The 392,703-nt window shown below is 57.1% G+C and carries 341 protein-coding genes and 3 pseudogenes (1 of these 344 cut by a window edge); 153 read left to right on the top strand and 191 right to left on the bottom strand.

Annotated features, from left to right (window positions below; all coding sequences use genetic code 11):
• Positions 1-661: 661 nt before the first annotated feature.
• Positions 662-1,531 carry a MurR/RpiR family transcriptional regulator gene (locus ACO6TI_RS31995; RefSeq protein WP_055114260.1) on the bottom strand — a complete coding sequence of 290 codons (870 nt, stop codon included), beginning with the start codon at positions 1,529-1,531 and terminating at the stop codon, positions 662-664.
• 148 nt (positions 1,532-1,679) lie between these two features.
• Between ACO6TI_RS31995 and ACO6TI_RS31990 the strand changes: the two genes are divergently transcribed.
• The 9 genes from ACO6TI_RS31990 (at position 1,680) to ACO6TI_RS31950 (ending at position 12,712) form a co-directional block, all read left to right on the top strand.
• Positions 1,680-2,489: an N-formylglutamate amidohydrolase gene (locus tag ACO6TI_RS31990; RefSeq protein WP_108875031.1), complete on the top strand. Its 810-nt coding sequence runs from the start codon at positions 1,680-1,682 to the stop codon at positions 2,487-2,489.
• Complete coding sequence (locus ACO6TI_RS31985; protein WP_055113551.1) at positions 2,482-3,078, top strand: TRAP transporter small permease subunit; 597 nt, start codon at positions 2,482-2,484, stop codon at positions 3,076-3,078. The genes ACO6TI_RS31990 and ACO6TI_RS31985 overlap by 8 nt, the downstream gene beginning before the upstream one ends.
• Positions 3,078-4,418 (top strand): TRAP transporter large permease subunit, encoded by a 1,341-nt coding sequence (locus ACO6TI_RS31980; protein ID WP_196879916.1) that lies wholly within the window; start codon positions 3,078-3,080, stop codon positions 4,416-4,418. The genes ACO6TI_RS31985 and ACO6TI_RS31980 overlap by 1 nt, the downstream gene beginning before the upstream one ends.
• Before the next feature lie 123 nt (positions 4,419-4,541).
• Positions 4,542-5,591: a TRAP transporter substrate-binding protein gene (locus tag ACO6TI_RS31975; RefSeq protein WP_055113546.1), complete on the top strand. Its 1,050-nt coding sequence runs from the start codon at positions 4,542-4,544 to the stop codon at positions 5,589-5,591.
• A gap of 92 nt (positions 5,592-5,683) precedes the next feature.
• The gene (locus ACO6TI_RS31970; protein ID WP_422384108.1) at positions 5,684-7,051 is read left to right on the top strand and encodes a glutamine synthetase family protein; all 1,368 of its coding nucleotides are present in this window, start codon (positions 5,684-5,686) and stop codon (positions 7,049-7,051) included.
• A 122-nt stretch (positions 7,052-7,173) separates the two neighbouring features.
• On the top strand, positions 7,174-8,562 hold the full coding sequence (locus ACO6TI_RS31965; protein ID WP_422384107.1) for an aldehyde dehydrogenase family protein: 1,389 nt from the start codon (positions 7,174-7,176) through the stop codon (positions 8,560-8,562).
• Positions 8,563-8,800: 238 nt separating this feature from the next.
• Positions 8,801-9,964 (top strand): iron-containing alcohol dehydrogenase, encoded by a 1,164-nt coding sequence (locus ACO6TI_RS31960; RefSeq protein ID WP_055113544.1) that lies wholly within the window; start codon positions 8,801-8,803, stop codon positions 9,962-9,964.
• 239 nt (positions 9,965-10,203) lie between these two features.
• Positions 10,204-11,196 carry an OmpA family protein gene (locus tag ACO6TI_RS31955; RefSeq protein WP_422384106.1) on the top strand — a complete coding sequence of 331 codons (993 nt, stop codon included), beginning with the start codon at positions 10,204-10,206 and terminating at the stop codon, positions 11,194-11,196.
• Positions 11,186-12,712 (top strand): caspase family protein, encoded by a 1,527-nt coding sequence (locus tag ACO6TI_RS31950; RefSeq protein ID WP_422384105.1) that lies wholly within the window; start codon positions 11,186-11,188, stop codon positions 12,710-12,712. Before ACO6TI_RS31955 ends, ACO6TI_RS31950 begins: the two co-directional genes overlap by 11 nt.
• Positions 12,713-12,819: 107 nt before the next feature.
• On the opposite strand, the gene ACO6TI_RS31945 is transcribed toward ACO6TI_RS31950, so the two are convergent.
• A complete protein-coding gene (locus tag ACO6TI_RS31945; RefSeq protein ID WP_422384104.1) occupies positions 12,820-13,386 on the bottom strand; it encodes a carbonic anhydrase in 567 nt (188 codons plus the stop codon).
• A gap of 25 nt (positions 13,387-13,411) precedes the next feature.
• Entirely contained in the window at positions 13,412-14,512 is a 1,101-nt protein-coding gene (locus tag ACO6TI_RS31940; RefSeq protein WP_422384103.1) for an NmrA family NAD(P)-binding protein, read from the bottom strand.
• 101 nt (positions 14,513-14,613) lie between these two features.
• Between ACO6TI_RS31940 and ACO6TI_RS31935 the strand changes: the two genes are divergently transcribed.
• Positions 14,614-15,177, top strand: a complete 564-nt coding sequence (locus tag ACO6TI_RS31935) for a TetR/AcrR family transcriptional regulator (RefSeq protein ID WP_422384102.1) — start codon at positions 14,614-14,616, stop codon at positions 15,175-15,177.
• A gap of 90 nt (positions 15,178-15,267) precedes the next feature.
• On the opposite strand, the gene ACO6TI_RS31930 is transcribed toward ACO6TI_RS31935, so the two are convergent.
• Together ACO6TI_RS31930 and rtcR are read right to left on the bottom strand one after the other, a co-directional pair.
• Positions 15,268-15,780 carry a hypothetical protein gene (locus ACO6TI_RS31930; protein ID WP_104704945.1) on the bottom strand — a complete coding sequence of 171 codons (513 nt, stop codon included), beginning with the start codon at positions 15,778-15,780 and terminating at the stop codon, positions 15,268-15,270.
• Positions 15,781-15,948: 168 nt separating this feature from the next.
• Positions 15,949-17,529 carry an RNA repair transcriptional activator RtcR gene (gene rtcR / locus ACO6TI_RS31925; protein WP_422384101.1) on the bottom strand — a complete coding sequence of 527 codons (1,581 nt, stop codon included), beginning with the start codon at positions 17,527-17,529 and terminating at the stop codon, positions 15,949-15,951.
• Positions 17,530-17,736: 207 nt separating this feature from the next.
• Between rtcR and ACO6TI_RS31920 the strand changes: the two genes are divergently transcribed.
• Both ACO6TI_RS31920 and ACO6TI_RS31915 read left to right on the top strand, forming a co-directional pair.
• Positions 17,737-19,311, top strand: a complete 1,575-nt coding sequence (locus tag ACO6TI_RS31920; protein WP_197000769.1) for an RNA-binding protein — start codon at positions 17,737-17,739, stop codon at positions 19,309-19,311.
• Between the two features lie 1,103 nt (positions 19,312-20,414).
• On the top strand, positions 20,415-21,824 hold the full coding sequence (locus ACO6TI_RS31915) for an RtcB family protein (protein WP_422385354.1): 1,410 nt from the start codon (positions 20,415-20,417) through the stop codon (positions 21,822-21,824).
• Positions 21,825-21,837: 13 nt separating this feature from the next.
• On the opposite strand, the gene ACO6TI_RS31910 is transcribed toward ACO6TI_RS31915, so the two are convergent.
• The 6 genes from ACO6TI_RS31910 to ACO6TI_RS31885 all read right to left on the bottom strand — a co-directional run bounded on the left by ACO6TI_RS31910 (position 21,838) and on the right by ACO6TI_RS31885 (position 27,487).
• Positions 21,838-23,418: a serine hydrolase gene (locus ACO6TI_RS31910; RefSeq protein WP_422384100.1), complete on the bottom strand. Its 1,581-nt coding sequence runs from the start codon at positions 23,416-23,418 to the stop codon at positions 21,838-21,840.
• 183 nt (positions 23,419-23,601) lie between these two features.
• Positions 23,602-24,792 (bottom strand): multidrug effflux MFS transporter, encoded by a 1,191-nt coding sequence (locus ACO6TI_RS31905; RefSeq protein WP_422384099.1) that lies wholly within the window; start codon positions 24,790-24,792, stop codon positions 23,602-23,604.
• A 228-nt stretch (positions 24,793-25,020) separates the two neighbouring features.
• Positions 25,021-25,497, bottom strand: a complete 477-nt coding sequence (locus tag ACO6TI_RS31900) for a DUF6505 family protein (protein ID WP_196896795.1) — start codon at positions 25,495-25,497, stop codon at positions 25,021-25,023.
• Positions 25,498-25,501: 4 nt separating this feature from the next.
• Complete coding sequence (locus tag ACO6TI_RS31895; RefSeq protein WP_108875017.1) at positions 25,502-26,203, bottom strand: biotin/lipoate--protein ligase family protein; 702 nt, start codon at positions 26,201-26,203, stop codon at positions 25,502-25,504.
• Positions 26,200-27,291, bottom strand: a complete 1,092-nt coding sequence (locus ACO6TI_RS31890) for an Mrp/NBP35 family ATP-binding protein (RefSeq protein ID WP_108875016.1) — start codon at positions 27,289-27,291, stop codon at positions 26,200-26,202. Before ACO6TI_RS31890 ends, ACO6TI_RS31895 begins: the two co-directional genes overlap by 4 nt.
• Positions 27,292-27,298: 7 nt before the next feature.
• Entirely contained in the window at positions 27,299-27,487 is a 189-nt protein-coding gene (locus ACO6TI_RS31885; protein WP_055113514.1) for a DUF6494 family protein, read from the bottom strand.
• Between the two features lie 87 nt (positions 27,488-27,574).
• On the opposite strand from ACO6TI_RS31885, the gene ACO6TI_RS31880 reads away from it, so the two are divergent.
• On the top strand, positions 27,575-28,339 hold the full coding sequence (locus ACO6TI_RS31880) for a hypothetical protein (RefSeq protein WP_208992585.1): 765 nt from the start codon (positions 27,575-27,577) through the stop codon (positions 28,337-28,339).
• 16 nt (positions 28,340-28,355) lie between these two features.
• On the opposite strand, the gene ACO6TI_RS31875 is transcribed toward ACO6TI_RS31880, so the two are convergent.
• Positions 28,356-30,323, bottom strand: coding sequence for a 4Fe-4S binding protein (locus ACO6TI_RS31875; protein WP_422384098.1), 1,968 nt, complete (start codon positions 30,321-30,323; stop codon positions 28,356-28,358).
• 202 nt (positions 30,324-30,525) lie between these two features.
• Here ACO6TI_RS31875 and ACO6TI_RS31870 point away from each other — a divergent pair, with 202 nt between their 5' ends.
• The 9 genes from ACO6TI_RS31870 (at position 30,526) to ACO6TI_RS31830 (ending at position 39,196) form a co-directional block, all read left to right on the top strand.
• Positions 30,526-31,095, top strand: coding sequence for a DUF3305 domain-containing protein (locus ACO6TI_RS31870; RefSeq protein WP_208992584.1), 570 nt, complete (start codon positions 30,526-30,528; stop codon positions 31,093-31,095).
• Positions 31,092-31,772, top strand: coding sequence for a DUF3306 domain-containing protein (locus ACO6TI_RS31865; RefSeq protein WP_422384097.1), 681 nt, complete (start codon positions 31,092-31,094; stop codon positions 31,770-31,772). The genes ACO6TI_RS31870 and ACO6TI_RS31865 overlap by 4 nt, the downstream gene beginning before the upstream one ends.
• 84 nt (positions 31,773-31,856) lie before the next feature.
• The gene (locus ACO6TI_RS31860) at positions 31,857-32,453 is read left to right on the top strand and encodes a molecular chaperone TorD family protein (protein WP_209004623.1); all 597 of its coding nucleotides are present in this window, start codon (positions 31,857-31,859) and stop codon (positions 32,451-32,453) included.
• Between the two features lie 58 nt (positions 32,454-32,511).
• Positions 32,512-32,712: a hypothetical protein gene (locus ACO6TI_RS31855; RefSeq protein WP_055113505.1), complete on the top strand. Its 201-nt coding sequence runs from the start codon at positions 32,512-32,514 to the stop codon at positions 32,710-32,712.
• Positions 32,713-32,818: 106 nt separating this feature from the next.
• Positions 32,819-35,710: a molybdopterin-dependent oxidoreductase gene (locus tag ACO6TI_RS31850; protein ID WP_055113503.1), complete on the top strand. Its 2,892-nt coding sequence runs from the start codon at positions 32,819-32,821 to the stop codon at positions 35,708-35,710.
• Positions 35,711-35,722: 12 nt separating this feature from the next.
• Positions 35,723-36,316, top strand: a complete 594-nt coding sequence (fdh3B, locus tag ACO6TI_RS31845; RefSeq protein ID WP_029064789.1) for a formate dehydrogenase FDH3 subunit beta — start codon at positions 35,723-35,725, stop codon at positions 36,314-36,316.
• 151 nt (positions 36,317-36,467) lie between these two features.
• Positions 36,468-37,688, top strand: coding sequence for a formate dehydrogenase subunit gamma (locus tag ACO6TI_RS31840; RefSeq protein ID WP_104704912.1), 1,221 nt, complete (start codon positions 36,468-36,470; stop codon positions 37,686-37,688).
• A gap of 12 nt (positions 37,689-37,700) precedes the next feature.
• Positions 37,701-39,071 (top strand): c-type cytochrome, encoded by a 1,371-nt coding sequence (locus ACO6TI_RS31835; RefSeq protein WP_422384096.1) that lies wholly within the window; start codon positions 37,701-37,703, stop codon positions 39,069-39,071.
• A complete protein-coding gene (locus ACO6TI_RS31830; protein ID WP_268873263.1) occupies positions 39,068-39,196 on the top strand; it encodes a hypothetical protein in 129 nt (42 codons plus the stop codon). The genes ACO6TI_RS31835 and ACO6TI_RS31830 overlap by 4 nt, the downstream gene beginning before the upstream one ends.
• Before the next feature lie 101 nt (positions 39,197-39,297).
• On the opposite strand, the gene ACO6TI_RS31825 is transcribed toward ACO6TI_RS31830, so the two are convergent.
• The 5 genes from ACO6TI_RS31825 to ACO6TI_RS31805 all read right to left on the bottom strand — a co-directional run bounded on the left by ACO6TI_RS31825 (position 39,298) and on the right by ACO6TI_RS31805 (position 43,097).
• A complete protein-coding gene (locus ACO6TI_RS31825; RefSeq protein WP_055113499.1) occupies positions 39,298-39,855 on the bottom strand; it encodes a hypothetical protein in 558 nt (185 codons plus the stop codon).
• Between the two features lie 237 nt (positions 39,856-40,092).
• Positions 40,093-40,929, bottom strand: coding sequence for a substrate-binding domain-containing protein (locus ACO6TI_RS31820; RefSeq protein ID WP_422384095.1), 837 nt, complete (start codon positions 40,927-40,929; stop codon positions 40,093-40,095).
• A complete protein-coding gene (locus ACO6TI_RS31815) occupies positions 40,926-41,744 on the bottom strand; it encodes an ATP-binding cassette domain-containing protein (protein WP_422384094.1) in 819 nt (272 codons plus the stop codon). Before ACO6TI_RS31815 ends, ACO6TI_RS31820 begins: the two co-directional genes overlap by 4 nt.
• Positions 41,737-42,444: an ABC transporter permease gene (locus ACO6TI_RS31810; protein WP_055113493.1), complete on the bottom strand. Its 708-nt coding sequence runs from the start codon at positions 42,442-42,444 to the stop codon at positions 41,737-41,739. The genes ACO6TI_RS31815 and ACO6TI_RS31810 overlap by 8 nt, the downstream gene beginning before the upstream one ends.
• A 266-nt stretch (positions 42,445-42,710) precedes the next feature.
• Positions 42,711-43,097 (bottom strand): carboxymuconolactone decarboxylase family protein, encoded by a 387-nt coding sequence (locus tag ACO6TI_RS31805; protein WP_196917635.1) that lies wholly within the window; start codon positions 43,095-43,097, stop codon positions 42,711-42,713.
• A 315-nt stretch (positions 43,098-43,412) separates the two neighbouring features.
• Between ACO6TI_RS31805 and ACO6TI_RS31800 the strand changes: the two genes are divergently transcribed.
• Positions 43,413-44,654 carry a glycoside hydrolase family 3 protein gene (locus ACO6TI_RS31800; protein ID WP_282047647.1) on the top strand — a complete coding sequence of 414 codons (1,242 nt, stop codon included), beginning with the start codon at positions 43,413-43,415 and terminating at the stop codon, positions 44,652-44,654.
• On the opposite strand, the gene ACO6TI_RS31795 is transcribed toward ACO6TI_RS31800, so the two are convergent.
• From ACO6TI_RS31795 to hutI, 7 genes are all read right to left on the bottom strand, one after another.
• Positions 44,648-46,198, bottom strand: coding sequence for a TRAP transporter large permease subunit (locus tag ACO6TI_RS31795; RefSeq protein ID WP_196896787.1), 1,551 nt, complete (start codon positions 46,196-46,198; stop codon positions 44,648-44,650). The two genes, ACO6TI_RS31800 and ACO6TI_RS31795, sit on opposite strands and share 7 nt — an antisense overlap.
• On the bottom strand, positions 46,195-46,698 hold the full coding sequence (locus ACO6TI_RS31790; protein WP_055113484.1) for a TRAP transporter small permease subunit: 504 nt from the start codon (positions 46,696-46,698) through the stop codon (positions 46,195-46,197). Before ACO6TI_RS31790 ends, ACO6TI_RS31795 begins: the two co-directional genes overlap by 4 nt.
• 401 nt (positions 46,699-47,099) lie before the next feature.
• Positions 47,100-48,200, bottom strand: coding sequence for a TRAP transporter substrate-binding protein (locus tag ACO6TI_RS31785; RefSeq protein ID WP_055113482.1), 1,101 nt, complete (start codon positions 48,198-48,200; stop codon positions 47,100-47,102).
• Between the two features lie 52 nt (positions 48,201-48,252).
• A complete protein-coding gene (hutU, locus tag ACO6TI_RS31780; RefSeq protein WP_196896786.1) occupies positions 48,253-49,926 on the bottom strand; it encodes a urocanate hydratase in 1,674 nt (557 codons plus the stop codon).
• Entirely contained in the window at positions 49,919-50,752 is an 834-nt protein-coding gene (gene hutG / locus ACO6TI_RS31775) for an N-formylglutamate deformylase (protein ID WP_422384093.1), read from the bottom strand. Before hutG ends, hutU begins: the two co-directional genes overlap by 8 nt.
• Entirely contained in the window at positions 50,739-52,295 is a 1,557-nt protein-coding gene (gene hutH, locus ACO6TI_RS31770) for a histidine ammonia-lyase (protein WP_196896785.1), read from the bottom strand. The genes hutG and hutH overlap by 14 nt, the downstream gene beginning before the upstream one ends.
• Positions 52,292-53,497 (bottom strand): imidazolonepropionase, encoded by a 1,206-nt coding sequence (hutI, locus tag ACO6TI_RS31765; protein WP_422384092.1) that lies wholly within the window; start codon positions 53,495-53,497, stop codon positions 52,292-52,294. The genes hutH and hutI overlap by 4 nt, the downstream gene beginning before the upstream one ends.
• A gap of 80 nt (positions 53,498-53,577) precedes the next feature.
• Here hutI and ACO6TI_RS31760 point away from each other — a divergent pair, with 80 nt between their 5' ends.
• Positions 53,578-54,957, top strand: a complete 1,380-nt coding sequence (locus tag ACO6TI_RS31760; protein ID WP_422384091.1) for a formimidoylglutamate deiminase — start codon at positions 53,578-53,580, stop codon at positions 54,955-54,957.
• 9 nt (positions 54,958-54,966) lie between these two features.
• Entirely contained in the window at positions 54,967-55,668 is a 702-nt protein-coding gene (locus ACO6TI_RS31755) for a GntR family transcriptional regulator (RefSeq protein WP_422384090.1), read from the top strand.
• Positions 55,669-56,116: 448 nt separating this feature from the next.
• Here ACO6TI_RS31755 and ACO6TI_RS31750 read toward each other — a convergent pair whose 3' ends face one another.
• The 14 genes from ACO6TI_RS31750 to ACO6TI_RS31685 all read right to left on the bottom strand — a co-directional run bounded on the left by ACO6TI_RS31750 (position 56,117) and on the right by ACO6TI_RS31685 (position 71,108).
• The gene (locus ACO6TI_RS31750) at positions 56,117-56,719 is read right to left on the bottom strand and encodes a TlpA disulfide reductase family protein (protein ID WP_209018535.1); all 603 of its coding nucleotides are present in this window, start codon (positions 56,717-56,719) and stop codon (positions 56,117-56,119) included.
• Positions 56,720-56,867: 148 nt separating this feature from the next.
• The gene (locus tag ACO6TI_RS31745; RefSeq protein WP_055113462.1) at positions 56,868-58,337 is read right to left on the bottom strand and encodes a mannitol dehydrogenase family protein; all 1,470 of its coding nucleotides are present in this window, start codon (positions 58,335-58,337) and stop codon (positions 56,868-56,870) included.
• 3 nt (positions 58,338-58,340) lie between these two features.
• The gene (locus ACO6TI_RS31740) at positions 58,341-59,114 is read right to left on the bottom strand and encodes an L-iditol 2-dehydrogenase (protein WP_422384089.1); all 774 of its coding nucleotides are present in this window, start codon (positions 59,112-59,114) and stop codon (positions 58,341-58,343) included.
• Positions 59,111-60,115: an ABC transporter ATP-binding protein gene (locus tag ACO6TI_RS31735; RefSeq protein ID WP_055113457.1), complete on the bottom strand. Its 1,005-nt coding sequence runs from the start codon at positions 60,113-60,115 to the stop codon at positions 59,111-59,113. The genes ACO6TI_RS31740 and ACO6TI_RS31735 overlap by 4 nt, the downstream gene beginning before the upstream one ends.
• 11 nt (positions 60,116-60,126) lie before the next feature.
• Positions 60,127-60,957, bottom strand: a complete 831-nt coding sequence (locus tag ACO6TI_RS31730; RefSeq protein ID WP_422384088.1) for a carbohydrate ABC transporter permease — start codon at positions 60,955-60,957, stop codon at positions 60,127-60,129.
• Between the two features lie 12 nt (positions 60,958-60,969).
• Positions 60,970-61,836: a carbohydrate ABC transporter permease gene (locus tag ACO6TI_RS31725; protein WP_055113453.1), complete on the bottom strand. Its 867-nt coding sequence runs from the start codon at positions 61,834-61,836 to the stop codon at positions 60,970-60,972.
• 118 nt (positions 61,837-61,954) lie between these two features.
• A complete protein-coding gene (locus tag ACO6TI_RS31720) occupies positions 61,955-63,259 on the bottom strand; it encodes an ABC transporter substrate-binding protein (RefSeq protein WP_055113451.1) in 1,305 nt (434 codons plus the stop codon).
• Between the two features lie 85 nt (positions 63,260-63,344).
• Positions 63,345-64,376, bottom strand: a complete 1,032-nt coding sequence (locus tag ACO6TI_RS31715) for a LacI family DNA-binding transcriptional regulator (RefSeq protein ID WP_055114243.1) — start codon at positions 64,374-64,376, stop codon at positions 63,345-63,347.
• Between the two features lie 98 nt (positions 64,377-64,474).
• A complete protein-coding gene (locus ACO6TI_RS31710; RefSeq protein WP_197000755.1) occupies positions 64,475-64,702 on the bottom strand; it encodes a hypothetical protein in 228 nt (75 codons plus the stop codon).
• Between the two features lie 182 nt (positions 64,703-64,884).
• The gene (locus tag ACO6TI_RS31705) at positions 64,885-65,553 is read right to left on the bottom strand and encodes a DUF1523 family protein (protein WP_422384087.1); all 669 of its coding nucleotides are present in this window, start codon (positions 65,551-65,553) and stop codon (positions 64,885-64,887) included.
• The gene (locus ACO6TI_RS31700) at positions 65,553-66,932 is read right to left on the bottom strand and encodes a DUF6638 family protein (protein ID WP_422384086.1); all 1,380 of its coding nucleotides are present in this window, start codon (positions 66,930-66,932) and stop codon (positions 65,553-65,555) included. The genes ACO6TI_RS31705 and ACO6TI_RS31700 overlap by 1 nt, the downstream gene beginning before the upstream one ends.
• Entirely contained in the window at positions 66,929-68,878 is a 1,950-nt protein-coding gene (locus tag ACO6TI_RS31695) for an ATP-binding protein (protein ID WP_196896778.1), read from the bottom strand. Before ACO6TI_RS31695 ends, ACO6TI_RS31700 begins: the two co-directional genes overlap by 4 nt.
• Before the next feature lie 9 nt (positions 68,879-68,887).
• Complete coding sequence (locus tag ACO6TI_RS31690; protein WP_055113443.1) at positions 68,888-70,021, bottom strand: hypothetical protein; 1,134 nt, start codon at positions 70,019-70,021, stop codon at positions 68,888-68,890.
• Positions 70,022-70,031: 10 nt separating this feature from the next.
• Positions 70,032-71,108 carry a hypothetical protein gene (locus tag ACO6TI_RS31685; protein WP_055113440.1) on the bottom strand — a complete coding sequence of 359 codons (1,077 nt, stop codon included), beginning with the start codon at positions 71,106-71,108 and terminating at the stop codon, positions 70,032-70,034.
• 359 nt (positions 71,109-71,467) lie between these two features.
• On the opposite strand from ACO6TI_RS31685, the gene ACO6TI_RS31680 reads away from it, so the two are divergent.
• Together ACO6TI_RS31680 and ACO6TI_RS31675 are read left to right on the top strand one after the other, a co-directional pair.
• On the top strand, positions 71,468-71,878 hold the full coding sequence (locus ACO6TI_RS31680) for a hypothetical protein (RefSeq protein WP_029064833.1): 411 nt from the start codon (positions 71,468-71,470) through the stop codon (positions 71,876-71,878).
• A gap of 124 nt (positions 71,879-72,002) precedes the next feature.
• Positions 72,003-73,793, top strand: coding sequence for a vWA domain-containing protein (locus ACO6TI_RS31675; protein WP_422384085.1), 1,791 nt, complete (start codon positions 72,003-72,005; stop codon positions 73,791-73,793).
• A 68-nt stretch (positions 73,794-73,861) separates the two neighbouring features.
• On the opposite strand, the gene ACO6TI_RS31670 is transcribed toward ACO6TI_RS31675, so the two are convergent.
• From ACO6TI_RS31670 to ACO6TI_RS31660, 3 genes are all read right to left on the bottom strand, one after another.
• Positions 73,862-74,740 carry a hypothetical protein gene (locus tag ACO6TI_RS31670; RefSeq protein ID WP_422384084.1) on the bottom strand — a complete coding sequence of 293 codons (879 nt, stop codon included), beginning with the start codon at positions 74,738-74,740 and terminating at the stop codon, positions 73,862-73,864.
• A 54-nt stretch (positions 74,741-74,794) separates the two neighbouring features.
• Positions 74,795-75,460, bottom strand: coding sequence for an SH3 domain-containing protein (locus ACO6TI_RS31665; protein WP_422384083.1), 666 nt, complete (start codon positions 75,458-75,460; stop codon positions 74,795-74,797).
• Between the two features lie 90 nt (positions 75,461-75,550).
• Positions 75,551-76,204: a response regulator gene (locus ACO6TI_RS31660; protein ID WP_055113430.1), complete on the bottom strand. Its 654-nt coding sequence runs from the start codon at positions 76,202-76,204 to the stop codon at positions 75,551-75,553.
• Between the two features lie 62 nt (positions 76,205-76,266).
• On the opposite strand from ACO6TI_RS31660, the gene ACO6TI_RS31655 reads away from it, so the two are divergent.
• Positions 76,267-78,273: an ATP-binding protein gene (locus ACO6TI_RS31655; protein ID WP_422384082.1), complete on the top strand. Its 2,007-nt coding sequence runs from the start codon at positions 76,267-76,269 to the stop codon at positions 78,271-78,273.
• Positions 78,274-78,389: 116 nt separating this feature from the next.
• Here the strand turns inward: ACO6TI_RS31655 and ACO6TI_RS31650 are convergent, their stop codons facing one another.
• The 3 genes from ACO6TI_RS31650 to ACO6TI_RS31640 form a co-directional block, all read right to left on the bottom strand.
• Positions 78,390-79,169 (bottom strand): ATP-binding cassette domain-containing protein, encoded by a 780-nt coding sequence (locus ACO6TI_RS31650; protein ID WP_055113425.1) that lies wholly within the window; start codon positions 79,167-79,169, stop codon positions 78,390-78,392.
• Position 79,170: 1 nt separating this feature from the next.
• A complete protein-coding gene (locus tag ACO6TI_RS31645; RefSeq protein ID WP_055113424.1) occupies positions 79,171-80,298 on the bottom strand; it encodes an ABC transporter permease in 1,128 nt (375 codons plus the stop codon).
• A gap of 230 nt (positions 80,299-80,528) precedes the next feature.
• Entirely contained in the window at positions 80,529-81,470 is a 942-nt protein-coding gene (locus tag ACO6TI_RS31640; RefSeq protein ID WP_055113422.1) for a sugar ABC transporter substrate-binding protein, read from the bottom strand.
• A 173-nt stretch (positions 81,471-81,643) separates the two neighbouring features.
• Here ACO6TI_RS31640 and ACO6TI_RS31635 point away from each other — a divergent pair, with 173 nt between their 5' ends.
• Positions 81,644-82,648 (top strand): LacI family DNA-binding transcriptional regulator, encoded by a 1,005-nt coding sequence (locus ACO6TI_RS31635; RefSeq protein ID WP_196879487.1) that lies wholly within the window; start codon positions 81,644-81,646, stop codon positions 82,646-82,648.
• Positions 82,649-82,684: 36 nt separating this feature from the next.
• On the opposite strand, the gene ACO6TI_RS31630 is transcribed toward ACO6TI_RS31635, so the two are convergent.
• The 3 genes from ACO6TI_RS31630 to ACO6TI_RS31620 are packed head-to-tail and all read right to left on the bottom strand — an operon-like array spanning position 82,685 to position 85,900.
• On the bottom strand, positions 82,685-83,824 hold the full coding sequence (locus tag ACO6TI_RS31630; RefSeq protein WP_282046974.1) for a Gfo/Idh/MocA family protein: 1,140 nt from the start codon (positions 83,822-83,824) through the stop codon (positions 82,685-82,687).
• On the bottom strand, positions 83,821-84,723 hold the full coding sequence (locus ACO6TI_RS31625; protein WP_055114241.1) for a TIM barrel protein: 903 nt from the start codon (positions 84,721-84,723) through the stop codon (positions 83,821-83,823). Before ACO6TI_RS31625 ends, ACO6TI_RS31630 begins: the two co-directional genes overlap by 4 nt.
• Positions 84,724-84,763: 40 nt before the next feature.
• Complete coding sequence (locus ACO6TI_RS31620; protein ID WP_082442644.1) at positions 84,764-85,900, bottom strand: Gfo/Idh/MocA family protein; 1,137 nt, start codon at positions 85,898-85,900, stop codon at positions 84,764-84,766.
• Between the two features lie 102 nt (positions 85,901-86,002).
• Between ACO6TI_RS31620 and iolD the strand changes: the two genes are divergently transcribed.
• The 4 genes from iolD to ACO6TI_RS31600 are packed head-to-tail and all read left to right on the top strand — an operon-like array spanning position 86,003 to position 90,542.
• Positions 86,003-87,883 carry a 3D-(3,5/4)-trihydroxycyclohexane-1,2-dione acylhydrolase (decyclizing) gene (iolD, locus tag ACO6TI_RS31615; RefSeq protein ID WP_422384081.1) on the top strand — a complete coding sequence of 627 codons (1,881 nt, stop codon included), beginning with the start codon at positions 86,003-86,005 and terminating at the stop codon, positions 87,881-87,883.
• Between the two features lie 2 nt (positions 87,884-87,885).
• Positions 87,886-88,860 (top strand): 5-dehydro-2-deoxygluconokinase, encoded by a 975-nt coding sequence (gene iolC / locus ACO6TI_RS31610; RefSeq protein WP_350183606.1) that lies wholly within the window; start codon positions 87,886-87,888, stop codon positions 88,858-88,860.
• Between the two features lie 12 nt (positions 88,861-88,872).
• Positions 88,873-89,715, top strand: coding sequence for a 5-deoxy-glucuronate isomerase (locus tag ACO6TI_RS31605; protein WP_055113409.1), 843 nt, complete (start codon positions 88,873-88,875; stop codon positions 89,713-89,715).
• Positions 89,712-90,542 carry a class II fructose-bisphosphate aldolase gene (locus tag ACO6TI_RS31600; RefSeq protein ID WP_055113408.1) on the top strand — a complete coding sequence of 277 codons (831 nt, stop codon included), beginning with the start codon at positions 89,712-89,714 and terminating at the stop codon, positions 90,540-90,542. Before ACO6TI_RS31605 ends, ACO6TI_RS31600 begins: the two co-directional genes overlap by 4 nt.
• A gap of 13 nt (positions 90,543-90,555) precedes the next feature.
• Here ACO6TI_RS31600 and ACO6TI_RS31595 read toward each other — a convergent pair whose 3' ends face one another.
• From ACO6TI_RS31595 to ACO6TI_RS31560, 8 genes are all read right to left on the bottom strand, one after another.
• Positions 90,556-90,951: a RidA family protein gene (locus tag ACO6TI_RS31595; protein WP_055113406.1), complete on the bottom strand. Its 396-nt coding sequence runs from the start codon at positions 90,949-90,951 to the stop codon at positions 90,556-90,558.
• A 96-nt stretch (positions 90,952-91,047) separates the two neighbouring features.
• Complete coding sequence (locus ACO6TI_RS31590; protein ID WP_104700946.1) at positions 91,048-92,676, bottom strand: AMP-binding protein; 1,629 nt, start codon at positions 92,674-92,676, stop codon at positions 91,048-91,050.
• 113 nt (positions 92,677-92,789) lie between these two features.
• Positions 92,790-93,242, bottom strand: a complete 453-nt coding sequence (locus ACO6TI_RS31585; protein ID WP_104700947.1) for a cupin domain-containing protein — start codon at positions 93,240-93,242, stop codon at positions 92,790-92,792.
• 27 nt (positions 93,243-93,269) lie between these two features.
• Entirely contained in the window at positions 93,270-94,418 is a 1,149-nt protein-coding gene (locus ACO6TI_RS31580) for an acyl-CoA dehydrogenase family protein (RefSeq protein ID WP_422384080.1), read from the bottom strand.
• Positions 94,418-95,218: an enoyl-CoA hydratase family protein gene (locus tag ACO6TI_RS31575; RefSeq protein ID WP_055113399.1), complete on the bottom strand. Its 801-nt coding sequence runs from the start codon at positions 95,216-95,218 to the stop codon at positions 94,418-94,420. Before ACO6TI_RS31575 ends, ACO6TI_RS31580 begins: the two co-directional genes overlap by 1 nt.
• Positions 95,211-95,681: a MarR family winged helix-turn-helix transcriptional regulator gene (locus tag ACO6TI_RS31570; protein WP_422384079.1), complete on the bottom strand. Its 471-nt coding sequence runs from the start codon at positions 95,679-95,681 to the stop codon at positions 95,211-95,213. The genes ACO6TI_RS31575 and ACO6TI_RS31570 overlap by 8 nt, the downstream gene beginning before the upstream one ends.
• Entirely contained in the window at positions 95,678-96,421 is a 744-nt protein-coding gene (locus ACO6TI_RS31565) for an SDR family NAD(P)-dependent oxidoreductase (RefSeq protein WP_422384078.1), read from the bottom strand. The genes ACO6TI_RS31570 and ACO6TI_RS31565 overlap by 4 nt, the downstream gene beginning before the upstream one ends.
• Before the next feature lie 212 nt (positions 96,422-96,633).
• On the bottom strand, positions 96,634-97,539 hold the full coding sequence (locus ACO6TI_RS31560; protein WP_422384077.1) for a LysR substrate-binding domain-containing protein: 906 nt from the start codon (positions 97,537-97,539) through the stop codon (positions 96,634-96,636).
• A gap of 114 nt (positions 97,540-97,653) precedes the next feature.
• On the opposite strand from ACO6TI_RS31560, the gene ACO6TI_RS31555 reads away from it, so the two are divergent.
• Entirely contained in the window at positions 97,654-98,709 is a 1,056-nt protein-coding gene (locus ACO6TI_RS31555; RefSeq protein ID WP_422384076.1) for a saccharopine dehydrogenase C-terminal domain-containing protein, read from the top strand.
• Between the two features lie 19 nt (positions 98,710-98,728).
• Complete coding sequence (locus ACO6TI_RS31550) at positions 98,729-100,228, top strand: aldehyde dehydrogenase family protein (RefSeq protein WP_422384075.1); 1,500 nt, start codon at positions 98,729-98,731, stop codon at positions 100,226-100,228.
• A 61-nt stretch (positions 100,229-100,289) separates the two neighbouring features.
• On the opposite strand, the gene ACO6TI_RS31545 is transcribed toward ACO6TI_RS31550, so the two are convergent.
• The 13 genes from ACO6TI_RS31545 to ACO6TI_RS31485 form a co-directional block, all read right to left on the bottom strand.
• Positions 100,290-100,703: a hypothetical protein gene (locus ACO6TI_RS31545; RefSeq protein WP_422384074.1), complete on the bottom strand. Its 414-nt coding sequence runs from the start codon at positions 100,701-100,703 to the stop codon at positions 100,290-100,292.
• A 209-nt stretch (positions 100,704-100,912) separates the two neighbouring features.
• A complete protein-coding gene (locus ACO6TI_RS31540) occupies positions 100,913-101,401 on the bottom strand; it encodes a hypothetical protein (protein ID WP_055113386.1) in 489 nt (162 codons plus the stop codon).
• A gap of 48 nt (positions 101,402-101,449) precedes the next feature.
• Positions 101,450-102,655: a hypothetical protein gene (locus ACO6TI_RS31535; protein ID WP_422384073.1), complete on the bottom strand. Its 1,206-nt coding sequence runs from the start codon at positions 102,653-102,655 to the stop codon at positions 101,450-101,452.
• A gap of 171 nt (positions 102,656-102,826) precedes the next feature.
• Positions 102,827-103,576: a TfuA-like protein gene (locus tag ACO6TI_RS31530; protein WP_422384072.1), complete on the bottom strand. Its 750-nt coding sequence runs from the start codon at positions 103,574-103,576 to the stop codon at positions 102,827-102,829.
• Between the two features lie 4 nt (positions 103,577-103,580).
• Positions 103,581-104,756 (bottom strand): YcaO-like family protein, encoded by a 1,176-nt coding sequence (locus tag ACO6TI_RS31525; protein ID WP_422384071.1) that lies wholly within the window; start codon positions 104,754-104,756, stop codon positions 103,581-103,583.
• A 4-nt stretch (positions 104,757-104,760) separates the two neighbouring features.
• On the bottom strand, positions 104,761-107,907 hold the full coding sequence (locus ACO6TI_RS31520; RefSeq protein ID WP_422384070.1) for an ATP-binding protein: 3,147 nt from the start codon (positions 107,905-107,907) through the stop codon (positions 104,761-104,763).
• Between the two features lie 320 nt (positions 107,908-108,227).
• Complete coding sequence (locus ACO6TI_RS31515; protein ID WP_422384069.1) at positions 108,228-109,526, bottom strand: FAD-dependent oxidoreductase; 1,299 nt, start codon at positions 109,524-109,526, stop codon at positions 108,228-108,230.
• 9 nt (positions 109,527-109,535) lie between these two features.
• Entirely contained in the window at positions 109,536-111,158 is a 1,623-nt protein-coding gene (locus ACO6TI_RS31510; protein WP_422384068.1) for a GMC family oxidoreductase, read from the bottom strand.
• A gap of 33 nt (positions 111,159-111,191) precedes the next feature.
• Entirely contained in the window at positions 111,192-112,052 is an 861-nt protein-coding gene (locus tag ACO6TI_RS31505; RefSeq protein ID WP_055113374.1) for an ABC transporter permease, read from the bottom strand.
• Between the two features lie 11 nt (positions 112,053-112,063).
• Positions 112,064-112,936 (bottom strand): ABC transporter permease, encoded by an 873-nt coding sequence (locus tag ACO6TI_RS31500; protein WP_082442641.1) that lies wholly within the window; start codon positions 112,934-112,936, stop codon positions 112,064-112,066.
• Positions 112,933-114,054 carry an ABC transporter ATP-binding protein gene (locus ACO6TI_RS31495; RefSeq protein WP_055113372.1) on the bottom strand — a complete coding sequence of 374 codons (1,122 nt, stop codon included), beginning with the start codon at positions 114,052-114,054 and terminating at the stop codon, positions 112,933-112,935. The genes ACO6TI_RS31500 and ACO6TI_RS31495 overlap by 4 nt, the downstream gene beginning before the upstream one ends.
• A 126-nt stretch (positions 114,055-114,180) precedes the next feature.
• The gene (locus ACO6TI_RS31490) at positions 114,181-115,257 is read right to left on the bottom strand and encodes an extracellular solute-binding protein (RefSeq protein WP_029065900.1); all 1,077 of its coding nucleotides are present in this window, start codon (positions 115,255-115,257) and stop codon (positions 114,181-114,183) included.
• Positions 115,258-115,360: 103 nt separating this feature from the next.
• The gene (locus ACO6TI_RS31485) at positions 115,361-116,860 is read right to left on the bottom strand and encodes a PLP-dependent aminotransferase family protein (RefSeq protein ID WP_196901101.1); all 1,500 of its coding nucleotides are present in this window, start codon (positions 116,858-116,860) and stop codon (positions 115,361-115,363) included.
• Between the two features lie 123 nt (positions 116,861-116,983).
• On the opposite strand from ACO6TI_RS31485, the gene ACO6TI_RS31480 reads away from it, so the two are divergent.
• The 8 genes from ACO6TI_RS31480 to ACO6TI_RS31445 all read left to right on the top strand — a co-directional run bounded on the left by ACO6TI_RS31480 (position 116,984) and on the right by ACO6TI_RS31445 (position 125,932).
• Positions 116,984-118,096 (top strand): mandelate racemase/muconate lactonizing enzyme family protein, encoded by a 1,113-nt coding sequence (locus ACO6TI_RS31480; protein ID WP_422384067.1) that lies wholly within the window; start codon positions 116,984-116,986, stop codon positions 118,094-118,096.
• A gap of 1 nt (position 118,097) precedes the next feature.
• On the top strand, positions 118,098-119,591 hold the full coding sequence (locus ACO6TI_RS31475; protein WP_422384066.1) for an aldehyde dehydrogenase family protein: 1,494 nt from the start codon (positions 118,098-118,100) through the stop codon (positions 119,589-119,591).
• A 298-nt stretch (positions 119,592-119,889) separates the two neighbouring features.
• A complete protein-coding gene (locus ACO6TI_RS31470) occupies positions 119,890-120,618 on the top strand; it encodes a FadR/GntR family transcriptional regulator (RefSeq protein ID WP_055113364.1) in 729 nt (242 codons plus the stop codon).
• The gene (locus ACO6TI_RS31465) at positions 120,611-121,780 is read left to right on the top strand and encodes an aminotransferase class I/II-fold pyridoxal phosphate-dependent enzyme (protein ID WP_348316356.1); all 1,170 of its coding nucleotides are present in this window, start codon (positions 120,611-120,613) and stop codon (positions 121,778-121,780) included. Before ACO6TI_RS31470 ends, ACO6TI_RS31465 begins: the two co-directional genes overlap by 8 nt.
• Positions 121,781-121,818: 38 nt before the next feature.
• Entirely contained in the window at positions 121,819-123,075 is a 1,257-nt protein-coding gene (locus ACO6TI_RS31460; protein WP_029065894.1) for an ABC transporter substrate-binding protein, read from the top strand.
• A 62-nt stretch (positions 123,076-123,137) separates the two neighbouring features.
• The gene (locus ACO6TI_RS31455) at positions 123,138-124,001 is read left to right on the top strand and encodes a carbohydrate ABC transporter permease (RefSeq protein ID WP_235808824.1); all 864 of its coding nucleotides are present in this window, start codon (positions 123,138-123,140) and stop codon (positions 123,999-124,001) included.
• Between the two features lie 17 nt (positions 124,002-124,018).
• A complete protein-coding gene (locus ACO6TI_RS31450; protein ID WP_408009558.1) occupies positions 124,019-124,852 on the top strand; it encodes a carbohydrate ABC transporter permease in 834 nt (277 codons plus the stop codon).
• A gap of 18 nt (positions 124,853-124,870) precedes the next feature.
• On the top strand, positions 124,871-125,932 hold the full coding sequence (locus ACO6TI_RS31445) for an ABC transporter ATP-binding protein (protein ID WP_055113354.1): 1,062 nt from the start codon (positions 124,871-124,873) through the stop codon (positions 125,930-125,932).
• 40 nt (positions 125,933-125,972) lie between these two features.
• Here the strand turns inward: ACO6TI_RS31445 and ACO6TI_RS31440 are convergent, their stop codons facing one another.
• Positions 125,973-126,431 carry an Lrp/AsnC family transcriptional regulator gene (locus ACO6TI_RS31440; protein WP_055114233.1) on the bottom strand — a complete coding sequence of 153 codons (459 nt, stop codon included), beginning with the start codon at positions 126,429-126,431 and terminating at the stop codon, positions 125,973-125,975.
• A gap of 111 nt (positions 126,432-126,542) precedes the next feature.
• Between ACO6TI_RS31440 and ACO6TI_RS31435 the strand changes: the two genes are divergently transcribed.
• Positions 126,543-127,745: a methionine gamma-lyase gene (locus ACO6TI_RS31435; protein WP_055114231.1), complete on the top strand. Its 1,203-nt coding sequence runs from the start codon at positions 126,543-126,545 to the stop codon at positions 127,743-127,745.
• A 16-nt stretch (positions 127,746-127,761) separates the two neighbouring features.
• On the opposite strand, the gene ACO6TI_RS31430 is transcribed toward ACO6TI_RS31435, so the two are convergent.
• Complete coding sequence (locus ACO6TI_RS31430; RefSeq protein ID WP_162497990.1) at positions 127,762-128,232, bottom strand: Lrp/AsnC family transcriptional regulator; 471 nt, start codon at positions 128,230-128,232, stop codon at positions 127,762-127,764.
• A gap of 122 nt (positions 128,233-128,354) precedes the next feature.
• Here ACO6TI_RS31430 and ACO6TI_RS31425 point away from each other — a divergent pair, with 122 nt between their 5' ends.
• Positions 128,355-130,727, top strand: a complete 2,373-nt coding sequence (locus ACO6TI_RS31425) for a 1-deoxy-D-xylulose-5-phosphate synthase N-terminal domain-containing protein (RefSeq protein WP_422384065.1) — start codon at positions 128,355-128,357, stop codon at positions 130,725-130,727.
• Positions 130,728-130,807: 80 nt separating this feature from the next.
• On the opposite strand, the gene ACO6TI_RS31420 is transcribed toward ACO6TI_RS31425, so the two are convergent.
• From ACO6TI_RS31420 to ACO6TI_RS31405, 4 genes and pseudogenes are all read right to left on the bottom strand, one after another.
• Entirely contained in the window at positions 130,808-131,725 is a 918-nt protein-coding gene (locus ACO6TI_RS31420; RefSeq protein WP_281932013.1) for an alpha/beta fold hydrolase, read from the bottom strand.
• Between the two features lie 93 nt (positions 131,726-131,818).
• Positions 131,819-132,715 (bottom strand): annotated as a pseudogene (locus ACO6TI_RS31415) (TRAP transporter substrate-binding protein); the annotation flags it as partial.
• A 140-nt stretch (positions 132,716-132,855) separates the two neighbouring features.
• A complete protein-coding gene (locus tag ACO6TI_RS31410) occupies positions 132,856-134,163 on the bottom strand; it encodes a TRAP transporter large permease (RefSeq protein WP_422384064.1) in 1,308 nt (435 codons plus the stop codon).
• Positions 134,160-134,675, bottom strand: coding sequence for a TRAP transporter small permease subunit (locus ACO6TI_RS31405; protein WP_422384063.1), 516 nt, complete (start codon positions 134,673-134,675; stop codon positions 134,160-134,162). The genes ACO6TI_RS31410 and ACO6TI_RS31405 overlap by 4 nt, the downstream gene beginning before the upstream one ends.
• 22 nt (positions 134,676-134,697) lie before the next feature.
• Here ACO6TI_RS31405 and ACO6TI_RS31400 point away from each other — a divergent pair, with 22 nt between their 5' ends.
• Entirely contained in the window at positions 134,698-135,213 is a 516-nt protein-coding gene (locus ACO6TI_RS31400; protein WP_055113341.1) for a MarR family winged helix-turn-helix transcriptional regulator, read from the top strand.
• Positions 135,214-135,281: 68 nt separating this feature from the next.
• On the opposite strand, the gene ACO6TI_RS31395 is transcribed toward ACO6TI_RS31400, so the two are convergent.
• On the bottom strand, positions 135,282-136,154 hold the full coding sequence (locus ACO6TI_RS31395; protein ID WP_422384062.1) for a LysR substrate-binding domain-containing protein: 873 nt from the start codon (positions 136,152-136,154) through the stop codon (positions 135,282-135,284).
• Between the two features lie 94 nt (positions 136,155-136,248).
• Between ACO6TI_RS31395 and ACO6TI_RS31390 the strand changes: the two genes are divergently transcribed.
• Positions 136,249-136,452, top strand: coding sequence for a hypothetical protein (locus tag ACO6TI_RS31390; protein ID WP_144435926.1), 204 nt, complete (start codon positions 136,249-136,251; stop codon positions 136,450-136,452).
• A gap of 58 nt (positions 136,453-136,510) precedes the next feature.
• Here the strand turns inward: ACO6TI_RS31390 and ACO6TI_RS31385 are convergent, their stop codons facing one another.
• The 6 genes from ACO6TI_RS31385 to ACO6TI_RS31360 form a co-directional block, all read right to left on the bottom strand.
• Positions 136,511-137,215, bottom strand: a complete 705-nt coding sequence (locus ACO6TI_RS31385) for a GntR family transcriptional regulator (RefSeq protein WP_055113335.1) — start codon at positions 137,213-137,215, stop codon at positions 136,511-136,513.
• Between the two features lie 461 nt (positions 137,216-137,676).
• A complete protein-coding gene (locus tag ACO6TI_RS31380) occupies positions 137,677-138,507 on the bottom strand; it encodes an amidohydrolase family protein (protein ID WP_422384061.1) in 831 nt (276 codons plus the stop codon).
• Entirely contained in the window at positions 138,504-138,932 is a 429-nt protein-coding gene (locus ACO6TI_RS31375) for an RbsD/FucU family protein (RefSeq protein WP_055113331.1), read from the bottom strand. The genes ACO6TI_RS31380 and ACO6TI_RS31375 overlap by 4 nt, the downstream gene beginning before the upstream one ends.
• Positions 138,922-139,974, bottom strand: a complete 1,053-nt coding sequence (locus tag ACO6TI_RS31370; RefSeq protein WP_196896412.1) for an aldo/keto reductase — start codon at positions 139,972-139,974, stop codon at positions 138,922-138,924. Before ACO6TI_RS31370 ends, ACO6TI_RS31375 begins: the two co-directional genes overlap by 11 nt.
• A 14-nt stretch (positions 139,975-139,988) precedes the next feature.
• On the bottom strand, positions 139,989-140,699 hold the full coding sequence (locus ACO6TI_RS31365; protein WP_055113325.1) for a GntR family transcriptional regulator: 711 nt from the start codon (positions 140,697-140,699) through the stop codon (positions 139,989-139,991).
• 128 nt (positions 140,700-140,827) lie between these two features.
• The gene (locus ACO6TI_RS31360) at positions 140,828-142,102 is read right to left on the bottom strand and encodes an L-fuconate dehydratase (protein WP_104700974.1); all 1,275 of its coding nucleotides are present in this window, start codon (positions 142,100-142,102) and stop codon (positions 140,828-140,830) included.
• A gap of 178 nt (positions 142,103-142,280) precedes the next feature.
• On the opposite strand from ACO6TI_RS31360, the gene ACO6TI_RS31355 reads away from it, so the two are divergent.
• The 6 genes from ACO6TI_RS31355 to ACO6TI_RS31330 all read left to right on the top strand — a co-directional run bounded on the left by ACO6TI_RS31355 (position 142,281) and on the right by ACO6TI_RS31330 (position 149,032).
• Entirely contained in the window at positions 142,281-143,804 is a 1,524-nt protein-coding gene (locus tag ACO6TI_RS31355) for a UxaA family hydrolase (protein WP_104700975.1), read from the top strand.
• Positions 143,804-144,541, top strand: coding sequence for an SDR family oxidoreductase (locus ACO6TI_RS31350; RefSeq protein WP_422384060.1), 738 nt, complete (start codon positions 143,804-143,806; stop codon positions 144,539-144,541). The genes ACO6TI_RS31355 and ACO6TI_RS31350 overlap by 1 nt, the downstream gene beginning before the upstream one ends.
• 37 nt (positions 144,542-144,578) lie before the next feature.
• Positions 144,579-146,087, top strand: coding sequence for a sugar ABC transporter ATP-binding protein (locus ACO6TI_RS31345; protein ID WP_422385353.1), 1,509 nt, complete (start codon positions 144,579-144,581; stop codon positions 146,085-146,087).
• Positions 146,084-147,091, top strand: a complete 1,008-nt coding sequence (locus tag ACO6TI_RS31340; protein ID WP_035900640.1) for an ABC transporter permease — start codon at positions 146,084-146,086, stop codon at positions 147,089-147,091. The genes ACO6TI_RS31345 and ACO6TI_RS31340 overlap by 4 nt, the downstream gene beginning before the upstream one ends.
• A gap of 72 nt (positions 147,092-147,163) precedes the next feature.
• Entirely contained in the window at positions 147,164-148,108 is a 945-nt protein-coding gene (locus ACO6TI_RS31335) for an ABC transporter substrate-binding protein (RefSeq protein WP_055113315.1), read from the top strand.
• Between the two features lie 69 nt (positions 148,109-148,177).
• Entirely contained in the window at positions 148,178-149,032 is an 855-nt protein-coding gene (locus tag ACO6TI_RS31330) for a fumarylacetoacetate hydrolase family protein (RefSeq protein ID WP_104700977.1), read from the top strand.
• Positions 149,033-149,046: 14 nt separating this feature from the next.
• On the opposite strand, the gene ACO6TI_RS31325 is transcribed toward ACO6TI_RS31330, so the two are convergent.
• Together ACO6TI_RS31325 and ACO6TI_RS31320 are read right to left on the bottom strand one after the other, a co-directional pair.
• Entirely contained in the window at positions 149,047-151,263 is a 2,217-nt protein-coding gene (locus tag ACO6TI_RS31325) for a CHASE2 domain-containing protein (RefSeq protein WP_055113311.1), read from the bottom strand.
• A gap of 51 nt (positions 151,264-151,314) precedes the next feature.
• Positions 151,315-155,253 (bottom strand): M10 family metallopeptidase C-terminal domain-containing protein, encoded by a 3,939-nt coding sequence (locus ACO6TI_RS31320; RefSeq protein ID WP_422384059.1) that lies wholly within the window; start codon positions 155,251-155,253, stop codon positions 151,315-151,317.
• Between the two features lie 388 nt (positions 155,254-155,641).
• Here ACO6TI_RS31320 and ACO6TI_RS31315 point away from each other — a divergent pair, with 388 nt between their 5' ends.
• From ACO6TI_RS31315 to ACO6TI_RS31300, 4 genes are read left to right on the top strand one after another with little or no spacing between them, the layout of a single operon-like run.
• Positions 155,642-157,000 (top strand): TolC family outer membrane protein, encoded by a 1,359-nt coding sequence (locus ACO6TI_RS31315; RefSeq protein ID WP_350183629.1) that lies wholly within the window; start codon positions 155,642-155,644, stop codon positions 156,998-157,000.
• Positions 157,001-157,010: 10 nt separating this feature from the next.
• Positions 157,011-159,257, top strand: coding sequence for a type I secretion system permease/ATPase (locus tag ACO6TI_RS31310; protein ID WP_422384058.1), 2,247 nt, complete (start codon positions 157,011-157,013; stop codon positions 159,255-159,257).
• Positions 159,241-160,548 (top strand): HlyD family type I secretion periplasmic adaptor subunit, encoded by a 1,308-nt coding sequence (locus tag ACO6TI_RS31305; protein WP_350183631.1) that lies wholly within the window; start codon positions 159,241-159,243, stop codon positions 160,546-160,548. Before ACO6TI_RS31310 ends, ACO6TI_RS31305 begins: the two co-directional genes overlap by 17 nt.
• Before the next feature lie 35 nt (positions 160,549-160,583).
• Complete coding sequence (locus ACO6TI_RS31300; RefSeq protein WP_422384057.1) at positions 160,584-161,312, top strand: transglutaminase-like cysteine peptidase; 729 nt, start codon at positions 160,584-160,586, stop codon at positions 161,310-161,312.
• A gap of 281 nt (positions 161,313-161,593) precedes the next feature.
• On the opposite strand, the gene ACO6TI_RS31295 is transcribed toward ACO6TI_RS31300, so the two are convergent.
• The 5 genes from ACO6TI_RS31295 to ACO6TI_RS31275 form a co-directional block, all read right to left on the bottom strand.
• The gene (locus tag ACO6TI_RS31295; RefSeq protein ID WP_281932066.1) at positions 161,594-162,301 is read right to left on the bottom strand and encodes a response regulator; all 708 of its coding nucleotides are present in this window, start codon (positions 162,299-162,301) and stop codon (positions 161,594-161,596) included.
• Between the two features lie 5 nt (positions 162,302-162,306).
• Complete coding sequence (locus tag ACO6TI_RS31290; RefSeq protein WP_422384056.1) at positions 162,307-165,759, bottom strand: PAS-domain containing protein; 3,453 nt, start codon at positions 165,757-165,759, stop codon at positions 162,307-162,309.
• 139 nt (positions 165,760-165,898) lie between these two features.
• Positions 165,899-167,203, bottom strand: a complete 1,305-nt coding sequence (locus tag ACO6TI_RS31285) for a TRAP transporter large permease (protein WP_055113294.1) — start codon at positions 167,201-167,203, stop codon at positions 165,899-165,901.
• Positions 167,200-167,694 carry a TRAP transporter small permease gene (locus tag ACO6TI_RS31280; protein WP_196916311.1) on the bottom strand — a complete coding sequence of 165 codons (495 nt, stop codon included), beginning with the start codon at positions 167,692-167,694 and terminating at the stop codon, positions 167,200-167,202. The genes ACO6TI_RS31285 and ACO6TI_RS31280 overlap by 4 nt, the downstream gene beginning before the upstream one ends.
• 3 nt (positions 167,695-167,697) lie before the next feature.
• On the bottom strand, positions 167,698-168,714 hold the full coding sequence (locus tag ACO6TI_RS31275) for a TRAP transporter substrate-binding protein (protein ID WP_055113290.1): 1,017 nt from the start codon (positions 168,712-168,714) through the stop codon (positions 167,698-167,700).
• Positions 168,715-168,831: 117 nt separating this feature from the next.
• Between ACO6TI_RS31275 and ACO6TI_RS31270 the strand changes: the two genes are divergently transcribed.
• Both ACO6TI_RS31270 and ACO6TI_RS31265 read left to right on the top strand, forming a co-directional pair.
• Positions 168,832-169,278 carry a MarR family winged helix-turn-helix transcriptional regulator gene (locus ACO6TI_RS31270; RefSeq protein ID WP_055113288.1) on the top strand — a complete coding sequence of 149 codons (447 nt, stop codon included), beginning with the start codon at positions 168,832-168,834 and terminating at the stop codon, positions 169,276-169,278.
• A gap of 23 nt (positions 169,279-169,301) precedes the next feature.
• Positions 169,302-172,514 (top strand): 2Fe-2S iron-sulfur cluster-binding protein, encoded by a 3,213-nt coding sequence (locus tag ACO6TI_RS31265; RefSeq protein WP_422384055.1) that lies wholly within the window; start codon positions 169,302-169,304, stop codon positions 172,512-172,514.
• A gap of 182 nt (positions 172,515-172,696) precedes the next feature.
• Here ACO6TI_RS31265 and ACO6TI_RS31260 read toward each other — a convergent pair whose 3' ends face one another.
• Both ACO6TI_RS31260 and ACO6TI_RS31255 read right to left on the bottom strand, forming a co-directional pair.
• Positions 172,697-173,221: a hypothetical protein gene (locus tag ACO6TI_RS31260; RefSeq protein ID WP_196879525.1), complete on the bottom strand. Its 525-nt coding sequence runs from the start codon at positions 173,219-173,221 to the stop codon at positions 172,697-172,699.
• Between the two features lie 271 nt (positions 173,222-173,492).
• Positions 173,493-173,687, bottom strand: coding sequence for a hypothetical protein (locus tag ACO6TI_RS31255; RefSeq protein ID WP_104700989.1), 195 nt, complete (start codon positions 173,685-173,687; stop codon positions 173,493-173,495).
• A 117-nt stretch (positions 173,688-173,804) separates the two neighbouring features.
• On the opposite strand from ACO6TI_RS31255, the gene ACO6TI_RS31250 reads away from it, so the two are divergent.
• The 4 genes from ACO6TI_RS31250 (at position 173,805) to ACO6TI_RS31235 (ending at position 177,036) form a co-directional block, all read left to right on the top strand.
• On the top strand, positions 173,805-174,650 hold the full coding sequence (locus ACO6TI_RS31250) for a LysR family transcriptional regulator (protein ID WP_197000412.1): 846 nt from the start codon (positions 173,805-173,807) through the stop codon (positions 174,648-174,650).
• An 83-nt stretch (positions 174,651-174,733) separates the two neighbouring features.
• Entirely contained in the window at positions 174,734-175,006 is a 273-nt protein-coding gene (locus ACO6TI_RS31245) for a 2Fe-2S iron-sulfur cluster-binding protein (protein ID WP_422384054.1), read from the top strand.
• A 414-nt stretch (positions 175,007-175,420) separates the two neighbouring features.
• Positions 175,421-176,137 carry a hypothetical protein gene (locus tag ACO6TI_RS31240; RefSeq protein WP_422384053.1) on the top strand — a complete coding sequence of 239 codons (717 nt, stop codon included), beginning with the start codon at positions 175,421-175,423 and terminating at the stop codon, positions 176,135-176,137.
• 71 nt (positions 176,138-176,208) lie between these two features.
• Complete coding sequence (locus tag ACO6TI_RS31235; RefSeq protein WP_422384052.1) at positions 176,209-177,036, top strand: hypothetical protein; 828 nt, start codon at positions 176,209-176,211, stop codon at positions 177,034-177,036.
• A gap of 355 nt (positions 177,037-177,391) precedes the next feature.
• On the opposite strand, the gene ACO6TI_RS31230 is transcribed toward ACO6TI_RS31235, so the two are convergent.
• From ACO6TI_RS31230 to ACO6TI_RS31220, 3 genes are all read right to left on the bottom strand, one after another.
• On the bottom strand, positions 177,392-180,064 hold the full coding sequence (locus ACO6TI_RS31230) for a DUF6493 family protein (protein WP_422384051.1): 2,673 nt from the start codon (positions 180,062-180,064) through the stop codon (positions 177,392-177,394).
• Positions 180,061-181,401, bottom strand: coding sequence for an SWIM zinc finger family protein (locus ACO6TI_RS31225; protein WP_055113274.1), 1,341 nt, complete (start codon positions 181,399-181,401; stop codon positions 180,061-180,063). Before ACO6TI_RS31225 ends, ACO6TI_RS31230 begins: the two co-directional genes overlap by 4 nt.
• 352 nt (positions 181,402-181,753) lie before the next feature.
• Complete coding sequence (locus ACO6TI_RS31220; protein ID WP_055113272.1) at positions 181,754-182,686, bottom strand: DMT family transporter; 933 nt, start codon at positions 182,684-182,686, stop codon at positions 181,754-181,756.
• 102 nt (positions 182,687-182,788) lie between these two features.
• On the opposite strand from ACO6TI_RS31220, the gene ACO6TI_RS31215 reads away from it, so the two are divergent.
• The gene (locus ACO6TI_RS31215) at positions 182,789-183,724 is read left to right on the top strand and encodes a LysR substrate-binding domain-containing protein (protein ID WP_055113271.1); all 936 of its coding nucleotides are present in this window, start codon (positions 182,789-182,791) and stop codon (positions 183,722-183,724) included.
• A gap of 367 nt (positions 183,725-184,091) precedes the next feature.
• Here the strand turns inward: ACO6TI_RS31215 and ACO6TI_RS31210 are convergent, their stop codons facing one another.
• A complete protein-coding gene (locus ACO6TI_RS31210; protein WP_422384050.1) occupies positions 184,092-185,594 on the bottom strand; it encodes a winged helix-turn-helix domain-containing tetratricopeptide repeat protein in 1,503 nt (500 codons plus the stop codon).
• A 100-nt stretch (positions 185,595-185,694) separates the two neighbouring features.
• Here ACO6TI_RS31210 and ACO6TI_RS31205 point away from each other — a divergent pair, with 100 nt between their 5' ends.
• From ACO6TI_RS31205 to ACO6TI_RS31195, 3 genes are all read left to right on the top strand, one after another.
• Positions 185,695-186,141 carry a DUF302 domain-containing protein gene (locus ACO6TI_RS31205; protein WP_158510348.1) on the top strand — a complete coding sequence of 149 codons (447 nt, stop codon included), beginning with the start codon at positions 185,695-185,697 and terminating at the stop codon, positions 186,139-186,141.
• Between the two features lie 211 nt (positions 186,142-186,352).
• Positions 186,353-187,153, top strand: coding sequence for a glutathione S-transferase (locus ACO6TI_RS31200; protein WP_422384049.1), 801 nt, complete (start codon positions 186,353-186,355; stop codon positions 187,151-187,153).
• A gap of 93 nt (positions 187,154-187,246) precedes the next feature.
• Positions 187,247-188,092 (top strand): c-type cytochrome, encoded by an 846-nt coding sequence (locus tag ACO6TI_RS31195; protein ID WP_209003425.1) that lies wholly within the window; start codon positions 187,247-187,249, stop codon positions 188,090-188,092.
• Between the two features lie 555 nt (positions 188,093-188,647).
• Here the strand turns inward: ACO6TI_RS31195 and ACO6TI_RS31190 are convergent.
• Positions 188,648-189,064 carry a DUF6855 family protein gene (locus ACO6TI_RS31190; RefSeq protein WP_055113263.1) on the bottom strand — a complete coding sequence of 139 codons (417 nt, stop codon included), beginning with the start codon at positions 189,062-189,064 and terminating at the stop codon, positions 188,648-188,650.
• Positions 189,057-189,479 carry an SRPBCC family protein gene (locus ACO6TI_RS31185; protein WP_197000403.1) on the bottom strand — a complete coding sequence of 141 codons (423 nt, stop codon included), beginning with the start codon at positions 189,477-189,479 and terminating at the stop codon, positions 189,057-189,059. Before ACO6TI_RS31185 ends, ACO6TI_RS31190 begins: the two co-directional genes overlap by 8 nt.
• Positions 189,480-189,554: 75 nt before the next feature.
• Here ACO6TI_RS31185 and ACO6TI_RS31180 point away from each other — a divergent pair, with 75 nt between their 5' ends.
• The gene (locus ACO6TI_RS31180) at positions 189,555-190,181 is read left to right on the top strand and encodes a helix-turn-helix transcriptional regulator (RefSeq protein ID WP_104701002.1); all 627 of its coding nucleotides are present in this window, start codon (positions 189,555-189,557) and stop codon (positions 190,179-190,181) included.
• 168 nt (positions 190,182-190,349) lie between these two features.
• Here ACO6TI_RS31180 and ACO6TI_RS31175 read toward each other — a convergent pair whose 3' ends face one another.
• Entirely contained in the window at positions 190,350-191,231 is an 882-nt protein-coding gene (locus tag ACO6TI_RS31175; RefSeq protein ID WP_082442630.1) for a DMT family transporter, read from the bottom strand.
• Between the two features lie 488 nt (positions 191,232-191,719).
• Here ACO6TI_RS31175 and ACO6TI_RS31170 point away from each other — a divergent pair, with 488 nt between their 5' ends.
• Entirely contained in the window at positions 191,720-192,865 is a 1,146-nt protein-coding gene (locus ACO6TI_RS31170; RefSeq protein WP_422384048.1) for a fatty acid desaturase, read from the top strand.
• A 42-nt stretch (positions 192,866-192,907) separates the two neighbouring features.
• Here the strand turns inward: ACO6TI_RS31170 and ACO6TI_RS31165 are convergent, their stop codons facing one another.
• Complete coding sequence (locus ACO6TI_RS31165; protein WP_348315709.1) at positions 192,908-193,858, bottom strand: aminotransferase class IV; 951 nt, start codon at positions 193,856-193,858, stop codon at positions 192,908-192,910.
• Between the two features lie 126 nt (positions 193,859-193,984).
• Between ACO6TI_RS31165 and ACO6TI_RS31160 the strand changes: the two genes are divergently transcribed.
• Positions 193,985-194,449, top strand: a complete 465-nt coding sequence (locus ACO6TI_RS31160) for an Lrp/AsnC family transcriptional regulator (protein WP_196879538.1) — start codon at positions 193,985-193,987, stop codon at positions 194,447-194,449.
• Positions 194,450-194,567: 118 nt separating this feature from the next.
• Complete coding sequence (locus ACO6TI_RS31155) at positions 194,568-194,939, top strand: hypothetical protein (RefSeq protein ID WP_422384047.1); 372 nt, start codon at positions 194,568-194,570, stop codon at positions 194,937-194,939.
• Positions 194,940-195,143: 204 nt separating this feature from the next.
• On the opposite strand, the gene ACO6TI_RS31150 is transcribed toward ACO6TI_RS31155, so the two are convergent.
• Together ACO6TI_RS31150 and ACO6TI_RS31145 are read right to left on the bottom strand one after the other, a co-directional pair.
• Positions 195,144-195,623, bottom strand: coding sequence for a hypothetical protein (locus ACO6TI_RS31150; protein ID WP_196879540.1), 480 nt, complete (start codon positions 195,621-195,623; stop codon positions 195,144-195,146).
• Positions 195,624-196,464: 841 nt separating this feature from the next.
• A complete protein-coding gene (locus tag ACO6TI_RS31145) occupies positions 196,465-196,752 on the bottom strand; it encodes a hypothetical protein (protein ID WP_158705270.1) in 288 nt (95 codons plus the stop codon).
• A 402-nt stretch (positions 196,753-197,154) separates the two neighbouring features.
• Here ACO6TI_RS31145 and ACO6TI_RS31140 point away from each other — a divergent pair, with 402 nt between their 5' ends.
• From ACO6TI_RS31140 to ACO6TI_RS31095, 10 genes are all read left to right on the top strand, one after another.
• Positions 197,155-198,033 carry a PaaX family transcriptional regulator C-terminal domain-containing protein gene (locus ACO6TI_RS31140; protein WP_422384046.1) on the top strand — a complete coding sequence of 293 codons (879 nt, stop codon included), beginning with the start codon at positions 197,155-197,157 and terminating at the stop codon, positions 198,031-198,033.
• Between the two features lie 145 nt (positions 198,034-198,178).
• Positions 198,179-199,384 carry a 3-oxoadipyl-CoA thiolase gene (pcaF, locus tag ACO6TI_RS31135; protein WP_422384045.1) on the top strand — a complete coding sequence of 402 codons (1,206 nt, stop codon included), beginning with the start codon at positions 198,179-198,181 and terminating at the stop codon, positions 199,382-199,384.
• Between the two features lie 47 nt (positions 199,385-199,431).
• The gene (gene paaA / locus ACO6TI_RS31130) at positions 199,432-200,430 is read left to right on the top strand and encodes a 1,2-phenylacetyl-CoA epoxidase subunit PaaA (RefSeq protein ID WP_197000397.1); all 999 of its coding nucleotides are present in this window, start codon (positions 199,432-199,434) and stop codon (positions 200,428-200,430) included.
• A 33-nt stretch (positions 200,431-200,463) separates the two neighbouring features.
• On the top strand, positions 200,464-200,751 hold the full coding sequence (gene paaB / locus ACO6TI_RS31125; RefSeq protein WP_055113233.1) for a 1,2-phenylacetyl-CoA epoxidase subunit PaaB: 288 nt from the start codon (positions 200,464-200,466) through the stop codon (positions 200,749-200,751).
• Positions 200,751-201,572 carry a 1,2-phenylacetyl-CoA epoxidase subunit PaaC gene (paaC, locus tag ACO6TI_RS31120; protein ID WP_055113231.1) on the top strand — a complete coding sequence of 274 codons (822 nt, stop codon included), beginning with the start codon at positions 200,751-200,753 and terminating at the stop codon, positions 201,570-201,572. The genes paaB and paaC overlap by 1 nt, the downstream gene beginning before the upstream one ends.
• A gap of 9 nt (positions 201,573-201,581) precedes the next feature.
• Positions 201,582-202,103 carry a 1,2-phenylacetyl-CoA epoxidase subunit PaaD gene (gene paaD, locus ACO6TI_RS31115; protein ID WP_055113229.1) on the top strand — a complete coding sequence of 174 codons (522 nt, stop codon included), beginning with the start codon at positions 201,582-201,584 and terminating at the stop codon, positions 202,101-202,103.
• Positions 202,104-202,125: 22 nt separating this feature from the next.
• Positions 202,126-203,202: a 1,2-phenylacetyl-CoA epoxidase subunit PaaE gene (gene paaE, locus ACO6TI_RS31110; RefSeq protein WP_422384044.1), complete on the top strand. Its 1,077-nt coding sequence runs from the start codon at positions 202,126-202,128 to the stop codon at positions 203,200-203,202.
• On the top strand, positions 203,192-203,971 hold the full coding sequence (locus ACO6TI_RS31105; RefSeq protein WP_409859012.1) for a Phenylacetic acid catabolic protein: 780 nt from the start codon (positions 203,192-203,194) through the stop codon (positions 203,969-203,971). The genes paaE and ACO6TI_RS31105 overlap by 11 nt, the downstream gene beginning before the upstream one ends.
• 20 nt (positions 203,972-203,991) lie before the next feature.
• Positions 203,992-206,058, top strand: coding sequence for a phenylacetic acid degradation bifunctional protein PaaZ (gene paaZ, locus ACO6TI_RS31100; RefSeq protein WP_422384043.1), 2,067 nt, complete (start codon positions 203,992-203,994; stop codon positions 206,056-206,058).
• A 135-nt stretch (positions 206,059-206,193) separates the two neighbouring features.
• Complete coding sequence (locus ACO6TI_RS31095; RefSeq protein ID WP_422384042.1) at positions 206,194-206,562, top strand: VOC family protein; 369 nt, start codon at positions 206,194-206,196, stop codon at positions 206,560-206,562.
• Here ACO6TI_RS31095 and ACO6TI_RS31090 read toward each other — a convergent pair whose 3' ends face one another.
• Positions 206,563-206,760, bottom strand: a complete 198-nt coding sequence (locus ACO6TI_RS31090; RefSeq protein WP_422384041.1) for a hypothetical protein — start codon at positions 206,758-206,760, stop codon at positions 206,563-206,565.
• Positions 206,761-206,945: 185 nt separating this feature from the next.
• Positions 206,946-208,847 carry a PhoX family protein gene (locus ACO6TI_RS31085; protein WP_055113220.1) on the bottom strand — a complete coding sequence of 634 codons (1,902 nt, stop codon included), beginning with the start codon at positions 208,845-208,847 and terminating at the stop codon, positions 206,946-206,948.
• 438 nt (positions 208,848-209,285) lie between these two features.
• Between ACO6TI_RS31085 and ACO6TI_RS31080 the strand changes: the two genes are divergently transcribed.
• Complete coding sequence (locus ACO6TI_RS31080) at positions 209,286-210,443, top strand: NADH:flavin oxidoreductase/NADH oxidase (RefSeq protein WP_422384040.1); 1,158 nt, start codon at positions 209,286-209,288, stop codon at positions 210,441-210,443.
• A gap of 21 nt (positions 210,444-210,464) precedes the next feature.
• Here ACO6TI_RS31080 and ACO6TI_RS31075 read toward each other — a convergent pair whose 3' ends face one another.
• The 7 genes from ACO6TI_RS31075 to ACO6TI_RS31045 all read right to left on the bottom strand — a co-directional run bounded on the left by ACO6TI_RS31075 (position 210,465) and on the right by ACO6TI_RS31045 (position 216,848).
• Entirely contained in the window at positions 210,465-211,133 is a 669-nt protein-coding gene (locus tag ACO6TI_RS31075) for a DUF3750 domain-containing protein (protein ID WP_422384039.1), read from the bottom strand.
• 284 nt (positions 211,134-211,417) lie between these two features.
• Positions 211,418-212,050, bottom strand: coding sequence for an AAA family ATPase (locus ACO6TI_RS31070; protein WP_055113213.1), 633 nt, complete (start codon positions 212,048-212,050; stop codon positions 211,418-211,420).
• Complete coding sequence (locus ACO6TI_RS31065; protein ID WP_055113211.1) at positions 212,047-212,901, bottom strand: sugar phosphate isomerase/epimerase family protein; 855 nt, start codon at positions 212,899-212,901, stop codon at positions 212,047-212,049. The genes ACO6TI_RS31070 and ACO6TI_RS31065 overlap by 4 nt, the downstream gene beginning before the upstream one ends.
• An 8-nt stretch (positions 212,902-212,909) precedes the next feature.
• Positions 212,910-213,653, bottom strand: a complete 744-nt coding sequence (locus ACO6TI_RS31060) for an ATP-binding cassette domain-containing protein (protein WP_055113209.1) — start codon at positions 213,651-213,653, stop codon at positions 212,910-212,912.
• A complete protein-coding gene (locus ACO6TI_RS31055) occupies positions 213,650-214,621 on the bottom strand; it encodes an ABC transporter permease (protein ID WP_055113207.1) in 972 nt (323 codons plus the stop codon). The genes ACO6TI_RS31060 and ACO6TI_RS31055 overlap by 4 nt, the downstream gene beginning before the upstream one ends.
• 146 nt (positions 214,622-214,767) lie before the next feature.
• Complete coding sequence (locus ACO6TI_RS31050; RefSeq protein ID WP_350183655.1) at positions 214,768-215,715, bottom strand: substrate-binding domain-containing protein; 948 nt, start codon at positions 215,713-215,715, stop codon at positions 214,768-214,770.
• Positions 215,716-215,759: 44 nt separating this feature from the next.
• Positions 215,760-216,848: a LacI family DNA-binding transcriptional regulator gene (locus tag ACO6TI_RS31045; RefSeq protein ID WP_108874932.1), complete on the bottom strand. Its 1,089-nt coding sequence runs from the start codon at positions 216,846-216,848 to the stop codon at positions 215,760-215,762.
• 73 nt (positions 216,849-216,921) lie between these two features.
• Between ACO6TI_RS31045 and ACO6TI_RS31040 the strand changes: the two genes are divergently transcribed.
• Positions 216,922-217,935, top strand: a complete 1,014-nt coding sequence (locus ACO6TI_RS31040) for a hydroxyacid dehydrogenase (protein WP_108874931.1) — start codon at positions 216,922-216,924, stop codon at positions 217,933-217,935.
• 103 nt (positions 217,936-218,038) lie between these two features.
• On the opposite strand, the gene ACO6TI_RS31035 is transcribed toward ACO6TI_RS31040, so the two are convergent.
• The gene (locus ACO6TI_RS31035) at positions 218,039-218,713 is read right to left on the bottom strand and encodes a DUF2161 domain-containing phosphodiesterase (RefSeq protein WP_108874930.1); all 675 of its coding nucleotides are present in this window, start codon (positions 218,711-218,713) and stop codon (positions 218,039-218,041) included.
• Between the two features lie 376 nt (positions 218,714-219,089).
• On the opposite strand from ACO6TI_RS31035, the gene ACO6TI_RS31030 reads away from it, so the two are divergent.
• On the top strand, positions 219,090-219,647 hold the full coding sequence (locus ACO6TI_RS31030) for a hypothetical protein (protein ID WP_422384038.1): 558 nt from the start codon (positions 219,090-219,092) through the stop codon (positions 219,645-219,647).
• Between the two features lie 116 nt (positions 219,648-219,763).
• Here ACO6TI_RS31030 and ACO6TI_RS31025 read toward each other — a convergent pair whose 3' ends face one another.
• The 3 genes from ACO6TI_RS31025 to ACO6TI_RS31015 all read right to left on the bottom strand — a co-directional run bounded on the left by ACO6TI_RS31025 (position 219,764) and on the right by ACO6TI_RS31015 (position 222,534).
• Positions 219,764-221,257 carry a TIGR01777 family oxidoreductase gene (locus tag ACO6TI_RS31025; protein ID WP_422384037.1) on the bottom strand — a complete coding sequence of 498 codons (1,494 nt, stop codon included), beginning with the start codon at positions 221,255-221,257 and terminating at the stop codon, positions 219,764-219,766.
• A gap of 2 nt (positions 221,258-221,259) precedes the next feature.
• Positions 221,260-221,910: a DUF4166 domain-containing protein gene (locus ACO6TI_RS31020; RefSeq protein ID WP_108874927.1), complete on the bottom strand. Its 651-nt coding sequence runs from the start codon at positions 221,908-221,910 to the stop codon at positions 221,260-221,262.
• Between the two features lie 63 nt (positions 221,911-221,973).
• The gene (locus ACO6TI_RS31015) at positions 221,974-222,534 is read right to left on the bottom strand and encodes a GbsR/MarR family transcriptional regulator (RefSeq protein ID WP_055113195.1); all 561 of its coding nucleotides are present in this window, start codon (positions 222,532-222,534) and stop codon (positions 221,974-221,976) included.
• Positions 222,535-222,876: 342 nt separating this feature from the next.
• Here ACO6TI_RS31015 and ACO6TI_RS31010 point away from each other — a divergent pair, with 342 nt between their 5' ends.
• The 3 genes from ACO6TI_RS31010 (at position 222,877) to ACO6TI_RS31000 (ending at position 225,622) form a co-directional block, all read left to right on the top strand.
• The gene (locus tag ACO6TI_RS31010) at positions 222,877-224,262 is read left to right on the top strand and encodes a DUF3179 domain-containing (seleno)protein (RefSeq protein WP_422384036.1); all 1,386 of its coding nucleotides are present in this window, start codon (positions 222,877-222,879) and stop codon (positions 224,260-224,262) included.
• A gap of 203 nt (positions 224,263-224,465) precedes the next feature.
• Entirely contained in the window at positions 224,466-224,924 is a 459-nt protein-coding gene (locus ACO6TI_RS31005; protein WP_209013715.1) for a hypothetical protein, read from the top strand.
• Positions 224,925-224,983: 59 nt separating this feature from the next.
• On the top strand, positions 224,984-225,622 hold the full coding sequence (locus ACO6TI_RS31000; RefSeq protein ID WP_197000384.1) for a VOC family protein: 639 nt from the start codon (positions 224,984-224,986) through the stop codon (positions 225,620-225,622).
• A gap of 324 nt (positions 225,623-225,946) precedes the next feature.
• Here the strand turns inward: ACO6TI_RS31000 and ACO6TI_RS30995 are convergent, their stop codons facing one another.
• Both ACO6TI_RS30995 and ACO6TI_RS30990 read right to left on the bottom strand, forming a co-directional pair.
• A complete protein-coding gene (locus tag ACO6TI_RS30995; RefSeq protein WP_422384035.1) occupies positions 225,947-226,351 on the bottom strand; it encodes a DUF4345 domain-containing protein in 405 nt (134 codons plus the stop codon).
• A 46-nt stretch (positions 226,352-226,397) separates the two neighbouring features.
• Positions 226,398-226,988, bottom strand: coding sequence for a TetR/AcrR family transcriptional regulator (locus ACO6TI_RS30990; RefSeq protein ID WP_281929867.1), 591 nt, complete (start codon positions 226,986-226,988; stop codon positions 226,398-226,400).
• Between the two features lie 96 nt (positions 226,989-227,084).
• Here ACO6TI_RS30990 and ACO6TI_RS30985 point away from each other — a divergent pair, with 96 nt between their 5' ends.
• Both ACO6TI_RS30985 and ACO6TI_RS30980 read left to right on the top strand, forming a co-directional pair.
• The gene (locus tag ACO6TI_RS30985) at positions 227,085-227,477 is read left to right on the top strand and encodes a DUF6632 domain-containing protein (RefSeq protein WP_197000381.1); all 393 of its coding nucleotides are present in this window, start codon (positions 227,085-227,087) and stop codon (positions 227,475-227,477) included.
• 185 nt (positions 227,478-227,662) lie between these two features.
• The gene (locus ACO6TI_RS30980) at positions 227,663-227,806 is read left to right on the top strand and encodes a hypothetical protein (protein ID WP_197000380.1); all 144 of its coding nucleotides are present in this window, start codon (positions 227,663-227,665) and stop codon (positions 227,804-227,806) included.
• A gap of 34 nt (positions 227,807-227,840) precedes the next feature.
• Here the strand turns inward: ACO6TI_RS30980 and ACO6TI_RS30975 are convergent, their stop codons facing one another.
• On the bottom strand, positions 227,841-229,214 hold the full coding sequence (locus ACO6TI_RS30975) for a PLP-dependent aminotransferase family protein (protein ID WP_422384034.1): 1,374 nt from the start codon (positions 229,212-229,214) through the stop codon (positions 227,841-227,843).
• Between the two features lie 201 nt (positions 229,215-229,415).
• Here ACO6TI_RS30975 and ACO6TI_RS30970 point away from each other — a divergent pair, with 201 nt between their 5' ends.
• On the top strand, positions 229,416-230,600 hold the full coding sequence (locus ACO6TI_RS30970) for an MFS transporter (protein ID WP_422384033.1): 1,185 nt from the start codon (positions 229,416-229,418) through the stop codon (positions 230,598-230,600).
• Positions 230,601-230,810: 210 nt separating this feature from the next.
• Here ACO6TI_RS30970 and ACO6TI_RS30965 read toward each other — a convergent pair whose 3' ends face one another.
• The 4 genes from ACO6TI_RS30965 to paaG all read right to left on the bottom strand — a co-directional run bounded on the left by ACO6TI_RS30965 (position 230,811) and on the right by paaG (position 234,244).
• Positions 230,811-231,410, bottom strand: a complete 600-nt coding sequence (locus ACO6TI_RS30965; RefSeq protein ID WP_104701028.1) for a TetR/AcrR family transcriptional regulator — start codon at positions 231,408-231,410, stop codon at positions 230,811-230,813.
• A gap of 245 nt (positions 231,411-231,655) precedes the next feature.
• Positions 231,656-232,966: a phenylacetate--CoA ligase PaaK gene (gene paaK / locus ACO6TI_RS30960; protein WP_104701029.1), complete on the bottom strand. Its 1,311-nt coding sequence runs from the start codon at positions 232,964-232,966 to the stop codon at positions 231,656-231,658.
• Between the two features lie 38 nt (positions 232,967-233,004).
• Positions 233,005-233,448 carry a hydroxyphenylacetyl-CoA thioesterase PaaI gene (gene paaI, locus ACO6TI_RS30955; RefSeq protein ID WP_422384032.1) on the bottom strand — a complete coding sequence of 148 codons (444 nt, stop codon included), beginning with the start codon at positions 233,446-233,448 and terminating at the stop codon, positions 233,005-233,007.
• Position 233,449: 1 nt separating this feature from the next.
• Complete coding sequence (paaG, locus tag ACO6TI_RS30950) at positions 233,450-234,244, bottom strand: 2-(1,2-epoxy-1,2-dihydrophenyl)acetyl-CoA isomerase PaaG (RefSeq protein ID WP_422384031.1); 795 nt, start codon at positions 234,242-234,244, stop codon at positions 233,450-233,452.
• A gap of 121 nt (positions 234,245-234,365) precedes the next feature.
• Here paaG and paaN point away from each other — a divergent pair, with 121 nt between their 5' ends.
• The 4 genes from paaN (at position 234,366) to ACO6TI_RS30930 (ending at position 241,269) form a co-directional block, all read left to right on the top strand.
• On the top strand, positions 234,366-236,015 hold the full coding sequence (gene paaN / locus ACO6TI_RS30945; RefSeq protein WP_422384030.1) for a phenylacetic acid degradation protein PaaN: 1,650 nt from the start codon (positions 234,366-234,368) through the stop codon (positions 236,013-236,015).
• A 158-nt stretch (positions 236,016-236,173) separates the two neighbouring features.
• Positions 236,174-237,145 carry a helix-turn-helix domain-containing protein gene (locus tag ACO6TI_RS30940; RefSeq protein ID WP_082442628.1) on the top strand — a complete coding sequence of 324 codons (972 nt, stop codon included), beginning with the start codon at positions 236,174-236,176 and terminating at the stop codon, positions 237,143-237,145.
• A 187-nt stretch (positions 237,146-237,332) separates the two neighbouring features.
• On the top strand, positions 237,333-239,309 hold the full coding sequence (locus ACO6TI_RS30935) for a tyramine oxidase (RefSeq protein ID WP_422384029.1): 1,977 nt from the start codon (positions 237,333-237,335) through the stop codon (positions 239,307-239,309).
• Positions 239,310-239,790: 481 nt separating this feature from the next.
• Positions 239,791-241,269, top strand: a complete 1,479-nt coding sequence (locus ACO6TI_RS30930; protein ID WP_422384028.1) for a methyl-accepting chemotaxis protein — start codon at positions 239,791-239,793, stop codon at positions 241,267-241,269.
• Between the two features lie 353 nt (positions 241,270-241,622).
• On the opposite strand, the gene ACO6TI_RS30925 is transcribed toward ACO6TI_RS30930, so the two are convergent.
• From ACO6TI_RS30925 to ACO6TI_RS30905, 5 genes are all read right to left on the bottom strand, one after another.
• Positions 241,623-241,763, bottom strand: a complete 141-nt coding sequence (locus tag ACO6TI_RS30925) for a hypothetical protein (protein WP_158510347.1) — start codon at positions 241,761-241,763, stop codon at positions 241,623-241,625.
• A 115-nt stretch (positions 241,764-241,878) separates the two neighbouring features.
• Positions 241,879-243,483: an alkaline phosphatase family protein gene (locus tag ACO6TI_RS30920; protein WP_422384027.1), complete on the bottom strand. Its 1,605-nt coding sequence runs from the start codon at positions 243,481-243,483 to the stop codon at positions 241,879-241,881.
• A 3-nt stretch (positions 243,484-243,486) separates the two neighbouring features.
• A complete protein-coding gene (locus ACO6TI_RS30915; protein WP_196879564.1) occupies positions 243,487-244,782 on the bottom strand; it encodes a TRAP transporter large permease in 1,296 nt (431 codons plus the stop codon).
• Positions 244,779-245,309: a TRAP transporter small permease gene (locus ACO6TI_RS30910; protein ID WP_422384026.1), complete on the bottom strand. Its 531-nt coding sequence runs from the start codon at positions 245,307-245,309 to the stop codon at positions 244,779-244,781. Before ACO6TI_RS30910 ends, ACO6TI_RS30915 begins: the two co-directional genes overlap by 4 nt.
• Entirely contained in the window at positions 245,306-246,334 is a 1,029-nt protein-coding gene (locus ACO6TI_RS30905; RefSeq protein ID WP_055113160.1) for a hypothetical protein, read from the bottom strand. The genes ACO6TI_RS30910 and ACO6TI_RS30905 overlap by 4 nt, the downstream gene beginning before the upstream one ends.
• Positions 246,335-246,452: 118 nt before the next feature.
• On the opposite strand from ACO6TI_RS30905, the gene ACO6TI_RS30900 reads away from it, so the two are divergent.
• Complete coding sequence (locus ACO6TI_RS30900) at positions 246,453-247,388, top strand: LysR family transcriptional regulator (RefSeq protein WP_422384025.1); 936 nt, start codon at positions 246,453-246,455, stop codon at positions 247,386-247,388.
• A gap of 16 nt (positions 247,389-247,404) precedes the next feature.
• Here ACO6TI_RS30900 and ACO6TI_RS30895 read toward each other — a convergent pair whose 3' ends face one another.
• Together ACO6TI_RS30895 and ACO6TI_RS30890 are read right to left on the bottom strand one after the other, a co-directional pair.
• Positions 247,405-248,685, bottom strand: coding sequence for a glycosyltransferase (locus tag ACO6TI_RS30895; RefSeq protein ID WP_422384024.1), 1,281 nt, complete (start codon positions 248,683-248,685; stop codon positions 247,405-247,407).
• Between the two features lie 15 nt (positions 248,686-248,700).
• The gene (locus ACO6TI_RS30890; protein ID WP_055114209.1) at positions 248,701-249,237 is read right to left on the bottom strand and encodes a winged helix DNA-binding protein; all 537 of its coding nucleotides are present in this window, start codon (positions 249,235-249,237) and stop codon (positions 248,701-248,703) included.
• A 338-nt stretch (positions 249,238-249,575) separates the two neighbouring features.
• On the opposite strand from ACO6TI_RS30890, the gene ACO6TI_RS30885 reads away from it, so the two are divergent.
• The 14 genes from ACO6TI_RS30885 to ACO6TI_RS30820 all read left to right on the top strand — a co-directional run bounded on the left by ACO6TI_RS30885 (position 249,576) and on the right by ACO6TI_RS30820 (position 270,589).
• Positions 249,576-251,324, top strand: coding sequence for a type I secretion system permease/ATPase (locus ACO6TI_RS30885; protein WP_104701038.1), 1,749 nt, complete (start codon positions 249,576-249,578; stop codon positions 251,322-251,324).
• The gene (locus ACO6TI_RS30880) at positions 251,321-252,703 is read left to right on the top strand and encodes an HlyD family type I secretion periplasmic adaptor subunit (RefSeq protein WP_082442625.1); all 1,383 of its coding nucleotides are present in this window, start codon (positions 251,321-251,323) and stop codon (positions 252,701-252,703) included. The genes ACO6TI_RS30885 and ACO6TI_RS30880 overlap by 4 nt, the downstream gene beginning before the upstream one ends.
• A gap of 494 nt (positions 252,704-253,197) precedes the next feature.
• A complete protein-coding gene (locus tag ACO6TI_RS30875) occupies positions 253,198-253,800 on the top strand; it encodes a calcium-binding protein (RefSeq protein ID WP_055113154.1) in 603 nt (200 codons plus the stop codon).
• Positions 253,801-253,905: 105 nt separating this feature from the next.
• A complete protein-coding gene (locus tag ACO6TI_RS30870) occupies positions 253,906-256,113 on the top strand; it encodes a glycosyltransferase family 2 protein (protein WP_196901043.1) in 2,208 nt (735 codons plus the stop codon).
• On the top strand, positions 256,113-256,961 hold the full coding sequence (locus ACO6TI_RS30865) for a class I SAM-dependent methyltransferase (RefSeq protein WP_422384023.1): 849 nt from the start codon (positions 256,113-256,115) through the stop codon (positions 256,959-256,961). Before ACO6TI_RS30870 ends, ACO6TI_RS30865 begins: the two co-directional genes overlap by 1 nt.
• Positions 256,961-258,217, top strand: a complete 1,257-nt coding sequence (locus ACO6TI_RS30860; RefSeq protein ID WP_055113150.1) for a glycosyltransferase family 4 protein — start codon at positions 256,961-256,963, stop codon at positions 258,215-258,217. The genes ACO6TI_RS30865 and ACO6TI_RS30860 overlap by 1 nt, the downstream gene beginning before the upstream one ends.
• 10 nt (positions 258,218-258,227) lie before the next feature.
• A complete protein-coding gene (locus tag ACO6TI_RS30855; RefSeq protein WP_144435932.1) occupies positions 258,228-258,992 on the top strand; it encodes a hypothetical protein in 765 nt (254 codons plus the stop codon).
• 4 nt (positions 258,993-258,996) lie between these two features.
• Entirely contained in the window at positions 258,997-261,249 is a 2,253-nt protein-coding gene (locus ACO6TI_RS30850; protein ID WP_422384022.1) for a hypothetical protein, read from the top strand.
• A complete protein-coding gene (locus tag ACO6TI_RS30845; RefSeq protein WP_104701045.1) occupies positions 261,249-262,598 on the top strand; it encodes a glycosyltransferase family 4 protein in 1,350 nt (449 codons plus the stop codon). The genes ACO6TI_RS30850 and ACO6TI_RS30845 overlap by 1 nt, the downstream gene beginning before the upstream one ends.
• A 20-nt stretch (positions 262,599-262,618) precedes the next feature.
• Positions 262,619-263,806 (top strand): polysaccharide pyruvyl transferase family protein, encoded by a 1,188-nt coding sequence (locus ACO6TI_RS30840; RefSeq protein ID WP_055113142.1) that lies wholly within the window; start codon positions 262,619-262,621, stop codon positions 263,804-263,806.
• Positions 263,807-264,043: 237 nt separating this feature from the next.
• Entirely contained in the window at positions 264,044-265,573 is a 1,530-nt protein-coding gene (locus ACO6TI_RS30835) for a DUF6212 domain-containing protein (protein WP_055113140.1), read from the top strand.
• A 5-nt stretch (positions 265,574-265,578) separates the two neighbouring features.
• Positions 265,579-268,380 carry a glycosyltransferase gene (locus ACO6TI_RS30830; protein WP_196879572.1) on the top strand — a complete coding sequence of 934 codons (2,802 nt, stop codon included), beginning with the start codon at positions 265,579-265,581 and terminating at the stop codon, positions 268,378-268,380.
• A gap of 44 nt (positions 268,381-268,424) precedes the next feature.
• On the top strand, positions 268,425-269,768 hold the full coding sequence (locus ACO6TI_RS30825; RefSeq protein WP_055113138.1) for a polysaccharide pyruvyl transferase family protein: 1,344 nt from the start codon (positions 268,425-268,427) through the stop codon (positions 269,766-269,768).
• A 5-nt stretch (positions 269,769-269,773) separates the two neighbouring features.
• Positions 269,774-270,589, top strand: a complete 816-nt coding sequence (locus tag ACO6TI_RS30820; protein ID WP_422384021.1) for a family 16 glycosylhydrolase — start codon at positions 269,774-269,776, stop codon at positions 270,587-270,589.
• 28 nt (positions 270,590-270,617) lie between these two features.
• Here the strand turns inward: ACO6TI_RS30820 and acdA are convergent, their stop codons facing one another.
• Complete coding sequence (gene acdA, locus ACO6TI_RS30815) at positions 270,618-271,835, bottom strand: 3-sulfinopropanoyl-CoA desulfinase (RefSeq protein ID WP_196901038.1); 1,218 nt, start codon at positions 271,833-271,835, stop codon at positions 270,618-270,620.
• 96 nt (positions 271,836-271,931) lie between these two features.
• On the opposite strand from acdA, the gene ACO6TI_RS30810 reads away from it, so the two are divergent.
• The gene (locus ACO6TI_RS30810; protein ID WP_282046888.1) at positions 271,932-272,804 is read left to right on the top strand and encodes a LysR family transcriptional regulator; all 873 of its coding nucleotides are present in this window, start codon (positions 271,932-271,934) and stop codon (positions 272,802-272,804) included.
• 150 nt (positions 272,805-272,954) lie between these two features.
• On the opposite strand, the gene galE is transcribed toward ACO6TI_RS30810, so the two are convergent.
• Entirely contained in the window at positions 272,955-273,986 is a 1,032-nt protein-coding gene (gene galE, locus ACO6TI_RS30805) for a UDP-glucose 4-epimerase GalE (protein WP_422384020.1), read from the bottom strand.
• Between the two features lie 207 nt (positions 273,987-274,193).
• Entirely contained in the window at positions 274,194-275,090 is an 897-nt protein-coding gene (locus tag ACO6TI_RS30800; protein WP_422384019.1) for a LysR family transcriptional regulator, read from the bottom strand.
• A 97-nt stretch (positions 275,091-275,187) separates the two neighbouring features.
• On the opposite strand from ACO6TI_RS30800, the gene ACO6TI_RS30795 reads away from it, so the two are divergent.
• A complete protein-coding gene (locus ACO6TI_RS30795; protein WP_422384018.1) occupies positions 275,188-276,054 on the top strand; it encodes a HalD/BesD family halogenase in 867 nt (288 codons plus the stop codon).
• Positions 276,055-276,203: 149 nt separating this feature from the next.
• Here the strand turns inward: ACO6TI_RS30795 and ACO6TI_RS30790 are convergent, their stop codons facing one another.
• The 4 genes from ACO6TI_RS30790 to ACO6TI_RS30775 form a co-directional block, all read right to left on the bottom strand.
• The gene (locus ACO6TI_RS30790; protein WP_422384017.1) at positions 276,204-276,503 is read right to left on the bottom strand and encodes a hypothetical protein; all 300 of its coding nucleotides are present in this window, start codon (positions 276,501-276,503) and stop codon (positions 276,204-276,206) included.
• Between the two features lie 95 nt (positions 276,504-276,598).
• Positions 276,599-276,979 (bottom strand): hypothetical protein, encoded by a 381-nt coding sequence (locus ACO6TI_RS30785; RefSeq protein WP_422384016.1) that lies wholly within the window; start codon positions 276,977-276,979, stop codon positions 276,599-276,601.
• Positions 276,980-277,147: 168 nt separating this feature from the next.
• Positions 277,148-278,362, bottom strand: a complete 1,215-nt coding sequence (locus ACO6TI_RS30780) for an HlyD family secretion protein (RefSeq protein WP_409859085.1) — start codon at positions 278,360-278,362, stop codon at positions 277,148-277,150.
• Positions 278,359-278,739: a hypothetical protein gene (locus ACO6TI_RS30775; RefSeq protein WP_197000362.1), complete on the bottom strand. Its 381-nt coding sequence runs from the start codon at positions 278,737-278,739 to the stop codon at positions 278,359-278,361. The genes ACO6TI_RS30780 and ACO6TI_RS30775 overlap by 4 nt, the downstream gene beginning before the upstream one ends.
• Positions 278,740-278,933: 194 nt before the next feature.
• Here ACO6TI_RS30775 and ACO6TI_RS30770 point away from each other — a divergent pair, with 194 nt between their 5' ends.
• Positions 278,934-279,941, top strand: a complete 1,008-nt coding sequence (locus ACO6TI_RS30770; protein ID WP_104701055.1) for a helix-turn-helix domain-containing protein — start codon at positions 278,934-278,936, stop codon at positions 279,939-279,941.
• Positions 279,942-280,061: 120 nt separating this feature from the next.
• On the opposite strand, the gene ACO6TI_RS30765 is transcribed toward ACO6TI_RS30770, so the two are convergent.
• Positions 280,062-280,832 carry an anti-sigma factor family protein gene (locus ACO6TI_RS30765; RefSeq protein WP_422384015.1) on the bottom strand — a complete coding sequence of 257 codons (771 nt, stop codon included), beginning with the start codon at positions 280,830-280,832 and terminating at the stop codon, positions 280,062-280,064.
• 33 nt (positions 280,833-280,865) lie between these two features.
• On the bottom strand, positions 280,866-281,354 hold the full coding sequence (locus ACO6TI_RS30760) for an RNA polymerase sigma factor (protein ID WP_104701057.1): 489 nt from the start codon (positions 281,352-281,354) through the stop codon (positions 280,866-280,868).
• A 125-nt stretch (positions 281,355-281,479) separates the two neighbouring features.
• On the opposite strand from ACO6TI_RS30760, the gene ACO6TI_RS30755 reads away from it, so the two are divergent.
• Positions 281,480-282,892, top strand: a complete 1,413-nt coding sequence (locus tag ACO6TI_RS30755) for a S8 family serine peptidase (RefSeq protein WP_055113117.1) — start codon at positions 281,480-281,482, stop codon at positions 282,890-282,892.
• Positions 282,893-282,968: 76 nt separating this feature from the next.
• Here ACO6TI_RS30755 and ACO6TI_RS30750 read toward each other — a convergent pair whose 3' ends face one another.
• The 4 genes from ACO6TI_RS30750 to ACO6TI_RS30735 form a co-directional block, all read right to left on the bottom strand.
• Positions 282,969-284,498, bottom strand: coding sequence for a hypothetical protein (locus tag ACO6TI_RS30750; RefSeq protein ID WP_422384014.1), 1,530 nt, complete (start codon positions 284,496-284,498; stop codon positions 282,969-282,971).
• A gap of 1 nt (position 284,499) precedes the next feature.
• Positions 284,500-285,555, bottom strand: coding sequence for a DUF1611 domain-containing protein (locus ACO6TI_RS30745; protein WP_196916242.1), 1,056 nt, complete (start codon positions 285,553-285,555; stop codon positions 284,500-284,502).
• A gap of 152 nt (positions 285,556-285,707) precedes the next feature.
• Positions 285,708-286,511 carry a 2-oxo-hept-4-ene-1,7-dioate hydratase gene (gene hpaH, locus ACO6TI_RS30740; protein WP_350185743.1) on the bottom strand — a complete coding sequence of 268 codons (804 nt, stop codon included), beginning with the start codon at positions 286,509-286,511 and terminating at the stop codon, positions 285,708-285,710.
• A complete protein-coding gene (locus tag ACO6TI_RS30735) occupies positions 286,508-287,359 on the bottom strand; it encodes a fumarylacetoacetate hydrolase family protein (RefSeq protein WP_422384013.1) in 852 nt (283 codons plus the stop codon). The genes hpaH and ACO6TI_RS30735 overlap by 4 nt, the downstream gene beginning before the upstream one ends.
• Positions 287,360-287,571: 212 nt before the next feature.
• On the opposite strand from ACO6TI_RS30735, the gene hpaR reads away from it, so the two are divergent.
• Entirely contained in the window at positions 287,572-288,024 is a 453-nt protein-coding gene (gene hpaR / locus ACO6TI_RS30730; protein ID WP_055404238.1) for a homoprotocatechuate degradation operon regulator HpaR, read from the top strand.
• A 56-nt stretch (positions 288,025-288,080) separates the two neighbouring features.
• Positions 288,081-288,191: pseudogene (locus tag ACO6TI_RS30725) on the top strand (IS5/IS1182 family transposase); the annotation flags it as partial.
• A 400-nt stretch (positions 288,192-288,591) separates the two neighbouring features.
• Here ACO6TI_RS30725 and ACO6TI_RS30720 read toward each other — a convergent pair.
• A protein-coding gene (locus tag ACO6TI_RS30720) for an IS3 family transposase (protein ID WP_196878866.1) occupies positions 288,592-289,718 on the bottom strand; the annotation gives its coding sequence in 2 pieces (ribosomal slippage) (positions 288,592-289,454 and positions 289,454-289,718; 1,128 coding nt in all).
• Positions 289,719-290,173: 455 nt separating this feature from the next.
• Entirely contained in the window at positions 290,174-290,647 is a 474-nt protein-coding gene (locus tag ACO6TI_RS30715; protein WP_104701066.1) for an Lrp/AsnC ligand binding domain-containing protein, read from the bottom strand.
• Positions 290,648-290,751: 104 nt separating this feature from the next.
• Here ACO6TI_RS30715 and putA point away from each other — a divergent pair, with 104 nt between their 5' ends.
• On the top strand, positions 290,752-294,237 hold the full coding sequence (gene putA / locus ACO6TI_RS30710) for a bifunctional proline dehydrogenase/L-glutamate gamma-semialdehyde dehydrogenase PutA (protein WP_422384012.1): 3,486 nt from the start codon (positions 290,752-290,754) through the stop codon (positions 294,235-294,237).
• A gap of 102 nt (positions 294,238-294,339) precedes the next feature.
• Here putA and ACO6TI_RS30705 read toward each other — a convergent pair whose 3' ends face one another.
• The 3 genes from ACO6TI_RS30705 to ACO6TI_RS30695 all read right to left on the bottom strand — a co-directional run bounded on the left by ACO6TI_RS30705 (position 294,340) and on the right by ACO6TI_RS30695 (position 299,695).
• Positions 294,340-295,497, bottom strand: a complete 1,158-nt coding sequence (locus tag ACO6TI_RS30705) for an alpha-hydroxy acid oxidase (protein WP_029061262.1) — start codon at positions 295,495-295,497, stop codon at positions 294,340-294,342.
• 364 nt (positions 295,498-295,861) lie between these two features.
• Positions 295,862-298,777 (bottom strand): NAD(P)-dependent oxidoreductase, encoded by a 2,916-nt coding sequence (locus tag ACO6TI_RS30700; RefSeq protein WP_422385352.1) that lies wholly within the window; start codon positions 298,775-298,777, stop codon positions 295,862-295,864.
• Positions 298,778-299,035: 258 nt separating this feature from the next.
• A complete protein-coding gene (locus tag ACO6TI_RS30695) occupies positions 299,036-299,695 on the bottom strand; it encodes a lipoyl protein ligase domain-containing protein (protein ID WP_422384011.1) in 660 nt (219 codons plus the stop codon).
• 414 nt (positions 299,696-300,109) lie between these two features.
• Between ACO6TI_RS30695 and ilvA the strand changes: the two genes are divergently transcribed.
• The gene (gene ilvA / locus ACO6TI_RS30690) at positions 300,110-301,366 is read left to right on the top strand and encodes a threonine ammonia-lyase IlvA (RefSeq protein WP_055113097.1); all 1,257 of its coding nucleotides are present in this window, start codon (positions 300,110-300,112) and stop codon (positions 301,364-301,366) included.
• 26 nt (positions 301,367-301,392) lie between these two features.
• Here ilvA and ACO6TI_RS30685 read toward each other — a convergent pair whose 3' ends face one another.
• Positions 301,393-303,735 carry a PIG-L family deacetylase gene (locus tag ACO6TI_RS30685; RefSeq protein ID WP_422384010.1) on the bottom strand — a complete coding sequence of 781 codons (2,343 nt, stop codon included), beginning with the start codon at positions 303,733-303,735 and terminating at the stop codon, positions 301,393-301,395.
• Between the two features lie 16 nt (positions 303,736-303,751).
• On the bottom strand, positions 303,752-304,912 hold the full coding sequence (locus tag ACO6TI_RS30680; protein ID WP_104701071.1) for an ROK family transcriptional regulator: 1,161 nt from the start codon (positions 304,910-304,912) through the stop codon (positions 303,752-303,754).
• A gap of 124 nt (positions 304,913-305,036) precedes the next feature.
• Between ACO6TI_RS30680 and ACO6TI_RS30675 the strand changes: the two genes are divergently transcribed.
• The 13 genes from ACO6TI_RS30675 (at position 305,037) to ACO6TI_RS30615 (ending at position 320,451) form a co-directional block, all read left to right on the top strand.
• Positions 305,037-306,293, top strand: a complete 1,257-nt coding sequence (locus ACO6TI_RS30675; protein WP_281929954.1) for an extracellular solute-binding protein — start codon at positions 305,037-305,039, stop codon at positions 306,291-306,293.
• 62 nt (positions 306,294-306,355) lie between these two features.
• Positions 306,356-307,255 (top strand): carbohydrate ABC transporter permease, encoded by a 900-nt coding sequence (locus ACO6TI_RS30670; protein ID WP_422384009.1) that lies wholly within the window; start codon positions 306,356-306,358, stop codon positions 307,253-307,255.
• A gap of 32 nt (positions 307,256-307,287) precedes the next feature.
• Positions 307,288-308,139 (top strand): carbohydrate ABC transporter permease, encoded by an 852-nt coding sequence (locus ACO6TI_RS30665; RefSeq protein WP_196879705.1) that lies wholly within the window; start codon positions 307,288-307,290, stop codon positions 308,137-308,139.
• On the top strand, positions 308,136-309,632 hold the full coding sequence (argH, locus tag ACO6TI_RS30660; protein WP_422384008.1) for an argininosuccinate lyase: 1,497 nt from the start codon (positions 308,136-308,138) through the stop codon (positions 309,630-309,632). Before ACO6TI_RS30665 ends, argH begins: the two co-directional genes overlap by 4 nt.
• Positions 309,633-309,636: 4 nt before the next feature.
• Positions 309,637-310,692, top strand: coding sequence for an ABC transporter ATP-binding protein (locus ACO6TI_RS30655; protein ID WP_108874885.1), 1,056 nt, complete (start codon positions 309,637-309,639; stop codon positions 310,690-310,692).
• A complete protein-coding gene (locus ACO6TI_RS30650; RefSeq protein ID WP_422384007.1) occupies positions 310,692-311,582 on the top strand; it encodes a carbohydrate kinase family protein in 891 nt (296 codons plus the stop codon). Before ACO6TI_RS30655 ends, ACO6TI_RS30650 begins: the two co-directional genes overlap by 1 nt.
• 297 nt (positions 311,583-311,879) lie before the next feature.
• A complete protein-coding gene (locus ACO6TI_RS30645; protein WP_422384006.1) occupies positions 311,880-314,672 on the top strand; it encodes a bifunctional aconitate hydratase 2/2-methylisocitrate dehydratase in 2,793 nt (930 codons plus the stop codon).
• A gap of 307 nt (positions 314,673-314,979) precedes the next feature.
• A complete protein-coding gene (locus tag ACO6TI_RS30640) occupies positions 314,980-315,735 on the top strand; it encodes a GntR family transcriptional regulator (protein ID WP_055113077.1) in 756 nt (251 codons plus the stop codon).
• A gap of 70 nt (positions 315,736-315,805) precedes the next feature.
• Complete coding sequence (locus tag ACO6TI_RS30635; protein ID WP_196879692.1) at positions 315,806-316,477, top strand: N-acetylmannosamine-6-phosphate 2-epimerase; 672 nt, start codon at positions 315,806-315,808, stop codon at positions 316,475-316,477.
• Positions 316,474-317,376 carry an ROK family protein gene (locus ACO6TI_RS30630; RefSeq protein ID WP_422384005.1) on the top strand — a complete coding sequence of 301 codons (903 nt, stop codon included), beginning with the start codon at positions 316,474-316,476 and terminating at the stop codon, positions 317,374-317,376. Before ACO6TI_RS30635 ends, ACO6TI_RS30630 begins: the two co-directional genes overlap by 4 nt.
• A 1-nt stretch (position 317,377) precedes the next feature.
• Entirely contained in the window at positions 317,378-318,703 is a 1,326-nt protein-coding gene (locus ACO6TI_RS30625; RefSeq protein ID WP_055113071.1) for an extracellular solute-binding protein, read from the top strand.
• Positions 318,704-318,760: 57 nt separating this feature from the next.
• Positions 318,761-319,621 carry a carbohydrate ABC transporter permease gene (locus ACO6TI_RS30620; protein ID WP_055113068.1) on the top strand — a complete coding sequence of 287 codons (861 nt, stop codon included), beginning with the start codon at positions 318,761-318,763 and terminating at the stop codon, positions 319,619-319,621.
• Entirely contained in the window at positions 319,618-320,451 is an 834-nt protein-coding gene (locus tag ACO6TI_RS30615) for a carbohydrate ABC transporter permease (RefSeq protein WP_029061246.1), read from the top strand. Before ACO6TI_RS30620 ends, ACO6TI_RS30615 begins: the two co-directional genes overlap by 4 nt.
• Positions 320,452-320,607: 156 nt before the next feature.
• Here the strand turns inward: ACO6TI_RS30615 and ACO6TI_RS30610 are convergent, their stop codons facing one another.
• From ACO6TI_RS30610 to ACO6TI_RS30570, 9 genes are all read right to left on the bottom strand, one after another.
• Positions 320,608-322,668, bottom strand: a complete 2,061-nt coding sequence (locus ACO6TI_RS30610; RefSeq protein ID WP_422384004.1) for a HAMP domain-containing methyl-accepting chemotaxis protein — start codon at positions 322,666-322,668, stop codon at positions 320,608-320,610.
• A gap of 423 nt (positions 322,669-323,091) precedes the next feature.
• Positions 323,092-324,177 (bottom strand): ABC transporter ATP-binding protein, encoded by a 1,086-nt coding sequence (locus ACO6TI_RS30605; RefSeq protein WP_108874880.1) that lies wholly within the window; start codon positions 324,175-324,177, stop codon positions 323,092-323,094.
• A 1-nt stretch (position 324,178) separates the two neighbouring features.
• Complete coding sequence (locus ACO6TI_RS30600; RefSeq protein WP_029061243.1) at positions 324,179-324,964, bottom strand: ABC transporter permease; 786 nt, start codon at positions 324,962-324,964, stop codon at positions 324,179-324,181.
• Entirely contained in the window at positions 324,961-325,947 is a 987-nt protein-coding gene (locus ACO6TI_RS30595) for an ABC transporter permease (protein ID WP_108874879.1), read from the bottom strand. The genes ACO6TI_RS30600 and ACO6TI_RS30595 overlap by 4 nt, the downstream gene beginning before the upstream one ends.
• Before the next feature lie 81 nt (positions 325,948-326,028).
• Positions 326,029-327,135, bottom strand: a complete 1,107-nt coding sequence (locus ACO6TI_RS30590; protein WP_422384003.1) for an ABC transporter substrate-binding protein — start codon at positions 327,133-327,135, stop codon at positions 326,029-326,031.
• 44 nt (positions 327,136-327,179) lie between these two features.
• Positions 327,180-328,274 carry an NAD/NADP octopine/nopaline dehydrogenase family protein gene (locus tag ACO6TI_RS30585; protein ID WP_422385351.1) on the bottom strand — a complete coding sequence of 365 codons (1,095 nt, stop codon included), beginning with the start codon at positions 328,272-328,274 and terminating at the stop codon, positions 327,180-327,182.
• An 8-nt stretch (positions 328,275-328,282) separates the two neighbouring features.
• The gene (locus ACO6TI_RS30580) at positions 328,283-328,870 is read right to left on the bottom strand and encodes a peroxidase-related enzyme (protein ID WP_055113055.1); all 588 of its coding nucleotides are present in this window, start codon (positions 328,868-328,870) and stop codon (positions 328,283-328,285) included.
• Positions 328,867-329,352 (bottom strand): hypothetical protein, encoded by a 486-nt coding sequence (locus ACO6TI_RS30575; RefSeq protein ID WP_422384002.1) that lies wholly within the window; start codon positions 329,350-329,352, stop codon positions 328,867-328,869. The genes ACO6TI_RS30580 and ACO6TI_RS30575 overlap by 4 nt, the downstream gene beginning before the upstream one ends.
• Positions 329,349-330,818 carry an NAD(P)/FAD-dependent oxidoreductase gene (locus ACO6TI_RS30570; protein ID WP_350185759.1) on the bottom strand — a complete coding sequence of 490 codons (1,470 nt, stop codon included), beginning with the start codon at positions 330,816-330,818 and terminating at the stop codon, positions 329,349-329,351. The genes ACO6TI_RS30575 and ACO6TI_RS30570 overlap by 4 nt, the downstream gene beginning before the upstream one ends.
• A gap of 342 nt (positions 330,819-331,160) precedes the next feature.
• Between ACO6TI_RS30570 and ACO6TI_RS30565 the strand changes: the two genes are divergently transcribed.
• Complete coding sequence (locus tag ACO6TI_RS30565) at positions 331,161-332,093, top strand: LysR family transcriptional regulator (protein WP_158705275.1); 933 nt, start codon at positions 331,161-331,163, stop codon at positions 332,091-332,093.
• 108 nt (positions 332,094-332,201) lie between these two features.
• Here the strand turns inward: ACO6TI_RS30565 and ACO6TI_RS30560 are convergent, their stop codons facing one another.
• The 5 genes and pseudogenes from ACO6TI_RS30560 to ACO6TI_RS30540 form a co-directional block, all read right to left on the bottom strand.
• Entirely contained in the window at positions 332,202-334,634 is a 2,433-nt protein-coding gene (locus ACO6TI_RS30560) for a GcvT family protein (protein WP_422384001.1), read from the bottom strand.
• 8 nt (positions 334,635-334,642) lie between these two features.
• The gene (locus tag ACO6TI_RS30555; RefSeq protein WP_055113045.1) at positions 334,643-335,518 is read right to left on the bottom strand and encodes a choline/ethanolamine kinase family protein; all 876 of its coding nucleotides are present in this window, start codon (positions 335,516-335,518) and stop codon (positions 334,643-334,645) included.
• A gap of 2 nt (positions 335,519-335,520) precedes the next feature.
• Complete coding sequence (locus tag ACO6TI_RS30550) at positions 335,521-337,506, bottom strand: ABC transporter permease (RefSeq protein WP_055113043.1); 1,986 nt, start codon at positions 337,504-337,506, stop codon at positions 335,521-335,523.
• Complete coding sequence (locus tag ACO6TI_RS30545) at positions 337,503-338,516, bottom strand: quaternary amine ABC transporter ATP-binding protein (RefSeq protein WP_055113042.1); 1,014 nt, start codon at positions 338,514-338,516, stop codon at positions 337,503-337,505. Before ACO6TI_RS30545 ends, ACO6TI_RS30550 begins: the two co-directional genes overlap by 4 nt.
• 117 nt (positions 338,517-338,633) lie before the next feature.
• Positions 338,634-339,566: pseudogene (locus tag ACO6TI_RS30540) on the bottom strand (ABC transporter substrate-binding protein).
• Between the two features lie 212 nt (positions 339,567-339,778).
• Here ACO6TI_RS30540 and ACO6TI_RS30535 point away from each other — a divergent pair.
• Positions 339,779-340,552, top strand: a complete 774-nt coding sequence (locus ACO6TI_RS30535) for an inositol monophosphatase family protein (RefSeq protein ID WP_055113040.1) — start codon at positions 339,779-339,781, stop codon at positions 340,550-340,552.
• Here the strand turns inward: ACO6TI_RS30535 and ACO6TI_RS30530 are convergent.
• Together ACO6TI_RS30530 and ACO6TI_RS30525 are read right to left on the bottom strand one after the other, a co-directional pair.
• The gene (locus ACO6TI_RS30530) at positions 340,539-341,465 is read right to left on the bottom strand and encodes a choline/ethanolamine kinase family protein (protein WP_055114190.1); all 927 of its coding nucleotides are present in this window, start codon (positions 341,463-341,465) and stop codon (positions 340,539-340,541) included. The two genes, ACO6TI_RS30535 and ACO6TI_RS30530, sit on opposite strands and share 14 nt — an antisense overlap.
• Before the next feature lie 11 nt (positions 341,466-341,476).
• Positions 341,477-343,894, bottom strand: coding sequence for a GcvT family protein (locus ACO6TI_RS30525; RefSeq protein WP_422384000.1), 2,418 nt, complete (start codon positions 343,892-343,894; stop codon positions 341,477-341,479).
• Between the two features lie 138 nt (positions 343,895-344,032).
• Between ACO6TI_RS30525 and ACO6TI_RS30520 the strand changes: the two genes are divergently transcribed.
• Together ACO6TI_RS30520 and ACO6TI_RS30515 are read left to right on the top strand one after the other, a co-directional pair.
• The gene (locus ACO6TI_RS30520; protein WP_055113036.1) at positions 344,033-344,788 is read left to right on the top strand and encodes a DeoR/GlpR family DNA-binding transcription regulator; all 756 of its coding nucleotides are present in this window, start codon (positions 344,033-344,035) and stop codon (positions 344,786-344,788) included.
• Positions 344,789-344,957: 169 nt separating this feature from the next.
• Positions 344,958-345,581 (top strand): hypothetical protein, encoded by a 624-nt coding sequence (locus ACO6TI_RS30515; RefSeq protein WP_196896333.1) that lies wholly within the window; start codon positions 344,958-344,960, stop codon positions 345,579-345,581.
• Between the two features lie 204 nt (positions 345,582-345,785).
• Here the strand turns inward: ACO6TI_RS30515 and ACO6TI_RS30510 are convergent, their stop codons facing one another.
• Entirely contained in the window at positions 345,786-346,244 is a 459-nt protein-coding gene (locus ACO6TI_RS30510; RefSeq protein ID WP_422383999.1) for an SRPBCC family protein, read from the bottom strand.
• Positions 346,245-346,353: 109 nt separating this feature from the next.
• On the opposite strand from ACO6TI_RS30510, the gene ACO6TI_RS30505 reads away from it, so the two are divergent.
• Positions 346,354-347,046: a helix-turn-helix transcriptional regulator gene (locus ACO6TI_RS30505; protein WP_104701328.1), complete on the top strand. Its 693-nt coding sequence runs from the start codon at positions 346,354-346,356 to the stop codon at positions 347,044-347,046.
• Between the two features lie 56 nt (positions 347,047-347,102).
• Here ACO6TI_RS30505 and ACO6TI_RS30500 read toward each other — a convergent pair whose 3' ends face one another.
• Positions 347,103-347,954 carry a LysR family transcriptional regulator gene (locus ACO6TI_RS30500; protein WP_104701091.1) on the bottom strand — a complete coding sequence of 284 codons (852 nt, stop codon included), beginning with the start codon at positions 347,952-347,954 and terminating at the stop codon, positions 347,103-347,105.
• 120 nt (positions 347,955-348,074) lie between these two features.
• On the opposite strand from ACO6TI_RS30500, the gene ACO6TI_RS30495 reads away from it, so the two are divergent.
• Entirely contained in the window at positions 348,075-349,085 is a 1,011-nt protein-coding gene (locus ACO6TI_RS30495; RefSeq protein WP_422383998.1) for a DMT family transporter, read from the top strand.
• Positions 349,086-349,201: 116 nt separating this feature from the next.
• On the opposite strand, the gene ACO6TI_RS30490 is transcribed toward ACO6TI_RS30495, so the two are convergent.
• Genes ACO6TI_RS30490 through ACO6TI_RS30450 form a run of 9 tightly spaced genes read right to left on the bottom strand, consistent with a single transcriptional unit; the run spans position 349,202 to position 356,886 of the window.
• Positions 349,202-349,657, bottom strand: a complete 456-nt coding sequence (locus tag ACO6TI_RS30490; protein ID WP_196879677.1) for a deoxycytidylate deaminase — start codon at positions 349,655-349,657, stop codon at positions 349,202-349,204.
• A gap of 5 nt (positions 349,658-349,662) precedes the next feature.
• Positions 349,663-350,532 carry a dihydrodipicolinate synthase family protein gene (locus tag ACO6TI_RS30485; protein ID WP_409859378.1) on the bottom strand — a complete coding sequence of 290 codons (870 nt, stop codon included), beginning with the start codon at positions 350,530-350,532 and terminating at the stop codon, positions 349,663-349,665.
• Positions 350,532-350,879, bottom strand: coding sequence for a 4Fe-4S dicluster domain-containing protein (locus ACO6TI_RS30480; RefSeq protein ID WP_104701095.1), 348 nt, complete (start codon positions 350,877-350,879; stop codon positions 350,532-350,534). Before ACO6TI_RS30480 ends, ACO6TI_RS30485 begins: the two co-directional genes overlap by 1 nt.
• A gap of 5 nt (positions 350,880-350,884) precedes the next feature.
• Positions 350,885-351,658, bottom strand: coding sequence for an enoyl-CoA hydratase-related protein (locus ACO6TI_RS30475; protein ID WP_104701096.1), 774 nt, complete (start codon positions 351,656-351,658; stop codon positions 350,885-350,887).
• Positions 351,655-352,821: a CaiB/BaiF CoA transferase family protein gene (locus tag ACO6TI_RS30470; RefSeq protein ID WP_108874864.1), complete on the bottom strand. Its 1,167-nt coding sequence runs from the start codon at positions 352,819-352,821 to the stop codon at positions 351,655-351,657. The genes ACO6TI_RS30475 and ACO6TI_RS30470 overlap by 4 nt, the downstream gene beginning before the upstream one ends.
• A gap of 11 nt (positions 352,822-352,832) precedes the next feature.
• Positions 352,833-354,200, bottom strand: a complete 1,368-nt coding sequence (locus ACO6TI_RS30465; RefSeq protein ID WP_055113017.1) for an FAD-dependent oxidoreductase — start codon at positions 354,198-354,200, stop codon at positions 352,833-352,835.
• Positions 354,201-354,252: 52 nt separating this feature from the next.
• Positions 354,253-355,056, bottom strand: a complete 804-nt coding sequence (locus tag ACO6TI_RS30460) for an ABC transporter permease (RefSeq protein WP_422383997.1) — start codon at positions 355,054-355,056, stop codon at positions 354,253-354,255.
• A complete protein-coding gene (locus tag ACO6TI_RS30455) occupies positions 355,056-355,826 on the bottom strand; it encodes an ABC transporter ATP-binding protein (RefSeq protein WP_196896446.1) in 771 nt (256 codons plus the stop codon). Before ACO6TI_RS30455 ends, ACO6TI_RS30460 begins: the two co-directional genes overlap by 1 nt.
• A gap of 28 nt (positions 355,827-355,854) precedes the next feature.
• A complete protein-coding gene (locus ACO6TI_RS30450; RefSeq protein WP_055113013.1) occupies positions 355,855-356,886 on the bottom strand; it encodes an ABC transporter substrate-binding protein in 1,032 nt (343 codons plus the stop codon).
• A gap of 135 nt (positions 356,887-357,021) precedes the next feature.
• On the opposite strand from ACO6TI_RS30450, the gene ACO6TI_RS30445 reads away from it, so the two are divergent.
• Positions 357,022-357,927 (top strand): LysR family transcriptional regulator, encoded by a 906-nt coding sequence (locus ACO6TI_RS30445; RefSeq protein ID WP_055113011.1) that lies wholly within the window; start codon positions 357,022-357,024, stop codon positions 357,925-357,927.
• Positions 357,928-358,020: 93 nt separating this feature from the next.
• On the opposite strand, the gene ACO6TI_RS30440 is transcribed toward ACO6TI_RS30445, so the two are convergent.
• From ACO6TI_RS30440 to ACO6TI_RS30430, 3 genes are all read right to left on the bottom strand, one after another.
• Positions 358,021-358,350 carry a hypothetical protein gene (locus tag ACO6TI_RS30440; protein ID WP_422383996.1) on the bottom strand — a complete coding sequence of 110 codons (330 nt, stop codon included), beginning with the start codon at positions 358,348-358,350 and terminating at the stop codon, positions 358,021-358,023.
• A 72-nt stretch (positions 358,351-358,422) separates the two neighbouring features.
• Positions 358,423-358,614, bottom strand: coding sequence for a hypothetical protein (locus tag ACO6TI_RS30435; protein WP_422383995.1), 192 nt, complete (start codon positions 358,612-358,614; stop codon positions 358,423-358,425).
• A gap of 385 nt (positions 358,615-358,999) precedes the next feature.
• Positions 359,000-359,731, bottom strand: a complete 732-nt coding sequence (locus ACO6TI_RS30430) for a GntR family transcriptional regulator (RefSeq protein WP_281930011.1) — start codon at positions 359,729-359,731, stop codon at positions 359,000-359,002.
• 253 nt (positions 359,732-359,984) lie between these two features.
• Here ACO6TI_RS30430 and ACO6TI_RS30425 point away from each other — a divergent pair, with 253 nt between their 5' ends.
• The 5 genes from ACO6TI_RS30425 to ACO6TI_RS30405 all read left to right on the top strand — a co-directional run bounded on the left by ACO6TI_RS30425 (position 359,985) and on the right by ACO6TI_RS30405 (position 364,860).
• Positions 359,985-360,977: an ABC transporter ATP-binding protein gene (locus tag ACO6TI_RS30425; RefSeq protein WP_422383994.1), complete on the top strand. Its 993-nt coding sequence runs from the start codon at positions 359,985-359,987 to the stop codon at positions 360,975-360,977.
• Between the two features lie 64 nt (positions 360,978-361,041).
• On the top strand, positions 361,042-362,337 hold the full coding sequence (locus tag ACO6TI_RS30420; protein WP_321188955.1) for an extracellular solute-binding protein: 1,296 nt from the start codon (positions 361,042-361,044) through the stop codon (positions 362,335-362,337).
• 69 nt (positions 362,338-362,406) lie between these two features.
• Positions 362,407-363,342 carry an ABC transporter permease gene (locus tag ACO6TI_RS30415; protein WP_082442616.1) on the top strand — a complete coding sequence of 312 codons (936 nt, stop codon included), beginning with the start codon at positions 362,407-362,409 and terminating at the stop codon, positions 363,340-363,342.
• 2 nt (positions 363,343-363,344) lie between these two features.
• The gene (locus ACO6TI_RS30410; RefSeq protein WP_108874860.1) at positions 363,345-364,184 is read left to right on the top strand and encodes an ABC transporter permease; all 840 of its coding nucleotides are present in this window, start codon (positions 363,345-363,347) and stop codon (positions 364,182-364,184) included.
• A gap of 13 nt (positions 364,185-364,197) precedes the next feature.
• Positions 364,198-364,860 (top strand): aspartate/glutamate racemase family protein, encoded by a 663-nt coding sequence (locus tag ACO6TI_RS30405; protein WP_196896322.1) that lies wholly within the window; start codon positions 364,198-364,200, stop codon positions 364,858-364,860.
• 110 nt (positions 364,861-364,970) lie between these two features.
• Here ACO6TI_RS30405 and ACO6TI_RS30400 read toward each other — a convergent pair whose 3' ends face one another.
• Positions 364,971-365,888, bottom strand: a complete 918-nt coding sequence (locus ACO6TI_RS30400) for a DMT family transporter (RefSeq protein ID WP_422383993.1) — start codon at positions 365,886-365,888, stop codon at positions 364,971-364,973.
• 1,076 nt (positions 365,889-366,964) lie between these two features.
• Between ACO6TI_RS30400 and metK the strand changes: the two genes are divergently transcribed.
• On the top strand, positions 366,965-368,152 hold the full coding sequence (gene metK / locus ACO6TI_RS30395; protein ID WP_104701107.1) for a methionine adenosyltransferase: 1,188 nt from the start codon (positions 366,965-366,967) through the stop codon (positions 368,150-368,152).
• A gap of 84 nt (positions 368,153-368,236) precedes the next feature.
• The gene (locus ACO6TI_RS30390) at positions 368,237-369,106 is read left to right on the top strand and encodes a hypothetical protein (RefSeq protein ID WP_422383992.1); all 870 of its coding nucleotides are present in this window, start codon (positions 368,237-368,239) and stop codon (positions 369,104-369,106) included.
• A gap of 219 nt (positions 369,107-369,325) precedes the next feature.
• Here the strand turns inward: ACO6TI_RS30390 and ACO6TI_RS30385 are convergent, their stop codons facing one another.
• The 8 genes from ACO6TI_RS30385 to ACO6TI_RS30350 all read right to left on the bottom strand — a co-directional run bounded on the left by ACO6TI_RS30385 (position 369,326) and on the right by ACO6TI_RS30350 (position 378,679).
• On the bottom strand, positions 369,326-370,216 hold the full coding sequence (locus ACO6TI_RS30385; RefSeq protein ID WP_422383991.1) for a 2-oxo acid dehydrogenase subunit E2: 891 nt from the start codon (positions 370,214-370,216) through the stop codon (positions 369,326-369,328).
• Between the two features lie 8 nt (positions 370,217-370,224).
• Positions 370,225-371,655: an NAD-dependent succinate-semialdehyde dehydrogenase gene (locus ACO6TI_RS30380; RefSeq protein WP_422383990.1), complete on the bottom strand. Its 1,431-nt coding sequence runs from the start codon at positions 371,653-371,655 to the stop codon at positions 370,225-370,227.
• A gap of 15 nt (positions 371,656-371,670) precedes the next feature.
• Positions 371,671-372,678, bottom strand: a complete 1,008-nt coding sequence (locus ACO6TI_RS30375; protein ID WP_422383989.1) for a biotin/lipoyl-containing protein — start codon at positions 372,676-372,678, stop codon at positions 371,671-371,673.
• Positions 372,668-373,666 (bottom strand): alpha-ketoacid dehydrogenase subunit beta, encoded by a 999-nt coding sequence (locus ACO6TI_RS30370; protein WP_104701112.1) that lies wholly within the window; start codon positions 373,664-373,666, stop codon positions 372,668-372,670. Before ACO6TI_RS30370 ends, ACO6TI_RS30375 begins: the two co-directional genes overlap by 11 nt.
• On the bottom strand, positions 373,663-374,685 hold the full coding sequence (locus ACO6TI_RS30365) for a thiamine pyrophosphate-dependent dehydrogenase E1 component subunit alpha (RefSeq protein ID WP_422383988.1): 1,023 nt from the start codon (positions 374,683-374,685) through the stop codon (positions 373,663-373,665). The genes ACO6TI_RS30370 and ACO6TI_RS30365 overlap by 4 nt, the downstream gene beginning before the upstream one ends.
• Positions 374,686-374,740: 55 nt before the next feature.
• Complete coding sequence (locus ACO6TI_RS30360; RefSeq protein ID WP_104701114.1) at positions 374,741-376,039, bottom strand: M24 family metallopeptidase; 1,299 nt, start codon at positions 376,037-376,039, stop codon at positions 374,741-374,743.
• A gap of 63 nt (positions 376,040-376,102) precedes the next feature.
• Positions 376,103-376,912 (bottom strand): SDR family NAD(P)-dependent oxidoreductase, encoded by an 810-nt coding sequence (locus ACO6TI_RS30355; protein ID WP_029061205.1) that lies wholly within the window; start codon positions 376,910-376,912, stop codon positions 376,103-376,105.
• A gap of 12 nt (positions 376,913-376,924) precedes the next feature.
• Positions 376,925-378,679: an extracellular solute-binding protein gene (locus ACO6TI_RS30350; RefSeq protein ID WP_082442675.1), complete on the bottom strand. Its 1,755-nt coding sequence runs from the start codon at positions 378,677-378,679 to the stop codon at positions 376,925-376,927.
• A 293-nt stretch (positions 378,680-378,972) separates the two neighbouring features.
• On the opposite strand from ACO6TI_RS30350, the gene ACO6TI_RS30345 reads away from it, so the two are divergent.
• The 7 genes from ACO6TI_RS30345 (at position 378,973) to ACO6TI_RS30315 (ending at position 385,968) form a co-directional block, all read left to right on the top strand.
• On the top strand, positions 378,973-379,935 hold the full coding sequence (locus ACO6TI_RS30345) for a sugar ABC transporter substrate-binding protein (RefSeq protein ID WP_029061203.1): 963 nt from the start codon (positions 378,973-378,975) through the stop codon (positions 379,933-379,935).
• 63 nt (positions 379,936-379,998) lie between these two features.
• Entirely contained in the window at positions 379,999-380,796 is a 798-nt protein-coding gene (locus ACO6TI_RS30340; protein WP_029061202.1) for an SDR family NAD(P)-dependent oxidoreductase, read from the top strand.
• Between the two features lie 25 nt (positions 380,797-380,821).
• Entirely contained in the window at positions 380,822-381,853 is a 1,032-nt protein-coding gene (locus ACO6TI_RS30335; protein ID WP_235808809.1) for an ABC transporter permease, read from the top strand.
• Between the two features lie 11 nt (positions 381,854-381,864).
• Entirely contained in the window at positions 381,865-382,866 is a 1,002-nt protein-coding gene (locus ACO6TI_RS30330; RefSeq protein WP_104701332.1) for an ABC transporter permease, read from the top strand.
• Positions 382,863-384,374 carry a sugar ABC transporter ATP-binding protein gene (locus tag ACO6TI_RS30325; RefSeq protein WP_196900990.1) on the top strand — a complete coding sequence of 504 codons (1,512 nt, stop codon included), beginning with the start codon at positions 382,863-382,865 and terminating at the stop codon, positions 384,372-384,374. The genes ACO6TI_RS30330 and ACO6TI_RS30325 overlap by 4 nt, the downstream gene beginning before the upstream one ends.
• Positions 384,374-385,249 (top strand): NAD(P)-dependent oxidoreductase, encoded by an 876-nt coding sequence (locus ACO6TI_RS30320; protein WP_422385350.1) that lies wholly within the window; start codon positions 384,374-384,376, stop codon positions 385,247-385,249. The genes ACO6TI_RS30325 and ACO6TI_RS30320 overlap by 1 nt, the downstream gene beginning before the upstream one ends.
• Positions 385,246-385,968: a ThuA domain-containing protein gene (locus tag ACO6TI_RS30315; RefSeq protein ID WP_422383987.1), complete on the top strand. Its 723-nt coding sequence runs from the start codon at positions 385,246-385,248 to the stop codon at positions 385,966-385,968. Before ACO6TI_RS30320 ends, ACO6TI_RS30315 begins: the two co-directional genes overlap by 4 nt.
• 144 nt (positions 385,969-386,112) lie before the next feature.
• Here the strand turns inward: ACO6TI_RS30315 and ACO6TI_RS30310 are convergent, their stop codons facing one another.
• A complete protein-coding gene (locus ACO6TI_RS30310; RefSeq protein WP_422383986.1) occupies positions 386,113-387,060 on the bottom strand; it encodes a DMT family transporter in 948 nt (315 codons plus the stop codon).
• A 101-nt stretch (positions 387,061-387,161) separates the two neighbouring features.
• Here ACO6TI_RS30310 and ACO6TI_RS30305 point away from each other — a divergent pair, with 101 nt between their 5' ends.
• Both ACO6TI_RS30305 and ACO6TI_RS30300 read left to right on the top strand, forming a co-directional pair.
• Positions 387,162-388,085, top strand: a complete 924-nt coding sequence (locus ACO6TI_RS30305) for a LysR family transcriptional regulator (protein WP_422383985.1) — start codon at positions 387,162-387,164, stop codon at positions 388,083-388,085.
• 394 nt (positions 388,086-388,479) lie between these two features.
• Positions 388,480-389,325 (top strand): enoyl-CoA hydratase/isomerase family protein, encoded by an 846-nt coding sequence (locus ACO6TI_RS30300; protein ID WP_196879663.1) that lies wholly within the window; start codon positions 388,480-388,482, stop codon positions 389,323-389,325.
• A 207-nt stretch (positions 389,326-389,532) separates the two neighbouring features.
• Here the strand turns inward: ACO6TI_RS30300 and ACO6TI_RS30295 are convergent, their stop codons facing one another.
• From ACO6TI_RS30295 to ACO6TI_RS30280, 4 genes are all read right to left on the bottom strand, one after another.
• Complete coding sequence (locus tag ACO6TI_RS30295; protein WP_422383984.1) at positions 389,533-390,735, bottom strand: mandelate racemase/muconate lactonizing enzyme family protein; 1,203 nt, start codon at positions 390,733-390,735, stop codon at positions 389,533-389,535.
• Positions 390,735-391,640, bottom strand: coding sequence for a D-2-hydroxyacid dehydrogenase (locus ACO6TI_RS30290; RefSeq protein ID WP_422383983.1), 906 nt, complete (start codon positions 391,638-391,640; stop codon positions 390,735-390,737). Before ACO6TI_RS30290 ends, ACO6TI_RS30295 begins: the two co-directional genes overlap by 1 nt.
• A gap of 140 nt (positions 391,641-391,780) precedes the next feature.
• The gene (locus tag ACO6TI_RS30285; protein ID WP_196879660.1) at positions 391,781-392,581 is read right to left on the bottom strand and encodes an ABC transporter permease; all 801 of its coding nucleotides are present in this window, start codon (positions 392,579-392,581) and stop codon (positions 391,781-391,783) included.
• Positions 392,568-392,703, bottom strand: the end of a protein-coding gene (locus ACO6TI_RS30280) for an ABC transporter ATP-binding protein (protein WP_055112971.1). It continues 632 nt past the right edge of the window; 136 of the gene's 768 nt are visible here — the last part of the coding sequence; its start codon lies off the right edge, out of view; it ends in the stop codon at positions 392,568-392,570. Before ACO6TI_RS30280 ends, ACO6TI_RS30285 begins: the two co-directional genes overlap by 14 nt.

Raw genomic sequence — 392,703 nt, 5'->3', positions numbered from 1 at the left:
CCGCCTACAGTCAATTGAAAACAGTTTTGTGACATAAGCCGGACGCAGCTGTTGAGCGTTTTCTCGTGTGGTCCAGCACGTTGCAACCTGGTGGGGGTCGGGTGATGGTCCGAGGATCGGCTCGTAGTCCTCGGGAACCAGGCACTCGAAGACGAAGTCAAGTTGGTGTTGTCGCTCTCCGCTATCAGTTTTTTCGCGATATATTTCAGCGATATGCAGTAGTTTTCCGACCGAGATTTCAGTTCCGATTTCCTCCAGGCACTCACGTCTCAGGGCTTGAACAAGGTCCTCGCCGGGTTCCTGTTTTCCTCCCGGCAGAGTGTAGTGATGCCCTTTCACGGGATGACGTTTTTCCTGCACCAACAAATTTTGCCCGCTCAGGATCAGTGCCCGCGGAGTAGAACGGATGTGGGGCCTGAAGACCGAGTGATTCGGAGGCGTCGCTTCGGTGATTGGACTTTACTCCCAGCCAAGTCATGCCCGTCCGATCACAAAGGAGGTTCGACCATCCGGTCGAATTGCTGTCTGGCCGTTTGCGGACAAGCGCGTCGCCGACATCATAGATGAGTCTTCACAGTGCGGCCAAAGAATACCTTTCTGCAGCCGCGTGGAAGACCTTCAGTGCGGAAGTTGGACAGTTGGCCTGCGGCACCTGAAGCGATCAGACATCGGGACCCGTTGTCCGGCTTTCGGTCGTTGGATCGATTTCGTTTCGAAGAATCTCCAGGGACTGCATACGTTCCTGCGCCCGTTGCTGGTTTTCGCGCGTGACGCCGGCAATCAGCACTTCTGCGATAGCCATGAGTGCAAGGGATGAATCCCAGGGCGAGGGAACCGCGACCCGCGCCGGCAGAACAAAACTGGCAATGCGGCCGACAGGCGACATCCAGCTGTCGGTGACGAGGGTTACCGTTGCGCCCTGCTTTGCCGCCGCTTCCGCAAACTGGATGATCTCCGTCTGGTAGCGCCGGATATCGAAAATCAGAACCACGTCCCTGGGACCCATGCCCAGAAGCTGGTCAAGCCAGTTTCCCTGCTGCCCGGCGACGTGATTGACACCTGAGCGAACAATCCGCAGATGGGCTGCCATGTAGCGGGCAAGGCCGTCGGTAAACCGGCCACCGATCAGATGCAATGTCTTCTTTTCGTCTGCCAGCAGCCTGATGAGGCCTTCAAGTTCGCCCCGTGGCAGGTGGGCAAAGGTTTCTCGCACATTTTCCAGCAACTGCCCGACATGCGGATCACCGCCTTGTTCATCTTCAAGTGTCGCGCTGCGGGCAAGTGGTGAATTCAGCTGACTTTCCAATTCGCTGCGGAGTTTTTTCTGAAACTCTGCGAACCCCGGAAATCCCAGCCGGCCGATGAAACGAAGGATCGTTGGAGAACTCACGCCTGCAGCTTCCGCGAATTGCGCAACCGTGCCCAGCCCCTGAACGGGATAGTTTGCCATGAGGGCGTGTGCGGCCTTTTTTTCCGTGGCGGTGAATTCGTCCAGGCGGTCGCGAATGTCATCCAGAAGTGGGCGTTCCATGAGTCTTGCCTGCTTGTGTCCCTGACGGTGCATTTTCATTTGACAGCGGCGTCAATCTGCGTATCAAATATTACAGATATTGACTTCAGCGGCAATCCTGTAACAAACATTACAATCTGACATGCAGGGTTTTCAAGGGGAACGGGGAATGGGAGCAAGCCCTCCAAATGGCGAAACAGCCGGGGCTGTAGCGATCGAGAACGCTGACGGGACTGGACCTTTTGTCTTTGTCTGCGATCACGCGTCCAATTATTTTCCGCCGCCCTACGATCACTGTCTGGGTGTCACCGAAGCCGAAAAATCAGCACATATTTCCTGGGACCCGGGAGCGCTCGGTGTTGCCAGAGGCCTTTCCGTACAGCTCGACTCGCCGCTCATTCGCACAAGGATCTCGCGCTTGATCATTGACTGCAATCGCGAGGAAGACCGGGCCGACCTGATCCCGAGCCTGAGCGAGACGATCGAGATTGAAGGCAACCGCAACCTGTCGGATGACGAGAAATCCTTCCGCCTAGACCTGGTGCACCGGCCGTTTCACGCTTCGATCGACGGCGTCATCGAAAAGCGGATGGAGCGCGGCCTGCCGACCGCGGTGGTGTCGATCCATTCCTTCACCCCGGTTTACAAGGGCCAAAGCCGTCCCTGGGAAATCGGCCTGATTTCGGACAGGGATCGCAGCCTTGCCGATCCGGTGATTGCTGATCTCAACAGCCTGGGTGCGTATTCCGTCGGTGACAATGAACCCTACGCGCCCTCGGACGGTGTCTATTACACAATCCGGCGGCACGGTGAGAACCGGCACCTGCCGTGCCTGATGATCGAAATCCGAAATGACGAGATAACGACACCGGAACAGGAAGCTCATTGGGCAGGTCTGCTGGCCCCGCTTCTGGAAAAGGCTGCAGGCGCATGCACAAGAAACAGCCGCATGACCGCGGCGGGAGGCGCTGATGCTTAAAGTCGCGCGCGCTTACGTCCGTGTTGTGGACAGCTTCAATCGTCGGCTCGGCAAGGTCGTGATGTGGGGGCTGTTTGTCATGGCGGGCATTCTGCTCTGGTCGTCCGTTTCCAAGACATTCTTCAGCCCGTCACTCTGGACGCTGGAAGTCGCTCAATTTGCAATGGTGGCCTATTACGTTCTGGGCGGGCCGTATTCGATACAGCTCGGATCGAACGTGCGCATGGATCTTTTCTATGCGGACTGGAGCTTGAAGAAAAAGGCATGGTTCGATGCCTTCACGGTGTTGCTGTTGCTCTTCTATCTCGGTGTTCTTCTCTATGGGGCGCTGAATTCATTTGCCTATTCCCTGGGGCACTTTACCCAGGAGCCTTTCTCGTTTTACCGCGACCTGGCCTTTGCCTTTGTCACGGGAGGTCCGGATGCCGCAAACGAGGTGCTTGGTTTTGTAGAGCGCAGTCCAACTGCGTGGCGCCCCTATGTCTGGCCGGTCAAGCTGATCATGATAATCGGATTCTTCCTGATGCTCCTTCAGGTTTTTGCTGAATTCCTCAAAGATATCGCCCGTATCAAGGGAGAGACGATCTGATGTCATATGAGATGATCGCTCTTCTCATGTTCTCGTCCATGATGCTGATGCTGTTGACGGGGCAGCGGGTCTTCGGTGCCATAGGCGGTATCGCGTCCATCGCGGCGATTCTGCTCTGGGGAACCGGCGGTGGGGACATTCCGTTTTCTGCCGCGATGAAACTGATGAAATGGTACCCGCTGCTGACGCTGCCGATGTTCATCTTCATGGGCTACGTACTGTCGGAAACCAAGATCGCCGACGATCTTTACAAGATGTTCCATGTCTGGATGGGACCTATCAATGGTGGTCTCGCCATCGGCACGATCCTTCTGATGGTGCTGATCTCGGCAATGAACGGCCTTTCGGTGGCGGGAATGGCGATTGGTGCAACAATCGCGTTGCCGGAGTTGCTGAAGCGAAATTACGACAAACGCATGGTCACGGGGGTCATCCAGGCAGGATCGTCGTTGGGAATCCTTGTGCCACCGTCGGTGGTGCTTGTTCTTTATGCGATGATTGCCCGGGCACCGGTTGGCCAGCTCTGGCTTGCAGGCGCGGTTCCAGGACTGATGATGGCGGCACTGTTCATCATTTACATAGCAGTCCGGTGTCGCATTCAGCCTGAGCTGGGGCCTGCACTTGCCGTAAATGAACGGGATGTTTCGCGGGGCGAAAAATACCGATTGTTGCTTGCCGGTCTTTTGCCACTCATCATCTTCGCGATGATGATGGTGCCCTTTGTCATGGGTAAAACCAGCCTGGTCGAGGCCTCGGCCGTCGGCGCGCTCACGGCGCTGATCGCTTCGATTCTCCGGCGGCGGATGACATGGGATATCCTGATCCTGTGTCTCAGAAACACGCTCGGTATCTCCTGCATGTTCATGTGGATCATTCTGGCAGCCCTCGGCTTCGGCGCTGTGTTCGACGGTCTCGGTGCCGTTAAGGCAATCGAGAGTCTGTTTACCGAGCAGCTCGGCCTGTCGCCCTGGATGATCCTGATCCTGATGCAGCTTTCCTTCCTGGTCATGGGAACATTCCTTGACGACACGGCGATGCTGGTGATCGTTGCACCGCTCTACGTGCCCCTGGTTGGCTCGCTGGACCTGGGTATGCCGCGTGGCGATATTCTGATCTGGTATGGCGTGCTGTATACAATCACAACGCAGATCGCCTACATGACGCCACCGTTCGGCTACAACCTTTTCCTGATGCGGGCGATGGCGCCCAAGAGCATCACCATGCGTGACATTTACGGATCGATCACGCCATTTGTGCTGGTGATGATCCTGGCGCTCGTGATCGTAATGGTATTCCCGCAAATCGCGCTTTGGCTACCCAACCTGATCTATGGAAAGTAGCGGCGACAAGCGAGACAAAAACAATAAGGTCTGGAGGAAACGGACTATGAGCAGCGGTAGAAAACGAGGACCGGCAAACGGTCTGACCGCATGGACCGTAAACTGAAATTAGGGGAACTTAAGATGACCAATAGACGTAATTTTCTCAAAAATGCAGGGTTGGGGACTGCCGCTGCCGCCGGTGCAACGACGTTGGCCGCACCGGCTGTGCTTGCCCAGGAGCCCATCAAGTGGCGTTTGCAGACCTATGCCGGTGGTGCATTGGGTGAGCACGTGACGAAGCCGATGGTCGACTATGTCAACAACGCCTCGAACGGCGAGTTGCAGATCGAGCTGTTCTACGCCGACCAGATCGTACCGACAGGCGAACTGTTCCAGGCACTGCAACGCGGTACAATAGACGCGGTGCATTCCGACGACGACTCCATGGCCTCGCCGACACCGTTGCGCCAGTTCGGCGGCTACTTCCCGTTTGCAACCAAGCATATCCTCGACGTGCCTGTTCTGTTCAACCAGTACGGCCTTGCCGACATCTGGCGGTCGGAATACGAGAAGGTGGGTGTCGCGTGGATTTCCGCAGCGGGTCAGGATCCCTGCAACTTCAACACCAAGAAGGAAATCAAGTCGGTTGCAGATCTTGAAGGCCTGAAGCTTTACACGTTCCCGACAGCCGGCCGATTCCTTTCGAAATTCGGCGTCGTGCCCGTGTCGATACCGTATGAAGATGCCGAAGTCGCCGTGCAGACCGGTGAACTCGACGGCATGGCCTGGTCAGGTATCACGGAAGATTACACAGTCGGTTGGGCTGACGTGACGGACTACTTCCTGACCAACAACATTTCCGGTGCCTGGATCGGTTCGTGGTTCGTCAACCAGAAACGTTGGGCCGATCTGCCGCCGCATCTCCAGCAACTCGTGCTGGCAGCCACCGAAGCCGGTCATACCTACCGGAACCAGTGGTACTGGGGCGGAGAGGCGCGCCTTCGCGCAAAAGGCGACAAGCTGCAACTTCGCACAGTTCCGGCTGCCGAATGGGCACAGGTCGAAGACGCGGCAAAGGACTTCTGGAAAGAGATCGCCGCAGAAGGCGAACTTCAGGCAAAGATCATATCGATCTTCCAGGAATACAACGATGTCATCAACCAGGCAGGACCTCCCTACAATTTCGGTTGAGACAAGCACTGACGAGCTCCGGAGACTTGTTTCTCCGGAGCTCACCGATCCATTGCCGATAATTCAAGCCCATGAACCAGCGGAAGACACAAATGCCTGGCAACCTGACATTCGATGCACTTAAAACTCTCGTCTCGTCCGGTGAGATCGATACGGTGCTCGCGTGCATCGTCGACATGCAGGGACGGCTGATGGGCAAGCGTTTTCACGCCCAGCACTTCGTCGACACCGCCTATGACGAAACACATTGCTGCAACTACCTTCTGGCGACAGACCTGGAAATGTATACGGTCGAAGGCTATGCGGCGACCAGCTGGTCAGGCGGCTACGGCGACTATGTGATGAAACCGGACCTGTCGAGCCTTCGGAAAATACCCTGGCTGGAAGCAACGGCCATGGTGATGTGCGATGTCCAGGATCACCATACACACAAGGACGTGCCGCACTCGCCGCGCGCAATGCTGAAGGCTCAAGTTGCCCGACTGTCCGAAATGGGGCTGTCGCCGATCATGGCGACCGAACTGGAATTTTTCCTGTTCGAAAAGAGTTTCGACGAGATTCGCAAGGAAGGCTTCCGCAATCTGGAACCGATCTCCGGCTATAACGAAGACTACCATATCCTGCAGACCACCAAGGAAGAGGACGTTCTGCGTCCGGTTCGCAATTGCCTCTTTGGCGCGGGAATTCCGGTCGAAAACACCAAGGGTGAAGCTGAAACGGGGCAGGAGGAGCTGAACATCAAATACGCTCCCGCGCTTGAAACGGCCGAGTACCACACAATTGCCAAGCATGCGGTCAAGGAGATTGCCTGGGCAAAGGGGCGTTCCGTTTCTTTCCTGGCCAAGTGGCGCAGCGACAAGGTGGGCTCTTCCTCGCATGTTCACCACTCCTTGTTCGACAAGAAAGGCAACAACGTCTTTTGCGATGCCAAGGCTGAACTCGGCATGTCGGACACGATGCGACACTACCTTGCCGGAATGATCAAATACGCGCCGGAATACACGTATTTCCTGGCGCCCTACATCAACAGCTACAAGCGTTTCCAAAAAGGAACGTTTGCGCCGACCAAGACAGTCTGGTCCGTCGACAACCGCACGGCCGGATTCCGTCTTTGCGGAGAAGGCACAAAGGCGTTGCGTGTCGAATGCCGCATCGGTGGCTCGGACCTCAATCCCTATCTCGCGCTGGCCGCGTTGATTGCCGCTGGCATCAAGGGACTGGAGGAGAAGCTGCCGCTTGATCCGCCAGCGACCGGTGATGTCTACGAGGCCCCGAAGGCCAGAGAAATTCCGCATACGCTGCGCGATGCACGCGAAACGCTGCGCAAGTCGAAATTCCTGCGCGAGGCGTTTTCCGATGAAGTTATCGAACACTATGCACGGGCTGCCGAGTGGGAGATCGAGGAATTCGATCGGGCTGTCACGGATTATGAAATCGCCCGCGGATTCGAACGGGCGTGATGAACAACCAGCATACCGTCCACACCCTCATCCTGAGCCGGTGTTGAGCGGGAACAACGAAAAACGCGAGAGCCACCACTTTCAACAGACCGCACACGAAGATGCGGAATGAGAGGTTTCAAATGTCTGATGTGATCAAGCTGATCTCACCCGTTGACGGCTCGGTTTATGCCGAACGTCCCGCCCTGGAAGAAGCTGCTGTCGAAAAGATCGTTTCGGCCGCAAGACGGGCACAGGCCGGTTGGGCGGCAACGCCGATTGCCGAGCGTGTCGCCTATTGCGAGAAGGCGCTGGAAGCCCTGAAGGCAATGAACGACGATGTCGTGCCGGAACTGGCCTGGCAGATGGGTCGCCCGATCCGCTACGGCGGCGAACTGGGCGGTACGATCGAGCGCACGGAATATTGTGCGTCGATCGCCGAAGAGGCGCTGGCTGATATCGAGCGCACGGACAAGCCGGGCTTCAAGCGCTACCTCCGGCGTGTGCCGCTCGGCATCGTCATGGTGATTGCGCCGTGGAACTATCCTTTCATGACGGCTGTTAACACGATCATGCCCGCGCTGATGGCCGGCAATGTCGTGGTGCTGAAACACGCCGCACAGACGCTTCTGGTCGGTGAACGCCTGGCAAAGGCGTTCGAGATCGCCGGATTGCCGAAAGACGTATTCCAGAACATCGTCCTGACCCATGGCGGGACCGAGAAACTGCTCGCTTCCGGCGTGATCGATCATGTCAATTTCACCGGCTCTGTCGGCGGCGGTCGTGCGATCGAAAAGGCGCTTGCCGGTACATTTGCGACCGTTGGTCTTGAACTTGGAGGCAAGGACCCGGCCTACGTCCGTGCCGACGCCGATCTCGACTATGCCATCGGCAATCTGGTCGACGGCGCGTTCTACAATGCCGGTCAGTGCTGTTGCGGTATCGAACGCGTCTATGTGCATGAAAGCCAGTTCGACAGGTTCGTCGACGGGTTTGTCGATCTGACAAAGCAGTATCAGCTGGGCAACCCGCTGGACGAAGCGACAACGCTGGGACCGATGGCACAGGCCCGTTTTGCCGCCTGGGTGCGTGAACAGACCGACGAGGCCCTGCGCAAGGGTGCCAAGGCACATATCGATGTGTCCGCCTATTCCGAAAACAAGGATGGCACACCCTACCTGGCGCCCCAGGTCCTGACCGATGTCAATCACCAGATGTCGGTCATGCGCGAAGAGAGCTTCGGTCCGGTGGTCGGCATCATGAAGGTCAAGGATGACGAGGAAGCCCTGCAGTTCATGAATGACAGCCCCTACGGCCTGACCGCTTCGATCTGGTCAGAGGATGTCGAGGCCGCCGCGGCGATCGGCGACAGGATCGAGACCGGAACCGTCTTCATGAACCGCTGCGATTATCTCGACCCGGCGCTGGTGTGGACTGGCGTCAAGGATACCGGCAAGGGCGCCGCGCTTTCCGAAATCGGATTCCATAACCTGACACGGCCGAAGTCCTTCCACTTCCGGGTGGAGCACTGAGGGGAAGAAGGAATTAGCGCCTTGCAGATCCTTTGCAATTGTCATCCCGGCTGAAACGAAGTTGAAGGCGGGGATCCAGTAACCGATGCAGCCACCAAGACTTAGGTGGCATAAGCTGATGGATACCAGACCCCTGCCTGCGCAGGGGTGACAAAAGGTGGAAATTTCGACCCCGACTTCAGATTTTGATCGCTCGCAAACCTAAGATTTTAGAGAACTCAAAACCAACGAGACACCCATGAGCTCACTTCCTTCCGTCAACTGGTCTTATCCAACTTCCGTGCGTTTCGGTGTTGGCCGCATCAAGGAACTGCCCGACGCCGTCAAGGCGACAGGCATGTCGAACCCGTTGCTGGTGACCGATCCCGGACTTGCCAGCTTGCCGATGGTGGCGGACGCGATCGCCAGCCTGCGAGATGCAGGCCTCACGGCTGCCGTATTTTGCGACGTCAAGCCGAACCCGGTCGACAGCAACATTTCCGCAGGCGTTGAAGCGTTCACATCCGGTGGCCATGATGGTGTAATTGCCTTCGGTGGGGGATCCGGGCTGGACGCCGGCAAGTTGATCGCATTCATGTCCGGGCAGTCCCGCCCGATCTGGGACTTCGAGGACATCGGTGACTGGTGGACCCGTGCCGACCCGGACGGTATCGCACCTATCGTTGCCGTCCCGACAACTGCGGGCACAGGTTCGGAAGTCGGGCGGGCGGGTGTCGTCACCAACGAGGCGACCCACACGAAGAAAGTGATCTTCCATCCGAAGATGCTTCCGGAAATCGTGATCTGTGATCCGGAACTGACCGTCGGGATGCCGCGCTTCATCACTGTCGGCACAGGCATGGACGCGCTTGCGCATTGCCTTGAAGCCTACTCGGCGCCGATGTACCACCCGATGTCCGAAGGCATCGCGCTTGAAGGCGTGAGACTTGTCCTGGAGAATTTGCCGAGGGTCGCGGCTGACGGATCCGACCTGGAAGCTCGCGGGCACCTGATGAGTGCGGCCGCGATGGGCGCCGTCGCTTTCCAGAAAGGGCTTGGGGCAATCCACTCCCTGTCCCATCCGGTCGGTGCGCTTTACGACACGCATCACGGCATGACAAACGCGGTGTTCATGCCTTACGTGATGCAGTTCAACAAGGTGGCCATAGAACAGAAATTCGAACGCCTTGCGGGTTTCCTGGGCATTGGCGGAGGATACCGGGGCGTGCTTGAGGCTGTCCTGAAACTGCGCGATGATCTTGACGTCCCGCACACCTTGTCAGGATTGAATGTCGACGGAGGCAAACGCGATCTGATCGCGGAGATGGCGATTGTCGATCCGACGGCTGGAGGCAATCCCGTCGAATTGACCAAGGACGGTGCCCTTGAAATATTCGACAAGGCACAGCTGGGGACGATCTGAACCGTCACCAGGGGCCTGTGGGAAAACTGTTCCTGGAACTGCGCATTTGCGCGGGCGATCGCGGATCGCCTGTGCAGGGCGTTGCATGGTTCCCGGAAGGCTGTAAGAGTAACGTAAGGAATGACCCATTAATGTAGCGGCCAACGCCTGATTGATACGAGGGGGAACTGATAATGACGGTCTCGCGGGTAGTTTTTTCTTTCCTGTGTTTCGCGTGTCTTGTTTTCTCTCCGCAGGTGGTGAGCGCACAAAGCAGCGGTCTCGGACCCGGGTGGACACTTCAACCCGAGGCGTCCACCATCCGGTTTCAATCGGTCAAGAACCTCACAAAGGTAGAGTCGAGCGGCTTCGTTCAATTCGATGGCCAAATCGATCCGGATGGAAAAGCGCAGATCCGCATCTTCCTGGACTCCGTCGATACGAAGATCGACCTCAGAAACGTTCGGATGCGTTTTCTGTTCTTTGAAACGTTTGAGTTTCCCGAAGCGGTCATCACCGCGCAGATAGATCCCTCGGTTCTGGCCGATCTGCCGACGCAGCGACGGAAGGTCATTCCACTTGCCTTCGAGCTGAAACTCCATGGGGTGACCAAGACGCTTGAAACGGAAGTGGCCGTCACGCTCGTCGGAGACGAGATCGTTGCGGTTTCGTCAACAGCGCCGGTGTCTGTGGCGGCAGCCGACTTCAATCTTGAAGGCGGTATCAAGAAACTCGAAGAAGCCGCAAACGTTGCGATTGTGCCTTCGGCGACCGTGACCTTCGATTTCATGTTCTCCAGGAATTCAGGCCAACAGGTTGCGCAAGAGACCGCGCCCGAAGCACAGCAGGCGGCGGCCACCGCAATTGAACCGGAAGGCAATCTGGACGAGGAGGCCTGCAAGGGCCGGTTCGAGATCCTTTCGCGCACTGACAATATCTATTTTGCCAGCGGCAGCGCCAGCCTCGACAAGCGCAGCGAACCACTGCTTGACAGTCTGGTCGATATCATCATTCGCTGCCCGGACCTGAAGATAGAAGTCGGCGGTCATACAGACAGTGATGGCAGCGCAGCTGCCAACAAGCGTTTGTCCGAACGCAGGGCCGCTTCGGTTGAAAATTATCTTTATGGAAAGAAGGTTTCTGGTAACAGGATCACGAGTGTCGGGTATGGTGAAGCCAGTCCGATAGCGTCGAATGACACACCTGACGGCAAACGCCGCAACCGCCGTATCGAGTTTATCGTTGTCGACTAGGTTCAAAATCTGCCGGCTTTTGGCAATCGTCCTGCCCGTGCTGTTCCTGTTTACGCAGGTTCAGGCCGATGATAGCGATTCACAGGAACCGCTTCGCCTGGCGCTTGTTGTCGGGAACGGCTCCTATACTCATGTCGCTCCACTGGACAACCCGGTGAACGACGCGGAACTGATGGCTGCGTCGTTGGAAGATGTCGGCTTTGAGGTAATGCTGGTCACGGATGCGACGCGCGATACCTTGATCAAGGCCATCTCGGATTTCGGCCGCAGGCTGCGGGAAGCGGATGACGACGCGACCGGCCTGTTTTATTACGCCGGGCATGGCGTGCAGTCCTTCGGCGCCAACTTTCTGCTCCCCGTTGACATCAATCTCATGGATGCGGCTGATCTCAGCCTGGTCGGGGTGCCCGCGCAGGCATTGCTCCGGCAGATGTTTTCGGCGAACAACAAGACCAATATCGTCATCCTTGATGCCTGCCGGGACAATCCTTTCGTTTCAATTCCAGACCTGAATGAAAACGGTCTTGCCGAAATGAAAGCCCCTCGGGGAACCTTTCTTGCCTATTCCACAGGCCCCGGGGAGGTCGCCCTGGACGGGTCGGAAGACAACAGTCCCTTTACCGGCTCTCTCGCACGGCGGATGTCGACACCAGGTGTTCCGATCGAGGCGCTGTTCAAGAATGTCCGGCGGGATGTTCTTGATGCGACCAACGGCATCCAGACGCCATGGGATACATCGTCCATGACCGTGAACTTTCAGTTCGTTCCTGCGGTCATGCCGTCTCCTGCGGAGATCCAGGAGCGCCAGCTCTGGGAGACCGTGAAGCTGAGCAAGGATCCGATCCAGGTCATGCTCTATCTTCGCGCCAACCCGGAAAGTCGTTTTTCAGGTGACGCACGCAAGCTCCTGCAGGACCTTGTTTCTGCGGAAGTCAAGGAAACAGTGAGCACAGACGTTGCTCCGACCCCGGCAAAAGAACCTGTGTCCGTGGATCCCAGCGACGCTGAACGCGACCTGATCGAGGAAGCACGACGGGCCGGAACGGAAGACGCATACAAGATTTATCTGGATGCCTTCCCGGACGGCCACTTTGCCGAACTGGCCCGGCTGGAGCTTCAGACGATCCAGCAAAACGAACCGCGAACGGACCCGATTTCGGAGCCACCCGTCGCTGTTGCCGTTGAGCCCAAACCATCAACCCAGAACGGAGCGGGCGCGCTTCCGAATGTCGTTGCATTCAACAAGCCTCTTGGCGCGGGCGGTCCGGAGCTGGCCACCCGGAGCATATCGGACCTGATCTCGGCGAGCCCGCAGTTCCCGCCGATTGAGGGGCTTCCGGAAGCTGCCTGGAAAGACAAGACGTGTGCCTCCTGTCATCAATGGGAGCAGGCCAACCTGTGTACCCAGGCCAAGACTTATGTGGATGACAAGACGCGGGCGCTTTCGAAGGATCACCCGTTCGGGGGCGTCTTCAAACAATTGCTGCAAGTGTGGGCCGAAGGCGGTTGCCAGTAGGTGTTCCGGCCGAGCGGCTGTCGGGCCCTGTTTCCCGACACTGCCAATGGAAGAAGCATATTGCTGTTGCCGTGGCCGGGTCCGAGCCCCGGGAATTCTGACAGGGTCTAACCACCGGTATTCTCGTTTTTGGGCGGCTCGCGCAACCGCGCGAGTTCACGCGGCGGAGCTATTTCCCTGACTTGACCAGATTTGACATCATAGAGGAGTGCCGAGACGGTCAAGTGGCCGGGGATTTCGGCTGCATCACGTAGCCGGTTGATGTCACGCAAGAGATCCGTTTCCTGATCCGTGATCGCATAGTCGGAAACATCGATGCCGAGTTTGTCGCGAAGCGCATCCCGGAAATCGGGATTGGTAAAATTTTGTGCGCTACATTGTGTGTGCTGCATCAGGGCGACATGGAAATCCGGGTCTCGATCTGGTGCCATCTTCGCAACCATGAAGGCGAGAGTGGCGATCTCGTTGATCACGCTCTTTGTCACGCGCCCGCCATTGTTGCGCAGGACCACGGCATCCCCGAGTTCCAGGCCAAGCACATGAGCGGGATCGACACGAGCATCGATGCACGTCAAAACGAGGGTGCCAAGTTTTGGCAGTATCGGGAGGTCGGCGGATGAGAACGTTTCCGCGAAGCGGTCGTTCCGTTCAAGAAGAAGAGAATTGTTACTCATGATTTTTCCTGTTTACTCTTGGCAGTCAGGCAACCTTGGCTGTTGTTGACTGTGCCGATTGACCGGCATGGGTCGCGACCCAATCGGGTGTCTGCTGGCTGAATCTCGGGTTTGCGATCCGGACATAGTCCCGCGCCGACTGCACGCGCTCGAGATCAAGTGCAGGCGTCAGTACGATTTTGAGGAAACCGACCAGCGTGCGGGCGCTTGCCGCAAGGCTGGCTTGAAGTTCGGGGCGGGTGGCGACCAGCCTGCGGACAATGCTTTCGAACTCTTCCGGCACACGGCCTCCGACACGGTGTACGTCCTGTGTCGGTGCGTTCACCGCGAAGCTGCCCCGTCGATATTCTTCCGCATAGATCGCGAGCTGGGAAACCGCGGCTTCCGAGTAGTTTGACGGTGGCAGCGCGCGCAAGGCCTTGGTCATCATCTTTTCCGAAATGTTCATGTATCTCACGCGGCGTCCAAGGGCTCGCCCCATCGCTTCGGCGATCTCGTTGGGGGACAGAAGCTCCGACCCGGTCGGACGGTAGTTCTTGCCTGCATGGGTCTCAGGGTCGACCAGGGCTGCGACAGCGACGCTGGCGATGTCCTCGTTTGAAGGAGGTGCGTTTTTCCGCTCATCACCCGGCCCCAGCGGCATTGTGAAAAGTCCCAGATGTGCCGCCATGTCGATGACCATCAGGTAGTTGTCGGCGAACCATCCGGGATTGACCGAAGTAACACTCATGCCAGACGGCAGGCGGATCAGGGCATCGGACAGGTAGACCTCGCGCGTGAACAGCGACGGGTGGTCGACCGACGTGAGCCATTGACCGAGCGTTACGACATGTTCAAGGCGGGCTTCGTTTGCCGCCACGGTGAAGACGGCGTTGAAGTGCAAGCCGTTCGGCGCCGTTGGTGCACATTGATAGGCCCTTTGCACGTTTTTCATGGCCTTGCGCATGTCCGCGAGCGCATATTGATTGCCGATGAAGATTTCAGCGCCCGCGCGCTCCAGAAGCTCCGAGCGTTTGTCTCGCCTTCTGACGAAGGCCCTGACGGGAAAGCCCCTTTCAAGCAGCTGCAAAACGACCGGCAGGCCGGTCTTACCCGCCGCGCTGGTCACGAGAATTTTCGGTTTCAATGCCACGCGCCACCTTTAGATGATAATTGTAATCTTAAAATATAGATGATATACGAAATCTAAATTGTCAAGCCCCGAAGAAAGACGGCACGATGCCCAGAATGTCTGAAGCTGAAAAACGTAAAACCCATAAAAGGATACTCGACCAGGCGGCCCGGATCTTTCGCGAGAAAGGAACGGAAACGACCAGCGTTTCGGATGTCATGCAGGCAGCCGGTCTCACGCATGGTGGCTTTTACCGGCACTTCAAATCGAAGGATGATCTTGTGGTTGCCGCTTTCAGGAACGCGGTTGATGGTGTGCTCGCCGACATGGAAGACGCTGCTTCGGATGAAGAGAGAGAAAAAGCGCGGGAGGCCTATATCGACACGTATCTGTCAATGTGCCACGTCGACAACCGCGGCGAAGGGTGTCCATTGGCAGCACTGGCAGGAGAGTTGTCACGCGGCCAGGTGGGGGGCAGGCGGGAAGGTTGTGATGCCATGCAAAGGGTTTCGCAGCAACTAAAGCAAGCAGAAGATACCGCTCAGGGCATTGCAACACTGGCCTTGATGCTGGGAACGGTAACGCTTGCTCGCCTCGCGGAAAACGTGAATGTTGCTGATTGCGTTTTGGATGCGGGTCGGAACGGTGTTGAATTGATCCAGAGAGACTGGGTGGATTAACGACAAGACCGAGTGCACTGGCTGATGCCTTCGAAAAAAGCAGGCGCGCCAATTGGCGCGCTCATTGCTTTTTCGAACAGATTTTAATTGTCAGGCGTTCTGCTGCTTTTCGATGAGTTTCAGCATGGCGACCATGACGATGCCGTAGAGAACGTGTCCGACCAGGGCGACCCAGACGATTCCAGTGAAGTTCAAGAAGAACGGCAGACCGGCGAGAGAGGTGATGCCACCGATCGCGAAGATCCAAAGACCAAAACCATAGATCGCAGACGGCACGAACCAGTGCGTGTTGCCAACGACGCGTTGCCAGAGTGGTGCGAAGATGAACATCCAGCCAATCGGGTAGCCGATCAGGCCGACAACGTAAAAATGCACGAAATAGCCGGCGAAATTGCTATTTGGCAAGCCGAGCGCGCCAAGCAGACTTCTGGCAAGACCGTGCGGAGATAAAGTGGCGAAACCGAGCGCGGGGCTGATCACCTGGCCCCAGAGGTCGAACGCGATGGTTGCGAAGAATCCCGAGACGAACATCAGTCCCAGTGTGGCGAAATTGACGGAGGGCAGAGCGCCAACCAGCCGGTTTTCAGAAGTGAGTGTCATCATGTCCATTAGCCTTCCAGATAACAAATCTTGTTGCGCCCTTTATTTGGGAAGGCATTCGATAACGTGCATTCAACTCAATGCGTGAAGTTCTGACGTTTTATTCAAGTTCGGATGCATCGAGATCACGGAAACTCCATCTGTGCGTGAGCCGGTCGGCTATCACGGCTGTCATTCCGCCGTGATAGCCGACCAGTTCAGGTCAAACCGGTCCAGGTACTTCTTGAGGCGATCAGCATCGTTGCGGCTTGTCTTCGAGGCGCGGGATGCCGCGAACAGGACCCGTCCGGTTGCGCTCAAGGACGGGCTCTTCCGGCACATGCGAATGACATAGGCGAGCTGAACCCTGTCGAAGACGTCGATTTCATCGGTTCTGTCGCCGAGGAGATCCCGCAGGAGCGTGTCATCCGGGTTGGCCAAGGCACTCGTCCACTGGCTTTCCAGTGCGTCGATTTCCTGTTCAACGAGCGTAAGCGTGATACGGCCTCGCGGTGCCAGGGTGCACAATCTCTGGACAGAGGCGCCGAGGTCGCGAAAATTGCCCGGCCAGCGTGTTGCCGGGGACACGGCAAAGTCAAGATATCGCGCTCTTGCATCGACATTGAAGCCCACCCTGTTGCCGAGCAGTTTTTCAGCGCGGTTGAGTTCGAATTCTATGTTGGGTTCGATGTCTTCCCGCCGTTCCGTGAGAGAGGGCAACCGGAATGTCCAGAGGTTCAGCCTGGCATAGAGATCCGGTCGGAACTTTCCCTCCGAGACGAGCTGGCCGAGGTTGCGGTTGGTTCCCGCAATCAGTTGAAAGCGGCTGGTGATCTCGTGATCGGAGCCAACAGGCAGAAACCGGCCGGTTTCGACCGCGTGAAGGATCATTGCCTGTTCATCGAGGCCAAGTTCGTTGATCTCATCCAGGAAGAGCACACCGCCATCAGCCTCACGCAACAAGCCGCGCCGGTCCGGACTGCCGGTTCCCATGGTCCCCCGGCGATGGCCGAACAGGCTCGACATCGCGCGCTCGCCCTTCAGCGTGGCGCAATTCACATGAACAAGCCGGCCCTTGACCCGGCGCCGCTGCAATTTCAGCTCGTAGATTCGTTCCGCCAGCTCGCTCTTGCCTGTTCCCGTATCGCCGAGCAGAAGCAGCGGCGCATCCGAGTTTGTGGCGACAAGCTCTATCCGTTCGATCAGGCTGTTGAATGCCGTGTTCCGGGTTTCAATGCCTGCTTTCAGGAGTGCATTGTATTCTTCCGCGATCAGATCAAATCGTTGCTGCAAGGCGTCATAACGGGAAAGGTCGAGATCTACGATGTTGTAGCGGCCGGTTACTTCACCATCGTCACCGCGTGGCGGCGATGTCTGCACCAGCTTGGCTGGCACATGTCGGGACTCCGTCAACAAAAACCAGCAGATCTGGGCAACGTGCGTTCCTGTCGTCAAATGGACGAAGTAGTCCTCGCGATCCTCGTCGAAGCCGTAGTCACGCGCGAAGTCAAACAGAGCGCCGTAAACCTCCTGAAAATCCCAGGGATCGCGCAGGTCAACCTGCTGCAGCAGAACCTCTGTTGCCGGACTTGCATCCTCGATGTCTTTCTTGACGTTGCTTGCAAGGCGATGAAATGCCCTGTCGTACAAGAGTTCAATACGGTGAACCGGAAAGCTGCCATGCTGGGTGACGGCGATCGACGGGCGCCATCGACGCTTTTTGCCGGCGTCCAGCTGGATGCCGAGGAAGCCGATGACAACGTTCTTTTTCAACGAGCTATACCTTCTTATAAAAGAGTATCTTTTCGTATAAGATATTCTCGTGCCACAAATGTCAATATCCGGAAAAACTCATAAAAAACAAATAGTTATTGTGATTTCACATTTTTGTTTTGCTCTGCGCTTCGAAACGGCAATCTCCTTCTCAACACAGACACGAACACCAACGCCTTCCAGGGCAAGGATTTGAGGAGCGAGACAATGGCGAACAAATCTCTGTTTGCATCACAGCGTGGACGCACTTCCGGCAAGGCCGGTGCCCGGAACCTGGCGGGTGGAAAAGCCTACACCTACGAAGACCGTCACAAGCTGGCTCAGCTGGCCGCAACGGGTTCCATCGGCGACACGTTCTACCAGTCCGCCGATCTTGAACTGAAGGCCGTTCTGGAAACGGCGGCGGCGGTTCCGGATGCCTTCCTGGCTAAGACAGCCGTCTATGCTCGCCAGAAAGGCAAGATGAAAGATCTGCCGGCGCTGTTGCTGGCGGTACTGGCATCCCGTGATCCGGTTCTGCTGGCCAAGGCATTTCCGTATGTCGTGACCGATGGCAGGATGCTGCGTAACTTCGTGCAGATCCTGCGTTCCGGGCAGACCGGCCGCAAGTCGCTCGGCACCAGGCCGAAAGCACTGGTGCGCGGATGGTTGAATGCGGCAACGGACTACCAGTTGCTGCAGGCAAATATCGGCAATGATCCATCGCTTGCCGATGTCATCAAGATGGTGCACCCGAAGCCGCGTGATGCCGAGCGTGCCGCTCTGTTCGCCTGGTTGATCGGCAAGCCGTGCGATGTCGAGAAGCTCCCGGCGCAGGTCCGCGATTATGTAGCCTTCCTGGAGAATCCGAACGGCCGCGAAGTGCCCGACGTTCCCTTCCAGATGCTGACGCATCTGCAGCTCGCCAGGGAAGACTGGACGATGTTGGCGGAACGCGGGAGCTGGAACATGGTGCGCATGAACTTGAACACCTTCCTGCGCCACGGCGTTTTCGAAGGCAAACGGTTCGAAAAGGCACCGGCGGTTCGCATGGTTGCGGATATCCTGAAGGATCCGAAGCGGATCAGGAAGGCACGTGCCTTCCCGTATCAGCTGCTCACGGGTTTTCAGGCGCTGTCAGAGGACATGCCGTCCGAAATCCGCGAGGCGATGCATGAAGCCATGGAGATCTCGGTCGCCAACGTGCCGGCCTTCAAGGGACAGGTTGTTGTGTGCCCGGACGTCTCCGGCTCCATGGTCTCCCCGGTGACCGGATACAGGAAAGGGGCGACGACGGTAACGCGCTGCGTCGATGTTGCTGCCCTGGTGTCCGCAGCCGTCTTGCGGCGTAACCGCGGGGCCACGGTCCTGCCGTTCGAGGTCAACGTCCGGCCGGTGAAGCTGGTGGCGCGAGACACGATTCTGACCAACGCCCAAAAGCTCACGGAGCAGTGGGGTGGCGGGACGAACTGCGCGGCACCGCTGGCGTGGCTGAACGAAAAACGCCGGGCACCGGACCTGGTGATCCTGGTCTCGGACAACCAGTCCTGGGCAGGCGTCCAGCAGGGTCGCGGGACCGGTGTGATGCGCGAATGGGAGACGCTGAAACGGCGCAACCCGGATGCCAAGCTGGTGTGCATCGATATCGCGCCCTACGGCACGAGCCAGGCCAGGTCGCGGCCGGATATCCTCAACATCGGAGGTTTCTCCGATGCGGTGTTCGACCAGATCGCGGCCTTTGCCAAAGGCACGATGAACGTAGACCAATGGGTCGGCGAGATCGAAGCGATCGATCTGACCTGACGATTTGGACCATGGCGGGCACACTGCCTGCCATGGTCGCCGGAAGACCAGGCGAATGCCGAGGGAACTACATTGGCTCCAACAATGGGAACAAAGTCCGAGCGGGTTTGACTCCCCTCCGGATCAGCGGACACTCAATCGGAACCGATGGAATGTCCATAAGCTGATCGGTCTTTAAAAGCCGATCAACTTGTCTGCGCTCTCTTGAGCGCAGGTTGATCAAGCATGCGCTCTCAGGCTCGAGCGGGACTCCCGGGTTTCTTCACCTTTGTCGCCTGGTTTTTCCAGAGATTTTTGAATGAGGCGGATGCCGATGGAATTACACTGTTACCTCCGGAAATGCGTGGGTCGAGCCACGCCTTCGCGAAGTCGCGATGTCGTCTAACGAGGAAAGGCAACGGAGCCAATTTCATCACCAACTTGCCGCCGCAAGTTTCAATCGGTCAGGGCGAATGCCTGCAGAACTACATCGACTATGAATCGCCAGGTTGCGGGTTCGAATCCCGCCGCTGCAACCATCTGATGCAGCGTAGCTCAACGGATAGAGCAGGAACGTTTTGCACCCACCTTGTCGCCCTGACCGGACGACTTCCCGACTGGTCCGAATTCGGATCACCACTGAAACAGAGAGCAAACGATAGGTTGCGGCGACGGCCAAGAGCAGGAAGCCGCATCAGAAAATCCGATCAGGGCGGATGCTGTGCGAGCCTCCATCGTACGCGGGTTCGACTCCCGCCGTGACCGGGAAACAGGCACGTAGCTGAGTGGTTTAGCAGGTCTCGCATTGCGAGATACAAACGTGGTTCGCATTCTTCTCGTCGCCCTGACGGGACCTTGGAATTTGATACGGTAACTTGATTGCGGCTCTGCCGCGAATTCGGGGATGCCGGCAGGATTACAGGCAGACGCCTCCCGGCCTGGCCGGGAGGGGAGGCGCGCAGCGCTTCCCGTGCCAGTTCAAGTCTGGCCCGGTGCAATCCGGTGGCGGAAAGACACTCTTGCCAAACCTTGCCCCGCGCAGCCTGGCGGATGCCAGCAGGAGTTCGTTTCTGACGAAACTCTGCGACACGTTTGCCGCCAGGCGGATATGAAGGAAGAAGATGATGACGATCGAAACGGAAACAACAGAACTGACCAGTGCAATGCTGACCGCGTGGGGGCACGTTGAAGGCAAGGCCTTCGGGGCTGCGCTCCGCGACGGACAAGCCGCGCTTGAGGACGGCGCATCTCTGGACGCGGTACGGCAGATGCTGGAAAGCTACAAGCCGGACCCGGTTCTGCCGCTGGCTGCCTCCGGAGCAAAGCCGTTTCACGTCAATCTGGACGCGGAAGGCGAAGACGAAGAGGCCAACCTGAAAGCGGTCAAGCATCACATGACCGAACTGATGCGCACGCCGACAATCGAGGCAGGTGCGATCATGCCGGATGCCTGTCCGGCCGGTCCGCTCGGAACCATTCCGGTCGGCGGTGTGGTGGCGGCCCGCGGCGCGATCCACCCGGGAATGCACAGCGCCGATATCTGCTGCTCGGTGATGATGACGGAGTTTGAGGACGCCGATCCGAAAGCGGTTCTGGATGCGGCGCATTCGGTGACGCATTTCGGAGGGGGCGGGCGTGCCAACGGCAAGCGCTTCACCATGTCCATGGACCTTTACGACCAGTTCCGCGAGAACCGGTTCCTGAACAACCCGAAGATCCTGCGTTCGGCACATGAGCATCTGGGAACCCAGGGCGACGGCAACCACTTCCTGTTTGTCGGCGTTTCCAGGAACACCGGCAAGACGGCGATGGTAACCCATCACGGGTCGCGCGGTCCGGGTGCGCTGCTCTACAAGATCGGCATGAATATTGCGGAGAAGTATCGAAGGAAGCTGTCACCGAAGACCTTGAAGCAGAACGCCTGGATCCCGTCGGAAAGCGAGGAAGGGAAGGCCTATTGGGAAGCGTTGCAGCTGATCCGCAAATGGACCAAGGCCAACCATAATGCGCTGCATCAGGCGACCGTCGAGGCGAGCGGTGCGAGCCATTCGGACCGCTTGTGGAACGAGCACAACTTCGTGTTCGAGCGTGACGGCCTTTTCTACCACGGCAAGGGGGCGACCCCGGCCTGGGACGGGTATGCAGCAGATGCAACGGGTCTGACCCTGATCCCGCTGAACATGGCCGAGCCGGTTCTGGTTGTACGCGGCAAGGATGCCGGTCATGCGCTCGGGTTCTCGCCTCATGGTGCGGGGCGCAACTATTCGCGTTCGGAGCACAAGCGCCGTTCGCTTGGCAAGACACCGGACGAGATGCTCAAGGAAGAAACGGAAGGTCTCGACATCCGTTTCTTCGAGGAAAAGATCGATGTCTCCGAACTGCCGTCCGGCTACAAGAAAGCCGATGCGGTGGTCGCCCAGATCAAGAAATACGATCTGGCTGAGATCGAGGACTATATCAATCCGTTCGGCTGCATCATGGCCGGTGACATCGAGCCGTTCTGGAAAAAGCAGAAAAAAGGAACAAGGCGGTAAGCCGCCTTGTTCCTTAGACGCGTGTGAATAACGCCGGTTCTGTTTCCGCGAAAAGCTCCACTTCAACAGTTTGGGCAAGGCTACCGGTGATGTCGCCGAAAGTCAGTGTCGAGCGGGAGCCTATCGGCGCGTTTTCGGTGACGAAGTCGAATACCATGACGGCGCCGTCCCAGGGGTGGAGCGGGTAGAGTTGCGGTTCCGGACCTGCCGCAAGGACCAGATCATCGCCGTCTTCCCGCACCTCAACCGTGCCGAAATAGGGATTGGAATAGGTTCCTGTGCAAGTTGCAGCGGGCAGTGGAGCTGCTGCTCCCGCAGGGGGCATGTGGCCAACGGTTCTTCCGCGCTTGACGAAAAAGCTTTCGAATATCCCCGAATAACCCGCATACCAGTCGCGGGTCTCGTGTCCGAACTGGGCAATGTCATTAAAGGAAGCGGAAATGGCTTCGGCAGCTCCCACCGGGGACGCATTCGTCAGGACCACGATAGCGAGATCAAGGGAAGGGATCATCGAGAAATTGGTGCCGGTTCCCATGAGGAAGGCTCCGGAATGGCTTATGACAACCCGGCCGGACGCTCCGACGCCAACACCGAAGCCATAACCGTAAAAGCTCGCACGAGCATCTGGCGCATGGGGCCGGCCGGAAATGCTCTGCGGGCTGATTGCAGGCAGCAACGCTTCCTGAGTGAATATCTGTTTTCCGTCAGATGTCCCGTTCGCCAAGATCAGCTTTAGCCATTTTGCAAGATCGTCGACAGTTGAACTGACGCCGCCTGCCGGTGATTCCGGATCGGGATCGCGCTGCAGCAATGCGGCAAACCCGTTGTCTGTACGCGTGTGTGGAGTGGCGCGATTGTTCGAAGCCATGAAATCGTCGAAACGCGAACTTGTGTTGATCATGCCGAGTGGCTGGTAAAGCATTTCCGCAGACAGGTTTTCCCAGTCGGTGCCTGCTGCCTGCGCGACCGCTTCAGCGGCGGCGGTAAGGCCGAAATTGGTATAGGCATAGGAAATACGGAAGGGGCTGAGTGGCAAAAGCCTGAGCCGCTCCAAAATGGTGGTTCGATCGAAGCCGAGGTCTTCCAGGTCGTCACCGGCATGGTCCGGCAGGCCCGAGCGATGACTGTAGAGGTCGCCAATCGTCAATTTTTCGGTGCGATCCGGATCAGACAATGAAAACCATGGCAAAAGATCCCGCATCCGGCTGTCCCAGGAAACGATCCCTCTGCTGACCTGCGTGGCCACCACAGTCGCACCGACGGATTTCGACAAGGAAGCGATCTGGAAGGCGGTATCCGCTGTGATCTCGTCGGCCGAGCCGATTTCGCGGACACCGAAACCTCTTGCATAGACGGTACTACCTCCATGAACCACCGCAACCGCAATCCCCGGAACACCACTGCGTTCCATCACGTTTGCTATGATCCGATCGAGTTCACCAACAGCCCTTTCGATTTGTCCTTGCGGTACGTCGACACCCGAAGTCTGGGCCGGTGACAACGCTCTGGCGGCAGTTGCGTATGGCAGCAAACCGAATGTTGTGGCACTGGCGGAACCAAGCAGTGTCCGGCGCGTCAGTTCAATACTCGGCATGTCTCGATTCCTGTTCATGAATTTGAAAGTCGGCGGCAAACAGCGCAATTTCGAATTTGTTGCCGATTGACCTTACCCAATTTTGTAGGAAATCAGGTTTTGTTCCAAGTCTCCTTGAGGTGCGACAGGGGCCTGTTCCACTGCGCGGCTGCCATCCCAGAACGAGCTATTTCCGTTAAATTTTCAACCTTGCCTCCGCTCCAGTACCAGGGCGGCAAAGGCAAACAATAGCCCAAGCGCGGAACTGGCGAGCATGAGGATCAGTACGGTGACAGGCTGCTCTCCCTGGCCGATGGCGATGCCTGCAAGGCTGGTCAGCGCGGCACCACCGCCGAGGGTGAGGGCTCCGACAAGTCCGGCGGCGCTGCCGGCAAGGTCCGGACGAATGGACATCGCACCGGAATTGCTGCCTGGAATGGTGAGACCATTTCCGATCCCGACAAAGATCGTGCTTGCGAAAAAGGCAATCGGGGACGCCGAACCAACAAGGAAAACCGTCAGGCCGACCACGAGGCCGATGCATGCGGTGACGCGCCCGACCAGCATCATCGCGGGTAGCGACAGTCTTGAGGAAAACCTGCCGGCCAGGAAACCACCGGCGGAAAACCCGACCGTGATGCTCCCGATCAGAAATCCAAGTTCGGCTGTCGTCACGCCGAAGGACGTGGTAGCGACCAGCGGCGCCCCGGCCAGAAAGATATAGAAGGCGCCGACGGTGAACATTGTGCAAAGAGCATAGGCCCAGAAGCGAAACTCACTGATAAGGGCCAGAATCGCAGCCGCCATGGGCTGCTGGTCATCCTGCCTGTCGGGTTTCGTTTCTCCCAGATCAAACCAGCAGAGCACAAACAGCAGGACCCCGCATATTCCGTAGAGATAGAAATTCGCGCGCCACCCAAAGGCCGTGTCAAGGAGCCCGCCAAAAACGGGACCGAGCATCGGCGCGATGGCCATGCACATGCTGATGTAACCGATGAGGCCCGCTGCCTTCTGAGGTGCGTGCGTATCGCGGACGATTGCCATAGACAGCGTGTAACCGGCGGTAATGCCACCCTGCAGCATCCGGAAAAAGAGAAACACCCAGATGTCCTGCGCGGTTGCGCAGATGATGGAGGAAAGGCTGAAGATTATCAGCGCGACTAGCAGAACAGGCCGCCTACCAAAGTGATCGGCAAGGGGGCCGGCGATCAATTGAATGACTGCAGTCACCGCCAGATAGCCGGCGATAGCCATGCTTGCGAGCGCGTAGTTGGTCTCCAGGTCCTCGGCGATATGCCCCAGAGACGGCAAGAACATGTTCAGCGACAACGGAGAAAACGCCGTCAGCAGGATGATCGTGACGAGATGCGGAGGTGTGCGATGCCTTGTCTTCAACTCATGTATCTTTCAAAAAAAATGCCTCCGATTGGAACCGGAGGCACATGGCAGGCGATTTGGAACGCCTTTAACGGTCCATGCGTCTGTCTCTCACCACGATGTGGAATTCGAATGTCAAAATTAGCCCTCTCTTCGGGACATTAATCTTCACAAATGTCGGCGACAAGTTCCTTTTCGCCGCGATCGCCGCTCAGATATTGGATCCTGTGTCGCCGAAACGGAGCTTCACTCCAGATCCCCATGCATCGCCACCAGGTCAAGTTCCGCTGCCGGGGCCTCGATGGCGCTGTAACTTTCCCTGACGCCTTCATCCGTGAGTTCCCGGTGAACAGCCAACAGCATGTTCTCATCGTGCTCGGAACAAAGATCTGCCATGTAGCGCAATTCGTCTTCTGCAACGCCCCTTGCGGCATCGACAGACGGTGCGCCGTAGACGTCGACAAAGTGCCGGGCGAGGCGATCGACGAGATCTGAATACTCCGTCTCCTCGATCGGCGTGATTGCAACAAAGGTCACGCGACCGAAGGTTTCCAGACCCAACCAGCCATTGGCAAAAGCCTGCCTTGCCTTGCCGACAAGGTCTGCCTCGGTCCAGTCGGAAAACTCAAACCCGCCCGAAAGGCACCATTCGCCTGTCCGGGCCGGGGAGAAATAGACGTTGCGGTCGCTGTCATCCATGTGAATGGCACGGGCGAGTTTCATGATCCTAGGTCTCCAGTCGGCTCGAAAGCGGGATGAGAATTGTCTCGTCTCCATCCCGGAGCAACATGCCAAAATTCTCGTCGACACCAACGAAAGTTCCCGTGCGTTCGTCGATTTCCACGGGTTCCCCGAGCGTCGGCACCAGGCCGCGCCAGTCCGCATGAACCGGGCGCAGGCCTTCATCAAGCCATCGGTTGATCCAGTAAAGGCTGTGACGCACCCAGGCTTCAAGCAAGTCCTCAGCCGTGATCTCGGCACAACCTTCTTCCCAAAGCCAGGTCTTGTCGGATGTGATGCCGGGATCGGGTTCCGAACTCGACATGTTGAGCTCCAGTCCAACGATCAGCCAATCGGGTGTTTCTGCACTATCGGTTGTCGACGACCTGATGCGTATTCGGCCGCAGACTGCGCCATTGACACGGATTGTGCCATCCCACTCCAGGTGAACCGCGACTTCGGGAGGCGCCAGTGCGCCGAGGGCGGCCTGAAAACCGAGACCGCATACAGGCAACATTGCCATGGCCTCTTCGAGCGGAACCTCAGGCGCGAATATCAGGCTCGCCTGCAACGTGTCGCCGGTAAGATTATGGACAACGGTTCCAGGGTCTGTTCCGGCAATGGCAAGTGCGAGCGCGCGCTCGAACGGATCGGCCTGACCGGTTAGTGCTTCGCCCTGAAACAATGGTGGGAAAGTCGGTTCGCTCATGCCTGGCTCTCCGCAACCAGTGTCCTGGCAAGTTGTCGGAAAACGTTCGCCTCGGGTGCATCGGGTGCCTGCACGGCAATCGGCGTTCCGCCGTCTCCGGCGAGACGGATGTTCAGGTGCAGCGGCACTTCAGCCAGGAGCGGGACGCCGAGTTTTTCAGCTTCCGCCGCCACGCCGCCATGTCCGAAGACGTGTTCCTCGTGCCCGCAACTGGAACAGATATGCGTCGACATGTTTTCAATCATGCCAATTATGGGGACCTGCATCTGCTGGAACATGTCGATGCCCTTGCGGGCGTCCAGAAGGGCAACGTCCTGCGGTGTCGATACGATGATCGCACCGTCGACAATGAACTTCTGGCAGAGCGTCATCTGGACGTCACCGGTGCCCGGCGGCAAGTCGACAATCAGCACATCCAGGGCGCCCCATTGCACTTGACCCATCATCTGCTGCAGCGCACCCATCAGCATGGGGCCGCGCCAGACGACAGCCTGGTCGCCCGACGTCATCAGGCCGATGGAGATCATCGTAACGCCGTGGTTGCGGAGGGGCAGGATCATCTGGCCGTCCGGAGATGTCGGCCGTCCGGATATGCCGAGCATCTTTGGCTGCGACGGACCGTAAACGTCCGCATCGAGCAGACCGACCTTGCGGCCCTCGGCGGCCAGCGCACAGGCGAGGTTGGCAGCAACCGTCGATTTGCCGACGCCGCCTTTTCCCGAGGCTACAGCGATGATCCTGTCGATGCCCGGCACCTTTTGCGGTCCGGACGATCCTGGTGGCGCCGGACGCGGTTTGATCGGTGTCGGTTCGCTCGGTTTTGCTGCTTCAGCCGCCGTTTCGGAGTGGGCTGTCAGGATTATCTGGACATTTCCACAACCTTCGAGGACGGACAGGCGGCTTTCGGCATCGGCCTTGAGCGCTTCCATCTCACCCATGCGGCTTGCGTCGATCTCCATCACGAAACGGATGGTACCGTCTCCGATCTGGAGGGCGCGCACCATGCCCGAGGCGACGATGTTCTCGCCGGTGTTCGGATCCTTGACGGATTTCAGTGTATTCAGAACGGTTTCACGCGTCAGGGGCACGACCGGTTTACCCCTCGATCTCGCCGTTGACTTCGTGCGCCAGACCGATTTCCTCGATGGTCACGACGGCCTTGATCCTGTACTTCTTGCCTTGCGATGGACCCGCATTTCTGACCGCTTCTTCAATAGCCTGCTGAGAGGTGACCCCGACCTGTTTCAGGAATTTGCGCATGGACATGTTGAATTCGTCGCTCATTTTATCCTCCCAATAAGCGTTGTGTGAATTGACGGCCCGTGCCCGTGTACCCTAACGTCTGGTTTCGGCAACGTGAGGGAGGAGCGCGTGTGCTGTCGTCTTTTTCTTGTAGTCCTGTTCGGACTGGTTTTTGGTGCCGGGCTGCTGCCGTCAGGCATGGCTTCGGCAAAATCGTTTCGCGTGAGTGCGCCGGAAGACCTGGTGGCGTCGGGCTTCCTGAAACATCTGCTGCCGCGGTTTTCACTCAAGACCGGTATCCGAATTGAAATCGTTCCGGAAGATACCGCTGCAGATGCCGCTTTCTCAAGAACTTCCGAAGGGGTGCCGGCTTTTTCGGGAATAGGAAGCGACTGGTACTTTGCCGTCACCGATACCGGGAACGAGTTTGTCATCCGTTTTGAAGACTGGATAACAGGCGATATAGGCAGAAAAACAATAGACGCCTTCAAATCGGGGGGCGCGCAGCTTTTCACCGCGGCGGTCGCAAAACCGAAGGCAGATATTTCCGAGGCGGTTTCCGGTGATGTCGTCTTCGGCGAGAAACTGGCGGTTCTGCATTGCGGACGCTGCCACATGGTCAATGAGGCAACCCGGTTGACGACGATCGGGTCGTCACCGTCGTTTGCCGTCATGCGCAGTTTTTCTGACTGGAAAGTACGATTTGAGGCGTTTTTCGTGCTCAACCCGCACCCATCCTTTACCCAAGTTGAAGGGGTTACGGAACCGTTCGATATCAGCCGGCCATCGCCAATAGCACCGCTTGAACTCACGCTGGACGACCTTGATGCCATCCTGGCCTTCGTTTCAAGGATCCCTCCGGCAGATCTCGGCGCACCCATACAGTACCAGTGATCTTGATTTCCGTGGTTCAATGGTCGCGCCGCTTGCTGATGTAGTCTTCGGTGGTGCGTACCTTTGGTTTTTCGCCCATGGCGAATGGGTTGTTCTCCGAGTGATACACCGCGTTGACACGGCAGTCGTCGCACATCTGAATGAGCTTGGCTGCCTTGTTGTCCTGGAACATTCCATGTTTGCCGGCGAGTTTCTCGGTCATTCGCTCCACCATCGAGCGGACACCGAACGGCTTGCCGCATTCGACACAATTGAACGGCTCCTCCTCCTTGAGGACAACAGGTGTCAACGCGTCGTCCGCAAGGTTCAGGCGCGGCTCCAAAGACAAGGCGCTTTCCGGGCAAAGATTTACGCAGATCCCGCATTGCAGGCAGGCATCTTCCTGGAAACGCAGCTGCGGCTTGTCCGGATTTTCCTTCAGAGCACCTGCAGGACACAGAGAGACGCATGACAGACAAAGTGTGCAACTGCTCAGGTTCAGATCGACTGCACCGTAAGGCGCGCCTTTCGGCAGCACGATCGGTTCATCCGTGTCATTCAGCGCCTTTGCCGCAAGACGGGTAACCTGCCGGCGCGACCCGATGGGCAGGATAGGCTGGGCGACAGGCTCGACCTGCCTTTCCTCGTAAAGATATGCTTCAAGCTGGTCCGGATCCGTCGGCTCAATCGATCGGACCTGATCGTTCCGGGCAATCGCGTTTGCCAGCTCCAACTGGAACGAAAGGCCGTCCCTTTCCGTTTCCGGTGACAACAACAGCGTCACCGACCCGAAGCCGCTGGCCAGGGCTGAGAGCATCTCCGAATGACCGAATCCGGCGAGCGCCTGTATTTCCAGGGGGATCACATCGTAGGGTAGACCCTTGCCGTAGCGAGCGCTGAGACGGATCAATTCAAGTCCGTGACTGCCGTCGTGCACGAGAAGATGCGGACTGCCGGTATCCAGTTTTCGCCATGTGGAGGAAAGTGTCCGGATCCGTTGAAAGATATGCTCCACGGGCGGTGCATCGTAGGAAATTGCGCCGGATGGACAGACAGCAGAGCAACTTCCGCATCCGGCGCAGGTCATCGCGTCGACAACGACATGGTCACCTGCCGGAGAGATCGCTCCGGTCGGGCAAAGATCGAGGCAACGTGTGCAGCCGGTCTTTTGAGCGCGCGAATGCACACAGAGCTGTTCGTTCAGCTTGACGTAGATCGGTTTTTCGAATGTGCCGGTGAGCTGAGAGGCTTCGAGCAGGGCCTTTATGCGGGCCTCGGTGTTGCCGGGATCGGTTCGCAGATACCCTTCCCGCTTGTCCGGTGCCGGAAAGAGCGGTTGCGCCGCCTTGCGGAGGTCCAGAATAATGTCGCATTCAGTCCGGCCACCACTGCGTGGTTCCGTCCAGCCGAACGTTCCCCGGCCTCCTGGAATGCGCTCCTGAAGTTGTTCAAACGACAGGCTGAACTGTCCGAGCGCGCCGGTCGCCGCCTTGACCCTGCCGCGGACGATATCGAAACGCCGGTCGTCCGTGACCGGCAAGTCCGCGTCCGGTGCAAGCACGACCGTGACACTCAACGCGTCACTCAGATGACCGGCAGCAGAAAGCGCAACCTCCGCATCGCCAAGAATGATGCAGGTTCCGGCGGACTGGACATCGAGAACCTTTTCGGCCGGCAACGGCAGCAGGGCGTCTGCAATCAGCGCCGCCATCTTGGGGGTCGGCGCGTTTGTGCTCGCAGTCCAACCGGCGCGATCGCGCAGGTCGACGAAGATCGGATCGTCGGCGTCGATGTCGGCTGCGATCTCTTCGAAAAAAGTCTGTTCCTGACCGCAGGCGATCAGAACGTTGCCCGCGCGAATCGCTTCTTCGGCAATTCCGGCTTCCGCGCGGCAGAGTTCGGTGTGAATTTTCGAGCAGGATAATCCGGTGGTTTGTTCAATCCGTTCTGGCTCGATTGCCTGACTTTTCCGGCAATCGCACAGCAGAATCTTGCTGTCACTCATAATTGTTCGCGTCCTCTCCCGGGAACCGTCAGCTCCGTTTTCTCCTCACCGGATGCAGGTGTTCCAGCCCACATAACAAGGGCGGATGTCGTGTCAGGTCAAGTTCGACTTCTGCGGGGCTTGAATTTTATTCAGCTTGCTACAGCATGTAGGGAAATCCGCGAAAGCGATTTGTGACCCGCGGGTGGGAGGAGAATCCGCAGTGACAGGCGAAAGAATGCGAGCGATGCCGGTTGGTGTCGTGGTTAGAAGATTGCCCGGTGTTACGAAATGGCAGAAATGGAGCTGGCGCCCCGTTTCCCTGCTTCCCGGCGCCAAAGCTGCCGATTGGACCGTTCTGCGCAAAGAAGGCGAGGCGGTCGAATATCACGCTGCAACGCTGAGCCTGGAACTGCACCGCACTGATACCGAAGCCTACCTGACCGCGCTTTCCGACAAAGTACCGTCCATTTACGTGATCATGCGTCCGGCCGACGAGGTCGAGCGCGACGTGCCGATGGACGTGATGCTGCTGACCGCATCGGCCTACGAGGGACAGGACTATGCGGATACGACGGATGTCATGGTCGAGAAAGTTCCCATGCCTCCGGGGCTGATTGCATGGATCCGCGAGTTCGTCGAACTCCATCACCAGGACGAGATCTTCATCAAGCGCAAGCGTGACAAGAAGAGGATCGATCTCAAAGAAGACGGGATCGGGGACGCCCGTATTCGCCAGATCAGCGATGTTTACCGGGCACCGGGACGAAAGCCCAAGGACACTTTGCAATGAGTGGGCACGACGAAACAGGTGGCGACTTCTGGTCGAGGCGGAAAGTGGCTGTTCGCAAGGCGGAACAGGCCGAACTGGCGGAGAAGGAAGCAGAAGCCGCCGCGGAAGAGCGGGCCGAGCTGGAGCAGAAGAGCGACCAGGAAATTCTGGAAGAGCTGGGGCTTCCCGATCCGGACACGTTGACGAAGGAAGACGATTTTTCCGGATTTCTGTCGGCAACCGTCCCAGAACGGCTTCGGCGGCGAGCCCTCAGGAAACTTTGGGGGATAAATCCGGTCCTTGCCAATCTCGATGGGCTGGTCGACTACGGCGACGACTTCACGGATGCTGCGACAGTCGTTGAGAACATGCAGACCGTGTACCGGATCGGCAAAGGCATGCTGGATCAGTTCGCGCAGGCCGAAGACGAAGAAATTGATGTTCTTGCCGCAAACGACGAAAATCCGTTGCCGGCAGATGCCGACAAGACAAGCAGCGAAGAGCCAGAAGAAAATACTGCACTGCACAATGATTATATTGAAAATGAAAAAGCATCTGTGCATTTGACGCAAGCTGATCAGGTCGTGCAGGCTGACGAAATGCGCGCGAACCCAACGCAAATTCAAGAAACGGAAGAAATTCCAATAGACGCAGAACCACGAAATGTGCGGAGGCGTCTCCGATTCGACTACTCTTAGTACTAAAGTCGAATATATGGGGAGCAGTAAAACGTTGAAACTAGTACCGCGCATGAGGGAGGAACATCGCGGATGTCCGCAGCGATGACGGAATACGTAATCGATCCGGAAGACCGGGCTCGATCGGAACTCTATGATTTTATTGGATTGCTGCTGGTCAAACCGGCGAATGCTGCGCTATTGCGTCAGGTTTCTCAGCTTGGTGGTGATGAAACACCTCTCGGTAGCGCACTGACCGTTCTGGCGAAGATCGCCTCGGTTACGTCTCCCGAAGCGGCCGAACGCGAATTCAATGCTCTTTTTATCGGTCTGGGGCGCGGTGAACTGCTGCCCTATGCGAGCCACTACCTCACCGGGTTCCTCAACGAAAAACCACTCGCCAATCTGCGTAGTGACATGTCGAGCCGGGGGATCGGCCGCGCGGAAGGCAAGCGCGAACCGGAAGACCATATCGCGTCCCTCATGGAAATGATGGCGGGCATGATTGTCGGGCGCTTTGGAACGGTCACTTCCGTTGCGGAACAGAAAATATTCTTTCAGGCGCATATCGAGCCTTGGTCAATACACTTTTTCTCAGATCTTCAGGCAACGAAGAGTTCCGTCTTTTACGGAGCTGTCGGTGCTTTGGGGCGGCAATTCATGGAGATCGAGGCCGAAGGTTTCGGCATGCTGCCCAATTGAGTTCACGTTGGCAATTTAGGCGGCTGCCAGCCGCTGCAAGGAGAGGAGGATTGCAACGATGAAAAAACCCGATCAAGCGGTGCCCAAAAGTGGGTCTGGCCGCCGGGATTTCCTGAAGCTGGCTGCTTTGTCAGCTCCTGCTGCCGTCGCTGCGACAGCAGCAACAGGAACCGCTGAAGCAGCGGAAGTTGATCCCACGTCCAGCAAAATGCAGGACACGGCGCACACACGCGCATACTTCGACAGCGCCCGGTTCTAACCGGACCCTGTATCACACCCGGTCTATGGTTGCGTGACGCCCGCTGACCGGTTCGCTGAAATCCAACCCAGCCGTATCGATTTCGGTACAAGCAAGGTAGGGCAATATGCTTAGGAAAAAGACAAATGGGGTCGCGCGACGCCCCCAGGGTGCAAGTATCCTCAGAGACACTGCACATAAATCGGTAGACCGCCGGACATTCCTCAAGGGATCCGGTGTCGCCGCGGGTGGCCTGGCTGCCATCACCGCAACGGGTGGTTCCGTTACCAAGGCCCAGGCTCAGTCATCTGACGATGCCGTCAATCTCGTAAAGTCGGTCTGCACCCACTGTTCGGTTGGCTGTACCGTGATTGCCGAAGTCAAGAATGGTGTCTGGACCGGCCAGGAGCCGGGATGGGACAGCCCATTCAATCTTGGTGCCCATTGCGCCAAGGGCGCTGCAGTGCGCGAGCACGCACACGGTGAGCGCCGGCTGAAGTATCCGATGAAAAAGGTCGGTGGCGAGTGGACCAGAATCAGCTGGGACGAGGCGATCAACGAGATCGGTGACCAGATGATGCAGATCCGCGAGGAAAGCGGACCTGACAGTGTTTACTGGCTCGGATCAGCCAAGCACAACAACGAACAGGCTTACCTGTTCCGCAAATTCGCGGCCTATTGGGGGACGAACAACGTCGACCACCAGGCGCGTATCTGTCACTCGACAACGGTTGCCGGCGTAGCCAACACATGGGGCTACGGCGCCATGACCAACAGCTACAACGACATCCACAATTCAAAGGCCATCTTCATCATCGGCGGCAATCCGGCAGAGGCTCATCCGGTCTCACTGCTGCATTTGCTGCGTGCCAAGGAGCAGAACAATGCTCCGGTGATCGTTTGCGATCCGCGCTTTACCCGCACGGCCGCGCATGCAGATGAATATGTGCGTTTCCGTCCCGGTACGGACGTTGCCCTGGTCTGGGGCATCCTCTGGCACATCTTCGACAACGGCTGGGAGGACAAGGAGTTCATCCGCACCCGTGTGTGGGGCATGGACCAGATCCGTGAAGAAGTTGCCAAGTGGAACCCGGAAGAAGTCGAACGGGTTACCGGTACTCCGGGCAGCCAGATGAAGCGCGTTGCGCGGACACTGGCGAACAATCGTCCGGGCACGGTTATCTGGTGCATGGGTGGAACCCAGCACACGAACGGTAACAACAACACTCGCGCATACTGCGTTCTCCAGCTTGCCCTCGGCAACATGGGTACATCAGGCGGCGGCACCAACATTTTCCGCGGCCACGACAATGTGCAGGGTGCGACGGATCTGGGCGTGCTCAGCCACACATTGCCTGGCTACTACGGCCTGAGTGCAGGTGCCTGGGGCCATTGGGCGCGTGTCTGGGAAGAAGACTCCGATTGGCTGAAGGGTCAGTTTGCCACCGTCAAAGGTTCCGACGGCAAGGAAAAAAGCCTTCAGAACCTGACTGGTATTCCGGTCAGTCGCTGGATCGACGGTGTTCTGGAAGATCCCGATAATACCGATCAGCCGAACGCGGTTCGGGCAATGGTCCTGTGGGGCCACGCACCGAATTCGCAGACCCGCATGACGGAAATGAAAACGGCCATGGAAAAGCTGGATACTCTGGTCGTCATCGACCCGTATCCGACGGTCTCCGCCGTTCTTCATGATCGTACCGACGGTGTCTATCTGCTGCCGGCCTGTACGCAGTTCGAAACACGCGGTTCAGTGACCGCTTCGAACCGGTCTCTTCAATGGCGTGACAAGGTGGTTGAACCGCTGTTCGAAAGCCTGCCGGATGAAGTCATCATGGCCAAGTTTGCGAACAAGTTCGGCTGGGGTGACAGGCTCTTCCGCAATATCGAAATGGAAGATCCGGAAACGCCGAATGTCGAAGACATCACCCGCGAACTCAATCGCGGTCTGTGGACAATCGGCTATACCGGCCAGTCGCCGGAGCGGATCAAGTCGCACATGGCGAACCAGCACACATTTGACCGGACGACGCTTCAGGCGGTCGGCGGCCCGAATGATGGCGAATATTACGGCATGCCGTGGCCGTGCTGGGGAACCCCGGAAATGAAACATCCGGGTACTCCGAACCTCTACGACATGTCCAAGCCTGTCGCAGAAGGCGGTTTGTGCTTCCGCGCCCGTTTCGGTGTGGAACGTGATGGCGACAATCTTCTCGCTGACGGTGTTTCGAACCCAGGTGCGGAAATTCAGGACGGCTACCCCGAGTTCACCATGCAGATGCTGATGGATCTCGGCTGGGACGGCGACCTGACCGATGAGGAGCGGGCTGCCATTGAGGCGGTTGCCGGGCCGAAAACCAACTGGAAGACCGACCTTTCCGGCGGTATCCAGAGGGTGGCCATCAAGCATGGCTGTGCACCGTTCGGCAACGCCAAGGCACGCGCCGTCGTGTGGACGTTCCCGGATCCGGTTCCGCTGCACCGCGAGCCGCTCTATACCAACCGCCGGGATCTGGTGGCAGACTATCCGACCTATGAGGATCGGAAGTTCTATCGTCTGCCGACACTCTATGCCTCGATCCAGAAACAGGACTTCTCGAAGGATTACCCGATAATCCTGACCTCGGGACGTCTTGTGGAATACGAGGGTGGCGGTGACGAGTCCCGGTCCAATCCGTGGCTCGCCGAACTTCAGCAGGACATGTTCGTCGAGATTAATCCGAGGGACGCCAACAATCTTGGTGTGCGCGATGGTGCGCAGGTCTGGGTTGAAGGTCCTGAAGGCGGCAAGGTCAAGGTCATGGCAATGGTGACCGAACGGGTCGGCGAAGGCGTTGCCTTCATGCCGTTCCACTTCGGCGGTCATTTCCAGGGCGAAGACCAGCGGTCGAAGTACCCGAAAGGGGCCGATCCGTATGTCCTTGGTGAGAGCTCCAATACTGCTCAAACCTATGGCTACGATTCGGTGACGCAGATGCAGGAGACCAAAGCGACTCTCTGCAAGATCTCGGCAGCGTAAGGAGGATACGCAATGGCAAGATCAAAGTTCCTTTGTGACGCCGAACGCTGCATTGAGTGCAATGCCTGCGTTACGGCGTGTAAGAACGAAAATGAGGTGCCGTGGGGGATCAACCGCCGCCGTGTCGTAACCATCAATGATGGCCGGCCTGGCGAACGGTCGATTTCCGTGGCCTGCATGCATTGTTCGGATGCACCGTGTATGGCGGTGTGCCCGGTCGATTGTTTCTACCAGACCGAAGAAGGCGTGGTTCTTCACTCGAAGGACCTGTGCATTGGCTGCGGCTACTGCTTTTACGCCTGTCCGTTCGGCGCACCGCAATTCCCGCAAGCGGGCAATTTCGGATCGCGTGGCAAGATGGATAAATGCACCTTCTGTGCAGGTGGTCCGGAAGAAAACAATTCGACCGCCGAGCGTGCCAAATACGGTGCAAACCGTATTGCGGAAGGCAAGTTGCCGCTTTGCGCTGAAATGTGCTCCACCAAGGCCCTTTTGGCAGGTGACGGCGATGTCGTTTCAGCCATTTACCGCGAGCGTGTCGTCGCCCGCGGGTTCGGCTCCGGCGCCTGGGGCTGGGGCTCTGCCTACGGCCAGAGAGGCGGCTGACCAACGGATCATTCTGCGATGCCGGGGTGAACCCGGCATCGCCAGATCCGTTGTAATTCAAAATGACAAAGAGCTGGGGCGGCGCTTACCAATCCGATTGGTATCCAGCCGCCCCGTTTGTCCTTAACGGCATTTGTTCGAGGGTCCTTTCATGAAACGTTTGGCTCTGGCTGTGGTTCTGCTGTTTGCGTTTCTGGTTCAGGGAATTGCTCAGGATCAGACGCAAGGTCAGCAACCGGTAGACCGCTCCGCGACCGGAGGAGCGCAGACGCTCGAAGACATCATGAAGCGTCAACGCGGTGAAAAGGTCGATACCGGGTTCCGGCGCAATGAGACCGGCGATCCGAACTCCGCGGCTGGAATCTCCTCGCAGCTCGGCACTCTGGGCGGCGCGTCCGATCCGGAGCTCTGGCGGGCACTGCGTTACGGATCGGCCGATATTACTGTTTCTTCCGGTGGCAAGGAGGCAACCGTGCTGATGCAGGACGGCGGCATGCGCTGGCTTGCCTGGCGCAAGGGGCCGCTGGCGACCTATGGCGCCTATCTCCTTGCGGGAACGCTTGCCTTCCTGGTGCTGTTTTTCCTCCTGCGCGGCCGAATCCGGATCGACGGGGAAAAAACCGGCCATACGATCACCCGGTTCAAGGCTATCGAAAGGTTCGGGCACTGGTTGCTTGCCGGCAGCTTCATTCTGCTTGCAATCACCGGTCTGATCACACTGTTTGGACGATACGCGATCATTCCGCTGATCGGCAAGGATGCGTTCGGCCCGGTCGCGTTCGCCTCCAAATGGGTCCACAACAATGTGTCCTGGGCCTTTATGCTGGGCCTCGTCATGGTCTTTGTCATGTGGGTGGCGCACAACATTCCGAACAAGACGGATCTTAAATGGATTGCCGTAGGCGGCGGGCTTTTGAAAAAAGGCGTGCATCCGCCCGCACGGAAATTCAATTTCGGACAGAAGCTGGTGTTCTGGGGAGTGATCGTGCTCGGTGTGTCGATCTCCGCTTCCGGCATCTCGCTGCTGTTTCCGTTCGAATTCCCGATGTTCGCTGTCACGTTCGAGAAGCTGAATGCTCTGGGTCTGCCGCAACTGGTCGGACTTGGACCCCTGCCGACCGAACTCGCCCCGCACGAGGAAATGCAATATGCGCAGCTTTGGCATTCGATCGTTGCGTTCCTCATGATTGCTATGATCCTGGCCCATATCTATATCGGGTCGGTCGGCATGGAGGGGGCTTACGACGCCATGGGGTCCGGTGAAGTCGAGCTTCAATGGGCTCGTGAACACCATGGCCTGTGGGTCAAGGAAGTCGAAGAGGCGCAGCGAAGTTCGAAAGCGCCGGACAAAAATACGGTTCCTGCTGAATAGGGCAGGTAGTCAATGAAGGTCTTCTGCTTCCGAAAAATTGCCACAGGAGCGTGGAGCTTCTCGCTCTATCTGTCATGCCTTGCCTTCTTCAGCCTGGCACCGTCAGCAACTGCAGCGGAGTTCCAGACCCTGAAAGGGCATGGCGGTCCGGTGATGGATATTTCCGTGTCGCCGACAAACGGCATCGTTGCAACAGCAAGCTTCGACAATGCCGTCGGGGTCTGGGCAGGACGGAAACCGCGCTGGTTCGACGGCCATGCAGCAGCCGTCAAGGTCGTCAGGTTCGTCGATGAGAAACATATCGTTTCTGCCGGCGACGACAATGATCTGATCCTGTGGAGTCTCGACGACGGTTCGCGGAGACGACTGGAAGGCCATACGGCCAAGGTCACGGGACTGGCGATATCGCCTGATGGCAAGACGATCGCCAGTGCAAGCTGGGATTCGCGGATCGGGCTTTGGCCGGTGGAAGGAGGCGAGCCGACATTCCTGAGCGGGCACAACGCGGGTGTAAACAAGGTCGCCTTTTCAGCCGACGGCGCCTGGCTTTACTCCGCTTCCGTCGACGGGTCGATCAAGCTTTGGGATTTTGCCAAAAAGAGTGAAGTGCGTGTCATTGAACGCAACGGCTTCGGCATCAACGTGATGGTGCTTGGCGGTGGCAACAGCAACGAGACATGGGTGGCCTACGGCTCGCAGGACGGCGTGACCCGCATCGTTGACATTGAAACCGGTGAACGGCTGCATGACTTCACTCTGGAGCGCCGTCCGATCCTCGCACTGGCGCTCAGTCCGGACGGTAGCAGGATGGCGACAGGTGACGGACATGGATACATCACCGTATTCGACACGAAGTCCTGGTCCATCGAATCCGATTTCAAGGCGGCATTGAAGGGACCGATCTGGGCGCTTGCCTTCTCGAAGGATGGTGAATTGCTGCATGCCGGCGGTATCGAGGACATCGTTTATTCCTGGCCGGTCGAAGATTTGGGAGCATTCGATCCGATGGCGCAGGAGACCCCCCAGTTCCTGCGCAAACCCGAAGACATGACCAATGGTGAGCGTCAGTTTGCACGCAAATGCTCCATCTGCCATGCACTGAGCCCGGATGGAGGCCGCAAGGCCGGTCCAACGCTTCACGCCGTGTTTGGCCGCCGGGCAGGAACCCTGCCGGACTATCCCTACTCGGAAACACTCACCGGATCTGATATTGTCTGGAATGAAGAGACCATTGATCAGCTGTTTCTTGACGGACCGGATCATTTCATTCCCGGTTCGAAAATGCCGATGCAGATCATCGCCCGTCCGCGAGACCGGATTGACCTGGTCGACTACCTGAAAGCGGCAACGGCCGGACAAGAAACCAATGGAGAAACACAATGAAGGCGATGTTCGCGGCTTTTGCCGCTATCGTGGTGATCGCGATAGGAGCCCACCAGATCCTGGAACGGTCAGGCTTTTCCAGTGCTGAACAGGCAACCAGTTCGTCGGTGAGACTTGGGGAGTAAGACGGCAAAACGGGGCCCCGAAATAGCCGCCATGAGGTGAGTGATATCAGATTTGAAATCCTGTCGAAAAGTTGCATTGCGCATTTCAGGAGCACCCGCGCCTACATCATCGCGCCCAGGGATTTCTCGGTGAACACCCGGATGTAGTCTCCAGGTGAAGAGCCGGCCCAGAATACCCAAAGTCGATGCGGGTCCTGCCCATCGACCCATACCCTGTCTCCCGGCTCAAGTCCCCGCAGTTCCGTGCTTATGTAGTTCACGCTGTTGTTTGCGAGAAAATCGGTCGCTGCCATCGTGTCCTGAAAGGCTGCAATCCCCAATACCGGCGCATCGAAATCGACGTATCCGTAGTGAACACCGGCCAGGCTGTCGAAGAAGACATAGTGACTTGCAACAGTCTCGCCTTGCGCGATGACGCCATTGTCACCACCGAAGTCGACGCGGATCGGTTCCGTGAGGAGAATGTTCTGGTCCTCGTCGAAGGCATAAAGATTGTCGGTATTGAAATTGTCGGCGCCGACATCGAAGGGCACGTTCGTGTCCAGCAGGACAAATCTACCGTTGCCACGTTGGTCGACAATCTCACCACCAAGAACAACGGCCATTGACGGAGTTGCCAGAACAAGTGCCAGCAACGCTGGAATGAGCCGGTGCAGCATGTTTCGCTCCAATATGTTGGGGAAGCACCATGCAGTATCTTCTTGTTTCCAAACAATCACAGCTCGATAACAGTCTCGTGTGCGAACCTGGCCGCGCCCAGGCCAAACCATGTGCAACGTCATCCCGGAGCCGGATCACCGAATGGATCTGGTGTGACCCGGCCCGGTTTTTCTGCTTCAGGCGATCAGCGAAAAAGACTGCTGTTGCCCCGGCACACCGTCCCTGCTTTCTGCAACTCAGCTCGAACCGTCATTCGCATTTGGAAAGAACAGCTGCTGGCCGTCGACCTTGTAGCCGGCGATGGCCTGTTGGCCTTCCCTGGACAAGAGCCAGTCGATGAAGGTCTGTGCCATTTCCGCCTTCACATGCGGATGGATTTTGGGATTGACGAGGATCACGCCGTACTGATTGAACATCCTGGGGTCACCTTCGACCAGAATTTGGTGGCTGCCCTTGTTGCCGAATGCGATCCAGGTGGCGCGGTCGGTCATGATGTAGGCATCCATGCCAATTCCGGTGTTCAGTGTCGCCCCCATTCCGGAACCGGTCTCGCGGTACCAGCTGCCGGACTCCGCTCCCGCGTCGATGTCTGCTGCTTTCCAGAGACGAAGTTCCGCCTTGTGCGTGCCGCTGTCGTCACCTCGTGATGCAAACGGTGCCGCGCCTTTCGCAATTGCCTTCAGCGCTGCGACAACGTCCCGTCCACCAGCAATGCCGGCCGGGTCAGCATCGGGGCCGACTATCACGAAATCGTTGTACATCACATCTGCACGGGACACGCCCAGGCCGTCGGTAACGAATTTTTCTTCCGACGGTTTGGAGTGCACCAGGAGAACATCACCATCCCCGTTGGCTGCATTCCTGATTGCCTGACCGGTTCCCACGGCGACGACCCGGACTTCAATTCCGCTCTTTTCCTGGAATTCCGGCAGGATTTCGTCGAACAGACCGGAATTCTGGGTTGAGGTTGTTGACTGGACGACAATGAACCTGTCTTCCCCACTCGCAGACTGGACGGTTGCGCCCCCAATCAGGGCGGCTGCTAGGATTGCCGTGAAAAAGCGTCTGTTCAAAAGGTCCTCCTGGAACGGTCGTTGATGGATCTGGTGTTGGCTCCGAGATAAAGCCGCCCGTCTTGCCAGGCACGGGCAGGTTCGCTCCGCGGCGCACCGAGGACCTGGCTGGCCGGGCCTGCTTCGGCGACGCAGCCGTCCTGGAGGAAGATGACGTCTTGCCCCAGTCGTTTTGCCTGTCCCGAATCATGGGTGACGAGCACGATCGTGACGCCACGTGCATTTGCCTCCAGAATGAGGGTTTCGATAGCTGCCGTGGATGCCGGGTCGAGATTTGCCGTGGGTTCGTCCAGAAACAGAATGTCCGGTTCGCAGGCGAGCGCCCGGACAACCGCAAGACGTTGCTGCTCTCCGCCGGACAGAACGCGCGCCGGTTGTTTGGCGAGATGAGACAGTCCGGCAGCAGTCAGCGCCATGTCGATTTTTTCGGCGCGTTCGGCGCCGCGCAGACCGCGTACGGAGAGGGCGAACTTCAGATTTGCGAGGACGGAGCGGCGCAGCAGAACCGGGCGCTGGAACACCATCGCCTGCGCGCGCATTGCCTGTTTCGTCAGGGGTGAGCCCTGCCAGAGAACATCGCCTTGCGCTGGTTTGAGCAGCCCGTGGAGCAGCCGCAGGAGCAAGCTTTTTCCAGCGCCATTGGGGCCCATGACGAGTGTGCGTGCGCCTTTACGGATCGAGACATCGATGCCGCACAAAAGCCGTTGACCACCTGCTTCAAAGACGAGGTTGCTGGCTTCAAGGAGCATTTCATCCCTGGCAATCGGACGATAGCCGGATGGAGCGGCGGGCATGTCGAATATGGCGTCACGCATAGGCAGCTCTCACGGCAGAGGCCCTCAGGGCCATGACACATGCATTCACGGAAAATGCGATCAACAGGAGAATGACACCAAGTGCGAGTGCAAGCTGCAGGTTCCCCTTGGAGGTTTCCAGCGCGATTGTCGTGGTCATCACGCGGGTGACATGATTGATGTTGCCGCCGACGATAAGGACGGCACCGACTTCGGCGACAGCACGGCCGAAGCCGGCCAGGGTCACTGTCAAAAGGCTGTAGCGGGCGTCCCACAGGAGCGACAGCAGTCGGTCCAGGGCGCCTACACCGAGCGAAGCGAACTGTTCTGCATATTCACGATCAATGTCCTCGACAACCTGACGGGTGAGGGCGGCGACGATCGGCATCACGATAATCATCTGGGCAATTATCATTGCGCCTGGAGTGTAGAGCAGGCGGAGCGGGCCAAGCGGTCCTGACGCGGAAAGAAGAAGATAGACGACCAGGCCAACCACAACGGGGGGCAAGCCCATGAGGGCATTCAGGATCACCGCCAGCAAAGTGCGCCCCGGAAATCGGAAGGCGCCGACTGCCGCGCCAAGAGGCAATCCGATCAGGCAGGCAAACAGGACAGCCGTAAGCGTGACCCGCATGGAAAGGCCGATGATTTCCAAAAGATCCGGATCGAGTGCGAAAACAAGGGCAAAGGCCCCGCCCAGCACGCTCCAGAAACTGTCCATTCCTGCGTTTCCTCCCGACTGTTGGGAAAAAATAACGTAAAATGCACAAAAAACCAAATGTCTATCGATGTTTTGGTACGAAAAAAAACGCGGCAACCCGGACAGGTGCAGTGAATTGGCCGTTTTCTGGTATTTCGTGCTGTCATTACGCGCGCTCCAATATGCTTCCCCGGCCTTGAAGCGGGGTCACATCTGAACACCCGAAGATGCCGTTTCCGGCCCGGGTCCGGAATTGCAGAGGACACGCGCGGGATCGGCATGGAAAATCACTTCCGGTTCGGGTCCTGTTCCTCCAGCACTTTCTTTGCGACCCGGAAGCACTCGAGTGCTTGCGGGACGCCGCAGTAGATTCCAACCACATGAATGATCGCGCGGATTTCCTCCCTGGTGACGCCATTGTTGATTGCGCCGCGGCAGTGAATTTCCCACTCGGTCATCTTGCCGAGCGCGCCGATCATGGCGAGATTCATCATGGAGCGGGTCTTGGCGTCAATCACGTCATCGCCCCAGCCGAACCCCCAGCACCAGGCGGTCATGGCCTCCTGAAAGGGGCGAGTAAACTCGTCCGCCTTGGCCAGGTTGTTCTCGACATACTCGGCTCCGAGCGTTGCCTTTCGTTGTTCCAGTCCCTTTTCGAACAGATCCTGATCCATCTCTTACCTCAGCTTGATCGCAACATTCTTGGTTTGTACGTTGTTGAACAAAGCCTGTCGTCACTCGGCGCGTCAACAGAGCTAACCTTACTCGCGCAAAATCGAGTTATCCCTGATCGTCGCGCCTTTCACGCATCCTGCGTGGTATTCGGCGCGCTCGAAACATCAAGCGGCAGCTCTGTTTTGAAGCTGTGTCCCAGGGTCGGTTCGTCCGCTTTGCGGGTCTGAATGGAAGCAATGTGATTTTCATGTGAAATCACAGGTTCGTGCCTTATTTACTGCCTGAGGCGTGTCGTCGAGAGCTCGGAGGGCCAAATGAGGGTGCCACACCGATTTTTAGCAGCAATTGTCTATTCGTTTCTGTTGATTGTTAGCGGTCCCGGTGAAACGCGAGCGGAAACCGTTGAGAACGTTGTCCGGGCTGAAGACACCGCTACATTGCAGGAAAAGATCGGCCAGATGATTCTGGTCGGGTTTTTGGGAAACACGGTCGATCGAGCGGGCTTCAAGCAGGTCCGGGCGCAAATGGAAAGCGGCGAAATCGGCGGGGTTCTCTATCTCGGACGGAATTTGAAGAACCGGCAGAGCGTGCGGCGGATGAATGCGGAGCTGAGGGAAGCTGCGCAAACCCATCTGCCGCCTTTGATTGCGATCGACCAGGAAGGCGGGAAAGTGCAGCGTTTGAAGCGGCATCACGGCTTTCCGCATACACCAGCTGCAAAACGAATGGCGCGTCGGGGGAACCTGTCCGAAGCGGCAAAGACCTACGGAGCGCTTGCCAGTGAACTTGCAGACTGGGGTTTCACGCTCAATCTCGGACCCGTCGTCGATGTTGATGTCAACCCACGCAATCCGATTATCGGGCGGCTGGGACGGTCCTATTCCTCAGATCCGGACCGTGTTGCAGACTACGGAGCAGCTTTTGTTTCTGCCCACAGGCATCATGGTGTTCTGACCGCGTTGAAACACTTTCCTGGGCATGGTTCGAGCCGACGAGATAGCCACAAGGGCGCAGTCGACGTATCGGCTACCTGGTCATCGGATGAGTTGGAACCTTTTCGGCAACTGATCGACGATGCAAATGTCGACCTGATCATGACAGCCCATGTCATCAACCGGTCGATTGAAAGTGTCCATGAGGATGTACCCATGTCTCTTTCAGAGACAGCGCTGGTGGAAGTTCTGCGAAACGATCTTGGGTTTGACGGCGTTGTTATTTCAGATGACATCCAGATGGATGCCATCAGATGGAACTTCTCGCTGGAAGAGGCCGTCTTACGGGCTGTTCAAGCACAAACCGACATCCTGCTCTTTGCCAACGACAAGCGGCCTGACCCGAGAATTCCTGAAAAGGTTGCAAAGATTCTCCTTGAGGCAGCCGAAAATGATCCGCTTCTGGTTCGGAAAATCGATGCGGCCTATGGCCGGATACTGACCCTGAAAGATCGTCTGCGTGAATCACATGATTCCCGGACATCCGTTTCACGGATGCCGGACAGCAGGTTGTCGGCGATCGCGCCCGGCGAGCACCTTTGTCTGCTCTCACCGGATCAGTAAAGCGAACGCGGCAACCAGGTTGCGAGGATCGGGAACAGCCACAAGATGGCCACTGCGATGATCTGAAGCCCTATGAAGGGCACCACTCCACGATAGATCTGGCCTGTGGTGATTTCCTTGGGCGCAGCGCCGCGCAGGTAGAACAGCGAAAAGCCGAACGGTGGCGTCAGGAACGATGTCTGGAGATTGATCGCGATCAGGACAGTCAGCCAGATCGGGTCAATCCCCATCAGGATGAGTGGCGGGATTAGCACCGGCAGGAGGATTACCGAGATTTCGACGAAGTCGAGGAAGAAGCCGAGGACGAAGACAAACAGCATTGCAAAGATCAACGCACCGGTTGCTCCGCCAGGCATTTCATTCAGGATGGCATGCACCCTGTCTTCGCCGCCAAGGCCGACAAAGACGAGTGAAAAGAAACTCGCCATGAGGATGGTGGCGAAAATCATTGATGTGACCGTGAGGGTCGACAGGAGGGAGGCCTTCAAGAGACCGTCTGCAAATGCTGCCAGCAGGATGCGGACCACAACGCCGACGGCGAAGATGGCAAGACCCGCATAGACTGCCGCAAGCAGATATCCAACGGGTGTGACGTCGGATCGTTGCAGACGGACCGGCATAAGTGTTGCGACAACTGCAAGGACGAGCAAAGCGAGCGTTGCCAGTACAATCAGCTTCGTGGAAACGCCAAGTCGGCGCCCAGCAAGAAGAATTGCGCCGACTGCGCCGACGGATGCGGCTTCGTTCGGAGAGGCGATGCCACCGAGTATAGAACCCAGAACAGCGATGATCAGCAGAATTGGTGGAACAATGGCGGCGGCGATTTCCTTGCCGGAGGGCCGGTCGACATTTTCGTTCATGGCCGGGGCATCACCCGGAAAGAGCCTGGCCCGGGCCAGGACATAGACGCAATAGACGACAACCAGCAGCAGGCCGGGGACCATGGCGGCGGCAAAGGTCTGACCCACGGATATGGTCTCTATCGTGAATTTTCCTTGTGCGTATTGCGCCTGCTGGAAGGCATTCGACATAACGTCGGCAAGGATAATCAAGAGGGTCGATGGCGGGATGATCTGGCCGAGCGTTCCGGCGGTGCAGACCATTCCGGAGGCGAGTTTCGGATCATAGCCATTCCGCAGCATGGTCGGTAGGGCAATAAGCCCCATCGCAACGACGGTTGCGCCGACAATGCCGGTAGAGGCCGCAAGCAGTGCTCCGACGAGTATGACGGAGACGCCGAGACCGCCGTTCATCCGCCCGAAAAGGCGTCCCATGGTCTCCAGCAGTTCTTCGGCAATCCGGCTCTTTTCCAGAATGACTCCCATCAGGACGAAAAGCGGAATTGCAGTCAGAACGGGATTGACGAGGACGCCAAAGAACCTTTGGCCCATCGCTCCCATGAGTTGGATATTGAAGTCTCCGAGCACCCAGCCGAGAAGGGCAAATCCCGTGGCAACTCCGGCTATCGTGAAAGCCACCGGATAACCGAGCAGAATGAAGGCGATCAGCGCTCCGAACATGATGAGGTCGAGTGGCAGGCTCATGCACGGGCACCCCTCAGCTTCGCAATGTCACGGATGAAGGCCGCAACGCCCTGGATGAGCAAAAGCACGCAGTAAGCCGGAATGAGGGATTTGAGCAGATAGGAGGCCGGAATGCCGCCGACGGATATCGGACCTTCCAGGATCGCCCAACTACCGCGCACATAGGGCCAGGAAAACCAGATCAGCACGATGAGAGCGGGCGTGAGCAGGAAAAGGTGACCGAACAGGTCGATCCATGCCTGGGTCCGTTCGGTGCATTTGGCGTAGAAGATATCTACCCTGACATGGGCATTGACGAGAAATGTATAACCTGCACCGAGCATGAAGAGGGCTGCGTGGAAGTAAAGGACACCCTCATCCAGAAAAATGTAGCTGTAGCCAAAGACATATCGCAGGAGCACGATCACGAATTGCAGGAGCATCATGGCAAGCGCTGCCCAGCACAGCGTATTGCCTATGAGAGAATTGACGCGCTCCAGCACGTCCGCGAGTTTTAGCATTGCGGTTTGTCCTGCCCCTGTTGTTGCCTGATCTCTTAATGCTACGTCATCGCAGAGCAGGTCTCTGCAATCGGTGCCGTCACCATGCCGCGATTCCAATGCGGAGTGGAAGCGGAATGGATCCCGTGGTCAAGCCGGAGGATGACCCTGGAAGGGGGTGGTTTCCAGTCGCTTGTTTCTGTCATGCCGGCATAACCATTCGGGCCCGGGTTTCGAAACCATCGCCCTGTCTTGTCATCCCGGACGGAGCAAAGCGGCGATCCGGTACGCCGCCAGGCTCATCTTTCTTTTCAAAGTTCACGGCTACTGGATCCCAGCCTTCACAGGGACGACAAAGGGTGTTTCGAGGGGCCTTTTGGAGGTCCCTCGGAACTTTGGAAAAGAGCCGTTGGAACAGCAACCTAGTCGTACTTGTAGTCCAGCAGCCGTGCGTTCATCTGGCCGTTGTCGGCATACGGCATGTATTCATGCATCAGCGCACGGTAGGCGAGGAAACTTTCCGTGATACGCTTGACCAGTTCGTCATCGCTGGAACGAAGATCCGTGATGACTTCACCAGCCGCGTTGCCCATGGCCACGATGACTTCGTCCGGCAACTTGCGCACCATCACGTCATGCTCGTTGACCAATTGGGTCAGGGCCTGAGCGTGCTTGGTGTTGTATTCGGTCAGGACATCGTTGTAGAGGCTGGCACAGGCGTGCGAGACGGCAGCCTTCAGGTCGTCCGGTAGATCATTGTAGGCTTCCAGATTGACCGCACACTCTTCCGCGGAAGACGGCTCACCGACGCCAGGCCAGTAGTAGTTCTTGGCAATCTGGTAGTAGCCGAGTGCGCTGTCGGTCCATGGCCCGATGAATTCACCTGCATCGAGTGCGCCGGATTGAAGCGCCTGGAACATGGCAGGACCGCTCATGGCCTGAACCGCCATGCCGAGCTTGGAACACATTTCGGAGGCCAGACCTGTCGACCGGAACTTCAGGCCTTTCAGGTCGTCGACACTGTTGATTTCGGTGCGGAACCAGCCTGCCCATTGTGGACCGGAGTTGCCGCAGAGGAATGGTTTCAGGTTGAACCCGCCATAGATCTCGTCGTAAAGCGCCTGGCCACCGCCGTGGATCAGCCATCCAGCCTGTTCGGGCGCTGTCAGACCAAAAGGCTGGGATCCGAACAGAAGGATACCCTTTGACTTGGAACCCCAGTAGGCCGGTACGGCGTGGTAAAGCTCCGCTGTGCCCTGACCGACCGCGTCGAAGACACCGTTGCCTGGAACAATCTCGCCGGCTGCAAAGAGTTTAACCTCGATGCGTCCACCGGACAGAGCCGTGATGCGGTCCGCAAGCATCTGGGCCGCGACACCGGGACCTGGCAGGTTTTTCGGCCAGGCAGTGACCATGCGCCACTGGCGGACGTCCTGGGCAATCGCCGGAGCGGCGAGCGCTGTTGCTGCCGCGGCGGCAGCGGTTCCGGTTGCACCGGCTTTGAGAAAATCACGTCTTTTCATGCTAATTCCCCTCAGTTCAAATTCGTCGGTTCAGAGCGTCCTGCCATGTTCGTTACTTGCCCAAAATGCCCGGCAGGTTGAGCCCCTGTTCTTTCGCGCAGTCCAGCGCGATCTCGTAGCCGGCGTCGGCGTGACGCATCACACCAGTCGCCGGGTCGTTCCAAAGCACGCGGCCGATCCGCCTGTCGGCATCTTCGGTACCGTCGCAGCAGATGACCATGCCCGAATGTTGCGAAAATCCCATGCCGACACCACCGCCATGATGCAGCGATACCCAGGTCGCACCGGATGCGGTGTTGAGCAGTGCGTTCAACAAAGGCCAGTCCGAAACAGCATCGGATCCGTCCTGCATCGCCTCGGTTTCGCGGTTGGGAGATGCGACAGATCCTGAATCCAGATGGTCGCGTCCGATCACGATCGGCGCTTTCAACTCGCCGCTGCGAACCATCTCGTTGAAGGCAAGACCGAGCCGGTGCCGCTGGCCGAGACCGACCCAGCAGATGCGCGCCGGCAGACCCTGGAAAGAAATTCGCTCTCGCGCCAGGTCGAGCCAGTTGTGCAGATGCGGATCGTCCGGAATCAATTCCTTCACCTTGGCGTCGGTCTTGTAGATGTCCTCCGGATCGCCGGAAAGAGCGCACCAGCGGAAGGGACCGATACCGCGGCAGAACAGCGGACGGATATAGGCTGGGACAAAGCCAGGGAATGCGAACGCGTTTTCAAAACCCTCTTCCAGAGCCACCTGGCGAATGTTGTTGCCATAGTCGAGGGTCGGTACTCCGGCATTCCAGAAATCAACCATTGCCTCGACATGGACCCGCATGGAGGCGCGCGCGGCCTTTTCGACAGCCTTGGGATCTGTCTCCGATTTTGCGCGCCATTCGGCCACTGTCCAACCCTGCGGCAGGTATCCGTTTACCGGGTCATGCGCCGACGTCTGATCTGTGACGATATCGGGTTTCACGCCGCGTCTGACCAGTTCGGGAAAGACGTCCGCAGCATTGCCGATCAGGGCTACGGACTTCGCTTCGCCTGCCTTGGTCCAGCGGTCGATCAGTTCCAGCGCTTCATCCAGTGAATGGGTCTTTTCGTCCACGTATTGCGTGCGCAGCCGGAAATCGGCACTCTTTTCATCACATTCGACCGCCAGGCAGCAAGCGCCCGCCATGACCGCAGCAAGCGGCTGTGCGCCGCCCATGCCCCCCAGGCCACCGGTCAGAATCCAACGCCCTTTCAGGTTGCCGTCGTAGTGCTGCCGTCCGGCTTCCATGAATGTTTCGTAAGTGCCCTGAACGATGCCCTGCGTGCCGATATAGATCCAGGATCCGGCCGTCATCTGACCGTACATGGCAAGACCCATCTTATCCAACTCGTGGAAATGGTCCCAGTTCGCCCAGTTCGGCACCAGATTGGAATTGGCGATCAATACGCGCGGGGCGTCCTTGTGGGTTCTGAAAATGCCGACCGGCTTTCCGGACTGGACAAGCAGTGTTTCGTCTTCGTCAAGCTGCTTCAGGCTGGCGACAATACGGTCGAAGTCATCCCATGTACGGGCTGCCCGACCGATGCCGCCATATACGACGAGCTCGTGCGGGTTTTCCGCGACGTCCGGATGAAGATTGTTCATCAGCATGCGCAGCGGAGCCTCGGTCAGCCAGGACCTTGCATTCAGTTCCGTCCCGGTCGGCGGATAAACATCGCGCGCATTGTGTCGGCGATCATTCATGATGCGCTCCCTCGATCTTTGAATTCTGGTCGGCAAGCACCGGTGCTATGGCCTCAAGTGCCGCGAGGATGTCTTTGAGGTGGGAACGAAGCCTGCGTGCCTTGTCCGCGTCGTAGTCAAAGGGCAGATCTTCGGTTGCCAGATGGGTCTTTTGAGCCAGTTCCATCTGAATGGCGTGAAAGCCCTCCGACGGGCGGCCATAGTGACGTGTTGTCCAGCCGCCTTTGAACCGTCCATTGAGAACGGCGGAATACCCGTCCGCGTTTCTGGTGCGATCAAAAACAGCGGTTTCGAATTCCGGCGCACAGGTCACGCCATTATTCGTGCCCGTGTTGAAATCCGCCAGCGTTCCCTCAAAGAGAAACGGTACGACCGAACGTATGGAATGACAGTCATAGAGAATGGCGACACCGTGTTTTGCCCGGACACGCTCAAGTTCGGCACGCAGGGCTGCGTGATAAGGCGCGTGCCAGGCAAGGCGTCTGGATTCGATCTCGCCGGCGTTCGGTTCCTGGCCTTCGTGATAGATCGGCTTGCCGTCAAAGTCGGTTGTCGGGCAAAGGGTCGTGGTGTTCTGGCCGGGGTAGAGGCTGACGCCCTCAGGGTCCCGGTTGGCGTCGATCACATACCTATGGAAATTGGCGCGCACCATTGTGGCACCGGGCAGGAGATCTGAATAGAGACGGTCAACATGCCAGTCGGTATCGGCACGCTTTTGTCCCAGTGAATTCAGCCGTTCCAGGATATCTTCCGGTATGTAGGTTCCCGAGTGGGGCACACCGAGAACGAGCGGGCCGTCGCCCCGTGTGACGTCAAGCGGCTGCATGGTGCGTTCCCAGCTTTATCATGTGCTCGCCCGAGACCGTCGACACCAGTGCCCGGGACCGAACAAGGTCTGCTGCCGTTTCCAGATCTGGCGCGAGATAGCGGTCTTCGCTCAGGGCTGGAATTTCCGCCCGCAGCTTGGCGATGACCGACAGAAGTAACGGGCTGGTTCTGAGCGGTGCCCTGTGTTCGATGCCCTCGACCGCACACAGGATCTCGACGCCCAGGATATGTGACAGGTTCGCGTTCATCCGGCCAAGGCGACGGGCCCCATGCGCTGCCATGGAGACGTGATCTTCCTGATTGGCGCTGGTGGGCGTTGAGTCTGTCGAGCAGGGATTGGCAAGATGCTTGTTCTCGCTCATCAGGGCCGCGGTGGTGACCTCTGCGATCATCATGCCGGAGTTGAGGCCGGGATCCCTTGCAAGGAACGGCGGCAGGTCGAAGGACAGGGTCGGGTCGACCATCAGCGCAACGCGTCTTTGTGCAATTGCTCCGAGTTCGGCAACCGCTAGCGCGAGTTGATCAGCGGCGAAAGCGACGGGCTCCGCATGGAAGTTACCGCCTGATACGATCCTGTCGGCATCGATCAGAACGAGGGGATTGTCCGTTGCCGCATTGGCTTCGACTTCAAGCGTCATTGCCGCCATGCGCATCAGGTCCACGCAGGCTCCTGCGACCTGAGGCTGGCAGCGGATGCAGTAAGGGTCCTGGACGCGGGTGTCGCCTTCCCGGTGACTTTCCCTGATTTCCGATCCGGACATGATGTCCCGCATTGTTCTTGCGACTTCTATCTGTCCGCGGTGGCCACGCAGTTCGTGAATTTCGGCAAGCAGTGGAGCCGTTGACCCCATGATCGCATCGGTGGAAAGACTTGCAGTGACGAGCGTGGCCTCCGCGAGGCGCCAGGCATCGAAAAGACCCGTCAGCGCGCAAGCGGTCGAAAATTGTGTGCCGTTGATGAGGCCGAGGCCTTCCTTTGGGCCGAGTACGACAGGCGAAAGCCCCGCGCTTTCAAGCGCTTTGCCGCCCGGCATCCGCTCACCGTCCAGCACTGCTTCGCCTTCTCCGATCATGACCGCCGTCATGTGGGCGAGAGGGGCGAGGTCGCCGGAAGCGCCAACGGAACCCTGGGAGGGGATAACCGGCGTCACGCCATTTTGGAGACAATCCTCGATCAGCTGCAGGACTTCGAACCTCACCCCGGAGGCCCCGCGCCCCAGCGAGAGAAGTTTCAGCACCATCATCAGCCTGGTCGTCGTGCGGTCAAGCGCTTCGCCAACACCGCAGCAATGCGACAGGATCAGATTGCGTTGAAGGGTCTCCGTGTCCTCAGCCGCGATCTTGACGCTGGCAAGCTTTCCGAACCCGGTGTTGACGCCATAGACGGCCTCAACGCCCCGAGCCGCCTTCGCCACGCGTTCAGATGCCTGCCTGATTGAAGCTTCGGCAGACCGGTCAACGCGAACGGGCAGTTCTTCCCGGTAGATGCGTTCCAGATCGGCAAGGGTCACGGACCCCGGTGTCAGCGTGAGGGTGCTCATTCAGAGCCTCCAAAAATACGGTCATGAAGCGCGTTGAAACCGATGCGGTAGCTGAGTTCGGCAGGATGACCGACATTCCAGACGTTCAGGTCCGCGCGTTTTCCAACTTCCAGCGTTCCCTGGTCGTCAAGGCCGAGGGCCCTTGCAGCCTCGCGTGTCACGCCTGCCAGGGCTTCTTCCGGTGTCATGCGGAACAACGTGCAGCCCATGTTCAGGGTGAGGAGAATTGAGGCAAGCGGCGAAGACCCGGGATTGCAATCGGTCGCGAGCGCAATTGGCACCTTTTCCTGCCGCAGGAGGTCCAGGGGAGGTTGCCGGGTTTCGCGCAGCGTGTAGAAAGCTCCAGGCAGAAGCACGGCAACGCTGCCGCTTTCGGCGAGCGCCTTTGCTCCGGCCTCGTCCAGGTACTCCAGGTGATCAGCCGAGAGTGCACCGTACGAAGCGGCGAGCGCGGCCCCGCCCAGATTTGAAAGTTGTTCGGCGTGCAGCTTGACCGGAAGACCCAGCCTTCGCGCCTTGTCGAAGACCCGGTCAATCTGTTTGGGCGAAAAGGCAATTCCCTCGCAAAATCCGTCGACCGCATCGACCAGTCCCTCTGCGTTGGCAGCTTCAAGTGCCGGCAGGCAGACTTCATCGATATAGGCATCCGGACGATTTTTGAATTCCGCTGGAACGGCATGTGCACCGAGAAAACTCGTCCGGACGTGAACGGGCCTGACGCTGCCGATCTTTCTTGCAACGCGCAACATGCGCAATTCAGTGTCCAGGTCGAGGCCATAACCCGACTTGATTTCAAGCGCGGTGACACCCTCGGCGATCAGGGCATCGACCCGGATCAGGGCCTGGTCCAGCAAGTCTTCTTCGCTGGCTGAACGTGTCGCCTTGACTGTCGAGACAATGCCGCCACCGGCTCTCGCGACTTCCTCGTAGGTGGCGCCTTCGAGCCGCATTTCGAATTCTCGTGCGCGATTGCCGCCGAAAACGACATGCGTGTGACAATCGATCAGGCCGGGTGTTACCAGGCGTCCGGCGAGATCCTGCCGTTCCCAGTTCTGATAAGCAGCAGGAAGATCTGCCACTTTGCCGATCCATGCGATCTTGCCGCCGTCCAGCGCCAGGATACCTTCTTCGATCAAGCCATAAGGTGTGCCGATGTTAGCAAGTGTTGCCAGGCTGGCGTTGATCAGGAGGCGCTGGGACAAGAACCATCTCCGGCTTGATTAGATTGCGTTATAAGATAATATGCATGCACATATTAATGTGTCAACGAAGGAAGCACAGTATGTCGGCAGTCCCTGGAGCAGGTGTTTTTGCGCAGAAGGCACTTTTGCCCGATGGATGGGCGGAAAATGTCGCCGTAACTGTTTCAGACGAAGGAAGAATAATTTCGGTCGAGCGAGATGCCGAACCTTCCGGACAAACCGTTGGTATTCTGCTTCCAGCGCCCGTGAACCTGCACAGCCATGCGTTTCAGCGTGCGATGGCCGGCATGAGCGAGCGACGAGGGCAGAACGCGCGCGACAGTTTCTGGACCTGGCGCCAAATCATGTTCCGATTCCTTGATACCCTGACGCCGGAGGATGTCGAGGCGATTTCCGCCTTCGTGCAGATGGAAATGCTTGAGGCCGGCTATGCCGCTGTCGGCGAGTTCCACTATCTCCATCACCAGCCTGGCGGCACACCTTATGAAAACCTTGCCGAGTTGTCCGAACGCATCATCTGCGCAGCGTCCGAAACAGGGATCGGATTGACCCATCTGCCGGTGCTTTATCAGTATGGCGGCTGTGACAAACGCGGACTTGCCGCGGGACAGATCCGCTTCGGAAACGATTTCGACCGATTTGCAAAGCTTCGCGAGAAATCCGAAACGGCGATCAAATCGCTGCCGGATGACGCCGTTCTCGGGGTTGCGCCGCATTCCCTGCGCGCGGTCGACGAGGAAGGTCTCAGGGATGCGGTAGCCCTGGCTGGCCAGAGACCGGTTCACATGCACCTTGCCGAGCAGGTTGCCGAAGTGGACGAGGTGCAGGAAGTCAGGGGCAAACGGCCTGTTGAATGGCTATTGGAAAACCAGGACGTTTCTCAAAACTGGTGCCTGATCCATTGCACGCAGATGACGCCTCGCGAAACCACTGATCTGGCGAAATCGGGAGCTGTTGCCGGTCTCTGCCCGATAACAGAGTCGAGCCTCGGTGATGGTATCTTCGACGGTGTCCGCTTTTTGCAGAACGATGGCCGGTTCGGTGTTGGATCGGATTCAAACATCCGCATCTCTCTTTCAGAGGAACTCCGGACACTTGAGTATTCCCAACGCTTGCGGGACAAGTGCCGGGCATCGGTTGCAACACCGGAAAAGTCCACCGGACGCATTCTTTTCGACGGAGCCGTTGCAGGCGGTGCGCAGGCTGCCGGGCGGTTGTCGGGAATGATCTCCGCGGGTTGTCTTGCCGATTTCCTTGTCCTTGACGCGAACGCGATCGATCTTGAAGGACGCGACGGTGATGAAATTCTGGATACCTACATTTTCGCGGGCGATGACCGACTTGTTTCCGATGTCTGGTCCGCCGGGCGGCATGTTGTTCGAGACGGAAAACATGTAAAAGGCAACGCTATCCGCGCGAAATACCGGGCTACGATGGCGTCGCTGCGAGACAGAATGTAAGGAAATGACTTGACGCTGACGGACACGAATTCCTGGACAGGTATCCGTGAAGTGCTGCTGCGCCGGATACACAACCGGATCTGGCAACCGGGGGAGCTGATACCTCACGAAGCCGATCTGGCAGAGGAATTCGGTTGCGCCCGCACCACCGTAAACCGCGCCCTGCGGGACCTGGCTGAGAGCGGTCTTGTCATCAGGAAGCGCCGCGCAGGAACGCGGGTCGCCATCAATCCGCCCCAGCGGGCGACGTTGACCATTCCGATCATCCGGGAAGAAGTGGAGTCGCTTGGCCGGTCCTATCGGCATTCGGTTCTGGAACGGAACCTTCGAGCCTTGCCACCCATGCTGCATGGCGCTTTTCAGGTGTCGCTGAGCGAAGACGTTCTGTTTCTCAAGACGCTGCACTTTTCTGACGAGCGTCCCTATGCGTTCGAAGAGCGTCATATCAATCTCGACGCGGCCCCCGATGCGCGCGATTTGGCATTCAACGAGATCAGCGCCAACGAGTGGCTGGTTCACAATGCGCCCTACACCCACGGAGACCTGTCATTTTTCGCCGTGAATTCCGATGAAACCCTTTGCCGCAAGCTGGACGCAACAACGGGAACGGCCCTGTTTGCGATGGAACGCATAACCTGGGCGGGCGAAATGCCGATTACCCATGTGCGACTGATCTTCGCGCCCGGATATCGGATGCGGACGGAAATCTAGCGGACGACCATGTCGTCAGATCAGTCTGACTGTTTGCCTGCTCGCATGTCGGATTGCGCTGACCGGGCAATGCGGTCATGACGTTGACTGCAACCGGTCTCCCGGCAGTCCTGACTAATACCAAGCTCAAGAAATAAGAACCTATCTGATGGCGCTGTTCCGGTTTGCCGGCAAGACGCTTTGTGCAGGACGGCCGGGTTGGCCGCTCAAACAAGGCAACGCCGTCCGGAGAGCCGGAACAGGCCACCGAAGGCCAAGTTTAAAGGCTGTTCTGCCGCGTCGCAGGTTTTGGACGATAACCCATATCGACCTGCAACCTGCTTCTTGCCGAACAGCCTTCAAACCCGGTCAGATCGGTTCTTCTTTCTTGAGCTTGGTATAAGGAGACCGGATCAGCAACAACATCAACAAAACAAGCTGGCGCCAGGCTTCAGAACCCCGGCTGATTTCAGGTCGTCCCGCCAACGGCTCTGATCCCGGAAACCATTTCCGGTGCATCCCAGACCCGTTCACCGATTGCGCCCAAGGCAACCTTGCCCTGCGGATCGATAATGTAGGTTACCGGCAAGCCGCGCAAAAACCACTTGGCCGGCATTTCCTTGTCGTTGTCGAGGAGAATGGACATGCCATCATGTTCGATTTCACCGAGGAACGCCTCGATCTTGTCCTGCCTGTCGCCGATGTTTACGGCCAGAACGGCGTAGTCATCGGTGCCGAGCTGCTGACCGAGGCGGGCCAGTGTCGGCATTTCCTTCCGGCAAGGCGGACACCAGGTAGCCCAGAAGGAAACAACCACCGTCTTGCCGCGGTAATCTTCAAGTTGATGGACCTTGCCGGCAAGGTCAGGGATGTTGAGTTCCGCGTCGACAGTGAAGGCCGGTTCTGCCAGGCCAAGGCTACGGAAATCGGTCTCCTGTGCAAAGGCGGGAGTGCCCGCGACTGCTACTGCAGCACTTCCCACCAGTATTTCCCGTCGGTTCAACCTGATCATGTCGGCACCCTGCGTTTGAATTGGCAACTCTCCAACGGCGATGCGTTTTCCAGAACGCATCGCCGCCGGTTGCCTCACAGGTAATCCGTCCGGGCGCGATCGCAACTACACGGATATTCAAATTCAGGCGATGGGAGCACGTCTTCAAGGCCTTCCTGTCGAAAATGCCTTTCGATCAGGATGATATGATGTGCGAATTCGAAGGCTCTTACGGCCCGGAAACATAATCGGCAAGCGTGTCGGTGACCCCCAGCCTCTGCAGTTTATCGGCGGCTTTTTCAAACTCCGCGAGAAAAACCGTATTGGTGGCAAGTGGACCGAAGAGTTCGGGCCAGACTGTCGCCGTACTGTCAGAAAATGCACTCTTTGCCCACGCTTTGAGGCTGTCGGCATTTTCGTCCTCAAGCAGGATTTCCCGTCCAGCCTCATCGCTGCCAAGGCAATACCGGCACCACAGTGCGGTTTCCAGCGCCAGACCGCTAATGTTCAGGCTGTTGTCCAGCCGATCCAGGATCACCGGAAGGATGAATTTCGGCTGCCGGTTCGATCCGTCCAGACACAGCCGTGAAATCGTGTCACCGACCGCCGCGTTCGAAAACCGATCCATGACCGTTGCCAGATAGGTCTGAAAGCTGACCCCCGGAATTTCGGGAACAGTGGGCAGGATTTCTTCCGATTCGAGTTTGTTCAGATAGGCTCGGATGAGCGGGTCGGTCATGGCCTCATGAACAAAATGGTGGCCGCGCAAGGCACCGACATAGGCAATCGCCGCGTGACCGCCGTTCAAGATTCGCAATTTCATGAGCTCGTAGGGTGCGACATCGCTCACGAATTCGACGCCAACCTTTTCCAGAGCGGGCCGGCCGGATGGAAAATTGTCTTCCAGAACCCATTGCCTGAACGGTTCGCAGACGACAGGAGCGGCATCTTCTATGTCGAAGGTTTCGCGGATGAGAGCTCTTTCGCGCTCTCCCGTCGCAGGTGTGATGCAATCCACCATGCCGCTCGGAAAAGCCACGTTTTCTTCGATCCAGTCAGCTTGTTTAGCCGAAACGGCTCGCGCATAGCCAACAACTGCCTGTCTTGCCATGAGGCCGTTTTCCGGCAGGTTGTCACAGGACATGACCGTAAATGGGGCCATTTGCGTGGCTCTTCTTCGAGCGAGTGCAGCATAAAGCACGCCGAAGACTGTCGATGGTTTCTCCGGATTTTCAAGATCCGCCAGTATTTCTGGATGCGATACATCGAAGCCGCCAGTGGTCGGATCGACAAAATATCCGCCTTCCGTAATGGTCAGCGATACGATTCGGATGTCTGGTTGACAAAGTCTGTCGATCAGGGCGGGTGGATCAACGTCGACAAAGTCGATCATCGATGCGCATACCTGAGCGCTCAAGCCTCCCGGATCAAGTTCGACGACGGTGGTGAGCCAGTCCTGCGGATGCAGGCGGTCACGCATTGCCCTGTCGTAAGGCATGAGACCTGCACCCACGATCGCCCAGTCGAGGCCTTCACCGCGTTCGAACAATCGGTTCAAGTAAACAGCCTGATGCGCGCGGTGGAAGTTTCCGACCCCGATATGCAGGATGCCGGCGGATAGGGTCGACCGGTCGAAAGCCGGAGTTGCAATGGTGTCCGGAAGGGTGGAGAGCACAGTCATGTCCAGTTTTTTTGTCATTGGTCAGCTCATCCAGTTGCCACCGTCGACATTGTAGGTCTGGGCCAGGATGTAGTCGGCATCTGCAGAAGCCAGGAACACGGCCATGCCAGTCAGGTCTTCTGCGGTTCCCATGCGTCCGAAGGGGACTGAATCGCCCACGGCTGCCTTTTTCTCGCCCGGTTCGAGCCCTTCGTACTTTGCAAAAAGGGCGTCTACTCCGTCCCAGTGTTCGCCGTCGACGACACCCGGTGCGATGGCATTGACGTTGATGCCATGCTGAATGAGATTGAGACCCGCCGATTGCGTGAGGCTGATGACAGCGGCCTTGGTCGCACAATAGATGCCAACCAATGCCTCACCCCTGCGACCCGCCTGGCTGGCCATGTTGATGATCTTGCCACCCTTGCCACGCCTGATCATCGATTTCGCTGCCGCCTGCATCATGAACAGGGTACCGGCAACATTGATTTCGAAAAGACGCTGGTAACTCTCGTGGGTGATTTCAACAATGGGAGCCAGGTCAAACAGGGCGGCGTTGTTGACCAGAATGTCGAGACCGCCTTGTTGCTCCTCAACGGTGGCAACGACACGGTCGATCGAGGCCTGATCCGTGACGTCGAGGTGTACCGCATACGCGGCGGGTCCGATTTCGGCGGCCGTTGCCTGCGCCCGCACCAGATCGATATCCGCTATGGCAACCGTCGCGCCCTCACGGATGTACCGTTCGGCAAAAGCCTTCCCGATACCGCGGGCAGAGCCGGTGATCAAAGCAGATTTCCCCTCAAGGCGCATCACGCAATCCTTAAACCCTGATTGTCGAAACGATGGATCTTCTCGGGATCCGGCGTCAGGTGGATCATGTCTCCGTGCCTGAAGGAAACCTCGCCGCTGGAGCGCACGGTGACAGGGTCTTCGATGCCTTCCACGTCGACATAAAGAAAGGTGTCGGAGCCGAGATGTTCGGAAACGCCGACCTTACCCTTCCACTTGCCGTCTGTCGGGGAGACGGAAATGTGTTCGGGTCGGACGCCGATGGTCGTCGCATCGTACTCGGACGAGAAGGCGCCCATCATGAAGTTCATTTTCGGTGACCCGATGAATCCGGCAACAAACCGGTTGCGGGGCGTGTGGTAAAGCTCCAGCGGTGACCCGACCTGCTCGATGATGCCTGCCTGCAGCACCACGATCTTGTCGGCCATGGTCATGGCCTCGACCTGATCGTGGGTGACGTAAATCATCGTGGTCTCGAGCGTCTGGTGAAGCTCGGAAATTTCCAGGCGCATGTTGACGCGCAAGGCTGCGTCGAGGTTGGAAAGCGGCTCGTCGAACAAAAAGGCGGCGGGTTCGCGAACAATTGCCCGGCCGATCGCAACCCTTTGGCGCTGGCCGCCGGAAAGCTGGCCAGGCCGCCGTTCCAGATAGTCCGTCAGGTTGAGCACGCTGGCGGCCGACTCGACCTTCTTGTCCTGCTCTGCCTTGTCGAGACCGGCCATTCTGAGCGGAAAGGCAATGTTCTTGCGCACAGACATATGCGGATAGAGCGCATAGGACTGGAACACCATCGCGAGACCGCGCTTGGCCGGGGGCACTTCCGTGGCATCCCTGCCATCGATGCTGATTTCTCCGCTGGAAGTGTCTTCCAGTCCGGCAATCAGGCGCAGGAGGGTGGACTTGCCGCAGCCGGATGGCCCGACAAAGACAACGAACTCACCATCTTCGATCTGAAGATCCAGCGGCGGAATCACCTGGACGTCGCCGAAGCTCTTGGTGATCTGTTTCAGTGTGATCTGACCCATGTCGGGAACTCCTATTTGACCGCGCCGAATGTCATGCCGCGCACAAGTTGTTTCTGGCTGAACCACCCAAGAATTAGGATGGGGGCAATCGCCATGGTCGAGGCAGCGCTCAGCTTGGCGTAAAACAGGCCTTCCGGGCTGGAATAACTGGCGATGAAGGCGGTGAGGGGAGCGGCTTTCGCTGCCGTCAGGTTCAAAGTCCAGAATGCCTCGTTCCACGCCAAAATGATGTTGAGAAGCAGCGTCGACGCAATTCCCGGAATGGCCATTGGCGTCAGGATGTAGAGGATCTCCTCCTTCAGCGTCGCACCATCCATGCGGGCTGCCTCCAGGATCTCGCCCGGAATTTCCTTGAAGTAGGTGTAGAGCATCCAGACAATGATCGGCAGGTTGATCAGCATGAGCACGATCGTCAGGCCGACGCGGGTGTCCAGCAGACCAAGCTCGATGAACACGAGATAGATCGGGTAGAGCACGCCGACTGCCGGCAACATCTTGGTCGACAGCATCCACATGAGTATGTCCTTCGTGCGTTTGGAAGGCACAAAAGCCATCGACCATGCCGCAGGGACCGCGATAATCAGGCCGAGCACCGTGGAACCACCGGCGATGATCACCGAGTTCCAGAGATAGCGCATGTAGTTGGAGCGCTCCTGAACGACAGCGTAGTTCTCCAATGTCCAGTCGAAGAAAAAGAACAGTGGTGGATCGTTGATCGCCTGAGCTTCCGTCTTGAAGCTGGTCAGGATCGTCCAGAGGATCGGGAAGAAGATCAAGAGACCTATCGCCCAGGCGGCTAGGGTATTGATCGTCTTGCGGCGGGTGGTAACAGAGCGAGCCATTTCTTTCCCTCCTCAAGTGTCCAGGTTTTTGCCGACGATGCGCATCAGGAAGATGGCAACGATATTGGCAAGAATGATTGCGTAGACACCGCCGGCCGATCCGAGGCCAACATTCTGGCTTTCCAGAACTCGCTGGTAGATCAGGTAGGTCAGGGTCCGGGTGCCGAAGGCGCCGCTGGTCGTCACGAAGATTTCCGCAAAGATCGCCAGCAGGAAGATCGTCTGGATCAGAACGACAATGGTGATGGCGCGCGACAGGTGCGGCAGAATGATAAAGGCGAAGCGTGAGAGCGGCGGCGCGCCATCCATTTCGGCGGCTTCCAGCTGTTCGCTGTCGAGGGACTGGATCGCTGTCAGCAGGATCAACGTGGCGAACGGTAACCATTGCCAGGAAACGATCAGGATGATCGAAAACAGCGACAGGTCACTCAACCATTCGATCGGCTGTGCTCCGAAGGCCTTCCACAGATGTGCAAACAGACCGTTCACGGGATCCATGAACATGTTCTTCCAGACGAGTGCGGAAACAGTCGGCATGACGAAGAACGGCGCGATTACGAGGATGCGGACAATGCCCTGGCCCCACATGGGCTGATCCAGAAGGATCGACAGCAACACACCGAATATGATCGTGATCAGCAGGACACCGCCGACAATGATCAATGTCGTTTGAACGCTTGGCCAGAAGGCGCTTGACGAAACGAACCGGACGTAGTTGTCGAAACCCACCCATCCGAGATCACCACCGCGTAGGGGCAGATATTTCTTGAACGAGAATATCAGGGTCATCGTGAGCGGGATAAGCATCCAGCCGAGCAGCAGAATGACTGCGGGAGCCATCATGAAGCGGGCTGCGGAACGGGAGTGCTGGGTTGCCATGGACACACCTTCTCTGTTGACGGCAGCGAAACTACCGCGGCGAACTGGGCGATGGGGTGCAGGTTAACAAAAAGGGAGGGCGGAGTTATTCCGCCCTCCCAGTCGGGGGAGGATTCCCTTAGTAGCCGGCGGCTTCCATTTCCTCGGCGGTATTCGCCTGGGCTTTGGCAAGCGCTTCGTCAACGGTCTGTTGTCCAGCAACCATTGCGGAGAATTCCTGTCCGGCAGCGGTGCCGATACCTGCCCATTCCGGGATCGCGACATACTGGATGCCGACATAGGGGACTGGCTTGACAGTCGGGCTGTCCGGATTGGCGGCGTTGATGCTTTCCAGCGTCATCGCGGCAAACGGAACTTTCTGGTACTCGGGATTCTGGTAGAGAGAGGTCCGAGCGCCCGGGGGCACGTTGGCCCAGCCTTCTTTCGAAGCAACCAGTTCAATGTAGTCCTTGGACGTTGCCCATTCGATGAACTGCTTGGCAGCTGCTTCTTTCTGGGTTCCGGCCGGAATTGCCAGTGCCCAGGCCCAGAGCCAGTTTGAACGCTTGTCGACACCCTCTTTGTTGGGTGCAAGCGCAAAACCGACCTTGTCGGCAACCGTGGAGTCGTCCGGGTTGGTTACAAAGGACGCAGCAACGGTTGCGTCAATCCACATGCCGCACTTGCCCTGCTGGAAAAGTGCCAGGTTTTCGTTGAACCCGTTGGTGGATGCGCCCGGAGGGCCGTAGGTCGTCAGGAGATTGTTGTAAAAGCTGACTGCTTCTTTCCACTCCGGTGTGTCGAGCTGCGGCTTCCAGTTCTCATCGAACCAACGTGCGCCGAAGGAATTGGCGACCGTGGTGATGAACGCCATGTTCTCACCCCAGCCGGCCTTGCCCCGGAGGCAGATGCCGTAGATCTCGTTGTCCTTGTCGGTCATTCCCTTGGCGGCAGCCTCGACATCACTCCATGTCGGTGCGTCAGGCATCGTCAGACCAGCTTTTTCCATCAGGTCCGTGCGATACATGATCATCGAGGATTCGCCGTAGAACGGGGCCGCATACAGGCTGCCGTCATGGCTGAGGCCGGCGCGCATCGCAGGCAAAATGTCGTCTGCGTCATAGCTTGCCGGCAAGTCGTCCAGCGACACGAGCCATTCATTGCCAGCCCAGATCGGCGTTTCGTACATGCCGATCGTCAGGACGTCGAACTGTCCGCCCTTTGCGGCGATGTCCTGAGTGACGCGCTGACGCAGAACGTTTTCCTCAAGAGTGACCCATTCAACGTCGTGACCGGTCTTCTTGGTGAAATCTTCCGTCAGACCCTGCATCCGGATCATGTCGCCGTTGTTAACGGTTGCGATGGTGATCGTTTCGGCGAAAGCGCCTGTGGTGGTAATCAAAGTAAGTGCTGTGACCGCACATAATGCGTTCTTCAAAGACATCCTATGTCCTCCCTGGCTTGGATGTTGACCAGAGCCTGAGCCATAAATTATCTGGCGTCAAGAGAAAATTTGCGCGCGTAAAATTTTAAGCTGACGCGCGCAGTATAAGTCGCGCTGCGAAAAGGGTTTCCTGGCGATCATTGAATGTGCCTCCGGCCTCGATAAGTTCGTTGAGCGTGCTGAAGGCATGGTTGGCAACTGAGTCATAGTCATGTGCGGCGGTGGTCAGAGAAGGGCAGGTAAACCGGGAGAACGGATGATCATCATGCGAGGCGACACGAAGAGCGCAGCCTTCGCCGCGGCCGACCCTGAAGCCCATTTCGTAGCAGGCAGACAAGAGGCCGATCGCGAGCCGGTCGTTGCTGCACAGTATGGTGTTCGTCGGGAAACCGCGAACTTCAAGGATACGCAATGCCCCTTGATGGCCGATCTCCTCGAAAGACCAGCCTTCACCTTCGACCTTTACGACGTGTGGCTCCAACCCCAGTTGGTCCATGGTCTCCAGATACGCCGCCCGGCGTTTGTTTGCATTCGGATTCGCCGGCGTCGTCATCTCGAAAAAACAGGGGGGTTCACCTGAACGCGTCAGATATTCGACAGTCTGAGAGACGAAGCTGAAATTGTCCGAGCCGACAAACGCTTCCCCGATGCCTTCGAGATTGCTGTCGAACAGAACAGTTGGGACATCCCTGCAAAACTTTTCGATTGAACCACGGTCCGAGGCCCGGCCCAAGGGGGCGAGAAGGACGCCGGCCGGCTTCAGGGAGCGCAAACTGCTGAGAATGTCGTTTTCCAGACTTTGCTGGCCGTGGGAGCTGAACAGAATTGGCCAATAACCGGCATCGATGCACCGGCGTTCGATATTTCGGGCAATTTCTGCGAAGAAGGGATCGGCAAGATAGGGCACCACAACGCCAATATTCTTTGTGAGGCGCCGATTCTGGTTGATTGCGAAAATATTCGGCCGAAAATCGTACCGTTCCAGGGCTTGCTCAATGCGGTCACGAGTCGTCTGGCGAACACTTTCCGGGTCATTGAAGTATTTCGAAACAGTCGGCCTGGAGATGCCGCTTACCGAGGCGAATTCTTCCATGTTCTTGATTTTTCGATCTGCCATAATTCGCCTTGGCGTTCTGCCCTGTCTGTTTCGCTTGCAGTTCGCAACGTTCTCTCCATCAGGAAAGAGCAAAACTTTCCGCGTGTAAAATTTTTTATTTACAATAGAAACTTTGTGCCGGACTGGTCAAGAAGCATCGTCATCAAATCAATCGCCACATTGTTGTTGATCGTTTTCGAGGGATCCGGAACAGCAGATTGGCCGAACAGGCAATAGGCAATCGGGAAACCGGCCACCGTGATACGGACAGCCTTGCCGATCCGTTCGGCGTTGCGAGCCAATCTGGAAAAACAAAGGCGACGGCGTTTCGTCAATTGGGTCGACATGCCGACGCACTGGTGTTGGCACGGCCACAAACCTGCGGCTTGGCGTTTTGACCTGACCGGCGCGGCCCTGTCCCCGATTGTTGCTTTCAAAGGTGCCGCAGACTGCGCGATGCGCTGCCCGAGTTGATTTTCTGCGCGCGGGTTCCCCGGGATGACATGGTTTCCTGAGGGCGTGAGAACCGTCAGCCGAACCAGCGCTTGAACCAGCGACGAAAACCACTTGTCGCGGCGGTCGCGTGTTTTTCTGCGCGCGCGCGCGCCTGTTCCGCGTTGTCACCGACATCATCGATGAACTCGTCAATATTCTCGACAACCGGATCGATGCGCCTGCGCTTGAAGGTTTGAACCGCCCGGAATATGAGATAGGCGATCAGCGCAAGAATCGTGAAGAATGCGATGTTGAACCAGGGGATCAGGATGGCATTGGGTCCCGCGACTTCCTGAATACTGATTATGTTCGGGAAGATCGTGAACAGTTGTATGCGCCAGCCGTAGTGGGTTATGGCAACCCAGACTTCTCCCTGTTTTTTCGCCAGGTCCTGTGCCTGGGCAGTCACGTTACTGCTGTTGAACTTGAAATAGGGCGGCCAGCTCCACTCCGTGTCTTCGTTTCTGTAGACCCGAGGTTCACCGCTCGGCCAGACAGCGTTGATGAAACGAACGTCGCGTGTCCAGTTCGGGTTCGTGCCGGCGTCGGGTGCAGCCCAGAACAACGACGACGAGCCGATATCCATCCGTTTTACGTCAGTCCCAACGATGCGGACGACATCGCGCCCCGGCAGCGTGTACTGCGCAAACAGAAGCACAACCAGAACAAGCGGAATGCCGACGATCCACTTAACATACTTCATCAGTCGTCGTCCTCGTCGTCGTCGTCATCTTCATCGTCGTCTCTGGGAATGGCACCCCAGGGCCCCATGTTTTGTTCGGAGCGGAAGTTGTTGTCCTCGTCTTCACCACTCATGCCGGGTTCGGGGCCGAACAGCTCGGTGCGCGTTCCGACCTTGTCCACGACATATTCCTCGGAGAGGAACCGTGCGGCGAAAGTCTTCTTTGCATCGCTCCAGGACTGGTACTGGGTGTAAAACGAGTCCTTGTTGCAAATGAAAAGCTGCCTGAAGTCCAACGGAGTCAGCTCCGACAACAGCATGTTGACAAGCTGTTTGTCCGCATGGTGCCGGGACCGGAGCAGATAAAAGAAGGCGGGGTCTTCAGGCGTGATCCTGGGTAGCCTCTCTCCCTTGACCAACTGTCGAACCACCCGCTCCAGATCGTGGTATTCGTCCGGGAGATCCCTGTGGTGTTTTCGCTTCAGGGCACGCAGGTCCCGCCGGGAAACGTCTGAGAGATCCTCACCCCTGTTCGCCGCCGTGTCTATTACAATGAAGTCGAGCTTTTGCCTGAGAATACTCTCGGCACGTCTTTTGTCAGTCTCGAAAACAGGCTCGACCAGTTTGTTTCTGGACAGGAAAGAGGCAATTTCACGCCGGTTCTGCAGCGTCAGGATATGTTTGACAGGAAGGTCATCAGCCTCCAGATGCTGCCTCGAAATGCAGGCAGTTCTCTTCACATTCCGGAAAACATAAAGGCCACCATAGTGGCTGGTGTAAAAGTTTCCCTGCTCGAAGCTTTGCGGTTGAAGGGCTATGGGGGTGCGAATGATATCGCCGGTATGTTTGGACAACTCGACCATATCGGCGATCAGGACATCATCCCACCACCCGTCCGGTTCGGTCATGAACCGTTGGATCTTGTCCGTCAGTTCGTCCCCGGCTTCAACATGTCCACCAACCGTGTCGGCTTCCACATCGATTGTCCGGATATCGAACAGGTCGAGCGGGGTTCTGATTGAAAAGATTGTGTTGACCAGTTCGCCGACGACGGCGTCGCGGATGGAAAGAGCAAAAAGCTGCTCTTCGTTGTCTTCAATGAAGCGCCTGAGGATCGACCGTGATGTCGAAAAATGTGCGTTCAGCAGCGGCGCGGTCTTCTGAGCCACATTGAGCAGGATGAACTGCCTGTTGCAGCCGTTCGGGTTGAGATAAAGCGGGTCGTCAAACTCGTCGCCGATCTCGGGAGAAAACCCCGAAATGTCGATATGGAACTCTTTGAGGTCAGTCTGCTTGCCGGTCAGATGTTCGAGCGCACGATTGTAGCGGCCCACCATGGAAGGCGAAGAGACCTCCACAAGGTTTCCGTACATCAGCCCGTGTCTCACCAGTCGCATCATGAGCGTGACAGTTCCATGTAACGGCGTTTTGCCTCTTCCATGCGCTGCATTTCCCGAACCGCGTTTTCAATCGCGACCTCGTCGGACTTGTCGGCATACCGGAATTCACTGTCAGCGTAGCGATTGATTTCCTGGATCACCATCTCAACGGTAATCGGCCGGGCGAGTTCTGCAATCATCGACTTCTTGGTTTCATAGTCCTTGAACAGGAAGAGATCCGGATTTTCCATCCACTCGTCCGGCAGTTCGAAGTCCATCGCCCGGACCTTGACGGCGTCGGTAATGTTCTTGATCGCACGTCCCGTAAAGCGTTCGTCCGCATCCTGGATGGCCTTCAGATAAACACCGAGCCTTGCGATCGTGTCGAGGGCACCGACCTCGGCATTGACCCGGTCGAAGACACGCACCAGCGCATCTTCCTTCGGTCGCGCATGGCTTTCATAGGAAGCGGCAACCGCTTTCTGGATCACCTGCGCCTCGAAGAGGTCATGATCGCCAACAGGGATCGAGTGGTTCTTTCCCATCAGCAGATAAAGAATGTCGATATAGTCTTCCCGCGATTGCGGACCGTCGACGAGGAACCTGGCTCCCGCGCGCTGACGCAGAGCGTCGTCGACATTTTCGGGATAGTTGGAAAACATGCCGAAAGTACAATTGCCGCGCACGACCGTGTTCGCACCGGCGAAGCTTTCCATAAGGACCGCGGTGATTTCAAGTTGTCCGGCAGAGGACTGCCGGTCGCCGCGTTTGCCGGCAAGCTGATCTATATCGTCAATCGTGCCGAAGCCGATGACGTTCGGGTCGGTGACGGTCTTGATGAAGGCCTTGGCGTTCTGGGCGGATTTGCCCTGATAGCTGTCAATGCTCTCGGTGGAAAGGTTCTGGTACCGGAAGGCATATCCGGCGTTGGAACAATAATCGTTGATCAGGCCGGCCATCATCTGGATCAGTGTCGTTTTGCCGGTTCCGGGTTTGCCGTCGCCCATGAAGGTGAAGATAAAGCCGCCAAGTTCCGCGAAGGGATTCAGCTTGCGATCAAAATCATAAGCCATCAGCATCTTGGAGAGCTTCATTGCCTGATATTTGGCAATGTGGTTGCCGACAACCTCTTCGGGTTTCTTGAACGCCATGGTCAGAGCCGTGGAGCGGGCCCTGGCCGCCGGCGTAAAGCCGGTGATCTCGAAGTTGTCCTCTTCAACCCTGTACCGGGCTTCCGAAAAGGGTTGCAGCAGCGCGAGGCCCTCTGCGCGGAGGGTCACCTTCTCCATCAGCTGTTCGCAAAACGAGGTGACGAGAGCAAGAAGCTGAGTATCGGTTTCGACGGACGAGGTGGAAATCTCCTGATCAAGCTCCCAAAGCGTGCCGTGAAGCGCGAGCTGGTCGTTGTCGAGAAGGATTTCCTCCACGTCACCACACTGGATTTCGCTTTCCTCAGTCTCCGCGGAAAGGCCCGTGACAAGGTAATCCGTCATGTTGGCAAACACATGCAGCGAGATCAGCGCCGAGGCCGACAACAGTTGCTGAAACCTGTCCTTTTGCGATGCATCGAGCGTTCCCGCCAGGTTGCTGCGTTTCAGATCGGAGAGCCCTGTCTGTTCCGCGAACTGGTCGGACATGACCTGGGCGACCGACAAGGCTCTGCGCAATGCTCTCAAGATGCCCGCCTGGAGGGGCGTTGTCAGTGCGTCGTCATCGCTTTCCAGTATGCGTGCGGACAACTGCACGCCTTCGGGACGCGCAGTCGACCGGGTGACGAGGCCGGGCGTTGTCGAGCGAAAGCGCCGTCTGGTGCCGAGGCCTGGTGAGCGTTCCTGGACGGTGCCCGGGTCACGTTTTGCAGCAATGCGGGGCGTGTGGTCAAACCCTGAAAGCATGGCTTCCGCGCTCTTGTATTTTTCGCGGATCTTGTCTTCTTTCAGTTCCATGAGGTCGTTGGAAAGGGTCACGCTGGAAACCTATTTGTAGCTGAGAATCTTGCCGCTCGGACTGACGGCATATTTGCGAATATTGGCCAATCCGGGCGGGTTCAGTTCCTCCAGGACCTGATAAGGCCGCTGCGGGAGGATAAGCGAGCGCTGCCGGTGCGTATGTCCTGCCGCTTCGTTCGTGTCGTCACCTGCGGCAGCAAACGGATCCAGATCATAGATTTGCCGCTCGACAGACGAAAAGAAACCGGTCGATTCCTGCTCGGTTCCGCTCGCCACCAGGGTTTCGGTTGTCCAGGCAAGGGCCCAGTCTTCCCCGGGCTTCTGGCCCGCCTGGGCCAGGACCTCGCGCAACGGGCCGGATTGCTGGGTGAAAGTGTGGCTGTACATCGGGCCGACGTAGAACCGACGGAGCCGTTTGGGATGCAGGTCGGCGAAGTCGTGATCGAAACCGCGCGCGATTGTCAGGAGTTTCAGACCGGCAGAGGACTGGGCAGTCAGATGACCCTGTACACGGGGCCAGCGGCGTTCGTCCTTGGCCAGTGGTCGCTTGCCGCTGTCTTCCAGATCCATCACATAGATCAGCGGTATGTTCTGCAAACTGTCATAGACAGCCCAGTGAATGCGATACTTCCTGCGCGCTTCGGTGACGTTTCCGGTCCAGGCAAGACGCGGATCATTGCGTGCCCAAAACAGTGTCGCAGTATTCAGCTGTTCGTAATATTGCCGTTCGGAGGCTGCGAATTGCAGGTTCACCGGAGCAGTTTGCTCGCGCAGGATATGGTTCACCATGGCGACCTTCAGATCGCGCATGACGGGCAGGGACCTCAGGTGGTTTTCCGCCTGCATGGCATCATTGGCCATTTCAAGCAGCTCCTGATAAATCGGGAAGCCACTATCCTGCCGGTCGATGCTCAGGAGGTTCGGCATCTTGTCCGATACGCGGCCCGCCAGAAGATATTTGTAGGACAGGGCCGTGAAGGTTCCTGAGAGTGCCTCGAGATATTGTTTCAGGATCGGGATCTCGGAGAAAAGTGCCGTGTTTTCCGACACGACACTGTCCGCAACACCCTGGAGATGCGTAATGATGCGCTCAAATTTGGCGAAGTAGCGCCGGGTTTCGTGCGCTTCCTCGAGTACTCTGTGATCGAGTGTCAGGTCCAACGTTCAGACCTCAGGCTCCGTAGGCATTCTTGTCGTGCTTCTCGACAATCTGCTGGAACCGCCGTGCAAACCGTTCATCCGACTTCGCCTTCTCTTCAAGTACCTTGCGCGCAAAGACCATGTGGTCTTCGTGAGCCTCCATCATGTCGGCCATGCGCTGGTTTGTGGCAGAGCCGATGGCGGCCATTGCCGACTGGGCTTCCTTGTCGGTGGCAACGCCAATCTCGTTGATCTTGTGGGCGACGTCTTGCTGCTGCGCAGTTTTCAGAGACTTCACCAAGGCGTCATAGAGCACGACGCGCTGCTTCGTGTCCGTCTGCAACTTGTTGATCAGCACCATCTGAGTGGCTGCCTGGTTCTGGAGGCTGTCGACCCAGGTCTTGCCTTTTTCGACGTAGCGTTCGAGCGTCTGGCTTTCGGCAAGCTTGACCTGTTCTTCCTGTGCAAGCCGGTTGTACTCGGAATTCAGTTCGGCGAGTTCCGATTCAAGCTTGGTGCGGGCCGCGGCATCTGTTTCGACGGAAATCTTGTTCTCCAGGGCGATGATCTTCGGATCCATGCCCAAAAGTTCTTTCTTGATGCTCTCAAGAACGGCGACGGTCTGCTCGCGCTGGTTAAGCGTTTCGCTCAGATTGCCTTCCACGCGTTTGCTGTGATCGTTCAGAGTGTTCAGCTGATCCTGAAGCAGTTGCCCGATGACATCTGATTTGGCGATCAGGTCTTGCAGCTTGTCATCAATACTTGCCGTCCGCATGCGTTCCTGCCGAATGCTGTCGGACCTTGCCTTGGAGAATATTCCGATGAACGATTCCCAACCGGTTTTCGAGCGCATGGCGTCGAAATCCTTGGAAAAATTGGCGGTGACGTCGTCGAGACCCATGATGAGTTCAGCAATATTGGACCCCATGAGCTCGGTGTGGGCGTGGACGTCATCCAGCGTGGCATTCTCGATATCGATTGAAATATCCTGTCCTGAATCCAGCTTCGTTCGGGCGGTTTCGATCTTGGATGTGAGCTCGTCGATCTTTTGCTTCGCAGCTGCAACTTCCTTTTTGGATTTCTCAATCTGAGCGCTGAAATCTGCCATGTGCCCCTTCCCGAATATCTAAGAATATTTCAGTTTCTATGTAGCAACTCTGTGTAGAAATACAATTACAAAGCGGGGACCAAGGCCAGACAACCCCGGAAGTCATCGTTAACCAAGCGCGCGCGCATTACCGCGTTTTGCCGGTTCTGCCGCCGGTGCGTGCGAAGACTTGCACGCGCGTTACAAGTCACCGGGAAACACGGGATTTGTCCTTGATCCTGGGCCCTGGTTTTGGCTGCCGCGTCGTCGAATGGGGTATCGACCCCATACAGGGCAGACGCTTCTGCTGTCATCTTTCCATCATCGACATTTCGATGAGCCCGCTCTGAAGGAGCGCATTTTTGGAAAGGATTGAAAAGATGAAAACTATTGCAAAAACCGCCGCCGCCGCCGCCGTCGTCGCTCTGGGGGGAATTGCCTCGCTGACCGGTGTCCACGAAGCACACGCCGGCTTCGATATCTGCAAGAAAGTCAAGATCACCGTCAAGAACAGCACCGGAGCACCGGTCAAGCTTTTCGATCTGGACTATTACGATTATGGCTCGAACCGCAAGCGCTCCGAGAACATCTCCAACCGTGTCATTCCAAATGGCGGCTCCTACAGCTGGAAGCGCAATCTGGAAGGCGTGAACAATGCAAAGACTTATGTCCGGGCTCAATACACGCGGCTGAAATCGAATGGCCGTTGGGACCAGGGGCGCTATTGGTGGTCCAATTCCGGCACGTCCGTCTGCTCACGGGGCAAGAGTTTCCGGATCGTGCTGCGCTGATTTCCCTGCCATCTGAAACACCGCACCAGCAGGGGGTGCGGGTTTCAAACCACATACACCAGTTGAACCCGAGCGGACTACGCCTTCGGGCCGTGTCCTTCGGAGGTTCGGAAGGACTATTATCATGCTCCTGAGCAAACATCTCTCCAAAACAGTTTTGATCAGTTCGGCTTCCATTGTGACACTGGCCATGGTCGCCATCGCCGCACAGACTGTCGATTGGGCCGAATTGGGCGAAAGCCTCTCAAATCGTCAGGAAACCGTCGACGCTCGGATTTCAGAGGTGGAGCCAACCCCGGGCCCGCAGGAAAATCGGCAGGATGCGGTATTGCCGTTACCGGTGCCCAAACAACCTCTTCCAGCAGAACCACGTGCGAATTCAAAGGTTTCCAGCTCCGGTGGGGGTTTGTTGTCGCTCCACTCCTCAGTCCCGTCGAGTGCACGCACAGCCAGGCTGACAGCATCTGCCGACGGGGTGCGGCCCATTGCCCGGATGCCGGACCGCGAACGTTTTGCCAGCGCCGATCCCAATCCGCTGCGACAAACGGCTCTGGATCAGGTTTCGACATTTTCAATTGACGTCGATACCGCATCCTATTCCTTTGTCCGGGCGAGCCTGAATGATGGACGCTTGCCTGGTCCCGACGCGGTCCGGGTCGAAGAAATGGTCAATTACTTCGACTACGAGTATCGCGTCCCGGATGGACGCGATGTGCCGTTTCAGACAAGCGTTTCCGTTGTCGAAACTCCATGGAACAAAGACACCAAGCTGATGCAGGTCGGCATACAGGGATACAAGGTTCCCCTTGCCGATCTCCCACCCCAGAATCTGGTGTTTCTGATCGATACATCCGGCTCCATGGCGGATGCCAACAAGTTGCCTTTGCTGCAGCAGTCCTTCCGCCTCCTTTTGTCATCGCTGCGCGATGAAGACGAAGTCGCGATCGTGACTTATGCAGGAAGTGCCGGAGTGTTGCTCAAGCCGACGAAAGTGTCGGACAAGTCCTCCATTCTCGAAAAAATCAATGCGCTTACTTCGGGAGGGTCGACCGCAGGGCATGCCGGCCTGAAAGGTGCCTACGAGCTCGCAGACGAAATGACCGGAGATGGCGAACAGACGCGGGTTATTCTGGCAACCGACGGTGACTTCAATGTCGGTCTTTCAGACACCGAAAGCCTCAAACGCTTTGTCACAGAAAAGAGAAAGCAGGGAACCGCTCTTTCCGTCCTGGGATTTGGTCGCGGCAACTACAATGACGAACTGATGCAAACACTTGCGCAAAACGGCCAGGGTGTCGCCGCGTATATCGATACATTGTCGGAAGCGCGCAAGGTCCTGGTGGATCAGGTTGTCAGTTCGATTTCCATGATTGCCCAGGATGTGAAAATACAGGTGGAATTCAACCCGGCCACGGTCGCTGAATACCGTCTCATCGGCTATGAAACCAGGGCGCTGAAAACCGAAGACTTCAAGAACGATAAAGTCGACGCTGGTGATATCGGTGCCGGGCACAATGTGACCGCGCTGTACGAGATCACGCCGGTTGATTCTCCTGCACGGAAATTCTCCGATCTTCGGTACGAAAACGAACACGAAGCCGAAAAACCCGTCAATGGGGCTTACCAGGGTGAACTTGCCTACGTGAAGCTTCGCTACAAGATGCCTGGAGACGAGGACAGTCAGCTGATCGAAACGGCGGTTACAGCCAGCTCCAGCGACATTCCCGAGAAAGAAACTCTGTTTGCCGCATCGGTTGCTTCCTTCGGGCAAATGCTCAAGGGCAGCGATTATCTCGGTGACTGGACGTTTGAGGCAGTCGAAGACCTTGCGCGTGAAACCAGGGGTGAGGACCGCTTCGGTTACCGGTCTGAATTCCTGACACTTGTCAGACTTGCGCAGGTCGCGGAGCGCTGACTGGACAACTACAATAAAACACCGCCGGCGGGTTTTGCGACCTGCCGGCGGTTTATTGCTCTTCCCGGCTATCTGTCCCTGATCCAGTCCAGTGTGACCTGGGTGCCGTCAGCGTCGTTCAGATCCAGCCGGTTGGAAAGGATCAGGGACAACGCCCCGATATCGTTCGTTTTCCAAAGATAAAGCGTATGGCGGGTCGGTTCGAAGCGCGCGCAGGTCGTGGCACCGATATCTGCGATATACCTCGGTGGACCGTTTCGGCGAATATCAAAGGCTTTTGGTCCGCTGGCATCTTCCGGATTGTTCAGGCAGACAGCAACGAGACGCGAGCTGATTTCTTCGCTGAATCCAGGTCGGGGAGACGGAGTTTCCAACACTGGCGCGGGTTGAGAGGGAGCGGCTTCGAGCGTCTCGCTTTCCATAGCGGTATCTGCGGCAAGGCCGCTTGCTTGCGGCGCATCTCCTGCGTACAAGCCCACGCCCTGGGTTTTCTCGACCGCTCGTGCGTCTTGTTCGTTCGCATCCGGCTTCGACAAGGGGGCCGGTGCCGGTTTCGCTGATGGTGGCGCAGTGACTGCGTCTTGCGGCATTATCCGTCCGGAACTTGCCTGTCCTCTCGTGCGCGCCTCCTGTCGGGCAGAGCTGTCCGCAGCCAATTGTTTCGTTACACGCGGCAAACTTTTGCTTCGCGATACGCTCACTGTGTTCTTGCGTGTGACAGGCAAAGGTTCGGAAACGCTCTGAGGGGCCTCCAAAAACTTCGCCATCGTCTCTTGCGTTGGTACGCCACCCATCTGGAAACGGACAAGATCGTTGTCACCACTTTCCAGAAAGGTCGGCTGCGGTGTATCGCTTGCGACAGACAATCCGCATGTTCCAACGGTTGCAAGGCCTCCAAGAACAAGGCCAAGCACGACGTTTGCGTTTTTGTTTGAAGTGCGTCGCATACTGTGGCGAACTTTTCTGGTCTGTCAGGAAACCTGGGTTGCGTGCTGTTTGTTTCAGTTTTCAGAAGCAAGATAACGGGTATTTACCCAACCGGAAATCCTTCCTGAGCGGATCTGACACCAGCTGCCTTCGCAGATGTCGAAAAGTTCGACCGTGCATGTGTCTGAGGCAAGAGAACCTACGACCGGGTGCCGTGTTCCCGGTCCCGAACGAAGATTCAGCGTATCGTCTGCGGCTACCTTGACGCACATGGCGGCCGCGACCGATTCGACTTCGGGCGCCAGAATTCTCTCGCTCGGGGGTGGACTCTGGCAATAGCCGTCGATGTTCCAGCCACGTGCGCAAAGCGGTTTGACGGACATTGACAAAAGCTCCCATCGGTCATCCTGCAACGGAATGACGAAGCCGCGGTAATGCTCTCCGGACAGGCTGTCATCGAGGTAACCGGTCAGCACGATGTTCACGGCATAGCCGCCGTCTTCCTTTCGAATGCTCAATTGCATTCCGCCATTGCCTTCATCTCTTTCCGGGTGACCTTTCAAGAAGGGCAGCACTACGTCGATCATGTCGTCTGCAGTCGCAACGCCGGGGGCTACGCGAATTTCCCGAAAGCCCTCATTGTCGGTAACCGATTGTGCCTGCACTTGCGCGGCGGCGAGCAACGCGGCAAAGGCCAAGCCCTTGGCAATGGCGCGTTTCACTGTTTTGATGGCAGGCATGAAGCAAATCCTTGTGTCAGACTGTTTCAGCAATGATCTCGTTTCCAAGCTGTCGGCACCATGGGGCAGATCCCCCAGTCTGCAGCTGTCCTATAGTTCCTTGGACGGATCGATCAGTCCTTCCTTCAGAGCACGGGCAATCAGTTGCGGCACGGAATGAACCTTCAGCTTCTGCATCAGGCTGGTGCGGTGCTTGTCGACGGTCTTGATGCTGATCCCGAAACCTTCCGCGATTTCCTTGTTCGATCTTCCCGACAGGATCATGTTGAGCGTCTGACGCTCCCTGTCGGTCAGAACCGGAGGTCTCGGCGTTTCTTCCAGGATCTTCTGAAAGTGTTCCGAGATGTGACGTTGGCCACGCAGGATACCCGGCAGTTTCCTGTAAAATTCGGAGTTGTCCGACGCCTTGGAAAAGAGGCCGTCAACACCGGCTTCTACAAGATCCGATACGAGACCCACTGCGGAGATGCCGGTCAACACGACGACCCTGGTTTCCTTCGACCATCGCCGAGCTTCCACCAGAACTTCGACACCGCCTGCCATGGGCATTGAAACGTCCAGCAGCAACAGATCAGGTCTGTGTTTGCGCACTTCGGCGATTGCGCTCAAGCCGTCGCCTGCTTCCGCCAGCACACAAATGCCGTCAGGCTCTATCAAACCCGGTTTTTCCAGTGCATCTTTCAGGCCGGCCCGAACAATTGCATGATCGTCTGCGATAATTGCATTGTATCTTTGTTCGTTCACGACCCGGTATCCTGGAATTGCAATATGGATAACCCTTACATGCCTTTTGGGAAATGACCAGTTTGCTTCGTCTTGGTTTCAGTCTTCTTTTTTGTCTGATGATGCTGGCCGGCAGCCGGGCGGAGACTGTTTTCCTCGAACCAGGGCGCGGCGCTGCTGATCTGAAGGCGAGTCTGACCTATCACGCCGATCCTTCGAAGTCGCTTGGCGAGGTTCTGAAGCTGTATCGGGCAGGGGGATTCGGACGCGATCTGGATACGACCATGCTGGAATGGAATTATGCTCCCGAAGCATGGGCAGGTGTGGAAATCTTCAACGACACGATTGATGACGGTCGCGGGTCCGATCCGTTCGTACTCGTGGTCGATCTTCCCCTCGTCAGTGAAGTGGATGCCTATCTCATCAGGGAAAGCGGTTTTACGGAGGGCCTGATCAACTATTCGATCTTTGAGCCTTTCGTCGGTGAAGATCACTCCGTCACACGGCTCAGAACACCGGTTGTCGAGATCGCACCGCAGGAAACCGTCACATTGCTGGTGAACTTCAAGTTCGGTCCGTTTCAGTCCTTTCGCATGGCGCTTGAAACACCGGCCGAACTTGAACGATCCGCTTTCGCCTCCGGCATAACGCACACGGCCTTTTATGCCTTTTGTATATCCAGCCTTGTATTTTTCTTCGGTTTTCACCTGGCCATGAAAAACTGGATCGGGATGCTTTACGCCATTCAGTTCAGTATCGGCCTTGCCCTGATCGCCTATATTGACGGCATCTGGTTCCGTTTCTTTTACCCGGACAGCCCTGGGCTGCAGTCTGCCGTGGGCTTCTTCCTGCTTTTTGCGCTTTCCGGTATCGGGTTTGTCATTTGCGGCCGGTCCGTCAGGACCGAGGCCGGAGAAACACGGTTCTCCATTGCGCTAACCCTGCTCAGCCTGGTTTCCGTATTCGGATATGGCGTTTCGTTTTTTTCGCCAGGACCCTACACGGCATTGTTCAGTTATGTGCTGCTGGTCGTGATGTTTGCGGCAATGTTCGTTGCAAGCGGGATCTGGCGGAGAAACAATGGAGAGATCCACGTCACGAGCACGCTGATTTCGATCGTGGGGTTTTTGCTTGGTGTGGTGCTTGTTGTGCTTCTGGTCGCAGGAAGCCGTGCCGAAATCATTCCGGTCTCGACTGCCGTCAAAGGCGTCTTCTCGGTTCTTCTTGTTGCCACGATGACCGGTCTGACGGCGCATATCATCAATCTTCGCAGACAGCACTCCAAGGCCGTGCAGGCAGAACTTTCCGCACTCGAGGCCGAGGCCAGGCGCAGCCAGGAGCTGCTGGTCGCCGAGCGGAACTATTCGCGCTCCCGGGAGCTTGCAAGCCTGCGTCAAAGGCAACTTGCGACGGCTTCACACGATCTCAAGCAACCGATCATGTCACTGCGGATGAATGTCGACAGTCTTGCTACCAACATGGATCCCGAGGTTCGTGGCCGGTTGAAGGAAGCCTTCGACTATATCGAGGCACTGTCCAATGATTATCTGCGGCAGACCACGCCCGAGGCACCGGGGCCGAGCGAAGAAGAGGGGACAACAGAAGAGGACAAGGTGACAGAAGAGGACCGTGTGGAAAACACGTCCAGTCCTGCCGCCGAGATCTATGAGATTTCCCTTGTCCTCGACACAGTGTTTCAGATGTTCAACGAGGAAGCAGTTTCCAAAGGTGTCGATCTCAGGCGTGTTCCGTCCAGCAAACGGGTCGTGGTTCCGCCGCTCATCGTGATGCGGATCGTCAGCAACCTTGTCTCGAATGCGGTGAAGTATACCGAGGCCGGGAAGGTCCTCTTCGGGGTCCGGGCTCAGGGGAACATGCTGAATCTGTGCGTGCTCGATACCGGTGCGGGAATGGATGCCGGGGAGATTGCCGAATATGCCGAAGCCTATCGGAAGGGAGACAATTCCGAGGGCCACGGTCTGGGGCTGTCCGTGTGCTATGAACTTTCGCGTGACAACGGCATGCAGCTTTCCTGCGCCTCGGAGAAGAACAAGGGCACACTGTTCGTTCTGACCATTCCGATGGCGTAATGAGGGGCGGTCCGGGTTATCCGGAGCTTTCGACCGGCAAACAAACCAGGTGCATTCGGCTGCTGAATGCACCTGGCGAGTTTTTTCACGACTTTATCCCGTCAATTATTCTTCACTCAGACAGTTCCGCCGAGAGAACCTTCGAGTTGAGCGAGTTCCTGACCGCCAGCCATGAGTTCCTGCAGTTCCTCGGCCTGTATGTTTCCGCGTTCTGCTGTGCCGAGGGTTTTTCCCCGGTTCAGGACCGTAAACCGGTCCCCGACGGCCATTGCGTGGCGCACGTTGTGTGTGATGAAGACAACGCCGATGCCCTTTTTGCGGACCTTGTCGATTGTGGCGAGCACGTTTGATGTCTGTCTGACGCCGAGGGCGGAGGTCGGTTCGTCGAGGATGAGGACCTTTGCGCCGAAATAGACCGCCCTTGAGATGGCGACGGTCTGGCGTTCTCCGCCCGACAGGGTGCCGACGGCCTGGTCTGGCGAGCGCAGATGAATGCCCATCTTGGCCATCTCGCTCATGGTGACCTGGTTGGCCCTGGTGAAGTCGAAGAACTTGAGCGGGCCGATGCGCTTTTCCGGCTCGCGTCCCATCCAGAAGTTGCGCGTGACCGACATCAGCGGGATCATCGCCAGGTCCTGGTAGACCGTGGCGATGCCGGCGGTCATGGCATCGCGGGGGCTTTCGAAGTTTACTTCCCTGCCTTCGATCAGGATCTTGCCATGGGTCGGCTTGTGGACACCGGACATGGTCTTGATGAAGGTCGACTTGCCCGCGCCGTTGTCGCCCAGAAGGCAGTGGCACTCTCCGGCCTTGACCGACACGGTGACCCCGTTGAGGGCGATGACCGGGCCGAAGTGCTTCTGGATGTCGACGAGTTCGATCAGTGCATCGCTCATGTCAACGTTCTCCCGTGATCATGCGGCGGATATAGGTGTTGAGGATCACCGCGAGCAGCAGGATCACGCCGAGGAAGACGCGGAAGAGCGAGCTCTCGACGCCGGCAAAGAACAGACCCTGCTGGACGACACCGAAGATGAGGGCGCCGAGCGCGGCGCCGATGACCGAGCCGTAGCCGCCGGTCAGCAGTGCCCCTCCGATGACGACGGAGATGATGGCCTCGAATTCCTTGAGCAGACCGCGGTCGGCGGCCGCAGAGCCGAACTCCATCACCTGGCAGGTGGCGAAGATGGTGGCGCAGAAGGCGGTGAACATGAACATCGAGATCTTGACCCGGTTGACCGGCACACCGACATAGCGGGCCGCCTGGGCATCGCCGCCGGAGGCGAAGATCCAGTTGCCGAACTTGGTGCGGGTCAACAGGAAATGACCGAAGATGATCAGGATCAGGGCCCAGATCATCAGCATCGGAATGCCCTCGACCACCGGCTGTCCGGCCTTGGGACCGGCAACGAACTTGCCGACCACGCCCAGATCGGCCAGCCAGACGAACAGCCAGTTGAAGACCTTGCCGCCGAAGAGCCAGGCGATGGGATCGCCCTCGGCCGCATCCTTGACGCCGCCGATGATGGTCTTGCGGGTGGTGGCAATGGCAATGAAGATCGTCAGGCCGCGCAGGATGTACAAAAAGGCCAGGGTGACGATGAAGGAGGGCAGGCCGGTCTTGACCACCAGATAGCCGTTGAGGGCGCCGATGGCCAGCGCCAGGGCAAAGGCGACCAGAATGGCAAACCAGGTGGGAAAGCCCCACTGGACGCTCATCAGGGCAATGATGATGCCGGAAAAGCCGATCATCGATCCGACGGACAGGTCGAACTCGCCCGCGATCATCAACAGACAGGCGCCGACGGCGATGATGGCGAACTGGGCGGAAACCGTGCCCCAGTTGAAAATGCCTTCAGGCGCGAACATGCCGCTGTCGCTGGCAATACTGAGAAAGAACACGAAAACGAGTATTGTGCCGCAGATCGCGCCCAGCTCGGGACGGATCAGGGCCTTGCGCAAGGATGACATCTCGCGGACGCGTTCATCCTTTTGAGGCGCGGCGGTCGGTTGGGACTCAGCCATGGATTTCCTCCTGCGTGCCGTGTGGCCGGCCGCTTCACTGCGGCCCTGCCGCAAGACCTTTATGTCCTGGGTTGGTCGACAAGGCGGGACAGCGCCAGCCCGGTCTCTTGTGTGCTGTCCCAGGAAACGGACCTGCAAACGCGGTCGTTCCGGTTCGGGTCCGTGCCCTGAAGGGAGAGGCAGCGTACCGCCTCTCCAGGTGACCGCCACGCGGCGGTCACAAGACGCTCCTAGCGATACTCGCCGGCAAACTCTTCAACCTTGGCAAGGGCATCCTTGGTGATGAAGCCCGGGCCGGAGTTGATGTTGTTGCCCGGCAGAACCCCAAAACGCTGGTAGTTCGCAAGAACGATCACCGGCAGGTAGGCCTGCAGGAAAGGCTGCTGGTCAATGCCCCACTGAATGGTGCCGTCCTTGATGCCCTTGACGATCTCGGTGCCCAGATCGAACGTGCCGAAATAGATCTCGCCGGCCTTGCCGATGTCCTGAAGAGCGCCGATGGTCGGGTCCGCAGAGGTCGGGCCGAGGGTCAGGATCGCGTCCACGTCCGGATTGGCAGACAGATACGCCTTGACCTTGTTCTTGATCTCGGCCGGATCCTGGCCGCTGTCGATCATGCTGTCGCCAAGATCAACACCAAGACCGTCGGCAAAACCGCGGCAGCGCTCGCCGACAACCGGGTTCGATACAACGTGGTTCACACACAGGAACGAACCAACACCATCCCGCTTGGCGCGCTGTCCAGCCGCCAGACCGGCATCATATTCCGGCTGGCCGACATACATCAGCGCGCCAACCTCGGCGGCCTGCTCGGGCGTGCCGGAGTTGATGATGATCACCGGAATGCCCTTGGCAACCGCATTCTGGATCGGGCCGCTCAGAACATCAGGATCGGCAAGCGTGGTGATGATGCCGTCAGGGTTGGACGCCGCCGTCTGCTCGATGATCCGCGCCATGTCGGCAATGTCACCCGTCGGCGGATTGCGATACTCAACCTCCGCACCAACCTGCTCACCCGCAAGAGCCAGACCGTTCTTGATCGTGTTCCACCAACTGTCGCTGTCAGGCGCATGGCTGACAAGAACAAAACGCTCCCCTTCAGCCAAAGCCGGTGTCGACAAACCCGTAAATGCAACAGCTGCTGCAGCCATCGCAAACAATGTCTTCTTCATCCGTTCCTCCCAAAATTACAGGCACAAAGTCGCACTTCCTTCACTTGGAAGCGTGCCTCAGATCAAACAAACACAATCCAGAGAATTTTGCAACCGGTTGCAAAAAAATTGACGAGGTTGGGCTTTCGTGTAGTTTCGGAGGAATTGGTGGCTGATTTGGTTGGGCAAGGGACTTGGCGGTTACATTAAAGGAAGTCGCAGAACTCGCAGGCGTTTCCCGTTCGGCGGTCTCGCGCACTTTCACCGACGGTGCCAGCGTGTCCGCGCGCACACGCGAAAAAGTGGAGAAGGCAGCAAAAACGCTCGGCTACAGGCCGTCGCTCATTGCAAGAAGCCTTGCAACAAACCGAACCAAGCTGATCGGACTTGTTGCCAACAATTTCCAAAATCCTGCGTTTCTTGACGTTTTCGACCTGTTCACGAGTGAGTTGCAGAAACGGGAACTGCGGCCCCTGCTGGTCAACCTTTCCGGCGAAACGTCACCGAGGAAAATCGTCGAGCTTCTTCGTCAATACAGTGTCGACGGCGTCATCGTCGCGACATCCACGTTGCCGACCAGCTTTGCCACTGCATTTCAGACTGCCGGGATACCTGTGATCCATACATTCGGCAAATTCCAGGCAAATGCGAATGTCCATGTGGTTGGCATCGACAATGAATATTGCGGCGCGATGGCGGCGCAGACCTTTGCCGAACGTGGCTACAAAACCGTCGCGCTGCTCGGCGGACCTGAAAGCGCGACATCGACACAGGACCGCTCGACCGGATTTGTGCAGACTGCCAGAAAACTCGGCCTGGACGTCGCAAAGATCAGTTACGCGGAAAACTATACATACCAGGCCGGCCGCGACGCGATGCGCGAGGTTCTCGATGACAGGCGTGTAGAGGCCGTTTTTTGCGGTGACGACCTTATCTGCATGGGGGCAATGGACGCCGCCCGCGCCGCAGGCCAGTCGATACCGGAAGACATCGGTTTTCTGGGCTTCAACGATATCGGAATGGCCAGCTGGGACTCCTATTCACTCACCACCATCAGGCAGCCGATTCGCGACATCATCATGAGTTCGGTCGAACTCGTGGTGGGCATGGTCGAAAACCCCGGCAGAAGTCCCGAAATCAGACTGTTTCCCTGTTCGGTGATCGACCGTGGGTCATTGCGGCCGGTCACCGATCCATAAGGGCGCAGCCGCCGCGGGGCGACTGCGCATCAGTGCCTACATGCCTACCCAGGCACCTCCGGATTTTGCAGACTTTGCCGCGGCCTCGATCGCGCGCATGGACCATAGTCCGTCCAGGGCGGTTGGGTAATCCAGCGCAAGAGGATCGGCGGCAATTCCTAGTTTTTTCGCCCTCAATACCTCAGCCAGGTCGTGATAGATGTTGGCGAAGGCAACCGGCATGCCTTCTGCGTGACCAATCGGGATTCTGGAAGCCCGGACTGCCTGAGGCGACAATGCAGCATCCCCGCGTTCCAGAATCTGGGTTCGACCGTTCAACGGCGTCCAGTGCAGCTGTTCAGGGTGTTGCTGCTGCCAGGAAAGCCCACCTTTTTCACCAAAAACCTGAAGGGTCAGGCCGTGCATCCGGCCGACCGCGATAGCGCTGGTCCAGAGTCGGCAAAGCGCACCGTCCGACAGCCGGATATTGATCATGGCGTCGTCTTCCAACTGCCGGTCGCCGACCATGGAAGCAAAATCGGCGGAGAGCTCGGTCGGCGTCTGACCGGCGACGAAACAAGCCATGTGGAAGGCGTGAATGCCTGCGTCCGCGAAGACGGCAGAGGTCCCTGCCTGCTCGGGATCGTACCGCCAGCGAATCCGCGGATTGTCCGCCTCTTCCGCGTCCGCATGGAATCCATGAGCGAATTCCGCCTTGATCAGGCGGATCCTGCCAAGTTCACCTTCGGCGACCATGGCCCGCATCTGCCGCACAAGGGGATAGCCGCTGTAACCATAGTTCACCGCGCAGATCCTGCCGGTCTCGCTGGTGATCGCGACGATCTGCTCGGCCTCGTCAGCGGTCATCGTCAATGGCTTTTCGCAAAGAACGTGAAAGCCGGCTTCCAGAAACGCGCGGGAGATTTCGAAGTGAGTCGCATTGGGTGTGGCGATGGTCACCAGATCGAGCCGATCCGGCCTGTCTCGCTCACCTGCCAGCATTTCCTGCCAGTTTCCATAGGCTCGGTCCTCGGCGACACCCAGTTGCACCGCGTAGGATTTGCCCCGTTCCGGATCAATGTCGAGTGCTGCGGCGGTCAGTTGAAAATGCCCGTCGAGAGACGCGCTGATGCGGTGAGCCGGGCCGATTTGCGAGCCTTCGCCACCGCCGATCATTCCCCATTTGAGCCTGGTCATGACGCGACCTCAAAACCGATAGAGTGAAGATAAGACCGATTTTCGCGCGCATCATCCAGCGGCGACTGGGCCTGTTCGGGATCGCAGTCCTGCTCAACCGTGCACCAGCCCTCGAAGCCGGCTGCTTCCAGCTTTGCCTTGACGGCAGGAAAGTCGACCGCGCCCTTGCCCAGGTTACAGAAAATTCCGTTGCCGCAGGCCTCGTAGAAATCGGTTCGATTGGCGACAGTCTCGCTTCGGACCTTTGGGTCGATGTCCTTGAAATGCATGTAGGAAATCCGGTCCATGTGGCGTTCCATGAACGCGAGGGGATCGAAATCTGCGTAAAGGCTGTGTCCCGTATCAAGGCAGATCTTCAGAAGGGAACTGTCGACCTCCTCAAGCAGACGCTCGATCTCGTCCTCGAAGTCCATAAACCCGCCCGCATGCGGATGGATTGCGGTCACAAGGCCGTATTCTTCAGTACCCATCTTTGCAATGTCGTGGATCCTGGTGCGATAGTCGACCCATTCAGACGCCGACATCTTTTCGGCTTCCGACGGCCGGCCTGCCGTTGGAGCACGGCGCGGTGAAATGGAATCGATCAGCACAAGGTGCCGCGCGCCATGTGCCTTGAGCGCTTCACAGGTGCGCACGGCACCATCCTTCACATCATCCCACTTCGAAGGGTCGTGAAAGGGGCGGAACACGACGCCGCCGATCAGCTCAAGATCCCGTTCTTCCAGGGCAGCACCCAGTATTGCCGGATCTTCCGGCATGAAGCCGACCGGACCGAGTTCTATGCCCCGGTACCCGGCATCCCGGCATTGGTCCAGTACCGTCTGCCATGAGGGATTGCGCGGATCATCAGCGAATTCAACACCCCAGGAACAGGGCGCATTTCCGATCTTGATTGTCATGTGAGTCATCCAGAAATGACGGTCAGGCAGCCTGTATTGCCTAGACGTCGTCGAGTTTAATCCAGCTTTTGGATTCGTGTGATTTCCAGGCCGCCTCGATGACCTGGTTTACGTAAAGCCCGTCCTCAAAGGAGGGCCAGATGTTCTGTCCTGTTTCGATGGCGGTCAGGAAGTCCTTTGCCTCGATAATGATCTGGTCCTGGTAACCGGTGCCATGACCGGGACCAAGACAAAAATTGACATAGTCCGGGTGATGCGGCCCGGTCAGAATTTTCCGGAAACCCTCCCTTGCAGGGTTTTGGCCGCCTTCATACAGCCAAAGCGCGTTCTGATCTTCCTGGTCGAAACGAATGGAGCCCTTCGTGCCGAAGATTTCGTAGGCATAACCCATCTTGCGGCCCCAGGCGGTGCGGCTGATGTAGAGGGCTCCGAGGGCTCCGGAAGCGAACCGGCACATGAGTTGTGCCTGATCGTCATTGGTAACGGGTGTCATGCCCTGACCGGAAGGCCGTTCCTTCACGACAGTATCGATTTCGGCGAGCACGCGTTCGATGGGGCCTGCGAGCGCCTGTGTGCCGTTGATGATGTGTGGTGCCAGATCTCCCATGTTGCCGTTGGCGCGGCCTTGCGCGCGCCACGTTCCCGGCAAGTTCGGATCCGCAAAGAAATCTTCGGTGTGTTCGCCGCGCAGGTAGGTGATGTCGCCGATCTCGCCCGCTTCGATGATTTCTCGTGCGAGCTGCGAAGCCGGTGTGCGGATATAGTTGAAGCCAACCATGTTGACGCAGCCCGAAACCTTCGCTGCGGCTGTCATATCGCGGCTTTGCTGGAGATCCTGTCCGAGCGGTTTTTCGCAAAACACCGGTTTCCCGAGTTCGAACGCGGTTGTTGCGATCTCAAGATGGGTGCCCTGGGGCGAGGCGATTACCACCGCTTCGACCCCGGGGTCGGTGACCAGTTCCCGCCAGTCCGCGGTTGAGCGCTTGAAACCGAGTTCGCGTGCCTTTGCCGCCGCGCCGTCCACTGTGGTCGTGCAAACCATTTCCAGCACGGGCCGCAATTTCGTGTCGAACACGGCGCCGACGGAATGCATGGCAACAGCATGAGCTTTGCCCATGTAGCCACCGCCGATGATGCCGATGCCGATCTCGCGCTTTTCCATTCGTTTTTGATCCATTTTTGCAACCGCTTGCAAAACAGCTAAACACCCATTAGCTTCCACAGTCAAGGGTCCCCAGGACCGCAAACAAAATATCCGTTCCGGGAGGTGTTGAGGCCTATGGTCCAGAAGACGGTACGCCTGACGATGGCGCAGGCTCTTGTTCGCTATCTTGCTGCACAGTTTGTCGAGATAGACGGCCAGAAAATCAGGTTTTGCGCTGGAGGTTTTGGTATTTTCGGGCATGGCAACGTGACCTGCCTCGGCGAAGCGCTTTACGAACACAAAGAGGAATTGCCGCTTTGGCGCGGTCAGAACGAGCAGTCGATGGCCATGGCCGCCGTCGGGTATGCCAAGCAGCAGCTGCGCCGGCGCTTCATGTTCGCGACATCGTCCGCAGGCCCCGGGACCACAAACCTGCTGACGTCGGCCGGGATTGCGCATACGAACCGGTTGCCGCTCCTGATGCTGGCAGGCGATGCCTTTGTGACGCGTTTGCCGGATCCGGTTCTGCAGCAGGTCGAACATACCAACAATCCGGGCCTTTCGGTGAATGATGCGTTCAAGAGCGTGACGAGATACTGGGACCGGATTACCCATCCAGCCCAGTTGCTGCAGTCGTTGCCGGCTGCCATCAATACACTGGTCGATCCGGCTGATTGCGGCCCCGTGTTCCTGGGCCTGCCTCAGGATGTCCAGGGATGGGCTTACGACTACCCTGAAAGATTCTTTGAAGCCAAAACCCATTACCTGCGGCGGCAAATGCCCGATGAACGGGAGCTGCATGTTGCAGCGGACGCGCTGAAAACAGCAGAACGTCCATTGATCATCGCCGGTGGAGGCGTTCAATATTCACTTGCGACTGCGGAGATGACGGACTTTGCGCATCGGCACCGGATCCCCGTTGTCGAGACGATAGCGGGTCGCGCCAACCTCGTTCATTCAGACGATCTGAATTGCGGGCCGATTGGCGTCACGGGATCGAATTCCGCCAACAACCTGGCAAAGGATGCCGATGTCATTCTGGCTGTTGGGACGCGGTTACAGGACTTTACCACGGGGTCCTGGACGGCCTTTGCCGAAGACGCGCAGATTGTCACGGTGAATGTGGGACGACATGACGCTGCAAAGCACCTGTCCACACCGGTTGTCGGCGATGCGAAACTTACCTTGCCCGCGCTTTCCGATGTGCTCGGCTCCTATGTGTCACCATCGGGCTGGCTGGAACAGGCTGCGAAGGAACGGGCCGATTGGTCGGTCTACCTGGAAGACAACACCTCCCCGGTAACCAAAGACGGAAGCAACCGGCCGTTGTCCTATGCCCAGGTGATCGGGGCGATAAACGACATATGCCATGCCGAAGACCGGGTCGTTGCGGCTGCAGGAGGACTGCCGGCCGAAGTGACCGCCAACTGGCGCACGAAATCCACCGGCAGCGTTGACGTCGAATTCGGCTTTTCCTGCATGGGTTACGAAATTGCCGGAGGCTGGGGTGCAAGACTTGGCCAGATGGAAAAAAATCCCGACCGGGAAACCATCATCTTTGTCGGTGACGGTTCTTACATGCTGCTCAATTCCGACATCTATTCGTCCGTCCTTTCGGGGGCGAAGATGATTGTCGTTGTCTGCGACAATGGCGGTTTTGCCGTCATCAACAAGTTGCAGAACAATACCGGTAACGAGTCCTACAACAACCTGATTGCCGACTGCAAACTGGCCGTCGAACCGTTCGCAGTCGACTTCGAATCTCATGCAAGGGCGATGGGGGCGAATGCCGAGACAGTGCATTCGATCGCGGACCTCCAGGATGCTTTCGGCAGGGCGCGGCAGTCCGACCGGACCTATGTCATTTCGTTGAAGGTGGATGCCTTCGAAGGCTGGACCCAGGAAGGCCATACCTGGTGGGAAGTCGGAACACCGCAGGTCACGAACAGCGAGCGCGTGCGCAAGGCACACGAGGATTGGGAAGCCGGTCGCGCTCCTCAAAGAAAGGGCGTGTAACCTTGCCGGCCTCTCTCACTTCGCGCTCAAAGTTTCTGGTTCTCGGCCGGGCCGGGATGGATTTCTATGCCGACCCGCCGGGCGCGGAGGCAGAGCGCGCAACGCGGTTTACAACAGCACTTGGAGGGTCTTCCGGCAATATTGCCGCGGGAATCGCCCGGCACGGCTTGTCGGTCAGTCTTCTGACGTGTGTTTCCGACGACTCCATCGGCCGCTTTGTCCTCAACCAGCTGAAAGACTACGGTATCGGGACTGAGCATGTCCGGGTTCTGTCGGGTGAATCGCGCACGTCGCTTGCGGTGACGGAAACCCGGATCGAGAACACACAAAACACCCTGTATCGCAATAATGCCTCCGATCTTCTGCTGAGCGAAGACCAGGTTCTCGGTGTTGCTTTCGAGGCATTCGATTCATTGGTACTGACAGGTACGGCGCTTGCCGCAAGCCCGTCCCGGGAGGCAACGCTCATGGCAATGGAACGCGCGCGCGCCGCCGGTGCGCTGGTGGTGATCGACCTTGACTACCGGCCGTATTCCTGGCCAAGCGCAAAGGAAGCTGCCGAGATCTACCGGGCGGCGATCGAAGCCGCGGATGTTGTGGTTGGCAACGATGACGAGTTTGCCGTCGTTGCCAATGGAACGCACGAGGACGGGCTGAAACTTGCCGGCAAACTGGGATCGTCCGACAAGACCACGATCTACAAGATGGGTGAGCGCGGGTCGATCGCCTTTTCCCCGGGCCGTTCGTTTGAAACCGGGATCTTTGCCGTTGATGCGATCAAGCCGATGGGGGCGGGAGATGCGTTCATGGCCTCGCTCATGGCGTCGCTTGCCGCAGAACTTTCCCTTGAAGACGCCGTTCTCAGAGGATCGGCCGCCGCCGCAATGGTCGTATCAAAATTCGGATGTGCGCCCGCGATGCCGACGCCTGCCGAACTTGGCGTATTTCTTTCCAATCACTCAGCCCCACAGTCCTGAGGAGACACACAGATGCACTTTCCTCCCTATGACAATGAAAACAAGGCGATCGTCGATGTCGAGGACAGCCGGGTTCCGCTGAACTACTTCAATATCGTCAAACTGAGCCGCGGCCAGGCTTTCGAATATACCGTGCCGGGATACGAAACCGCAGTCGTTCCTGCGACCGGAAGCGTGGATGTCGATGTTGAAGGTGTTGCTTTTGCTGCAATCGGCAATCGAGGTGTCGACGTCTGGGACGGGGAACCGGAGGGGGTCTATGTCCCCAGCGGCGCGAAAGCGCGGTTCGTCTGTGTAAGCGATGACGCGGAAGTTTTCATCGCCGGTGCCAAATACGACAAGGTGCTCGATCCCTTTGATGTCCGGGCTGCAGATATCGATCTTGTTCAATACGGATCTGACGACACCAAAACCCATCGCAAGATCAAGCATATCCTTGGAACGAAGTTTCACGACAAGGTCGGGCGGCTGCTCGTCTCCGAACTGTTCACGGTTGGGGAGGGGGGATGGTCCGGGTTCCCGCCGCACAAGCATGACACCGACCGTTTGCCGGAAGAGAGCCGTCATGACGAAACCTACAATTTCAGGTTCCGGCCCAAAAACGGCTTCGGCATGCAACTGGTCCAGCGAGAGGATGGCGAAGTCGGTGATGCCTATCATATCGTCGACGGATCCACGATCGTTCTGGACAAAGGCTACCATCCGTGTGTCGTCGCACCCGGATACCAGATGTACTATTTCACGATTCTGGGCGGTCTGTCGCAGCGTTCGCTTGTGCAGTTCTTCCAGCCGGATCACGCCTGGCAGATCGAAACCATCCCCGGCATCAAGGACATGATCGCGAAGTTCAAATGACAGCAGCAACGCTCGCCGACGTGCTTGAGCCGGCGATACACGGTCGTTACGCCATTGCCGGGCTTGTCGTGCTCGGCTGGGAGGATGCGGTCGCCTTTGTCGAAGCTGCCGAGGAAGCCGGGTGCGCCATCATCCTGCAGGCCGGTCCCGGATGCAGGGCGCACACACCCGTTCCCGTCATCGGAAAGATGATCCGTTATCTTGCCGATCAGGCGCGTGTGCCGGTCGTCTGCCATCTGGATCACGGCTATACGGTCGATGAGTGCAGAAGTGGTATCGATCACGGCTTCACCTCGGTGATGTTCGATGGGTCCAAACTGCCGATTTCCGAGAATATCGACCTTACGGCGGGCCTTGCAGAAGAAGCACATGCCGCAGGCGTTTCGGTGGAAGGAGAAGTTGGCTATGTCGGCTATGCGGACGGTGCGGCCTCGGCCTTCACCGACCCCCTTGAGGCCGGGCGCTTCGACCGCGAGAGCGGCGCCGATGCGATTGCGGTCTCGGTTGGCAACGTGCATCTGCAGACTGAAAAAACGGACGGAATTGATTTCGAGGTCCTGAAATCCATCGAAGATGTGACGTCAAAACCGTTGGTGCTCCATGGGGGGAGCGGCATCCCGCCGGAAATCCGCCGACGTCTTGCGCGTCAGACCCGGGTCTGCAAGTTCAATCTCGGCACGGAACTCCGCCAGTCCTTCGGAGCGTCGCTGAGGCAGACGCTCGAAGAGCAGCCAGAGATTTTTGACCGGCTGGCGATCCTGAAATCGACCATGCCGGCGATGCGAGCCAGCGTTTCGGAAATACTGGGGACAATAACGCAGGCCTGAGCCGGACGCCGGTTCAATCGATCTGTGCAGTTGCCTCGATTTCGATCAGTGCGTCGTCTTCGATCAGACCGGCAACCACCACGACAGACATGGCAGGAAAATGCCTGCCGAAGACCCGCCGGTACGCCTGGCCGACTTCCTTTTGGCGGGCGAGATATTCCCGCTTGTCAGTGATGAACCAGGTCAGTCGAACAATGTCCGTGACCTCTCCACCGGCTTCCCTGACGATTTCGGCGATATTCGCGAGTGTCTGTTCCATCTGACCAATGAAGTCACGGGACTCGAACACCTGGTCCCTGGTCCAGCCAATCTGCCCGCCGATATGCAGGGTTTTCCCGCTGGTCAGCATTCCGTTTGCATATCCCCTGGCAGGTGCCCAGCCCTCAGGCTGAATGAGTTTCGATGGCATGATGAAAGTTATTCCCTGGTTGATATTCTGCCGTTCAAGGCGACCCTGGTAATGTCAGCGAAACTCTAACTCGGCTTCACCTGTGAGTTCTTGTCGCTAAGGCTCCTGCCTTAGCCGGAAGCGCTGGATTTTTCCGGTTTCGGTTTTCGGCAAGATGTCGGAGAAGACGATCGACCGGGGGTACTTGTAGGGCGCAATGGTCGCCTTCACGTGATCCTGCAAGGATTTGCGGGTGTCATCGGTCGGATCAGCACCGTCGATCAAAACCACATGTGCCTCCACAATGGCACCACGGCTTTCGTCAGGGACGCCGATCACAGCGCATTCCTGAACCGACGGATGGGACAGGAGGGCTGCCTCCACTTCCGGTCCGGCGATGTTGTAACCGGAAGAGATGATCATGTCGTCGTTCCGGGCTGCAAAGTGGAGATGGCCGTCTTCGCTCATTGAAAAGCTGTCGCCGGTGATGTTCCAGCCGTCGACCACATAATCTCGCTGCCGCGCGTCTGCCAGGTAGCGACAGCCAGTCGGGCCGCGTACGGCAAGGCGTCCGGTTTCTCCAGCCGCGACAGGTTCCCCGTCGGCACCCAGAACCCTGACCTCGTAACCGCTCACCGGCTTACCGGTACAGGCTGGTTTATGATCGTCGAAGCGATTGGAAACGAAAATATGCAACATTTCCGTTGCACCGATACCGTCGAGCATCGGCTTGCCGGTCTTTTGCATCCAGGCGTCGTAGACGGGCGCCGGCAAGGTCTCGCCTGCGGAAACGGCGGCACGCAGCGACGAGAGATCCGCCCCGTCCTCCATTGCCTGAAGCATGACGCGGTAGGCCGTCGGCGCGGTAAAACAGACCGTTGCTTTGTATTTCTGGATTATCTCGATCATGTTGGGCGGCGTGGCGCTTTCCAGAAGCGTTGCCGCTGCGCCGAAACGCAGCGGAAAGACGGCAAGACCGCCAAGACCGAATGTGAAGGCGAGGGGTGGTGAGCCGATGAAGATGTCGTCGGGCGTTACGCCGAGAACTTCCTTGGCATAGCCATCAGCGATGATCAGCAGGTCCCTGTGGAAATGCATGGTCGCTTTTGGCGTTCCGGTTGATCCTGAGGTGAAGCCCAACAGGGCGACGTCGTCGCTTCCCGTTGCAACGGCTTCGTACCCGACCGGCTTTTCCAGGGCCAGGCGATCCAGTTCCGCGTCGTGATTGGAGGTTCCGTCAAAGCTGATGACTTTCTTCAGAAAGTCGGATGTCTTGGCACAGGCAACGAGTTCGTCCATCAGACGCGTATCGCAGAGGGCAAATTCGACCTCCGCCTTGTCGACGATCTTGGACAGCTCTCCTGCACGCAGCATCGGCATGGTATTGATGACGACAGCCCCGGCTTTGGTCGCCGCCAGCCAGCAGGCAACCATCGCGGGATTGTTGGCGGATCGGATCAGAACGCGGTTTCCGGGCTTGACACCAAGGTCTTCGGTGAGAGCGTGAGCCAGGCGGTTGGTCCAGTCGGCAAGTTCCTTGTAGGTCCGCCGTCTGCCGTTGCCGATGAGCGCCGTGTGGTCGCCGAAGCCCTTTTCAACCATCCTGTCGGTCAATTCGACGGCTGCATTGAGCCGATCCGGATAGTCAAAACCATCGAGCAGAAATTCCGGCCACTGGTCTTCGGGCGGAAGGTTGTCGCGCGCGAAAGTATCCACATGCGCGGAAGGCGAGAGTGCACCGGCCATGATCGATGTGTGCTCCTTGTCGGCTGCCTGTCGCGCCAGAACCTTGTGCTTCCGATCGGTTGGGATCGGGAGGTTCCGGCGCTGTTGAAACGTTGAGACTTCCTGTGCCTGGCCTAGTCGTTGGCTTCCGGCGGGAGAAAGTCCACATCGTGTTCTGCCGAGACACGCACGACAGCTTCCACGTCCGTCATCTCGTGCAGCTCGTCGAAAAGTTCCTTGAGCCTGCCTGCCGGGGACACCCAGAAAAGTGCACGGCACGGGCTTTCCGACTTGTTGAAATAGCCATGCGGAACACCCATCGGCATGCGCACGAGATCACCTGCCCGCGCCTTGGTCCATTTCCCGTCGAGCTTGAGGTCGAGTTCGCCTTCCTGGACGAGAATAAATTCGTCCTGGGTCGGGTGAATATGAACAGGAACGAACTGACCGGGCATGGAATTTGTCTCAAAAGCGAACGTGCTTTCGCACCATGCCTTGGGGTAATAGGTCTGGCCGAGAATGTTGAGTTCTACGCCGTCAAAACCCTCACCGTTCGGAGTAATTCCACCGTCAAGTTTGTTGGTCATGGTCCTGTCTCTCTTTCTGGTTCGAATTCAGACGATTTGCTGCAAGGTCTGGCGCGCAATTATGATTTTCTGAACATCGGAGGCGCCTTCATAAATGCGCAGGGCCCGGATCTCCCGATACAGTTTTTCGACCGTTGTGCCCGAGCGTACACCATCACCGCCGTGCAGCTGAACCGCCTTGTCGATCACCTGTTGTGCCTGATCAGTGGAGAACAGCTTGGCCATGGCTGCCTCGCGCGTGACCCGTGGTGCGCCACTGTCCTTGGCCCAGGCAGCGCGGTAGATCAGGAGAGCCGCGGCATCGATGTCCAGCGCCATGTCGGCGATATGTCCCTGGACAAGCTGAAGATCAAAAAGCGGAGCTCCCTGGATGTTCCGGGTCGTTACCCGGTGCAGGGCCTCGTCGAGTGCCCGGCGGGCAAACCCCAGCGCAGCGGCGGCGACCGTTGAGCGAAAGATATCCAGTACGGACATGGCAATCCTGAAACCCGCGCCCGGTGTGCCGATCAGGCTGGATTTGGCAATACGGCAGTCCGTGAAACGCAGTGTTGCCAGGGGGTGCGGTGCGATGGTTTCCAGACGCTCGACGACCTCGAAACCTGAAACATCCGGTGTCACCAAAAAGGCAGACAGCCCCTTTGCGCCGGGCGCTTCGCCTGTTCGGGCGAACAGTGTGTAAATGTCGGCGATCCCGCCGTTGGAGATCCAGGTCTTTTCGCCGTTCAGCACATAGGCGTCGCCGTCATCTTCTGCGGTCATGGTCGAGTTGGCGACGTCAGACCCCGATTGCGGTTCGGTCAGGGCAAACGCGGAAATCGCCTTTCCGTTTCGCGTGAGCGGAAGCCATTCTTGCTTTTGTGCATCGGTGCCGAAAAGGGAAATTGCACCCGTTCCGAGACCTTGCATCGCAAATGAGAAATCAGCGAGCCCGTCATGGCGCGCGAGCGTTTCGCGGATCAGGCAGAGACTGCGAACATCCAGGGTGCCACCCGGTGACCCGGTGTGTTGCAGAAATCCGGCATGACCAAGGTCGGCGACCAGGTGTTTGCAGGCCGTGTCCGTGTCGCTGTGATCAAGGTGGTCCAGATTTGCCTCGGCCCAAGTCTCCAGATCGGCTGCAAGTGCGCGGTGCCGGTCGTCGAGGAACGGCCAGGTAAGGAAAGTCTTGTCTGCCATCAGTCGCCCTCGAAAACGGGTTTTTCCTTCGCGGCAAAGGCCTCGTAGGCTCTACGGAAATCATTGCCCTGCATACAGATCGCCTGGGCCTGTGCTTCAGCCTCGATCGCCTGATCCAGGCTCATCGACCATTCCTGGGCAAGCATCGTCTTTGTCATTGAATTTGCAAATGTCGGTCCGGAGGCAATACGTCCGGCCATGCTCAAGGCAGTCGCCTCAAGGTCCCCCGTTTCAACCACCGCATTGAAAAAACCCCAGGCATGGCCTTCGTCCGCCTTCATGGAGCGACCGAGATACAAAAGTTCGGCGGCGCGTCCCTGCCCGATGATCCTGGGAAGGATCGCGCAGGCCCCCATATCGCAGCCGGCAAGGCCCACGCGGTTGAACAGGAAGGCGACCTTGGCGTCCGGTGTTGCGATCCGCAGATCGGACGCCATCGCCATGATGGCGCCGGCGCCTGCGCAGATTCCGTCGACGGCCGAAATGATCGGCTTTCCGCATCCAAGCATTGCTTTCACCAGATCGCCCGTCATGCGGGTGAAGGCGAGGAGTTCCTTCATGGACATGCGGGTCAGCGGACCTATGATGTCATGGACATCTCCACCGGAACTGAAGTTGCCACCATTGGGCATGATCACCACGGCATGCACGTCGTCCGCATAGTGAAGATCGCGAAACCAGTCGCGCAGTTCTGCATAGCTTTCGAAGGTGAGTGGATTTTTCCGTTCCGGCCTGTCGAGCGCTATTCGCGCGATTCCGTCGGCGATTTCACAGCGAAAATGTTTGACGTCGCTACGCATCCGCGCGCTCCTTTTCAGTGCCTTGGGTGAGCACTCTTTCGAGAGTATCGGAAAGGGTTTCGAGATCTTCCATCGCCAACGTATCCAGCAGCGTGTCGATCCAGCCTTCGTGATATCCGGCGAGCGTTTCGAATTCGGCCTCGCCCTTCGATGTCAACCGGGCGATCTGAGCGCGCTTATCGCCGGGAACCGGGACCCGCTGAACGAGTTCTTCTTCCGTCAGCTTGTCGACAATGCCGGTCACGTTGCCGTTCGAGACCTTCAGGAATGAAGAGAGATCGCTCATTTTCAATCCGTCGGGAAACCTGGCGAGAGCGGACATGACGTCGAAACGCGGCAATGTCGTCTTGTGACCGTCCCGAAGGTTGCGGCGGATTTCGCCTTCAATGCCGTTTACGGTCTTCAGGAGTTTCAACCAGACGCGCAAACGTGCCTTGGAAAGGGATTCCGTGTCCGAGGTCACAACTCACCTCCCGCGAGACTGAGTGCCTGGCCGTTGACGGACCGGGCTCCATTCGTGCAAAGCCAGTATGCCATCTCGGCAACCTCGTCCGTTTGGATGAAGCGGCCCTGGGGATTGTCGGCTTTAAGCGTGTTTTCTGCGTCCTCCCGACTGAGGCCCGTCTTTTCGACTATTTTTGATATGGAGCGTTCGAGCATGGGTGTTTCAACGAAGCTTGGACAGATCGCGTTCACGGTAATTCCGGTTTTGGCGAGTTCCTTGCCGAGCGCCCGGGTCAGGCCGACGACGGCATGCTTGGCAGCACAATAGGCACTCACATATGGATACCCCCGCAATCCGGCAGTTGAAGCGATTGCAATCATGCGACCCCCGCCTGATGATTTCATGTCCGGAAGCGCGGCCTGCCAGACATTGGAGACACCGATCAGATTGACGGCCAGCAGGGCCTGAAGCACATCCGGCTTCATATTGGCAAAGGGGACACTTTCTGCAGCCCCCGCATTCGCAATGACGATTTCGATCGGGCCTGCGAGTTCGCGCGCTGCACCGAACGCCCGTTCGACATCATCGATTTTGGTTACGTCGCAGACCTGATAGGGAAGGGATTGTGCGGCGAGGTTTTCTTCTGTCCGGCCAAGGATTGTCACGCGGGCACCCTTTTCAGCAAGGTAGTGCGCGCAGGCCGCACCGACGCCTGTTCCGCCACCCGTAACGACGGCGTGACGCCCTGAAACGCTCATGCACCCAGGCTCCCTGCGACTTTGTCGGTGAGGCGCCGTGTCAGGTTACGGCCGCTCGGGTCACCCCTCAACAACACAGTCCTCATTTGCTCCTCCCAATGTCGACGCTCACAGCGAAACACGTTTTCGAATTTGTTTCAAGGCTGAAATTTTAAGCTTAAAATATCTAGGCGCACATTGCCTCTACCGACGAGGTTGAAGCGAGGCGTCACCTAGAGAGGTCTGACCCTCCGGCTGACCTGTCCGCGGATCCAGGTCAGGAACTCGGCGGCAGGCGGGCTGAGCTCGCCGGCCGGGGTTGCAAGATAGTAGTTGTGACCCGATCCGTCCTGAACGGAAGCCAGATTGACAAGGTCGCCGGACGCGAGTTCGGTTTCGATCAGATATGTCGGCAGAATGGCCGCGCCCATTCCATTCGCCGCCGCCGAGATAACGAGCGAAAACTGGTCGAAATAACTGCCGGTCTGAACATGCGCGGTCGCGTCTTGAACCGTTTTTTGAAAGGCCTTCCATAGGTGCGCCCGGGAGGTCATGTGAAGCAAGGGCATTTCCAGAATGTCTGCCTTACTCACCACTGGATGGGTTTCCAGAAGCGCAGGTGCAGCGACAACAATCAGGTCTTCCGGACACAACGGACTGAGTTTCGCGCCGGGCCAGTCGTTGGCGCCAAAATGGATTGCTACGTCAATTCCCAGTTCGACGAGATCGAACGGCTCGGAGCGGCTGTAGACCATGAGGTTCAGATTGGGGCGTCGGATCTTGAAGTCCCTCAAGCGCGGCACAAGCCAACGGGTGGCAAATGTCGGCAGGGCCGCAATCGTCAGGATCTCCTGGGTCTCACCCGCAGCGACGGCCAGACTGATCGTTCTGCGCAATCTTGAAAGGTCGGAGAAAACGCCGTCTGCCAGGGATCTGCCGGCCTGGGTCAGCCGAATGCCCCGCCCTTCCCGTCGAAAGAGTGTTGCACCGATCTGGTCCTCCAATTCCTTGACCTGACGGCTGACGCCGCTCTGCGTCAATCCGAGCTCTTCCGCGGCTGCGGTGAAGCTCTGGTGTTTGGCGGCGGCCTCGAAGCAGCGGAGGACCGAAATGCTGGGGATCGGTATGTCGCGTTCCATCAAATTATCCAAAGATATGAGTAATAGTCATGAATATAACTATTTTTCAGGTGTTTTTGTGCCGGTCAAGGGCGAGTATTCTGATCGGAGAAATTCTTCAGGGAAAAATCGCACATGAAAAAGATAGCGGTTCTCGGGCTAGGCAAGGTCGGTACGCTTGCAAGCGAGTTGCTTCATGAAAGCGGCTTTGCGGTGACGGGTTTTGATACCCACGTCATGAGCACCTTGCCGTTCGAAACGAAACAGGTTGATGTCGGCAATCTGGACAGGTTGAAGGACGCCTTGTCGGAGTTCGACGCGGTCCTGTCCTGCCTGCCGTATTTCCTCAATGTCGGCGTTGCAAGTACGGCGCATGAGCTGGGCCTGCATTATTTCGATCTGACCGAGGACGTGCCGACCACCAAGGCGATCATGGAACTTGCCAAGTCCTCAAAGGGACTGATGGCACCGCAGTGTGGCCTTGCGCCGGGCTTCGTGGGAATCGTGGGAGCCAGCCTGATCGAGGATTTTGACTCGTGCCGTTCCTGCCGCATGCGCGTCGGTGCCCTGCCGCAGAATCCGACGGGCCTTATGGGTTATTCCTTCAACTGGTCTCCCGAAGGTGTGGTGAACGAGTATCTCAATGATTGCGAAGTCCTTGAAGATGGCGAAATCAAATGGGTTTCGCCGATGGAGTGGATCGAGAAAATCGTCATCGGCGGCATAGAGCTCGAGGCCTTCACCACGTCCGGCGGGCTTGGCACCATGTGTGAAACCTATCGCGAACGGGTTCCGAACATGGACTACAAGACCATGCGATATCCGGGCCACGTGCAGCTGATGAACTTCTTTTTCCACGAACTTCTGATGCGTGACCGGCGACTGGAAGCCGGTGAGATCCTGGTCAACGCCAAGCCGCCCGTCAGTGACGATATCGTCTATATCCACGTCGCGGCGGAAGGCGAGGTCGATGGGCGCACGCAGCGCAAGGAATTCGTGCGCGGCCTGAAGCCTGTCGAAATTGCCGGCAAGGAACGCACTGCAATCGCCTGGACAACGGCTTCCTCGGTCGTCGCCATTATCGAGATGGTGAGGGACGGCACACTTCCTGCCCGGGGTTTCCTGAAGCAGGAAGATGTACCGCTGGAAGCGTTTTTGAAAACGAAGAACGGCGCTCGCTACAACAGATAAGCGCTGAAGGGAGAAAATCATGGAGCACGCACAGGTTCTAAGTGCGCTCGGATTTGCCGAGAACGAGCTTGCAGGCGGTGGTCTGCTGGTCAGATCACCGATCGACGGAGCTGAAGTTGCAAAGGTGGCCGAAACGCCTTCGGCAGATATGGAACACGTGATTGCGCGCTCGCGAGCAGCATTCAGCAAGTGGCGGGTCCTGCCGGCGCCGCGGCGCGGCGAACTGGTTCGTCTGCTGGGTGAGGAACTACGGGCGGCAAAAGACGAACTCGGCGCCCTCGTGACACTGGAAGCCGGAAAGATTACCTCCGAAGGGGCTGGTGAAGTCCAGGAGATGATTGATATCTGCGACTTTGCCGTTGGTCTGTCACGTCAGCTTTATGGCCTTACCATCGCGTCAGAGCGTCCCGGTCACAAGATGTCGGAGACCTGGCACCCGATGGGACCTTGCGGTGTCATCACCGCTTTCAACTTTCCTGTTGCAGTCTGGTCCTGGAATGCGGCGCTTGCGCTTGTGTGCGGCAACCCGGTCATCTGGAAGCCTTCGGAGAAAACGCCGCTCACCGCGCTGGCCTGCAAGAAGATTTTCGACAGGGCGGTTAGCCGCTTCGGTGCCGATGCGCCGGAGGGGTTGATGCAGGTTGTTATCGGTGGTGCCGACATCGGTGAAGCCCTGGTAACGTCAAAAGACGTTCCGATCCTGTCAGCGACGGGTTCCACCCGAATGGGTGGCATCGTCGGCCCAAAGGTTTCCGCCCGCTGGGGCCGGCCGATTCTGGAGCTCGGCGGAAACAATGCCATGATTGTCGCACCTTCTGCGGATCTGGAAATGGCGGTCCGCGCAATTGTCTTTTCGGCCGTTGGCACGGCCGGACAACGCTGCACCTCGTTGCGCCGGCTGATCGTTCACAAATCGATCAAGCACGATCTCGTGACCAAGCTGGCCAAAGCATATGGCAGCCTGCCGATTGGCGACCCGCGCGCGGAAGGAACGCTGATCGGACCACTGATCGACGACGCATCGCGCGATGCCATGCAGGCTGCGCTCGACAAGGCGAGGTCCGAGGGCGGTATCGTTTACGGAGGTGATGCGGTGACTGCAGGCGTGCCGGGCGGTGCCTATGTTGCCCCGGCGCTTGTCGACATGCCCGGTCAGACCGAGACTGTGAAGACGGAAACCTTCGCCCCGATCCTTTACGTCATGGAATATGAGGATCTGGAGCAAGCGATCAATCTGCAAAATGATGTGCCGCAGGGTCTGTCGTCCTGCATCTTCACACTCAACATGCGCGAAGCGGAGACCTTTCTGTCAGCAACCGGTTCAGATTGCGGTATCGCCAATGTCAATATCGGCCCGTCGGGTGCGGAGATTGGCGGGGCCTTTGGTGGAGAGAAGGAAACCGGTGGCGGCCGCGAATCCGGTTCGGATGCATGGAAAGGCTACATGCGCCGCCAGACGTCGACAGTGAATTACTCAGCGGAATTGCCGCTCGCACAGGGCGTCAAATTCGATATCTGACTGATGCGAAGGCGTGCAATTGTTGCGCGCCTTTGACTTTTGTGTCCTGTGGCTGACGTCGTCAGGCGGCAGCTTCGTGGTCGTAATAGAAAATCACTCTCAGAAAGCCGCCATCGACACCCTTCTTGTCAGCCTCGAGTTTGACTTTCATCAGAAATTCCTGCTCAACGCGAAACGGGTTTTGGATGGGCATCTGCCCCGTGTAATTGCCGCCGTCAAATGCCAGTTTCAAATCCGTGACGGGAGAGACGTTACCCGCCAGGTTGTCTTCCAGGGCGAAGGTCTTCACCGTCACCCGCTTGCTGCCGGCGACGTTGTGCCCGGGAATGTAGACGAACCCGATTGCGACGACATGCATGATGCCGGGAACAAGGGCAGGTGCCCCGATTTCGTTCGCCGCCATGTCTTCGATGATGAATTCCCCTGGTTCGTAGGGTTCGTAATCTTCAATGTTGAAGGTCTTGGCCTTTGCCATCTGTTCACCTTTGAGGTTGATCTCCTCCGGTCCGGAGCCTCTGGGTTTGTTTCGAAGCCAGTTGCGACCTGCCGGAATTGTTTTCGTTGTACGCCCGTTATCTGTCTTGGCCCTTGCTGCTCATCGCCGGTGCGCCAGTCAGCCGCGACAGCAGCGTGTGAGTGACTGCGGCATCGTGCGAAAGCCAACACTCCGTCAGGCGACCGCCATCAGGAATTCAGACGCCCGGACCTGTGTGCCATCTGCATATTGGCCGCGTAGGAATTCGGCGAACGGCGGCCAGGCAGATTGGCTTCCAGAACCAGTGTCTCCAGCAATCCTTCCTCGACGGTGACTTCGGCTGTGCGTGCCAACTTGCTCATCCGCCAGAACTTGAGGGGGCGGTTGTTCGGAAAATAATTACCCGGGAGTTCCTCTCCCTTTCCCGATACAACCATGATTTTCGGCTTGGGCAGCTCGTATTTCCTGCCCTCGTAGATATAGGCGTTGACAAGAGCCAGCTCGCAATTTGGCGTATGCCAGAGCTGAAGGGCTATGCGGCTGAAGCTGTTGCTGCCTTCGGTGTCAATCTTGACATCCGCGGCCCTGGGGCTGTTGATCCCTGAAATATTCATGCCTACCAGAACGATCTCGGACGGATCATAAAACTTATCCGGCTGAATTGTCGGAAGCTGGTCGTTGGAATTCTGATCTGTCATTTGTTAGTCCCCCATTGAAGAGTTTTTGTCGATGTTTCCACGTCTGGCTCAGGCTCGGACGACGATTTCCCGCCATTCAAGATTTTCCATAAGGATATCTCCAGCTTCCGGTGCGCCCATTGCGTCGAACTGGTCCGCGATCGCGGCTCCCGCGACTGCATAGGTGAGCGTATTGGGATCCAGAGTGGCCCAGGATCTTGCGATTGCTGACCCCAACAGGTCACGGGCGTCTTCGAGCGTTGACTTGAGCAGGAAGGACCGGGCATCGAATGCCTCTGCGAACCGGTCGCCTATCAGCTCTATTTCATGGTGATCAAGTTCGAACAGCCGGTCATGGCTTACATCCAGAGGCAGATCGACAAATCCCCGGTCCACGGCATTTCGATGATAAAGTTCCACAAGCGTGTCGAACATGGCGCCGGTAAACGGCTTGGACAGGTCGTGGACCGCGTCACTGACCGTGCTCATCTTCCGGTCGTTGCTTGCAGTGCGGATCTGCTTGTCGCCCGCAAGTTCCGCGATCCTGTTGAGTTCGTTCATTGTCAACAGGTTGCCTTGCGTCGATTGCAGCAGCCGGTCGAGCACGCTGTCGAAATGAAGCAAAGAGATGAGCGCGATAAGATCTGAGACGCTTTCGTGATAGCCAAAATACTCACGGCTTGCCATTCCATTGGGCGTGCCCATTTCCGCAAAAATTATGGCATGACCGAACTCATGCGCAATCACGTCGAAATTCAGTGCGTATGGGAAAACATCTTCGCTGTTACCCCGTTCCGTTCCGAATTCCATGTATCCATAACCGGACTGGGCGTTGTTCCAGTTCACTTGTGGAATGATTTCCAGGCGCTCGTAGGTTTGCGCGAAGTGCCAGACGATATCGTGACCGAGATAGCTCTCCCAAATGTCCAGGACACGCCTGAGCGATGCGAAGACATGAGCACAGACGAATTGCCGGCTGCCCGGGTCAAGGTGATCAAAATGCCCGTCGGGACCGGCCTCGGTCGGTGGAAAGCGCTCACCGACGAAAGGCGGTTGATAGGGATACTCGTAAACCGGTTTCTCAAACAGCGGATCGACCACATACATGCGCTGGTCGGCCGGGCCAGCCTGGATTTCGTTCGGAGGGGTGCTGATCCAGATTGTTTCCGGCTTCTCATAACCGGCAAGATGGGGAACCTGAGGATAGATCAGAAACCGCGTTCCCAGACTGCCTGTCTTTGGTGAGATTGTTCGCTGGTCCAGATGGATACTCAATTTGGCCTCGATAAATCGGATGTAAACCAGCCGGACAAACCGGTGTCGTGGATACAAGAAGTACGCGTTCGCCGCGAAAATTTTATTGTTATGTTTTTGCCCCTAACGAACGATATTATTATGGACCTGTTGGAGTTTTTCGATTTAACGCTAGGTAATTCCTAGAGGCTATCAATCAACCTTTAGCGTGTCCAATGAAAAACCACCCGCAACCATGTCATGAAGAAAGACATCAGTTGCGAAAAACTTTGGAACAGATGCCAGGACCGGCCAAACTCCGTCTTTTTGCCGGTCGCGAAGCTCGTGCAGGAGGAGTTCGGCATCCTGTTGCTTTTGAGACCTGTTCAATATCCGGAGATCAAGATCCGCTAGTTCGGGCCGAAGCCTGGCGGCGTCGCGCAGAATATTCGGCATTGTTCGTCTCGTGTAGTGCAGCTTCTCGGCGATCTTCGCAAGGTCGTCAGCAGTTGCGCGATCGACCAGTCCGGCTCGCAGGGCGCGTTTGAAACTCATTCTGAGGTCTACCAGTGCATTTGTAATCGCTCCCCCGCCCAATTCCTGCGGAGCATGCAAGACCGCGACTGCATCGTCCGGTACAAGCGAATATCTGCGCAGCCACCGATAAACGAGACCGCGTCCCTGCATACCATGGAGCGACAGCTCGGCTGCTCGCATTGCGCCCATGCTGGCGGCACCATAGACCAGTGCACCCTGGTCGAGTGCCCAAAGGATTTCCTTGTGCCTGACGGCGGGCACACCCTGAAACAGACCGTCGATCAGCGCGATTACACATTTTTCGTTTTGCTGGACGGCTGCAACAATGTCCCCCTGGGCCGCGGGGCCAAGTATCTCGGCGTCCAATCCTTCCGGCAGTCCGTTCGGCCCGAGACTTGGCCCTGCGAAGACAACAACGTGACGCATCTGTTCAGTTGCCCTCCGCATTCGGAATGCCGAGCGTGACAACCCGTGTGATGAATAGCGGAATTTCCGAATTCGACATCAGTGGCACGGCAACGGTCTGCTGTCCTTCTTCCTTGAGCATCCGGGCCAGATCGGAGGGTGTCTTGCTGAGTGGTGCTCCGGACAAGGGAGGTCGTCCTGCCGGTTTGCGATGCATTTGCGCGCGCTCGAACGCGATCAGGTCTTCGTCCGGCCGCCGGGGATAGTACTGCCAGGTTATGTCTTCCCTCCCGCCTGCGATCACCGAAACCCTGGTTTGGACCGCTTCCAGGAGAGCGGCAGTGAGCGCATCTGCTACCGTTTCACGGCAGGCAAATCCGTCGGCACAAAAGGGAAGCGATGTTGGAGAGGCGGATGCATCAAGAAGACGGGCCCAAATGACCGGCAAGCCTTGTACTGCAGGACATTCATGAACGGCGAAGAGAATACCTGCGTCCTTCAGGTTTCCCGCAAGGCGACGGCTGTTGCTGTCCATGAACTGATCAGGATCGAAGCGCGTCTTTTCAAAGAAACCGTGTGTCTGGGTGGCTTTGGCGGTGCTGAACCTTTCAAGCGTTTCGAACAATCCGTGCAGCAGGGCTTCGTCCGGGGTTGCGCCGCCGCCAAGTCCGGTTGTCGTTCTTTGAAAGGGTGTATCCGCATGAGGTGAAGCTGGCGTGTAGTCGGTGCTGACAAGTGCAGCCGGTACGGGGACGGGCGCGCCGGACAAGACGTCTGCTCCGGTGACAAAGGGCATCCCGGTTTCTTGCCATTTGTCATCTGCGTCGGGCAGAAGATGCTGGCACAGAATTTCTGCGGCCGCAGGGCCATATGTTTCTCCGGGCGTGGCGTTGCGATTGCCAATCTTGTCGACCTGTTCCCCGGCGAAAGTTTCCAGTGATTCCATCGCCGACGACACAGCGGCCTCTGCCAACGTCAATCCCTTTCCCTGACTGACGATGTTGGATCTGGCAAGAGGACGGATCGTCTGAACGACGGGAACCCCCACACGGTCAAGGCCGGTAACGTCAGCAAGCCGTGTTATCCCGAATGACTGCAAATGCGGCGTCAGGCGCTCAAGAAAGGTGTCTGCAGAAAACCGGCGCTGAAAACTCGATTTCCTGTGCTGGGATTCCTGGTCTGGCGCATCACATTCGGACACGGTGTCAGCCCCGTGACCCGGGCAGAAGTGCCAAGGCGCGATCGCGTTCGCGGCCGGCTTCGAGCTGTTTCAGGAAGCTGGCCGCGTCACTGCGGTGTTGACCAGTGGTCCGCTCCGGCAGAAGCATTATCCTGTCCGTCAGTGTTCGGAGAACCAGCACGCTTGCATTTTGCTGTCTGGCGATATCTTCCGCTCTGGAAAGATCAGCGTCGACTTCAGTCTCATTTGATCCGGAGGCAGAGGTCAGGCGTGCGCGGCGGCGGTAAAGTTCGGCAAGCCAGAACGCATGGCCGGCAGCTTCGGCGCGTTCAATTGCAGAGCTTACGAGCCGAATGCCTTTTTCCTGCTGTCCAAGTTGTCCATCCAGCTCTGCGGCCATTTCCAGATAGACGGGGAAATCCTCTTCGGTGCCGATTTCCTGCTGGATCGCAAGACCCTGCGCAAGAGACTCTCGTCCATGAAACGGATCTCCTGCCATTCCATTTGCCCAGCCGCCGAATATCAGGCTTTTGGCCTCAAGAGATTTGAGGTCATGTTCATCGGCAGCTTCACGCATCCGGCGCGCAAGAAGCGCGACCTGATCGATTTCGCCGCGATAGCGATGAAGCATGATTGCAATATCGAGAGCGTGACAGTTGCTGCCGACATGATCGATATGCCGGGCCCATCGATCGGCTTCATCCAGGTATCGAACAGCAGTTTCCGTCTGCCCCATGAACCAGGAGGACAGCGCCTTTTCGCCAAGCCCGCAAACACGTGCATCATGGCCGCCATATCGCGTCCTGTGGTCGAGCGCTTCGTCTTCGCTATAGAGCTCCAGGCCTTTTGAAATCGCCTCCATGCAGTCTGTATGCTGTCCCGTATTGAACGCGGTTGCCCACCTGCAGTGCAGGGCCTGCAACTCGACTTCCTGATTGTTGGAACCGGCCAGATCAGCAAGTATAAGCTCGGCCCGCTCGCGCTGGGCCTGGAAGTCGGGTGCGGTAAACCACCAGCCCCAGTAGAGCGGAAAGCCTGCGGAGCGGTCTGTCTCCGGGTGCTCATGCAAGAGTTCAACACCGCGCTGATAAAGTTTGGAAGCCTCTTCGGAGCCTGTTCCATCCATAGTCGCCACGACCGGTCCCAGCAGTTTGACGATTTCGAGCTCAAGTGTGTCCGCAGCCGTTTTGTCCCTGAGTTTCACAGTGAGCTGCCTGGCATGGACCAACAACGCCCTTGCTTCCTTCAATGCAGATTGGGACGAAGCGGATCTGGCGGCATCGATATAGTGCCTGATGGCTTCTTCGCGCATTTGCGCATGCTCGGCATGCAGGGCCAGCTCAGCGCTGGTAAAGGTTTTGCCAAGCTCATCGTTCTGGGTAACGATCTTATAGAGTGCGGAATGAAGCGTTCGCTTGTTCGATCGCAGCAATCCGGAATAGGCCGCCTGTTGCACCAGCATGTGGCGAAACCGATAGGAATGCTCGATATCACTCGCCTGCTGTTCGATGAACCCGCCAGCAACGAGCTGTTGGAGGCTTTCTTCCGCTGATGCCGACGTTCCTGTTGTCGACAGGAGCGCGACCAATGTGAGGACGTTGAAGCTCCTGCCGATCACGCTGGCTGCCTGGGCCACGAATTTGGCGGATCCGAGGGCGCCAAGACGGGTCGCGAGCAGATCCTGAAGACTTGCCGTCTCATCAGACTCAAACAGTTTTTCCCACATCTTCTCATCAAGGGCGTCATCCGCACCCCGGTCCAAAACGAACCGCGTCAACTCTTCTGCAAAGAGCGGCACGCCGTCACATCGTGCAGTTATTGCCTCAACAAGCCTGGACGGCAGATGTGAAGCTCCTGCAAGGTTCTGGATCAACTCAACGATGCTGTCCGAATTCAATCGCGCCAACTGAAGCGCAGAAAAGTTCTCCGCGTCTTTCCATTCTCTTTCGGGCGGGTTTCTGGACGTGACAATCACATAGACGGGGGAGGATCTTATGCGAGCCCGTAATTGTGAAACGATCTCAAGTGTCTGGCTATCCGCCCAGTGCAGGTCTTCAATCTTCATCACGCAAGGCTTTGCGCTCGCGATTGCCATAACCGCATCGACCAGCGTCTCGACTGCGGAATGCGCCGGACCAGTCTTGTCCGGTTCAACTCCATGAGCTGTCTGCGAAAGCGGTGCCATCAGAAATGCCATGGATTCGAAAAACTCGGCTGGATGATCCCCCGGCAGAGACAGGGTGGTCCTGATAGCGTCGGCAGATGGCGCTTCGAAATCAAAATCAGGGTCATGCCTTTGCAGCACCGTGCGCAGGCTCCTTACCACCGGGTAGTAAGGTGTATCCTGGCTCGCCGGCTCACACTGAAAGTCGAGCACGTGCGCGTCGTCGTTGCGGGCAAGTTCCACGACCTGGTGGCATAGACGGGATTTGCCGATCCCGGGTTCTCCATGCAGGTAAAGAACCTGCCCCTTGCCGGAAAACGCCTCCTTCCAGCGCAACTCGGCGTGTGAAAATTCGGACTCGCGAGCCAGAAACGGTTGAGACTTGTTTCGCAATGTCTCGAAGCGATCGTTCGATTTTCTCCGTCCCAGAGGCTGCCAGAGAGCATGGGGTTCATTGAATCCCTTCAGCTCCCGTGCTCCAAGGCTTTCGTAGTGAAACAGTTTGCGCGTCGCCTTGTAAGTCGCATTGGACACGGCGACCGTTCCGACATTCGCTTCACCTTGAATGCGCGCTGCGAGCGTTGGTGCGATTCCGACAATCTCATCGCGGGTTGCAAGCGCACCGCTGCCGGCCTTTCCGGCCACCGCGGTTCCGGTTGCAATTCCAACTCTGATTTTTATTGCCTCGTCAAAATTCTCCTGGACTTTTGTGCACTCGCGCAAGATCGCCAGTCCGGCTGACACCGCTTGAAAGGGGGCATCTTCATTTGGCTCGGGATAGCCGAAATAGGCCGACCCGCCATCGCCCATCAGAAGGTCCAGATGTCCGTCATACGCTGCAAGTGCGCGGTGCGCAGCCTGGTGAACCGCTTGCTGGATTTCACGGAAGTCTTCGATATCCATGTTGTTGACCATGGTCGTGGAACCGACCATGTCATAGAACAGGGCCGTAATCTGACGGCGCTCTCCCATTTCAATATCAATATCTCTGGAAGTGTCCCGTGTCATTTCCCGCCTTCGGCCTGCATCGCCAGAGTGAAGCAGAAGCGTCGATATTATCAACACTTCGCATGTCAGCTAGGGGTGAGCATATCCCGCCCCGGAACAAGGAGAATTGTCATTCGTTGTTGTCTCTAGTCTATCAGATAGCGAAAAAATCAAAACATAACTATTTGTTAATTCTGCAATTATTGTTTATCGCGCTCACGCATCCCGTGAATGCACAGTTTACCGTAATTCCCAGTTTCGACGACCTCGAGATGAGGCGCAAATCGGTGCCAGTTTCGCTGCGCTACAGAACCCGTCGGTACCGTGCGTTCGGGAAATGGTCAGACCCCCAGCTTGTCCCTCAGTCGGTAGATCAGGACAGACGGAGCCAGGAACCACGGTTTTCCCGTGTAGAGCGGTCGTGTCGGATAGGAAATACGTTCGAACGCCGACGGCGTCTTTTCGGTGCCGGCGGCTTTCCGGCCCATCCGCATGCCAAGATAACTGGCCATGCCAACCCCGGAGCCGCAATATCCCGTTGCAAAATAGAGCCCGTCATCCTCCCCACAATGTGCCAGCGTGTCGAAGGTATAGCCGACAAATCCCATCCACCCATGGCTGACCCTGACGTCTGCCAGGTCGGGAAACAGCGCAACCATGTCTTTGTGCAGCTTCGCCGCGCTGTTGTGCGGGTCGGTTTCTTGCAGGGATACACGTCCGCCAAACAGGATCCGTTTTCTGTCGGGTGACAGCCTGTAGTAGTAGACGAGCTTGCGCGTGTCCGAGAGCACGCGGTCGGTTGGGAACAATTTGTCGATTGTTTCCTTCGGTATCTCGTCCGTGGCGATGACGTAGGAGCCGATCGGAATTATCCGGCGCTGATGCCAGGGGGACAGCGCTCCTGAATACCCGTTGGTTGCCAGAATGATCCGGCCTGCCTTCAGGCTGCCCGCGCTCGTTGTCACCTTGAAACCATTTCCACAACGTTCGATCGAGTTCACCCGGCAATTGCCGCGGACGATCGCTCCCACCGAGAGAACCTTGTTCAGGAGTGAGGGAAGGTATCTGGAAACATCAATGCTGCAGTGCCGGGGCAGAACCATGCCACCGTGATAGGCATCGGTTCCGAGCTCGGATGCCATCTCGGTTTTCGGGACCATGAATGCATCGGTCTTCCACACTGGATGTGCCGGCTCGCATTCTCTCGCAAGGGACTCGTAGAGATGGCGTTTGTGCGCTCCGTGAAAGCGACCGACTTCCTGCAGGCCGAGGTCAAGACCCTCCTGGCTGGAAAGTTCGTGCATGTAATCGAGAGACGTCTGGCCCTCCTGGCAGAGTGCTACTGCAAGGTCGGTTCCATACCTTTTGGCAAGCTTCGAAAAGGATGGTTTCAAACTCGTGGATAGCTGGCCGCCATTGCGCATGGAACAGCCCCAGCCCGGGTGTTCCGCATCGAGGACCAGGGTGCCGAGGCCCTCGCGCGCAGTCTGGAGGGCCGCGTTCAGTCCGGTGTAACCTGCGCCGATGACGAGGATGTCGATCTCGTCGGGCAGGGAAGTTTCCGGCACCGCCACTTTCGGTGCAATATCCTGCCAATATGGAGTTGTCTTGTAGTCGTTCGTGAACAGCTCCGCGCGCATCCCGTTTCTTTATGCCGCCCTTGTGTCTTCCAGGATCATGTCCGAACCCTTTTCGCCCACCATGATCGCAGGTGCGTTGGTGTTGCCGGAGGTGACGGTTGGGAAAATCGAGGCGTCGACAACACGAAGCCCCTCAATGCCAAAGACCTTCAGCCGGTTGTCGACCACGTTTTCGTTGTCGTCCCGGCCCATGCGACAGGTGCCGACGGGGTGGAAGACTGTCGAACAGCGATTGCGCACGTCCTCCAGAATTTCCTCGTCCGACTGTACGCTGGAACCCGGTTTGATCTCTTCTTCAATGATTTCCTGCAGGGCAGGGCTTTGCGCGATCTGCCGCAGCAGCTTGCAGCCTTCGACCATCTCGTTGAGGTCATGGTTGGTGCTGAGCGAATTCGGGTGAATTTCCGGTGTGTCGAACGGATCGCCCGAGCGAAGTGCGATATGGCCTCGGCTCGTCGGACGGGTGGGCTGCATGCCGAGCAGGAAACCCGGGAAAGGGTCCGGGTTCATCAGTGGCCGCTTGCCCTGCGGGGCCTTGGTGTAGCTTACCGGTGAGAAATAGAGCTGCATGTTCGGCCGGGCGCACTCCGGATTGCTTTTCACGAAGCCGCCTGCCTGATTGACGCTGAGCGACAGCGGACCGCGCCGGGTCAGTACATAGCGGATGCCTTGTGCCAGCTTGCCCCACCAGGGATAAAGTTGCTGATTAAGGGTCGGGACCCTGGATCTGTAGAGGTAGTCATGCCCCAGATGATCCTGAAGGTTCTTGCCGACGGCAGGGCGATGAAGAACGGTTTCAATGCCCTTTGCCTGCAATTCGCTGCCATCCCCGATCCCGGAAAGCATCAGGATCTGGGGCGAGTTCACCGCTCCGGCGCTCAAGACGACTTCCCGCCGCGCGGTCACGGTCGTCTCTGCATCATTGCGACTGTAGACAACACCCGTAACCTTGCCCGCCTGTAGAACGAGCCGTGTGGCATGCGCCCGGGTGATCACCGTTACATTCGGCCGCTTTCTTGCCGGAGACAGATAGGCGCGCGCAGTCGACATGCGAAAACCGTCTTTGGCCGTTATCTGGTAGAGCCCGACGCCTTCCTGGTCAGCGCCGTTAAAGTCCGGATTTTGTGCGAAACCGGTTTCCTGCGCGGCAGCAAGAAAGTTTGCGCAAAGAGGGTGGACATCCCCGGTCACGCTGGAAACGTGCAAGGGGCCGTCGCCGCCCCGATAGTCGCAAGACCCTGCGTCATTGGTTTCCGAACGGCGGAAATAGGGCAGGACGTCATCCCAGCCCCATCCCGGATTGCCCATCGCCTTCCAGTCCTCGAAATCCGCGTGCTGACCTCGGATATAGACCATCGCATTGATGGAACTGCTTCCACCCAGCACTTTTCCGCGCGGCCAGTATCCGGACCGGTTGTTGAGACCCGGATCGGGTTCTGTCTGGTACATCCAGTTGATGTGCCGGTTGTAGAACGCCTTGCCGTAGCCGATCGGCATCCAGATCCAGAAATTCAGATCCGATCCACCGGCTTCCAGGACGCAGACTGAGTATTTCCCGCTTTCAGAGAGCCTGTCGGCAACCACCGCCCCGGCGGATCCCGCTCCCACAATGACAAAGTCAAACTCGGCCATGATGTTTCCTTACCTAAACCGGGAATGCGGAACCTATTGGCCCGACCTGTCGCGCTGTATCAAGATCGACAAGAGCGCAAGCAGGCCCGATCCGACCATCAGGAAGAACGAGACCGCGTTCAGAACCGGAGTGGAACCGACCTTTGCCATGCGGTCATACATGGTGATGGTAAGCGGGGCTTCAGATCCGACCAGGAACAGGGTCGTGTTGAAATTTTCGAACGAGACCAGGAAGGCAACAATACCCGCGGCAATCATCGCGGGGCGCAGGAATGGAAGCGTTATCGTGCGCAAGACTCGCGCCCTGGAAGCTCCCAGGTTGAACGCCGCTTCTTCCATCGTCTCGTCAAACTTCTTCAGCCTGGCCGTAATCACCAGCGATGTGATGGTGGCGATGAAGGAGAACTGGCCGACGACAACAAGCAGAATGCCGGGTCGCAGAAACTCCAGTTCCAGATCGAACCGGTTCTCGACATAGTTTGCCGTGTCGCTGGCCAGCACCAGTATGGAGATACCGAGGATCACACCGGGGATCACCAGCGGAACGACCATCATGATGTAGAAGAAGTTCTTGCCCGGAAATTCTCCACGAACGAACAGGAAGGCATTGGTTGTGCCGACAAAGACCGAAAGGGCCGACACGAAAATCGCGATGACAAAGGAATAATAGAGGCCCTGCAGAAGGCGCCGGTCATGAAACATGCCGAGTTTCGGTTCCGTGTCACCGAAGAACCAGTCCAACGTGAACCCCTGCCAGGGCAAAGCGGGGAACAGGCTGTCGTTGAAGGCGAAGGCGCCGGCCGAGATGAGTGGCGCTGCCAGAAAAATGAAGAAGGCGACGACGTAGAGCCGGTAACCGAGCAGGAACGGCGTGGCCTTTTTTTGCACAAGCATGACGGTCCTCCTCAGCTCTTGGCGACAGTATTGGCCAGCGTCTGTCCGCTCAGTTTCAGGCCGAGCCAGATGACGAGGGAGGTGAAGAACAGAAGCAGCATGCCGAACGCCGCGCCGCCTTCCCAGTTAAAACGGGTGATGAACTGGTTGTAGATCTGTTCGGTGAACCAGCTCGAGTTCTTTCCGCCCAGCAGGATCGGTGTGAGGTACGAGCCTGCGGTCAACATGAAGGTCACGATGCAACCGGCGACGATGCCGGGCATTGCATAGGGAATGATGATGCGGCGCAGCACGGTAAACCCGCTGCCCCCGAGATTGTAACCCGCCTCGATCATCGCGTTGTCCATGCCGTCGAGGGTCGAAACCAGTGGCACGATCATGAACAGGATCACCGTGTAGGTCAGGCCGACGATGACCGCGACATCATTGTAGAGAAATTCGACAGGTTCGCCGATGAGCCCGGTCCAGAGCAGGAAATTCGAAATCACGCCCGTTTCGCGCAGAAGCAGAATCCAGCCAAAGGCGCGGATCAGGTCGCTGACCCACAACGGAATGAGACACAGGAGAAACAGACCGCCACGAGAACGCGGGCCCGCGATCTTGGCAATGTAGTAGGCAATCGGAAAGCCGATCAGCAGCGCCAATGCGGTTACCAGCAAGGACATCGATCCCGTGCGCAGGAGCGTGTTCCAGTAGATCGGCTCGTTCAGGAATTCCAGATAGTTGGCAAAACTGTATTCATAAACGCGCGGGGCGATTTTCTCCTTGAGCGAAAGGACAACCATGCCGATATGCGGCAGGATGACGAGAAGGATGATCCAGAGCGCGAAAGGCGCAAACAGCAGGTAGAGCGAAAGCCGCTTGATATCCTTGTTCTGCATCATGCTTTCCCCTGGTCGGCAAAGCACATGGACTGTTTGGACGACCAGACGAGATGCACGTCCTCGCCGGGTTTCAGATCGTTTTCACCTGTCAGCGTGACATCGGATTCGACCAGCTCCCCGCTACCCGTGCGCACCAGCACCCGGCTGTTCGCACCATTAAAAAGCAGGCTGTCGACAATACCGTCCATCCGGTTTTCACCTGCGGCGTCCTGCAAGTCGCCGCCACCGGCCCGAACCGTCCTGATGAATTCGGGCCGAACAAAGATGTTGACCCTGGAGCCTTCCTGCATGGTTTTCTCACCGGCTGAGGAAAAACTCATCGGCAGACCCTGTTCGGTTTCCACCTTGCCACCCGTGCTGTCACTCGACTTCACGACACCAGACCAGCGGTTGCTGTCGCCGACAAAGCTTGCGACGAATGCGGTGCTGGGGTGGTGATAGAGTTCCTGCGGTGTGCCTATCTGCTCAAATTCGCCCTGATTCATGATGGCGACGTTGTCCGACATCACCAGAGCTTCCGACTGGTCGTGGGTGATGTAGACGAAGGTGGTGTTGAACTGGTGCTGCAGCAGTTTCAGTTCGATCTTCATCGCTTCGCGCAGCTTCAGATCGAGTGCACCAAGCGGCTCGTCAAGCAACAGAACGTCCGGATCGAGCACCATGCAGCGCGCAATGGCAATTCGTTGTTTCTGCCCCCCGGACAGCTGGTGTATTTCACGCTCAGCCACATCGGGCAGAGCAATGCGTTCCAGCACGTCGTGAACCTTGCGTTTGATTTCGGCATTGCCGACGCCGTTGCATCTGAGGCCATAGGCAATGTTCTCGTAGACGTTCATCATCGGGAACAGTGCCAGATGCTGGAACACCATCTTGACGTTGCGCTTGTTCGGCGGTGTGCCGAGAACAGATTTTCCCTTGATCCTGATGTCGCCTCCACTGGGGTCTTCAAAACCGGCAATCATCCGCATCAATGTCGTCTTGCCGCATCCAGATGGCCCGAGGATGGAAAAGAATGAGCCACTCGGGATGTCGAACGAAACGTCCTTGACCGCACGAATGGAGCCAAAGTTCTTGGATACGTCCAGGCATTCAAGATCGTAGGAAGGGTTGTCTGTCATCGGGGCACGCCAACTGGAAGTTCAGAAAGTTGGGGGATACCGGGTTGCCGCGGTATCCCCCATCTGCAGGTAATTTGAGCCTTTTTGCTCTTGTTCGACGGGCGGGTTCAACCTGCCCCGAACGGATCAGCCTCCGGTGGCCGCCTTGATTTTCTCAAGGGTCTTGCCTTCCATGTCTTCCACACCTGGAGGAATGTTCGCGAAAAACTTCAGGTTGTCGATGTCTTCGGCCGTGAAGGCCGCATTCACGGCTGCCTTCTTGTCTTCTGGAAGAAGATCCTGACCACCCTTGACGGCTGCGATCGCGCCCGTGCTCGCGGACATCAGCGTGACATTTTCCGGGCGCAGGACGAAGTTGATCCACTTGTAGGCAGCATCGTCAGCCTTGGCCTTGCGTGGCAGCGCGAAAGTGTCGATCCAGGCAAGCGCGCCTTCCTTGGGTGGCACGAACACGATGTTTTCGTTCTGGTCGAACAGCTTGTAGGCCGTGGAGTCCCAGGTTTCGGAGCCGACGATTTCACCCGACAGCATCATGGCGGACAGATCGTCCCCGCCTTTCCAGTAGGCCTTGATGTTGCCCTTGCACTCGATCAGTTTCTCGGCAACCTTGTCCAGAATGCCCTGGTACTTATCAAGATCGGAATAGGCGGCAAAGGGATCCTCGCCCATCGAGAATGCCGTTCCCAGCAGGATCGTGCGCTTGAGGCGCATCGAGGTCTTGCCTTCGTAGGCGGGATTGCAGAGGTCTGCCCAGCTCTTCAGGTCCGGTGCCTTGGTCTTGTCAGCCATCAGGCCGGACGTGCCCCACTGGTGCGGAACCGCATAGACCTCACCCTCGATCGTGGTGTTTTCCTTCACACCGTCGAGAAGTTTGGCTTCCATGACGGAAGTATCGATCTTTGACAGATCCAGTGGCTTGTAGATGTCATATTCCAGCTGCGCGGCATAGATGCGGTCGTGGCTCGGCTGGGCAAGATCAAAGCCTGCACCGCCGGTTGCACGCAGTTTCGCGATCATTTCCTCGTTGTTCGAGAAAGTCACTTCAACATCAATGTCCGGATATTCAGCTTCGAATTTTTCGATGAGCTCATCCGGTGCATAAGACCCCCAGGTCAACAGGCGCAGCGTTTCCGCCTGTGCGGATCCGGCCCCGGCGAGCATGGTCGCCGCCAATAGTCCGGCTAAAGTTGTTTTGAAATGCATGACTTCCTCCATGAATACACGCAGCAAAATTACCGATATCGAGGTTAGGAGTGAATTGGCCTGTGAAATATAGCCATTACGGATAATTTAGCAGTCCAATTGACTATGCCGATATGCGTCCACTTTGGCAGTCCGCGAGAATTTTCTCAAGTATGTTGATGCCCTTACGGATTTCATCGGGACCAGTACTGCCGAAGCCGAGTACAATACCGCGCTGCGAAATCGGGCCGAGGGCATATCGCGAAAGCGGTACCGTGGTGATGCCTTCTTCTGCCGCTCTTGCAACGATCAGATCTTCATCAAGCGGGGGCCGTACAAGCCCGACGGCATGAAAGCCGCTACTGGTTGGCTGCAGGTCGATCCGGCCCTTCAACCTTCCTGCTTCGTCCATCAGTGTGTCGTGGCGTTCCCTGTAAAGCTGACGCATCGTTCGGATATGCGTGGCGAACATGCCCTCGTCCATGAATTCGGCAACGATCGCCTGCGTGACGGTGGGTACCCCGGCAAGCCAGGTCTGGCAGACGCGCTCGAAACTTTCCACAAGGGGTTCGGGGACCAGTGCGAAACCAAGCCTGAGCGCTGGAAACAGAGATTTCGAGAAGGTGCCGACATAGATTACCCGTCCGTGCGTGTCGATGCTTTTGAGGGTCGGCGGCGGTTGGTCGCCGTAGTAGAATTCGCCGTCATAGTCATCTTCCACGATCATCGCATCGGCGTCGTTCGCAGCTTTCAGAAGCGCAAGGCGACGGGACAGGCTCATTACATGTCCGAGTGGTTGCTGATGCGACGGAGTGACGAATGCCAGCCGGAAATGGGGTGACTTGGACAGTCCGTCGTCGATGCACAACCCATCCTCGTCGACCTTCACCGGCACCGGTGACGCGCCAATTGCAACGAAGGCATTGCGCGCACCGATCGCACCGGGATTTTCGAACCAGATCGGCTCGCCGGGATTGACCAGCAATCCGCCGATCAGCGAAAAGGCGCGCTGGGCTCCGTTGGTAATGAAGATCTGCTCGGGCGAGCACTTGATGCCGCGTGAGGCGTTGAGTTGTCTTGCGATCGCATTTCTGAGGCCCGCGTAGCCGAATGGTTCGCCGTAGCCGGTGATATGGTCGCGGTCCTTGCGCCAGTGCCGGCCGGACAATTTCGCCCACTGCGCCATCGGAAAGGCGTCGAGGGCCGGCAATGCCGACACAAATGCCTGCGACTTGTGTGGCAGCCGCGCCCGCGGTGCAAGATCCGGTATGGCGTGCCTGGATGCATGCGACAGCCGGGGAACGACCGGAACGACATTGTCAGCGCTGCTGGAAGGCTTGGGAACCAGGCGGGCATTCAATGCCTCGCTGACATATGTGCCGGATCCGACGCGGGCTTCCAGAAGACCCTCGGATATCAGCCTGTCGATGGCATCGATCACGGTTGTCCGTGAGACGCCGATTTCGCGCGCCAGCGTGCGGGTCGCCGGCAATCTGTCACCAGGTGTCAGGGCGCCGGTCAGCAGCAGGTCGCGCAAGGCCATGTAGAGCTGGATCGAGATTTTCTTTTCGGCGGTCTTGTCGATCTTGATGGATGACAGGACAGCGCCGGCGTGCCGTTTCATGATGCTCTCCCAATTGGTATGAGAGTTTCAGCAAAACGGACCTTAAATCAAGTCCAATTTTGAGTAGTTTGCAGTAAGGAAACCGAATTTGCCCTGTGGGTACATCCCCCTCAAGGACCTGATATGAATATGAAAATCCGATCCATCGAAACATTTACAGATGAATTTGTCTGCTTCGTCCGCGTGACGTCGGACAGTGGCGCAACCGGTTGGGGGCAGGTCGCACCCTATTATGCCGATATCACTGCCGAGGTGGTGCATCGACAGGTGGCTCCCTATGCACTGGGCGAGGATGCGCTCGATATCGAGAAGCTCATGGATGTCATTCCGGACCGGGAGCACAAGTTTCCGGGGTCTTACCTGCGCCGGGCGATGGGTGGGCTCGATACCGCCCTGTTCGACTTGAGGGGCAAGCTGGAAGGCAAGCCGGTTTGCGAACTACTCGGAGGGACGCCAGGCAGGGTACGCGCGTATGGTTCGTCGATGAAGCGGGACATTACAGCTCGCGATGAGGCCGACCGGCTGAAGAAACAGCAGGACGACCATGGATTTACCGCTTTCAAATTCCGGATCGGTGCCGAATGCGGGCGCGATCAGGACGAGTGGCCGGGACGCACGAAAGAGATCGTGCCGACGATGCGAAGGTCATTCGCTGATGATACCGCCCTGTTGGTGGATGCGAATTCCTGTTACTCGCCGCAAAAGGCGATCGAAATCGGGCGGTTCCTCCGGGACAACGGAATATCGCACTATGAAGAACCGTGTCCCTACTGGCATTACGACCAGACCAAAGAGGTGACCGACGCCCTGGATATCGACGTAACAGGAGGTGAACAGGATTGTTCGCTGGTCGACTGGAAGCGCATGATCGATCAGCGGGTCGTCGATATCATTCAGCCGGATGTCTGCTATCTCGGCGGCATGGTGCGCACAATGAAGGTTGCGCAGATGGCTCAGGAAGCCGGGATACCCTGCACACCACACGCTGCGAACCTGTCGCTGGTGACGCTCTTTACCATGCATCTTCTGCGCGCGATCCCGAATGCCGGAAAGTACCTGGAGTTTTCCATCGAGCAGGAGGACTACTATCCGTGGCAATATGATCTTTACGTTTCATCGCCCTACACGATCACCGATGGACACGCCACGGTAACGGACGCTCCGGGCTGGGGCGTAGAGATCAATCCCGAATGGCTGGCGAAATCCGCTTACAAGATCAGTTCCCTGGAGCACTGACATGACCGATGCCAACGACCTGATTGCCGAATACCGCAACACCGGCACGCTCGGCTCGCTGCCGATGGGACATTTCATCGACGGCGCTTTCTCCGAACCGGTGCACAACCGGACCATGGAGAGTTTCGACCCCGGTACGGGTGTGCCTTTCGCACGCTTCACGGCCGGCACAAAGGAGGATGTCGATCAGGCTGTCGCGTCGTCGCGACTGGCGTTCGAAGCTGACTGGCGCGACATGGCACCGGTCGAACGGTCTCGCATCCTGCAGCGCGCCGCCGCACTGATCCTTGAAAACCTGGATCTTCTTGCGGTGGTGGAGACGCTGGACAGCGGCAAGGCCCTTCAGGAAGCAATGGGTGATGTTCGCGGTGCCGCGCGCACGTTCGAGTATTATGCCGGGGCTTGCGACAAGCTTCAGGGGGACAGTTTTCCGCTCGGTCCGGACTATATCGGGTATACGATCCATGAGCCGGTTGGCGTGACGGCCCATATCATTCCATGGAATTTTCCGATTTCAACAGCCGCGCGGGGGTTTGCGCCTGCGTTGGCTGCCGGGTGTACCGTTGTTGCCAAACCGGCAGAGCAGACGCCATATACCGCCCTGATCCTGGCAGATCTGCTGCACAAGGCGGGCCTTCCGGCGGGTGTTTGCAACGTTGTCACGGGAACGGGGACGGAAACCGGTGCTCCGCTGACAAACCATCCCGGCGTCGACCATATCACCTTCACCGGCTCCGTTCAGACGGGGCGGGCGGTGATGAAGGCGGCCGCGGAAGATATCACCCGTGTGGTGCTTGAACTCGGCGGCAAATCGCCTGTTGTGGTGCTTGGCGATTGCGACAGGGAGCAGGCACTTGCCGGTGTCCTTGGTGCGATTTACGAAAACGCCGGGCAGATCTGTTCAGCCGGCTCGAGGCTTGTGGTTGAAAAAAGCATTCACGACGAGTTTGTTGATGAGCTTGTCGCCCGAACCAGGGCGTTGAATTTGGGGCACGGACTCGCCAATCCGGATGTCGGGCCGGTGAATTCCTCGGAGCATCTGGCAAAGATTGCAGGCTTTCTCGATCGGGCCAGGAGCAGGGGGGCTGAAATCGTCACCGGTGGTTCGGTCACCGAAGACCCGGCGACCGGCCAGGGCTGGTTTTTCGAGCCGACGATCGTCAACTCGGTTGCTGCTGATGACGAATTGGCACAGGAGGAAATTTTCGGCCCTGTCCTGGCGGTGCAGGTCGCAGATGATGCTGACCATGCTCTGGCGCTTGCCAATGACTGCCAATACGGCCTGGTTGCCGGAATCTATACCTCGAATTTTGCGAAGGCACATCAGCTTGCCCGCAAGATCGACGCCGGACAGATTTACATCAACGAATATTTCGCTGGCGGAATTGAAGTGCCGTTCGGTGGCAACAAGAAATCGGGCTTCGGCCGGGAAAAGGGTCTTGAGGGTCTGGCCAGTTACTGCAAGACCAAGAGTATTGCTGCCCGGATCGGCTGATACGACACGTTGACAGTTCAAGTTTGCACTGGCCGGCTTCAGGTTCCCCGAAGCTGGCTGTTTTTTTGTTCTGGCCGCTCCGACGCATCGGATTTTTCCAGCAAGGATATCGCGATTTTGGTTCGGATTCACCGGAATTGGCGCTGAGAAATTTTGCTGTTTTAACCTAAAAAATCAATTAAAACAATCTCTTGATAGGAGAATCTATTTTTAAAAAAAACTTTGTCTGACATAATGTTTACAATGTCTGACAAAGTGATATCATTCGATCCAGCAACAGAAAGGTCGACATCGGTCCATGCCGGGAAAAGCACCGACAAAGAAACTCTCCACCCAAGAACACGCCGCAGAAGAGCCTCGTGATGTGCCGCACGCGCTCATCAAGCTGATCGAGGACGAAGGGCTGCAGGTTGGCGACCGGTTGCCACCGGAGCTGGAGCTCGTGCACCGGCTCGGTTTTGGTCGATCAACCATTCGCGAAACCCTGAAAACCTGGGAGAGCATGGGTGTCGTCAGCCGGAACAAGGGGGCGGGCACCAGGCTGATTGCAGAGATGTCCCGAAACACGTTGCGGGTGGCGCTGACCATCAAGCACGAAGCGGAAAGCCTGATCAGGATGCAGCAGGTCCGCAGGCCGCTGGAAATCGAAGCGGTGCGCCTGGCAACGCGGCTTGCCACCCCTGATCAACGCCGCGTCATCAACGCACGTGCTGCGGAACTTATTGCCGTTTTTGAGGCTGGTGAAGACTGGCGCCCGGCCGATCACCGATTTCACAAGGCGGTTCATGAAGCGACCGGCAATCTGCTGTTCGAACAGATCATCGACCAGATCCTGAAGTGCTTTCACGACATTTACGAAACGCCGTTCGGAAAACCCCATCTTGGTCAGGACACGATACCGCTGCACAAGCCGTTGGCCGCCGCAATCATCGCCGGCGACGAGGAAGAGGCCGCCGAACTGACCGCGCGTATCATCGACATGGTCTGTACCGAAACCCAGAAAATCGCCGAGGAATGCAATGACTGAGCGTCCTGATGGTGATTTTTCTATCGATACCTTGCTGGCCGCAGTCGCTGTCGGAGCGGGTGGCGCCGTTGTCCCACCCATCGTGCAGACGTCGCTCTTCTCGTTTGACAACTACAAGGCGTTCGAGGACCGGATGGCCGGCCGGTCCGATGATCCGCTCTACACCCGCGTCCAGAACCCGACCGTGGCGGCGTTCGAGAACATGGTTGCCGGCGCGGAGGAAGGCGAGGCAGCCGTCGGTTTCGCTTCCGGCATGGCAGCCATTTCCTCGACAGTTCTTGCGCTGGTCAATCCGGGAGACCGCATTGCCTGCGTAGAACATGTCTACCCGGACGCGTATCGGTTCTTTGAGCGCTTGCTCCGGCCTTTCGGAGTGGACGTCACCTATCATCCGGTGGATGATTTCGAGAATGACCCGGACCTGCTTGCAGGCGTGAAAATCGCCTATCTGGAAAGCCCGAATACCGTGGTGTTCCAGGCGATGAACCTGCCGAAAGTCGCAGCTCATGCGAAACGGCACGGCGCGCTCACGGTGATCGACAATTCCTGGGCAACCCCGGTGTTTCAGCGTCCGCTGACCCTCGGGGTCGACATCGTGCTTCACTCAGCATCCAAATACCTGTCCGGACATTCAGACACGGTCGCCGGAGTTGTTGTTGCCAATGCCGAACTGATCGGCCGGATCCGCGACCTGTCGCTGTCGTTGCTTGGCGGCAAGCTTGCGCCTTTTGAAGCCTTTCTGCTCACACGCGGGCTGCGAACACTCGGCGCTCGCATGAGGCAGCATCAGTCCACAGCGAACCGGTTTGTCGACAATCTTTCCGCCCATGCGCTGGTCAGAAACGTTCTGTCTCCCGGACCTAATTCTGTGCCGGGACTGACCGGACGGTCAGGGCTTCTGTCCGTCGAACTCGACGAAGGCGTCAGCATTCCGGATTTTGCAGATGCGTTGAAGCTGTTCCGTCTCGGCGTGAGCTGGGGCGGATTTGAAAGCCTGGTTCTGCCGGCGCAAATCGCACTCAACCAGGCCGGGGAAGAAAATTCCCTGCAGCATTTCGGAGTGTCCGGCCGGATCGTGCGGCTGAGCCTTGGACTTGAAGACCCCAGAGACCTTTGGGCCGATTTCGACGCGGCCCTCAACTTAAGCGCCAACCGGAAATAAGGCGTGTTGCAAAACCATCAGGGAACCAGGAGGAGACTATGAGGAAATTAATTGGAACGATCAGCGCTCTCGCCGTTATGGCCACGACTGCTGTACATGCCGAAACCTTGAAGCTGGTCGAGGTGATCACCAGCCCGGAACGCACCGAGGTTCTTCAAGGTCTGGTGGATGAATTCGAGGCGGCGAACCCGGGAACGGAGGTGGAAATCGTTTCTTTGCCCTGGGGGCAGGCGTTCGAGAAATTCGCAACGATGGTTGCGGGTGGAGACATTCCCGATGTCGTCGAAATGCCGGATCGGTGGGCCGGTATCTACAAGGACAGGCTTGTCGACCTGAACGACAAGATTGCAGGCTGGGAACACGGCAAGACCCTGACCCAGAAAACAGTCGACATGGGTCGCCAGACAGACGGCAAGTCCATGCGGATGATCCCTTACGGGTTCTACCTGCGCGCCCTGTTCTACAACAAGAAACTGCTTGAAGAAGCCGGCGTCGCGGCGCCACCGAAAACCATGGAAGAATTCATGGCGGCTTCCAAGGCGGTGTCCGAACTCGATGGCAAGTATGGCTATTGCCTTCGCGGCGGCCCAGGTGGGCTCAACGGCTGGATCATGATGGCCGCCACCATGAACGGCGACAACACCTTCTTCGACGAGAACGGCAAGAGCACGCTCAATCAGCCGGGTTCGGTCGAAGGCATCCAGTTTCTGATCGACCTCTATCAGAACGGGTATGCGCCGAAGGATGCCGTCAGTTGGGGCTTCAACGAGATCGTGGCCGGATTCTATTCGGGCACCTGTGCATTCCTTGATCAGGATCCTGACGCGCTGATCGCGGTTTCGGAGCGTATGGAGCCAGAAGATTTTGCCGTTGTTCCGATGCCTGTCGGCCCGGGCGGCAAAGCCTTCCCGACGATCGGGTTTGCCGGATGGGGAATGTTCGACACCACCAAGGATGAAGATCTGTCCTGGAAGCTGATCGCGCATCTCTCCAACCCGGAAGCCAACAAGACCTGGGCAAAACGTGTCGGTGTCATTCCGATCCACGAAGGCGCCGAGCAGGATCCGCATTTCAAGACCGAGCAGTTCGCAGGTTGGTTCGAGACGCTCAACGGTGAGCAATACATCCCGACCGTCATGCCGACCTACCTGGAACAATTTGGCTACTTTGCTGACTCAATTGCGCTCGAAACCAGCCAGGAAGCGCTTCTTGGCCAGATCAGTGCACAGGAAGTAGCCGACCAGTGGGCCGCATTCCTGACCGAAGAATACGGCCGTTGGAAAGAAGCTCAATGACAGCTCGCGCTGACAACGCGCCCGGGGAGACCCGGGCGCGCGGTTCATTTTACATTCGCTACATGGTGGAGCCCTATCTCTACCTGTCGCCAGCGGTGATCGTGATTGCCCTGGTCATGCTCGTTCCTTTGGTGATCGGCATTTCCTATGCCTTTCAGGCGGTCAATCTGCTTCGGCCATTCGATACCGGCTGGGTCGGGTTCGAGAACTTCCAGGCGCTTTGGAGCGACCGGAAATTCTGGCTCGCGCTGAAAAACACGTTCTGGTGGACGGTCGGTTCCATCACCTTCCAGTTTTTCCTGGGTCTTGGTCTGGCACTTTTGCTGAACACCCGGTTTTACGGCAAGAGGCTCGTTCAGGCGCTCGTGTTCCTGCCGTGGGCTGTCCCTACTTTTCTGTCCGCGCTGACCTGGGCGTGGCTCTTCAACCCGACGATCGGTCCGCTGCCGCACTGGCTGGCAGCGCTCGGTATTCTTTCTGAGCCTTACAATATTCTTGGAGACCCGGATCTGGCCATGTGGGGGCCCATAACGGCCAATGTCTGGTTCGGCATTCCGTTTTTCGCAATCACGCTTCTTGCGGCACTGCAATCGATACCCGGTGAGCTTTACGAAGCTGCCGAGATCGATGGCGCGTCCGCCTGGCAGACATTCACCAAGATCACGCTGCCTTTTCTTGCTCCGATGATCGCCATCACCGTGATGCTGCGCACCATCTGGATCGCCAACTTCGCGGACCTGATCTTCGTCATGACGGGTGGCGGACCTGCAAATTCAACGCAGATCCTTTCCACCTACATCTTTACGACCGCGTTCAGGAAGCTCGACTTCGGTTATGCCTCCGCGATTGCCGTTGCGCTGCTCGGCCTGCTCCTGATCTATGCGGTCGTGCTGCTTGTTCTCCGCCGCAAGCTCGTCAAGATTTGAGGCCTGCAATGAATGCCTTGCGTCAAAGTTCACCATTGGCCGTGACCGGGAAATACCTGGCGCTGGCCTTTTACGTGGCCTTCGCACTTTTTCCGCTCTACTGGCTTGCCAAGATTGCGGTCACGCCCGACAAGCTGATTTTCAGCGAAGGAACCGCGCTCATTCCGAGCAAGTTCACCTTCGAGAATTTCCAGACGGTTCTGCTGCAAACTGATTTTGTCGCCTATTTCCGAAACAGCCTCATTGTTTCCATCGGAACCGCCGCCATTACAACGGTGATCGCGGCTGCCGCCGGCTATGCGTTTTCCAGGTTCGATTTCCGGGGCAAGAGACTGATCATCGCGCTTATGCTGATCACGCAGATGTTTCCCCTGCTGATGATCATCGCACCGATCTACAAGATTGTTGCGGCGCTCGGGCTCCTGAACTCGCTGACGAGCCTCATCATCGTCTACACGGCATTCAACATACCGTTCGCCACCTTCCTGATGCAGTCGTTTTTCGACGGTATCCCGAAGGACCTTGAAGACGCGGGAATGATCGACGGCTGCACGCGGTTCGAAGCCCTGCGCAAGATCGTGTTGCCCCTGACACTACCGGGTCTTGGTGCCACGCTCGGCTTTATCTTCACCGCAGCCTGGAGCGAACTTCTGTTCGCGCTGATGCTGATCAATTCCAACGACGCAATGACGTTTCCCGTGGGGCTTTTGACCTTTGTGTCCAAGTTCTCCGTGGACTGGGGACAGATGATGGCGGCGGGCGTGCTCGCACTGGTGCCGTCCTGTCTCTTCTTCATCTTCATTCAGCGGTACCTGGTCCAGGGTCTGACGACCGGAGCAGTAAAGGGCTGACGCCCCAGGGAGGACGATGTGGCAGGCATCGAGTTGAACAATATCGCCAAGTCCTATGGTTCCGTCGAGGTTCTGAGGGATATCAACCTGACGATCGAGGACGGTGAATTCATCGTTCTGGTTGGACCGTCCGGGTGCGGAAAATCGACCCTTCTGCGCATGATCGCGGGTCTTGAGCCGATCACCGGTGGTGAATTCCACGTCGACGGCAGGCGCATGAACGAGGTGCCTCCGCGTGACCGGGACATGGCCATGGTATTCCAGTCCTATGCGCTTTATCCGCATATGGATGTTTCGCGGAACATGGGTTTCTCGCTGGAAATCCGAAAGGCGCAGAAGGAAGAACGCAGCCGAAAGGTCGGCGACGCGGCCAGAACGCTCGGGTTGACGTCTCTTACGGAACGCCTTCCCCGGGCTCTCTCCGGCGGTCAACGTCAGAGGGTGGCGATGGGACGTGCCATTGTTCGTGATCCGAGTGCCTTTTTGTTCGATGAACCGCTTTCCAACCTTGATGCAGCCCTGCGGGTTGAGATGCGCCTGGAAATCGCGCGTCTTCACCAGCGGCTAAATGCGACCATGATCTACGTGACACACGATCAGGTGGAAGCCCTGACCCTGGCGGACCGGATCGTTGTGCTCAACGCCGGCGATATCCAGCAGGTCGGAACGCCGCTGGATCTGTATGAGCGGCCTTCCAACAAGTTCGTCGCGCAATTCATCGGCTCACCGACGATGAACATTCTCGGTGTCGACCGCGCGGAGACCGGGGTGAAGCTGAAGGACGGAACGATCCTGGACGTCGGATCCAGGGGAGAACAGAAGAGGGCGCACGAATTGGGTGTGCGCCCGGAACACCTTGATGTCGTGCCGGAGGAAGCGGCGCACATGAAAGGAGTGGCCGAACTCGTTGAGCATCTGGGATCCGATACCAATATTCATGCAAGCGTTCCCGGTGTCGGTCCCGTTCTGGTGCGCCAGCACGGGCATTTCCCGTTGAAAACCGGAGACGCCGTCAACATCGCGGTCGATCTTGAAAAAGCCCACCTCTTCGGGCCGGACGGGGTTCGTCTGGCCGCATAAGATCCATCTCGGCTGAAACTGGTTTCCGGTTTCGGTGACGTCAACCAAGTGCCGGAAACACGGCGGTCTTCTTCACCGTACCGTAGACGAAACTTGTATCTATGGAGGCAATGCCGCCGATCGGGTGTATCCGGTTGCGGATGAAATCCTCGTAAGCGTCAAGGCTCGCGACAACCACGCGCAACTGGTAGTCCATGGCTCCGGTCAGGACGTGGCATTCCAGCACTTCATCGATTGTCTGAACCCTGCTTTCGAAATGGCGGACATCCTCCTCGTTGTGTCGTTCGAGGCGAATGCGAACGAAAACGGTAATCGGCAAGCCGTATGTCTTTGGATCGACATCCACTGAAAATCCTCGAATGGCCCCCGAATTTTCAAGGTTCCGCAAGCGCCGGAGGCATGGAGACGGAGACAGGTTGACGGTTTCGGCAAGTTCCTGATTGGTCATCCGTCCGTCCTTTTGCAAGGCCCGGATAATCTGGCGGTCTTTTGAGTCCATTTGAATGCTCATTGGTAGATTCTGCTAATTTGAATACTAATACTGGTAGATTTTGAAATCTATCGCCCCTTGGCTTCAAGTATGTTGCTTAAAGACAAGAAGGAGACTGTCATGAGCCGAGCCAAGGGATTTGCAAGTCGCGCTATCCACCATGGGTATGAGCCGCGAGACAACGAAGGTGCATTGACGCCGCCGTTGCATCTGACGTCAACTTTTGTGTTCGAGACCGCCGAGGCTGGGGGAGAGCTCTTTGCCGGCGAGCGTTCGGGGCATGTCTACAGCCGGATTTCCAACCCCACGCTGGACCTTCTCGAGCAGCGGATTGCCGAGCTGGAAGGTGCAGAGGCAGGACTGGCTCTTTCATCAGGAATGGGTGCCATCACGTCGACGCTCTGGACGTTGGTGGGTCCGGGCGATGAGATCATCGTCGACAAAACGCTCTACGGCTGCACCTTTGCCTTCATGCGCCATGGATTGTCCAGGTTTGGTGTCAAGATTTCGCATGTGGACATGACCGATCCGGAAAACCTGCGCGCGGCCATATCCGAGACGACGCGCGTCGTATATTTCGAAACGCCTGCCAACCCGAACATGCGGCTGGTGGACATTGCCCGAATTGCAGATATTGCCCACGAGGCAGGCGCGACCGTTGTCGTCGACAATACTTATGCAACGCCCTATCTGACCCGCCCGATCGAGATGGGTGCCGATATCGTTCTGCATTCGGCAACCAAGTATCTGGGCGGTCATGGCGATGTTGTCGCCGGACTGGTGGTCGGCAATTGCGAACAGATCGGTGAAATTCGTCTCGTCGGCATGAAGGACATGACCGGCGCAGTTATGGCACCGTTCAACGCGCTACTGATTCTGCGCGGTCTGAAGACCCTGGCCCTGCGAATGGATCGTCACTGCGCGACGGCCCAAAGAGTTGCGGAATGGCTGGAAACACACCCTGCCGTTTGCAAGGTTCATTTTCCGGGACTTGAGAGTTTCGAGCAGCATGAACTGGCAGAACGGCAGATGGACCAACCGGGTGGCATGATCGCATTCGAACTCGAAGGCGGACTTCAGGCCGGCAGGGAGATGATGAACGCACTCTTGATGATCCAGCGGGCGGTTTCGCTCGGCGACGCGGAGACGCTGATCCAGCATCCGGCCTCGATGACGCATTCCACCTATACGCCCGAGGAACGGGCAGAGCATGGTATCAGCGACGGTCTTGTCCGGCTTTCCGTGGGTCTGGAAGATCTGAATGACATTCTCGACGACCTGAACCAGGCAATGCCGTCAAAACCGGTCGCAGCGGCGGCGTGACACGTGGTGTCAGGTTCTACGGTGTTCTGGCAACCCCCGACTTGACGCGGCGCAAAGGGATCGAGCTTTCGATATTGGCAACACCTGGAACCTTGGTGAGTTTCCCGGTCAGGAACGTTTCGAAAGCTGCAAGACCTGTCGTTGCCACGCGCAGCAGATAGTCACGGTTGCCGGTCATCAGCCAGCAATCGACCACTTCAGGAAATGCCTGGATTGCATTTTCAAACTGGTCCAGCGTCACGTCGACCTGCTTGTCGAGCTGAACCGAAACGAAGACAGAAACCTCGTAGCCAAGGGCGACCTCATCGATCAGGGCGCAGTAGCCGGTTATGATCCCGACGTCTTCCAGATGACGCAAGCGGCGTGCGACGGGGGTGGCGCTGAGCCCAATGCGTTCAGACAATTCCTGCAGGGAAATCCTGCCGTCGGTTCTCAACTCCCGCAGGATCTGAATATCGAATGCATCAATTTTGGTGGAATTCACCACTATCGTTCTCCAGGTGAGGCGTATTCCCCAAAACTTAGCCAAAATGGGTAGGAAATAGCAAGAATCCCATTCAACTCCGTCGCTAAATTGGGCGAAAGCATCGGATTAACAGGACCTTCGCAATGAACACCGAGCATCTCAAAACGATCGAACAACGGCTGCTTTGGCTGTCACATTGGATGATCCATCACGCCAATCACATCCGGCCGAAGGCCGACGGGATCAAGACAGGCGGCCACCAGGCAAGTTCCGCGTCGATGGTGTCGATCATGACCGCGCTCTACTTCTCCGCACTCAGACCGGAGGACAGGGTTGCTGTGAAGCCGCACGCCTCACCGGTCTTTCACGCGATGCAATACCTGATGGGCAACCAGACGCGTGAGAAGATGGAAAACTTCCGTGGTTTCGGCGGCGTTCAATCCTATCCATCACGTACAAAGGATATCGACGACGTCGACTTTTCTACCGGTTCGGTCGGCCTTGGTGTCGCGATTACTTCCTTTGCATCCCTGGTACAGGATTACATTGATGCAAAATCCTGGTCGAAAGACCGCTCGCTTGGCCGGATGATCGCGCTGGTCGGCGATGCGGAGCTTGATGAAGGCAACGTCTACGAGGCTTTGCAGGAGGGCTGGAAGAACGATCTGCGAAACTGCTGGTGGATCATCGACTACAACAGGCAATCCCTGGACGGCATTGTCCGCGAAGGGTTGTTCGACAGGGTAGAGAAGATATTCGACGCATTTGGCTGGGACGTTGTCAGGGTCAAGTACGGGGCCTTGCAGCGATCCGCTTTCGGTGAACCGGGTGGTGAGCGTTTGCGGCAATGGATCGATGCGTGTTCCAACCAGGAATATTCGGCTCTGACCTTCATGGGGGGAGCGGTCTGGCGTCAGCGTCTGATGGATGATCTGGGAGATCAGGGAGATGTCACTGCCTTGATCGACCGGCGCAGCGATGAACAACTTGCGGAACTGATGGAAAACCTCGGCGGCAATTGCACCGAAACCATGGCCGGGGCCTTCGCGGCAATCGATCACGACCGTCCGACCTGTTTCCTCGCATATACCATCAAGGGCTGGGGAACACCGATTGCTGGTCACAAGGACAATCACGGCGGCCTGATGAACAAGGCCCAGATGAGTGCCTGGCAGACGCATATGGGCGTGCACGAAGGCGACGAATGGGAACCGTTCGCAACGGTTGAGGACGTTGCCGGACTGGAGGCGTTTCTTGACGAGGTCGCGTTTTTCTCGAAAGGAAAACGCCGCTACTCGGACGCGTGTATCGATGTGCCCGGGATCGACCTCAAGTCAGGCGGGGAAACATCGACCCAGATGGCCTTCGGCAAGATACTCGATGATCTTTCGAAGGGAGACAGCAGGCTGGCACAACGGATCGTTACGACTTCGCCGGATGTCACCGGAACTACAAATCTGGGTCCCTGGGTCAATCGCCGCAAACTGTTTGCCCGCCACGCCAAGGCCGATGCCTTCATCGAACATCGTATTCCCTCCACCGCAAAGTGGGAGTTCACGCCAGAGGGCCAGCATATCGAGCTTGGCATTGCGGAAATGAACCTGTTCCTGTTGCTTGGAGCCGCCGGACTTTCACATACTCTTTTCGGCGAACGTCTGATCCCGATTGGAACGGTCTACGATCCGTTCGTCTGCCGCGGGCTCGATGCCTTGAACTATGCCTGTTATCAGGACGCGCGGTTCATGATCGTCGGGACACCATCCGGCATAACATTGGCACCTGAAGGCGGCGCGCATCAGTCTATCGGAACACCGCTGATCGGCATGAGCCAGGACGGTCTTGCCGCGTTCGAGCCGGCTTTTGCCGACGAACTCGCGGTTATCATGGAATGGGCCTTCGATTATCTTCAAAGGGATGGTGAAGGTGATCCGGATGAACGCACCTGGTTGCGCGATGAAACAGGAGGGTCGGTTTATCTGCGGCTTTCCACCAACCCGATCGAACAGCCGGTTGCGCGGGCCGACGATGCCTTCCGGCAAGGAGCAATTGACGGCGCATACTGGCTGCGCAAACCCGGACCGAATTGTGATGTCGTGATCGCCTATCAGGGCGTCGTTGCGCCGGAAGCGATCAAGGCTGCGGGTCTGCTCGCCGGCAACCGGCGGGACGTCGGTGTTCTCGCCGTAACCTCGGCTGATCGGCTCAATGCAGGCTGGACCGCGGCGCAGCGGGCGCGTTCGCGCGGCAATGATCTGGCAATGTCACATATCGAACGTCTGATGAGAGACCTGCCTGCCCATTGCAAACTGATCACCGTGATTGACGGACATCCGGCGACCCTTGCCTGGCTCGGCAGCGTTGCCGGCCATCAGACGATCCCGCTTGGCGTCGAGCATTTCGGCCAGACGGGGACGATCGGTGATCTCTATCGTCACTTCGGCCTTGATGCAGACTCGATCATCGAAAAGGTCAACGGTCTGACGCCCGGCCGGCGGATTCAACTGGTGCAAGGGTGATCCTGCCCGCGTTGTCGATCCAGAACAGGGCGGTCGGGAGGTGACCGTTCAATCGATCAGGAATTGTCACCTGCAATTCCCTAAGCCAGCGCCTGAAGACAGGCGGACAGGCAGTCTTCGCTGCCATGGTCGAGCATCGGCATGTGTGTGTGACCTGACCTCAGGTCGTGACCGGATCGGATCAGTGTGGCCCTGCCGCCGTGCTTCCTGTTCGTCACGACCCAATCGCTCCAGTGCTGTTGTCTTTCCCGCCAGCGGTGGTCGATGTCCAGAAAGTCGCCGGCAAAAAGAACCGTTGGAACGGGTGCCGCCAGTTCGGGGTCGCTCAGGCGTGTGGATGGTTCAATACCGATGAAACCGGCGAACAGGTCCGGAACCTCCGCCATCGCATCCAGGGCGATCTCACCTCCTTGGCTGTGACAGATGATGATGGCCGGGCCGAGCCGTTTCAAAACAGCGACCAGCGCGGCAACGTGCAAGGGGGTTGTGGTGAGCCAGCGCGGCACCAGCATGCGCGAGAAGGCGTCGAACGACTTCACGGGAAACTGCCCATTTTCGAACGGAGTGCGAGTTGAAAACCCGCCTGACGGTCCGATCCTGAACAGCGTCCAGGCTTCCTGCTGCGAACGACAGATCGGGTCTCCTTCCCAGATCCCGGTCGCAAAGCCGGAGCGGCCACGTTCGACGTTGTCAACAACATGGGTTTCGTAACCGAGCCCAACCAGATGATTGACCCAACCCGGGCGACCGTCCGGCGTGGTTTCCCAGGTGCTGCCGTGCATACCCCCACCATGGACCAGGACGACCGGCGGTGAACTGTTGCGATTTGCCGGCACGAAATACTGAACGTATGCGTGCTCGATCGCAAAGTGACCCTTGGGATCGTAGGTGTAGCTGGCCGAGCGGGTGAACCGGATATTCCGGGGCTCGCCCACCGTCACCTCGTGCACACGACCGGCGACCGTGTAACTGCCGAAGTCCGACAGGCTGTAGGTCAACGCTGATGCTCCTCTAATATCCGGCACACTCATGGGTGCATTGCTGGCTGCACCCCGCTCGGCAGGGGCGGGGTGCGTGTTTTGGAATTGCAGTCAGTTCAGATCCGACAGGTTCTGATATTCGTTATAGTTCGCGGCAAACGCGCGATAACTGTCGATGACCTTCCTGAACATCTCGTTTTCAGCAGATTTTTCAGCATAGACTTCATCAGCGGCTGCGCGCAGGGCATCCATGACGCTGTCCGGGAACCGTTTTATCTCAACACCGTTTGCCCGGAATTCCTCCAGGATCGGGCTCTGCGCACCCGCAGCTACTCCCATTGCGTAGAGATTTGCATCAGCACATGATACCTCAATCGCGGTCCGTTGGGCGTCCGTCAGTCCGTCCCACCTGTCCTTGTTCATGTAAAACTCGATGAAGCCCGCCGGCTGGTGCCAGCCAGGGAAATAGTAGTGCTTTGCGACCTTGTCGAAGCCGAGCAGTTTGTCGACCAACGGGAAGCTGAGTTCAGTGGCATCCAGGCGCCCGGTTTCGAGCGACGTGGAAATTTCACCCGCAGGCAGCGACATGGCGTTGGCACCAAGCTTGGCAAGAATTGCGCCGCCCAATCCACCTATCCGGATATTCAGCCCCTGCAGGTCCTCCGGGCTGTCAATCGGTTTCGTGTACCAGCCACCGGCTTCCGAAAGGATCACTCCACAAGCCATCGGGACGAGGTTGTAAGGCTCATACAGTTCCTGCCAGAGTTCCAGTCCACCGCCGTGATGCAACCAGCTGACATAAGATAACGGATCACCGCCAAAAGGTACGGAGCCGAACAGCGCCGCAGCGGGCTCTTTTCCGGAAGCGTAGGCCGCATAGGACCAGGCGGCATCGATCGCTCCGGCACTGACGTTGTCGAAAATTTCAAAGGGTGGTGACAGCTCTCCGGCGAGCAGGTAATCGAACTCGACTTCGCCGCCGGTCAGGGTGCTGATATTGCCGACGAAACGCTCGGCTGCCGGATTGAGAACAGGCAATGCACCGAACGCGCTTTGCAGCGTGAATTTTTCGGCCTGTGCCCCGGATGCGGTTAGCGCAACAAGCGCTGCGGCCATAAGTGTTCGTTTCATGGTTATTCCTCCCTTGGTCATATCAACCCGGTGATCAGTCCGGGAAACAGGATCAGCAGCGCCAGCACCAGGAGCTGCAATGCGATGAAAGGAGCGACGCCGCCATAGATTTCAGGTGTCGACAATCGATCACCGACCGCGCCCCGCAAATAAAACAGCGAAAAGCCGAATGGCGGCGTCAGGAAGGATGTCTGCAGATTGACGGCAACCAGAATCCCGAACCAGATCAGGAGCGCATCGCCCGCAAGGCCGTTTCCAAAGTCGAGCCCCGAAACAATCGGTGCGAAGATCGGCATCAGGATCAGGGTTATTTCGAGCCAGTCGAGCACGAAGCCGAGCAGGAAAATCGAAATCATCACGACAGCCAGGACTGTGTAGGGCCCATCGCCGAATGCTAGGATGCCGGTTTCCACAAGATCGTCTCCGCCAACTCCCTTGAAAACGGCCGAAAAGCATGTTGCTCCGATCATCAGAAAGAGAACTGTAGAGGTGGTGATCACCGTCTTGCGGGCGGCGTCGGATACCATTGCGAAGCTGAACCGGCCATAGAGCAACGTCATCAGAATGGCGCCAAAGGCACCCAGGCCGCTTGCTTCCGTCGGTGTCGCCACGCCGGCGATAATGGAGCCAAGAACGGCAGCCACAAGCCCGAGCAGCGGGCCGAGGTCCAGAAGGACCTGAAGGGGAGACGCCCGGTCGTCCCTGGTTATCCGCGGAAGGCCCCGTGACCGCCAGATCACGAAGAAAGCGTAAACCAGCACCAGCAGAAGGCCGGGGCCAATCGCGCCGGCGAACATCGACGGCACCGGCGTTTGCAACTGATCGCCGAGAATGATCAGCATGACCGACGGCGGGATCAGGATGGCAAGTGTGCCTGAAGCCGTCACAAGACCTGCTGTTGTCCGCTTGTCGTAACCGGCCTCCAGAAGCCGGGGCAACGCGAGCAGGGCGAGCAACACGACGGAGGCTCCGACAATTCCGGACGATGCAGCGAGCAATACCCCGACGACCAGGACTGAAATTCCCATGCCGGCAGCACTGCCGCCGAGTGCCTTCTGCGCGGCGCGGAGCGAACGTTCGGCAACGCCGGAGACTTCCAGGACCAGTCCCATGAAAATGAACATCGGGATCGCAACCAGTAACCAGTTGGACAGGACATTGGCATAGATGCGACTGATCAGGAGGTTGAAGAATGCGATCGGCAGATCCGAGATCAGAATGAACAGGGCAGCCGAACCGGCCAGAACCATGCCGACCCGATAGCCCAGCAGGATCGCGCCGAGTGTGAGACCGGCCATGGCAAGGGGCAGGAACGTCTCACTCATCTGACGGTCCGGATGAGACGGAGGGATTCAACCAGAACGGCGAGCGCCAACAGAAAAAGACCGACTGGCAGAATGGATTTTATCAGCCACAAGTCGTTTAGCCCACCATTGCGCGAGGCTTCGTCTGATGTCCAGGCGCGTAGCATGAATCTTGACGAAGCCGGCAGCATGAAGAAGAAAAAAGGAACTGCGAATAGCAGATTGCCTGCCAGATCAATGCGAGCCTTCCATTGAGGCGTCATCGGATTGTAAAGAAAATCCACCCGGACATGCGTTCCTTGAAGCCAGACCAGACCGGCTGGTACCAGTCCGATAATCACCAGAATATGCCATTGAAAATCCAGCAGCGAGTTCAGCGTGATCGCCTTGCCCAAAAGTGGGATATCGGCCTGGAAAGAAGCCAGCGGATTAATGTCCAGTGCGCTGCATACCACCTGGAGGACAATCGCCCCCATCAGCACGACGACCCCGGCGGCAAGAATCTTGAGGCTGACTTCCCGAAACGCTTTCACAGGCCTCTCCTTTTAGCTCCATATGGAACTATATATTTCCATCTGGAGCAATCTTTATTTTTCCATTATCGTGATGCTTATGAAACTGCTTGGTATTCTTGATGCGACGCCGTTCCCGATCGGCTATCGAATTTCATTTCTCACGAACTTCTGGCGCGAGCCTCTCCTGAGATGGATGGAGCGCGACACGGGGCTGATCCGTCCGGAATTGACAGTGCTCATGTGTCTCAGCTTTCAGAAGGACCTCAACGCGCGTGATATCTGTGAAATCACCGAACAGCCTTCAAACACGGTCAGCCGTGCAGTTACTTCGTTGAGTGATAAAGGCCTGATTTCGCGTGTACCGGACACGGTGGATACGCGACGCCGCGTTTTGAACATAACCGAAGAAGGGCAAGCGGTTCACGACCGCCTGATGGCCCGGTTCGCCGAAGCGGAAAAGGTGATGCTGGAAACGCTTTCAAAGCAGGAAGTCGAAACACTTGAACACCTGCTCGACAAGCTGGCCCGCGATGTGCCGCGCTGGCGCCAACCCTAACCCTAACTTGCCATCTGGTCAGAAACAGAAATCCTGGTTTCAGGGCCGTGATACGACTGGCATCTTCCTCAGGAAACGGCTTGCAGTTCGCCTTGTCCAAGCTTTGTCAGAAGGAAGTTCGCCGCGAGAGATACATGTGCTTCGCATGGGCTGGATTGATGAACGGATATCACAACTTCTGAAAGCGGCGGCAGGCCTGTTGTTCCGTCTATGACCCTGAGGCCGGAAGGTATGACGGATGCCTCCATCGCGGATACTGCTGATCCGTCCGCCAGGGCCTTCTCCATCAGACCAATGCTTCGGGTTGAATATGCGATGCGCCAGGAGCGGTCGATGCTTTTCAATGCATCCAGGGCGATCTCTCGACAGACACAACCGGCAGGGAATAGTACCAGTGAAAGCGGTTCATCGGGGTCGTCCATGAAATCGGGTGAGGCAACCCAATGAAGCGGTTCATGCCTGGCAATCTGTCCGGCAACTGCATCAGGACGATGTGTGGCGATGACCACGTCGAGTTGCCCCTGTTTCAGCATGGGCAGCAGGTCGCTGGCATTGTCGCACGTTACCTCGAACTGCAATCGCGGGTGCTCCTTTGCCAGGGCGGACAGGAGAGGGGGGATCAGAAATGTCGCGTAGTCATCCGGTGCCCCTATTCTGACCAGTCCGGCTGCCTCCGGGCGCTGAAGATGCGACAGAGCCGCGTCGTTTGCTGCCAGAATACGGTTTGCGTAAACCAGTAATGCTTCACCGGTTTGCGTTATGGAGACGGATTGACGGCTTCGCTCGAATAGTCGCTTTTCAACAATGTCCTCAAGCCGTTTGATCTGAAGACTGACTGCCGATTGCGTGCGTCCGACAGCCTCGGCAGCGCGTGTAAAGTTACGATGCGCAGCAACAGCAACGAATGATCGCAGAAGGTCCATTTCGAGATCACGTTTCATGCTGTATCATTTTCAGATCTCATCACGATAAGCAATATTATTCGTTTTTCTAATTATGTGCCTGGATCTACGGTTGCCGCAGGAGGTCCAGAAAATGCTAGATTTGTTCGCCAAATCCATGTTCGTGGCAACGCGGGTTGCTCCCTTGACCGGCCTGGCAGGCAGCGGAGACCTGCGCTCGCCGCTAAGCCTCAAAGTCGATGTGACAAAGAAGAAATCAGTATCAGGGAACAAAGCGCACCGGCAAAGGCTATCTGCGAACGCGGACAAGCGCAGCCGGTCAGGTCCGGCAGATTAGCGTCCATGCAATGTCCGCAGACATTGACGAAACTACCGGCAACGTCGGGCTGGACTGTTCAGAGCGGGTTTCTTGTTTCTGTCAGGCTGATGCCGAGCCCCGCCAGGATGCGACGGCGGGACATGAAGATGTGGTTTCGGGCGGCCAGTCCCAATCCGATCGGGTCTTCCAAGCGGATCAGACGGGCTAACTCGTCAAGTTCATCCGAGACTGCGACTATCACTTCACCCCAATTCAGAGATGGAAGCGAAATCAGCCACATGCGGGAAGTCTGGAAAAAGAGTTTCAGCATCATGTCACGCAAGCAACTGTTGGTGATCAACGATATCAGTCCGGTGTAGTAGCGGATATTGGCCCGGCCGAACCCGACCACATCACCCGGTTCGAGTGCCTGGAACACTTCCTTGTAGTCGACGAATTGCCTCGCCGTTCCCTCTGGAAAAGGCGAAGCGAAGAAATCCCCGGCGGATTGCGCCAGAATCATGCGTACAGTGTAAATCTCAACCAGCTCTTCAGGTTCGACCAGTGAAACCACGTTGCCGACACCGTGCTTCACCGCGAGCAATCCATCATGCTCAAGCGTGGTCAGGACGTTGCGGATCGGGGTACGGCTGACTTCAAATTCTTCCGCCAGATCGGTTTCGCGCAATTTGCTTCCCGGTGGATATTCTACCGCGCAGATGCGATCCCGCAGAATTTGGTAAATCAGCTCCTTTCGGGCGTGAGAGGCGCTGCCGTCAGTGTCGGTGCTGGACTGTGTCATATAGCAACCTTGAACGGTATTTCTCAGTCAATGTGTATGTCGTCAGCGCAGAAGCTCAGTGAAAATGAACTAATTCATGTTTGTCGTCTTAGAATGCGCCAAGTTGTATACTTCACTGAGATTTAAGAGACATCGCATTTTATAAAGAAACAATGCCGGTCGCAAGCTTAGCCGCGCACGCTATATCGTCATGGCGATCGCAAATCTGCAAAGCGGGCGCAAGCAGTCCATTTTAATAACGAAAGCGTTTGCGGGGATTTCACAAACCAGCAACCGGGTGAGTTCATGCTGAGCGTGAATACACGTCTCCGGTCGGGCGCTTCTGATTTCTCGCCACCGTCAGATGATCGCTGTGTTGCGCCATTCAGATTGAGCGATGTTCATTCCCATGTCGAGCAACACCATGAATCCTGGGTGGCAGACTGGTGATCCCGACGGCGTCCAAATTATCGGTGCCTTCGCTAGTTCAACCCATAAGCACGCAGGGCATTAAGCCCCAGAACGGCGTCTTTTTCATCGGGCGTGAGGCCGTTCAGAAGTGTCTCCGTGGCTTCGACCCATCTTTCGTAACTGCTTGCCAGAAGGCAGACCGGCCAGTCGCTGCCCCAGAGAATCCGTTGCGGGCCGAAAGTTGACAGAAGGTGATCGACATAGGGACGCAGATCATCGACCGACCAGTCCGGTTTTGCTTCGGTGACCAGGCCGGAGAGTTTGCAAAAGGCGTTTGTGTCTGTTGCCAGTTGTTTCATGCTGGCCGCCCAGTCGTCGATCAGGCTGTCACGGATCAGAGGTTTTGAACCATGGTCAATGACGACCCTCATGTCCGGGAAACGGATGAGGAGTGCAGACAGGTTTTCAAGGTGCCGCGGAAAGGTCAGCGCATCGAAAGTCAGGTCGTTTGCGATCAGCGCTTCGAAAGCCGGCGTCAGAATGTCCCGCAACATCCAGTCGTCATCTTCTAGGTCCTGGATCATCGGCCTCAACCCCACGAGAGCCGGGTGGGCGGCCAGGTCCGAAATGATCTGAGGAGCATCGGTGCTTTCGAAATCGACCCAGCCGACAACACCTTTCACGGCCGGGGAATTGTCGGCCAGCGACAGCATGAAACGGGTTTCTGCAAGCGTGGGAGCAGCTTGCACCAGTATGGTCCCCGAAATGCCGTGGGCCTCAAGGTTGGGAGCAAGATCCGAAGGCAGAAAATTCCGGTAGATGGGTCCAAGTTCCGGCGTGAGCCAGTGATAGTCACCACGTGCGATATCCCAGAAGTGTTGATGCGCATCGATCCGTGTCATCCGATCACGCCCTTCTTGAGAATGATATTGCCGTAAAAGCGCCGCTCACCCGTTTGCACGATGGCAAATGTCCCGGCAGCCCGTTCGTAGAAGGCAAACCGTTCCAGCGTCTGGATCTCGGTCGGTTTGTCGGCGGTTTCGTTGATTATCCGCTGAAAGTCCGCAACTGCCTCAGGGACGGCGTCCGGGTCTCCGACAACCTGCATGGTCAGGGCGGGATCAGGGACGAAACTGTCCAGTGGCATGACGGAGAGGATCGCCTCAAGGACTTCGCTCGCCGTCGAACCATCCGCCCGGATGCAGTCAGGCCCGATGCCTTCGCCGGGAAAGTTCGCATCCGAAATGACGATTTCATCGCCATGACCCATGGCGCGCAGGACATATAGAAGTTGCGGCGAAAGGATCGGGTTGATGTTACGCAGCATGAGTGGTCTCCGAAGGGAATGGCGCATCGGGACGGATTAGTCCCTGGTCGCGAAGGTCCGACCATAGTGCGGCAGGGATCGGTGTTTCCAGAACCTCAACATTCGCACTCACCTCCCGCGCATTGACCGCGCCGGGGATCACGGTCTTGACGCATGGATGCCCGAACACGAACTGCAGCGCAGCTGCGATCAAGGGTGTGTCATGAGCCTTGCAGACGGCTTCAATGTTCCTGACACGCTCCAATACATCGTCGGACGCATCGTCATAATTGTATTTTGCGCCCGGGACAGGCCCGGTTGCCAGGATACCGGAATTGTAGGGGCCACCCAGAATGATGCCAACGTCGCGTTTTTCGCAAAGCGGGAGGAAGCTCTCCAGTGCCTCCTGCTCCAGCAGCGTATAACGGCCTGCCAGCAGAAATCCGTCAAAGTCGCCCAGACCGAGAAGTTTTTCACAGACCTGCCATTCATTCACACCGGCGCCGATGGCGGCCACATCACCGGCATCTCTCAGTTCGCGCAGGGCACGATAACCGCCTCCATCAAAAAGTTCCCTGACCTTGGCGTCGCTTGCTTCCTGTGAACCCTGGGAAAAGGCGCAGACGTCGTGGACGAGCAGAATGTCGACATTGGCGACGCCCAAACGCTTACGGCTGGCTTCGTAACTGCGCATCACGCCATCATAGGTATAGTCGAAGACAATGCGTTTCTGGGGAACATCGACAAAGGCTTCCGGAGTTACCTCGTGCGGTTCGCAGTCTAGGAGAAGGCGGCCGATTTTGGTGGACAGTTGAACGTTGTCGCGACCGACCCGTTCCAGTGCGACACCGAACCGCTCCTCAGAACGGCCGAGACCGTATTGAGGAGCCGTGTCGAAATACCGGATGCCGGCATCATAGGCGGCCTGCAGGGCAGCTTGTGCATCTTCCTCGGAGACCTTGCGGTAGAGATTTCCAAGCGGCGCACCACCGAAGCCCATGCGCGTCAGGGGAACGGGCCGTTTGGTCCGGGCGTTCAAAAGTGTGGTTTCGGTGACCTTCATGCCTGGTTCCTGTCTCAACGGGATTGGAATAGTTCTGGGCGTGTTTCAGCAAGGGCTTCGATACGTGGCATCAGCTGGCCCAGGTGGTGCCGCATAGCGCGTTGTGCCGCGTCCGCGTCCCGCGCCCGGATGGCGTCAACCACTGCCTGATGTTCATCCAGCGTCTCCGTTGCTCGCCCCGGTGTCGGCAGCAGCAGCATCCGTGCCCGGGTAACCTGCAATGAAACCATTCTGGCGACGGTCTTCAGGCGGGGATAGCCGGTGAACAGCATCAAAAGCGCATGGAATTCTTCGTCGGCCTGGTAAAATCCGGAATAGTCAAGATCTTCGACAAGCAGGGTCTGTAACCGCAGGTTCCTGTTGATCTGGGCGAACTGGTCCTCGCTCCGGTCTTCCGCAACCTTGGCCACGCTGGCAAGTTCGAGAGCCTGACGCAGAAATGTGCCTTCACGAATGTCTTCCATCGAAAAGTAGGCGACCCGCGTTCCAGACTGTGGAATCACATCGACGAGGCCTTCGTTTGCAAGACGTGCGATCGCCTCGGAGACCGGTGATCTTGAAACTCCCAGCTTTTCGCACACTGGTCCCTTGCGTATCACCTGTCCTGGCAGGAACTGTAGTGACAGGATAGCCTCCTGGAGTGCCAGGTAGACCTTGTGCGCCAGCGATCCATCAAAAGCGCTGATATCCTGAAGTCTGGTTGCGTCGATATCGGTCGTATTCATTGCCGCCTCTGGTTGACTAACATGTTAGTTTTCATAGTCAGCAAGTCAAGCGAGTTCGAAGAGCGCCGCGGTGTCGCAGGCATGATGGGAGAATCGGGTGTTACTGGCGGAACGGAAGCAGCAATACCTCAAGGCTGAAATTCGAATCGCTCCAGGCTGTCTTCCTTGATCTCGATCGAGAAACCAGGCTGGACGGGTGGAAGATAGGCGCCGTTTTCGACGGTGCAGGGAGCAACGAAATGCTCATGCAAATGGTCGACGTACTCGATACGCCGGTCATCTTTTTTGCAGCTGATCGCAAGATAGTCGATCATCGACAAGTGCTGAACATACTCGCACAGGCCAACGCCGCCCGCGTGAGGCCAGACCGGAATGTCGAATTTATGTGCCAGGAGCATGACTGCCAGCACCTCGTTCAATCCCCCCATCCGACAGCTGTCGATCTGCACCACATCGATCGCCCCCGCGGTGATAAACTGCTTGAACATAATGCGGTTTTGACACATCTCACCGGTGGCGACCTTCACCGGGGCGATGGCGTCGTGAATTGCCTTGTGACCCAGTATGTCGTCGGGACTGGTTGGCTCCTCGATGAAATACGGGCGGGCAAACGACAGTTTTCTGACCCAGTCAATCGCCTGATCGACTTCCCAGACCTGGTTGGCATCGATCATGATGTTCATTTCGTCACCCAACTCTTCGCGTGCGATGGTCAAGCGACGGATATCGTCGTTCAGATCCCGGCCGACTTTGAATTTTGTATGGGTGAAACCCGCCTTGCGTGCCGCACGGCACAAGTGGCGCAGCTTGTCATCGGAATACCCCAGCCAGCCGGCGGATGTGGTGTAGCAAGGATAACCTTCTGCGTGCAGTTTTTCGACGCGTTCCGCTTTGCCGGATTCGGACTTTCGCAGGATAGCAAGGGCTTCGTCCGGTGAAAGTGCGTCGGTCAGGTAACGGAAGTCGACGAGTTTCACAATCTCTTCAGGTTTCATTTCCCCCACGAGCCGCCACACCGGTTTGTTTTCGGTCCTGGCCCACAAGTCCCAGGCAGCGTTGATCACTGCACCCGCCGCCATATGGATGGCACCCTTGTCGGGACCTATCCAGCGCAATTGACTGTCCCCGGTGACATGTCGCCAGAAGCGCCCCATGTCCTCGGTGATCCATGCCAGATCGAGCCCGACTACCAACGGTGCGAGAGCCTCGATGGCAGCGATGCATATTTCGTTGCCCCGGCCGATCGTAAAAGTCAGGCCATGACCTTCATGGCGACCATCTGTTTCCATTATCACGTAGGCGGCCGAGTAATCGGGATCGGGATTCATCGCATCCGAACCGTCGAGGGTGTCGGAAGTCGGGAACCGCAAGTCGTGTGTTCGGACTCGAGTTATTCTGGTCATTTCATCCCCCGTACAATGGATCCAATAGCGTCGAGTTGCCGGGGAGTGCTTGCGTCCTGACCCGCATGAATCTTTTTCGCCTTTGCTGACTAACATGTTAGTTGACATAGTCTGCAAGTCAAGCTAGTTCTCTGGCCTGGTTGAAACAAACCCGCGGCGACAGGAGAGGGGCGCGCAAATGAGTGGAGGCGACGTTCTCAAGCTGCAGGCCAAAGACAATGTGGTCATTGCCCTGCGTGCACTTCCGGCCGGCTCGGAGCTTCAAGGTGTGGCGGAGCCCTTGTCTGCGGCCGTCATGCAGGGGCACAAGATTGCGTGTTCGACAATCGCCGCCGGCGAAGACGTTCTGCGTTACGGTCAGATCATCGGTCAGGCCAAAGTACTGATCAAGCCTGGGGAACATGTTCACACGCATAACCTGGGAATGGACGCCCACAATCTGCAGGACTACGAATTTGCCACGCAGAAAGACGCTCTCGAGCCGATTGCAGGCCAGCGCACATTCGATGGTTACCACCGGGCGGACGGCAAGGTCGGCACCCGCAATTATGTCGGTATCCTGACATCGGTGAACTGTTCGGGCTCAGTGGCGCGTTTCATTGCGGAGGCGGTTGAAAAAACAGGCCTTCTGGATGAATTTCCCAATGTTGATGGCGTCGTTCCGATCGTGCATGGCACCGGATGCGGCATGTCGGGTGAGAATGAGGGATACGCTGCGCTGTTCAGAACCTTGTCCGGCTATGCCCAGCATCCGAATTTTGGCGGCATTCTGCTCATTGGGCTTGGCTGTGAGGTGATGCAGGTTTCGGATCTTGTCGGCGGCAGGTCGATCCGGGCCGATGGCGCATTGCGATACATGACAATTCAGCATGAGGGTGGAACCCGGAAGACCATCGAAAAAGGTCTGGAGGAACTCCGCGGGATCTTCGAAATCGCAAACAGAGCGACCAGATCACCGGCGCCGGTCAGCGAAATTACCATTGGTATGCAGTGCGGCGGATCCGACGGCTATTCCGGCATTACAGCCAATCCTGCGCTTGGGTTTGCCTCGGACCTTCTGGTTCGTCACGGCGGCACGACCATTCTCTCCGAAACTTCGGAAGTCTACGGCGCCGAACATCTGCTTACCCGTCGCGCCCAGTCGGTCGAGGTGGGAAAAAAACTTATCGAACGGATCCACTGGTGGGAGGATTACACCGCCCGAAATGGCGGTGAGATGGACAACAATCCCAGTCCGGGAAACAAACGGGGCGGGTTGACGACAATCCTTGAAAAATCACTTGGCGCAGTCGCGAAGGGAGGGACCGCTCCGCTTGCGGACGTCTATCAGTTCGCAGAGATTGTCGACAAGAAAGGCTTCGTTTTCATGGACAGTCCAGGGTTTGACCCCTGTTCCGTCACCGGACAGGTGGCCTCGGGCTCAAATCTCATAATTTTCACAACCGGCCGGGGATCGGTCTCCGGCTACAAACCTACGCCGTGCATCAAGCTGGCGACGAATTCCGAAATGTACGCACGAATGTCCGGCGACATGGATCTCAATTGCGGGGACATCGTCACGGAGGGCATCAGCATTGAAGCAAAAGGCGAAGAGCTTTTCGAATTGCTGATCCGTGTTGCTTCAGGTGAACAGACCAAGAGCGAAGAGCTCGGCTTTGGCGGCGCGGAGTTCGTGCCCTGGCAAATAGGAGCGGTAATGTAATGCGGCTGCAAGGAAAGACTATTCTCGTAACCGCGGCGGGTCAGGGCATGGGCCGGGCCAGCGCGATAGCATGCGCCGCCGAGGGCGCACACGTCATTGCGACCGACAGGGACGAAGCATTGCTTGCAGGGCTCGATGCGATGGAAACCAGGGCGTTGGACGTTACCGATGGCGCTGCGATTGCACAGCTGGCGTCCGACATTCCGGACCTGGACGGTATGTTCAACGTCGCGGGCTTTGTTCATCACGGATCGCTGTTGGACATATCCGACGAGGATTGGGCTTTCAGTTTCGATCTGAATGTCACGTCAATGATGAAGCTGACCCGCGCCTGTCTTCCCGGGATGTTGCGCAAGGCGGAAACGACAGGGTCTGCGTCCATTGTCAACATGGCTTCCATGGCCAGTTCGATAAAGGGATTTCCATTCCGAACCGCATACGGCTCGACAAAGGCCGCCGTGATCGGCCTGACAAAAGGGATTGCGTCGGACTTCGTTTCCAAAGGTATCCGTTGCAATGCGATTTGCCCGGGGACGGTGGATACGCCGTCGCTTCGTGGCCGCATTGATGCTGCTCCCAACCCGGTGCAGGCAGAAAAGGACTTTGTAGCAAGACAGCCCATGGGGCGTCTGGCAGTGGTTGGAGACATCACGCCTCTGGCCGTCTATCTCCTCTCCGACGAAAGCCAGTTTGTCACCGGTCAGGCGCTGCTGGTCGACGGTGGCGTGACGATCTAGAGCGGCAGGGGGGCTGGTCGTGGCACCAATCGTCAAAATGACAGGCATCGAAAAGCGTTTTCCGGGCGTGCATGCCCTGAAGAACGTGCAGTTCGAGCTGGAGCCGGGTGAAGTGCATGCCTTGATGGGTGAAAACGGGGCCGGCAAATCAACGCTGATGAAGATTCTGGCAGGGATCTATCGGTCTGATGCGGGCGACCTGTCCATCGACGGTGAAAGCGTGGAACTCGATTCACCGCGGGCTGCGCAGGACCGTGGTATCGGCATCATTCACCAGGAACTCAGCCTGATGAACGATCTCACCACCGCGCAGAATATCTTCATCGGCCGGGAACCGCGCAAGAGTTTCGGCAGGCTCGATGAGAATGCCTTGAACCGGAATGCAGCCGAGATCTTCGCGTCGATGAACCTCAATCTCGACCCGAAGGCGAATGTCGGCAGCCTGACGATTGCCAAGCAGCAGATGGTGGAGATTGCGAAGGCGCTTTCCTACAAGTCACGTGTCTTGATCATGGACGAACCGACGGCGGCGCTCAATGATGCGGAAATCTCCGAACTCTTCATCATCATCAACCGTCTGAAGGCTGAAGGTGTCGGTATCGTCTATATCAGCCACAAGATGGATGAGCTGAAGAGAATTGCCGACCGTGTGACGGTGATGCGTGACGGTGAATATGTTGCAACCGTCGGCGCGTCGGATACTCCAATATCCAAGATTATCGCAATGATGGTCGGCCGGGAGGTGAACGAAGAGCCGGTTGATGTGCCTGATCTGTCAGAAGCGGAGATCGCGCTCGAGGTGTCAGGCCTGTCGCGCGGCAAGGACATCCGAGATGTCGGATTTTCGCTGCGCAAGGGCGAGATTCTCGGGTTTGCAGGGCTCATGGGTGCGGGGCGGACGGAAGTCGCACGTGCCATTTTCGGCGCAGATCCGCGCGATGGCGGAGACATAAGGGTTCACGGCAAGGACGTGTCCGTGACGACACCGCACGACGCTGTTGCCGCCGGCATCGGTTATCTGTCCGAAGACCGCAAGCATTTCGGCCTCGCGACCGGAATGAATGTCCGAGACAACATTGCCCTTGCCTCCCTGGACAAGTTCACCGGTCGCGGCGGCGTCCTTGACGATGACGCGATGCGCAAGACCGCGCAGGACTACATTCGAAAACTCGGCATCCGCACACCGTCCGATATCCAGGAGGTCAGGCTTCTGTCCGGAGGCAATCAACAAAAGACAGTCATTGCCAAATGGTTGCTGAGGAACTGCGATATCCTGATTTTCGATGAACCGACGCGCGGCATCGATGTTGGTGCCAAATCGGAAATCTACAAGCTGCTGGAAAGCCTGGCTGAGGAGGGGAAGGCGGTAATCGTGATTTCCTCCGAGTTGCCGGAGATCATGCGGCTCAGTCACCGGATCGCGGTGATGTGCGAGGGACGGCTGACCGGCATTCTGCCCGGCGGCAAGGACACAACTCAAGAACAAATCATGCAGCTTGCCACGCAGCGCGAGGCAGCGATGCAACCGACGGGGGAAACACCTTGAAGACCGTGGAGGAAACGAAACCGGTCAATCTGCTTTCCAGATTGACCGATACCGGAGCGCATCAGAAACTGCTTGCCTTCGCGTCCCTGATTGCATTGCTGATCGCATTTTCGATCGCGTCTCCGAATTTCATGCAGACCTCGAACATGATCGCGATCCTGCAGGCCACCTCGGTGAATGGCGTTCTGGCGATTGCCGCAACGCTGGTGATCATCACCGGTGGCATCGACCTGTCGGTCGGCACGCTCATGACGTTCTGTGCGGTGATCGCCGGTGTCGTGCTGACCTATGCCGGCATGCCGTTGCTGCTTGGCGTGATGGCGGCCATCGCGGCCGGTGCCCTTTGCGGACTGTGTTCGGGAACGTTCGTCGCCAAGATGAAAATCCCGCCTTTCATCGCAACGCTCGGCATGATGCTTATCCTGAAAGGGCTTTCCCTGGTGATTTCGGGAACGCGCCCGATCTATTTCAACGATACGCCCGGTTTCGACCAGATTTCGCGCGGGTCGCTGATCGGGGAGATTCTTCCCTCGCTGCCGATACCGAACGGTGTTCTCATCCTGTTTCTCGTGGCAATGGCGGCAGCTTACATTCTCGGCCGCACGGTTCTGGGACGCTACACATTTGCGCTTGGATCGAACGAAGAAGCGGTCCGCCTGTCAGGTGTGAATACCGACGCCTGGAAAATGGCGATCTACGCTCTTGCCGGAGGCATCTGCGGCATTGCCGGCATTCTGATCGCGTCGCGTCTCAACTCCGCCCAGCCAGCGCTCGGGCTCGGTTACGAGCTGGAAGCCATTGCGGCGGTCGTGATCGGCGGCACATCGCTTTCTGGTGGTCGCGGAACCATCATCGGAACGCTGATCGGCGCGTTGATCATGGCCGTTCTGACCAATGGATTGCGCGTCCTTTCGGTCGCCCAGGAATGGCAGACGGTCGTGACCGGCGCAATCATCATTCTTGCCGTCTATGCCGACATGGTCCGGCGCAGACAGGCCAAGTGAAAACCAAGAAGAGAGCGGTCGACGTTCCAGACAAACAGCAAATAACTGAAACGCATAAGAGGAGGAGATTTCATGATTTCACGTCGTTTCGTAATTGGCGCCATAAGCGCGCTGGCAATGTCCATCCCAGCCACATCCGCTCTTGCAGACGAGATGTACATTCCGCTGGTATCCAAAGGCTTCCAGCATCAGTTCTGGCAGGCCGTCAAGCTGGGTGCGGAAAAGGCGGCGGACGAGGAAGGGGTACGCATAACCTTCGAAGGTCCGGATAACGAAACCATGGTGGACCGCCAGATCGACATGCTGTCGGCCGCCCTGGCCAACAAGCCGGTTGCGATCGGCTTTGCCGCGTTGGACAGCCAGGCAGCGATTCCGTTGCTCCGTCAGGCCCAGGAAGCCGGTATTCCGGTTGTTGCATTCGACAGTGGCGTCGACAGCGATATTCCGGTAGCCACAGCGACCACGAACAACGTTGCCGCAGCTTCGCTTGCCGCCGACAAGATGGCCGAGAAGATCGGCGGAAAAGGCAAGGTCGCAGTCGTCGCTCACGACCAGACGAGCCGGACGGGCATCGACCGCCGGGACGGTTTCGTCAATCGTATCGGTGAAAAATATCCTGACATTGAAATTGTCACCATCCAGTATGGACAGGGCGATCATCTGAAATCGACCGAAGTGACCAAGGCGATCCTGACAGCGAACCCGGATCTGAAAGGAATTTTCGGAACCAACGAGGGATCGGCAATCGGTGTCGTCAACGGTGTCCAGGAACTCGGCAAGGACGGATTGGTCATCATCGGCTACGACTCGGGCAAGGCTCAGAAAGAAGCGATCAAGAGCGGTGTGATGGCAGGGGCGATTACCCAGAACCCCGTCGGGATCGGTTATGAGACCGTCAAAGCCGCCGTTGCCGCATCAAAAGGCCAAGACGTACCGAATCTTATCGATACGGGCTTCTTCTATTACGATGCATCCAATATGGATGATCCGGAGATTGCCGCAGTTCTTTACGACTGATTGGCGAAAAGACAATTCGATCCGCCGGGATAACCGGCGGATCGTCAGCACATAGGAAAGATCTGTTACATGAAACTGCTGAGATACGGACCCGTTGGGGAAGAAAAACCCGGGTTGCTGGATAACGACGGGCGTGTACGGGATCTGTCCGCGCATGTGAACGATATTTCCGGTGACACCTTGCTGCCGGATGCAATTGCAAAATTGCAGGCTCTGAACATTTCCGACCTGCCACTGGTCGATGGGCAGCCGCAACAGGATCTGCGCCTGGGTGCGTGCGTTGGCAATGTCGGCAAATTCGTCTGCATCGGTCTGAACTATGCGGACCATGCCGCCGAATCCGGACTGGACGTTCCGCCGGAACCGGTGGTTTTCGGAAAGTGGACCTCGGCGATCGTCGGACCGGATGACAATGTGGAAATTCCGCGCGGTTCGGAGAAGACCGATTGGGAAGTCGAACTCGGTGTCGTGATCGGCAAGGGCGGAAAGTATATCGACGAAGCCGATGCCTTGCAGCATGTCGCGGGTTTCTGCGTGATCAACGATGTCTCTGAACGTGACTTTCAGCTTAACCGGTCCGGAACGTGGGACAAGGGCAAGGGCAGCGACACCTTTGGTCCGCTAGGCCCCTGGCTGGTAACGCCGGACGAAGTCGGCGATTTCGACCAGCTTGCGATGTGGCTGGAAGTTGACGGTCACCGCTATCAGAACGGGTCGACCGCAACGATGGTCTACAAGGTGCCGCACCTCGTCAGCTATTGCAGCCGCTTCATGAGCCTGCAGCCCGGTGATGTGATCTCCACCGGCACACCTCCGGGTGTCGGCATGGGGCAGAAACCGCCTGTCTATCTGAAGGGCGGCGAAGTCATGCGTCTCGGGATCGACAAGCTGGGGGTTCAGACCCAGAACGTCAAAAACGCCTGAGGCCGCGGCCGGCCCTACTTGGTTTCGGCAACATAGACGCCGTCCCAGTCAGACGGGGGTGGCTCCTTTGCGAAACGCTCGATCCGCTCGCCGAACGTTTCTGCCAGATTTGCGAAATCGCTGTTACCCAGGTCAATCAATGCGGCGCACAGCGATTTTGCACGCTCCCAATCCTGTTCACGATAGGATTCGAGCATAGTTTCGAAATGTGACCTGGCCTCGCGGAACGCGCTGCTGCCGGCATAGGCTTCGTCTCCCAGCAAGGTAAATATCCGTTCCGGTTCCTGCTTGCCCTTGACCCTGATGAGGTCGACTTCACAAACGGCGAGCTTTTCCCTCACCGTCCGGGCGGTGTTGTTGCCAATCAGCGTGGTGACCCCGTAAGCCTTGGTCTGACCTTCCAGACGTGACGCAAGATTGACGGAATCGCCAAGGACCGAATAGTCGAAGCGGAATTCGGACCCCATATTGCCGACGACACAGTCTCCGGTGTTGATGCCGATCCCGACATTCAGCGGAAAGAACTCCCTGCCTTCCTTTTCGGCTTCCTCCTTGCGTTCGAGATTGATTGCACGCATGCGCTCAACCATGATCAGGGCTGCCTGGCAGGCATGGAATTCCTGATTGTTGTCATCAAGAGGGGCGTTCCAGAACGCCATGACGGCATCGCCCATATACTTGTCGATTGTGCCGCGCTTTTCCATGATGCCGTTCGAAAGCGGCGTCAGAAACCGGTTCATCAGTGTGGTTAGTCCCTGGGGATTGTCAGCGAAGCTTTCAGATATTTTCGTGAAATTGCGGACATCGGAAAACAGGACCGTCATGTTGCGCCGTTCGCCCCCCAGGGCAAGGCTTTCAGGGTTCCTGGCGATCTGTTCAACGTAGTCGGGCGCCAGATACTGGCCGAATGCCGAACGGATTTCCTGCCGCTGGATTTCCTCGCGGCGATAGTTGATGAAGACCAGTAGAAGAAATACGCAAAAGCTTGCAAACAGCGGGTACCCGGCGTCCAGAAGCAGCTTCTGGCTGGCAAACATGTACCAGCTTCCGGCAACCCAACTCGCGGCAAGAACGAAGCCGAAGGCGAGGACCGGCAGCGCACCGAGTATGGGAACCAGCAGGACGGTCAACAGGGACAGAGCCGTCGTTGCAATCAGTTCCGCACCCAACGCATAGTTCGGACGTGTCAGAAATGACTGGCTTAGAATGTTCTCCAGAATTTGCGCATGAACCTCCACTCCCGGCATGGCCGGATCCAGCGGTGTCGCCTTCAGATCGAGCAATCCGGTAGCGGATGGTCCCATCAAAATGAGGTGGTTCTTGATCCTGGTGACGTCAAACTCACCACTGACAATGTCGGACGCCGAAACGTAACGCTCCGCATTCGACGGCGTGTAATGAACCCAGATCCGCCCGTTGCGATCCGTGGGGACTTCGACACCGCCGACGACCAGTCCACTGATACCCGCTTCGTCACTTTTGACCGCGAACGCGTTTTGCCCTGTAGCAACACGCAGGAGCTCAACACTCAGCGCCGGCTGGATCTGGCCATCGGCCAACGCAGTCAGTGCCGCACGCCTGACGATGCCGTCCGGGTCCGGGTAGATGGAAAACAACCCTTTTCCGGCTGCGGCCTCTTCCAGTATCGGGATATTCCTGAGAAGTTTTGGATAATTGAACATGACGCCGGTCGGGTCCGGTCCCAACAGGGCAACCGGTGTCTGGCTTTGTTTCGGGCGACCGGTTTCGACAAAGTCGACACCGCCTGCCTGTCCGACGACGACGCGCGTTCTGCGCATGGCATCGCTCATGATCTTGTCAGTGCTCGGAAGCGCGGCCAGTTCGTCTTTCAGTGTTTGGCTGAGACCACCGATGGATTTGCTGTATTGGTCGGGTGACAGGCGATCCGGCTCTGGGAAGACGATATCGAAGGCCACCGCGATCCCGCCGGCCTGCGCGATGTTCTGGAGGATGGTCGCAAGGGTTGTCCGCGCCCAGGGCCACTGACCCAGTTCGGCAAGGCTTTTTTCGTCGATATCGACAATCGCGACCGGCAGATCCTGGTAGTCCCGCGGCTTGAGGGTCTGGTAGAAGTCGAAGGTCTTTAGTCGAACGAGCTCGACAACCAGGGGATCAAGGACCCGGACACCCAACAAGACAAGGAGCAAGAGGACGGCCGATAATCGTGCACTCCCGAACAGGAATGCCAATTTGCCGATCCCGCGTTTCATGTGGGAAAAATACCGGTGGCACTCGGCATATGGAGTTTGCCTTGCGAATTATCAGGCGACAATCGTGTCGGTTGCCTGAACCCCGTTATCTGAAAAGACAAAGTCAATGATTCCCCCTGCTTCAACGGACTGAAGCACGGCGACGTCTTTGAAGTCGTTCGCGGTGCCGGTGCCGTCTCGATCGACGCTGACAACCGCGCCGTCTCCCCTTTGTTCGACATCGACATAGTCGCCAACCTCTCCGGTGTTGAAATTGGCATCCAGCAAGGAAGACAAATCCAGCCGATCTTCCCCGCTCTTGAAATCGACAATCATGTCGGCAAGGTCGTCGTGTGACAGCACGAACGTGTCCGCACCGCCGCCACCGATCAGTGTATCCAGCCCCGCACCGCCATCAAGTGTTTCGCCAAGACTGGTGCCGATGAGGAGATCGTCCCCTGCGCCACCGATTGCACTTTCGATGACCGTTCCGAAGGCAATCCCGATGTTGTTGGTCATGCCGTTGGCAGATGAATAGGAACCCGGATTGAGGTCAATGATCGCAGGTGCATCCCAACCGGAAAAATCAAGTGCATCGACCCCGGCAGCGTCGTAAATCGTCAGAACCGGGTCCCTGTTGACCGCGAAATCATGAACGGTGCCGGTTTCCGAGCCGTTGAAGCCGTAGACCGTGTCTCCGCTGCGTGTTTCTTCGTTCGCGCCGTAGGCCAGCTGAACCGTCGCGATGTCCTCAATCATGGGGGTCTGTGCGTAGATCCACGATCCCGCATCGTTCCACCAGTGCGCACCGAGGGTGTCAGGCGAAACCGAAGACATGACGCTTTGTGCCTGCGTCAGGTCCGGAGACGGATGATCAAGACCGATGGCATGACCGGTTTCGTGGAGCAAAGCGAAGAAGCCATGGGAGCCTGGTTGCGGGGAAATTATCTCGGCGAAGTCCGGATTGGTAACAATCGTGCTGCCGCTTTCGGTCTCAAAGATTTCGGCGAAAGAGACGCTTGTCGAATTCAGGAACCTTGCCGTCGGCGTTTCAGCCACTGCCGCTTCTGCTACCGCGAGACCTGAAACGTCCGCCCAAAGAGACAGAGCGGCAACGGCTGCGGCTTGCTGCGCGGGCGAATAACTTGCCAGTCCGTTGTTCGCAGGAGCGACGACGGGAAACGCATAGGTGACCGTGTTTGCCGGCAGAGTTTCGTGCAGCGGAACGCCGGTTCCCGTTGTTTGCATTGCGCCTGCAACCAGGCCATTTGACAAGGGCGCCGTCTGATCAGAAACCGGCGCATATCGGAGCGGGATACCTGCGGCAGCGCTCCCGGTTCCGACAACATCGACTGACGCCGTTGCGGACGCAAACCCGCCATTTCCATCCGCAATCGTGTATTGGAAACTGTCGGTCGCCGTTTGTCCTTCCGCAAGAAAGGCAAAGGCAGAACCGGTATCGTAGACAACTTCGCTGCCAACCAGTGAAATGCTTGCTCCGAACGCGCTCGTTGAAGAAACGCCTTGGAGACTGAGCGTGTCTCCATCCGGATCAGATGCGTTTTCGAGGAAGCGGATTTGTCCGAAAGTCTGCGTCGCGCCTGCCGGGACACCGGTTCGGATCAGCCCTGCATTTCCGATGACCAGTCTTGCGCCAAGAGCGCCATCATCATTGGTATCGACACTGCCGATCCCGAATTCGATCTGGAAGTTTCCTGTGTTCGGGATCTGAATCTCCACGGATTTCACTTCACCGGACACATCGACGGGAGTCGATTCGCGAAAGACCTGGGTTCGTGCACCGGTTTCGACATTGACCAGCTCGGCCGTGTGCAAAGCCTCGTCGGCTCCGAAAAAGGACCGATATTCAATACTGACATATTCACCTGCAAAGGCGGTGAACGGGCTGCTGATCAAGGATGGTCCGGCAGCTGCGGCACTTTCAGAACCGTCCGACGAAGCGTCGAGCTGACCGGAAAATTCGACGACGGCAACGATGATGTCATCGGGAATGAGGGAACCGGACTGCGCGACATCGAAAGCCGTGACATAGGATCCGGCGATGAACTCTCCATTCGGACCGGTCTCGGGCCCGACGACCTGTTGCCAGTTCGCAAAGCCGTCATTGAAGCTGCCGTTGAGGGTTCCGGGTGGACTCAGATCGATATCCGGCGCAACCGGATCGTCATTGAGGCCCAGAACCTCAATCGTGACCGTCGCGGGTACTTCCGAAACCAGTCCGGTGCTGTCCACTGCGCTATATTGAAAGCTGATTTCCTGGGATGTGCCAGCCGTCAGATTGTCGAAATCGCCATTCGTCCCGAATGTGAACGTGCCGTTGTCGAAGACTTCGAGTGTGCCCAGGGATGGCTCAGACAGTGCAAAGAGGGTGAGGGTATCGCCTTCGTCCGGATCGTACCCAACGAAGGGTGCCGAGATGCTGCCGTTTTCATCTACGGTGAGATTGATATCGAAAACAGCCGGTGCATCCTCCACAGGTTCGATTGTTACAGGAAGGTCTGCCAGGAGTGTGCTCTCTCCGTCGAAGACTGTCAGACTCAATCCACCTGTTTCACTGTTCGGGGAAGGCGTATATGTCATGCCCGAAAGGGCAGCATTGATGTCCGCTTCAGTGCCGCTAAAGGCGACCGTCTCGTCATCGAAACCGTCGCCCTCAAGGAACGTCAGTCCGGTAATCCGGGCGAGCGTGACTGTGGATCTCGCGACAATTGTGACTGTGCCTTCGCCGTCTCCCGGAATCTCGACATTCAAGCCACGCAGAGTGATCGCCTCGTCTTCCAGGGTGAAAAGGTCGGGCGGCAGGACGACAGACAGATCGTCTCCGCCGGTGTCGGGTATGGAGCTGTCGTCGAAAGGCACAGTCGGACCTGGATCATCCGACGGGTCGCCACCGCTCGAAGATGCGGGCGCTTCCGGCACCAGAGGTGAAGACCGGCTTCCACTTCCCGAACCTGTGGGGATGTCTCTGCTCAGTCCCCCGTTCCGGTCGCCCAGAGGAGACAGGTCAGGATCGGACAGATCGGGAACCGGGCCGCCGAAAAGCTGATCAAGTCCGGCATCCGTCTGATCCGGTCCCGGCGCGTTTTGAGCGCCATCGTCACCGTCATCACTGCTCTGCTGTCCGAGACCGGCTGCGGAATAGGCGTCAAATGCCTGCTGCAATTGACCTTCAACGGATGCTGACTCGGCTGGCGTTCGCGGAGTGACAACGGGGGCTGTTCCAGCGGACTGAATGAAATATGTCGCGTCGGTCGAGTCGACGGTTCCAAGCAGTTGACCGGAAATTCGGTCAAACAGCTGATATGACCCGATCAAACCGTTCGGATCGACGGCCAGTGCAAATCGTGTCGCGCCATCCAGTGCATCGATTTGCACGATAGGAGTTGTCCCCCTGATGCCCATCGTGGCGGTCGGCGTTTCGACCCGCATGTCGCCGGTCGGAGCCACTTGCCCGGTGACGAACACGAAGCTTCCCTGCACCAGGTTCATTACCATGGAGTTTCCGGAACCGTTCGGCGTGTAGATCAGCTCGTCCAGAACCATACGGGCGCCGGCTGACAGGGAGAACAGGGTTTCATCAACAAAAACGATCACCAGGGAAGAGTTCTCGGCCGTTTCCACGACATCTCCCTGAAATACAGGATCACCCGAGGAGAGCGTCACCGTGGTGCCGTCAGTTCTCTGCGCGGTAACGGTTCCTGCAGAGGTCTGCACGTTTCCGATCGGAGCGCCGGCAAGACCGGAGCCAGCCTGCGCATACTGTCCCGGGGCCAGGGGCCCCGCCAATTGTGCGACCGTGTCACCTTCAAGGACGGCACCATTTGCCGCAACCAGATCAGGCAGCTTGTCTTGCCGAAAGTAGTTGGCGATCGTCAGGGAACCGTGTTCGGGATGGCTGATCAGCAGATCCGATCCCTGCCTGGCATAATCTCCGCGAAACAGAAGAGGAGCATCCACAATGGGTGGCAGGGGAACTGCCGCGTCTAGCACCGCAGTTTCTTTTGTATCCGACGATGATATTCCGGAGTTCGGAATGTTCGACACGACCCACGCTCACCAGTATGTCAACTATTAAAGGAAATGCGGACGTTAAACCCAAATATAGGCTTAACACTTTTTTAACAAAAAATCTTTGCTGCGTCCAAATAAACTGCGTTATGGTTATTTGGTGGGTTGAGCAAATTATAATCTTTCTTGTTCAATGTGGGAAAGTGCCGTTAAGTTAGTTGTCTTGGTTGGAAAAAGAGCTTTCCGATTGAATTGGTTCGTTGGCGTTTGGCAGGGTGGAATGAGGTGCAGGACTCAATTTGAGCTTGTAGGTGGGAGTTTATCCTTTCAGGATCCACGTCCGTTTGCCTGTTTCCGGCGCTTGATAGGTGTGACGGCGCTATCCCTGTCCGCGATTGTTTCTTTTTCGGTCGATGCTTCCGCAATGACGCTGGAAGAAGCAATCGCGCGAGCTGTAACCACAAATCCGCAGGTTCTGGCTGCGGCTGCAAACCGGCGTTCTGTTGATTACGAATATGATCAGGCGCAGGGCGCCTATCTTCCCTCCGTGGATCTGGAAGCTTCCTTCGGTGCGCAGTATATCGACCGGCCCAATTCGCTTGAGGTCACGGACAATCGTGAATGGCGAAATGCAAGGGATGCCACACTGATTGCACGCCAGGTGTTTTTCGACGGATTCGCGCGGGCAAACGAAATCTACCGGCAATCCGCGCGCGTTGACGGATCAGCGGCACGTGTCATGGAGCGCGCCGAGTTGATCGGTCTCGATGCAACAGAAGCGTTCCTCGATGTATTCCGGCACCACAGGATCCTGAGGGCCGCAGATGCAAACATTCGCGAGCATGTTCGGCTGCTCGGAATTGTCCGTACCAAAGTGCAGGGCGGGTCGGCGACAGAAAGCGAATTGCGTCAGGCGGAAGAGCGGGTTGCAGCCGTTCACGCGGTGCGCGCGGATGTCTTGAGAGAGCTCGGTGCGGCCAATGCCCGGTTTGAAAGCGTTATCGGTGTCGCGCCACCGTCGCTCAAGTCCCCCCGGCGACCGAAGTCTCTTCCCGCGACCCAGGCCACTGCCATTGCCACGGCGCGCAACAACCATCCGTCACTCCGGGCCGGGTCTGCCGATGTCGACGCGGCAGCGGCCGATTATGACAAGTCCCAGTCACTGTTCCTGCCCAACCTGGGTGTGGAAGGGTTGGCCTCTGTCGGTGAAGATCTTGACGGAACACCGGGCCGAAACAATGAATTTGCGGTCCGCATGACCATGTCCTGGAACCTTTTCAACGGGACGATCGATACCAGCCGGCGACGCCAGCTTGGTGAAAAGGTCACAGAAAGCAAAATGCAGCTGGATCATCTTCGGCGATCTGTCGATGAAAGCGTGCGCAGATCCTGGAGCGATATCGTCACCAACGACATCCGTCTCAAGGCCCTGCGGGAGCAGACGGTTGCCGCTGATGCCGTTATCAAGAGTTACGAAAAGGAATATGAAGCCGGGCTTCGGGATCTCCTGGACCTTCTGATAGCGCAAAATTCTGCCTTTACCTCTCGTGTTCAGCTCATCAGTTCGGAAACAATCTCCGTGTTCTCGCGCTACCGTCTACTCGCCTCCACCGGAAGTCTTCTTGCATCTGCCGGTGTATCCGCGCCTCCGGAGAGCCAGGCAGGGTCTGCGGAGGTTCCCTGGTTTGTGGGTTCCAGGGGGCTCATAGAACCATTGCGCAAGTGGTGAGGCGGTTGTTGTGGATGGAGGGGAGCCGACAGTTCGCCTGGGTAGTCATCCTGCCGCTCCAACACAGGTGACGAGTTCCGGGGACCCCGCTCGCGACCAGCATCCAGCATCCAACGGTCTTCTGGAGGCTCTCGTCAGGGTCGCCCGGTATCACGGCCTTGTTGCCAACACGTCCGAACTCTCGCGTGGTCTCCCCGTCGGGGAGCAGGGGCTTGCAGTCAGCAGTCTTGAAGAAGCAGCGCGTCGGCTTGGGCTCGCGGTCCGGATAGAGCAACTCGATGTTGCCTCTATTCCGGTTGTCACGCTTCCGGTGATTGTTCTTGTGGAAGATGAGCCGGCAGTCGTTGTGGAACAGATTGACCGCTTGGCTGGAACCGCCCGGATACATTCTTCTTTTGAGCCCGGGGGTGTTCGAAATGTGCCGCTGTCCTCATTTGAAGGATTGAAACTGCCGGTCGTAGCGTTTGTCGGTCTTATGCCTTCACAGGCGCAGGCCGAGGCTTCACCGGAAACACCCAAGGACTGGTTCTGGTCTGCCGTGCGCCGGTTCTGGCCCAACTATACTCAAGTCATCATTGCAGCTTTGATCGGCAACCTGCTTGGCCTTGCCAGTCCTTTGTTCATCATGAACGTCTACGACCGGGTCATACCCAATCTGGCAATACCGACACTCTGGGTTTTGACGCTTGGTGTCCTGATCGCGTTTCTGTTCGACTTCATCTTCAAGATGCTTCGCATGAAAATCGTCGATGAAACCGGCAGACGCGTAGACATGGCGGTTGCCGGCCGCATGTTCGATCACTTTTTAAGACTGAAAATGGTGGCGCGGCCGGCGTCGACCGGTGGAGTCGCCAATCAGGTTCGCGATCTGGATTCCGTGCGAGATGCTCTGACGTCATCAACGGTCATTGCTGCGACCGATCTTCTGTTTATCGGCATTTTTGTCTGGGTGATGTGGTTCCTGGTCGGACCGCTGGCCTGGGTTCCGGCGTTTGCCGTTCCGGTCGTGATTGCCGTGACCGGTCTTGTTCAGGTTCCGCTGTCAAGGGCACTCTCGGAAAGCCAGAGCGATGCCGCGCGTCGTCAATCGATACTCGTCGAAACGGTGTCTTCTCTGGAAACCATCAAGGTGAGTGGCGGAGAAAGCTGGTTCCGCCGGGCCTGGGACCGGGCGGTCGCTGCCGCCAGCCGTTCGACCACGAGGGCAAGATACTGGGCAAATGTCGCGGCATCCTTCACCGGGGTGGTGTTTCAGCTTGTTTCGATCGTGATCGTGGTCTGGGGCGTGTTTCTGGTCCTGGAGGGCCGGATCACGGTGGGCGCCCTGATTGCTGCCAACATCCTGGCGGGACGTGTTCTTGCGCCGCTCAACAACATTTCTCAGACACTGGCGCGCCTGCTTCACGCACGAAGTGCGCTCAGAAGTCTTGACGTTCTGATGAAATCGGAAACAGAAGGAGGCGTGACCGCTCGTGACCTGAACTCATCGGGGAATGCAAGGGTCGCCTTTCAGAACGTTTCCCTGACCTATCCCGGAAGTCGTGTTCCTGCTCTGGAAAACATCAGTTTCACGGCTGAAACCGGTGAAAAAATCGGCGTTATCGGGAGGGTGGGATCCGGCAAGAGTACGCTGGTGCGCATCCTGTCCGGTCTTTATGAACCACAATCGGGCACCTATTTGCTGGGTGGCATCGACACACGCCAGTTTTCTGCCGCCGACCTGCGGTCGACTGTCGGATTGTGCCTGCAGGATGCCGAGCTCTTTACAGGTACCTTGCGTGAGAACATCCTCATGGGGGCCCCCAACGCCAGCGCATCCGAGCTCGAACGGACCGTGCACCTGGCAGGTGTTGATTTTTTCACGTCGCGCCATCCGGACGGCCTGGATATGCATATCGAGGAGCGTGGAAGAAGTCTCTCTGGCGGACAACGGCAGGCAGTCGCGCTGGCCCGATGCCTGATCCGGTCACCGAAAATCATCTGCCTGGATGAACCGACCGCTTATCTCGATATCATGTCGGAGAGGCAGTTGTGCGCGCGACTCAAGCAGATTGCGAATGAAGGCATCACGCTCTTTATCGCAACACATCGTGACGGGCCTCTCGATCTGGTCGATCGCATCCTGCTGCTCGACAAGGGCAAGCTTCTGATGGACGGCCCCAAGGACGATGTTGTCTCCCGCCTGAAGGCAGGTGCACAGGCAGGACACAAGACTTCTTCTTCAAGTCCGGGAGGTGGTCATGCCCCGGATGGATGAGGATTTTGCCAACGATGTGCGCGCGGCGCTGGAACGGCGAAACAACGCCGGCATCTGGGGTCTTCTTCTGGCCATGCTGCTTATGCTTGGCGCTCTTGTCGTCTGGGCCTATTTCGCCAGGATCGAGGAAGTCACAACGGGCGACGGGCGGGTGATCCCGTCCAGCCAGATTCAAATCGTGGAATCTCTGGAAGGCGGGCTCGTTGCGGAAATCTTCGTCAGGGAGGGTGATGTTGTTGATGTCGGCGAACCGCTGATAAGGATCGACGATACCGACTTTGCGGCCAATCTCGGAGAGCTTGAGGAGCAGCGAAACGCGCTTGTGATAAGAGCCAGGCGCCTGGAAGCGGAGGCCCACGGCGAACTTCTCGTTCTGGATGAGAGTGATGCCGGCCGACCCGCATCGGCCCGAGAACTTGCCTTGTTCAACGCACGCCAGACCGCATTGAAGCAGGAGCTTTCCGTCATCGAACAACAGCTTTCCCAACGGAAGCTGGAAAAGGTTGAACTCGAAACGCGCCTTGTCAGCGAACAACTGTCTTCAGAATTGCTGAACGAGGAACTGCAGAGCGCTCGCAAACTCTCGGAAGCAGGTGCTTATCCGAAGATGGACCTCCTGCGGCTCGAACGCGAAGCCCAGGGGGGCAAGCTGGAAGTCGAACTTCTCAATGCCTCCATCCCGCGGTCGGAAGCGGCTATCACGGAAGCCTCGGCACGTCTTGAAAGCGCGGTTCTTGGCTTTCGTGCCAAGGCACATGAAGACCTGACGCAGACATTGAACGAGCTGACAATCCTGGACGAAACGATCAAGTCGGCGAGCGACAAGGTCAATCGCACTGTGCTCAGGGCGCCAGTGCGCGGGATCATCAACAAGTTCTCGGTTGCCACGATCGGTGCTGTGGTCTCACCGGGAGAGAACATCTCTGAACTCGTCCCACTTGATGACACTCTTCTGATCGAAACACAGATCCGGCCACAGGATGTAGCGTTCCTGTTTCCGGGACAGGCCGCCCGTGTGCGTGTCACGGCATATGACTATACAGTCTATGGAGACATTCCAGGTGTCGTTGAGCGCATCGGCGCGGATACGATCACCAACGAAGAAGGCAATACCTTCTACAGGGTGATCTTGAGAACGGACCGGAACTGGCTCGGGTCGGAAAGCAATCCTTTACCAATAATTCCGGGAATGGTCGTCAGCGCTTCGATCTTAACCGGCGATAAAACGGTTCTCGACTATCTGTTGAAGCCAATAATCAAGGCACGCTCGGAAGCATTGCGCGAAAGATAAGCAAGCATCGTCGTGCCTGAACAGGGCAGATGTCGATGCGAGTTTCTTTCGGTTTTCAGCCGGTGCTGGTGCTTTTGTGCATCCTGGGCGCAAGTGTGGGAGCGCTGCTTCCATCGCAGGTACATGCGTTCGAATTCAGGTTTGCGGCCGGTATCGGAAAACATGTAGCGCCGAACGGGCAGAGGCAAGTTGCCGGTTCGCGTCTCGTGCCCGTCCATTACTCACAGCCAGACCGTGAGCTGAAACGAAGCTCAGGTACGGTTCTCGCGCGGCGCTGGGCGATGACACGGGCGCGGGTGCAGACCGAGGCCGATTGGTTGCAATCTTGTGAAAAAGGTGCCTGCCGCGACTGGCGTGCAGCGACCTGGCGGAAGCTGGTTTCCCGGGTCGAGGCCGTGCCGCGTGCAGGCCAGCCCGCACTGGTCCAGGAGATTGTCAATGGAAACATCAGGTATCTCAGGGACGAGGCAACCGACGACCATTGGGCAAATCCACTTTCGACGCTGCTTCGCGGTGCAGGTGACTGTGAAGATCATGTTCTCCTGAAACGTGCCGTTCTGACCGCAGCCGGGTATCGGGAAACCGATACGCGCCTTCTCATTCTTGAAACAGCGTCCGGCGCAGGGCATATGGCGCTGGAAGTCGATGCCGATACAATTCTTGTTCTGGACAACCGGTATCGATCCCCAAGGACTGAACTCTCGCTCGCCGGAGACCGGGTTGCGGCGATCGCGACGGATCGGGGATATTTTTCCGTTAGGTAGGGCGCCTGTCTTTGACAGGTCGACGAGCGAGTTGCTTCGGTTGGTGTTCGTGGGAACGGACGTTACCGTTCTTCGAAGTCCTTCGGCAACGACAGCGGAGCGTTTTCGTGCCTGCTGCGGCCGTTAGCTCATGCTCCCGCCACAATGGAACTCAAAGAGCGTTTTGCTGTGACCCGTTGCGGTCAGATGACCTGATCCTCCGCCTTGGCCGACAAGGAGACGCCCCGCGCCCTGGAAAGATATCTTGGAGTTTCTATTCACGCACGACACCCGTGCAGGGTCTAGTCGAAGACGTATCCGATACCACGCACGGTCCGGATGGTTTCGGGCTTGGTTGGATTGTTCTCGATTTTCCTTCTCAATCTGGAAATTCTCAGGTCGATCGAACGGTCAAAAGGTTCCCAACCCTTGTCGTGGGCCTGTTCAAGAAGCTGATCGCGGTTGAGAACACGGCCGCGGTTTTCCACAAATACCCTTAGCAGGCTGAATTCCATCGCGGTCAACGGGATTTCATCGCCGCCCTTGTCGAACAGTCTCGCTCCGTCAAGGTCGAGCCGGCATGGCCCAAAAACAACTGTTCCGCGGACCTTGTCCTTTTGCTCTATCTCCGCATGTACCAGGTTCTGGCGGCGCAGGGTTGCCTTGATACGGGCCTCCAGTTCGCGCAAGTCAACCGGTTTTCCGACGTAATCATCGGCACCCATTTCAAGACCTATGACACGGTCGATCACTTCGCTTGCCGCCGTCAGCATGATGACCGGGATCTCGGAAGAAGACCTGAGCTCCCTGAGCGCCGTCAGTCCGTCCGTACCGGGCATGTTAATATCCAGAACAATCAAATCGGGTGTCCTGCTTTCAAGCAAGGAATTCATATCCGACGCACTGGCGGCCTCCAGAATGCCATACCCCCGTTCGCTCAGATATTCGGCTACCATTTCCCTGAGATGAGGTTCGTCGTCACAGACGAGTATCAGTCTGTTGTCCGTGATTGCATTCATGGCTGGTTCTCCCGGGCACCAAGCTGCCTGACCAGGGCCTCCAGCTCGGTTCTGGAAATCGGTTTTTCAATGTGGGGACGTTCGCTTTCGGTCAGAAAATGCGTCACCGCCTTACCCATCGAGTCTCCCGTCACGAATCCAATACGATCCATGTATCCGGGCATGCTTTTTTGCAGGGCTGCGTAAAATTCCTCGCCGTTCATGCCCGGCATCTTGAAATCGCTGACAATGATATCGAAAGCATTGTCGGAGAGAAGTGAAAGAGCTTCTCTTGCACCTGGCGCCAACGTGGTCTCGCATCCCATTTCCGTCAGAAGATCGGTGATCAACTCACCGACATCGGGTTCGTCGTCGATGACAAGAACACGCTGCTTTACCAAAGTCTCGGCTGGTGCGTCCGTCATCGGCCGTTGCGTCGTATCGGGTCTTTTGGCGCGCAGGCGGACGAAAAAACTGGTCCCGATATCGGGGTCGGAAGCAACTTCGAGAACCCCGTCATGCGTGTCGATAATGCGATGAGAAAAAGCCAGACCCACACCTGTCCCTTCTCCTACATCCTTGGTCGTAAAGAACGGTTCGAATATGCGCGCCTGAAGTTCCTTCGCAATACCGGGACCGTTGTCCCTTACTTCGATCACCGAATGATCGTTGTCGACGTCGTGGAAGGAACGGAGCACAAGCACACCGTTTTCTCCCAGCGGGGTCAACACGTGTTCCGCATTCACGATGAGATTGGTGAAAACCTGAACCAGCTGATCACCGTCACCTGCGACTGGAGGAAGAGCTTCATCGAAATCCGTCACGACCTGAACACCGTTGGCACGCAGCCCATAGCCGCCAATCTCCTGTGCGATCGAGACAATGTCGTTGAGCGAACATTGCTCTATCCTGGCCGGTTTCTGCCGTGCCATTGCAAGGAAGGTCTTTACGATCCTCGCGCTTCGGTCTGCAGCTTGCGCAATTCTGTCGACCCGCTTGGAAAGAACCGGATCGTCCAGCTTGCCTTCCAGCATCTGTGCGTAGCCGACAACGATGGACAGCGGATTGTTGAGTTCGTGGGCAACCCCGGCGAGAAGTTCCCCCAGGGCTGACAGTTTTTCATTCTGATGAGAGATTTCGCGTTGTTTTTCCAGTTCTTCCTGCATTGCAAGCTGATCGGAAATATCCCGCGTCGAGGACACGATCACGTCCTCGCCCTTGTAGTCGGTTATCCGCGCCGCTGTCAGGCCCTGCATGATCGAGCCGTCCGCGCGGCGGAACTGGACCCGGTAGTCATCCAGTGATCCCGTCGGCAACAGGGCTTCGAGGTATTTTTCACGATCTTCAGGGTGCATAAAGAAGCTCAAGGTCGATTTGATCTTGCCGAAGCGCTCGCGCGAGGCAGGCGGGCAATAAATGATCTTGCCGTCTTCCACGCGCGAAACGAGAAAGTTTGCGGGGCAGGCTTCCACGATCGTGCGCAGCAGGAGGTCAGCCTCCCGCTGTTCTTCTTCGGCTCTTCGCTGTTCGGTAATGTCGGTGAATGAGAGAAGGTAGCAGTCAAGCTCCGTCTGGTGCGCAGAGGCAAGCAATATTGTGCCGTCGGCGAGTTTGACCGTCTCGTTTTTCCGGTAGGTGCCAACGAGCCCTGTCAACCGGTCAATATAGTCCTTTTTGGCGATCCCCTCCGGTATCAGCATGACACCGGCGTCGAACAAGCGGTTCAGAAGAGAGACCAGATTTTCATTTCCATCAGGTGGTGGTTCGTCATTGAAATAGAGGTCGAAATACTTTCGGTTGCCCATGACGAAATTCAGATCGGTGTCGAACAGCGCCAGCCCCTCATCGAGCGACTCGATGGCATCGTTGAGCACTTCGAGGCTTCGTGTTTCCGCCCTTTTCAGGGCCGTGACATCGGTGACAACGACAACCCTTCCGTCATTTTCGGTGAAAGCGCGCTCGACAACATAGTGCCGCCCGTCCTTGAAAGTGACCTCCATCGGCATCAGCGTTGCACGCTGCAGCGTGACCGCCTGCCTGAAAGCCTCGGCGGCATTGTCTCCAACGGGTATGCCCTTGATCGTGGCGATCTGTGGTGCCAGAAGCGCAATTCGTTCGACATCGGAGTATTCCAGGATCTCCTTCGATGTCAGATTGAAGGGTCCTGCGAATGCGTCATTGCAATGGGTGAACTGCCCCTCGGGGCCTTCGATTGCGACCCCTACCGGAAGACGCGCGACAGCGTCTGTGAACAGGCGTTCGGCGCGGGCCTGTTCCGTTATGTCCTCGATCGTAAAAAGCCGGCCCTGCAAGGCAGTTTCGTAGACATTGCCAACAAGTGAACTGCCGTGGTTGTTGGGTATCTGGAAGCCTTTGGCTGCGTCCCGGATTAGCTGATCCAGATCATCGAGCAGCGCGTCCGGCGCAGCGCCGGGTGGAAGCGGGAACAATCCGGTTCTGATGGCTTCGGCATGTATTTCGCGCATGGTTCTTCCAGCCGTCAGCAGATTGCCGTTCGGGTCGCCAAGTTGGCGAAACTTCCGGTTGGCGAAAACAAGCCGATCATCATCACCAACCAGCGCGATGCCGAAATCAACACCTTCGATGGCGTCGTTGAGCAATTGCCGTGCGCGGGCCTGGGTTGTTCTTTGTTCCGTGATATCGCGTGCTGTTGCGACAATGCCGCCATCCCTGAGACGGGCGAGCGTGATCTCCCGCTGGGTTCCATCAGCCACTTCAACTTCGATCTTGAGATTTCCACTCCCTTCAAGGTCTCGAAGTATACCGGCGATGCCACCGTCGGGACCCCTGGTGATCGAGATCTGCCCGCTGGCGACAGCTTCGCCGACAATGACCTGCATGGGGACGCCAGGAACCAGAAGACAGCTGTGCGGCCCCAGCATTTCGGCATAGCGGCTGTTGGCAAAGACCAGCCGCTGGTCCTGATCATAAAGAACAATACCTTCATCGAGAGCCTCTACCGCATCTCTCAGTTGCGCGTTTGCACGATCCCGTTCGCCGTGTTCGGGCGGCGCGACCTTCCGTTGCGTGGTGACATCAAGGGCAGATACAAGAAAGCCACCTGTTTCGGTGAGACTTCCCGTGAGAGACACGATGCGGCCATCGTCGCGCTTCACCTCCACCTCTCTGGTACCGTCACGCAGAATGTCGACAACGGCTGTGCTCAAGGCGGAGATGTCGGTCTCTTCCGGAAATACAAAACAGCCGCTATTGAAACTTTTCAGAAAGAGATTTTCAGCGCTTTCGCCGGCTTCAGGAGCAGGTGCGTCCACTGCGCATGCGAGATTGCGATAGGTGTGGTTGCACATCCGGAGCCGGAAGGATGAATCAAAGAGGGCAAAGCCTTCCCGCAGTGCACCGGCAGCTTCTCTCAGCAGCGCCAGTTCCGCCGCGTCCTGTTCTGCATCGGCACTTCGGCTGGCAGCGCTTCCCTCGACCGTTCGCAACATCAGTTCCCACTCTGTCCTGCCTGCCGGTACCGATATCGCAAATGTGGCAAACCGGCCAAACCCGAATACAGCGCCAGCTTATCAGTTGGGCATTGCCGAATGTATCAATTGTATCAACCGATCCGGAAGCGTCTCTGGGTTAGTTGAACATGGCGTTCGGTATGAGAAGGGCGATGTCGGGAAAGGCCACGATGAGGGCCAGGGTCGCGATCATCGCGAGCCAGAACGGCATGATACCGGCAAAAATAGTCTCGATAGGAACGTCGGGTACCACGCTTTTGACGATGAAGACATTGACGCCGACGGGCGGGGAGATCAGGCCCATCTCCAGTACGATCACCATGACGACACCCAGCCAGATCGGGTCGAAGCCGAGGCCGACGATCAGGGGAAAAACAATCGGCAAGGTGATGACCAGAAGAGAAAGCCCTTCGATGAACATTCCCAGAATGACGTAACCGAGAAGGATGAGAAAGAGCGTGCCGTAGGGGCCGAGCGCCAATCCGGTCATGCTGTCGGCGATTGTCGCGGGCAGATGGGACAGTGCCACGAAGGGCGCAAATACATTGGCACCGATGAGGATAAAAAAGGCCATCCCCGTTGTTTTCAGCGTTTCCGCGCTGATTTGATAAAGTTCCGGCAGCGTGCATTTGCGTCGGACAATCAACATGACCAGGGCGAAGAAGGCACCAACCCCCGCCGCTTCGACCGGCGTGAAGAATCCGGTGTAGATGCCACCGATGGTGATCAGGATAATCACGCCGATCCCGGTCGCCCGGAGCAGGCTCGCGAGTTTTTCGCGAATGCCGAATTCCGGGCCGCGCGGAGCTTCATCCGGCCGCAGAAAGGTGACGAGGGCAATCGCCATGAGAAACATCGACGTCAGGAGCAATCCGGGCAGAACCCCGGCCATGAACAGGCGGCCGATCGACTGCTCCGTCAATATGGCGTAGATCACGAAGCCGGTGGAGGGGGGAATAAGGATACCGAGTGTTCCGCCCGCCGCGATGGACCCTGTTGCGAGCCTGGCGCCGTAGTTGAACCGTCGCATTTCCGGATATGCGACCTTTCCCATCGTCACGGCAGAAGCGATGGACGAGCCTGACAGGGCGGCAAACCCGGCACAGCCCATGATCGTCGCGGCGGCCAGTCCGCCTTTCATGTGGCCGATCACCTTGTGGGCGGCCTCGAATAGATCCCGGCTGAGACCGGCGGACGACGCAAGATTTCCCATCAGGATGAACAAGGGAATGATCGTCAGTTCATAGACGGTCACCGTCGCAAAGACCTGGCCGCTCAGCGTGAAGGCGGCGGCTGTGAAGCCTGACAGAAGGACTGTTCCCGCAAAGCCGACGACGAGGAGTGAAATGGCAACGGGCGTGCCGAGTGCCAGCAGCAGGAAAAGCGCTGCGAAACCGAGAACGCCGTAAATTTCGGGGCTCATTTGGTTATTCTCTCCAGCAACAGCACCAGGGCGGACAGGCCACAGCCGATCGCAACCGCGTAGTAGGACGGCGCAAAGGGGAGCTGCAGCAAAAGGGTCGTTTCCCCGAATGTCGCAGCTTCCAGTGCATTGAAGAAGGACCGCCAGGCAAGATAGGCGAGCATTGCAATTCCGAGGATTGTCGTTGACCAGTCGAGAAGGCTTTGCACGGGCGCAGGAAAGCGGCGCAATAGCGTATCGATGGCGATCAGGCGGCCGGAGAGCACGCACAGAGGGAAACTGATCGCGATGGCAAAGGACAGCAGGATCTGCGCATAGTCGTTCGCGCCGAAAATGGGCTTGTTGAAGAACGACCTGAGCAGGGCATCGGAGACGGACAGTCCCATGAGCGCGAAGACGATCGCTGCCCCTGAAACCACCAGCAGTATTTCCAGCCGCTTGAACCAGCCCGCAGGGTGCGGACCGGCCTCTTCAGGGGACGGTGAACCCATGGTTTACTGACCGCCGAGGGCTTTGACGATTGCGTGCGCGTCACTGCCGGACTGTTTGCCCTTCTCGTCGATGACCGCGGTGAGCGCAGGCCCCATCTTGCTGCGGAACTCGGCTTCTGCGTCCGGAGTGATCTCGATCAGTTCCAGGCCGGTGTCGGCCGCCAGTTTCAAGCCGGCCTGACCGGCCTCGTAAAAGGCCTTGGCACCGCGCAGGCTGATTTCCCGGCCAGTCAGCTCGGTCAGCCTGGCCTTGTTCTCATCGCTCAGGCCATCCCAGCTGGACTTGTTCATCAGCAGATAGAAACTGTCGAGTGCCGAGGGAATGTTGGTAGTCACATACTTGCCGGTTTCGTTGAGCTTGTAGGACCGGATGCCGGACGGCCCGATCATGACGGCATCGATGACGCCGGTGTTCATGGCGTTATAGACGTCGGGAACCGGCATGGAAACGGGAATGCCACCCCAGGCCTCGACAAGCGCGGCCATGACCGGGTTGGGCGTGCGGATCTTCATGCCTTCCATATCCGCCAGCGTGTGGACCGGTTTGTCGCGGGTGATCAGGACGGAGGGATTGTTTGCCCAAAGGCCGAGCAGCTTGGCCTGTGCGAACTCGTCCTCGATCAGGCCGATATTGTCCCAAAGGGCGTTGGTCGCTTCCGTGCCGTTGGCAAAGAGGCCCGGAATGTGAACGAGGCCGGTTTTCGTGAACTGTCTGGGCGTGTATTCGGGAATGCCGAAGACGATGTCGGCAACACCCGTCACAACGCGTTTATACTGCTGTACCGGACCCTTGCCCAACTCGCCCGACGGGTAGATACGCATGGTGACTTCGCCATTTGTAGCGGCATCGATTTCCTCCGCGAGAGGGGTCATCACGCCCCGGTCCATCGGATGCATGGACGGCATGAAGTGGGCAATCTTGAGTTCGTCCGCCAGGGCGGACTGCATGCCCATCAAAACGACTGCCGACGCGATCGCAGCCGACAGTTTCGACCGCAGCCCAAGAGCATTCACGTTCATTGTTTCTCCCTCCCGAAACTGATAACTCAGTTAATTAACTTGAATAATTATCATTGTTAACTGCATAAGAGGATATGGTGGATACCAAGTCAACCCGGTTCGTCGGCGAGGAGTGGAATGGCTGAGGAATACACGCTGCACAACCGGATCGGGTTCAAGGTGACACGCCTTGCAAGGATCATGGAAGCGCGGTTGGAAAAGCAGTTGTCGGAACATGGCATCACGCGGCTGATGTGGTGCGTTCTGCGTGGCGTCGGCATGGAAAACGTCACAACGCCGTCCGGACTGGCCGACTACATCTGCATTACCCGCCCTGCCGTTTCCCGGTTGCTGAAAACCATGGAGGAACGCGGTCTTCTTGCGCGCACCGGAATGGACGACAAGCGGTTTACCGAGGTGGCGCTGACGAAGCTGGGCGAGGAGAAGACGAGGGCCTGCCATGTTCTGGTGCGCGAGCTGAACGATCACTTTGCCGGCAAACTGGATCCTGGAATTTATGAAACCTTCATGACCGCGATCGACGAACTGACACAGGACGAACAGGTTCAGCTGATGCGTCTTTGAGGCTGAACGAGGGGACGGGCACATTGAAATTCTTTTCCGACAAGACAAGGCCGGTTCATCTCGGTCCGTTTCCGATGGAACGCCTCGCCAGGGCGACCGGTTTGCCCGACCTCGAAGACGTGCCGGCCTTCACCCGGATGCCCTTTCAACTCAAGGAAGATCCTGAAAACATCATCAACGCGATGAGCGAGGGGCAGGCGATGCTTGACGCCATCCGTGACGGCATCGTCAACAAGGCGCGGGCCGACGTGCCATCGGACCCGGAAGAGCGCAGCAACCATCTGAAATCCTTCGGCTATTTCTCTGATGCCTCAATGATGGGAAGCTGCGCTTTCGGTCCGCAGATGACCCTCGAAGCGCCGTTCCGCAATCCGGATATCGACAAGCTGGCGGAAAAGCTGCGCACCTCGCAGACCAAGACGCTTGCCTCGGGCATCGACATGATCATGGCGGATCTGCGAGATGCCATGAATGCGCCGCCAAGGGGTGTTTCGACCCACAAGCACGCCCTGGTTATCGCGATCCAGACACCACGGGAAATACGGCCAGGTGAACCAGGCGAAGCCTGGCTCAAGGGGGCAGGGACGCATCGCTCGGCGTTGCGCGCGATGGAAATCGCCGTAGTGCTTGCACAGTATATCCGCCTGCTCGGCTATGAGGCCTGCGCACACGGGCACTCGTCTTCCGATGCCGATCTCAACCGGCTCGCCGTTGCCTGCGGTCTGGCGACCGTCGAGGATGGCCATCTGCGCAATCCCTATCTCGGCTCCGGCTTCGCCCTTGCCGCCGTAACAACTGACTTCGAGTTCGCCCATGACAGGCCGCTGCTGCCGCTGGCCGAGCAGCCGAGGGGCAGGACCCACGGGCTTGCCTGGCAATTCGGCTACCGCACGGCCAAAAGCGCCGGAAACCTCGACCCATACGCAAAGCGCCGCTTTGTCGACGGTCCGCATCCGTTTGAAAAGCTGAAGCGGGTCGACACGCCGACCACCTATTTTGACGAGGAACGCATCGCCCGGGTGCCCAAGCGCACGGACATGTTCGCCCGTTCCCAGTTCGGCGACATGGGCAAGAAGAACCAGCAGGCGGCGACCAACGGCCACTATGCCCGCAAGTCGGCGCCCTCCATGGCGCAGAGACGAGCGCTCGGCGCCTTCGTGCTGTTGCAGGACGGTGATCCGGTGCCGGAAAAGGCCAGTTCGACTTCCGAGCCGGAGCGTAACGCCGAAAATCTCAAGGCGATGTGCTATTTCCTCGGCATCGATGCCGCGGGTGTCTCCAGGTGTCCGGACTGGGCCTGGTATTCGCACGACGCGACCGGTGCGCCGCTTGACCCACCGCATGACCAGGCGATCTCGATGGTCGTCGACCAGGGCTACGAGACGATGGAAGGCGCCTCGGGTGACGACTGGATCGCGGTGTCGCAGTCGATGCGGGCCTATTTGCGCTTTTCGGTCCTCGGCAGTGTTGTTGCCAAACAGATCCGCAATCTCGGCTACCGGGCAAAGGCCCATACGGTCCTGGACGGCGAGGTGCTGCAGCCGCCGCTGCTTCTGCTTTCCGGCCTCGGCGAAGTCAGCCGGATCGGCGAGGTTATCCTCAATCCCTTTCTCGGACCGCGGCTGAAGTCCGGCGTCGTGACGACGACCATGCCGGTGGCCCATGAAAAGCCGATCTCATTCGGTTTGCAGGCATTTTGCGAGAACTGCAACAAATGTGCGCGCGAATGTCCGGCCGGAGCAATCACCGCAGGGCCGAAGCTGATGTTCAACGGCTACGAGATCTGGAAGTCCGACAGCCAGAAATGCACCACCTACCGCATTACCAACGAAAGCGGAGCGATGTGCGGCCGTTGCATGAAGACCTGCCCGTGGAACCTGGAAGGCCTGTTCTCCGAAGCGCTGTTCCGGTGGGCCGCGATGAACCTTCCGGGCGCAGCACCGGCGCTGGCAAAGCTTGACGACATGGTCGGCAATGGCGAGCGCAACCCGGTCAAGAAATGGTGGTGGGACATCGAGCTTGACGAAGACGGCGCCTATCGCGCGGCGAAGCAACCGGTGAACCGGCGCGACCTGCAGAAGGATCTCGATCTCAAATACGAGGATCAGACCCTCGCCGTCTATCCCGCCAATCTTGCCCCGCATCCCTGGCCGTTTCCGTTTCCGATGGACCGGGAAAAGGGCATCGAGGCCTACCAGGCCCTGATCACGGCGGAGCAGTACAAGGCACGGCTTGAGAAAGGCGAGACCGACGGTCTTGCCCATGAATATTCGATTGCCGGTGATGCGCCGGTGATCCGGGTCGAGATCGTCAAGGCCGAGCAGATGACAGGCGGTGTGACCAAGTACGAGTTCGCGTCGCTTGACGGCGCGCCGCTGCCGGAATGGCAGGCGGGCGCCCATCTCGACATTGTCGTGGCGCCGGAATTCCTGCGCCAGTATTCGCTTTCAGGTGATCCGGCAGATCGGAGCAAATACCAGATCGCGGTGCTGAAGGAAGACGAAGGCAGAGGCGGCTCGAAGCTGCTCCACCGGATTTTCACCGAAGGCCGCAAGATCTTCATTTCCAAGCCGATCAACCACTTTCCACTGCAGGACGCCGCAAAGACCTTCCTGATGGGCGGCGGCATCGGCGTTACCCCCATGATCGCGATGGCGCACGAACTTCATGCCAAGGGCGCCGACTTCGAGCTGCATTATTCCTGCAGCAGGAAAGACGATGCCGGGTTTCTGGAGGACTTTGGCGACTTCCCCTGGAAGGACAAGGTCAGCTTCTATTTCAGTGACCAGGGCACGCGGGCCGATCTCGACAAGGTTCTTGGCCCATACCAGACGAGTAGCCACGTCTATGCCTGCGGCCCGGACCGCTATATGACCTCCGTGATGGAAGCCGCCGAACGCGCCGGATTTACAGATGACGAACGTCATGTTGAATATTTCAACGTGCCGGAAGTCCCCGACTACGTGAACCACCCATTCACGCTCAAACTCGCCAGCTCGGGCCGCGAGCTGGAAATCCCGGCCGACAAGTCGGCGACGGATGTTCTGAATGAAAACGGTATCCCCATCGACATCAAATGCTCCGACGGCATCTGCGGCGTCTGCAAATGCGGACTGGTGTCAGGGGAAGTCGAGCACCGGGACTTCGTACTGTCGAAGAAGCAGCGGGAAGAGGCGGTTATTCTTTGCCAATCCCGGGCAGCGGAAGCCGGGGGTGTGGTGGAGGTGGATTTGTAAGGGGGAGGCTTTGCGTCCTCAGATGGGTCACCATGACTTCCAGGTCTCGGCAGTGAACACTATATCGGCAGCAGCAACAATCGATCACAATTCGGCCGCGGCTGAAACAGGAACCGATCCCGCCGGTGAGGCTCAATCTCGCCGGCGGTGATTTCGGATAGTCTTGGTAATGCTGGCCGAAGTCACAGTCTGGAAAATGAGCTTCGCTCGCAAACGCGCATTTCAGCTTCGACCATTTTCTTGATCTTGTCCTGGAGCCCGGCAACGCCTTTGAAGGGGTTCATGTTGACCTTGCCAACCATAACGTTGAAGGCCTGCTCCTTCAGGAGCCGGTTGAAACTGGCCTGATAGGAACAGTCCGGTGCTTCGAGGCCGACGGGTGCCACTGTAACGGTCGTGACGTGCTGCCTCTTTTCGCGTGCGGCTTTGTTGACAGCCAGCGCCGCGGCTGAGTTCAATCCATGAAGATCCTTCAACGGCGTATAAAAAATCCCTTCGAAAGCTGAATTCATCGAGAGTGCGCGCCCGCATTTCATCTCGATATCGGAGTATTGCATCTGGATACCGGATTTCCTTATCTGCTTGAGCATCTGACCGCCCGCAGACTGAAGGACAACTAAAACCACGCCCGGATAGTCCTGGTTATGGTAAAGTTGAATCCACTCGGCCCTAGTGTCATGCTTCTTGGCAAATACTTTCCATGACATGAACGTTGTCTCCATCTTGATAGCTTTTATCGTCTGATGCTTGATGGATGCAGTGACACCGTTTTTTGTCCGTCACAAATGACCGCTCACGCGATCATGGAACGTTAAAAATGCGCCAAATCAGGAGTGTCGGCAGGTGCAGACTATTCCGGGACAGCTGTCGGCGATCCCGCCTGCCGCATGTGTTCTGCACCAACGCGGCGCGCTGGAAACTCAGTTGGCCATAGGATCCTCTGTGAACAAGGCCCGTCTGGTTGGGCAAAGCAGTGGTTCAAAATTCGTCTGGAAAGATCGACATCAGCATCAGGGCGCCGTATTCGCTCCCGCAAGCACCTGATGTGATCATTTCGCCAAAAATCCTGCGCCGTTCGGCGGCGTCCATTTGGGTGGTTTCGTCAGCCTTCTGTTGGCCCTTCCAAAAGAACCGGCTGAGAAACGAAAGCGGAGAAAGGGGCAAAACAGTCATCTTCGGCTCCAAAAATATGTCAGAAGCAAAATACGCCGGAAGAAAGTTCCGCTGGTATCCGCCACGGCACCGTGCTGTTATGCAAAAATGCAGAGCCGGTTCAGAGATTGGGGAGACGTGCGCGTATTCCTCGCTGTCATGCGTGAGGGATCGACCCTTGCCGCTTCGCGGCATCTGGGCCTCAACCAGACCACTGTCGCGCGGCGCATCGACGTTCTTGAACACATCTTTGACGAGACGCTCTTTGACAGGTCCACGCGCGGTGCAGAACCGACGGAGCGTGCGACCACCTTGTTACCCTATGCCGAAAGCCTCGAGCAGGCAGCTCTTGCGTTTGAGGCGGAAGCCCTGAAGGGCAGGGCCAGCGCACCGATCCGCATCACCGCGTTTGAAGACGAGACCTTCGGAAACATAGGCGCCGTGGTCGCCGAGTTTGTTGAAGAGAACCCCGGTATCAGTTTTGAGTTCGTGTTCTCGGAACGGCATTTGGACATGATGAAGGCAGAGGCTGATGTTGCCCTGCGTATGGCCCCGGCGATCTCCGATGGCAGACTGGTCGCCCGGAAGGTCGGTCAAACCCAATGGACCTATTATGCGTCCGGAGCCTATGCCGCCAAACATGCTCTTCCGGTAGAATATTGCGATGATATGGAAGACCATACGGTCCATCTTTTGAACCATGTTAAAAGCAAACGGCATAACCTTGTTCGGTGTGCGACATCGAACGACATATTGATAGCGCTCCAGACCGGACAGGGCATCGGCCCGTTGCCGGTGACTGTCGGAGATGCCAACCCGAATCTGGTCCGCTGCTTTGACCCGCCCGATCACGCCAACCTGCCGATCTGGCTGATCACCTCTCCAACTGCGCTCAAGCGCCCGGACGTCCGCCGCTTCACCACCTTCGCCGCCCCCCGGCTGGTCCGCAACCTCAAAAATTCGAACCGAGTCTCGGATCAGTAGAGCTTTTTGCCGCCGAGTGTGCCGCGTTCCACTAGGCAGAACGCCACCTTGACCGTTTCAAGGCGCCGGAGGGGCCTGGCGACGTGAACCACCCTTTCACGCGCAATCTCGTCCGCTCCGGCCGCGAGCTGGAATTCCCTGCCGACAAGTTGGCGACAGATGTTCTGATTGAAAGCGCCATCCCCATCGACATCAAATGCTCCGGCGGCATCTGCGGCGCCTGCAAATGCAGGCCGGTGTCAGGCGAGGTCGAGCACAGGGACTTGGTGCTGTCGAAGATGCAGCGGGAAGAGGCGGATATTCTTTGCCAATCCCGGGCAGCAGAAGCCGGGGGTGTGGTGGAGGTGGATTTGTAAGGGGTTTTCAGGCGTCCGGCTTGCGTTGCCTAAATTGTCGATCTCGAACTTAAGAAATCGTCTTTTACCGACAGTGATTTTACTTGATACGCTAGGTAAATTTTTTTCAGATCCCCTAGAGGTTGGTCTTGCATTGTCGGTCAAGTCGATCCACCATGCAGAGAAGTTACTTGTCATGCAGTGTCCCGTGGTGCGCCAATTCTTGTGCGCAGCGAAGCATAATATGCTTCTCAAAAGTATTGAATGCATTGAAAGCACGATAGACGATTTGGAACTTGACCTATGCCAACTGTCTTCGCCCCGCGTATACCCATGTTCGGCTTCGATGCCTCAGCATCACCCAAGTGGCAAATGGTCCCGAGGGGGTGGGAGCGTACGCTTGTGGTGCGGGGGGCGAGAGCCCTGATTCCTGACTTGATCCCCAACGACATTGCCAAAATCACCTATAGCCGTGTCGGCGCTGATCATCATTTGACAATCAAAGGACTTAAGGCCGGCAAGGGGTTTATTCGTTTTGTGCCAAACGCTGGATTTACAGGCCCCGTCCTCAACAGCGACATACTCGAAATCTCGGTCAAGACCGAAGTCAAGATCAATACGGCATTCCACTATGTCAAAGACAACGCCGGCCACAAGACAAACCGCAACATAGGCGACCTCAACGCCCTGATACGGGGCGTCAATCGTTTGCTGGACACCCAGGCCAACGTGCGGATGTACAGAAAGAGTGCGCGCTCTATAACGGTTCCACAGAACCTGGGCGCAACTGTGCGGTTTTCCAGTCACCTGCCGGGCGTGGCAGCCGCTGAACATGAATGGGACGACGTCACGAACTTCGCTGACGCTGCCGCTGACTTCAATGTCTTCTTCGTATGGCAATATGAGCAGGATGCGACACCTGCGGTCAACAACACCCGTGCCGGAACTTTGGCGGGCGAAAAAAACTGCCTGATGCAAGACGTCATCACTGGTTCATCTCATGCTGAAACCCTGGCGCACGAGACCATTCACCTGCGTGGGATCGGTCCGCACAGCGGTACTGCAACGCACCTGATCGCAAGTGGAGCGGTGCGAACGGGGCAGCTCATTTCGCGCGCTCAGGCCAACACTATCAATCCGTCGGGTACATAATGGCTCGACACCGCAACCTGGCCAGAAACACCGCATGGGCGTTTCTGTTCACTTGGCTTGCAGGAAGCACCATGGCAGACGACATGAACCTTGAGGCAGTTATCGAAACCGCGTTGGCCGGAGGTTCCTCGAAGGCCCTGGTAGAGGCAGGTCCGGCTGCCGTTGCGCTGCTGGCCGCACGCTTGGCCGCGGCGGAGACCACTGACGCGAAATCGAACCTGGTGGATCTGTTGGCTGCCGTTGGCGGTGCAGAGGCACTGGCGCCCGTGTTACCTTATGTCGGCGCCCCGGACCCGGATCTGCGAGCCCGCGCCAGCGCTGCTGCGCTCAAATTCGTGTTGGCCCATGGCCCACCAGCCGACCCCGTCGCCACGCAGCTGCGAACCACGGTGATCGCGGCTCTCGCGGCACCGGATGCTGAAGGGGGCGTATTGCTCCTGGGGGCATTGGTACCCAGATCGGAGGCCGTGCTCTCGGCTCACCTTTCCGGCACCCGCCTGGTCAAGGCACAACCACAGGAGCCGACTGTCCCGGCAGCCTTGGCAGCACGGCTGGCGCTATCGGCATTGGGTGACGGGCAAGCGCGGACCAGTCTACTGACACAAATCCCCCAGGCCGACCCTGACAGCCTCGTATTCATGCTCAAGGCCTTACCATTGATTGATGCGCCTGAGGTCCTGCATGCCCTGTCCGCCTCCGCATTGGCCTCGGACGCTCCTGTCGGAGATGGGCGCCCCAGCGGACTCACACCTGCCCGGGAGGTTGCCGACGTCGCGGTCGAGGCGTTTGTAGCCCGGTTGAGCCTCACTCCCAGCTTCGCGATCAAGCCGGGAGCCATCTATACGGCGGAACAACGGGCCGAAACCGCCAGGCTTATCGCCGGGTCCATCCCAAACTAGTTCGTATCGTTTCTGATTGGGTCGGCGGATCTCTTGAGCGTTGGTCGAAGTGAGCTCAAGGCGGGCCTACGTTGCAATCTATCCAAATAACCGCTTCGCGCTCCAAATTCGGACGTTCGATGCATCCGTGTGTTTCACCGATAAGAGACAATGTTTCAGTCGATACAGGAAGCTCGTCCCGAATGTAGATGACGGGCGGAATTGAAAGAACTCCTTGACTGCCGGGAAATACACTGTCGGACTCAACCGGTCCTCGATGAATGCAGTGTCAAGGCGTAATCCATTCCGTTCTTATGAAGGCACAAGTCTTCCTGCTGGTGCGAGCAAAAAACAATTTCGTCACGTTTACGCACAATCAGGCCGCTTGCCGCGTCATCGACCGCAGCTTGTCGGAGAATTTGGCAACCTTGCCGCCGCCGGGAAGGGACTTGAGGCAGGCCAGCGTTTCGGCGCGCTCTGGTCTGGTTCCGGCCTCTACATGCAGCTCATACAATAGTTCCAGCATGCCGCCCAGATCGCGTGGACATTGCTCCGGTTCAAAATCAAGGAGCAAGCCGATCACCTCGCATACAAGCCGGGAAGCGCCTGCCTCAGCCATCGCGGTGAACCCTTTGGTCCAGCGCGCAGTCGGCAAAGACCCCGACAGCATGAAGGTTTTGACGGCATCGGCAAAGACATTTGCTGACAACCGGCCGTCTGCCAGGACGGTTACTGCGGCTTCCGCGGCTAGAGACGAAACGGACTTGTCTTCGACCGCCAGATAATAGGCCAGCACGCCAGCCGCCAGATAGCTAACGTCAAATCCTGGACGAAAGAACGGTTCGAGATAACCACGCGTGTGGTTGTCGGTCAGCTTTTGCCAGACATCTTGATGAAGCAGCGCCTGACGGAAGAATGTGTCAGACGCCGCAGGCAGGCTGAGCGATGCCCACGAAACATCCGCAAATGTGCGGCCGCAATGGAGAACCGGGAAATAGCGCCGCCCTACCGAACAGGTTGGCGTCGCAGGTAAAACGATGCTTTCGCCGTTGATCTCGGGTTCAATCGGAACAGTGACCTTGACCCAGAAGTATTCGCCGCCGCGACTTTCCTCCCGAACGACATTCAGCTTTGTTCTTGCCGGAACGCCGCAGTCCGGCATCTGCGTTCCGAAAAGAGATACAATGCGCTGATCTTCCTTGTTGGGCCGCCTGGCCCGCCATGCCGCTGCCCAAAGTTCCGGGGTTGGCCCGATGTCCACATCGCGGCCCATCGCGTAGGCGAACGCACGCTCCGCCTCTGAGGATTGTGGCAGATCCTCAACGCAATCCCGTGCGTTTCCAGCCAGACGCAGAAGCGCCAATGACAGGTCGGCAACTCCCGGGGTTGCTCCGGCATCACGGTAATCTGCGAGCCGGCCAGCCAAATCCCAGGCAGCGACTGTGCCCGAACTGTCGCTCGGCAGGGATAGGATCGGCAGCGAGGTTCCCGACAAGATCCTCTCAACCATTTCGCCGTTTCGCGCCAGATGCAGGCTTTGCAGCGAGCTTTCTTCGATCGGCCGACGGTAGTCGCCTTCGGTCTCTTGTCTCAGACCCGCGATAGACGTGCCTTCGCACAGCGCGCGGCCCGTAAGTGAGAGGACGGCGCGGATGTCGGCATCGCCAGGGTTCTTGCAGACCTGTCCGGCGCGTTTCTTGAGAGGGGAAAGGCGCGCCCCATCGTTTTTCAGTTCGACGCCAAACCGCGAAATGCCATCAACAGCGCGCTCGACCTCGAAAGGATCGCGCGGCGATTCAAGAACCGTCAGAAACAGGGCAAGTGCATCTTGCGCACCAGCGACCGGCTTCAGTTGCGTTGCCGTTGGAATATTTGCTGGCAACATCGGTTTCGGGGCAGCCTGTTGTACAGCAGTCCCAGCCATCAAGGCGATACGCGTGCGCAGTGACGGGGCAACCATATCGACATAGTCCGCCAACGACGCGCGGACGTGTTCAGAATTGTCCTGATCCAGTTTGTCGACAAGGTCCAGTGCTTTGCCCTGGACGGCGGGGTCTTCAGACACCAGAGACAGTGTCGCAGCGTGCGCGGCGTCGGTCCTGATAGCCTTGTCTCGCTTCGCCGTCCGCTCGACAAGCTTCAAGGCGGCAAGAGCAGGTCCTTTCGCGCGGGCTTGAAGCGCCGGTTCAAGGCTTGCAAGCAATCTGGCAGGTTCGACAGGGGAACTCCTGTCCAATGCCTGGACATATTTCAGAGCGAAGGAAACAGTCGGCGGTACGGAAGATGACAGCAATCCCAAATAGCGTTCGGTGCGCGCGGCGATTTCGTCCGCGGTCGGTGCGAGAGCAGTATGGAAGCGCGAATACCAGCCAGCCCGGTACTGTCCGAAATCTCGCTCAAGAGCATCAAGAGACGCGTCGAGGAGCCTTTGTCGGTCGAGCCGTCCTTCTTCGGCATAGTTGATCAGCCGGGTAGACCAAGTCTCCATTCCGGGTTTGACGAACTTGTCGTGATTGGCGAGGCTTAACTCCCCGGCACCCTCGACTTCAAAAAAGCGCCAGACGTCTTTGGAGAGCAGGAGCTCTTCGTCGACGCCCCGACGCGCATGCCAGAGCCCGTAGTATCCATGAATGATCCCGTCACTTTCCGGCCGTTGCGCCAAGCCACTTTGCCAGAGCGGCGCAATGGATCCGATCGCATTGGGATTGTCTTCGACCAGATAGTCCACCAGATCCTGGGCCCAATTCAGCTCCAGGGCCCGAAAAACGTCTTCGATTGGCACGGATGCAGGCGTTGGTACATAACCAAGCTTTTTGAGCTCAGACAGTGTCGCCGTCGCAAAGAGACCGATGATGACCGCATCCTGGTCGTGCGGTCTGATGCCCTTGGTCTTGTCCTGCTGAAACGCGAACAACACCCGATCATTGTAAAGTCTGGCCACCGCTTTTGCATGCTTGCGACGCTCTGCCGGTGCAATAGCAGCCAGGGCTTCAAGCGCTGCGCGCGCTTTTTTCCTGGATATGATCGAAATCAGATTGTCTTCGCTCACGCTTGCTTCTCCAATTGCATTTCGACCGCCAGAACATGCTTGCAAGGCCCCCTTTTGCGGCCATGTTTGGCAAACCAAGGACACGTGCAGCGCCATCCCTCATCGCTCTGATTGACGCTGTGAACGATGCCCTGGCTTGTGACGTCAGCGCCAGCCGTCGTCAGCTTCACGGCCCCGTCGTCAAGCAGCTCGATTGCGGCCTTCAGGCGCGGGTTGAGATCGTCGAGTTGTTCCAGGTCGAAGGGAAGAACGCGGTGGAAATATCCGTTGCGGCTGAGGTCAAAACCAACGAGGCCTCTGGCCGCGAGCTCGGCCAATGCGCTCTCAACCATCTGGGGCGTGTGTCCGGTTGCCGTCGCCAGGGAACTGACATCGATCTGATCCTGCCAATTGAGCTGTGCGCGTAATGCTGAGACTGCATCCGCACCTGACTTTGCCATGCCGGACAAGGTACCACCGTCACCAGAAAATCCGCGCCAGGGGTCTGCGTTCAGAACCAGCCAGAAGCGCTGAACGCCAAAATCAAGAGCCCACGCACTCGCGCCCGTCGCATCGGATGCGAACACCTCCAGCCCCTCGGACCGACCGACCAGCGGTTCCAGGACGCGCAGCCTGTGACTGCCCCGTAACGGGATTGAACCGTCATTTGGACGAGCCGACAGCTGCGCCGCACCTCCACGGACGGAAACAAACTGAACCTGATCATTTTTGCCGCGCGGCAACGCCCGCAAAAACCGTTGTGCCGCAACCCGAGGCAAACGGAAAGTTGGCCGCATGTTCGCCATGACGACCTGTACCTCGGCAAATCCCTTTATCCAGCGGGACGGCAACGGCACTTTCTTTTCAACGATCGTCCGGTTGTTCCGGGTAATACCGACGGCGTTTTCCTCGATGCTGAGTCTCAGCTCCGCGTTGGCGCCGACATTGGCAAGTGCCCCGCGAAGCTCCTGCCCAAAATCGACATTCGTGGTCCCGTTCCGCCGAAAAGAAACGTCAAGTGCTCCTTCGTTCAGGTCCATTCGGGCATATGCGCTGCAGCAGCTGGAGAACCCTTCGAATCTCACCGCTCCCGGACTGACTGTCGCGACCGGATCAGCCTCGCGCAGGGTCTTCGCCAGCATCGTAGGGGGAACGTAATAGCGTGCGGCCACCACCTCCGAGACCGCCCGAAGTCCTTTTGCGGAGATGTCGGGTATGAGCGCGCGTGCTTCCAAAAAACGTTTGAATCCATCGAACGCGGTCGTGCTGTCGCTGGTGAGAGACAGCCGGCTTGCGTCAGTACCTGTCAGATATGCGGAGGCGCGCGCGTAACGATAGGTTCTGTCAATGGCGGACAAAGCTGGGAAATCCTCGTCAGACTCAGAAACAATGTCTCCCCTTTTTCGGTGTTTCCGATTAAATTGAAGTGAAGCTGAAATTTACAATTGTCTTGAGTTTTCTTGCCTGAACGAGCGGAATTGAAGACGTCCGGTCGCCAGATTCTCTCCGGCCCAGACCGGATTTCAAAAAGTGACGTGTTGTAACACTCCGCCGCGCCTGAAACGGTTGGGTTTTTGGAATGTGCGCGGTTCTTTTTGATGGTCGTGCTGCCTGTTCTGACCGGAAAGCTGCCCGCCTGAGCAGTTTTTCCGTGTCAATCTGTCAAGCTGAAAGATCGGGGCGACAAGTGTTCGCCAAGAGCATCAAACGTCAACGTGCCCTCCGTTTCAGCGCCAGTAATCCGGCCAGGACGATCAGGATCATGCCCGTTACCGATGCCCAGCCCGGTGACAGTCCGAAGACCAGGATGTCCCAGAGGGCGACAAACGCCAGATAGCTGTATTCAAAGGTCGAGATAAGGGCGGGCGGTGCAGCCTGATAGGCTCCTGCCAGCATCATGCCGATAACGATTGCAAGGCCTGCGAGCAGCAGGAGAACAAGCCAGTCCGTCCATTCGACTTCAGACCATTGGCCGAGAATATAGGGAAAGTCCCGGGCGAGGCCGCCCTGAGGCTTCAACCAGAGTAGCAACAGACTGACAATGACGCCGGCCGCCAGCATGACGATGGTCTGGGACAAGGCCAATGCAGGGAGGGGAGTGTTCTGACACTTCGCGCGTGTGGTGATGTGCGCCAGCGCATAAAAGCCGGCTCCGACAATCGGGAGGATCGCCCAGGCCGAGAAGGCGTCCGTGCCCGGTTGCAGCAGGACAATGACGCCTGCAAAGCCAAGCAGCACGCCCAGCAGGCCAAAAGGCCCGACGGCCTCCCCGATCGCGTAAGCGGACAGCAGCATCACGAAGACGGGTGCAATGTAATTGGCCGCGCCAACGGTCGACAGGCTCAGGAACGGGATCGCCGCGTAAAAGGCGAGAAACGTGGTCGTGATGAAGACCGACCGCAGAAGTGACCATTTCCCGAGTGCCGCGCGCAAAACGCCGCGATGGGTGTCCCTTACCCAGAGCAATGCAAAAAGCATCGGCACCGCAAGGATGCCGCGGAGCGCAAAAATCTGCCAGAGGGTCAGGTCGCTGCTGTGGAGTTTGAAAACGACATCCTGGATCGAGATCGTGAAGGCTGCCGCAACGATCAGCAAGACCCCGCCGGCAATGTTGTGCGGGCGGCTCTCTGCGCCGTGGCTCAAGGCAATCTCCTTGTCTCCGGGTGGGGTCGACCAGAACTACAGCGATGCCATTGATTTGTGTATCCATTGCAAACTGAAGTCATTATTTGGTAATTTCAAACAATGGAGCGCATACCCACCCATGGCATTGAAGTCTTCCTGACCATCGTTCGCGAAGGGTCCATGCGCGCGGCAGCGGCCGCGCTCGGGGTCGGAGCATCGGCCGTCAGCCTGCAACTGAAGGCGCTCGAAGACCGGCTCGGCATCGAACTCTTCTTCCGAACGACCCGCAGCGTTGAACTGACCGAAGCCGGAAAGATCTTGTTCGAGGCTGCAGCCCCGGCGCATCGTGATCTGACCTATGCGTTCAAGAAGACAAGGGAGATGGCCCGGTCCACCACGGGAACCTTGCGGCTGAGTCTGTCGCGCGGGGCCTATATGGCAGCGCTCGCACCCGTGTTGAAGGCGTTTCTGGCCGAGAACCCCGGTATCAAACTGGAGATTTCGTGGGATGAAGAACTGGTCGACATCAATCGCCAGGGGTTCCACGGCGGTATCCGCATGGGTGACGCGCTGAGCCCGGACATGATCGCGGTCCGCATCACCCCGCCGATCAAGTCGGTCTTCTTCGCCGCCCCGTCCTACCTCCAGGCCTTTGGGGCTCCCGAACACCCCCGTGATCTGCTGGATCATCAGTGCATCCGGCACCGGCACCCGACATCAGGCAAGCTGCGGGAATGGCGGGTAACGGAAGATGGCCAGGACATAAGCATAGATCCGCCGGCACGGCTGATCTTTGATTCAGCGGCGGGTGTCATTCAGGCAGCGCGTGAGGGGCACGGGATCGGCTGGTCGATGAAGGCAACGATGGCAGACCACCTGAAGACGGGCGAGTTGGCGACGCTCCTTGAGCCATTTGCCAGGGACCTGCCACCGTTTTATCTCTACTTTCCAAAGCAGAACAAACGTGTCGAGTGTCTCAGACTGCTCGTGAATTTCATGAAGACCCAGCTGAAAGAACGCCAAAGGTCCAATGCCGAGATTGCTGCGGAAAGGTGAAAGACAGGGTTGCCTGCCGGGTGCCTGACCTGCCGAAGACGAAAGCCAAGTTGACCATTTCAAAGCGCCGGATGCTCCGACGACGTGAACCACTTGTTCACGCTCAAATTCGCTCGTTTCAGTCATCAGCTGGGAAACCTGGCGAACAGGACCGCGACCGATGTTCATCGCAAGAGCGGCATTCCAGTCTGCATCAAATGAACCGATGGCATCCGTGGCGTCGGCAAACCCGGGCTGGTGTCAGGAGAGGTCGAGCATCGGAATTTCATTTCGTTGAAGAAGAAGCCGCGAGACGTTGCTGCCGACTAAGTGTTGCGCGTAAACTTGCTCACGGCCCAAACCACATGAAAAAGCGTTCAATGAAACTCTAACGCATTCCAGCGCCCGTAAGTGCTTCCGTCAGTGCGTCAACCTCTCTTCGAACCGGATATGGAAACATGCGTTTTGAATGGGCGAGACCATACCTGGGAGCGATCTCCCTGACCCTATCAACCATCTGCTGTGCTTCTTCAGCATCGCCGATCTCCCAAAGCGCACGCACCAACTGGATACGGGCAGGAATGAAACGCTCGACGCGATCAAGCACAGATCGAAAATGCCCTATGGCCGTCTCCTGTTCGCCAAGCAAAAGTTGGCGATGGCCTTGGGGGAATTCCCAACTGGGTGGCAAAAAACTGTCTTTTGAAGATACTGTGTCCAGAAGAGGGCCGGCCTCGTCCGGGCGTGCCAACCTGTTCATCGTTTCGCCATACGCCAAAAAAGCCTCGGAGTTATCCGGATCTCGGGTCAACGCGGCTTCAAATGCGGCAATGGATTCTTCCGGTCGCCCAAGATAACCCAGCACCCACCCAAGTCTTGCGTATCCGAGTGCTGAGTATTCGTCCCGTTGAATGGCCTCGCGGGCGAGGTTCTCTGCCGCATCAAGCGTTTTGTCGCTTCCGGGCAATCCAAAAACATACAGCGTTGTGCGGCAATATGCCTGTTGTGCGTATGCGTTCGCGAAGTCGGGATCGATCTCTGCCGCTTTCGTGAAATGTGACAAAGCGTTGACAAATGCCAGGGGTTCATAGCGAAAATAGGCGTAGCGCCCTTTTTGGTATTCATCATAGGCTTGAGAATTCAATGTGCCGCGCCGCTTTTGGGCCGGTCGGGAATGATCCGGCGCAAGCACGCCGAGCAGTCGATCGGCGATCAGATCATGGCCTGCCAAAAGGCTTTCCGGCGAGAGATCAAATGTCTCTGCCCAGGTTTGCCGTTGTCCATTTCCAGTCAGGATCACTGCGGTCACGCGCGTGCGCGATCCGCTTTTTCGGATATTGCCATCAACGATGTGGGTGACGCCGTAAACCTTTGCCGGAACAGTGTCCTTCAATGCTTGGGACGTGTTGTATGACAGCACGTTCAATGCTCCGTTTCGGGACAAGCCGTTGATCAGATCTTCCGCAAGTCCGTCCGCGAGATAGTTGAGCTGCGTTTCCTCGCCTGCAGACCGAAAAACGCGGATCAGGACTGTTGGTTTCGGCGCAGGAGGCTTTTCGGGTGTTTTGGAAATGACATCCGACACAAAGCGAAACCCTCGTCCATGGATCGTCTTGATGAAACTCCGGTCGCGAGCGGTATCGCCAAGCGCAATCCGAACGGCCTTGATCGCCCCCGAAATCGCCCAGTCACTGATCGCTCGGCCTTGCCAGATTTCCTCGATCAAATCGTCTTTGGAAACCACGCGATCCCTGTGACGAATAAGAAAGATCAGGATGCGTAGACTTTGCGGTTCAATGGCAACCGGGACGTCAGATTGTGTGAGTTCGCTGCACGCCTCATCAAGTGCGAAAGCACCGAAGGTCCAGACCTGAGAGTTATTTTGGGTCAAAAACATTCCTCCAAAAATCCTCCAGAATCCGGTTCTCACAGGGTCTAGACATTGGACGGTCCCGGTACCGCTCGGGAAAATGGACACCCAGGAGACAACCATGAAAACACTTATCGCACTAGCGCTTATCGCGACAACATTCGCAGGCACCGCCATGGCAGAACGTATCAATGTGGCAAGCAACGCAAACGTTGACCGATCGGTGCAGCGCCTGGTCGACGCGGTGGAAGGGGCAGGTGCACACGTTTTTACAAAGGTCGATTTTGCCCGCGGATCCGCATCGGTTGGCGAAGCCTTGCGCCCGACAACGGTCGTCATTTTCGGCAGTCCAAAAATTGGCGCCAAGGCACTGCAGCAAGGTCAGACCATGGCGCTAAATCTGCCGCTGCGGATGTTGTTTTTTGAAGATGCAAATGGACAAACCTGGGCGGTCTATGACGACCCGACAACGATTGCACCGTCTCATGGGCTTGCGGCAGATCACCCGGCGGTTTTGGCGATGAGGGGTGCATTGGAGAAATTCTCCGCAGCGGCCACGGGAGAATAGCCGCGCGCCAGATGGTGAAGCCTTCGCGCTTCACCATACCGGCCATTCGAGAACGCCGCAGTGTTTGCCAATAGGCTTTTGGTCGTCTTTCGTTGAACTGGTGACCAACGGCTGTTTCGGGCCGATCTTTCCATCATGACAGTAGGATTTGCTGGCCAACAAATGTTCGGACTATCCTTGGCATTAATGTGTCGGATATCGAGGAGGTTTCATGGCCGGAAAACATGTTGTTTATCACATACCGGTTTGTCCGTTTTCGCAAAGGCTGGAGATCCTGCTGGCGTTACGGGGCCTGGACGATGCCGTTGAATTTCGCGTGGTGGACATCACCAAGCCGCGGGATCCAGAGCTGCTGGCGAAAACCCGAGGGACAACAGCCCTACCTGTTCTGGAAACATCCGGAGGCGCAATTATCAAGGAAAGTCTGGTCATTCTTCGGTATCTCGACGAGGTGCTTGAAGGGCAGGCACTCCGGCGGAGCGCCCCTTTGGAACATGCAATCGAATCGATGCTGATCGCTCGTGAAGGCCCATTCACGATGGCAGGATATCTTTATGTCATGAACCAGGATCCAGGTCGCCGCAAAGAATACCGTGACAAACTGCTTGGCCTTTACCGGGACATTGATGGTTTTCTAATGGAGCACAATCCAAACGGAACGTATCTCTTCGACGATTTCGGACTTGCAGAGGCCGTGTTTACACCGATGTTCAAACGCTTCTGGTTCCTCGGCTACTACGAGGGTTTCGAACTTCCGGATGACAATGCATACGCTCGGGTGCGTGTGTGGTCAGAAGCCTGCATGTTGCATCCGGCTACCAAACAGGTGAGCGAAGAAGAGATCGTCAAGCTTTACTATGACTATGCGCTGGGAGCCGGCAACGGGGCTTTGGTCGCTGGCAGGGCCGTTTCGAGTTTTGCCTTTGAGCCAAAGTGGCAAGACCGCCCCTGGCCAGCAAGAGACAAGTATTCCGGAACAGCATCCGACGTGGAGCTGGGTTTGGCTGGCTAGACCAACCATGCAGCATTTCCTCTCTCCGATTAATGGTTTGCCATCCGTCGATCATTGCTCGTAAGCTTTTGTCTTGTGGAGGGGGAACACATCATGAAAGCGATTTTTCTATTTGGCGCACTGGGTCTTTTTATCATGCCGAGCATCACCTTGGCGGAACCAAGTGTTGATCGCGGACGCTATCTCGTCGAAGGTATTGCCGGGTGCGGCAACTGTCACACGCCCATGGGACCCAATGGGCCAGTCATGGACGCAAATCTGAGCGGGCGCCTTGTTGAAGAAAATCCCGCGTTCAAAGCAATTGCTCCGAATATTACACCGACGTCACGGATCGCCGGTTGGTCAGATGATGAGCTTGCACGCTCGATCCGGGAAGGTCTTCGTCCTGACGGATCCCTGATAGGACCACCAATGCCCTTTACGATGTATCGCGGTCTGTCAGACGACGACGTGATGAGCATGGTCCTTTACCTTCGAACGATCCCGGCGGTTGAAAATGACCCGGGTGAGAGCGAATACAAGATTGATTTGCCACCGGCATATGGGCCTCCCGTCGGCTCCGTGGCGCAGCCGGCTGAAGGTGTTACGATCGAGTATGGGCGATACCTGGCGGGTCCAGTTGCGCACTGTATGGAATGTCATTCTCCGATGAGCCCAAAAGGACCGATGGTGGAGACCCACCTAGGTGCGGGAGGCTTCGAATTTCATGGTCCGTGGGGTGTGTCGGTCGCCTCCAACCTGACGAGCCATGAAGATGGGTTGGCTGATTACACGGATGCCGAAATCAAAACGATGATCGTCGGAGGCAAGCGACCGGACGGAAAACCAATGCTCCCGCCGATGCCCTACGGCAATCTGGCACAGATGAGCGACGACGACCTCAGTGCGATAGTGCTCTACCTTCGAAGCCTTCCGCCTTTACCCGACTTCGAGGGTTAGCTCTGCATCGTTTCAGGCCGGTTAGAGACAGCTTATGCGGGGTGGCGGTAAGCCGCCTCGCGTGCTTGGCCATTTGCCGGAGAAGCAGACATTGACCGGCAAGGCGAGCAATGCCCGGAGAGGGCCGGAAGCGATTGCATGCCTGGGGCACGCGAATCTCAGCAACCGTCCCTAATGCGGAACCGGTCGTGAAGCCATGCACCACAAGCTCCATGTTTCGAATCAAACCACGCCAACTCGTGGCGGCCGTATCGATCCTCGTGCGAAGTCTCGGCCTTCGTCTCAAAACTTTCAGCAACCGACTGCAAATGCCAAATTACCCGACTGGTGATGGTTCTCCTTTTTGAACGCACGGACTTCCCGCAGGACTGGCTTCGAGATCCGGCCGCCGATCGCAAATGCGGCGAACGACCGGTCGCAACCGAGTTCAGCAAGAGGTTCCAGATTCACGTCCGTGACGTGGGGTATGCACCGGGTGCCTGAAGCTCAACAGCCTGTCCAGAAAACTGACATTTGTTGTCATGAAGGCAGATGACCGCCTGGATGACCACGCTCTCAGATCGCCCGTATCCGGTTGTTTCGAGCGTTGTGTTCCAGTTCGGCCAGTCCCAGGAGTTCCAGCGTCGGACCTACATAATTTGCGAAGCGACCGCGGTAACCCTTGCGCAGACCGTAGTAGCCGCCGACGGGGTTGTCCCTGGAACGCGCCCAGTCTTCCAGGGTTTCGGGTTTGGTCGGTTTTCCCTCGTCTGCGTTGCCGAGCGGCATCCAGTCTCCATGGCTTTTCAGCATTTCATGTGCATCTTCCAGAGCGCGGAGCTGATAGGAGAGGCGGGTCTTGCCAACTTGCACGACCAGAGCAGGCGGGTCGTTCGCTTCATCCTTCCAGACCTGGAATTCTGAGGTCAGCGGGGGGGTTTTCAAAATCCACGGATCTTCCGGCGTGCCCGAACCGTATACGACATCATCCATGATGCTCTGCCTTTTCCTTCAGTGCGTTAGCAAATTTTTCAAAACTCGTTGTCAGGTCCGGCATGGACTTCACGATCAGACCGGACAACAGACCGCTGAAGACTTCTTCCATGTCAAATCTCGTCGTCCCGCCAGCCGTCGACAAGGAGAATTTCCGGGTTCCCGTAAAGAGCCTCAACGGCATCCCCCCGCGCCAGACCATCGTGTGAGGGGGCTGGAAGTCGGTCACGGTTAGCGCAAATGCTCGCTTCGGTTCAATTTCGGACCAGAGCTTTATGCGGCTCCCAGCAGCAAGTGTGCCGTCGATCCGAAGAATGCCGAATGGATCCGGATCGCGCGGCAGGTCTTCGGTCAAGACCTGCCAGACCTCACTGATCGGGGCGTCGATGTCGATGGATTTCCTGTAGGTTTTCATGCCGCTCCTCTTGATTGACACAGGAACGCTTAAAGGAGGTAACATGACATCTTATGTCATGTTTGGAGATTTCTCATGCGCGCGGCCCGCTTGCTGCAAATCCTGCTTATCCTGCAAAACCGGGGACGGCAGACGTCGGTTCAGCTGGCAGAGGAGCTCGAGGTTGCCCCGCGCACCATCCTGCGCGACGTGGATGCCATGACCGAGGCCGGATTGCCGATCGTCGTCTACCAGGGCAATGGCGGCGGCATTGAGCTGGGGTTCAATTATCGCACGCGCCTGACGGGACTTGCTCAAGACGAAGCGACCGCACTTGGCCTCATTCTGTCGGCCGAGACACCCATGGTGTCTGCCCTGGGTCTGGAGAATGCGGCAAAGCGCGCCCAGGCGAAGCTGATCGAAAGCCTGCCGGACAAGACCCGGCTGGAAGTCAGGACAGCCACGGAGCAGTTTAGCCTGAACCGGAACACTGCGGTGGATGATCCGCGTGTCCGCGCCATGTCATTGGCGGTACGCGCCGGCACCAAGGTCAGGTTGCGTTTCGCAACACCGGACGAATTGTCAATCCACCCGGTCGGGTTGGCGCTGGATGACACGAACTGGTCCGTCAGGGATGATGTGACGCAGGAGTCGATACCGCTGGATGACTGGGGCCGGGTGAATATTTCCTCCATCAGGTTTCAGAGGAAAGACCCGGGCTGATCCATCCTCTTCCGGATTGTCATGCAGGCGAAGGCGGATATCCGGCAGACGTTTGCCAGACCGTGTTGTTTTTTCGCCGGTCTCATGGCGTGCCGGATCCCGGATCTCCCCTGCGCCTTGTTCGGGATGACAAGGTGGAGAGACGTGGCTGTTGTGTCGGAGGCCGGGCTAGCCCGACTGTTTCAGGACACGCTCACGCCACATCATGTAGAGACCCGAGAAGACGATCAGCGATGCTCCTGCAAGGACCGGGAGGCCAGGGCGCTCATCGAAGACCAGCACGCCCAAAATCAACATGAAGACGAGGCGGGCATATCGAAAGGGAGAAACGACCGAAATGCTGGTCGCGCGAATGGATGCGGTGAGCAGCAAATATCCCAGCGACCCCAGCAGGATGATGGAGATCAGCATCACCCAGTCTGCCTCCGGTGGCAGAAAATTGTCTCCATCCAGAAGGATCCAGGCCATGGCAAAAGGCAACGCCGCTACCGCCGAATAGGCAGCAAGGCTTGCGGACGCCATGTCGGGTGGCGTCATGCGTGTTGTCAGGTCGCGGACAGACAATCCAACCATCGAGAAAACCGCCCAAAGGGCCAGGGCATCAAAGCCTTCGGCACCCGGTTGAACGATGAGCAGAACTCCGGCAAATCCCAGGACAATGGTGCTCCAGCGCCGCCAGCTCACTTTCTCTCCGAGGAACAAGACGGCTCCAAGGGCAACCAGCAAGGGCGTCGCCTGGATTATCGCTCCTACCGCTGACAGCGGCACATGGGCCAAGGCCATAACCATGCCGACCATGGCAACGACTTCTGCGAGATAGCGAACCAGGAAGACGGGCGCGATTGCACGGCGATCAATCAGCCGCGCACCTTGCGCCTTGGCCATCAGGCAAAACATGACCGAGCCACCGGCCATCATCAGAAACATGATTTGTGCCGGAGCGACTTCTCCCGACACAAGTTTGATCAACGTGTCGGCCATTGCGAAGGCGCCCATGGACAGAACCATCAGGATGATGCCACGTGCATTCGCTTCTGAATTCTGTTGCATATCGCCTTTGTGATTCTCTGTTGGATTTTATCCTGGAACGCATATGGACCTAATTTCTCAAGGTCGGCAATGGTTGGAAAATGCACGCAACTGGAAAGGGCCTTCAGCGACGGTCCGTTCTGGATGTGGGAATGTCCGAATTCCCTGACTGAAGACCCCCAAGGCACCGGTCCGCTCGCGATGATGTCAAAACCAATCGGAACCTCGGTCCTTCTGTCGGCAAGCGCCTGCGGGCCGAGGTGGGCAAAGGTGCGGAGGAAAGCACCGTCACCGTTGCAGAGGGCTGAGATGTAGCAGCGTCTTAAACGCATTGGTTGAGCGCAGCCATTGGACGCGGGAAGACGAAAACGGGAAGGCGGCTTCGCAGCCTCAGGCGTTCAGTCTGCCTTTGACGCTGAAGTACGGCTGTCGTCACCCTTGGCGGAGCGGGGCGGAAATGGCTATGTTCGTTAGTGCAAGAGCGGATATTGGTGATGTGAGGGAGAGGGATGTCGTATCAGCCGTTATCGGAGGTCCGGGAAACCCTGAAGCCGCAATGGTATCGCTCGAAGATGCCGCCGGCCAGGTTTCGGGAGCTCTCCAGGCGCGACGACGCCAAGGGCTGGTTCCAGGCGGGCGGCCATTTCGCCCTCTTCTGCCTCACGGGTCTGGCGGTCTATCTGACCTGGGCGCTGAACCTTTGGTTTCTGTTCGCGATCGCGCTCTTTGCTCACGGCACCGTGGCGTCATTCTTCAAGGGTACCGCTGTCCATGAACTCGGCCACGGGACAGTGTTCAAAACCAAGTGGCTCAACGACTTCTTTCTCTATCTCTTCAGCCTGATTTCCTGGTGGAACCCGTTCGACTATGCCGCCAGCCATACCTATCATCATCGCTATACCCTGCATCCGGAAGGTGACCGGGAAGTCCTGCTGCCTGTGCACCCGAATGTGGGCCGGACGTTCCTGTTGCAGATGTTCACGGTCAACATCATGACCCAGCCGGGGAGGACATTCGGCAAGGGCGGTTTTGTGTCGGCCGTCTGGTTGACGGTACTGGACGCGCTCGGCAAGACCGGCCCGGTCGAGGTTCCGGCCAACGAATGGCTCGAGGCGCTGCATGAGGACCAGCCGGACCAGCACAGGAACTCGATCCGCTGGTCCAGGATCCAGCTGGCATTTCACGGCACCGTGCTCATTGTCGCGATGGTCACGGGTCTGTGGGTATTGCCGCTGATCATCACGGTGCCGAGTTTTATCGCCAACTGGCTGAGTTATTTTGTCGGGCTGACGCAGCATTGCGGATTGATGGAAGGCACGAATGATTTCCGCAAAAGCACCCGGTCCATTCGTCTGCCGAAATTCGTCGAATTTCTCTATTGGCACATGAACTGGCATGCCGAGCATCACATGTATGCGGGCATTCCCTGCTACAATCTGCCGATGCTGGCAGAAGAGATCAGGGACGACATGCCTGAACCGCGCACTCTTACGGGAGCCTGGCGCGAAATGCTTGACACCTGGGAACGGCAGAAGATCGACCCGGACTATGTATTCGACACGCCCTTGCCGGCGACCGCAAAAACCGAGAGACAGCAACCGCCGGAAGTTGAAGAAGGCTCGATTGGCGACCTCGCACCAAGAGGCTTGTCGTGAAGCCGCCGGTCCTGCGCACCAGACGGACTTTTTTGAACGGTGTCAGTCACTCTCCTTCATGGGATAGGAGACGGGCGTGCGATGCTCAGCGGCGTCGTGCATTTGCCAGTACATAGTCCTGATGTGCTTGTAAAGCTGGCCGATTGCGCCCGATCCGATCGACTTTCCGTCAATGCGTGTCACCGGCATAATCCCCCCGGCGGTTGACGTTATGAAGACCTCGTCCGCTGATCTCAGGTCCTTAACCGAAATGTCTTGAGACCGGCATGTGAGATCCATCCTTGCGCAGATATCGAAGACGGTCCGGCGGGTAACGCCCAACAGGATGCTTGTGTCCGGCGTGGTCACCAGGCCGTCCTTTACCGCGAAAATGTTGAAGCCGGGCCCCTCGGATATGTTGCCCTTGCCGTCAACCAGAACCGCCGTGTCCGCACCGCGTTCATAAGCAGCGTAAAGGCCTTTCACCAGGTCCAGCCAATGGTAGTTCTTCACGGTCGGATCGACCGAGCTCGGCGGAATGCGCAGGACATCTGTTATTGCCAGATGCAGACCGTGTTCCATCTGTTCCTCGTTGGCCACGGACCCGAACGGAAGGGCAAATGCGATGAGGCGGTTTTCAGAATTCCTCGGATCCCGGCTGAATTCCGGCGACGTTCCCCTGGTGCAGATCACCTCGACATAGGCGTTCCTGAACCCGGACAAGGCCACGCAATTGCGGAGAACCTCCGTAACCTGTTCCTTGTCGTAGCCGATGGACATATGCAGTTCGTCCATACCGCGAAAAAAGCGGTCCAGGTGATCCTGCAGTCTGAAAAACGAGCCGTTCCACACATGAGCCACATCATAGGTCGCGTCCGAGTGGAGAAATCCGTAGTCCAGAACCGAGATTTTTGCCTCGTTCATCGGCAGATACTGGCCGTCCATATATGCCACTCCCGGCGGGTAGGCGCGGTGATCGATGTGACGTAGGGACAATTCAGGCAGTTTGCGCATGATCAGGCCTTCGATTGGTGCAATGGGTTCCTTGGCAAAGACTAGCGAAGAAAATTGAGCAACTTGCCTGTTTTTTCGTTCCTGATAGAGTAAATTGTTGCAAAATTTGGTACGAGAGCAAGCAAAATGCCCAATGTCCTGGATGATGCTGACAAGCGGCTTCTTGAGATTCTTCAGCGAGACAATCGCCTGACGGCTGACGAACTGGGCGAACAGACCCGATTGTCGCGGTCATCCGTTCAACGTCGTCTGAAGCGGTTTCGGGACGAGGGGATTATCGAGGCGGATATTTCAGTTCTGTCGGCCAAGGCGGTCGGGCGTCCCATGACCTTCATCGTCGAAGTGGAACTGGAGCGGGAGCGCACAGATCTTTTGGATGAATTTCGGCGCTCAATGATGGAGTTGAAGGATGTTCAGCAGTGCTACTACGTCACGGGACATACCGACTTCATCCTGGTCGTGACTTCAACGGATATGGCGGCGTATGAAGACTTCAGCCGCCAGGTGTTCACGGACAATCCCAACATCCGCCGGTTTCATTCCAACGTCGTGGTGAACCGTGTGAAAGTCGGACTGCAGGTTCCAGTTTAGCGTTAGACCCTGTCGTGAGACCGAAGTGCCCGATCGTCAGACAGTTCCGTGCGTGCCAGGTCCGACGCTCAAGACGAATTGATTAAGCGGCCCGGAGAGCCACTGGTAACTCTTTCTCATGCGCTACCTTATTCTGATGTTCGCGGTTCTTGTCACCCCTGCCAACGCGAGTGAACACGTCGCCTTTCTTGGAACCTGGGGTACGAAGGCGCAGTGCGCGAGGGCGCCGGTCCAGCCCGGCGGGACGGTGCTGTCGGAACCGTTCGAGATCTCGCGGAACTGGCTCAGACAAGGGCAGCTCTGGTGCGCTCTCAGGTGGGGGCCGGTCGAGGCGAGAAAGAACGGTGCATTCACTGCAGCTAATGCGCAATGCGGTGAAGATTCCGTGCGCAGCTATCTCATCGGAATGCAGCTCACCGGCGATGAGTTGATCCTGCGCTGGAATTTCCCGCACAAAAGCGGGCCGTTGAAACGCTGCCCTGGTTCGTGAGTCTCAGGGCAGCATCTTTGTGAAACCGATGCTCACGACATTTGCCGAAAGGCAAGTGCTCAACCGGGGTCGCACGCCAAGAGCCTGCCAGTGGCCTGTGACCACCGGCACTATTTTTCATGCGGTTGATGTCCACAAGCCGAGCCGCCTGTCGCACCCGGTCTGCACGAGTTTATCCTGACGGTCCTTGCATAACCGGCTGGGTCAGTTGACGCCGATGCGCATGCCATCGAACCGGTTGCCGAATTTGCGGGCCGGCTGGACATCTTCGGCGAGGGGGTTCTTACCCTTGGCAAATGCCTGGCCTGAAAACTGTCCAGTAACACTCTGGAACTGGCCATCGGTTTCGCCGGAGAAGGTCAGGTCATAGACAATTTGCGACGCACCATTGCCATCGGCTGTTGTTTCCGGGTCGTTGAAGTCGATGATGGCAGCGCGTGCCGTGTCCGGTCCTGTCATTTTCCAGCTTCCAAGTCCGGATGTGTAACCGCGAACCTGTTGTCCCTGGCTGACAAGATTGACCGAACCGCCGGGGTTGAGGGCGAGGACCCGCTGGCTTTCGTTGGGCTGCACCAGCAGATAGGTGCCTTCGATCGCCGTGCTGTCGTTGCTCGCGGCCAGAGCGACCGGCGCGGCGGCCAACGTGGTTGCCAAAACGGCGGCAGGAAGCAGGGTTTTCATCATGTTCAATTCTCCTCACAAGTTGTATCTGCCCCATGCCGGGGCGGCTGATCAGCAACTGGGGACGAAATGTGGCAGAGACCAGCCAACGGGATCCCGGGCGTCGAGATGCATGTGTTTTTTTCGAACGATCAACACCCTGCTGCCGACCATCGAAATCACGGTGTCGCCTGACACGTGATGTGGCATTCGGATCGATCTCTTCCTGTTCATCAGGTGAAAGGACCGGGCAATCCGGGTGGCCTCGGCGAGGCGGTCATGTTTGAACCGATATGCTTGACGTTTTTCAGAAATATTAATTTTTACAATAACTTGAATGGTTCTGGCAATTGCCTTGCCGACGTCTCTCATGTCGTAACAAAGATGTTTCAATGACTGCAAGGCGTGGTATCTGGCAAAGCGCCGTGTTGCGGCAAGTCACACGACATCGAGGAGGCGAAACCTTCGAAATTCGGCGAGATCTTTCCGGCTGTTTTGGAAGGTTTGGTCCTTACAATTAAATCTTTGTAAGATGGCGCAATGGATCAGACTTGGCGGAATTATTAGAAAAGAAGTTCACATTTCTATATCGGAATTTGTCGCCGAAATGTTGTACCTGCCCATTGTTCAGGCTTCGCGCAAGGGATGCCCAGGGACAAAATTGTTCTCCCGCAAACGGCCAACAGCCATTTCGGTTTCAGGCCCTGAATTGCCATGGGATTTCCTGAACCTTTCAGTTTCGGAAACTCTTGAGTAGATGATGTACCGACTGGATGTCCGGCCGGTGACGCTTCGCATCTGCGGCGAAACGGATTGATGTCATGGCCAACAATCCGGTTCGCGAGGTTCGATTGGACCGGCGATCCTACACGTATGAAATAGCGACGGCACCGGTTTTCGGCTTGATGGACGCTGGGTCGATGACGCCCGCCTGAACCATCTTGCCAAAAGCTGCCTGTGCAATCGCCCCCGCTGCTTCCATCGCGGCTTCATTGGGATACTTTGCCACGACAAGTCCGGCTCCATCGCCGAAATCGATGATATCTATGAAGACTGCACCAGCATCTGCGAGATCGCCACGCAAACCTTCGGCGGCCACCATTGCCGCTCCCATATCCGGTGAAGAAAATTCAGTAAATCGATATACAGTCATCTCGTTTTTCCCCCTCGTTTTTCTATATTCCGAGATTAAGTCATATTTTTCAAGTATTGCAAGAGATTAAGATGAAATACTCCGCAGGGGAAGGTGAACTTTTATTCCTGTATATTTCGAATTCGATGCCTTCCCATTTGAATTGTCCCTGAGCGGCAACAGAAACCAACGCGGCCATCAGGTTGCCCAAATCGCAACGCTCCGGGAATGGGGGCCGGCAGAACATTTTCAGCGGAATGGTTGTTGTTTGGAGTGCTTATTCAATACCGGTTCGTTCAACGCCTTTCGTGGTGATCAAGGTATTGAAGGTCTAGTTCACACCAGGGTTGAAATTCACTACAGAAACTGTCTGAAAAATGATTTTGTGTGATATAATTTATTGATCTGAAAACTGGAAGCCGCATGTCGACCGCCGAAGTAAACACCAAATTCCAAATGTTGCCGGGTGCGGATGTTCCACGTGCGCCTGTCTTTATCGTCACGCTTTACGGGGACGCGATCGAGCCGCGTGGCGGCACGCTCTGGATGGGGGATCTTGTCACTTGCTGCGCCCGTCAGGGTATCAGCGAAAGTCTCGTCAGAACCGCGGTTTCCCGGCTGGTGACCGCCGGCAAACTTTTCGGTGAACGCATCGGACGCAAGAGCTTCTACCGGTTGACCGGGCAGGCGCGGGCGGAGTTCAGGCAGGCTGCCCGGGTTCTTTATGCGCCGCCGCCTCCCGCCCGTGGCTGGCTGGTTGCTGCCAAGGCTGCCGAGGCCCTTCCGGAAGGCTGGGTATCCCTGGGGCAGGGGGCCGCGATCGCCCCCAATCGTGAAGACATTGCTTTTCCTGCCGGCCCGTTGCTTTCCGCAGAAACCGTTGGGGATCCGGCAGGTTGGCCTGCTCTGGCGGCGGACTACTGGGATCTTCAGGGCGTTGCCGACCGGTACAAGCGTTTCCTGTTGCGCTTCGAAGCTCTCGGCGCGCTCTTGAAATCTGGCAATGGCACCGTTGACCTTGAAGGCGAGGAGGCCCTGGCCCTGCGGCTGCAACTTGTCCATCACTACCGGTTGGCAGCGCTCAAGGATCCTCGCCTGCCGCGTGACGCTTGGCCTTCCGACTGGCCCGCAGAAGAGGCGAGACAGTTGTTCGTCCGGGCCTATCTGTCGCTCACTGCCGAGGCGGACGCCTTTATCGGCCTGACATTTCGTGATGCCATCGGCCTGCTGCCATCGGCCACCGAAGAGACCTGCCTCCGCCTCGATCGACTTGAGCGAGAGATGGCAATGCTAACGTGCTGATGCAAAAAGACAATTTGTTCCGTGATTGAAAAGCATCACGTATATATCTAAAAAAGAGTTTGAGGTGTGATGTTTTAATGCTACAACACTGACCGATCGGTCGGTGAATTTTGCGTCGACCAAGAGGCTGCGTTGGGAGAGAAGAATGTCGGAAGCCTTTGTCTGCGATGCAGTGCGCACGCCTATCGGACGCTACGCAGGCGCCCTTGCATCCGTGCGAGCAGATGATCTGGCAGCCATACCCCTTGCAGCGTTGAAAGAGCGCAATCCGGACGTGGACTGGGACGCGGTCGACGATGTCATTTTGGGTTGTGCCAACCAGGCAGGTGAAGACAACCGCAACGTCGCACGCATGGCGGTGCTTCTTTCCGGCCTACCGGTCTGCGTCCCCGGGACGACGGTCAACCGGCTGTGCGGTTCGGGGATGGATGCCATCGGACTTGCGGCCCGCACCATCCGGGCTGGAGATGCCGATTTCATGATCGCGGGTGGCGTGGAAAGCATGAGCCGCGCTCCGTTCGTTGTCGCAAAGGCGGGGACAGCGTATTCGCGAAATGCGGAAATGTATGACACGACCATCGGCTGGCGCTTCAAGAACTCGGAAATGGACCGCGCGTTCGGAACGCATTCCATGCCGGAAACGGCGGACAACGTTGCCGAAGACTACAACATCTCCCGGGAAGACCAGGACCGGTTTGCCGCGCAAAGCCAGCGCCGGTGGGAGGTGGCACAGAACGCGGGTGTCTTCGCTCAAGAGATTGTTCCGGTAACGATCCCCCGGCGCAAAGGGGACCCCGTCGTCGTCGACAAGGATGAGCACCCGCGTCCGGGAACGGGCCTTGAAGCGCTTGCGAAGCTGCGCGGTGTCAATGGCCCCGGTCTGACGGTAACTGCAGGCAATGCCTCCGGCGTCAATGACGGTGCCGCCGGCGTGATCGTTGCCTCGGCCGCGGCGGCGGCCGGAAACGGTCTTGTGCCGAAGGCACGTGTCGTTGCCATGGCTGCAGCCGGTGTGCCTCCCAGGATCATGGGCATGGGGCCCGGGCCCGCTTCAAAAAAGGTTCTGAAGATCGCGGGACTGCGCCTCGACCAGATGGATGTGATCGAACTCAACGAAGCCTTTGCCTCCCAGTCGCTGGCGGTTCTGCGGGAACTCGGGCTGCCGGACGATGCGGCGCATGTGAATGCCAATGGCGGTGCTATTGCCATGGGCCACCCACTTGGCATGTCGGGCGCGCGGCTTGTGCTGCATGCCGCCTATCAGCTTCAGCGAACAGGCGGTCGCTATGCGCTCTGCACCATGTGTGTCGGTGTAGGGCAGGGCATCGCACTTGTGCTGGAGCGGGTGTAGGTTTGAAAGAGATCAGGGCCTGAACAGGCACTATTGGAGGAAATGCCATGTATGCGCAGCTCGTGAAATCTGAAGGTCTCAAATCACGTGAGGAAATGTCGCCGCAAGAGCAGGCTTTTCAGGATCGCGTCGACAACGGTGAGAAGATCGAGCCGAAAGACTGGATGCCGGAGGGATACCGCAAGACGCTTGTGCGCCAGATCGGCCAGCATGCACATTCGGAGATCGTCGGTCAGCTGCCCGAGGGAAACTGGATCACACGGGCGCCGACACTGGAGCGCAAGGCGATCCTGCTGGCGAAGGTCCAGGATGAAGCAGGCCACGGCCTTTATCTCTATTCGGCTGCGGAAACTCTCGGTGTTTCCCGTGACGAACTGCTGGACAAACTCCATTCCGGCAAAATGAAATACAGCTCCATCTTCAATTACCCGACGCTGAACTGGGCGGATATCGGGGCTGTTGGCTGGCTCGTTGACGGGGCAGCGATCATGAACCAGGTACCGCTGCAGCGCACTTCCTACGGGCCATACAGCCGCGCCATGATCCGGATCTGCAAGGAAGAAAGCTTCCACCAGCGCCAGGGTTACGCGATCATGATGAAGATGGCCCAGGGCACGCCGGATCAGAAAGACATGGCGCAGGACGCGCTGAACCGGTTCTGGTTTCCGTCGCTGATGATGTTTGGCCCGTCCGACAAGGACTCGGTCCATTCGGCCCAGTCCATGGCATGGAAGATCAAGATCAACACCAATGACGAGTTGCGCCAGAAATTCGTCAACGAGACCGTGCCGCAGGCGAAATATCTCGGCCTGACCGTGCCGGACGAAAAGCTGGAATGGAACGAGGAGAAGCAGGGCTATGACTTCTCAGAACCGGACTGGTCGGAGTTCTTCGAGGTGATCAAGGGCAACGGGCCCTGCAATCGGGAACGGATGGATGCCCGGGTCAAGGCCTGGGAGGACGGTGAATGGTTCCGCGACGGCCTCAACGCCTATGCCGACAAAGCCGCCGACCGCCGCAAGGCTGCGTCTGTCGCCGCCGAATAATCGAGACAATGGGCTATTGAGGGAGAACCAGCCATGTCCAAGAAAGAATGGCCGCTCTGGGAAGTCTTCATCCGGGGTCAGCATGGGTTGAACCACCGTCACGTTGGCAGCCTGCATGCACCCGACGCGGAAATGGCGATCAATCATGCGCGCGACGTCTACACCCGCCGTCGTGAAGGCGTCTCGATCTGGGTAGTGCCTTCAAGGGAAATTACCGCGTCAAGCCCGTCCGAGAAAGGCCCGCTGTTCGATCCGGCCGAGAGCAAGACCTACCGTCATCCGACATTTTTCGACATTCCCGATGAAGTTGGAAAAATGTGATGCCGGATGTTGAAACAACAGTGGACGTCGCAGCGAACGATCCGATCATGACTGACGCTGCCCTGCGGCCCGCATTTTTTGAATGGCTGTGCAGGTTGGGAGACAATGCGCTGATTCTCGGCCACCGCACGTCCGAATGGTGTGGTCACGGCCCGGTTCTGGAAGAGGATATCGCGCTTGCAAATACGGCACTGGACCTGATCGGACATACCCAGATGTGGCTGGGTCTTGCCGGCGAACTGGAAGGGGAAGGCCGCGACGCCGACACTCTCGCCTATCTTCGGGACGCGATGAAATTCCGCAATATCCTGCTGGTCGAACTGCCCAAGGGCGACATGGCGGTGACGATGATGCGGGAATTCCTTTTCGACGCCTATCATCATCTGCTGTTGACCTGGTTGTCGAGCAATTCCAGCAGCCCGCGCGTTGCTGAAATCGCCGCGAAGGCGGTCAAGGAAGTCAGTTATCATCTTGACCGGGCTTCCGATATCGTCGTCCGTCTTGGCGACGGTACTGCAGAAAGCCATCGCCGGATGCAGGACGCGCTCGAACTGCTTTGGCCTTACACCGGAGAGATGTTCAAGGCAGATGAAGTCGACGAGCGGCTTTCCGATGCTGGAGTTGCTCCCGATCTTGCGCAATTGCGCGGCGCCTGGGAAACAAAAGTGCGGGACATTCTGGAAGAAGCCACTCTGACCATGCCGGATCCGGCAGGTTACGCCCATCTGGGCGGAAAGCAGGGGCGGCACACCGAGCATCTCGGTTTCATTCTAGCCGAAATGCAGTTTCTGCAACGTGCCTATCCCGGCGCGAGCTGGTAGGAGCGGGCGATGTCCACCACGCTTCTGCCAACGATCGACGAGGTCTGGAGCTGGCTTGCAGAGGTTCCCGATCCTGAAATTCCCGTTGTCTCGGTGACGGAACTCGGGATCGTGAGAGACGTTCGCTACGAACATGAGACGCTGGTTGTGGCCGTCACACCGACTTATTCGGGATGCCCGGCAACGGCAGTGATCGATCTGATGATCGAGGACAAGCTTCGTGAAAAGGGTGTGGCGGACATGCGACTGGAGCGTCGGTTGTCACCCCCCTGGACAACGGACTGGGTGACAAAGGCCGCGCGGGAAAAACTGAAGGCCTTCGGCATCGCACCGCCGATCGACGGAACGGCATCGGATGGCATGAGCGCCAAGGCCGCGCGGCTTTCCGGCCAAAACAGTCTCAGTGTTGCGTGTCCGCGCTGCGGTTCGGTCCAGACCGAGAGGATCAGCCAATTCGGATCTACACCCTGCAAGGCTGCATGGCGCTGCAAGGACTGTCTCGAACCGTTCGACTATTTCAAGTGTATCTGAAACCCGAAGGAGGGTATCGCCCATGGCTCGTTTCCATTCGCTCGAAGTGACCGACATCCGCCGCGATACGCGCGACGCGGTCGTGGTAACGCTCAAGCCCGAGGAAACGGAGGCCGACGCATTCGGTTTCGTGCAGGGCCAGTATCTGACATTCCGCCGGAATTTTGACGGCGAGGAACTGCGCCGGTCCTATTCGATCTGCACGGGTCTCGACGAGGGTTGTCTGAAGGTTGGCATCAAGCGGGTCGATGGCGGTGCCTTTTCAACATGGGCAAACGAGGAGTTGAAGGTCGGCGACCGGTTGGAGGCCATGACGCCGATGGGCCGATTTTTTACCGAGCTGGAGCCAGGGGCTGCGAAGAGCTATCTCGGTTTTGCCGGTGGTTCGGGCATTACCCCGGTTCTGTCCATCATCAAGACTGTGCTGGCGCGGGAGCCGCATAGCAATTTCACACTTATCTATGCCAATCGTCAAACCAGTTCGATCATGTTCCGAGAGGAGCTGGAAGACCTGAAGAACAGGTATCTCGGCCGCTTCTCGCTGATCCATATTCTGGAAACGGAGTCCCAGGAAATCGATCTGTTCACCGGCCGGATCGACGCTGAGAAGATGGAGATGCTGTTTCGTCTCTGGATCGATGCGGAAGAGGTCGATGCGGCATTCATTTGCGGACCTGAACCGATGATGCTGACGATCGCCGACAGCCTGCGCAGTCACGGGCTTGGCGATGACCAGATCCGTTTTGAACTTTTCGCGTCTACCCAACCCGGGCGCACCAAGAGCCCGGTTGCCTCCAAGGCGGTCGCTGCCGGATCGGGCACCTGCGAGGTGTCGGTTACGCTCGACGGTACGACGCGCAACTTCCAGATGGACAAGAGTGGGACATCCGTGCTCGAAGCTGCGGTCGCGAATGCCATGGACGCTCCATTTGCATGCAAGGCGGGGGTCTGTTCCACCTGTCGCGCCAGGGTGATCGAGGGTGAGGTGGAGATGGAAGTGAACCATGCGCTGGAGGACTACGAGGTCCGTGCCGGTTACGTCCTTTCCTGCCAGTGCATCCCCGTTTCCGACAAGGTGGTGATCAGCTATGACGAGTGAAGCAATCCTTCCGCAGGACGACGCCATGTCCCTTTCCGACTATCTTGAAAGGGGCGGCAAGCTGACATCGCCGGAAAACGTTTCGCCGCGCTACCGTGGTGAGCTTCTGCGCCTGATGTCTTCCTTCGTGGACAGCGAACTCGCCGGTTCTGCGGGTTTTGCAGATGCCATCAACTGGGCGCCGGGCCTGAAGGAGAGGATCGCAGCCAGCCGGATCACCCTGGAGAAGGTGGATCACGCGGAACGTGTTCTCGATCTGATGAGCGAATTCGGCACGGACAAGGCGCTCTACAACAAGACGCACGCCTGGTCGGCGCGGCAACCGCGCGATGCCCGGATTGACCCGAAACGGCAGGGGGGCGACATGCGCCTGTCTGTCTTTCACTATCCCCTTGAAAGCTGGACCGATGCTGTTGTCATGAACACGCTGATGGGAATGGCGACCGTCTATCAGCTTGAGGAACAGGCCCTGACTTCCTACCAGCCGCTCGGCGAGGTCTTTCGGGAGATCCTGCCGAGGGAAAAGCGCCATATGGAACTTGGGCTGGAGGGCCTTCAGCATCTGGCGGAGGACGATACAACCCGTGCCGAGGTTCTGGCTTCGGTGAATTACTGGCTGCCCCGCGTGGCGGAAACTTTCGGCCCGGCTCAGTCAGACCGTTTCGAGCGGATGAAGAAATTGGGCCTGCGTCACACTGACAACGAGACGCTGCGTGCCGCGTGGAAAGCCGACGCCGAGGCAAGGCTGGCCGAGCTGAAACTCGGCTGAACATTCAGAAAGGACGATCCATGGACGGGACGGGAACGGTTCAGCGCCGGCTGGAAAGCTATGTCGGGGGCACATGGCGGCGGGGTGACGGCGATGGCAGGCCGGTGCTGAATGCGGCAACCGGTGAGGTGCACGCCCTGATCGGCACGGAAGGCCTTGATTTCAAGGGTGCGCTTGAATGGGGACGCGAGGTCGGCGGCCCGGCTCTGCGCGCCATGACGATCCATGAACGCGCGTTGATGCTCAAGGCAGTCGGCCTGAAACTCATGGAACTTAAGGAAGAGTTCTATCTGGAGAACTTTGCCACCGGTGCGACGCGCAAGGACGGCTGGATCGATATCGACGGGGGCATTGGAACGCTTCTGACCTTCGCGTCCAAGGCGCGGCGTGAACTGCCGAACACGAAGGTCTTGAGTGAAGGTCCCGTCGAGTTGCTTTCCCGCGACAACTCTTTTGCCGCACAACACATCCTGATGCCGCTGCAGGGTGTTGCCGTCCATATCAACGCCTTCAACTTTCCCGTCTGGGGAATGCTGGAAAAGATCGCTCCGACCCTGATTGCAGGCATGCCCTGTCTGGTCAAACCTGCCTCGCAGACCGCCTATCTGACCGAAATGGTGGTGCGCAGGATCCTCGAAACCGGCATTCTACCCGCAGGAGCACTGCAGATCGTCACCGGATCAGCCGGTGATCTTCTGGAACATGTCATTGAACAGGACGTCGTCACTTTTACCGGCTCGGCTTCAACAGGACAGAAACTGAAATCCGGCCCGGCGATCCTGAAGAACTCCGTCCGTTTCACCATGGAAGCCGATAGTCTCAATGCCTCAATCCTGGGAATTGATGCGGCGCCCGGAACGGAGGAATTCGATCTCTTCGTCAAGGAAGTCAGTCGCGAGATGACGGTCAAGGCAGGGCAGAAATGCACCGCCATTCGCAGGATCATCGTGCCGAGGGAACATGAGTCAGCGGTCGTCGAAGCGCTCTCCGCCCGACTGACATCCACGCCGATCGGTCTGCCGGACAATGAAAACACCCGTATGGGTGCGCTGGTTTCCCTGAAGGACCGAGATGACGTCAAGTCGAAAGTGAGTGTCCTGGCAGAGGAAGCGGAAATCGTCTCCGGTTCGATAGATGCCGTTGATCTTGTCTCGGGAGATGCCGACAGGGGCGCCTTCATGTCGCCAGTGCTCCTGCGCTGCGCCAATCCGGCCTCTGCGGAGGCCGTGCATTCCGTTGAAGCCTTCGGACCGGTCGCAACCGTCATGGCCTATGATGGAAATGACGAAGCGGTTTTTCTCGCACAAAAGGGGCGCGGATCACTGGTTTCCTCACTCTTTACCAATGACGGAAACGTGGCCCGGGACATCGTTACGGGTCTCGCGCCATTCCACGGGCGCGTCCTTGTCGGTAACCACCGTTCGGCGAAGAGTTCGACTGGTCACGGCTCACCGCTGGCGCCGCTCGTTCACGGCGGTCCCGGCCGGGCCGGGGGCGGCGAGGAAATGGGTGGCATGCGCGGCGTGAAGCATTTCATGCAGCGTTCGGCGGTTCAGGCGACCCCGGAGCTGCTTTCTGCGATCACCGGTCAATGGATGGACGGCGCCGGTGTCCGTACCGATGTCCATCCTTTCCGCAAGTCGCTGGCGGAGTTGAAAATCGGCGATCAGATCGTCACCAGGGCGCGAAAAGTCACGCAAGAGGACGTCGAGCATTTCGCCGAGTTCACCGGCGATACGTTCTATGCCCATATGGACACCGAGGCGGCCAGGGCCAATCCGTTCTTCGAAGATCGGGTCGCCCACGGATATCTGATCGCTTCCTTTGCCGCCGGTCTCTTCGTCGATCCGGATCCGGGACCGGTTCTTGCAAATTACGGGGTCGACAATCTGAGATTTCTCACGCCGGTCTATTTCGGTGACGCATTGAAGGTGCGTCTGACCTGCAAGGAAATCAATCCGCGCGAAAACGCCGAACATGGTGAAGTACGCTGGGACTGCCAGGTGACCAATCAGAGCGATGAAGTCGTCGCCCAATATGATGTCCTGACCATGGTGGCAAAGGAGTGGCCGGTTGTAGCCAGTTGACGAGGTTGCCGGGGCAGCGGAAATTCGGGTTACATTCGAAGAAATTGCCGGTACGTTTCGATGTATCTTGTTCAGATCGAATGTCGTCGGGTGGTGCATCTGCTGCCGGCAGGTACTTGGAGTGGAGTTTCAGAGGTGATCGCCCATACCCATCTGCATGTCAGCGACTACGCGCGATCAAAAGCGTTTTATGAAACCGTGCTGGCGACCCTCGGCTATACGGTCAGCATGGAGGTCGGAGAGGCGGCAGGTTTCTTTGACGGCAGGCACACTGACCTCTGGGTGGTAAAAGACCCGGTCGTTCCAACGCATATTGCTTTTGAGGCAGCCAGCCGTGAGGCGGTCGAGGCTTTCTACTCTACAGCCCTGAACGCGGGCGCGGCAGACAATGGCCAGCCTGGATACCGACCGGAATACTGGCCCGGATACTACGCGGCCTTCGTCCTGGATTTCGACGGTCATAATATTGAAGCGGTCTGGTATGACCACGGCAAGGAAGGTTGATCACTCAATGCAGCAGTGCGGATCGTTGAAACCGCCAACAGGCTGATACATTCTGAGCCGATTGCGTTTGATGTCCAGAATATCGGTTTTGTCCGCCGTCTCACTTGAAGATGTCGCTGTTGGAGGGAGAGCCGGTGCGTCGATCTGGTTCAACGGTATGACCAGCTTGAACTCTGCGAGATCACGATCACTCCACATTTGAAACTGGTCCTGTATACGCAGATCGTTGAATATCGTGTTTGACCGGTCACTTGAGCAATCCCCGGAAACTGTCAGGGATGTCTCCTGGTCGTAACACCGGCTTGCCGCATTTTTATGCTGACAAACCCACAAAAAACGGCCGGTGAAGAACCGGCCGAATCTGTTTGTTTAGCCGGCTATTGTCAGCCGAGCAGGCCACCATCGTCACGGGTTACCGTGATGATTGCCGAACGTGGCACAGCGTCGCCGCCCTCCGGCCAGTGGCTGTCACCGCGTTCACCCGGATGTTGAATGCCGACGAACATGGTGCGGCGGTCCGGCGACCAACAAAGACCGGTGACTTCACATTCTTTCGGCCCGACGAGGAAGCGACGGATTTCACCGGTGACAGGGTCGCCTGCAAGCATCTGGTTGTTACCCTGACCGGCAAAGTCGCCTTCGTTCTTGTAGCTGCCGTCGGTCTGGATCCAGAGCAGGCCGTTGGCATCGAATGCGAGGCCGTCAGGCGAGTTGAACATGTTGTCGGCATTGACGTTTGAAGACCCTGCATAGGCATCGGAATGCACGGTCGGATTTCCGGCCAACACATAAAGGTCCCAGGTGAAGCCCGGCGTGGTGTGATCGCCTGCATCCGGACGCCAGCGGACGATCTGACCGTAGTTGTTCTTTTCGCGCGGATTCGGACCCATGGCCGGTGTTTCATCACCTCCGGCATTGGTTTTCACGCCGCGGTTCTTGTTGTTGGTCAGGCAGCAATAGATCTCTGCTTCCTTGGGGTTTGCCGCAACCCATTCCGGACGGTCCATTGTAGTCGCGCCAACGGCTGACGCGGCCTGACGGGTGTGGATCTGGATTTCTGCCTGCGACCCCAAGCCAGTGGTTTCCGGGGTTAGCGGGATCCAGGCCCCAGTACCGTTTTCGTTGAACTTGGCGACTGAAAGGGTTCCGTTTTCCATCAGTTCGTCGGTATCGACGCCAGCTGCATAGACCCCGTTCGAAACATATCGGTAGAGGAATTCACCACGTTCGTCGTCGCCCATGTAAATGACGACACGTCCGTCGTTGTTGATGACAGTTTCCGCGTTTTCATGCTTGAATCGGCCGAGGGCTGTGCGTTTCTTGGGGTTTGAATTCGGGTCGCTGGGATCGATTTCCACGACATATCCCGCACGGTTCGGTTCATTGGCGTGCTTGGCAACGTCGAAGCGCTCGTCGATCTTCGCCCAGCCGTAGCCCCAGTCCTTGGTGCTGACACCATAGCGTTTCATTTCAGGAGTAATGGATTTCGGGTTGTCGTCCTGAACGTCTTCGCTGGAGGAGAAATAGCCGTTGAAGTTTTCTTCGCAAGCCAGGTACGTGCCCCACGGGGTTGCACCGTTGCCGCAGTTGTTCCAGGTGCCGAGCGCCTTCTTTCCGGCCGGATCAGCAGCGGTTTTCATCAGGTCATGGCCTGCGGCCGGGCCGGTCAGTTCCATTTCGGTGTTCGGTGTGATGCGACGGTTGTAAGGGCTGTCCTTGACGATATGCCACTTGCCGTCCGTGTTGGCGATTTCGACGACAGAAACGCCGTGCGCCATCATGCCCTTGGCAATGTCGTCGTCCGAAGCCGGTTTGGCATCCGGATTGTTGCCCCACAGGATGTCCCGGTTGGTGTATTCGTTATTCACCACGAGAAGGGTCTTACCGTTGTGGAAGAAGACATCCATTCCGTCGGTATTGTCACCGAACGCACGCTCCTGACTTGCTGCCGTGCCACGGGTGGCATGATCGAATTCCTGCGCGTCTGACCAGAGAGGGTCCCCCCAACGGACCAGAACTTCTGCTTTAAATCCGGGCGGAACAACGACATCGTCTGCCACGGATGTTCCAATTGCCTCGAATGCAAAGCGATTTGAAGCTGCCTCTGCGGGCGAGAACCCGCCACCGACGGCGGCAAAACTGCCGAAAGCAAGAACGCCACCCAGGAAACCACGACGGCTGAGGGCTGCTTCAACAATCCGGTCAAAGTCGCATTCTTCCGGGCGGGGGTTGATCATCTCGTCGTAATCGTCAAACGAGAGCGTGTGGTTCTCGGTGTCTTTCATCGGTTTTCCTAACTCGCTTATCAGATGATTAGCTGGCTACTGAGTTGACGCCGCCGCCCTGTCGGAATTTGCATCCGAAACGGGTACTTTCCTGTCAGGTGGCAAAAAGAGTGTGCCGCAGAGTGCTTCATGTGTACACCCATAAGGTGAGGCCTTCGTCGCGCTGTCACGGTATATCGCGCTCCATTTTGTTTTGATGACAGAACGGAGGATCTTTTGTCTCTCTGCCGCTGTTTTTTTGCCTGTATCCGGGTCTGGATCGGGAAGATGCGAGCGGGCGCAAATTCACATTCCCTCTCTTTCTTCACATTGCGTTGATAGGCCGAATTCCACCGGACAAGATCAATCCCCGGCCCTAATCTGAGGCTTCAGGCTTCAATGCCGGTTATCACGAATGTTGCGTGCCGTTAGAGGCCGCCAGAAAATCGAAGGTTAGAGTTGTCCAGTCTGTTTTCCCCTTTCAAGCTGCGCGGAATCACGTTCAAGAACCGTATTGCCGTCTCCCCGATGAGCCAGTACAGATCCCGTGAGGGATATGCGAATGACTGGCATCTCGTTCATTTGGGTCGCTTTGCCATGGGCGGCGCCGGGCTGGTGTATGCCGAAGCCACTGCGGTGGAAAAGGACGGGCGCAGGACACATGGAGATCTCGGTCTTTGGGACGATGCGCACGTGGACGCCCTCAAACCAGTTGCGGCGTTTATTGACCGCGAAGGTGCGGTTCCAGGCATTCAGATCGGACATGCGGGCCGCAAGGCCTCGGAACGGCGTCCGTGGCATGGCGAAACACCGGTCGATCTCGAAGATGTTTCGGAAAGAAACGAGGCGCCGTGGCAGGCAATTGCGCCTTCCTCGATACCCTATGCTGACGGCTGGCCACTTCCGGTCGAGATGTCCGAGGAGGATATTCAGCGTGTGATCCGGTCCTTCGGGCAGGCCGCCCGCAGAGCAGGAGACGCCGGTTTCAGGATTTTGGAAGTCTATGCCGCCCACGGGTTTCTGGTTCATCAGTTCCTGTCTCCAATCTCGAACCGGCGAGAGGACAGGTGGGGCGGGAGCCCGGAAAACCGCCGCCGGTTCGCAATTGAAGTCGCCCGATCAATCCGCGCAAACTGGCCGGAAGAATTTCCGCTGGCGTTTCGACTTTCAGCAACTGACTGGCTTGACGGAGGAATTGAAGTTGAAGAGACGGTGGAGACGGCGAAGGCGCTGAAATCGCACGGCGTCGACATGATCGACTGTTCGAGCGGAGGCATTGGCGGAAAGGAGAGGCCGCGGCGCATGGTCATCGAAGAAGGTTTCCAGACGCCATTTGCCGAAGAGGTGCGCAAGACGGCAGGTATTGCCACCATGGCAGTCGGTTTCCTGTGGGGTGGCAAAGCGTGTGAGGACATCGTTTCGTGCGGGAAGGCCGACATGATCGCGCTGGCGAGGGAATTGCTCGATGACCCGAACTGGCCGCTTCATGTCGCGGAGGAACTGGGATTGGATGAAGGCCATCAAATGTGGCCAATGGAGTCTGGATGGTGGCTGATGAAACGGGACCGGCTTTTGAAAAAGCTGGGACTTCGCGGGGCTCCGGACAATCGGACGTAGCCGAACATGGGGAGCAGCAATCTAGCTATCCAATTCTGGAAATCTAAGAGCACCAAAAGCAGGAATTGCCACCTCCAGCGCGCCTGGATTAATCCCGGCGACAAGACCCAGAAAGTTGATTTCCAAGCCACGTCCGCCTCCGGCAACGACACCGAAATATCCGCCCAGTGTCGCGAAAAGTGCGCCGTTCTTGCGACGTCCGATCCACCTGCCATCGGCAGGAAAATCCCGACCGATAGCGGTGCTGGGCGTGGCTGCGGCGAGGCCGGGAATTTGCCCCAGCACGCTTGCGACAAACGTGTTGGAGTTTGGGCCGGGCCAAATCGTGTAGTCACCGCGTTTGCGCCAGCGATAGGCAGCAATGGCTTTTTCCACCTGCGGCAACAATAGTTCGGCTTTCTTGCCGGTCAGCCTATAGCTGATCATGGGTTTGTTTGAATACCAATGACCATCCGCATCATAGGCGTTTTTGCGCACCGGATTTCCCCAGCCCACAACATCGTAGCGGTCGTAGGTGCTTGCACCCAACGGCTTCAATACCAGCCAGGAATGCGTTGCAAATGCGCCTTTGATCCCGCCGGTACGGGCGGTCATGACATAAATTGTCGCTTCGTCCGGCGAAGGGGTCAGCGGCAAGATACCGGCACTGGACCAGGTCGCCTGGCGCCATCCGTCAGGCCGGTCCGTCAAGCTCCAGACGCCGAGATGGAGGAGGGCCGGCAATATGAATACGGCCAGTAAAAAAAGCAGCAGCCGGCGAGAGAAGCGAAGAAAGAGCTTTGCGAATGAAATCATGAAATCGATTTGTGGTGCAAAATCATGGAATCATCGTGGCCATGTCCATTCAAATTCAAAAATGCGCATCGTCCTGTCCCGTTTTCATGCGTGCGTGCATCCGGTTCAGGATCCAGGACAGCAAGGTTTGGATGTCTTCGCGCAGCGTCTTTGTCCAATGTGCCTGAGCGCGAAGAAAATCAGGCACGCAGGACAAATTCGGCCGGTCTGCTTTTGGTCGAAACAAGCTCGGCATTCGGCAGGTCATTTTCGGCAAGTTTTTTTCGGCAATCCTCAGGAGAGAGGTCCTGCCAGCGTTCCGACAAGCGTCTTTCAAGCTCATCCAGGGGAACATCAAGAAAAACCGTCGTATCGAACAGCGGTACCAGTTCATGCCAGGGCGACTGATCCAGAAGCAGGTAATTTCCCTCAACGACGAGATGGCGAACGGAGCGGGGAATTATCCGCGCGCTGTTTCGCGCAATCTCGATGCTGCGATCGAAAACCGGAACTGCGATCTCCGCTTCTTCGTTTCGCTTCAGGCGTATCAGCATCTGCGCAAAGCCGGCGACATCGAACGTATGCGGCGCTCCCTTGCGTGCGCGCCAGCCACGAGCATTCAAAATGAGATCGTCGAAATGATAGCCATCCATCGGAAAGACCGCAGCGCTGTCGGTTTCCCGGTCATTCAGGTGCGCGGCGAGCGTGTCGGACAGTGTGGATTTTCCCGCACCCGGGGCTCCGCAGACAGCAGTGATGCTGCGCGCTTTGGAGCCGCGTTCCAGCGCAGTGGCCACAAGTTCCTCAAATGATGTTTCACGCGTATCGTTCATGACAGATCAAGTCCGGCGGCTTGCGCCTGTTCGACAATGAAGGGGAGCCCGATATCGATGACATCTTCCGGCCGATCGGCAACCGGGCGCCACACAGCAAGCCCCGAAGCGATTTCCGGAGCCAGATAAACAAAACTCTCCAGGGTCATTGTGCCCTGATAGCCAATGTCTGCGAGAGCCTTGAACGTTGCTGCCCAGTCGAGCGTTCCCTTTCCCGGGACACCGCGGTTGGATTCTGACAGGTGCACATACCCAAGGTGCTCGCCCGCATCTTCAAATCCGGCTGCCATGCCTGCCTCCTCGATGTTCATGTGATAGGTATCAAGGTGGATAAAGACATTTGCAGCACCGACGCGTTCAATGATCCCTGCAGTCTGTCTCGCTGTGTTGAGCAGATGCGTTTCGTACCGGTTGCAAGGCTCAAGTCCCAGACGCATGTTGAGCGTTCTCGCCTTCTGGGAAACCCGGTCGACAAGACGGCAGATTGCATCGCTTTCGGCTTCGGTGACGGGGCCGCCCGAGGTCTTGCCGATGGTGCCGTAAGTAACACCCGAAAGCGAAGCGGCACCGGCATCCCGTGCGACCTGCAGAGCAAAGCCAAGATAGTCGACGGCATCGCCATGGTTTCGGACGATATCGAATTCCGCTGGAAGTCCGAGCGAGCAGACGATCTCGACACCGTTGCGTTCCGCGGCGCGTCTGGTACCGGTACTGTCGTAGTTTTGAGGATCCAGCAGGGGCGTCTCGATGACCGACACGCCGTGGGCAGTGATCGGTGGCAGCAGGCGATCGGCTTCGCCTGGGTTCCAGAGAGGCGTGAAGGCAAGGCCATGTAGTCCAAGTCGGGGCATACGCTTTCCTATCCGTGGGCGCCTACAATATAGGAGACGACTTCCGCCATGTCGGTTTCGTCCCGTTTCAGGTCAGCAATAACATTGCCGCGGCGGAGTACGACGATGCGGCCGCAGGCTTCGAATACATCGTTGAGGCGATGACTGATCAGGATGGTCGCAATGCCCTCTTCCTGCATCTGCCGTATCAGGTTCAGGACGCTTTCCACCTCGCGTACCGCGAGTGCCGCAGTCGGTTCGTCCATGATCACGAGCTTCGGCTTGAACGTCAGCGCGCGGGCAATGGCGATGGTCTGTTGCTGACCACCGGAGAGCATGCCGACCGGAATCTGGATCGAGGGGACATGAACGCCCAAACGGTCGATCATCTCCTGAGCCTGGGCGTCAATCTTTGCCTTGTCGACGAAACGTGGAAGGATCCCGAGGAATCTCTTGGTCGGCTCTCTTCCCAGGAAAATGTTGTTGGCGACATCCTGTTGCGGTGCAAGCGCGAGATCCTGATAGATCATCTCGATACCCCGTTCGCGCCTTTCGCCCGGATCGCGGCCGGTGACATCCTGATCGTCAAACGTTATGCGGCCGCTGTCGGTGGTGTAGACCCCGGTGATGGTCTTCATGAGGGTCGATTTGCCCGCACCATTGTCACCGACAAGCCCGACAACTTCACCGGCCGCCACTGACAGGTTCACTCCGTGCAGAACCTGCACCGGGCCGAAACTTTTCTCGACACCTGAAAGCTCCAGAAGGCTCATTGCAACGACCTCCCTCTGGTCCGGATCTGGTCGAGCCAGACTGCGGCGATCAGAACGGCACCAATTGCCATCTGCTGGTAGTAAGCCTGTACGGCCATGAGGTTGAGGCCGTTTTGCAGAACGCCCATGATCAGGGCACCGATCATGGTCCCGAGGATCGAGCCGCGTCCGCCAAACAGGTTGGTTCCGCCGATGATGGCCGCGGTAATGGCCAGAAGCTCGTAGTTCAGGCCGGCCGTCGGATCTCCGGTGTTCACGCGCGCCGTGAAGATCAGGCCGGCGATCCCCGCCATCAGCCCCGAAATCGTGTAGAGCATCATGCGTTGACGGCGGATGTTTATACCTGTGGCCCGGGCCGAATTCTCGTTGTCGCCAAGCGCGAGGGTGTGATGCCCGAACGGGGTGTGCGCGAGGACGTAATGCGAGGCCAGGGCGACGAACAGCATGATGAAAACAGGTGTCGGGACGCCGAACGGGCGGGCCTGGCCCAAAAACAGGATCTCTTCCGGCAACCCGTAAATGCCCCGGCCGCTTGAGATGATCAGTGCCAGACCACGCGCGATCCCGAGCATGCCGAGGGTGACGATGAAAGCGGGAACATGTCCTCGCGTGATGATGAAGCCGTTGACTGCACCCGCTGCTGCGCCGGCCATGAGCGAGCCGATGATTGCAAAGTACCAGGGCAATTCGAGCGTCACGACCAGTGCCGCTCCCGTAACCGAAGCCAGGCCGAGAACAGAACCGAGAGACAAATCGATCCCGGCCGAGCTTATGACGAATGTGGCTCCGATCGCCAGAATGCCAAACGTGGCACTGGCCAGGATGATGTTGAAGAAGTTGTTCGCGGTCAAAAAGACCCGTACGCCGGAACCGGTCACCGGAGACAGAAATGCCATGACGATGATCAGTGCCAGGAGCACCGCGAGCGATTCAACGCGAACGTGCGTTCTTTCGAGAAATTTCAGCATATGCCTAACCGATAAATGCGGGCCTGGAGTGTCTTTCGTTCAAACGAACGCACAAAGATGTTCTATCACTTGAGAACCGAACAACTTTTGGATGTTCAATCGATTTCGATTGAACATCCGTTGACCCGGGGCCCGCATTGTTGCTGTTACTTGACGTATTCGAGCATCGGGTCGGAACCGCCATCAAGGACTTCTTTGGTCAGAACCATGGTCGGCACATAAATCCAGTCAGGTTGTTCGCCGCCGGCCTTGACCATTTCGACTGCCTGCTTGCCGACGAGGTAGGGCAACTGCGCGACGGACGCGTTAAGACGTCCGGACTTGATCGATTTCACCGCATCCGAGTTGCCATCGACGCCAATCACGGTCACCTGATCGCCTTTTCCGGCTGCATAGACCGTTTCAACCGCTCCCAGGGCCATGCCGTCATTGGCGGCAAAGATGGCCACAAGCTCCGGATTGGCGGTCAGAATATCGTTGGTGATGTTGGCTGCCTTGCCGCGGTCCCAGTCGCCCGGCAGCGACGCCACGATTTCCAGTCCGGGTGCCAGTTCGGCAAGTTTTTCAGAAAAGCCGTTAGCCCGTTTCTGGCCGGTGACGTTGCCTGAAAGACCTTCTATCACAAGGATCGGTCCCTTTGCGTCCGCACCAACCTGGCTGACCAGCCATTCTGCTCCCTGTGCACCTGCCGCGACATTGTCCGAGCCGATGGAGAAGGCGATATCGACACCTGCATCTGTTGCGATCTTGTGGTCAAGGTTCCCATCGAGGTCGACAACGGGGATGCCCATTTCGGTCGCACGTTTCAGGCAGGGGAGCAGGATGGTGGAATTGATCGCGGCGGTGATCATCGCATCCGGCTGGCGCTCCAGCATCGTGTTGCAGACATTCAACTGCGGCTCGGCGGCCTGGTCGCTTTCAACTGCCTGGAGGTAATACTCCACACCAGCCTCGTTCGCGCCATCCCTGACACCGAGTTCCATCGCGCCCCAGAACGGGTTGGACAGGGTTTTCATCAGAACACCGTACGTTTCAGCCTGAGCCGGAACGGCGAGCAATGCCACGAGGGCAGTTACGGTCAGTTTCTTGAACATTTGCTTTCCTCCACTTTTCGTCTCTGCGTACTGGCGCTTCTGCGTCACCTTCTATTTCTGCCGGCCGCATAGCTGCCGACAGTATTCTTCCAACCGGCTTCGAACTGCGCCGGGATCAGTGTGCCCCTGGCTTCGAGCCGGCAATTGATACGGACGGTCGCCGGGGGCGACGTGTCACCTTCTATTCGGGCCAGCAGCCGCTCCCAGGCGGTCCTGGCAATCTCTTCCACTGGCTGAACAATTGCGGCAACCGGCGGGTGGACATGCGCCATCCAGGCGCTGTCGTCGAAACCTGCGAGTGCGGTATCCTTCCCCAGGACATGTCCTCGCTCCTGGAGAAGGCCGTAACTTGCCAGCGTGGCGGTGTTGAACAGGCAAAAAACAGCGCCGGGTGCCGGATTGTTGTCGAGATATTCTTCGAGGGCCGACCGAGCTCCACCGACGCTGTCGCCTGTCGGCAGGTAGTCGACAACAACCTGCTGTCCATGGTCGGCAACGGCCTTTCGAACACCGGCAAGCCGTTCGGCGACGTTGTCAAGTCCGTCGCCAAGATAGGCGACCAAAATACGGTTATGCCCGGCATCGAAGAGCTGTTGCATCATCATCGCGCTGGCATCCGCGTTGTTCACGCCAACGCTGTCCGCACCTGAATCCTGCAGCAGACGGTCGAGAACCAGAAAGGGTGTTTCGCTTGAACCGATCAACTCCGCTGAACGCGATTGAAGCGATGGAATGAGAAGAACTCCGGCAACCCGCCAACCAATCAGCTCGTCTATTTCACGGGCTTCAATCTCCGGATCTTCGCGGCTGGAGGTTGCGACGATGCGGTAGTTGGTGGCTTCCGCGCAATGCTCGAGTTTTGCCACAAGCTCTGCAAAAAACGGGTTTTCGAAATTGGGAATGACAAGGCCGATGATCCGGCTCTGGCTGCGCCTCAGGTTGGACGCCATCGTGTTGCGGCGATAGCCGAGTTCACGCACGGCCTGCAAGACGGCACGTCCGATCGGGTCGTCATTGCGTCGCCTGCCATTGATCACATTGGAAACGCATCCGGGTGAAACACCCGCTTGTCGCGCGACATCGCGAATGGACGGTCTCGCTCCCGACTGCCTTTTTTCAGTCTTGCCGGACATCAGCGTCCTCCTCCTTGCACTTATGTTAGAAAAAACGTTTTATGTTGTAAATCGTTTTTCGAGAGGAGCGGTGATGCGCATTCTATACGATCCGGCCCCACGCAGAACCGAGGAGATCTTCAGCGATGCGGACAGGGACAGGTTTTTTTCGAAATTTCAGGTGGTTGAGATTGATCCAGCCGACAGGGAACAAGCCTACCTGCGCCATCTGCCGACGACCGATGTCCTGATCAGCCAGCAACCCATGGGAGCGGATCGCCTAGCGCAGGCACCCGGTCTCAAGGCAATCGTCAACGTGGAAACCAATTTTCTCCCGAATATTGACTATGGCACCTGTTTTCAACGCGGAATCCACGTTCTGACACCCGCCTCGGTTTTCGCGTTGCCTGTTGCCGAAATCGGTTTGTGCATGGCGCTATCCCTGGCACGCGGTGTTCACACCAGCCATGGTGACTTTCTGACCGGGCAGGAGAAATACGGTCTTGAAGGCAACGCCAATGCCGAGTTGCTTACCGGAAGCCGGATCGGATTCATCGGTTTTGGAGATCTGGGAAAGGCGCTGCACAAGCTGCTTGCTCCCTTCCAGGCCGACATACTGGCTTATGATCCCTGGTTGCCCGACAATCACCTGCGTCGGCTTGGTGTTCACCCCGCGCCACTGGACAAGGTGCTGCAAACCTGTCGCGTGATCTTTGTCGTGGCGTCCATCACGACCGAGAACGCGTATCTTCTGGACAGTGAAAAACTCGCGCAGATGCAGGATCACGCAATGCTCATACTGCTGAGCCGTGCTGCAATTGTCGATTTCGACGCTCTTGCGAGGGAGGCCAGCGACGGTCGGTTGCGGATCGCGACCGATGTTTTTCCCGAGGAACCGGTTCCCGAAGGCGATCCAATTCGCAGCATTCCCGGCATTCTCTTTTCCGCGCATCGTGCAGGTGCACTGGCATCAGCGTTGCAACAGATCGGCGCGCTGACGCTGGAGGATCTCGACCAGATTGCCAAGGGGCTGCCACCTGTCGCATGCCGGCGCGCGGAACCGGAAACTGTCCAGCGCCTGAACAGCAAGCCTGTCGATTTCACGTGAGGAAAACGCCTCTGCCGAACCCCGTTGATGGACATTGTTGCGGTCAACCGGTTCGCAAACCGGGATGTTCAGCAACCCGTCTGCCTGTCTGTCCGAAGGAGATTTATTGAGGATCTTCCTTGAAGTTCCTTGTTTCTGCCCGACCCTTGGGTGTCAGTGCATAAACACCACGCTCAACACGTTCAAACCAGCCGTAATGGTCGTCGGCCATCATCCTGGTCGCCCGATCAACGCCTGTTGATTTTGCCACATCCGTGCCGCGACTCGGTCCGTTGGCTTCCAGATGTGAGGCGCACCGAAGCGCATCCTGTCGATAGGCGGTAACCAGGGTCACACGCGTCGACCCGCCGGTGTTGGGATCACCCACGCGGCGGGAAAACTCCCTGAGCAGCCTGTCCTTGCGCGGCTTGGACTTGCGCGGTGCATATGGCGCGGGGTCGAGATGAACCTCGACAAAACTGTCTGAAAGCCGGACTGTCATCAAACCGAGACCGAGACGCCGGGCCAGTTTGGTGTTGCTCTTGAGCGATTGCTGAAATCGCCGCCCGGTTCCCCTGGCAACCGCGACATAGACCGCATCGGTCATGGACAGGCGCGCAATGGCCTGATGAAAAAGGCTCAAGGTGAATCCGGTCTTCAATTCGACGATCACGGGATCCGCATCACCCCGGCAGGCGACAACGTCCGCAGCCCCGACTTCGGCTTTCACGTCGTAGCCCTGTCCGACAAGAAAAGTCTTTACCGGAAGGTAGAGTTCGGTTTCCAAAATGCGCGCCATGCCGACACCCTACGCCCGGAAAACTTACCCTGTGGTTAGCTTCGGTCCAGTTTGATCTGATCGGTTTGCCGAAGCTTTCTGCAAAACCAGATTTGCCGACAATTTGTTTGACCTTGTCAACCGGAACACATTGCCCTTCGAACGCTTGTCCTAAAGTGCACTAGGCGGCCACAATCCTCGTGCTAGGCTGATCGAGAAATGGCAAAAACCGGCGAAAACCGCCATTGGCGCGATATCGAGACATGCGAATTTTGCCTGGTCTGTCTCTCGGCGATGTCCTCGCCGGATCCTCGATTGTCCATCTGAGGCCAACACGCTGAGGGAAGGCTGGTGATTGGGGGTGGTGGCAATCCGGTACTGTTTCCTGGGGGGCACGATGAAAACCGCGGTATTTTGGTCTCTGTTCTTTCTTTCAGGTGTTTACACCGGTTCGGCTTTTGCATTTTCACTGGGGGGCGAAAAGACCGTCAATCTGGTTGACCAGAATGGTGAAAGGCATCAGGTGGCGACTATCGTCTTTGACAGCGCCGGCAAGGACATAACCTACAGCATCGACTGGCACGAAGAGGCCTTCGCAGACCATTTCCTTTCCATGAGACCCTTCAAATGTTTCGAGGGGCCGGAAAAATACTGGTGCCGCGTACCTTACCCGTATGAAATCAGGCGCTCCGTTTCCAAGCAGGATTTCACGGATCTGGAATACGATCTTCTGTTTGTGTGGAAGGGGTCAAACGAATACGGCGTCAACCTTTGGAACGGGATCTACTACAAGCTCGCGGAACAAGACAATCAGCTGGTGGGAACGCTTCACGAGATGGACATGGACAAGTTGGGTGTTCCTCCCGAGGCAGGAGATCTGAGACCTGTTGGCGAAACGGATCTTGAGGCGGGCGATCCGGACAGCCATTGGCTTCCGAGGCTCGTCATCGAATAAGCAGAACGGGCCAACCCTTTGGCCGTCCCGTTCCGCCGGTTTCCGATCCCGCAAAGCGACTTTGGAATACGCTGCCTGACCAGTCGACGCGGTGCCGCGTCCCAGGTGCAATCATGTCAGACCACGGCGTGCTCCTGTCGATCCAGTCGGGGCGTTTTCGCATGGGTAGAGCCGGTGATTTTTTCGAGCATCGGTCCCAACTCGGGATGGTGAAACTCAAAACCACGATCCAGGAGCCGCCTCGGTGCGACACGCACGCTCCCGAGCATGGTTTCACGGGCCATGTCACCAAGCAGGGCCGACAACAGCCAGGCAGGAAAATGCAAGAACGCGGGCCGGTGCAGGGCGCTTGCAAGATCACGAGTGAACTCGCTGTTGCGGACCGGTTCCGGTGCCGTCGCGTTCAGGCTGCCTTTCAGGCTCTCGTCTGCCATCGCGTGAACAATCACGCGAATGAGGTCGTCCCGTTCTATCCAGGACATCCACTGGCGTCCTGTACCCATCGTGCCGCCGCCGCCGAATTCGAACGGCGTGAGCAACCTTGCGAGCATGCCGTCATCAACGCCAAGCACAAGACCGATGCGCAGAACGACAACACGGATGTTTTCCGCAGAGATCTGATTGGCCGCAGCTTCCCATCTGTCGCACACCTCGTGCGTGAAAGCGGGCGCCGGCGCGGATTCTTCGGTGAGAACTTCCTCGCCGCGCAAACCGTACCACCCGATAGCCGACCCGCTGATCAGGCATTCCGGCTTGTGTTCCAGCCGTTTGACAACCTTGTGGAGCGCTTCGGTCATCTCCACCCGGGACTTTATGATCCGATCACGCTTCTTTTTGGTCCAGAGGCCATTTGCGATCGGGTCTCCTGCGAGATTGACGATCGCGTCCACGCGGTCGCTGGCATGGATCCGGTCCAGGTTGGTAATCACCCGCACAGGATGGGCCAGCTTGTCCGCATTTCGCAGGTCACGGGTGAGAACGGTGACGTGATGCCCGCTCGAGACCAGAGCTTCCACCAGCCGACGTCCGATAAAGCCGGTTCCACCGGTAACCAGAACATGTCGCCGCGGCGGCAGACCTTCCGCAAGATATGCGGGGTCTGCGAGCCCAATACGTTCGCTGCGGGCAGCGGCCAGCAGGTCGCGTGCCGAAAAAATGGCGACGCCGAGGGCAGCCACTGTTGCCATTGCGCTCCACCAGCCATAGCTGACGGGGATGATTGCACTCGGCAGAAGCGACCAGTGCCAAAGCACAGGCGCGAGAAACGCAAGGATCGCGCCATAGTTCAGGGTCAGCAAAGTGTGGTTGATGCGTTCCGTCCAGGGGAGTTTGCGTGTCATGTCCTCTTCGACGAAGTCCCACAACGTGATGATGACTTCGGCCAGCAGAACAAAGCCGAGTGAGATCGCGAAAGCGCCGTGAGGCTCCATCCAGGCAAAGCAGAGAAAGATCAGAGCGTAAAAGAAATTGCGCACCCCATGCAGGCGCAATTCAAGCTTTTGGGAGGCACGCCAGGCAAGCCGTTCGGTACCTTCATGATGAACCAGCGTATCGTAGAGACCCATGAAGATCTGAATGGAGATCAGTGTCCACAGAACGGGATTTTCCATTGTTATTGCTCCATGTCGTGAAAGAGGGCGTCCTGATGGACGAGTTCGCCGAAAAGCCGGCTTTTCAATGTGAGTGAAAACAGGAACCGCGTTTCGCCGAGGTCCCGGTGGCTGATGGTGAGCGCGCCTGGGCTGAGCCAGGCGGGAAGCCGCAGTTTCCTGTTTCGGATCTGCAGGAAATAGTGATCGCTCTTGAAACTCAGACCGTTCTGGTTGATGCCGACGCGCAGCGCTATTCCCAATCCCGCGCCGATGTATTCTTCAATGCCGGTCGGGCCGGAGAATCTCTTGGAACTATGTATGACCTGCGGGAAACCGGACGCCCGGCCATATTGACGTATCCAGAACTGGCCATCGCCAGCGCAATCCTCTGTCACCGACACCACTGCCGGTTGCCGAACGGATGACAGGTCATGGGGAAGGGGCCCGCCAATGAGCCTGGCGAGCTGTGACAAGAAGAATCCGGCAAGGTTCCTGCGCATTGAAACAACGACACCCTGATAGACGACACTTGCGCCGCCCTTCAGGCGCTTGCCGAAGCGACGGCGGACGGATACCGGGAGCGTGTTCCACGCTTTTTCACCGACAAGATCGTGGAAACGATAATCTGGAACAACATCCTGAGGATGGATTTGACGACAAGCCTGTTTCATACCGTTCTTCCTGTCATATCCGTTATTTCTGTATAAAGAGAAATTTAGATTTAAAAAATTTGCCTAGTCCGTTTTTCCGCCGCCGACCCTCAAAAGAGTCAAAACCTTGGTGCCCATCTTCATCAAAGCGGAAAGGTTTGATTTCGGTACGCTCAGCATCTGGTTCGACCACTTGTCGGCCGTGGCCAGAAAGTCCTGCATCGCGTGCATCCGGGATAGCACCGCGGGATCGAGCTTGGTTTCGGTTTCCGCCTGGGTGACGCACATGTCGATCGCACGGATGGCGGGATCGATCTCACGTTCCTTGCGGCCCCTGGCAATCAGCAGCGCCATTTCCCATACGTCGGTTTCCGCGACAAAATGCTCCCGCCGGTCACCGGCGACGGGAACCCGCTGGATCAACCTCCAACCCACAAGTTCCTTCAGGGAGTTGGAGACATTGGACCGCGCAATTCCGAGCTCCTCGGAAATCTGTTCGGCGTTCAGCGGGTCTGTGCTGAGGTAGAGCAGCGCGTGTATCTGGGCCACCGAGCGGTTGACGCCCCACTGAGTGCCCATGTCGCCCCAGTACAGAATGAACTGAGCTCTTGAGGAATTGTCGTTTTTGTCGGTAATTTCTGTCATGACAGAAATATCTGATATAACTGGAGAAGAGTCAAGAGCGCGAGAAGAGGTGAAATTGTCTGGCCCGCATGCCGGTGCGGCGTTTCTTCCTTTCAGGTGGGAAGGTGCAGCCGATCACGTGATTGCTTGCCTGCCGCATTTCCAATTCAGTTCCTCACCAAATGCTGATGCATCGTGATTGGAAGCGAAGGGCCTCGAGGCCTCTTTTATAGGGCCAGCACGCTTACACGGAACTGGTTCCCGGCCGGGTTCGCATGCTCCATGTGCTTGTGGTTGTACACGCGAGGCTTCAAGCCGCGCGCGTGCTTCATCGGATGAAAACAGCAGTCGAAAGGTGTTTCCATGGCAAATGCGACGTGTTCCCAATCCCGCAACGCTCTTGTTGCGTTGCTTGCAGCCTTTGCCCTGATGTGGACGTCCGTTTCATATAGCCAGGATCGGGAGGCCTTGCCGGACTATGTGATCAAGCAATACGGCGAGCCACCGGCCATACCGAAGGGCGATCTGCCCGAAGCGTTGCAAGCGGCCGTGAAGACAGCTTTTGTCGACAGCCTGACACAATCGACATGGGGCCGGGACCAGACAATCGCACTCGGGGAAGTCGCCGCATCGAAAGATCCGCGCCTTGTCTGGATCATCGCCGACTTGATGCGCTTCACGTCCGGATCTCAACTGAGTGCTTCACTCACCGATGCTGCCGGGAGCTTGCTGGAAAAAGACATTCCGACCAGCAACAACTGGGGTGTTGTCACGGATCACCTGATCGCGTGGGACATACCGGCACCTCCTGACTATCTCCCTGTCAAACGCGCCATTTTCACAACCATCGTTCCAGGCTGGGACAAGATCTTCGTCGAAGGGAAAATCGACTGGAGGCACGTTTCGTGGGGGGGCGTTCTCATCGATGACCGTCCCTACGACAAGACCAATGAAGTGTGCAACTGCATACCGGCGGCAGACAATCCGGCTGTAAGCACCGTCGAAGAGGCCAAATGGCTGAAGGATGATGATATTGTTTTCGGCGTTGAAGTGAACGGCGAGTACCGGGCCTACCCGAGGCGTATCATGGAGGTGCGCGAGATGGTCAACGACACATTGGGTGGACGCAATCTCGGAATTCCGTATTGCACCTTGTGCGGCGCGGCACAGGCCTATTTCACCGATCAGTTGCCGGAGGGTATCGAGCGCCCTGTTCTGCGCACGTCCGGATTGCTCATCCGTTCAAACAAGGTCATGTATGACGTCAATTCCTATTCGGTGTTCGATACATTCCTGGGCAAGGCGGTGACCGGTCCTCTTGCGGAGAAGAACCTGCAGCTGGAGCAGGCCAGTGTCGTGACAACGGACTGGGGAACCTGGAAGGAAGCCCATCCTGAGACAACGGTGTTGATCGAGCCGCTGGCGCTCGGTCGGGATTTTGATTTCCGCAATGGCCGGGATGCCAACGGACCGATTTTCCCGGTGGGTGATGTCGACCCCCGGCTGCCGGTACACGAAGATATCATCGGCGTCGTCACCGCATCGGGAAAACCGGTAGCGTTTCAACGGAGCAAGGCTGTTGCTGCGTTGAAAAAAGGCGACGATATCGCATACGAGAACGTGCGCCTCAAGCTGGACGCCGGTGGGGTCAGGGCGGTTGACGCACAAGGTTCGGACCTCGGCAGCCATCAGGCGTTCTGGTTTGCCTGGTCGCAGTTTCATCCTCAGACAGAGCTTTGGCCAGGGTGAATTCGGCTGTGTGATCTTGATATCGGGTCGGTCCGGGCACCTTTACTTGCCCGACCGCCGCGATTTCCCGGATCGCGGGGTTTTGTTTCCGGTCAATATCGGTGCGCCGGGCAAGATGAAAAGATGCGCAATTGACGGCTTGACCTAGGACCCGCGAAGGAACAAAATAGGAACAAACTTGGCGTCGTGAGGGAGCAGCCATCGTGACAGACCTTCGTCGGTACAAAGCAAAATCAGGCACCTTTTTGCCTGTCTGGACACTGGAGATTCAGACGTTGCCGGAGGATGCCGACCGTATCCTTGATGAAGTTCAAAAGGTTCATCCAATGAGTTTCGGCCGTTATCAGCGTAATGCGAGCATCTCCGCTGTCGGCATGGAAACATCGCAACCCGAACCGGGGTCGACAACGACGACGCATGTCGATGGTTTCGAAGCCGGAGAAACCGAAACCTATCCGATGGTTGAGCTCAAAATATCCATCGAAAGGGATCTCGGCATACTGGAAAAAGTGATGGATGCCGTGCTCCATGCACACCATTACGAAGAGCCTGTGATCTTCCTGCGTGAGGACTGGGCCAGCAGGGCGGCCTATGATCCCGAAAGCGACAATCCAAATCGCTGGTGGAACAACGGCCGGGGGTTGCCGCAGCGGCTCTCCTGATCGATAGTCGTTGTCGCTTTTTCACCGCGCTTCTCAGACAGTATTGGAGCTTTCCGCAAGTGCTCAAGCTCGACCACCTGACCGTGATTGCCCCAACGCTGACCGAAGGGGTGTCGCATGTCCGTGAGTGCCTTGATCTCGACGTGCCCTTCGGGACACGCCATGACTACATGGGCACCCATAACCACAGGCTTCAACTCGGCGACAGGATCTATCTGGAGATCGTTGCGCTTGATCCGGACGGCCAAGCACCTGGCCGTGCAAGATGGTTCGGGCTCGATGATCAGGAACAGGTCAGAACGGATTGGGACGACGGTCGGCGCCTGCGCGGCTGGGTCGCCAGTACCCACGACATTCAGGTCATTGTGTCAAAGCATGACAAGATCTTCGGAGAGGTCGTCGCGCTTCCGTTCAATCGACCGGAATTTGCGTTTTCGATCCCCGATGACGGGTCGCTTCCCCTTGACGGTGGCGCGCCTTCGCTCATCGATCACCAAGGCGATCCGACGTCGATGTCGGACATCCCCGATATGGGTGCACGCCTTCTGTCGCTGACGCTTGAGCATCCGCACCCCGATACCGTGGCAAAGCTTTATCGCGAGCTGTCACCGGATCGCCCTCCTGATGTCACCCCGGGTACCCAAATCCGCTATCGGGCAAGTATCATGACGCCGTCCGGACGCAGGGAGCTCACCTGAACCTCACTATGATCAAGCGAATATATGTTTGTGACAATCCCGGCGAAAAAGAGCGCGTCGTTTACGAACCAGCCATGAGTTCTCGGCATGTTGGCAATTTATTCTGCTGACAGTTACCTTGTTGATACCTCTACGATCAAAGGAGGCGTGACATTGAAGGATCAGAACTTCTCCTTCTTGAAAATTCGATCAACACCTTGTCGTGTATCGCAATACTAGGATGCTTTTTCGCTTTGGCAAAAAATACCTGTGTTGCATCGCGGGTTGAGATGGAACGCAGGCCCAAGTTAAGGGATTGGATATACACGGTGAAGTTTGCCGGATCTAAACGGAAGACACGATTTTGTCTGCCTTGAGAGTTCTGAGAAGCGCGTAAACGGCTAAATTTCCCAGCAGAAACTCAAGGAACAGATACAATAGCAGCAAGTTGTTGGGTGTTCCGTCGACGATCAGGCTTAGGACCCGGCCGAATGCCAGGCCGAACATGAACACCATCAGGGTATAGAGTGCCGGCTGCCGGAAAACCTGAAAGGCGACGCCAAGATACCAGAATATGATTTGCGCAAAATAGAGGCCCATTACGGCTCGAAAGATATGCGGTTCATTTGTTCCTGAGACATCAAAACCATATAGAAAAGGCAGCAATGCGTGCGGATCGGCACCGTATCCGAGTGCAATCGGAATGAGTCCGGTGGCGGAAAAGGCCAGTAGAAAGCGGTCGAAGGTCATGTGATACTTTTGTGTTGTGAGGTGGACGCACCCCCAGTTGGGCTCTCTAGTCAACGGGAGTTTGAATAACTCCTTTGATCATCTCATTGTCGCGAGGCAGGCGTCCTTCCAGAACCAGCATCGTAATACCATGAACGACAGACCACGCGTGCAGCGCGCGAATACGCCGTCGCTCTTCCGATACATTTTTCGGAAGCAGGGTGGCCACATTCGACATCAGTTCCTGCATGGCCGGATCCTTGGCGCCGCCAAGACCCGTTTCGGATGGTGCCGCCCTGCTCATAAGACGAAAGAGCGTGGGATTGGCGAGTGCGAAATTCACATAAGCGAGGCCCGTCGCATCCAGCCCAGTCTGACCACCACCTGAAGACAGCATCGCTTCGCGTTGTGCTGCCGCAAGCATCCGGCTTCCTTCGGCACACAAGGCTTCAATAAAGGCCTGTTTGTCAGGAAAATGCCTGTAAACAGAGGTAGCACTCACACCGATCCGGCGTGCGACCGCGCGAAGCGAAATGTCATCCGCATCCTCTTCTCGCAAGGCATTGAGGCCTTCGGAAACAAGCGCAGCGCGCAAGTTTCCATGATGGTAGCTGCGATGACTCCGATCAATGTTGACGCTGTTACTATTTTCATTCATGTTGTCACTGTAAACATTTTTTGCATTGCGCACAATGCGTTTGCGAAAGTCGACGAAAAGAACCTGTCAGCACCATTGCAAAACACGGAGAACAGCATGAGCGAAACGACACGAGAGAAGCTGTTGAAATTGATGATGATATTGACGGGGATAACATCGATCTTGATGATTCCCATCGGCGAAGTTTGGCCATCAGGTTTTGTCTGGCATGGAGGTGAAGGGGAATATTATTTCCAGATGATTGGCGGGATCTACGCCACGCTTGGTGCTTTCCTGATCTATGCAGCAAGAAACCCGTCGGCTCCACAACATCAGACATTTATCTGGTTCGCAATCCTTGTGAATATCGTGCACTCGGTCATCATGGGAATACAAGCCACCGGTGATCCGAGCGAATATGGTCACCTTGTCGGTGATGTACCCATCCTGTTCATCTCGAGTGTCGTGATCTGGTACTTGCTGCCAACCAAACACAGTGCAACCGCATGATTGGCCGCTCATTGAATTCAGCTCTCTTCCACACCTGGATTGCTCCCATTTCGCAAGTCAAATGGTTACTGCCGCCGATCGGTGCGGCACTAACTGTTTGGTATGGTTTTTGGGCGGCAATTGTGGCAGCGGGATGGGTTACACCACCAACCGTCACAGTCCTGTTTCCATCAGATTCATTCGTAATGGACATACCTGAGGGAGCGGCCATCATATCGATTTCGTCATTTTCAGTTACGCTTGCCGGTGACTATCCGGACTTCGCCCAGACGCTCTATGTTGCAGGAGCCTGGTTTGTCCTTCCTGCCAATCTTTCTGGCTGTCTTTAATCGGGATGTCGTGATCGGTCCCATTCTCTGTTCATCAGTCACAAAGGGCTGCTACAAGCCGGATCACACCATCGGAAAGTGCCTGCGGTGGAAACGCCGCATACCCCATCACCAGGCCTTGCCGCGCTGCCGGACCAAAGTAGAAATTCGACAGGGGAGCGAGACGCAGGCCAGCCTCATGAGCGCGTGCAGAGACTTCGATGTCGCGCATTCTGCCGGCAAGCCCGGGACCGAGTTCAGCGACAAGATGCATGCCGCTGGTTTCTGGATCGGCAGAAAGAAGACCCGAAGCATGTGTGTGCAATGCGTTCAAGAGAGCCTTCTGGCGTTCTGCATACAATCTGCGCATTCGTCGAATATGCGTTGCGAACGAACCGCTTGCGATAAATTCTGCCAGGACCGGCTGCGCGTGGAGAGCGGCCTTCGAGCCGATCCGGCCAAGAATTGCTGCGACATTTTTCTGGAGACGATACGGGACAATCATGTAGCCAAGTCTTAGTGCCGGGAACATGACCTTTGAGAAGCTGCCGATATAAATGACCCGCTCAGAGTCATCCAGGCTCATCATCGCCGGAAGCGGTTGCCCCTGGTAGCGAAACTCCCCATCGTAATCATCCTCCAGAATGAAACCGTCGCAATTCTTTGCCCAGTCCAGCAATTCCAGCCGACGTGTCAGGGAAAGGGTCATGCCAAGCGGATATTGCCGGGAAGGAGTGACCGCGACGGCGCTTGCGCAGAGGTGTGCCTGATCACCGCTGGACAGGTTGAAGCCCTGGGCATCGACGCAGACCGGATTGCACGTCACGCCGCTTCCAGCCAGTGCATTGGCCATCACCTTGTGACCGGGATCCTCCACCAGGACTGTGTCACCAGCCGCAAAGGCAGCCTTTGAAATCAACTCGACTGCCTCCACCAGGCCCGAAGTCACGACAATTTGCCCAGGTGAGCACAGAATGCCGCGCCACTCATTCAGATGTTGGGCAATGGCGGTCCGCAGCGGCCCAAATCCCATCGCGGGCGGTCGACCAAGGATACCGGCGTTCGGGGCACGCCAAATGCGGTCATGGATGCGGGTCCACTCACGGTAAGGGAACGTTTCAAGATCAGGAAAACCGACATCAAATGGCACCAGGGGGTCATTCAGTGGCAGCGTTTGTCGTGAATCCGGGGACCCATCCCTCGCTGTCCGGACCGGCAAACTAGGCAGGTCGGCAGCAATGAAGACACCGGACCCCCGGCGTCCCTCGAGATATCCTTCTGCAACAAGTTGCTCGTAGACGGCAGTCGTCGTCACCCGCGATACCCCAAGTTCCAGTGCAAGGTTCCTGCTTGAGGGAAGCCTGGCTCCAGAGCGAAGGCGGCTGGCATGAACCAGCTCCCGAAGAGCGTGCGAAAGTTGTGTCTGCAATGGAATTTTCGACGAGCGATCCAAAGAGATAGACAAGATCGCAGCTTCTGAAGTGGCCTTATTCATATTCCAATTATTGGACATTTTGAAAGACCACTCAAGTTTGTAGGTTGTGTGCAATGGAGCGGAGAGGCCTCGCGTTACATCGTGCCGTCGGTTCCTTGTCCGTATTCACTTGTCCTTTCCCTGGAGCATAGGCCTTTGTCCCGTATCTCGACTTTCTGTGTCTATCTGCTTGCAGTCTTTCTGCAGGCAGGTGCTTACGGTCTGACTTTCATGTTGCCGCGTCTTTATTCTGGCTTCGGTGCGAATGAGAAAGCGGTCGGGGTATCGTTGTTCATAGCGACGGTCTCAACATTGCTTGCCGTCTATTATGCGGGACATTTGTCGGACTGGTTCGGCCGTGTTGCCACGCTTGGCATGGCCTGTCTGTCTATCGGAGCAGCACTCGGATTGTTCGGACTTGCGGTCACCGTTGGGTCGCTCACGGTGATCGCAAGCATTCTTCTGGGAGCAGGCTGGGGTTTGACTTATGCCCTTGCTCCCGTTGTCCTGACACGACTTGTCTCGGCGCAGGAAAGAGTACGCTATTTTGCGTTACACTCAGTCGTGTTGATGGCCGGATTTGGCCTGTCGCCGGTCATGGCGGCTAAAATCGAGAAGGCAGGTGGGAGCGTGTCGGATGCGTTTTTCATCACGGCTATCGGTTGCCTGGTGAGTGCTCTGCTGTTCTTCGTGCTGATCCGGCCGGTCCGATCTCATGCCATCAACGCCGGCCCGGAAGCCAGTTCAAGGCTGAGCTTGAACGGTGTCGGAACAATATTGCGTTCCCGCGCGCTTGTTCCGGTCGTCATGGTTTTTCTTGGCGCCAGCGTGTTCGCAGGGTTGAACAATTTCCAGACCGTCTTTGCCGATGAGCGCGGGTTGGACTACGCGGATTTCTTTCTGGTCTACACGATCACCGTGGTGATCTGCCGGATTGCGCTGGCGCAATTCAAGGGTGGCAGGCATCCCTATCTGACGATCGCCCTGCTGCAATATGTAATGGCAGGCAGCGTTCTATTGTTCATCTTCTCGGGAACCAGCCAATCGGCGTATGTTGTTGTCGCAATCCTGTTCGGGATCGGCTACGGAGCTTCCTATCCCATCCTCGTCGCCATGGCTGCAAATGATGCGAACCACGATCTGGTGCCGCAAACGCTCCAGCTTTTTGCATTGACATATTTCATCGGTATCTTCGGATTTCCGTTGGTCGCAGGATGGATGATTGTCGACGTCGGCGTTACGCCGCTTCTGGGATTGATTGTCGTGATAGCAGCCTTTGAGGCGACAATGGCACTGTTGCGTGTGCAAAAAGACGGCTTGGCTGCCCCCAAACGGACGTGAGGATGGCCAGATGCCGACCGATGAAAAGCAAACGCTTGTTCCATGCTTCTCCGCAGCCGCGACGGTCAACGAAGACGGAACGCCTTCGGTATCACCCTGGGCCACGTTCGGCATGCTCGACCGCCAGGCATCGACTTTTGGAACTGTCCGCGCATCCGGGACGTTGCGGAACCGGGAGTTTGTTAATGTTCCCGCGGAACAAAAACCGCTCTACTTAACCTTCTTCACACCTTCAAGGATCAGGGTCGTTGCGACCCGGGCGTAGTCCTCTCGTGAGATCGGGCCGCCTTCCTTGAACCACATATAGACCCAGTTCATCATGCCGAAGAGCGACATCGTGACCGGCATCAGGAGGGGGCGGTCCGGGTCTTCCAGCTTTGGGTGGATGGTCTTCAGGGCACTGGAAAAGTGGCGTACGATCCGGCGTTCAATGGCTATGATCTCAGCCTTTTGTTCGTCAGAAAGTGCCGGACCCGCGTTTAGCTGGACCTTGTGCTGGTCATCGGCGCCGCGATAGCTGTCCAATACCGTCATCACCAGCTTCTGAAGCCTTGCTTCGGGTGGAAGGGAGGCATCATCTGCCTTCTCCAGCGCCTGGTCGAGGATCGCAAGGTGCGAATGGATGATCGCAAAGATCAGGGCACCCTTGGACGGATAGTAGTGATAGAGCAGCGATTTGGAGACACCTGCCTCCTGTGCGATCTGTGACATGGAGGCTTTTTCCATGCCCTGGGTCGCAAAGACATTGGCCGCCGTCAGCAAGAGGCCGTGCTGCTTTTCCTCAAAATCACTGGCGCGGGTTCTTGCCATGCGTATCGGACTCCGTTTTCGGACCTAAGGTCGCGCCTTGATAGCGTTTTTAGCCTGATCGATCAGGATTGACCAGCCGGTCCGTCAATTAACGGTGGATCGGCCGGGACGCTGTTTCTTCGGGACCCTTGATCCCTGGTAGTCAAGCCTTTTGCTCTTTGCGGTGCTTTCCCGACCGATTGAACTGAGCAACGGGCTCCGCGTTTTTCTTCGTACGGGACGTTGGAGGCCTTTGGCCTTCGTGATTATTCCTTGGGACGGTTGTCGACCACCCGCTGTGCCTTGCCCTGCGATCGGGCGACGCCATCGGGTTCATGGATCTCGACCTTCGAGGAGATGCCGATGGTCGATTTGATGTGATGGGCAAGCTCTCGTTCCGAGGCGCTGCGGGCCTCCGCACTGCTGGCGGCTGGCGTTGCTTCCGCGTGAACGATCATCGCATCCATGCGTCCGGTACGCACAAGCTCGATCTGGAAATGAGCGGAAAGACCGTCACATTTCAGGATCTGTTCCTCGATCTGCGTCGGAAATACATTGACCCCACGCAAAATGATCATGTCGTCGCTTCGACCGGTGATCTTCTCGATCCGGCGCATGGATCGTGCCGTGCCGGGAAGTATGCGGGTAAGATCCCGGGTCCGGTAGCGGACCATGGGCAGGCCTTCCTTGGTCAGGGTGGTGAATACCAGCTCGCCCATTTCGCCGTCCGGCAGAACGTCCTCGCTCACCGGATCGATGATTTCAGGGTAGAAATGGTCTTCCCAGACATGAAGGCCATCCTTGGTCTCAACGCATTCCTGCGCGACGCCAGGCCCCATGATTTCCGACAGGCCATAGATGTCGACCGCGTGCATGTCGAAGGCTTCCTGAATTTCCTCCCGCATGGCGTTGGTCCAGGGTTCGGCACCGAAGATGCCCACTTTCAGGGAGCACTTGCGAGCGTCAAGGCCGCGGCGTTGGTATTCGTCCAGGATCGAGAGCATGTAGGAGGGGGTTACCATGATCACGTCCGGGCGAAAGTCCTCGATCAGGGTTACCTGTCGTTCCGTCATGCCACCCGATATCGGTACGACAGTGCAGCCGAGGCGCTCTGCACCGTAGTGGGCACCAAGGCCACCTGTGAAAAGACCATAGCCGTAGGCGTTGTGAAGAATGTTTCCCTTGCGCCCGCCGGCGGCACGGATCGAGCGCGCGATCAGGTCAGACCAGTTCGAAATGTCGTTTGCGGTATAGCCAACGACCGTCGGTTTGCCGGTCGTGCCGGAGGATCCATGGATGCGGACGAGGTCCTCTCTCGGGGTTGCGAACATGCCGAAGGGGTAAGTGTCGCGCAGATCCTGTTTCACCGTGAAAGGGAATTTGGCAATGTCGGCAAGAGACTTGAAATCGCCCGGGTGGGCGCCGTGATCGTCGAAGCGTTTCCTGAAGAAGTCCGAATTCCGGTACGCATGATCAAGCGTCCAGGTCAGGCGCTTTTCCTGCAACCCGGCAATCTCGTCGCGGCTTGCGATTTCGATCGGGTCGAGACTGTTGCGATCAGGAGTGAGGTCGATCATTCAAGGTCCTCCCAGGGCGCGGGTCGCGCCGGTTTTCGTCATTCGGTCAAGAAAGTTCTGTTGATGGTACGGGAATGGCCACGGAACTCTGCGATCACGGTTCCGTCCTTCCGGACAAGCCTGACGTCGTAAATGCCGGAGCGTCCCTGCCTTGAGACCTCCCGTGCTTCCGCCGTCAGTATGTCGCCAAGGGATCCTGGTGCGATGTAGGTGATCGAGCAGTGCTGGGCAACAGCCATCTGATTGTAGGTGTTGCAGGCAAAGGCAAAGGCACTGTCGGCGAGTGCGAACAGGTAACCGCCGTGCATGTTGCCGTGACCATTTGTCATGGCCTTCGTGACCGTCATGCGGATAGTGGCCTGGCCTGGCGCTATCCGCGTGATTTCCATGCCCAGTTCCTGCGAGGCATTGTCACCGTCCCACATGATCCCGGCACAGGTTTCGGCCAACTCCTGCGGGGTCATCTCCGATACGCTTTTCATGTTATTTGCCTTTGAAGACCGCAGGACGCTTTTCAAGAAACGCTGTTACACCTTCAGCATAGTCGTTCGTGAAACCCGCAGCACGCTGGCAATCCCGTTCCATGTCGAGATGGGTGTCGAGATCCTGGGTTCCGGCGGCCTGGATCAGACGCTTGGTGAGGCCGAGACCGATTGTCGGGCCCAGTGCCAGCCTGTCTGCAACTGCCGTCGCGGTTTCCAGAAGCGCGTCGTCTTCGACCGCCTTCCAGATCAGGCCCCAGTCTTCGGCCTGTTCTGCCATCAATGGTTCGGCCAGAAGGGCCAGGGCCTTGGCACGCGGCTCGCCGAGAATGCGGGTGAGGGACCAACTGCCGCCGGCATCGGGTATCAGACCGATTCTCGAAAAAGCCTGGATGAACCTGGCTGACCTGGCGGCGAATACGATATCGCAGGCAAAGGCAATGTTTGCACCTGCACCTGCGGCGACACCGTTCACGGCACAGACGACAGGTTTTTCCAGGTCACGTATCAGACGCAGTGTCGGGTTGTAGAAGGTGTCCAGTGTGTGACCAAGGTCAGGTTTTTCCTCACTCTTGCGTGGATCCCGGTCACCGAGATCCTGGCCAGCACAAAAAGCTCGGCCGGCACCGGTCAGCAGAATTGTTCTCACAGAACTGTCATCGTGCGCCCGCTCAATCTGTCTGCGCAAAGCCAGGTGCATGTCTTCGTTAAAGGCGTTAAGTTTGTCAGGACGATTGAGGGTCAGCTTCAATACGCCGTCATCCAGGCTTGATATAACGGTTTGATTTTTCGTCATTCTCATCTCCCTGGCACCATCGTCTTCACGGGCCTCCAAACAAATTGTTGCATAAACCGTCCGGTCGGTCAATTATAACAATTGCATCTGCAAATGCACCCGGCAGTGTTGAGGAGAACCCATGCCGCATCTTTTCAAACGGAATCGTGCCCTGCTGGACGGCGCTCTGCAAGCGATGAAAACACGCGAGTTCTGGACGCCGTTTCCGGAAGTCCCTTCGGGCAAGATCTATGGCGAGACTGCGCGTGCAGACGGCGAGGCCGACTTTGCCGCTCTTGTGGGCAAACCGTTCAACATTCCGGATCACCCGGATGACGTTCACCTTGGCAAGGAGCAATCTCCCTGGGGACTCGAGCTTGATCTGAGCTATCCGGCAGCACCGGTACAGACATTGCTTGCAGCTTCCGAAGCTGCATTCGCAAAGTGGTCCCAAACAAACATCGAGACCCGGGTCGGGGTTCTTCTGGAAGTGCTCAGCCGCCTCAACAAGAAGAGTTTTCTGATCGGTCATGCAACGGTTCATACCACCGGGCAGGCGTTTCCGATGGCCTTCCAGGCCGGTGGCCCACATGCGCAAGATCGCGGCCTGGAAGCCGTTGCCGCAGCCTACTCGGAAATGACGGCAAGCGCGCTCGACGCGGTCTGGCAAAAGCCGCAGGGAAGGGGAGAGCCGATTGTTCTGCGAAAGCACTGGACGGTTGTACCGCGCGGCATATCCCTGACAATCGGCTGCAATACCTTTCCTTGCTGGAACAGCTATCCGGGGCTTTTTGCCAGCCTTGCCACCGGTAACACGGCAATCGTAAAGCCGCATCCGATGGCTATCCTGCCGCTTGCGATCACGGTCAAGGTACTGCGAGAAGTACTTGCCGAAGAAGGTTTGCCTGTTGATACGGTCCTGCTGGCCGCAGATGAACCGGAAACACCAGTCACCCGGGAGATTGTTGAGGCGGCTGCGGTCAAGATCGTCGACTACACGGGATCTTCCACTTTCGGTGGATGGATCCGCAAGAATGCCGGCGACGCCCTTCTTTTCACCGAGGAAACCGGCGTGAATTCCGTGGTGATCACCGGCACCGGCGATTTCAGCGGCATGTGCGCCAATCTCGCCTTCTCCTTTGCGCTCTATTCCGGTCAGATGTGCACTTCGCCGCAGAACATCTATGCGCCGAAGGCGGGTATCGATACGGACGAAGGGCACAAATCCTTTGATGAGGTGATCTCCGGAATCGCGGCAGCGATCGACCATCTGCTCGCCGATCCGGAACAGGCCTCAAGTATTTGCGGGACCATCGTCAGTCCGGCAACGATGAAGCGTATCGAGACCGCGAGGTCTGCAGGCCGGATTGTGCGAGACAGCGGCACGGCGGGCGCCGGACGTTCGGCGACGCCGCTGATAGTCGCGGTTGGCGACGAAGACAAACTGCACGAACAGGAATGCTTCGGGCCGGTTGTCTTTGCGATTGCCACGGGGACGGCGGCGGAGGCAATCGATCGGGCAGCCTGTCTTGCCCGTGACAAGGGAGCGATTACCGCTGCGGTTTATGCGACCGATCAGCACCTGATAGATGGGGCTGCCGTGTCATTTGCGCGGACTGGCGTCAATCTCTCGGTCAATCTCACCGGGAACATATATGTCAATCAGTCTGCGGCATTTTCCGACTTTCATGTTACCGGCGCCAATCCGGCAGGCAATGCGAGCTTGACCGACACCGCTTTTGTCGCGCCGCGCTTTCGACGTGTGATGATCCGTTGGCCGATATCGGACTGATGACCCCGGGCCAGGCAACCAGACTGACGCCGCTGGACGCTCCGTATTTGTCGCGATGACAATTGTGCGTGATCGATCGGGCGCGCAGCACTTTACCGGAGGGCACTGGTGTGTCTAATCTTGACGGGATCCGTCCTTGCAGCGAGCCGGTCGATCGAATGAGACCAGAAAAAGTCGATCTTGCAAATTCTCCCCTCGTGCGGACGCGCGCTCGCGCGCAATCCGTGGACGAATTGACGAGCAATATCCGTAATGTTTGTGGAGATTTCGAAATCGAACCGGCTGATGTTTCAACCGGCCGCGTCATTGGCGACGTCTCGACAATCAGCGTCTCGCGATTTGAGACGGCTATTGTATCGCTGAATGCGAAACGGGTCCTGCGTGACAAGCGCATGATCAGGCGAGATCCGGGCGAGCACCTTTTTCTGGTGGTCCAGGACAAGGGAAATTGCTGGATCCACCAGAATGAGACATCTGTTCAACTGACACCCGGTGACATGTATCTGGTGGACAGCGCGCACAGTTCTGAGTTTGTCTACAATGGAGTGGACGCGCGACAGGTGTCGATCCATCTTCCTCGTGAGGAAATGCTGCATCGCTTTGGCCGGGTGTGCACCGGTGGGATTGCCATTGATCGGGGGGATCCCCTGTTCCTGGCCATGCGCGCGGTGCTGACCAAAATCTTTTCAGACGATATCAGCGTTGCCCCGCATCACGGTGAAGCCTTTCTCAGCATTCTCGGGGCTTACTTCCACAGCGTCGAACATCAGGAGGCGCTCAGGGACCGAACGTCCAAAGGTGTGCTTTCACGCGCCCTGTCCCTGATCGACAGACATGCGATGGACCCCGATTTCGGCCCCCAAAGGCTGGCCGAACTGCTTCAGGTCTCGCCGCGGACGCTTCAAAGGCAATTCGGAATGCTCGGAGAACCGGTGGGCCGGCGTCTCCTGGCTGTCCGGCTCGAGACGGCGCGAGCCCGGCTCAATGCGGGCGATGAAAGTTCCGGGCGCAATACGATTGCGGCGGTCGCCTATGAGAGCGGTTTCAATGATCTTTCCTATTTCTACCGGGCATTTCGCGAAAGATTTGGCATGCCGCCCGGAGACATTCGAAAGAAAGTGTCGCTCTGAACCAAAGCCTTTGGCGCCCTCGCCCAAGACTGCTGCGGTTCCTCAGGTATCGTTTGCCGTGAGGGAACCGGTCCGCTCAAACACGCATTTGATCACGAAACAGGAGGACGTTTTGTGATCCGGCTTATCTGACGTGTTTTCAGTGATCCGGTTTCGGGCTCTAGAAAAGAGAAACCGGAGAGGGTTCATGACAATCAAGCAGATCCTGGCTTCAAGTGCGCTTGTGGCCAGTTTTGCCGCCAGTGCTCTGGCGCATCCGCTGGACGGATTGACGGCTGAGGAATACCAGAAGATCAGCCAGATCCTGAAAGACAGCGGAACCGTGACCGACGAGACGTTGTTTCCGCTGATCGAGCTGAAGGAACCACCAAAAGCCGATGTGCTTTCCTGGAAAGAAGGCGATGACCTCGATCGGAAGGCCATGGTGCAGTTCACCACGGCAGACGGTTTCAGCGAGGCTCTCGTCAACATTACACAGGAAACCGTTGAAAGCAGCTCGGCGATACCGGACTCCGGCCAGCCGATGATCCTGTTTGCCGAATTCATGACCGCTCTGGAAGGTGGCCTGACGCATCCGGACATGATTGCAGGACTTGAGGCACGCGGGCTGAAGCCGGAAGACGCCTTTTGTCTTCCGTTGACGGCGGGCAACTTCTTCACACCGGAATTCGAAAATTCGCGCCTGATGAAGATCCCCTGCTACCAGAATCCGACCGGTTCGAATTTCTACGCCAAGCCCATCGAAGGCCTTTTCACGCTGTTTGATGTCGGCAAGAAGGAAGTCATCGAAGTTGTCGACACGGGCGCCGTGCCGATACCGGCGGACCCTTGGGGATATACGGAAGAGGAAATCGCCGAACGTGCCCCGCTGCGTCCCGAAACCAACCGCGTGCTTCTGAAGCAGGAGGGCGACCCCAACTACAAGATCGACGGCAGTCATGTCGAGTGGGATATCTGGCGTTTCAACTACCGTGTCGACAAGCGTCCCGGACTGGTAATCTCCAATCTAGATGCCAACGATCAGGGGACCTGGCGTTCCGTGATCTACCAGATGCATTTGTCGGAAGTGTTCGTTCCCTACATGGATCCGACCGAAGGCTGGTACTGGCGCACCTATATGGACAGCGGGGAATACGGGTTCGGGCTGTTCCTGACACCCTTGAGGGCCGGCATTGATTGTCCGGACTATGCGACCTTTCTTCCCGCACTGATCACCGATGACAGTGGTGGCCCGCTGGAAATTCCCGATGCGATCTGCATTTTCGAACGTAATATCGGTGACCCCGCATGGCGTCACTTCGAGATCTTTGCACAGGGACCGGATCAGTTCACACCCGCCGAAGGCCGGCCGGAGACGGAACTTGTCGTCCGGACTGCTTCGGAAGTCGGCAACTACGACTACCTGATTGACTACAGGCTGAAACAGGACGGGCAGATCTTCATCAAGATCGGTGCAACCGGGCTGGATGCGGTCAAGGGTGTCGCCTCCACGTCGATGAACGATGCAACGGCCGCTGAAGACACGAAGTACGGCACGCTGGTCGCACCGAATCTGGTCGCGGCCAATCACGATCACTATTTCAATTTCCGGATCGACTTCGATATCGATCAACCGGTCAATCACATGGGAACGATGGAAATTGTTCCGGCGGAAGTCGATCCGAACCACCCGCGCAAGTCGATGTGGACCTGGAAGCATGAAATGCCCGACAGCGAGCTTGACGCCCGCTACCGGTTCAGTGCGGCGAAGCCGAAGCATGTGCATATTTCCAATCCGGCACGGGAAGGTTATCTCGGGCAGACACCTGGATGGATGATCCATCACGGCTCGATTGCCTATGGACCATTCGATTTTGAAAACGATCCGCCGTTCAAGCGGAACGCCTATATCGAATATTCCGCCTGGACGACGGTTCACGATCCGGACCAGCGCTACGCCGGCGGCAAATATGCAATGCAGAGCGACGGGACGGATACGCTGGCCGAATGGGTCAAGGAGGACAAGCCACTCATGGGACAGGACGTGGTGTCATGGTTCACTGCAGGCTTCCACCATATTCCCCGCATGGAGGACTGGCCGGTCATGTCGACGGAATGGAAGACAGTTCACATCATTCCGTTCAACTTCTTCGCCCATAACCCGGCGATGACCCTGCGGAAATAAAGTGAAGGCCGGGGCATTTATGCCTCGGCCATTTTCGGTAACGTGGCAATTCGGTCCTTTTCGGCGAATCAATATGCGCAGACGCATGCGGTGAAGCACATTTGCTTCATTTCAGCCCCTAAATCGGGCACTTGCTCTTGAGAAAATTATTGAACTTTGGTTGCATCCGGGGGCCGATGAGAGACTTTGTCGCGCCAGAACTGCGTATGGAGTGCAGGTTCGATTTCAACCTCAGTTTGTGTTTTTCTTTGCAAATTCTATCTCCCGGCGTATTGATACAAATATTACTTGATATTTTTTATAGGTATTTTCCTGTATAGTTTTCGATTTTCTAAACCTGTGATTGTGTCTATATAATTCTTCCACAATATTTAGAAAATCAATTTTTACGCTTCCTTCGGTAATCTGGATCAATATTTCTTTTACCTTCCCGTGCGTAATATTCCGTCAGGTGCAATTCATGCTCTCAAAAGGGACAAAAATGGCGATTTTTTTCGGTAATTCCTCGAAGGCAATGATCGAGGCGTTCAGCCGCTCCCAGGCCATGATCCAGTTTACCCCGGACGGGCACATTCTCGATGCAAACCCGAATTTCCTGGGTGCGATGGGTTACACGCTGGACGAAATCAAGGGCCAGCATCACCGCATGTTCGTCGACCCGGATTTTGGCAGCAGCCAGGAATACGCCGACTTCTGGGCCGATCTGGCAAGAGGTGAATTCAAGGCTGAAGAATTCCTGCGGTTCGACAAGCACGGCAACGAAGTCTGGATCCAGGCGTCCTATAATCCGGTCGTCAATTCTGCCGGAAAAGTCGTCAAGGTCGTCAAGATTGCCTCCGACATTACCGAACAGAAGATGCGCAATGCCGATTTTGAAGGTCAGGTCGATGCGCTCAACCGGTCGCAGGCGGTGATCCATTTCGAACTCGATGGCACTATCCTTGATGCCAACGAAAATTTCCTAGGTGCCCTGGGATACTCGATCGACGAGATCAAGGGACAGCATCACAGCTTGTTTGTCGATCCGGAGTATCGGGAAAGCGCCGAATACAGCCGGTTCTGGGAGGAGCTCGCCAGAGGTGAATTCAAGGCTGATGAATTCAAGCGTGTTGCCAAGGGCGGGCGCGAGATCTGGATCCAGGCGACGTATAACCCGATCATGGACGCGACAGGCCGTCCATTCAAAGTGGTGAAATTTGCAACAGACATCACGGATCAAGTTGCTGAACGCCAGCGCCGCAGGCAGGTTCAGGAGACGATCGATGCGGATCTGACCGAAATGGCGCAATCGATTTCGGAAACAGCCCGCCAGGCCAGTGAATCGGCATCAGCATCCGAGCAGACGTCTTCAAGCGTCCAGACAGTCGCTGCCGCATCGGAAGAGCTTGTCGCCTCCATTCAGGAGATCAGCCGGCAGGTCCAGGTGGCCATGGAAGTCTCAAGCAATGCACAAGGCGAGGCGGAGCGATCGAGCGAGATCATGTCCGGCCTTTCCGAAGATGCCAAGACAATCGGCTCCGTCATCGAACTGATCGACGGGATTGCCGACCAGACCAATCTCCTTGCGCTCAATGCGACCATTGAGGCTGCCCGCGCAGGTGAGGCGGGCAAGGGATTTGCGGTTGTTGCCTCCGAAGTGAAAAGCCTGGCTTCGCAAACCAGCAAGGCGACGGAAGAAATCTCCGCGCAGGTCAGTTCCGTTCAGGAAACCACCGAAAGAGCCGTGGACGCAATTACGTCCATCTTGGGGGTCATCAAGAACATTGCAGAGATTGCAACCAGCATTTCGTCCGCCGTCGAGGAGCAGACAGCTGTTACCAACGACATTTCCCAGAACATGCAATCCGCGGCCCAGGGTGTTGACGTTGTGACCACAAATCTTCAGGCAATCTCGTCAGCTGCCTCGCAACTGGACGGAACCACCAGCAATGTCAGGGAAGCTTCCCGGTCACTGATGTAGACCTCACTACGCCCGATTTGTTTCCAGGCCGTAGGGCGCGGGCATTTTCCGGAGCATGACTTCATCGGCGCAAACAATGAAGATGTGCACTTGCGGATCGATGAATTCCGGCCCTCCTGAAGAACCGGTATGAGCATTCCGGTGTTCAGTTCCCCGGAAGCCGCGGCTGACGGCAGAAGCGCATTGCCCTGTCCTTCAAGAACGGATGCCTTTACCAAGCCCGGTTCATTGGCGGCCAGACGACCTGAAACCCGCATCATACTGCTGTTCAGCAATGCCATGAGTTGCCTGGAGACCAGTCTCCCGCAACGCCGACCATGCGGTTTATGCATCTGGACACAGTCGGCAGCTTCTCAAAGATCAGTCGTGACAATGGAATTCGGCGGATGATCGAGGCTGGCATCGAGCCGATTGCCTGGAATGCCGATCCCACCGAGTTCCAGCGCGACCAGGCACGCGCATCCAAGCCCTCCGAAGTGACGCGTCTTTCTCATGGAACATCTTTTCAAGGTCGACCCGAATGCAAGCTGGAACTGATCGGCTGGAAAGGCGCGCGATGCGACAGGGCCTTTCACCGATGGGTGACCCAGCCGAAAGCTTGCGCATTTTTCATTCAGCGGCTGCCGGCTCCTGCCATCTGCCGATTATGATCCCGCTCTCATTTTCCCTGTCCCGAATTTCCATGACCTCGTCGTCGGTCATGGTGGTCCGGTTCTTTCTGGCTAACAATCTTTCCAGAAGCCTGTTGTGCATTTCCTGGCGGATCTGTTCATGACCCGATGAACGCCCGAGGTCGATGAACTCGTCGGGATCCTCGCCCAGATTGAAGAGTTGGGGCGGAAACCCCTTGAAATGGATGTATTTCCAGTGGTCCGTCCGGATCATGTAGCCCCGGGCATCCGAAGGGCCGAGTTTGAGGGTTTCGCGAGCCGCGTAAAATGCGTAGTCAATTTCGGAAAATACACTGTCGCGCCAATCTTCCGGCGTTTCACCGCGCAGGAGTGGCATCAGCGAACGTCCTTCGAGCCTGTGGGAAGCTGCGCGGGCGCCAGTTGCCTCCATGAAGGTCGGAACAAGGTCGATCGCCTCGACAAAGGCATCCGAAACCGTGCCGCGTGTTGCGTCCGCTTCCTTGCGTGGATCGCAGACAATCAGCGGCACGCGCACGGATTCTTCGTGAAAGAGTTCCTTTTCACCCAGCCAGTGATCGCCCAGATAATCGCCGTGATCGGACGTGAACACGATCATGGTATCGTCCGACCGCCCGGTTTCCTCCAGCCAGCCGAACAGACGGCCCAGGTGATCGTCAATCTGTTTGATCAATCCCATATAGGCCGGCAGTACCGTTTCGCGAGTACCCTGTTCGGAGAAAGTCCGGCTGACTTCCATTTTCATGAATGCTTCAAATACGGGATTGGGATCGCGCCTTTCGGCCTGGGACCGATGCGCAGACGAGAAAGATCCGGGCCCATACATGTCATGATAGGGCGCCGGGGCGATGTAAGGCCAGTGCGGTTTGATGTAGCTGAGGTGGCAGAGCCAGGGCGCGTCGCCTATTTCTGAGATGAATTCACGCGCCCGCATCGTCATATAGGCGGTTTCCGAGTGCTCTTCCCTGATCCGGGCGGGCAGGTTGGAATTTTTCAGGTACCAGCCGGACAGTACTTCCCCGTCAGGTCCTTCGCCCGCGTTTGCATAGTCGTTCCAGGGATTTTCCCCTTCATATCCGAGCGAACGGAGCCAGTCATTGTATCGGAGTTTCCCCCCTTTTTTGCGCAGAAGCGGATCGGGGTGCAAACCGTCATCGCGTTCATAAGGGTCAAAGCCGGGTTGACTGACGAGGCAACCTATGTCGGTCGACCCGTTGAGCCCAAGCCGTGCCATACCCTCACGATCCGGGATCATATGCGTTTTGCCGACAACGGCAGTGGTCACGCCATTCGGTCGCAGATAATCTCCGAGCGTGAGTTCACCGATCGGCAGCGGGACCATGTTCCAGGTGGCACCGTGGCTGAAGACCGTGCGGCCGGTATAGAACGAAGCGCGCGAAGGCCCGCAAACGGGCGACTGGACATAGGCGCGATCAAAGCGGACACCCCGCTCGGCCAGACGATCGATATTGGGTGTCTTCAGATGCGGATGACCATAGCAGGACAGGTAGTCCCAACGTAACTGGTCCGCCATGATGAACAGGATATTCTTGATCTTGGGCATGGCTTACCTTGCGATTGACGGAAGGAACGTTGCGATCTGCGGGACGGCAAAAACAGTGATCAGACCAATACCAAGTGCAACGATATAGGTTGTGACACCACGGAAGATGTCGGTCAGTTTGACACGTGGCAAAACCGATTTCACCACGAAGACGTTCATGCCGATTGGCGGTGTGATCAGCCCGATCTCGGTGACGAGCACAACGATGATCCCAAACCAGATCATGTCGACACCGGTAGCGTAGAGAGCAGGCAGGAAGACAGGCACCAGAAGAACGACGATGCCGATGGTTTCGAAAACCATGCCCATCAACAGGGCGATCAGGCAGATGAAGGCAACCAGTTCTGTAGGCGAAAACTGGGCGTCGTCGACAAAGTCGAGGAGATCATATGGCATTCCCGACATGTTGATGAACTGGGTAAAGACCACGGCGCCGAACAGGACGATGAATATCTTTGCGGTTGTCGTCGCTGCTTCGACCAAACAGACGCGCAAGGCGCCAATCGACCGAAGATGACCGCGGATCACGGCTATGACAGCAGCTCCGAAAGCGCCAATGCCCGAGGCCTCGGTTGCCGTAAAAACGCCGCCGTAAATGCCCCCCAGAACGACTGTGAACAGGATCAGCACAGGCAATGTTCCGCGGATCGCGTTGCGCTTGCGTTCCTGGTCGAGGTCGGCCGCAGCCGGTGCAGAAGCCGGGTCGATACGCACCGTGACGACAACTGCGAGCAGGAACAGAAGAACGAGCAGCATTCCGGGAAGGATGCCCGCAATGAACAGCAGTCCGATATCCTGTTCGGCGACGATGCCGTAGATCACAAGCGGAACGGAAGGCGGGATCATGATGCCCAAGGTTCCGCCCGCAGCGATGGTTCCGGCGGCAAGGCGGTCTGAATAATTGTAGGCTTTCATCTGTGGCATCGCGACCTTCGACATGGTCGCGGCGGTTGCCAAAGTTGATCCGCACACGGCTGAAAAGCCGCCACAGGCAAGCACTGTCGCAAGCGCAAGCCCACCCCTGAACTTTCCAAGCGCCGCATAGGCCGCATCATAGAGATCGCGGCTGATGTCCGAACGGTAGATGAATACACCCATCAGGACGAACAGCGGAATCACCGAGAGATTGTAGTTCTGTGCGTCCTCCGTGACCTGCTGCGCGACCATTGTGAGCGACGCGGACCAGCCTCGCTCCAGCGCAAAGCCGACGAAACCTACCAGCAAGGTCGCGAAACCGACACGGAAGCCGTAAAAGCACAGTGCCAGCAGCACGGCAAAACCAAGGAGGGCGGTGATCATCTGGGCTGACCTGCCGCCGACTTCCTGACGTTGAGAATCTTGAACGCCACACCTGCGATCTGCGATACGACGCTGATCACCGCAAACACGGCGATGGACGCGGTGACATAGTAGAGCGGCATTTCAAGCACGACCGTCAGTTTGTTGAGGGTGTAAGACTCCCAAGCATGTTCAAAGAGCACCAACGCAATCAGTCCCATGCAGAAGACCGAAAAGAGCTGGATCGTGATTTCGTAGACCAGCGGTGTCATCACTCGCTTGATGGGGGCTTCGAACAGTTCCACGGTTATGTGGTCGTCGCGCGCATTGATGACACCCAATCCGGAAAAGATTGCAAGTGCGAGCAGGGCGGAAATGATTTCCGTTCCTCCGAAAATCGGGCTGTGAAAGAGGTAGCGTCCGATCACGTCGATAAAGGTCAGCAGCATCATGATCAGGATCACGAAGCCCGATATATTCTCGAGGATCGTGACCGCTGTCGTAAGAGAGGACCTGACGATAGCCCTGTTTTCGGACGCGCCGCTCATTCGGAAAGTTCCGCAGCCCGTTTCCGGTAGTGGGCAAGCGCCGCAGGGCCGTCGATGCCGGCTTCCGACGCTTTTGCAAGCCAGGCTTCGGTTATGGGCTCTGCGGCTTTGACAAGCGCTGCTTCCAGAGCCGGGTCGATCTTGTGCTCCAGAATGCCCTGCTCATCAAACGTGGCCTGAACTTCCTCCGACACGCTGTCCCAGAGACCCGCAGCGACCTTTCCCACGCTTGCCTGTGAAATAGCGCGAATGGCTTCCTGATCTTCGGGCGAGATTTCAGCCCATTTGTCCGCGTTGACGAAAAACGAAAAGGTAGTCGTGTAGACCGGACGCGAAACACGCGTTACGGACTTTGTGTAAGGCAGGACCTGGAAGGCTTTCAAACCGTCTCCATTGAGACCCATGTGGCTGTCCACGACGCCGTTGGCGATGACCTCGTTTGATCGGACAGCAGGCGTTGCGACAACTCCTGCTCCGAGTTCCTTTGCGATATTCGCCAAGGGACCGGGCAACGCCCACATCTTGCGTGACTGAAAGTCCTCTAGAGTGATGATCGGTGTGTCCGTACCGGAGTAAATGTCACCCGGAGTAATCACCCACTGGGCGAGAAGCTCGACGGTGTCGAATTCATCCGGATAGAATTTCTTGTTGGTTTCCCAGGCCGCCTCGGTCATGGCAATACTGTTGCGTGTGCCGGAAAACGGCTGCATCGCTGTCAAGGCACCGGTGACGCGGTTACCGATCAGGCCATTGAATTGTACAGCCGCATCGACCAGGCCTTTTTCAACGGAAGCGAGTTGCTCCGGCGGTGGTGACACGGATTTCGGGGGAATATTCGCGGTCACCCGTCCCTCTGTAACCCGTTCGACTTCTTCGATCCATCCCGGCAGAACCTTGGTGCAGACGAAGTGCTGAGGCGGCCAGAAGCAATTCACGATCAGGCGTGTCTTGGCTATTGCGGCTCCGGGCAGGCTGGACACGGTCATGGCGATCGCTAGCGTGATCGCGGCAACATGCAGTTTCATGGGTTTCCTCCCTCGAAATCGGGCGATTTTTTATCGATATTCTACCCCTGCTTAGATGTTTGACGAAAAAAACATATCCGTCTAATGTTATTTTGGTACGATATTATGTGAATCTGATATGTTTATTGACCCACGACACCTTGAGCAGCTTGCCGTCATCGTCGATTCGGAGACACTGCAGGAAGCAGCGGACAAAATCGGGACGTCCCAGCCGGCCTTGAGCCGCATGATCAAGTCGCTCGAAGCGCGCTCGGGCATGACGCTGTTTGACAGAGACAGCAAGCCTCTCAAAGCAACGCGTCTTTGTCTTGAACTCGCCAACCAGGGCAAGGCCGTGAAATCCGCACAGCGCAGAGCGATGGAATGCGTACAGCTTGCAGCGCAGGGGCGGGGTGGGTTCCTGAAGGTGGGTGTACCGCCTTTTCTCTGCCGGAGACTGGTTTCGGAAGCGGTGGCGAAATTCGTGTCTGAGCAGTCGGCAGCGCATATCGAACTTGTGCCTGATTATTATTCGGGTCTGCAGGAAAGGCTGCTTCAAAATGTGATCGATGTGATTGTCGCACCATCGAAATATGTCGATCACAGCAACGCGGATTTCATTCTGGAGCCGTTGTTCGAAGACACCAACGTGATCGTCGGCCGCGCCGGACATCCGCTATTTGGCAAGCGACAACTCACTGCAGAGGACTTGTCTGCCGTTACCTGGATAGGCCACTCCGACAGCAGCGTCTTGCGCTACGACATGGAGACAGCGCTGAAGCTCCTGGGATTGCGGCATTTGCATCTGGCCTTTCAGAGCGGATCGGCGGACGCGATCATCGAGGTTCTTCGCAATACCGATCTGCTGACCGTTCTGCCTCGCTATGCCATCTGTTCCGACAACAGTGATGGCATGGCAATCGCGCCGGTCGATTTGCCCAACTCGGTGCAGGTGATCTGCATGATAACTTTCTCGGGTCGGAATGAGAGCGAACTCATGCGGGCATTCAAGGTACACCTGCGCGAGCATGTCGCCGCAAAGAACATGAATGTCGACCTTCAAGCCGTGTTGTGAGCGATCGAACCGGGAACTATGTAACTTCTTCTTTCCTGTCGGGACCCGGGATCTCCCTGTCCCGCGATTGGGCGTGAGGCGATTGCGCACGCGATCCAAGCACCCGTGACAGCAGGCGCTGTGTTTTCACACAGCATTCATTGAGCTCATATCGGGACGCTATGGTTTTTCTTGCTTCCGTGCGCATCGCGTGGAACAGGTCAGGTTTCCAGAGTGCCTCTTCAATTCTTTCTGCAAACTCTTCGATCTTCCAGAAATCCACGAGCCGGCCGTTGACACCGTCTGTGACAACTTCTCGGACGGGAGGGGTGTCGGAAGCGATAATGGGGGCCCCGCAGGCCATGGCTTCGAGAAACGACCAGGACAACACGAACGGGTAGGTCAAGTAGACATGAGCTGCTGATACCTGAAACAGGCGCAGCAGATCCCGATGCGGTATCTGTCCAAGAAAGTGGATCCGCTCCGGAGGAAGTCCGGTTTCTTCCAGAAGGAGCTTCCGCCAGTTGGAATTGCCTTCCGGTCCGCTGCCGTAGCTGACTCCATCACCACCGGCAACCACGAACCTTGCTTGAGGATTTCGTTTGCCGACGATGGCAGCAGCTCGCATGAACTGCGGAAAACCCCTGTATGGTTCAAGATCGCGCGCGGCGAATGTGACAACCGGGTCGCCTGAGCTGAGGAGTGTCCCGTCCGGCAGACGGAATGTGGCCAGTGGATCAGGTCGCGCCCGTGACAGGTCGATGCCTTCGTGTTGCGCGACGATTTTCCGTTGATAGGCGCTCGGGTAGCGGCTTCTTTGCCATTGAGTCGGGCTGACGCCGCAATCCATCTGATCGAGTGTGGAAAGTTGTACGGCATTGCGCAGGCGCAGTGTCTGCCGCCTTGCAATGTCCATCTCCTCGGAAGGGGCAAAACCGACGTCGCCGCCTTTCGGCTGGAAGTAGTATTCGCAAAATCCGACCATTGCCGTGTCGGGAAGTGCATCCTTGACAAACATCATGCCGCCCCAGGCGATATGACCCATGACGATATCGGGGGGGCGGCCGTGCCGGGCGAGCCGCTGGAGGATATCGGCGACCCGTCGTCCGGCTTCCACATAGGGAACCGCCACGTCACCTTGTACGGCTCGCCCGGAGTCGGCTGCTGCACCATTTGCATAGCGAAGCACCCGAAGTCCCGGGACGGGCCTGTCAACGCTTTCGCACACCAGGGTAACAGTCCACCCGTCCAGAATGAGGCGGCGGGCAATATGAACGAATTGCCCGGGACCGCGCCGGTGCACGAAAACAATATGCATGGACAGAGACTCTGGTCAGAAACCGTTCCCCATGAGACGGCCGTTCCCCTGCTGGAGATCCGTTGCCCAGATCACTTCAAGCTTTCGCAGCAGCGCAAAGGTTTCTTCCAGGGCCATCCGGTCGCGTTCATTGCGGACAATCTGCGCCTGATTGACTTCGTCAGCAGCCTTGATCGCCTTGCAAAGGAGCTTGCCTTTCTCGGTCAGCCTGATCCGGGCTGAGCGTCTGTCTCTTGCCGATGCCGTTCGGTCGACATATCCGGACTGAACGAGCTGTTTCAGGCTGTAGGAAGCATTGGATCCCAGATAGTGACCACGATCCATCAGATCGCGCACAGACAGATCGTCGTCCCCGATCGTAAACAGAAGCATGGCGTGCGACGGCGAGATGTCATCGGCACCGATCCTGATCAGATCAACCCGCAACCGGTCGAGATATCGCCGGTACATTCTTTCTATCACACGCACGAGTTCGAAATGGTTTGCGTGAGCGTAGGGATTCAAATCGGCACGTGTGCCGGTTTCCGCTACATCATACGTATTGCTTTCCACCTTTGGTTTAGGGATGTCGATTCGACCATTTATTTGTTGTGGTGCATCAGTGAAGATTTTGTGCATATGCCCCTAACTCCCACCAAATTTCGAACTAAATTCGAAATAAATTCATTACCAAGTTGCTCCTTGTCTTCGCGAGGCTTTCGTTTTTTATTTATAATTTTATCTTTTGCATGGGAATCAATCGCATGCCACAATTAAATCCCAAACTTCATTCAATTTAGTCTACAAACCTTCGCCATTTATAGGGAAAAGATGTGTCGTTTTCTAGGCAATTACTAATTTTTTTCGCACCTGCGAATTCGTCTTTGAGTTGAATAGTTGGAGAATGATGCATGGCTGAGCAGGTGGAAGCGGCCGCAAAAGACCCGTCCCGGCTGGTTCGGGAAGCTCGCAAGACCTTTGCAACTGGTCTGATCGCGGCAGCCATCTTGAGCGGGTTCATCACGCTTTTGCAGCTGACCGCACCGCTGTTTATGCTCCAGGTTCACGACCGTGTTTTGAACAGTCAGAGCCTGGACACGCTGGGAATGCTTGTCGTAATCGCGGCCGGTTCGCTCGCTCTTTACGGTATTCTGGAGTTCATTCGCAGTCAGATTTTTCAGGTCATGGGCACGGAGTTCGTGCGCAGGCTCAATCACAGCGCGATCGAAGCAGGCGTGAAGTCATCTCTGGAAAAAGGGGGGAGTCTGGCTTCGGAAGTGCTCCGGGATCTGAATGACCTGCGCTCATTCATTACCAGCAACGCGATCAGTGCCCCCCTGGAAGCCCTCTGGGTGCCGATCTTCCTTGCGGTGCTTTTTATACTTCACCCGCTTTATGGTCTCCTGGCGGTTATTTCGGCTTTTGTTCTCATCGGCCTCAACATCATCTCCGACATGGCGACGCGTTCGCTTCTGAAAGAAGCCAATACCGCAAATGTCGAAAATGTCGCGACCATGGCGTCCACTTTGCGCCATGCGGAGACGATCGAGGCGATGGGGCTGATGCCTGCGCTTGCGCGGCGCTGGCGGAAAAATCAGGTGAATGCCAGCGAGCTGATGGCGCATGGTAGCCGACGGGGAAAGGCCATCCACGCGCTTACGCGCAGTTTGCGATTCGGCATGCAGATCGCCGTGCTTGCTCTTGGCGCCGACCTTGTTATCCAGGGGGAGGTGACGGCCGGAACAATGATTGCCGCGAGCATCATCACCGGACGATTGCTGCTGCCGTTCGACAACATGACCGAAAACTGGCGGCAGTGGGTCTTTGCCTTCACGGCCTGGGGACGGGTGCGCGAGGTTCTGGAGAACCATTCCTCCATCCGACAGTCCATTCCAACGCCGCCGAGTGAAGGCCCGCTCAAGGTCGACCGGCTGGTGTTCGTCGCGCCGAACACTCCGCTTCCGGTCATCAAGGGCGTTTCGTTCACCCTGGATCCAGGTGACGTTCTAGGCATCGTCGGACCCTCGGCGGCAGGGAAATCCACCCTTGCCCGGCTGCTGGTCGGAGCTCTGCAGCCGACAACGGGCGGCGTGTTCCTCGATGGGCATAATGTCTATCTTTGGGAACGGGCTTCCTTCGGGGCCATGGTCGGGTATCTGCCGCAATCGGTTTCGCTTCTCGACGGAACCGTCCGCGAAAACATCTCGCGCATGTATGATGCAGATCCGCAAATGGTGATCGACGCCGCCCGCTCGGCTGGCGTTCACGAGATGATCGGCCGCATGCCGCTTGGTTATGACACACCGGTCGGCGACAACAAGTACACCCTTTCTGGAGGGCAGAAGCAGCGTGTCGCGCTCGCACGGGCCCTGTTCGGACGTCCGAGGCTGCTTGTGCTGGATGAACCCAACGCGAATCTCGATACGGAAGGTGAGGTTGCGCTGCTCAGGGCGATCTCCAGCGCCAAGAAAAACGGAGCAATCGTGATCGTGATCGCGCACCGCCCGGCGATCATGGAGGCGACTGACAAGATCCTGGTCCTGGAAGACGGGCGGATCGGCCAGTTCGGTGAAAGAACCGAAGTCGTTAGCAATATTACCAGGCGATTGCCTGCGCCGAGCGCAGATCGTGCCCTGCCTGCAAGTGGAGAAGTGGCATGACGTCGCGCGCGGACAGCGAAACCAAGGTTCCGGCAAAGCTGCCGGACCTTGCGGTCAAGCCATTCTGGCAACAACCGGAACCTCCTGAACACAACAAGACCTCGAGCCTGCGTGGTCCGCTCATCGCGGCCTTCCTTGCGGTCGGGATTGGATTTGGCGGATTTCTGCTATGGGGATTGACCGCAGATCTTGACAGTGCCGCCGTGGCGACCGGAAAGGTGGTTGTCGACAGCAAGCGAAAGACGATTACGCATCTGGAAGGCGGGATTCTGCGCAGGCTGCTCGTGCAGGAAGGCGACTTCGTGAAATCGGGGCAGCCTCTTGTGGAACTCGATGATACGCGGGCGCGAGCGGATCTCGCGCAGTTGCGCGGCAAGAGAATCAGCCTGCTGGCAACGCTGGCGCGGCTGCGCGCCGAGCGCGACCTCAAGGGCGAGATCGAAATGCCGGCCGAGCTTTTGAGCAGCGATGCACAAACCGTGTCGGATGTGATGATCGCCGAGGAGCGCTTTTTCGAAAAGCGCCGCAAGGTCTACGAAGGCAAGGTGGCATTCCAGCAAAAGGAAATCGAGCAATTCGCAGCGCTGATTGAAGCCGCCGAAGCGCAGATCAAATCGAATACGCACCGTCAGTCCCTGATGGCAGAGCGGGTGGATGCCCTGAGCGGCCTTGCGAAGAAAGGGTTCGCATCAAAGGCCATGCTGAGTGAGGTCCAACTGGAGTTGAGTGAACTGATCGGCAACGGCGGCGAACTGGCGGCGGAAAAGGCCAAGTCGGAAAAGGCGAAGCAGGGGGCGGAAGTTGCCTTGCTGCAAGCCGAGCAGGAACTTCAGAGCGAAATTGCAAGCGAGATACTCCAGGCACAGCTGGAGCTGAACATTACCAACGAACAAATCATTTCTGCCAAGGACGTACTCGACCGGCTTGTGGTCTACGCACCGCAGGGGGGGATCGTCTACGATATCGAGAAACGGACACCCGGAGGCGTGGTCGAGCCGGGCAAGGCGATCATGGATATTGTCCCGCAGGACGAAAAGATGCTTGTTGAAGTCCGGATGAACCTCAAGGATATCGATCACGTCCGGGTAGGATCTGAGGCGCGCATCAGGCTGACCGCCTATGACAGGCGAAATGTACGTGCTCTCGATGGAGAAGTGACCTACGTCGCCGCCGACCAGAGCATCGACCAGCAGACGCAGGCCGCATTTTATGTCGTCAGGGCGGAAGTCAGTCCGCAGGAGTTGGCAAACAACCCTGTGGTCGCGCTTTATCCGGGCATGCCTGCGGAGGTGCTTATTGTTCGCAGGGCGAGAAAAGCGATGGAATATCTGCTTGAGCCACTTACGGAAAGTTTCAATCGCGCCTTCCGGGAAGATTGACCTTTTCCGATCGCATATCCGGCATATCCATCAATATAAAAAATAGCATGCAGCGCGCTGCATGCTATTTGTGCACTGCGGTATAAAAACCGGCACGCGCTTATTTCTACTCAAGAATTACAATCGTACATTCTATCAGAGCGAGCGTTCCGGATTCGGCAGGATTTCATTGCATTTATGATAACTATCAGAATTAATTGATAAAATTAAGATTTTCAATATTTGGTTGCAAGTCGGGTTTAGCTGATATTAATTCGAATTTATATGTAAAAAATGCACAATAGTCTGGTAATTTAAAAACATCATTCGAGTAATATTATATAAAATACTCAATAAACAAAATATTGCCTTACTTTTTTCACTATTCATCACTTTGAATTGAAAGATAAATGTGTATTGTAACTTTTGCATCGCAAGAAAACGGGGTTTGTGCGGCGCGGGGTGCCACGGTTTCCGGGGCGTTGTTTGAGTGACGTTAACTTCAGGAGTAAGCTATGGCCACAATAGAAGGCAGTGCTTTCGAGGATTTCCTATCGGGCACAAATGCCCAGGATTTCATTTTCGGTCTGGGCGCGTCGGATGTCATCGTCGGCAACGAAGGCGATGACTTTTTGTTCGGCGGCAAGGGCGGTGACCTCATCGTTGGCGGTGACGGAGCTGACAAGATTTTCGGGCAGGGTGGCGACGACGTTATTCTTGGCGGAGATCACAGCGACATCATCTTTGGCGGTTCGGGGTCCGACTATATCGAAGGCGGAGATGGTGGCGACATCATCCTCGGCGGCGAAGGAACCGACATCATTGACGGCGGTGCCGGTAATGATGTGATGTTCGGTGGCGGAAACCACGATGTTTTCGTTTTCAGTGGTGGTGGCGGCAACGACATTATCATGGACTTCCAGGTGGGTGATCTGGTTCAGATCTCCGCAAACATCAACAGCACCGGAATTGGTTCGGCTGCCGACGTTGCGGATCGCGCAACACAGGTCGGCAACAATACGGTCATCGATCTGGGCAACGGCGACACCGTCACGCTCAACAACATCGATACAGATGACCTGAAGGACAATCCGGAAGGCTTCATTGTCGTGACATAACATACTGTCCCCGGGCGCCCGGCTTGCCGGGTGTTCGGGGCAGTGCCTTTCTGCCCGGGCGCCTCTGTGTGCCCGGCATTTGTTCTCGCGTAATGAAGTTTAAACATGCTCGAAACTCTCGGCACATATGCGGAATCACCCTTTGATGCGCCGCAGTTTCTGCAGCTGACGCCCGATGTTTATCTTGTTGCCTGGGATCCTCCACATGCAGTCAACGCAGCGCCGCGGCTGGAAGAACTCGGGAGCGCCCAGTTTTCCGCAATGGCAAGTGTTCGTCTGGCGTTGCTGGATGGACGGTCGAGAATAATCTGGGCGCTTGCTCCGAAAGACAAATCCAGGCTGAGTTTGAAACTGACGGCAGGAACCATCGGATCCGGAGCGGAACTCACGGCGGACTTCAGTCAGTCCGTAAGTGCTGTGGACCCGTTCGCCCTGACGAATGGCCTGACACAGAACGCCTGCGCGTCGCTTGTCACAACGATCCTGAACACCTGGGCAGGCATGTTCAAGTTGGCGAGATCACGCAGTTTCGTCGGCTTCGCCACCAAATTGCTCCAATCAGTCAATGATGCGCCGAGTGTTGCCGACTGCGTTGCTTCGGTGAGCGGGACGTACCTTCTGGAAACATTTCTCAATAGTGAATGCGCAGAAATCTCGTCGGCTATCCTGATCGGTGACGCCGGTGTCAAGCGGCTTGATGGCGACATTTTCAATGAGTCTTACAACAACGGCCGGAACCGGCTGTTCCTGGGCACTGTTGATTTGGCGCAGCCACCTGCCAGAAGCCATCTGGTGTTGTCCGGTCCATGGGGACTTGCGATCCGGCGGCTGGAAGCGGAGGGCGCGGCGCGCTCGCTCGGAACATGGTGGGCTTCCAACGCGCGCAAACTTCCCGAAGTGCGCGACTATCTCATTACCAGACTGGGCGGAAGAACGCCGACGGCAAGGGCAGCCGTACGTGATCTGCAACTTGCTGAACCCATGCCGGCACGGCGGTATGGTGCGCTTGGCGAAACCGCGGCCTTTTGTGCTGTCGAAACGGCGATATCCGTTGACAGCGGTGTTCTGGTCGGGGGCTGGATGCGGGATCCAGGCAAATCGATCGAGGGCCTGGATGTTCTAACGGTCGAAACGGAACCGGTTCCCCTTGAGCTGCATGCGTTTGACGGCGTTCTGCCGGAAACGCAGGGTGGATACCCGATCAAGAAGTTCGTTGCATTCGCGCCGACCGGAGGCGCGCTGAGGCACCACATCCAGCCACGTCTCGAGCTTCGACTCGCGTCCGGAGAACGGACCTCGCTTGTACCTCCGCCGCAACCAAGCGATGCCGCAGAAAGCCGCGCAAACGCTCTTTCCATTATTCCGCCCCGGCATGCGACAGATGCGCTGATCTCCGGATGCCTGGCACAACCTCTTGCAGACCTGCAGGACAACTTTCGCAAGCAGGTCGGTGGTCCAACCGAGATTCTGATCGGAACGCAGACACAAAATCCTGTCGTTTCCATCGTGATCCCGCTTTACAAGATCTACGAATTCATGAAGCCGCAACTCGCCGCATTCGCGGCGGACAGATGGCTTGCTGAAAATGCAGAAATCATCTTTGTGCTCGATTCCCCGGAGCAGGCGACGCATGTCGAAGACCTGCTTATCGGTTTTCACCTTCTTTATGGTTTGCCGATCCGGATGATCGTGATGGAACAGAACGGCGGATACGCGCTTGCCTGCAACGCCGGCGCTTCAAAGGCCAACGGCCGATACCTGGCGATGGTCAACTCTGATGTGGTGCCTCTGGACAGCGGCTGGCTGGAGCAGCTGTGTGCCTGTCTGATGATGGATGAACAGGTCGGTGCGGCGGGGGCCAAACTGCTCTATGCCGACAATGCCATTCAGCATGCCGGTCTCAAATTCATTCAGGATGAAAAAGGCCGCTGGTTCAATCATCACTATTTCAAGGGGTTTCCGCGTCACTTCCCGCAAGCCAGCACCTCGCGCGAGGTCCCAGGGGTAACGGGCGCCTGTCTCGTTCTGTCACGCTCCGATTTCGAGGAGGCGGGAGGATATACGACCGACTTCATCATTGGTGACTATGAAGACAGTGATCTTTGTTTGAAATTGAGAAGCAGTAATAAAAAGATTTATTACCTTGGCGATGTTGAGCTTTATCATTTTGAGCGCGTTTCCATAAGCAAAAATGGGGATTACACGCGCGGTGTTGCTTCTCAATACAATCGCTGGCTTCAGCAATTCAGGTGGGAACAGGAAATAATGGATGTGATGTCCTCGATTGGTGCTCGGGACGGGATGGCAATCTGATGAACTCTCCCGTCATGATCGAAGACACCGTGAGACTAAAACCCGCCGCCATCGCGGGCGACCGGTTGGCGCTTCTTCAAAAGACCATTCAGCGCAACCGGTATCTGCCGGTACCACCGAGCGAGGAGAACTTCGTCGGTGACGGAGATTTTCTGGCAATCGGTACTGAATTTCTTGGATATTTTGTCGAACTCGGCGGATTGAACGAGCACGAACGGGTATTGGATATCGGCTGCGGGATCGGGCGCATGGCGGTGCCTCTGACCCAATATCTCGATCCTGACAGAGGGCGTTACACCGGTATCGATCCCGCATCTCCCGGCATTCAATGGTGCACGCGGCAGATCGGGTCCATCTATCCGAACTTCCGGTTCATGCACCTTGATATTGCAAACGATCTCTACAATCCGGACGGCTACATAAAAGGCGCGGAAATCAAGTTGCCGTTCGCCAACGGGTCCTTTGACTACGCAATCATGACCTCCGTCGTAACCCATTTGCCGCCAACTGAAATCGAGCCCTATTTTCACGAAGTGTCCCGGCTGCTGGACAAGGGCGGGCGGCTGTTCCTGTCGGCATTCATCATGAATACCGACACGCAGCCCGGCTCAGAAAAACTCACTCCCAGAATCCGGTTCCAGCGCGCAGGCGCGGGTCCCGCCTGGTACGGCAACGCGCAAGCCCCGCTGGCAGCAGTGGCATTTGATGACGGTTTCCTGGACAGGGCCCTGAACGCGGCCGGTTTTGAAATCGCGTTGAAGAAACTCGGTCACTGGCGCGGACAGACCGGAAGCCAACACTACCAAGACATGTTCGTCGCGGTGAAAACATCGCGGGGCCGGCGTTGATGAAAATTCTGGTCTTTGCCCACAATCATCCCGAACTTCATCCCGGTGGAACCGAGACCGTTGCACTCGAGTTATCGAAGGCTTACCGGGAAGCGGGGCACGAGGCCCTTTTTGTCGGTGCAACCAATCAATTGCATCGGGAGCCGCATCCCGGAACCAGTTTTCAGGCGATCAGTGACAGCGGCGACGAACTCCTGATGTGGGCGGGGCACTTCGACCGGTTCAACATGAGCCAGGTGGATCTGCGTGCCTTTGTTCCAGACATGACAGCGCTTCTGGAAAGCTACCGGCCTGACGTCATCCACATTCACCATCTGCTGCTTTTCGGCGTTGAGTTGCCGGTTCTGATCCGGCGCGTCCTGCCAGACGTTCGCATCGTCATGACGCTTCACGACTACTATGCGATCTGTGCCAATGACGGCGTCCTGATGCAGAGCCCCGATGAACCCTGCGCAGCTTTGGGACCAGGTGGCTTGTGCAAGTGCCTGGAGGCTGCGAAGCCCAACGACATGCGATTGCGTGAGCGTTTCATCAAGACCCATCTGGGTGCGGTGGACCAGTTTGTTGCACCCAGTGCATTCCTGCGGGATGTCTATGTCCGCTGGGGTCTGCCTGCGGACAAGATCGGCATCATTCGCAACGGCAGGCCGGACGTGGAACCGGTGCCGGGCCGCGCGTCGAGCGACGTTCCCAAGCGAGTGTTCGGCTTCTTCGGAAATCTGACGCCCTGGAAAGGCATTGAGGTTCTGCTGCAGGCTGCGCAGGTCCTGATCGAGCGCGAAGTCGAATTCGAATTGCGCGTGCACGGCGGGGCACCGTTTCAGAGCACCGAGTTTATCGAAAGGATCGAAACCCTGTTCAAGGCGACCGCGCCTCATGTCGTGAGGCTTGGTCCATACAAACCTCATGATGTTCCAGACCTTATTGGTCCTGTCGACTGGGTGGTCGTGCCATCGGTCTGGTGGGAGAATGCTCCGCTTGTCATTGCCGAGGCACAGCAGCATGAACGGCCGGTGATCGTCACTGGAGTCGGAGGCATGGCCGAGGCCGTCCGGGACGGCACAGATGGCCTGCATATCCGTCGAAATGACCCGATCAGCCTGGCCGCCGTGATGAAGGCTGCCGCAGACGATCCGGGCCTTTACCGCAACCTTGCAGAAAACACACGACGGCCGCCCGACGTGGCGACGGTGGCGAAACAGTATCTTGAGTTGTTCATTGACCAGCACCGGAGAGTGAGTGACCCGGCAGCCTAGCGAGACGATCATGACCGCAGCAAAGTTGGAAGACAAAACTGCGCAGGCAGAAGCAGACCAGAACAGCGCTCCGAAGATCCAGGGGCGGGTGGATGCGTATGAACAGGGCCGCCTGCTCGGTTGGGCCTGGGATGCAGCGAACCCTGCAGACCGGATGACGATCCATGTGCTTCATGACGGCGAACGTCTCATGAGCAAGACCGCGGATGCACAGCGTATAGACCTGCAACGCAACGGGATCGGCGACGGGGCCTACGCCTTTGATCTTGAACTGCCCCAGGCTGCGGCGTCGGCACCTGAGGGACTGTCCATTGTCGCCGAATCGCCACGAGACGGAACGCAATCGACGCTGCCGCGTCCGAGCGTGGAAGAACGCGCGGCGGAGGCAGCAATCGCGCTGCCATTGTCGCTGGTGATGAAAAAACTGGACCGGGTGATCTCCATTCAGGGAAAGAGCGCAATCGGCCAGCGGGACGCAACCGAATTGCTGAAGAAGACAACCCAGAGGATCGACACTCTTGCCTCGAAAGAAGGAGAGCTTGGCGAGGCAATGGCCATTCTCAAGAACGGTCAGGGCGATCTTGCGCAGCGCGTCAAGGAACTCGAGGTGTTTCTGCTGCGTTTCGATACGACGCTCAAGAGCTTTGACGACCGCTTGATCGCGCTCGGTGACAGAAACCGGAACGGTCTCAAGGTGCATCTGCTTTTGCTCGCAATATTGCTCGGCTTCGTCGGCGGCATGGTGTTTGCCGCTGCAGGCGGATTGTGGAGCTAGAGCAATGGAACAGGTCGTCACACTCGAAGGAGCACAGAAACTGACCGGCACGAACCTGGAACAAAGGGGTATCGCTCCGGGAGCCTCCGGTCAGCCGGTACCCGTTCTTCCTCTTGACGGCCGAAGCGTTGTTTACACTGTGTTGGATCACGATACGGTAATCGTTGCGGGGGTAGGCGAAAATTTCGCGCTGAACCTCCCGGCTGTGTTGAATGACGACCCGAGTGACACGGCACAGGCCTCAATGGTGATGTTGTCCGGCAACACCCAGAAATCGGCGCCGTTTCTTGCGATCCTGTTCCTGCATTCTGCGGCGCCTTCCAAACTGGAACGCGTGACATTTCGTGCCAAGGGACATGCTCATCCCTACACGGTCAAATATGGCCCGGTCGAATTCGATACTTTTGCGAAGCTTGTTACCGATGCTGCCCCGCAATCCGAAACGAGTGTCGTCGACAAGCTGATCGATGTTCTTTTTTCGGGAAAAACCGAAGCGAAAAGTCAGCAATTGGCTGCCAAACTCGTTGGACATGTTGCCCGTCGGGACGGGTTTGTCGAAATGATCGGCCAGTTTGACGAAGGCGATATCTACGTCCAGGGCTGGTCGAAGGAATTGCCTGCCGGAAACAACCGCGTCTTCGTTTTCGACGGGTCCCTCAACGTGGCGGATTTCAGCTGTTGCCTGTTCGAGAGAAAGGACACGGGAGGCAAGGCGGCAGGTTTTTCAGGCATTCTCGATCCGGGTGAGCCGCTGGCCACATCATCGATACGCAATCTGTTTTTTCGTGGACGTTCCGGCTGGAACAAAGTTGACGTCCACGACAAGCGCACAATCTCAACTGCGCGTGCCCTTCCGGGGCAAATCCGGGCTCTCCTTCCCAGGCTCGGCGTTGCCGGGGATGGAAGAAGCAGGCTTGAAACAGCTGCTCAACGGTTTGATGGTCGGGAGACCGTCAGCGAACTGGATGTGCCGGTCCGTGTCGGCATTGATTTTTGTGCCGCGACAAACACGGGAGAGGTTATTCTGTGCGGCTGGCTGCTCAATCCCGAGGACCATGTGGATGCGGTTCATCTTCGCGCCGGAAACACGTTTGCGCGGCTCGACGAGACATGGACGTCTTTGAACCGTCCGGATGTTACCAAGGCCTTCGAAGATCTTTCACCGTTCCTGCGCGGGGCCGGCGGGCAAAATCGTCATGGGTTCCTGGTGTGCGTCGGGGAATTGGATACCTGCCTGAAGGAGAAGCCGTATCTGGAGATCGTTCTGAAGGATGGTCGGTCTGCCTATGCGCCGCTTGCCCTCGGGCAGACAACGCTGCGGTCTGCGCTGCGCCGGCTTGTCGCCGGGCTTGATCCTGCGGTTGCTTCCGAGACAGACATTATCGAACGCCAGTTTTTGCCCATTCTGGGCACCGCCGTTTCGCCCGAACCCTCGGTCGCCGATTTTCTGGATATTGGTGCCGTTCCCGAAACGGCATCCAGATCCATTGTGGTGGGTCTGGACGGTGCGGTCGAAAAGATCAGAACACTCCTCCCTATTCTGGCACTCGATCCGTTCCTGCGCGGAACTCCGATCGTGTTGTCGGCTTCTTCCTCCGTGCTGAGTGAACAGCTCCAGGAAATAAAACGGATCGCGACGCTGTATGGAATGGCGGTGCGAACTGTTGCAGCCCGAAACGTTGAGGACAAACTCGACGCCCTCCAGGCCGGGATGGAAACGGCGCCTTCCGATATGGTTGTTTGCCTCAATTCCAGCGTTGTACCCTTGGTGCCCGGCTGGCTGGAACCGTTGGTATCTGCTTACCAGGAACGAGAAGGCAGTTGTCTCGTGACACCGACAATCCTTTATGAGGACGATACGATCCGCTGGGCAGGAACCTGGATCGACAAGGAAGGTGGCAGCCATGTCCTGAAGCAGCATTATGTCGGGTATCCGCGGCGAACCCTTCTTGGGGCGGAAAGCTGCGAAGTGGTCGCATCGACCTTCGATTGCTGTGTGTTGCCGAAGTCGGCGTTGCCGGAATCCGGCGGCTTTGCGCGCAGCTATCTCGGTACGGATGAAAAAGGTATGGACGCGACGCTGAAGCTGAGGCGTTGGGGTTTGAAGTCCTACTGGGTGCCTCAAGTGGAAATGGTTCACCCGGAAGACGGACGTGGCAGTGAACGCCTCTGGAACAAGATTGTCGGCCAGCACGACCGAAGCCAGTTTGAGCGCACCTGGACAACGTCGTTTGCCGGGTTGAAGGAGACATCGTGATGGAGACGGCAGCGACATCGGACGACAAGCCGGAAAGCGAAACCGTGCGCGTGCTGGTCATATCGCACGGACATCCCGAACTTTCACTCGGCGGTGCCGAAGTTGCGTCCTACAATCTGCATCAGGGATTGAAGTCGGTTTCCGGTTCACAGTCTTTTTTTCTGGCGCGTGTAGGAGACGGATATCCAAGGCATGGCAGGTCCGCCCTTATGGGTGTTGCTGACGCGGAAGATGAACTGCTCTTTCATGCCGACGAATATGACCCGTTCCTGATTTCCAATCGCAACACATCAGATCTGCAGTCTGACCTGCGCCGCTTTGTCGGGTCTCTCAAACCCGACATTGTCCATTTTCACCATTTTATCGGGTTGGGGCTGGAAGCGCTTCACGTCGTTCGCGACGCATTGCCGGACAGTACAATCTTCGTCACTCTTCACGAGTTTCTGCCGATTTGTCACAACCATGGCCAGATGGTCAAAACCGGGACGCATGCGCTGTGCCGGACGGCTTCGCCGATCGCGTGCCACAACTGTTTTCCGGACATTGAACCCGGGACATTCCTGCGTCGGAAGCAATTCGTTCAATCGATGCTGGGTCTGGCTGACCGCTTCATAACGCCGAGCAGGTTTCTTGCCGAGAGATATCAGCAATGGGGGCTTCCCGGAGACAAGATTTCGGTTATCGAAAACGGTTTGAACGTCAGAGAAAAAGCGGAGCCGCGACGGCTGAAAAATGATGGGGATCGTCGCTCGCGTTTCGCCTTCTTCGGACAGATGACCCCCTACAAGGGTGTCGATGTTTTGCTTGATGCCGTGCAGCGTATTCCGGAGGACGTCTGGGGCGACGATGCTTCCTTGACGATTTTTGGTGGCAACCTCGAGCGGCAACCCGAAGATTTCCGGGCGAAAATTGCCGATCTCATCGAAAGGACCGGCAATCGGGTCCGGTTTGCCGGTCCATACCAGAACAAGGATATGCCGGCCCTCATGCGCCAGGTTGATTGGGTCCTGATGCCTTCTGTCTGGTGGGAGAATTCGCCGGTCATCATCCAGGAAGCCTTTTTTCACGGCCGGCCACTGATCTGCAGTGGTATCGGAGGGATGGCGGAAAAGGTGCGTAACGGCGTCGACGGATTGCATTTTCTGGCAGGCAGTCCGGAAGACCTGTCGGATCGTATGTCGGAAACTCTTGAAAACAAAGATCTTTGGAACACGCTGCGAGCAGGTATCAAGGAGCCGAAGGACTACCGGTCCAGTGCCCGGGAACACCTGGCGTCCTATCGCTCAGCCATTGGAAACCGGTTTTCCGCGGGACCTGCGCTCCCCGGTGAGCTGCGGCAAAGCGCGTGAAAATAATAAAAGGAACAGAGATGCCTCGCGTATTGGTCATGATCCCGTCGGGTGAAGTTTACAATCACGACAGTGTGCGCTGGTACAGGTATCAGGATGTTCAAAGGAGCATAAATCACTACCACAATATTGGTGATGCCTTTGTTTTCGATTCAACGCTGAAGCTGCTGAATTTCACCAAGTTACGGACGCTGACGATCAGCGAATTCCGCGAAGAAGATGTCGACCGGCTTCGTGAGGAATTCGACTATGTCGTGCTGCGCGGCTCAAACTACATTCACAGCGAGATGGACTGGGAGTGTGCCGAGGCGGTTCTAAAACGTCTTGGATTGCCGGTTCTGGCTTTCGGTATCGGTGCGCAAGCGCCGGTTGACGGCAGGATCGAACTGTCTGAATCCACCAAAAACGTGTTGAGGCTGATTTCAGATTCCACAGAAAGTGTCGGTGTCAGGGGTGCTTACACGGCGCAGGTTCTCTCGGATCTTGGAATTCGCAACGCGAGGATCATCGGTTGCCCCACGGCGTTTCGCAAGAATGACCCTGAGTTGAAGATTTCGCTTCCCAAAGTTGATGAGGTGAGAAAGATCGGTCTCACGATTCGGCGAGAGGTTTCACCTGCCTATGCCAGGGACATCAGACAATATCTCACTTTTCATCGAAACCTGATCAAGTCGTTCGCTGGAAGGTTCGAGACTACTCTGTTTGCCCAGGGCGAGATCGAGGAAAAGAAGCTCGTTCTCGGAACACCGGACCAAAAAGAGGAGGCCATATCGTCCTTGAAGGACAATTCATGGGTCTCGCAATGGTACATGGATGAAGACGTCGAGCGGCTCTACCGCACACGTCTTTTCTATTCGGACGTGGTTGCCGACTACGACGCAGCAGTAAGCGCATGCGACCTGGTGCTCGGTTACAGATTACACGGTAACCTCATGGCGCTGGCGAACGGCATTCCGTCGATTTATTTCACTTATGACAGTCGAACCCGCGAGTTTGCAGATACGTTCAAGATACCCAGCTTCGACGTTTTTTCAGACAAAGTGTTCCGGTTGAGCGACTTTTGGGATCAATCCAGCTTCGATGGGTTCAACGGCGCTTACCGGCAGGTTTTTGCTGCAATGCAAAATTTCCTGAATGAAAACAACATTGATCATAAAATGGGTAAGAGTAGTGAAATTTCCCAATTCAAAAAGGCTGCTACCGTGTAATTTTCAAATAATATTTCGAAATTCATCGTAATTTATGAATACTAATTGACTATTTTGCAAATAAACTAATAGATTAATTTAATAAAAGACGTTAAATACATAAAAAACTTGAAATATTACTTTTATATGCCGTATTGTCGTCACAAAATAGCATGAGTTTCTGGCTATGTACTTGGTTATCTTGCGGCGGCATTTCCCGAAAATTATGCCAAAGCAGTACAAATTTTGGGGGCGTTTATGACAGTCGTGGCCACGCAAGAGGCATATCCAGTCGACAAACCGGCGATTGAGGAGCGCCTCCTCAAGGACCTGACACTGATCGTCGTCGGAGTTGCGAGGCAGGAGCTGCCAATGGCCCTGCTGGGTGCAGTGCAAACAGTCTGGTTCGAAGGCGTGTCGGACGGACATGCTCTGTTTTCCGACGAAAAGGGATCGGTTTTTCAAGTCGTCGAGGCACCGGTTTTGCCGCTGGCAATCCTGGCTGATCCGGGGGCGTCACCTGAAGCGGACACCTTGTACAAATGGTTGCATCGGCAGGACGCCGTGCAGCTTCCTTCCGTCGTCGGCTGGGCCCGCGGGCGCGAAAGTGAGGCGATTTCTTCGATCGTTGCACTGGTGGCAGAACACGTCAAATCGGCCGCCAGACGCCTGGTGTTGTCAAACAGGGAACTCAGGACACTCCGGAACCTGAACGATGATCTGCAGAACCGGTTCGCCGCGATTGAATCGTTCCTGAACAGGCATGGCCTTCAACCTCTCGATCTGGTGTTCAGCAATGAACCGGCGGAAAATCCACTCAACGCCAACGTATTGGCCAGTGCTTCGCGCGACGGGATCAGTCAGATCCTGCCTGTGCCGAGTTCGGGCGTGAGCGGTGTTTCGGTTCATCTTGACCAGCCGGTGGGCCGCCAGGATCTCAAGTTGCGCGCGCAACTTGTCACTCTCGAGGACCTGCGCATTGTCGATACATGGCAGATTTCCAGCGGTGACCTGACAACCGGCTGGAACATTTTCGGCTTGTCCAAGTCAACGGCTGGGCTCAACCGCACCCTGGAATTCCGGCTTCAGGTCGAAGACGCTGATGAGGACGTGCCGCTTCTGTCGCTGGGAAGCCTGCAGCCGATCGAGATGTTTCAGGTGCGGGATGCGGCAAACGGCATGCCCGTTCTGAAGAACAGCCTGGCCTTGCAGGTCTGGGGTGGCATCCCGGGCGTGTCCATGCCGCCGTCGGCAAACTACATTCCCGCACAATCGCAGCAAGTCGGGCTCAGCGAAGGGTTCCGCGACATGCCGATTGCCCCTGGCATTCTTGAGCATGCCAGCCTCGCAAACACGGATGAAGTCTCCTTTGATTTTGAAGCGATCATGCCTTTGCCTGCGGAACGGGCCATTGGCTGCCATCCACCGGCCGAAGGGATAACGATCGGAGAACTGCCCGCCGCGTGTCCACCGCAAATCATCCGTATGTCCGCCAAGGCCTTCATCGACAACAGCCGTGCCGCCGATATCGATTTTGCGATAGCGGTTGCCGGAAATCTCGAAGCGGCCAAGGCATTGTTCCGTGAACAACGGGAACAGACTGTCGGTGAAGCCTTTTCCGGATGGAAAACCGTGTCCTTCGGCGAGAGTGCCCACTTGAGTGCATTTGCCAGCGAGCAGGTTGGTGCCTGGCAGAATGTCTATTTCGCAACGAGGATGAATGAAGCAGGTGGCAATGATTTCGCCTGGGCAAAATTTGCGAATTTCCGCGCTGTTGTGAACGGATGACGACCATGCTTCGTCAGACCGCAGCTGGTCAGGGTCATCCGAATGTGCGCTATGCCCAGTTTGGAAGTTCCGAAAAGCCATCCGCCACGATTGCCATTCTCATTCCGGTGTTCAAACACTCCGTCCTGTTGACGGAAGCGATCGATTCAGCGCTCACGCAAGAGGCACCATTCAATATTGCAGTCGTCATCGTTGATGACGGCTGTCCCTTTCCGGAAACGGCTCAGGTCGCGCAGGCGTATGCGCTCGCGCACGACAATGTCTATTATTTGAGAAAGCCCAATGGCGGATTGAGTTCGGCGCGAAACTACGGCATCGACTTCGCGTTGCGCACATTCGCAGATCTCGAGGCCGTCTATTTCCTGGATGCCGACAACCGCATCACGCCGACGGCCATGCGCGTTCTCCTGGAGTATCTGCGGGCGAACAAGGGCATCGACTGGATCTATCCCAATATCGACAAGTTCGGAATTGAATGGAACGGGAATTACACGGCGCAGTATTCCCGTCTGTTACATGTGACATTCGACAATATCTGCGAAGCCGGAAGCCTGGTTTCCAAGGCTATCCTCGATGCCGATGTCCGGTTTGACGAAACCATGAAATCCGGTTTCGAGGATTGGGAGTTCTGGCTCCAGGCAATTTCCAAAGGTTTCAAAGGGGCGAACTACCCGTTTTTCGGATTTGAATACCGGCAGCGCGCGGAAAGCATGCTGCGGGATTCCAACCGCACGCGCGAGAGCATTCTGGGCTACATCCGAACAAAGCACAAAAAGCTATTTTCGGCGGACACGCTTCTGCGCTGGGAGCATGAGGAGACGCCTCGCTATCTTGCCTTCGGCACCGATTCCTACCTGGTCGACCTGTTCACGGATCCGGTTGTTTCGCATGACAGGCGCGGCTTTGAAGAGTTCGTGAAAATGTTCTGGGCCGCGCGTGCCGAGCCGGAAACATTCGGGGTGCCACCATTCTGGCTCTGGATGTCACCGGCGCATCGGGACGCGTTGAAGGATTTCGGGCTGCTTCACAATGTTCTGTGGCTGGGCGAACGCCTTTCCCAGACCCACCACTTCGTCGCCATCCGCTTTGAAAGCGACAGGGACAAACTGGGTGTTGAGGTTGCCACGCTCGGCGACGACAGGGAACTTAACAAGAAGCCACTTGGCTGGATGTGCTCTCTCGGGATTATCCAGCAATGCGTCGAGGACAAGTCGGATGACTGGGTGCGGACGCTCGGAAAGGCGAAACCATCCCCCAAGATTGCAGAGATCGTTGTGAGTGGTCCCTTTTCGGCCGACGATATGCAGGGGACTGCGCTTTCTTCGACCAACAGTCTGCTTGCGACGCTGGGTGCATTGCGGGATTCCGGCTATCGGAGCGGTACGGACAAGCGCTGGATCTGGCGGTCTGCCTACTTCCCGGACCGGAGCAAATACTACGAACTTCTGCGCCATTCACTTGGCGCTGCGCCACTGATGCCGAGACTGGCACAGGAGAACGGCCCGATTCGGGTAGGGCTTCTGCTGCCGATAGCGAGTTTCGGCGGGGTTGAAAAGGTGGCCTATGCTACGGCGCGCGTTCTGAAAAGCGCCGGCTGCGAGGTCCATCTCTACGTTTTCGGCAAGCCGGTTTACAATCGCATTCCGGACAATGACGGCATTTTCGACAGCATAAACTTCCTTGCGGATGATTATCCGCTCTGGGGCGGACCGAACACATTTTCCGGGCATGACATCCTGATGGGTCATGACGCGGACGCGCGCTCCGAGGAGGTAATCGGCTTTCTTTCCGGTCTCGATGTGATCATCAACAATCAGCTCGCACCGGCAAATGCCATATTCGGTGAACTCAGACGGCGCGGCGCAAAGATCGTGAACTATGTGCATGTGCTGGACGCGTCTGAAAGCGGCCGTCCGGCCGGCCATCCCTATCTGACGCTGGCCTATGAGCATATCTATGACAGCGTCCTCACATGTTCGAGGGATATGGCCGAATGGCTGCACGGCATGGGTGTTCCGAGCGCCAAGTTGCTTCATATCCCCAACGCGGCCGGCTACCCGCTTGCTCCGGAGGAGGTCAAACGGCTGACTGCCGGACGAACGGGCGAACGGGACGGAGCTGTCAGAGCGCTGTTCCTGGGCCGGCTGGATCGCCAGAAGGGCATAGAACGTATCTTCGCCGCCGCGCGGACCTTGAAAAGGCGAGGTGTCGAGATCGACTGGCGTGTCGTTGGATCCGACATCATGGATGCAGGTGCGGGAGGGTCCTGGAAAGACCGTTTCGCCGAAATTGGCATTCGTGTCGAACCGCCCGTCTATGACAGCCGTCATCTGAGCAAGCTGCTTACCTGGGCCGATGTCTTCGTTCTCCCCTCCAGATGGGAAGGAGCGCCGCTCGCGATCATCGAGGCACAGCGTCTTGGATGCGTGCCGATTGCCACAGATGTCGGTGCCGTTTCGGAACTGATCGACCACAAAGTTGACGGGCTGCTCTTGAGATCGAGCGACGACGGGGTCGTGACCCATGACCTGACAGCCGTGCTCGAAGGCATCATAAAATCGCCGGGTCTCCTACAAAAACTCTCCAAACAGGCGGCGGCAAGATCCACGGATCGAAGTTGGGACAAAAGCCTGCAGCCGCTGCTCAGGCAGTTGCACACGTGGTTCCCCGACCGGCTTCAAAGCATCAGGCGGACCAAAGTTATCAAGTCGCAAGCCGGCAAACTATCAGATGCTCCCCTGGTTCGCGGGGCATATCGCAAAGATCCGGAAATGCCACCGCTGAACCGTCATTCCTCAGCCCGTTAACAAGAAGGGCGCTTGTGGCCCAAATACTGGAAGGTGTAGTTCACATGAAAAAGCTCTTCGTATTGAATGGCGGCGCTGCCGTAAAGCCAGGCAATAAATCCGCATTTCTGAAAATCGACGATCCTCTTTCTTCATTCTCCCGCGGCGGCATCAATACGGGCGACGTACTGGTCTATGACGCGATGCTCAAGGCGCTGGCCTACGATCAGATCAAGAACCTGCAGTTTGCGCATGCTGGTGACGAGAAGCTCTGGCCGCAGGAAGACTACGATGCCACGGTCATTCGCGGGTCCAACTATCTGACCGAAACCGTTGATATCAGCAATGTCATTCCGCTTCTGAAAAAGCTCAAGGGCCCGATCGTCCCGGTCGGCGTGGGTGCTCAGGCGGCAAAGTACAAGAAACTCGAATTGCCGAAAGGCAGTGTCGAAGCCTGGAAGATCATTGCCGACAAATGCGAAACGATCGGTGTTCGCGGTGTCTACAGCGCGGAGGTCTTCAACGACATCGGCATCAAGAATGTCCGGATCATCGGCTGCCCGAGCTTCTACCGCAATCTGCGTCCGTCGATTGAAATCCGTCCGATCGATCCGGCAAAAGCCCGTGTAGGTCTGACGCTCAACCGGTATCTTTCAGCGGATTATGCATCCAACGCGACAAAGACCAACCGCATGCAACGTGCGCTGATCCAGGCTGTTGCCCAGCGGCCGGTCAACCGGCTCTATTCCCAGGGCGAGCGGGAAGAGACACTTGCCATCTTCGCAAAGGGTGAGGAAAAGCAGAAACATATCCAGTCAATCCTGGAGAAGTACAATCTCGACGGTGACAAGGATGTCGAAGCGCTGGTGAGCGACCGGATGCAGGCCTTCTTTGATGTCGACGAGTGGGCCGCGGACGCCAAGGAAAATGTCGACGTTCTGGTCGGCTTCCGGCTCCATGGAAACGTGATCGGTCTTCATCAGGGTATTCCGGCGGTGTTCTTCACCTACGATTCCCGCATCCGCGAACTCTCGACACTCTTCGCCATACCCTCGGTCGAGGTCGAGGACTACATGCCGATCAATCTGGAGAACATTTTCGAGAAGGCCGACTTTTCGAAAGTGCAGCATGTTTATCGGCTGAACTATGCTGAATATCACCGGTTCCTGACGGAAAATGGCTTGAACCACGTGCTGGCAAATCCGGTCACCGCACCGCCCAAGAAGGCGCTTGAAAAGCCGAACCTTGTTCAGACGGACCAGAACCTTGGTGAGGTCACAGACTGGTTCCAGGATGAGGTGGGATACATGACAGGCGAGATCCAGACCCTGCGCGACCGTGCCTGGAAACTGGAGCTGGCACTTCGCGAACTGAAGGCTCCGAAACCGAACGCCAAGCTGGCAAGTTGAAGGCGATGACGTCAAGTTTGTCGCCCTATGAGACACTCAGCCGCCGCCGCTTTCTGAAAGCCGCGGCGGGTGGTGCGTCCACCCTGGCAGTTCTGGCTGTACCAGGACATGTTGCGGCGTTTTCGGGAGGAGACCTGCCGACGCCATTGCAGCAGGCCAGCGGAGACTGGAAGCTGACATTCGAGGATGATTTCAACGATTCTGTAAGATTTCACGCGATGTGGGAACTTCTCAAACGCGGCGGGCACAAACATCTGACGATGCGGTATCCCCGCAATGTCGTGGTCGAAGACGGCGAGCTTGATCTCAATCTCGGACATCAGAATGATCCCAAGCGACCGTTTACCGGGGGCTATATCCGGTCCCGTTCGTTCCGGCAGACATACGGATATTTCGAATGCGAAATGCGCATTGCGAATGAAGCGGGTGTCAACAATGCTTTCTGGATGGTTTCCGACAGGTCCTTGCAAGGGGACACCCAATTCGAGCTGGATGTGGCCGAAGTCAAGTATCCGAACATCGTTCAGGTTTCGGCACGGCGATGGAAACCCGAAAAGATCGTTCTTGCCGCCACGTACCGGTCGAACATGCGGCTGGATGAGACCTTTCACCGCTACGCGATGCTTTGGAACGAGAACGAATTCCGGTTCTACGTGGACGATCTGGAGGTCTTTGACGTGGAAAATTCATTCGCGCACACACCGGCGATGCTCCTGTTCAGCAACGCCGTAGCACCCTTTGCCGGCAAGAACGACGGCGATGTTGCGGGCGCTGCGACCACCGTGCGGAACGTACGCGTGTTCCAGGATCTCAGCGCCTAGTTCATCTGGCGACATCGGTGAGCGGCAGCTATTCCGCCGCGTCGCGCATCGTCTCCGAAAGGCACGTGTAACCGTCGCGCGTCTGGGGTGTTTTCATGCCGAGGATGCTTCCTGCGATTTGCGTGCGCAGGATTTGCGTTGTCCCACCTCCGATGGTGAACATACGCACGTCCCGGTACATCCTTTCCAGGGGTTCCTGATCGCCGTAACCGCGTGCGCCGAACATCTGAAGCGCGTCGCTGACCACCTTGATTGCCATTTCAGAAGCAAAAAGCTTTGCGCGTGCGGCCATCGTCATGTCCGGGTAGCGACTTCCGTTTGGACCGCGGGAACGCGCCGCTTCGTGAACAAGCAGGCGGGCGGCATGTATCTGCGTATCCATGTCTGCGAGCATCCACTGCAACCCCTGGAATTCGGCGAGTGGACGCCCGAACTGCTTCCGGTCAAGCAAGTGGCGTTTGGCATGATCGAGCGCTCCGGCGGCAACCCCAACGGCAATCATTGCGGCACCGACGCGCTGCGAATTGTAAGCGTTCATGAGATCGGCAAAGCCGTGCTTCAAGCCGGATGGCGGGTGAAGCAGCCAATTTGCATCAATTTCAACATTGTCGAACTGCAGCTCAGCCTCGGGCATGCCGCAGAGCCCCATCGTGTGTTCGCGCCCGACGACGCTGAAACCCTCGGGGGAATTCCCGTTGGCAGGATCGGCGAAGAGGATGAACGCGCCGACGCCCTGCTCACAGCCTGCCTCGTCCAACACACGGGCAAAGACAAGATGCAGCTTCGACACGCCGCCACCGGTGATCCAGTGCTTCGTCCCGTTGAGAACAAACCTGCTTCCCTTTTTGCGCGCTGTTGTTCGCATTTCGGTTGCGGCACTTCCAGCTTCCGGTTCCGTTATGCAGATGGCAGGTTTGTCACCTGCCAGCACATGGGGTGCACAGAATGCCTTTTGCGCATCGCTGCCGTAACCCATGACGGCGCTGATGCCGCCCATGTTCCCTTCGACGACAATTCGGGCAGTCAGTGTGCAGGCCCTGGCTATCTCTTCGATCACCATGGCGACGTCGAGAAAGCTCGCTCCCTGACCGCCATATTCCTTCGGGATCGACATTCCCATGATCCCTGCATGCGCCAGCTCGCTGACATTCTGCCAGCAATATGTGCGGGACCTGTCCCATCCGGCGGCGCGCTTTTCAAAGCCTGAAGACAGTTCTTTCGCGATGGTCACCAGCGGATGCGTCATGACAGTAGCCTTCAATAACGTTTCCGTGAGAATACACTTGCTAAAGTTCAGGACAATCGAATAAAAATGTATATCAAATACAGGAAAGTTTGAGTTGTGCAGACGCGATCGCTCAGAAGTCTCGTGAAAATCGCGAAGATTGGCTCCTTTGCCAGAACGGCAGAGCAACTCAACATGACGCTTTCAGCGCTTTCAATGCAGATAAAGGCGCTTGAAACCGAGCTCGGAGTTGACCTGTTCGATCGGTCGGTCCGGCCACCGAGATTGACGCCGATAGGACGGTCCATCGTGACCGAGGCGATCCCGCTGCTGCGCCGCGAGGAAAGTCTGCTGGAGATCTGCCGGCCGACCAACACGCTGGTCGGGCGGTTCAGGATCGGCTTTGTCACGACAGCAGCCGTGCGATTGCTTCCCAAGTTTCTCAAGAATGCCCAGCGCAAAGCGCCACATGCGGCTTTCGAATTCGAGACGGGTCTTTCCAAAACCCTGCAGACGAAGGTCGTTAACGGTCAGATTGATGCTGCCGTTGTGACAGACGCCGACGGTTTGCCTGACGCTCTTTCCGGACGCATCATTCGCGAGGAACCGCTCGTCTTTGCGGCTCACGAGGATCTTCTCGCCAATGGGCTGAAGGGCCTCCTGATGGGCCATTCCTTTTTCCATTTCATGCCTGATACGGGAATTGGCAAGCTCATTGCCGCGGAGATGGCGACCCATGATCGCCCACGCAATGCCAATACGGTGATGCTGGATAATCTCGAGGCGATCATGGAATGCGTTACTGCGGGCCTCGGCTTTACATTGCTTCCCGAGCCGGATGTCCAACGATACCGATCCGGATCCGTGCAAACCGTTCCTTCGCCAAAGCATTTGCGGCGCAAGCTGGTTTTGGCCACAGCAACCGATGGCACACTTGCGAAGCGTGAGGCTGCCCTGGCCAACCTGTTGGGTGTCACACTCCCGGTGTGACGTGGAAATGAGTGGCGCAGATGAGCCGCCGTCACAGATACGATCTGCACCAGGTGCCTGTTGAACTGATTGCCTTCAAATCACGATCATTGTGGTGCGAAGACATGTGCTTTCCGGTGCACCGCCTATCAGATCGAACGAAACCTTCGATCAGGACGCCGTCGTTTCGTAGCCGCGGGGGTTTTTGCAGACCCAGTTCCAGGTGTCGCGGCACATGGCATCCAGGTCGTGTTCAGCCTTCCAGTCGAGCAGTTTTTCGGCCTGGTCCGTGTTTGCGTAACATTCCGCGACATCGCCATCGCGCCGGGGGGCGAAGGAAAAACGGATCTCCTTGTTCGATGCGCGCTCGAACGCCTTCACCATTTCCAGAAAGCTGTAACCGTTGCCGGTGCCGAGATTGACCGCAAAGCAGTTGGAGGGAGCAGATCCTGATGCGAGAACCTCATGGGCTCGCAGATGTCCTTCGACCAGATCGGTGACATGGATGTAGTCGCGCACGCCTGTTCCGTCACGGGTGTCGTAGTCGTTGCCGAAAACCGACAGTTTCTCCCGGCGCCCGTCAGCAACCTGGGTGATGAACGGCATCAGGTTGTTCGGTATCCCAAGAGGGTTTTCGCCGATCTGGCCGCTGTGATGCGCGCCGACCGGATTGAAGTACCGCAGGATCCCGAAACGCCAGGCAGGATCACTGGCGGCGACGTCGCGCAGCATGTCTTCGATCACAAGCTTGGTCCGGCCGTAAGGGTTGACGGCACTGGTGGGGTGATCCTCGGTGAGGGGAAGAAACTGGGGCTCACCATAGACTGTCGCCGAAGACGAAAAGATCATCTGCCTGACGCCGCAATTGGCCATGGCAGACAGTAGCCTGTGCGTGCCGACGACGTTGTTCTCATAATAGACGAGCGGGAGCTTGGTCGATTCACCAACAGCCTTCAGGCCCGCAAAATGGACGACTGCGGTGCAGTTATAGTCCCTAAGTATTTGCTCAAGTCTAGCCTGATCCCTGATGTCGGCGATTTCATGCGCAATTTTCTGACCGGTGATCGCAGCGATACGCTCAAGGCTGGCGCTGCTTGCGTTGGACAAATTGTCAAGCACAACAATGTCGTAACCGGCCTGCTGAAAGGCAACGCAGCAATGCGATCCGATGTAACCGGCACCGCCGGTAATGAGAACTGTCATAAGACCCCCGTATTGCAAATGAATCAGTTGCGTCCTGTGAAACTGATGACAGCTTTTAATTTCAGTCCTTTGTCTAAAATGTGACGTTTAAATATTTAGTTATTTTCGTTTTATACTTAATTTAAATGTTGAATTCTACAAAATTGATCTAAATCGCGCTCGGTCCTGGCCTGGCTGTAAACGGAACTACTCTTCCAAATATTATCCTCAAATCGCGGCCGGCCACTGCGTGGCATATTCAGCGATCCGGTTCAGCAGGTGTTCCGGCACCTCTTGTGCATGGATCAAATGCCATTCGAACCGGATCGGTTCACAGTCGAGATCGGCGGCGGCAAGGCGGTCCGCATAGTCGGACAGGCCGATGCAAAGGCCCGGAAGTATGGAAGCACCGGATCCTTGTGAAACAAGTCTGCAGATGAGCTCCGTGGATTCTATCTTTACGGCTTCTGCGGGAAAGGATCTTCCTCGCTGGAAGAAGCTGTCATACTCCCAGCCTGGCTCCGGCCTGAGGTCGTATGTCAGAAAAGTTTTTCCGGCGAAATTCTGAGGTTGCACAGGCACGGCCTCACCCGAGAAGTCGACTTTCGAAAAGATGGCAACAAGCTTGTCGGAAAAAACCGGTCTGGAGGCCAGGCCGGGAAGTCGCGGTTTACCCGGGACCAATGCGAGGTCAGCTGTCTTGTCCCTGATGGCAGCAACGATTCCCTCGGCTGAAACGCGTGTGATTTCAGCCGACAAATCCGGCAACTCACGCCGGCACATGTCGATCAGGTTCATAGCCAGCGCCGGCGGGTCAAATTGGCTCATTGCCACACGCAGCCTTTTTGAATTCCGCTTTCCCTGCCAGATCGCATCGTTTTCGGCCTGCAGCAGGATGGGCTGAGTCTGGGCCGCTGCCTGCGCGAGTATCAGCCCGGCTTCGGTGAGAACAAGTGTCCGGCCAACTTTGTGTGTGAGCGAAACTCCCAAACGTCTTTCGGCTTCCTGCAGCCGTTGGGTCGCTGCCGACTGCGTAATTCCGAGACCGATTGCAGCGGCTGACAATGTCTCCTGGTCTTTTAGCGCGAAGAGGAGCGACCAATGAGTGACGTCTAACAAATGCATTAGTCTGACTTATGTTTTTGAATGTAGAACCCATTTTACCGGCGGAATTGGAAATGTCATTCATCTTGTTGACTAATTCTTATCGAGGGACAATGACATGAAGCATGATAAGGATGCGCCTTCAATCGCAGCGCTTGCCTGTGTCGATCTGGAGCGCTGGCCAATCCATCAACCCGACAGTAGCGCCTATGGTCGACGGCTTTCAGAAGTGCGAGCTGCCCTACGCAATCAAGGGTGTGCCCGGATCGATGGTTTCATTCGTCGGGACTGCCGGAAAATGTTCGATGCCGAGGTGACCGGTATTGCTCCGGGGGCGCATTTTTCCAGCTCCTCCATCAACCCCTATTTCACGCAAGATGATCCGTCGCTGCCCCCAAGCCATCCGCGTCGTCGATATTCGGAAAATACCAACGGCTTTGTTGCCATGGACCGGTTTCCCGAATACGGGCCCAGCCTGTCGCTTTACCGAAGCGCCCACTTCCAGAAGTTCATTGCAGACAGCCTTGAAGAGGAGCAACTTTTCACTTTCGACGATCCGCTTGCCGGTGTCGTGGTGAATGTCATGAAAGAGGGCCAGCAGCTGGCATGGCACTACGACACCAACGAGTTTATCGTCAGCCTGTTGACGCGCAAGCCGGACCAGGGTGGCACTTTCGAATATGTACCGGGTCTACGCCGGCCCGGAGATGAGTGTTATGAAGAAGTGGAAAACGTGCTGGACGGCAAGAGCGATCGTGTCCAGCACTTGTCGCTTGAATTGGGAGATCTTCAGATCTTCAAGGGCAGGTTCTCGCTGCACCGTGTTGTCAAAGGCAAAGGCGAACGCCACACGGTGATTTTCGGCTATGCCCGGGAACCAGGATTTATTGGCCGCGTCGAACGTACCAGAAAAGTGCATAACCGGGTGACCCAGACCCATATCGATGCGGAAAAATATGCCCGAAGCGATGGTCTGGCGGATTGAACCGGAGCTCGCGAAGGCTCGCATTGCTTACAGGCTTTAATTAGAAAATTCGCAAGTCGGGATTTTGTGCAAGCTGTCTCCCAAACGACTGCTGCCGGAAACGGTTCCCCGGTTCCGGCAGATCAGTCGATATGATTTGTTGCCGCTGACTAGGGTTTGACGACCACGTAAACAGTGGTTCCATCCTGCGTCACGGCCTGGTAGTAGACGCCGCCGCAATTGTAGTAGGCGTTGTAAGGTGTGCAGCCTGAAATCGACTGACGCCGGTTGACCCTGCGAGACGTTCTGCGGGCTGTGCGACGGGCGGTATTCTGCGAAGCGGTCTGGGCGTTTGCGTCGGCTACCTTGAATGAAAGGGATCCAGTTGACTGGGGAGAGGGTAGATCGACGTTTCCGACATATCCGACTGAAAATGCTGCTGCTGCGAGTGTGAGTGCTTTTGTGTTCATTTCACTATTCCTTTGATTTGGGTGCCGCGATGCTGATCTGTTTTGGACGCGCGGCTGATAGATAGTTGTCTGATGCCAGCAACTGGCGTCAGAATTCAGTTGTTTTCGTTTGCGTTTTCTGCTGCTTCATGGCGGCGGTTCACGCGGCGTGACGTCCGGCGGGACGTGCGGCGTGCTGCATTCTGGGATGCTGTTTGTGCGTTGGCTTCGCTCATTTGAAACGAAACGGGTGCGCCTGACGGGATGGAGGAAAGGTTGACTTCGCTGACATAGCCGATCGAAAAGGCGATTGCTGCGAGGGTGAGTGCTTTAGCTTTCATGGGACTGCTCCTTAGATGTTCACCGCCCCCCAAAAGGGCAGTTTGTTTGTTGACAAGCGGAATATGGTTGAACTTCAGGGCTGCTTCTTTAGGCGTCTGGCCATGTGTTTTTTTGTTCTGGCCAAAATGTTCACAGCAAGTTTCGGCGTCATCCAATCACGCTGTAGAGTTCAGTTTATTTTTCAAAATATTCATTTCTGTCAAAGAGTTATGGTTAATCACGCAGCTGTTTGCAGCCCAGCGCCAGCAGAGGCAAGAGCACAAAAAAACTCCCGGCAGTTGCACCGGGAGTCGAATTTGAGACCCGACCAGATATGGTCTGATCTAGTGGCTTGAGCCCGCAAGGCCGATGCCGGATGCGAGACCGAGCCAGGCCTTTATGCGCAGGCCGACAGCCTTGATGATGCCGAGTGCTTCGATCACGTGCGCCGTCATGCTGCCCTCAAGAGGGCCCTTGAGGTGAGTGGTATAGGTCTGGACGATGCACCCGCTTCCCGGGACGAGGAGGTCCTGGTGCTCAGGGTGCACGAGATCCAGATGCGCCACGACCTGACCGCGTTTTGCGCGTTCCGAGGGTTCCATCAGCCGGCCGGTGGGGGCCATCTGACCGGATGAGATCGGCTCCTGTATCCGTGTGATACGCGCCGGCAGGACGGTGTTTTTCATCGCTATGTTGAAGTTGCTTTCGCACGCTATTTCGGCGGCCATGCCTTCATAGAGTTCGGTGCGTGACACCTGGGAAAACCCGGCGACGATTCTTGCCTTTTCCCTGCGGCTGCGATCCGGGACGATCATCATCGCCGGGCTCATTGCCGCCTGGGCGGCACGGGCACCCACATTCAGCGCCAGCTGTTCAACAGTTCCATCGACAAAGCTATGCACACGGGTCTTGTCCAGCTCCACCTGCGCCTGTTTCAGTGAAGCCCTGGCGCTTTCAAGCTGCGCCGGAAGGATTGCAGTTTCCTGGATTTCGGCAGTTGCCAACCTGCTTGCCGCCGCATCAACTTCTGCCTTGCGGCTGTCGCGTTGTGACTTTGCACGCTCCATCTGGCTGTGCTGATAGGCCGCCGAGCCCCGGGCCTGAAGTTCGAGATGATCTGCGAGTGTTAGTTCCGCCTGCTTCAAGGCAGCTTGTGCAGCCGCAAGCGACGCCGCGGCGGTCTCGACCTCCAGATGCGCCGCATCGATGGCAGCGTCAACCTCGTCCACCTTGCGCTGGCTGTATTCAACCTTGGCGAGTTCAGACGTATTTTCGATCGCAAAAAGCGGATCGCCCGCTTTCACGTGGTCGCCACCTTTGACAAAGATCTCCGTTACGGTGCCGCCGGTTTCGGCAACAACCGGAACAGTGCGGTAGGGCACAAGGCCGGTATAGGACTTGGGGTAGTAGTAAAAGACGGCAAAGAAGACGATCAGGGCCAGAACGAACCACAGGAAAAGGGCCCGGTGGACGTTGTAAAGGGTGACGGGCATCCCACGCCAACGAAGATACATCACCCGCAAGACAAACGGGAATGAAGTTACGAGGATCTCGATCATCGTGCTGCCTCCGCATCTTCGGGCCGCCACCACAGCATGAAGTCTCGGGCAATGGCAGTCATGACGAGTGCAGCTGGCAGCAGAATGCTGAAATGGTCGAGTGCCGGCATGATTTCATATGCCAGCGCAACCGTCAGCATCGTCGGGATAGTGGTGCGCAGCGGCGTGCCCTTGGCGCGGTGCTCTGCATAGTGATCGAACTGGGAATAAAGGTGCACCACCAGGAATATCGCAAGCAGGAAGATTATCAATCCGACCCAGGTGTAGGTGTCGGTTTCTCCCGGTGAGACCCACCATCTCGGATCGCTTCCGGCTGCGGTGGCCTGCGTGGTCATTGCGCCGACTGACATGAGTGTCGGCAGTGCGAGTTTTTTCACGATATGTGTCCCTTGCTTTTTCGGTAAAGCCACCCCCCAAGGGCAGCAATGTCTGTTCACACCGGTGAGATGGTGAAAACTCGTGGTTCGTTCTTTTGAGGTCTGGCCACGTATTTCATTTTTCTGGACAATCAGGCAGCATCGACCAGCGGAAGAGAGGTGTTCGCCTGGAAAACCGGGGGTGGTATAGAGAAATGCCGAAAATTAGCGCCTACCGACTGAAGCACGTGGCCCGGGTGTATGCGCAAGAGCCCGGAGCCGTGCAGCCATTCACGGATTTTCTGAAAAATGCCGGTGTCGAACCCTCCGTGCTGACCGATCAAAATTCAAAGGTGGAGTTGGCGGCTGAAGCCGCCTTGGTGACACAGGCGTGCGATGCGCTGAAGGATCAGACCTTTGCAGCCCGAACGGGGCTCGCGACGCCAGGTTCAAAAACTCTTCTGGCATATCTGGCCAATGCAAGTGCAACGGTTGGTCAGGTTTTCGGATTTGCCCAAAAATACTATGCGCTTGAAGACCCGCATCTGCAGTTCAAACTCCTGAAAAACGAGAACGGGCCGATTGTTGCGCTTGAAAGCGCCGTGCTGTCAGGTCATCAGGCGCCGCGTCATCGGGAACTTCTCGTTTTTGGAATGTACAAGAGGGTGACGCAGATTGCCGGACCTGATTTCGGTCCCCTGACGCTTCATCTGGACTGCAACGACCAGGCTCACTGCAAGCGGCTGTCGGAGTTCGTGAGTTGTGAGATTGTCAATGGTCAGTCCATGAGCGGACTGCAATTGCCGCGAGATGGTCTGAGCTATCCGATCCCCACATTCGATTCCGCCTTGCTCGATCATCTGCAGGCCCACGGCGATGCGCGCCTTGAGCAGATGCCACGAGAAAGTCAGAGCCTTTCGGAAAAAGTCGTCGCCGTAGTCCGCAAGCAACTGCCGGGGCATCTGCCCAGCGGGGACGAAGTTGCCGAGCAGCTGTTCATGACCCGGCGGACGCTGACGCGTCGCCTCGGCGCGGAAGGAACCAGTTACAAGGCGCTTGCAGAGGCTGCAAGATGCGATATTGCCAAGCGTCTTCTGATCGGGGAAAGCAGCATTGCCCAGGTCGCTTTCCTGCTCGATTTTTCCGACCAGGCCGCTTTTTCGGTAGCGTTCAAGCGATGGACGGGGACAACGCCGGCTCTGTTCAAGCGATCCAACGGATGAACAGGATGTTTTCGGTTTGAAGCGACATTGACAGCTTCGAACCACTGGCCGGTTCTGCTTTTCCGGCGCATGTATGACGTTTGGCGCGCGTAGTGCGGCGGCGCCCGTCAATCCCGATTTTCATGGCTTCATGCCCAACTCGCGAAGCAGCCTGCTTTCACCTGCGATGTCCAGTGGCTCGCCGAGGCCTGAAGACAACAACCAGGTTTCCAGGGCTTCCAGTGACGATGCCGGTGCAAAATCGCCTGACTGCTCCTTATTGGCGGCGATCGCGATCCTTGGATGCCAGGTGCCGCCTGAATGACATGCGACCGAGACGATGGATGGTCCTGTGGCCTTTTCATAATCGAACTCACGGCACAATTCATCATCCGCATCGACGAAGGACGCAATGAGGTTCAGTGTTGCACCAGAGTCCAGGGCGATACTGCTGCCCGATTCAGCATTGGAAAGCGCTTCCGAAATTTCAGGATCTGCAAGTGCGGCAATTCCGAATGGAGGCTTGCCGGCGGAAGTGCCGGATGGTCCGATCGCGATACCGGTACCGAGACCGATGGCAAGCGTTATGGAGGCTGCAAGCGCTGCGGGCCACTGGCGTATCCACTTTTTCGGTGCGAAGGCGACGACATTGTCCGAGGCACCAAGATTGCGCTCCGCAGTGTCGGCTTCGAGCAGGGACGAAACCCGCTGGGCCAGAGCGTCGGGAACCGGTGGGATGTCCTTTGCGGCTGCCTTCAACCTGTGCGCGGTTTCCTTGTAGAGATCAATTTTTTCGCGGATGACCGCATCCGTTCGCGCAGCGGCTTCGACCTCTTGTGCCTCCGCATCCGGCAATTGGCCGTCCGCATAGGCCATGATGAGTTCATCTGTCATCTTTGTTTTATCCGTCATTGGTCTGGTCCTGGGCGGAATACGTTTCAAAGCTCATTTTATTCCAACTTTCACGGCGATGGCGGTGCGTGCACGCGACAGCCGGCTCATGACCGTCCCCTTGGGAATGTCAAGAATTTCGGCGGCTTCTGCATAGCTCAATTCTTCGAAACATATGAGGATGAGGACTTCGCGTTGCTCCAGGGGGAGAGCTTCGACAGCGTCCACGACATTGGCAACCATCAATCTGTCGTCGCCCTTGTGGTTTTCCTGTCCGGCCAGATCAGGTGCGTCGTGAATGTCGAATTCCTGTCCTCTGACGCGCTGCTTCCTGGTGATGTCAATCCAGGCGTTTTTCAGAATGCGAAAGAGCCAGGCCTCTATTCTTGATGCGGGATCGTAGCTGTTTCTGGCTACCAGCGCCCGTTCCACCGTGATTTGAACAAGGTCATCGGCCAGATGTGAAGCCTTGCACAGTGATAGCGCAAACCGCCTGAGGTTGGGCAATTTTTCGGTAAGTGCGATGTGGAAGGAATCCGGCATTCAACAACCTTCTGGAAATCAGGCAGCCGATGGAATTTTCAGGCCGCTCAAACGTAATTGATAGGAATACGAATGACACACTGGTTTATTCCCGAAAAAAGTGCCGGTGCCTGAAAGGACTGAAAATGAGCAAGTTGATCGCCCTTGGTTTCGCATTTTTCCTCTTCTTTCCCGTGTTTGAAACCGGCCTCTCAAAAGAGCTGTTCCTGTCATCGGCGATCGCGGATGACGACGATGGCGATGATGATGGCGACGACGACGATGACAGTGACACGAACTCAGGACAAGGGACCGGAGCAGGTTCAGGTTCTGGCGCGCAGCAACGGACCTTGCCGCGTTCGGACCGATCGGCCTCCGGTGTTTCAGGTGCGGGCTCGATCTTCGCGCCATTGCGGAGGTTGCTTGGCGCGGGCGACAGGCCGGCGTCGCAACCGCGCAGGACGACGGCTCCACCGGTTCTTTTCGTGGCCGGCGAAATCATTGTTCTGAACATCAATACCGAAGATCTGCAAAGCCTCCTGGATGAAGGTTACAGGGTTCTGGAGCAACGCTCCGTCGTGCGCGGCCAAGACTACTACCGGCTGGCGGTGCCCGACGGCCTGCCGCTGCAGGATGCACGAGATGCCGTCCGGTCGCTACCCTCGGTCGGGGACACGGATTACAATCATTTTTACCGGCCCGAGAGCGAGGGCACGACATGCGTCGGCGAGACGTGTGCAGCTTTTCAGCTTGTAAACTGGCCTGACCCGGTTCGCCGGGACGAAGCCTCGTGCACCCGGTCCGGGGCCATTGGTATGATCGATACCGGTATCAACGAAAAGCATCCTGTATTCGCCGGCGCCGACCTGACCGTCCAGCGGCAGACGCGTGACCAGCGTCCTGCTTCAAAGGCCAGTCATGGCACCGCGGTTGCAGCGTTGCTGGTCGGACAGCCGGGAACGCGGGTTCCGGGACTGTTGCCAAATGTGCGCCTGGTCGCCGTTGATGCATTCCACCGGGCGGGACGTGATGAACGGGCAGATGCCTTTACGCTTGTGGCTGCGCTTTACAGTCTTGCCGCGCAAAATGTCTCCGTGATCAACCTCAGCCTTGCTGGACCGCAAAACACCGTCGTCGGTGCGGCGCTGCGGGATCTGGCCAGGCAACAGAACGTTGCCATCGTCGCTGCGGCGGGAAACAACGGACCGAATGGGGAGCCGGTCTATCCAGCAGCCTATGAGGAGGTGCTTGCGGTCACCGCGGTCGATCGGAACAAGCGCGTCTATCGCCGCGCCAACCGGGGTGCCTATATCGATCTGGCAGCCCCGGGTGTGAATGTCTGGACCGCTGCCTCGGTCAAGGGGGCGAAATGGAAAACAGGAACATCTTTTGCCGTCCCCTTTGCATCGGCAGCTGTCGCCTTGCTGCGGGCGCGTCACACCGAAAAGACACCTGAAGAGATTTACGAACTTCTGAGGGCGAGCGCGCACGATCTGGGGGAGAGCGGCCATGATCCGGTTTATGGCGCAGGGTTGTTGCAGGCGGAGGGTCTTTGCTGAGCACACCGGAAGCAGAACGTCTGCTTCCGGGTTTTCTCTAAAATGACAACCGGTGTTTCCGTGAGTTGATCGAATTTCACGAAGGGTCATTTTTCGCCAGAATCACAAGTGTTGTTCCGTGGTCAGTTGCAAGCTCCTGCAAGCGCAACGCCAGACAGTCATTGCTGCTCAGGCTGTCGTCATGAACGATGAGCAATTTGGGTTTTCTCAAAAGAGCACGTGCAATACGGATCCTGACCCGTTCGGACTCAGGCATTTTTTGTGTCACGTCTGCCGTCCAGTCTTCGTCCAGTCCCAAGGACGATCTGACGGCAGCCTGCTCGTCCCCGCATGGATCCCTTCTGGCGCCGAACAGGAAGGCGGGGCGGTTTTTCTGATAGGCAGGGATCCCGTTTTCGGGAGAGAGCAGCGCGACGTTGCGCCAAAGCGATTTCCGGCCGATATCGGCGAAGGTGACACCGTCAATCAAAATTCGCTCTTGTGACGGCCTTCTGGTCAGACCGCTCAGGCTCAAGGCGATGTGCCTCAGGTCCCTTGTGTTGTCGCGGCAGATCCTGGTGCAGGCGCCAGCTTCAATTCCGGCCGACAATTTTTCGCCCGACGGCAATTCAAGCAAGACGATTTCGATCGACTTTTGCCAGTCAGGGACCTGTTCCGCCACGGTCTTGAATGGTGCCAGCGTCGGCAGATTGAAGACCCTTTGCAGTTTGTCACGCGCAACCCTGTACGCCTCGAAGAACTCCAGTCCTGCAGCTCCGGATTCGAGCTGCGTTGACACGAAAGCGAAAATCAACAGGAATAGCGCAATTTTTCCGTCCTCAATGCCTTCCGTCAGCGCAAAGACACCAGCGGCGCAAGGAAATGTTGCGCGGCTCAGTGCACGCATCGCGCCGGACCAGGTCGCGCGGGTGACGAGCAGGTTGCAAACTTCGGTGCTTGTCCGGGTGAGCCTGTCTGTCACGGGTGCGAGTTTGCCATGCATCAACAGCGGCAAGCGCTCTGGCAGTGCCCGTCCCAGCAGGACGGCGAGACGTCCGCGCTTCTGACGCGATCGCCTGATGCTTTTGCGCAGCGGGGCCAGCGCGAGGGCAATGCCGAGCGTCCAGAGGGCCAGGCAGGACACCAGCGGGACCAGGAAGGAACGTTCCGCCAGTGCGAGCCACAATGTCAATGTGAGCAGGGAAGCTGCCAGCGTTACCAGGGCCAGCAGACCTCTGGAGAGCCAGAGCTTGACGGCACCAAGGTCATTTACCAGACGCGTCAGTGACAGTCCGAGTTCAGGGGACTTGCCGTCAAACGGCAGCAACAGCACATGCCGGGCGTAAGACACCCTCACATCGTGCACGTAAGAAAGAGCAAAGCGCTCGGCTGTCCTGTGCTGGACAACAAATGAAACGAACCCGGTGAGGGCCGCGGCGACAAGAGCCGGCGCAACGGGCAGTCCATGGATGTCTTTTGCTCCTGTCAGAAGAGCGGCGGCGCTGCTTGAAAGCGCGATTGCGCCAAGCGTCTGAACAATCCCGATGAGGATCAACCCGGTGCAAACGATGACGCGCCGGACATTCCACAGGGGTGGAATGCCCGGATCAGCTGTTTGGCGCGGCATGTCACTGCGCCGCGACAAGCCGGCCGGACACCGTGTTGTCCATGATGCCGGAAATGGTCACGGGGCTTTGCAGGTCTGCCAGGGAATACGCAGGTATGTTCAGGTTCACCGTCGCCTCACGAACAGCCAGAGGCGACCGCATCACCGAACCGGAAATTCCGAGCACCTGATAGCCGTGAGCCTCGAGCCTGTTGACCCCGGCAACAGCGCCGAGCGCATCTCCGGCCGCGAAGACGACGCTGTCAAACAGGGAGTGCATCAGCGGGCTTGCCGCGAGCTGACGTGTTTCGTCCTGATAAAGGCCGTCCGCGATCTCGACGACGGCAACGTCGCAATCGGACCTGTGCAACGTTCTCAACAGGTTCCGGGTTGTTCCGACGATCGTGTCGAGCGGCGTACCGAAGGTTGTGGCGAGGCCGCCATCGGTGAAATCGAGCACGTGGGCAGCACCCGAATCCTGCATCAGCCAGGGGTCTCCGCCGGCGGCTGTTCCGGTGACCTTTACGGCTCCCACCGTATAGCCACTGGCCGCAAAACCGCGCACAAGGGAGGCTGCAGTCGCTGTCTTGCCGGCATTCATGGATGTGCCGAAAACGCCGAAGACAGCGGCCGGCATCGGACAAGCCACCGTCGGCAGGGCGAACTGCTTCAGGTTGACCGCCGTTCCATCGGAATGACACAGGACGCCAACCGGTTCAATCCCGGTGGGCCCGGACAACCTGTCGTGCCATGACACCGCGCAGGCCGCAATCCCGCCGGCAGCTACCATGTGGCACGGTTCCAGCGTTTCGGGGACGTAGGCTTCGTATTGATCGGGAGCATACCTGTTGCCGTAGGCAAGGAGGATTTCGTCACCTTCGTGCAGCGTGGCTTTCCGGCCGTTCGGCAGTTCGATACGCTTGTGCGATCCGATTGCCTGGACCCGTGCCAGAACCAGGTCGCCCGGCTCCGGCCTGAAGGCCGTCTTGACGATGTGGGTGCACTCGGCAAGGTTCACGCGGCGCACGGCATAAGAGCGTTTGGCTGCCATCAGGCGGCAAGGGGCAATCGGTTCCATATCGGTCTCTCTCAAAAAGTATCGAGCCGCAACAGCGCGGTCATGAGGGAAACGGATCGGATGAGGGATTATTCCCGACGGGGAATTTCTTTTTCGACTGGCAGCATGAAGATGCCGTGGCGCGGTGCCATTTGAGCGCGGTTACGTTGATGTTATTCGGCGAACTTGATGTCCACTGTTCCGAATTGTCCGAAGTCGGCATGTATTTCAGTGCCTGCGGGGCACTCGATTGGCCGGATGAAGCTACCGGAGAGGATAATATTTCCGGGTTCGATGTTCAGGCCATATCCGGCCATGCGACGCGCCAGCCATGCGACACTCTCGGCCGGGTCGTTGAGCACGCCGGCACCCAGGCCGGTTTCCTCGATGTCACCGTTGCGAAACACCAGCGCACCGACCCAGCGCAGGTTGAAGGCGTCTGCCGGATGACGTTCGTTACCGAGAACCACACCCGCATTGGAGGCATTGTCGCTGATGGTGTCATGGACCGTCCGGACCTTGCCTGTTTCAGGATCGGCCCGCAGAATCCGGGTGTCCAGGATTTCAATGGACGGGGCGACATGCCCGGTGGCCGCCAGAACGTCATCCCGTGTCACATTCGGACCACCGATTGCTGCCTTCATGATGAAAGCGATTTCAGCCTCGATGCGCGGCTGGATAAACCGGCCGCCGGGAACCGTTCCCCCGTTCTGAAATGCCATGTCGTCGAAAAGGATGCCGCTGTCGGGAATGTCGATCCTGAGCGCGGATTGCATGGCCCTGGAGGTCAAGCCGATCTTCCAGCCGATGACCTTTCGTCCCTCGGCAAGCTTTTGCGCATAGATCGCATTCTGGATGGCATAGGCATCGTCCATGCCGATTTCCGGATGACGCAGCGACAGAAGCCCGATCTGCTCTCCGGTCCTTTCCGCCTCAAGCAGGTCGGCGGCTGCTCTTGCGTGATCGTCCGGTGTCATTGTTCGTCCTCCACGCCGTTGCGTAGAACACCGATCCCGTCCACCTCTATTTCGACCACGTCGCCGGGTTTCAGATAACGCGGCGGATCGAAACGCGCGCCGGCGCCGGTCGGCGTTCCGGTGACGATGATGTCGCCCGGCATGAGTGTCATGAAGGTGGAGATATAGGCAATCTCCTCGCGGACCGGGAACATCATGCGCTTCAGATAATCGTCCTGCCGAACCTCTCCGTTCACACGGGTGATAATCCGGGCTTCATCCAGCTGGGAAGCATTCCTGAACGGTACCAGCCAGGGGCCAAGGGCGCCGGACCTGTCCCAGTTCTTGCCCTGGGTGACATTGAACTTGGCGTGCCGCACCCAGTCACGGATCGTGCCTTCGTTGCACAGGGTCAGGGCGGCGATGTGGTCGTATGCGTCTTCCGCGCGGATCCGACGGCCTTTCTTGCCGATGATAATCGCGACCTCGCCCTCGTAATCCAGCGTGTGGTTTTCAGGCGGCCGGATCAGGGGGCGGTCATGGCCGGTAAAGCCGCTGGCAAAGCGCGGGAAAAGGGACATGTATTCGGGCTGCGCACTGCCATCCTTGTATTCCGCGTTTCGATCCGGAAAGTTGACGCCGACGCACAGGATCCGTGGCGCATTCGGCAGGACCATCTCGTAGGAGAAACTTGCGTGCGTGACCGGCCGTCCCTGGGCGGCGGCAGAGAGGGTGTCCAGACCATTGGCCGCCACTGCGTCATAGAGGGTCGGCCATTCGGGAAAAAGAGGGGAAAGGCAGATCGCACCGGCATCGGTTATCGCCCCGTAAAAGGTCTCGCCATCCGTGATATAGGTCGAAAACCGCATTCTCATGTTCCTCGAAGGGGCCTGACGGTGGGTGCGCCGAGAATGTCAAAAAACCTGAAAACCGTTCCGCGGGCCGGGGTTGCGGAAAGTTCGGGCGTTATGAGCGGCACAATTTTTTCTTAACAGCACAATATTTGCTATGTTAAGTATATTGAGATGACGATGTCAAACTTTTTGTGTCCAACCGCACCACAATTCGCTATGAGCCGACAATGACCGACGACCTGAATACCACTGGCGCCCCTGCGCTGCCTTCGACGAAACGCTCCGTTCCGATTGCGCTGATCCGGGCGCGGGAGAAGGTCATGGGGCCGATCCGCGAGATGCTGTCGGATTGCGGCATCACCGAGCAGCAGTGGCGGATCCTCAGGGTTCTTGAGGAGTTCGGTCCGCAGGACGCGTCATCACTGGCCGAGCGGGCCTGCCTGCTCTTGCCGAGCCAGACCCGGATCGTGCAGACGCTCCTGGAAAAGGGTCTTGTGACCCGACAGGCGGACGAGAAGGACCGGCGCAAGCAGACGGTCGCCATCACCGGGGCCGGTCAGGCGATCATCCACGACAAGCTGGACCAGGCACAGGCCATCGCGACCCGCATCGAGGAGGTCATCGGCAAGAAGCGCCTGGCGGAGCTGCTGGATATTCTGGAAGACTTCCAGAAGCTGTAGATACAACCTGCGGATAAGCGATCATCGATGGCGCGTTAGACTATTAAAAACACCTTCACTGCCGCCGCATTGCCACCCGTTACGAGAAGCGGGCCGCCAACTTCCTTACCTTCGTGAAGCTCGCGGCGATCCGCCTTTGGCTACGCGTTTATGAGTCCACGGCCTAGTCCACCCCAGATACTATGGGGCGCACTCCGCTCTAAAGCGCGTTTCGGGCGGCACGTTGAGTAATCACTCCAAATCGGAAATAGCCTAACTTCAAAACAAGGACAAACAAAGCAGCAGATCACATGCTACAAAAACACGCAGATGCTTCAGGTATCAGTAGGCCTGCGCTATGAATTTTTTTCTTGAAAGCTGATGTCTCCAAGAAAACAGAGCATTTATCGCCGTGACAAGAAGTTGCCGTTTTTCGATATCTGACGCATCGGTCGCTACAAAAATTGCTGCTGCCAGTAGATCAAAAGCACTTAGGTCGTAACCGTATTGTCGCGCTATTCCCGCATTGAAGACTAGTTGACGAGATCTCGTGATGATCTGCCCCACCTGAGTGGTCCATTTTGATTGTTAGTGCATGACTGGGCTTTGGTCCATCCGGACGATGGTCTCCGGTGCCGGTGGTCGGTAGCCCAATGCGCTGTGCGGGCGCTTGGTATTGTAATGTTTCCTCCATTGTTCAATCAGGATTTGCGCTTCCTTCAGGCTGTAGAAGATTTCTCCGTCCAGCAGTTCGTCACGGAGCCGGGCGTTGAAGCTCTCGCAATATCCGTTTTCCCATGGCGAACCTGGTTCGATATAAGCGGTCTTGGCACCCACAGCGTTGATCCAGTCCCTGACGGCTTGAGCAACGAACTCCGGCCCGTTGTCTGATCTGATGTTGGCTGGAACACCTCGAAGGATGAAGAGATCCGTCAGCACATCAATCACGTCAGTGGAGTTTAGCCTTCGCTTCACCCGGATTGCCAGGCACTCTCGGGAATACTCGTCCAGGATGTTCAGAGTCCGGAATGCCTTTCCTTCATTGGTTCGGCAATGCACGAAGTCATAACTCCAGACATGATTGGGATACTCTGGTCGCAACCGGACACATGATCCGTCGTTCAGCCAGAGCCGCCCTCTCTTTGGTTGTTTCATAGGAACTTTCAGCCCCTCTCGTCGCCAAAGTCGCTCAACACGCTTGTCATTCACATGCCAACCGGCCTCTCTGAGCAAAGCAGCAATCCGACGGTAGCCGTAACGGCCATACTGGCGGGTCAGCTCAATCATATCCGCCACAAGACGTTCTTCGTCAGCACGCCCTGCTGGACGTTTCCTCTGCGTGGATCGGTGCTGACCCAAAACACGACAGGTTCGACGCTCTGACACGCCGAGATGTTGGCGGATATGATCGATGCAGGCGCGACGACGGGCGGGGCTCAGAAGTTTCCCTTTGCGGCCTCTGACAAGATCAGCTTGTCTAGGGTCAGGTCAGAGACCGCCTTGCGCAGCCGCTCGTTCTCTTTCTGAAGGCGTTTGAGTTCTTTCAGTTGGTCGGTTCCCATCCCACCATACTGCTTGCGCCAACGGTAAAACGTCTGTTCGGTGATGCGAACCTGTCGAATGGCATCGATCCTCGGCATCCCTTGGCCGACAAGGACTTCAACCTGCCGCAACTTCGAGACAATTTCTTCTGGCTTGTGACGTTTCGTAGCCATTTTGATCCTCCGTTTTCCTAAACATAACGGCGGACCACTTCAAAGGGGGAGGATCAACCTTGACATCAGAATGAATCCCTCTGGAAAACAAATCACCAGAGTCAGTACGGTTTTTTTATCTGAGAGTAAACGCGAAATAGCGCTGCATGAAGATATGATCAAAGATCGTCATTTGTGGCTTAGTCCTAAGGCATTTGGGCCTGGAAATGCATTCGTTTCTGATGCTTTGCATGAGATCATTCTGCAACACGACGTATCACCGTCGCCACTCAGATTTTACCGCACCAAATAACTCCAATCTTGCATTTGAGGGAAAAGTTTCTTGGTCACCGATGCCGAGATCGAGAGAGAGCGTGTAAAATCTCGTGCAGTGGTTGAAAAATAATCGGCAGAACCGGTCTTATGCCCTGCATCGTTGTGTCGTGAACAGGACCCCCGCTGCACTCATTCTGCGCTCAACCCGCATCGTCCTTGACGGACTGCATCGACACGTGGGTGGAGGTGTTGCCGACATGGGGCAGTGAGGAAATGGTTTCGCCGAGGATGGCGCGGTAGCTGGCAATGTCTTTTGTGCGCACCTTCAGCAGGTAGTCGAAAGCACCGGCAATCATGTGGCACTGTTCGATTTCAGGCACCGCGCGGACGGCGTCGTTGAAGGCGCTCAGCGCCTGTTCGGTCGTGTCCTTGAGCTTGACCTCGACAAAGGCGATGTGTTCCAGCCCGAGTTTCGCCTGATCAATAACCGCCTTGTAGCCGCGGATATAGCCTTCCGCCTGCAGCCGCTTCAGCCTCACCTGGCAGGGGCTCTTCGACAGTCCCACGCGTTTTGCAAGGTCCGTCACGGGCAAACGGCCTTCCCGGCTGAGTTCTTTCAGGATTTTCTGGTCGAAGCGGTCAAGTTTCCCGATTTCTGTCTCTTTTGCCGTCATATGCCCTGTCAAACCCTGTAATTTTGATTTTCTTGATTGCAAGATAGCACATGTCGGGAAAAGTGCCTTTTGAAGATTGAGTATAATGGCGGAAAGTTTCACCGATGAGGTTTTCCGTGCCAGACCTGACCGATATCCGCTCTTCCATCCGTGCCAATCACCTGCGCGGTGAAGCCGCCGTCCTTGCGGACCTCAAGGGGGCCGCGCCCGTGCCACCCGATGTCCGGGAAAAGGCAAAAACCCGGGCAGTCACGCTGGTCGAGGCCATTCGATCGGACACCAGGCCTGGCCTGATGGAAGTCTTCCTGGCCGAATACGGCCTTTCGAGCGAAGAGGGCATCGCGCTGATGTGTCTTGCCGAAGCTTTGCTTCGTGTGCCGGACGCGGAAACCATTGATGCGCTGATCGAGGACAAGATCGCGCCATCGGCCTGGGGTGAACATCTCGGCAAGTCCAGTTCGTCCCTGGTCAATGCGTCCACATGGGCCCTGATGCTGACCGGAAAGGTGCTGCAGGAGGGTCAGGGCATGGCGGCCATCCTGAAGAGCGCGATCAAGCGCGTCGGCGAACCTGTCATCCGCACCGCCGTCGGGCGGGCAATGAAGGAAATGGGACGGCAATTCGTGCTTGGCGAAACGATTGCCGAGGCGGTCAAGCGTGGCGCGAAGAAGGAAGAGGAGGGTTATACCTATTCCTACGACATGCTCGGCGAGGCGGCGCTGACCGCGCGCGACGCGGACGCATTCTATACCTCCTATTCCGACGCGATCGGGAACCTTGCCCCGCTCTGCCGGTCAGATGACATCCGCAACAATCCGGGGATCTCGATCAAACTGTCGGCGCTGCATCCGCGCTACGAAGTCGGTCAGCGTGACCGGGTGATGAGCGAACTGGTTGCGCGCACGCTGGAGCTTGCGAAAATGGCCCGTGATGCCGGCATGGGGCTCAACATCGATGCGGAAGAAGCAGACCGGCTGGACTTGTCGCTGGACGTGATCGAGGCCGTGCTACGCGACCCGTCGCTGGCGGGCTGGGATGGTTTCGGTGTCGTCGTCCAGGCCTATGGCAAGCGGGCAGGTCCCGTGATCGACTGGCTCTACGAACTGGCGAGCGCGCTCGACCGAAAGATCATGGTGCGCCTCGTCAAGGGAGCGTATTGGGACACGGAGATCAAGCGGTCGCAGGTCGAGGGACTGTCCGGATTTCCCGTGTTCACGCGCAAGGCAGCGACAGATGTTTCCTATATCTGCTGCGCGCAGAAGATGCTGGGCATGACCGACCGGATCTATCCGCAGTTTGCGACCCATAATGCGCACACGGTTGCGGCAATCCTGGAGATGGCGGCCGATCCGTCCGCCTATGAGTTCCAGCGCCTTCACGGCATGGGCGAAGCGCTGCACGACCATGTGATGGCCGCAGGCAACAGCCGTTGCCGGATCTACGCGCCGGTGGGTGCCCATCGCGACCTTCTGGCGTACCTTGTCCGCAGGCTTCTGGAGAACGGTGCGAACAGCTCGTTCGTCAACCAGATCGTCGATACGCAGGTGTCGCCGGAAACGGTGGCCGCGGATCCATTCGAAACGCTGAGAACGGCTGCCGGAAAAAGCCCGATCGCCGAACCGGCTGATCTTTATGGTTCCGAACGGCAGAACTCGAAGGGCTGGGATCTCCACGATACGGACGATCTGGCCGGGATCGAGGCCGCGCGCTCGCCCTTCAGGACACACAAGTGGCACGTGGAACCGCTGATCCTCGGCGAAGTCGACAGCGCCGAGGTGAAGCCGGTAATAAATCCGGCGAACCATGAGGATGAAGTCGGCAGCGTGGTGCTTGCCTCGGAAACGGACGTCGAGACAGCGCTTGCCGGTGCGAAGGCGTGGCCGGCGTCCGCGGGCATGCGCGCGGAAGTGCTGAGACGTGCGTCCTGTCTTTATGAAGCGAATTTCGGCGAACTCTTTGCCGTCCTGACCCGGGAGGCCGGCAAGACACCGCTCGACGCGATCGCCGAGTTGCGCGAGGCGGTGGACTTCCTGCGTTATTACTCCGCCCGGGCCGAGGAACTCCGGATGCCGGCACGCGGCCTGGTTTCGTGCATTTCGCCCTGGAACTTTCCACTTGCGATCTTCACCGGACAGATTGCAGCAGCGCTTGCCGCGGGAAACGGTGTGCTGGCAAAGCCTGCAGACCCGACATCCCTGACCGCCAGTGTCGCGGTTCGTCTGTTGCACAAGGCGGGAGTCCCGCAAGCCTGCCTTCAATTGCTGCCTGGAAGGGGGTCAGTGGTCGGCGCGAAACTCAGCGCGGACCAGCGCATCAAGGGACTGTGTTTTACAGGCTCGACGGCGACTGCGCAGACGATCAACCGGGCCATGGCCGGTGCCCTCGATCCTTCGGCGCCGCTGATCGCCGAGACCGGTGGCCTGAATGCGATGATCGTCGACAGTACCGCGCTGCCGGAGCAGGCGATCAAGGACATCATCGCGTCCGCCTTCCAGTCGGCGGGTCAGCGCTGCTCAGCGCTGCGCCTACTTTATCTTCAGGAAGATATTGCCGAGCCGTTTCTGGAGATGCTCTACGGTGCCATGGACGAACTCGTTGTGGGTGATCCCTGGTCCTATCGCACGGATCTCGGTCCGGTTATCAACGAAGGTGCGCGTTCGGAAATTGATGCGCATGTCGAAACCGCGCGCAAAGAAGGGCGCCTTCTCAAGCAACTGGGCACACCTTCCGAAGGAACATTCGTCGGACCTGCTGTCATCAAGGTCGGCGGCATCGCGGACCTGACCAGGGAGATTTTCGGACCGGTGATGCATGTCGCAACATTCCGGTCTGATGAACTGGATGCGGTTGTTGATGCCATCAACGCGACCGAATACGGCCTGACCTTCGGCATGCACTCGCGGATCGACGACCGGGTCGAACAGGTCACGTCGCGGCTGAATGTCGGCAACATGTACATCAACCGGAACCAGATCGGAGCGATTGTCGGATCCCAGCCGTTTGGCGGTGAGGGGCTGTCCGGCACCGGTCCGAAGGCAGGCGGCCCGAACTATGTGCCACGGTTTGCAAAACCGGGCATGGAGACCCTGAAACCTGTTTCGGGACCCGAAGCTGACCCGGCGGACGTGACTGCGCTGCTCGCAAAGGCGAGGCAGCAGCGGTATCCAAGACTGGAATCGATTTCCCTGCCGGGTCCGACCGGTGAATCCAACCGGCTTTCAACTTTTGGCCGGGGTACTGTTCTTTGCCTTGGTCCAACAGCGGCTGCCGCGGATCGTCAGGCAGATACGGCACGGGCAAATGGCTGCACTGCGGTCGTTGTTGTTCCTGGAGCCAGCGGTGTGAGCAGCGTGGACGGGTTCCTTTCCCGAAAGGCGCTGGAAGACATCGACGGCTTTGATGCCGTCGCGCTTTGGAGCGAAACGGACGATCTCGCAACCACCCGCAGGCATCTGGCCAATCGGTCAGGCCGCCTGATCCCGCTCCTTGCGGAAGACGATCTGGCGGCACGGTGCCGGATGGAGCGGCATGTGTGTATCGACACGACGGCCGCCGGTGGCAATGCAAGTCTGCTTGCAGAGGCGAGTTAAACGACGGTTCCAAAGAACCCGGTTCGCAGCGCTTGTGCCGGGCAGCAGTTCACAAATGAACGCGCTGCCCGTATCGGGAATTGGTCGCCAAAGCGGACGTCGTCAGATGTCGTTTCGGAACCGCAGATTGTCCCGGCTCAACTGGTCCAGACTGGTGATTCCCATCAGCTTCATGTCGCGTTCGATTTCCGTTCGCAGATTGCCCAGGGCGCGTTCGACGCCGGCCTGGCCTGCGGCGGCAAGCGCATAGAGGTAGAGACGGCCGCCGGAGCATGCCTTTGCACCGACCGACAGGGCCTTGAGAACATGCGTGCCGCGCTGAATACCGCCTTCGCAGATCACATCTATCTTGTCGCCGACCGCATCGACGATTTCGGCAAGCTGGTCAAACGGACTGCGCGAACCGTCCAGCTGCCTGCCGCCATGGTTCGACACCATGATCCCTGTGCAGCCGATATCAACCGCCCGCTTGGCATCTTCAACGCTCATGATGCCCTTAAGAGCAAACTGCCCGTTCCATTTGGCGCAGAGCTCTTCGGCGTCTTTCCAGTTCATGGACTGGTCGAGCATCGTGGAAAAATAGTTGCCGACGGAAACGGCGACATTGGTTCCCTCGCTGACGTAACCGGACAGATGCGGCATGTCGAACTTGGGCTTGGTGTAAAAGTTCCACGCCCACATGGGATGCGCGGCAAAACTCAACAGGGATTCCAGAGTGAGTTTCGGCGGCGAGGTAAAGCCGGTCCTCAGGTCACGCTCCCTGTTGCCGCCGGTGATGGTGTCAACGGTAAGCGCCAGGACCTCGAAATTTGCCTCCCTTGCACGTTCCAGCAAGGCATCGTTCAAGCCACGGTCCTTGTGGAAGTAGAACTGGAACATCTTCGGCGTGTTGGCAATCGTTGAAATCTCTTCGACCGTAACGGTGGCAAGCGAAGACACACCGAACATCGTCCCGTATTTCGTTGCCGCACGCGCGACCGCGCGTTCACCGTCATGGTGAAACAGCCTTTGCAGGGCGGTCGGTGCGCAATAGACGGGCATGTCGAGTTTCTGACCCATGACCTCAACACTCATGTCGACGTTTTCGACGCCGGCAAGAACGTTGGGAACCAGGTCGCAGGATGCATAGGCTTCGGTGTTGCGGCGGTAGGTCACTTCGTCGTCGGCTGCGCCGTCGATGTAGTGGAAGATCGGACCTGGAAGACGCTTTTTCGCGAGTTTCCTGAAATCCTGGAAATTGTTGCAGTCACTCAGTTTCACACCAGCACTCCCAATGGCCAGAACAGTCGCGAAAATCGCGATTGGTATATTTTTCTTACCAATTTAACTCAAAGAGCACAAGGCGGCATTCAGTCCGCCTTCCGGAAACAGACGAAACGTCGAAATGGATGCTATTGGGAGGGGCGTATGTTGTTGTATTTTTTCAATGACTTATGATGATCTCGGTGGGATCGGTGCGCCGAAAATCCGGCGAAAACGCAAAGGTTCTTTTCTCAGACGGCAAAAAACCCGGGGGCGATGAACCACCTCCGGGTGCCTTGTCAGATGTAATGTTTCGATCCCAGATGCTCGCCTCGCTTTCCGATGTAACGAAAGTCGATGCGACCTGAGTTGCCTGTTCCAGTCAGTCTTCGTAGCGACCGAACAGACCGTATGTATCGCATTCGCGCTGCAGAACATTGGCGGCGAGCGTCAGGGCTTTGCCATGGCGCGCGATCAATTCCGTTCGGCGGACGGGATCATGCGTGGCTTCAATTGCGCCCCAGATTGCCGACAGCGTTTCTGATGTCTCGCGCAGTTTCGAAAGCGCTTCGGTGTCTTCCGCAGCCCTGGCAATGTTTCCTGCGGACACTGCACCAACACCTGGAACCGTCTGTACCCCGGAACCGACGTATCCGTCCGGGACCTCGCCCTTGACGTTGATCACCTTGCGATAGCGGATTGCACTCAGGATCTGGTCGACAGCCTGCCTGGCACCTTCGACCCGGGATGTATGTTCGGTATCGGCTGCAGCGTGGGGCAGCAGTTCCAACCGGTCAGGATAGGACTCAATCAGTGGCCGGTACGGCACCATCGGACCAAACAGGCTGCCGTCGTCGGCCACGAAAAGGTCGGCGTCGATGGCGGCATGGCGGACCTTGCCGCTTGCCAGGGCCACTGCGAGCGCATCGGTATCGACCACTTCGCCGCGATCGTAGTTGACGAGAACCGCTCCGTCGTTCAAGCGGCTCAAAACAGATGTGCCGACAAGACCGGCATTGGCAAAGGTTCCGTCTGCTCCCTTAGCGCCAAGACCGGTGTGCGGCGACAGCACGTCCGCTCCTGCCGCTGCCTCTTCGGCAGTTGCGGCATAAACAAATCCTTCCGACTCGATCCAGTCCCGGTGGTGCGCGCGCGCATGGATGGTGACCGTCATGCCGAAGGCCTTCGCCAGCTTTGCAACTTCGCGGCCGATATTGCCATAGCCGATCACACCCATCCGTTTGCCTTCCAGCTTTTCGGTGGGATAGTCGCGCAGGTGCTTGCCGGTGTCGAAGTCACCCTTGACAACGCGGTCATGCATTTCGGCGACGTCGAGGTCCGGCATCACCTTGAGCAGGGATTTCATCACCATCTGCGCGGTCGCCCGGCTGTTGAAACTCGGTGTATTCATCAGCGGAGCCGATCCGCCGGTGCCGTTGCCGCCGCCCCAGCAGGCGCAGGTCATGTTGCCGGTGCCGGCACCGATGCGTACGCCGCCTTCTGGGAACGTTGCACTTTCAGGGAAGAATGTCGCCGCTGCGATCACCGCATCATACTGATTGCCGCAGCATGCTGCGGTCAGTTCTTCGTGCGTGCTGAGGTCCGGCAAATAGAAAAAATGCTGACCGGCCGGAAGGTTCGACCCGTCCCAACCTCCCGGAGTGAACGTGGCACCCCGGGCTTCAATGTGGGCCCTGACCTCGGACGGGTCGGGTTGGCCGTCGGCACCGGGCTTCAAGCCGACCAGGTCCGCGATCAGAATGCGATAGGCGCGGTTCGGATCGTCCTTGCGTGTGGTGGTTTCTCCTGTCGCCTCGACTTCGAATGTCGTGCCGGTCTCGGCCAGGACTTCTTCCAGAACAACGACCTTGGCGCGGTAATAGGCATAGGTGATATTTTCGAGAAGGGCGACGATGTCATCTGTATCGCGAATACCTCCGATCCAGGCCCGGTAATCGCCAGGGGTTCCGGGAAAGGCATTGACGTACCGCGCAGCGTCCAGCCCGGGCTCGTGCCAGCCGTTTGGATGGGTCAGGCCTTCGTATCCGAGTAGCTGCTTGGACCGCAAAATGATGCGGTTGTGAATGTCGGGATCGGTGATGCCGGGGTCATTGATCCTGAGCAACGTGACGGCGGCGCCGCGCTTTTCAGCATTGTCGACACCTGGCTCCAGCAGGCTCTGACCGGCGAGCCAGTCATTGATGCACTGGCGGTTTGCAGCCGAGCGCCGGTTCATGACGGAGACCGGCCCAAACATGTTTTCAACGCGCAGCAAACCGTATGTGGTCTCGGCGAATGCAAGGGAGGAAAACGTGTTGATCACACCACCGGTCATCTTGTTGGCGTCCGGATCATAGAATGGACCTAGTCCGACGGTCTTGTCACCGGTCAGAGGCTTTTTCGCGTCTTTCGGCACGACTAGTTTCAACTGGCGTGCAATGGCCCAGGCCGGATTTTTCTGGTTGTCCTCGATTAGCTGCATGGCAGCGGGAGTGAAAGAGGCCAGGAAATAACCCGAAATCCCGCCGATCGCCTTCTGGAACGGCGTGAAAAGGCAGCACTTCGACATGAAGGCATCCACAACCTCCTGCGACCAGGGCATGGCACCCAGCATCGATGTTGCATCAATCATTGCGTGACGGTTTTCCGGGTCGCGGTCCAACCAGGCGAGCAGCGAAACAACTTCTTCCTCCGTGTAGGTGGTTGCACCGGTGGTCTCGTGACCAACACCAACGAAGAGAGAAATGTTCAGGGCTTCCAGTTGATCAGCGCTTGGGATCGTTCCTTCACGATCGGCGAAGACAACCTTGTCCGCGTGGCCGTTATTTGCAAACTGCTGCAGCTCCAGAATCTGCGTGCCCCAGCTCTGGCGGAAAAAACCGCCGGCCCTGGCGTCGTCCGATTCAGGCTTCGGGGTATCGACAAAGAGCTTCTGCCCCTCAAGATTCGGGTTCATCATGTGCATGATGGCGACCGTGAAGCCGCTGTGCCCACCACCCAGACCGACAGCAACCTGATTGGACTTCGGGAAACCGAAATAGCGGTGGATGTGGTGCATCATATCGAGAAGGATGGCATCCGCCGGATAGCCACGGTGCATGGATCTGCCGATTTCAGAGGTGGTGAACGGTCCGATGTCGTTGCCCTTGTCATCCAGTTTCCGATACGTGCTTTCAAGCCAACGATTGAACGCGAGGGTATTTTTGCGACCTTCCGCGTCGTCCAGCACCATGTCGGTGATCGGGCCGACGCCGAAAAAGGGGTTCTTGGTGCGTGCAGGTTGCCCTTTGCGGGTCATTTCAATGCAGTGTTCGCGTTGCGCAGCTAAATCGGACACGTTGACTCCCAGCTTGCTAGAGGAAATGGGTTCGCGAACCGGTGGAAGAAGACGTATTGGCGTCCTTCTTCTCAGGTCCGAAACCTAGAAACCGGGTTGCAAAGTAATCGGTTCGCAAGAAAGCAAATGTCGAAATTGCGATACAATTCCAGCAAAAAGCGTCTTCTCACGGATCGGCGAGCAAAGATTTCTAGTATCAATTTGACTGCATTGAGATCGTTAGCATCCCAAAAACGCGGTGGTCAGAGTTCCGACAAAGGTATCTTTGGTGTACGCGTCCGGAAGGCTGGTGTGAGCAGCTATGTCTATCTGGCGCGGCTCACTCAAGGCATTCAGGAACATGTTGATGGCGTCGATCGCTTCAACCGAGACCGGGTCGACGAGCATGATCGCATGCGCAAGAATGGCGTTTCGGCTTCTGTCGGCCTTGCTTCGGCGGATCCGCATGGCGGTTCCGGCAAATTTCAGGCCGTTGAGCTGTACATTGTACTCACCGTCACAAAAGGCGCCCGGCTTCCACCCCCGGTTGGCACCGGTTCCAAGAGCTTCTTCGATTGGTGTGCAAAGACGATCGTATTCCTGTTTCAGATCGACCGATGCACCGGACCGGGTGGCGTAGACGTGGGACACGTTCAGTATGCCTGCGCCCTGCGGGGTCACGTCGCCTCCTGTACTGCGCACATTCACCGGCCAGCCTTTCGTTTCAAGCTTGTGTGATGCCTGTTCAAAGAGTGGATTGGTGGTCAGGTTCTTCGGCGCGACCAGGCATCTGGGGCATTCCCAGAACCACAGGTGCCGATGTTCGGGGTTGAGGCTGACGTCCTCCAGGAGCTCCAGTTCTCGCGCCAAAGCGTCTGCGGCATCCAGGAAGTCTACCAAGCGTCACCCTCATTCTGGTCGGACACATCGATCAGCAAAACGCTCTACTGTAACCTTGCCTAAAAGACAATCCGGTCCGGTACGGCTTCTCAAAGTCCGATACTGACAATGAGCAGAAGGATTTCGGTTTTCGACTTTGGACACCAGGGGATTGGGGGAAGGAGGCTGCCGGCTTGCCTGCCGGGTCGTTTGCGGAACAGGCTGTTGCGTTTTTCGATCCAAAACCCGAAGTCTGGCGGAAAAATTACAGGATTTGGTCGAACTGACCCTTCACTTGGCTGCGGAATCCGATAGATCGGACGGATCACGATGTCCTTAGAGCCGGACAGCGGGATTTCGGTCTGTCTCCTTGTCCGTTCGCGTACAGTTTGGTGTCACGTGTCAGGGTGCTGAAAATCAGGGAAAGAACAAGACGTGGGTCAATTTGCAGACGATACGAACCGGATACACAAACTGCTGTCTGACGTTTTGAAACCAACTCCGTTTCAGCGAAGCCAGTACCTTTCCGATCTTCATCAGGCAGACATCTGGCTCAAGCGGGAAGACCTGACTCCCGTGCGCAGCTACAAGGTTCGCGGCGCCTATGCCTTCATCCGCGAAGCCCTGGAGAGCGAACCGGACCGGTCTCTGTTTGTATGCTCGTCTGCCGGCAATCACGCACAGGGGTTTGCTTTTGCATGTCGTCACTTCGGCAAACGGGGTGTGGTCTTCATGCCCTTGACGACACCGCAGCAGAAAATTCTGAAGACAAGATCCTTCGGTGCTCCGCTGGTCGAGATCCAGCTGCTCGGAGACGGCTTCGACGCTGCGAACAATGCAGCCATCGACTATTGCGCGTCTCACAACGGGTTGATGGTGCCGCCGTTTGATCATCCGACAATCATTCGTGGTCAGGCAACCGTAGCAAAGGAAATTCTTGAACAAAGCCCGGACGGATACACCTGGGACCGCCTGATAATGCCGGTGGGCGGCGGCGGACTCGCGGCTGGTGTTACGAAATACTTTGAAGAGACCGGCATGAATGCCGAATTCACTCTCGTCGAACCTGACATGGCGCCCAGCCTTCACGAAAGTCTGCTGGCCGGTGAACGTGTCCGTCTGGAAAGGGTTGATAACTTCGTCGACGGGGCGGCCGTCGCCCAGATCGGCCGGGAGAATTTCAAACAGCTGTCCCGACTCTCCCCGGAACAGGTGGTGCTGGCGCCGACGGACGGCGTCTGCGCGACCATGATCGACATGCTCAATATAGAAGGGGTCGTTCTGGAACCGGCCGGAGCGCTGGCCGTCGATGCCTTGAACAGGCTGCCGGAGGACCGGGTCAGGGGCAAGAAAATCGTCTGTGTCATTTCGGGTGGCAATTTCGACTTCGAGCGGCTTCCGGAAGTGAAGGAACGGGCGCTGAAATTTACCGGCCTGAAGAAATATTATGTGATTCAGCTGCCTCAGCGGCCGGGTGCCCTGAAGGACTTCCTGTCTTTGCTTGGTCCGGAAGACGATATCGCGCGTTTTGAATATCTGAAAAAGTCAGCCCGCAATTTCGGATCCGTGCTTTTGGGCATCGAAACGAAACGGCCGGAAAACTTTCAGGCATTGCACGAGAGTTTCGACCGTTCCGACGTTCGCTGGGAGGACATAACCTTCAACGAGGCGATCGCGAACTTCGTGATCTGATTGTCCAGAACCACGTTGATCAATCGTCAGGTTTTCAGGCTTCGGGGGGTGACAAGGTTCACCATAAGCCGGAAAGCGCCGGGCACAAGTTTCTCCATCTGGTGATGGAGGATGAGCGAACAGTGAACATGCCGGCCTTTGCCGATTTCGGCCGCCAGAAGCGAGCCCCTGTGAGGTGCTTCTCCTGGATCGGCCATTTCCAGCAAGGGGACGTAGGCGGCATCCCAGCTTTTCGCAAAATAGAGCCCTCGTTCCTTGTGCCAGCCAGCCCAGTCATCCTTTTCAATGACATTGGGCGTATTCAAAAGAGGGTGGTCGGGCTCCAGGACTTTCACTTCGGCGTTCTGGTCGGTCACCCGCCAGCGCAGCGAAGGCTGACCGATTTCCAGACGGGCCGGCGGTGTCGTATCTGGAAGCCAGTTGTCCCAGGGCCGATGGTAGAGGGTCACCAGCGTGCCGCCGCCCAATATCCAGCGATGCAGCAGAGGCAAAGCCGCGAACAGGTCCCTTCGTGTCTTCATCGCAAAGATTCCGATGACGATCGTATCGAAACGTGCGAGCGCGGTTTCGCTTTCAAGGTCACTGGCGGTAATCCCGGCGACATTCAGGCCCAAGCGCCTCAGCCAGTCATCCACCCTGTCGTTGCCGCCGCCTATATAGCCGATACGGGCTGCCGTCGTACCTGCGTTGACAACCCTGACGGAGACTTCCGACGGCAGGCAAAGGGCGCGGGACGGAAGATCGTCACGTGTGACGGGCTGAACGCTTTGGCCCGGTCTCGCGTCCAGAAACAATTTGGCCTTGAAGAGTCCTGCCTCGACGAATTCCGGAGCGGCAATCTCGAAACCCTGATCCGTCCTGACAACCGACCACCGGTCCGGAACATCAAGAGAGACATTCGTGCCGACCGGTCTCAAGTCACTCAACCCGATTTGAAGTTCATTCCGCTGCGCAGCCACGTTCACCACAGTCGAGGCAGGGGACAGGGTCGCGCTTTTTTCCGGCAAGATAGAAGGCGCAATGTCAAATGGAACCAGGGTTTCACTAGAGACCCCGTGCGTCACAATTCCGACTTTCAGGCATGGTGCTTCAGGTTCGTCCGGGAGATGTCGCGCCGGATACGGATCGCTCACGGGAGCTCCCAGGGTTCGGGTCGATGCCAGATCGCCTTCCCAATGTTCGGGAAGGTTTATCGACACATCAAGTTTCTCCGCATTTCCCCGATCGATTTGTGTATGCACCGTTGCCTGATCGTTTGGACCGAGAACGTCCTTGCCGAGCCACGCATGGCACTCGACCTGGGCAGCAATTCGGATCAGTTTTGCGAGCTGGCCTTGCTTGCGCGCGACCTTGTGCCTTTGTCCGGGAGCAAGTGTTGCTGCGCCGAGGCGCAGTTCTGCAAGAGCGGTACTCGCGTGCTTGAGGATTGCAGTTGCATCCGGAAAGGCCGCAAGAGCCGCATCCATTTCGGATTGCGCGTTGGCAAGCGCCGGGCCGCCGTCCAAATCCGAAAGGGTGGATGCAAGGCCTGCCTCCAAAGAAACTGCACCGTCCGGGACATTGCAGATCTTCAGATGTAGCGGCCAATCATGCTCGCTGCCATGCGGGACCCACCGTCCCATGCCCTGGCTTTTGTGGAACGCACGGCTCTGTTCGCCCAACTGAAGGAACGATGCGCCCGTGGCAGGGTCGCGTCCCCGGCCGGACAGTTCGATGGTCGCCGGTGGCGGCGGCAGGTCGTCGTCATAGGACTGGCCTGCGCCTGACCAGGCGGGCAGATACATCTTGGCGACTTGCCATGGCGGCAGATCGCTGTGTTTGTAGCCAACGTCCGCTGCCAGCGCCATGGCCTCTTCGGCAGCCTGCGTCATGGCGCGATGGTGCCCGTGTTGTCCGGGCACGTCGAGAAACGTCGGGCAGATGATGTCAGGTCTCTCGGCGCGCAGGATGTCGACGAACCGTTTCAAGGTTCGTTCGTGCCCCCAGTTCCGCAACGTCTCGACGCCAGACTTGGAAAAACCGAAGTCGAAAATCGGATCGTCAGGGGTTTCCGACAACCAATAGAGACGGAGCCCGAGGGCTTCCGCGCCCTGTTCCATCTCCGCGGTGCGCAGAATTCCAAGCAGGGCTCCCGCCTCGCGGCCCATGACGTTCTGACCGCCTTCCCCGCGCGTCGAACAGGCATAGGAGAGATCGAGTCCGCGGTCGAGACCGAGAGACGCCAGCATTTCCGAAGTTTCGTCATCCGGATGCGCACCCGTGTTCATGAATGAAACCACGGACTTCAACGGGACCAGCGCGCGCCAGAGACGGGTGAGGAATGGATTGTCCTTTTGCCGGGCAATCCGCTGCAGATCGGTCAATGGCATGGATTGGTCCTGAGGTTCATGAAACGGTTATCGGAGTGAAGGCGCTGTGAAGCACCAACGAAGCTGCTCCGAGTGTCGCGGTGAGCCGGCCGCAAGCGCCGCGTTGAAGCCGAGGCAACAAATTGTCATTGCGATTGGCAACAGAACCCGCCGGAAGCGGGCATCTCGAAATCAGATGATCGATAAGCTCGGGAGGCATCGCGCCACCCAGGATAATGGTTTGCGGGTCGAGGAGATTTTCCAGGGTCAGAACCGCATGTCCCAGGGCCTTGGCTGCCCGGTCCAACCAGTCGATCAGGCGCGGATCCCTTGCGCTGAAAAGCTCGGAAAGCTGATCAAGGTCCAGAGGTTCATCGCAACCGATGAAGGCCTGAATGGAATCGCGGCTCAAAAGGCTTTCCAGCGGGACAGGCCCGCCAGGTCCGTGAACGGGAATATGGCCGACTTCGCCCGCATTGCCGAAAGCTCCTGAAACGAGCCGTCCATCCTGAACAATTCCAAGACCGAGTCCGCGACCGAAATAGATATAGGCATAGCAACTTATGCCCTGTGCGAGGCCCGTCAGATTTTCCGAGAGTGCTGCGGCATTTGCGTCGTTGGACAGCTCGACCACACCGCCCAGGGTTTCCTTGAACAAGGGCAACGCATCGACATTCTCCCAACCCTGCAGGTCGGAGCTGCGTCCACTCAAACCGGTATCGCCGAACGGTCCCGGCATGACAATGCCCGTTCCCAGAATCGCGTTCATCGAAACGGATGAAGAAGCAAGCATGGCATCACGCAGCCGAAGCACGTGGGTGGAGACCGCTTCCGGAGTATTGTCCCTCAGGTTGGTACGTTCCGTTGCGATTCGGGTGCCGGAAAGATCAAGCAGCGCCGTGAATATCGCATCGGGCCGAATTTCAACGCCAAATGCGTAAGCCCCTTTTGGATTCAACCCGTATTGCACTGCAGGAAGTCCGCGTCCAGAGACACGGGCGCCCTTTTCTTCAATCAGACCGTCAGCAAGCAACTCCGCGATGATATTGGATGCCGCCTGGGTGGTCAGTCCCAACGAACGTCCGATTTCCGCCCGACCCATCGTGCCTGCGGCCTGAAGGCTCCCCAGCACCGCCTGCCGATTGCGGTTCCGGCTGCGCAGTGGATTTGAACCTCGAATCTGAGTGTCGATCTTCATAACTGTTCTATTAACTCAAGATAATTGACAATTCAATTTATTTGACTTAATCAATTTTGAAACAGGCGGCAAAGACCGTTCTTCCAGATACAAATGTGCACGATTCCAGACGGGAGCATCAGCAATGTCCAGATACATGAAGCGTATGGCGTTGAGTGGGTTAACCGCTCTGGCGACCCTCTTCGGCAGTTCCGCAATGGCTGTCGAGATCGAATACTGGCAGTATTTCTTCGACGCTCGGGTCGACGCCATGGAGCAGCTGATCGAAAAATTCGAGGCAGCCAATCCCGACATTACCGTGAAGATGACGCATTTCCCCTATGCGGATTATCGCACGAAGGTTGCAGCCGCGATCCCCGCGGGAGAAGGTCCGGATGTGGTCCAGCTTTTCTACGGCTGGCTGAATGATTACATCGAGGCCGGCCTGATTCAGCCGTTGCCGAAAGACGCTTTCGACCCGGCGGTGATTGACGCGGAATTCTTCCCGATGGTCCAGGCGATGAAGCGCGATGGATCTTACTACGCGCTGCCCACTGCGGTTCGCTCGCTTGCCCTGTTCTATAACACGCGTCTGTTCGAAGAAGCCGGTATAGAAAACCCGCCCGCCACCCTCGACGAACTAGTGGAAACGGCGAAGAAGCTTGCCAAGGTCGACGGCGCAGGGAACCTCACCCAGGTCGGTATCACCACCGGCATGACCGCCCAGGACCATCACTGGTGGCGTGAAGTTCTGGTGCGCCAGTTCGGAGGCGACCCTTATTCGGACGACTACAAGACCGTGAACTACACCGGAGACGCAGGTCTTGATGCCTTGAATTTTTATGTGGGCCTGGAAAAGGACCACAAGGTCACACAGTCTGGCTTCATGGACGAGCCGCAAGCCGCATTCAAGGGCGGGCGCGCCGGAATGCATATCGACGGCTCATTCCGGATCGGATCGCTCAACAAGGTGCGTGGTCTGAAATGGGGCGTTGCTGAACTGCCCGCGGGACCAGACGGCACCAAGTCCAATTACTCTTCCTACTGGGTCAACGGTATCACGACCAAGGCGGAGGGCGAAAAATATGACGCAGCCGTCAAGTTCCTGCAGTACCTGACGTCCGATGAAGCAATGCAGCTGTGGCTGGACGTGGTCGGAGAACTGCCTGCCAAACCGTCTGTCGGCCTGATTGAAGAGAATGCGAATGATCCGACATTCGGTCCCTTCATCAAGGGGCTTGAATACGCCAACACGACCAAGTTTGCCAACGAGTCCGCTCAGCGTCAGGCCATGGTGGACATGGTTGCCCGTATCGATATCGAAGGACAGGATCCTGCGGAGAGCCTGGCTGCGGCCGCCGCCGAGGAGCAGAAGGTCCTCGACGAATACTACAAGAAGTGACGGCTTAAGCGAGGGAGCTGCCGCCATGCGGCAACTCCTCCGGCGGGAATGGCGCGGTACAAATGTCTGCCTATAAAAGACTCTCTATCAGGCAAAAGCAGATTGTCTGGGCGTGGCTGTTCCTGGCCATTCCGACCTTGTTTTACGGCCTGATCCGGTTCTATCCGACCGGAACCGCGTTTGTGATTTCGTTCCAGGACTGGAATCTCCTCGGTGAGCGTACTTGGACGGGGCTTTCAAATTATCAGAAGCTCTGGAACGATCCCGTGTTCTGGAAGGTGTTCAGAAATACCTTCGCCTACCTGATCCTTGGAACACCTGTCTCGCTCGTCATCAGTTTCGTCATTGCGTATCACCTGGACAAAACCAGGTTCATGCACGGTTTTCTCCGGATGCTCTATTTTCTGCCGTTCATGACCTCTGCTGTCGCCATGGCCTGGGTCTGGCGGTGGTTCTACCAACCCGTTCCAATCGGCCTCTTCAACAATTTCCTGGCTTCAGCGGGAATACCCCAGATCGCATTCCTGAACTCGACAACAAATGCATTGCCTGCGGTTCTTGCGCCCGCAGTCTGGGCGGGACTTGGTTTTCAGGTGATTATTTTCATGGCCGGACTGCGCGCCATTCCGGGGAGCTACTATGAAGCTGCAAAGATTGACGGCGTTGGCTGGTGGACAGTTCTGACACGGATCACATTGCCGTTGCTCAAGCCGACCATCGTCTTCATCGTGGTTTTCTCTTCGATCGGTTTTCTGCGCATCTTCGATCATGTTTTCAACATGACAACCAACAATCCGGGAGGGCCGCTGAATGCGACCAAGCCGCTGGTGCTGATGATTTATGAAACGGCGTTCGGCAGCTTCGATATGGGATACGCGGCCGCGCAGACCGTTGTCCTGTTTCTGATCCTGCTGCTGGTCAGCCTGTTGCAGCTTTGGATCCTGAAGGGGGACAATTCTTGACCGCTGTCTCCGACACAAGCGAGCTGCCGTCGGTGAAGGCCGAAACCGTGTTGTCGGCCCGCTCGCGCAAGCCGGCAAATCTGGGCCAGATCCTGCGCTGGCTGCTGCTGTTCCTGGGCGGCCTGCTCATGATCGCTCCGATCACCTACATGATTTCCACGTCGCTGAAATGGCCTCACGAAATCTACAACGTCAATCTCATTCCCGAAGAGCCGACAATCGAGAACTACACCTATGTGCTCGAGGACGGCCGGTTTTATCTCTGGTTTGTCAATTCGATCATCATCGCGGTGATCACGACGGTGTCGAACCTGTTTTTCGACAGTCTCGTAGGCTACACGCTTTGCAAGTTCCGCTTTCCGGGCCGGTACATCGTGTTCATCGCCATTCTGTCGACATTGATGATCCCGACGGAAATGCTTGTGATCCCGTGGTACATGATGAGCCAGTCGTTCGGCTGGCTCGACAGTTACTGGGGAATCATGTTCCCGGGTTTGATGACCGCATTCGGTACGTTTCTCATGAAGCAGTTTTTTGAAAGCGTCCCGGATGATTTCCTGGAAGCTGCAAGGATCGATGGTCTGAACGAGTTTCAGATATGGTGGAAAATCGCCATGCCGCTGGTGAAGCCTGCCCTGGCAGCGCTTGCGATCTTCGTTTTCCTCGGAAACTGGACTGCCTTCCTCTGGCCGCTGATCGTGACCAATTCGGTTGAAATGTACACCGTGCCGGTCGGGCTGTCCGGATTTGGCGATGAAGTGGACGTCGCCTGGGAGCTGATCATGACAGGTGCTGCGATTTCCACGCTGCCTACGCTCGTGGTCTTTCTGATCTTTCAAAGGTTCATTATTCGCGGAGTTGTCATGGCGGGGCTCAAGGGATGACCGGACCCATCAAGGACGCCACCGAGTTTCCCGACCCGGTTTACCGGCAGACCGTCCTGTCGGAGTTGTTCGAAGGCGTAAAAGAGCACTATGCCGGCCACATGAAGGCGATCAATCAGGCCCATCTGATCATGCTGACGGAAACGGGCATATTGAGTGCGGTCCAGGGGCCGCAGATCGCGCAGGCCCTCCATGAAATCGACAGGGATACCGACGTAAAAGCCCTGTCCTATACCGGTGAGCACGAAGACTATTTCTTTTTCGTCGAAGCCCAGTTGCGCGGTAAGCTCGGCGATCTTGGCGGCATGTTGCACACCGCGCGTTCGCGCAACGACATGGATCACACGCTGTTCAAGCTCGCGCTCAGATCCCGTCTGGCATCGCTCTGGCAAGATGTGTCCGGCCTGGCAAACGCGCTGATCGGGAAGGCACGCCAGGAACGGGACACCGTCATTGTCGCCTATACGCACGGCCAGCCCGCCCAGCCAACCACGTTCGGGCACTATCTGTGCGCGGCCCTTGAAGTGCTGCTGAGAGACCTTGAGCGTCTGAACCTGGCAGCGGAACAACTCGATCATTGCCCCATGGGCGCCGCCGCGATTACCACAACAGGATTTCCGATCGACCGGGAGCGTGTTTCGTCGCTACTCGGGTTTTCCGAACCGCTCCTGAATTCCTATGGCTGCATTGCCTCGGTAGACTATGTCACCGGTCTCTATTCGGCACTGAAACTGATCTTCATCCATCTCGGTCGTCTGATCCAGGATCTTGCCTTCTGGTCATCGTTCGAGGTTGGCCAGCTTTACGTGCCGAACAAGTTTGTGCAGATCAGTTCGATCATGCCGCAAAAACGCAATCCGGTCCCGATTGAACACATGCGGTTGCTGGCCTCCCTGAGCGCAGGGCGCTGCGACACAATCGTCAACACAATGCACAACACGCCATTCACCGACATGAATGACAGCGAAGGCGAGGTGCAACGGTCGGGCTATGAAGCCTTTGCGTCGGGAGAACGGATGCTGCGATTGCTGGCGGAGTTTGTCTCTTCATGCCAGATCGACCCGCAACGGGTTCGAGCCAATGCGGATGCCGCCTGCGTCACCGTCACTGAATTGGCCGACACGCTTGTCAGGGATGAAGACTTGAGTTTCAGGCAGGCACACGAGATTGCCGCCGCGACCTCAAGGTCCGTTCTGTCTGACGGCCAGGCTTTGTCGGAGGGATATCAGGCGTTTCAGGGCGCGTTCCGGAATGAGACCGGACGCATGCCTGCCATTACCGGGGAAGCGTTCCAGAAAGCTGTCACGCTCGAAGGCTTTATCTCGTGTCGCAGCAGACCGGGAGGGCCGGCACCGGAGGCACTTGACCGCGCGCTGCAGATCTATCGCGAACAACTGGCCGACCTGGAACAACAACAATCGATGCGGCAGAAACGCCATGAGGAGGCCAGGCGGACTCTTCACCAGGCGTTTGGTGACCTGCTGGGGATTTGAGGCAATGGCGAAACTGTCTTTGAAAAAGCTGACCAAATCCTATGGCAAGGTCGAGGTTCTGCACGGGATCGATCTCGATGTCGACGACGGCGAATTCGTCGTTTTCGTGGGTCCCTCGGGATGCGGGAAATCCACCAGTCTCCGGATGATCGCCGGACTGGAAGAAATCACGTCCGGCGAAATCTGGATCGGAGACCGCAAGGTCAACGACCTTGAGCCCAAGGACCGCGACATTGCCATGGTGTTCCAGAACTACGCCATTTATCCGCACATGTCCGTTCGCAAGAACATTGCCTTCGGCTTGTGGAACGCGCCATTGAGCAAGGCGGAAAAGGCAGCCAGGATCGAAGAAGTTGCCCGTATCCTCGATATGTCCGAGCTCCTGGAACGCAAGCCGTCACAACTTTCCGGAGGGCAGCGTCAAAGGGTTGCGATCGGCCGGGCCATGGTCCGCAATCCCGCGGTGTTCTTGTTTGATGAACCCCTGTCCAATCTCGATGCACAGTTGCGCACACAGATGCGTCTGGAAATCAAGAAACTTCACCAGCAGGTCGGGAATACGATCATCTTCGTAACCCACGATCAGGTCGAGGCAATGACCCTTGCCGACCGGATCGTGATCATGAAAGACGGCCATATTCAGCAGGTCGGGACGCCGGAAGACGTGTTTCACGCGCCAGCCAATACCTTTGTCGCGCAGTTCATCGGCGCACCCTCCATGAACATGCTGAAGGTCACCGGAGCCGGCGATGAAATTTCGCTCTCAAGTGGCATCAAAATGCAGCCGGGACGGCAGACACAAACCGGCCGGCCTCTGCTGTTGGGTGTGCGTCCGGACGATCTGTCGGTTGACGATCAAAACCCGATCGTGACCGGGAAGGTTGTGGTGCGGGAGCCGCTCGGATCGGAAACTCTTATCTACGTCAGTGGCCCGCAAGGCGAGATTGTCGCCAAGGTTCCCGGCAAGAGCGGGGTTAAGGTTGGCGATGAAGTCAAGCTTGGGGCAACCCCGGAGGCGCTTCATTTCTTCGACACTGAAACCGGGGACGCGCTGGTCTGATGCCGAACACGGACACCTCGCCTCAAATCCTGTGCGTCGGACGGATCTACTGTGATCTGGTGTTTTCCGGCGTTTCCAGGATGCCCAGTCTCGGATCGGAGGTGTTTGCCGAAAACGTGACGTTGCATGCAGGTGGCGGTGCTTTCAACACGGCGTCGGCGTTTTCGGCGCTGGGCCGAAGGACTGCTTTATGCGGTGTTTTGCCTGCTGCTCCCTTCCAGGATCAGATCTTGCAGGAAGGCCGGTCGATGGATCTGGACCTGTCCTTGTGTGTGCCGGCCAGCGTTGATGCCTCACCACAGATCACGGTTGCCATCGCGTTGCAGGGCGACCGGTCGTTCCTGAGCCAGAAATCGGGCGCCGCATTCCCTTGTCCGGATTTGTCCGCACCGGTCTGCCGGTCTGTAAAGCACCTTCATATCGGGGAGCTGAGCAGCCTTTGCGAAACACCAGAGATACTCGATCTTGCACGTCAGGCAGGATGGACGGTTTCGCTTGATTGCAGCTGGGACGACGCCTTGCTGCGTCAGGGCCGGAGAATTTCCGAGCTGATCCGAACCGTTGATGTGTTCCTGCCCAACCAGCAGGAATTCGAGGCGCTGGAGGCGTCTGGCCTGACGCCGGAAAGTGGTCCGCTCATTGTTGTAAAGCAGGGTGCTGCGGGTGCCGCTGCCTACCAGGGGCAAAGCCGAATTCATGTGGCAGCCCAAGAGGTCGAAGTGGTTGACGCAACCGGGGCGGGGGACGCGTTCAATGGCGGTTTCCTGTCCGCCTGGCTGGCAAATGAAAAGCTTGCTTCCTGTCTTGAAAACGGAAACCAGTATGGGGCTCTGGCGGTTCAATCGTCTGGTGGTGCCGGCTGGACAAGAGAAAACGGGTTTGTGCCATAGACCCTGCAAGTCATGCCGGATGCCTTTCCGTCGGGAACAGTAGCCTGGCACATCATGTTTGCGAGGTGTTGCCCTGGTTTGGATTGGGTTCTTTTCCAGTGTGCGGGGTGGAGTGTTCAGCGCGGGCCGCGCGTGTTGACCCCGATTGGAACCTGCACGGGATGGCGACACCAAAAAAATATTGCATACCATTGTATACTGAAATATGAGTGCCCCAAGCAAGCTTGTTCCGGCGCGCCAGAAAATTCAGCGAACCGGTGTTCAAGCTCCCACTACCATCAACGCGCCGGGATAATCATGAGTTTGTATGCCGACTATCTGAATGAGATCGATACCCGAAAGACCGAGGGTTTGAATCCCAAGCCTATTGAAGACGGCGCGCTGGTAAAAGAGATCGTATCGCAAATCAAGGATCTCGGTAACGAACACAGGGAAGACTCCCTTAAGTTCTTTATTTACAATACATTACCTGGAACAACGAGTGCCGCGGGCGAGAAGGCCAAGTTCTTGAAAGAGATCGTTCTCGGCAGTTCGGTCGTGGAAGAAATTCCGCCACGCTTTGCCTTTGAACTGCTGTCTCACATGAAAGGCGGTCCCTCGGTCGAGGTGCTTCTCGATCTGGCTCTTGGCGACAATCCCTCAATCGCAAGAGACGCAGCTGAGGTCCTCAAGACCCAGGTCTTTTTGTATGAGGTGGATACCGATCGGCTGAAGGCGGCCTATTCGGACGGGAACGAAATCGCCAGGGACATTCTTGAAAGTTACGCAAAAGCCGAATTTTTCACCAATCTTCCCGATATCGATGAAGAGATAAAGGTTGTGACCTACATCGCCGCAGAAGGCGATATTTCCACTGATTTGCTGTCTCCAGGAAACCAGGCGCACTCCCGTTCAGACCGGGAACTACATGGCAAGTGTCTGATCTCGCCCGAAGCGCAGGCCGAAATCCGCGCGTTGCAGGAACAACATCCCGACAAGGTTGTGATGCTGATCGCCGAGAAGGGCACAATGGGTGTCGGCTCGTCGCGGATGTCCGGGGTCAACAATGTTGCCTTGTGGACCGGCAAGCAGGCCAGCCCCTATGTGCCATTTGTGAATTTTGCTCCGATTGTTGCCGGAACCAACGGGATTTCACCCATCTTTCTCACCACTGTAGGTGTGACCGGGGGCATCGGGATTGACCTGAAGAACTGGGTCAAGAAACTGGACGAGGACGGCAATCCGATCCTGAACAATGATGGCAATCCCGTTCTTGAGCAGAAATACTCCGTCGAAACGGGAACCGTTCTGACCATCAACACAAAGGACAAGAAACTCTACAACGAAGCGGGTGACGAAGAGCTTGTTGAAGTGTCTTCCTCCTTTACGCCGCAGAAACTCGAGTTCATCAAGGCCGGGGGCTCCTATGCGATTGTCTTCGGCAAGAAGCTGCAGAGTGTTGCCTGTGAAACGCTCGGGATCGAACTGAAGTCCGCTTTTGCACCTTCAAAGGAAATTTCTCATGAAGGGCAGGGCCTCACCGCGGTTGAAAAGATCTTCAACAAAAACGCGGTCGGAGTGAAGGAAGGTACCGTTCTGCACGCCGGGTCAGATGTCCGGGTGAAGGTGAATATTGTCGGATCGCAGGACACGACCGGTCTGATGACCTCGCAGGAACTCGAAGCGATGGCGGCCACCGTCCTGTCTCCGACGGTTGACGGTGCCTACCAGTCCGGCTGTCACACCGCATCGGTCTGGGATCTGAAGGCGCAGGCCAACACTCCCAAACTCATGTCGTTCATGCACAGGTTCGGTCTGATCACCGCGCGCGATCCGAAGGGCGTCTACCATTCCATGACAGATGTCATTCACAAGGTTCTGAATGACATCACGGTCGACGACTGGGCCATCATCATCGGCGGCGATTCGCACACACGGATGTCCAAAGGTGTTGCATTCGGAGCCGACTCGGGAACCGTTGCGCTCGCTCTGGCGACAGGGGAGGCGACAATGCCGGTTCCTGAGTCCGTGAAAGTGACCTTCAAGGGCAGCATGGCAGACCATATGGATTTCCGCGACGTGGTCCATGCAACACAGGCGCAGATGCTGAAGCAGTTCGGCGACAACGTCTTCCAGGGCCGGATTATCGAAGTCCACATTGGAACTCTGCTCGCAGATCAGGCGTTTACCTTCACGGACTGGACGGCAGAAATGAAGGCCAAGGCGTCCATCTGCATTTCAGAGCCCGAGGTGCTTATCGAGTCACTCGAGATCGCCAAGAGCCGCATCCAGATCATGATCGACAAGGGCATGGACAACGACAACCAGATGCTACAAGGGTTGATCGACATCGCCGACAAGCGGATTACGGAAATCAGGTCCGGGGACAAACCGGCGCTGGCTCCTGACACCAATGCCAGGTATTTCGCCGAAGTCGTTGTCGACCTGGATCAGATCGATGAACCGATGATCGCCGACCCTGACGTCAACAACGCGGATGTTTCCAAGCGGTACACACACGACACGATCAGGCCGATTTCCTACTACAGGGCGGAAAAGAAGGTCGACCTGGGCTTCGTCGGGTCCTGCATGGTTCACAAGGGCGACGTGAAAATCGTCGCGCAAATGCTCCGCAATCTGGAAAGCAGCCATGGCAGCGTCGAATTCAAGGCGCCGTTGGTCGTGGCAGCACCAACTTACAACATCATCGATGAGCTGAAGGACGAGGGCGATTGGGCCGTTCTGCAGAAATATTCCGGCTTCGAATTCGATGATTCGTCGCCCAAACACGTTGCCCGGACTGAATATGAGAACGTTCTTTATCTTGAACGCCCGGGATGCAACCTGTGCATGGGCAATCAGGAAAAGGCAGCAAAAGGCGACACCGTTCTGGCGACTTCTACACGCCTGTTCAAGGGACGTGTCGTTGAAGATGCAAGCGACAAGAAGGGCGAATCCCTGCTGGCCTCAACGCCGGTCGTTGTCCTGTCGGCCATTCTTGGCAGAACACCGACGGTTGAAGAGTACAAGACTGCCGTTGAGGGGATCGATCTGACCAAGTTCGCTCCGCCGCTGCAAAAACCGGCAGCTACCCGATCGGCTCACTTTTAAGGGTCACGAATCCCGGATCAGCCGGGCCGTCAGTGTGTTGTCTGTCCTTGCGACAATTGCAGGCAGTTCGACACACTGACGGCCCGACGACGTTCTGGAGCTCAGGTGCGGAACTCCTTTCAACCGGGAAAAAGAAGGGCATGGAGACACGCCACGTCAACAGCCATGTGTTCACATTAGACAATCCTGACTGGCCGGGCAGCAATAGCCGGTTGAAGGATCCTGAAAGGTCGTACATGACAACCGCGAATTGCCGCTGAAAACGATCGGTGCTAATTAGCTTCGGCCAAAGTGGAATTACCAGGTCATGAACACACACAACGATCAAGTCATTGACTTCATCAGATCGCAATTCGCATCGAGTTCAGCTTCGACATCGAAATACGAAGGTCTTTGCAATGCAATAAAAATTGCGATTGAGGAGGATATCCTGCTGCCCGGATCAACCCTTCCGGGAGAGCGGAAACTGGCTGACCTGCTCGATATCTCCCGCATCACCGTTCGCAATGCCATCGATGAACTGGTTAGCGACGGGCAACTGGTGCGTCGCCACGGCGCAAGGACCAGTGTCTCCGAAAAGGTAAGGAAACAGATTTCAAATCTGGTTGGGTTTTCCGAAGACATTCGATCCCGCGGCATGACCCCTGGCGCCAGACTTTTGAGCGCGGAAAGTGTTGAGGCCAATGAGGCGGAACGCACAAGGCTCAAGCTGGGCCCCGGGGACCGGGTCATTCGCCTGCACCGGGTCAGGCTGGCAAATGACCGTCCCATCGCGCTCGAGCGAGCCGCCATTCCCCATTCGGTCGTCAAATCCCCAGATGCCATCGGTCCGTCCCTTTACGCGACGCTGGATGCGCTTGGAATGTCTCCTCAGCGCGGGTTTCAGAAAATAACCGCCAAGATTATGGACGAAGAGGAAGCAGAATTGCTGGAAACAAAGGTCGGCGCCCCGGCTCTTGTCATCGAGCGTTGCTGTGAAACTGCGTCCGGTATTCCCATTGAATACACGCTAACCTGTTACAACGCCGAGGCTTTTGACTTCTCAAACGAGCTTCAGCGTTAGAACAGGTTATGACCAGTTGACAACTGGACCTTAACTGGTATTATTTCCTTCCGGCTTTGGGGGGTGATTTGTGCTGGAAAACCTGAAGAACAATCTGATCGTTTCCTGCCAGCCTGTCGTCGGCGGACCCATGGATTCACCAGCGATCATCGCAGCCATGGCGAAAGCCTCGGTGGCTGGAGGAGCTGCCGGCGTGAGGGTGGAGGGCGTTGCAAATGTCGCGGCCGCCAGAGCAGCTGTTGCGTGCCCGATCATTGGTATTGTCAAGGTGGCTCTTGAAACCAGCGCGGTTAAAATCACTCCTTTCGCACAGAATGTCGTCGATCTGATCTCTGCTGGAGCGGATATAGTTGCGGTCGATGCAACCGATCGCGATCGCCCGGAAACCATTGGTTCTGCAATCGAGATTACCAAGCAGCACGGTGGCCTGTTCATGGCCGACTGCTCGAACCTAAAAGACGGGGTCAATGCGCAAAGACTTGGTGCGGATATCCTGGGCACGACCATGTCCGGCTACACCGAACGCACAACGCCTGAAGAGCCGGACCTGGAGCTCGTAGGAGAGTTTTCCAGGCTTGGCACCTTTGTCATCGCCGAGGGCCGCTACAACACACCTGACCTTGCAGCAAGGGCCATCCGCTCCGGAGCCGACGCCGTGGTGGTCGGCTCGGCGATCACGCGGCTGGAAGTGGTGACGAGATGGTTTCGCGATGCGGTGGATGAAGCAGGTGTGAAACGATGACGGTCTCGCCTCAATCGCAGGAGCCGACCGTACTGGCCGCCGATATCGGCGGTACCAAGACACTTGTCGCGCTGGTTCGGGGCAGGGACATAATCGCTTCAAGGAAAATTCCGACGGAACGCTCGTCCACTCCCGATGTCTGGGTCGCATCTGTTCTGGAGATTGCGCAGGAATGGTCAGGCGCTTACAGGGCAGCTGCGATCACTGTTACCGGACAGGTTCACGCCGGACTCTGGAAAGGTGTCAATCACGATACGCTTCGCGTGAGTGAATTTGACCTGGCAGCAGCGATTTCGAAATTCGGCGTGCCATTCGAAATTCTCAACGACGCCCAGGCAGCAGCCTGGGGCGAACACATCTACGGCTCCGTACCCGGGTCGGACCTTGTCTACCTGACGGTGTCGACCGGACTGGGCGGGGGCATTGTCGCCGGTGGAAAATTGCTGCAAGGTCATCGCGGACTGGCCGGTCATTTCGGGCTTTTTTCTCAAGATCTGCTTTCCGGCGACAATAATCCTCAACCCTTTGAAAATGCCGCGACCGGGCCCTGGATCGCCCGTGCGGGCAGCGAGGCATCCAAAAATCCGCAAACCGCCAAATCGGTCTTCGAACAGGCACGCACGGGTGAGGAATGGGCTCGCCGGATTGTCGAAATGTCCGCAAGCCGGGTTGCGAGCCTTTGCAGGGACATCTCGTTTGCCATCGATCCGCCGATAATCGTCATCGGCGGCGGTGTCGGATTGGCCGATGGATATGTCGACAGCGTCAGGCGGCACTTTGCCGAACAAATGCCTGGCCAGAAACCAGAAATCCTAATTTCCGAATTGCAGGAGCATGCCGGGATTGTGGGTGTCGCCGCATTCGCGGCGCAAACTCATCTGAAAAATGGAGGTGAATAAGATGAGAACGGTCAGGAAACTGTTTTACGGCGGCGCCGCATCCGCCCTTTTGTTGGCAACTTCGATCGCGCAGGCCGATGTTACCGTACTTGGATGGCCAGGCGGGCCGGAGGAAACCGCCTTGCGTGCCGCAACAGAAATATACAACGCGCGCGCCGAAGTTGCCGAAGATGACAAAGTGAAGCTGATATTCTTCAGTCGTGACGGTTTTTTCGACAAGTTGCAGGCAGACCTTGCTGCTGGAACCGACGCATTCGACGCCAATCTCCTCGCAACATATTCGATTGGTCGCTACGCGCCTTACATGACCCCTGTTTCCCTGTCGGAAGATGCGGCGGACGTGTTCGGTGAAAGTGTGCTGAAGACCATGCAATTCGATGGCAAGCAGTACGGGGTCCCGACGGATCTTTCCCTGCATTTCCTCTACTACAGAACGGATTTGATTGAGGAACTGCTTGCAGATGAATCTGCGGCCGCGAAGTATGGCGACATCTCGGAGAAACATCTCGGTGTGCGGCTGGAACCCAAGAGCCCTGACGATTGGACCTGGCAGGATTTCGCCGCCAACGCCCTCTACTTTTCCAAAGCGGTCAACCCCGATAGTCCGACCCGCTACGGAACCGTGCTGCAGCTGAAAAACCTGCTTTTCAACATCATGGTCTTCCATTCACTGCCACGTTCTTATGGCGCGGACTGGATGGATGCGGACGGGAACATCACGGTCGACTCGGACGCCTACCGGGAAGCACTGAAGATGTACAAGATTCTTGTGGAAGCAGGCGCAACGCCCAAGGATTCGTTTTCCTATGAATATGCGGAGGCAAATTCGGCGTTCGGATCTGGCCAGGTTGCCGCGATGATTCAATGGAATGCCGCCGCCGCCGATCTGACCGATACGGAAAAAACACCGGTCACAGCCGATGTCACCAAGACAATCGCGCCGCCGACCGGGCCGGACGGCCGCTTTACCCACGTTCATGGTCTGGGTCTTGGAGTAAACGCAAACGGCAAGAACCCGGATGGTGCCAAGGCATTTATCGAATGGCTCTCAACTGAAGACGCCGCGAAAGCGTATGCGTTGGCAGGCGGTGCCACAGGCCTGACCTCGGGCGTGGTTTCCGACATTGCGAACGAGCGCCCGGACCTCGTACCGCTTGGTGAATATGCGTCCAACTACGGCTTCGTCATGAACGGCGGCACTTCCGCCAAGGCCCTGTCTGTTTACGAGTTGCAGGCAAAGGAGTTCACTGACTATCTGTCAGGTGGAAAATCGCTGGATGAGGCGCTGTCCGCAACCAAAGACGGTATGGCAGACCTTCTGAACTGAAGCTTCGTGCAGCCGGTCTTTTTTCAGGGCCGGCTGCAACAAATTCTGGATTGAGACATGACCCGATCGACCGAGAATCGGATCCTGGCGACCCCGTTGGTTCTGTTCCTTCTGGTGATGCTGGGATTTCCGACAATCCTGGATATCATCTACAGTTTTTCCGAGGTTTCCTTCGAGAACCTGCGCTCTCCAACATTCAATGGCGGTCAGAACTATATTTCCATCCTCAATGATCCCGAGTTTTGGTCGGCGTCCTGGTTTTCGATGAAATTCGGTTTGGCAACCGCGTTTGCCGAATGCATCCTGGGCCTTGTTCTTGCCGTGTACCTTGCACCGATCATTCGCAAGAATACCTGGATGATTGCCGTCCTCATCATGCCCATGATGATCGCGCCCGCGATGATGGGGCTGATGTACCGGCTGTTGCTGCATGAGTTTGTAGGTGCCCTGCCGCACTACATGTTCTACTGGCTGGGCGACAGTCCCGCATTCCTGAGCAGGGAAAACGTGTTCACGACGGTCTTCACGATCGAAACGCTGCAATGGACACCATTCGCATTCCTGTTGTTTTTCATGGCCTACGAGGCCATCCCCGGAGAAATGCGGGAGGCTGCCGCCGTTGATGGTGCACGCGGGCTGCGCATGTTCTGGCACATCGAAATGCCCATGATGCTCCCGACGATCGCAGTCGCGTTCTTCGTCCGGTTCATCGACGGCTTCCGTGTTTTCGACAATATCTTCGTCCTGACCGGCGCTGGTGCAGGCGGGGCGACGACATCCCTGTCGATCTACATCTATCTTTCGTTCTTCAGGTCCGGCGAAATTGGCAACGCGATTGCCGCATCCGTGATCCTGTTTTGTGTTTCATTTCTGGCCCTGTTTTTTGCGGGACGGCTGCTTCGCAGGAGCGGTGCATGAGTCAGAAGGTCAAAAATCTGATCCGTTGGCTGGTTTTCATTCTGGTAGCGTTGATCATCAACTTTCCGGTCCTTGCCACTCTGTCCGCATCACTCAAGACAGCGGCTGAAATCAGCCGAAATCCGGGGATTTTCGTGCAGAGTCCCACGCTTGAGAATTATGCTTCGATTTTGGAAGTTTCCGAGCGTCTGAACATCTTTTCCTATCTCCAGAACAGTCTGATAGCGTCGACAATCGCGTCCGTGCTGCCGATTGTTCTCTGTTTTCCGCTTGCATATGCGGTTGCCCGGCGGGGCTATGGCAAGAGTTTGATATTTCCGACCGTCGTAAACCTGCGGGCGATGCCGCTGATCATCTTCGCGATCCCTCTTTACATGATGTACCAAAGCGTTGGATTGCTCGACACACCACTTGGACTTGGCTTGATCCTTGCGGTGGTCAATTTGCCTCTTGCGCTGCTGATCCTTGTCAACGCCATCAACGATGTTCCGTTCGAACTGGATGAAGCGGCGCGGATCGACGGTGCGCGCATCTTCGTCATCCTGCTGAAGATCGTGTTTCCCATCTGCCTTCCGGCCTTGGCGACGGTCTTCATATTCAGCTTCATTACGGCCTGGAACGAGTTTCTTTTCGGTCTGATGCTGACCACGACGGACGCCGTTCCGATGACCGTTGGTGCATCGTTTTTCTTTTCGTCCGGTGGTGGTGGCGTTCAATGGGGTGTTGCAGCAGCCGTTATCATCGTGGCGTCCGTCACGCCCGTGGTCCTCGGGATCCTGATGTACAAGCACATCAGCCGGTCAATGATTGCTGGAGCGGTAAAGGGATAACTTGTGACCTGTCACGATTTATCCCGGCATCGGATCCACGAAGTACCCTTTTCAAGGTGCTTTGCTCAATCCGCAGTGCTTACCCCCGAAAACCCCGTGTCATCCAGTCTTGCATTCATGGAGGCGGGTGTTTCCGGGAGTTTGCGTCATTGCCATTCACGCGGCGCGCAAGGATGCGAGAAACTGCTGAAGCTCGCGTTTCAGAACATCGGATTGACTGTTGAGGTCGTCCACTACCGAAACAACGCGTCCGGCAGCCTCGCTGGATTGTTGCGCAGCGCTGTTAACTTCCAGGATGTTCTCGGAAACATCCTGCGTTCCCGATGCCGTTTGCTGGATGTTTGTCGCAATGTCGCGGGTTGCCGCGTTCTGTTCTCCGACGGAGAATGAGACCGCTTCTGTCATTTCGCTGATTTGAGACATTGCCTGCACAACATTTTCGATTTCGCCAACAGTAACGTTCGTTGATTCCTGCATGGTACCGATCTGCTGCCTGATTTCCTCAGTCGCCTTTGCTGTTTGCGATGCAAGTTCCTTGACCTCGGATGCGACCACGGCAAAGCCTTTCCCGGATTCGCCCGCTCTTGCAGCTTCGATCGTCGCATTCAACGCCAGAAGATTTGTCTGCTCTGCGATCGCGTTGATGAGATCAACCACGTCACCGATCTTTTGTGCGCCATCCGACAGACCTTGCACCGCCTGGTTGGTCGATATCGCACGTTCCTTGCCCTCGGCTGCCAGTCCCTTGGCGTCATCAACCTGACGTGTGATCTCCTGGATGGAATTCGATAATTCCTCCGAGGCGGACGCAACCGTTTGTGCTGTGACGGTAGCCTCTTCAGAAGCGCTTGCGACAGTGGTTGCACGAGACGTGGTTTGTTCAGAAGCTTCCGACATGAATTGCGCGGTGGCTTTCATCTCATCTGCTGCAGATCCCACCTTTTCAACCACACTCATTACGCTGGCTTCAAGATTGTCGGCCATTTCCAACGTTGCGTTTCGCTTTTCTTCCTCGACTCGCAATTCATTCCGGGTCTGCTCTTCGCGCAAACGCTCGGATTCTATTGCATTTTCCTTGAACACCTGAACCGCATCCGCCATTTGTCCTATCTCGTCCCGGCGCCCCCGCGCCGGTATCGTTGCGGACGTATCTCCACTGGCAAGCCGCTCCATGGATGCCGTCATTTCCACGACTGGCCTGGAGATGGCACGACCGGTCAAAAAGGCAAGCAAAACACCGATCACGATGGCCGCACCCGCAACAGCCTCAACCGTGACAACCGCGTTTTGAATATCTTCAGTGGATCGCGGCCCGACGGTATCCTGGGTTTGCTTGTTTGCCAGCTTGATTTGTTCCATTTCGTCAGCAAGCCTGGGCCCGATCTTGTCGAGCGTATTTGCAATGACGCTGTTGCGCGCCTGGATGACTTCCACAACCTTTTTGAATGTCGATTTGTAGCCGCCAGCAAGCTGAACCAGCTCCGTAGCAAGTTGCCTGCGCGTAGGATCTTGCAGTTCCTTGAGCATCTCTGCTGCTGTTTTTTCAAAATCGTCGAGTTCCTGGTTGGACCGGTTCGCACTGGCTTGTTCATTGTCGACAAGAAAGCGATTGGAATAGAGCCTTGCCAGCAATAGATGACGCAGTGAGATACCTGCTGAAAACGCGGCAGATGCGTCACCATCTTCGTAGGCGCTCTTCATGATCCTGGTCAGCGTGCGTTCTGATTCCGGTCCGACAGTGTTCAGTTCGTCTACCAATCCGTTTCTATCTCCAACAAGCTTGGTGACCTGGTCGAAGGACGAGCGGTAAATCGCGATCTGGTCAATCGCAGAGACGATCGTTTCAAGATGCTCGCTGTCCTGAAAGAGGGCTTCTGCTTCCTGGATGATTTTTTCGGTTGCTTCTGCGCGGGTTCTAACAACCTCAGCAGCATCTTCGGAATTCTTGATGATATAGTCTTTGACACCAAGACGCGCAGACAGAAGGTTTGCCTGTATGCGGCCCATCTGGTTGGTCTGGCGTGCAAGCGTCCTGTAGTCTTTAAAGTCCTGATTGGCGCGAGTAAGACCGAAATACGAAGCGGCAGATACAATTGCCAGGAGGACAAGTATTATACTTGACCCCAATGCTATCTTTTTACCAACCTTCAAGTTTGTCAGAAGATTTCTTTTGTTCGAAAGACCTTCACGTGATTTCTGATCTTTTTTAAGGAACATGGAATTTTCCTTTCGACTACCCATCGAACGTGATGCGCAAATCCGGATTCACTGCCCAATTGCGGCAGCAACAACTCGGTACACGTTATGCGAGAGCAACCTAAGGTAGGGTTAACGGGAAAATTGCTTTATTTAGGTGCAAATACTTATTAGTTGGATTTTTTTCAATAATATGGAAAATATACCTGACTATTTTGAAATAAATTTCAAAAATATACGCTAGTTAAAATTGTATGGTAAATGCACTAGCAAATTCTATTTCGTAAAAATGACAATATGTTTTAAATTATTCCTACGTGACGTGGCTATTTCAAGCGTCAATAGGGTCAAAACATACACAGAGGACTGAGCGGGAGCTGGAGACCGTTGGCTATCGGTTCAGTCTTCGCCCGAAAATGTCTTTCCGCGGAACTCAAGATTCGGCTATTCTCTCAAGACCGCCATGCTGTCGCTGTCCCATCCGATCCATACGGGTTCGGAGCCGACCGATTGACCGACATCCGCATCCACAAAGGCGCGCAGCCTTGCGCCTTGCGCTTCCTCGATCATCAGATCGACAGACATGCGGCTCCCGAGAAATGTCTTGCCGACAACAGTTCCCTTCACCGCATTTTTGTGATCGGGGCGGGCCGCATGAAACCCCAACTTCTCCAGTCGAACAGATGCAGTGATGGTGTCACCCACCCGGGGCCGATGGCCCTGTGATTGGCCTTTCAGGGTCTGGCCGAACCAGTCCATCACGATCGCTTCACCGTCCTGACCGCGCATCTCGCAGGTCAACAGGTTTGTTTCGCCAATGAATTCAGCGACAAATCGTGTGGCCGGGTGGAAATACAGTTCTTCAGGTGTGCCGTCCTGTTCGACCCGGCCATGGTTCATAACCACAATTCGGTCGGACATCGTCAAGGCTTCTTCCTGGTCATGGGTCACGAAGAAAAAGGTCTTGTGCGTTCTCCGCTGGATCGCTTTCAGCTCCTGCTGTACCTGACCGCGCAGTTTTGCGTCCAGCGCAGCCAATGGCTCATCCAGCAGCAAGAGCGCGGGATCAGGTGCAAGCGCCCTTGCCAGAGCCACACGCTGTCGCTGTCCTCCGGACAACTGACCCGGATATCGATCGCCATAACCATCCAGTTCCAGGAAGGACATGATCTCGTCCTGCCTCAGGCGAATGTCGGCCTTGCTCATGCCCTTGAGTTCAAGCCCGAAAGAAATGTTCTGGCGCACGGTCATATGAGGAAAGAGCGCATAGTCCTGAAACACCATGTTCACATGCCGCTTTTCCGGCGGCTGCAGTGTCACATCCAAATCGTCCAGGATGACGCGGCCAGCCGTCGGACGCTCGAACCCGCCCAGGATGCGGAGTGTCGTCGACTTGCCGCAACCTGACGGTCCCAGGAAAGTGACGAATTCGCCTCTCGCGATATCCAGCGTGAGGTTGTCCAGCGCAACGGTGTCGCCGAATTTCTTGGTGACACCCTCAATACGAACAAGGGGATTGGAATCGGTCATTTCAGGTATCCTTGCTCATTCGACGCGTGAAACGCTCTGCCCAGATGCCGATTGCCGCCGTCAGAACCAGGGCGATCGTCGCAATGGCATTGATTTCAGGTGACATGCCGGACCTGAGTTTGGCGAAGATCAGAACGGGCAGGGTCGGTTCGTAACCTCCAAGGAAGAAGGAGCGAACGAAATCATCAAAACTGAGGAGCAGACAAAAGATGCTGGCGCCGAGGATGGCCGGCACAAGATAGGGCAAAGTAATCCGCAAAAAGGCGATGATCGGGTCCGCACCCAGATCGCGCGCAGCTTCAATCTGGCTTTTCGGCAATGTCGACAATCGCGCCATGACCACGAGGGCCACAAATGGCACGTTGTGGACCGCATGCGCCCAGACGATCGCTCCCATTCCCGGCTCGATACCGAGCCACCGGGCATAAATTCGAAATGCAATTGCGGAAATGATGCCGGGGACCAGCGCAGGCAAGACGGTCAGACCGAACATCGCGGTCCGGCCAAGGAATTTCCGGCCTTCCAGGAGAACTGCGATCCAGGTTCCCACAAAGACGGAAATCATGGTTGCCAGCACCGCAATGACGACCGAATAGACAAACGCAGACGGTACAGCGGCGTCGTCGAAGACCCCGGTATACCAGTCAAGAGTCCAGGACCGGATCGGAAAACCTATGAACTTGCTGTCCTTGAAACCCATGAGGATCATCAGAAGCAGGGGAACAAAAACATAGAGTACAAATGCCCAATAGACGCAGGAGAGCAGGATGCGGTTACCCCGGTTCAATTCGTGTCTCCTTTGCGCAGAGAGTTCATGAGTTTCTGGAATGCACCGGTAAGGAAGATTGCGGCGATGAACATGATTGTTGCAAAGGCTGCACCTGTCGGCCACTCATCGCCTGCAACATGGAAGAACCCTGCAATCGTTTCTGCAAACACCGTCGTGGACGGTCCTCCGAGCAGAACGGGAGTTGCATAAAATCCGGTCGATATCAGGAACACCAGAGTGCATCCCGATGAGATCCCTTCAAGCGTCAAGGGAAGCGTAATCCGGCGAAAGCGTGTCCAGGCAGAAGCGCCGAGGTCTGCTGCAGCCTCGTTGTAACTTCTGGGAAGTTTCTCCAGCGCGGAATAGAGCGGCAACAGCATGTAGAGCGCGGTCAGGTACACGATCCCCACGCCCATGGAAAAGCTTGTGTACATAAAGGGGATTGGCCGATCGATCAGGCTGAGCCACTTGAGCAACTGGTTTACCGCGCCGGTGTTTCCCAAAAGGATCATGATGGCATAGGTGCGCACGATTTCACCGACCCAGAACGGGATAAGCAGCAGCAGAAGCATCAGCATCTGGTTTTTGCGACTGACATGGCGCGCAAGAAAGTAGGCGACCGGATAGGTCAGGATCAATGTGCAGAAGGTGAAGACACCGGCGAAGGTGAGTGTCCGGAAAAACGGCTGCCAGAAAATGTAATCACCGAAAAAGCGGGCATAGTTGTCCAGGGTGAAATGCTGTTCGACCCCCGGTGCCACCGGATAGGCGTCGGTAAAACTCACCCGCAGCATCTGCAGCATGGGTCCAAGGTGCTGGGTGAGCACCCATAACAGCGGAAATGCCGCGAGAATAAGAAACTGGCGGCGTGGTGATGCAGTCGCAAGCCCGACCACCAACCGGTATGGTGTCCAGCTTGATAATGTACCCCAGAACGTCAGACGCTTTCTGTCCGCGGTGTCAGGGCCGCGACCAGCGCGTGGAGCGACGTCATCGCTCATGCCGGATTCTCCCAATCAATCTTGAATGCCTTGCCCGCCCGACGGGCGGGCAAGGGTACATCTGCCGGTCAGAGCAACGGCTCAGGCGGCCTTGATGGCTTCAACCGCCGGATCGACAAGCCCGTACTTCATCTCGTTTGCCTCGGCACGGAAGAACTGAAGGTTCTCAAGTTCGTCATCCGAGAACGAAGTCGACTTCTTTTCCAGATCCGTCAGGTATTGCGACGCATCCTTGTAGGTGGAGATAAAGCCGGACGCCTTGGTCATCGATGCGCCGATCTCCGGAGAGGCAAGGATGGCGTCAAGGAAGGTATAGGCATTGTCCGCATTGGGTGCGTTGTTGGCGATGTTGTAGGTATAGACGAAGCCGTAGGAGCCTTCCTTCGGTATGGTCATGGCCAACGGGAAGCCGTCATTGATGAGAGCTGCCGCCGGACCGTTCCAGCTGTGTCCCAGGGCGATATCCTGGTTGATGAACATCTGCTGCACTTCGGCGCCGCTGTCGTAATACTTTCTGACCAGCGGCTTTTTCTCGATCAGGAATGCCTTGGCTTCCTCGACGATTGCAGCTGCTTTTTCCGGATCGTCAAGATATGCGACCATGTTGCCGTCGTATCCCATCTTGAGCATGACGATCGACATCATGTCCTGGATGATATAGGCGGTCTGACCCTTGTATTTCTCGGAAAACAGAACGTCCCAGCTCCTGGCTTCCTCGGGGCTGACGAGGTCCGTGTTGTAGGACAGGACTTCCATGCCGGACAGGATCGGCGCACCCCATTTGTTGCCGTTGATCGTCGACCAGTCGCTTTCCGAGAACGTTGGATTGATGTTGCCCCAATTGCTCAGACGGCCGGTGTCGAGCGGAGCAAGAAGGTCACTGTCGATGAACTGAAGGAACCGGTGACCTGCCACAGTCATGATGTCCACCGTGGGATTGGGCGCCTCGGCGGCGAGCAGGTTGAACTGCTTGCCCTGGTCGTCCACCAGGCAGATGTTCACCTTGATACCGGTGTCCGCTTCAAACTGCTTCTTGAAGGCCTCAGGAACAAAGTCGTTATACGTCCAGATATTCACTTCACCGCCAGCGGCGTTCGCGCGGCGGAGATAGGCTGGGCTGGCCAGAGTTGCCGCGCCAACGGCGGCAGTCCCCAGGAAGCGTCGGCGGTTAATGGTAAGTTTGGTCATCTTAGCGTCTCCTAGTCGGTTAAGTTTGATCCATCCTTTTTGCATTATGTTTCTGGAGTGGATGGTCTGTGCAGCACCCCGGTCCGGGACGCATGCTGCAAGTCGCAAAGGCTGTAGCTTTCCATATCCAGCGCATGGAGAAATTCGTTTTCCTGCGCGAATTCCCGGCCATACATTGCCGAAAATAACCTAATCCCGGCCTCATGCAACGCGGCGGGTCTGTCTACCAGCCGGCCCAGTGCAGCTGTCACCTGAAGTCCATAGGGAACATCTTCGGTGACATAGCGGCTGTCCGCCGTCGACGGGCCAAGACCGCCGTAGCCGTGCGTGTGCATTTGCTGGTTCATTTCAGAGATCGTCCCGATGGGCACATGAAAACTCTGGTGAAAGTGCTCGAAAATGGTTTTCACATCCAAATTCAGTGCTTTGGCAATTGCAAGCCGCTCAAGGTCAAGTTGTTCCAGCAAGCGTCCCACCTTCGGTGTCACGTTCAGGCCCTGGCTCCAGTCTTCGCCCCGTTCCATTCGGGTGATGTTGCAAAGAGCAATCCCGAGGTGGTTCTGCGGATTGAGATTGGACAGCAAGATGGCCAGCAAGCCGTCACGTGGTTTGAACCGGTCACCAAACAGCAATTGGCACAAATCCAGTCCATCATCGGATGCGGCCTCAGGCACCGTACACAGGTCAACGCGATTGCGAATGGTGTTGACGCGTACCTTGTTTCCTTCAAGCCGGCGGCCGGAGACGATGGTTGTGCCCCACGCGGTGACCGGTGCGCTTACGCCGCGCGCCATCAGGGCCTGTGTCAGGTAAACGGCACCGAAGGAAGCATGGGAGGAGATGATGATATGCTGACCCTCACGGATATGGGGTACCAGCGCATCCATGACACTCTTGTGTCCGGTCGCGGGCAACGCGAGGATCAATGCGTCGCAACCCTCTGCCAGTTCCTGCGCGGAATTGGCAATGTCCGGCGTGAATTCCGTTTCGATCACGCCATGGGCCAGCAGGGGGGTGGTTTCAAAGACTGTCGTGCTCGTGCCGGAAGGCGACCAGAGCGTGGGTATGTGCTTGTTTCGGTGCAATAACGCTGCGGTACCGCATGCTATCGCACCCGCACCAGCAATGCCTATGCGCATCGGGTTTTTCATGCCGTTTCCTTTCGGCTCACCGGATCACCCAGAACGTGCATCAACCGGTTCGCCCATCCGAACAGAGACGAAGACAGGATCAGATCAAAGATCTCTTCGTCGGACAGGCCGGCATTCGCCAAGGCCTCGATGTCTTCCGGACCTGCAGAAGGCGGCGCCTCGGCGGCCTTTCGGGAGAAATCGAATATAGCCCTGTTTCTGGGGTCCAGGTCCGCCTTTTCACCCTTGGCGAACAGCTCGTCGGTTACGGATTCATCCTTTGACAGTTTTGCATGACGGTCTGCATGAACCGCCGCGCAATAGACACAGCGATTGACCATCGAAGCCGCAAGGGCGCCAAGTTCGCGTTCCTCGCGCGACATGCCGCCACGGTCATACATGATGGCGTTGAACAGCGGTGAGCGAACGGACAGGCTTTCAACATCATGGGCCAGGGTCAAAACGTAATCCGACACCTTCGTGTTGGAAGGGGTGACCTTGAGTGCATCGAGTTGTTGCGGAGTTGCTTCCTCAAGCTTGACCGGCACAACGCGGGGCTGCCATTCGGGAACCTTGCGGGTGAACTTGTGGACGATACGGGTCATGCGGTCTCTCTTTGCATCAGTCGCAATCCTGCGATCACGCGCACCTGGAAAGCGAGAAATGCGACCAGTTCGCACAGCCGCACGATATCGGCGTCGGAAACACCTGCAGCCTGCAATCCTGCAACATCTTCCGCGGCGGCTTCCCTTGTCTGGTTCGCAACCTTGTCGACGAAGGACAAGACGGCGGCCAATTCGTCCTGCTGACCTCTTGTTTCTTCAGGGTCAGCCAGAGTTGAATACTGCCCCGCATCCGCAACATAGTAGGCCGCGAGCCTCTCGTCGCCGGCCAAGCGGGCGACGCGCGCGGCAATTGCGGCGCGCAGGTCATGCGCGAATGCTCCAGAGTCCTTCGGACGCAGCACGGCTTCCTCGGCAACTTGTGCCATTCCGATTATGTTGCCGCGCGAAGACACGACGCCGGACAATGCGCTGTTGTGTGTCACGCCGGCTTTGCTCAAGATCGTCATGTCGGAGATGTTCATACCGCCTGGCTCTCTTTCGGTCGTGCGCCGGCCTGAAGCTCCGTCGGTTCCCATTCGTCACCGAGTAGTTCAGGCGTGTCGTAATCCTGCATCCCCTGCCAGTGGGCCCCGATATCCTCGCTGTAGAGCGAGGCTGCAACGGCGCGGCACAGCCAGGCGGCTCCATCGCTAATTCCCGGAATGTCGCCACTCACCTTGCCCAGGCTCGCGGACGCGCCGTAGTTGAAGCAGTAGACATTCTTCAGCCAGGGTGCCTTGCCGGGTGTCTTTTCCCGGAAGGTGAAATCGGAATTCAGATAGGGAAAACGTCCCAGGTCATCGGACTCTTCACCGTCCGGCGCAGTATACACGTCGTGCCACAGAAGGATCTCGGCTGCCTTATCGCCAAATTCCGTCCTGGCCATGGGGTCAATGACAAAACCGGTCCCCAGGATGACAAAATCCGTCTCGTATGATGTGCCGTCGGCAAAATGGATGCGTGCACAGTTGCCGCTTTGCTCGATACGGGTGGTCGCCTTGTTGAAATGGAAGTACGCATTCGGATGACGGCTGACACGCAGCGTCGACCCGCGTGGTGACGGGGTTTGCGTTGCAAAGCTGTATTGCATGAAGCGCCAGCGCCACTCGTCGGGCAACTCGGCATAGCCGGCGGTAAATCCGTAGCTGCCGATACCCATCATCTTGTTGATCGTCGGCATTTCCTTGCGGCGGACCAGGTGACGAACCTCCGTCGCACCGTGTTCGAGCGCTTCCGCAGAATTATCCACCGCGGATGCTCCCACGCCGATAACGGCAACGCGTTTGTCCTTCAGGCTGGCGAAATCAATCTCGTCCGCGCTGTGCGCCCACAGATGCGCCGGAAGTCCCTTTATGAAATCTGGAATGTTCGGACCACCCGTACCGTCCCGGCCCGTAGCAAAGACCAGCTTCCGGGTCATGATCGTGCCTGTTTCCGCTCCCGAGACGGTCAGCTTCAGCAATTCACCTTCCGGCTCCACGTGGTCGACGGAAACACCGTTTTCGATCGGTATCTCAAGAACGTCGCGATACCAGGACAGGTAGTCCATCCACATCGTGCGAGGTATCTTGTCCAGGCTGTCCCAGGCCTCAGTCCCAAATTGCGCGCGATACCAGGCCTGGAACGTCAGGGAGCCATGTCCGTATGCTGGTCCGGTCAGAAATTTTGGTGACCGCAGGGTTTCCATGCGCGCATATCCCAGCCATGGCCCCTCGTATCCTTTGGTGGCCCGGTCCAGGATGCGTATATTGCGTATGCCACCGGTTGTCATTGCCAACCAGGCGACCATGCCGCACATGCCGCCACCGATGATGACGACATCGGTTACACCGTCTTGTTGCGGTACCCAGTCCTTGGAAGGATAGCAAAGAAAATCCAGATCATCCTTGAGCCGCGCCTCAAGCACCGCCAAGCCTTTCGAGTCAATAGAAGATGGAATTTGATTCATCGTACAGGCCATCCAGGACTTTCTCTGAAACAGAGCTCAAACGATCAGTGGTTCGTTGACACCGCGATACGGGCAGGGGTGTTTTGCAAGCGCAACAGGGGAACGAATACAGGTGAGGTGCGCCGGTCAGATACGCCAGAGCCTGAAACCCTGCCGACGACCACGTTCATGACTGCTGCGATGGCCTTATTCCGTTCCGATCTGAACATCCCAAAGACAACCGCATTCATAAATCCAAATGTCATTGCGCCGGTCCCCTTACCGATTGCACAGTAGCTTGCTATGCTAATTCTGCATATTCATGCGTCAATGATAGCTTACCGTAATGATAGGTTCTCTAGTATGTCAACAAAGAATAATGGGCGACCTGACATTCGCTCAATGGAAGCATTTGCTGCGGTGGTCCGATATGGATCCATGACGGCTGCTGCCCAGAAGCTGTCAGTGAGCCAGCCTGCGGTCACGAGAATGGTAAGAGATCTGGAAGCGCGTGTGGGGTTTGCGCTCTTTGAACGCAACGGACCCAAAATCTCTCCCACGGAGAAAGGGATCAAGTTTTTCGAAGAATCGCAGCGGGTCATGGCGAACCTGTCGCAGTTGACCGAACGGGCGCACGCAATCAGGGACGAAAGAATTGCGGCCATAGATATCGTCGCAACCCCGACAATGTCGGCTGGTCTTGTGGGGCCTGTGCTGTCGCGTGTCTCGGATGTTCTGCCCGATTTTGTACATGTCGAAACGACGACCTCCGAACGGGTTCTGCATGCCCTTCGTCAACGTACGGCCGATCTGGGATTTTCCGCTTATCCAGGGGACCATGATCAATTGAAGTGTCTTGCACGCTTTGAATCGCTGGTTGTTGCAGTGGTCAAGAAAGGCAGCCGTCTTGATGGCGACGGGCCAATTCCTCTGTCAATTTTCAACACCGAACGGCTGGCAACAATTTGCAATGGATATGGCATTCGTGACGCAATCAACCGCGCATTTGAAAAGCAGAAGATCAAACCATCCTCCGAAATTGCCACCAATTCTTCCTTGAGTGCGGCTATGGCCGCGCGGGCAGGTCTCGGCGTTGCCCTGTGCGACCCGGTCACCGCGCTGGGCGTGCCGATTGACGGCGTGTCGATCCGGCCCTTGTCCGCAAAAATAAGCTACGCCTGGGGACTGTTTGCCAATGATGAAAACCCGCTGAAAGACCGCCTCAACCTGCTGGTTGACGCCTGCACGGCGGAGAGTGAAAAAATCGTGCAAAACGTCAACAGGCTGTGCAAGTGACCACGGCTGAGCGCACGGTCTCATCACTCGCCGGACAGACGGCAGCAGGTGACACCGCCGCTGTCATCGGTTCGGGTAACTACCGCAACTCTGGAGAAACCCGGCTTCTCAAATCTTGATCTTTGCCATTTTCGGGTCGTAAAGCGGTGCAAGCGTAACCACCGCTTTCACGCGTTCGGTTCCAACCTCAAGCTCATAGCCGGCGTCAAGGACGTGGTCCCTGGTCACGCCGCCGGGATGGCGCACATAACCAATGCCGATACTTTTTCCAAGCGTATGGCCATATCCTCCCGAACTGAGCCAACCACAACGTTCGCCGTCGCGATAGATCGTTTCCCGGCCTGACAGGATAACGTCGCCGTCGGTTGTGAACGTTGCGAGCATTTTCTTCACGCCGCCCTCACGCTGCGCCTGAACGGCGCTGCGCCCCTTGAAATCGGCATTGGTCTTCATTTTGACGGCCCAGCCGAGACCAGCTTCATCGGGTGTATGATCAGGGCCGATATCGGACCCCCAGGCGCGATAGCCCTTTTCCAGACGCAGGGTTTCAATTGCACGGTAACCGGCATTTCTCATGCCGAGCGGCATTCCTGCCTCGTGCAACGCGTCGTAAACCGTTTGCGCATATTCGGTCGGCAGATGCAGTTCCCAGCCGAGCTCCCCGACATAGGTAATGCGAAGCGCCAGCACCGGGCAGCCGGCGATGCCGATGCGGCGCGCCTGGCCGAATGGGAACGCCCCGTCGCTGACATCGGCGCGCGTACAGCCCGCCAATATGTCGCGCGCCTTCGGGCCAAACAGGGAAAGCACGGCATTTGACGATGTGACATCCACAAGCTGGGCGTTCAACCCATCAGGTATGTTGCGATTTATCCAGTTGAAGTCATGCGTGGCAAAGCCAGTCCCGGTGACGATGTAATATTCGTCAATGGCCGTGCGGACACAGGTCAGGTCACACTCAATGCCACCTCGATCGTTCAGCATCTGGGTGTAGATGATGGACCCGACGGGTTTGTCCACGCGGTTGGCGGCAATCCAGCTCAGGGCCGCTTCCGCGTCGGGCCCTTTCAGGATGAATTTGGCGAATGACGTCTGGTCGAACAGAACGGCGGCCTCACGGGCAGCCTTGTGTTCACGCCCGACCGGATCGTGCCAGTTCGGTCGCTCGAACGTATAGATATCACGCGCTTCCTCATCGGCCTCCGCGAACCAGTTGGGGCGTTCCCAGCCAAGTTTTTCACCAAATACGGCGCCGGCAGATTTCAACCGGTCGTAAAGCGGAGACCGCCGGCAGGGCCGACCGCTGTCATGTTCTTCCGATGGCCAGGCCATTGTGTAGTGCTTGCCATAGGCTTCCAGTGTGCGGGTCCGCACCCAGTCCGTGTCCGTGTGCGGGCGGCCGAAGCGCCGGATATCAACCGGCCAGAGATCATAGGGTGGTTCGCCCTTGGCAACCCATTCAGCCAGTGCCATTCCAGCGCCACCGCCTGCTGCAATGCCAAAGGCATTGAAACCGGCTCCGATGAAGACATTCGCCATTTCGGGTGCTTCGCCCAGAATGAAATTGCCATCCGGGGTGAAGCTTTCCGGTCCGTTGACCAGTTGTTTGACGCCAACGCTTTCCAGAGCGGGAACGCGGGGCAACGACAGCTCCACCAGTTGTTCGAAGTGATCGAAATTGCTGTCCAGAAGCTGGAAATCGAACGGATCCGGCACACCGCCGACGGCCCAGGAAATGCCATTGGGCTCGTAACCGCCCATGACAAGTCCGCCGACTTCCTCCTTGTAATATGTCAACCGGTCCGGGTCGCGGAGCGTCGGCAAGTTCGAGGGGACGCCAAAGGCTTCCGTGATCATGTATTGGTGCTCGACCGACACGAGGGGCACCGTGACACCAATCGTTGCTGCCAGTTCGCGTGTCCACTGGCCACAGCACAGAACCAGCTTTTCACAGGCAATATCGCCTTGCGCGGTGCGTACTCCTGTAATCTTCCCATGTTCGGTCAGGATTTCGGTGACCGGCATGTTTTCAACCAGTTTCGCACCACCAGCCCGTGCTCCCTTGGCAAGGGCCTGGGTGATGTCCGAAGGGCTTGCCTGACCGTCCGTCGGCAGAAAGGCGGCGCCAACGACATCGCTGATATCCATGAGCGGCCACAGGTCCTGCGCTTCCTTTGGTGTCAGAAGCTGCATGTCCAGGCCGAAACTGTGTGCCGTAGTCGCCTGCCGTTTCACCTCTGTCCAGCGTTCTTCATTGCAGGCGAGCCGGAGACCGCCGTTCATCTTCCAGCCGGTGGCCTGCCCCGTTTCTGCTTCCAGCCTGTCATAAAGCGAGATCGAGTAGCCAAGAAGCTGGGTAATATTGGCGTTGGAGCGCAGCTGACCAACCAGGCCTGCAGCATGCCAGGTGGATCCGGACGTCAGGGCCGCCTTTTCCAGAAGCAGGACTTCCTGACCCATCTGCGCCAGATGAAAGGCCGTGGAACATCCGACAATACCGCCGCCAATGATAATGATCTTCGAAGATGAGGGGAGTGTCATGAGGGCTCTCACAATTCACGGAATTCGGAAAGGGCGGCGTTCAGCCGGTCCATGTTTTCGCTTGTGTATGCGGCGTAGTCGAAGTCCAGGTCCGAGTGGATTTCGGAGGTCATTGACCAAAGGGTTTCACGCATCAGGGACGTGCATTTCATGGCCTTGTAGGCACGCCAGTTTGTTTCGGGGCGGGCATCAAAATACTGCTCGAGCATGGCGCGTTCCTGCAATTCGGTCAGGCCATTGTTGGAGGCAAGTCCGGCAAGATCGAACAGAGGCGAATTGAAACCACCATATTCCCAGTCGATCAGCCACAGTTTGTCGCCATCATCGAGCAGATTGGCGGCAAGAAGATCATTGTGACCGACAACAAGATCGACCGGTCCGACCGCTGCCTCGAGATCAGACAGAGTGTTCATCAGACCCGGCAGCACTTCCGAATGAGGGGACCGGTCAGCACTCAGGCGGGCGGCATAGGTCCGATTGACCTGGAATGGCCAGAAGGCCAGCACCGGTCCTGTCAGGTGGGCGCCAAGATCGTGATGCACCCTGGAGATCAGGGCAACAATTCTTTGAAGGTTTTCCGGTTCCCTGACGTCGGCCTCCCCGAATGTTTTTGCTTCAAGAAAGTCCAGCACCAGAACACCGGGCTCCTGGTAGACAACCGCAGGCGAAAGTCCGGCACGTTCGGCGGCGCGGCTCAGAGCCAGCTCGTTCCATCGCATGACACCATGCTCGGGTATGTCATCGCCAAGCCTGACAACGAAGCGCCGGTCGCCGTCACGCACGATGAGATTGACATTGGTGATGCCTCCTCCCAGCGGAGTGATGTCCCGAGGATCGGAAAAGCAGCCAAGCGCCGCGGCGCGGGCAATTGCGGTTTCAGACATTGCTAGATCCCCAATCTTTCACGCCGACCGGATGCAAGCGCGTTGATGACCCGATCCGTTATGATCGCGATGAACGCCACCGACAGACCGGCGACAATGCCCTGCCCGGCGTTCGCCTTGGTCAGTGCGATGTAAACTTCCTGGCCGAGATCCCTTGTGCCCACGAGCGCCGTGATCACCAGCATGGAAAGCGCGAGCATGATGGTCTGGTTCAGGCCAAGGAACAGGTGTGGTGTGGCAAGTGGCAGCTTGATGCGCCACAGCAGTTGCCGACGGGTGCAGCCGGACATAAGACCCGCCTCGATCAAGGCTGGCGGGACTTCCTTGAGGCCGTGCGCCGCGTAGCGTACCGCAGGCGCCAATGCATAGAGGATCACCGCGATCATCGCGCTGAAGTCACCGACCCGGAACAGCATGACGACCGGGATCAGGTAAACAAAACTCGGCAGGGTTTGCAGGGTATCCATCAGCCCGAGAATGACACGGCCGGCCCGCGGGCTTTCGGCCGCCCAGATGCCAAGCGGAATGCCGATAATGGTCGCGATCAGAACCGACACACCGCACAGGTAGATCGTCACCATGGCCTTGGACCAAAGTCCCGACGCTGCGATGAACATCATCAGGAAACCGGCGAGCAGCCCGATTTTCCAACCACCGACCCTCCAGGCGATCAGGGCAGTTGCGATAATTCCCCATGCCCATGGAATTCCTGTGAAAAATTTCTTCACCGGAATGAGCAACCACTGCAGGATGACGGTCTTTATGGCTTCGAACGTGTCGAAGAAGTTCACGTTGATCCATTCCATCGCATTCGACCAGAACGGGCCGGTCGTCAGCGTGAGGGCGTCCGGATAGGTTTGAACGGCCGGTACGAACTGTCCGAGGATCAAGGTTGAAGCGATCACCAGAAAGACGGTGCCGGTCCATGGGTGGCGTTGCAGGATGTTGCCTTCCAGGGGATGGCGCATGCTGCGTTTCGCAAAGGCCTGACTTGCCCGGTCGAGCGCGATTGCCATGGCCACGATACCAAGTCCTGCCTCGATCCCTCCACCGATATCCAGCCGGCGCAGACTGGAGAGAACATCGAACCCGAGGCCGCCGGCGCCGATCATGGAAGCGATGATCACCATGTTCAGCGTCAGCATGATCACCTGATTGACACCAACCATCAGCGTTGGAATTGCAGAAGGAACAAGGACCTTCCACATCATCTGGCGATTGCGGCACCCGGCCATGCGACCGGCTTCGATCACTTCCTTCGGAACCGAATTCAGCGCAACAATGGTGATGCGAACCATGGGCGGCATGGCATAAATCACGGTTGCGACGAGCGCAGCGACGGGACCAAAGCCGAACAGGATCAGGATGGGGACGAGATAGGCAAACACCGGAACGGTCTGCATCAGGTCCAGGATCGGTCGCAATATGCGCTCGAACCAGCCTACCCGGTATGCCAGAATGCCGAGAAGAAGGCCGCCAACCACCCCGATCGGTACGGAAATCAAGACCGAGGCAAGCGTGATCATGGCACTTTCCCACTGTCCGAAGACGGCGAGGTAGAGAAAACAGACGCCGACAAGAACAGACAGGAACCAGTCGCGTGCATAGTGTCCGACCGCCATGATCGTCACGATGACCGCGATCCAGCTCAGCGCAGGTGCCACTTGAACGGCGGTCTCCCCGACACCGCTGGTAAACCCCTCGACCAACAGGTTGCGCAACACCTGGTAGGGGGCTTCGATCATTGCAGAAATGGCCCGGGTGAGATCACGGAACGAAAAGAAATAGAATCCGGCACTGCCGACCAGCCAGTCCAGGAACTCGCTGATATGGTTTTCGAGCGGCAACTGCCAGCTTTTGGGAAACCGGACGATCCAGCGGGCATCAAGTGCCTTGTAAAGTTGAAACGAATAAGTCGATAAAAGCCAGGTGCTTGTGAACAGCACCCCCCAGAATAGTGCGTCTGATTTCAGAGCGCGGGGGATCATCTGCGCCCTACCAGCACATCAATCACCGCCTTGCGGGAAATCTGACCAACCTGTCTGTCGCCTTCCATGACCTTGTGAGGCAGGTCGGAGGCTTCCACCGGATCCGCAATGACCTCGATCACGGCATCATGCGCAACCTCACCGGCGAAGCTGTCGCCGTTCACGGGCTCCATCACCGAGGCAGCGCGTATCACCTTCGCACGGCTTACATGCCGCGTGAACTCCGCCACATATTCGGTTGCAGGCTGCAGGACGAGGTCCTCTGGGGTCGCGACCTGTTCAATGATCCCGTCCTTCATCACTGCAATGCGATCTGCCAGACGGATGGCTTCGTCGAAATCATGGGTAATGAAGACAATCGTCTTGTGAAGGATGTTTTGCAGACGCAGGAATTCATCCTGCATTTCGCGGCGGATCAACGGGTCAAGCGCCGAGAAAGGCTCGTCGAGAAACCAGATTTCAGGTTCGGCCGCCAGGCTGCGGGCAATGCCGACACGCTGCTGCTGACCACCTGAAAGTTCACGCGGGAAATAGCTTTCACGCCCCTTGAGACCCACCAGTTCCACAACTTCATGCGCGCGTGCTTCACGGGTCTTCTTGTCGACGCCTTGAATTTCAAGGGGGAAAGCCGCGTTTTCCAGGACCGTCAGGTGTGGCAGGAGCGCGAATTGCTGGAACACCATGCCCATCTTCTTGCGCCGGATCTGGATCAGTTCTTCTTCGCTTGCGCTGAGAAGATCTTTACCCTCAAAGCGGATTTCTCCAGCAGTGGAATCCACAAGCCGCGACAGGCATCGCACAATCGTCGATTTGCCGGAGCCCGACAGCCCCATGATGACAAATATCTCGCCCTTCCGGATCTGGAGATTGACCGCCCGCACCGCCCCGATGAGATTTGCCGCTTCCAGATCTGCTGAGGACGGGTCAGGGTTGGTGTTCAAAAACGTATCGGCCTGTGCGCCGTAGAGCTTCCATACGTTCCGGCAATCGAGAATTACGGGCTTCGTCATCCAGTCCTCGGTGGAGGTTTATTCCCGGGGTCGGGAAACTTGTCTTGGCTGTCATCCGGACAAGTGTCCGGCACGCACCAAACTCAGGCTGGTGCGTGCAGGAATTATGGGACGGGTTTATTTGGCGATCCAGCCTGACCAGGTGTCCTTGTTGTCAGCCATCCAAGCTGCAACCGTATCGTCGACCGACTTGCCGTCGAGATCGACTTCGGTGACCATGGCACCATAGTCGGCATTGGAGAGTTTGAAGTTCTCGATCGCCTTCGCGGCTCCGGGCCACTTGTCCGCAACACCTGCCCAGCTGACTTTCCAGATCGGGCCCCGCGGCTTGCCGCAGTCATAGGCTGCATCCGGGTTTACCCCGACCGATGGGTCGCTGTAGCACTCGGGCGAGAACGGCGGGAATTCAACGAATTCGCCATCGTATTTTGCAGGCGCCCAGTGTGGCGCATAGACCCAAAGGATGATCGGGTCCTGCCGTTGATACGCTGCTTCCAGTTCAGCGAACAGAGCCGCATCCGTGCCTGCATGGACCACTTCAAAGTCCAGTCCCAGAGCCTCGACACGTTCCTCATCAAAGCCACCCCAGGTAACCGGACCACCGAGATACCGGCCAAAGGGGGCTGTTTCAGGCGTGGAGAATTCTTCTGCGCAATCCTTCAGCGCTTCCCAGTTCGGCAGGCCCGGGCACCGCTCCTTCATGTAGGCCGGATACCACCATTCCTCGATCGCCTGGAGACCGGTTTCACCCAGATTAACGACGTCGCCTGTCGCGAATGCCTCATCCATTGCCTCGCGGCCGGTGGTTTCCTAGATTTCCATGGCGACATGCAGGTCGCCGGTCTTCAATCCTGCGAACTGGGCGATGTAGTCAGCCTGGACATATTCAACATTGTATCCGGCTTCCTTCAGGACTTCGCCCATGAGCTTGGTCGTGATCAACTGGCCGGACCAGTCGTGCAGAGTAAGTTTGATCGGATCGCTGGACTCGGCTGCGAGTGCAGGCGCAACGGCCAGCATGGCGGACAGTGCTAATGAAACGCGCTTCATAATTTCCTCCCTGTCGAGAATTGCCAATACGGAACTGCGCATGCGTCACGCTCTCGGCAGCTAGCCAACTTGGCAAAACACTCCCTAGACTGTCAGCATAAATCAACAAAAAGCAACATTTAGGTTCGACTTTTGTGGATTTTAGATACATTTTGAGCCTTAAGCGTTCATTCAACAGACAAAAAACATGAGAAACACGGGAGATTCACAGTATGCCGGATTATTCGGACAGACTGGAAAAGGCATTGGAGATCACAGGAGACGCCGCAGCTGTCAGTCTCGCCTATTTCCGGAATGATCCTGCAACCGAAACCAAGGCAGATCAAAGCCCGGTCACGCTCGCGGACAAGGCAACGGAAAATTCCCTCAGGGACAGCATTCAACGAAACTTTCCGGGTGAAGCGATCTTCGGTGAAGAATTCGGCCAGACCGGAGATGGTGACAAGATGTGGATCATCGATCCGATTGACGGCACGCGGTCGTTCATTGCCGGATTGCCGCTTTTCGGAATGCTGCTTGGATTTCTGGTCGAAGGACGTCCGAAAATGGGTGTCATCCGGATGCCGGCGCTCGATGAAGTCTATTCAGGAGGTGAGGGGCTGCACGCCGCCTGCAACGGGACATCGATCAGGGTCAGCGAATGCCGTTCGCTGGATGGCGCACGTCTCTTTGTCAATGAAGGTGACAAGCTGGCCGTACGCGAACCTGAGGCATTTCAGCGCCTCGTTCGTGCGAGTCAGTTGCGCAGGATGGCGGCTGACTGCTACCCGCACGCGCTTGTGGCACGCGGGCTTGCGGATGCTGTCGTGGACTACGATCTGCAACCCTATGACTATCTGCCGGTTTCCGCCGTGGTCGAAGCGGCCGGCGGTATCATGACCGACTGGCAGGGCAACCGGCTGACAATGGCATCGGACGGGCGAACTGTCACAGCGGCAACCCGGGAGCTGCACGCCGAAATCCTGGCTTTGCTCAACCAGCCCTGACGGCAGCCACATGGGCATCGAAGGCAGGGTCCTGCATCAACGCGCGGCAACGGTCGAACCGACCGGTCGCATAAGCCCAGAAGTCCTCGGCAGGATTGTTGTCGGCAAGTTGAATGAGCCCCCAAAGGGTCCACAACAGGTCGCACATGGCCTTGTAGATCACTACGCGGCCCGTTTCTGCCGCCGTGGGACCACGTTTGAAATACGCCTCCAGCATCTCTGCGTCCTGTTCTGGGGTCATGCCGGCTTCGACCGAAAGGTCACCAAGATCCCACAATGGATCGTTCATGCCGGAATATTCCCAGTCGACGATCCACATTGTCGTGCCGTCATCCAGGAAGTTTTCGCAAAGCGGATCGCAATGACACGGAGCAAGTGGCAGATCGGCAGCCGCCAACACGTCTCCGATGGGCATCGCTGCTGCGACGACATCCTGGTAGCCTTCCGGGAGCGAGACATCCTTGGTTGAAAGAACCTTCAGGTAGTCATCGATCATGGAAAAAAGTTCGAATCGAAACCGGAAGGTTTCGCCGGAAGTGTGCAGCTTGGCCAGCGCCATCCCCGCGCGGCCCGGGGAACCGGTGCGTGACCTGAAAAGATCGGGGGTCATGGTTTCGATCCCGTCTATCGTGCGCGTGATCATGATGCCGGTTGCAGCATCCGCATAAAGAACATCGGCGGAGACACCGGCGTCGGCCGCGGCTTCCGCGTTGTGCTTTTCCACGGCGCGATCGATGTATTCTTCGGTGTTTTCACCCGGAATGCGGACGATGACTGACTGGTCGGCAAGATCCACACGGTGCACCAGGTTGGTCAGGCCGCCGAGACGCGTGACATGCCTTGCTGAATTGACATGTGCAAATTGCGGCGCAGAGCGCAGTGCCTCGAGTACTTTTTCAGCATGTTCAGTCATGTTTCCCCCGTTCATCCCTTGAGCGCGGTGTCGTCCGGATCATAGAGCGGGCTCTCCGCCTGCGTGACCGGGTAACGCTCGCCAAAAACCTCCAGACTGAATTCAGCCCGGTCCCAATGCTCCTTGTCCAGATAACCACGCACAATCGTGCGGTTCACCGTATAACCAAAGCCGACAGAGGTCGTCGACGAGACGACCTGATCTCCCAGCAATATGGTTTCGCCACCCGTGAGCGGCAGATGGTCCTGTGTCACGAAGGTACACAGCCTGCGTTCAATGCCATTCTTCTTTTGGTCTTCCAACACCTGCCGTCCGAGAAAATCGCCTTTGGATTTCAGGTGAACACGAAACCCGAGACCTGCCTCGATCGGCGTGTAATCCGGTGTGACATCACCCGACCAGTAGACGTAGCCTTTTTCCATTCTAAGGCTCTCGATCGCCCGGTATCCGACATTGGCGATGCGGTGTTTTTCTCCGGCCGCCCAGAGTGTGTCGTAGACATGAGCCGCAAATTCCGTCGGGACATGCAGTTCATAGCCGCGTTCTCCGACATAACCGATCCGCGCTGCACGTACCGGCGCCGCGCCAACGACAATTTCCCGCATCGTGGAAAAAGGGATGGCTTCATTGGAGACATCACTTTCGGAAGCCGCTGCCAGAACATCGCGCGACTGCGGACCGACAATGTTGATCACGGCATAACCGCTCGTGACTTCCACAATGTGCACAGAAGAATTCTCCGGCAGGTTGCGTCTGACCCAGTCGCTGTCGTGGACGCCAAAACCGGATCCGGTCACCAGATAGAAGCGGTTCTGATCCAGACGGATGATGGTCACATCCGCCTCCACGCCGCCGGACCCGTTGCACAATTGCGTATAGATGACCGAGCCGACCGGCTTGTCCATGTTGGAGACGGCCATCTGCTGCAATGCATCGAGCGCGTCGGCACCGATGATCTCGAATTTCGAAAAGCTGGACTGGTCGATCAATGCGACCCTCTCCCGCACAGCCCTGTGCTCTTCGGCGGCATATTTTTTCCAGCCCGGATCGAGGAAGTCCAGCTGATCAACCGGCTCAACCCCGTCAGGCGCGAACCAGAGCGGCCGTTCCCAACCGTTCTTCGAGCCATAGACAGCTCCGCGATCCTTGAGTTTCTGGTAGAGCGGCGACAATCTCAGTTGCCTGGCGCTTTCATGCTCCTGTCCCGGATACCTTTTCTTGTAGTGATGGGCATAGTGCTCGACAGCGCGCGGATACATGAAGCTCCGGGTTCCGTGATGCGGTCCGAAGCGGCGCACGTCAAGGGGCCAGAGATCCAGCGACGGGCGTCCTTCAACTACCCATTCGGCAATCATCTCCCCGGCGCCGCCGCCTGCGGCAATGCCATAGAGAAATCCCGTTGCCATCATTAGGTTGTCGAAGCCGGGTTGCCAGCCCATGACAAAGTCACCGTCTGCGGAATAGGGGATCGGACCGTTGATGACCTGGCGGATGCCGACTTCATTGACGATTGGTGTCACCTGGCTGGCAAGGTCTGCCAACGGCAGAAAGCGATCCAGATTTTCAGGCAGCAACTGGCGTACGAAAGATCCGGGAATACCATGATCTCCGAAGGGAAGGGTGCCTTCTTCATAGCCGCCAATGACCAGGCGGCCGGCGACGTCCGGCTTGTAGTACACAAGACGTTCCGGATCCCGAAGTGTCGGGAAATGGCCGACTTCGGTTCCGGTGGGTTCGGTAACGATATATTGGTGTTCGACTGCGCAGGCAGGTACACGAATGCCCAGCTTTTCTCCAAGTTCACGGCTCCACATGCCGGCTGCCAGGATGATCGTATCTGCTTCGAATGTTCCCTGGCTCGTCTCGACTGATGTGATCCGTCCGTTTGAGACGGTAAAATCGCGCACCTCGCATCCCTGGCGGATGTCGGCTCCCTGGCGACGCGCAGCGCCCGCGACGGCCTGGCAGAGAGAGGCCGGATCAACATAACCGTCAGAGGGAATGAACGCTGCGCCTTCCAGGCCGCGTGCCTCGATCAGAGGGAACAGATCCTTTGCTTCTCCGGGCGAGACTATCTGCATTTCCAGATCGAAACTGCGTGCCATTGTTGCCAGCCGTCTGGCCTCCAGCAGGCGCTCCCTGGTTGCCGCAAGTCTGAGCGAGCCGGTTTTCTTCCAGTCGAATTGCATGCCTTCCTCGTTCTGAAGGCGGTCATACATTTCGACGGATTTCTTCAGCATGCGGGTCGTGTTGCGTGACGAGCGCAACTGTCCGACCAGACCGGCCGCGTGCCAGGTCGCCCCTTCCGTCAGGCCAGCGCGTTCCAGAAGAACCACATCCCTCTCCCCCATTCGGGTCAGATGATAGGCAATCGAGCAACCGATGATGCCGCCGCCGATGATCAGATGTTTGGCAGAGTGTTGGGTCATATTTGCAGGTCCGCATGCTGTCCGTCGGAACAAATCCTAACAAAAATCAACATCTTCACAATAGTATTGTTGATTTTTGTTGAATTCGCGGTGCAGAATAGCCTTATTCGACCAGGAACTTTGGTGTAAACAGGCCTCATGTCGAAATACGAAACAACGCTCTTACAGACAGTGGATATGCGCGGCACAGTCAGCGTGCAGGAGCTTTCGCGTATCCTTGGGGTATCGGATCAGACCATTCGGAGGGTCTCGCGGCCGTTGGTCGACCGGGGGGCTCTGCAAAAGGTGCACGGTGCACTGGTATCGACCAAGTCGGCACCGGACCTGCCCTATCTGGCCCGCATGAACCTGAATCGCGAGGCCAAGGTGGCGATCGCCGAAGAAGTCGTGAAGATCATCAAGGACGGCGACAGCATTGCCATCGATACCGGGTCGACGTCCGGATTTGTCGCACAGGCCCTTCGCAGCCTGCGCGAACTCACCGTTGTCACGAACTCAGCCTATGTCGCGAGCACGCTTGCAATGATTCCGGGCAACAATGTCTCCATGGCCGGGACACAGTTGCGGGATCACGACGGAGCATCCTTTGACCGTTCGGCATTTGACGTCATAGACCGGATGCAGGTGGATTACGTACTCTTGTCCGCATCGCTTGTTGATGCCCGGAACGGTTTTCTCGTTCACGAGCAGTGCGAGGTCGACATCGCGAGTGCGATGCTGGCCAATGCGGGACGCGCGATCATGGCAGTCGATCACTCGAAGTTCGAGCCGCAGGTCCGCAAACCGGTGCTTCGTCAGCCTACGCTGAAGCCCGGAGATTACCTCGTCACCGATCGGGTTCCTCCGGATGAATTTTCCACGCTGTTTGCCAATCTGGAAGTTCGGGTGGCCTAGTCGCGGATCGCAGGCAGTCAGATAGAGATCAGTAACGTTTGCTTTGCCGGCAAAGCGGCGGACGTAATTCTTTCAGTACCGCAAATTGATGATCTTGCGCCCAGGCCAAACCACGAATTTCGATACGATGTCCGGGGCACATGCAGGCGCCGATGGGACGGATTGGACTATGACGCAGATTTTGAAATTTCTGTTGTTGGCGGCAGTTGCTTTCTGGATGCCAACCGCGCACGCCCAGGAAGACGTGACACTGTCGATCAGGAATGTGATCGAGCGGCAGGCACTTTTTCACAAGGCACCCGGTTCCACCGGTGTCGTTCTCGTTCACCAGTCGGGGAATGATGCCGCCAGCTGGGCCGACATTGCCATCCAGCTCCAGGAGGCAGATGTCGCCTCGATATCACTTGAGTCGGTCTCGGTAGAGGACGTCAAATCGGGGATCGATTTTCTCCGTCAGCGAGGCAAGCGTCGGATCGTGTTGATCGGTGCAAGTCTTGGCGGTGCTGCTGCACAGGGCGCAGCCTTGCACAAAGGCGAAGTTTTGGCCGATCTCGTAATCCTGCTGGGGACAGCCCACGGAGACATGTCAGACGCTGTCGGCGTCGACAAGCTGTTCATCGTGACCGAAAGGGATTTCTTCCGGGCTCGCACACACTCAAGCTTCAAACAGGCGTCCGAGCCGAAAGAACTGGCTATCTACCCCGGCTCCGCGCACGGACAGGACATGTTCAATGAAGACTTTTCTGACGACCTGATCAAACGCATACTGGCCAGGGTGACCGCGACTGAATAACTGCTGCCGGCTGAAATCACATGATTGCAGAACGTCTTATCGGATCTGTCGGGGTGCATGTTGCTGTAACTGATCGGTCCGGAGCAGTATTCGTTGCGCAGGAGGATCAAACGCCAGGTTGTGTCGCGTTTGACAGTGCAAACAAAACCGTTTTCAGCTCCAGAAAGCGAATGCCTCTTTCACATTGGTGACCGGAAAAGTGTCTCAAGCCGTGCGGACGGAGAGAACCTTGTCTTCAAGAGCTTTCAGGTCTTTGTCCAGCACCTTGCCCATCATCAACTTGAACATGGTTTGGCCCATAAGCCACCCCAGAAGGCCGTACTTGACCCGATAGTCGAATGTCCATGTCACGCTGGAATGCTCGCCGTCAGGCGCAATGTTCACGTGTGCCCTGGCTTCACGGAGCGGCATGGCGGCCATTTGGGACAGCTGCACTGTAAAACCTTCACCCGGTTTCCATTCGATTACCTCCTCGACCACGGACGTGCCGTTTTCGAAGTTGTTCCGCCGTCTTGATCCGACGCCGATGTCGCCTGTCGTCAGCGCATCGACAGAAACAATTGCCGGTGAAAAATCGTCGACATTCATGAAGCGGCCCAGAACATTCCAGATTTCGTCTGGAGTGGCTTCAATTTTTCGATTGCGTTGAAAACGGATCATCATCGGTTCCCTCAATATGGCGCAAATCCTGCGCGGTTTTGTGTGTCCGCAGCCAAATTAAGTTTGCCCCACTGCCACCGTTGTGGCAGCAGTGTGGCAGCAGGGGAAAGAAATGCGTCGCACGGAAAGGCTATTCCAGATTATTCAGATACTGCGCTCGACCCGGTCACCGATCACAGGGAGAGACTTGGCAGATGAACTGGAAATATCGATACGCACGCTTTATCGCGACATGGCCGAACTCATGGCGCAGCGAATACCGATCACCGGTGAAGCCGGAATGGGCTATGTTCTGGACGACGGCTACGACATGCCGCCGCTGATGCTCACTGCCGACGAGCTGGAGGCAGCGGCCCTTGGGGCGGCATGGGTCGCCGCCGAGGCCGATCCGACATTGTCGCGTGCTGCGCGCGATCTCGTTTCCAAATTGTCCGAAGCCATTCCGAGAGAACTTCGTCCGGTCGTGCTTGATGCAAGTACCAAGGCGATCCAGACACGGTCTCGGGTTGTCGAAAGATTTGACGGCGCTCTGTTGCGCCATGCCATCCGTGAACGCTACAAGCTTGAATTGACCTACATCGACCGTGACAAGGGAACGACGAACCGGATTGTCTGGCCCCTTCTGATCGCGTTTCTCGACAGAAGCCGGTATCTGGTTGCCTGGTGTGAAACGCGCGAAGACTTCCGGCATTTCAAGACAGACCGGGTCCAGGAACTCAAGGTGCTGGGCGGGAAGTATCCAGGACGCAGAACTGTTTTGATTAGGGACTGGGAACGTGCGATGGCGGGCCGCAAGCAGGGCTGATGCCCTGGAGCAATTCGAGGCCTGTCACCACGGAACAGAAAAGGACGGTTCGCACGCTATAGTGTCCGTGCGATTGTCCGGAGACCTTCGATCGCTGTTTCCATGGCCTCGGTGTCGATGGGGTCATTTTGGTAGACCAGATATGCGGGCCTTTTCAGCAAGGGGGCTGCTTCCAGTCGGAAAAGCCTTTTCTCTTCGATCAGTTCCCGGACGACCCTTATTGGAAAGTAACCCGATCCGCCGAACTTCAGGATGTAATGCAGCCCCAACGCGCCAAGACCGACGGTAATAGCGGCAGTTTCCATTTCCGGAAAGGCTGCAGCGTGGGCGTCCAGATAAACGTCGCCCCAATCCACAAACACGAAATCCTCGACCCATCCGGATGACACTTCGCGCATTTTCGTGCTTACGAGAACAAGCTCGTCATCCAGCAGCTTTTCAATCGTCAACCCTGTTGTGTGGCGCGGCTGGTACATGATGCCGATGTCCATCAGACCGTCGGACAGTTTTGACATTTGGGCGGGTGAATAGTCCGCCTGTATATCGAGTGCGATATCCGGTGACTGATCGCGCATCCATGCCATCCAGTCGATCACCAGGCTGTCCCAAAAACTGACCTGTGCACCGACGGTCAACACGCCCCGGAACTCGGGCCTGAGCGTCACTGTTTGCAGTGATTTTTGCCAGAACATCTGGATGTTGGCGGCGTGTGACAGAAACTGATGGCCGGCAGCTGTCAAACGGCAACCGGAATGCTCGCGTATCAAAAGCGCGTGACCAAGTGCCTGTTCGAGCATCTTCAACCGCGCGCTCACGGTCGACTGAGTGACGTTCAGAGCTTCGGCGGTTCTGTTGAAATTGCCGGTTTTGGCAAGGACAATAAAGGTTTTGATCTGGTCGAGTGTCATGTGGCATCCACGAAATCAATCGGAATAATCGATTGAGCTTATCATATTATTTCGTTTTTCAGATCGATTGTTGTTGCTCATTATTCGCCTTATCCGCGATATCGGGAAGGCAGTTAAGGCATGACAACCAATCTCAAGCAGGGCCTTCTGCTCAAGGGTGCAAAGCTTCATCCGGAAATTGACGGGTCGGTTCAGGGAATTGTTCTTATTACCCTTGGTATCAGTGTTTTCAGTATTCAGGATGTCTTGATCAGGACCCTTGGGGGTACTTACCCGGGTTTCGAGATAATGTTCTTTCGAGGAATGGTGGCCATAGTCCCCATTTTTGTGTTTGTTATCTTTAGTGGCGGCCTGGAGACGCTGAAAGTTTCTCACCCCTGGTTGAATATCCTGCGGGGGCTTCTCGCGTTGACATCCTATACTTTCTATTACATGGCTTTGCAGGCATTGCCGCTTGCCGTCTCGACTGCAATCTTCTTTTTGTCGCCTTTGATCGTGACGCTGCTGTCCGTGATATTGCTGCGCGAAACTGTCGGAATTCGGCGTATGGCGGCAGTGCTTGCCGGATTTGTCGGCGTGATGATGATTGTCGGTCCCACCGACGGAGACGTTTCAGCCGAGATGATCCTGCCCATACTGGCCGCCGTGGCCTATGCGATCAGCATCATAATCACGCGCCATATCGGGAAATCACAAACCGGTTCATCACTCGCGTTCTACGCCATGTCGACGTTTATCGTGGTCAGCGGACTGGCAGGTTTGTTTCTGGGCGGCCAGACAGATGCGGCATCCCATCATCCGAGTATTGCCTTCCTGCTGCGTGACTGGGTTGTGCCAACAGCCGGTGATGCGTTTCTGATTGCCGTTTGTGGCGTGATTTCCGCCTTCGGCTTCTACTGCCTTGCGCAAGGATATCGAATTTCACCCGTGAGCGTGGTTGCCCCGTTTGAATTTGTTGCAATGCCTCTTGCGGTTTTCTGGGGGTTTCTTGTGTGGGCGGAAGTGCCTTCGGGTCTTACCTTGTCCGGGATACTGGTCATCATTTTCAGCGGAATATATGTTTTGCAGCGAGAAGCGCGACCGGACAGAAAGCGTCTGACGACGGGCCGGAGCGTTCGTCTGCGGTTGTGAGCCGGTCGGTGCACGGCACCGCGACAACAAAGCGCCCGGCTCGGCGAGTTCCTGATCTCCGCAGGACCATTCCCGGTTGCAGGTGCACGTCATCAGCACCCGGTATTTTTCAGGCTTTACCGGAATTCCAAAACGCGTATCCCGGCCTCGTGCAGCATCTGGCGTGACACCTGAAAACTGTGGTCGAGGGCTCCGTCCGATTGTGGAATGGGCGGTGCAACGATTTGTGGAATGCCGGTCTGGATGATTGCCCGGCCGCAGTCCGCGCAGGGAAACCGATTGACATACAAGGTGCAACCGGCGAGGCAGATCCCGGCACGTGCCGCATTATAGATCGCGTTCCTCTCCGCATGCTCGAACCAGAAGAATTTCTCGCCGCTTTGCCGATCAAACCTCGCCGGATCGGCGGGTGAAACCCCACGCGGCAATCCGTTGTATCCAGTCGATCTGATTTCATGGCCAGCGGGAGATACTATGACGCACCCAACCTGAAAATCACGATCTTCAGACCACAGGGAGATATGGTCGCAGAGTGCCATGAAGCGCCCGTTCCATGTCTGTGCGTCTGCCATCCTCTTCAGCTCCCGTCCAGATTTTTGCTCAGTTGCTCGCCAACGGTTTCCGGCAAGGCTGTGAAGGGTGGCAACACCCGGCGCCACCCGATGTCATTCGATCTGAGGCCTACCAGAAACTTGATGCCGGGTATCAGTGTCGGACCCGCAAGCAAGCCACGCTGGCGTGCGATTTCATCACAGATCGTCCTTGGCGGTGCAGCCCGTCTGGACCAGGCTTGCGCGGCGATCGGAGCGGTGACGTTAACGCTCGCCGAGATGCATCCTGCAAAACCGTCAACCGCAGCACTTTGCAGGACTGTTTCAGAACTCGGAAAGACGTTCAGGGAAGGGCAGGTTGAAACAATCGAGCGGCAATAGTCCAGGTCACCTGAGGAATCCTTGATACCCGAAAACCGGTTTGGCGCGACCGACACCAGGTCCGAAATGATTTCGACAGGTATGGAAATTCCTGTCATCTGGGGGAAATTGTAGAAATAGATCTGAATGTCGCGTGACCCAAGAGCATCATGGAGCGCGAGGTACCATGCCTGCAGTCCCGACGGTGACAGGGGTTTGTAATAGTATGGTGGCAGTACCAGAGCGATGGGAAAGCCGAGGTCATCGGCAAAGGTCGTAAGTGCGACGGTCTCCTGAAGCGATGGTGTGCCCGTGCCGACCATGAGGCGTTCCTTGGGAAACGCTTCGGCGGCCCAGGCCATCACCTGCCGCCGTGACGCATTGTCGAATGAATTGGCTTCACCGGTCGAACCGAGAACATTCAGACCGTCGCCACCGTTCCTGAGTATCCAGTTGCAATGCTCGATAAACGGCTCTCGCATCGGCGAACAGGTCGTGTCGACCGGCGTTGGGACTGCTGCGATCACGCCTTCCATCAGACCGCCCCTGCGTCGGCTCGCTGTGCGGCGAGGGCCGTCAATCCGGGCGGATCCTTGAGAGGATCATCGCCCTTTGTCCACCCTCCCGGTTCCACAAGGGCGTCGGCCTCGTTCCTGAAGGCTGCATCGTTCACTGCAATAAAGGCGTGCTCGGCATCCTCGACTTCATCGGCATAGCGGATTGCGTCTACCGGGCAAATACTCTCGCACATACCGCACTCGATACACTCGGTCGGGTGAATGTAGAACATGCGTTCGCCCTCGTAGATACAATCGACGGGGCATACCGTCGTGCATATGCCGTCCTTGACATCAATGCAGGTGCTCGTGATCACAAGGGTCATCCGGTTCAGTTTCCTTTCCAGACAGGTGCCCTCTTGTCCCGGAACGCGGCAACACCTTCGTCAGCGTCACTTGAATTCAGTGCTGCCTCAAGTTCCCTTGTCGGGTACTGAAAGGCGTCCTGCAACGGCAGATGCGCCGTCTGCCGGGCGACCGCCTTGATGGCCTGCAGGCTCAGTGGTGCACATTTCAGGAGTTCGGCGACCCAGCGGTCCGTTTCCTCATCCAGCTGTTCAGGTGAAACGACAGCGTTCAGCAGCCCGTGACGCTCCATTTCGGATGCTTCCAGAAGCCGGCCGGTCATCATCATTCCCATTGCGATGTTTCGCGGCATCAACCGGGGAAGCAGCACCATGCCGCCATCCAGGGGCACACGGCCGACCTTGGCTTCAGGCAGGCCGAAGCGCGCCGTGTCGGCGGCAATGACGATGTCGCACCCGAGAACCATTTCCAGTCCACCGCCAAGCGCAAGGCCATTGACCCGGGCGATCACAGGTGTCGACATCCTGCGCAGCGCAATTCCCGAAAAACCGGACGTGCTGATACGTTTCCAGTATTGCATTCCGGACAGTCCGGTTTCTTCTTTCAGGTCGGCGCCGGCGCAAAATGCCCTCGTACCTGCACCGGTCAGAACGGCGCACCGGATTTCCGGTTTGCGCTCGACTTCGTCCCAGACCTCTGCAAGCCGGGCATGGGTCGCACTGTCCACAGCGTTCAGACTGTCGGGCCGGTTGATCGTCACGCGTGCGACATGCCCCGAAACTTCGAATTCGACACTCATTCAGCCGCCTCGTTGTTCAGAAACATCGCCAGTTCCTGAAGCACTTCATCGGTGTGCTGACCGAGGCGGGGTGGCAGATGCCTCACGATCATTGGTGCTTTGCTCAGGTGAACGGGAGACCCGGCAAGCGTGATGTCTCCAAGAACGGGATGGTCGATCGACTGCAGCATGCCATTGATTTCGGTCTGCGGATCTGCCAGGGCTTCCCCAAGCGAGCGGACCGGTGCGCAGAGCAGGTCCTGGGCTTCCAGCCTCTCAAGCCAATAGGACGACGTGTTCCCGGCAATCGCCTCCGAGAACCGTGCCTGAAGAAATGGCTTGTGCTTGCGTTGGGTGTCCAGGGTCGGATAGTCGGGAGACAGGTCCTCGATTTCCAGAGCGGTGCAGATATCCTGAAGCGGGTTCGCCTTGAACGCACCCACGATCACGATGGCACCATCGCTTGTGTCGAAGACACCTGTCAGGGGCATGGCAGCCCAGTTCAACACTTCCCTGTGTTTGGACCACTGAGCCGCTTCCTGCATCTGCATCGCGATCATGCTGTCGTAGAGCGAGACCTCAACTTTCTGACCATGACCTGTTTTGTCGCGCATCAGCAAGGCTGCCAGAATTCCCTGAACCAGATGCATCCCGGCCGAATAGTCGCACAATGTTGTCGGATAGATCGACTTGGGAATCGACGGGTCCTGGGTCTTTTCCATGACGCCGGTCATTGCCTGCGCCAGAACGTCCTGTCCGCCCTTGTGGGCATAAGGGCCGGTCGATCCGAAGCCGGTTCCGGAGGCACAGATCACTTTCGGGTTGATTTTCGAAAGGGCGTCATACCCGAAGCCGAGACGATCCATCACGCCTGCGCGAAAATTGTCGACCACCACGTCGGCAGTCTTGACCAGATCGAGAACCTGCTTGTGTCCGGCTTCGGACTTCGTGTCGATCTCGATCGAGCGCTTGTTCCGGTTCAATGACGCGAAAACGGCATTGTTCAATGCTTCTTCGGTCTGCAATCCATAAAACCCACGGCTCAGGTCTCCGGTGCCCGGTCGTTCGATCTTGATGACGTCTGCTCCGAAATCACCAAGCATCTGGGTTGCGCACGGGCCCAACATGACCTGCGTAAAGTCAATGATGCGAATGCCATCGAGTGGCATGATATTCTCTGACATGAAAACCTCTGTTATTCCGCCGCGACGTTGTCTTCGATAAGTGCGTTCGGCGACGGCCTGTCTCCCGGGTCTGCGCCCTGTGCGCGCATCTGTTTCTGGATGGCCGTGTGATCGACCATGCGCAGTGGAACGTCGCCGTTCAGCGCCAAGGCTGTTGCGACGCCCGCAGCTTCGCCCTGTGCCATGCAGGGGGGGATTTCGCGTGACAGTTTTTGAGCATCACTTTCAACCGAGTAGTGACGACCGGCGACAATCAGATTGTCGATGCCCTTGGGAAGCAATGCGCGATACGGCGTGTAGTAATCGCGGCCACGGCAAACCGTGTCGGTGAAATAGCGCCTTGATTTCACGTCATCCTTGTTGACGACATACTCGCCCTGCAGCATCCGTGTCTGCCGGACACCCATTTGCTCGGCGGCGCCAAGCATTGTGGCGTTTTCGAAGCCGGGAATGTTCTCTTTTGCGAACTTGTGGAGTTTCATCATCCGCTCGCGGCCCTCTATTTCAGAGGCAACCATGTCCTCAACCGAGAGCCCGTCATACCCGGGCATGTGCGGGCAATTGCACCACACAACGCCGGGTATCGGCGTTTTGAGCCACCACATGCCCCAGGCCCCGCCAATCCGGCGCCGCGCTTCGCGGTCGAGCTTCTTGTATGTCTCGGGATCGGAGAATTCGAACGCCACGGCCTTGTCGGTGTCGACGTTCGAGAGGCGGAACACCGTCGTGACAATATACTGGCCGTCGATGTACTTCGCCCCGGCCGCCACGCCGACATCCAGGTCACCGGTGGCATCAACCACGTATTTGGCGCGGATAGCCTGCCGACCGAGCTTGGTCTGCGCTATCACGCCGGTAATACGTCCGTTTTCCATCAGAACATCTGAAAACCAGCTGTGTGTGCGCAGGTTCACCTTCGCCTCGACCACCATGTCGAGACTGACGCGTTTCCAGGCATCGGGGTCAAATGCGACGGCGTGAATGATGGGCTGCGGCATCATGGCCTTGTGGAAGTCGATACAGCCCCAACGAGACCACTTTTGCCACATGTCCCAATTGGTCTGACATTCTGCCGGCGGTGGGTAGACGGCGGCATCCTGGCGCTCCATACGCTCGACGAATTCGCTGACGACCCCGGTCGTGACGATTTCATTGCCCTCGTTCACCATGTCGTCCAGTACCAGCACCATGCCGCCTGAAGCCATGCCTCCAAGATGGTGATATCGCTCCAGAAGCGTTACCGAGGCGCCGTTCCGGGCTGCCGAGACCGAGGCTGCGTGGCCTGCGGGTCCCGCGCCGACAACGACAACATCGCAATCTGCAACAACGGGGACCTGCGCCCCTTCCACCTGGACCGTGGTTGTATGACGCTCTGCCATAATCCTTGTTCCTTGTTCTAAAATCTCAATCGCTTTTGAAAGGTCAGGTCCGCTACCAGCGAATGACGAGTTTCTCGGCGACAGAAACGGCAGTGAAAAGAAGCACCGACAGCCCGGAAGACACGAAAACCGTCGCGTAGAGAAGCGGTGAGCGGAAATTGAAAGTGCTGTCTATGATCAGCGCACCCAATCCGACATCCGCACCGATCCATTCGCCTACAATTGCCCCGATCACGCAGGTCGTTGCAGCGATCTTCAAGGCGGAGAAGAGAAACGGCAGCGAAGACGGCAGGCGGATTTTCCAGAAAATCTCCGACTTGGAAGCCGACAAAATCCGGGCAAGCTCAAGCGTTTGCGGCGACACGGCCTGCAAACCGCGTACCATGTTCACCAGGGTCGGGAAAAAGCAGATCAGTGCCGCGATCACCACTTTTGCGGTCATGCCGGCTCCGAAAATCAGCACGAGTATCGGTGCGATGGCGAGGATCGGGATCGTATTGATGAAGACGGCGATCGGGAAAAACGCTTTTTCGATTGACCGGCTGTGCACAAATGCGACAGCAATCAGGATCGCAGCCAGATTACCGACCAGGAAACCCGACAGGCTCTCGATCAGGGTCGGCCAGAAGTTCCTCATCAGCAGCGCGAATTCATTGGTGAAAACGGCCAGAACATCGGTAGGTGCCGGGGCGATATAGGTCGGCACCTCGAACAGTCTCACACCGATCTGCCAAATGAGAAGCAGCGAGACGGCGGTACCGAGCGGGATCGCTACGCTGCCCGCGCGCAGCCTGATCTGGTCAAGCACAGTCGGTTTCGGGTCTTCAGATTGTGCGGAGACTTGAACCAGGGACATCAGCACTCCTCCAGAAGCCGGCGAAGCTGGCCGCAATACCGGTTGAATTCGGGGGTTTCACGCAATGCGATTTCGCGTTCTGAAGGCAGGTCAATGTCGACGACCTGCTTCACCCGGCCCGGATTTGCCCGCAGCATGAGTACTTTCTGCCCCAGGAAAACCGCTTCGGGGATCGAATGGGTAACGAACAGAATGGTGACACCGGTCTCGCGCCAGATGTCGCGAAGCTGCAGATTCAAATGGTCGCGCGTCATCTCGTCGAGTGCGCCGAACGGTTCGTCCATCAGCAGGAGCTTCGGTTTGCAAACCAGCGCCCTGGCGATGGCAACGCGCTGGCGCATACCGCCTGACAATTCGTGCGGCAACGCGTCTTCGCGGCCTTTCAACCCGACCAGATCAAGCAGATCCTGCGGGCTCTTGTCCGACATCGGGATTTTCAGACCCCGTTTGCGGCCCATCTCCAGCGGCAGTTCCACGTTCTTCAGGGCACTGCGCCAGGGCAACAGGGTCGCGTCTTGAAAGACGAACGCGAATTCGCGTGCGAGACGGGCTGCTTCCGTTGTCTTGCCCAGGATTTCAACGTTTCCCGTTGCGGCAGGAACAAGGTCGGATACCAACCGTAACATAGTGGATTTGCCGCAGCCCGATGGTCCCAATATTGTCCAGAATTCGCCTTCGCCGATTTCCAGGCTGATGTCTTCAAGTGCGGTGAAGCTTCCGAACTTCACCGATGCCCCGGACAGGCAGGCCGCAACATTGCGGCTTGCCATGTCCTGATGTGGACCTTCGTCCGCAATATCAGCCAAACGTTGGACGGGCATCTTTGGTCGCCTCGAGAATGTCCAGCGTCATGATGTCGGAGACCTTCGGCGCTCCACCGGTGAACTGTTCAAGGCTGTTGTAGGTGTCGATCTGCTCCTGCCAGTTCTCCGTGGTCATGATGCCCCAGCCACCGGCCTTGGTCTTGTCGTTGAACGAGAAGCCCAGAACCAGGTCGACAGCTTTCATTTCACTGTCCTTGTCGAGGTTCGGGTATCGTTCGACCAGTGCGTCGACACCGGCGGTCGGGTTTTCGTAGACGGCACCCCAGCCCTTGGATATCGCGCGGATCGCACCGATTACCTTGTCGCTATGTTCCTGAAGAACGTCGTCCGTCGTGTAGTAGGGATTGGCATAGAGCTGTATTCCGGCGTCCCAGAGTTTCATGTCGACCCGCTCGTCCCCGAGAACGGACAGCGCACCGACATTGGTCTGCCAGCCTGTTGCCACATCGACCTGACCAACCTTCAACGGCGCCATGTCACCACCCATGACCGATACTTCGACCTGGTCCTCTTCGATGCCGTTCTTGGCCAGAAGTGCGCGAAGCAGAATTCTGGCTGTGCCCTGTGTGGCGACTTTCTTGCCGATCAGATCCTCCGGTTTGCGTACCGGATTGCTTTCCATGGAAAAGTAGGTGAACGGATGCTGCTGATAACCGGCTGCAACACATTTGATCGGCAGACCTGCGGATCTCGCCAGCATCAGTGAAGGTGACGATGAAATCGAACCGAAATTGTTTGCGCCCGATGCAACCGACGCCACGCCGTCGATATTCGGTCCGCCCGGAATAATCTCCAACTCCAGGCCTTCGTCGGCAAAGTAGCCGAGCTTGTCGGCCATGACCTCGCCAAGGATGCCGTTCGAGGCAAGCCAGCCGAGCTGCATCTTGATCTTGAAGTCAGCAGCCTTTGCCGGTTCGATCGAAAAGAATGTACCTGTTGTCGCCAGACCGGCGGCCGCGCCGAAGCCCTGAAGAAGATGCCGGCGATTAAGTCCCCAATTTGTCATGTGTCCGTCTCCTGGTAGGTGATTTTTTTTGTATCTCCCTATTCCTTTCAGCCTAGACGCGCGCCGGGTGCTGCGGATAGAATTTAGTTTTGCACATAGCGATGCCTTTTTTGCATCGCCTGAGGATTGAGCCGGATGCACAGCAAGTTCCTGAACTATTTTGATGAGGTTGCCCGGCAGGGTTCGATCCGGCGCGCCGCCTCGGTCCTGCACGTGTCTTCGTCATCGGTGAACCGTAAGATTCTCGACATCGAGCAGCAGTTGGGCGTAAGGCTCTTCGACCGCCATGCGGAAGGTGTCGAACTCACGGCAGCAGGCGCCGTTGTCCTTGAACATTGCAGGAAGACGATTTTCGATTACGAAAAGATACTTCATCTTGTCGCTGACATTCGGGAGATGCGTGCCGGTCACATTGACATTGCGTCACTGGATTCCGTTGCTTTGAGCCTTCTGCCCTCGGTCATCGACCAGTTTGCCCGTGAATATCCGGACATCACCTATACAATCAGGACGGCGCAACCGGACGAAATCGTTCGTGCGGTCGCCGAAGGGGATGCCGGGATCGGCGTTTCCTTCTGTAACGACCTTCACCCGGGCGTAAGGCTGCGCACGGAGAAATCAGCTCCCATCGGGGCGATCCTCAACAAGAACCATCCCCTTGCAGAACGCGACGCACTGGATATCGAGGATCTGACACCGTTTTCGCTCATTCGCTCCTATGATGCGCTTACGGAGCGCTCGCTCGTGAATCTCGCACTTTCCGACGACAAGGTCCCGCTGAAAACGGCCTGCTTCACGAATTCTCTTCCGCTCGCCCGATCAATGATCCTGAGCGGGCATGGCGTTGGCCTATATTCGAAAATCGGGTTCCTGAATGAAATTGAAGCCGGGAAGTTGCGTTACATCTCTCTCAAGTCCAGTTTTCTGAAGGATCTCAGGATCGGCATTCTGATCCCGGGCCGCAGCAACCAGACCCCCATCGAGAATTCGTTGTGCCGGATCCTCTCGAAATCTCTCAGATCGCTGCGTCTGGACTCCTGACCCGCCATACAACGAGGGTCAATTCCTCGATCCGGCAACTGGGTGCGTCACCTCAACTTCGTCCCGGGTCACACCAGGCGGTCGAAATGATCGCTATCTGGTCAGTTCTACCGGATCAACACCACGCCACGTGCCTTTGCTCGCCATCACGCGATTGCGCAAATAGCATGTACGGTCAGCAAGTTTGTCGGATTTTTGGGCGTCGAGACAGGTTCGATGTGTGCCATCCCCACAGGCCGCCTTCCGCATGGCAGCGTCGGTCTTCCATATGGAGAACGTCATTCCATCGATATCGGCAAGTCGGTGCTGAAAGTTGCCGTTGATCAGGCTGCCGTCAAGCGTGTCATACCAAGCACCGACCTCATCAACCTTGGCTGTGAAGTCCAATATGCGCGGCAAATCGAATTGGTCGCAGGTTGGCATACCATGCCTCGGTATTGGCAGGCAGAGATGAAAAATGCTGCTCCGCGTTGTCAAATGCCGTCTGGGCACTTGTCAGATCGGAATGAAACCGGCACCGATCCAGGACGATCCATTGCAGGTTCGAATGATCTTTGGATCCCGGTTGCTGTCGGGCCCGCACATCCAGAGGTCGCTGTCGCCAGGTGCGGTTGGCGCCAGACCTGCGTGCGAATGTTCTGCCTGAAACGACCAATGACTGTAGAAAACCCATCCGACACGTCTCATTTTTCGTCCATCTGAGATGATCCCACCACTCCCAGGGTGGTTGGGTGATGTTGCGGGCGCACGGTATGGCCCAGCACCGTGTTAGGCAACGAGATGGCCAGAGAGCGGGAAATCGCCCACGCATTCAGCTCGCCCGTTCGGTCTCCCGTCATTCAGAAAAGCCTGGATAGTTGCCGCGCGGGCTCTTGCCGGGCATTGGCGACAGCCGTTCCGAATGTCCGTATTGGCTGGAGGCAGAATTATGCAGCGGGTTGCAGGAATGACTGCTTTTTGGAATCGAAATCAGATTTATGGCTTTGGCGGTTCAAGGGCCCGAAGCCGGTGTCAATGAGGGGGCCTTTTCGTTGAGGCGCACCTGGCTTGCCGGGGAAGATGCGTTCAATTGTCAGGCCAGGGCTTCTGCGAGGGAGGATTTGAAAGATTGTTTTTCCTTCAGATCCAGGCCTGAGTGCAGATCGATGATGTGGCTCTTCTGGATCTCTTCAGCCGCACTGCCATCCCGGTTTTTAAGCGCATCCAGAAGCGCGTGATGCGAATGGCTTTCGCAGGCCGTGTCGGACCGCTTCCAATAGAGTGCGATGATGAGCGAGGATCTGGAGATCAGCGATCGCACCATGCTGGAAAAGACCCGGTGATCCGCAATCTCCGCGATTTCAGTGTGAAAACTTCCTGAAAGGGCGAGTGCCCGACCCATGTCGCTCGCGTGGAGCGCATCGTGCTCTGCTTCGAGGTGCTTGTGAAGTCGGGAAAGATCGTCTTCGGTGATGGTTTCAGCTGCAAGGCGGGCCACGGCAGGTTCAATGAGCGCACGGGCCTGAAAGACTTCATGCGCCTCCCGGATCGTTGGTTTGGCGACAAATGCGCCGCGATTCTTTTCGATTGTTACCAGGCCCGAATGGGCAAGCGCTTGAAGGGCCGCACGGACCACTGTGCGGCTGGCGCCATAGATTTCCCCGACCTCATCTTCGGAAAGTTTCACACCCGGAGCGAGACGGTGCTCCAAAATTGCTGTCTGCAGTTTCAGACAGATGTCGAGGGCGCGGCCTGCGGGCAAGGCAAAAACCTCGTGCAGGGATCTGGCCGAGCCGGACTTTGAAGATGAGATAGGTTTGGGCATCTTTGCTGAGAACTATCGGGCTGGTGTTTGCAGGATGATAGTCGGGGATGCCTGATGCGGCAAACATATATTGTATACGATTAGTGATTAAAACGTACTCAATCAGATTAAAAATCGTGCGAGTTATTGGGCGTTGGGCATTCCGGAAATGCCGATGGAATACAATAATTCATTTTAATACAAATGCTTAACATATTTGGCATGGACATTGCTCATTCCGATGGAATTGAATTCTTTCGGAGAGACACCATCAATGGCGAAGTCCCTTGATCTCGAACTCGCTGCCGTTACTAAGAAATATGGGACGACGGTTGCCGTTGAGGCCATCTCGCATCGCTTCCAGGCCGGGTCCTATTCCTGCCTGCTTGGTCCTTCGGGGTGTGGCAAGTCTTCGACCCTTCGCATGATCGCCGGTCACGAAGTGGTGTCGGAGGGCGACATTCTGCTGGGTGCATCCAATGTCACCGACTTGCCACCGGCCCGCCGCGGCACGGCAATGATGTTCCAAAGCTATGCGTTGTTTCCACATTTGAGTGTCATAGACAACGTCGCCTTTTCCCAGAAAATGAAAGGTGTCGACAAATCTTCACGCCTGAAGAAGGCGCGCGAGTTGCTCGAGCTTGTCGATATGGCCGCGTTTGCGGCGCGCCTGCCCGAACAGCTGTCCGGCGGGCAACAGCAGCGGGTTGCCCTGGCGCGGGCCTTGATCACGGAACCTTCGGTTCTTCTGCTTGATGAGCCATTGTCGGCGCTTGATCCCTTCATGCGCATAAAGATGCGTCTGGAGCTGAAAAGGCTTCAGCGGGAACTCGACATATCGTTCATTCACGTGACCCACAGCCAGGACGAAGCGCTTGCGCTCGCCGACGACATCATCGTCATGAACAACGGCCGGATCGAACAGGCCGGTTCTCCACGGGATGTCTTTGAAAGTCCCGCGACGGAGTTCGTCGCGCGTTTCATCGGCGGTCACAACATCCTGGAAAGCCGTGGAGCACCTTTTGCGCTACGGACTGACCGGTTGCAGGTCGCAAAGACCGGGGCGGAGAGCGGCGACAGCCTCGCTGCCACGGTGCGGGATGTCGAATATCTCGGCGCGACTGTCAATCTTGCCCTGGAGACCGGAGCTGGCAGTGACCTGACAGCAGCTCTGCCCGACGGGCTTTTCTTTCAAGACCCAATCGAGATCGGCTCAACCGTCTTCCTCAGCTGGAAGCCGGAAGATGCCCACCGCTTGGCGGGGTAATCGCCGCCAGAAACAGCCCACCCAAGGGGCTCAAGACACCTTCCACGGGGAACAGGAGTTGAAAGTGATTGAGAAAACAGTGAGCAAAAAAGGTTTTAGCCGGCGGAGCATATTGAAAGGCGGCGCGGCAGCAACTGGCGCGGCGATCGGTTCGGGTGCCGTTTCCGGGTTTCCGACCATCTGGGCGCAAAACATCAAGGATGTGACCCTTCGCCAATTCGGAACGGGCGTCTCGAACCTCAATGAGGTTGCGCAGAAGGTAAAGGAAGATCTCGGTTTCAATCTTGAAATGACGGCCCTGGATTCCGATGCCGTGACACAGCGCGCGGCCACACAGCCGGACAGTTTCGATATTGCCGACATCGAATACTGGATCTGCAAAAAGGTTTGGCCGACTGGCAACCTGCAGCCGATGGATACGTCCAAAATCAAGAATTACGACAAGATCGTGGGCATTTTCAAAAGTGGCAAGCTGACGCCGGAGTCCAACATTGCACAGGGGACGGCGCCACACACTGTCGGTTTTGTTGACGGACCCGACAGCAAGAGTTTTGCGACTGAAGAAACTGGCTGGATGACGCTGATCCCGACGATCTACAACGCGGACACCTTGGGCATTCGTCCGGACCTGATCGGCCGTCCGATCGAAAGCTGGACGGAACTGCTCAACCCGGAGTTCAAGGGAAAGGCTTCGATCCTCGACATCTCGTCCATCGGTATCATGGATGCGGCGATGGTGTGTGAAGCCATGGGGGAAGTCCAGTATGGCGACAAGGGCAACATGACCCGTGAAGAGATCGACAAGACCATGGCGATCTTCACCGAAGCCAAGAAAAACGGCCAGTTCCGCGCCTTCTGGAAGACCTTCGATGAAAGCGTCAATCTGATGGCTTCCGGGGAAGTGATCATCCAGTCCATGTGGTCACCGGCCATTACAGCGGTGAAGTCCCGCGGAATTCCGTGCGTCTATCAGCCACTCAAGGAAGGCTATCGCTCCTGGGGCGGCGGTATCGGCCTATCCAAGAGCTTGTCCGGTCTCGAGCTGGAAGCCGCCTATGAATACATCAACTGGTATCTTGATGGCTGGGTTGGCGGATTCCTGATGCGTCAGGGCTACTATTCGGCCGTTCCGGAAACCTCCAAGAATTTCATGTCCGAGAACGAGTGGGGCTACTGGTTCGAAGGCAAGGAAGCAACCGGCGATATCACCAGCCCGTTCGGAGATGTGCTGGCAAAGGCCGGTGACACCCGCGATGGCGGGGCTTTCCTTGAGCGAATGGGCGCCGTGGCGTGCTGGAACGCCGTCATGGACGAGAACCAGTACATGGTTCGCAAGTGGAACGAATTTATCGCCGCTTGAAGTATCGCAAGAAACTGGCGTCCAGGGCCTCGCCCTGGACGTTTCCTAAACCATTGGGCACTCCCGTTCATGACTGATTTGACCGTTTCAAACGATACTGATCGCAAGGAAGAAACACGCCTGCAACCAGGTGTATCTGCAAAAGTCCGAAAACCGGTGTCGGATGCCGTGTCCGGGTGGCTCATGTCTCTGCCGATGGCCGGTGTTCTCGTGTTCTTCCTGGTGCTGCCGATCATCATGATCGTGGTGGTCAGTTTCTGGGGTGCCACGGAATTCTCGATCTACCCGGCATTCGTGTTCGACAATTATGAATTCCTGCTGACGTCTCCAGTTACCTATTCTGTCTTCTTGAACACGGTGAAATACGCCTTGATCACCTGGGCGTTGACGCTGGGGATCGGGTTCACCATCGCCTATTTCCTGGCTTTTCATGTGAGGTCTCTGACCTGGCAGATTGTCCTGTTTCTACTTTGCACGATCCCTTTCTGGACCTCCAACATCATCCGGATGATTTCCTGGATTCCCTTCCTGGGTCGCAATGGAATTGCCAATTCGGCGCTGATTTCACTGGGTGTGGTTGACGAGCCACTCGACTGGCTGCTGTTTTCCGATTTCTCTGTAATTCTGGCGTTCGTGCATCTCTACACATTGTTCATGGTCGTACCGATTTTCAACACGATGATGCGCATCGACAGGTCTTTGATCGAGGCGGCCTATGATGCCGGTGCGAGCGGATTTCAAACCCTCACCAATGTCGTTCTCCCGCTCACGAAGCCGGGGATCATGATCGGGTCGATCTTCGTGATCACGCTCGTCATGGGCGACTTCATAACAGTGCGATTCATGTCCGGCAGCCAGAAAGCAAATGTAGGCCGGCTGATTTCCAATGACATTGCGCTTCTGCAGTACCCGTCAGCGGCCGCAACGGCGGTCATCCTGCTGATTACAGTCCTGATCGTCATTGCCACCCTGTTGCGCTTTGTTGACATCCGGAAGGAGCTCTGACCATGGAAAAACGACCGCGGTCCTTCTACGTCCTCGCAACGTTCTTTGCGCTGTTCCTGCTGTTTCTCTACGGACCGACAATCACCATCGCGATCTTGTCCTTCCAGGGGCCGCAAGGCGGTCTGACTTTTCCAATGCGCGGGACATCGTTCCATTGGTTTGGCGAACTGTTCGAGCAACAGGCCGTCGGCGATATCTGGGGCAGTTTCAGCCGATCGCTTGTCCTTGGCCTGATGGTGATGACCACAACGGTTGTCGTGTCGGTGATGGGCGGTTTTGCCTTCCGCAAGAAATTTCCCGGCAGCAGCGTGATCTTCTACCTGATCATCACTTCTCTGGTGATCCCGTCAATCCTGGTTTCACTGGGTGTGGGGCTGATCTTCTCCCAATCCGGCCTGCCGGTGCATTGGTCGACATCCGGATTTGGCGCGCAACTGACATGGACGTTGCCCTTCGGACTTCTGATCATGTTCGCGGTCTTCAACCGCTTCGACAAATCCTATGAAGAAGCCGCACGGGATCAGGGAGCAAGCGCCTGGCAGACGGTCCGGCACGTTGTCTTGCCGATCATCGCGCCGATGCTGATCGGGGTGGCTCTGTTCGGCTTCACCCTTTCCTATGACGAATTCGCGAGAACGCTGTTGACCGCAGGCAGCTACAATACGTTGCCCCTGGAAATATACGGCATGACAACCAACGTGACGACGCCGGTGATTTTCGCGCTCGGCACGCTCACGACCGCCTTCTCGTTCGGGGTGATTGCCGTTTTCTTGCTGATCCTTTTGCTGATGAAGAAGCGTCAGACCCGCCATGGTTCGGACGCCGGTCAGGGACTGGTTTAGGAGAGCTGACAAGATGGTGCAAAAGCACATTCTGCTGATCAATCCGAATACGACCAGTTCCATGACGCAAAAAATCGGCGCGGCTGCCCGACATGCGGCCGGACCTGCTGTGAAAATCACGGCGGTCAATCCCGCGACCGGTCCCTCGGCAATTCAAGGGGCAAAGGACGGCAGAAATGCACTGCCGGGTCTTTTCAAAACGTTCGAAGACCATGTTCTTGAACATCGCGGCGTCGACGCCGTCATCATCGCCTGTTTTGACGACACCGGGCTTTGGGAATTGAAGCGCAAGAGCCCGGTACCTGTCCTAGGTATCGGCGAAGCGGCCTATCATGCTGCCAGCCTGTATGCAGAGCGGTTTTCCGTTGTCACGACACTACCGGTTTCCGTGCCGGTTCTGGAAAAGAACCTCGATCTCATCGGCCTTGCCAGGCGGTGCGCAAAGGTTCGTGCTTCCAATGTACCTGTCTTGGAGCTGGAAGACCCTGAAAGCCCGGCGCGTCATCGGATTGAAGCGGAAATCAATCTGGCGATCAAGGAAGATGACGTTGGTGCAATTGCTCTCGGTTGCGCGGGCATGGCTGATCTTGCTGCAGACCTTTCAAGACAATTCGAAATTCCTGTTATCGACGGAGTTGCCGCTGCAACTCGGTTTGCAGAGCAACTGGTCAGCTAGGATATCTGGCAAAAACAAATCGCCAAAAGAGTTCTTGGCCAGATTGCATGGTAGCGATGACACCATCAAACTGGACCACTCATCCATCGTTAGATGCGTTCGCGGTCTCCCTAAGGTGCAATGATTGGCGGAGGTTTGCGACGCTTGCCGGAGATTGCGTTTCCGGCAATCGCAGCAAGCAGCACGGTACCGCCAATCAGCGTGTTCGGGCTTGCTATCTCGCCAAGGAAAAGCCAGACCCAAACCGGGCCAAGCAAAACCTCGGCAAGTGAGAGCAGGGCAAGCTCTGCCGCGGGGAGGCTACGCGATCCAAGCGTGTAGAGGATCAATCCGGCCCCGACCTGGAAAACGCCCATGCCCATGGATATTGCGCCGTCGCGAATGCCGAGAGAGACAGACAGCCCCGAAAACTGGCAAATTCCATATGTGACGAAGGCAGCGAACAGACCTGACAGGAACACAGATGGGAGCATTTCGCCGGTTCGTCCCCATCGCAAGGCCACGGTGAAGACAGCGAAGCCAAATGCGGACCCGAGCGCGGCAAGGCTGCCTTTCAGGACGATGCTGCCTGACTGGTCGGCAACCATGATTGCGATCCCGCCAATGGCAACGGCGATTGCAACCCAGGTTGCCACGCGCACTGGCTCACGCAAGATTATCCAGCCCAGGACCGCAGCCATGAAGGGTGCCGTTGCAAAAAGCAGCATTGCATTCGCGACCGATGTATTCTGGATCGAGTAGATCCCACCGGAGTAGGCTGCAACCAGTGAAAAACCGGCGATAACTGCAGGAAAGCCGAGGCGGCGAACCTGAACAAAGGGGCTTTCGCCCGACCGCACCCGAATGACCACGTAGAGAAACAGCGACATGCTGATTGACCGGTAGAGCAAAATTTGCCAGACGACGGCGTCTTCCATCATGCGAATGCCAAGACCGACCGTTGACCACAGAACCCCTGCCGCAAAGACGAAAAGCACACCATATTTGTGAGCATCCGCGGCGGACGTGGGAGGAGTTGGAGATGTCATGTCCTGCCATTCGATGAAGTTTCACCTGCACGATAAACATTGCGGCAGATCTCATATCCTACGAATGCGACATTCAGGAGCGTTTCAGAGGACCCGACCCGAAAATTTCGACCTCAATGAGGTCCACAACGACTGATGGCCAATTACTGGATTAAGGAAGCTGCGACACAGCAGGCACCGATCAGATAAACGCCAGGTATGGGTCGGAAACCGTCTGGACGGTTATCCTGGAAATCAGTCGAACTTGGTTTGCGCAGATCATGATTTCCTGGCCTATTCGCCGACACGGAGTTACGCCGTGCGGGGCGGTTGTTTGACGTTTTGCGGTTCGAACAAAAGTTTCTTAAAAAAATTATGTTACTCTTTTCATATAGTTACGTACAGAATTGTCAATTTTGTCAGCATAAGTTGAGGGGCGGCTGTTGCAATGCACCCTCAGCTTGTTAATGTCCGCGCAGAATTTGGCGCCAAGATGCGTGCGAACTGAAAGCTGCAAGTACAGAGATTGAATCTGTCGCCGCAGCTGGCCGGGGCCTCCTGCTCTGCCGATGTGCGCATCGTGCCTCCAGGTCCGGCTATGGCCCTATCTCAGGGGCATCTTTCCACTCCGTGCATTTGCCATGCACTTCTGGCCGGACGCAATGCTGAAAAGATCCGTTTGAAGCCACCTGCCACGCAGGCGGTTTGCCAACGCGTATGCGTCTTGCACTGCGCCGTACATTCGGATTTCAAAATAGGAGATCGGGGCCACGCAGCCAGGGCAATCGTCGACGAAATCCGAATGAAATTTGTTGAACGCATCGCATGACACGAAAGTAAAGAGCGCCTTTATTCCGGGTTACGCAAACAGTCCACCTGGTTTGCACCCACCGGTAATCGCTAGCGCATCCAGCGAGGAATTCCAGAAGAGCCGTTCGGGTCTTTCTCGATCGGGTCGGGTTCGTGCGTTCGGAGCAACAGGTTTTTCGCAATCAGGTCTCTTTGGCTCCGGAACGGACAACGTTCCGGGACGTGAGCTGTATTGCGCCTGAACCATTGCCTTTCACAGGTACTTTTAAACTGAAAAAGGAAGACTAATGAGCAGTAGAACATGGCTTTTTACCAGTGAATCCGTGTCAGAAGGTCATCCCGACAAAGTATGCGACCGTATTTCCGATACTATTCTTGATGCGTTTCTCGCCGCTGATCCGCATGCCCGCGTCGCCTGCGAGACACTGACGACGACAAATCACGTGACGGTTGCCGGCGAGGTGCGCGGACCTGAAAACGTGTTGAAGGACGTTGAGCAGCTTGTACGAGATGCGGTCCGGGACATCGGTTACGAGCAGGACGGATTTCACTGGCAGACGCTGGAAGTCGTCAACAGATTGCACCAGCAATCCGCAGACATTGCCATGGGCGTGGATGAAGGCAGTAAGGGTGAAGAGGGGGCAGGCGATCAGGGCATCATGTTCGGATATGCCTGTAACGAGACCGAAGAACTCATGCCTGCACCAATTCTGCTGTCCCATAACATTCTGCGCTCAATGGCCGAAGCACGAAAAAACGGGAAAGAAACGCGTCTAGGTCCGGATTCGAAAAGCCAGCTGACGCTAAAATACGAAAACGGTCGCCCGGTCGGGATCGACGCCGTCGTCGTCTCCACACAGCATGGTGAAGATGTCAGCCAGGATGATGTTCGCGATGCGGTGTTGCCGTTCATTCTGCATGCACTGCCGGTCGGCTGGAGCGTTCCTCAGGATCGAATATTCATCAATCCGACCGGACGGTTCGTGATCGGCGGGCCTGACGGCGATGCCGGCCTGACGGGCCGCAAGATCATTGTCGATACCTATGGCGGCGCGGCTCCCCACGGTGGGGGTGCCTTCTCCGGAAAAGATCCGACCAAAGTGGACCGGTCGGCGGCATATGCCGCTCGATACCTGGCGAAAAACGTGGTTGCCGCCAACCTGGCGGACCGCTGCCTGATCCAGCTTGCCTACGCAATCGGTGTTCCCGACCCGGTTGCCGTTTACGTTGATACGCACGGCACCGGAAAGGTCGACGAGAGAGAACTTGCAAAGGTCCTGCGAGAGACGGTTCGTCTGACCCCACGCGGCATTCGTGATCATCTCGGCCTGTCGAAACCGATTTATGCGCGCACTGCAGCCTACGGCCATTTCGGCCGCTCTCCCGATGAAGACGGCGGATTTGGCTGGGAGCGGACAGACCTGGCGCAGGATCTGGCACTTCATTTTGGCGCGCGCGCCGACGCGGCCGAGTGAAATTCAAACCTGAATTTGCAGAGAACACCCGCGGCATTCGCAGTGTCGCAGGGTGTTTCTGCGGGCAATCCATGGAGTGAGTAGATGACGAGCAATTCCGATTTCAACGAGATCAATGAAGCCAAGGCCTGCATGGACAACATCTATGATCAGGCTGACCCGAGGCCCTATTTTCGTGAATTGAAAAAACTCGGCTATGCAATTCCCAACGAAGCCAAGCCGGTTTTTCAAAAGCTGATCGATCACCTGCAGCAACGGCAGGAGGGCGCCGTCAAACTTCTGGATCTGGGCTGCTCCTATGGCGTCAATTCGGCTATTCTCAAGCACGACTTGTCGATGTCGGAGCTCTATCAACACTGGGGTCAGAAAAGAACAACGGACGAAACGCCGAAGGAAAACGTAGAGTATCACAAGCGTTTTTTCGCCAACCTCGATGGCCCTGAAGCCATTGAAGTCATTGGACTTGATGTGGCAGAAAACGCGGTCTCCTTTGCAGAAGACATAGGTCTCCTGGACAAAGGCCTGACCTGCAACCTGGAAGCTCAACCGGTACCGGCATCGGCAGAAGAAGAATTGTCCGCTGTCGATCTGGTAACGTCGACGGGGTGCGTTGGCTACATCACGGAAAAGAGCTTCGATCACCTGCTGCCGACGATCACCCGCGGACGCCAACCCTGGATCGCAAATTTTGTGCTGCGGATGTTTCCGTTTGACACGATCGAGGAGTCTCTCTCGCGATTTGGCTACGTCACGGAGAAATATGAAGGCCAGACCTACGTTCAACGCGACTTCGCATCGACGGAAGAACGCGACCAGGTTTTGGCGCGGCTGAGCGACGAGGGAATCGATGCGACCGGGAAGGAAGCTGATGGTGAACTCCTTGCCGAATTTTATCTGTCTCGCCCTGAAAAAGAGGCCGCAGAACTGCCCATCGAGCGCCTGTTCGCCGCTTGAGCCTGTTGTCCGTCGAACCCAGCCGGCGGTGTGTCATCGGTGTGTGATTTCTAGATCCAGCACTGAAATCGGGATATCCGGCGCTTTGCATCGGCGATGAGTTGGTATCGCAGGGGAAGAACGCCGATCAGGTTATTGGAAGCGATTCAATCCGGTGCTGGTGCAGCGGGTTGAATCGCTTCCGCCTCTTTTCATTACCCTTGCTCATTTGACCGATCTTCAGACCAACATGCGTCTCGGGTCCTTGAGAAGACCAGCGTAGTATGTCAGGAACCGCGCGGCTTCCGCTCCGTTGATCACGCGATGATCGTAACTGAGATCCAGCGGAACCATTGGTGCGGGCAGGAAGACTTCACCGTCCCAGACAGGGGCGATTTCGGTTCGGGTGATGCCAAGAATAGCGACTTCCGGCGGATTGACGATCGGAGTGAAAGCGGTGCCGCCGATGCCTCCCAGGTTGGTGATTGTCATTGAGGCTCCGCCCATTTCGTCCGGACGGACCTTCCGCTCCTGAGACCTTGCGGCAAGATCGGTAATCTCGCGCGCGATCTGCCAGAGACCCTTGCTGTCAACATCCCGCAGGACCGGCACCATGAGACCATGGTTCGTATCGACCGCAATTCCGATGTGAACATAGTCCTTCAAAAAAAGGGTCTTGCCGTCGGAGCTCAGGGATGCGTTGAACCAGGGAAATTCACGCAAGGCCCTGGCAAGCGCCTTCGCGTAAAAGGAAAGTGCCGTCAGCTTGAGCCCGCGATCCCTGGCTTCGGATTTCAGGTCCTTCCGGAATTCCTCTATCACGGAGACATCAGCCCGGTCGTGATGGGTCACGGCCGGAATGAGCGCCTGTGCTGCCGCCATATTCCGGGCGGCTACCTGGGCAAATCGGCTCATTGGTTCTTGCCGCACAGGTCCATATTGAGAATGGTCAACGTCCCAGTAGGACCTGTCGGAGGCCGCAAACTGCGTCGCGGCCGGAGCTGCACCATCTGCTTCCAGATCCTCGCGTGCGATGGACGTTCGGCCGATGTCCCTGGCCAGCGCTTCGATATCGATCCCCTTTTGGCGCGCGAGCGCCCTGACGGAGGGTGGGGCGATGATGTCAGACATATTGCCCCCTACCAGCCAGCAGAAATGTACTGGGTTTCCATGAATTCCAGCATGCCTTCATGCCCGCCTTCGCGTCCGAGGCCGGATTGCTTGGTGCCGCCGAACGGGGCAGCCGGGTCCGAAACCAGGCCTCGATTGAGACCGACCATGCCGTAGTCCAGGCGTTCGCAAACCTTGAGACCGCGTTTCATGTCCCCGGTGAATACATATGCCACCAGACCATACTCCGTGTCGTTTGCACGCTGAATGACATCGTCTTCGTCAGAAAATGTCTGGAGAGCGGCCACAGGGCCGAAGATTTCGTCATGAACGCACTCGGCCGTCTCGGGCACATTGGAAAGCACGGTCGGCGTATAGAAGAAGCCTTTGCCGTCGGGAGCCTTGCCCCCGACTTCGAGGCGCGCACCCTTTGCCACGGCGTCCGCGACAAAGTCTGCAACCTTGTCGCGTGTTTCAGCATTGACGAGTGGCCCGACATCGACGGAAGGATCCGTGCCGTCACCGACTTTCAATTTGCCCATGGCTTCTGCCATCCGGCGGGTGAATTCTTCCGCAATTGCCTCATGCAGATAGATGCGGTTGGCCGCGGTGCAGGCTTCTCCCAGATTGCGCATCTTGGCGAGCATTGCGCCTTCCAGGGCAACGTCAAGATCGGCATCGTCGAAGACGATCAGCGGGGCGTTTCCTCCGAGTTCCATTGCCGGCTTGAGAACCTGGTCGGCCGCAGAATGAAGCAGCTTGCGTCCAACCGCCGTCGATCCGGTGAAGGATACGACGCGCACACGCGGATCATGCAACATGTGATCGACCAGCGCACCCGTGCGCTTTGACGGCAGGACATTGACCAGCCCGAGGGGCACGCCTGCCTCCTCCAGCAACGGCATCAATGCAAGCATTGTAAGCGGGGTTTCCGAGGCCGGCTTGATGATGACCGCGCATCCGGCGGCGAGGGCAGGTGCGATTTTCCGGGTGCCCATGGCAGCCGGATAGTTCCAAGGTGTTACCAGAACAGCCAGACCGGCGGGTTTGTGCTGCACGATGATGCGTGCCCCGGACGCCGGGGCAGTCGTGATCAGGCCATCTGCGCGGACGGCTTCCTCGGCAAACCAGCGGAAAAACTCCGCTGCATAGGCCGCTTCGCCCAAGGCATCCGCACGTGCCTTGCCGTTTTCAAGAGTGATCAGGCGCGCAAAGTCGTCGAGGCGCGCGGTCATCAGCTCCCAGGCCTTGCGCAGGACTTCAGAACGCTGCCGTGGTGTCCTGGCCGTCCAGTCCCTCATGGCCTGCTCGGCTGCGTCCAAGGCAAGGTCTGCATCCTCGATGTCCGCCGATGCAACGGACGCAAGCACGCCTTCGGTTGCCGGATTGATGACGTCGAAACGCTCGCCCCTTGCTCCCTGTCGCCAGGCGCCATCGATATAAAGGTCGGAAAAGTCCATGATGCACCCCACGGGTCAAAGCAGGTGGCGGAGCGGTTGCTCCATCCGACCCGCGAAATTGGAAAGCAGGTTCACAGCCTCTTCTGCGGTGAGACGATGACCTGCAGTTTCAAGTGTCAGGCGCAGGCCGCGTCCCGCGCGTGAAATGCTGATTGTCGGGCAATCCTCAGCGCCAAGTTCAACGGAGCTGACCCTGGTGAAACGCAAGTCGCGCACATGAAGATCGAAGGGCTTGCTACTCTCCGCAGCGACGACCTGACCCAGCCAGGTCGAGGGAACCGCATAGATCGTCCGGTCACCTGCACGATCGACAGCAACGTTTGCCGGCAAGCGTCCCAGACTTAGCGCGGCAAATCCCGCAAGCAGTGCCCCTTGATCCTGACAGGCCCCGGTGGTTGCCGCCCAACCTGCAAAATCGGCGAAGGCGTCGTCGTCCCCGGTTTCGGCAACGAGGCGCCGTACCGTGTGGGGGCCCGATGCCGCGGTTCCGATTGGCGGCAGCGTTTTCAGCGTTTCCAGGTCCTTCACGTGGAAGGGTTGAACATGGCCTGCCTCGACAAGGCGATTGAGGTCCAGATCCATTTCTCCGGCGAGCCGCCGCGCCTTGGGCGAAGCCAGGATTTTCCCCTCGCTTCGCGGAATGGCGATTGGTGCCTTTTCCGGCAACCTCGCGGATTTGAGACCGTCTGATGCCCCCGGTGCTTCCTCGACGGGCGTGTTGCCGGCAGCCTTGTCAGGAACAATCGGCCCGGAACTTTCTTCCTCTACCGCCGCTAGGTCGGGTTGTTCTGCGCTAATGACGGCAATGGTTTCGCCGACGGGCACTTCCTGGCCGGCTTCAGCCAGAAGTTTGGCGATAAAACCGTCGAAACCGGCATTGACCTCCATGGTGCTCTTGTCGGTTTCGACCTCGAAGAGAACATCATCGGCGTTTACCGCTTCACCGGGTTGCTTGAGCCAGCCGACCAGGAGCCCGGTGTCCTGGGCCATGCCGAGGGCAGGCATGATGACCTCATGCGGCATGGATCAACTCTCCGCGGCAGATCCTGCGTGCGTTCTCGGCAACGCCGGCGGCGTTGGGCACCGTCAGATCCTCAAGGGCAGGCGAGAAGGGAACCGGTACATCCATTGCGCCCATCCGGATCACCGGGGCGTCCAGATGATAGAAAGCCTTTTCTCCGATCCGTGCAGCGATTTCCGCCGTCACACCGTAACTTTGATGACCCTCATCGATCACGATGGCGCGGGAGGTCTTTCGGACCGAATTCAGGATCGTTTGTTCATCCAGTGGAACGATCGTCCGAGGATCTATGACCTCGGCGCTGATCCCGTCCCCGGCCAGCGCTTCGGCAGCTTCTTCCGCAACCTGCACCATTGAGGACGTTGCGACCAGCGTCACATCACGACCTTCGCGTTTGATATGCGCCTTTCCGAAAGGGATAAGGTATTCTTCTTCCGGCACGGGCGCCTTGTCCTGGTACATGAGCTTGTCTTCGAAGATCACGACCGGATTGTCGTCCCGAATGGCCGTTTTCAGGAGGCCCTTGGCCTCATAGGCCGACGACGGCATGGCGACTTTCAGTCCGGGAATGTGCGCGACCAGAGCCTGCAGGGATTGGCTGTGCTGAGCTGCGGAGCGGCGTGTCGCACCCATATTCGTCCTGAGAACAAGGGGAACCGTCAGCTTGCCACCTGACATGTAGTGGGTCTTTGCCGCCTGATTGCAGAGTTGATCCATGACCAGATACAAAAAATCTCCGAACATGAGATCGACCACCGGCCGAAGGCCCGTCATGGCGGCCCCGACAGCGATGCCCATGAAACCCGGCTCTGATATCGGCGTGTCGATGACCCTGTCGGTCCCGAATTCCTCCACCAGTCCCGAAAGGACCTTGAATGGCGTTCCGGCTTCGGCAACATCTTCGCCAAGCAGGATGACAGATGCGTCGCGACGCATTTCTTCAGCGATCGCCTCGTTGACCGCTTTGGAGAGAGTGATTTCGCGGGTCATCGGTGCGCTCCTCCTGTATATTCCAGTGCGTGGTCGACACCGGAAAAGACATGCATGTCGACCTCGTTGACGTCGGGATAAGGTGCGTCCAGCGCGTATTGGACTGCTGCCTTTGCGTCAGCGCTTATTTCTCCGTTGATCGCCACCAACTCGTCTGCGGACATGATCTGCTGGTCGATCAGCCATTTGCCGAAATTCGTGATCGGATCGCGGAGCTTCTTCCATTCGGCTTCCTCGTCCCTGGAGCGGTAGTAGTCGCGATTGATGTCTCCAACGTGGTGACCGTGATAGCGGTAGGTGTCCAGCTCGATAAAGAACGGGCCTTCTCCCTTTCGGCAACGACCGACGAGCTGTTGTGTCAGCTCGTTCACCGCAAGCACGTCCTGTCCGTCGACCTGAAAGGCTTCGATACCGAAGGCTTGCGCACGCGCGATCAGCGAACCCGCCGCGATTTCCTCGGTTCGGGTGTATTCGCTGTAGCCATTGTTTTCACACGCATAAATGACCGGCAGCCGCCAGAGTGCAGCCATGTTCATCACTTCATACCAGAGACCCTGGGCAGTGGCGCCGTCCCCGAAGAAGCAGACCGTCACAAACTCCCTGCCCAAACGTTTGGCCGAAAGCGCAGCGCCCGTGGCAATGCCCATGGATCCGCCCACGATGGCGTTGGCGCCGAGATTTCCATGGGACTGGTCTGCAATGTGCATCGATCCGCCCTTGCCGCGGCAGTAGCCTTCAGCCTTGCCCAGCAATTCGCAGAACATCGTCTTGAGGTCTGCGCCCTTGGCAACGCAATGACCGTGCCCGCGGTGTGTCGATGTGATGCGATCCTCATCGGTCAAGGCTTCGCAAATGCCGACGGCCACCGCTTCCTGCCCGGAATACATATGGGTCAGGCCGGGCATCCTGGCGGAGAGATACAACTGGTTCGCATTGTCTTCAAAGGCGCGGATACGAACCATTTGCCTGTACATCTGCAGGTAATCTTCGGTGTTGTGCCTGTTCTTGGCAGCACTCATGTCTTTGTCCCTAGAAAAGGACCCGGCCCCTGGAGGGCCGGGCAAGTTGGGGAAGTCAGTACCGGTTCGCGATCGGGAGTTCCTCTGCCGGGAACAGGCTGATGACTTCGACACCCGTGTCGGTCACGACCACTTCTTCTTCGATACGGGCAGCAGAATAGCCGTCGGCGGCAGGGCAGTAGGTTTCCAGCGCGAACACCATGCCGGTCTTGATTTCCATCGGATGATCAAGGGAAATGGCCCGGGAGATGATCGGACGTTCGTGCAAGGCCAAACCCAGGCCGTGACCGAATTGCAGGCCGAAGGCAGCATCTTCGTTCGGAAAGCCGAATTCTTCCGCTTTCGGCCAGACCTCGGCCACCTTGTCCGTGGAGACACCCGGCTTGATCATGGCGATCGAGGCATCGATCCACTCGCGCGCTTTTACATAGGCATCATGCTGTGCCGGTGTTGCCCGGCCAATGTTGAACGTTCGGTAGTAACAGGTCCGATACCCCTGATAAGATTGAAGAATATCGAAGAAGGCCTGATCGCCCGGACGGAAATAGCGGTCGGTGAAATTGTGTGGATGCGGATTACAGCGTTCGCCCGAGATTGCGTTGATCGCCTCGACATCGTCCGAGCCCATCTCGTAAAGCATCTTGTTGGACATGGCGACGATGTCGTTTTCCCGAATGCCCGGTTTCAGTTCCTCGTAGATCATGTGATAGACGCCATCGACCATGGAGGCAGCCTGGGTGAGCAACTGGATTTCATCCCAGTTCTTGATCTCTCGCGCGGCCAGCATGATCTGCTGCCCGTCAATGACATTCAGTCCTTCTTCCTGCAATGCGTGAAACATTGCCGTTTCCGCGTAGTCGACACCCACCGGCATATCGGCCATGCCCGCATCCTTGATGAGCCCGGCAATCTGCTTTGCGTATTTGCGCATCAGGCCGAATTCCGGTGGAATCGTACCCCGCATTCCGACGACGCCCGCAAGGCAATGATCGGGTTCGAGCCAGTCGGAAAATTTCTTGTGGTGGTAGGCGGCGGAACCGAAATCCCAGACATAGGGGGAATCATCACCGGTCAGCAGGCAGAACCGGCACATCTTGTCCCGTTCCCATTCGCCGATCTTGGTTGCCGACACATAGCGGATGTTGTTCACGTCGAACAACAAAAGCGTTCCCGCCGGGGAGGCCTTCAGGGCCTGGCGCGTGCGCGACAACCTGTAGCGGCGCAGTCTGTCATGGTCTATTCGGCGTTCGAAATCCACCGACGTGTGGCCCCAGGCCGGCAAACGGCCTTCCCATCTCCAGTTTGGTTCGAGGTCCTGAGGGGTCAGGACGTGTGGTGTCAGTGCGCGGGACATAAGTCTCTCCTGCAGGCGTTGTTACCGCCGCATGTTACGTTTCAAGATTGACGGGTTTTCAGGTCATTGCATGATCATGCCGCCATCGATCATGATGAGCTGGCCGGTCATGTAGTCGCTTTCGTCGGAACACAGGAACGCGGCGGTTCCCTTGACGTCGTCTGGCGTGGAAAGTTGTTTCATCAGGATCATGGTTTCTGCCAGGTGATCCATCGACTGGCCTTCCTTCTCGAACATGCCGATCTCGACGAGATCCTTGTCGAGCTGCTCCCATAGCTCTGTCTTCACGACGCCCGGCCCGTAGCCATTGACCGTGATCTTGTGTTGCCAGAGAGCCTTTGCACCGCCAATGATCATTGCCAGGGCGCAGTATTTGGAGCAGGAGTACGGCACCACATCCAGAAACGCGGTGCGGGACACGATGCTGCCGACATTGATGATCTTGTAAGGATGATCATCCATCGGCCCCTGATCGATCATCTTCCTGGCCGCTTCCTGCATGCCGAACAGCATGCCCTTGGCGTTGATGTTCATGATCAGGTCCCAGTTGTCCTCGTCGATGTCGAGGAACATCTTGGGTTTGTTCACGCCGGCATTGTTGAGCATGATATTGATCGAACCGAATTCATCTGCCGTGGCGTTGACCGCGGCTGTGTGGTCGGGTCGTTTGGTCACGTCGAGTTTCATGGAAATCGCCTTGCCGTTGCCGCGGGCATTGATCCGGCCGGCAACCTCGTTGACCCCGTCGACATTGATGTCGCCGAGCGCAACATTGGCGCCGTGTGCGGCAAAATATTCGGCATTCGCTGCACCCATGCCTTGTGCGGCTCCGGTGATCAGAATGTTCTTTCCCTTAAGACGATTGGGGTCCATGAGTTCCTCCCATTAGAGTTTTCCTGCCTCCCTCAAGATCCGGTCGGCACGATTCTGGGCTGCTTGAAGCGCAGCTTTTGGTGATTGAACGCCGCGCAGCATGTCGTGGCATTCCTCTCCGCAGATGCGGATGATGTCGTTGATTTCCGGGATTGGCGGCCGCGGCCAGAATTGCAGCTCGTCGTGCCAGGACATGGAATCCACGGCTTCGAAGATCGGTGAGAGCCTGCGTACTTCGGGATCGGCGCCCACGGAGTATCTCGGATTCGTCCGGCTGCCGTTTTCCACGTAGAGCTTTTGCGCTTCAGGCGATGTGAAAACGATCAGGGCCTCGGTGGCGGCTTCAAGGCGGTCCGGCGCGATGTTGGCCGGAATGCAGAGCAGGTATCCGCCGACCGGTGCGATATTGGGTGCCTTGCATCCGGACGGATGTGGCAGGTAACCGACTTTTCCAAAGGCAGCGCAGGCAGGGTTCTGCTCGAAATAAGGGGCGAGCAAGGTATAGCCATATGCCATTGCAACCTTGCCGTTGGCAAAGGGCCGAACACGTTCGTACCAGGCCATGGACAGGATATCCGGCGGAGAATAGCGCAGGAGCGCCATCAGATACTCGGCGGCAAGCAGACCGCGCTCGGTATCGATCGTTGGTCGGTAGTCTTCCTGTGCGAGCCTGGATGCATCGTAACCACCGGCCTGCTTTGCAAGATCAAGTACAGGCTGACCAAAGTCGGCACAGGCCATCATGAATGTGTGGCCGAGCGCTGTGCCGCGGGCCGCGTTCCAGGCGATGCCGTAGCGTCCCTTGGTCGGTTCATGCAGTTCCTCGGCTGCCTCCAGCAGGGCATCGGTCGTGTGCGGGGGTTCAAGCCCGGCTTCTGCCAGCAAGTCCTTGCGGTAGAACAGAAGTTCAGGCGTTGTCTGCGAGGGAACGCCGAAAGGCCGCTTGTCCCAATGGGCTGCCATCCAACCGGCTGTGTGAAAATCGCTTGGGCTCAGCCGTTCGACGTCCAGAACTGCATCGATCGGGTGCAGGTAGCCCTTCGCCGCGAATTCTCCGACCCAGGGCAGGTCAAGCGCGATCAGGTCATACCTGCTGGTCGTGCGCTGGGCGTTCTTGACTGCCTCTTCGTGAAGCCGGTCAATTGAAAACGCCCGTTGCTGGATCGGGCAGCCGACGACCTGTTCGAATTGCCGCTTGAGCCCGTGCATGACCATGAAGGTCGGGTCACCGTGAACCAGAACCCGCAGCCCGCCCGAGAGCTTGAGAGGTTCGAGCAGAACCTGCGGAGGCTGGATGGTCTGGGCTTCCAGGTAGGAGCCCGCGAAATAGTAATCCTGCGTGTCGGCCCGGGGAGCGTCCGACCCGAAGGCCTGTGCCGCCAACCTGCGCATCCTGCCACTGAACTGGGTCCAGGCTTCGAGCATCTCTGCACTTGGATGAAGAGAAAAGGAACGTCCGCTTGAGGTTCGGGGCCGTTGCTCGACCAATCCGTCGTCGATCATCTTCCTCAGACGCCGGGTGGCGGTTGCATACGGAACGCCCGAAGCGCCGATCAGCGATGTCGGCGTCACGACCTTTGCCTCCAGATGTCTCCTGACCAGGTATGCCGACATTTTGACATATGGGTTGGGAGCCGAAATTTCGATCAGACCGTCAAGCTCGTCTTCGAAACTCTCCAGAAACGTAAGCGCCTTGAGAATTTCCGTTTTGGCCTGAGGCGTGAGAAAAGACGTCTCCTGAACCAGCTCTCCCTTATGATGGTTCATCTCGCGTCTCCAGTTTCCGGACGGGACAAACCACTTTTGCATTTCCTCAAAATGAATATTTTTTGGATCGACATTGACCTTCCTCCAAAGAGTGGGTGAGCCTGCATCGAGGCTAAACCGGCAAAATGTTCATATTGAATATTAAAACATCCATTTTGGATATTTTCGATGGGGCAGCATCACGAAGAGCTGTGCAGGTTTAAGAACGACGCTCGCGATGAGTGCGCATTCCACGTCCGGAGGGGACGCGGACATGACAGAACCTTCAAGGGTTCCCAAGGGAGGATTTCGGAATGACGAGCAAGTTTCGTTCGTTGCTTGTGGCAACGACTGCCATCACTGGTCTGGCGCTGACCGGCGCAGCTTCTGCTGAATCGATGAAAATCGGCATCACGCAGAACAATGTCGGTGTGGACAGCTACCAGACGACCTATGAAAAGGCCTTTATTGCCGCCTCGGATGCCAATTCGGATGTCGAGGCTGTTGTTCTCGACGCCGGTGGCGACGTTGCGCGCCAGATTGCGCAGATGGAAGACCTGATCCAGCAGGAAGTCGACGCCATCATCATCTGGCCAACAAATGGCGAGGCGGTCATTCCCGCTGTCCGCAAGGCGCACAAGGCGGGCATTCCCGTGATTGTCACAAACTCGAACATCGCCGAGCAGGGGTTCGATTTCGTCAAGTCCTTTTCCGGGCCGGACAACATCACCCAAGGGTCGAGATCTGCCGAGATCATGTGTGACAAGTTCAAGGACATGGGCATCGAGAACGAAGCCAAAATCGTCCAGATTTCCGGCCAGCCGGGATATACGACAGCGATCGAACGCGCCAAGGGCTTTGAAGATCGGCTCCCGGAAGTTTGTCCGAACGTCACCCTGGTGGAAACGCAACCTGGCGACTGGAACCGCGAAAAATCCCAGAAGGTCATGGAAGCCTTCCTCGTCAAGTATGATGACATCGACGGTGTCTATTCAGGCGACGACAACATGGGCGTTGGTGCCCTGAATGCCGCCAAGGCTGCCGGGCGCGAAGGGATCATCTTTGTGGGGGCGACCAACTTCTCCGTCGGATACGAAGCGATGGAGCGCGGTGAATACTGGGGTTCCATTTACCAGTCTCCGGTGGATGACGCGGAAGCAGCCCTGAAAACTGCAATCGATGTTCTTTCCGGTACCGAAGTCCCGTTCCTGAATTACTTCGACACACCGAAGATCACACAGGACAACATGGCTGAATACAGCAAACCGGTATTCTGATCCCAACGGCGCGGGAAACTCCCGCGCCTTTTTTCATGAGATATTTCAACCGGGAGGAAAACCATGGGCCGTGTGTCCGGGCGTTCCTGTATTGTGACCGGCGCGGCCAGGGGTATTGGCCGGGCCATCGGCGAAGCACTGCTGAGCGAAGGTGCCGACGTCTGTTTCGCCGACATCAACGGCGATCTCGTTCAATCGGTTGCCGCGACCAATGAAGCCCGCGCCAGGGTCAATCACGCCAACGTCACCTGGGCGCAGGTCGATGTGACCCGGCGGGATCAGGTCTGTGCGATGATTGAAAAGGCAGTGGCGGCATTCGGCAAACTCGACGTAAAATTCAACAATGCCGGCGTCAACAAACCGATGAATTTTCTCGATGTGACCGAGGACAACTGGAACTCCATCATGACCGTGAACGGCCTTGGGTGCCTGATCGGGACGCAGGAGGCCGCCCGGCAGATGATCGCGCAGGGCGGGGGTGGCAAGATAATCAACACGGCTTCCATAGCCAGCCGCCAGGGCTTTGATAACGTGGCGCCCTACTGCGCCTCCAAGTGGGCGGTCGTGTCGTTGACGCAATCGGGCGCAAGGGATCTGGCGAAACACAACATAACGGTCACCGGGTTTGCACCGGGTGTCGTTGCCACGGAAATGTGGGAACAGGTGGATCAGGATCTCATGCAGATCGGCGCCGCAGAGCGTCCGGGTCAGGCCATGGAAGAGTTTTCCGCGGACATCCTGCGCGGCAGGGTCGCGACCCCTGCGGATATCACCGGGACGACGACCTTTCTGGCTTCGCGCGAAAGCGATTACATGACCGGGCAGATTGTGATGATCGATGGCGGTATGACGCTTTTATAGAAATCAACAGGTTAGGGAGGATCTGTTGTCTGACGTCTCAAGCAAGTCAGCCGGTCCCGAAAGTGGATCGAAGGAGAAGACGATGCGGCCATTCAACCTGTCAGGCATTGGCGGATTTCTGGCCAAGCAGGGCATACTTGTCGCATTCGCGCTGTTCATCATCGGCTTCACGATCGCCAATGAGCGTTTTCTGGCCCCTGACAACATCATGGGCGTCGTGCGCTCTTCAGCGATCCTCGGCGTGATGGCGCTGGGCGTCACGTTTGTCGTCATCAGCGGAAATCTCGATCTCTCAGTCGGATCCATGATGTCTTTCGCAACGATCGTGGTTCTGGATCTTCACGACCAGATCGGCCCGGCACTTGCCATCCCGTCCATGTATGCGATGGTCCTGTGTCTCGGTGCCTTCATCGGATTTCTTGTCGGATACCTCAAGCTCAACTCGCTGATTGTGACGCTTGGCATGTTGTCGGCCATTCACGGGCTGACGCTGACCTATTCCGGCGGCAAGAACATGGATATCGCCGACAAGGAAGGGACCTGGTTCAGCATGTTCGGTCAGTCGGACGCACTGGGTATTCCAATTCCGATCCTGCTCTTTGCGCTTGTCGCCTCGGTGCTCGGCATCGTGCTGGCCAAGACACCGTTCGGGCGCAAGGTCTATGCTGTGGGCGGCAACGGCACGGCCGCAACCTTCTCCGGGATCCAGAGAGCCCGGGTCGTGTTTACCTGTTACCTGATGTCTGCCTTCTGCGTGGCTACGGCCGGCCTCATCCAGGCCAGCAGATCTCTTGGAAGTCAGAACACGGTCGGGCAGGGGCTTGAACTGGAGGTTCTGGCGGCGGTGATTCTGGGCGGTGCGTCCCTGCTTGGCGGGTCGGGCACCATTTTCAAGACCGTCATTGGCGTCCTGATCCTTGGTTTCATCCAAAACGGACTTCTCCTCGTCGGACTTCAGTTCTACGTCCAATACGTCGTGACCTGGATCATCATCATACTTGCCGTCTGGCTCGATGTTGCCGCCAAGCGCGGCAAACTCTGGTCACCGATCGCGTGAGGAAGGGATACATGGAACCTGGAACTCTCAGTACCTTTTTGAAACGCGGCGCGATCTGGGGATTTATCGTTGTCGAGCTGCTCTTCTTCTCGATCGCCGGCGAATACCTGTCGCTCAGCGACAAGGCCTTCATGGATCTGGACAACATGCTGCTGCTGTTCAAGCAGTCGGCACCAATCGGCATTATCGCCATCGGCATGACGATCATCATGGTCAACGGCAACATCGACCTCAGCGTCGGCGCGACCTTTGCCCTCAGTGCCATCGTGCTGCTCAACAGCATGACATGGCCGGTGTTTGCCGGCCTCGGCGACGGCGTCATTCCGATTGCATGGGCACTTGCTCTTGTGACCGGCATTCTGCTGGGTGCCCTCAACGGCCTGATCGTCTGGAAGACCGGTGTCGACGCGTTTATCGTCACGCTCGGATCCATGCTCGGGTATCGCGGGCTCGTCTTCATGTATAACGGCGAGCAGCCGACTTCCCACCTCAACTGGACCCTGGTCGACTTCGCGGAAGCCCAGTTCATGGGGCTTCACACGGCGACCTGGTTTCTGCTCGTCGTGACTGCCGTTATCTGGTTCGTCATGAACCGGACGGTGCATGGCCGCAATGCCTATGCGATCGGTGACAACAGGACAGCGGCCATCAATGCCGGCATTCGGGTCGGACCGCACATGATGATCAACTTCATGATCATCGGCTTTCTCGCGTCTCTTTCCGCCGTGGTGTTTTATTCCGAATCCGGGTCGGTGAACCCGAATGACGGTGAGCTGTACGAACTCTGGGTCATTACGGCGGTGGTCCTGGGAGGAACGAAACTGACCGGTGGCGCAGGCTCGGTCCTGTCGACCCTTGGAGGGGTGCTGGCAATCCAGCTCCTGCGCAAGGGGCTGGGGCACATCGGTGCAGATACGGAAACGGTCAATCTTGTGATCGGTCTGATCCTGATCGCGGTCCTGTTTCTCGATCGCCAGCTAAATCTGAAGGGCAGGGAGGCACTGAGGATATGAGCAGTCAAACACCGGCCCTGCGCCTTGAAGGAATCGTCAAGACATTTCCCGGCGTGCGCGCGCTCGACAATGTGTCCTTTGACGTCATGCCCGGGGAAGTTCATGCCCTGATGGGCGAGAATGGTGCCGGAAAATCGACGTTGATGAAGGTTCTCGGCGGTATCTACCAGCCGGATGAAGGCAGGATCGTTGTCAACGAGCAGCCGGTTGTGATGACGTCGCCGCTGCAGGCAAAAAGCAAGGGCATCATGTTCATCCACCAGGAACTGAGCCTTGCCGAAGAACTCAGCGTTGCCGAGAACATCTATCTTGGTGAACTGCCGAAAAAGAGCTTCGGCCGTGTCGACTGGCAAAAACTCTATTCCGAAACCAACGAGATTCTCGGCAGGCTCAAGGTCGGTTTCGATGCAAAAACCAAGGTCGGTGACCTGTCCATCGCAAACCAGCAGATGGTCGAGATTGCCAGGGCTCTGACCGTCGAGGCGAAAGCCGTGATTTTCGATGAGCCGACCGCTTCACTGACCGATGCGGAAAAGGTCGTGCTTTTCGACGTCATAGGCGATCTGAAAACGCATGGTGTCGGCATCATCTACATTTCTCACCGCATGGAGGAAATCTTCAGGATCACCGACCGGATAAGTGTCTTGAGAGATGGTCAGTATCGCGGAACGCTCGAAACGCCGGAGACGGACGAAGAGGAAGTGACCCAGCTGATGATCGGACGAAAGCTCGATCTGTCTCGAAATGTCAGCCACCACGAATTGGGTGACGTTGCTCTTGAAGTTCGTGGTCTTGAATGCGGCAAGCTGTTCCACAATGTCAGTTTCAGCGTTTGCCGGGGCGAAGTCGTCGGGTTCTACGGATTGGTCGGGGCAGGTCGTACGGAAATCGCCGAGACGCTTTTCGGTCTTCGCGACCCGACAGCAGGGCAAATTCTTCTGGATGGCCAGGAAACCGCGATCCATTCGCCGGCAGACGCGATTGAAAAAGGCATTTCGCTGGTTCCCGAGGACCGCAAGGGACAGGGGCTTGTTCTCGGCATGAACTGCCGGGACAACATGACCCTGCCCCAGGTCAACGACTTGAAAGCCGGGCCGTTTGTGGCCGAAGGGGCGGAAATTGCCATTTTCGACCAATATCGTGACCGGCTCGATATCCGTACACCGGGTTGGAAACAGCTTGTCGGCAACCTGTCGGGCGGCAATCAGCAGAAGATTGTCATCGGCAAATGGCTCTCCATGCACCCGAACATCCTGATCGTCGATGAACCCACCCGTGGGATCGATGTCGGCAGCAAGTCCGAGATCCACAATCTGATCCGGGAACTGGCGAGCCAGGGCTACGCGGTCATCGTCATCAGTTCGGAAATGCCGGAAGTACTACATGTCAGTGACCGGATCATCGCAATGTTCAACGGCGAGATCATTCGCACATTCACCTCCGATGAAGTGACAGAAGACAATCTCATTCAGGCGATCTCCGGAATCATTCCGGAGAAAGTGGCGTGATGCGGGTAGGGTTTGCCGGGCTTGGCCGGATGGGCGTGCGCATGGCCGCCAATCTGGTGAACGCGGGTCACACAGTGACTGTCTGGAACCGGACCGGTGAAAAAGCCGAGGCCTTTGCACGAGACCACAATGCTGAGAGTGCGCCGTCTCCGTCAGAACTCAGAGCCAGGTCGGATGTCGTCATCACGATGCTGGCCGATGATGCTGCGGTCGAGGCTGTCTATTTCGGATCCGACGGCCTGCTCACCGGACCGGGTGGCGCATCCGTTTTTGCAGAGATGGGAACGATATCCGTTCAAAGCGCGGCGAGGATCCACGAGGCAATGGCAGACGCGGGCCTGAGTTTTGTCGATGCCCCCGTCTCAGGTGCCACCAAGGCTGCCCAGGACGCGCAGCTTCTGATCATGGCAGGTGCGGAAGACAAGAGTGTCCCTCTGCTCGATGCGCCCTTTGACGCTCTCGGCAAGCGTACAATCTGGCTTGGCGGACCTGGCCGGGGGGCAGCCATGAAACTTGGCGTCAATATGCTGCTTCATGGGCTCAACCACAGTCTAGCAGAAGCCTTGACGCTTGTGTCAGACGCCGGAATTGCCACGGAAACGGCCTATGAAGTCATTGAGAACTCGGCAGCCGCTGCCCCATTCATTTCCTACCGCAAGGGGCTTTATCTTGATGAGGAAGCACATGATGTCAGCTTCACTGTCGCCCTTGCACGCAAGGATGTGGGTCTGGCGCTGGACCTTGCCCGTTCGCTCGGTATCACCCTGCCGCAGGCGGATCTGAACGAGGCCATGCTGACCGCTGCCTGCGAAGCCGGGTATGACGCCCGCGACATGGCGTCGGTCCTGTCATTTGTGAGAAAGGGATTTAAGTGAAAGCCGTATTGTTTGTCGGTGGTTGGGAAGGCCACGCCCCCACGCAATTCAGTGACTGGTATGAGGCGTTGCTGAGCGAGAACGGGTTCGAGGTCGACGTCTACGACACGATGGAGCCACTGGAACGACCGGAGGACCTTGCCGATGTCGATCTGATCACCCCGATCTGGTCCTCCGCCCGCTCCGGGCACAAACTGGAGTTCGGCAACATGTCCAAGCCGCAGGAAGACGGGCTCTTGAAGCTTGTTTCCAACGGATGCGGGCTTGCCGGCTGGCACGGGCACATGGGAGATGCGTTTCGTGATCGACCGACCTACCACTTTCTGATCGGAGGCCAGTTCGTCGCGCATCCTCCGGGCTGGCCTGACAACCTTCAGCCCAGGGAAGACTATATCGACTACGATGTGACCATCTGCCGGCCTGCGGACCCGATCGTCAAGGGCATCAGGAGTTTCCGCCTGACATCCGAGCAATACTACATGCTCGTCGATCCTTCGAATGAAGTGCTTGCGACCACGACTTTTTCCGGCGAACATCTGTGGTGGATCGAGGGTACGGTTATCCCCGTCATCTGGAAGCGACGCTGGGACAAGGGGCGTGTCTTTTATTGCTCCATCGGTCATGAACTGGACGATCTGAAAATCCCGCAGGTTACGGAAATAATCCGGCGCGGCTCGATATGGGCTGCCGAGGGCAGAGGGCTTGTCCGAGAAGCCTGATATTGCTTGCCTGTCGTGGACTTTGAGTGATCTCGGGCAGCTGTTCGCCGTATCACTTTTTGAATGGTTTTGTTCAGTTCCGTCAGGGACTGGCAGAAAGACCTTTCAAAGCGGAGCCTGCGCCCCGATTGCAGCGATATGCATCTAGGTAGACCGGGATCCGGTCCTGTTTTCCGGAATGTCAGCACCTTTTTGTGTCTTTGTCCGCCCATCAAGGCAGAAGACGACACAACCGGCGAACACGATCAGAGCCATCCCGCCCAATGTATATTTGTCGGGGATTTCTCCAAAGAACACGAACCCCCAAAATCCGGCGAATGGCAGATAGGCGTAGTCGAAGGTCGCGATGACCTGCGGTTTGGGTGACTGGTAGGCCCTTGCCAATCCAATGCTGATACCGATCATCAATACGGCCAGCAGGATCACGACCGGCCAACTGGTCACAGACCAGGTGCCGAACAGGAACGGATAGTCGATACCGGACCCTGCGCCAAAACCTGCAATCAGTAGCGAAGCGGTGGCCCCCAACGCGAACAATGTGACGTTCAGCCAGAGCGCGAGCGTGAACGCGGGAACGGCTGCACACCTGGACCTGGTAATCACGGCCGCCAGAGCGTAGAGAAACCCGGCGGAGACCGGTATCAGCGCAAACGGAGAGAAATCCGCCGCAGCGGGCCGTACGATCAGCAGAACGCCAAGGAAACCGATCAGGATTGCCGCCCAGTGTCGTGTCGTGATCGGTTCACGCAAGGCGAGTGCCGACAACGCAACGATGAACAGCGGCCCGGTGTATAGCGATGCGGCAATCACCGACAGGTCGAGCAAAGGTATCGCTGCATAGATGCCGAGATACATCAGCGTCAACGCCAGACTGCGCAGGAGAACCCATCCAAAGGCAATTGGCCGGAGCGTCCGGCGGGCCAGAAACAGGAGGACCGGTGCAACAAGCAGCGTTCGCAGCACGTAGATTTGCCAAAGGGTCATGTCACTGCTTGCGAGCTTCACAATGGCATCGGTGAGCGCCATCGCGAAAACCGTGACGAGAATTGTGACGATGCCGAAAAGGATCTGGTGGCTTTGATGGTCGCGCATGGTGTTCTCCCCTGTGCCCGGGTGCGAACCAGAGTTTGACAATGCGAGATTGTTTCGAATAGGCGTGCTAATAATAATTGAATGTTACAGGAAATCGAATAATGGATCGATCGGATCTGGCGGCATTGCAGACATTTGTCACCATTGCCAGGCACGGGTCGTTGCGCGCTGCAGCCCGCGCCCTGGGGATCAATCCGCCAGCTGTTTCTCACCAACTCAAGACGTTCGAAGAGCGTCTCGGAACCAGGTTGTTCGTGCGGACCACGCGTTCCCTGGCGTTGACCGATGCCGGGCAACGTCTTCTCGACAGCAGCGGGCACTTGCTTGAGGCAGTCAGTGAAGCGCTTGAAACCGCACGCAATGCGAAATACGCGGGAAGCGGACGGTTGAAGGTTACGCTGCCTTTCCGGGCGTGGCAGACCGTCGTTGCGCCGGAGCTGCAGGCCTTCCAGAACCTGCATCCGGGTATCGAACTCGATCTGACGATAGAAGAAGCACTGACAGATATCGTTGCTCGCGGATACCATGCAGGCATACGGCTGGGTGACCATCTCCAGGACAACATGATTGCCGTCCGTCTGTCCGAAGACGAGCAGGCAGTATTGGTTGCTTCACCGGATTATCTCAAGCGGCATGGCAGACCCGACACACCGATGGATCTTCTGTCTCATGCCTGTATTCGTCACAGGGGTATGAGTACAGGAAGAATTGCCGCGTGGCGGCTCGAAACACCAGAAGGGATGACGTCGATCGATGTTTCCGGCAACCTTGTCTTCAACGATTTGAGGACGGTGGTCGACGCTGCCTTGCGTGGCTTCGGCATCGGGTGGTCATTGCGCCGCGGCGTTGCCGAGGACCTTGATGCCGGAAGGCTCGTCGAGATCCTGCCCGGTATGACACCTTGCAGACCGGGTTTTCATCTCTACTTCCCGAAACCGCTGCAGGATTTCGGATTGCTTCGCGCCTTTTTGGATCACTACCGCTTGCGTCGAATGTCACTCAAAGACAGGCCCTCAATTCAATGAGCTCTGCAAAGGCTTACAGGTGTTCAACCTGAAATATTTTCGGCAGCATTTTCCAGGCCCAAAGGGAAGGTGTCCGGCATTTGCAAAAGCGCGGATGGTGGAAAGTGGAAACCATGCCGGGAGAGTGTGTCCTATCCCGCTCACAATCGGGTCCTGCTTCCATCAGGAAGTTTTTCCGCGATCACGACCGTCTGGCCCCAAATCTAAGGCACGGGTGCTTAATTATATTATAAATCAGAATACTTAATCTATTTTGGCGCTGTTTCTTTTGAATTTATAGATAATAGATATGTTCTCGTTGGGGCCAGACTCTTCCGGTCCTTTCTCAGATCCTGGCCAAACAAGCGATTGCAGATCATGTGCGGTCGCGGGAGACAGAAAGCGAGAATTCCTGATGAAGTACGATAACTTCTCCACATTCAACGTTCGCACCGACAACGGCATCGCCTGGGTGACGTTCGATTTCCCACCTGTGAATGTTCAGGGCCAGCAGATGCTGGCTGACCTGAACAGTCTTGCCATGCGACTGGAGCGAGACCGCGAAACAAAAGTGGTCGTATTCCAGTCCGCCAATCCGGAAATCTGGGTGTGTCACTACGACACCGAGCTGCTGAAGGACATGTCAGACGAGGCGGTTTCGCGCGAAGAGGTTCAGTTGCTCGACCTGCAAGCGGTCTGCGAGCGGATCAGCAAAGTTCCCCAGGCTACAATTGCAAAGCTTGAAGGGTTTGCGCGCGGCGGTGGGCATGAACTTGCGCTGGCGCTGGACATGAGATTTGCAGCACGCGGAAAATACAAGTTCATGCAGATGGAAGTTGGCATGGGAATTCTACCTTGTGGAGGAGGGGCGTCGCGGATGGCGCGGCAGACGGGTTTGGGCCGCGCGCTCGAGATCATACTCAGTGCCCGCGACTTTGATGCCGACGAAGCAGAGGCCCTCGGCACCATCAACAAGGCTCTGGATCCAGACGAGATCGGTGACTACGTCGAAGCTCTTGCCAGACGGATCGCCACGTTCCCTGCAGAATCAATCAACGCCTGCAAACAGGCCGTTTATGAATCCATCGATCGACCCATCAACGAAGCCCTGAAGGCGGAAGCCTACTGGCTCTATCAGGCAACCAGCAAGACGCCGGCGCTCAAGCGGTTTACAATTGCGGACGAACAGGGCCTTGAACACGACATTGAAAACCAGAGAAACTGGAACGAACTTGTCATGAAGGTCCAGGAAATCCAATAGGCGCAACCGGGGAGCACATCAGGTCGCTCACACATACCTGAGAAGGTTCCGCAGCCAGGACCTGCACCGTCTTGACCTTGCCGCTCAAGACCGGATTGAGGCCTGGCAGCGGAACTGCGCTATGGCCGACGGGGTCGCTCATGTTAGCCATGCCGGGCGCCATTCCATCTGCCTGTGGCGGGTCTGAAATCGTACAGGCGTTGTCACTCAGGCGGGCGCCCAATAACTGTCAGGTGGCGGGCCGAAGTCGATCAAGGCGCAGGAATAGACGGCCGTTTCGTCAAAGGGATAGCGTGCTTCCATTTCCGGTGTCAGGGTCAAACCCAGGCCGGCGGCCGTCGGACGCAACAGCTCGCCATCGACGATCCTGCCCTGGTCGCCAATCATCTCGGCTCCGAGCGGAAAGGCCAGCATCGGATATTCGACGAGCTTGCCGCCTGCCGCGAAAGCCGCGTGGTAGCTTGCCATGATCGCAGCAGCTCCGCCCCAGGCGTGGACAACAACATCGGTCTCTTTTTTTCCGGCAGCTGCAAACACGTCCATGACAGCCGATATGCCGCCCATGACCGATGCATCCGGTTGCACGAAATCATAAACATCGGCATTGATCCGTTCGATCATTTCCTTCGGCGTCGTGATGATTTCACCGCCGCACACCGGCACATCGATCCGGCTCCGCAGTTCCCTGAATTCATCCGGGCAGTCGGGGCCCAGTGCCTCCTCGACGAAGATCATCCGCTGATCAGTGCGGGCATGCACCGCTTCGACGAATGAGACGACATCCTCCACCGCTTGCGGTGGGTCCGCCAGGTTCTGACACATGTCGACGCCGACCCGGACACCGCGTTTGCCGGCTTCCTCGAGAACCCAGACAGTGCGCAGAATGTCGGTTTTCACCGACCGGATCTTGTAGCGCGTGATCCCCAGGCCAGCGAGCTGGTCGAACTCCCGGCGAAACTGTTCCTTTGCATCGCAGCAGCCACCCGATCCGTAAATCGGTATCTTGTCGGATTTCGCGCCACCAAGGAGATCGTAAACCGGCAGCCCCAGAGACTTGCCCTTGGCATCCTGCAACGCGGTTTCGAAGGCAGCGATCACATGGCGTGCGGCGCCCTGCAGGGACCAATAATCGCAAAGCGACCGCAGATCGCGCACACGCCGCGCGATATCGAAGCCATCCTTGCCCTCTACCTGCGGTGCGCAGAGTTCGACGATGGATTTGAAGACCAGCGGTGCGAAGACCGCCAGATATCCTTCCCCTAGTCCGGTAACACCGTTTTCAAGCGTCACCTCCACCATTCCGATCGTGCGTTTCGGACCGTTTGGAAAGCACTCCTTGATTTCGGGATCGTCCTTGTCGGCATAAGGCGAGCTCAAAAGAACGCAACGGATTTCCGTAATTCTGGACATCAGTATCCTCTTGCGATGTCAACGACGCCCGACAAGGGTTCGCCTCGGCGGTATCGAGATAAATTGGTTAGAAAAACGTCAATTTTCCGGTCCAGCTCATCGTGGCTTCCGCCGCCGGAGTGCTGCGTGAGAAGGGTGTTGGGGCATTGCCAGAACGGATGGTCGGGTAACAGGGGTTCTTCCCGCGTGACATCAAGGACTGCTCCTCCCAGTTGCCCGGCGTTGAGAGCATGGGAAAGCGCCGTCTCATCAACGATCGATCCACGACCGAAATTCGCGAACACGGCATGGTCCGGCATCAAACCGATCCGATGCGTATCGAACAGGTCGCGGGTCGCAGGTGTGTCAGGTGCCGTGCAGACAACGATATCCGCACTCGCCAGGGAGTCGTCCAGCTGTTCAAGCGACGTTGTGCTGAGGATCGGCGTTATCCTGCAAGAAAAGGGAGCCAGCAAATCGGCGAGGCGCCTGTTGATCGCGCCGTAGCCAACCATCACGACATGCGACCCTGCTACGGTTCGGGCCCGGGTCCTGACAGGGTCTCCAAGCCAGCTTCCGTCGCTTTGAGCAAGGACGAGCGTGTCGATCCGGCGCGCGAGGGCGAGCAGACCCGCCAGGGCTGTTTCCGCCACGGCTTCGGAAAAGAAACCGGCTAGGTTGGTCAAGGTGATGCGCGCGCCGATATCAGTCCAGTCAAGATCGACATATTCACCGAAACCGACAGATTCCAGCTGAACCCATCGCAAGTCCCGGGCATCTGCAAGTTCCCGGGGAGCAGGGTTTCCGAATGCGATTTCGCAATCGGCGACGCTGCCGTCCTCACGCAGGTCCGCATCGCCTATGCCGGTCCGCAGCCGGTCCGTTTGATCGGCAGAAAGCTCTACCAGAAGAGCGACCCTCGTCATGCGGCATGTCCCGAGTAGGCCGATGGGGTTCCGGTTTCGAGTTTTTTCCCAATCATCAAAAGATTGCGGCTGTCTGTGCCGAGAAGTCCGCTCAGCTCACGTGTCATGCCCATTTGTTTCTCCAGCATCAGGAAGACGGGTCAGGTGCGCCGTACCGAGATGTGCCACGGGATCAGCAGACGTTCGGCAAGTGTCACAATGCCGAAAAGGGACAGGCCCAGTAATGTCAGGAAGAATATTCCCGCAAAGGCCAGATCAGGTCTCATGTTGCCGGTAACGATCTGGATATAGAACCCGAGCCCCTTGTCGGATCCGATGAATTCTGCAATTGCCGCTCCGACGGTGGCGTTGATCGCAGCGTACTTGAATCCGACGAAACACTGGGGCAGGGCGGCCGGCAACCGAACCTTGAAAAACGTGCGCCAGACCCCTGCTCCCGTGGATCGGCAGAACAGCGTGAGTTCCTCGCTGAGAGAGCTGAACGCCAGAATTGCGTTCAGGACGATCGGGAAGAAGCAGACCAGAAAGACGATTATGACCTTCGGCAGCAGACCGAAACCAAGCCAGGATATGAACAGCGGGGCGAAGGCGATCTTCGGAACCATCTCGATACATACGATGAAAGGATAGATCGTCCGCTTCAGCAGGCTGGAAAAGGCGATTGCAAGACCGAGGGGCAGCGCCAGAATGACGGCCACCCCGTAACCCAGAACGACTTCCGTTCCGGTGACGTAGGTGTAGTACAGGAGCCGGTCGAGATCTGCGGCACCCTTTTCCACGATCAGGGAAGGAGGTGTCAGGATATAGAGCGGAATGTCGAAAAAAATGACCGAGTATTCCCAGACCAGAAAGAAGCCGATGAAAAAGGCCACGAACATCCAGGAATTCTGCAGACGAAGTTTCATCGCCGCGAACATCGGTTTCTTGTCAAATGACTCCATAGCCTCGAAAGATCTCCTGTATTTCGCGTACGTATGCGGCAAATTCCGGGGAATTCTTGACGTCGAAATCACGTGGAAACGGTAGGTCGATTTCGATAATGCGTTCGATTGTGCCCGGCCTC

Source organism: Roseibium album (genome assembly GCF_965233825.1).
GTDB classification, from domain to species: Bacteria; Pseudomonadota; Alphaproteobacteria; order Rhizobiales; family Stappiaceae; genus Roseibium; species Roseibium album.
Note: the sequence above shows the minus strand (reverse complement) of the source record. Positions and strands in the feature narration are given on the sequence as shown.

Bases quoted from the DNA above. Each gene is read 5' to 3' on its own strand.
- ACO6TI_RS31995 (WP_055114260.1), bottom strand. From the start codon at position 1,531: ATGGAACGCCCACTTCTGGATGACATTCGCGACCGCCTGGACGAATTC.
- ACO6TI_RS31990 (WP_108875031.1), top strand. From the start codon at position 1,680: ATGGGAGCAAGCCCTCCAAATGGCGAAACAGCCGGGGCTGTAGCGATC.
- ACO6TI_RS31985 (WP_055113551.1), top strand. From the start codon at position 2,482: ATGCTTAAAGTCGCGCGCGCTTACGTCCGTGTTGTGGACAGCTTCAAT.
- ACO6TI_RS31980 (WP_196879916.1), top strand. From the start codon at position 3,078: ATGTCATATGAGATGATCGCTCTTCTCATGTTCTCGTCCATGATGCTG.
- ACO6TI_RS31975 (WP_055113546.1), top strand. From the start codon at position 4,542: ATGACCAATAGACGTAATTTTCTCAAAAATGCAGGGTTGGGGACTGCC.
- ACO6TI_RS31970 (WP_422384108.1), top strand. From the start codon at position 5,684: ATGCCTGGCAACCTGACATTCGATGCACTTAAAACTCTCGTCTCGTCC.
- ACO6TI_RS31965 (WP_422384107.1), top strand. From the start codon at position 7,174: ATGTCTGATGTGATCAAGCTGATCTCACCCGTTGACGGCTCGGTTTAT.
- ACO6TI_RS31960 (WP_055113544.1), top strand. From the start codon at position 8,801: ATGAGCTCACTTCCTTCCGTCAACTGGTCTTATCCAACTTCCGTGCGT.
- ACO6TI_RS31945 (WP_422384104.1), bottom strand. From the start codon at position 13,386: ATGAGTAACAATTCTCTTCTTCTTGAACGGAACGACCGCTTCGCGGAA.
- ACO6TI_RS31935 (WP_422384102.1), top strand. From the start codon at position 14,614: ATGTCTGAAGCTGAAAAACGTAAAACCCATAAAAGGATACTCGACCAG.
- ACO6TI_RS31930 (WP_104704945.1), bottom strand. From the start codon at position 15,780: ATGATGACACTCACTTCTGAAAACCGGCTGGTTGGCGCTCTGCCCTCC.
- ACO6TI_RS31920 (WP_197000769.1), top strand. From the start codon at position 17,737: ATGGCGAACAAATCTCTGTTTGCATCACAGCGTGGACGCACTTCCGGC.
- ACO6TI_RS31915 (WP_422385354.1), top strand. From the start codon at position 20,415: ATGACGATCGAAACGGAAACAACAGAACTGACCAGTGCAATGCTGACC.
- ACO6TI_RS31910 (WP_422384100.1), bottom strand. From the start codon at position 23,418: ATGCCGAGTATTGAACTGACGCGCCGGACACTGCTTGGTTCCGCCAGT.
- ACO6TI_RS31900 (WP_196896795.1), bottom strand. From the start codon at position 25,497: ATGAAACTCGCCCGTGCCATTCACATGGATGACAGCGACCGCAACGTC.
- ACO6TI_RS31895 (WP_108875017.1), bottom strand. From the start codon at position 26,203: ATGAGCGAACCGACTTTCCCACCATTGTTTCAGGGCGAAGCACTAACC.
- ACO6TI_RS31885 (WP_055113514.1), bottom strand. From the start codon at position 27,487: ATGAGCGACGAATTCAACATGTCCATGCGCAAATTCCTGAAACAGGTC.
- ACO6TI_RS31875 (WP_422384098.1), bottom strand. From the start codon at position 30,323: ATGAGTGACAGCAAGATTCTGCTGTGCGATTGCCGGAAAAGTCAGGCA.
- ACO6TI_RS31865 (WP_422384097.1), top strand. From the start codon at position 31,092: ATGAGTGGGCACGACGAAACAGGTGGCGACTTCTGGTCGAGGCGGAAA.
- ACO6TI_RS31860 (WP_209004623.1), top strand. From the start codon at position 31,857: ATGACGGAATACGTAATCGATCCGGAAGACCGGGCTCGATCGGAACTC.
- ACO6TI_RS31855 (WP_055113505.1), top strand. From the start codon at position 32,512: ATGAAAAAACCCGATCAAGCGGTGCCCAAAAGTGGGTCTGGCCGCCGG.
- ACO6TI_RS31850 (WP_055113503.1), top strand. From the start codon at position 32,819: ATGCTTAGGAAAAAGACAAATGGGGTCGCGCGACGCCCCCAGGGTGCA.
- fdh3B (WP_029064789.1), top strand. From the start codon at position 35,723: ATGGCAAGATCAAAGTTCCTTTGTGACGCCGAACGCTGCATTGAGTGC.
- ACO6TI_RS31840 (WP_104704912.1), top strand. From the start codon at position 36,468: ATGAAACGTTTGGCTCTGGCTGTGGTTCTGCTGTTTGCGTTTCTGGTT.
- ACO6TI_RS31835 (WP_422384096.1), top strand. From the start codon at position 37,701: ATGAAGGTCTTCTGCTTCCGAAAAATTGCCACAGGAGCGTGGAGCTTC.
- ACO6TI_RS31830 (WP_268873263.1), top strand. From the start codon at position 39,068: ATGAAGGCGATGTTCGCGGCTTTTGCCGCTATCGTGGTGATCGCGATA.
- ACO6TI_RS31825 (WP_055113499.1), bottom strand. From the start codon at position 39,855: ATGCTGCACCGGCTCATTCCAGCGTTGCTGGCACTTGTTCTGGCAACT.
- ACO6TI_RS31815 (WP_422384094.1), bottom strand. From the start codon at position 41,744: ATGCGTGACGCCATATTCGACATGCCCGCCGCTCCATCCGGCTATCGT.
- ACO6TI_RS31810 (WP_055113493.1), bottom strand. From the start codon at position 42,444: ATGGACAGTTTCTGGAGCGTGCTGGGCGGGGCCTTTGCCCTTGTTTTC.
- ACO6TI_RS31805 (WP_196917635.1), bottom strand. From the start codon at position 43,097: ATGGATCAGGATCTGTTCGAAAAGGGACTGGAACAACGAAAGGCAACG.
- ACO6TI_RS31800 (WP_282047647.1), top strand. From the start codon at position 43,413: ATGAGGGTGCCACACCGATTTTTAGCAGCAATTGTCTATTCGTTTCTG.
- ACO6TI_RS31795 (WP_196896787.1), bottom strand. From the start codon at position 46,198: ATGAGCCTGCCACTCGACCTCATCATGTTCGGAGCGCTGATCGCCTTC.
- ACO6TI_RS31790 (WP_055113484.1), bottom strand. From the start codon at position 46,698: ATGCTAAAACTCGCGGACGTGCTGGAGCGCGTCAATTCTCTCATAGGC.
- ACO6TI_RS31785 (WP_055113482.1), bottom strand. From the start codon at position 48,200: ATGAAAAGACGTGATTTTCTCAAAGCCGGTGCAACCGGAACCGCTGCC.
- hutU (WP_196896786.1), bottom strand. From the start codon at position 49,926: ATGAATGATCGCCGACACAATGCGCGCGATGTTTATCCGCCGACCGGG.
- hutG (WP_422384093.1), bottom strand. From the start codon at position 50,752: ATGCAGCCGCTTGACGTCACACGGGGCGACGGCCCGCTCGTTCTCGGT.
- hutH (WP_196896785.1), bottom strand. From the start codon at position 52,295: ATGAGCACCCTCACGCTGACACCGGGGTCCGTGACCCTTGCCGATCTG.
- ACO6TI_RS31760 (WP_422384091.1), top strand. From the start codon at position 53,578: ATGTCGGCAGTCCCTGGAGCAGGTGTTTTTGCGCAGAAGGCACTTTTG.
- ACO6TI_RS31750 (WP_209018535.1), bottom strand. From the start codon at position 56,719: ATGCGTTCTGGAAAACGCATCGCCGTTGGAGAGTTGCCAATTCAAACG.
- ACO6TI_RS31745 (WP_055113462.1), bottom strand. From the start codon at position 58,337: ATGACAAAAAAACTGGACATGACTGTGCTCTCCACCCTTCCGGACACC.
- ACO6TI_RS31735 (WP_055113457.1), bottom strand. From the start codon at position 60,115: ATGGGTCAGATCACACTGAAACAGATCACCAAGAGCTTCGGCGACGTC.
- ACO6TI_RS31730 (WP_422384088.1), bottom strand. From the start codon at position 60,957: ATGGCTCGCTCTGTTACCACCCGCCGCAAGACGATCAATACCCTAGCC.
- ACO6TI_RS31725 (WP_055113453.1), bottom strand. From the start codon at position 61,836: ATGGCAACCCAGCACTCCCGTTCCGCAGCCCGCTTCATGATGGCTCCC.
- ACO6TI_RS31720 (WP_055113451.1), bottom strand. From the start codon at position 63,259: ATGTCTTTGAAGAACGCATTATGTGCGGTCACAGCACTTACTTTGATT.
- ACO6TI_RS31715 (WP_055114243.1), bottom strand. From the start codon at position 64,376: ATGGCAGATCGAAAAATCAAGAACATGGAAGAATTCGCCTCGGTAAGC.
- ACO6TI_RS31710 (WP_197000755.1), bottom strand. From the start codon at position 64,702: ATGTCGACCCAATTGACGAAACGCCGTCGCCTTTGTTTTTCCAGATTG.
- ACO6TI_RS31705 (WP_422384087.1), bottom strand. From the start codon at position 65,553: ATGAAGTATGTTAAGTGGATCGTCGGCATTCCGCTTGTTCTGGTTGTG.
- ACO6TI_RS31700 (WP_422384086.1), bottom strand. From the start codon at position 66,932: ATGATGCGACTGGTGAGACACGGGCTGATGTACGGAAACCTTGTGGAG.
- ACO6TI_RS31685 (WP_055113440.1), bottom strand. From the start codon at position 71,108: ATGGCAGATTTCAGCGCTCAGATTGAGAAATCCAAAAAGGAAGTTGCA.
- ACO6TI_RS31680 (WP_029064833.1), top strand. From the start codon at position 71,468: ATGAAAACTATTGCAAAAACCGCCGCCGCCGCCGCCGTCGTCGCTCTG.
- ACO6TI_RS31675 (WP_422384085.1), top strand. From the start codon at position 72,003: ATGCTCCTGAGCAAACATCTCTCCAAAACAGTTTTGATCAGTTCGGCT.
- ACO6TI_RS31670 (WP_422384084.1), bottom strand. From the start codon at position 74,740: ATGCGACGCACTTCAAACAAAAACGCAAACGTCGTGCTTGGCCTTGTT.
- ACO6TI_RS31665 (WP_422384083.1), bottom strand. From the start codon at position 75,460: ATGCCTGCCATCAAAACAGTGAAACGCGCCATTGCCAAGGGCTTGGCC.
- ACO6TI_RS31650 (WP_055113425.1), bottom strand. From the start codon at position 79,169: ATGAGCGATGCACTGATCGAACTCGTCGACATCCAGAAGCACTTCGGC.
- ACO6TI_RS31645 (WP_055113424.1), bottom strand. From the start codon at position 80,298: ATGGCTGAGTCCCAACCGACCGCCGCGCCTCAAAAGGATGAACGCGTC.
- ACO6TI_RS31640 (WP_055113422.1), bottom strand. From the start codon at position 81,470: ATGAAGAAGACATTGTTTGCGATGGCTGCAGCAGCTGTTGCATTTACG.
- ACO6TI_RS31630 (WP_282046974.1), bottom strand. From the start codon at position 83,824: ATGACCAGGCTCAAATGGGGAATGATCGGCGGTGGCGAAGGCTCGCAA.
- ACO6TI_RS31625 (WP_055114241.1), bottom strand. From the start codon at position 84,723: ATGACAATCAAGATCGGAAATGCGCCCTGTTCCTGGGGTGTTGAATTC.
- ACO6TI_RS31620 (WP_082442644.1), bottom strand. From the start codon at position 85,900: ATGGATCAAAAACGAATGGAAAAGCGCGAGATCGGCATCGGCATCATC.
- iolD (WP_422384081.1), top strand. From the start codon at position 86,003: ATGGTCCAGAAGACGGTACGCCTGACGATGGCGCAGGCTCTTGTTCGC.
- ACO6TI_RS31605 (WP_055113409.1), top strand. From the start codon at position 88,873: ATGCACTTTCCTCCCTATGACAATGAAAACAAGGCGATCGTCGATGTC.
- ACO6TI_RS31600 (WP_055113408.1), top strand. From the start codon at position 89,712: ATGACAGCAGCAACGCTCGCCGACGTGCTTGAGCCGGCGATACACGGT.
- ACO6TI_RS31595 (WP_055113406.1), bottom strand. From the start codon at position 90,951: ATGCCATCGAAACTCATTCAGCCTGAGGGCTGGGCACCTGCCAGGGGA.
- ACO6TI_RS31590 (WP_104700946.1), bottom strand. From the start codon at position 92,676: ATGGCCGGTGCACTCTCGCCTTCCGCGCATGTGGATACTTTCGCGCGC.
- ACO6TI_RS31585 (WP_104700947.1), bottom strand. From the start codon at position 93,242: ATGACCAACAAACTTGACGGTGGAATTACTCCGAACGGTGAGGGTTTT.
- ACO6TI_RS31580 (WP_422384080.1), bottom strand. From the start codon at position 94,418: ATGGCAGACAAGACTTTCCTTACCTGGCCGTTCCTCGACGACCGGCAC.
- ACO6TI_RS31575 (WP_055113399.1), bottom strand. From the start codon at position 95,218: ATGCGTAGCGACGTCAAACATTTTCGCTGTGAAATCGCCGACGGAATC.
- ACO6TI_RS31565 (WP_422384078.1), bottom strand. From the start codon at position 96,421: ATGAGCGTTTCAGGGCGTCACGCCGTCGTTACGGGTGGCGGAACAGGC.
- ACO6TI_RS31560 (WP_422384077.1), bottom strand. From the start codon at position 97,539: ATGGAACGCGACATACCGATCCCCAGCATTTCGGTCCTCCGCTGCTTC.
- ACO6TI_RS31555 (WP_422384076.1), top strand. From the start codon at position 97,654: ATGAAAAAGATAGCGGTTCTCGGGCTAGGCAAGGTCGGTACGCTTGCA.
- ACO6TI_RS31550 (WP_422384075.1), top strand. From the start codon at position 98,729: ATGGAGCACGCACAGGTTCTAAGTGCGCTCGGATTTGCCGAGAACGAG.
- ACO6TI_RS31545 (WP_422384074.1), bottom strand. From the start codon at position 100,703: ATGGCAAAGGCCAAGACCTTCAACATTGAAGATTACGAACCCTACGAA.
- ACO6TI_RS31540 (WP_055113386.1), bottom strand. From the start codon at position 101,401: ATGACAGATCAGAATTCCAACGACCAGCTTCCGACAATTCAGCCGGAT.
- ACO6TI_RS31530 (WP_422384072.1), bottom strand. From the start codon at position 103,576: ATGCGTCACGTTGTTGTCTTCGCAGGGCCAAGTCTCGGGCCGAACGGA.
- ACO6TI_RS31520 (WP_422384070.1), bottom strand. From the start codon at position 107,907: ATGACACGGGACACTTCCAGAGATATTGATATTGAAATGGGAGAGCGC.
- ACO6TI_RS31515 (WP_422384069.1), bottom strand. From the start codon at position 109,526: ATGCGCGCGGAGCTGTTCACGAACGACTACAAGACAACTCCATATTGG.
- ACO6TI_RS31510 (WP_422384068.1), bottom strand. From the start codon at position 111,158: ATGGCCGAGTTTGACTTTGTCATTGTGGGAGCGGGATCCGCCGGGGCG.
- ACO6TI_RS31505 (WP_055113374.1), bottom strand. From the start codon at position 112,052: ATGCTTGTGCAAAAAAAGGCCACGCCGTTCCTGCTCGGTTACCGGCTC.
- ACO6TI_RS31500 (WP_082442641.1), bottom strand. From the start codon at position 112,936: ATGATGCAGAACAAGGATATCAAGCGGCTTTCGCTCTACCTGCTGTTT.
- ACO6TI_RS31495 (WP_055113372.1), bottom strand. From the start codon at position 114,054: ATGACAGACAACCCTTCCTACGATCTTGAATGCCTGGACGTATCCAAG.
- ACO6TI_RS31490 (WP_029065900.1), bottom strand. From the start codon at position 115,257: ATGCATTTCAAAACAACTTTAGCCGGACTATTGGCGGCGACCATGCTC.
- ACO6TI_RS31485 (WP_196901101.1), bottom strand. From the start codon at position 116,860: ATGAAACGGCACGCCGGCGCTGTCCTGTCATCCATCAAGATCGACAAG.
- ACO6TI_RS31480 (WP_422384067.1), top strand. From the start codon at position 116,984: ATGAATATGAAAATCCGATCCATCGAAACATTTACAGATGAATTTGTC.
- ACO6TI_RS31475 (WP_422384066.1), top strand. From the start codon at position 118,098: ATGACCGATGCCAACGACCTGATTGCCGAATACCGCAACACCGGCACG.
- ACO6TI_RS31470 (WP_055113364.1), top strand. From the start codon at position 119,890: ATGCCGGGAAAAGCACCGACAAAGAAACTCTCCACCCAAGAACACGCC.
- ACO6TI_RS31465 (WP_348316356.1), top strand. From the start codon at position 120,611: ATGACTGAGCGTCCTGATGGTGATTTTTCTATCGATACCTTGCTGGCC.
- ACO6TI_RS31460 (WP_029065894.1), top strand. From the start codon at position 121,819: ATGAGGAAATTAATTGGAACGATCAGCGCTCTCGCCGTTATGGCCACG.
- ACO6TI_RS31455 (WP_235808824.1), top strand. From the start codon at position 123,138: ATGGTGGAGCCCTATCTCTACCTGTCGCCAGCGGTGATCGTGATTGCC.
- ACO6TI_RS31440 (WP_055114233.1), bottom strand. From the start codon at position 126,431: ATGGACTCAAAAGACCGCCAGATTATCCGGGCCTTGCAAAAGGACGGA.
- ACO6TI_RS31435 (WP_055114231.1), top strand. From the start codon at position 126,543: ATGAGCCGAGCCAAGGGATTTGCAAGTCGCGCTATCCACCATGGGTAT.
- ACO6TI_RS31425 (WP_422384065.1), top strand. From the start codon at position 128,355: ATGAACACCGAGCATCTCAAAACGATCGAACAACGGCTGCTTTGGCTG.
- ACO6TI_RS31410 (WP_422384064.1), bottom strand. From the start codon at position 134,163: ATGAGTGAGACGTTCCTGCCCCTTGCCATGGCCGGTCTCACACTCGGC.
- ACO6TI_RS31400 (WP_055113341.1), top strand. From the start codon at position 134,698: ATGGAACTATATATTTCCATCTGGAGCAATCTTTATTTTTCCATTATC.
- ACO6TI_RS31395 (WP_422384062.1), bottom strand. From the start codon at position 136,154: ATGAAACGTGATCTCGAAATGGACCTTCTGCGATCATTCGTTGCTGTT.
- ACO6TI_RS31390 (WP_144435926.1), top strand. From the start codon at position 136,249: ATGCTAGATTTGTTCGCCAAATCCATGTTCGTGGCAACGCGGGTTGCT.
- ACO6TI_RS31385 (WP_055113335.1), bottom strand. From the start codon at position 137,215: ATGACACAGTCCAGCACCGACACTGACGGCAGCGCCTCTCACGCCCGA.
- ACO6TI_RS31380 (WP_422384061.1), bottom strand. From the start codon at position 138,507: ATGACACGGATCGATGCGCATCAACACTTCTGGGATATCGCACGTGGT.
- ACO6TI_RS31375 (WP_055113331.1), bottom strand. From the start codon at position 138,932: ATGCTGCGTAACATCAACCCGATCCTTTCGCCGCAACTTCTATATGTC.
- ACO6TI_RS31370 (WP_196896412.1), bottom strand. From the start codon at position 139,974: ATGAAGGTCACCGAAACCACACTTTTGAACGCCCGGACCAAACGGCCC.
- ACO6TI_RS31365 (WP_055113325.1), bottom strand. From the start codon at position 140,699: ATGAATACGACCGATATCGACGCAACCAGACTTCAGGATATCAGCGCT.
- ACO6TI_RS31360 (WP_104700974.1), bottom strand. From the start codon at position 142,102: ATGACCAGAATAACTCGAGTCCGAACACACGACTTGCGGTTCCCGACT.
- ACO6TI_RS31355 (WP_104700975.1), top strand. From the start codon at position 142,281: ATGAGTGGAGGCGACGTTCTCAAGCTGCAGGCCAAAGACAATGTGGTC.
- ACO6TI_RS31350 (WP_422384060.1), top strand. From the start codon at position 143,804: ATGCGGCTGCAAGGAAAGACTATTCTCGTAACCGCGGCGGGTCAGGGC.
- ACO6TI_RS31345 (WP_422385353.1), top strand. From the start codon at position 144,579: ATGACAGGCATCGAAAAGCGTTTTCCGGGCGTGCATGCCCTGAAGAAC.
- ACO6TI_RS31335 (WP_055113315.1), top strand. From the start codon at position 147,164: ATGATTTCACGTCGTTTCGTAATTGGCGCCATAAGCGCGCTGGCAATG.
- ACO6TI_RS31330 (WP_104700977.1), top strand. From the start codon at position 148,178: ATGAAACTGCTGAGATACGGACCCGTTGGGGAAGAAAAACCCGGGTTG.
- ACO6TI_RS31325 (WP_055113311.1), bottom strand. From the start codon at position 151,263: ATGAAACGCGGGATCGGCAAATTGGCATTCCTGTTCGGGAGTGCACGA.
- ACO6TI_RS31305 (WP_350183631.1), top strand. From the start codon at position 159,241: ATGCCCCGGATGGATGAGGATTTTGCCAACGATGTGCGCGCGGCGCTG.
- ACO6TI_RS31300 (WP_422384057.1), top strand. From the start codon at position 160,584: ATGCGAGTTTCTTTCGGTTTTCAGCCGGTGCTGGTGCTTTTGTGCATC.
- ACO6TI_RS31290 (WP_422384056.1), bottom strand. From the start codon at position 165,759: ATGTTGCGAACGGTCGAGGGAAGCGCTGCCAGCCGAAGTGCCGATGCA.
- ACO6TI_RS31285 (WP_055113294.1), bottom strand. From the start codon at position 167,203: ATGAGCCCCGAAATTTACGGCGTTCTCGGTTTCGCAGCGCTTTTCCTG.
- ACO6TI_RS31280 (WP_196916311.1), bottom strand. From the start codon at position 167,694: ATGGGTTCACCGTCCCCTGAAGAGGCCGGTCCGCACCCTGCGGGCTGG.
- ACO6TI_RS31275 (WP_055113290.1), bottom strand. From the start codon at position 168,714: ATGAACGTGAATGCTCTTGGGCTGCGGTCGAAACTGTCGGCTGCGATC.
- ACO6TI_RS31270 (WP_055113288.1), top strand. From the start codon at position 168,832: ATGGCTGAGGAATACACGCTGCACAACCGGATCGGGTTCAAGGTGACA.
- ACO6TI_RS31260 (WP_196879525.1), bottom strand. From the start codon at position 173,221: ATGTCATGGAAAGTATTTGCCAAGAAGCATGACACTAGGGCCGAGTGG.
- ACO6TI_RS31255 (WP_104700989.1), bottom strand. From the start codon at position 173,687: ATGACTGTTTTGCCCCTTTCTCCGCTTTCGTTTCTCAGCCGGTTCTTT.
- ACO6TI_RS31235 (WP_422384052.1), top strand. From the start codon at position 176,209: ATGGCAGACGACATGAACCTTGAGGCAGTTATCGAAACCGCGTTGGCC.
- ACO6TI_RS31215 (WP_055113271.1), top strand. From the start codon at position 182,789: ATGGAGCGCATACCCACCCATGGCATTGAAGTCTTCCTGACCATCGTT.
- ACO6TI_RS31205 (WP_158510348.1), top strand. From the start codon at position 185,695: ATGAAAACACTTATCGCACTAGCGCTTATCGCGACAACATTCGCAGGC.
- ACO6TI_RS31200 (WP_422384049.1), top strand. From the start codon at position 186,353: ATGGCCGGAAAACATGTTGTTTATCACATACCGGTTTGTCCGTTTTCG.
- ACO6TI_RS31195 (WP_209003425.1), top strand. From the start codon at position 187,247: ATGAAAGCGATTTTTCTATTTGGCGCACTGGGTCTTTTTATCATGCCG.
- ACO6TI_RS31190 (WP_055113263.1), bottom strand. From the start codon at position 189,064: ATGGATGATGTCGTATACGGTTCGGGCACGCCGGAAGATCCGTGGATT.
- ACO6TI_RS31185 (WP_197000403.1), bottom strand. From the start codon at position 189,479: ATGAAAACCTACAGGAAATCCATCGACATCGACGCCCCGATCAGTGAG.
- ACO6TI_RS31180 (WP_104701002.1), top strand. From the start codon at position 189,555: ATGCGCGCGGCCCGCTTGCTGCAAATCCTGCTTATCCTGCAAAACCGG.
- ACO6TI_RS31175 (WP_082442630.1), bottom strand. From the start codon at position 191,231: ATGCAACAGAATTCAGAAGCGAATGCACGTGGCATCATCCTGATGGTT.
- ACO6TI_RS31170 (WP_422384048.1), top strand. From the start codon at position 191,720: ATGTCGTATCAGCCGTTATCGGAGGTCCGGGAAACCCTGAAGCCGCAA.
- ACO6TI_RS31165 (WP_348315709.1), bottom strand. From the start codon at position 193,858: ATGCGCAAACTGCCTGAATTGTCCCTACGTCACATCGATCACCGCGCC.
- ACO6TI_RS31160 (WP_196879538.1), top strand. From the start codon at position 193,985: ATGCCCAATGTCCTGGATGATGCTGACAAGCGGCTTCTTGAGATTCTT.
- ACO6TI_RS31155 (WP_422384047.1), top strand. From the start codon at position 194,568: ATGCGCTACCTTATTCTGATGTTCGCGGTTCTTGTCACCCCTGCCAAC.
- ACO6TI_RS31150 (WP_196879540.1), bottom strand. From the start codon at position 195,623: ATGATGAAAACCCTGCTTCCTGCCGCCGTTTTGGCAACCACGTTGGCC.
- ACO6TI_RS31145 (WP_158705270.1), bottom strand. From the start codon at position 196,752: ATGACTGTATATCGATTTACTGAATTTTCTTCACCGGATATGGGAGCG.
- ACO6TI_RS31140 (WP_422384046.1), top strand. From the start codon at position 197,155: ATGTCGACCGCCGAAGTAAACACCAAATTCCAAATGTTGCCGGGTGCG.
- pcaF (WP_422384045.1), top strand. From the start codon at position 198,179: ATGTCGGAAGCCTTTGTCTGCGATGCAGTGCGCACGCCTATCGGACGC.
- paaA (WP_197000397.1), top strand. From the start codon at position 199,432: ATGTATGCGCAGCTCGTGAAATCTGAAGGTCTCAAATCACGTGAGGAA.
- paaB (WP_055113233.1), top strand. From the start codon at position 200,464: ATGTCCAAGAAAGAATGGCCGCTCTGGGAAGTCTTCATCCGGGGTCAG.
- paaC (WP_055113231.1), top strand. From the start codon at position 200,751: ATGCCGGATGTTGAAACAACAGTGGACGTCGCAGCGAACGATCCGATC.
- paaD (WP_055113229.1), top strand. From the start codon at position 201,582: ATGTCCACCACGCTTCTGCCAACGATCGACGAGGTCTGGAGCTGGCTT.
- paaE (WP_422384044.1), top strand. From the start codon at position 202,126: ATGGCTCGTTTCCATTCGCTCGAAGTGACCGACATCCGCCGCGATACG.
- ACO6TI_RS31105 (WP_409859012.1), top strand. From the start codon at position 203,192: ATGACGAGTGAAGCAATCCTTCCGCAGGACGACGCCATGTCCCTTTCC.
- paaZ (WP_422384043.1), top strand. From the start codon at position 203,992: ATGGACGGGACGGGAACGGTTCAGCGCCGGCTGGAAAGCTATGTCGGG.
- ACO6TI_RS31090 (WP_422384041.1), bottom strand. From the start codon at position 206,760: ATGTGGAGTGATCGTGATCTCGCAGAGTTCAAGCTGGTCATACCGTTG.
- ACO6TI_RS31085 (WP_055113220.1), bottom strand. From the start codon at position 208,847: ATGAAAGACACCGAGAACCACACGCTCTCGTTTGACGATTACGACGAG.
- ACO6TI_RS31070 (WP_055113213.1), bottom strand. From the start codon at position 212,050: ATGAACGATACGCGTGAAACATCATTTGAGGAACTTGTGGCCACTGCG.
- ACO6TI_RS31065 (WP_055113211.1), bottom strand. From the start codon at position 212,901: ATGCCCCGACTTGGACTACATGGCCTTGCCTTCACGCCTCTCTGGAAC.
- ACO6TI_RS31060 (WP_055113209.1), bottom strand. From the start codon at position 213,653: ATGAGCCTTCTGGAGCTTTCAGGTGTCGAGAAAAGTTTCGGCCCGGTG.
- ACO6TI_RS31055 (WP_055113207.1), bottom strand. From the start codon at position 214,621: ATGCTGAAATTTCTCGAAAGAACGCACGTTCGCGTTGAATCGCTCGCG.
- ACO6TI_RS31050 (WP_350183655.1), bottom strand. From the start codon at position 215,715: ATGTTCAAGAAACTGACCGTAACTGCCCTCGTGGCATTGCTCGCCGTT.
- ACO6TI_RS31045 (WP_108874932.1), bottom strand. From the start codon at position 216,848: ATGTCCGGCAAGACTGAAAAAAGGCAGTCGGGAGCGAGACCGTCCATT.
- ACO6TI_RS31040 (WP_108874931.1), top strand. From the start codon at position 216,922: ATGCGCATTCTATACGATCCGGCCCCACGCAGAACCGAGGAGATCTTC.
- ACO6TI_RS31035 (WP_108874930.1), bottom strand. From the start codon at position 218,713: ATGGCGCGCATTTTGGAAACCGAACTCTACCTTCCGGTAAAGACTTTT.
- ACO6TI_RS31030 (WP_422384038.1), top strand. From the start codon at position 219,090: ATGAAAACCGCGGTATTTTGGTCTCTGTTCTTTCTTTCAGGTGTTTAC.
- ACO6TI_RS31025 (WP_422384037.1), bottom strand. From the start codon at position 221,257: ATGGAAAATCCCGTTCTGTGGACACTGATCTCCATTCAGATCTTCATG.
- ACO6TI_RS31020 (WP_108874927.1), bottom strand. From the start codon at position 221,910: ATGAAACAGGCTTGTCGTCAAATCCATCCTCAGGATGTTGTTCCAGAT.
- ACO6TI_RS31015 (WP_055113195.1), bottom strand. From the start codon at position 222,534: ATGACAGAAATTACCGACAAAAACGACAATTCCTCAAGAGCTCAGTTC.
- ACO6TI_RS31010 (WP_422384036.1), top strand. From the start codon at position 222,877: ATGGCAAATGCGACGTGTTCCCAATCCCGCAACGCTCTTGTTGCGTTG.
- ACO6TI_RS30995 (WP_422384035.1), bottom strand. From the start codon at position 226,351: ATGACCTTCGACCGCTTTCTACTGGCCTTTTCCGCCACCGGACTCATT.
- ACO6TI_RS30990 (WP_281929867.1), bottom strand. From the start codon at position 226,988: ATGAATGAAAATAGTAACAGCGTCAACATTGATCGGAGTCATCGCAGC.
- ACO6TI_RS30985 (WP_197000381.1), top strand. From the start codon at position 227,085: ATGAGCGAAACGACACGAGAGAAGCTGTTGAAATTGATGATGATATTG.
- ACO6TI_RS30980 (WP_197000380.1), top strand. From the start codon at position 227,663: ATGGACATACCTGAGGGAGCGGCCATCATATCGATTTCGTCATTTTCA.
- ACO6TI_RS30965 (WP_104701028.1), bottom strand. From the start codon at position 231,410: ATGGCAAGAACCCGCGCCAGTGATTTTGAGGAAAAGCAGCACGGCCTC.
- paaK (WP_104701029.1), bottom strand. From the start codon at position 232,966: ATGATCGACCTCACTCCTGATCGCAACAGTCTCGACCCGATCGAAATC.
- paaI (WP_422384032.1), bottom strand. From the start codon at position 233,448: ATGAAAAGCGTATCGGAGATGACCCCGCAGGAGTTGGCCGAAACCTGT.
- paaG (WP_422384031.1), bottom strand. From the start codon at position 234,244: ATGACGAAAAATCAAACCGTTATATCAAGCCTGGATGACGGCGTATTG.
- paaN (WP_422384030.1), top strand. From the start codon at position 234,366: ATGCCGCATCTTTTCAAACGGAATCGTGCCCTGCTGGACGGCGCTCTG.
- ACO6TI_RS30940 (WP_082442628.1), top strand. From the start codon at position 236,174: ATGAGACCAGAAAAAGTCGATCTTGCAAATTCTCCCCTCGTGCGGACG.
- ACO6TI_RS30935 (WP_422384029.1), top strand. From the start codon at position 237,333: ATGACAATCAAGCAGATCCTGGCTTCAAGTGCGCTTGTGGCCAGTTTT.
- ACO6TI_RS30930 (WP_422384028.1), top strand. From the start codon at position 239,791: ATGGCGATTTTTTTCGGTAATTCCTCGAAGGCAATGATCGAGGCGTTC.
- ACO6TI_RS30925 (WP_158510347.1), bottom strand. From the start codon at position 241,763: ATGAGAAAGACGCGTCACTTCGGAGGGCTTGGATGCGCGTGCCTGGTC.
- ACO6TI_RS30920 (WP_422384027.1), bottom strand. From the start codon at position 243,483: ATGCCCAAGATCAAGAATATCCTGTTCATCATGGCGGACCAGTTACGT.
- ACO6TI_RS30915 (WP_196879564.1), bottom strand. From the start codon at position 244,782: ATGATCACCGCCCTCCTTGGTTTTGCCGTGCTGCTGGCACTGTGCTTT.
- ACO6TI_RS30910 (WP_422384026.1), bottom strand. From the start codon at position 245,309: ATGAGCGGCGCGTCCGAAAACAGGGCTATCGTCAGGTCCTCTCTTACG.
- ACO6TI_RS30905 (WP_055113160.1), bottom strand. From the start codon at position 246,334: ATGAAACTGCATGTTGCCGCGATCACGCTAGCGATCGCCATGACCGTG.
- ACO6TI_RS30900 (WP_422384025.1), top strand. From the start codon at position 246,453: ATGTTTATTGACCCACGACACCTTGAGCAGCTTGCCGTCATCGTCGAT.
- ACO6TI_RS30895 (WP_422384024.1), bottom strand. From the start codon at position 248,685: ATGCATATTGTTTTCGTGCACCGGCGCGGTCCCGGGCAATTCGTTCAT.
- ACO6TI_RS30885 (WP_104701038.1), top strand. From the start codon at position 249,576: ATGGCTGAGCAGGTGGAAGCGGCCGCAAAAGACCCGTCCCGGCTGGTT.
- ACO6TI_RS30880 (WP_082442625.1), top strand. From the start codon at position 251,321: ATGACGTCGCGCGCGGACAGCGAAACCAAGGTTCCGGCAAAGCTGCCG.
- ACO6TI_RS30875 (WP_055113154.1), top strand. From the start codon at position 253,198: ATGGCCACAATAGAAGGCAGTGCTTTCGAGGATTTCCTATCGGGCACA.
- ACO6TI_RS30870 (WP_196901043.1), top strand. From the start codon at position 253,906: ATGCTCGAAACTCTCGGCACATATGCGGAATCACCCTTTGATGCGCCG.
- ACO6TI_RS30865 (WP_422384023.1), top strand. From the start codon at position 256,113: ATGAACTCTCCCGTCATGATCGAAGACACCGTGAGACTAAAACCCGCC.
- ACO6TI_RS30860 (WP_055113150.1), top strand. From the start codon at position 256,961: ATGAAAATTCTGGTCTTTGCCCACAATCATCCCGAACTTCATCCCGGT.
- ACO6TI_RS30855 (WP_144435932.1), top strand. From the start codon at position 258,228: ATGACCGCAGCAAAGTTGGAAGACAAAACTGCGCAGGCAGAAGCAGAC.
- ACO6TI_RS30850 (WP_422384022.1), top strand. From the start codon at position 258,997: ATGGAACAGGTCGTCACACTCGAAGGAGCACAGAAACTGACCGGCACG.
- ACO6TI_RS30845 (WP_104701045.1), top strand. From the start codon at position 261,249: ATGGAGACGGCAGCGACATCGGACGACAAGCCGGAAAGCGAAACCGTG.
- ACO6TI_RS30840 (WP_055113142.1), top strand. From the start codon at position 262,619: ATGCCTCGCGTATTGGTCATGATCCCGTCGGGTGAAGTTTACAATCAC.
- ACO6TI_RS30835 (WP_055113140.1), top strand. From the start codon at position 264,044: ATGACAGTCGTGGCCACGCAAGAGGCATATCCAGTCGACAAACCGGCG.
- ACO6TI_RS30830 (WP_196879572.1), top strand. From the start codon at position 265,579: ATGCTTCGTCAGACCGCAGCTGGTCAGGGTCATCCGAATGTGCGCTAT.
- ACO6TI_RS30825 (WP_055113138.1), top strand. From the start codon at position 268,425: ATGAAAAAGCTCTTCGTATTGAATGGCGGCGCTGCCGTAAAGCCAGGC.
- ACO6TI_RS30820 (WP_422384021.1), top strand. From the start codon at position 269,774: ATGACGTCAAGTTTGTCGCCCTATGAGACACTCAGCCGCCGCCGCTTT.
- acdA (WP_196901038.1), bottom strand. From the start codon at position 271,835: ATGACGCATCCGCTGGTGACCATCGCGAAAGAACTGTCTTCAGGCTTT.
- galE (WP_422384020.1), bottom strand. From the start codon at position 273,986: ATGACAGTTCTCATTACCGGCGGTGCCGGTTACATCGGATCGCATTGC.
- ACO6TI_RS30800 (WP_422384019.1), bottom strand. From the start codon at position 275,090: ATGCATTTGTTAGACGTCACTCATTGGTCGCTCCTCTTCGCGCTAAAA.
- ACO6TI_RS30795 (WP_422384018.1), top strand. From the start codon at position 275,188: ATGAAGCATGATAAGGATGCGCCTTCAATCGCAGCGCTTGCCTGTGTC.
- ACO6TI_RS30790 (WP_422384017.1), bottom strand. From the start codon at position 276,503: ATGAACACAAAAGCACTCACACTCGCAGCAGCAGCATTTTCAGTCGGA.
- ACO6TI_RS30780 (WP_409859085.1), bottom strand. From the start codon at position 278,362: ATGATCGAGATCCTCGTAACTTCATTCCCGTTTGTCTTGCGGGTGATG.
- ACO6TI_RS30770 (WP_104701055.1), top strand. From the start codon at position 278,934: ATGCCGAAAATTAGCGCCTACCGACTGAAGCACGTGGCCCGGGTGTAT.
- ACO6TI_RS30765 (WP_422384015.1), bottom strand. From the start codon at position 280,832: ATGACGGATAAAACAAAGATGACAGATGAACTCATCATGGCCTATGCG.
- ACO6TI_RS30760 (WP_104701057.1), bottom strand. From the start codon at position 281,354: ATGCCGGATTCCTTCCACATCGCACTTACCGAAAAATTGCCCAACCTC.
- ACO6TI_RS30755 (WP_055113117.1), top strand. From the start codon at position 281,480: ATGAGCAAGTTGATCGCCCTTGGTTTCGCATTTTTCCTCTTCTTTCCC.
- ACO6TI_RS30750 (WP_422384014.1), bottom strand. From the start codon at position 284,498: ATGCCGCGCCAAACAGCTGATCCGGGCATTCCACCCCTGTGGAATGTC.
- ACO6TI_RS30745 (WP_196916242.1), bottom strand. From the start codon at position 285,555: ATGGAACCGATTGCCCCTTGCCGCCTGATGGCAGCCAAACGCTCTTAT.
- hpaH (WP_350185743.1), bottom strand. From the start codon at position 286,511: ATGACACCGGACGATCACGCAAGAGCAGCCGCCGACCTGCTTGAGGCG.
- ACO6TI_RS30735 (WP_422384013.1), bottom strand. From the start codon at position 287,359: ATGCGGTTTTCGACCTATATCACGGATGGCGAGACCTTTTACGGGGCG.
- hpaR (WP_055404238.1), top strand. From the start codon at position 287,572: ATGACCGACGACCTGAATACCACTGGCGCCCCTGCGCTGCCTTCGACG.
- ACO6TI_RS30715 (WP_104701066.1), bottom strand. From the start codon at position 290,647: ATGACGGCAAAAGAGACAGAAATCGGGAAACTTGACCGCTTCGACCAG.
- putA (WP_422384012.1), top strand. From the start codon at position 290,752: ATGAGGTTTTCCGTGCCAGACCTGACCGATATCCGCTCTTCCATCCGT.
- ACO6TI_RS30700 (WP_422385352.1), bottom strand. From the start codon at position 298,777: ATGACCCGCAAAGGGCAACCTGCACGCACCAAGAACCCCTTTTTCGGC.
- ACO6TI_RS30685 (WP_422384010.1), bottom strand. From the start codon at position 303,735: ATGCCATTGACCGATCTGCAGCGGATTGCCCGGCAAAAGGACAATCCA.
- ACO6TI_RS30680 (WP_104701071.1), bottom strand. From the start codon at position 304,912: ATGAAGATCGACACTCAGATTCGAGGTTCAAATCCACTGCGCAGCCGG.
- ACO6TI_RS30675 (WP_281929954.1), top strand. From the start codon at position 305,037: ATGTCCAGATACATGAAGCGTATGGCGTTGAGTGGGTTAACCGCTCTG.
- ACO6TI_RS30670 (WP_422384009.1), top strand. From the start codon at position 306,356: ATGTCTGCCTATAAAAGACTCTCTATCAGGCAAAAGCAGATTGTCTGG.
- argH (WP_422384008.1), top strand. From the start codon at position 308,136: ATGACCGGACCCATCAAGGACGCCACCGAGTTTCCCGACCCGGTTTAC.
- ACO6TI_RS30655 (WP_108874885.1), top strand. From the start codon at position 309,637: ATGGCGAAACTGTCTTTGAAAAAGCTGACCAAATCCTATGGCAAGGTC.
- ACO6TI_RS30650 (WP_422384007.1), top strand. From the start codon at position 310,692: ATGCCGAACACGGACACCTCGCCTCAAATCCTGTGCGTCGGACGGATC.
- ACO6TI_RS30645 (WP_422384006.1), top strand. From the start codon at position 311,880: ATGAGTTTGTATGCCGACTATCTGAATGAGATCGATACCCGAAAGACC.
- ACO6TI_RS30640 (WP_055113077.1), top strand. From the start codon at position 314,980: ATGAACACACACAACGATCAAGTCATTGACTTCATCAGATCGCAATTC.
- ACO6TI_RS30630 (WP_422384005.1), top strand. From the start codon at position 316,474: ATGACGGTCTCGCCTCAATCGCAGGAGCCGACCGTACTGGCCGCCGAT.
- ACO6TI_RS30625 (WP_055113071.1), top strand. From the start codon at position 317,378: ATGAGAACGGTCAGGAAACTGTTTTACGGCGGCGCCGCATCCGCCCTT.
- ACO6TI_RS30620 (WP_055113068.1), top strand. From the start codon at position 318,761: ATGACCCGATCGACCGAGAATCGGATCCTGGCGACCCCGTTGGTTCTG.
- ACO6TI_RS30615 (WP_029061246.1), top strand. From the start codon at position 319,618: ATGAGTCAGAAGGTCAAAAATCTGATCCGTTGGCTGGTTTTCATTCTG.
- ACO6TI_RS30610 (WP_422384004.1), bottom strand. From the start codon at position 322,668: ATGTTCCTTAAAAAAGATCAGAAATCACGTGAAGGTCTTTCGAACAAA.
- ACO6TI_RS30605 (WP_108874880.1), bottom strand. From the start codon at position 324,177: ATGACCGATTCCAATCCCCTTGTTCGTATTGAGGGTGTCACCAAGAAA.
- ACO6TI_RS30595 (WP_108874879.1), bottom strand. From the start codon at position 325,947: ATGAGCGATGACGTCGCTCCACGCGCTGGTCGCGGCCCTGACACCGCG.
- ACO6TI_RS30590 (WP_422384003.1), bottom strand. From the start codon at position 327,135: ATGACCAAACTTACCATTAACCGCCGACGCTTCCTGGGGACTGCCGCC.
- ACO6TI_RS30585 (WP_422385351.1), bottom strand. From the start codon at position 328,274: ATGCGCATAGGCATTGCTGGTGCGGGTGCGATAGCATGCGGTACCGCA.
- ACO6TI_RS30580 (WP_055113055.1), bottom strand. From the start codon at position 328,870: ATGACCCGTATCGTCCACAAGTTCACCCGCAAGGTTCCCGAATGGCAG.
- ACO6TI_RS30575 (WP_422384002.1), bottom strand. From the start codon at position 329,352: ATGAACATCTCCGACATGACGATCTTGAGCAAAGCCGGCGTGACACAC.
- ACO6TI_RS30570 (WP_350185759.1), bottom strand. From the start codon at position 330,818: ATGAATCAAATTCCATCTTCTATTGACTCGAAAGGCTTGGCGGTGCTT.
- ACO6TI_RS30565 (WP_158705275.1), top strand. From the start codon at position 331,161: ATGTCAACAAAGAATAATGGGCGACCTGACATTCGCTCAATGGAAGCA.
- ACO6TI_RS30560 (WP_422384001.1), bottom strand. From the start codon at position 334,634: ATGACACTCCCCTCATCTTCGAAGATCATTATCATTGGCGGCGGTATT.
- ACO6TI_RS30555 (WP_055113045.1), bottom strand. From the start codon at position 335,518: ATGTCTGAAACCGCAATTGCCCGCGCCGCGGCGCTTGGCTGCTTTTCC.
- ACO6TI_RS30550 (WP_055113043.1), bottom strand. From the start codon at position 337,506: ATGATCCCCCGCGCTCTGAAATCAGACGCACTATTCTGGGGGGTGCTG.
- ACO6TI_RS30545 (WP_055113042.1), bottom strand. From the start codon at position 338,516: ATGACGAAGCCCGTAATTCTCGATTGCCGGAACGTATGGAAGCTCTAC.
- ACO6TI_RS30535 (WP_055113040.1), top strand. From the start codon at position 339,779: ATGCCGGATTATTCGGACAGACTGGAAAAGGCATTGGAGATCACAGGA.
- ACO6TI_RS30530 (WP_055114190.1), bottom strand. From the start codon at position 341,465: ATGACTGAACATGCTGAAAAAGTACTCGAGGCACTGCGCTCTGCGCCG.
- ACO6TI_RS30525 (WP_422384000.1), bottom strand. From the start codon at position 343,894: ATGACCCAACACTCTGCCAAACATCTGATCATCGGCGGCGGCATCATC.
- ACO6TI_RS30520 (WP_055113036.1), top strand. From the start codon at position 344,033: ATGTCGAAATACGAAACAACGCTCTTACAGACAGTGGATATGCGCGGC.
- ACO6TI_RS30515 (WP_196896333.1), top strand. From the start codon at position 344,958: ATGACGCAGATTTTGAAATTTCTGTTGTTGGCGGCAGTTGCTTTCTGG.
- ACO6TI_RS30510 (WP_422383999.1), bottom strand. From the start codon at position 346,244: ATGATGATCCGTTTTCAACGCAATCGAAAAATTGAAGCCACTCCAGAC.
- ACO6TI_RS30505 (WP_104701328.1), top strand. From the start codon at position 346,354: ATGCGTCGCACGGAAAGGCTATTCCAGATTATTCAGATACTGCGCTCG.
- ACO6TI_RS30500 (WP_104701091.1), bottom strand. From the start codon at position 347,954: ATGACACTCGACCAGATCAAAACCTTTATTGTCCTTGCCAAAACCGGC.
- ACO6TI_RS30495 (WP_422383998.1), top strand. From the start codon at position 348,075: ATGACAACCAATCTCAAGCAGGGCCTTCTGCTCAAGGGTGCAAAGCTT.
- ACO6TI_RS30490 (WP_196879677.1), bottom strand. From the start codon at position 349,657: ATGGCAGACGCACAGACATGGAACGGGCGCTTCATGGCACTCTGCGAC.
- ACO6TI_RS30485 (WP_409859378.1), bottom strand. From the start codon at position 350,532: ATGGAAGGCGTGATCGCAGCAGTCCCAACGCCGGTCGACACGACCTGT.
- ACO6TI_RS30480 (WP_104701095.1), bottom strand. From the start codon at position 350,879: ATGACCCTTGTGATCACGAGCACCTGCATTGATGTCAAGGACGGCATA.
- ACO6TI_RS30475 (WP_104701096.1), bottom strand. From the start codon at position 351,658: ATGAGTGTCGAATTCGAAGTTTCGGGGCATGTCGCACGCGTGACGATC.
- ACO6TI_RS30470 (WP_108874864.1), bottom strand. From the start codon at position 352,821: ATGTCAGAGAATATCATGCCACTCGATGGCATTCGCATCATTGACTTT.
- ACO6TI_RS30465 (WP_055113017.1), bottom strand. From the start codon at position 354,200: ATGGCAGAGCGTCATACAACCACGGTCCAGGTGGAAGGGGCGCAGGTC.
- ACO6TI_RS30460 (WP_422383997.1), bottom strand. From the start codon at position 355,056: ATGTCCCTGGTTCAAGTCTCCGCACAATCTGAAGACCCGAAACCGACT.
- ACO6TI_RS30455 (WP_196896446.1), bottom strand. From the start codon at position 355,826: ATGGCAAGCCGCAATGTTGCGGCCTGCCTGTCCGGGGCATCGGTGAAG.
- ACO6TI_RS30450 (WP_055113013.1), bottom strand. From the start codon at position 356,886: ATGACAAATTGGGGACTTAATCGCCGGCATCTTCTTCAGGGCTTCGGC.
- ACO6TI_RS30445 (WP_055113011.1), top strand. From the start codon at position 357,022: ATGCACAGCAAGTTCCTGAACTATTTTGATGAGGTTGCCCGGCAGGGT.
- ACO6TI_RS30440 (WP_422383996.1), bottom strand. From the start codon at position 358,350: ATGCCAACCTGCGACCAATTCGATTTGCCGCGCATATTGGACTTCACA.
- ACO6TI_RS30435 (WP_422383995.1), bottom strand. From the start codon at position 358,614: ATGAGACGTGTCGGATGGGTTTTCTACAGTCATTGGTCGTTTCAGGCA.
- ACO6TI_RS30430 (WP_281930011.1), bottom strand. From the start codon at position 359,731: ATGCCCAAACCTATCTCATCTTCAAAGTCCGGCTCGGCCAGATCCCTG.
- ACO6TI_RS30425 (WP_422383994.1), top strand. From the start codon at position 359,985: ATGGCGAAGTCCCTTGATCTCGAACTCGCTGCCGTTACTAAGAAATAT.
- ACO6TI_RS30415 (WP_082442616.1), top strand. From the start codon at position 362,407: ATGACTGATTTGACCGTTTCAAACGATACTGATCGCAAGGAAGAAACA.
- ACO6TI_RS30410 (WP_108874860.1), top strand. From the start codon at position 363,345: ATGGAAAAACGACCGCGGTCCTTCTACGTCCTCGCAACGTTCTTTGCG.
- ACO6TI_RS30405 (WP_196896322.1), top strand. From the start codon at position 364,198: ATGGTGCAAAAGCACATTCTGCTGATCAATCCGAATACGACCAGTTCC.
- ACO6TI_RS30400 (WP_422383993.1), bottom strand. From the start codon at position 365,888: ATGACATCTCCAACTCCTCCCACGTCCGCCGCGGATGCTCACAAATAT.
- metK (WP_104701107.1), top strand. From the start codon at position 366,965: ATGAGCAGTAGAACATGGCTTTTTACCAGTGAATCCGTGTCAGAAGGT.
- ACO6TI_RS30390 (WP_422383992.1), top strand. From the start codon at position 368,237: ATGACGAGCAATTCCGATTTCAACGAGATCAATGAAGCCAAGGCCTGC.
- ACO6TI_RS30385 (WP_422383991.1), bottom strand. From the start codon at position 370,216: ATGTCTGACATCATCGCCCCACCCTCCGTCAGGGCGCTCGCGCGCCAA.
- ACO6TI_RS30380 (WP_422383990.1), bottom strand. From the start codon at position 371,655: ATGGACTTTTCCGACCTTTATATCGATGGCGCCTGGCGACAGGGAGCA.
- ACO6TI_RS30375 (WP_422383989.1), bottom strand. From the start codon at position 372,678: ATGCCGCATGAGGTCATCATGCCTGCCCTCGGCATGGCCCAGGACACC.
- ACO6TI_RS30370 (WP_104701112.1), bottom strand. From the start codon at position 373,666: ATGACCCGCGAAATCACTCTCTCCAAAGCGGTCAACGAGGCGATCGCT.
- ACO6TI_RS30365 (WP_422383988.1), bottom strand. From the start codon at position 374,685: ATGAGTGCTGCCAAGAACAGGCACAACACCGAAGATTACCTGCAGATG.
- ACO6TI_RS30360 (WP_104701114.1), bottom strand. From the start codon at position 376,039: ATGTCCCGCGCACTGACACCACACGTCCTGACCCCTCAGGACCTCGAA.
- ACO6TI_RS30355 (WP_029061205.1), bottom strand. From the start codon at position 376,912: ATGGACCCCAATCGTCTTAAGGGAAAGAACATTCTGATCACCGGAGCC.
- ACO6TI_RS30350 (WP_082442675.1), bottom strand. From the start codon at position 378,679: ATGAACCATCATAAGGGAGAGCTGGTTCAGGAGACGTCTTTTCTCACG.
- ACO6TI_RS30345 (WP_029061203.1), top strand. From the start codon at position 378,973: ATGACGAGCAAGTTTCGTTCGTTGCTTGTGGCAACGACTGCCATCACT.
- ACO6TI_RS30340 (WP_029061202.1), top strand. From the start codon at position 379,999: ATGGGCCGTGTGTCCGGGCGTTCCTGTATTGTGACCGGCGCGGCCAGG.
- ACO6TI_RS30330 (WP_104701332.1), top strand. From the start codon at position 381,865: ATGGAACCTGGAACTCTCAGTACCTTTTTGAAACGCGGCGCGATCTGG.
- ACO6TI_RS30325 (WP_196900990.1), top strand. From the start codon at position 382,863: ATGAGCAGTCAAACACCGGCCCTGCGCCTTGAAGGAATCGTCAAGACA.
- ACO6TI_RS30320 (WP_422385350.1), top strand. From the start codon at position 384,374: ATGCGGGTAGGGTTTGCCGGGCTTGGCCGGATGGGCGTGCGCATGGCC.
- ACO6TI_RS30310 (WP_422383986.1), bottom strand. From the start codon at position 387,060: ATGCGCGACCATCAAAGCCACCAGATCCTTTTCGGCATCGTCACAATT.
- ACO6TI_RS30305 (WP_422383985.1), top strand. From the start codon at position 387,162: ATGGATCGATCGGATCTGGCGGCATTGCAGACATTTGTCACCATTGCC.
- ACO6TI_RS30300 (WP_196879663.1), top strand. From the start codon at position 388,480: ATGAAGTACGATAACTTCTCCACATTCAACGTTCGCACCGACAACGGC.
- ACO6TI_RS30295 (WP_422383984.1), bottom strand. From the start codon at position 390,735: ATGTCCAGAATTACGGAAATCCGTTGCGTTCTTTTGAGCTCGCCTTAT.
- ACO6TI_RS30290 (WP_422383983.1), bottom strand. From the start codon at position 391,640: ATGACGAGGGTCGCTCTTCTGGTAGAGCTTTCTGCCGATCAAACGGAC.
- ACO6TI_RS30285 (WP_196879660.1), bottom strand. From the start codon at position 392,581: ATGGAGTCATTTGACAAGAAACCGATGTTCGCGGCGATGAAACTTCGT.